The sequence below is a fragment of the Pseudomonas sp. P9_2 genome (assembly GCF_034008255.1).
GTDB lineage: Bacteria > Pseudomonadota > Gammaproteobacteria > Pseudomonadales > Pseudomonadaceae > Aquipseudomonas > Aquipseudomonas synxantha_A.
On sequence record NZ_CP125376.1, the window covers coordinates 1551827 to 2011911 of the forward strand.

General features: G+C 60.0%; 422 protein-coding genes, 1 other RNA gene and 4 pseudogenes (2 of these 427 running past the window's edge). 238 read left to right on the forward strand and 189 right to left on the reverse strand.

All coding sequences use genetic code 11. From position 1 onward, the window contains the following. Positions 1-729 carry the end of an ATP-binding protein gene (locus tag QMK52_RS06700; protein ID WP_005783466.1) on the forward strand. The gene continues 1059 nt to the left of window position 1, outside the view, so 729 of the gene's 1788 nt are visible here — the last part of the coding sequence; the start codon falls outside the window, past its left edge; it ends in the stop codon at positions 727-729. 32 nt (positions 730-761) lie between these two features. Here the strand turns inward: QMK52_RS06700 and QMK52_RS06705 are convergent, their stop codons facing one another. The 5 genes from QMK52_RS06705 to QMK52_RS06725 all read right to left on the reverse strand — a co-directional run bounded on the left by QMK52_RS06705 (position 762) and on the right by QMK52_RS06725 (position 5987). Further along, complete coding sequence (locus QMK52_RS06705; RefSeq protein ID WP_005783464.1) at positions 762-1538, reverse strand: N-acetylmuramoyl-L-alanine amidase; 777 nt, start codon at positions 1536-1538, stop codon at positions 762-764. An 88-nt stretch (positions 1539-1626) separates the two neighbouring features. Continuing rightward, positions 1627-3672, reverse strand: coding sequence for a GGDEF domain-containing protein (locus tag QMK52_RS06710; protein ID WP_320403947.1), 2046 nt, complete (start codon positions 3670-3672; stop codon positions 1627-1629). Next, a complete protein-coding gene (locus QMK52_RS06715; protein ID WP_005783460.1) occupies positions 3669-4547 on the reverse strand; it encodes an endonuclease/exonuclease/phosphatase family protein in 879 nt (292 codons plus the stop codon). Before QMK52_RS06715 ends, QMK52_RS06710 begins: the two co-directional genes overlap by 4 nt. Before the next feature lie 10 nt (positions 4548-4557). Beyond that, entirely contained in the window at positions 4558-5193 is a 636-nt protein-coding gene (dsbA, locus tag QMK52_RS06720; protein ID WP_320403948.1) for a thiol:disulfide interchange protein DsbA, read from the reverse strand. A 167-nt stretch (positions 5194-5360) separates the two neighbouring features. After that, entirely contained in the window at positions 5361-5987 is a 627-nt protein-coding gene (locus QMK52_RS06725) for a c-type cytochrome (protein ID WP_005783455.1), read from the reverse strand. Positions 5988-6434: 447 nt separating this feature from the next. Here QMK52_RS06725 and yihA point away from each other — a divergent pair, with 447 nt between their 5' ends. Beyond that, positions 6435-7076, forward strand: coding sequence for a ribosome biogenesis GTP-binding protein YihA/YsxC (gene yihA / locus QMK52_RS06735; protein ID WP_005783451.1), 642 nt, complete (start codon positions 6435-6437; stop codon positions 7074-7076). 268 nt (positions 7077-7344) lie between these two features. On the opposite strand, the gene polA is transcribed toward yihA, so the two are convergent. Continuing rightward, a complete protein-coding gene (gene polA / locus QMK52_RS06740) occupies positions 7345-10140 on the reverse strand; it encodes a DNA polymerase I (RefSeq protein ID WP_005783450.1) in 2796 nt (931 codons plus the stop codon). A gap of 74 nt (positions 10141-10214) precedes the next feature. Here polA and QMK52_RS06745 point away from each other — a divergent pair, with 74 nt between their 5' ends. Further along, complete coding sequence (locus tag QMK52_RS06745) at positions 10215-10505, forward strand: DUF2782 domain-containing protein (RefSeq protein ID WP_003187366.1); 291 nt, start codon at positions 10215-10217, stop codon at positions 10503-10505. 55 nt (positions 10506-10560) lie between these two features. Further along, positions 10561-11514 carry a homoserine kinase gene (locus QMK52_RS06750; protein WP_005783446.1) on the forward strand — a complete coding sequence of 318 codons (954 nt, stop codon included), beginning with the start codon at positions 10561-10563 and terminating at the stop codon, positions 11512-11514. Between the two features lie 34 nt (positions 11515-11548). Here QMK52_RS06750 and QMK52_RS06755 read toward each other — a convergent pair whose 3' ends face one another. After that, a complete protein-coding gene (locus QMK52_RS06755) occupies positions 11549-12478 on the reverse strand; it encodes a zinc ABC transporter substrate-binding protein (protein WP_320403949.1) in 930 nt (309 codons plus the stop codon). A 58-nt stretch (positions 12479-12536) separates the two neighbouring features. On the opposite strand from QMK52_RS06755, the gene zur reads away from it, so the two are divergent. The 4 genes from zur to QMK52_RS06775 are packed head-to-tail and all read left to right on the forward strand — an operon-like array spanning position 12537 to position 15327. Next, positions 12537-13019, forward strand: a complete 483-nt coding sequence (gene zur, locus QMK52_RS06760) for a zinc uptake transcriptional repressor Zur (RefSeq protein ID WP_005783442.1) — start codon at positions 12537-12539, stop codon at positions 13017-13019. Continuing rightward, positions 13019-13789, forward strand: coding sequence for a zinc ABC transporter ATP-binding protein ZnuC (gene znuC, locus QMK52_RS06765; RefSeq protein WP_005783440.1), 771 nt, complete (start codon positions 13019-13021; stop codon positions 13787-13789). The genes zur and znuC overlap by 1 nt, the downstream gene beginning before the upstream one ends. Beyond that, the gene (znuB, locus tag QMK52_RS06770; RefSeq protein ID WP_032878556.1) at positions 13782-14570 is read left to right on the forward strand and encodes a zinc ABC transporter permease subunit ZnuB; all 789 of its coding nucleotides are present in this window, start codon (positions 13782-13784) and stop codon (positions 14568-14570) included. The genes znuC and znuB overlap by 8 nt, the downstream gene beginning before the upstream one ends. 37 nt (positions 14571-14607) lie before the next feature. Continuing rightward, a complete protein-coding gene (locus tag QMK52_RS06775) occupies positions 14608-15327 on the forward strand; it encodes a PA5502 family lipoprotein (protein ID WP_005783438.1) in 720 nt (239 codons plus the stop codon). Positions 15328-15427: 100 nt separating this feature from the next. Here QMK52_RS06775 and katE read toward each other — a convergent pair whose 3' ends face one another. Then, positions 15428-17569: a catalase HPII gene (gene katE, locus QMK52_RS06780; RefSeq protein ID WP_148854271.1), complete on the reverse strand. Its 2142-nt coding sequence runs from the start codon at positions 17567-17569 to the stop codon at positions 15428-15430. Between the two features lie 265 nt (positions 17570-17834). Here katE and QMK52_RS06785 point away from each other — a divergent pair, with 265 nt between their 5' ends. Genes QMK52_RS06785 through QMK52_RS06795 form a run of 3 tightly spaced genes read left to right on the forward strand, consistent with a single transcriptional unit; the run spans position 17835 to position 20338 of the window. Beyond that, positions 17835-18842, forward strand: a complete 1008-nt coding sequence (locus tag QMK52_RS06785; RefSeq protein ID WP_320403950.1) for a methionine ABC transporter ATP-binding protein — start codon at positions 17835-17837, stop codon at positions 18840-18842. Further along, positions 18842-19516, forward strand: coding sequence for a methionine ABC transporter permease (locus QMK52_RS06790; protein WP_005783435.1), 675 nt, complete (start codon positions 18842-18844; stop codon positions 19514-19516). The genes QMK52_RS06785 and QMK52_RS06790 overlap by 1 nt, the downstream gene beginning before the upstream one ends. Before the next feature lie 51 nt (positions 19517-19567). Further along, positions 19568-20338, forward strand: coding sequence for a MetQ/NlpA family ABC transporter substrate-binding protein (locus tag QMK52_RS06795; RefSeq protein ID WP_320403951.1), 771 nt, complete (start codon positions 19568-19570; stop codon positions 20336-20338). Between the two features lie 78 nt (positions 20339-20416). On the opposite strand, the gene QMK52_RS06800 is transcribed toward QMK52_RS06795, so the two are convergent. Genes QMK52_RS06800 through QMK52_RS06820 form a run of 5 tightly spaced genes read right to left on the reverse strand, consistent with a single transcriptional unit; the run spans position 20417 to position 24340 of the window. After that, a complete protein-coding gene (locus QMK52_RS06800) occupies positions 20417-21052 on the reverse strand; it encodes an SCO family protein (protein WP_005783433.1) in 636 nt (211 codons plus the stop codon). Then, positions 21049-21948 carry a heme o synthase gene (gene cyoE, locus QMK52_RS06805; protein WP_005783432.1) on the reverse strand — a complete coding sequence of 300 codons (900 nt, stop codon included), beginning with the start codon at positions 21946-21948 and terminating at the stop codon, positions 21049-21051. The genes QMK52_RS06800 and cyoE overlap by 4 nt, the downstream gene beginning before the upstream one ends. Beyond that, a complete protein-coding gene (locus QMK52_RS06810; RefSeq protein WP_005783431.1) occupies positions 21936-23015 on the reverse strand; it encodes a COX15/CtaA family protein in 1080 nt (359 codons plus the stop codon). The genes cyoE and QMK52_RS06810 overlap by 13 nt, the downstream gene beginning before the upstream one ends. 10 nt (positions 23016-23025) lie before the next feature. After that, positions 23026-23610, reverse strand: coding sequence for a hypothetical protein (locus tag QMK52_RS06815; RefSeq protein WP_122732793.1), 585 nt, complete (start codon positions 23608-23610; stop codon positions 23026-23028). Next, on the reverse strand, positions 23576-24340 hold the full coding sequence (locus QMK52_RS06820) for an SURF1 family protein (RefSeq protein WP_005783429.1): 765 nt from the start codon (positions 24338-24340) through the stop codon (positions 23576-23578). The genes QMK52_RS06815 and QMK52_RS06820 overlap by 35 nt, the downstream gene beginning before the upstream one ends. A gap of 32 nt (positions 24341-24372) precedes the next feature. Here QMK52_RS06820 and QMK52_RS06825 point away from each other — a divergent pair, with 32 nt between their 5' ends. After that, on the forward strand, positions 24373-24576 hold the full coding sequence (locus QMK52_RS06825; RefSeq protein WP_320403952.1) for a twin transmembrane helix small protein: 204 nt from the start codon (positions 24373-24375) through the stop codon (positions 24574-24576). A gap of 6 nt (positions 24577-24582) precedes the next feature. Here QMK52_RS06825 and QMK52_RS06830 read toward each other — a convergent pair whose 3' ends face one another. The 4 genes from QMK52_RS06830 to coxB form a co-directional block, all read right to left on the reverse strand. Further along, positions 24583-25470, reverse strand: a complete 888-nt coding sequence (locus QMK52_RS06830; RefSeq protein ID WP_194439677.1) for a cytochrome c oxidase subunit 3 — start codon at positions 25468-25470, stop codon at positions 24583-24585. Between the two features lie 35 nt (positions 25471-25505). Next, a complete protein-coding gene (locus QMK52_RS06835) occupies positions 25506-26057 on the reverse strand; it encodes a cytochrome c oxidase assembly protein (protein ID WP_005783426.1) in 552 nt (183 codons plus the stop codon). Between the two features lie 63 nt (positions 26058-26120). Beyond that, complete coding sequence (gene ctaD, locus QMK52_RS06840) at positions 26121-27704, reverse strand: cytochrome c oxidase subunit I (RefSeq protein ID WP_005783425.1); 1584 nt, start codon at positions 27702-27704, stop codon at positions 26121-26123. A gap of 58 nt (positions 27705-27762) precedes the next feature. Further along, positions 27763-28890: a cytochrome c oxidase subunit II gene (coxB, locus tag QMK52_RS06845; RefSeq protein WP_005783424.1), complete on the reverse strand. Its 1128-nt coding sequence runs from the start codon at positions 28888-28890 to the stop codon at positions 27763-27765. A 369-nt stretch (positions 28891-29259) separates the two neighbouring features. On the opposite strand from coxB, the gene QMK52_RS06850 reads away from it, so the two are divergent. Continuing rightward, a complete protein-coding gene (locus tag QMK52_RS06850) occupies positions 29260-29907 on the forward strand; it encodes a hypothetical protein (protein WP_032878569.1) in 648 nt (215 codons plus the stop codon). Positions 29908-30039: 132 nt separating this feature from the next. Here the strand turns inward: QMK52_RS06850 and QMK52_RS06855 are convergent, their stop codons facing one another. The 6 genes from QMK52_RS06855 to QMK52_RS06880 all read right to left on the reverse strand — a co-directional run bounded on the left by QMK52_RS06855 (position 30040) and on the right by QMK52_RS06880 (position 37621). Next, positions 30040-31587, reverse strand: a complete 1548-nt coding sequence (locus QMK52_RS06855; protein WP_032878570.1) for a SulP family inorganic anion transporter — start codon at positions 31585-31587, stop codon at positions 30040-30042. Positions 31588-31672: 85 nt separating this feature from the next. Then, positions 31673-32401 carry a carbonic anhydrase gene (locus QMK52_RS06860; RefSeq protein ID WP_005783421.1) on the reverse strand — a complete coding sequence of 243 codons (729 nt, stop codon included), beginning with the start codon at positions 32399-32401 and terminating at the stop codon, positions 31673-31675. 229 nt (positions 32402-32630) lie between these two features. Next, complete coding sequence (locus tag QMK52_RS06865) at positions 32631-33689, reverse strand: PA0069 family radical SAM protein (protein ID WP_005783420.1); 1059 nt, start codon at positions 33687-33689, stop codon at positions 32631-32633. A gap of 81 nt (positions 33690-33770) precedes the next feature. Then, positions 33771-35069 carry a cytochrome c gene (locus QMK52_RS06870; protein ID WP_320403953.1) on the reverse strand — a complete coding sequence of 433 codons (1299 nt, stop codon included), beginning with the start codon at positions 35067-35069 and terminating at the stop codon, positions 33771-33773. Between the two features lie 12 nt (positions 35070-35081). Then, positions 35082-36866 (reverse strand): GMC family oxidoreductase, encoded by a 1785-nt coding sequence (locus tag QMK52_RS06875; protein ID WP_005783418.1) that lies wholly within the window; start codon positions 36864-36866, stop codon positions 35082-35084. Between the two features lie 2 nt (positions 36867-36868). Further along, positions 36869-37621 (reverse strand): gluconate 2-dehydrogenase subunit 3 family protein, encoded by a 753-nt coding sequence (locus QMK52_RS06880; protein WP_032878573.1) that lies wholly within the window; start codon positions 37619-37621, stop codon positions 36869-36871. A gap of 275 nt (positions 37622-37896) precedes the next feature. On the opposite strand from QMK52_RS06880, the gene QMK52_RS06885 reads away from it, so the two are divergent. After that, positions 37897-38553, forward strand: a complete 657-nt coding sequence (locus QMK52_RS06885) for a dual specificity protein phosphatase family protein (RefSeq protein WP_005783416.1) — start codon at positions 37897-37899, stop codon at positions 38551-38553. A 31-nt stretch (positions 38554-38584) separates the two neighbouring features. On the opposite strand, the gene QMK52_RS06890 is transcribed toward QMK52_RS06885, so the two are convergent. Both QMK52_RS06890 and prlC read right to left on the reverse strand, forming a co-directional pair. Then, a complete protein-coding gene (locus tag QMK52_RS06890; protein ID WP_005783415.1) occupies positions 38585-38860 on the reverse strand; it encodes a YheV family putative zinc ribbon protein in 276 nt (91 codons plus the stop codon). Next, on the reverse strand, positions 38857-40908 hold the full coding sequence (gene prlC, locus QMK52_RS06895) for an oligopeptidase A (protein ID WP_005783414.1): 2052 nt from the start codon (positions 40906-40908) through the stop codon (positions 38857-38859). The genes QMK52_RS06890 and prlC overlap by 4 nt, the downstream gene beginning before the upstream one ends. 102 nt (positions 40909-41010) lie before the next feature. On the opposite strand from prlC, the gene QMK52_RS06900 reads away from it, so the two are divergent. Further along, on the forward strand, positions 41011-41553 hold the full coding sequence (locus QMK52_RS06900; RefSeq protein ID WP_005783413.1) for a gamma carbonic anhydrase family protein: 543 nt from the start codon (positions 41011-41013) through the stop codon (positions 41551-41553). Then, the gene (locus QMK52_RS06905) at positions 41550-42209 is read left to right on the forward strand and encodes an HAD family hydrolase (RefSeq protein WP_005783412.1); all 660 of its coding nucleotides are present in this window, start codon (positions 41550-41552) and stop codon (positions 42207-42209) included. The genes QMK52_RS06900 and QMK52_RS06905 overlap by 4 nt, the downstream gene beginning before the upstream one ends. Positions 42210-42294: 85 nt before the next feature. On the opposite strand, the gene QMK52_RS06910 is transcribed toward QMK52_RS06905, so the two are convergent. Beyond that, positions 42295-43338 carry an aminopeptidase gene (locus QMK52_RS06910; RefSeq protein ID WP_320403954.1) on the reverse strand — a complete coding sequence of 348 codons (1044 nt, stop codon included), beginning with the start codon at positions 43336-43338 and terminating at the stop codon, positions 42295-42297. A gap of 110 nt (positions 43339-43448) precedes the next feature. On the opposite strand from QMK52_RS06910, the gene QMK52_RS06915 reads away from it, so the two are divergent. After that, complete coding sequence (locus tag QMK52_RS06915; protein ID WP_005783410.1) at positions 43449-43871, forward strand: hypothetical protein; 423 nt, start codon at positions 43449-43451, stop codon at positions 43869-43871. Position 43872: 1 nt separating this feature from the next. On the opposite strand, the gene QMK52_RS06920 is transcribed toward QMK52_RS06915, so the two are convergent. Beyond that, a complete protein-coding gene (locus QMK52_RS06920) occupies positions 43873-44112 on the reverse strand; it encodes a DUF1161 domain-containing protein (protein ID WP_005783409.1) in 240 nt (79 codons plus the stop codon). 150 nt (positions 44113-44262) lie between these two features. Beyond that, the gene (locus tag QMK52_RS06925) at positions 44263-44694 is read right to left on the reverse strand and encodes an OsmC family protein (RefSeq protein WP_003187311.1); all 432 of its coding nucleotides are present in this window, start codon (positions 44692-44694) and stop codon (positions 44263-44265) included. Between the two features lie 220 nt (positions 44695-44914). Between QMK52_RS06925 and QMK52_RS06930 the strand changes: the two genes are divergently transcribed. Further along, complete coding sequence (locus QMK52_RS06930) at positions 44915-45916, forward strand: LLM class flavin-dependent oxidoreductase (RefSeq protein WP_005783408.1); 1002 nt, start codon at positions 44915-44917, stop codon at positions 45914-45916. Positions 45917-45973: 57 nt separating this feature from the next. On the opposite strand, the gene QMK52_RS06935 is transcribed toward QMK52_RS06930, so the two are convergent. Further along, positions 45974-46198: a DUF1161 domain-containing protein gene (locus QMK52_RS06935; protein ID WP_005783407.1), complete on the reverse strand. Its 225-nt coding sequence runs from the start codon at positions 46196-46198 to the stop codon at positions 45974-45976. A 117-nt stretch (positions 46199-46315) separates the two neighbouring features. Further along, entirely contained in the window at positions 46316-46531 is a 216-nt protein-coding gene (locus QMK52_RS06940; protein ID WP_005783406.1) for a dodecin, read from the reverse strand. A gap of 157 nt (positions 46532-46688) precedes the next feature. Here QMK52_RS06940 and QMK52_RS06945 point away from each other — a divergent pair, with 157 nt between their 5' ends. Continuing rightward, a complete protein-coding gene (locus QMK52_RS06945) occupies positions 46689-47015 on the forward strand; it encodes a DUF883 family protein (RefSeq protein WP_003187304.1) in 327 nt (108 codons plus the stop codon). An 8-nt stretch (positions 47016-47023) separates the two neighbouring features. On the opposite strand, the gene QMK52_RS06950 is transcribed toward QMK52_RS06945, so the two are convergent. Beyond that, complete coding sequence (locus QMK52_RS06950) at positions 47024-47920, reverse strand: LysR family transcriptional regulator (protein ID WP_005783405.1); 897 nt, start codon at positions 47918-47920, stop codon at positions 47024-47026. 109 nt (positions 47921-48029) lie between these two features. Here QMK52_RS06950 and trpB point away from each other — a divergent pair, with 109 nt between their 5' ends. The 3 genes from trpB (at position 48030) to QMK52_RS06965 (ending at position 51894) form a co-directional block, all read left to right on the forward strand. Further along, complete coding sequence (gene trpB, locus QMK52_RS06955; protein ID WP_005783404.1) at positions 48030-49256, forward strand: tryptophan synthase subunit beta; 1227 nt, start codon at positions 48030-48032, stop codon at positions 49254-49256. After that, a complete protein-coding gene (gene trpA / locus QMK52_RS06960; protein ID WP_005783403.1) occupies positions 49257-50066 on the forward strand; it encodes a tryptophan synthase subunit alpha in 810 nt (269 codons plus the stop codon). It abuts the gene before it with no gap. Between the two features lie 169 nt (positions 50067-50235). Beyond that, positions 50236-51894: an FAD-dependent oxidoreductase gene (locus QMK52_RS06965; RefSeq protein ID WP_005783402.1), complete on the forward strand. Its 1659-nt coding sequence runs from the start codon at positions 50236-50238 to the stop codon at positions 51892-51894. A gap of 35 nt (positions 51895-51929) precedes the next feature. Here QMK52_RS06965 and QMK52_RS06970 read toward each other — a convergent pair whose 3' ends face one another. From QMK52_RS06970 to QMK52_RS06995, 6 genes are all read right to left on the reverse strand, one after another. Beyond that, entirely contained in the window at positions 51930-53234 is a 1305-nt protein-coding gene (locus QMK52_RS06970) for an MFS transporter (RefSeq protein ID WP_005783401.1), read from the reverse strand. Between the two features lie 84 nt (positions 53235-53318). Beyond that, positions 53319-54467, reverse strand: coding sequence for a galactonate dehydratase (dgoD, locus tag QMK52_RS06975; protein WP_005783400.1), 1149 nt, complete (start codon positions 54465-54467; stop codon positions 53319-53321). A gap of 48 nt (positions 54468-54515) precedes the next feature. Next, positions 54516-55136, reverse strand: coding sequence for a 2-dehydro-3-deoxy-6-phosphogalactonate aldolase (locus QMK52_RS06980; protein WP_194439674.1), 621 nt, complete (start codon positions 55134-55136; stop codon positions 54516-54518). A 1-nt stretch (position 55137) separates the two neighbouring features. Beyond that, the gene (locus tag QMK52_RS06985) at positions 55138-56097 is read right to left on the reverse strand and encodes a 2-dehydro-3-deoxygalactonokinase (RefSeq protein ID WP_194439673.1); all 960 of its coding nucleotides are present in this window, start codon (positions 56095-56097) and stop codon (positions 55138-55140) included. Positions 56098-56273: 176 nt separating this feature from the next. Beyond that, on the reverse strand, positions 56274-56600 hold the full coding sequence (locus QMK52_RS06990; RefSeq protein ID WP_122732751.1) for a DOPA 4,5-dioxygenase family protein: 327 nt from the start codon (positions 56598-56600) through the stop codon (positions 56274-56276). A gap of 30 nt (positions 56601-56630) precedes the next feature. Next, positions 56631-57581: a choline sulfate utilization transcriptional regulator gene (locus QMK52_RS06995; RefSeq protein ID WP_320403955.1), complete on the reverse strand. Its 951-nt coding sequence runs from the start codon at positions 57579-57581 to the stop codon at positions 56631-56633. 103 nt (positions 57582-57684) lie between these two features. Between QMK52_RS06995 and betC the strand changes: the two genes are divergently transcribed. The 3 genes from betC to QMK52_RS07010 all read left to right on the forward strand — a co-directional run bounded on the left by betC (position 57685) and on the right by QMK52_RS07010 (position 61860). Then, the gene (betC, locus tag QMK52_RS07000; RefSeq protein ID WP_194439668.1) at positions 57685-59199 is read left to right on the forward strand and encodes a choline-sulfatase; all 1515 of its coding nucleotides are present in this window, start codon (positions 57685-57687) and stop codon (positions 59197-59199) included. Positions 59200-59217: 18 nt separating this feature from the next. Next, positions 59218-60132: a choline ABC transporter substrate-binding protein gene (gene choX, locus QMK52_RS07005; protein ID WP_194439666.1), complete on the forward strand. Its 915-nt coding sequence runs from the start codon at positions 59218-59220 to the stop codon at positions 60130-60132. Positions 60133-60291: 159 nt separating this feature from the next. Next, positions 60292-61860: a SulP family inorganic anion transporter gene (locus tag QMK52_RS07010; protein ID WP_078822699.1), complete on the forward strand. Its 1569-nt coding sequence runs from the start codon at positions 60292-60294 to the stop codon at positions 61858-61860. A gap of 6 nt (positions 61861-61866) precedes the next feature. Here QMK52_RS07010 and aroE read toward each other — a convergent pair whose 3' ends face one another. Both aroE and hemF read right to left on the reverse strand, forming a co-directional pair. Next, complete coding sequence (gene aroE, locus QMK52_RS07015) at positions 61867-62685, reverse strand: shikimate dehydrogenase (RefSeq protein ID WP_194439662.1); 819 nt, start codon at positions 62683-62685, stop codon at positions 61867-61869. Continuing rightward, on the reverse strand, positions 62685-63617 hold the full coding sequence (hemF, locus tag QMK52_RS07020) for an oxygen-dependent coproporphyrinogen oxidase (RefSeq protein WP_122732747.1): 933 nt from the start codon (positions 63615-63617) through the stop codon (positions 62685-62687). The genes aroE and hemF overlap by 1 nt, the downstream gene beginning before the upstream one ends. A 177-nt stretch (positions 63618-63794) precedes the next feature. On the opposite strand from hemF, the gene QMK52_RS07025 reads away from it, so the two are divergent. Next, positions 63795-64772, forward strand: coding sequence for a quinone oxidoreductase family protein (locus QMK52_RS07025; RefSeq protein WP_032878594.1), 978 nt, complete (start codon positions 63795-63797; stop codon positions 64770-64772). Positions 64773-64866: 94 nt separating this feature from the next. Here the strand turns inward: QMK52_RS07025 and QMK52_RS07030 are convergent, their stop codons facing one another. The 3 genes from QMK52_RS07030 to QMK52_RS07040 all read right to left on the reverse strand — a co-directional run bounded on the left by QMK52_RS07030 (position 64867) and on the right by QMK52_RS07040 (position 67442). Continuing rightward, on the reverse strand, positions 64867-65424 hold the full coding sequence (locus QMK52_RS07030) for an L-threonylcarbamoyladenylate synthase (protein WP_320403956.1): 558 nt from the start codon (positions 65422-65424) through the stop codon (positions 64867-64869). Between the two features lie 77 nt (positions 65425-65501). After that, complete coding sequence (dprA, locus tag QMK52_RS07035) at positions 65502-66602, reverse strand: DNA-processing protein DprA (RefSeq protein ID WP_320403957.1); 1101 nt, start codon at positions 66600-66602, stop codon at positions 65502-65504. A gap of 63 nt (positions 66603-66665) precedes the next feature. Beyond that, positions 66666-67442 carry a hypothetical protein gene (locus tag QMK52_RS07040; protein WP_005783384.1) on the reverse strand — a complete coding sequence of 259 codons (777 nt, stop codon included), beginning with the start codon at positions 67440-67442 and terminating at the stop codon, positions 66666-66668. 135 nt (positions 67443-67577) lie between these two features. Here QMK52_RS07040 and def point away from each other — a divergent pair, with 135 nt between their 5' ends. From def to QMK52_RS07065, 5 genes are all read left to right on the forward strand, one after another. After that, a complete protein-coding gene (gene def, locus QMK52_RS07045; protein WP_005783383.1) occupies positions 67578-68084 on the forward strand; it encodes a peptide deformylase in 507 nt (168 codons plus the stop codon). Positions 68085-68153: 69 nt separating this feature from the next. Beyond that, entirely contained in the window at positions 68154-69107 is a 954-nt protein-coding gene (fmt, locus tag QMK52_RS07050) for a methionyl-tRNA formyltransferase (RefSeq protein ID WP_005783382.1), read from the forward strand. Continuing rightward, positions 69104-70414, forward strand: coding sequence for a 16S rRNA (cytosine(967)-C(5))-methyltransferase RsmB (rsmB, locus tag QMK52_RS07055; RefSeq protein WP_320403958.1), 1311 nt, complete (start codon positions 69104-69106; stop codon positions 70412-70414). Before fmt ends, rsmB begins: the two co-directional genes overlap by 4 nt. Before the next feature lie 22 nt (positions 70415-70436). Further along, positions 70437-71810, forward strand: a complete 1374-nt coding sequence (trkA, locus tag QMK52_RS07060; protein ID WP_005783380.1) for a Trk system potassium transporter TrkA — start codon at positions 70437-70439, stop codon at positions 71808-71810. 18 nt (positions 71811-71828) lie between these two features. Beyond that, positions 71829-72140, forward strand: coding sequence for a tetratricopeptide repeat protein (locus QMK52_RS07065; RefSeq protein WP_005783379.1), 312 nt, complete (start codon positions 71829-71831; stop codon positions 72138-72140). Positions 72141-72274: 134 nt separating this feature from the next. On the opposite strand, the gene QMK52_RS07070 is transcribed toward QMK52_RS07065, so the two are convergent. Together QMK52_RS07070 and QMK52_RS07075 are read right to left on the reverse strand one after the other, a co-directional pair. Then, positions 72275-73162, reverse strand: coding sequence for a lysophospholipid acyltransferase (locus QMK52_RS07070; protein WP_005783378.1), 888 nt, complete (start codon positions 73160-73162; stop codon positions 72275-72277). A 40-nt stretch (positions 73163-73202) separates the two neighbouring features. Beyond that, the gene (locus tag QMK52_RS07075) at positions 73203-73760 is read right to left on the reverse strand and encodes a DNA-3-methyladenine glycosylase I (protein ID WP_005783377.1); all 558 of its coding nucleotides are present in this window, start codon (positions 73758-73760) and stop codon (positions 73203-73205) included. An 81-nt stretch (positions 73761-73841) separates the two neighbouring features. Between QMK52_RS07075 and glyQ the strand changes: the two genes are divergently transcribed. From glyQ to QMK52_RS07095, 4 genes are all read left to right on the forward strand, one after another. Beyond that, on the forward strand, positions 73842-74795 hold the full coding sequence (gene glyQ, locus QMK52_RS07080; RefSeq protein ID WP_003187265.1) for a glycine--tRNA ligase subunit alpha: 954 nt from the start codon (positions 73842-73844) through the stop codon (positions 74793-74795). After that, positions 74792-76846 carry a glycine--tRNA ligase subunit beta gene (gene glyS / locus QMK52_RS07085; RefSeq protein WP_320403959.1) on the forward strand — a complete coding sequence of 685 codons (2055 nt, stop codon included), beginning with the start codon at positions 74792-74794 and terminating at the stop codon, positions 76844-76846. The genes glyQ and glyS overlap by 4 nt, the downstream gene beginning before the upstream one ends. Continuing rightward, positions 76846-77385, forward strand: coding sequence for a D-glycero-beta-D-manno-heptose 1,7-bisphosphate 7-phosphatase (gene gmhB, locus QMK52_RS07090; protein ID WP_320404189.1), 540 nt, complete (start codon positions 76846-76848; stop codon positions 77383-77385). Before glyS ends, gmhB begins: the two co-directional genes overlap by 1 nt. A gap of 82 nt (positions 77386-77467) precedes the next feature. After that, positions 77468-78238, forward strand: coding sequence for a lysophospholipid acyltransferase family protein (locus QMK52_RS07095; RefSeq protein WP_005783374.1), 771 nt, complete (start codon positions 77468-77470; stop codon positions 78236-78238). A gap of 181 nt (positions 78239-78419) precedes the next feature. Here QMK52_RS07095 and QMK52_RS07100 read toward each other — a convergent pair whose 3' ends face one another. Beyond that, positions 78420-80699: a CHASE2 domain-containing protein gene (locus QMK52_RS07100; RefSeq protein WP_320403960.1), complete on the reverse strand. Its 2280-nt coding sequence runs from the start codon at positions 80697-80699 to the stop codon at positions 78420-78422. 372 nt (positions 80700-81071) lie between these two features. Here QMK52_RS07100 and QMK52_RS07105 point away from each other — a divergent pair, with 372 nt between their 5' ends. Then, a complete protein-coding gene (locus tag QMK52_RS07105) occupies positions 81072-81794 on the forward strand; it encodes a response regulator transcription factor (protein ID WP_005783372.1) in 723 nt (240 codons plus the stop codon). 103 nt (positions 81795-81897) lie between these two features. On the opposite strand, the gene gyrB is transcribed toward QMK52_RS07105, so the two are convergent. From gyrB to dnaA, 4 genes are read right to left on the reverse strand one after another with little or no spacing between them, the layout of a single operon-like run. After that, a complete protein-coding gene (gene gyrB, locus QMK52_RS07110; protein ID WP_005783347.1) occupies positions 81898-84315 on the reverse strand; it encodes a DNA topoisomerase (ATP-hydrolyzing) subunit B in 2418 nt (805 codons plus the stop codon). 4 nt (positions 84316-84319) lie between these two features. Then, positions 84320-85423 (reverse strand): DNA replication/repair protein RecF, encoded by a 1104-nt coding sequence (recF, locus tag QMK52_RS07115; protein WP_032878606.1) that lies wholly within the window; start codon positions 85421-85423, stop codon positions 84320-84322. Between the two features lie 20 nt (positions 85424-85443). Further along, the gene (gene dnaN, locus QMK52_RS07120; protein ID WP_005783345.1) at positions 85444-86547 is read right to left on the reverse strand and encodes a DNA polymerase III subunit beta; all 1104 of its coding nucleotides are present in this window, start codon (positions 86545-86547) and stop codon (positions 85444-85446) included. A gap of 38 nt (positions 86548-86585) precedes the next feature. Continuing rightward, complete coding sequence (dnaA, locus tag QMK52_RS07125) at positions 86586-88103, reverse strand: chromosomal replication initiator protein DnaA (protein WP_005783344.1); 1518 nt, start codon at positions 88101-88103, stop codon at positions 86586-86588. A 575-nt stretch (positions 88104-88678) separates the two neighbouring features. Here dnaA and rpmH point away from each other — a divergent pair. From rpmH to QMK52_RS07250, 25 genes are all read left to right on the forward strand, one after another. Further along, positions 88679-88813, forward strand: a complete 135-nt coding sequence (gene rpmH, locus QMK52_RS07130; RefSeq protein WP_003213577.1) for a 50S ribosomal protein L34 — start codon at positions 88679-88681, stop codon at positions 88811-88813. Positions 88814-88826: 13 nt separating this feature from the next. Then, positions 88827-89234 carry a ribonuclease P protein component gene (gene rnpA, locus QMK52_RS07135; RefSeq protein ID WP_020302575.1) on the forward strand — a complete coding sequence of 136 codons (408 nt, stop codon included), beginning with the start codon at positions 88827-88829 and terminating at the stop codon, positions 89232-89234. Continuing rightward, a complete protein-coding gene (gene yidD / locus QMK52_RS07140) occupies positions 89227-89472 on the forward strand; it encodes a membrane protein insertion efficiency factor YidD (RefSeq protein ID WP_019816912.1) in 246 nt (81 codons plus the stop codon). Before rnpA ends, yidD begins: the two co-directional genes overlap by 8 nt. Before the next feature lie 2 nt (positions 89473-89474). Continuing rightward, positions 89475-91157 carry a membrane protein insertase YidC gene (gene yidC / locus QMK52_RS07145; protein WP_005792609.1) on the forward strand — a complete coding sequence of 561 codons (1683 nt, stop codon included), beginning with the start codon at positions 89475-89477 and terminating at the stop codon, positions 91155-91157. Between the two features lie 79 nt (positions 91158-91236). Beyond that, positions 91237-92607 (forward strand): tRNA uridine-5-carboxymethylaminomethyl(34) synthesis GTPase MnmE, encoded by a 1371-nt coding sequence (gene mnmE / locus QMK52_RS07150; RefSeq protein ID WP_005792608.1) that lies wholly within the window; start codon positions 91237-91239, stop codon positions 92605-92607. 550 nt (positions 92608-93157) lie between these two features. Beyond that, positions 93158-95050, forward strand: coding sequence for a tRNA uridine-5-carboxymethylaminomethyl(34) synthesis enzyme MnmG (gene mnmG / locus QMK52_RS07155; protein ID WP_005792607.1), 1893 nt, complete (start codon positions 93158-93160; stop codon positions 95048-95050). Beyond that, a complete protein-coding gene (rsmG, locus tag QMK52_RS07160) occupies positions 95047-95691 on the forward strand; it encodes a 16S rRNA (guanine(527)-N(7))-methyltransferase RsmG (protein ID WP_005792606.1) in 645 nt (214 codons plus the stop codon). Before mnmG ends, rsmG begins: the two co-directional genes overlap by 4 nt. Positions 95692-95709: 18 nt before the next feature. Further along, positions 95710-96507, forward strand: coding sequence for a ParA family protein (locus tag QMK52_RS07165; RefSeq protein ID WP_005792605.1), 798 nt, complete (start codon positions 95710-95712; stop codon positions 96505-96507). A gap of 9 nt (positions 96508-96516) precedes the next feature. Continuing rightward, positions 96517-97389 (forward strand): ParB/RepB/Spo0J family partition protein, encoded by an 873-nt coding sequence (locus QMK52_RS07170; protein WP_005792604.1) that lies wholly within the window; start codon positions 96517-96519, stop codon positions 97387-97389. 148 nt (positions 97390-97537) lie between these two features. Next, positions 97538-97945, forward strand: coding sequence for a F0F1 ATP synthase subunit I (locus QMK52_RS07175; protein ID WP_010565865.1), 408 nt, complete (start codon positions 97538-97540; stop codon positions 97943-97945). Between the two features lie 16 nt (positions 97946-97961). Next, entirely contained in the window at positions 97962-98831 is an 870-nt protein-coding gene (gene atpB / locus QMK52_RS07180; RefSeq protein ID WP_003195886.1) for a F0F1 ATP synthase subunit A, read from the forward strand. Between the two features lie 133 nt (positions 98832-98964). Then, positions 98965-99222: a F0F1 ATP synthase subunit C gene (gene atpE / locus QMK52_RS07185; protein ID WP_002555987.1), complete on the forward strand. Its 258-nt coding sequence runs from the start codon at positions 98965-98967 to the stop codon at positions 99220-99222. Positions 99223-99278: 56 nt separating this feature from the next. Next, entirely contained in the window at positions 99279-99749 is a 471-nt protein-coding gene (locus QMK52_RS07190; protein ID WP_003195835.1) for a F0F1 ATP synthase subunit B, read from the forward strand. 12 nt (positions 99750-99761) lie between these two features. Then, the gene (locus tag QMK52_RS07195) at positions 99762-100298 is read left to right on the forward strand and encodes a F0F1 ATP synthase subunit delta (protein ID WP_003195833.1); all 537 of its coding nucleotides are present in this window, start codon (positions 99762-99764) and stop codon (positions 100296-100298) included. Between the two features lie 21 nt (positions 100299-100319). Beyond that, entirely contained in the window at positions 100320-101864 is a 1545-nt protein-coding gene (gene atpA, locus QMK52_RS07200) for a F0F1 ATP synthase subunit alpha (RefSeq protein WP_003195831.1), read from the forward strand. 50 nt (positions 101865-101914) lie between these two features. Beyond that, positions 101915-102775 (forward strand): F0F1 ATP synthase subunit gamma, encoded by an 861-nt coding sequence (gene atpG, locus QMK52_RS07205; RefSeq protein WP_005792602.1) that lies wholly within the window; start codon positions 101915-101917, stop codon positions 102773-102775. A 27-nt stretch (positions 102776-102802) separates the two neighbouring features. Then, positions 102803-104179, forward strand: coding sequence for a F0F1 ATP synthase subunit beta (gene atpD / locus QMK52_RS07210; RefSeq protein ID WP_003195827.1), 1377 nt, complete (start codon positions 102803-102805; stop codon positions 104177-104179). Positions 104180-104223: 44 nt separating this feature from the next. Next, entirely contained in the window at positions 104224-104640 is a 417-nt protein-coding gene (locus QMK52_RS07215) for a F0F1 ATP synthase subunit epsilon (RefSeq protein ID WP_005792601.1), read from the forward strand. Between the two features lie 123 nt (positions 104641-104763). Then, positions 104764-106131 carry a bifunctional UDP-N-acetylglucosamine diphosphorylase/glucosamine-1-phosphate N-acetyltransferase GlmU gene (glmU, locus tag QMK52_RS07220; protein ID WP_005792600.1) on the forward strand — a complete coding sequence of 456 codons (1368 nt, stop codon included), beginning with the start codon at positions 104764-104766 and terminating at the stop codon, positions 106129-106131. A 229-nt stretch (positions 106132-106360) separates the two neighbouring features. Next, positions 106361-107128, forward strand: a complete 768-nt coding sequence (locus tag QMK52_RS07225) for a DeoR/GlpR family DNA-binding transcription regulator (protein WP_065886690.1) — start codon at positions 106361-106363, stop codon at positions 107126-107128. A gap of 10 nt (positions 107129-107138) precedes the next feature. Then, the gene (glmS, locus tag QMK52_RS07230) at positions 107139-108971 is read left to right on the forward strand and encodes a glutamine--fructose-6-phosphate transaminase (isomerizing) (RefSeq protein WP_005792598.1); all 1833 of its coding nucleotides are present in this window, start codon (positions 107139-107141) and stop codon (positions 108969-108971) included. 361 nt (positions 108972-109332) lie between these two features. Next, a complete protein-coding gene (locus tag QMK52_RS07235; RefSeq protein ID WP_320403961.1) occupies positions 109333-111228 on the forward strand; it encodes an ATP-dependent nuclease in 1896 nt (631 codons plus the stop codon). Beyond that, positions 111225-112943 (forward strand): ATP-dependent helicase, encoded by a 1719-nt coding sequence (locus QMK52_RS07240; RefSeq protein WP_320403962.1) that lies wholly within the window; start codon positions 111225-111227, stop codon positions 112941-112943. The genes QMK52_RS07235 and QMK52_RS07240 overlap by 4 nt, the downstream gene beginning before the upstream one ends. Positions 112944-113160: 217 nt before the next feature. Then, the gene (locus QMK52_RS07245; RefSeq protein ID WP_320403963.1) at positions 113161-113493 is read left to right on the forward strand and encodes a hypothetical protein; all 333 of its coding nucleotides are present in this window, start codon (positions 113161-113163) and stop codon (positions 113491-113493) included. Further along, positions 113468-113695: an abortive infection family protein gene (locus QMK52_RS07250; protein WP_320403964.1), complete on the forward strand. Its 228-nt coding sequence runs from the start codon at positions 113468-113470 to the stop codon at positions 113693-113695. The genes QMK52_RS07245 and QMK52_RS07250 overlap by 26 nt, the downstream gene beginning before the upstream one ends. Before the next feature lie 489 nt (positions 113696-114184). On the opposite strand, the pseudogene QMK52_RS07255 reads toward QMK52_RS07250, so the two are convergent. Further along, positions 114185-114295 (reverse strand): annotated as a pseudogene (locus QMK52_RS07255) (IS630 family transposase); the annotation flags it as partial. Between the two features lie 223 nt (positions 114296-114518). On the opposite strand from QMK52_RS07255, the gene QMK52_RS07260 reads away from it, so the two are divergent. The 3 genes and pseudogenes from QMK52_RS07260 (at position 114519) to QMK52_RS07270 (ending at position 117906) form a co-directional block, all read left to right on the forward strand. Next, positions 114519-115373, forward strand: a complete 855-nt coding sequence (locus QMK52_RS07260) for a hypothetical protein (protein WP_320403965.1) — start codon at positions 114519-114521, stop codon at positions 115371-115373. A gap of 567 nt (positions 115374-115940) precedes the next feature. Then, positions 115941-116828, forward strand: a complete 888-nt coding sequence (locus QMK52_RS07265) for a reverse transcriptase family protein (RefSeq protein WP_320403966.1) — start codon at positions 115941-115943, stop codon at positions 116826-116828. 691 nt (positions 116829-117519) lie between these two features. Continuing rightward, positions 117520-117906 (forward strand): annotated as a pseudogene (locus tag QMK52_RS07270) (hypothetical protein). 149 nt (positions 117907-118055) lie between these two features. Here the strand turns inward: QMK52_RS07270 and QMK52_RS07275 are convergent. Genes QMK52_RS07275 through QMK52_RS07300 form a run of 6 tightly spaced genes read right to left on the reverse strand, consistent with a single transcriptional unit; the run spans position 118056 to position 123736 of the window. After that, on the reverse strand, positions 118056-118988 hold the full coding sequence (locus QMK52_RS07275) for a phosphatidate cytidylyltransferase (protein ID WP_005792597.1): 933 nt from the start codon (positions 118986-118988) through the stop codon (positions 118056-118058). Position 118989: 1 nt separating this feature from the next. Continuing rightward, positions 118990-119610 carry a lysophospholipid acyltransferase family protein gene (locus QMK52_RS07280; protein ID WP_103734102.1) on the reverse strand — a complete coding sequence of 207 codons (621 nt, stop codon included), beginning with the start codon at positions 119608-119610 and terminating at the stop codon, positions 118990-118992. 9 nt (positions 119611-119619) lie between these two features. Then, positions 119620-120063 (reverse strand): hypothetical protein, encoded by a 444-nt coding sequence (locus QMK52_RS07285; RefSeq protein WP_194439644.1) that lies wholly within the window; start codon positions 120061-120063, stop codon positions 119620-119622. After that, positions 120053-121351, reverse strand: coding sequence for a phosphatase PAP2/dual specificity phosphatase family protein (locus QMK52_RS07290; RefSeq protein ID WP_320403967.1), 1299 nt, complete (start codon positions 121349-121351; stop codon positions 120053-120055). Before QMK52_RS07290 ends, QMK52_RS07285 begins: the two co-directional genes overlap by 11 nt. A 2-nt stretch (positions 121352-121353) precedes the next feature. Beyond that, positions 121354-123102 (reverse strand): bifunctional alpha/beta hydrolase/class I SAM-dependent methyltransferase, encoded by a 1749-nt coding sequence (locus tag QMK52_RS07295; RefSeq protein WP_005792593.1) that lies wholly within the window; start codon positions 123100-123102, stop codon positions 121354-121356. Positions 123103-123112: 10 nt separating this feature from the next. Further along, positions 123113-123736, reverse strand: coding sequence for a CDP-alcohol phosphatidyltransferase family protein (locus QMK52_RS07300; protein ID WP_005792592.1), 624 nt, complete (start codon positions 123734-123736; stop codon positions 123113-123115). Between the two features lie 308 nt (positions 123737-124044). Between QMK52_RS07300 and hflK (QMK52_RS07305) the strand changes: the two genes are divergently transcribed. From hflK (QMK52_RS07305) to cfaB, 8 genes are all read left to right on the forward strand, one after another. Beyond that, a complete protein-coding gene (hflK, locus tag QMK52_RS07305; RefSeq protein ID WP_194439638.1) occupies positions 124045-125970 on the forward strand; it encodes a protease modulator HflK in 1926 nt (641 codons plus the stop codon). Positions 125971-125982: 12 nt separating this feature from the next. Next, the gene (hflC, locus tag QMK52_RS07310) at positions 125983-126972 is read left to right on the forward strand and encodes a protease modulator HflC (RefSeq protein WP_194439636.1); all 990 of its coding nucleotides are present in this window, start codon (positions 125983-125985) and stop codon (positions 126970-126972) included. Then, positions 126969-128003, forward strand: coding sequence for a protease modulator HflK (gene hflK, locus QMK52_RS07315; protein ID WP_005792589.1), 1035 nt, complete (start codon positions 126969-126971; stop codon positions 128001-128003). Before hflC ends, hflK (QMK52_RS07315) begins: the two co-directional genes overlap by 4 nt. Further along, entirely contained in the window at positions 128000-129886 is a 1887-nt protein-coding gene (locus QMK52_RS07320) for a cation-translocating P-type ATPase (RefSeq protein ID WP_194439634.1), read from the forward strand. Before hflK (QMK52_RS07315) ends, QMK52_RS07320 begins: the two co-directional genes overlap by 4 nt. 119 nt (positions 129887-130005) lie before the next feature. Continuing rightward, positions 130006-130257, forward strand: a complete 252-nt coding sequence (locus QMK52_RS07325) for a membrane protein (RefSeq protein WP_003195792.1) — start codon at positions 130006-130008, stop codon at positions 130255-130257. Positions 130258-130324: 67 nt separating this feature from the next. Then, positions 130325-131170, forward strand: coding sequence for a DUF692 domain-containing protein (locus QMK52_RS07330; protein ID WP_005792587.1), 846 nt, complete (start codon positions 130325-130327; stop codon positions 131168-131170). Further along, a complete protein-coding gene (locus tag QMK52_RS07335) occupies positions 131161-131949 on the forward strand; it encodes a DNA-binding domain-containing protein (protein WP_320403968.1) in 789 nt (262 codons plus the stop codon). Before QMK52_RS07330 ends, QMK52_RS07335 begins: the two co-directional genes overlap by 10 nt. A gap of 87 nt (positions 131950-132036) precedes the next feature. Next, complete coding sequence (gene cfaB / locus QMK52_RS07340; protein ID WP_005792585.1) at positions 132037-133221, forward strand: C17 cyclopropane fatty acid synthase CfaB; 1185 nt, start codon at positions 132037-132039, stop codon at positions 133219-133221. A 76-nt stretch (positions 133222-133297) separates the two neighbouring features. On the opposite strand, the gene cls is transcribed toward cfaB, so the two are convergent. Continuing rightward, positions 133298-134737: a cardiolipin synthase gene (cls, locus tag QMK52_RS07345; protein ID WP_005792584.1), complete on the reverse strand. Its 1440-nt coding sequence runs from the start codon at positions 134735-134737 to the stop codon at positions 133298-133300. A gap of 130 nt (positions 134738-134867) precedes the next feature. Here cls and QMK52_RS07350 point away from each other — a divergent pair, with 130 nt between their 5' ends. Continuing rightward, entirely contained in the window at positions 134868-135389 is a 522-nt protein-coding gene (locus QMK52_RS07350) for a DUF3617 domain-containing protein (RefSeq protein WP_005792583.1), read from the forward strand. Here QMK52_RS07350 and QMK52_RS07355 read toward each other — a convergent pair. From QMK52_RS07355 to folE2, 6 genes are read right to left on the reverse strand one after another with little or no spacing between them, the layout of a single operon-like run. Further along, on the reverse strand, positions 135386-136723 hold the full coding sequence (locus QMK52_RS07355) for a dihydroorotase (protein ID WP_194439630.1): 1338 nt from the start codon (positions 136721-136723) through the stop codon (positions 135386-135388). The two genes, QMK52_RS07350 and QMK52_RS07355, sit on opposite strands and share 4 nt — an antisense overlap. A gap of 3 nt (positions 136724-136726) precedes the next feature. Continuing rightward, on the reverse strand, positions 136727-137287 hold the full coding sequence (locus QMK52_RS07360; RefSeq protein WP_005792581.1) for a DapH/DapD/GlmU-related protein: 561 nt from the start codon (positions 137285-137287) through the stop codon (positions 136727-136729). Continuing rightward, complete coding sequence (locus QMK52_RS07365) at positions 137284-138162, reverse strand: metal ABC transporter substrate-binding protein (protein WP_320403969.1); 879 nt, start codon at positions 138160-138162, stop codon at positions 137284-137286. The genes QMK52_RS07360 and QMK52_RS07365 overlap by 4 nt, the downstream gene beginning before the upstream one ends. 11 nt (positions 138163-138173) lie before the next feature. Further along, positions 138174-139040 (reverse strand): metal ABC transporter permease, encoded by an 867-nt coding sequence (locus QMK52_RS07370; RefSeq protein ID WP_005792579.1) that lies wholly within the window; start codon positions 139038-139040, stop codon positions 138174-138176. After that, positions 139040-139708 (reverse strand): metal ABC transporter ATP-binding protein, encoded by a 669-nt coding sequence (locus tag QMK52_RS07375; protein WP_320403970.1) that lies wholly within the window; start codon positions 139706-139708, stop codon positions 139040-139042. Before QMK52_RS07375 ends, QMK52_RS07370 begins: the two co-directional genes overlap by 1 nt. Further along, complete coding sequence (folE2, locus tag QMK52_RS07380; protein ID WP_194439626.1) at positions 139705-140595, reverse strand: GTP cyclohydrolase FolE2; 891 nt, start codon at positions 140593-140595, stop codon at positions 139705-139707. The genes QMK52_RS07375 and folE2 overlap by 4 nt, the downstream gene beginning before the upstream one ends. 128 nt (positions 140596-140723) lie before the next feature. Here folE2 and QMK52_RS07385 point away from each other — a divergent pair, with 128 nt between their 5' ends. Continuing rightward, on the forward strand, positions 140724-141935 hold the full coding sequence (locus tag QMK52_RS07385) for an N-acetylmuramoyl-L-alanine amidase (protein WP_194439624.1): 1212 nt from the start codon (positions 140724-140726) through the stop codon (positions 141933-141935). Here the strand turns inward: QMK52_RS07385 and QMK52_RS07390 are convergent. After that, complete coding sequence (locus tag QMK52_RS07390) at positions 141932-142300, reverse strand: hypothetical protein (protein WP_032803757.1); 369 nt, start codon at positions 142298-142300, stop codon at positions 141932-141934. The two genes, QMK52_RS07385 and QMK52_RS07390, sit on opposite strands and share 4 nt — an antisense overlap. Positions 142301-142426: 126 nt before the next feature. Here QMK52_RS07390 and dksA point away from each other — a divergent pair, with 126 nt between their 5' ends. Genes dksA through QMK52_RS07410 form a run of 4 tightly spaced genes read left to right on the forward strand, consistent with a single transcriptional unit; the run spans position 142427 to position 145715 of the window. Continuing rightward, a complete protein-coding gene (gene dksA, locus QMK52_RS07395) occupies positions 142427-142831 on the forward strand; it encodes an RNA polymerase-binding protein DksA (protein WP_005792574.1) in 405 nt (134 codons plus the stop codon). A gap of 27 nt (positions 142832-142858) precedes the next feature. Continuing rightward, positions 142859-144064 (forward strand): zinc metallochaperone GTPase ZigA, encoded by a 1206-nt coding sequence (gene zigA / locus QMK52_RS07400; RefSeq protein WP_005792573.1) that lies wholly within the window; start codon positions 142859-142861, stop codon positions 144062-144064. Continuing rightward, positions 144064-144708 carry a DUF1826 domain-containing protein gene (locus QMK52_RS07405; RefSeq protein WP_005792572.1) on the forward strand — a complete coding sequence of 215 codons (645 nt, stop codon included), beginning with the start codon at positions 144064-144066 and terminating at the stop codon, positions 144706-144708. Before zigA ends, QMK52_RS07405 begins: the two co-directional genes overlap by 1 nt. Positions 144709-144752: 44 nt before the next feature. Next, complete coding sequence (locus tag QMK52_RS07410) at positions 144753-145715, forward strand: CobW-like GTP-binding protein (protein ID WP_320403971.1); 963 nt, start codon at positions 144753-144755, stop codon at positions 145713-145715. On the opposite strand, the gene QMK52_RS07415 is transcribed toward QMK52_RS07410, so the two are convergent. Beyond that, on the reverse strand, positions 145709-146104 hold the full coding sequence (locus QMK52_RS07415) for a DUF3301 domain-containing protein (protein ID WP_005792570.1): 396 nt from the start codon (positions 146102-146104) through the stop codon (positions 145709-145711). The two genes, QMK52_RS07410 and QMK52_RS07415, sit on opposite strands and share 7 nt — an antisense overlap. 117 nt (positions 146105-146221) lie before the next feature. Between QMK52_RS07415 and pdxY the strand changes: the two genes are divergently transcribed. After that, positions 146222-147094, forward strand: coding sequence for a pyridoxal kinase PdxY (gene pdxY / locus QMK52_RS07420; RefSeq protein ID WP_005792569.1), 873 nt, complete (start codon positions 146222-146224; stop codon positions 147092-147094). Positions 147095-147120: 26 nt separating this feature from the next. Here the strand turns inward: pdxY and QMK52_RS07425 are convergent, their stop codons facing one another. Then, a complete protein-coding gene (locus tag QMK52_RS07425; RefSeq protein ID WP_003195747.1) occupies positions 147121-147606 on the reverse strand; it encodes an acyl-CoA thioesterase in 486 nt (161 codons plus the stop codon). A gap of 292 nt (positions 147607-147898) precedes the next feature. On the opposite strand from QMK52_RS07425, the gene QMK52_RS07430 reads away from it, so the two are divergent. Then, positions 147899-149662 (forward strand): cation:proton antiporter, encoded by a 1764-nt coding sequence (locus tag QMK52_RS07430; RefSeq protein WP_005792568.1) that lies wholly within the window; start codon positions 147899-147901, stop codon positions 149660-149662. 16 nt (positions 149663-149678) lie between these two features. Here QMK52_RS07430 and QMK52_RS07435 read toward each other — a convergent pair whose 3' ends face one another. The 3 genes from QMK52_RS07435 to uvrD all read right to left on the reverse strand — a co-directional run bounded on the left by QMK52_RS07435 (position 149679) and on the right by uvrD (position 153508). Further along, positions 149679-150086, reverse strand: a complete 408-nt coding sequence (locus QMK52_RS07435; RefSeq protein ID WP_005792567.1) for an SMI1/KNR4 family protein — start codon at positions 150084-150086, stop codon at positions 149679-149681. Between the two features lie 135 nt (positions 150087-150221). Further along, on the reverse strand, positions 150222-151091 hold the full coding sequence (locus QMK52_RS07440; RefSeq protein WP_005792566.1) for a Tim44 domain-containing protein: 870 nt from the start codon (positions 151089-151091) through the stop codon (positions 150222-150224). 233 nt (positions 151092-151324) lie between these two features. Next, positions 151325-153508, reverse strand: coding sequence for a DNA helicase II (gene uvrD, locus QMK52_RS07445; protein ID WP_005792565.1), 2184 nt, complete (start codon positions 153506-153508; stop codon positions 151325-151327). A 279-nt stretch (positions 153509-153787) separates the two neighbouring features. Here uvrD and QMK52_RS07450 point away from each other — a divergent pair, with 279 nt between their 5' ends. The 3 genes from QMK52_RS07450 (at position 153788) to QMK52_RS07460 (ending at position 158035) form a co-directional block, all read left to right on the forward strand. Beyond that, positions 153788-156661, forward strand: coding sequence for an EAL domain-containing protein (locus tag QMK52_RS07450; protein ID WP_194439620.1), 2874 nt, complete (start codon positions 153788-153790; stop codon positions 156659-156661). 163 nt (positions 156662-156824) lie between these two features. Beyond that, positions 156825-157691 (forward strand): transcriptional regulator HexR, encoded by an 867-nt coding sequence (gene hexR, locus QMK52_RS07455; RefSeq protein ID WP_003177007.1) that lies wholly within the window; start codon positions 156825-156827, stop codon positions 157689-157691. 146 nt (positions 157692-157837) lie between these two features. Further along, positions 157838-158035, forward strand: coding sequence for a PA3496 family putative envelope integrity protein (locus tag QMK52_RS07460; RefSeq protein ID WP_087945270.1), 198 nt, complete (start codon positions 157838-157840; stop codon positions 158033-158035). Here QMK52_RS07460 and QMK52_RS07465 read toward each other — a convergent pair. Then, positions 157965-158939 carry a LysR family transcriptional regulator gene (locus QMK52_RS07465; protein ID WP_005792563.1) on the reverse strand — a complete coding sequence of 325 codons (975 nt, stop codon included), beginning with the start codon at positions 158937-158939 and terminating at the stop codon, positions 157965-157967. The genes QMK52_RS07460 and QMK52_RS07465 overlap by 71 nt on opposite strands. A 196-nt stretch (positions 158940-159135) precedes the next feature. Between QMK52_RS07465 and QMK52_RS07470 the strand changes: the two genes are divergently transcribed. Next, positions 159136-160551 (forward strand): acetyl-CoA carboxylase biotin carboxylase subunit, encoded by a 1416-nt coding sequence (locus tag QMK52_RS07470; protein ID WP_003195732.1) that lies wholly within the window; start codon positions 159136-159138, stop codon positions 160549-160551. Between the two features lie 11 nt (positions 160552-160562). Further along, a complete protein-coding gene (gene oadA / locus QMK52_RS07475) occupies positions 160563-162371 on the forward strand; it encodes a sodium-extruding oxaloacetate decarboxylase subunit alpha (RefSeq protein WP_005792562.1) in 1809 nt (602 codons plus the stop codon). A gap of 67 nt (positions 162372-162438) precedes the next feature. Here oadA and QMK52_RS07480 read toward each other — a convergent pair whose 3' ends face one another. Both QMK52_RS07480 and QMK52_RS07485 read right to left on the reverse strand, forming a co-directional pair. Next, positions 162439-163830 (reverse strand): hypothetical protein, encoded by a 1392-nt coding sequence (locus QMK52_RS07480; RefSeq protein ID WP_320403972.1) that lies wholly within the window; start codon positions 163828-163830, stop codon positions 162439-162441. A gap of 125 nt (positions 163831-163955) precedes the next feature. Next, positions 163956-165257, reverse strand: coding sequence for an autotransporter domain-containing protein (locus QMK52_RS07485; RefSeq protein ID WP_005792560.1), 1302 nt, complete (start codon positions 165255-165257; stop codon positions 163956-163958). A gap of 282 nt (positions 165258-165539) precedes the next feature. On the opposite strand from QMK52_RS07485, the gene QMK52_RS07490 reads away from it, so the two are divergent. Beyond that, positions 165540-166865 (forward strand): type II toxin-antitoxin system HipA family toxin, encoded by a 1326-nt coding sequence (locus tag QMK52_RS07490; RefSeq protein ID WP_320403973.1) that lies wholly within the window; start codon positions 165540-165542, stop codon positions 166863-166865. Next, entirely contained in the window at positions 166862-167140 is a 279-nt protein-coding gene (locus QMK52_RS07495; protein ID WP_005792558.1) for a helix-turn-helix domain-containing protein, read from the forward strand. Before QMK52_RS07490 ends, QMK52_RS07495 begins: the two co-directional genes overlap by 4 nt. 3 nt (positions 167141-167143) lie before the next feature. Here the strand turns inward: QMK52_RS07495 and QMK52_RS07500 are convergent, their stop codons facing one another. Beyond that, on the reverse strand, positions 167144-167914 hold the full coding sequence (locus QMK52_RS07500) for an amino acid ABC transporter permease (protein ID WP_005792557.1): 771 nt from the start codon (positions 167912-167914) through the stop codon (positions 167144-167146). Further along, entirely contained in the window at positions 167911-168732 is an 822-nt protein-coding gene (locus QMK52_RS07505) for an ABC transporter substrate-binding protein (protein ID WP_005792556.1), read from the reverse strand. Before QMK52_RS07505 ends, QMK52_RS07500 begins: the two co-directional genes overlap by 4 nt. Positions 168733-168846: 114 nt before the next feature. On the opposite strand from QMK52_RS07505, the gene QMK52_RS07510 reads away from it, so the two are divergent. Further along, complete coding sequence (locus tag QMK52_RS07510) at positions 168847-169749, forward strand: homocysteine S-methyltransferase family protein (RefSeq protein WP_005792555.1); 903 nt, start codon at positions 168847-168849, stop codon at positions 169747-169749. Positions 169750-169792: 43 nt separating this feature from the next. Here QMK52_RS07510 and QMK52_RS07515 read toward each other — a convergent pair whose 3' ends face one another. The 3 genes from QMK52_RS07515 to QMK52_RS07525 are packed head-to-tail and all read right to left on the reverse strand — an operon-like array spanning position 169793 to position 171556. After that, on the reverse strand, positions 169793-170464 hold the full coding sequence (locus QMK52_RS07515) for a GNAT family protein (RefSeq protein WP_320403974.1): 672 nt from the start codon (positions 170462-170464) through the stop codon (positions 169793-169795). 10 nt (positions 170465-170474) lie between these two features. Continuing rightward, on the reverse strand, positions 170475-170921 hold the full coding sequence (locus tag QMK52_RS07520) for a GNAT family N-acetyltransferase (RefSeq protein WP_005792553.1): 447 nt from the start codon (positions 170919-170921) through the stop codon (positions 170475-170477). Beyond that, complete coding sequence (locus tag QMK52_RS07525) at positions 170918-171556, reverse strand: FMN-binding negative transcriptional regulator (protein WP_005792552.1); 639 nt, start codon at positions 171554-171556, stop codon at positions 170918-170920. The genes QMK52_RS07520 and QMK52_RS07525 overlap by 4 nt, the downstream gene beginning before the upstream one ends. Before the next feature lie 87 nt (positions 171557-171643). Here QMK52_RS07525 and QMK52_RS07530 point away from each other — a divergent pair, with 87 nt between their 5' ends. Continuing rightward, positions 171644-173182, forward strand: a complete 1539-nt coding sequence (locus QMK52_RS07530; RefSeq protein ID WP_320403975.1) for a PLP-dependent aminotransferase family protein — start codon at positions 171644-171646, stop codon at positions 173180-173182. A gap of 19 nt (positions 173183-173201) precedes the next feature. Here the strand turns inward: QMK52_RS07530 and QMK52_RS07535 are convergent, their stop codons facing one another. The 7 genes from QMK52_RS07535 to aspA form a co-directional block, all read right to left on the reverse strand. Then, positions 173202-177809 (reverse strand): dermonecrotic toxin domain-containing protein, encoded by a 4608-nt coding sequence (locus tag QMK52_RS07535; RefSeq protein ID WP_320403976.1) that lies wholly within the window; start codon positions 177807-177809, stop codon positions 173202-173204. Positions 177810-177960: 151 nt separating this feature from the next. Beyond that, a complete protein-coding gene (locus tag QMK52_RS07540) occupies positions 177961-179052 on the reverse strand; it encodes a polyamine ABC transporter substrate-binding protein (RefSeq protein WP_005792549.1) in 1092 nt (363 codons plus the stop codon). Beyond that, the gene (locus QMK52_RS07545; protein WP_005792548.1) at positions 179049-180083 is read right to left on the reverse strand and encodes a histone deacetylase family protein; all 1035 of its coding nucleotides are present in this window, start codon (positions 180081-180083) and stop codon (positions 179049-179051) included. Before QMK52_RS07545 ends, QMK52_RS07540 begins: the two co-directional genes overlap by 4 nt. A gap of 132 nt (positions 180084-180215) precedes the next feature. Next, complete coding sequence (locus tag QMK52_RS07550; RefSeq protein ID WP_005792547.1) at positions 180216-181208, reverse strand: AraC family transcriptional regulator; 993 nt, start codon at positions 181206-181208, stop codon at positions 180216-180218. A 49-nt stretch (positions 181209-181257) separates the two neighbouring features. Next, on the reverse strand, positions 181258-182235 hold the full coding sequence (locus QMK52_RS07555) for an asparaginase (RefSeq protein ID WP_005792546.1): 978 nt from the start codon (positions 182233-182235) through the stop codon (positions 181258-181260). 76 nt (positions 182236-182311) lie between these two features. Beyond that, entirely contained in the window at positions 182312-183757 is a 1446-nt protein-coding gene (locus tag QMK52_RS07560) for an alanine/glycine:cation symporter family protein (protein ID WP_320403977.1), read from the reverse strand. A gap of 392 nt (positions 183758-184149) precedes the next feature. Beyond that, on the reverse strand, positions 184150-185574 hold the full coding sequence (gene aspA, locus QMK52_RS07565; protein WP_003195657.1) for an aspartate ammonia-lyase: 1425 nt from the start codon (positions 185572-185574) through the stop codon (positions 184150-184152). Positions 185575-185757: 183 nt separating this feature from the next. Here aspA and QMK52_RS07570 point away from each other — a divergent pair, with 183 nt between their 5' ends. Further along, positions 185758-186669, forward strand: a complete 912-nt coding sequence (locus QMK52_RS07570; protein ID WP_005792544.1) for a LysR substrate-binding domain-containing protein — start codon at positions 185758-185760, stop codon at positions 186667-186669. 60 nt (positions 186670-186729) lie between these two features. Here QMK52_RS07570 and QMK52_RS07575 read toward each other — a convergent pair whose 3' ends face one another. After that, positions 186730-188598 carry a hypothetical protein gene (locus QMK52_RS07575; protein ID WP_320403978.1) on the reverse strand — a complete coding sequence of 623 codons (1869 nt, stop codon included), beginning with the start codon at positions 188596-188598 and terminating at the stop codon, positions 186730-186732. 384 nt (positions 188599-188982) lie between these two features. Here QMK52_RS07575 and purE point away from each other — a divergent pair, with 384 nt between their 5' ends. The 4 genes from purE to QMK52_RS07595 all read left to right on the forward strand — a co-directional run bounded on the left by purE (position 188983) and on the right by QMK52_RS07595 (position 191536). Further along, complete coding sequence (gene purE, locus QMK52_RS07580) at positions 188983-189474, forward strand: 5-(carboxyamino)imidazole ribonucleotide mutase (protein ID WP_003195648.1); 492 nt, start codon at positions 188983-188985, stop codon at positions 189472-189474. A gap of 11 nt (positions 189475-189485) precedes the next feature. Then, positions 189486-190571: a 5-(carboxyamino)imidazole ribonucleotide synthase gene (locus QMK52_RS07585; RefSeq protein WP_005792541.1), complete on the forward strand. Its 1086-nt coding sequence runs from the start codon at positions 189486-189488 to the stop codon at positions 190569-190571. 105 nt (positions 190572-190676) lie between these two features. Then, positions 190677-190922 carry a GlsB/YeaQ/YmgE family stress response membrane protein gene (locus QMK52_RS07590; protein WP_005792540.1) on the forward strand — a complete coding sequence of 82 codons (246 nt, stop codon included), beginning with the start codon at positions 190677-190679 and terminating at the stop codon, positions 190920-190922. A gap of 77 nt (positions 190923-190999) precedes the next feature. Next, on the forward strand, positions 191000-191536 hold the full coding sequence (locus tag QMK52_RS07595) for a DUF3299 domain-containing protein (protein WP_032803754.1): 537 nt from the start codon (positions 191000-191002) through the stop codon (positions 191534-191536). Between the two features lie 57 nt (positions 191537-191593). Here QMK52_RS07595 and QMK52_RS07600 read toward each other — a convergent pair whose 3' ends face one another. Further along, complete coding sequence (locus tag QMK52_RS07600; RefSeq protein WP_005792538.1) at positions 191594-192493, reverse strand: D-hexose-6-phosphate mutarotase; 900 nt, start codon at positions 192491-192493, stop codon at positions 191594-191596. A 59-nt stretch (positions 192494-192552) separates the two neighbouring features. Beyond that, positions 192553-192957: an acyl-CoA thioesterase gene (locus QMK52_RS07605; RefSeq protein ID WP_003176975.1), complete on the reverse strand. Its 405-nt coding sequence runs from the start codon at positions 192955-192957 to the stop codon at positions 192553-192555. A gap of 405 nt (positions 192958-193362) precedes the next feature. Here QMK52_RS07605 and QMK52_RS07610 point away from each other — a divergent pair, with 405 nt between their 5' ends. The 9 genes from QMK52_RS07610 to QMK52_RS07650 all read left to right on the forward strand — a co-directional run bounded on the left by QMK52_RS07610 (position 193363) and on the right by QMK52_RS07650 (position 203684). After that, positions 193363-194652 carry an MFS transporter gene (locus QMK52_RS07610; RefSeq protein ID WP_005792537.1) on the forward strand — a complete coding sequence of 430 codons (1290 nt, stop codon included), beginning with the start codon at positions 193363-193365 and terminating at the stop codon, positions 194650-194652. A 197-nt stretch (positions 194653-194849) separates the two neighbouring features. After that, complete coding sequence (locus tag QMK52_RS07615; RefSeq protein WP_005792536.1) at positions 194850-195836, forward strand: phosphate ABC transporter substrate-binding protein PstS; 987 nt, start codon at positions 194850-194852, stop codon at positions 195834-195836. A gap of 417 nt (positions 195837-196253) precedes the next feature. After that, positions 196254-198287, forward strand: a complete 2034-nt coding sequence (locus tag QMK52_RS07620; RefSeq protein WP_198287296.1) for an ABC transporter permease subunit — start codon at positions 196254-196256, stop codon at positions 198285-198287. Positions 198288-198302: 15 nt separating this feature from the next. After that, positions 198303-199973, forward strand: a complete 1671-nt coding sequence (pstA, locus tag QMK52_RS07625; RefSeq protein WP_005792534.1) for a phosphate ABC transporter permease PstA — start codon at positions 198303-198305, stop codon at positions 199971-199973. A 164-nt stretch (positions 199974-200137) separates the two neighbouring features. Next, positions 200138-200971, forward strand: coding sequence for a phosphate ABC transporter ATP-binding protein PstB (gene pstB, locus QMK52_RS07630; RefSeq protein ID WP_005792533.1), 834 nt, complete (start codon positions 200138-200140; stop codon positions 200969-200971). Positions 200972-201041: 70 nt separating this feature from the next. After that, positions 201042-201803, forward strand: coding sequence for a phosphate signaling complex protein PhoU (gene phoU / locus QMK52_RS07635; RefSeq protein ID WP_005792532.1), 762 nt, complete (start codon positions 201042-201044; stop codon positions 201801-201803). A 167-nt stretch (positions 201804-201970) separates the two neighbouring features. Then, positions 201971-202870, forward strand: coding sequence for a response regulator (locus QMK52_RS07640; RefSeq protein ID WP_005792531.1), 900 nt, complete (start codon positions 201971-201973; stop codon positions 202868-202870). Positions 202871-203056: 186 nt separating this feature from the next. Further along, positions 203057-203380: a type II toxin-antitoxin system RelE/ParE family toxin gene (locus QMK52_RS07645; protein ID WP_005792530.1), complete on the forward strand. Its 324-nt coding sequence runs from the start codon at positions 203057-203059 to the stop codon at positions 203378-203380. Positions 203381-203384: 4 nt separating this feature from the next. Then, on the forward strand, positions 203385-203684 hold the full coding sequence (locus tag QMK52_RS07650; protein WP_320403979.1) for a helix-turn-helix domain-containing protein: 300 nt from the start codon (positions 203385-203387) through the stop codon (positions 203682-203684). A 62-nt stretch (positions 203685-203746) separates the two neighbouring features. Here the strand turns inward: QMK52_RS07650 and QMK52_RS07655 are convergent, their stop codons facing one another. From QMK52_RS07655 to phoB, 3 genes are all read right to left on the reverse strand, one after another. Beyond that, entirely contained in the window at positions 203747-205087 is a 1341-nt protein-coding gene (locus tag QMK52_RS07655) for a hemolysin family protein (protein WP_005792528.1), read from the reverse strand. A gap of 180 nt (positions 205088-205267) precedes the next feature. After that, positions 205268-206554: a phosphate regulon sensor histidine kinase PhoR gene (gene phoR, locus QMK52_RS07660; RefSeq protein ID WP_236648093.1), complete on the reverse strand. Its 1287-nt coding sequence runs from the start codon at positions 206552-206554 to the stop codon at positions 205268-205270. Positions 206555-206635: 81 nt separating this feature from the next. Then, positions 206636-207325 (reverse strand): phosphate regulon transcriptional regulator PhoB, encoded by a 690-nt coding sequence (phoB, locus tag QMK52_RS07665; protein ID WP_005792526.1) that lies wholly within the window; start codon positions 207323-207325, stop codon positions 206636-206638. A 154-nt stretch (positions 207326-207479) separates the two neighbouring features. On the opposite strand from phoB, the gene QMK52_RS07670 reads away from it, so the two are divergent. Continuing rightward, a complete protein-coding gene (locus QMK52_RS07670) occupies positions 207480-207857 on the forward strand; it encodes a hypothetical protein (protein ID WP_122732688.1) in 378 nt (125 codons plus the stop codon). A gap of 108 nt (positions 207858-207965) precedes the next feature. Here QMK52_RS07670 and ubiA read toward each other — a convergent pair whose 3' ends face one another. Further along, entirely contained in the window at positions 207966-208856 is an 891-nt protein-coding gene (ubiA, locus tag QMK52_RS07675; protein WP_320403980.1) for a 4-hydroxybenzoate octaprenyltransferase, read from the reverse strand. Next, positions 208856-209419, reverse strand: coding sequence for a chorismate--pyruvate lyase family protein (locus tag QMK52_RS07680; RefSeq protein WP_194439605.1), 564 nt, complete (start codon positions 209417-209419; stop codon positions 208856-208858). The genes ubiA and QMK52_RS07680 overlap by 1 nt, the downstream gene beginning before the upstream one ends. A gap of 195 nt (positions 209420-209614) precedes the next feature. On the opposite strand from QMK52_RS07680, the gene QMK52_RS07685 reads away from it, so the two are divergent. The 4 genes from QMK52_RS07685 (at position 209615) to QMK52_RS07700 (ending at position 212695) form a co-directional block, all read left to right on the forward strand. Beyond that, the gene (locus QMK52_RS07685; protein ID WP_005792522.1) at positions 209615-209782 is read left to right on the forward strand and encodes a rubredoxin; all 168 of its coding nucleotides are present in this window, start codon (positions 209615-209617) and stop codon (positions 209780-209782) included. Between the two features lie 28 nt (positions 209783-209810). Further along, positions 209811-210959: an NAD(P)/FAD-dependent oxidoreductase gene (locus QMK52_RS07690; RefSeq protein ID WP_005792521.1), complete on the forward strand. Its 1149-nt coding sequence runs from the start codon at positions 209811-209813 to the stop codon at positions 210957-210959. A gap of 191 nt (positions 210960-211150) precedes the next feature. After that, a complete protein-coding gene (locus tag QMK52_RS07695; protein WP_003195589.1) occupies positions 211151-211426 on the forward strand; it encodes an HU family DNA-binding protein in 276 nt (91 codons plus the stop codon). 285 nt (positions 211427-211711) lie between these two features. Next, positions 211712-212695 (forward strand): type III secretion effector protein, encoded by a 984-nt coding sequence (locus tag QMK52_RS07700; protein WP_242462634.1) that lies wholly within the window; start codon positions 211712-211714, stop codon positions 212693-212695. 87 nt (positions 212696-212782) lie between these two features. Here the strand turns inward: QMK52_RS07700 and QMK52_RS07705 are convergent, their stop codons facing one another. The 14 genes from QMK52_RS07705 to tssA form a co-directional block, all read right to left on the reverse strand. Continuing rightward, positions 212783-213229 (reverse strand): hypothetical protein, encoded by a 447-nt coding sequence (locus tag QMK52_RS07705; RefSeq protein WP_032803752.1) that lies wholly within the window; start codon positions 213227-213229, stop codon positions 212783-212785. Positions 213230-213253: 24 nt separating this feature from the next. Continuing rightward, positions 213254-217612 (reverse strand): RHS repeat-associated core domain-containing protein, encoded by a 4359-nt coding sequence (locus QMK52_RS07710; RefSeq protein ID WP_194439603.1) that lies wholly within the window; start codon positions 217610-217612, stop codon positions 213254-213256. A gap of 31 nt (positions 217613-217643) precedes the next feature. Continuing rightward, positions 217644-218357 carry a hypothetical protein gene (locus tag QMK52_RS07715; protein WP_320403981.1) on the reverse strand — a complete coding sequence of 238 codons (714 nt, stop codon included), beginning with the start codon at positions 218355-218357 and terminating at the stop codon, positions 217644-217646. A gap of 2 nt (positions 218358-218359) precedes the next feature. Continuing rightward, positions 218360-222748, reverse strand: a complete 4389-nt coding sequence (locus QMK52_RS07720; RefSeq protein WP_320403982.1) for an RHS repeat-associated core domain-containing protein — start codon at positions 222746-222748, stop codon at positions 218360-218362. Positions 222749-222762: 14 nt separating this feature from the next. Next, positions 222763-223197 (reverse strand): DcrB-related protein, encoded by a 435-nt coding sequence (locus tag QMK52_RS07725; protein ID WP_032878688.1) that lies wholly within the window; start codon positions 223195-223197, stop codon positions 222763-222765. 15 nt (positions 223198-223212) lie between these two features. After that, on the reverse strand, positions 223213-225159 hold the full coding sequence (locus tag QMK52_RS07730; protein ID WP_194439600.1) for a type VI secretion system Vgr family protein: 1947 nt from the start codon (positions 225157-225159) through the stop codon (positions 223213-223215). A 156-nt stretch (positions 225160-225315) separates the two neighbouring features. Beyond that, the gene (gene tssH / locus QMK52_RS07735) at positions 225316-227979 is read right to left on the reverse strand and encodes a type VI secretion system ATPase TssH (protein ID WP_320403983.1); all 2664 of its coding nucleotides are present in this window, start codon (positions 227977-227979) and stop codon (positions 225316-225318) included. After that, on the reverse strand, positions 227972-229015 hold the full coding sequence (tssG, locus tag QMK52_RS07740; RefSeq protein WP_122732972.1) for a type VI secretion system baseplate subunit TssG: 1044 nt from the start codon (positions 229013-229015) through the stop codon (positions 227972-227974). Before tssG ends, tssH begins: the two co-directional genes overlap by 8 nt. Beyond that, positions 228979-230838 carry a type VI secretion system baseplate subunit TssF gene (gene tssF / locus QMK52_RS07745; protein ID WP_122732973.1) on the reverse strand — a complete coding sequence of 620 codons (1860 nt, stop codon included), beginning with the start codon at positions 230836-230838 and terminating at the stop codon, positions 228979-228981. The genes tssG and tssF overlap by 37 nt, the downstream gene beginning before the upstream one ends. Beyond that, on the reverse strand, positions 230835-231350 hold the full coding sequence (gene tssE / locus QMK52_RS07750) for a type VI secretion system baseplate subunit TssE (protein WP_005792513.1): 516 nt from the start codon (positions 231348-231350) through the stop codon (positions 230835-230837). Before tssE ends, tssF begins: the two co-directional genes overlap by 4 nt. Positions 231351-231428: 78 nt before the next feature. Next, positions 231429-231917, reverse strand: a complete 489-nt coding sequence (locus tag QMK52_RS07755) for an Hcp family type VI secretion system effector (protein ID WP_005792512.1) — start codon at positions 231915-231917, stop codon at positions 231429-231431. Between the two features lie 174 nt (positions 231918-232091). Then, complete coding sequence (gene tssC, locus QMK52_RS07765; RefSeq protein WP_005792511.1) at positions 232092-233588, reverse strand: type VI secretion system contractile sheath large subunit; 1497 nt, start codon at positions 233586-233588, stop codon at positions 232092-232094. 2 nt (positions 233589-233590) lie between these two features. Continuing rightward, a complete protein-coding gene (gene tssB / locus QMK52_RS07770; protein WP_003195557.1) occupies positions 233591-234097 on the reverse strand; it encodes a type VI secretion system contractile sheath small subunit in 507 nt (168 codons plus the stop codon). Between the two features lie 54 nt (positions 234098-234151). Continuing rightward, positions 234152-235171 (reverse strand): type VI secretion system protein TssA, encoded by a 1020-nt coding sequence (tssA, locus tag QMK52_RS07775; RefSeq protein WP_320403984.1) that lies wholly within the window; start codon positions 235169-235171, stop codon positions 234152-234154. A gap of 393 nt (positions 235172-235564) precedes the next feature. Between tssA and tagH the strand changes: the two genes are divergently transcribed. The 13 genes from tagH to QMK52_RS07840 all read left to right on the forward strand — a co-directional run bounded on the left by tagH (position 235565) and on the right by QMK52_RS07840 (position 253071). Next, complete coding sequence (tagH, locus tag QMK52_RS07780; protein ID WP_320403985.1) at positions 235565-236911, forward strand: type VI secretion system-associated FHA domain protein TagH; 1347 nt, start codon at positions 235565-235567, stop codon at positions 236909-236911. Positions 236912-236967: 56 nt separating this feature from the next. Continuing rightward, complete coding sequence (gene tssJ, locus QMK52_RS07785; RefSeq protein ID WP_005792508.1) at positions 236968-237477, forward strand: type VI secretion system lipoprotein TssJ; 510 nt, start codon at positions 236968-236970, stop codon at positions 237475-237477. A gap of 18 nt (positions 237478-237495) precedes the next feature. Next, positions 237496-238830 (forward strand): type VI secretion system baseplate subunit TssK, encoded by a 1335-nt coding sequence (gene tssK / locus QMK52_RS07790; RefSeq protein WP_005792507.1) that lies wholly within the window; start codon positions 237496-237498, stop codon positions 238828-238830. 6 nt (positions 238831-238836) lie between these two features. After that, positions 238837-240126 carry a DotU family type VI secretion system protein gene (locus QMK52_RS07795; protein WP_005792506.1) on the forward strand — a complete coding sequence of 430 codons (1290 nt, stop codon included), beginning with the start codon at positions 238837-238839 and terminating at the stop codon, positions 240124-240126. Then, a complete protein-coding gene (gene tssM, locus QMK52_RS07800; RefSeq protein WP_320403986.1) occupies positions 240123-243623 on the forward strand; it encodes a type VI secretion system membrane subunit TssM in 3501 nt (1166 codons plus the stop codon). Before QMK52_RS07795 ends, tssM begins: the two co-directional genes overlap by 4 nt. Continuing rightward, the gene (gene tagF / locus QMK52_RS07805; protein WP_320403987.1) at positions 243620-244273 is read left to right on the forward strand and encodes a type VI secretion system-associated protein TagF; all 654 of its coding nucleotides are present in this window, start codon (positions 243620-243622) and stop codon (positions 244271-244273) included. The genes tssM and tagF overlap by 4 nt, the downstream gene beginning before the upstream one ends. Further along, positions 244274-244993, forward strand: a complete 720-nt coding sequence (locus QMK52_RS07810) for a PP2C family protein-serine/threonine phosphatase (RefSeq protein WP_005792503.1) — start codon at positions 244274-244276, stop codon at positions 244991-244993. Continuing rightward, complete coding sequence (locus tag QMK52_RS07815; RefSeq protein WP_320403988.1) at positions 244990-247968, forward strand: serine/threonine-protein kinase; 2979 nt, start codon at positions 244990-244992, stop codon at positions 247966-247968. The genes QMK52_RS07810 and QMK52_RS07815 overlap by 4 nt, the downstream gene beginning before the upstream one ends. Then, on the forward strand, positions 247968-248672 hold the full coding sequence (locus QMK52_RS07820; protein WP_320403989.1) for an ABC transporter ATP-binding protein: 705 nt from the start codon (positions 247968-247970) through the stop codon (positions 248670-248672). Before QMK52_RS07815 ends, QMK52_RS07820 begins: the two co-directional genes overlap by 1 nt. Then, complete coding sequence (locus QMK52_RS07825; protein ID WP_005792500.1) at positions 248672-249856, forward strand: hypothetical protein; 1185 nt, start codon at positions 248672-248674, stop codon at positions 249854-249856. The genes QMK52_RS07820 and QMK52_RS07825 overlap by 1 nt, the downstream gene beginning before the upstream one ends. Continuing rightward, positions 249849-251561, forward strand: coding sequence for a formylglycine-generating enzyme family protein (locus QMK52_RS07830; protein WP_005792499.1), 1713 nt, complete (start codon positions 249849-249851; stop codon positions 251559-251561). Before QMK52_RS07825 ends, QMK52_RS07830 begins: the two co-directional genes overlap by 8 nt. Positions 251562-251645: 84 nt before the next feature. Next, positions 251646-252572, forward strand: coding sequence for a type VI secretion system-associated lipoprotein TagQ (gene tagQ, locus QMK52_RS07835; RefSeq protein ID WP_005792498.1), 927 nt, complete (start codon positions 251646-251648; stop codon positions 252570-252572). Between the two features lie 124 nt (positions 252573-252696). Further along, complete coding sequence (locus QMK52_RS07840) at positions 252697-253071, forward strand: hypothetical protein (RefSeq protein WP_032803751.1); 375 nt, start codon at positions 252697-252699, stop codon at positions 253069-253071. A gap of 132 nt (positions 253072-253203) precedes the next feature. Here the strand turns inward: QMK52_RS07840 and QMK52_RS07845 are convergent, their stop codons facing one another. From QMK52_RS07845 to exbB, 6 genes are all read right to left on the reverse strand, one after another. Continuing rightward, positions 253204-254604, reverse strand: a complete 1401-nt coding sequence (locus QMK52_RS07845; RefSeq protein ID WP_005792496.1) for an aminoacyl-tRNA deacylase and HDOD domain-containing protein — start codon at positions 254602-254604, stop codon at positions 253204-253206. 77 nt (positions 254605-254681) lie between these two features. Then, on the reverse strand, positions 254682-256757 hold the full coding sequence (gene recG / locus QMK52_RS07850; protein ID WP_320403990.1) for an ATP-dependent DNA helicase RecG: 2076 nt from the start codon (positions 256755-256757) through the stop codon (positions 254682-254684). An 8-nt stretch (positions 256758-256765) separates the two neighbouring features. Further along, positions 256766-257686: a hydrogen peroxide-inducible genes activator gene (locus QMK52_RS07855; protein WP_032878710.1), complete on the reverse strand. Its 921-nt coding sequence runs from the start codon at positions 257684-257686 to the stop codon at positions 256766-256768. 156 nt (positions 257687-257842) lie between these two features. Then, entirely contained in the window at positions 257843-258589 is a 747-nt protein-coding gene (locus QMK52_RS07860) for an energy transducer TonB (RefSeq protein WP_005792493.1), read from the reverse strand. Beyond that, a complete protein-coding gene (exbD, locus tag QMK52_RS07865; RefSeq protein ID WP_003195519.1) occupies positions 258586-259011 on the reverse strand; it encodes a TonB system transport protein ExbD in 426 nt (141 codons plus the stop codon). Before exbD ends, QMK52_RS07860 begins: the two co-directional genes overlap by 4 nt. Positions 259012-259017: 6 nt before the next feature. After that, entirely contained in the window at positions 259018-260001 is a 984-nt protein-coding gene (exbB, locus tag QMK52_RS07870) for a tonB-system energizer ExbB (RefSeq protein ID WP_005792492.1), read from the reverse strand. A 188-nt stretch (positions 260002-260189) separates the two neighbouring features. Here exbB and QMK52_RS07875 point away from each other — a divergent pair, with 188 nt between their 5' ends. After that, entirely contained in the window at positions 260190-261041 is an 852-nt protein-coding gene (locus tag QMK52_RS07875; protein WP_005792491.1) for an SDR family oxidoreductase, read from the forward strand. Positions 261042-261106: 65 nt separating this feature from the next. On the opposite strand, the gene QMK52_RS07880 is transcribed toward QMK52_RS07875, so the two are convergent. The 6 genes from QMK52_RS07880 to QMK52_RS07905 all read right to left on the reverse strand — a co-directional run bounded on the left by QMK52_RS07880 (position 261107) and on the right by QMK52_RS07905 (position 266400). Further along, the gene (locus QMK52_RS07880; RefSeq protein ID WP_005792490.1) at positions 261107-261847 is read right to left on the reverse strand and encodes a hypothetical protein; all 741 of its coding nucleotides are present in this window, start codon (positions 261845-261847) and stop codon (positions 261107-261109) included. 56 nt (positions 261848-261903) lie between these two features. Beyond that, positions 261904-262284, reverse strand: a complete 381-nt coding sequence (locus QMK52_RS07885; RefSeq protein WP_003176922.1) for a RidA family protein — start codon at positions 262282-262284, stop codon at positions 261904-261906. Between the two features lie 24 nt (positions 262285-262308). Continuing rightward, on the reverse strand, positions 262309-264414 hold the full coding sequence (gene spoT, locus QMK52_RS07890; RefSeq protein WP_005792489.1) for a bifunctional GTP diphosphokinase/guanosine-3',5'-bis pyrophosphate 3'-pyrophosphohydrolase: 2106 nt from the start codon (positions 264412-264414) through the stop codon (positions 262309-262311). Between the two features lie 60 nt (positions 264415-264474). After that, on the reverse strand, positions 264475-264738 hold the full coding sequence (gene rpoZ / locus QMK52_RS07895; RefSeq protein ID WP_003176920.1) for a DNA-directed RNA polymerase subunit omega: 264 nt from the start codon (positions 264736-264738) through the stop codon (positions 264475-264477). A 167-nt stretch (positions 264739-264905) separates the two neighbouring features. Then, positions 264906-265526, reverse strand: coding sequence for a guanylate kinase (gmk, locus tag QMK52_RS07900; RefSeq protein WP_003213284.1), 621 nt, complete (start codon positions 265524-265526; stop codon positions 264906-264908). A gap of 10 nt (positions 265527-265536) precedes the next feature. Further along, the gene (locus QMK52_RS07905; protein WP_005792488.1) at positions 265537-266400 is read right to left on the reverse strand and encodes a YicC/YloC family endoribonuclease; all 864 of its coding nucleotides are present in this window, start codon (positions 266398-266400) and stop codon (positions 265537-265539) included. A 214-nt stretch (positions 266401-266614) separates the two neighbouring features. Between QMK52_RS07905 and rph the strand changes: the two genes are divergently transcribed. Together rph and QMK52_RS07915 are read left to right on the forward strand one after the other, a co-directional pair. Further along, positions 266615-267337 (forward strand): ribonuclease PH, encoded by a 723-nt coding sequence (gene rph / locus QMK52_RS07910; protein WP_005792487.1) that lies wholly within the window; start codon positions 266615-266617, stop codon positions 267335-267337. Positions 267338-267359: 22 nt separating this feature from the next. Continuing rightward, a complete protein-coding gene (locus QMK52_RS07915) occupies positions 267360-267728 on the forward strand; it encodes a DUF4870 domain-containing protein (protein WP_005792486.1) in 369 nt (122 codons plus the stop codon). A 60-nt stretch (positions 267729-267788) separates the two neighbouring features. On the opposite strand, the gene QMK52_RS07920 is transcribed toward QMK52_RS07915, so the two are convergent. Continuing rightward, positions 267789-268568 (reverse strand): exodeoxyribonuclease III, encoded by a 780-nt coding sequence (locus QMK52_RS07920; RefSeq protein ID WP_003195493.1) that lies wholly within the window; start codon positions 268566-268568, stop codon positions 267789-267791. Positions 268569-268650: 82 nt separating this feature from the next. Here QMK52_RS07920 and pyrE point away from each other — a divergent pair, with 82 nt between their 5' ends. Then, on the forward strand, positions 268651-269295 hold the full coding sequence (gene pyrE, locus QMK52_RS07925; RefSeq protein WP_003195489.1) for an orotate phosphoribosyltransferase: 645 nt from the start codon (positions 268651-268653) through the stop codon (positions 269293-269295). A 114-nt stretch (positions 269296-269409) separates the two neighbouring features. On the opposite strand, the gene argB is transcribed toward pyrE, so the two are convergent. The 4 genes and pseudogenes from argB to coaBC all read right to left on the reverse strand — a co-directional run bounded on the left by argB (position 269410) and on the right by coaBC (position 273666). Continuing rightward, complete coding sequence (gene argB, locus QMK52_RS07930) at positions 269410-270315, reverse strand: acetylglutamate kinase (protein WP_005792485.1); 906 nt, start codon at positions 270313-270315, stop codon at positions 269410-269412. A 20-nt stretch (positions 270316-270335) separates the two neighbouring features. Next, positions 270336-271742, reverse strand: a pseudogene (locus tag QMK52_RS07935) (phosphomannomutase/phosphoglucomutase); the annotation flags it as partial. Between the two features lie 254 nt (positions 271743-271996). Continuing rightward, complete coding sequence (gene dut / locus QMK52_RS07940) at positions 271997-272452, reverse strand: dUTP diphosphatase (protein WP_005792483.1); 456 nt, start codon at positions 272450-272452, stop codon at positions 271997-271999. Between the two features lie 5 nt (positions 272453-272457). Beyond that, positions 272458-273666, reverse strand: a complete 1209-nt coding sequence (gene coaBC / locus QMK52_RS07945; RefSeq protein WP_005792482.1) for a bifunctional phosphopantothenoylcysteine decarboxylase/phosphopantothenate--cysteine ligase CoaBC — start codon at positions 273664-273666, stop codon at positions 272458-272460. Between the two features lie 143 nt (positions 273667-273809). On the opposite strand from coaBC, the gene radC reads away from it, so the two are divergent. Beyond that, on the forward strand, positions 273810-274484 hold the full coding sequence (gene radC, locus QMK52_RS07950) for a RadC family protein (protein ID WP_103734156.1): 675 nt from the start codon (positions 273810-273812) through the stop codon (positions 274482-274484). A gap of 57 nt (positions 274485-274541) precedes the next feature. Here radC and QMK52_RS07955 read toward each other — a convergent pair whose 3' ends face one another. Then, positions 274542-276134, reverse strand: a complete 1593-nt coding sequence (locus QMK52_RS07955) for an ABC transporter substrate-binding protein (RefSeq protein WP_320403991.1) — start codon at positions 276132-276134, stop codon at positions 274542-274544. 458 nt (positions 276135-276592) lie between these two features. Here QMK52_RS07955 and rpmB point away from each other — a divergent pair, with 458 nt between their 5' ends. Continuing rightward, a complete protein-coding gene (gene rpmB, locus QMK52_RS07960) occupies positions 276593-276826 on the forward strand; it encodes a 50S ribosomal protein L28 (protein WP_003176907.1) in 234 nt (77 codons plus the stop codon). 11 nt (positions 276827-276837) lie between these two features. Further along, on the forward strand, positions 276838-276993 hold the full coding sequence (rpmG, locus tag QMK52_RS07965; RefSeq protein WP_003176906.1) for a 50S ribosomal protein L33: 156 nt from the start codon (positions 276838-276840) through the stop codon (positions 276991-276993). A gap of 71 nt (positions 276994-277064) precedes the next feature. On the opposite strand, the gene QMK52_RS07970 is transcribed toward rpmG, so the two are convergent. After that, complete coding sequence (locus QMK52_RS07970) at positions 277065-277427, reverse strand: cupin domain-containing protein (RefSeq protein ID WP_320403992.1); 363 nt, start codon at positions 277425-277427, stop codon at positions 277065-277067. 230 nt (positions 277428-277657) lie between these two features. Here QMK52_RS07970 and QMK52_RS07975 point away from each other — a divergent pair, with 230 nt between their 5' ends. Together QMK52_RS07975 and QMK52_RS07980 are read left to right on the forward strand one after the other, a co-directional pair. Continuing rightward, positions 277658-279151: an aldehyde dehydrogenase gene (locus tag QMK52_RS07975; protein WP_005792478.1), complete on the forward strand. Its 1494-nt coding sequence runs from the start codon at positions 277658-277660 to the stop codon at positions 279149-279151. A 150-nt stretch (positions 279152-279301) separates the two neighbouring features. After that, entirely contained in the window at positions 279302-280444 is a 1143-nt protein-coding gene (locus tag QMK52_RS07980) for an MFS transporter (protein ID WP_005792477.1), read from the forward strand. A gap of 12 nt (positions 280445-280456) precedes the next feature. Here QMK52_RS07980 and QMK52_RS07985 read toward each other — a convergent pair whose 3' ends face one another. After that, positions 280457-282025, reverse strand: coding sequence for a phospholipase D family protein (locus tag QMK52_RS07985; protein WP_320404190.1), 1569 nt, complete (start codon positions 282023-282025; stop codon positions 280457-280459). A 62-nt stretch (positions 282026-282087) separates the two neighbouring features. After that, on the reverse strand, positions 282088-283512 hold the full coding sequence (locus tag QMK52_RS07990; protein ID WP_005792475.1) for a PLP-dependent aminotransferase family protein: 1425 nt from the start codon (positions 283510-283512) through the stop codon (positions 282088-282090). A gap of 166 nt (positions 283513-283678) precedes the next feature. Between QMK52_RS07990 and QMK52_RS07995 the strand changes: the two genes are divergently transcribed. Further along, entirely contained in the window at positions 283679-283903 is a 225-nt protein-coding gene (locus QMK52_RS07995) for a DUF1127 domain-containing protein (RefSeq protein WP_005792474.1), read from the forward strand. Here QMK52_RS07995 and QMK52_RS08000 read toward each other — a convergent pair whose 3' ends face one another. Then, on the reverse strand, positions 283904-285196 hold the full coding sequence (locus QMK52_RS08000; protein ID WP_005792473.1) for an NAD(P)/FAD-dependent oxidoreductase: 1293 nt from the start codon (positions 285194-285196) through the stop codon (positions 283904-283906). A gap of 115 nt (positions 285197-285311) precedes the next feature. Here QMK52_RS08000 and QMK52_RS08005 point away from each other — a divergent pair, with 115 nt between their 5' ends. Further along, positions 285312-285665: a YkgJ family cysteine cluster protein gene (locus QMK52_RS08005; RefSeq protein ID WP_005792472.1), complete on the forward strand. Its 354-nt coding sequence runs from the start codon at positions 285312-285314 to the stop codon at positions 285663-285665. Between the two features lie 5 nt (positions 285666-285670). Here the strand turns inward: QMK52_RS08005 and QMK52_RS08010 are convergent, their stop codons facing one another. Continuing rightward, complete coding sequence (locus tag QMK52_RS08010) at positions 285671-286159, reverse strand: Lrp/AsnC ligand binding domain-containing protein (protein WP_003176896.1); 489 nt, start codon at positions 286157-286159, stop codon at positions 285671-285673. 156 nt (positions 286160-286315) lie between these two features. On the opposite strand from QMK52_RS08010, the gene dadA reads away from it, so the two are divergent. From dadA to QMK52_RS08040, 6 genes are all read left to right on the forward strand, one after another. Next, a complete protein-coding gene (gene dadA, locus QMK52_RS08015) occupies positions 286316-287617 on the forward strand; it encodes a D-amino acid dehydrogenase (RefSeq protein ID WP_320403993.1) in 1302 nt (433 codons plus the stop codon). Further along, the gene (locus QMK52_RS08020) at positions 287589-287942 is read left to right on the forward strand and encodes a RidA family protein (RefSeq protein WP_005792470.1); all 354 of its coding nucleotides are present in this window, start codon (positions 287589-287591) and stop codon (positions 287940-287942) included. Before dadA ends, QMK52_RS08020 begins: the two co-directional genes overlap by 29 nt. 78 nt (positions 287943-288020) lie before the next feature. Further along, on the forward strand, positions 288021-289094 hold the full coding sequence (alr, locus tag QMK52_RS08025) for an alanine racemase (RefSeq protein ID WP_005792469.1): 1074 nt from the start codon (positions 288021-288023) through the stop codon (positions 289092-289094). A 116-nt stretch (positions 289095-289210) separates the two neighbouring features. Beyond that, positions 289211-289759 (forward strand): cupin domain-containing protein, encoded by a 549-nt coding sequence (locus tag QMK52_RS08030; protein ID WP_005792468.1) that lies wholly within the window; start codon positions 289211-289213, stop codon positions 289757-289759. Between the two features lie 181 nt (positions 289760-289940). Continuing rightward, on the forward strand, positions 289941-290357 hold the full coding sequence (locus QMK52_RS08035) for a c-type cytochrome (RefSeq protein WP_005792467.1): 417 nt from the start codon (positions 289941-289943) through the stop codon (positions 290355-290357). Between the two features lie 134 nt (positions 290358-290491). Then, positions 290492-292414, forward strand: a complete 1923-nt coding sequence (locus QMK52_RS08040) for an acetyl-CoA hydrolase/transferase C-terminal domain-containing protein (RefSeq protein WP_320403994.1) — start codon at positions 290492-290494, stop codon at positions 292412-292414. Between the two features lie 115 nt (positions 292415-292529). On the opposite strand, the gene QMK52_RS08045 is transcribed toward QMK52_RS08040, so the two are convergent. Then, complete coding sequence (locus QMK52_RS08045; protein WP_005792465.1) at positions 292530-293102, reverse strand: xanthine phosphoribosyltransferase; 573 nt, start codon at positions 293100-293102, stop codon at positions 292530-292532. Between the two features lie 58 nt (positions 293103-293160). After that, positions 293161-295170 carry a DNA helicase Rep gene (gene rep / locus QMK52_RS08050; RefSeq protein ID WP_005792464.1) on the reverse strand — a complete coding sequence of 670 codons (2010 nt, stop codon included), beginning with the start codon at positions 295168-295170 and terminating at the stop codon, positions 293161-293163. Between the two features lie 276 nt (positions 295171-295446). Here rep and QMK52_RS08055 point away from each other — a divergent pair, with 276 nt between their 5' ends. Next, positions 295447-297111 carry a bifunctional diguanylate cyclase/phosphodiesterase gene (locus QMK52_RS08055; protein WP_320403995.1) on the forward strand — a complete coding sequence of 555 codons (1665 nt, stop codon included), beginning with the start codon at positions 295447-295449 and terminating at the stop codon, positions 297109-297111. Positions 297112-297236: 125 nt separating this feature from the next. On the opposite strand, the gene QMK52_RS08060 is transcribed toward QMK52_RS08055, so the two are convergent. Beyond that, entirely contained in the window at positions 297237-298640 is a 1404-nt protein-coding gene (locus tag QMK52_RS08060; RefSeq protein ID WP_005792462.1) for a NorM family multidrug efflux MATE transporter, read from the reverse strand. A gap of 152 nt (positions 298641-298792) precedes the next feature. Here QMK52_RS08060 and QMK52_RS08065 point away from each other — a divergent pair, with 152 nt between their 5' ends. From QMK52_RS08065 to QMK52_RS27345, 3 genes and pseudogenes are all read left to right on the forward strand, one after another. Beyond that, the gene (locus QMK52_RS08065; RefSeq protein ID WP_005792461.1) at positions 298793-299713 is read left to right on the forward strand and encodes a LysR substrate-binding domain-containing protein; all 921 of its coding nucleotides are present in this window, start codon (positions 298793-298795) and stop codon (positions 299711-299713) included. Positions 299714-299891: 178 nt separating this feature from the next. After that, positions 299892-300965 (forward strand): annotated as a pseudogene (locus QMK52_RS27340) (Cache 3/Cache 2 fusion domain-containing protein); the annotation flags it as partial. Positions 300966-301145: 180 nt separating this feature from the next. Next, positions 301146-301868 carry a methyl-accepting chemotaxis protein gene (locus tag QMK52_RS27345; RefSeq protein ID WP_371920243.1) on the forward strand — a complete coding sequence of 241 codons (723 nt, stop codon included), beginning with the start codon at positions 301146-301148 and terminating at the stop codon, positions 301866-301868. A gap of 3 nt (positions 301869-301871) precedes the next feature. On the opposite strand, the gene QMK52_RS08075 is transcribed toward QMK52_RS27345, so the two are convergent. Beyond that, positions 301872-302786, reverse strand: a complete 915-nt coding sequence (locus tag QMK52_RS08075; RefSeq protein ID WP_194439574.1) for an ABC transporter six-transmembrane domain-containing protein — start codon at positions 302784-302786, stop codon at positions 301872-301874. Between the two features lie 112 nt (positions 302787-302898). Between QMK52_RS08075 and QMK52_RS08080 the strand changes: the two genes are divergently transcribed. Beyond that, complete coding sequence (locus QMK52_RS08080) at positions 302899-303474, forward strand: TetR/AcrR family transcriptional regulator (protein ID WP_005792458.1); 576 nt, start codon at positions 302899-302901, stop codon at positions 303472-303474. A gap of 6 nt (positions 303475-303480) precedes the next feature. On the opposite strand, the gene QMK52_RS08085 is transcribed toward QMK52_RS08080, so the two are convergent. Together QMK52_RS08085 and QMK52_RS08090 are read right to left on the reverse strand one after the other, a co-directional pair. Next, positions 303481-304977, reverse strand: coding sequence for a YifB family Mg chelatase-like AAA ATPase (locus QMK52_RS08085; RefSeq protein WP_320403996.1), 1497 nt, complete (start codon positions 304975-304977; stop codon positions 303481-303483). 672 nt (positions 304978-305649) lie between these two features. Further along, the gene (locus QMK52_RS08090; protein ID WP_005792456.1) at positions 305650-305913 is read right to left on the reverse strand and encodes an accessory factor UbiK family protein; all 264 of its coding nucleotides are present in this window, start codon (positions 305911-305913) and stop codon (positions 305650-305652) included. Positions 305914-306335: 422 nt separating this feature from the next. On the opposite strand from QMK52_RS08090, the gene glnK reads away from it, so the two are divergent. The 4 genes from glnK (at position 306336) to sutA (ending at position 309116) form a co-directional block, all read left to right on the forward strand. Further along, entirely contained in the window at positions 306336-306674 is a 339-nt protein-coding gene (gene glnK / locus QMK52_RS08095) for a P-II family nitrogen regulator (protein WP_005792455.1), read from the forward strand. A gap of 34 nt (positions 306675-306708) precedes the next feature. Further along, on the forward strand, positions 306709-308046 hold the full coding sequence (locus tag QMK52_RS08100) for an ammonium transporter (RefSeq protein WP_005792454.1): 1338 nt from the start codon (positions 306709-306711) through the stop codon (positions 308044-308046). A gap of 209 nt (positions 308047-308255) precedes the next feature. After that, positions 308256-308681 (forward strand): secondary thiamine-phosphate synthase enzyme YjbQ, encoded by a 426-nt coding sequence (locus tag QMK52_RS08105; protein ID WP_005792453.1) that lies wholly within the window; start codon positions 308256-308258, stop codon positions 308679-308681. Positions 308682-308783: 102 nt separating this feature from the next. Then, on the forward strand, positions 308784-309116 hold the full coding sequence (sutA, locus tag QMK52_RS08110; RefSeq protein WP_005792452.1) for a transcriptional regulator SutA: 333 nt from the start codon (positions 308784-308786) through the stop codon (positions 309114-309116). A gap of 127 nt (positions 309117-309243) precedes the next feature. Here sutA and QMK52_RS08115 read toward each other — a convergent pair whose 3' ends face one another. From QMK52_RS08115 to lptM, 6 genes are read right to left on the reverse strand one after another with little or no spacing between them, the layout of a single operon-like run. After that, entirely contained in the window at positions 309244-309939 is a 696-nt protein-coding gene (locus tag QMK52_RS08115) for an HAD family hydrolase (RefSeq protein WP_005792450.1), read from the reverse strand. Further along, complete coding sequence (xerC, locus tag QMK52_RS08120) at positions 309936-310835, reverse strand: tyrosine recombinase XerC (protein WP_032878757.1); 900 nt, start codon at positions 310833-310835, stop codon at positions 309936-309938. Before xerC ends, QMK52_RS08115 begins: the two co-directional genes overlap by 4 nt. A gap of 2 nt (positions 310836-310837) precedes the next feature. Further along, positions 310838-311554, reverse strand: coding sequence for a DUF484 family protein (locus QMK52_RS08125; RefSeq protein ID WP_005792447.1), 717 nt, complete (start codon positions 311552-311554; stop codon positions 310838-310840). A gap of 13 nt (positions 311555-311567) precedes the next feature. Continuing rightward, positions 311568-312398 (reverse strand): diaminopimelate epimerase, encoded by an 831-nt coding sequence (dapF, locus tag QMK52_RS08130; RefSeq protein ID WP_320403997.1) that lies wholly within the window; start codon positions 312396-312398, stop codon positions 311568-311570. A gap of 3 nt (positions 312399-312401) precedes the next feature. Next, positions 312402-313649, reverse strand: a complete 1248-nt coding sequence (gene lysA, locus QMK52_RS08135) for a diaminopimelate decarboxylase (RefSeq protein ID WP_005792445.1) — start codon at positions 313647-313649, stop codon at positions 312402-312404. Positions 313650-313658: 9 nt separating this feature from the next. Continuing rightward, positions 313659-313826, reverse strand: coding sequence for an LPS translocon maturation chaperone LptM (gene lptM, locus QMK52_RS08140; RefSeq protein WP_003195417.1), 168 nt, complete (start codon positions 313824-313826; stop codon positions 313659-313661). Between the two features lie 238 nt (positions 313827-314064). Here lptM and cyaY point away from each other — a divergent pair, with 238 nt between their 5' ends. The 3 genes from cyaY (at position 314065) to rnk (ending at position 315160) form a co-directional block, all read left to right on the forward strand. After that, positions 314065-314397 carry an iron donor protein CyaY gene (cyaY, locus tag QMK52_RS08145; RefSeq protein ID WP_320403998.1) on the forward strand — a complete coding sequence of 111 codons (333 nt, stop codon included), beginning with the start codon at positions 314065-314067 and terminating at the stop codon, positions 314395-314397. 2 nt (positions 314398-314399) lie between these two features. Further along, entirely contained in the window at positions 314400-314618 is a 219-nt protein-coding gene (locus QMK52_RS08150; protein WP_320403999.1) for a DUF1289 domain-containing protein, read from the forward strand. A gap of 131 nt (positions 314619-314749) precedes the next feature. Further along, positions 314750-315160 (forward strand): nucleoside diphosphate kinase regulator, encoded by a 411-nt coding sequence (gene rnk / locus QMK52_RS08155; protein ID WP_005792442.1) that lies wholly within the window; start codon positions 314750-314752, stop codon positions 315158-315160. Here rnk and QMK52_RS08160 read toward each other — a convergent pair. The 3 genes from QMK52_RS08160 to QMK52_RS08170 form a co-directional block, all read right to left on the reverse strand. After that, on the reverse strand, positions 315157-317997 hold the full coding sequence (locus tag QMK52_RS08160) for a class I adenylate cyclase (protein WP_194439570.1): 2841 nt from the start codon (positions 317995-317997) through the stop codon (positions 315157-315159). The genes rnk and QMK52_RS08160 overlap by 4 nt on opposite strands. A gap of 168 nt (positions 317998-318165) precedes the next feature. Further along, a complete protein-coding gene (locus QMK52_RS08165; RefSeq protein WP_003195403.1) occupies positions 318166-318420 on the reverse strand; it encodes a TIGR02647 family protein in 255 nt (84 codons plus the stop codon). 95 nt (positions 318421-318515) lie between these two features. After that, positions 318516-318800 carry a hypothetical protein gene (locus QMK52_RS08170; RefSeq protein ID WP_005792440.1) on the reverse strand — a complete coding sequence of 95 codons (285 nt, stop codon included), beginning with the start codon at positions 318798-318800 and terminating at the stop codon, positions 318516-318518. A 126-nt stretch (positions 318801-318926) separates the two neighbouring features. Between QMK52_RS08170 and QMK52_RS08175 the strand changes: the two genes are divergently transcribed. Then, positions 318927-319586, forward strand: a complete 660-nt coding sequence (locus tag QMK52_RS08175) for a glutathione S-transferase family protein (protein ID WP_194439568.1) — start codon at positions 318927-318929, stop codon at positions 319584-319586. Positions 319587-319686: 100 nt separating this feature from the next. Here QMK52_RS08175 and argH read toward each other — a convergent pair whose 3' ends face one another. After that, positions 319687-321081 carry an argininosuccinate lyase gene (argH, locus tag QMK52_RS08180; protein ID WP_005792438.1) on the reverse strand — a complete coding sequence of 465 codons (1395 nt, stop codon included), beginning with the start codon at positions 321079-321081 and terminating at the stop codon, positions 319687-319689. Positions 321082-321582: 501 nt separating this feature from the next. On the opposite strand from argH, the gene QMK52_RS08185 reads away from it, so the two are divergent. The 7 genes from QMK52_RS08185 to QMK52_RS08215 all read left to right on the forward strand — a co-directional run bounded on the left by QMK52_RS08185 (position 321583) and on the right by QMK52_RS08215 (position 327971). Then, on the forward strand, positions 321583-322329 hold the full coding sequence (locus QMK52_RS08185; protein ID WP_194439566.1) for a LytR/AlgR family response regulator transcription factor: 747 nt from the start codon (positions 321583-321585) through the stop codon (positions 322327-322329). Between the two features lie 138 nt (positions 322330-322467). After that, complete coding sequence (gene hemC / locus QMK52_RS08190; protein ID WP_005792436.1) at positions 322468-323409, forward strand: hydroxymethylbilane synthase; 942 nt, start codon at positions 322468-322470, stop codon at positions 323407-323409. Then, the gene (locus tag QMK52_RS08195; RefSeq protein WP_242462633.1) at positions 323406-324164 is read left to right on the forward strand and encodes a uroporphyrinogen-III synthase; all 759 of its coding nucleotides are present in this window, start codon (positions 323406-323408) and stop codon (positions 324162-324164) included. Before hemC ends, QMK52_RS08195 begins: the two co-directional genes overlap by 4 nt. 18 nt (positions 324165-324182) lie before the next feature. Next, positions 324183-325298 carry a uroporphyrinogen-III C-methyltransferase gene (locus QMK52_RS08200; protein WP_320404000.1) on the forward strand — a complete coding sequence of 372 codons (1116 nt, stop codon included), beginning with the start codon at positions 324183-324185 and terminating at the stop codon, positions 325296-325298. A gap of 5 nt (positions 325299-325303) precedes the next feature. Further along, entirely contained in the window at positions 325304-326545 is a 1242-nt protein-coding gene (locus QMK52_RS08205) for a heme biosynthesis protein HemY (RefSeq protein ID WP_005792433.1), read from the forward strand. A gap of 237 nt (positions 326546-326782) precedes the next feature. After that, positions 326783-327304, forward strand: a complete 522-nt coding sequence (locus QMK52_RS08210; RefSeq protein WP_005792432.1) for a disulfide bond formation protein B — start codon at positions 326783-326785, stop codon at positions 327302-327304. A gap of 208 nt (positions 327305-327512) precedes the next feature. Further along, positions 327513-327971 (forward strand): Rsd/AlgQ family anti-sigma factor, encoded by a 459-nt coding sequence (locus tag QMK52_RS08215; protein WP_005792431.1) that lies wholly within the window; start codon positions 327513-327515, stop codon positions 327969-327971. 52 nt (positions 327972-328023) lie between these two features. Here QMK52_RS08215 and QMK52_RS08220 read toward each other — a convergent pair whose 3' ends face one another. After that, positions 328024-328701, reverse strand: coding sequence for an FKBP-type peptidyl-prolyl cis-trans isomerase (locus tag QMK52_RS08220; RefSeq protein ID WP_194439564.1), 678 nt, complete (start codon positions 328699-328701; stop codon positions 328024-328026). 192 nt (positions 328702-328893) lie between these two features. Between QMK52_RS08220 and QMK52_RS08225 the strand changes: the two genes are divergently transcribed. Then, entirely contained in the window at positions 328894-330087 is a 1194-nt protein-coding gene (locus tag QMK52_RS08225) for an AlgP family protein (protein ID WP_320404001.1), read from the forward strand. On the opposite strand, the gene QMK52_RS08230 is transcribed toward QMK52_RS08225, so the two are convergent. Further along, positions 330084-330548: a TIGR02444 family protein gene (locus tag QMK52_RS08230; protein ID WP_194439560.1), complete on the reverse strand. Its 465-nt coding sequence runs from the start codon at positions 330546-330548 to the stop codon at positions 330084-330086. The genes QMK52_RS08225 and QMK52_RS08230 overlap by 4 nt on opposite strands. Before the next feature lie 50 nt (positions 330549-330598). Here QMK52_RS08230 and abc-f point away from each other — a divergent pair, with 50 nt between their 5' ends. The 5 genes from abc-f to QMK52_RS08255 all read left to right on the forward strand — a co-directional run bounded on the left by abc-f (position 330599) and on the right by QMK52_RS08255 (position 336292). Continuing rightward, positions 330599-332509 carry a ribosomal protection-like ABC-F family protein gene (gene abc-f / locus QMK52_RS08235; protein WP_005792427.1) on the forward strand — a complete coding sequence of 637 codons (1911 nt, stop codon included), beginning with the start codon at positions 330599-330601 and terminating at the stop codon, positions 332507-332509. Next, entirely contained in the window at positions 332509-333081 is a 573-nt protein-coding gene (locus tag QMK52_RS08240; RefSeq protein ID WP_005792426.1) for a mechanosensitive ion channel family protein, read from the forward strand. Before abc-f ends, QMK52_RS08240 begins: the two co-directional genes overlap by 1 nt. A gap of 89 nt (positions 333082-333170) precedes the next feature. Next, positions 333171-333803: a LysE family transporter gene (locus QMK52_RS08245; protein WP_005792425.1), complete on the forward strand. Its 633-nt coding sequence runs from the start codon at positions 333171-333173 to the stop codon at positions 333801-333803. A gap of 136 nt (positions 333804-333939) precedes the next feature. Next, entirely contained in the window at positions 333940-335835 is a 1896-nt protein-coding gene (locus QMK52_RS08250) for an FTR1 family protein (protein WP_194439556.1), read from the forward strand. Position 335836: 1 nt separating this feature from the next. After that, positions 335837-336292, forward strand: a complete 456-nt coding sequence (locus QMK52_RS08255) for a YaiI/YqxD family protein (RefSeq protein WP_194439554.1) — start codon at positions 335837-335839, stop codon at positions 336290-336292. A 44-nt stretch (positions 336293-336336) separates the two neighbouring features. Here QMK52_RS08255 and elbB read toward each other — a convergent pair whose 3' ends face one another. Then, complete coding sequence (gene elbB / locus QMK52_RS08260; RefSeq protein ID WP_005792422.1) at positions 336337-337002, reverse strand: isoprenoid biosynthesis glyoxalase ElbB; 666 nt, start codon at positions 337000-337002, stop codon at positions 336337-336339. 115 nt (positions 337003-337117) lie between these two features. Between elbB and QMK52_RS08265 the strand changes: the two genes are divergently transcribed. After that, positions 337118-338353 (forward strand): sterol desaturase family protein, encoded by a 1236-nt coding sequence (locus QMK52_RS08265; RefSeq protein ID WP_320404002.1) that lies wholly within the window; start codon positions 337118-337120, stop codon positions 338351-338353. Here the strand turns inward: QMK52_RS08265 and QMK52_RS08270 are convergent. Next, a complete protein-coding gene (locus tag QMK52_RS08270) occupies positions 338334-338969 on the reverse strand; it encodes a DedA family protein (RefSeq protein WP_194439549.1) in 636 nt (211 codons plus the stop codon). The two genes, QMK52_RS08265 and QMK52_RS08270, sit on opposite strands and share 20 nt — an antisense overlap. A gap of 208 nt (positions 338970-339177) precedes the next feature. Between QMK52_RS08270 and hemB the strand changes: the two genes are divergently transcribed. Beyond that, on the forward strand, positions 339178-340191 hold the full coding sequence (gene hemB, locus QMK52_RS08275; RefSeq protein ID WP_194439547.1) for a porphobilinogen synthase: 1014 nt from the start codon (positions 339178-339180) through the stop codon (positions 340189-340191). An 18-nt stretch (positions 340192-340209) separates the two neighbouring features. Then, on the forward strand, positions 340210-342432 hold the full coding sequence (gene ppk1, locus QMK52_RS08280; RefSeq protein ID WP_005792418.1) for a polyphosphate kinase 1: 2223 nt from the start codon (positions 340210-340212) through the stop codon (positions 342430-342432). Between the two features lie 135 nt (positions 342433-342567). On the opposite strand, the gene ppx is transcribed toward ppk1, so the two are convergent. Then, the gene (gene ppx / locus QMK52_RS08285; RefSeq protein WP_005792416.1) at positions 342568-344070 is read right to left on the reverse strand and encodes an exopolyphosphatase; all 1503 of its coding nucleotides are present in this window, start codon (positions 344068-344070) and stop codon (positions 342568-342570) included. A 448-nt stretch (positions 344071-344518) separates the two neighbouring features. Here ppx and QMK52_RS08290 point away from each other — a divergent pair, with 448 nt between their 5' ends. The 4 genes from QMK52_RS08290 (at position 344519) to QMK52_RS08305 (ending at position 349025) form a co-directional block, all read left to right on the forward strand. Further along, complete coding sequence (locus QMK52_RS08290) at positions 344519-345181, forward strand: DUF1120 domain-containing protein (RefSeq protein WP_194439546.1); 663 nt, start codon at positions 344519-344521, stop codon at positions 345179-345181. 95 nt (positions 345182-345276) lie between these two features. Then, positions 345277-345993, forward strand: a complete 717-nt coding sequence (locus QMK52_RS08295) for a fimbria/pilus chaperone family protein (RefSeq protein ID WP_320404003.1) — start codon at positions 345277-345279, stop codon at positions 345991-345993. A gap of 70 nt (positions 345994-346063) precedes the next feature. Further along, the gene (locus QMK52_RS08300) at positions 346064-348502 is read left to right on the forward strand and encodes a fimbria/pilus outer membrane usher protein (protein ID WP_320404004.1); all 2439 of its coding nucleotides are present in this window, start codon (positions 346064-346066) and stop codon (positions 348500-348502) included. Then, entirely contained in the window at positions 348492-349025 is a 534-nt protein-coding gene (locus QMK52_RS08305) for a hypothetical protein (protein WP_320404005.1), read from the forward strand. The genes QMK52_RS08300 and QMK52_RS08305 overlap by 11 nt, the downstream gene beginning before the upstream one ends. Here QMK52_RS08305 and QMK52_RS08310 read toward each other — a convergent pair. Genes QMK52_RS08310 through QMK52_RS08325 form a run of 4 tightly spaced genes read right to left on the reverse strand, consistent with a single transcriptional unit; the run spans position 348997 to position 351836 of the window. Further along, the gene (locus QMK52_RS08310; RefSeq protein WP_320404006.1) at positions 348997-349734 is read right to left on the reverse strand and encodes an amino acid ABC transporter ATP-binding protein; all 738 of its coding nucleotides are present in this window, start codon (positions 349732-349734) and stop codon (positions 348997-348999) included. The two genes, QMK52_RS08305 and QMK52_RS08310, sit on opposite strands and share 29 nt — an antisense overlap. Further along, positions 349721-350371, reverse strand: a complete 651-nt coding sequence (locus tag QMK52_RS08315; RefSeq protein WP_046070030.1) for an amino acid ABC transporter permease — start codon at positions 350369-350371, stop codon at positions 349721-349723. The genes QMK52_RS08310 and QMK52_RS08315 overlap by 14 nt, the downstream gene beginning before the upstream one ends. Further along, positions 350368-351036 (reverse strand): amino acid ABC transporter permease, encoded by a 669-nt coding sequence (locus tag QMK52_RS08320; protein ID WP_005792409.1) that lies wholly within the window; start codon positions 351034-351036, stop codon positions 350368-350370. Before QMK52_RS08320 ends, QMK52_RS08315 begins: the two co-directional genes overlap by 4 nt. A gap of 14 nt (positions 351037-351050) precedes the next feature. Next, positions 351051-351836: a transporter substrate-binding domain-containing protein gene (locus tag QMK52_RS08325; protein WP_320404007.1), complete on the reverse strand. Its 786-nt coding sequence runs from the start codon at positions 351834-351836 to the stop codon at positions 351051-351053. 255 nt (positions 351837-352091) lie between these two features. Here QMK52_RS08325 and QMK52_RS08330 point away from each other — a divergent pair, with 255 nt between their 5' ends. The 6 genes from QMK52_RS08330 to QMK52_RS08355 all read left to right on the forward strand — a co-directional run bounded on the left by QMK52_RS08330 (position 352092) and on the right by QMK52_RS08355 (position 359363). After that, complete coding sequence (locus QMK52_RS08330) at positions 352092-352787, forward strand: FadR/GntR family transcriptional regulator (protein ID WP_320404008.1); 696 nt, start codon at positions 352092-352094, stop codon at positions 352785-352787. A gap of 119 nt (positions 352788-352906) precedes the next feature. Further along, positions 352907-353236, forward strand: a complete 330-nt coding sequence (trxA, locus tag QMK52_RS08335; RefSeq protein WP_005792406.1) for a thioredoxin TrxA — start codon at positions 352907-352909, stop codon at positions 353234-353236. A gap of 234 nt (positions 353237-353470) precedes the next feature. Further along, complete coding sequence (rho, locus tag QMK52_RS08340; protein ID WP_003176825.1) at positions 353471-354730, forward strand: transcription termination factor Rho; 1260 nt, start codon at positions 353471-353473, stop codon at positions 354728-354730. Positions 354731-354886: 156 nt separating this feature from the next. After that, positions 354887-356869, forward strand: coding sequence for an acyltransferase family protein (locus tag QMK52_RS08345; RefSeq protein ID WP_005792405.1), 1983 nt, complete (start codon positions 354887-354889; stop codon positions 356867-356869). Between the two features lie 59 nt (positions 356870-356928). Beyond that, a complete protein-coding gene (ubiD, locus tag QMK52_RS08350) occupies positions 356929-358395 on the forward strand; it encodes a 4-hydroxy-3-polyprenylbenzoate decarboxylase (protein ID WP_003195329.1) in 1467 nt (488 codons plus the stop codon). Further along, on the forward strand, positions 358395-359363 hold the full coding sequence (locus tag QMK52_RS08355) for a CDP-6-deoxy-delta-3,4-glucoseen reductase (RefSeq protein ID WP_320404009.1): 969 nt from the start codon (positions 358395-358397) through the stop codon (positions 359361-359363). Before ubiD ends, QMK52_RS08355 begins: the two co-directional genes overlap by 1 nt. A 60-nt stretch (positions 359364-359423) precedes the next feature. On the opposite strand, the gene QMK52_RS08360 is transcribed toward QMK52_RS08355, so the two are convergent. Then, positions 359424-359906, reverse strand: a complete 483-nt coding sequence (locus tag QMK52_RS08360; protein ID WP_005792403.1) for a hypothetical protein — start codon at positions 359904-359906, stop codon at positions 359424-359426. Between the two features lie 325 nt (positions 359907-360231). On the opposite strand from QMK52_RS08360, the gene QMK52_RS08365 reads away from it, so the two are divergent. Then, entirely contained in the window at positions 360232-362619 is a 2388-nt protein-coding gene (locus QMK52_RS08365) for a TonB-dependent receptor plug domain-containing protein (protein WP_005792402.1), read from the forward strand. Positions 362620-362646: 27 nt separating this feature from the next. After that, complete coding sequence (locus QMK52_RS08370) at positions 362647-363300, forward strand: gamma-glutamylcyclotransferase (RefSeq protein ID WP_032878816.1); 654 nt, start codon at positions 362647-362649, stop codon at positions 363298-363300. On the opposite strand, the gene glpT is transcribed toward QMK52_RS08370, so the two are convergent. Next, positions 363297-364634 (reverse strand): glycerol-3-phosphate transporter, encoded by a 1338-nt coding sequence (gene glpT, locus QMK52_RS08375; RefSeq protein WP_005792400.1) that lies wholly within the window; start codon positions 364632-364634, stop codon positions 363297-363299. The two genes, QMK52_RS08370 and glpT, sit on opposite strands and share 4 nt — an antisense overlap. Positions 364635-364865: 231 nt before the next feature. After that, positions 364866-365843: an NADPH:quinone oxidoreductase family protein gene (locus QMK52_RS08380; RefSeq protein ID WP_194439539.1), complete on the reverse strand. Its 978-nt coding sequence runs from the start codon at positions 365841-365843 to the stop codon at positions 364866-364868. Positions 365844-365993: 150 nt separating this feature from the next. On the opposite strand from QMK52_RS08380, the gene QMK52_RS08385 reads away from it, so the two are divergent. Then, entirely contained in the window at positions 365994-366401 is a 408-nt protein-coding gene (locus QMK52_RS08385) for a flagellar basal body-associated protein FliL (protein WP_005792398.1), read from the forward strand. Between the two features lie 41 nt (positions 366402-366442). On the opposite strand, the gene QMK52_RS08390 is transcribed toward QMK52_RS08385, so the two are convergent. From QMK52_RS08390 to QMK52_RS08405, 4 genes are all read right to left on the reverse strand, one after another. Further along, a complete protein-coding gene (locus QMK52_RS08390; RefSeq protein ID WP_005792397.1) occupies positions 366443-367561 on the reverse strand; it encodes an ABC transporter permease in 1119 nt (372 codons plus the stop codon). Continuing rightward, positions 367561-370278 carry a ribosome-associated ATPase/putative transporter RbbA gene (rbbA, locus tag QMK52_RS08395; protein ID WP_320404010.1) on the reverse strand — a complete coding sequence of 906 codons (2718 nt, stop codon included), beginning with the start codon at positions 370276-370278 and terminating at the stop codon, positions 367561-367563. The genes QMK52_RS08390 and rbbA overlap by 1 nt, the downstream gene beginning before the upstream one ends. Continuing rightward, positions 370275-371240: an HlyD family secretion protein gene (locus QMK52_RS08400; RefSeq protein ID WP_005792395.1), complete on the reverse strand. Its 966-nt coding sequence runs from the start codon at positions 371238-371240 to the stop codon at positions 370275-370277. Before QMK52_RS08400 ends, rbbA begins: the two co-directional genes overlap by 4 nt. A gap of 68 nt (positions 371241-371308) precedes the next feature. Next, positions 371309-371758, reverse strand: a complete 450-nt coding sequence (locus QMK52_RS08405) for an EVE domain-containing protein (protein ID WP_194439536.1) — start codon at positions 371756-371758, stop codon at positions 371309-371311. Positions 371759-371952: 194 nt separating this feature from the next. On the opposite strand from QMK52_RS08405, the gene QMK52_RS08410 reads away from it, so the two are divergent. Then, on the forward strand, positions 371953-372099 hold the full coding sequence (locus QMK52_RS08410; RefSeq protein ID WP_005792392.1) for a hypothetical protein: 147 nt from the start codon (positions 371953-371955) through the stop codon (positions 372097-372099). A gap of 7 nt (positions 372100-372106) precedes the next feature. On the opposite strand, the gene QMK52_RS08415 is transcribed toward QMK52_RS08410, so the two are convergent. From QMK52_RS08415 to QMK52_RS08430, 4 genes are all read right to left on the reverse strand, one after another. Next, a complete protein-coding gene (locus QMK52_RS08415) occupies positions 372107-372736 on the reverse strand; it encodes a 5-formyltetrahydrofolate cyclo-ligase (RefSeq protein ID WP_194439535.1) in 630 nt (209 codons plus the stop codon). A gap of 58 nt (positions 372737-372794) precedes the next feature. After that, positions 372795-372973, reverse strand: a non-coding RNA gene (ssrS, locus tag QMK52_RS08420) — 6S RNA. A gap of 30 nt (positions 372974-373003) precedes the next feature. Beyond that, the gene (locus tag QMK52_RS08425) at positions 373004-373321 is read right to left on the reverse strand and encodes a cell division protein ZapA (protein ID WP_005792389.1); all 318 of its coding nucleotides are present in this window, start codon (positions 373319-373321) and stop codon (positions 373004-373006) included. Then, positions 373318-373527 (reverse strand): TIGR02449 family protein, encoded by a 210-nt coding sequence (locus QMK52_RS08430; RefSeq protein ID WP_003177365.1) that lies wholly within the window; start codon positions 373525-373527, stop codon positions 373318-373320. Before QMK52_RS08430 ends, QMK52_RS08425 begins: the two co-directional genes overlap by 4 nt. A 138-nt stretch (positions 373528-373665) precedes the next feature. Between QMK52_RS08430 and QMK52_RS08435 the strand changes: the two genes are divergently transcribed. The 8 genes from QMK52_RS08435 (at position 373666) to gcvH (ending at position 382649) form a co-directional block, all read left to right on the forward strand. After that, the gene (locus QMK52_RS08435) at positions 373666-374223 is read left to right on the forward strand and encodes a YecA family protein (protein WP_005792388.1); all 558 of its coding nucleotides are present in this window, start codon (positions 373666-373668) and stop codon (positions 374221-374223) included. 20 nt (positions 374224-374243) lie between these two features. Beyond that, positions 374244-375566, forward strand: a complete 1323-nt coding sequence (gene pepP, locus QMK52_RS08440; RefSeq protein ID WP_005792387.1) for a Xaa-Pro aminopeptidase — start codon at positions 374244-374246, stop codon at positions 375564-375566. Beyond that, a complete protein-coding gene (ubiH, locus tag QMK52_RS08445; protein ID WP_005792386.1) occupies positions 375563-376750 on the forward strand; it encodes a 2-octaprenyl-6-methoxyphenyl hydroxylase in 1188 nt (395 codons plus the stop codon). Before pepP ends, ubiH begins: the two co-directional genes overlap by 4 nt. 61 nt (positions 376751-376811) lie before the next feature. Beyond that, entirely contained in the window at positions 376812-378029 is a 1218-nt protein-coding gene (locus tag QMK52_RS08450; RefSeq protein ID WP_194440717.1) for a 2-octaprenyl-3-methyl-6-methoxy-1,4-benzoquinol hydroxylase, read from the forward strand. Positions 378030-378189: 160 nt separating this feature from the next. Continuing rightward, positions 378190-379194: an extracellular solute-binding protein gene (locus tag QMK52_RS08455; RefSeq protein ID WP_005792384.1), complete on the forward strand. Its 1005-nt coding sequence runs from the start codon at positions 378190-378192 to the stop codon at positions 379192-379194. A 162-nt stretch (positions 379195-379356) separates the two neighbouring features. Continuing rightward, a complete protein-coding gene (locus QMK52_RS08460) occupies positions 379357-380973 on the forward strand; it encodes an ABC transporter permease (protein ID WP_005792383.1) in 1617 nt (538 codons plus the stop codon). 156 nt (positions 380974-381129) lie between these two features. Further along, on the forward strand, positions 381130-382212 hold the full coding sequence (gcvT, locus tag QMK52_RS08465; protein ID WP_005792381.1) for a glycine cleavage system aminomethyltransferase GcvT: 1083 nt from the start codon (positions 381130-381132) through the stop codon (positions 382210-382212). A 53-nt stretch (positions 382213-382265) separates the two neighbouring features. Next, on the forward strand, positions 382266-382649 hold the full coding sequence (gcvH, locus tag QMK52_RS08470; RefSeq protein ID WP_005792380.1) for a glycine cleavage system protein GcvH: 384 nt from the start codon (positions 382266-382268) through the stop codon (positions 382647-382649). A gap of 144 nt (positions 382650-382793) precedes the next feature. Here the strand turns inward: gcvH and QMK52_RS08475 are convergent, their stop codons facing one another. From QMK52_RS08475 to QMK52_RS08500, 6 genes are all read right to left on the reverse strand, one after another. Then, the gene (locus QMK52_RS08475; protein ID WP_005792378.1) at positions 382794-383936 is read right to left on the reverse strand and encodes a DegT/DnrJ/EryC1/StrS family aminotransferase; all 1143 of its coding nucleotides are present in this window, start codon (positions 383934-383936) and stop codon (positions 382794-382796) included. A 164-nt stretch (positions 383937-384100) separates the two neighbouring features. Further along, complete coding sequence (locus tag QMK52_RS08480) at positions 384101-384415, reverse strand: DUF2388 domain-containing protein (protein WP_003176799.1); 315 nt, start codon at positions 384413-384415, stop codon at positions 384101-384103. A gap of 68 nt (positions 384416-384483) precedes the next feature. Then, positions 384484-384930: an NfeD family protein gene (locus QMK52_RS08485; RefSeq protein WP_005792377.1), complete on the reverse strand. Its 447-nt coding sequence runs from the start codon at positions 384928-384930 to the stop codon at positions 384484-384486. 10 nt (positions 384931-384940) lie between these two features. Then, a complete protein-coding gene (locus QMK52_RS08490; RefSeq protein ID WP_003195285.1) occupies positions 384941-385861 on the reverse strand; it encodes an SPFH domain-containing protein in 921 nt (306 codons plus the stop codon). A 76-nt stretch (positions 385862-385937) separates the two neighbouring features. After that, on the reverse strand, positions 385938-387632 hold the full coding sequence (locus QMK52_RS08495) for a GspE/PulE family protein (RefSeq protein WP_005792376.1): 1695 nt from the start codon (positions 387630-387632) through the stop codon (positions 385938-385940). An 82-nt stretch (positions 387633-387714) separates the two neighbouring features. Next, positions 387715-388053 (reverse strand): hypothetical protein, encoded by a 339-nt coding sequence (locus QMK52_RS08500; protein ID WP_005792374.1) that lies wholly within the window; start codon positions 388051-388053, stop codon positions 387715-387717. A 127-nt stretch (positions 388054-388180) separates the two neighbouring features. Between QMK52_RS08500 and QMK52_RS08505 the strand changes: the two genes are divergently transcribed. Further along, on the forward strand, positions 388181-388651 hold the full coding sequence (locus QMK52_RS08505) for an Lrp/AsnC family transcriptional regulator (protein WP_005792372.1): 471 nt from the start codon (positions 388181-388183) through the stop codon (positions 388649-388651). A 71-nt stretch (positions 388652-388722) separates the two neighbouring features. Here QMK52_RS08505 and QMK52_RS08510 read toward each other — a convergent pair whose 3' ends face one another. Then, positions 388723-390090, reverse strand: coding sequence for an inorganic triphosphatase (locus QMK52_RS08510; protein WP_005792371.1), 1368 nt, complete (start codon positions 390088-390090; stop codon positions 388723-388725). 158 nt (positions 390091-390248) lie between these two features. On the opposite strand from QMK52_RS08510, the gene argE reads away from it, so the two are divergent. Beyond that, positions 390249-391397, forward strand: coding sequence for an acetylornithine deacetylase (argE, locus tag QMK52_RS08515; protein WP_005792369.1), 1149 nt, complete (start codon positions 390249-390251; stop codon positions 391395-391397). 133 nt (positions 391398-391530) lie between these two features. Beyond that, positions 391531-392829, forward strand: a complete 1299-nt coding sequence (argA, locus tag QMK52_RS08520; protein WP_005792368.1) for an amino-acid N-acetyltransferase — start codon at positions 391531-391533, stop codon at positions 392827-392829. 638 nt (positions 392830-393467) lie between these two features. On the opposite strand, the gene tauA is transcribed toward argA, so the two are convergent. Continuing rightward, on the reverse strand, positions 393468-394454 hold the full coding sequence (tauA, locus tag QMK52_RS08525) for a taurine ABC transporter substrate-binding protein (protein ID WP_005792367.1): 987 nt from the start codon (positions 394452-394454) through the stop codon (positions 393468-393470). Positions 394455-394824: 370 nt separating this feature from the next. Between tauA and QMK52_RS08530 the strand changes: the two genes are divergently transcribed. The 8 genes from QMK52_RS08530 to QMK52_RS08565 all read left to right on the forward strand — a co-directional run bounded on the left by QMK52_RS08530 (position 394825) and on the right by QMK52_RS08565 (position 402061). Beyond that, positions 394825-396168 (forward strand): OprD family porin, encoded by a 1344-nt coding sequence (locus QMK52_RS08530; RefSeq protein ID WP_005792366.1) that lies wholly within the window; start codon positions 394825-394827, stop codon positions 396166-396168. Between the two features lie 273 nt (positions 396169-396441). After that, on the forward strand, positions 396442-397080 hold the full coding sequence (locus QMK52_RS08535; protein ID WP_003195267.1) for a peroxiredoxin: 639 nt from the start codon (positions 396442-396444) through the stop codon (positions 397078-397080). A gap of 314 nt (positions 397081-397394) precedes the next feature. Further along, positions 397395-397988: an NADPH-dependent FMN reductase gene (gene ssuE / locus QMK52_RS08540; protein ID WP_320404011.1), complete on the forward strand. Its 594-nt coding sequence runs from the start codon at positions 397395-397397 to the stop codon at positions 397986-397988. A 96-nt stretch (positions 397989-398084) separates the two neighbouring features. Continuing rightward, positions 398085-399053 carry a sulfonate ABC transporter substrate-binding protein gene (locus QMK52_RS08545; RefSeq protein WP_032878852.1) on the forward strand — a complete coding sequence of 323 codons (969 nt, stop codon included), beginning with the start codon at positions 398085-398087 and terminating at the stop codon, positions 399051-399053. A 26-nt stretch (positions 399054-399079) separates the two neighbouring features. After that, on the forward strand, positions 399080-400228 hold the full coding sequence (gene ssuD, locus QMK52_RS08550) for an FMNH2-dependent alkanesulfonate monooxygenase (protein WP_005792361.1): 1149 nt from the start codon (positions 399080-399082) through the stop codon (positions 400226-400228). A gap of 9 nt (positions 400229-400237) precedes the next feature. Then, entirely contained in the window at positions 400238-401023 is a 786-nt protein-coding gene (ssuC, locus tag QMK52_RS08555; RefSeq protein WP_320404012.1) for an aliphatic sulfonate ABC transporter permease SsuC, read from the forward strand. Continuing rightward, positions 401020-401826, forward strand: coding sequence for an aliphatic sulfonates ABC transporter ATP-binding protein (gene ssuB / locus QMK52_RS08560; protein WP_005792359.1), 807 nt, complete (start codon positions 401020-401022; stop codon positions 401824-401826). Before ssuC ends, ssuB begins: the two co-directional genes overlap by 4 nt. Before the next feature lie 19 nt (positions 401827-401845). Continuing rightward, a complete protein-coding gene (locus QMK52_RS08565; protein ID WP_003176783.1) occupies positions 401846-402061 on the forward strand; it encodes a TOBE domain-containing protein in 216 nt (71 codons plus the stop codon). Positions 402062-402126: 65 nt separating this feature from the next. Here QMK52_RS08565 and QMK52_RS08570 read toward each other — a convergent pair whose 3' ends face one another. Together QMK52_RS08570 and QMK52_RS08575 are read right to left on the reverse strand one after the other, a co-directional pair. Further along, positions 402127-402789, reverse strand: coding sequence for a TetR/AcrR family transcriptional regulator (locus tag QMK52_RS08570; protein WP_194439523.1), 663 nt, complete (start codon positions 402787-402789; stop codon positions 402127-402129). A gap of 245 nt (positions 402790-403034) precedes the next feature. Continuing rightward, positions 403035-404411, reverse strand: a complete 1377-nt coding sequence (locus tag QMK52_RS08575; RefSeq protein WP_003213894.1) for a glutamine synthetase family protein — start codon at positions 404409-404411, stop codon at positions 403035-403037. Between the two features lie 597 nt (positions 404412-405008). On the opposite strand from QMK52_RS08575, the gene QMK52_RS08580 reads away from it, so the two are divergent. From QMK52_RS08580 to QMK52_RS08610, 7 genes are all read left to right on the forward strand, one after another. After that, complete coding sequence (locus QMK52_RS08580) at positions 405009-406367, forward strand: glutamine synthetase family protein (protein WP_003195249.1); 1359 nt, start codon at positions 405009-405011, stop codon at positions 406365-406367. A gap of 58 nt (positions 406368-406425) precedes the next feature. After that, on the forward strand, positions 406426-407790 hold the full coding sequence (locus tag QMK52_RS08585) for an aspartate aminotransferase family protein (RefSeq protein WP_103734202.1): 1365 nt from the start codon (positions 406426-406428) through the stop codon (positions 407788-407790). Positions 407791-407939: 149 nt separating this feature from the next. Beyond that, on the forward strand, positions 407940-409034 hold the full coding sequence (locus tag QMK52_RS08590) for a polyamine ABC transporter substrate-binding protein (RefSeq protein WP_032803992.1): 1095 nt from the start codon (positions 407940-407942) through the stop codon (positions 409032-409034). A gap of 149 nt (positions 409035-409183) precedes the next feature. Next, complete coding sequence (locus QMK52_RS08595; protein WP_005792355.1) at positions 409184-410278, forward strand: polyamine ABC transporter substrate-binding protein; 1095 nt, start codon at positions 409184-409186, stop codon at positions 410276-410278. Positions 410279-410343: 65 nt separating this feature from the next. Continuing rightward, entirely contained in the window at positions 410344-411486 is a 1143-nt protein-coding gene (locus QMK52_RS08600; protein WP_005792354.1) for an ABC transporter ATP-binding protein, read from the forward strand. Next, positions 411483-412403 carry an ABC transporter permease subunit gene (locus QMK52_RS08605; RefSeq protein ID WP_005792353.1) on the forward strand — a complete coding sequence of 307 codons (921 nt, stop codon included), beginning with the start codon at positions 411483-411485 and terminating at the stop codon, positions 412401-412403. The genes QMK52_RS08600 and QMK52_RS08605 overlap by 4 nt, the downstream gene beginning before the upstream one ends. After that, positions 412400-413284, forward strand: coding sequence for an ABC transporter permease subunit (locus QMK52_RS08610; protein ID WP_003195236.1), 885 nt, complete (start codon positions 412400-412402; stop codon positions 413282-413284). Before QMK52_RS08605 ends, QMK52_RS08610 begins: the two co-directional genes overlap by 4 nt. Before the next feature lie 70 nt (positions 413285-413354). Here the strand turns inward: QMK52_RS08610 and QMK52_RS08615 are convergent, their stop codons facing one another. Then, positions 413355-413996 (reverse strand): HD domain-containing protein, encoded by a 642-nt coding sequence (locus QMK52_RS08615; RefSeq protein WP_005792351.1) that lies wholly within the window; start codon positions 413994-413996, stop codon positions 413355-413357. Between the two features lie 239 nt (positions 413997-414235). Between QMK52_RS08615 and QMK52_RS08620 the strand changes: the two genes are divergently transcribed. After that, positions 414236-415201, forward strand: coding sequence for a GlxA family transcriptional regulator (locus QMK52_RS08620; protein ID WP_320404013.1), 966 nt, complete (start codon positions 414236-414238; stop codon positions 415199-415201). A gap of 10 nt (positions 415202-415211) precedes the next feature. Here the strand turns inward: QMK52_RS08620 and QMK52_RS08625 are convergent, their stop codons facing one another. Both QMK52_RS08625 and QMK52_RS08630 read right to left on the reverse strand, forming a co-directional pair. Beyond that, on the reverse strand, positions 415212-417566 hold the full coding sequence (locus QMK52_RS08625; RefSeq protein WP_320404014.1) for a penicillin acylase family protein: 2355 nt from the start codon (positions 417564-417566) through the stop codon (positions 415212-415214). A 26-nt stretch (positions 417567-417592) separates the two neighbouring features. Continuing rightward, a complete protein-coding gene (locus QMK52_RS08630; RefSeq protein ID WP_103734205.1) occupies positions 417593-418168 on the reverse strand; it encodes a DUF6436 domain-containing protein in 576 nt (191 codons plus the stop codon). A 99-nt stretch (positions 418169-418267) separates the two neighbouring features. Here QMK52_RS08630 and QMK52_RS08635 point away from each other — a divergent pair, with 99 nt between their 5' ends. Next, the gene (locus tag QMK52_RS08635; protein ID WP_320404191.1) at positions 418268-419209 is read left to right on the forward strand and encodes an alpha/beta hydrolase; all 942 of its coding nucleotides are present in this window, start codon (positions 418268-418270) and stop codon (positions 419207-419209) included. 101 nt (positions 419210-419310) lie between these two features. Here QMK52_RS08635 and QMK52_RS08640 read toward each other — a convergent pair whose 3' ends face one another. Then, the gene (locus tag QMK52_RS08640) at positions 419311-420063 is read right to left on the reverse strand and encodes a DUF2059 domain-containing protein (RefSeq protein WP_005792346.1); all 753 of its coding nucleotides are present in this window, start codon (positions 420061-420063) and stop codon (positions 419311-419313) included. Between the two features lie 132 nt (positions 420064-420195). On the opposite strand from QMK52_RS08640, the gene QMK52_RS08645 reads away from it, so the two are divergent. Next, positions 420196-420828 carry a 2OG-Fe(II) oxygenase gene (locus QMK52_RS08645; RefSeq protein WP_005792345.1) on the forward strand — a complete coding sequence of 211 codons (633 nt, stop codon included), beginning with the start codon at positions 420196-420198 and terminating at the stop codon, positions 420826-420828. Between the two features lie 25 nt (positions 420829-420853). Here the strand turns inward: QMK52_RS08645 and QMK52_RS08650 are convergent, their stop codons facing one another. Then, entirely contained in the window at positions 420854-421348 is a 495-nt protein-coding gene (locus QMK52_RS08650) for a transporter substrate-binding domain-containing protein (protein ID WP_005792344.1), read from the reverse strand. A gap of 134 nt (positions 421349-421482) precedes the next feature. On the opposite strand from QMK52_RS08650, the gene QMK52_RS08655 reads away from it, so the two are divergent. Further along, positions 421483-421923, forward strand: a complete 441-nt coding sequence (locus QMK52_RS08655; RefSeq protein WP_005792343.1) for a DUF4399 domain-containing protein — start codon at positions 421483-421485, stop codon at positions 421921-421923. 64 nt (positions 421924-421987) lie between these two features. Here QMK52_RS08655 and serA read toward each other — a convergent pair whose 3' ends face one another. Continuing rightward, the gene (gene serA, locus QMK52_RS08660; protein WP_003176761.1) at positions 421988-423217 is read right to left on the reverse strand and encodes a phosphoglycerate dehydrogenase; all 1230 of its coding nucleotides are present in this window, start codon (positions 423215-423217) and stop codon (positions 421988-421990) included. 205 nt (positions 423218-423422) lie between these two features. On the opposite strand from serA, the gene QMK52_RS08665 reads away from it, so the two are divergent. The 4 genes from QMK52_RS08665 (at position 423423) to QMK52_RS08680 (ending at position 427659) form a co-directional block, all read left to right on the forward strand. Then, positions 423423-424817, forward strand: a complete 1395-nt coding sequence (locus QMK52_RS08665; protein WP_005792341.1) for an FAD-binding oxidoreductase — start codon at positions 423423-423425, stop codon at positions 424815-424817. 22 nt (positions 424818-424839) lie between these two features. Next, positions 424840-425505 carry a fumarylacetoacetate hydrolase family protein gene (locus tag QMK52_RS08670; RefSeq protein ID WP_005792340.1) on the forward strand — a complete coding sequence of 222 codons (666 nt, stop codon included), beginning with the start codon at positions 424840-424842 and terminating at the stop codon, positions 425503-425505. A gap of 200 nt (positions 425506-425705) precedes the next feature. Then, the gene (locus tag QMK52_RS08675; RefSeq protein WP_320404015.1) at positions 425706-426629 is read left to right on the forward strand and encodes an SdiA-regulated domain-containing protein; all 924 of its coding nucleotides are present in this window, start codon (positions 425706-425708) and stop codon (positions 426627-426629) included. 121 nt (positions 426630-426750) lie between these two features. Beyond that, on the forward strand, positions 426751-427659 hold the full coding sequence (locus QMK52_RS08680; RefSeq protein WP_005792338.1) for an SdiA-regulated domain-containing protein: 909 nt from the start codon (positions 426751-426753) through the stop codon (positions 427657-427659). On the opposite strand, the gene QMK52_RS08685 is transcribed toward QMK52_RS08680, so the two are convergent. Next, on the reverse strand, positions 427660-429606 hold the full coding sequence (locus QMK52_RS08685; RefSeq protein ID WP_005792337.1) for an autotransporter domain-containing protein: 1947 nt from the start codon (positions 429604-429606) through the stop codon (positions 427660-427662). Positions 429607-429930: 324 nt separating this feature from the next. Further along, complete coding sequence (gene rpiA, locus QMK52_RS08690; protein WP_005792336.1) at positions 429931-430602, reverse strand: ribose-5-phosphate isomerase RpiA; 672 nt, start codon at positions 430600-430602, stop codon at positions 429931-429933. A gap of 138 nt (positions 430603-430740) precedes the next feature. Here rpiA and ilvA point away from each other — a divergent pair, with 138 nt between their 5' ends. Continuing rightward, entirely contained in the window at positions 430741-432255 is a 1515-nt protein-coding gene (gene ilvA, locus QMK52_RS08695; protein ID WP_320404016.1) for a threonine ammonia-lyase, biosynthetic, read from the forward strand. A gap of 40 nt (positions 432256-432295) precedes the next feature. Further along, complete coding sequence (locus QMK52_RS08700) at positions 432296-432709, forward strand: DUF2269 family protein (protein WP_005792333.1); 414 nt, start codon at positions 432296-432298, stop codon at positions 432707-432709. Between the two features lie 94 nt (positions 432710-432803). On the opposite strand, the gene QMK52_RS08705 is transcribed toward QMK52_RS08700, so the two are convergent. Further along, on the reverse strand, positions 432804-433460 hold the full coding sequence (locus tag QMK52_RS08705; RefSeq protein WP_005792332.1) for an HAD family hydrolase: 657 nt from the start codon (positions 433458-433460) through the stop codon (positions 432804-432806). A 143-nt stretch (positions 433461-433603) separates the two neighbouring features. Here QMK52_RS08705 and QMK52_RS08710 point away from each other — a divergent pair, with 143 nt between their 5' ends. Together QMK52_RS08710 and ptsP are read left to right on the forward strand one after the other, a co-directional pair. Next, entirely contained in the window at positions 433604-434083 is a 480-nt protein-coding gene (locus tag QMK52_RS08710; protein ID WP_003176750.1) for an RNA pyrophosphohydrolase, read from the forward strand. A gap of 22 nt (positions 434084-434105) precedes the next feature. After that, the gene (gene ptsP, locus QMK52_RS08715; protein ID WP_005792331.1) at positions 434106-436385 is read left to right on the forward strand and encodes a phosphoenolpyruvate--protein phosphotransferase; all 2280 of its coding nucleotides are present in this window, start codon (positions 434106-434108) and stop codon (positions 436383-436385) included. Positions 436386-436483: 98 nt separating this feature from the next. Here ptsP and QMK52_RS08720 read toward each other — a convergent pair whose 3' ends face one another. Continuing rightward, complete coding sequence (locus tag QMK52_RS08720) at positions 436484-437230, reverse strand: NRDE family protein (protein ID WP_320404017.1); 747 nt, start codon at positions 437228-437230, stop codon at positions 436484-436486. A 216-nt stretch (positions 437231-437446) separates the two neighbouring features. Between QMK52_RS08720 and lgt the strand changes: the two genes are divergently transcribed. After that, positions 437447-438259: a prolipoprotein diacylglyceryl transferase gene (gene lgt, locus QMK52_RS08725; protein WP_005792329.1), complete on the forward strand. Its 813-nt coding sequence runs from the start codon at positions 437447-437449 to the stop codon at positions 438257-438259. 51 nt (positions 438260-438310) lie between these two features. Continuing rightward, complete coding sequence (locus QMK52_RS08730; RefSeq protein ID WP_005792328.1) at positions 438311-439144, forward strand: thymidylate synthase; 834 nt, start codon at positions 438311-438313, stop codon at positions 439142-439144. Between the two features lie 132 nt (positions 439145-439276). Here the strand turns inward: QMK52_RS08730 and cadR are convergent, their stop codons facing one another. Next, positions 439277-439717, reverse strand: coding sequence for a Cd(II)/Pb(II)-responsive transcriptional regulator (cadR, locus tag QMK52_RS08735; RefSeq protein WP_103734214.1), 441 nt, complete (start codon positions 439715-439717; stop codon positions 439277-439279). 85 nt (positions 439718-439802) lie between these two features. Between cadR and QMK52_RS08740 the strand changes: the two genes are divergently transcribed. The 12 genes from QMK52_RS08740 (at position 439803) to QMK52_RS08795 (ending at position 452145) form a co-directional block, all read left to right on the forward strand. Next, positions 439803-442109: a heavy metal translocating P-type ATPase gene (locus tag QMK52_RS08740; protein ID WP_320404018.1), complete on the forward strand. Its 2307-nt coding sequence runs from the start codon at positions 439803-439805 to the stop codon at positions 442107-442109. A gap of 16 nt (positions 442110-442125) precedes the next feature. After that, positions 442126-442989 (forward strand): LysR family transcriptional regulator, encoded by an 864-nt coding sequence (locus QMK52_RS08745; RefSeq protein ID WP_005792324.1) that lies wholly within the window; start codon positions 442126-442128, stop codon positions 442987-442989. Positions 442990-443236: 247 nt separating this feature from the next. After that, positions 443237-444301, forward strand: a complete 1065-nt coding sequence (locus tag QMK52_RS08750; RefSeq protein WP_078822573.1) for a putative 2-aminoethylphosphonate ABC transporter ATP-binding protein — start codon at positions 443237-443239, stop codon at positions 444299-444301. 1 nt (position 444302) lies between these two features. Beyond that, a complete protein-coding gene (locus QMK52_RS08755; protein ID WP_122735857.1) occupies positions 444303-446015 on the forward strand; it encodes a putative 2-aminoethylphosphonate ABC transporter permease subunit in 1713 nt (570 codons plus the stop codon). 23 nt (positions 446016-446038) lie between these two features. Continuing rightward, positions 446039-447061: a putative 2-aminoethylphosphonate ABC transporter substrate-binding protein gene (locus QMK52_RS08760; protein ID WP_005792321.1), complete on the forward strand. Its 1023-nt coding sequence runs from the start codon at positions 446039-446041 to the stop codon at positions 447059-447061. A gap of 125 nt (positions 447062-447186) precedes the next feature. Beyond that, positions 447187-448320 carry a TIGR03364 family FAD-dependent oxidoreductase gene (locus QMK52_RS08765; protein WP_005792320.1) on the forward strand — a complete coding sequence of 378 codons (1134 nt, stop codon included), beginning with the start codon at positions 447187-447189 and terminating at the stop codon, positions 448318-448320. Further along, positions 448320-448874: a phosphonate degradation HD-domain oxygenase gene (locus QMK52_RS08770; RefSeq protein WP_005792319.1), complete on the forward strand. Its 555-nt coding sequence runs from the start codon at positions 448320-448322 to the stop codon at positions 448872-448874. Before QMK52_RS08765 ends, QMK52_RS08770 begins: the two co-directional genes overlap by 1 nt. A 93-nt stretch (positions 448875-448967) precedes the next feature. Further along, complete coding sequence (locus QMK52_RS08775) at positions 448968-449495, forward strand: hypothetical protein (RefSeq protein WP_005792318.1); 528 nt, start codon at positions 448968-448970, stop codon at positions 449493-449495. A gap of 2 nt (positions 449496-449497) precedes the next feature. Further along, on the forward strand, positions 449498-450049 hold the full coding sequence (locus QMK52_RS08780) for a hypothetical protein (RefSeq protein WP_005792317.1): 552 nt from the start codon (positions 449498-449500) through the stop codon (positions 450047-450049). Positions 450050-450138: 89 nt separating this feature from the next. Further along, positions 450139-450672 carry a hypothetical protein gene (locus QMK52_RS08785; protein WP_194439506.1) on the forward strand — a complete coding sequence of 178 codons (534 nt, stop codon included), beginning with the start codon at positions 450139-450141 and terminating at the stop codon, positions 450670-450672. Positions 450673-450988: 316 nt separating this feature from the next. Continuing rightward, complete coding sequence (locus QMK52_RS08790) at positions 450989-451582, forward strand: hypothetical protein (protein ID WP_005792314.1); 594 nt, start codon at positions 450989-450991, stop codon at positions 451580-451582. Beyond that, positions 451570-452145, forward strand: coding sequence for a hypothetical protein (locus QMK52_RS08795; protein WP_032803745.1), 576 nt, complete (start codon positions 451570-451572; stop codon positions 452143-452145). The genes QMK52_RS08790 and QMK52_RS08795 overlap by 13 nt, the downstream gene beginning before the upstream one ends. Before the next feature lie 41 nt (positions 452146-452186). On the opposite strand, the gene QMK52_RS08800 is transcribed toward QMK52_RS08795, so the two are convergent. After that, positions 452187-453554: a DUF3482 domain-containing protein gene (locus QMK52_RS08800; RefSeq protein ID WP_005792312.1), complete on the reverse strand. Its 1368-nt coding sequence runs from the start codon at positions 453552-453554 to the stop codon at positions 452187-452189. Continuing rightward, positions 453547-454926 carry a DUF2868 domain-containing protein gene (locus QMK52_RS08805; RefSeq protein WP_194439502.1) on the reverse strand — a complete coding sequence of 460 codons (1380 nt, stop codon included), beginning with the start codon at positions 454924-454926 and terminating at the stop codon, positions 453547-453549. The genes QMK52_RS08800 and QMK52_RS08805 overlap by 8 nt, the downstream gene beginning before the upstream one ends. Before the next feature lie 69 nt (positions 454927-454995). On the opposite strand from QMK52_RS08805, the gene QMK52_RS08810 reads away from it, so the two are divergent. Further along, entirely contained in the window at positions 454996-455508 is a 513-nt protein-coding gene (locus QMK52_RS08810) for a dihydrofolate reductase (RefSeq protein WP_005792310.1), read from the forward strand. Positions 455509-455593: 85 nt separating this feature from the next. Here the strand turns inward: QMK52_RS08810 and QMK52_RS08815 are convergent, their stop codons facing one another. Next, positions 455594-456985: an L-cystine transporter gene (locus QMK52_RS08815; protein WP_005792309.1), complete on the reverse strand. Its 1392-nt coding sequence runs from the start codon at positions 456983-456985 to the stop codon at positions 455594-455596. A gap of 242 nt (positions 456986-457227) precedes the next feature. Here QMK52_RS08815 and QMK52_RS08820 point away from each other — a divergent pair, with 242 nt between their 5' ends. The 4 genes from QMK52_RS08820 to QMK52_RS08835 all read left to right on the forward strand — a co-directional run. Beyond that, complete coding sequence (locus QMK52_RS08820; RefSeq protein WP_005792308.1) at positions 457228-458289, forward strand: hypothetical protein; 1062 nt, start codon at positions 457228-457230, stop codon at positions 458287-458289. 155 nt (positions 458290-458444) lie between these two features. Beyond that, the gene (locus QMK52_RS08825) at positions 458445-458978 is read left to right on the forward strand and encodes an RNA polymerase sigma factor (protein ID WP_005792307.1); all 534 of its coding nucleotides are present in this window, start codon (positions 458445-458447) and stop codon (positions 458976-458978) included. Continuing rightward, positions 458975-459931, forward strand: coding sequence for a FecR family protein (locus tag QMK52_RS08830; protein ID WP_194439500.1), 957 nt, complete (start codon positions 458975-458977; stop codon positions 459929-459931). The genes QMK52_RS08825 and QMK52_RS08830 overlap by 4 nt, the downstream gene beginning before the upstream one ends. Before the next feature lie 130 nt (positions 459932-460061). Continuing rightward, positions 460062-460085, forward strand: partial view of a TonB-dependent siderophore receptor gene (locus tag QMK52_RS08835; RefSeq protein ID WP_194439499.1) — the beginning only. It continues 2424 nt past the right edge of the window; only the first 24 of its 2448 coding nucleotides appear in the window; its start codon is at positions 460062-460064; its stop codon lies beyond the right edge, outside the window.

Below are 460085 nucleotides of genomic sequence, written 5' to 3' on the forward strand. Positions count from 1 at the left end.
GGTCATATTCTGGGGGCTGTGATGGTGCTGCATGACGTTACCGAACAGCGCGCCTTCGAACGAGTGCGTAGCGAGTTCGTGTTACGCGCCTCTCATGAACTGCGCACGCCGGTGACCGGCATGCATATGGCCTTCGGCCTGTTTCGCGAGCGCGCGAAGTTCCCGGCAGACTCCCGTGAAGCGGACCTGCTGGATACGGTCAACGAAGAAATGCAGCGCCTGATGCAGTTGATCAACGACTTGCTCAACTTCTCGCGCTACCAGAACGGCCTGCAAAAACTCACCCTGGGGGCCTGCGATGTCACCGACCTTCTGGAACACGCACGGGCGCGATTTGCCGAACCCGCCAATGCGCAGCACATTGAGTTGCTGGTGGAAGCCCAGCCGGAGTTGCCGCGACTGTATGCCGACCAGGTGCAACTGGAGCGCGTGCTCGACAATTTGCTCGGCAACGCGTTGCGCCACACCGCCGAAGGCGGGCAGATTCGCCTGCAGGCACGGCGTCATGGCGAACGGGTGATTATCAGTGTTGAAGACAACGGCGAAGGTATCGCCTATGGCCAGCAAGGGCGAATCTTCGAACCCTTTGTGCAGGTGGGTCGCAAGAAAGGCGGCGCGGGCCTGGGGCTGGCCCTGTGCAAGGAGATCGTGCAGTTGCACGGCGGCCGCATGGGCGTGTATTCACGGCCGGGGCAGGGTACGCAGTTCTATATGGCATTACCGTTATAGGAGCGAGCTTGCTCGCCCCTACATCTACACAATCAGCGCTGGTTCAAGGCCCGCAGGATCGCAGCACTTTCAGCATCCGGAGTGCCATCAAACAATGAAGGGCGGAAGCGCATCTGGAAGGCGGCGATCACGTGCCGCGTGGCCACATCCAGCTCCCCGGTCTGCGGCGTCTGATAGCCCAGGCGAGCGAGTTCTTCCTGGAACCAGGTGATGCTCGGCAGCTGAGCGCCGTACTGCACCTGGAACCGGGCCACGGCCTGTGCATCCGGCCAGACGGCCAGACCTTCTGCGGCCAGACGCTTCCAGGGAAACAGCGGCCCCGGGTCCAGCTTGCGCAGTGGGGCAATGTCGCTATGCCCGATGATGTTCTTGGGTTCGATACCGTTACGCTTGCTGATGTCCTTGAGCAGCACGATCAGCGACTGCACCTGCGCTTCGGAATACGGGTACCACACACGCCCTGTGGGCGTATCACGGAACCCAGGGTTGACGATTTCGATGCCGATGGAGCTGGAATTGAGCCAGGTGCGCCCCATCCACTCGCTTTCCCCCGCGTGCCAGGCACGCTGGCTTTCATCCACCAGCTTGTAGATGGTGCCTGAGGCGTCGTCGCCGATCAGGTAATGGCTGCTCACCTGGCCATGGGTCAGCAACGCCAGCGAGCGCTCAAGGTTGGTAGAGGTGTAATGCACGACAACGAACTGCACGCGGTTGTCGTGGTTCACCGAAGGGTGGCTGGTATTCAGCCGCGGGCCGCTGGCGCAACCGGCGAGCAGGAGAAACACAAAAGCAATAGACAAGGATTTCATGGCAGGAGCAGTACACTGAGAGACGATAATGCAACAGTGTAACGTAACGTAATTAGCCCGGCGGTCAAATTACAAAATGGAACATCTTTTATGCCCCCTGCACTTGATTGCGTCCCGCTGCCTTGGCCCTGTAAAGCGCTTCATCGGCTCGCTTTAGGGCCAAGTCGCTGCGCTCGCCAGGTTGAAACTGTGCTACGCCCATGGACACCGTGATCGTCACCGGCTCGCCCTTGAAGTGGAACGGGCATGCCTCGATGGCCGCGCGCAATCCTTGAGCGACAGCCAAAGCATCCGCCAAGGCTGAGTCGGGCATCAGCAGCACAAACTCCTCACCGCCGAAACGCGCGATGAAGTCGGTGGGCCGCAGGCGCTTGCTCAGCACGTTGGCGATGATCTTGAGTACCTTGTCGCCCGCCAGATGACCGTAGCCATCATTGATGCGTTTGAAATGATCCAGGTCGAGCATCGCCAGCGACAGGCTGTTGCCGCGTTGATGCCAGGCGTTGACCTCGTGATCAAGGCGTTCGCTCCACGCTGCCCGGTTGGGCAGACCGGTCAGCGGATCGAGCAAGGCCTTCTGGCGCTGTACTTCCAGGTGCTCACGGTAGCCCTGGGCTTCCTGCTCCATGTTGGCCACTCGCTCAGCCAGGGTTTTGAGGCGCGCCGCCACTTCCTGCTCACGTTGGTCACGCTGCTGCTGATGCTCGTCCATGGTACCGAGCAAGCCTTCGAGATGGCTTTCGAGTACCTGCTTGAGGCTGTTCAGATCGGCGGCTTCCTGCACGCTGCTTTGCAACCCGTCGACCTGTTCACGAATCTGCGTATCCAGCTCCCGCGCGGCCAGGCTGCTATCGGCATGGCCCTCGCTGGCAACCTGCAGGTGGCCCTGAAATGCCTCAAGGCGCTCGTTGAGTTGCTTGAGATAAGCCTCGAACTCGTGCTGGCCACTGTCGGTGATCGCCAGCATCAGCACCGCCAGGTCATCCAGGATCGGGATCAGTTCGTACCAATTCAAGCCGTGGGCAAGCCGTTCGCGCATGGCTTCGGCCTGGGGCCGGTGACGTTCAGGCAGGGACAGGTCTTCCAACAAGCCCAGTAACGTATCTTCAATGTGCTTGGCCACCGAGCTGTAGGACGGCTCAGGCGAGTCGGGCAGGGCGTATATCCCATCGGACTGCAGTTCGTCGGGCTCGGGAATTTCCAGCACCGGCGGGAGAGACAGGCTACCTATGCTGGTTTGATCCGGCGCGTCGACTTCAACCTGCGGCGCTTCAATAAAGGCGGCGAGCGCGCTTTCAGGGGCCGGCTCTTCTAACGGCGGCTCAGGGGCCTGCGCAGGTGAAACAATCGGGGCCGCTGGAGGCGGTGCCTCGAATGCGAAGGTGTCGCGGGCCGCTTCCACCGGGGCCGGCGCTACCGGTTCCGATGCGGGAGCGATGGCCGTTTGTGGTTGCGGTGCAAAGGCACGCAAGGCCTGGGTCAACTCTTCGGACTGTACGGGCTCCTGCGGCTCGGGCGAAGGTGGCGGCGCAGCGGGCTTTGACGGCGCCACCTGTGCGGTGGGCAGTGGCGCAGCGTCAACCTGCGGCGCATCACTTGATGCCTCCTTACTGCCAAACAGGCGCTGCAGCAGCCCAGGACCTGCGCGCGAGGCTTCGCTTTCAGGCTCCAGATTATTCAGCGCTTGCCCTTGCAGGCTGCTTAGCTCACTGAGCAACAGCGGTATCTCCCGCGCTTGGCCGACGCGGCTATCGAGCTGTTTGGCAAAGGCTTTCAGCGGGCGGGCCACCTCACGGGGCAACGCAAGCTTTTGCAGCTGGGCAACCAGGGCCGTGAGTGCGGTGCTGATCTGGTCAACCCGGGTTTCGCGGCGCTGCTCGGAATCCAGCACAGCCTTTTCCAGGCGCGGCAACAGCGCGGCGAGGGCTGCGTCCATGTCGTCCGTACGCACCACATCACGCATTTCTTTCATGCATTGATCAACGGCGCGGTCAGTTCCTTCAGCCGCCAGCGTGCTGCGTACCAGGCCGCGGCGCAGCAGGTCGAGGCGGGCGGCCCAGCGGCGTTCGAGCTTGTCTTGTTGCTCTATGCTCTTGAGGTATTTCTCTTTCCAGCGCTGGGCGTCGTCGCTCATGCAAGAGGTCCGCGAGGGCCTGGGCTCAACGCGGGTAATGCATCAGCGGTAAGCGAACCCGGCAGACGAATCTCTACCGCGACGGGCAGGTGATCGGAAATGGGCTGCGCCAGCACTCGCACACTTTCCAGTGTAAGGCTCGGGCTGAGCAGGATGTGGTCAAGGCAGCGCTGCGGGCGCCAGCTGGGAAATGTGGCTTCGACTTGCGGGGCCAACAGGCCCAGGTCGCGCAGCGGGGAATTCTGCAACAGGTCGTTGGCATGGGTGTTCATGTCCCCCATCAACACCTGGTGCTTGTAGTTACCAATCAGGTCACGCACATAGGCAAGCTGCAGGTTGCGGGTACGCCCACCGAGTGCCAGGTGCATCATCACCACCACCAAGGCTTCAGGACCTTCACCGAAACGCACGAGGATCGCACCGCGGCCTTTCGGCCCCGGCAACGGGTGATCCTCGATGGCGGTCGGCTTCAAGCGGCTGAGCACACCATTACTGTGCTGTGCCAGGCGCCCCAGGTTGCGGTTGAGCTGCTGATACCAGTACGGGAACGCGCCGAGCTGGGCAAGATGCTCCACCTGGTTGATGTAGCCCGAGCGCAGGCTACCGCCGTCAGCCTCCTGCAAGGCGACCAGGTCGAAGTCGCTGAGCAGGTCGCCGATCTTTTGCAGGTTACCGGTACGCCCCTTGTGCGGTAGAACGTGCTGCCAGCCACGGGTGAGGTAGTGCCGGTATTTCTCGGTACTGTTGCCCACCTGAATGTTGAAGCTGAGCAGGCGCAAGCGGCTGTCTGCCGGCAGGCCCGTGGCTTGCAGGTGGTGTTCGTTGACCTGCGGCTCGTGCAAGCCAACGACGCGTTCGGTACCCCAGCGGCGCATGGCGGGCCCCTTACTTGGCTGCGCGTTCTTTGGCGATCAGTTGGTCGGCAACATTGAGGACCGCTTCAGGACCACCGGCAGTGCCCAGGTCGAAACGGTACTTGCCGTTGACGATCAGGGTTGGAACGCCTTGCACACCGTACTTCTGCGCGAGTTCCTTGGCCTGCTTGATCTGGCCCTGGATGGCGAAGGATTTGAACGTTGCCAGGAACTTGTCCTTGTCCACGCCCTGGGTGGCGACGAAGTCAGCCATTTCGTCCGGCTTGGTCAGGCGCTTGCCCTGTTTCTGGATCGCTTCGAAAACAGCGTTGTGTACTTTGTGTTCCACGCCCATGGCTTCGAGGGTCAGGAACAGTTGGCCGTGGGCATCCCATGGGCCACCGAACATGGCGGGAAGGCGACGGAAGTTAACGTCCTTGGGCAGTTTTTCAACCCATGGGTTGATGGTCGGCTCAAAAGCGTAGCAATGCGGGCAGCCATACCAGAACAGCTCCACCACTTCGATTTTGCCGGGTACCGACACCGGTACAGGGTTAGCCAATTCAACGTAGGTTTTACCGGCTTCAAGCGGCACATCGGCTGCTTGCGCGGTCATGCCGAAGAGGCTGGCAGTGACGAGAGCGGCGCTGAGGATCAGATTACGCATGCTTTACTCCTGGACAAATAAAGTCGCCTCACGCGACCTTTGTTGTGACAGGTCTACGCGGGCATGAGTTCGTTAGTGTAACGGCAGCGGCCACAAAAAAGGGCGGCCTGAGCCACCCTTTTTATGCTTGCATCGCGGGATTAATCGAGCGTTAACGTCGAGCCCGGTCAGTGCAGGCCCTGGATATAACTGGAGAGGGCTGCGATGTCTTCGTCGCTCAGCTTACGAGCGATGGTGCGCATGGTCATTGCATCGCCATCATTGGCCCGGCCGGCTTCTTCTTTACGGAAGTCAGTCAACTGCTTGGCGATGTAGGTGGCGTGCTGGCCGCTCAGGTGCGGGAAGCCAGCGGCGGCGTTGCCTGCGCCATTTGGCGAGTGGCAACCGGTGCAGGCTGGCAAGCCTTTTTCCAGGTCACCGCCACGGAACAGCTTTTCTCCGCGAGCGACCAATTTAGGATCAGCAGCTCCCACACTGCCTTTCTGGCTGGCAAAATACGCCGCGAGGTCCGCCAGGTCCTGATCGTTGAGATTGGTCAGCATGCCGGTCATTTCCAGCACTGTGCGCTTGCCGTCCTTGATGTCGTGCATCTGCTTGCTCAGGTAACGTTCACCCTGGCCGGCCAGTTTGGGGAAGTTCGGCGCCGGGCTGTTGCCATCCGGCCCGTGGCAGGCACCACATACGGCGGCTTTCGCTTGACCGGCAGTGGCATCACCTTTGACGGGGCCCTCTGCAGCGACGGCAGCGCCTGTGATGCCCAAGGTCAACAGCAGACTCACGATCAGTTTGTTCATCAGCTAATCCAACTACGGCTAAGGGTTTAAGAGTTATCTACCGGGTTTACTCACCGCCAACTCAATGACGGCCTGGTAATCCTCAGTACTGCAGTCCATGCACAAACCACGCGGCGGCATTGCCTTGAAACCCTGGGTCACGCGCTGCATCAGCGTGACCACACAAACACGGTTGTACAGCGCTTGTGGATCCTGTGTAGCCTGAGCGCCATAAAGCGGGTTCAGGACACCAAAAGCGGCAACCATTGAGGCCATACATCGACCTTTTCAGGGTTTGAGAGCGTTTTGCGTTCTAATGCGCAATAAAGGTCTTTCGCTCCCGTGAGCTTCATCCTTCGCTGGGACAAAGCACACACAAAATCTGCGGCATTATATACTGGCGCTACTGAAACGGAAACGACACCGCTTGCCGCACCCTTTTTCGGCACCGCCCACATCGGAAATCTCATGCAACTCAAGAATCCCATCCTCGGCCTGTGCCAACAGTCCACGTTCATGCTCAGCGCCGCCAAAGTGGACCAATGCCCCGATGACGAGGGCTTTGAAGTCGCCTTTGCCGGCCGCTCCAACGCTGGCAAATCCAGCGCACTGAACACCTTGACCCACGCCAGCCTGGCGCGCACCTCGAAAACCCCGGGTCGCACGCAACTGCTCAATTTCTTCAAGCTAGACGATGATCGGCGTCTGGTCGACCTGCCGGGCTACGGTTATGCAAAAGTACCTATCCCGCTGAAGCTGCACTGGCAGCGTCACCTTGAGGCTTACCTGGGTGGCCGGGAGAGTTTGAAGGGTCTGATTCTGATGATGGACATCCGCCATCCGATGACTGACTTCGACCTGCTGATGCTCGACTGGGCCGTCGCCAGCGGCATGCCGATGCACATCCTGCTGACCAAGGCCGACAAGCTCACCTACGGCGCAGCCAAGAACACGCTGCTCAAAGTGCAGTCCGACATCCGTAAGGGCTGGGGCGATACGATCACTATCCAGCTGTTCTCGGCGCCGAAGCGCATGGGCCTGGAAGAGGCTTACACCGTGCTGGCCGGCTGGATGGAATTGGCGGACAAAGGCGCAGAAGCTACCGAGTAACTTTTCTGCGGGCAAAAAAAACCCCGGACTTCGTATGGGGAGGGAAGTTCGGGGTCCAAGTTCCGGACCGCTAGGGCGGGGTCCAGATATCTGCCAACACTTAACACAACATAGGAGCATTGAAGGGCTTCACCACCCATTCAGTAACTCTGAGTGGCAGTTCACAGGTTAAGTTCCGGCAGCTCCAAAAAACTATTGGAAATAACTGACGGCGATTTGCGCTCTAAAGCACTGCGCCAGCACCCTCGGTGTTGGCGCAGCTCTGCAATCAGTGCGCTTCGTCCCAGTTATCGCCCACGCCCACATCCACCACCAACGGTACGTCCAGTTGGGCTGCAGCACTCATATGTTCGCGAATCTTCTCGCTGACTTGTGGGACCAGGTCCTCACGTACCTCCAGCACCAATTCGTCGTGCACTTGCAGGATTACCTTGGCATCCAGGCCCGACTCGGTCAGCCAGTTATCCACCTGCACCATGGCTTTCTTGATGATGTCCGCCGCCGTGCCCTGCATGGGCGCGTTAATGGCTGTGCGCTCTGCCGCAGCGCGCTCCTGAGGCTTGTTGGAGTTGATATCCGGCAAGTACAGGCGCCGCCCGAAGAAGGTTTCCACATAGCCTTGGTCCGCTGCCTGGGCACGCGTGCGCTCCATGTATTCGCGAACACCTGGATAGCGGGCGAAGTACACATCGATGTAGGCCTTGGCGGTCTTGGTATCGACGCCGATGTCCTTGCCGAGCTTCTGGGCACCCATGCCGTAGATCAGGCCGAAGTTGATCGCCTTGGCACTGCGGCGCTGGTTGGACGTGACTTCAGCCAGCTCAACCTTGAATACCTCGGCAGCCGTGGCGGTGTGCACGTCCAGATCGTTTCGGAAGGCGTTCATCAGCCCTTCGTCCTTGGACAGGTGCGCCATGATCCGCAGCTCGATCTGGGAATAGTCCGCCGCCAGCAGCTTGTAGCCCTTGGGCGCGACAAACGCCTGGCGAATCCGCCGCCCTTCGGCGGTGCGCACCGGGATGTTCTGCAGGTTCGGATCGCTGGAGGACAAGCGCCCGGTTGCCGCTACCGCCTGATGGTAAGACGTATGAATGCGCCCGGTGCGAGGGTTGATCTGCTCCGGAAGGCGGTCGGTGTAGGTACTTTTGAGCTTGCTCATGCTGCGGTACTGCATCAGCACCTTGGGCAACGGAAAATCATCTTCGGCCAGTTTGGCCAGCACTTCTTCGGCGGTGGAAGCCTGCCCCTTGCCGGTCTTTTTCAACACCGGCATCCCCAGCTTCTCGTAGAGAATCGCCCCAAGCTGCTTGGGTGAGCCAAGGTTGAATTCTTCACCGGCGATCTCGAAGGCCTGGCGCTCCAGCTCGACCATCTTGTTACCCAGCTCGATGCTCTGGATGCCCAGCAGCTCCTTGTCCACCAATGCGCCCTGGCGCTCGATGCGTGCCAGTACCGGCACCAACGGCATCTCGATATCCGTCAGCACACTGGCCAGGCTCGGGATCGCGGCCAGCTTTGCGTGCAGCTCCTGATGCAGGCGCAAGGTCACATCGGCATCTTCGGCCGCGTAAGGGCCAGCCTGTTCAAGGGCAATCTGGTCGAATGTCAGCTGCTTGGCGCCCTTGCCGGCAATGTCCTGGAAGCTGACCGTGTCGTGGTCCAGATACTTTTTCGCCAGGCTGTCCATGTCATGGCGGGTCGCCGTGGAGTTCAGCACGTAGGATTCGAGCATGGTGTCGAAGGCGATGCCACGCACAGTGATGCCCTGTGCAGGGTCGCCACCGATGGCGCAGTTGGCGAGGATGTTCATATCGAACTTGGCGTGCTGGCCAACCTTGAGTTTGGTCGGGTCTTCCAGCAGCGGTTTCAAGGCCAGCAGCACGGTGTCCCGATCCAATTGATCCGGCGCGCCGATATAGGAATGGGTCAGCGGGATGTAGGCGGCTTCATGGGGCTGCACAGCAAACGAGACCCCAACCAATTGCGCCTGTTGAGCGTCAATGCCGGTGGTTTCGGTATCAAAGGCAAACAACGGCGCATCGTTGAGTTTTTTCAGCCACACGTCGAAGGTGGCCTGGTCCAGGACGGTGGTGTAAACCGCCTCTACCGGTACCGATATAACGGCCTCGACCGGCGTTTCGGCGGCAGGTGCAACCTCGCTCGCCGACTTGAGCTCCACACGCTTGGCATCGCGCTGGATCTCGTCGTACCAGCTCTTGAACTCAAGCAGCGTGTACAGCTCCAGCAGCTTTTCGCGATCCGGCTCGATCAGGTGCAGGTCATCCAGGCCCACGTCCAGTGGCACATCGATCTTGATCGTCGCCAACTGATAGGACAGGAATGCCATCTCCTTGTGCTCTTCAAGCTTGGCTGGCAGGGTTTTGGCCCCGCGGATAGGCAGCGTCGGCACAATATCCAGCTGCTCATAAAGCTCTTTGAGGCCGCCATTCACTCCCACCAACAAGCCCGAGGCGGTCTTCGGCCCAATACCCGGGACGCCTGGGATGTTGTCGGACGAATCGCCCATCAACGCCAGATAGTCGATGATCTGCTCGGGAGCGACGCCGAATTTCTCCTTTACGCCCTCAACGTCCATCGAGCTACCGGTCATGGTGTTGACCAAGGTAATGTGCCCGTCCACCAGCTGTGCCATGTCTTTATCGCCGGTCGAAATCACCACCGGGCGGCTGGCGGCCGCGCTGCTGCGGGCCAGGGTGCCGATCACGTCGTCAGCCTCGACGCCTTCGACGCACAGCAACGGGAAGCCCAGGGCGATCACGCTTTGATGGAGCGGCTCGATTTGCAGGCGCATGTCATCGGGCATACTCGGGCGGTTGGCCTTGTACTCGGCGTACATCTCATCGCGAAAGGTCCCACCCTTGGCGTCGAACACCACCGCGAACGGGCTGTCCGGGTACTGCTTGCGCAGGCTTTTGAGCATGTTCAACACGCCCTTGACCGCACCGGTCGGCAGGCCTTTGGAGGTGGTCAACGGTGGCAGCGCGTGGAAGGCGCGGTACAGATAAGAAGAACCGTCCACCAGGACGAGGGGCGCTTGGCTCATGAGCAGGATCAACCTTTTCGGCGGGTCAGGCGCTAGAATAGCCGGACCAATGAAAACAAAGGGACAAGGTTATCATGCGTACATTCAATCGCCTGCTGTTGACCGGTTTGATTGCACTCGCTCCGATGGCTGCCATGGCGGCAGACGATGCCCCTTCGGCAGACCCGGAAGTTACCATTCGCACGGAAGGCGACAAGACTATCCAGGAGTATCGCCAGAACGGCTTCCTGTACGCCATCAAGGTTACCCCGAAGGGCGCTCCACCTTATTTCCTGGTGCGCGCTGACGGAACCGATGCGAACTTCATCCGCTCTGACCAGCCGGATATGCTGATCCCGTCATGGAAGATCTTCGAATGGAAATGATTTCTTAATTTTAACCGGCGCTGCTAAGCCAGCGCCCGTAACGGCAGTTTTAACCATGTCTGTGTTCACCCCCCTGGCTCGGCCCGAGCTGGAAACCTTTCTCGCCCCTTATGGGCTCGGCCGCCTGCTTGATTTCCAGGGGATTGCCGCTGGCAGCGAAAACACCAATTTCTTTATCAGCCTGGAGCAGGGTGAGTTTGTCCTGACCCTGGTTGAGCGCGGCCCCGTGGCAGAAATGCCGTTCTTCATCGAACTGCTCGACGTGCTCCACGACGCCGACCTGCCGGTGCCGTACGCCTTGCGTACCACCGACGGCATCGCTTTGCGCGAACTCAAGGGCAAACCCGCCTTGCTGCAACCGCGCCTGGCCGGCAAGCACATCAAGGACGCCAACGCCCAACATTGCGCCCAGGTCGGCGGCCTGCTCGGCCACCTGCACTTGGCGACTCAGGGCGAAAAAGTGCTGGAGCGCAAGACCGACCGCGGGCTGGACTGGATGCTCAGTGAGGGCGCGCAGCTGATTTCACACCTCAACGACGCGCAGCAGCGCCTGTTGCAGGACGCGTTGAGCGAGATCGAAACCCACAAGGCTGACATCCTCGGCCTGCCACGGGCCAACGTTCACGCCGATCTGTTTCGCGACAATGCGATGTTCGAAGGCACGCACTTGACGGGCTTGATCGACTTCTACAACGCCTGCTCGGGGCCGATGCTCTACGACGTGGCGATTGCCTTGAATGACTGGTGTTCGGACGCCGATGGCGCGATCGACGGGCAACGCGCCCGGGCGCTGCTGGGGGCTTATGCAGGGCTGCGACCGTTTACTGCGAAGGAAGCCGAGCTATGGCCGACCATGCTGCGCGTGGCGTGCGTACGGTTCTGGTTGTCACGGTTGATCGCGGCGGAGTCGTTTGCCGGGCAGGATGTGTTGATTCATGACCCGGCGGAGTTCGAGCACCGGCTGCTGCAACGCCAGCAGGTCAGCGTCCACCTGCCGTTCGCGCTCTAAAGAAATGTGGGAGGGGGCAAGCTCCCTCCTGCATTTAAAGCGATTCCAGGCAACCGGCCAGGTCATTGCCCAGCTTTTCCAACACCTGCTCATAGCCCTGCGCCGTCGCCGGGGTATAGCCGCCCAACGCATCCAGCTCCGCCAGCTTCACCGGTAATCCAGCAACCAATGTCTCGGCCAAACGCGGGCGCAGCGGCGGCTCGCTGAACACACAGGTCTTACCCACCTCCTGCAACCGCGTACGCATCGCCGCCACATGCTGGGCGCCTGGCTGCACCTCGGCGGCCACGCTGAACACGCCGGCGTGCTTGAGGCCGTAAGCCTCTTCGAAGTAATCGAAGGCTTCGTGGAACACGAAGTAAGGCTTGCCTTCGACACCCGTCAAACGCGTTTTCAAGCGCGCATCCAGCGCGTCCAGACGCTCACCAAAAGCTTTGGCGTTGCTCTGATAACGCTCGGCGTTCACTGGATCAGCCGCACTGAGGTCCGCAGCCATACGCGTGGCGATTACCCGCGCATTGACTGTCGACAGCCACAAGTGTGCATCGACGCTGCCAGGACGATGATCATGATCATGGTCGCTGGCTTCATCAGCGTGAGAGTGGCTATCTTCGCCGAAAATGCGCAGTTTCATGCCCGGCAGGTCCTGCACCGCCACGGTATTTGCCGTACGGCCTTTCAACACGCGCGGCAAAAAGGTTTCCATGTCCGGCCCGATCCAATACAACAGGTCCACCGACTGCACGCGCCGTACGTCGGATGGGCGCAATGCGAAGTTATGCGGCGACGCACCCGGCGGCAGCAATACCTCCGGAACCGCCACACCGTCCTGCACCGCCGCGGCAATCAGCTGCAACGGCTTGATGCTGGTCAGCACCTTCACATCGGCCTGAGCGGCACCCGCAACGAACAAACTGGTGACAAATACGACAAAAACGGGAAAAAGTCGGGACACGATGACCACTCAATGGCGTAGGAACGGGTAACATAATAACGTCTCTATCAAATATCTGTCGCCGCTCATGCCTAAAACACCGCTTGCCAGCCGTCCCCACGACCACTCTCACTGCGTGCACACCGCATTGTCAGAGGCCGATACCCTGTGCGCACAAAAAGGCTTGCGCCTGACCGCCTTGCGTCGCCGGGTGCTGGAGTTGGTGTGGCAGAGCCACAAACCGCTGGGCGCGTACGACATTCTTGGCGTACTCAGCGAACAAGACGGCCGCCGCGCTGCACCACCTACCGTGTACCGCGCACTGGATTTCCTGCTGGAAAATGGCTTGGTTCACCGTATCGCCTCGCTCAACGCGTTTGTCGGTTGCAACCACCCGGAGCACGCGCATCAGGGCCAGTTCCTGATCTGTCGCGAGTGCCACGCGGCCATCGAGCTTGAACAAAAAAGCATCAGTGACGCCATTATCCAAAGCTCTGCCGACGTCGGCTTCAAGGTCGAGGGGCAAACGGTTGAAGTGGTCGGCCTGTGCGCGGGCTGCCAGGGGGCTTGATGAGCAACGCGTTGATCCGTCTGGAGCAGGTCGGCGTCACGTTCGCCGGGCAGAACGTGCTGGAAAACATCGCGCTGAGCGTGGAGCCGGGGCAAATCGTCACGTTGATCGGCCCCAATGGCGCAGGCAAGACCACCCTGGTGCGCGCCGTGCTTGGCCTGCTCAAGCCCGACAGCGGCAGTGTATGGCGCAAGCCCAAACTGCGCGTGGGCTATATGCCGCAAAAACTGCATGTGGACCCGACCCTGCCGCTGTCCGTATTGCGCTTCCTGCGCCTGGTGCCCGGTGTCGACCGCGCCCGTGCACAGGCCGCACTCAAGGAAGTCGGCGCCGAGCAGGTGATCGACAGCCCGGTGCAAAGCATCTCCGGCGGCGAAATGCAGCGCGTGCTGCTGGCCCGCGCCTTGTTGCGCGAGCCAGAGTTGCTGGTGCTCGATGAGCCCGTACAAGGTGTCGACGTCGCCGGCCAGGCCGAGTTGTACAGCCTGATCACCCGCCTGCGCGACCGCCATGGCTGCGGCGTGCTGATGGTCTCCCATGATCTGCACCTGGTGATGAGCACCACCGACCAGGTGGTCTGCCTCAACCGCCACGTGTGCTGCTCCGGCCACCCGGAACAGGTCAGTGGCGACCCGGCGTTCGTGGAACTGTTCGGCAAAAACGCCCAGAGCCTGGCGATCTACCACCATCATCACGACCACGCCCATGACCTGCATGGTGCCGTTGTCGATACTCCCCACGTTCATGGAGATAGCTGCAAGCATGGCTGATTTTCTGCTCTACGCCCTGCTGGCAGGCTTGGCTCTGGCACTGGTGGCGGGCCCGCTGGGCTCGTTTGTGGTCTGGCGGCGCATGGCCTATTTCGGTGACACCTTGTCCCATGCAGCGTTGCTGGGCGTGGCCATGGGCTTTCTGCTGGACGTGAGCCCGACCATCGCCGTGACCGTGGGCTGCCTGCTGCTGGCGGTACTGCTGGTGACCTTGCAACAACGCCAGCCGCTGGCCTCCGACACCCTGCTGGGCATCCTCGCGCCAAGCACCCTGTCCCTGGGCCTGGTGGTATTGAGCTTCATGCATGAAGTGCGCATCGACCTGATGGCCTACCTGTTCGGCGACCTGCTGGCGATCAGCCCGACTGATCTGGCCTGGATCCTCGGCGGCAGCGCTGGCGTACTGGTGTTGTTGGTGGCCCTGTGGCGCCCGATGCTGGCGATCACCGTGCATGAAGAACTCGCCCGGGTTGAAGGCTTGCCCGTCGCGGGGCTGCGCATGGCTCTGATGTTGCTCATCGCCGTGGTGATCGCTGTCGCGATGAAGATAGTCGGCGTATTGTTGATCACGTCGCTGCTGATCATTCCCGCCGCCGCCGCCCAGCGTCATGCCCGCTCACCGGAGCAGATGGCAATCGGCGCCAGCCTCTTGGGAATGTGTGCAGTGTGCGGGGGCCTGGCGCTGTCCTGGTTCAAGGACACGCCAGCCGGGCCGTCGATTGTGGTTACGGCGGCCGCCCTGTTTCTGCTGAGTTTTGTCCTGCCCCGTCGAGGGGTGTAGACTTGCTCGCTTTTTGCGCAAATAGAGAGTCGCAGGAATGAAGCCGTTCACCTCCCGTTATCTGCTCCTTGCCGCATTTTCCCTGCTGCTGGGTGCCTGTCAAAGCACGCCGCCCGCTGCCCCAGAGGCCCCGGACGCACGCGCTGTGGCCATCGCGCAGCTGGAGCAAAACCTGGCCAGCAGCGAGCTGGCAACCGCCGAAGACCAACTTGCGGCGTTGCAGGCCCAGTCCCCCAACGATCCCGCACTTGAGGCCTATCAGCGTCAACTGGCCGAAGCCTACCTGCAGCGCAGTCAGATCGTGCTGCAAAAAGGCGATGTCAATGCCGCCGCCACCGCCCTGAGCCGGGCCCGCGCACTGATGCCAAAAGCCCCGGCACTGACCGGTGGCGTCAACAGCGCTATCAGCCATGCGCGCAAGGCCGAGCTGGATCAGGCAGAAGCCGCGTTGAAAGCCGCCGAAGCCAAGCCTGCGGCCAAGGTCATCGACCCCGCAGCGCCGAGCACCACCGTGGCGCTGAACCTCGCGGATGTCGAAGACATGCGTCATCAGTTGGATGCCATCGCCACCGACGTGGTGAATTACCAGTGCGATGTCAGCATCCAGGTGCCACGCACCCAGGATTACCCGTGGCTGGCCACATTGCTGACCAAACGGGTGAAGCGAATTGATTCGGGGTATGACCTGAAGATTCACCGGCAGATCCTGAAACACATTCCGGCGCAGGTTGTGCTGATTCCGCGCAAGGCGGACTAAAAGCATCGCAGGCAAGCCAGCTCCCACATTTGAAGGGTGAACACATTCAAGTGTGGGAGCTGGCATGCCTGCGATGACGATCTAACAAAAAACCGATAATTTAAGCCGGAATCGCCTTGGATTTCGGCTCCCGCTCCCAAACCCGATGCTGGGCAATCGCCGCAAAGAAGGCCTTGAACGCCTTGGCATCCGCGCCCACGATCAACCCCGCATCCGCTTCCAGCTTCAGCAAGTCCAGCAACGGTTTCACATCACTGGCCACCGCAATCGCCTTGAGGTGCTTGTACGCTTCCAGTACGTAATGCAACGCCACGCCATCGCCGCTCAACGCCTTCACCGACTCCTTACCGCCCGGGATAAACACCGCGTCGAAGGCAATGGACGGCATGCCTTCCATCGAAGCGTCTACGGGTAGCGTCTTGCCATCGGCAGTGGTCACAGGCGCCGAAGTCGGGCCCAGCAACTTGGCATGGGCACCCTCTGCCTCCAGCGCTGCCTTGAGCGCATCAATTGCCGCACCATCAACGCCGTTAGCCGCCAGAATCGCCACTTTGCGCGTCTTGATATCGCCAGACAGCAAATTCACCTGGCTTAATGCCGGTGATTCCTTCAGCGATGTTTCACGTGCGGGCACTGTGCCCTTGGTCGGCGCAGGCAAGCCCAGGTTCTGCGCCACGCGCTTGGCCAGTTCCAGGTCAATGTTGGCCAGGATCTCGTTGACTTGGCGCGCCCGGATAAACTCGCGCTCAACCTTGCCCAACTCGAAGCTGTAGGCCGCGATGATGTGCTCTTTCTCGTGGTGGCTCATGCTGTTGTAGAACAACGTGGCCTGGGAGAAATGGTCGCCGAACGACTCGCTGCGCTCGCGCACCTTATTGGCATCGACGCGCTCGTAGTAGGACTCGAAACCTCCATCGGCAGGACCGGCAGGCGTTTCTTTCGGCCAGCCACCATCAATCGAGTTCGGCTCGTACGAGGCCCGCCCTTTATCGATCACGGTGCGATGTTGAGCGTCGCGCTGGCCGTTATGGAAAGGCACCACCGGGCGGTTGATCGGAATCTCATGGAAGTTGGGGCCGCCCAATCGACTGATCTGCGTATCCGTGTAGGAAAACAAGCGGCCTTGCAGCAGCGGGTCGTTGGTAAAGTCGATGCCCGGCACAATATGGCCAGGGCAAAACGCGACCTGCTCGACTTCAGCGAAGAAGTTATCCGGGTTACGGTTGAGCACCATCTTGCCCAGCGGCGTGATCGGCACCAGCTCTTCAGGGATAATTTTGGTCGGGTCGAGCAAGTCGAAATCGAACTTGTGTTCGTCTTCTTCCGCCACGATCTGCACACCCAGTTCCCACTCGGGGTAATCGCCGCTCTCAATCGATTCCCACAGGTCACGGCGGTGATAGTCGGTGTCCTTACCGGCCAGCTTTTGCGCCTCGTCCCATACCAGGGAGCACGTGCCTACTTTTGGGCGCCAGTGAAATTTCACGAAGCTGGATTTACCTTCGGTGTTGATCAAGCGGAAGGTGTGCACACCAAAACCCTGCATGGCGCGCAGGCTTTTTGGAATCGCCCGGTCAGACATGGCCCAGATCACCATGTGCGCCGACTCCGGCTGCAACGACACGAAATCCCAGAAGGTGTCGTGTGCCGAGCCGCCGGTAGGAATCTCGTTGTGCGGCTCAGGTTTTACCGCGTGTACGAAGTCAGGAAACTTGATCGCATCCTGAATGAAAAACACCGGCATGTTGTTGCCCACCAGGTCGAAGTTGCCTTCGTCGGTGAAGAACTTCACGGCAAAACCGCGCACATCGCGCACGGTGTCGCCGGAACCGCGCGGGCCCTGCACCGTGGAAAAACGCGCGAATACCGGCGTTTTATGCTCGGGCGTACGCAGGAAACCGGCCTTGGTCAGCGCCGAATGGTCACCATAGCTCTGGAAATAACCATGGGCGCCGGTACCACGGGCATGCACGATGCGCTCAGGGATACGCTCATGGTCAAAGTGCGTGATCTTTTCACGCATGATGAAGTCTTCCAGCAGCGAAGGGCCACGGGCGCCGACTTTCAGGCTGTTCTGGTTGTCGGAAATCTTCACGCCCTGGTTGGTGCGCAGGGCCTGGCCGGTCGCATCGGAACGGAATTCTTCCAACGCCTGCAATTTGGCGTTGGTATTGCCTCGGTCCAGGGTATCAGTGCCCGCGACTTCACTCTTGGGCGGGGTGGCTGGCTTCTTGGTACTCATCAGTCAAAACTCCTTAGTCAAAGTGGCCAGAGCGGTCCCCGGCTCGTTTGAGCGAAACCCCAGGCACGGCACCCGGGAGATCGAATTGCTTAAGTAGTGACTGACAGGGTTTTGCGCCGTTCCTTTTTTATGACCTTTGGTCTCGTTATTGCCAAATCGCTGGATGGATACGAAATAAATGCTAAGAAACACTAGATGGACAGGCTAAAATGCGCGCCCGGCTAACCGCTGATCCCTTTTCAATGCGCCCCACAAGGTTCGCTACGTGATCGAGTTTCAAAACGTCCATAAAACCTACCGCGTCGCCGGTAAGGATATCCCCGCACTGCACCCCACCAGCCTGCGCGTCGCCAATGGCCAGGTGTTTGGCCTGATTGGCCACTCGGGTGCGGGTAAAAGCACACTGCTGCGTCTGATCAACCGCCTGGAAGAACCCAGCGGCGGGCAGATCACGGTCGACGGTGAAGAAGTCACCGCCCTGGATGCCAACGGCCTGCGTCGCTTGCGCCAGCAGGTCGGGATGATCTTCCAGCACTTCAACCTGCTGGCGTCCAAGACCGTGGCCGACAACGTCGCTCTGCCACTGACGCTTGCCGGTGAATTGTCGCGCAAGGAGATCGACCAGCGCGTGGCTGAGCTGCTTGCTCGCGTCGGCCTGTCGGACCACGCCAGGAAGTACCCGGCGCAGTTGTCCGGCGGTCAGAAACAGCGCGTCGGTATTGCCCGCGCCCTGGCGACCAAGCCAAAGATCCTGCTGTGCGACGAAGCCACCAGCGCCCTCGACCCACAGACCACCGCGTCAGTCCTGCAACTGTTGGCCGAGATCAACCGCGAACTGAACCTGACCATCGTGCTGATCACCCATGAAATGGATGTGATCCGCCGCGTGTGTGACCAAGTTGCAGTGATGGACGCTGGCGTGATCGTCGAGCAAGGTTCGGTCGCCGATGTGTTCCTGCACCCAAAGCATCCGACCACCAAGCGTTTCGTTCAGGAAGCCGAACAGGTTGACGAAGGCGAGCAGCGCGACGACTTCGCCCACGTGCCGGGCCGTATCGTACGCCTGACGTTCCAGGGCGATGCGACCTACGCGCCATTGCTGGGTACTGTCGCTCGCGAAACAGGCGTGGACTACAGCATCCTGGCCGGTCGTATCGACCGCATCAAAGACATCCCTTACGGGCAACTGACCCTCGCCGTCACCGGCGGTGACATGGACGCCGCGTTTGCGCGCTTCACCGCCGCCGACGTTCACATGGAGGTCCTGCGCTGATGGACGTTTTCCTGAGCTTCTTTGCCAATATCGACTGGTCCGAAATCTGGCTCGCCACCGGCGACACCATGACCATGCTGTTCGGCTCGCTGTTCTTCACCGTGCTGTTGGGCCTGCCTCTGGGTGTGCTGCTGTTCCTGACCAGCCCGCGCCAGCTGTTCGAACAAAAAGGCCTGTACGCGCTGCTGTCGCTGATCGTGAATATCCTGCGCTCGCTGCCGTTCATCATCCTGTTGATCGTGATGATTCCGTTCACCGTCCTGATCACCGGTACATCGCTGGGCGTTGCCGGCGCGATCCCGCCGCTGGTCGTAGGTGCTACGCCATTCTTTGCGCGGCTGGTAGAAACGGCCCTGCGCGAAGTCGACCGCGGCATCATCGAAGCCACCCAATCCATGGGTGCAAGCACTCGCCAGATCATCACCAACGCCTTGTTGCCCGAGGCGCGCCCCGGCATTTTCGCGGCGATTACGGTGACTGCGATTACACTGGTTTCCTACACGGCCATGGCCGGTGTAGTCGGTGCTGGTGGCCTGGGTGACCTGGCGATCCGTTTTGGTTACCAGCGCTTCCAGACCGATGTGATGGTAGTCACCGTGGTAATGCTGTTGATCCTGGTGCAAATTCTGCAAACCGTCGGCGACAGGCTGGTGGTGCATTTTTCTCGAAAATAACGGCCATTGCCGGCTCACAGCCGGCAGATGCCCGAATAAGGAGCTTGCTGGATGAAAAAACTACTGGTTGCCTTCGCTGCCGTTGCCGCGTTTTCCGCCCATGCCGACACGATCAAGGTCGCCGCCTCGCCGGTGCCTCATGCGGAAATCCTCGAATTCGTGAAGCCTGCCCTTGCCAAAGAAGGCGTGGATTTGCAGGTCAAAGTTTTCACCGATTACGTGCAGCCAAACGTGCAAGTGGCTGAAAAACGCCTGGACGCCAACTTCTTCCAGCACCAGCCGTACCTGGATGAGTTCAACAAGGCCAAGGGCACTCACCTGGTGAGCGTTGGCGGCGTGCACCTGGAGCCGCTGGGCGCATACTCCAGCAAGTACAAGAAACTGGCCGACCTGCCTGACGGCGCCAACGTGGTGATCCCTAACGACGCCACCAACGGCGGTCGTGCGCTGTTGCTGCTGGCCAAGAACGGTCTGATCACCCTGAAGGACCCGACCAACATCCTGTCGACCATCAAGGACATCACCGGCAACGATAAAAAACTCAAGTTCCGCGAACTGGAAGCCGCCACCCTGCCACGCGTGCTGACCCAGGTCGACCTGGCGCTGATCAACACCAACTACGCCCTGGAAGCCAAGCTGGACCCATCCAAGGATGCCCTGGTCATCGAAGGCAGCGACTCGCCTTATGTAAACATCCTGGTGACCCGGGAAGACAACAAGGATTCGGACGCAGTGAAGAAGCTGGTTGCAGCTTTGCACACGCCTGAAGTGAAAAAATTCATCGAAGAGAAGTACAAAGGCGCGATCAAGCCGGCGTTCTGATGCCCCGATCTCCAACACACCGGAGATCAAAATGTGGGAGGGGGCTTGCCCCCTCCCACATTTGCTTTGTGTTGCCTGCTACTTGCGCTGTAGCAAGCCTGGTAACTGCGCTACCAGCTTCTGGTTGTTCAACGGCGCACGGATAAACCCACGCTGGGTACCGTCCGGGCCGATCAGCGCCAGGTTGCCGCTGTGGTCCACGGTGTAGTTCGGCTTGCTGGTATCTGCCGGAATGAAGGGGATGCTCACGGCATTCGAAACCTTCTGCACATCCTCAACATTCGCGCCGGTCAGGCCCTGGAATTGCGGGTCGAAGTAACCCAGGTACTGCTTGAGCTGGGCCGGAGTATCGCGGTTCGGATCGACGCTGACCAAAATCACCTGCAACTTATCCACAGCCTCTTTGGGCAGCTCGCTCTTGATCTGGCGCAGCTGGGCGAGGGTGGTCGGGCAGATATCCGGGCAGAAGGTGTAGCCGAAGAACAACAGGCTCCACTTGCCTTTCAATTCATTGGCCAGCACCGGCTGGCCGTCCTGGTTGGTCATGCTCACTGCGGGCAACTGGCGGCTTTGCGGCAGCAGGATGATGCCGGCGTCGATCAGCGCGGTCGGATCGCCCTGGCCTTTTCCCGAGAGCACTTTGTTGACGGTCAGGCCCATGATCAACGCCACCAGGGCCACGAGGATGAAGACGGTTTTTTGAGTTCGAGTCATAGGTTCAACAGTAAGTAGTGGTCTACGAGCAGGGCGATAAACAGCAACAGCAAGTACCAGATAGAGTACTTGAACGTGTTGATCGCCGCGTGCGGCTGGGTGCCACGGTACAGCACCCAGGCCCATTGCAGAAAGCGTGCGCCCAAAACCAGGGCGCAGGCCAGGTAGAGCACGCCACTCATATGGATGACATAGGGCATCAGGCTCACCGCCAGCAAAGCGAAGGTATATAGCAGGATATGCACCTTGGTGTAGTGCTCGCCATGGGTGACCGGCAACATGGGGATGTCGGCCTTGGCGTATTCCTCTTTGCGGTGAATGGCCAGGGCCCAGAAGTGCGGCGGGGTCCAGGCGAAGATAATCAGCACCAACAGCAGCGGCTCGGCACTCACATGCCCGGTGACGGCCACCCAACCCAGCAGCGGCGGTGCTGCCCCGGCGAGGCCACCGATGACGATATTTTGCGGGGTCGCTCGCTTGAGAAAGCCGGTATAGATCACCGCGTACCCGAGCAGCGACGCCAATGTCAGCCAGGCCGCCAGAGGGTTGGTGAACGCCAGCAGCAGCGCCAGGCCCGCCACCGCCAGCAACAACGCAAAGGCCAATGCTGCAGCGGGCGATACACGGCCCTCAGCCAGTGGCCGCTTATGGGTGCGCGCCATCAGCGCATCAATCCGCCGATCGACCACATGGTTAACCGCCGCCGCGCCGCCTGCACACAGGGCAATGCCCAGGTTACCGAACACCAGCACCGTCCACGGCACGCCAGCGCGAGTGGCCAGGAACATGCCCACCAGCGAGGTGATCAGCATCAGCACCACCACTTTGGGCTTGGTCAGCTCCAGATAGTCACGCCAGATTGCCCGATCGTGACCTGCGCCGATCAGGGTCGCCATGGCATCTCTCCTTTAAGGGTGATCAGGCCTGATACCTGTTTGCGCGGGACAAACCGCCAACCCAGCGGCAGTGGGTCGCGAACCCGGACCAGGCTCGTGCGGGCGTGGTAATTGACCAGCACCAGGCTCAGCAACAAGGCCGCTCCACCCGCGTTGTGACCCACCGCCACCGGCAGCGGCAGGCCGAACGCCACATTGCTCACACCCAGGCAGATTTGCGCAGACAGGGCGATCAGCAGCAAGCCCGCCAACCGCGTCATGCCCACTGCACGCAGTTGCCAGGCCAACCCCAATAGCACCAAGGTGACCAGTACCGCGCCGATGCGATGGGTCAGGTGGATCGCCGTGCGCGCCTCGCTATCAAGTTGGCCGCCCAGGTAATTGGGGCCGATATGCTGGGTCAGGTGAAAGCCATTGGCAAAATCCGCCGCCGGCCACCACTGGCCGTGGCAGGTCGGCAGGTCGACACAGGCCACGGCCGCGTAGTTGGAACTGACCCAACCGCCCAGCGCGATCTGCCCGATTACCAGTACCAGCCCCGCCGTTGCCCAATATTGCAGGCGCCTGGGCACGATCAGCGCCGGCAGCACGCCGGATAAACGCAGGGTCAGCAAAAACAGCAAGCTCAAGGTCGCAAAACCACCCAACAGGTGCCCGGTGACGACTTGTGGCCACAGCTTCAAGGTCACCGTCCACATGCCAAAGGCCGCCTGGGCGAACACCACCACCAATACAAACAATGGCAGCTTCACCGGATGGCCCGGGTCGCGTCGATGGCTCCACGCACGCGCCGCCAGCAGCGCGATCAGCAGACCCAGGGTGCCGGCGAAGTAGCGATGGGTCATTTCTGCCCAGCCCTTATCGGCCTCTACCGGCGTATCCGGAAAATGCAGTTCGGCGTGGGCCAACTGGGCTGCGCTTTGCGGCACGCTGATAAAGCCGTAGCAACCGGGCCAGTCCGGGCAGCCGAGCCCCGCGTGGGTCAGCCGGGTATAGGCGCCGAGCAGCACGACGATCAGCGCCAGCAAGGTGGCAAACAGCGCGAGGCGAAATCCAGGCTTGGCCATGACGGTGCCCCTATCCGATGTTCGACAGTTTCAGCAGCAGGCGCAGGTCGTTGAGCAAGTCCTTGCCCTTGACCTTGGCGTCGTAGCGCAGCACCAGGTTGCCGTGGGGGTCGACGATCCACAGTTGAGCCTCGCCGGGCGCCGCGGCGTTCCTGGCAAAGGTCGACACATCCAGAGGGTAGCGCTGCAGTTGTGGGTATTCAGCCTTGAGCTTGGCCTCGTAGTCGGTGCTCAGCGGTTGCGCAGCCGCCAGGGCATGATTGGCGCGGGACGCATCACGGCCAAGGCTGATTTGCAGTTGGCGCGCCAGGTACACCAGTTGTTGGCAATCGCCGGCGCAGGCGGTAGGTGCGGTGACCAACAGTTGCCAACGACCTTCAGCGGCCTGCACGCCGATATCGGCACGGGTCTGGCCGTTGCCGATCAGTTCACCGTGATAGCTGCGGCTGTCCGGCACCCAGAACTGCAACTTGTACATGAAGGTGGCCAGCGCCATCGGACCGATCACCATCATGAGGATCAAAATCAGCTGCCAGCGCCCTTTGCGCCGGTCCGGCGTTTCAGACGTGCTGGGTGGATTCATGGCCGCTCCCATGGGGCTTCTCCTTTTTGTTGTGCCATCCGAGGTAGAGGTAAAGCACCAGCAACGCCAGTGCCATGGCGAACCACTGCACGGCGTAGGCCAAGTGTTTTTCCGGGCCCATGGCAACGATTGGCCAGGTGGTTTCGTACGTACCGGGGCCCGCTTCGGCACGTAGTTCGTAGGCAAAGCCGCTGCGCCCCAGCTCGCTCCACAGCGCGGCGGGATGCAGTGCAGTGAGCAAGCGTGGCCATTGCGCGCTGGCAGGGTCGGGATGCAGCTGGAAGGTCTCGCCGGGGGCGACGTACACCCACGCGTCGAGATTCAATGCCTGCTCAGGCGTGGAGAAGGCCGGCGGCGTGCGCCGGTCCGGCCACGGCAACCAGCCACGATTAAGCAGTAGCCACAGGCCGCTGGCCTGGTCCTGAAAGGGTTGCAGCAGCTCGACACCCGCCTTGCCGTCACGCATACGGTTATCCAGCAATACGCTGTGCGCAGCGTCTAATTGCCCGCGAAGATGGACGCGGCGAAAGGCAGGGTCGGCCATATCATTGAGCTGCGCGCTGCTGATCGGCTCGGCAGCGCGGCGCTCGGCATAACGCTCCACCAGCAGCTGTTTTTCATGCCCACGGGACAGTTGCCAGAACCCCAGGCTCACCATGAGCGGCAGCAACACCAGCACCACCAGCGTCGGCGCGATACCTGGACGAAAGCGCTGCATGGCACTGGCTATACTGGATCTCATCGCCCCTCCCTCTGTAGCCCTGGAGCCAGACCATGCTCAAAGCAGCCATTGCCCTGATGCTGATCGCGACTGTCGTGAGCCTGTTCAGTGGCCTGTTCTTCCTGGGCAAGGACGAGGGCAACTCCAACCGCCTCGTCACTGCCTTGACCGTGCGTGTGGTACTGGCCGTGATCACCGTGGGCTTGATCGCCTGGGGCTTTTTCAGCGGCCAACTGGTCTCTCATGCGCCTTGGTAATCCGCCTCACAGCACATAAACAAAGAAAAACAACCCGATCCACACCACGTCCACAAAGTGCCAATACCAACTGGCCGCCTCGAAGCCGAACTGGTGCTCGGCGTTGAAATGCCCACGCAGGATGCGCATCAGCATCACGAATAAAATGATGGTGCCGATGGTTACGTGGGCGCCGTGAAAGCCCGTCAGCATGAAGAACGTGGCGCCGTATACCCCTGAACCCAGAGTCAGGCCCAGTTCTTTATAGGCGTGGATGTACTCCTCGGCCTGGAACCCGAGAAACGCCAGGCCCAGCAGCACGGTGATCGCCAGCCAGATCTTCAGCGCACCCCGATGGCCTTTACGCAGGGCATGGTGGGCGATGGTGATGGTCACGCTGGAGCTCACCAGCAGGATGGTATTCACCAACGGCAGGCCCCACGGGCTGATGGTGCCTTCAGGCGCAGGATAGAGCTTGGGGTCAGGGTTATTGAGCAAGGGCCAGGCGAACTCGAAGTTCGGCCACAGCATATGCGCAACGCCTTTAGAGCCCTCACCTGCCAGCCACGGCGCCGACATGTGCCGCACATAAAACAGTGCACCGAAGAACGCGATAAAGAACATCACCTCCGAAAAGATGAACCAGGTCATGCCCCAGCGAAACGAGCGGTCCATTTGCGCGCTGTACAGCCCGGCGCGACTTTCCTTGATCACCGCACCGAACCAGCCAAACAGCATGTAGGCCAACAACAGGCCGCCCACGAAAAAGATCCACGGCCCGTGGGATTCGGGGCGCGCAGCCTTCAAGTCGTTGAACCACACCGCCAGGCCGTACACGGTGACCAGCAGGCCAATCGTGGCAATTATCGGCCATTTGCTTTGCGCTGGTACGTAGTACGTATCATGAGTCGACATGTATTCGCTCTCCTGATTGAGGGGGCAAACAGTAGCTAGCCCCCGGTCCTCGCGGCCACCGGCGGTTGGCGCGCAGTGATATCGAACAGCGTGTACGCCAGGGTCAAATGCTTCACATCCTTGGGCATCGCCCGATCGACGATAAAACGCACCGGCATCTCGATACGCTCACCCGGCTGAAGCACTTGCTGGGTGAAGCAAAAGCATTCGGTCTTGTGGAAATACATGGCCGCTTCGGCCGGGGAAATACTCGGGATCGCCTGGGCGGTCATCGGCTTATTGGTGGGGTTGTAAGCCACGAACAGCATCTCGTTGACCGCCCCCGGGTTGACCACAATCTCATCGGCCTTGGAATGAAATTCCCAGACCATGTCGATGGCGTTGGTGGACAGAAACTGCACCCGAACCTGACGTGAGGGGTCGACCATTTGCTCGCCCTCGTACTGCCCGGCGGTCTTGCCATTGATGCCGAAGGCCTTGCACATCACGTCGTAGATCGGCACCAGCGCGAAGCCGAAGGCGAACATCGCCAGTACCAGGATCAGCAGGCGGGTGACCAGGCGTTTGATCGGTACGGACTCAGCCATGACACTCACCCAAGGCTGGTGCGCCCCTCCCACATGGACCGCGTTCGCAACACACAGAGGTATTCATTTGACCTCCGGCGGTGTGGTGAAGGTGTGATACGGCGCGGGCGAGGGCACGCTCCATTCCAGGCCCTCGGCGCCATCCCAGGGCTTGGCCGGTGCCGGCGTACCCCCACGGATGCACTTGATGACAATGAACAGGAAGAAGATCTGTGTGGCGCCGAACATAAAGGCACCAATGGACGAAACCATGTTGAAGTCGGCGAATTGCAGGTTGTAGTCCGGCACCCGCCGCGGCATACCCGCCAGCCCTACAAAGTGCATGGGGAAGAACGCCATGTTCATGCCCACGAAAGACAGCCAGAAATGCAACTTGCCCAGGGTTTCGTCGTACATGTGGCCAGTCCATTTCGGCAGCCAGTAGTAGGCCGAAGCGAAGATCCCGAAGATCGCGCCGGGCACCAGTACGTAATGGAAGTGCGCCACCACAAAGTAGGTGTCGTGGTACTGGAAGTCCGCCGGGGCAATCGCCAGCATCAGCCCGGAGAAGCCGCCAATGGTGAACAGGATCACGAAGGCCACCGCAAACAGCATCGGCGTCTCGAACGTCAGCGAGCCCTGCCACATGGTGCTGACCCAGTTGAATACCTTCACCCCCGTGGGCACGGCGATCAGCAGGGTGGCGTACATGAAGAACAATTCCCCCACCAGCGGAATGCCCACCACAAACATGTGGTGCGCCCACACGATGAACGACAGGAACGCGATGCTCGCCGTGGCGTAGACCATCGAGGTGTAGCCAAACAGCGGCTTGCGCGAGAAGGTCGGGATGATCGAGCTGACGGCGCCAAACGCCGGCAGAATCATGATGTACACCTCGGGATGGCCAAAGAACCAGAACACATGCTGGAACAGCACCGGATCACCGCCACCGGCCGCGCTGAAGAAGCTGGTACCGAAGTGGATATCCATCAGCATCATGGTCACGCAGCCCGCCAGCACCGGCATCACCGCGATCAGCAGGAACGCGGTGATCAGCCAGGTCCACACGAACAAGGGCATTTTCATCAAGGTCATGCCGGGGGCACGCAGATTGAGGATGGTGGCGACCACGTTGATCGCGCCCATGATCGAACTGATGCCCATCAGGTGGATGGCAAAGATAAAGAACGTCACGCTTTCCGGCGCATAGGTGGTGGAAAGCGGCGCATAGAAAGTCCAACCGAAGTTCGGCCCGCCACCGGGGCTGAACAAGGTGGAAACCAGCAGCAGGAACGCCGCCGGCAGCAGCCAGAAGCTGAAATTGTTCATGCGCGGCAGGGCCATGTCCGGCGCGCCGATCATCAGCGGGATCATCCAGTTGGCCAGCCCGACGAAGGCCGGCATCACCGCGCCGAACACCATGATCAAGCCGTGCATGGTGGTCATCTGGTTGAAAAACGCCGGTTGCACGATCTGCAGACCCGGCTGAAACAGCTCGGCGCGGATCACCATGGCAAACGAGCCACCGAGCAGGAACATGGTGAAGGCAAACCACAGGTACATCGTGCCGATGTCTTTGTGGTTGGTGGTCAGCACCCAGCGCATCAAGCCTTTGGCGGGGCCGTGGGCATGGTCGGCATGACCGTGGTCAATCACAGTGCTCATGGCCGTTCTCCTGCAAGCGAGTGAGCGGGGCGATTCAGGGTATTGGCGTTGAAAGTAGTCATTTGCTTTCGGCCTGTTTCAAAGCCAGCACGTCTTTGGGCGTGACCATGTCGCCTTTGTTATTGCCCCAGGCGTTACGCTCGTAAGTCACCACGGCGGCGATATCCACTTCCGAGAGTTGTTTGCCGAAGGCTGCCATCGCGGTGCCGGGCTTACCGTGGAAGACGATGCCCAGGTGATCGGCGGCGGGGCCGGTAGCGATTTTCGAGCCCTTGAGCGCCGGGAACATCGGCGGCAAACCTTGGCCCTCAGCCTGGTGACAGGCAACGCAGGTGGTGTGATAGACCTTGTCGCCACGGGCCACCAGTTCGTCCAGCGTCCACTCTTTGGAGGTCAGCTCCTTGAGCTTGGCCGCTTCTTCCTTGCGCTCGCCGAGCCAGGTGTCGTAGTCGGCCCTGGACTTGACCTCGACCACGATGGGCATGAAGCCGTGGTCCTTGCCGCAAAGCTCGGCGCACTGGCCGCGGTAGATGCCGGGTTTCTCGACACGGGTCCAGGCCTCGTTGACGAAGCCCGGGATGGCATCGCGCTTGACCGCAAAGGCCGGCACCCACCAGGAGTGGATCACGTCGGCGGCGGTCACCAGAAAGCGCACCTTGGCACCCACCGGCAACACCAGCGGCTGGTCGACTTCCAACAGGTAATGTTCGCCCTTGGTGGCCTGGTTATGAATCTGCTCGGCGGGCGTGGCCAGGTTGCTGAAGAACTCCACATCCTGGCCCAGGTATTTGTAGTGCCACTTCCACTGGTAGCCGGTGACCTGGATATCGATATCCGACTCACTGCTGTCGTAGATGTTGATCAGGGTCTTGGTCGCCGGAATCGCCATGGCCACCAGGATCAGCAGGGGCACGACCGTCCAGAGAATTTCCACCGTGGTGCTCTCGTGGAACTTGGCTGCGACCTGGCCCGTGGATCGCCGGTGCAAAATCATCGACCAGAACATCGCGCCAAACACGACGATGCCGATCACCACACAGATCCAGAAAATGGTCATGTGCAGGTCAAACACGGCGTGACTGACTTCAGTAGCCCCTGGCGCCATATTCGTTGTCCAGGCGGCGTGCGCCTGGCCGAATACCGACCACAACAGGAGGCCCATCCATACGTGTGGATGTCGCGTCATTGCGGGTTCCCCTTTATGTTTCTTGTTATCCCGCCGGTTTGCACCTGCGGCCAAGGGAGCGGCTTCCATACTGCTTACAACCGCCAAGCCTTGCCTGCGCCATGCAGTTGGGCGTCATCAGCTAATTGCGTACAAAATCGAGTATAGACAGCCCTAGCAACCCCGCAATGTGTGGGGGCAAATGAATAGAAACAGACAGACGGACCCCGTAAAATGGGCGGCGGAATCGTTTATCCGACGAACGATGGCATTTCGATATAACGCCTGCGTATAACCATGAAATAATTATGACAAATGCGTCTTAGGCGTTCGTATAAACGAACTACCTTATCCTCTCCCTTTTCCTACGCCTGTTTCACTGGAGCCTTCATGAACACCGCCGCATTGCGCGAGCAGATTTCCCGTGCCCATCAACACGAAGCCAGCACCGGCCAACTTGCCACTCAGTTGGGACAACAATTGCCGCACCTGCACTCAGCCATTTCCCTGGCTGACGGTGATCGCAACATCGTTATGACGCGCTTTGTCACCGCTTACATCGACCTGGTTCCCGATTTGCTGGACGCTGCCAATGACGTGGCCCGCGAGGCCGGAATTGAAAGCCAGATCAAGCCGGTGCTGAAAATCGCCGAACACTTCTTCCTGCAACCCCCCGCGATCCTGGCCGGCCACGAAGGTCTGGACGGCCTGCTGGACGAAGCTTACCTGGCCCATCGCTTGGTGGAGGAGGTCAACGATCTGTATATCAAGCATTTCGGCCAGCCGTTGATTCCGGCGGATACCACCGTGGCCAACGTGATTGCCCATCAATTGATCGGCGAAACATTCGCCAACCAATTGGATGAAGCCGTACACCACGCAGTGGATGAAATGCTCAACGAAGACAGTTTTGCGCTGGAGTCGGTCGAGGCGTACCGCGAGACCCTGAAGAGCCCGAGCACCGAAGCGGCATGGAAACGCTGGCCGTGCCTGTCGCGCCAGCTTGGGGTTGAACTGACGCTGGATCAGCCTGCATAAAACTGCCATTTTAAGGCGATCAAATGTGGGAGGGGGCTTGCTCCCGATTGGGGTGTATCAGCCAAAGAGACTTTGACTGGTCCACCGCTATCGGGAGCAAGCCCCCTCCCACATTTTTTTGATCGGGTTTCGTCAGGTAACGGACGGCGCCGAACCTATCCCCACCGTCGTACGCACCCGGCCTTCCAGCCGGCGCTTCAATCCCCGTGCCTCGATCACCAGCGTCGAGCCCTTGGCCGCATTGGCCCGTCCCCACTCCTCCAGCAATTCCAGACAAGAGTGGTCGATGTAACTCAAGTTACTCAGCGGCACATGCAACGTGGTCCCCGCAGGCACCGCCGACAGCACCTGAGTCAGCGCCGGCACTTTCAGAAAGGTCGCCGCACCCGTCAAGCGCAGCTCCATCTCCCCCTCTTGAGGCAGGTCGATCAAGCTGACTTTCAGCCGCGAAGCCTTGAAGGCCAGTTTGAGCAGCGTAAGTCCGAAGCCCACCAGCACACCGGTCAGCAAGTCGGTGAAGATGATCGCCAGTGCCGTGGCCGCATAGGTGAACATCGGCATCCGCCCGTAACGCCCCAGCGCCTTGAACGCCTTGACGTCCACCAGCTTGATCCCGGTGTACACCAGCACACCCGCCAGGCTCGCGACCGGAATGCTTTGCAGCACGCTCGACAGCAAGAGCACGAAACCGAGCAACCACAGGCCATGGAACATCGCCGACAACCGAGTGGTGGCCCCGGCCTGGACGTTGGCCGAGCTGCGCACGATCACGCCGGTCATCGGCAGGGCACCCACCAGGCCGCAGAGCATGTTGCCGACACCTTGGGCAGACAATTCCTTATCGAAATCGGAACGCTGGCCGCTGTGCATACGATCCACCGCTGCGGCAGACAGCAGGGTTTCGGCGCTGGCGATAAACGCTACGGCGAAAGCTGCGATCAATAGCTGTGGGTCGGCTAGGTTGAGCAGATCGCTGGGGCGCAGCCAGTCAATGGCATCCGCGAGATTTTCCGGGACCTCCACGCGCTTGACCTGCAGGGCCAGCACCAGGCTGGTGACGGTCGCCAGCCCCACCCCCAGCAGGGCGCCCGGCACAAAACGCAATTGCCGCGGGCGGAATTTGTCCCACAGGTACATGACCAACATGGTCGACAGACCGAGCAGGCCGGCCTGCCACCCGAGCCCGCCACCCAGGGTCGGAAGCGCTTCAGCCACCGCCGCCGGGAAGCCTGCCAGGTTATCCAGCCCGGATGGCTTGGGCGCCCCATCGAGCATCACATGGATCTGCGAAAGCACAATCAACACGCCGATCCCCGCCAACATGCCGTAGACAACCGCCGGCGCGGTGACACGAAACCAGCAACCCAGGCGCAAGCGCCCGGCCACCAGCTGCAGGAAGCCGGCCAGCAGCAGGATCGGCCCCAGCATCATCATGCCGTGTTGGCGCACCAGTTCGAACACCAGTACCGCCAAACCAGCCGCCGGGCCGCTGACTTGCAGCGGCGACCCAGCCAACCAGCCCACCACCAGGCCACCGATGATCCCGGTGATCAGCCCCTTGGCCGGCGGCATACCGGATGCGATCGCAATGCCCATGCACAGCGGCAGGGCAACCAGAAAAACAACCACCGAGGCGAGCAGCTCTCGTGGCAAAACAGCTTTCAATTGAGCAGCACGCATGATGACTCTCCCGAGGCATTCGCCGGGCGCGGTAAAGCCTGGCTGCGTCCATGGCAGCCACCGCGTTACCCGGCAGGGAAGTGTTTTAGAAGCGCGCTTTAGGCGTCGCTGAAGGGATCGGCTCGGTGCCGTTCAGCGGTCGGAACGCCGCTTTGTCCGCATCGTAGGCCCGAATTTCGCTGGTCTCGATGTTGTAGATCCAGCCATGGATAAACAAATGACCATTGGCCATGCGCGAAGCCACGGAAGGGTGGGTGCGCAAATGTTGCAGTTGGGCGATAACGTTTTCTTCGGTCAGCACCGCCATGCTCTCGCCTTCGTTGGCGCAGTCGCAGTTGTCATGGACCATGGTCTTGGCGACCTCGGCGTGACGCAGCCATGCCTTGACCGTCGGCATCTTTTCCAGGCTGTCTGGGTTGAGTACCGCGCGCATCGCGCCGCAGTCGGAGTGCCCACACACAATGATGTGCTGTACGCCAAGGGCAAGCACCGCATACTCGATGGCCGTGGAGACGCCACCGTTCATTTGGCCGTAGGGAGGCACCACGTTACCGACGTTACGGGTCACGAACAGGTCGCCCGGGGAGCTTTGGGTAATCAGCTCGGGCACGATGCGCGAGTCGGCGCAGGTAATGAACATTGCCCGCGGGCTCTGGGCCGTGGCAAGTTTCTTGAAGAGTTCTTCCTGCTGGGGGAAGACGTCGTGATGGAAATGCAAAAAACCGTCAACGATGTGTTGCAGCGCTGCATCGGCGGACTCCGCCACAGGGGCTGAAGCCGACGCAGCCAACGGCTGTTTATCCTTGTCACTCATGATTCATCCTCTTGATCAATGCAGGGGAGGGTTCAGGTCAGTTCGACGCCAGGGCACTGAAATAGTTGTAAAAACCACCGCAGACCAGGGCACCGACTCGTCAGTCACTCGCTGAACAAGGTAACCGCTGAAACTTAACTCAAACTGAATGAAACGCTCTAGATCGCGGGTTTCATTGATGTCAAAAGGCGACTATTCCTACGGTAAATTCACCGCCATCTTCTTCAGTTTACAACAATGCCATCTGTCTGCCCGGGGGGCAGAATGCGGTGCAATCCAGGTTGAATCCTTCGCGTCGATTCAGCCCCAAACGCTTGATCGCCTTGCTGAAGCGTTGAGCCAGCAAATCGGCAAAGGGCCCTTCACCCCGCATGCGCACACCGAAGCGGCTGTCATACACCTCACCACCGCGTACCTGACGCACCAGGCTCATCACATGAGCCGCACGCTGCGGGTAGTGTGCCGCCAGCCACTCCTCGAACAGCGGCGCCACTTCCAACGGCAGGCGCAGCATCATGTACGCCGCGCTTTGCGCACCGGCCGCATGAGCCTCGGCCAGCAGGCTTTCCAGCTCACTGTCGTTGATCATCGGAATCATCGGTGAGCACAGCACACCCACCGCAATACCTGCGTCGCGCATCACCCGAATGGCCCGCAACCTCGCCTTGGGCGCCGCCGTGCGTGGCTCCAGGATGCGCTTGAGCTCGTCATCCAGGCTGGTGAGGCTGATCATCACCGCCACCAGGCGCTGACGGGCCAACTCGGTGAGCAGGTCCAGATCACGCAGGATCAGCGAGCCCTTGGTGATGATCGTCACCGGGTGACGGTAGCGTAGCAGCACTTCAAGGGTTTGCCGCGTGATCCTGTATTCGCGTTCGATAGGCTGGTACGGATCGGTGTTAGAGCCCAGGTTGATCGGCGCGCACACATAGCCAGGCTTGGACAGCTGCTGCTCCAGCACATCGGCCGCATTGCTCTTGGCAATCAGCCGGGTCTCGAAGTCGAGCCCCGGGGACATGTCCCAATAGGCATGGCTGGGCCGCGCGTAACAATAGATGCACCCATGCTCACAACCACGGTAAGGGTTGATCGAGCGATCAAACGGCAAGTCCGGCGAGTTGTTGCGGGTGATGATGGTCTTGGCCGTTTCGATACGCACTTCGGTGCCTTGAGTGGGCGGCACTTCCTTGTACCAGCCATCGTCCTCGGCCACGCTGAGCGTAGGTGCAAACCGGTTGTGCAGGTTGGTGGCCGTACCCCGACCCCGGGGCGGCAGCGCAGTAGTCATGAAAACGCCTCGATACTGTTTTTATATACAGTATCGAGGCGCGGGGTTGCTGACCAGTGCCGTTGGGCGGCTAGAGTGGGATCAGTGCTTTTGCGTCACCTGCCCCAGATCATCACCCGACGTAGTGCGCATATCGCTTTTGCGCAGGCCTGCCACATCGCTGGCGTTTACCGGCGCACCTTGGTTACCCCAGCTGCCACGGATAAAACTGACCACATCGGCTACTTCCTGGTCCGACAGGCGCCAGGCGAACGCCGGCATGGTGAAGGTGGACGGCGCGGTATGCGTCGCCGGCAAGGTACCGCCGTTCAACACAATGTTGATCAACGACGTGGCGTCCGCCGTCTGCACTACAGGGTTACCCGCCAGCGCCGGGAACACCCGCGTATAGCCATGACCATCGGTGCGGTGGCAGGCCGCGCAATTGTCGATATACACCGAGGCGCCCGGTTTGCTGTCATCACCTTTCCAAAGCGCCTCGGCCACCTGCTTGTCGTACTGGTGCGGCTGATCCTTGGGGTCCACCGCCGGCAGGCTCTTGAGGTAACGGGCGATAGCGGTCAAGTCATCTTCTGACATGTACTGCATGCTGTGGACGACAACATCGCTCATACCACCGAACACCGCACTGCGGTCACTGCGACCGGTCTTGAGAAACTGCACCAGTTGCTCTTCGCTCCAGCTGCCGAGGCCGTCCTTGTGTTCGCCACGCAGGCTTTTCGCAATCCAGCCCTCCAACGGCGCGCTGCCGGACAGGAAGTCGTTGCCGTCAGTGGCGCTCAGGGCTTTTTCCTGCATGGTCAGGGCACGCGGCGTATGGCAGGCGCCGCAGTGTCCCAGGCCTTCCACCAAATACGCGCCACGGCTGATCACCGGATCCGCTGCGGCTGGTGACGGTTGCGCCTCGACCGCCGGCGCAAACATCCAACGCCACGCGGCCAACGGCCAACGCATACTCAAAGGCCAGGGGATATCACTGTCCTTGTTCTCTTGGACGACCGGCTCGACGCCCTTCATGAAGTACGCATACAGCGCTTGCATATCGCTATCGCTGACACGCGCGTAGGACGGGTAGGGCATCGCCGGGTAAAGCGTACTGCCGTTCTTGGCGACGCCATGGCGCACGGCCTTGTCGAAGTCTTCGAAGCTGTAGTCGCCCAGGCCGGTCTTGTCTGGGGTGATGTTGGTGGAATAGATCACGCCGATGGGCGTTTCCATCGGCAGGCCACCGGCGAAGGGTTTGCCGCCTTTGGCGGTGTGGCAAGCCACGCAGTCGCCGGCACGTGCCAGGTATTCACCCTGCTTGATCAAGTCAGATTCCGCAGCGCTCACCGAGCAGCTGCTGAAGAGCGCCAGAGAGGCGATAACGAGTGCTTTCATGGTCATCGCTCCTTATGCCTGAACCAGTGGGCCGGGGTTTTTCAGGTACTGCTCGCGGATTGCTCGAGCCGACCAATAGGTCAACGCTGCCACCAGGCCGGTAGGGTTATAGCCCAAGCCCTGTGGGAAAGCAGACGCGCCCGGGACGAATACGTTATGCACATCCCAACACTGCAGGTAGCGGTTCAACGCACTGGTTTTCGGGTCGGTGCCCATGATGGCGCCACCGTTGAGGTGGGTGGTCTGGTAAGAGGCGGTATTGAAGTGATCACCGACTTTTTTACCCAACACCGCGATAGCCTTGGGGTTCATCGCCTGTGCGACCTTGCCCATTTTCTCGACCATGAAGCGGTTCATCTTGATGTCGTTTTCCTGCCAGTCGAACGTCATGCGCAGCAGCGGCAGGCCGTAGGCATCGCGGTAAACCGGATCCAGATCCAGGTAGTTACTCCGGTAGGATTGATGGGCGCCGTGGGCATCCATCGACACCTGATGGGTGTAGTAATCGGCGGTGGCGCGCTTCCAGGCGCTGCCCCAGGCCGGCGTGCCCGGCGGGTTGGAAGTACCGGCAATCGGTCGGCTGCCCGCCTGGTTGACCCACATCGGCGAGCCCCCCACGAAGCCATGGGGGCCGTGGTCGAAGTTGTCGGCGTTGAAGTCGTCGATGGCCACGCCATTGCCGCCCGCGCCGATGAAGTTGTTGGTGTGGGTGTCCTTATCAAAGAACGCCTTGATGGTGCCCATGTTCTGGTAGGCGAAGTTGCGGCCCACCACGCCCTCATTGGTAATCGGGTCGTAGGGTTTGCCGATGCCCGACAACAGCATCAGGCGCACGTTATGGAACTGGAATGCGCCGAGAATCACCAGGTCTGCCGGCTGTTCGCATTCGCGGCCCTGGGCATCGATATAGGTCACGCCGGTGGCTTTTTTCTTGGTGCTGTCGAGGTTGACCTTGAGCACATGGGAATTGGGCCGCAACTCGAAGTTGGGCACCTGGCGCAGGGCCGGCAGGATGTTCACGTTCGGCGACGCTTTGGAATACATGTAGCACACGTAGCCACTGCAAAAACCGCAGAAGTTGCACGGTCCCATCTGCGCGCCGTAGGGGTTGGTGTATGGCCCCGACGTATTGGCCGACGGCAGGTTGTAAGGCTTGTAACCCACCTCGGTCGCTGCTTTCTGAAACAGTTGTGCGGAGACCGTATTCTTCTGCGCCTCCAACGGGAACGGGTTGGAGCGATCCGGCGCGTAAGGGTTGCCCCCACGGCCTTCGCCTACCAATTGGCCTTTGACCGTCCAGGCCTGCCCGGAGGTACCGAAGACTTTTTCCGCATAGTCGAAAAACGGCTCCAGCTCTTCATAGCTGACGCCGAAATCCTGGATGGTCATGTCCTTGGGAATGAAGTTCTTCCCGTAGCGTTCCTCGTAATGGCTGCGCATACGCAACTCGATCGGATCGACACGAAAATGCACGCCCGACCAGTGCAGCCCCGCGCCGCCCACGCCGTTACCCGGCAGGAACGCACCGAGTTGACGGTTGGGCAGGGCCACATCATTCACACTATGGCGAATGGTTACTGTCTCTTTGGAAATGTCCTGGAACAGCTTCTTACGCACGCTGTAGGTCAATTCGTCGATGACCTGAGGATAGTTGCCGTCCGGATAAGTGTCCTGCATCGGGCCGCGCTCCAGCGCTACCACGTTGAGGCCTGCTTCCGTCAGCTCCTTGGCCATGATCGCGCCGGTCCAGCCGAAGCCTACAATCACCGCATCCACTTTCTTCATGATGGTCGCCACGTTTATGCCCTCTCGCCGCGAATGGAAACAGCCGGGAAGGGGTATTGCTCGTTGCGTTCCACCCAATCCATGAAGTCGGCGCGGGCGCCGGGGAAGCCGATCATGGTCCAGCCGACCATGCCTTTATTGCCACCATGGATCGGGTCGCAGAAGAAACCTTCCTTGGTGTTTTGCAGCAACAGGTTAAAGAACATCTTTGGCGGTACGGCGTCGAAATGCGCGGCAACTTCGCTGCCGCCAGCCTCCAGACGGCGTAGCATATCGTCTCGGGTAGCGCTGTCTTGCGCAGCAAAAGCCTTGCCGTTGAACGCTTTCGACCAAGCGTCCGTTGCAGCGATACCCAGGCGATAGATTTCCTTGGGTACCAATTTGCTCTGCCAGCCCATTTCCGGCGGCGCATCGGCGTTGAAGGGACCTTGCATGAACCACAGGGCGCCGCTGGCGTAGGGCGTGTTCATCTGACGGTCGATGTATTCCGGCGCGCCAGCTTCCAGTGCGCCAGGGCCTTGGGCATCAGCCGGAATCAAGCGCTCGACGGCGGCGTTGATGAACGCCCATTCCTCGGCCGTGAAATAGCTCGGCTCATAGGCTTTATCGCTCGTCGCAGGTTTGGCCGGCGCCGCTTGGGCAGGCTCCGGCGTGGCCATCAGCATCGAACCACCCAGGCCGGTGCTGGCAACCGTGACCACCGGGATCAAGGTCAAGGATTTGCGTAGAAAGTCACGCCGGGGGTTGTCTTGATCTTGATCAGACATGGGTACACCTCATCATGTGGTCACGGGTTTATCCGCCGCTTCTGGGAGCAGCGTGAAGGCTTGCCAAGCAATGGGATCCAAAAACATAGAACACATTGGCAAACAATAGTTACAAATGATAGCAGGCTAAGAATTGAGAAGAGTCGATTCAGCGAGAAAAACACCGGATCAGATCGGATGAATCACAATTCTTTGACGAAGACCTCACGCGACATTGACCGCCCTTAAGTGACTCTGCGGCCCATCAGCCACTTCCTTATTCGGTCACACTGTCCATGTTCAACACACGATTACTGCCTATCCTCGGCTTGGCGGTCATGGCCCTGTTCAACACACTTCAAGCCCAGGCCGATGACGCGGTCTCGATCCGCTCACCGGAATGGGCCCAACCAGTGGGTGACCAATACAACCTGCATCAAATGACACCCACGCTCTATCGCAGTGCATTGCCAGACGGTGATGCGCTGCCCATTTTGGAAAAACTCAAAATCGCTACCGTCATCAACTTTTTGCCGGAATCTGATGCGCAGTGGCTTAAATCATCTGATATCAAACAGGTGCAGTTGAGCTATCGCACCAACCATGTCGACGATTCCGACGTGTTGGCGGCGATCAGAGCGATTCAGACAGCAGAAGCAGATGGCCCGGTGTTGATGCACTGCAAGCACGGCGCCGACCGGACCGGCCTGATGGCAGCGATGTATCGAGTGGTGGTTCAGGGATGGAGCAAGGAGGACGCGCTGAACGAGATGACCTTGGGTGGTTTCGGCAGCAGCAATGGCTTCAAGGACGTGGTTCGCTACATGATGAAAGCCGATGTCGACAAGTTGCGTACAGCTTTGGCGAATGGCGATTGCAGCACCAGTGCGTTCGCGTTGTGCTCAATGAAAGACTGGGTCACCACGACGGGTAAGGAAGAGAAAAAACTGTAGGAGCGAGCTTGCTCCTACAGTGAGTCAGGTTTTAGTCTTTTTTGAGCTTCGGGTTAGGAAAGAATTGCACCGCCTGCACTTTCGGATCCGCCGGCGCTTTCAACGCAGACGTATTGACCCGCGTGCCCAGCTCCTTGGGCACCGACAAGCCTTGATCATTCAGCGTATCGGTATACCCGCAGGCCACGCATTCGCGGTGCGGCACGTTGTCTTCGGTCCACATCTTCAATTTGTCCGGCTCACTGCACGCCGGGCAGACCGCCCCGGCGATAAATTGCTTTTTGGTAATCACAGGCGCTTCACTCATGCTGCCGCGTCCTCACTCAGGCCGCTGTGGCGCAAGAGTGCGTCAATCGACGGCGCCCGTCCGCGGAAGTCGACGAACAGCACCATCGGCGCCTGGGAACCGCCACGCGCCAGGATCGCTTCGCGAAACGCACGCCCGGTCTGGGCATTGAGCACACCGTCTTCTTCGAACTTGGAGAAGGCGTCGGCCGAGAGCACTTCGGCCCATTTGTAGCTGTAGTAACCCGCCGCATAACCACCGGCGAAGATGTGCGCGAAGCTGTTGGGGAAGCGGTTGTAGGCCGGCGGACGCATCACCGAGACTTCATCGCGTACACCTTCAAGCACCTGCGCCACGCTGCGGCCATCGCCATGAGTGGCGTGCAGCTCAAAGTCGAACAACGAGAACTCGAGCTGACGCACCATCATCAGGCCGGACTGGAAATTCTTCGCCGCGAGCATTTTTTCCAGCAGGTCCTGGGGCAATGGCTCGCCCGTTTCGTAGTGGCCGGAGATCAGCGCCAGACCCTCGGGCTCCCAGCACCAGTTCTCCATGAATTGGCTCGGCAATTCCACCGCGTCCCACGCCACGCCGTTGATCCCGGATACACCGGCGTGCTCGACGCGAGTCAGCAGGTGATGCAGGCCGTGGCCGAATTCGTGGAACAGGGTGGTGACTTCATCGTGGGTCAGCAGCGCAGGCTTGCCGCTGTCGGCTGGCGTGAAGTTGCACACCAGGTTGGCGACCGGGCTTTGCAGCACACCATCGACGGTGCGACGACGATCGCGGGCACCGTCCATCCAGGCACCGCCACGCTTGTTGGCGCGGGCATACAGGTCGAAGAAGAAGCGCCCGACATGCTCGCCATTTTCTTTGATTTCAAACAGGCGAACGTCCGGGTGCCAGGTGTCGAAGCCCTTCTGTTCGGCAATCTCGATGCCGTACAGGCGTTGCACAATGGCAAACAGGCCGCCCAGCACCTTGTCGATCGGGAAGTAAGCACGCAGGGCTTCCTGGGACACGCTGTAACGCTGCTCACGCAATTTTTCGCCATAGAAACCGCTGTCCCAGCTTTGCAGGTCGGCGCAGCCTTGTTCGGCGGCGTAAGCCTTGAGCTGTTGCAGATCCTGGGTGGCGAACGGCTTGCTGCGTTTGGCCAGATCCCGCAGGAAGCTCAGCACCTGGTCGCTGGAGTCGGCCATCTTGGTAGCCAGGCTCAGCTCGGCGAAGGACGCGTAACCCAACAATTGGGCCAGTTCCTGACGCAGGTCGAGAATCTGTTCCATCACCGGGCCGTTATCGTTCTGACCGGCATTCGGGCCCTGGTCCGACGCACGGGTGCAGTAGGCCGCGTAGACCTCTTCACGCAGGGCGCGGTCCTGGGCATAGGTCATCACGGCGTAATAGCTGGGGAATTCCAGGGTGATCAGCCAGCCGTCGAGGCCCTTGGCCTGGGCGGCGGCAGCCATTTGCGCCTTGGCCGAGTCGGTCAGGCCGGCGAGGGTGGCTTCATCGGTGACGTGTTTGGTCCAGGCCTGGGTAGCGTCCAGCAACTGGTTGGAGAATTTGCTGCCCAGCTCGGACAGCTTGCTTTGCACTTCGGCGTAGCGCTTTTGCTGCTCCGGCGGCAGGTCGATGCCCGACAGGCGGAAATCGCGCAGGGAATGTTCCAGAATGGTTTTTTGCGCCACGTCGAAACCAGCGGCCTCTGGGCTGTTGGCCAGGGCTTCAAAAGCCTGGAACAGTTCACGGTTCTGGCCCATCTCGGTGGAGTAGGCGCTCAAGGCGGGCAGGCAAGCCTCGTAGGCTTCACGCAACTCGGCGCTGTTGCACACTGCATTGAGGTGGCTGACCGGGCTCCAGGCAGCGCCAAGGCGGTCGTTCAGTTCATCCATGGCCAGGACCAGACCGGCCCATGTCGGATTTTTGCCCTGGCTTTGCAGGATGTCTGCGATAGCCACACGGTTGTCGGCGAGGATCTGTTCGATGGCCGGCTGGACGTGCTCGGCACGGATCGCCGAGAACGGCGGCAGGTCGTAGGACTGCAAAAGAGGGTTGTTCGCGCTCACGGTTGGCACCTTGGCTGAAGAAACATGTAAGAACAAAGATGGGGCCATCTTAATTACAATCAACACCCACCGCAGCTATCAGCAGAAGAGAGAGAGGCTATCGTGACCCTTCGCACCTATCAGAACCACACGCCAACCCTGGGCGCCGGGGCTTTTGTCGATATTTCGGCGGTGGTGATCGGCGATGTCGAAATCGGCCCCGACAGCTCGGTTTGGCCGCTGACGGTGATTCGCGGCGACATGCACCGCATCCGCATCGGCGCACGCACCAGTGTGCAGGACGGCTGCGTGTTGCACATTACCCATGCAGGGCCGTTCAATCCTGATGGTTTCCCGCTGCTGATCGGCGACGACGTGACCATCGCCCACAAAGTCATGCTGCATGGTTGCACGGTGGGCAACCGCGTCTTGATCGGCATGAGCAGCATCGTGATGGACGGTGCCGTGGTCGAGGACGACGTGATCATCGGCGCCGGCAGCCTGGTGCCACCCGGCAAGAAACTCGACAGTGGGTTTTTGTATGTGGGCAGCCCGGTTAAACAGGTCCGCGCGCTGACTGACAAGGAGCGCGCCTTTTTCACCTACAGCGCTGCGAACTACGTGAAGCTCAAAGACCTGCACCTGGCAGAAGGATTCGATCAATGACCCTCAACCACCCAACGGTCCTCTTCGACCTGGACGGCACGCTCACCGATCCGCGTGAGGGCATCACTCGTTCGATCCAGTACGCCCTTGGCAAATTGGGTATCGACGAACCTGACCTGACCAAGCTTGAACACTTCATCGGCCCGCCGCTGCTGCAAGCGTTCATGCAGTTCTACAGTTTCGACGAGGCCAGGGCCTGGGAAGCGGTGAATTTCTACCGCGAGCGCTTCAAGGTCACCGGGCTGTATGAAAACCGCGTATTCGACGGCGTCCTGCCGCTGCTGGAAGACCTGAACAGCCAAGGGCGCCGGCTTTACGTGGCCACCTCCAAACCGTGGGAATTTGCCCGCGAGATTGCGCGGCATTTCGACTTTGCCAAGCACTTCAAGGTGATTTACGGCAGCGAACTGGACGGCACGCGTACCAACAAGGTCGAGTTGATCGCCCACTTGATCCGTGAGGAAGGGCTGGACCCGGCCACTACCTTGATGATCGGTGATCGCAAGCATGACCTGATCGGCGCACGCAGCAATGGGTTGGATTCGGCGGCAGTAGGGTATGGGTTCGGCAGTTTCGAAGAGTTGAGTGCCGAGGCGCCGACCTGGCACTTCGAGACGTTGGCACAGATGCACCAGGCATTTTTGCAGCGCTCTTGAAACCGCTTTCGCGAGCAAGCCCGCTCCCACACTTGAATGTGTTCACATATCAAAATGTGGGAGGGGGCTTGCCCCCGATGAGGCCCTAAGGGCCAACACTCTCCAACTGCCTCAACGCTGCTTTACGCTGCGCAACCGGCAACCCGCCCAACCTTTCCACCGCCTTATAAAACCTCACCCAATCCCCACCCTCCTGCGCAAACAACGCCGCAAACGCCGGCACCCACCGGTCATACAGCCCGAATGGCAGCAGTCGCGCATTGTTCATCGGCTGGTTGATCCAAGCGTCATAGCGCTTGTCGCCACCCCATTGGCGATCACGCATCTGCCGGTATTCAGTGCGCAAGCGCTCGAACTGCACGGCCTTGGCCTGCCGCATCACCTGCGCTGCCAACGGCTGCGCATACAATGCCTCCAGGCGTTTGCGGGTATCGAGAATCAGCCGGATGAATTGATCACGTTGCTTCAACGCCGCATCGCTGACAGGCGCCAGGCCCCGTGCCGCCCGCCACTGACGGGTGCCTTCCTGCTCGACGAACGTGGCGAATGACTCGTTGAACTCGGTGTCATCCTTCACGTAGAAACGCTGGTGGGCCAGTTCGTGGAAGATCAGAGTCGCGAGGCGCTCATCACCCCAACTCATCATCGAACTCATGATCGGGTCGTTGAACCACCCCAGGGTGGAATAGGCTTCGACGCCACCGATCGACACGTCCATGCCTTGTTGCCACAACAGCGCCGCCTCGCCACGCGCCGCGCCTTGGTTGTAGTAGCCGCGATAGGCAACGCAACCGGCGATGGGAAAGCAGTGGTTTTCAGGAGCCAGAGAAAATTCCTGCGTGGCGAAGACATTCCAGACCACATAGGGCCGGCCGATATCGGCGTATAACCGGTAGCTTTGATTATCAGGCAGATGCAAGTGCTCACTGGCAAAGGTGCGAGCTTTTTGCGATTGCACGAGATGCTCGCGCAATAGTTGAGGGCGAGTCTGGTCGGCGATGACTTCGGCAACCGGCTCCCGGGCCCGCAATAACTGCCACTGACCGCTCGCCAACTGGCTGTAATAACTGACGCTGGAACAACCGCTGAGTAGCACAACCATCAACCCTGGAAGAAAACACCTGATCATGCCCCGACTGCTCCTGGGTGATTTATTCGCCAGACTATCGCGCTTGAACGGAATTTTTCCATGGCGCGGCATGTTTATACTCAAGGCTCTTCTCGCGTTGAGTACCTGCCATGCGTCAGTTTCCATTGCCCGTTGCCGCCCTCCTGCTCAGCGCTTGCACTTCGGCCCCCATCCCGCCTGTCGACCCGCAACAGGCCTGGGTGGATTTCACCACGCCGACGCCGGGCTCCAAATTGGTCATGGCTCAGCGCCTGGACGGGAAAAACCTCAACGACGGGCGCTTCTTCCAAATGCCTCCCGGCCCTCACGAGCTGATGGTGCGCTTTGACTTTGAAGTGCCCGCCGGCGGCGGTTTGGGGGGCCTTAGCCAGATGATGTATCGCACCTGTTTCATGACCCTGCAGTACGACCATTTCCAGGCCGGCCAACGCTATGTGCTCGAAGGTCGCTCGCTGGCGTTCACGCCCAACATCCGGCTGTATGACTCAGCGCGCCAGTTGCTGGCCGAAGAACGCAGCGTCAACTGCATCTGAGTCAGTCATTGTTTTTCTGATAGATGATGCGCTTGGTACCGTTTTCGCACGAACCGACGATCATGGCGCTGTCATGGTTCTCGGCTTCTTCGGCAGTGATTATTTCCAGGGTGTAGGACGGAATCGCCTTGGCCTGGATCTTCACTTCGATTTCTTTCCTGAGCTCTTCACAATCTTTTGGCGCGGCCACGGCCGAAGTGGCCAATACACCGCAGATGATTGCCAAGGCAAAACGTTTCATGTGTGTAGCTCCCTGAATGCGCTGCGCACGAGTGTGCGCCTAGGCTGCATGGGCTATTCGACCACATTTTACAAACACGAGTTCTGATTTAACGCACAACTGAAAATGTGGGAGCGGGCTTGCTCGCTCCCACACATGAGTACTGCTGTGTCAGTTGACCAGCGTGGCATCCAAGGTGATGGTTGCATTCAGCACTTTGGACACCGGGCACCCTTCCTTGGCCTTTTTGCTCAATTCATCGAACTGCGCCTGGCTCGCGCCCGGGATCTTGGCTTTGAGGATCAGGTGCACGGCAGTGATCGCGAATCCGCCCTCGACCTGGTCCAGGGTCACTTCGGCCTGGGTATCAATGCTGTCAGCCTTGAGCCCGGCATCGCCGAGAATCATGGAAAACGCCATGGAGAAACAGCCGGCGTGAGCTGCGCCGATAAGCTCTTCAGGGTTGGTGCCCTTGCCGCCCTCGAAACGGGCCTTGAAGCCGTAGGGCGCTTCGCGCAGCACGCCGGTTTCAGTGGAAATGGAGCCCAGGCCTGTCTTCAGATCACCTTCCCAATGCGCGGATGCCTTTTTAACGATACTCATAGCTTTCTCCTCGAACGGTGGTTTTGCGTCAGTAAGGGTTCTGAGGATAGACCCGTGGGCAAAGTTCACCTTGTCGGAGAAACCTAGCGATACAGTAGGAAATTTCGGAGCCACCTATTGAATCTCGGGTATATGCCCTCATTGCATGAAGTATGCACATGCAGCGGCAGGTTTTAGCTGGTTTAAAAAAGCCTGTACGCCCTATTGGAGAAGCAGGCTGATGAAATCGCTGTCCGACGTAAAGTTTTCGACCCTCGACCTGGTGCCCGTGCGTGCCAATGGCAGCCCGGCGCAATCGCTGCGCAATTCCCTGGACTTGGCCCAACACGTGGAAAAGTTCGGCTACAACCGCTTCTGGGTGGCTGAGCACCACAATATGGATGGCATCGCCAGTTCGGCCACTTCAGTATTGCTCGGCTATCTGGCTGGCGGCACCTCGACCATTCGTGTCGGTTCCGGCGGCGTCATGCTGCCTAACCACGCGCCATTGGTGATTGCCGAACAGTTCGGCACTCTGGAAAGCCTCTACCCAGGCCGTATCGACCTGGGCCTGGGCCGCGCGCCCGGTTCTGACCAGATGACCGCTCGCGCCCTGCGCCGTGAACGCTCCGGCAGTGCCGATGACTTCCCCGAAGACGTAGCCGAACTCATGGCCTACCTGGGCCCGCGTACGCCCGACCAACGGGTGATCGCTGTACCGGGCACGGGCACCAATGTGCCAGTGTGGCTGTTGGGTTCGAGCCTGTTCAGCGCGCAATTGGCCGGTGAGCGTGGCTTGCCCTACGCCTTCGCCTCCCACTTCGCACCGCGCCTGATGCATGAGGCGATTCGTGTGTACCGCAATCATTTCAAGCCTTCGGCGGTACTGGACAAGCCCTACGTGATGCTCGGCATTCCACTGGTGGCAGCCGATACCGATGAACAGGCCGATTACCTGGCCACCTCGATGTACCAACGCATCCTCGCGCTGATGCGCGGCCAGAGCCTGGTGCAGCGCCCACCGGTAAACACCATGGACGGCTTGTGGCTGCCCCATGAAAAAGACGCAGTGGGTAGCTTCCTTGGCCTGGCCATGGTGGGTAGCCCGGCGAAGATTCGCGCCAAGCTGGAGGTGTTGATCGAGCAGACCGGCGCCGATGAGCTGATTTTTACCAGTGACCTTTATGAGCACGCCGACCGGATTCATTCCTACGAGCTGCTGGCACAGGTGATGAAGGGCTAAATCCCAGGCGAAAAAAACGACGCACCTGTGCGTCGTTTTTATGTCTGCAACACGAGATTAACCGCGTTTGTAGACGATTTCCTTGGTGCCACCTTCGCAGGTGCCGACCACTTTAGCGTCGGTCGAAGCGCCTTTATCCACGACTTCCAGCGAATAACCCGAAGCGCCCTTGGCGTCGATTTTCGCTGCAATTTCGCTTTTCAGCTCTTCACAAGGCTTACCGGCCGCCAGAGCCGTACCCGCAATGCTCAACAAACCCACCGCCAACAGAAACTTCTTCATCCGTTACCTTCCTTGCGCTGATCAAAAAAGAGCGTGCCGACGCTCATCGCATCGGCACCCGTTGTTTGTAGCGCAGGTTATGGCAATCGGCCAGCGGGCAAAGTTCAATTCACCCGGTCAACTACTGGCAATTCGGAATCCCACTTTAAGGGTGACCTGGAAGTGCGCAGCCTTGCCATCCTTGATGTGACCACGGGTTTCAGTCACCTCGAACCACTCCAGGTGCTTGATGCTTTTGTTGGCTTCAGCCAGAGCATTGTTGATTGCGTCTTCGATGCTGGTGGTGGAAGAGCCCACCAATTCGACTTTCTTGTAGGTGTGATGATCACTCATGGCGTTTCTCCTGTAGGTCGTCAATCAAGACTAGCAGCGAATGTGCTTACTGCTTCTGGCGACCGCTTGGAGGTGAAAGTTCAGAATTACTGCACTTTCTGAAACCGGCGCAGTCGGTATCTACACACGCCACTCAATCACTTCAGGAGATGTCCACATGGCCAACACTTCTTTACGCAAAGCGTCGCTGGAAAGCATGGAAGCCGAGATTTCGAGCCTGCTCAAATCTCTGGAGAGCCTCAAGGACGACGCGTCCGATGAGTCGCGCAAAACGCTGAAGGCCCTGAAAAGCAATGCCGAGAACGCCCTCAAGCACTCTCGCCACCTGATCAGCGACGCCTATGAAGAAAGCAAAGTCAAAATCCGCGAAACCAGCGCTGCCACCCGTGACTACGCACAAGAGCACCCATGGACGACCGCGGGCGTCGCCGTGGGCGCGCTGGGCCTGCTGGCGGCTTACCTGCTGTGCAAGCGCGGTGACTGATTGACCGGTTACACCGGTTGACGCAACAGCTCAGCCTTGAGCCATTGCGCCAACTGCCCGGCGCGCCCGTCTGCGGCGCGCTTGGGTAGCCACAAAGCCAGGTGCGCCGGGGTTTCGCTGAAGCCCCACGGCGCCACCAGGCGACCCGCTCGCAGGTCCTCTGCCACCAGTGGTTCTGGCGCAATCGCCACTCCCAATCCTGCTACTGCCGCTTCCAGCAAATAATACAAGTGCTCAAACCCCTGGCCGAGTTTCAACGCGCCGGGCTCGATGCCGTGTTGCCGCGCCCAGCTGGGCCAGGCTTGGGGTCGTGAGGTGGTGTGCAACAACGCTTCGCTTAGCAATGCCGTTGCTGGAGCCTGACGCAACTGTTCAAAACCTGCGAAACGAGGGCTCAACACCGGGCCGATTCGCTCGCTGGCCAGCTCATACACCTGCATATCGGCCGGCCACGGCGGCTCGGCGAATACCAGTAAGGCGTCCAGGCCAGGCCGCCGGGGGTCCAGATCGCCTTCGCCCGCCGACAGGTGCAGGCGCAAATCGGGCAAGTCGGCATTCAAGCGCCCCAGCCGGGGGATAAACCAGCGCGCCAGCAAGCTACCCGAACAACCGAGCACAAAGGGTGCGTCGGCGCTGCTTTGGGTAAGTTCGGCGCACGCGTCCCGCAACCGCTCGAAAGCCTCCACGCTGGCATCCCGAAGCCGAACGCCTGCATCTGTGAGTTTAAGGCCACGTCCATCCTTGACGAACAGGCTCACACCCAAATGTTCTTCCAGTACTTTCAACTGCCGGCTGACCGCACCGTGGGTCACGTGCAGTTGCTCGGCGGCTTGGCTGACGCTACTGAGGCGGGCGGTGGCTTCAAACGCGCGCAGGGCATTGAGGGGTGGAAGGTCGCGGCTCATCTGTGAGTTTTCCTGACAGGTTACGGCGATCTTATCGGTTTTCAGGCCAAGGCGTCACGAGTAGAGTGACCGTCATTGCCTTTAAACACATCTCTTCCTGGAGCGTCCCATGACCCAGTCCCAGACCGATCTACGCAACGGCCCTGACGCCAACGGCCTGTTTGGTGCGTTCGGCGGCCGCTACGTGGCTGAAACGCTGATGCCGTTGATCCTCGACCTGGCCCGTGAATACGAAGCGGCCAAGGTGGATCCAGCGTTCAATGAAGAATTGGCCTACTTCCAGCGCGATTACGTCGGACGCCCAAGCCCGCTGTACTTCGCCGAACGCCTGACCGAGTTCTGTGGCGGCGCCAAGATCTATCTCAAGCGCGAAGAGCTGAACCACACCGGCGCGCACAAGATCAACAATTGCATCGGCCAGATCCTGCTGGCGCGACGCATGGGCAAGAAGCGCATCATCGCCGAGACCGGTGCCGGTATGCACGGCGTAGCCACCGCTACCGTTGCCGCGCGCTTCGGCCTGCAATGCGTGATCTACATGGGCACCACCGATATCGAGCGCCAGCAGGCCAACGTGTTTCGCATGAAGCTGCTGGGTGCCGAAGTGATCCCGGTGGTCGCCGGCACCGGCACCCTCAAAGACGCCATGAACGAAGCCCTGCGTGACTGGGTGACCAACGTCGACAGCACCTTCTACCTGATCGGCACCGTGGCCGGCCCACATCCTTACCCGGCCATGGTGCGCGACTTCCAGGCCGTGATCGGCAAGGAAACCCGCACCCAACTGCAAGCCCAGGAAGGCCGCCTGCCGGACAGCCTAGTGGCGTGCATCGGCGGTGGCTCCAACGCCATGGGCTTGTTCCACCCGTTCCTGGATGACACCAGCGTCGAAATCATCGGCGTCGAAGCAGCGGGCCATGGCATCGAAACCGGCAAGCACGCCGCCAGCCTCAACGGCGGCGTACCCGGCGTGCTGCACGGCAACCGCACCTTCCTGCTGCAGGACGACGACGGCCAGATCATCGACGCTCATTCGATTTCCGCCGGCCTCGACTACCCCGGCATCGGCCCTGAGCACGCCTGGTTGCATGACATCGGCCGCGTCCAGTACACCTCGGTAACTGATGACGAAGCCCTGGATGCATTCCACAAATGCTGCCGCCTGGAAGGGATAATTCCTGCGCTGGAAAGCGCCCACGCCCTGGCTGAGGTGTTCAAGCGCGCGCCGACCCTGCCCAAGGATCATCTGATGGTGGTCAATCTCTCGGGCCGTGGCGACAAAGATATGCAGACCGTGATGCATCACATGGAACAGTCCAAGCAGGAGAAACACTAAATGAGCCGCCTGCAAACCCGCTTTGCGCAACTCAAGGAACAAAACCGCGCCGCCCTGGTGACCTTCGTCACCGCTGGCGACCCGGGTTATGACGCCTCGCTGGCGATCCTCAAGGGCTTGCCGGCCGCCGGCGCCGACGTGATCGAGCTGGGCATGCCCTTCACCGATCCGATGGCAGACGGCCCGGCGATTCAACTGGCTAATATCCGTGCGCTGGACGCCAAGCAAAACCTGGCGAAAACCCTGCAAATGGTCCGCGAGTTCCGCACCGACGACAGCGACACCCCCCTGGTGTTGATGGGCTACTTCAACCCAATTCACAAATACGGTGTGCCGCAGTTTATTGCCGATGCGAAGGCAGCCGGCGTCGACGGCCTGATCGTGGTCGACATGCCACCTGAACACAACGGCGAGTTGTGCGACCCGGCTCAGGCCGCGGGCATCGACTTTATCCGCCTGACCACGCCGACCACCGATGACGTGCGCCTGCCGACGGTGCTCAACGGCAGTTCCGGGTTTGTGTATTACGTGTCGGTAGCAGGCGTTACCGGTGCCGGCGCCGCCACGCTGGAACACGTCGAAGAAGCGGTCACGCGTCTGCGTCGCCACACCGACCTGCCGATCAGCATCGGTTTCGGTATTCGTACACCGGAACAAGCAGCGGCCATTGCGCGCCTGGCCGACGGTGTAGTGGTGGGTTCGGCACTGATCGATCACATCGCCAATGCCGGCAGCGACCAGCAAGCGATTGATGGCGTGCTGAGTCATTGCGCGGCGCTGTCGGCAGGTGTGCGCAACGCACGCAAGTAAGCACCTGTGTTTTGATACTTGCGCTACGCTGAGGGGTGACACCACGTCACCCCAACGCACTTCCATGCCTATTGCCGTCTAACCACCCTCGCAAGCCCCCCGCATTTCTTGCTTCCCGGTCGTTAAGTTAGTTGCATCAGAAGTCATCCCTGGCTCTCAGGAGTACATCATGGCCTTTGATCTCATTACCTCTTCAGACTCCCGTCACTCAACCTTGCAAAAGGGCTTCAACCTACGCTGGCCGTTGGGCAATGTGCAGGGTCAGTCTTCGCAAAATGGCGCCAACCTGATCTACCTCTGCCGCAGCCCACAAGACATCATTGACGCCGCCGCGCAGGCATTGGCCCTTCCCGAGGGACGCATCACCGTACGCAGTGGTGGTCATTGCTACGAAGGCTTTGTCGCCAACAAGATGCCCGACAGTCCACTTGAGGTACTGTCGATTCTGGATATCAGTGCGTTGAACCAGGTGGTCTACGACGCCAATGGGCAAATCGGCTCCGAGCTGGACCCCAGCGCTGCTGAACGCCACAGCTTTCGCCTGGAAGCCGGCGGACAAAACTGGGATGCCTATGTCGCGTTATACAAGCTGGCCAACAAAACCCTGCCCGGTGGCTCGTGTTATTCAGTGGGTTTGGGCGGGCATATTTGCGGAGGCGGCTATGGGCTGCTGTCGCGCAAGTATGGACTGGTATGTGACTGGCTCAGCGGTGTGGATATCCTGGTGCCCGACAGCCTTGGCAAAGGCCTCGAACCGCGCCACGTTTCTCGCAACAGCACCAATCAGGACGAACTGGACCTGTTCGCCGCGTGTTGCGGTGCCGGTGGCGGACAGTTCGGCATCATCACCAGCTATTACTTCAAAGACCTGCCACCGGCACCGAAAGAGGTACTGTGGCTGGTGCTGGAATGGGACTGGTCGGTACTGACCAAGCCTGCACTCGATAACCTGCTGGTGGCCTATCAGTCATGGTTCGCCAGCAATCAAAGCAACACGGACACTTGGGGCCTGGCGACCAAGCTGGAGATGCGCCACCAGCACACAGGCAATGTGACCCTGGGTATTCACTATGTGGACAAGGATGGCGAGCTGAACGATCGGGCGCCCTTCGATGACTTCGTCGACAAGATGCTCACAGCCATTGGCCTGCCCGCTACAGAGTCCCTGGTCCCATTTCACGTCATCCATCTGCCGCGCAGCACTACCAACGGGCGCACCATCGACTCAGTGTCATCCGCCCGAGCAGCCTCTCAACGCTTGGACTGGCTGGTGTGCCAACAGACATTGAACGGTTCGGGGGACAACCAGCGTGGGCGCTATAAATCGGCCTACCAGAAGGGCCCTTTCAGCCCTCAAGTGCTGGACGCCATCTGGACCACATTGACCTGGCCAGACCCTGATAACCACCTGACACAAAGCCTCATTCAGATTCAGTCTTTCGGCGGCCAGATCAACGCCGCCAGCGGGCCGGTGCGCCGGGATTCGTCGGCCGCTCAGCGCTCGTCATACCTCAAGTGGCAACCACAATGTTACTGGCGCGGTGACAGCGCCGCCTCGGATCAAGCCCATGCCGACTGGATCCGAGGGTTGTACTTCAACGCGTTCGCCGATGATCAGGGCGTACCGATCAACGACGAGTTTGAAGGTTGTTACATCAATTATCCCGACCTCGATATGACCTACATCGGTGGCAATCCGGCCAATGGCAAAAACCCACAGTGGTACAAGATCTTCTTTCCCGACCTGATCATCGAAAGCCGCCTGCGGCGTACCAAGCAGCGCTGGGACCCACACAACATTTTCCATAACGAAATGTCGGTGCCGTAATCGCGAAAGAAGGGCGACTCCAAGGTCGCCCTTTTTTACAGCTCGATCCGCTCGACCTTGCCTACCAGTAATATGTAGGAAAGCGCGCCGAGCAACGCCAGCACCGCGATGTAAGTAATCGCCGGTGCAAACGATGAACCACTGGCCAGAAAGCCAATCACGATGGGCGTAGCGATTGCCGACAGGTTACCGATGAAGTTGAACACGCCTCCGGTGAGCCCCAGCAACCGCGCAGGCGCCAAGGTCGAAACCAGCGACCAGGTGATCGACGCCAGGCCATTGCCGAAAAATGCCACCGCCAGAAACGCGATGACCCACGCCGTGGAGTCCACGTAGTTGGCACCGATGATCGCCGTGGAAATCAGCAGCCCACTGATGATCGGCAACTTGCGGGCAAAGCCCACCGAGGCGCCACGACGGATCAACCAATCGGAAAACACCCCCGAACACAGCACGCCCACAAAAGCGGCCAGGAACGGCAAGGAGGCCAACAAACCAGACTGGATAAAGTCCATGCCGCGGTATTTCACCAGGTACGTCGGGAACCAGGTCAGGAAGAACCACAGCGTGGAGTTCAGGCAAAACTGGCCCAGGTAAATGCCCCACAGCTTGCGCTTGCTCAGCACGATGCCGAGGTCGGTCCAACTGAAGGGTGCCTTGACGGTTTTCGCCTGCATGTCCACCAGCCCGCCACCGTCGCGGATCAATTGGATTTCGGCTTCGTTGGCGCCTTTGAAATCTTTGGGCTCGCGATACACCGCGTACCAGATCGCGGCCCACAGGATGCCAACGCCACCGGTCACCACAAACACCATGTGCCAGCCGTACTGATGCTGCAGCCACGCCAGTACCGGGGTGAGGAACGCCAGGCCGACGAATTGCCCGGAGGTGTAGACGCCGATAGCCGTGGCGCGCTCGCGCTCGGGAAACCAGGTGGTGACCACTCGGCTGTTGATGGGATAGGCCGGCGCCTCCAACGCGCCAACGGCCATGCGCAACACGAACAACGCGATAAAGCTGGCGGCGAAACCGAGCATCACGGTGGCAATCGACCACAGCAGCAGGGCGGCCGTGTAGAGAATGCGCGGCGGCACGCGGTCAACCAGCCAGCCGCCGGGGATTTGCATGGCCGCGTAAGTCCAGCCGAAAGCGGAAAAAATAAGCCCGACCTGCACCGGGTCGATACCCAGCTCGCTGGTCAGCGCAGGCGCGGCAATCGACAGGTTGCTGCGGTCTAGGTAGTTGATCACCACGGTGATGAACAGCAGCACCATGATGAAAAAACGCTTTCGGCTGGGCGTGACTAAGGGTGCCTGCCCTGTGAGGGATTCAGGGTGCATGGGGTGCCTCTTTTTATGTTTGTTGAGGACAAAACGTGCTGAAGGAACGCGGTCAATGTGGGAGCGCATTCCTTCAGATAAAAATCACCACTCGGCAAAACTGCCATCGGCATGGCGCCAGATCGGATTGCGCCAGCGATGGCCGATAGCCGCACGCTCAATCACGTACTCCTCGTTGATCTCGATGCCCAGGCCCGGGCCGTTGGGGATCTTCACAAAGCCCTGGTCATAGTCGAACACGCCCGGGTCGCGCACGTAGTCGAGCAGGTCGTTGCTTTCGTTATAGTGGATACCCAGGCTTTGCTCCTGGATAAATGCGTTGTAGCAAGCCGCATCCAGTTGCAGGCACGCTGCCAGGGCAATCGGGCCCAGTGGGCAGTGCAGGGCCAGCGCCACGTCGTAGGCTTCGGCCATGTTGGCGATCTTGCGGGTTTCGGTAATCCCGCCCGCGTGGGAGGCGTCCGGCTGGATGATGTCGACGTAGCCTTCGCTGAGCACGCGCTTGAAATCCCAACGCGAAAACAGGCGCTCGCCCAGGGCAATCGGCGTACTGGTCAGCGGCGCCAGCTCTTTCAATGCTTCGTAGTTTTCGCTGAGCACCGGTTCTTCAATGAACATCAGTTTGTAAGGGTCGAGCTCTTTCATCAGCACCTTGGCCATGGGCTTGTGCACGCGGCCATGGAAGTCGACGCCGATACCGACGTTAGGGCCCACCGCATCGCGCACGGCAGCGACATTGGCCAGTGCCAGGTCGACTTTGTCGAAGCTGTCGAGGAACTGCAGTTCTTCGGTGCCGTTCATTTTCACCGCAGTGAAGCCACGAGCCACGGCCTCTTTGGCTGCACGGGCAGTGTCGGCGGGGCGGTCGCCACCGATCCACGAGTACACGCGAATCTTGTCACGCACCTGGCCGCCCAGCAGATCGCTGACCGAGACGCCCAGCGCCTTGCCCTTGATGTCCCACAACGCCTGGTCGATACCGGCGAGGGCGCTCATGTGCACGGCACCGCCGCGATAGAACCCGCCGCGATAGAGGACCGTCCAGATATCTTCGATATTGCGTGGGTCTTTGCCGATCAGGTAGTCGGACAGTTCTTCGACGGCGGCGGCCACTGTGTGAGCGCGGCCTTCGACCACGGGCTCACCCCAGCCAGTCACGCCCTGGTCGGTTTCGACCTTGAGGAAGCACCAGCGCGGCGGGACGATAAAGGTCGTCAATTTGGTGATTTTCATCTCTTGTCTCTCTTATGGATGCAGCGCCTGCGGGCGCGGAACTTGCTATCAGCTCAGGGCTTTCCAGGCGGCGACATAAGCCTGGGCACGGCTCGCGACCTGATCCACTGTCATTCCCGGCTTGAACAACCCGGAGCCCAACCCGAACCCTTTCGCGCCGGCGTCGATAAACACCTGCATGTTGTCCGGCGTAACACCGCCTACCGGCAGCAGTAGCGTGCCCGCCGGCAATACCGCCAGCCACGCCTTGATCACCGAAGGGCCGATCTGCTCGGCCGGGAACAGCTTCAATACGTCGGCGCCTTCGGCCAGTGCGGCAAACGCTTCGGTTGGTGTCGCCACACCAGGCGACAAGTACAGGCCTGCGGCCTTGGCGGCGCGCAGTACTTTGGCATCGCTATGGGGCATGACAATCACCTGGCCGCCAGCCGCCTTCACCTGCTCGACCTGTTCAGGCGTCAACACCGTGCCGGCGCCAATCAGGCAATCGGCGGGCAGGCTGTCGCGCAGGGTGCGAATGCTGGTGTATGGCTCCGGCGAATTGAGCGGGACTTCGATCACACGAAAACCCGCGTCGTACAACACCTGGCCGATGGCCTGGGCTTCGTCCGGGCGTACGCCACGCAGGATTGCGATCAAACCGTTTTGCGCGAGTGCTTGCTTGAGCATGTCAGGCCTCCGTTACAGGTTGAGTGAGCCCAGCCGCCACGGCCAATTGCCACAGGCCGCGCTCGGTGGCTTCCTGCGCCAGGCTGACGTGGGCGAAGCCGCAAAGGGCGAGAGCGCGTTGATAGCGGGCGCAGAGTGGGGCGGCGCCAACCAGGATGATCGGTTTGGTTTTGGCGCTGTCTGGCAAACCGGCGAGTTCGTGGCCGATCAACAGGCCGGACAGGTAGTCGGGCTGCTGGTTGGGCGCAAGCTCAGCCGTCAGGCCCAGGGTACGGGCACTGAACAAGGTCGACAGCACGCCACGCCTGCCATCCTTTGAAAGCGCCACGTGCACGCCACGATCAAAGGCCTCGGCCTGGAGTTGTTCGCTCGGCTGTTGAGTGCGACCCAGGATGCTGTGTTTACTCAACACCGCGAACAGTTCGCCGGTCATGAAGGTGTCGAAATGCGTAATGCGGCCTTCACTCACCTCGACCCATTTGGAGTGGCTGCCGGGCAACCCGATCAACACTTGGGCCCCAAGCCCCTGCAGCACGCCGAGTACCTGGGTTTCTTCGCCGCGCATCACATTGGGTAAACCCGCGTGCTCGATCACCCCCGGCACAATATGCACATCCACCCCGCGCAGGCTGCGCACGCGGTGCAACGCCAAGCCCAGGCTGGCGACATCCACAGGCGTGGCGCAATAAGCCGCCTCGCTCCAGCCCTGTGCGCTGCCGACCATACCGCAGGCAATCACTGGCAATTCAGGCTGGGCGTCGAGCCAATCGCCGCAGGCGCTATCGAACGCCAACTCGAAGCCGTCAGTGCAATGAATACCGTTGATGTCCCGTGGCTCGCTGGGCAAATGCATGATGCCCCAGGCTTGCGCGCGCTGTTCCAGCACAACGCCCGCCGAGCCGAGTTTGTAAGCACGAAGGGAGCTGGTCCCCCAATCGAGCGCGATCAATTGCGCCTGCATCGCTTCACCTGAAATGAGTGGGTGCTGAAAAAAGCAGATGGGCGAATATAAACCTACGCGCTGGAATATCTCAATATATAAATATCAATCCCATATAATGAGACGAAGCAAGATTAATCCTACGCCGCTCCCTGTTTTTACTTAGGGAAAGGCAAGGTTTTATCTGATAAGGAAAGTTAAAAAACCGACAGATTTAGCTCGCGCATAGCACCCATCCAGATCGCGTAGTCGGTGTGATCCTTCAGGTCATCGCCGGTTTCAGGATGCAGGAAGACCACCAAGCCATCGCGGTGCAGCGCCAGCCACGGCAACACCACGCCGATGTATTCCGGCTCGAATGCCAGCTGGCAGCTCCAATCCGGATGCGGGCCCACCGGCCGCTCATGCACACGGCCCATGCGCAACGGGAACAGCCTGGCGGCGTCCTCACACAGCGTGCGCGCCTGGTTGATGGTGCTGGCGTCGAAGTAGATATGGGCGTGATAGCCCTTGATACGTTGCATGACGGACTCCGGATCCACGATGTGCCGATCCTAGACCGCAATCGAAGGCAGGGCCAGCCCGCTCAACGACTGCGCACTGCTGGCTTGTTCCGCCATCAGCCATTGGACAAAACGCTCAACCAACTGCCCGCGGCGTTTGCGCTGGGGTTGCACCACGTAATAACCGAAACGCGAGGTCACCGTGGGGCTGATCGGTCGGCACAGCCAGTTCTGTTCCAGCAGGTTATCCACCAGGTGGCGCCAGCCGATGGCAACGCCCTGGCCGGCAATCGCAGCCTGAATCAGCAAGGTGTAGTTGTCGAAGCGCAATTGTCCGGGAGTTGGCGCAGCGGTTATACCCAATTCGCGAAACACCCCGCTCCAGTCGAACCATTGGCTGTTGTTTTCCTGGCGCAGGTGCAGCAACGGGTACTCGGGCAAGGATTGCACCGTCATTGGCGCGGCCTGAGCCTTGAGCCACTGCGGGCTGCATACCGGGAACACTTCCTCATTAAACAACCACAGGCTGTCGCCCTGCCTGAAACGGCCATCGCCGAACAGCACCGCCACATCGATATCGCTGCGCAGGCTGGCATGGTTGCGCTCACTGGTAACCAGACTCACATCCACCTGCGGGTTGGCCTGGTGAAAGCGATGCAGGCGCGGCATCAGCCAATAGGCGGCGAAGGCGAAGTCGGTAGCCACTTGCAGCACTTCGTGCTGATCCTGTTGGGTGATGGTGCTGAGCCCTTGATTGATGCTTTGCAGGGCGCCCTGTACGTGCTCGAACAACAGCACGCCGGCGTCGGTCAGTTCGATACCGCGATAGATGCGGTCAAACAGGCGGATTGCCAGTTGTTCTTCAAGCCGCTTGATCTGCTGGCTGACCGCCGGCTGGGTGGTGCCAAGCTCCATCGCCGCGGCGGTAAAACTGCGGTGGCGCGCCGCCGCTTCGAAGGCTCGCAGCAGATCGAGAGAGAGGTTACCCAGCGCTTCATACATAAGCTGTCGTTATCCTAGGCATTGCTTGTCATGGGCTTTACCCTGCTTTCCATGGGCCGCATTCTCATTGGCATAAACACCGACTATGGAATGCCGAGAAACCATGAAGCGCAAGAACATTCTTTTCATCATGGCCGATCAAATGGCCGCGCCCATGCTGCCGTTCTACGGGCCTTCCTCGATCAAGCTGCCCAACCTCAGCCGCCTCGCCGCCCAAGGCGTGGTATTCGACGCCGCCTATTGCAACAGTCCGTTGTGTGCGCCGTCGCGCTTCACCCTGGTCAGCGGCCAGTTGCCGAGCAAGATCGGCGCCTACGACAACGCAGCCGATTTCCCCGCCGATGTGCCGACCTATGCCCACTACCTGCGTCGCCTCGGCTACCGCACCGCGTTGTCGGGCAAGATGCATTTCTGTGGCCCCGACCAGTTGCACGGCTATGAAGAACGCCTGACCAGCGATATCTACCCCGCGGACTATGGCTGGGCGGTGAATTGGGATGAGCCCGACGTACGCCCCACCTGGTACCACAATATGTCTTCGGTGCTGCAAGCGGGCCCGTGCGTGCGCACCAACCAGCTGGACTTCGACGAGGAGGTGGTGTTCAAGGCGCAGCAATACCTGTTCGATCATATCCGCGAGGACGGTGATCGGCCGTTCTGCCTGACCGTATCGATGACCCATCCCCACGACCCTTACACCATTCCCAAGCCGTTCTGGGACCTGTACGACGACGCCGACATCCCTTTGCCTGCAACGCCGGCCCAAGCAGAGCTGGACCCACACTCCCAACGTCTGCTCAAGGTCTATGACTTGTGGGATAAACCACTGCCTGTGGATAAGATCCGCGATGCTCGCCGCGCCTACTTCGGTGCGTGCAGTTACATCGACAGCAATGTCGGCAAACTCCTGCAAACTCTGGAAGACACCGGCCTGGCTGACGACACCCTGATCATCTTCTCCGGCGACCACGGTGACATGCTCGGCGAGCACGGCCTCTGGTACAAAATGCACTGGTTTGAAATGGCCGCCCGCGTGCCGCTGCTGATCAGTGCGCCGGGCCAATTCGCGGCTGGGCGGGTCACTCAGGCCGTGTCCACCGCCGACCTGCTGCCGACCCTGGTGGAGCTGGCCGGCGGCGAGCTGGACCCGCACTTGCCGTTGGACGGTCGCTCTCTGGTCCCGCACTTGCAAGGGCAGGGCGGGCATGACGAAGTGTTTGGCGAATACATGGCCGAAGGCACCATCAGCCCATTGATGATGATTCGCCGGGGCGCCTACAAATTTATCTACAGCGAAGACGACCCTTGCCTACTGTTTGATGTGCGCAACGACCCGCACGAGCGGGAAAACCTCAGCCTGTCAGCAGAGCATCGCTCGCTGTTCGAGGCCTTTTTGCATGAGGCGCGGGCCAAATGGGACATCCCGGCGATCCATCAGCAAGTGCTTGCCAGCCAGCGTCGCCGCCGTCTGGTGTTTGAGGCACTGACTCAAGGCACGCTCAAGAGCTGGGATCACCAGCCACAGGTGGATGCCAGTCAGCAGTACATGCGCAACCATATCGACCTCGACGACCTGGAGCGCAAGGCACGTTATCCACAACCCTGCCAAAACCAATAAACAGACAGAGGGAAGGCCATGCAAAAGTTGACCGTGGTACTGAGCATATTGGCGCTGGGCAGCGCCAATGTGTACGCAGACGCTCGCTGTGAAACGGTAAAGATGGCCGATCCAGGCTGGAGCGACATTGCCGCCACCAATGCCATTACCGGTTTTTTGCTGACGGGCATGGGCTACAAAGCCAAGGTCGATACCCTGGCGGTGCCGATCACTTTTGGCGGGCTCAAGGACGGCCAGGTGGATGTGTTTCTCGGCAACTGGATGCCGGCGCAACAAGGTTTTTATGACAAGTTCGTGGCCAACGGCGATGTGGTGCAACTGGCGAAGAACCTCGACGGCACCGAGTTCACCCTCGCGGTGCCGGACTACGTATGGGACGCCGGCGTACGTGACTTTGCCGACCTGAACACGTTTGCCGACAAGTTCGACAAGAAAATCTACGGCATCGGCTCCGGCGCGCCGGCGAATATCTCGTTGCAGGAGATCATCAAGAAGAATGACTTCAACCTGGGCCAGTGGAAGCTGATCGAATCCAGCGAGCAGGCGATGCTCGCCGAGGTGTCGCGAGCGGTGAAGAAACAGCGCTTCGTCACCTTCCTCGGCTGGACGCCGCACCCGATGAACGTGCAGTTGAAAATGCATTACCTCAAGGGCGGCGAGCAGTATTTTGGCGCCACCGGTAGCGTGTATACCTTGACCCGCAAGGGTTACGCCCAAGCCTGCCCGAATGTCGCCAAACTGCTGACCAACCTGAGTTTCACCCAGGAGATGGAGAACGGCATCATGGCGCAGGTGGCCAACAACAAGGTCAGCAATGCCGAGGCGGCCAAGGCGTGGATCAAGGCCAACCCCGCGGTGCTGGACAAGTGGCTCGACGGCGTGAAAACCCTGGATGGCCAGGATGCGTTGCCCGCGGTCAAAGCCCAACTCTAAGATGCGCCTCGATCCAAATGTAGGAGGGGGCTTGCCCCCGATGACGGCCTATCAGCTATGAATGTATTGGCTGAAACACCGCTATCGGGAGCAAGCCCCCTCCCACAGGGAGCCGGTGTGTACTGATACTCTAAGCCAAACCTTCTACCCGAGCCTGCGATGCCCCGGCCCAACCGCCACACACTCTTCCCCTTCCTCAGCTGGCTCCCGCGCCAAACCCGCGCCAGCGTCGGCCGGGATGCCATCGTCGGCCTCAGTGGCGCCGTACTGGCCCTGCCACAGTCGATTGCCTACGCACTGATCGCCGGCCTGCCACCGGAATACGGGCTCTACGCGGCGATCATCCCGGTCTTGATCGCTTGCCTGTGGGGCTCTTCCTGGCACCTGATCTGTGGGCCCACGGCGGCGATTTCCATCGTGCTTTACGCCAGTATCAGCCCATTGGCGGTGCCAGGTTCCCAGGACTACATCACCCTCATCCTGTTACTGACCTTCCTCGCCGGGGTGTTCCAGTGGTTGCTCGGCCTTCTGCGCTTTGGCGCGCTGGTGAATTTTGTCTCCCATTCGGTGGTGCTGGGTTTCACCCTGGGCGCCGCGGTGGTGATTGCCCTGGGGCAGTTGCCGAACCTGCTGGGGCTGGACTTGCCGAGCCAGGCCACCGCCCTCAACAGCCTGCTGGCGCTGGTCGACCATGGCGGTGAGTGGGATCGTGCGTCCGTGATCCTCGGGCTCGGCACTTTGCTGGTGGGCGCACTGCTCAAGTCGCTGGTGCCACGCTGGCCGACGCTGTTGATCGCTTTAGTCTTGGGTAGCCTGACGGCATGGCTGTGGCCGACGATGTTCGGGCATGTGGCGCTGGTCAGTTCGTTTATCGGCCAGTTGCCGCCGTTCAGCCCATTGCCGATGGACCTGGACCTGGTACTGCGCCTGTTGCCCAGCGCGGTGGCGGTGGGGATGCTGGGGTTGGTGACCAGCCTGTCGATTGCACGCTCACTGTCGGCTCGCTCGCAACAATTACTCGACGCCAACCAGGAAGTGCGCGCCCAGGGTTTATCCAACATCGTTGGCGGATTTTTCTCCGGCTACCTGTCAGCCGGTTCGTTCACCCGTTCGGGCCTCAGTTACGAGGCGGGTGCTTGTTCGCCCCTGGCTGGGGTGTTTTCCGCGCTGTGGGTGGCGTTATTTGCGTTGTTCGGCGCGACGTTGATCGCGCATATTCCCATCCCCAGCATGGCCGCCAGCATCCTGCTGATTTGCTGGGGTTTGGTGGATCATCGAGGGATTCGTGCTTTGTTTCGTGTCAGCCGCGCCGAATTCGTGGTGATGGGCCTGACGTGTGTCGCCACCTTGCTGCTGGAGCTACAAACGGCGATTTATGCCGGGGTGTTGGCATCGCTGTTTTTCTACCTCAAGCGCACCTCGCAACCACGGGTTCAGCAATGGCGCGATGGGGACGAGGATGTATTACGCGTGGGTGGCTCGATCTTTTTTGGCGCCAGCCATTACCTGCAAGTACGCCTGCAAAGTCTGCAGGGCACGCGGGTGGTGATCGAAGCGCAGCAGATCAATTTTATCGACTACTCCGGGGTGGAGATGCTGCATCAGGAGGCACGGCGGTTGGCGCGGTTGGGGCGTAGCCTGACCTTGCGTGGGGCCAGGCCGCAAGTAATCGAAGAGTTAAGAAAACTGGAAGGGGCCAAGAGTTGCCCCCTCCATTTCCAAGATTGAACACGATCAGGCCAATTGACGGCGTAGTTCGGCTAACACCGGCGCTGAATCAGGGCGCACACCACGCCACAGGAAGAAGGCTTCCGCTGCCTGCTCCACCAGCATCCCCAAACCATCCATCGCCACCACAGCGCCGTGTTCCGCAGCCCAGCGGCAGAACGCGGTAGGTTCCTTGGCGTACATCATGTCGTAGCAGAACGTCTTGCCCGGCTCGATCAGGCTGCCGGCAATCGGCGGTACATCGCCTGACAGGCTTGCGGACGTGGCATTGATGATCACGTCCACCGGCTCACGTAGCCAATCGAAACCACTGGCAGACACCGGGCCCAGGTCGTCGAACAGCTCAGCGAGCAGCTCGGCCTTTTCCACGGTGCGGTTGGCGATGATCAACGAAGAGGGTTGCTGTGCCAGCAACGGCTCAAGTGCACCGCGCACCGCGCCACCGGCTCCCAACAACAGAATGCGTTTGCCTTGCAGGTTCAGCCCGGCGTTGACCGTCAGGTCGCGCACCAGGCCGGCGCCGTCGGTGTTGTCGCCCAACAACGTACCGTCCGCCAGTTTGCTCAGGGTGTTCACGGCTCCAGCGCGCTGGGCACGTTCGGTCAAGGTATCGGCCAAACGATAGGCGTCTTCCTTGAACGGCACGGTCACGTTGGCGCCACGGCCATGGCGAAAAAACTCACGGGCGCAGTGGGTGAAATCCTCCAACGGCGCGAGCAACGTGCTGTAGTCCAGCTGTTCGCCGGTCTGCTCGGCGAACATGCGGTGGATCAGCGGCGATTTACTGTGGCCGATGGGGTTGCCGAACACGACATAACGGTCCATCACACCGCCGCCTTGGGTGCAACGACGCCGAGCCAGTCGCGGTCTTGCAGGAAATAATCGGTGAGGCGCGCCTCCTCGCTACCGGCCTCGGCCTTCCAGTCGTAGCTCCAACGGACCTGGGGCGGCAGCGACATCAGGATCGACTCCGTACGCCCGCCCGACTGCAAGCCGAACAGGGTGCCACGGTCATAGACCAGGTTGAACTCGACGTAGCGACCCCGGCGGAACTCCTGGAACTGACGCTGCTGCTCGGTATACGCCATGGCCTTGCGGCGTTGCACAATCGGCAGGTAGGCATCGATATAGGCATCGCCGATGGCACGGATAAAGGCGAAACAGGTGTCGAAGCCCCATTCGTTCAAGTCATCGAAGAACAGGCCACCGATACCGCGAGGTTCATTGCGATGCTTGATGTGGAAATAGGCGTCGCACCAGGCTTTATAGCGTGCGTACACGTCCGGGCCAAAGGGCGCACAAGCTTGCTCGGCCACACGGTGCCAGTGGACGCAGTCTTCTTCGTTGCCGTAATACGGGGTCAAGTCAAAGCCGCCACCGAACCACCACACCGGCTCTTCGCCTTCTTTTTCAGCGATGAAAAAGCGCACATTGGCGTGGGATGTCGGCACATGGGGGTTATGCGGATGAATCACCAGTGACACGCCCAAGGCTTCAAACCCCCGACCAGCCAGCTCAGGCCGATGGGCACTGGCGGACGGTGGCAAACCGCTGCCAAACACGTGGGAAAAGTTAACGCCGCCTTTTTCGATCACCGAACCGTTCTCGATCACACGGGTGCGACCGCCACCACCGGCAGGCCGGGTCCAGGCGTCTTCGATAAAGCGAGTATCCGTCTCGAAGGTTTCCAGGGCGTTGCAAATGCGATCTTGCAGGTCAAGCAGGTAGGCTTTAACGGCCTCGGTGCGGGTAGTCATGGCATCACCTTGAATCGGGCAAAGCTACGCGAGGCCATTGGGCGTCGGCGGCAAATGGGCGCACAGGATACCACTGCGCCCACATGCCACTGCACTTAGGTGCGCGGCAGTTGACGAAGATCAAGCTTAGGAGTCCGATAGGGGGCTACGCAGATTCGAACCCAAGGAGAAGTGCAGATGGCCAAACGTATCCAGTTCAGCGCCCACGGCGGCCCCGAAGTACTTGAGTATGTGGACTACACGCCAGCGGAGCCTGGCCCACAACAGGTCCGGGTGCGTAACGAGGCCATCGGTCTGAACTTCATCGATACCTATTTTCGCAGTGGCCTCTACGCACCGCCCGCGCTGCCATCGGGCCTGGGCGCTGAAGGCGCTGGTGTCGTCGACGCCGTGGGCAGTGAAGTCACCCAGTTCAAAGTCGGCGACCGTGTGGCCTACGGCAGCGGCCCGCTGGGTGCCTACAGCGAGTTGCATGTGTTGCCCGCCGCCAACCTGGTGCACCTGCCGGATGACATCAGTTTCGAGCAGGCCGCCGGGGCCATGCTCAAGGGCCTGACCGTGCAATACCTGCTGCGCCAGACCTACGAATTGAAAGGCGGCGAAACCATCCTGTTCCACGCTGCTGCCGGTGGCGTGGGCTCCCTGGCCTGCCAATGGGCCAAGGCTCTGGGCGTGAAGCTGATCGGCACCGTGAGTTCGCCGGAAAAGGCCGCCCTGGCCAAATCCCTGGGTGCCTGGGAAACCATCGACTACAGCAAGGAGAATGTCGCACAACGTGTGCTGGAATTGACTGACGGTAAAAAGGTGCCGGTGGTGTACGACGGCGTCGGCAAGGACACCTGGCTGACCTCTCTGGACAGCGTGGCGCCACGGGGTTTGGTCGTAAGCTTTGGCAATGCGTCGGGCGCGGTGGACGGGGTGAACCTGGGCATTCTGTCGGCCAAGGGCTCGCTGTACGTGACCCGCCCGACGCTGGCGACCTACGCCAACAATCCGGCGAACTTGCAGGCGATGGCGGACGATCTGTTTTCGATGATCAAGAGCGGCAAGGTGCGCATTGATATCAACCAGCGCTACCCGCTGGCGGATGCGGCCAAAGCGCAGACCGAGTTGTCGGCGCGACGCACGACTGGCTCAACCATTCTGTTGCCTTGAGTGCGTCATCGCAGGCAAGCCAGCTCCCACATTTGACCGCGGTGACTGATCAAATATGGGAGCCGGGCTTGCCCGCGATGGCCGCGCCTCGGTCTCAGGAGGGGCGCACGACCTCACCTGTCGCCAGGTCCCGAATCAGGCTTGGGTTCTTGCGCCCACCCAGCGCGCCACCCAACACCAAGTCCACTTGCCCGCGGAAATACTGCTCCACGCGAATACGCGTGCGTGCCGCCGGGCGCCCCTGAGGGTTGGCCGACGTGGAGATCAACGGCCCGACCTGGGCGCACAAATCTCTCACCAATGGGTGATCAGTAACCCGCAACGCCACGGTGTCATGTATACCCGTGACCCATTCGGGCAACAAGTCCTGGTGGGGCACCAGCCAGGTATTCGGCCCGGGCCAGGTGCTGGCCATGCGATCGATCCAGGTGTCCGGGAAGTCTTCGAACAGGAAGTCGAATTGACGAATGTTGTCCGCTACCAGAATCAGGCCCTTGTCCACTGAGCGGTTCTTGATCGCCAATAGCCGATCCACCGCTTCTTCATTCCACGGGTCGCAACCCAGGCCCCAGACCGCCTCGGTCGGATAGGCAATCACCGCGCCTGCGCGAATTTCCCGTGCGGCTTGCAGCACACGCCACCTGTTGACCATTATTTAATCTCCGGACTAAAGCTCTGGGCAGTTTACCGATCTTCGTTACAAAACCCAGCGCCAAAAACCGGCAGCTCCTAAACCTGGCAACGCGCCAGCCAGCGCCCGCTTTCGCAGATGACCTGGCCTTCCAGTTCCAGCTCCGTAAGAGTTGCCAGCACCTGGGACAACGGCCGACCACTGGCAATCGCCAGGGCTTCACTGGTATGCGGCGCAGCATGCAGCAGTGCCACCAGTGGGTGAGTGATCGGCACCGGCGCAGGGCGCGATAACGCCTGCCAACCGCGCAGCGCCTCAAGGATGTGTTCGATGGTTTCCACCAGCACCGCGCCATCACGGATCAGTTGATGGCAACCCTTGGCACCGGGATGGTGAATGGAGCCCGGGATCGCATACACCTCGCGCCCTTGCTCTGCGGCCAGCCGTGCGGTGATCAGCGAACCGCTGGCCATGCTGGCTTCCACCACCAGAACCCCCAGCGACAGCCCGCTGATAATCCGATTGCGCCGTGGAAAATTACCGGCCTGGGGCCCCGCGTCCAACGGAAACTCAGAAATCACCGCGCTGCCTTGGGCAATCATCGCGGCAGCGAGCTTGCGGTGGCGCTGTGGATAAAAATTTTCCAGCCCGGTGCCAAGCACCCCGACTGTACGACCGCCCACCTCCAGCGCTGCCTGGTGTGCTGCGCCGTCAATGCCCAGCGCCAAACCACTGGTGATGACAAAACCGGCGCTCGCCAGGCTGCGGGAAAAGGCGGCGGCCGTGTCCATGCCGGGGCGGGAAGCACGCCGGCTACCGACCATGGCCAACTGTGGTTTTTCCAGAATGTCCGGGTCGCCCGCAACGAATAACAGCGGCGGTGCGTCGTCGATCTGAGCGAGCAAGGCCGGGTACTCAGGTTGGTCCCACATCAGCAAATGCTGGGCCGGACGCTCTAACCAGGCCAATGCCGCACTGGCGCCATCACGGATTTGCGGGCTACGCCGAGCATCTGCGCTGATGGCGGGCACCCCGAGGGAACGCCAGGCACTGGCAGGGGCACTGAGGGCCTTGGAGGCGCAGCCGAACGCTTGGATCAATACGTGAAAACGCTTGGGACCCAGTTCTGGCAGCCTGTGCAAGCGTAGTCGGGCTTCCAGCTCTGCCGGAGAAATTTCGCTACTGTTTATCGGATTCATTTGATCATCCTTGACCGGAACAAGCTGTGGATAACTCTGTTGGTAACTTATTTAGCAGGCTATTTATTGCGCTTGTTGACGGGTCTCGAACCGATCCTTTACAGCCAGCGCGCGTGAAGCACTGAGCACCAAGGCGTAACTGAGTTTTTCATAGGTGCGAAACACCAGAAGGGTGCCGGCCGGTTCTTCCGGGAGCTGTGTTGGCGTGCCGGTAAGGACGTCTCGCACCGTGGCACCCGCCTTGATCACCGTCAGTAACTGGCCTTCGATCAATCCATCGCGGCGGCCCTTGTTCAGGGTCACGGCGTCCAGCACACCAATCTGAGTGACGCCCCTGGGGATGTCGATGATGTGCCCTGCGATAAAAGCCGTTGATTTGGCTGACTCCAGGGTGTTCAGCGCGACTGGACGTTGGGCACCAAGCAAGCGGTCACCTGGGCGGATTTCCTGGGTAACCCGCTGCACCACCAGGGTGGTGAGGTCGTCGGCGAGCACAAAGCGTGCGGTGCCGATATCGTCGGCATTGATGCCTAGTAGCTCCTGGGTGCCTGGGTCGGTGTAGACCTTGCCTCGACGAAAGATCCCGTAGCTTGGCTGGGCCGGGTCCAGATGACCGCGAGCATGCACGCGCTCACCATTGGCCCCCAGCACACGACCGCCTTGCGCTGCGACGATATAAGGCGCGTTGTCCAGGTCCTGGGGCGTATCGACAATCCGGTTATGCAGTAAAAAATGCTGGATGGCCTGTTGCGTCGCGTGATCCAGGCGTTCAGCGGGCTTGGGAATCAACGCCATGGTGACGGGGGCCCACAGCAGCAAGACGAGTAGCGATTTCCTCATGGGGTGAATCTCCTTTATTATGTGCGTTCGCGTGAAATGCCTTGGCCCTCGTGGCTTCTGAGCGTTTCACACCGGCCGTGTGGGTCCATCCCACCGCCGATTGGTCTTTACCTCACATGTGCAGCAATTACGCTTATGGCTATTTTGAACATCCTCGAATTTCCCGACTCGCGCCTGCGCACGATCGCCAAGCCGGTGGCCGTAGTGGACGACAAGGTTCGTCAGTTGGTCGATGACATGTTTGAAACAATGTATGAAGCTCCGGGCATCGGCCTCGCCGCTACCCAGGTCAACGTGCATCTGCGTGTCGTGGTCATGGACCTGTCGGAAGATCGCAGCGAACCCCGGGTGTACATCAACCCCGAGTTCGAACCGCTGACCGATGAGATGGGCGAATACCAGGAAGGCTGCCTGTCGGTGCCGGAGTTCTACGAGAACGTCGAACGCCCGTTGCGCGTGAAGATCAAGGCCCTGGACCGTGATGGCAAACCGTTTGAGCTGATTGCCGAAGGTCTGTTGGCAGTGTGTATCCAACATGAATGCGACCACCTTAACGGCAAGCTGTTTGTCGATTACCTGTCCACGCTCAAGCGGGACCGGATCAAGAAGAAGCTGGAAAAAAAGCATCGCCAGCAAGCTTGATGCCCTTCTTCCAAAGGCTTGCTGCGGCAAGCCTTTTTCTTTTGTGACTGTTTTTAACCGAGAACTCCCATGACCGAGCCATTGCGCATTGTTTTTGCCGGCACCCCTGAATTCGCCGCCGAACACCTCAAGGCGCTGCTTGCCAGCCCTTATGACATCGTCGCGGTGTACACCCAGCCGGATCGCCCGGCCGGTCGCGGGCAAAAACTGATGCCGAGCCCGGTCAAGCTATTGGCGCTTGAACACAACATAGCGGTGCTGCAACCGCCGACCCTGCGTAACGCCGAAGCCCAGGCCGAACTGGCCGCGCTGAAACCGGACCTGCTGGTGGTGGTGGCCTACGGTTTGATCCTGCCCCAGGCGGTGCTGGATATCCCGCGCCTGGGTTGCATCAACAGCCATGCTTCGCTGCTGCCTCGCTGGCGTGGTGCGGCGCCGATCCAGCGCGCCGTGGAGGCGGGCGACAGCGAAAGCGGCGTGACCGTGATGCGCATGGAGGCGGGCCTGGACACCGGGCCGATGCTGCTCAAGGTCACCACCCCGATCACCGCGCAAGACACCGGTGGCAGCCTGCACGACCGCCTTGCCGAAATGGGCCCACCTGCCGTGATCCAGGCCATCGCCGGCCTCGCAGCAGGCACCCTGGAAGGCGAGGTACAGGACGACAGCCTGGCCACCTACGCGCACAAATTGAACAAAGACGAAGCGCGCATCGACTGGAGCCGCCCGGCCGTGGAGCTGGAGCGCCTGGTACGTGCCTTCAACCCATGGCCAATCTGCCATAGCACCCTGAACGGCGAAGCCTTGAAGGTGTTGGCCGCGACCCTGGCCAATGGCAAAGGCGCCCCCGGCGAGATTATCGGCGCCAGCAAAGACGGGCTGTTGGTCGCTTGCGGTGAACAGGCGCTGTGCCTGACACGTCTGCAATTGCCCGGCGGCAAAGCGCTGAACTTCAGCGATTTGTTCAATAGCCGCCGTGAGAAATTTGCCTTGGGCACGATCCTCGGGGTGGCCGCTCAATGAACCCACGTCTGGCCGCCGCCAAGGCTCTCGCTGCCGTGCTCAACGGCAAGGCTTCGCTGAACAGTTCATTGCCCACGCAATTGGACAAGGTCGAAGACCGGGATCGCGGTTTCACCCAGGACCTGGCCTTTGGCACCGCCCGCTGGCAGCCAAGGTTGTCGGCACTGGCAGCCAAGCTGCTGCAAAAACCGTTCAAGGCGGCAGACGCTGATGTCGAGGCGCTGTTGCTGGTGGGCCTCTATCAATTGCTCTACACCCGCGTACCGGCCCACGCCGCCATCGGTGAAACCGTCGGTTGCGCCGACAAGCTGAAAAAGCCTTGGGCCAAGGCCCTGCTCAATGCCGTACTGCGCCGGGCCCAGCGTGAAAGCGAAGCGCTGCTGGCCGAGTTGGAACATGATCCGGTGGTGCGCACCGCCCACCCGCGCTGGCTGCAAAAATCCCTGAAAGCGTTCTGGCCCGAGCAATGGGAAGCTATCTGCGCGGCCAACAATGCGCACCCGCCGATGATCCTGCGGGTCAACCGTCGCCACCATAGCCGTGATGCGTATCTGCAATTACTGGCCGACGCGGCCATCAACGCCACCCCGTGCGTGTACAGCACCGACGGCATCGTGCTGGAAGCCGCCACCGATGTGCGCAGCCTGCCGGGCTTTGCCGAAGGCTGGATCAGCGTGCAGGACGAGGCCGCGCAATTGGCGGCCGACCTGCTCGATTTGGCCCCCGGCCAGCGCGTACTCGACGCCTGCTGCGCGCCAGGTGGTAAGACCTGTCACATCCTTGAAGTTGAAAAAGACCTGGCCGGTGTAGTGGCTGTGGATCTTGAAGCCAAACGCCTGGTGCGCGTGCGGGAAAACCTTGCACGCCTGGGCCTCAGCGCCGACCTGATCGCCGCCGACGGCCGCAACATCGCGACCTGGTGGGACGGCAAGCCATTCCAGCGCATCCTGCTGGACGCACCTTGCTCTGCCACCGGCGTAATCCGTCGGCACCCGGACATCAAGCTGACCCGCCAGCCCGACGACATCGCCGCCCTCGCGGTGCTGCAAGGCGAATTGCTTGACGCCCTGTGGCCAACCCTGGAAGTCGGCGGCATCCTGCTGTACGCCACCTGCTCCACGCTACCCACCGAAAATACTGAGGTCATCCAAGCCTTCCTCGCCCGCACCAGCGGCGCGCGCGAACTGGACCTCGCTACCAGCGCCGGCATCAAGCAGCCCCACGGCCGCCAACTGCTCGCGCAGGAAGGCGGGCACGATGGCTTCTACTACGCCAAACTGATCAAGATCGCCGCCGCGCGCGGCTGAATGGTTTTAAGGGAGTGACCGGATGAAAATCATCATCCTTGGGGCAGGGCAGGTTGGTGGCACACTGGCCGAACATCTGGCCGGCGAAGCCAACGACATTACCGTGGTCGACACTGATGCCGAGCGCCTGCGTAACCTGGGCGACCGCCTGGATATCCGTACGGTGCAAGGCCGCGCATCGTTTCCGACGGTGCTGCGTCAGGCGGGTGCCGACGATGCCGACATGCTGGTCGCGGTGACCAACAGCGACGAAACCAACATGGTCGCCTGCCAGGTGGCCCATACCTTGTTCCATACCCCGACCAAGATCGCCCGTGTGCGCGAGGCGGCCTACCTGACCCGCGCCGGCTTGTTCGATAACGATGCCATTCCCGTCGACGTACTGATCAGCCCGGAACAGGTAGTGACCCACTACATCAAGCGCCTGATCGAGATTCCGGGCGCCTTGCAGGTGATCGACTTCGCCGAAGGCAAGGCGCAATTGGTGGCGGTGAAGGCTTACTACGGTGGGCCGTTGGTGGGCCAGCAACTGCGCCAGCTGCGCGAACACATGCCAAATGTAGAAACCCGCGTAGCAGCAATTTTCCGTCGTGACCGGCCGATCCTGCCCCAGGGCGATACGGTGATTGAAGCCGACGACGAAGTGTTTTTCATCGCCGCCAAAGCGAATATTCGCGCCGTCATGAGCGAGATGCGCAGGCTCGATGAAAGCTACAAACGCATTGTCATCGCTGGCGGTGGGCAGATTGGCGAACGTCTGGCCGAAGCCATCGAAAGCCGCTACCAGGTGAAGATCATCGAGATGAGTCCGGCGCGTTGCCGGCATTTGTCCGACACCCTCGACAGCACCGTCGTGCTGCAAGGCAGCGCCTCGGACCGCGACCTGCTGATGGAAGAGAACATCGCCGACGCCGACATCTTCCTGGCCCTGACCAACGATGACGAAGCCAACATCATGTCGTCGCTGCTGGCCAAGCGGCTGGGGGCGAAAAAGGTGATGACCATCATCAACAACCCGGCCTACGTCGACCTGATCCAGGGCGGCGATATCGATATCGCCATCAGCCCGCAGCTGGCCACCATCGGCACCTTGCTCGCCCACGTACGCCGTGGCGATATCGTCAGCGTGCACTCATTGCGCCGGGGCGCGGCGGAAGCCATCGAGGCGATCGCCCACGGTGACTCGAAGTCGAGCAAAGTCATCGGCAAGGCCATCCGCGATATTGGCCTGCCGCCGGGCACCACTATTGGCGCAATTATTCGTGATGAAGAAGTGATCATTGCCCACGACGACACGGTGATCGCCACCGGTGATCATGTGATTCTGTTCCTTGTGGATAAGAAACATATCCGCGACGTGGAGAAACTGTTCCACGTGGGCCTGAGCTTTTTCTGATCAAACGGAGTGACCGACATGCTCGAATCCCTGGAAAAAATGCTCGCCAAGGGTGTGGATAATTCGCTGCTGCGCTTCGGCTTGGGCAAGGGTTATATGGACTTGAAGGACAACGCCAAAGCCGCCGAGCATCTGGGCAAGTGTGTCGAGTTCGATCCAAAGTATTCGGCGGCGTGGAAGTTGTTGGGCAAGGCACACCAGGCCCAAGGTGACAGTGCCGCAGCACGACAGGCGTGGGAAAAAGGCATTGAAGCGGCCCAGGCCCACGGCGACAAGCAGGCCGAAAAAGAGATGACCGTGTTCCTGAAGAAACTCGATCGCCAGGCTTGATACAGGACTAAATGTGGGAGGGGGCTTGCTCCCGATGGCAGTGTGTCAGCCAATGCATATTTGACTGAACCACCGCTATCGGGAGCAAGCCCCCTCCCACATTGTTTCTATATCGGTCTTGAGTCAGGTGTGAATCAGTACCACCGCGCCTCACCCGGCGGGCGCTTCTTGAAGCGCTTCATGCTCCACATGTACTGGCTCGGGTAGGCGCCGACATAGCGCTCCACCACTTTGCTCATCGCCGCGCAGGAGGTGGCGGTGTCGGTGCTGTACATGTCTTCCGGCGCCGCTTCCAGGATCACTTTGTAGCCTGAGCCGTCCGGCAGGCGCAACGCGTGCAGGAATACGCCAACAGCCTTGTGGCCCGCGAGCATGTTCGGCACGAATTTGCTGGTGAGGGCCTGGGTGGCGAAAAACGGTACGAAGATGCCGGCGGACTCGGCTGGTTCCGGGTCGGCAGGAATGCCTACCTGGCCGCCTTTGCGCACCTCCTTGATCACGCTGAGAATGCCTTCCTTGGTCGACGCCGCCACGCGGTTGCCCAATTGCACGCGTTGTTTGCGCAGCAGTTCGTCCACCGCCTTGAGCTTGGGCGGGCGATAGAAAATGATCGGTTTGCACTGGCTGCAATAGAAGTGGTTCAGCACTTCCCAGTTGCCCAGGTGACTGGTGATACCCACCACGCCTTTGCCCGAGGCCAGGGCTTGGTGCAGCACTTCCAGGCCCTCGACTTCCCGCACCAGGTCGATGGAACGCTGGGCTGGCCAGATCCACGCGCAGGCGCTTTCGGTGAGAGACTTGCCGATGTCCATCAGGCTGCGGCCCACCAGGCGCTCGCGCTCGGCCGGGTCCATGTCCGGGAAGCACTTGGAGAGGTTGATCCGCACGGTGTCGCGGGAGCGGTTGGGGGTTTTCCACATGATCCAGCCGATGCCCGTGCCGACGGCTTGTACAGCGCGCCAGGGCAGCAGGGCAAACAACCGGAGAGCGCCTACCAGCAAGGCGCCTTTAAACTTTTCCACAGGTCACTCCTGATCGTGTGTGGTGCGCAAAACCGGCATTCTAACCGGCGTTGACCAAGTCCGCGTAACGGTCACAGTCCTGGGTGTGGTCCATGACCATGCCCGAGGCCTGCATGAAGGCGTAGCAGATGGTCGGCCCGACGAAGGTGAAACCGGCTTTTTTCAAGGCGCGGCTCATGGCTTCAGCCTCGGGTGTAATGGCCGGGACGTCGCTGCGATCCTTGAAGTGATTGACCTTGGGTTTGCCGCCGACAAATGACCACAGCAACCCCACCGGGTCTTCCAGCGCCAGCCAGGCCGCCGCGTTGCGCCGTGTAGCATTGAGCTTCAAGCGATTGCGCACGATGCCCGGATCCTGCATCAGCGCCTCGATTTCTTCATCGCTTAACCGCGCCAGACGCTGCGCATCAAAGCCGAACAAGACCTTTCGATAATGCTCGCGTTTGCGTAAAACAGTGATCCAGGACAGACCCGCCTGGAACCCTTCGAGCAAAAGCAACTCGAACAAACCCTGCGCATCGCGCAGCGGCGTTCCCCACTCTTGATCGTGATAAGCCATGTACAGCGGATCTTCAGAACACCAAAAGCAGCGTGGCATAAGGCTCCAGGGAGTGGTGGCGGGGCCGAATCGGGTATACTCCCGCTCTTTAAATCGCAGCCCAAGTAACAGGTGAATTTCGTGAGCCAGCCTACGCCAGCCGTGCGTACCTTCCAAGACTTGATCCTCGCCCTCCAGCAATACTGGGCCGAGCAAGGTTGTGTGGTACTTCAGCCCTACGATATGGAAGTAGGCGCCGGCACTTTCCACACCGCTACATTCCTGCGGGCCATCGGCCCGGAAACCTGGAACGCCGCTTATGTGCAGCCCAGTCGCCGCCCGACTGACGGCCGCTACGGCGAAAACCCGAACCGTCTGCAGCACTACTACCAGTTCCAGGTGGTATTGAAGCCCAACCCGGACAACTTCCAGGAACTCTACCTGGGCTCGCTCAAGCATGTGGGCCTGGACCCACTGGTGCACGACATCCGTTTCGTCGAAGACAACTGGGAATCGCCAACCCTGGGCGCCTGGGGCCTGGGCTGGGAAGTCTGGCTCAATGGCATGGAAGTGACGCAGTTCACTTACTTCCAGCAAGCGGGCGGCATCGAATGCTACCCGGTCACCGGCGAGATCACCTATGGCCTGGAGCGTCTGGCCATGTACCTGCAAGGCGTGGATTCGGTCTACGACCTGGTATGGGCTGATGGCCCATTCGGCAAGGTGACCTACGGCGATGTGTTCCACCAGAACGAAGTGGAGCAGTCCACCTACAACTTCGAACACGCCAACGTCGACAAGCTGTTCGAACTGTTCGACTTCTATGAAAGCGAAGCCAAGCGGCTGATCGAACTCGACCAGCCGCTGCCGTTGCCAAGCTATGAAATGGTGTTGAAGGCGTCCCATACCTTCAACCTGCTGGACGCCCGCCGTGCTATCTCGGTAACTGCGCGCCAGCAATACATCCTGCGTGTACGCACGCTGGCGCGTTCCGTCGCCCAAGCCTACCTGCTGGCGCGTGCCAAGCTGGGCTTCCCGATGGCAACCCCTGACCTGCGTGATGAAGTGTTGGCTAAGCTGGAGGCTGCACAATGAGTGCTCAAGATTTCCTGGTTGAACTGGGCACCGAAGAGCTGCCACCCAAGGCACTCAATACCCTGGCCGATGCCTTCCTGGCCGGTATCGAAAAAGGCCTGCAGACTGCCGGCCTGAAGTTTGAAGCCAAAAAAGTCTACGCCGCGCCGCGCCGCCTGGCTGTGCTGCTGACCGCGCTGGAAACCCAGCAGCCGGACCGCAACATCAACCTGGACGGCCCACCGCGCCAGGCAGCTTTCGATGCCGACGGCAACCCGACACAAGCCGCCCTTGGCTTTGCCAAGAAATGTGGCGTAGAGCTGAGCGAGATCGACCAGAGCGGTCCGAAACTGCGTTTCAGCCAGGTCATCACCGGCAAGCCGACCGCCAGCCTGCTGCCGACCATCGTTGAAGACTCCCTGAACGACCTGCCTATCCCCAAGCGCATGCGCTGGGGTGCGCGCAAGGAAGAGTTCGTACGTCCGACCCAATGGCTGGTAATGCTGCTCGGTGACCAGGTCATTGATTGCACCATCCTCGCCCAGAAGGCTGGTCGTGATTCCCGTGGTCACCGCTTCCATCATCCCGAAAGCGTGCGCATCACTTCGCCGGCCAACTACCTCAACGACCTGCGCGCCGCTTACGTATTGGCCGATGCCAATGAGCGGCGCGAGCTGATCAGCAAGCGCACCGAAGAATTGGCCCGCCTGCAGGAAGGCACCGCCATCGTGCCGCCAAGCCTGCTGGACGAAGTTACCGCTCTGGTGGAATGGCCGGTGCCGCTGGTGTGCTCGTTCGAAGAGCGTTTCCTCGACGTGCCACAAGAAGCCTTGATCACCACCATGCAGGACAACCAGAAGTATTTCTGCCTGCTGGACGCAGACGGTAAGTTGCTGCCGCGTTTTATCACTGTGGCCAACATCGAGAGCAAGGACCCGCAGCAGATCATCGCCGGTAACGAGAAAGTCGTTCGCCCGCGCCTGACCGATGCCGAGTTCTTCTTCAAGCAAGATAAGAAGCAGAAGCTCGAAGACTTCAACCTGCGCCTGCAAAACGTGGTGTTCCAGGAAAAACTCGGCAGTGTCTACGACAAGGCCGTACGGGTTTCCAAGCTGGCGGCCTACATTGCGCCACGCATCGGCGGCGACGCAGCCTGGGCCGCCCGTGCCGGCTTGCTGTCCAAGTGCGACTTGGCCACCGAAATGGTCGGCGAGTTCCCTGAGATGCAAGGTGTCGCCGGTTACTACTACGCCCTCAACGACGGCGAGCCGGACGACGTCGCCCTGGCCCTGAACGAGCAGTACATGCCACGCGGTGCCGGTGCAGAACTGCCGACCACCCTGACGGGTGCGGCCGTGGCCATCGCCGACAAGCTCGATACGCTGGTGGGTATCTTCGGTATCGGTATGTTGCCCACCGGTAGCAAAGACCCGTATGCCCTGCGCCGTGCGGCATTGGGCGTGCTGCGGATCCTGATCGACAAGAAGCTGGATCTCGACCTGACCCAGGCCGTGGTGTTCGCCGTCGGCCAGTTCGGGGCCAAGGTCAAGCAAGCCGGCCTGGCCGAGCAAGTGCTGGAGTTCGTGTTCGACCGCCTGCGTGCGCGTTACGAAGACGAAGGCGTGGACGTTTCCGTCTACCTGTCGGTACGTGCCCTGCAACCGGGTTCGGCACTGGACTTCGACCAGCGCGTACAAGCCGTACAAGCGTTCCGCAAGCTGCCGGAAGCCGATGCCCTGGCGGCCGTGAACAAGCGTGTGTCGAACCTGCTGAGCAAGGCCGACAACCTCGGCAATGCCGACGTTGACCCAAGCCTGTTTGCCGATGCCAAGGAGTTCTCTCTGAACTCGGCCATCGCCAAGGCCGAGAACGCCGTGAAACCGCTGATCGCCGAGCGTAACTACGCTGAAGCGTTGGCGCGCCTGGCGTCTCTGCGTGAACCGGTAGACGCCTTCTTCGAAGCGGTGATGATCAATGCCGACGATGCCGGCGTGCGGAAAAACCGTTACGCCATGCTCGCGCGTCTGCGTGGCCTGTTCATCAATATCGCTGACATTTCCGTATTGGGCTGATCATGTTGAAACTGCTGATTCTCGATCGGGACGGGGTGATCAACTACGACTCCGACGCTTACATCAAGTCGGTACAGGAGTGGATCCCCTTGCCCGGCTCGATCGAGGCCATCGCGCAGTTGAGCAAAGCCGGCTGGACGGTGGCGATCGCCACCAACCAGTCCGGCATCGCCCGCGGTTACTACGACATCGCCACCCTGGACGCCATGCACGCGCGCTTGCGTACGTTGGTAGCCGAACAGGGCGGTGAGGTGGGGCTGGTGGTTTACTGCCCTCACGGGCCGGATGAGGGCTGCGATTGCCGCAAGCCCAAGTCTGGCATGTTGAAAATCATTGCAGAACATTACAAGGTGCCCTTGGCTGGGATATGGTTCGTCGGGGACAGCCTCGGTGACCTGGAGGCGGCCAAAGCCGTCGACTCTCAGCCAGTTTTGGTAAAGACCGGAAAAGGCGAAAAGACCCAGGCGAAAAACCTGCCGGTAGGCACTTTGATTTTTGACGATCTGGCGGCGGTTGCCGCAGAACTTATTAACAACTAGCCGCCCTCGACTTCCTGACCAAGGATTGTTCGGGAGTGCGCTTTTAACAGGCGGGCCGTGTCCCGCAACGGTAAATGCCGCCATGTCGATCTTGCAGGCCATCAGAACCTTTTTCTTTTACCTGCTGCTGGGCACCAGTTCGTTTCTCTGGTGCACCCTGAGCTTTTTTATTGCCCCCTTCCTGCCGTTCAAGGCGCGTTATCGCTTCATCAACGTTTATTGGTGCCGTTGCGCGTTGTGGCTGAGCAAGGTGTTCCTGAACATCCGTTTCGAGGTCAAGGGCGCAGAAAACGTCCCGGACCAACCCTGCGTGATTTTGTCGAACCACCAAAGCACTTGGGAAACCTTCTTTCTTTCCGCGTACTTCTCGCCCCTGAGCCAGGTGCTTAAGCGTGAACTGTTGTACGTTCCGTTCTTTGGCTGGGCCATGGCCATGTTGCGCCCGATCGCCATTGACCGTGACAACCCCAAGGCGGCGCTCAAGCACGTGGCCAAGAAGGGCGACGAGTTGCTCAAGGACGGCGTCTGGGTGCTGATCTTCCCCGAAGGTACGCGTGTGCCCTACGGCACCGTAGGCAAGTTCTCGCGGGGCGGTACCGCATTGGCGGTCAACGCCAACCTGCCGGTGCTGCCCATTGCCCACAATGCCGGCAAGTTCTGGCCGAAGACCGGCTGGGCCAAACGCGCGGGCACCATCACCGTGGTTATAGGCGAGCCGATGTACGCAGAAGGCGAGGGGCCGCGTGCGATTGCTGCACTGAACGACCGCGCAGCAGCGTGGAATGAAGCGCAGCAGCGAGCCATGGGTTCCCTGCCTCCTGAGCCCTTGGTAGTCGAGACCCCGGCGATTTGAGAATCTGTGGATAACCTGTGTACGCTTTGTTGGCGAATTGGCTTTTTTGATTCATAACATGCTGATTTAGCTGCATATTTCTGAAGGTCATAAAATCTCGAAAAACGTGCATAAGTTTTTTCTTCATAAAAAAACCGGTCCTTGTGACCGGTTTTTTATGCACAGCAGAAAAGTCGGTTTTTTAGTCTTCCAACTGCGGCAATAACAGGATGAATGTCGAGCCCTTGCCCAGCTCACTTTCACAAACGATGCGTCCGCCGTGCCGTTCCACCACAGCCTTAACCATCGTCAGCCCCAGTCCAAGACCGTCACTGCCCTGGGCCGAATCGAAACGCCGGTATTGGCTGAACAGTTCCGGTAAATCATCGGGGGCAATCCCCGGCCCCTGATCGCTGATGCGGCATTCCAACCACCCCTGTGCACTGCCGTGTCTTAACCTGACGGTAGTGCCGGATGGGGAGTATTTGATCGCATTCTCCAGCACGTTGAACAACGCACGGGTGAGCAGTGATTGATCGGCATGGATCATGGCTTCATCCGCTTCATCCAGGTCGTGGACCAGGTGGATGCCCTTGAGTTGCGCAATCACCGCCACTTGATCAAAGGCGTCCATCACCAGCATGGCGAACAAGGTAGGCTGGAACTGGTAACCGTCAGCCTCGGCCTTGGCCAATTGCACAAAGGATTCGGTAAGGCTCAAGGCCCGTCTGACCTGTTGCTCGACCTGGGCAAAGATTGGCGATTCGCCGTTATGCACATCCAGCAGGGCGAGGATCGCCGAATGGGGTGCGCGTAGGTCGTGGGAGAGGAAACGCAGCATGGTCTCGCGATGCTGCTGGGCTTCTCGCTCCTTGCTCAGGTCCGTCAGGCTCAACAGCCATCCGAGGGCGAAGTCACCTTCGGCCGGAAGCAACGGCGCAAGCTCCATCCGCAGACTGCGTTGGTGGATATCGCGGAACTCGACCAATTCCAGTGCTGACAGGGCAGGGCGTACGCCGTTATGCAGCGGGGGATAACCCAAATCGGCGAGTTGTTCGATGAGGTTTGAATTGACCAGGTCGTTACCGAACACATCACGGGCTACACGGTTGGCCAACAGAATATTGCCCTGTGGGTCGGTTATCAGCGTAGCCACCGGCAGGCATTCCAACCCGTCAGCCATAAAGCGCCGCGTATCACGCGTACGACTGACTGCCTGCTCAAGGGCAAAGATCCGCCCCTGCAACACATCACCCTTGCTGGCGGGCGCACGACGACGCTCCGGCAGCACCTTGGGCTCGTTATCCAGCCGCGCCAGTTCCCAACCAAAGTAGGCCAGGATGACGCTCAGGCGCCGCCAGTTCCAGATGAGATAGCTGAGTAACAGCCCGATCAAACATGCGGCGGGAGACCACCAATGCCCAAGGCGCAGCAATGCCCATGAGCCCACGAGCGCCGCGGTCATGCCACCCAGGGTCATCCACAGGGCGTAGCGAGGGCGATACAGCAGAAGGCCCAGCAGCAAGGTCACCAAGGATGTCGCCAACAGGGCAGCAAGCCATCCGGGCAGGTCGACAATGCTGCGTCCCTGCAACAGACCATTGAGGATATCGGCCTGGATCTCCACTCCTGCGGTCGTGCCGACGGTGGAGGAGAGCGGTGTCACAAAACGATCGGCCATTCCATACGCCGTGGCACCTATCAGAATCAGCCGGCCGCGCAGTGTCTCGGGAGGTACCTCGCCGCGTAATACGCTGAGGTAGGACACGCTGGGAAAGTGGTCATCTTCCGAGGTGAAAGGCACGCGGATTTCATGCTCCTGATGCCACTGCTGGCTGCTGGGCTCCTGGGCAAGGCCCGGCATTACCGGTGCTTGCTCACTCAGCGCGAACGCCAGCCATGCCAATTGAGGGAGCGTGCTTCCCGGTGGGCCTTCACGCAGATACACGCTGCGTACGATGCCGTCGCTATCCGCTTCGACGTTGATATGCCCCACGCCCTTGGCGCACTTGAGCAACGGTGACAGCGGCTCTCCTGGCAGGCTGGGACTTACACTGCTATCACCGACGATGGGCAGCAGTACATTGCCAGCATTGCAGACCGCATCAGCCAACCGTCGTCCATCGGCCCCCTTGCTAGGTTCGCTGAAGACTACGTCAAACAGAATGCCTGCCGGCTGGGCGGCGCTAAGGCGTTCAATCAGATCTGCATGCACGCTGCGCGGCCACGGCCATGGGCCGAGTACTTCCAGGCTGGGCGCATCAATGGTGACCAGCAGAATCCGTGGATCCACCGGTAAAGGTGTCAGTCGGCGCAGGCTGTCGTAGAGAGGGTTATTCAGTGCCAGGCCCGGGCTCAAGGACAGGTAAACGGTAAAGGGAAGTAACACCAGCCCGATCAACAACCATTCACGGACCAACCCGTGGAACAACAGCTGTGCCTGGGTGGGTTGGCGTTTCTCGGCTTTACGCCATAGTTTCACAGGGCTACCGCCGAAAGTATGCGAAGGCAATGATGGTCATCGGGTAAAGGTGTCATATGCCCACTCCCTCTCCATGTGGTGACGTTCAACAGTGTTCTGAAACAAGTGAAGCTTATTTCGGTCTCAGTTGAGGACTTTACCCAGAACCGTGCAACAAACCATACCTCACCTTGTTGCAGGGCAGGGGTATGAGCGAGTCCTTTTCCTCACAGACAGGAGCCGGTATCTTTGCTCTGAGCATCACGGGATCTTATCAGCGTATCGAGAGATACAAGGATCGTAGAATCCGCCCATAATTGTTCAGATTCAGAGGCTGGCTTTGCACAGTCGCCTCTCATTAAAGCAGTCGTATTTTTTGTAGGAAGGACCCCCATGCGAGTCGCAATACTGGATGACGAGCCCGCCGAGTTGCGACGGGTGGAACAGACACTGCGACAGATTCCCAGCACTGCGGAACAGCCATGGTCGCTGCATTTCTTTGAGCGCGGCGAAGACCTGCTGCGCCAACTGCGGCGGGAAACCTTTGACCTGCTGATCCTGGATTGGCAACTGCCGGATATCTCGGGCATTGCCTTGTTGCGCTGGACCCGCGAACACATGGAATCGCCCCCCGCGGTAATCATGCTCACCAGTCGCGATGCCGAAAGCGATATCGTCACCGCACTGAACAGCGGCGCAGATGATTACGTCAGCAAACCCTTTCGCCCCAACGAGCTCAAAGCACGCGTCAGCGCCGTCCTGCGACGTCACGGCCTGCAGAAGTCGGCTACCCAGGAAGTGCAGAGCTTTAATGACCTAACGTTCGACGATGCCGAACTGACCGTCACCCGCGCCGGCAAACCCATTAACCTGACAGAACGGGAATACCGCCTGGCCAGTTGCCTATTTGCCAACCTGGCCCGGCCGCTGTCTCGCGAGTACCTGTATGAGCGGTTTTGGAGCCATGAGGAAATGGTCTCGTCACGGCCTTTGGATACTCATATCTACCGTCTGCGTAACAAGCTCGGGCTGACGGCGGATCGCGGCTGGCAGCTGTTGACGATCTATGGATATGGGTATCGTTTGGAGAGTGTGGCTACTACGGCGCAAAGTTGAAATCTTGATGTTCCACGTGGAGCATTTTAAAACGCTTAACCATCACCCAATAAAAAAGGCCAACGCTAAGCGCTGGCCTTTTTGTTCAAGCAGGTTTACCTGATCAGAAATCCAGGTTAGACACCGCCAAGGCGTTGCTCTCGATGAAGTCACGACGAGGCTCGACCGCATCACCCATCAGGGTGTTGAAGATCTGGTCTGCGCCAATGGCGTCTTCGATAGTCACACGCAACATACGACGCTGAGCCGGGTCCATGGTGGTTTCCCACAGCTGGTCCGGGTTCATCTCGCCAAGACCTTTGTATCGCTGGATGGTATGGCGCTTGGTGCTTTCAGCCATCAGCCAGTCCAGGGCTTCCTTGAACTCTTTGACCGCTTTCTTGCGCTCGCCACGCTGAATGTAGGCACCATCGTCCAGCAGGGTGCTCAGTTGCGCGCCGAGGGTGACGACCGTTTTGTAATCGTTGCTGCCGAAGAAGTCGCGGTTGAAGGTGACGTAGTTCGACAAACCGTGGGAGATCAGTTCGACCTCCGGCAGCCACACGTTACGTTCGCGGTCTTCGCGCAGGCTGGCTTTGTACACCAGGCCAGACTTCTCGACGGTACGCAGACGCACTTCGTACTGGGCCAGCCAATCCTGCATGGCGGCGTGATCGCCCAACTGCTCCAGGCTCACGGCCGGCAGGTAGATGAAGTGCTCGGTCAGCTCCTGAGGATACAGGCGCGACAAACGCTTGAGCGTCTTCATGACCATACGGAAGTCGTTGACCAGACGCTCCAGCGCCTCGCCGGAGATGCCCGGGGCTTCGTCGTTCAGGTGCAGGCTGGCATCTTCCAGGGCCGACTGCGTCATGTACTCTTCCATGGCGTCGTCGTCTTTGATGTATTGCTCTTGCTTGCCTTTTTTCACCTTGTACAACGGCGGCTGGGCAATGTAGATGTAGCCACGCTCGATCAGCTCTGGCAGCTGACGGAAGAAGAACGTCAGCAGCAGGGTACGAATGTGCGAACCGTCGACGTCAGCATCGGTCATGATGATGATGTTGTGGTAACGCAGCTTATCGATGTTGTACTCATCACGGCCAATACCGCAGCCGAGTGCAGTGATCAAGGTGCCGACTTCCTGAGAGGAAATCATCTTGTCGAAGCGCGCCTTCTCAACGTTGAGGATCTTGCCCTTCAACGGCAGGATGGCCTGGGTGCGACGGTTACGACCCTGCTTGGCGGAACCGCCAGCAGAGTCACCTTCCACCAGGTACAGTTCGGAGAGGGCAGGGTCCTTCTCCTGGCAGTCAGCCAGTTTGCCAGGCAAGCCGGCAATATCCAGCGCGCCTTTACGACGGGTCATCTCACGGGCTTTACGCGCGGCTTCACGGGCGCGGGCAGCATCGATCATCTTGCCGACAACCAGCTTGGCCTCGTTGGGGTTTTCCAACAGGAAGTCGGAGAAGTACTTGCCCATTTCCTGTTCAACCGCGGTCTTCACTTCGGAAGACACCAGCTTGTCTTTGGTCTGAGAGCTGAACTTCGGATCCGGAACCTTGACCGAGATAATCGCCGTCAGGCCTTCACGGGCATCGTCACCGGTGGTGGCGACTTTATGCTTCTTCGCCAAACCTTCCGCTTCAATGTAGGTGTTCAGGTTACGCGTCAACGCAGAACGGAAACCCACCAAGTGAGTACCGCCATCGCGCTGGGGAATGTTGTTGGTGAAGCACAACAGGTTCTCGTTGAAGCTGTCGTTCCACTGCAGGGCGATTTCCACGCCGATGCCGTCTTCACGTTGGATATTGAAGTGGAACACCTGGTTGACCGCAGTCTTGTTGGTGTTCAGGTATTCAACAAAAGCACGCAGGCCGCCTTCGTACTTGAACAACTCTTCCTTGCCGCTGCGCTCATCCTTGAGGACGATGCCGACACCGGAGTTGAGGAAGGACAGTTCACGAATCCGCTTGGCCAGGATGTCCCAGCTGAAGTGGATGTTCTTGAAGGTCTCAGCCGACGGCTTGAAGTGGATCTGGGTACCGGTGGTTTCACTGTCACCAACGATTTTCATCGGTTCCTGTGGCACACCGTGGACGTAAGTTTGTTCCCAGATCTTGCCGCTACGGCGAACGGTGAGAATCAACTCTTCGGACAGAGCGTTCACTACCGACACACCTACACCGTGCAAACCGCCGGATACTTTATAGGAGTTGTCGTCGAACTTACCGCCGGCGTGGAGCACGGTCATGATGACCTCTGCCGCCGAAACGCCTTCTTCTTTGTGCACGTCTACCGGGATGCCGCGACCGTTGTCACGCACGGTAATGGACTCATCCGGGTGGATGATAATGCTGATGTCGTCGCAGTGACCGGCCAGAGCTTCGTCGATGGAGTTATCGACCACCTCGAACACCATGTGGTGCAGACCGCTACCATCATCGGTGTCGCCAATGTACATACCGGGACGTTTGCGTACGGCATCCAAACCTTTCAGCACTTTAATGCTGGTCGAGTCGTACGTGTTTTCTTCGCTCATGCCTTCACTCCCGATGGTCGTGGGTCTGGGTGATACGGCCTTGTTCCACGTGGAACAAAGCGACTGGCGTTTCCGTCTGCCAGCCTTCCCTCAATAATTCGTGGTCTACACAGGTAATGAATACCTGGCAGCGTAAGTCTTCCAACAAGCGGCATAGCGAACGGCGGTGCTGTTCGTCGAGCTCCGACGGCAAGTCATCCACCAGATAAATACACTGACCGCGCCTGGCCTGGCTAACCAAGTGCCCTTGCGCAATACGCAGCGCACACACCACCAACTTCTGCTGGCCGCGGGACAAAATATCCGCAGCATTATGTGCACCTAATCTAAGGCGCAAATCAGCGCGTTGGGGGCCGGCCTGGGTGTGTCCGATTTGCTGATCCCGCTGCAGGGACGTCGCAAGCACAGCACTGAGCTCACGGTCTTTGTCCCAACCTCGGTAGTAACTCAGCGTCAGCCCCTCGAGATCCAGCAACTCGCTCAAGGTCTGCTCAAAGACTGGTTTCAAGGCTTTGATATAGGCACGACGGTATTCATCTATTTCGTCGCTGGCCAGGCACAGCTCTCGGTCCCAGGCTGCTTGCGAAGCGGCGTCAAGTGTACCATGCCGCAGCCATGAGTTCCGCTGCCGCAGGGCCTTCTGCAGGCGCTGCCAAGTGGCCATGAAGCGGGGTTCCACGTGGAACACACCCCAATCGAGGAATTGGCGGCGGATTTTCGGTGCACCTTCCAACAGACGGAAGCTGTCGGGGTTGATCAACTGCAACGGCAGAATTTCTGCAAGTTGTGCGGCACTGCGCGCATTTTGCCCGTCGATACGAATCTGAAATTCCCCGCCGCGATCGCGGGATATCCCCAGTGCGCTTTGACCACCTTCCGCCAACTCGACTTGGCCAAACACTGTACACGCCAACTGTTCGTACTGAATCACCGGCAACAGGCGGGCACTGCGAAAGGACCGAGCCAGCCCCAGCAAGTGGATAGCTTCCAGCACACTGGTTTTGCCACTGCCGTTGGCGCCATGGAGGATATTGATGCGGGGGGAAGGGGAGAAGGTCACCGGGTGCAGATTGCGCACCGCGGTGACAGAGACGCGACTAAGGGACATCTAGCTTCTGCTGAGCATGATTACAGGCGCATCGGCATGACAACATAAGCCGAGTCGTCGTTATCGGATTCTTGCACCAGGGCGCTGCTGTTGGAGTCCGACAGGATCAGGCGAACCTGTTCGGTAGTCATGACGCCCAACACGTCCAACAGGTAGCTCACGTTAAAGCCGATTTCCAGAGAGCCGCCGTTGTAGTCGACGCCCACTTCTTCTTCTGCCTCTTCCTGCTCCGGGTTGTTGGCCTGGATTTTCAATTGGCCGTTGGCCAATTGCAGGCGAATACCACGGTACTTTTCGTTCGACAGAATCGCAGTACGACTGAACGCTTCACGCAAGGCCTGGCGATCGCCAATCACCAGCTTGTCGCCACCTTTAGGCAACACACGCTCGTAATCCGGGAACTTGCCGTCAACCAATTTGGAGGTGAAGGTGAACTCACCAGTGGTCGCGCGGATATGGTGCTGACCCAACACGATGCTGACATTGCCGTCCGGCTCGGTGAGCAAGCGCGCCAACTCAAGGATACCTTTGCGGGGGACGATCACCTGGTGACGATCAGGCTGGCCGATATCGGCACGCATCGAGCACATCGCCAGACGGTGACCGTCAGTGGCAACCGCACGAATGATGCCTTCGGATACTTCCAGCAACATGCCGTTAAGGTAGTAGCGCACGTCCTGCTGGGCCATGGCGAAGCTGGTGCGCTCGATCAAGCGGCGCAGCTTGCTTTGCTCCAGGCTGCACGTCAGCGAGCCTGGCCCTTCTTCCACGGTAGGGAAGTCATTGGCCGGCAAGGTCGACAGAGTGAACCGGCTACGGCCAGCCTTGACCACCAATTTTTGCTCATCGACCTTGATGTCAATCAGCGCATCGTTGGGCAGGCTTTTGCAGATGTCCATCAGCTTGCGCGCCGGAACAGTGATTTCGCCGGGTTCGGCGGGCTCTTCAAGCTGCACACGACCAACCAGCTCGACTTCCAGGTCGGTACCGGTCAAGGACAACTGCTGGCCTTCGACCACCAGTAATACGTTGGAAAGCACCGGCAAGGTCTGTCGGCGCTCGACGACGCCTGCGACCAGTTGCAGGGGTTTCAACAGGGCTTCGCGTTGAATGGTGAAATGCATGGTCTAGTCCCTTGCCTTAATAAGCTGCGCTGGTGTCATCACGTAGTCAGTGTACGCAGCAGGTTCTTGTAGTCCTCGCGAATATCCGCGTCGGATTCCTTAAGTTCGTTGATTTTGCGGCAGGCGTGCAAGACCGTGGTGTGGTCGCGACCGCCAAACACATCGCCGATTTCCGGCAGGCTGTGGTTGGTCAGCTCCTTGGAGAGAGCCATGGCCACCTGACGCGGGCGTGCAACCGAGCGCGAACGGCGCTTGGAAAGCAGGTCGGAAATCTTGATCTTGTAGTACTCGGCCACGGTGCGCTGGATGTTATCCACACTCACCAACTTGTCCTGCAGGGCCAACAAGTCTTTCAGGGATTCGCGAATCAACTCGATGGTGATATCACGGCCCATGAAGTGCGAGTGAGCGATGACCCGCTTGAGCGCGCCCTCCAGCTCACGCACGTTGGAGCGAATGCGTTGGGCAATAAAGAAGGCAGCGTCGTGAGGCAGATCAACCTTTGCCTGATCGGCCTTCTTCATCAGGATCGCGACCCGGGTTTCCAGCTCCGGCGGTTCTACCGCAACGGTCAGGCCCCAGCCGAAACGCGACTTCAGGCGCTCTTCCAAGCCTTCAATTTCTTTCGGGTAACGGTCACTGGTCAAGATGACCTGCTGGCCACCTTCGAGCAAGGCGTTGAAGGTGTGGAAAAACTCTTCCTGGGAACGTTCCTTGCGAGCAAAGAATTGAATGTCATCGATCAGCAAAGCATCAACGGAGCGGTAGAAACGCTTGAACTCGTTGATCGCATTGAGCTGCAAGGCCTTGACCATGTCAGCCACGAAGCGCTCCGAATGCAGGTACACAACCTTGGCGTTCGGGTTCTTCTTTAATAGGTGGTTACCCACGGCGTGCATCAAGTGCGTCTTACCCAAGCCAACGCCGCCATAAAGGAAGAGCGGGTTGTAACCGTGCTTGGGGTTATCGGCGACTTGCCAGGCAGCTGCACGGGCCAGCTGGTTGGACTTGCCCTCGACGAAGTTCTCGAAGGTGAAGGTGCGGTTCAGATAACTGGTGTGCTTGAGCCCACCCTCAACCTGCACAGTGCGCTGTTCGGCACGAACGGGAGCCTGCTGGGAGCTGGCGCCTGCCATCGGATCGAAGCTGTCGCGAGACGGTTCTTCATGCTCCGGCGCATTTTTTTGCGCAGAGGATTTGGACGGCGTTGCAGCAGGCGCAGCAGAAGCAGCAACCGGTGCCGCTGCCGCCTGAGCTTGCGATGCCGCTGCAGCCAAAGGCGCGTTCGGCGCAGCACGGGGTGCCGAGCTACGTTTGCTGCCTATTAATAAGGAGAGCACGGGCGCGAGGCCATTGCCATGTTCGTCGAGCAATTCGAGAACGCGGCTCAGGTACTTCTCATTGACCCAGTCGAGAACAAAACGATTGGGTGCGTAGACACGCAACTCGTCGCCTTCGGCTTCGACCTGTAGCGGACGGATCCAGGTGTTGAATTGCTGGGCAGGCAGCTCATCGCGCAAAAGCTCCACGCACTGCTGCCAAAGTTCCACTGACACGGATATCCCCTAAGTTGAAAGCCGGTGAGGCAAAAACAGCCGCCATTGTAGCGACCAGCCGCCCACTTATCCACATGTAGGTTGCTCACAGGGCACCCAAAATCAATGTGTTAACCGCAGAAAAGGCGACCAATGGTCTGTGCATAAGCTCTGTGGATAAGCCACCCTGAGCTCGTTGCACAAGTGGGGGCAAAAGTCTGTGGGTAACTGGCCTGTGGATAACAACCCATTCCACGCACAGCTTATCCGATAGCGCAGCACAGGCAGAGCACTGCTTCTCCCCCGTGTTGTCATTCTCTGTACAGCACGCAGAATAAGGGCTAAAGGCAGTTATCCACAGATGATCGCCTGGCTAGCTTTTATAAGCTTTACAGAAAAGCTTTAAATAACTTCCTTCTTTATTTTTATATCTATGGCATGGCGGATGAAAGCAGAACGGCTCGGAAGGCAACAAAGATCTAATTGAAGGAAAAGCTGGTTGGAAATTGACCTAGAGGCTTGCTTTCTCTAGAATCGCCGGTCTCTTAAAACGGGGGCCATTCCGGCCCGTTGTGGACGAACCAGGTAACAACGCCATGAAACGTACTTTCCAACCAAGCACCATCAAACGCGCCCGTACTCACGGCTTCCGTGCTCGCATGGCTACCAAGAACGGCCGTGCTGTCCTGTCGCGTCGCCGCGCCAAAGGTCGTGCGCGTCTGGCAGTTTGATAATCCGGTACTGGTGGTGAGTCAGGACTTCAGTCGGGAAAAGCGTCTGCTTACCCCCCGGCATTTCAAGGCAGTCTTTGACTCCCCCACCGGCAAGGTTCCGGGGAAAAATCTCCTGCTCCTTGCGCGTAACAACGATCTTGATCACCCCCGTCTCGGGCTGGTGATTGGCAAGAAGAGCGTCAAGCTCTCCGTTGAGCGCAATCGCCTCAAGCGTCTGATGCGCGAATCGTTTCGCCTCCACCAGGACACTCTGGTTGGTTGGGATATTGTTATCGTCGCGCGCAAAGGCTTGGGTGATGTAGAAAACCCCGAATTGATTCAGCATTTCGGCAAGCTCTGGAAACGTTTGGCTCGTACCCACAAGCCAGCACCAGCAGTCAGCACCGAAACTGTAGGGGTAGACAGCCTTGATGCGTAAACTGGCAATCGTTCCGATCCAGTTTTATCGCTATGCCATTAGTCCTCTGATGGCCAGCCACTGTCGTTTCTACCCCAGTTGTTCCTGCTACGCGTTAGAGGCCATAGAAAATCATGGTCTTCTGCGCGGTGGCTGGCTGACCTTTCGTCGTTTAGGTCGCTGTCATCCGTGGAATCCCGGTGGTTATGACCCGGTTCCACCTATCCCTACCTCCCGTTCTTCTTCGATGGCCGAGTAATCATGGATATTAAACGCACAATCCTGATCGTCGCCCTGGCAATCGTGTCCTATGTCATGGTCCTTAAATGGAACCAGGACTACGGCCAGGCTGCCCTGCCGACTCAGAATGTTGCTACCAATCAGGCTGCGCCGGCTATTCCGGACACCCCGCTGGGTAACAATGCGTCCGCGAGTGCCGATGTTCCCAGCGCGAATGGCGAGACAAGTGCCCCGTTAGAAACGCCAGTGGTCACCAACAAAGACCTCATCCACGTGAAAACGGATGTGCTCGACCTGGCTATCGACCCACAAGGTGGTGATATCGCACAGCTGAAGCTGCCGCTTTATCCACGTCGCCAGGATCATCCGGATGTTCCGTTCCAGCTGTTCGATAACGGCGGTGAACGTACTTATCTGGCGCAAAGCGGCCTGACCGGCACCAATGGTCCGGATGCACGTGCTACCGGTCGTCCGGTTTATTCGACCGAGCAAAAGACTTATCAACTGGCAGACGGCCAGAACCAGTTGAACGTCGACCTGAAATTCAGCCTCGACGGCGTCAACTACATCAAGCGTTTCAGCTTTACCCGTGGTTTGTACGATTTGAAGGTCACTTACCTGATCGACAACACCAGCGACAAAGCCTGGAGCGGCAACCTGTTTGCCCAGCTCAAGCGTGACGCCAGCTCCGATCCGTCTTCCAGCACCGCCACCGGCACCGCGACTTACCTGGGCGCCGCCCTGTGGACAAGTAACGAGCCGTACAAAAAAGTGTCGATGAAAGATATCGACAAGGGCACGCTGAAAGAAACCGTCCAGGGTGGCTGGGTAGCGTGGCTGCAGCACTACTTCGTAACCGCCTGGATTCCGAACAAGGGCGACGCGAACCTGGTTCAAACCCGCAAGGACAGCCAGGGCAACTACATCATTGGCTTCACTGGCCCGGCGTTGACCGTCGCTCCAGGTGCCAAGGCTGAAACCAGCGCTACGCTGTACGCCGGCCCTAAAAGCCAGGCCGTATTGAAAGAGTTGTCCCCAGGTCTGGAACTGACTGTGGATTACGGCTTCCTGTGGTTCATTGCCCAGCCGATCTTCTGGCTGTTGCAACATATCCACAGCATCGTCGGTAACTGGGGCTGGTCGATCATCTTCCTGACCATGCTGATCAAGGGGATCTTCTTCCCACTGTCGGCAGCCAGCTACAAGTCGATGGCGCGTATGCGTGCTGTTGCCCCGAAACTGGCGGCACTGAAAGAACAACATGGCGATGACCGGCAGAAAATGTCGCAGGCCATGATGGAGCTGTACAAGAAAGAGAAGATCAACCCGCTGGGTGGATGCTTGCCTATTCTGGTACAGATGCCGGTGTTCCTGTCGCTGTACTGGGTACTGCTGGAAAGCGTGGAAATGCGCCAAGCGCCGTTCATGCTGTGGATAACTGACCTGTCGATCAAGGACCCGTTCTTTATCCTGCCGATCATCATGGGCGCGACCATGTTTATCCAGCAGCGTCTGAACCCAACCCCGCCGGATCCGATGCAGGCCAAGGTAATGAAAATGATGCCAATCATCTTCACCTTCTTCTTCCTGTGGTTCCCTGCTGGCTTGGTACTGTACTGGGTGGTCAACAACGTGTTGTCGATCTCTCAACAGTGGTACATCACACGTAAGATCGAAGCGGCTACCAAAAAAGCCGAGGCGTAATTTACTCTGTGGATAACCACTCAAGACGCCCCCTAGTGGGGCGTTTTGCTTTCCGTCACTTTTGTTCTGGAACCTGCTGATGAGCGCTCCTCGTGAAACCATCGCTGCTGTCGCCACCGCTCAGGGCCGAGGCGGAGTCGGTATCGTTCGAATTTCCGGGCCCTTGGCGGGCGTTGCGGCCAAGGCAATCAGTGGCCGAGAGCTGAAACCCCGTTATGCCCATTACGGCCAGTTTCTGGATGCCGACCAAAGCGTATTGGACGAGGGTTTGGCGATCTATTTTCCGGGACCAAACTCTTTCACCGGTGAAGATGTCCTGGAATTACAGGGGCACGGTGGTCCTGTGGTCCTGGATATGCTCCTGCAGCGTTGTTTGCAACTGGGTTGCCGCCTGGCACGGCCAGGGGAATTCAGTGAACGGGCATTTCTGAACGACAAGCTAGATTTGGCTCAAGCCGAAGCGATTGCGGATTTGATCGAAGCCAGTTCTGCACAGGCTGCGCGTAACGCTTTGCGCTCATTGCAGGGGGCTTTTTCCCTGCGTGTGCATAACTTGACCGAGCAATTGATCAGCCTGCGTATCTACGTTGAAGCGGCGATCGATTTTCCCGAAGAAGAAATCGACTTCCTCGCGGATGGCCATGTGCTGGCGATGTTGGATAAGGTCCGTGAGGAATTATCCACAGTCCTGCGTGAAGCCGGGCAGGGCGCGTTGCTACGCGATGGCATGACCGTAGTGATTGCCGGCCGGCCCAATGCCGGAAAATCCAGCCTGCTCAACGCCCTGGCAGGGCGCGAGGCGGCGATCGTCACCGAGATTGCCGGCACTACCCGGGATATCTTGCGCGAACATATCCACATCGACGGCATGCCGCTTCACGTCGTCGACACCGCCGGGCTGCGCGACACCGACGACCAGGTGGAAAAAATTGGTGTGGAACGCGCGCTCAAGGCTATCGGGGAAGCCGATCGTGTGTTGTTGGTTGTCGATGCCACGGCACCGGAAGCTGTGGATCCTTTTGCGCTGTGGCCAGAATTCCTTGAGCAACGGCCTGACCCGGCCAAAGTCACCTTGATTCGTAACAAGGCCGACCTGACGGGTGAAGCGATTGCCCTGCAAACCAGTGAGGATGGCCATGTCACTATCAGCCTGAGCGCCAAAGCGGCAGGTGACGGCCTGGAATTGCTGCGTGAGCATCTCAAGGCCTGCATGGGCTATGAACAGACCTCGGAAAGCAGCTTCAGTGCACGTCGCAGGCATCTTGAGGCACTGCGCCATGCCAGTGCCGCCTTGGAGCACGGCCGGGCGCAGCTGACCTTGGCGGGTGCTGGGGAGCTGCTGGCTGAAGATTTACGTCAAGCACAGCAACTGCTGGGAGAAATTACCGGCGCGTTCAGCTCGGACGATTTGCTGGGCAGGATCTTCTCCAGCTTCTGCATCGGTAAATAGACCTTCGTTGTCCACAGACAGGCCATTCGCGCCTGTCTGTTCAGCCCGTTTCAGGGCAACCCAATCATTTTTTGACTGACTCGCCGAGCAATCGGTGTTTTTCCGTGCGCGCTATTCGCCTCGGCTGGTACTTTTCTGTGGATTAAACCCTGTGAGTAACCGCACCTGTGCCCAGTTGATAACAGGGCTTGAAACCTGAGTAAAAACCCGTCTGTGGATAACCATCACTTTAATCCACAGGCTTAAAGCACTTATCCAAGGGCCTCATTGGCACATGACCACAGACTTTTGAATCGCTGTACACATTGAATATAAAGGGCTGTAGAGATATATCCACAGAAACGTTGCTCAGTAGAAATAAACATAAAAACAAAGATTTAATAAATTTCTCTCTTTTAATTTCTATTGTCTGTGATTCATCCACAGCTGGTTAAATTTTGTGCAAAGGGTTCTTTAGGAAGGGCGAAGTCCCTATACTTGCCGCCATAGCTCCAAAACTCTTTCAACAGACAATTCCTGATTACCTACATAAGCAGGCACGAGGTGCGTGGTGGATTTCCCTTCCCGTTTTGAAGTGATCGTCATCGGCGGCGGTCATGCCGGTACCGAGGCAGCACTGGCGTCAGCACGCATGGGCGTAAAAACCCTGTTGCTTACGCACAACGTGGAAACCCTCGGTGCCATGAGTTGCAACCCCGCTATTGGCGGGATTGGCAAAAGCCATCTGGTCAAGGAAATCGATGCCCTTGGCGGTGTAATGGCGATGGCCACCGACAAAGGTGGTATTCAATTTCGCGTGCTAAACAGCCGTAAAGGCCCGGCCGTAAGGGCTACCCGAGCCCAGGCCGACCGCATCCTGTACAAGGCAGCGGTGCGCGAAACCCTGGAAAACCAGCCGAACCTGTGGATATTTCAGCAGGCTGCCGATGACCTGATCGTCGAGCAAGACCAGGTACGCGGCGTCGTTACGCAAATGGGTCTGCGTTTTCACGCAGACTCGGTAGTACTGACCACAGGGACGTTCCTCGGCGGACTTATCCACATTGGTATGCAAAATTATTCCGGTGGTCGCGCCGGTGATCCGCCGTCGATTGCCCTGGCAAAACGTCTGCGTGAACTGCCGCTGCGCGTCGGCCGCTTGAAAACCGGTACCCCGCCACGCATTGACGGGCGCTCTGTGGATTTCTCGGTGATGACCGAGCAAGCCGGCGATACGCCGATCCCGGTGATGTCGTTCATGGGTTCCAAAGAGCAGCACCCCAAACAGGTCAGTTGCTGGATTACCCACACCAACGCCCGTACCCACGAAATCATTGCCGCGAACCTTGATCGTTCGCCGATGTATTCCGGGGTAATCGAAGGCATTGGCCCGCGGTATTGCCCGTCGATCGAAGACAAGATCCACCGCTTTGCCGACAAGGAAAGCCACCAGGTCTTTATCGAACCCGAAGGCTTGACCACTCACGAGCTGTATCCCAACGGGATTTCCACCTCGCTGCCGTTCGACGTGCAGATCCAGATCGTGCAATCGATTCGTGGTATGGAAAATGCGCACATCGTGCGTCCCGGCTACGCCATCGAGTACGACTACTTCGACCCGCGTGATCTGAAATACAGCCTGGAAACCAAGGTAATCGGCGGTTTGTTCTTTGCTGGCCAAATCAACGGGACCACCGGTTACGAAGAAGCCGGCGCCCAAGGTTTGCTGGCCGGAACCAACGCGGCATTGCGTGCACAAGGCAAAGACAGCTGGTGCCCGCGTCGTGATGAAGCGTACATCGGCGTATTGGTCGATGACCTGATCACCCTGGGCACCCAGGAACCGTACCGCATGTTCACTTCCCGCGCGGAATACCGTCTGATCCTGCGCGAAGACAACGCCGATCTACGCCTGACTGAAAAAGGTCGCGAGCTGGGCCTGGTCGATGACGCGCGCTGGGCTGCCTTCTGCAAAAAACGTGAAAGCATTGCGCTTGAAGAGCAACGCCTGAAAAGTACCTGGGTTCGCCCGGGCACCGAACAAGGCGATGCGATTGCGGAAAAATTCGGCACGCCTCTGACCCATGAGTACAACCTGCTGAACCTGCTGTCCCGTCCGGAAATCGACTACGCTGGCTTGGTCGAAGTAACAGGCCAGGGCGCGGAAGATCCACAGGTTGCCGAACAGGTCGAGATCAAGACCAAGTACGCCGGTTACATTGATCGCCAGCAGGACGAAATCGCTCGCCTGCGCGCCAGTGAAGATACCAAGCTGCCTGTGGATATCGACTACACCGGGATTTCCGGGCTGTCGAAAGAAATCCAAAGCAAGCTGGGGATAACTCGGCCGGAAACACTTGGCCAGGCTTCACGCATTCCAGGCGTCACTCCTGCAGCCATTTCGCTGTTGATGATTCATTTGAAAAAACGCGGCGCGGGCCGTCAGTTGGAGCAAAGCGCTTGAGTTCGTTGGTCACCTCGCAACACGCCGAAGAGTTATCCACAGGAGCGCGCCAGTTGGGTGTGGCCCTCACCGAAGCCCAGCAAGAGTTATTGCTGAGCTATCTGGCCCTGTTGATCAAATGGAACAAGGCTTACAACCTCACCGCTGTGCGTGATCCAGATGAGATGGTGTCACGGCATCTGCTCGACAGCCTCAGCGTGATGCCGTTCATCGAAAACGGCCGCTGGCTCGACGTCGGCAGTGGCGGCGGGATGCCTGGCATTCCATTGGCGATCCTGTTTCCCGAGTCTCAAGTGACCTGCCTGGACAGCAACGGCAAGAAAACCCGCTTCCTGACCCAGGTCAAACTCGAACTCAAGCTGGATAACCTGCAGGTTATCCACAGCCGCGTGGAGGCCTTCACGCCTGAACAGCCTTTCAACGGCATTGTGTCCCGGGCGTTCAGCAGCATGGAGAATTTCAGCAACTGGACCCGCCATCTCGGCGACCGTGACACCCGCTGGTTGGCAATGAAGGGCGTCCATCCAAGCGACGAGCTGTTAGCATTGCCGGCAGACTTCCACCTCGATAGCGAACACGCCTTGGCCGTACCCGGTTGCCAAGGCCAACGCCATCTGCTGATACTGCGCCGCACGGCATGATTGGGAACACAAGCAAGAATGGCTAAGGTATTCGCGATTGCGAACCAGAAAGGTGGCGTGGGTAAGACCACCACCTGTATCAACCTCGCAGCATCCCTGGTCGCCACCAAGCGTCGGGTGCTGTTGATCGATCTCGATCCACAGGGCAACGCCACCATGGGTAGCGGTGTGGATAAACACGGCCTGGAAAACTCGGTCTATGATTTGCTGATTGGCGAATGCGACCTGGCGCAGGCCATGCACTATTCCGAGCATGGTGGTTACCAACTGCTGCCAGCCAACCGCGATTTGACCGCGGCGGAAGTGGTGCTGCTGGAAATGCAGATGAAAGAAAGCCGTCTGCGTAGCGCCCTGGCGCCCATTCGAGAGAATTACGACTACATTCTGATCGACTGCCCACCGTCGCTGTCGATGCTCACGCTCAACGCCCTGGTGGCCGCTGATGGGGTGATTATCCCAATGCAGTGCGAGTACTTCGCCCTCGAAGGCTTGAGCGACCTTGTGGATAACATCAAGCGTATCGCCGAGTTGCTCAACCCGAACCTGAAAGTCGAAGGCCTGCTGCGGACCATGTACGATCCGCGTCTGAGCCTGATGAACGATGTGTCGGCGCAGCTCAAGGAACATTTTGGCGACCAGTTGTACGACACCGTCATCCCACGCAACATCCGCCTGGCTGAAGCGCCAAGCTATGGCATGCCTGCGCTGGCGTACGACAAGTCCTCGCGTGGTGCCATTGCCTACCTGGCGCTCGCCGGCGAGATGGTTCGCCGTCAACGCCGCAATTCACGCACCGCTGCCGCCCAGCCAACTTAAGGAATCCCCATGGCCGTCAAGAAACGAGGTCTCGGACGTGGACTGGATGCACTGCTGAGTGGTCCTACCGTCACATCGCTTGAAGAACAAGCGGTGCAGGCCGACGAGCGCGAGCTGCAGCACTTGCCCCTGGATTTGATCCAGCGCGGCAAATACCAGCCACGGCGGGACATGGATCCCCAGGCGCTGGAAGAACTGGCCAACTCGATCAAGGCCCAGGGCGTGATGCAACCGATTGTGGTGCGCCCGATTGGCGCTGGCCGCTTTGAGATCATCGCCGGTGAACGTCGCTGGCGCGCCAGCCAACAGGCCGGCAAGGACACCATCCCGGCGATGGTGCGCGATGTGCCGGATGAAACCGCCATCGCCATGGCCTTGATCGAAAACATTCAGCGCGAAGACCTCAACCCGATCGAAGAAGCGATCGCATTGCAGCGTTTGCAGCAGGAATTTCAGCTTACCCAGCAACAAGTGGCCGAGGCGGTGGGAAAATCCCGTGTCACGGTTTCCAACTTGCTGCGTCTGATCGCCTTGCCGGAAGTCATCAAGACCATGTTGTCCCATGGCGACCTGGAAATGGGCCACGCTCGTGCTTTGCTGGGTTTGCCGGAAAATCAACAGGTTGAAGGGGCGCGACACGTTGTCGCACGAGGGCTCACCGTTCGTCAGACCGAGGCCCTGGTTCGCCAGTGGCTCAGCGGTAAACCTGCACCGGTTGAAACCGCCAAACCTGATCCGGATATCGCGCGCCTCGAGCAGCGCCTGGCCGAGCGGCTAGGCTCTGCGGTGCAAATTCGCCACGGCAAGAAGGGCAAAGGGCAACTGGTCATCGGATATAACTCCCTCGATGAGCTTCAGGGCGTCCTTGCCCACATCCGCTGAAACATTTGCTTATGTAGCGCGTGATCGGAAATCACTACCCGACAGTTGAATAGGGGCAGAACCGCCCCTATACTCTGCGCGCATTTTGTCGGCACAAATTATGCCAAGTTATTGATTTCCGGCAGCCGACCATTGAGGAGCAAGAGTGATGGAAACCCGCACGCCAAACACGTTGCCGTTCCATCGCTTGGCTGTTTTTCCGGTTTTGTTGGCTCAATTTGTCATTTTGCTGATCGCCGCTTTGGCGCTTTGGTACTGGCATGGAGTCGTAGCCGGATATTCAGGACTCTGCGGAGGCCTGATAGCCTTGCTGCCCAATATGTATTTTGCTCACAGGGCCTTTCGGTTTTCCGGCGCCCGAGCAGCCCAGGCTATCGTGCGGTCTTTTTATGCCGGCGAAGCAGGGAAACTGATTTTGACGGCAGTGCTGTTTGCACTGACCTTTGCAGGTGTGAAGCCATTGGCGCCGCTGGCTGTATTCGGCGTCTTCGTGTTGACCCAACTGGTCAGCTGGTTCGCTCCCCTGCTAATGAAAACAAGACTTTCGAAACCTTAGGGCGTTTGAGGCAACCATGGCAGAAACAACCGCTTCGGGCTATATCCAGCACCACTTGCAGAACCTGACCTTCGGTCAGCTTCCTAATGGCGGCTGGGGCTTTGCCCACACCGCAGCAGAAGCCAAAGAAATGGGTTTCTGGGCTTTCCACCTGGATACTCTGGGTTGGTCGGTCGCATTGGGTCTGATCTTCGTCCTGATTTTCCGCATGGCGGCAAAGAAGGCGACTTCCGGTCAGCCAGGTGCTTTGCAGAACTTCGTTGAAGTATTGGTCGAATTCGTCGATGGCAGCGTGAAAGACAGCTTCCATGGCCGTAGCCCGGTGATTGCACCGTTGGCACTGACCATCTTCGTCTGGGTGTTCCTGATGAACGCCGTCGACCTGATCCCGGTGGACTGGATTCCTCAGTTGGCCATGGCGATCTCCGGCGATCCGCACATCCCATTCCGTGCCGTATCCACCACTGACCCGAACGCTACCCTGGGCATGGCCCTGTCGGTGTTCGCGTTGATCATTTTCTACAGCATCAAGGTCAAGGGCATCGGTGGCTTCATCGGCGAACTGACCCTGCACCCGTTCGGCAGCAAGAACATCTTCGTTCAAGCCCTGCTGATCCCGGTGAACTTCCTGCTGGAATTCGTGACCCTGATCGCCAAGCCGATTTCCCTGGCTCTGCGACTGTTCGGCAACATGTATGCCGGCGAGCTGGTGTTCATTCTGATCGCTGTGATGTTCGGCAGCGGTCTGCTCTGGCTTAGCGGCCTGGGCGTAGTACTGCAGTGGGCGTGGGCTGTGTTCCACATCCTGATCATTACCCTGCAGGCCTTCATCTTCATGATGCTGACCATCGTCTATCTGTCGATGGCGCACGAAGAGAACCATTAAGACCAGTCTCGACTAGTCTGATGTCCTTCCCGGTCAAACGGGAAGGTGGCCCAACAGGGCTATGAAACGATTTGTTTTACCGCTTTAAAATCTAAAAAACCTAAACCATACGACGTAAAAGTCGGGAGGAAAGATGGAAACTGTAGTTGGTCTAACCGCTATCGCTGTTGCACTGTTGATCGGCCTGGGCGCCCTGGGTACTGCCATTGGTTTCGGCCTGCTGGGCGGCAAATTCCTGGAAGGCGCAGCGCGTCAGCCAGAAATGGTCCCAATGCTGCAAGTTAAAATGTTCATCGTCGCCGGCCTGCTCGACGCCGTGACCATGATCGGCGTTGGTATCGCACTGTTCTTCACCTTCGCGAACCCCTTCGTTGGTCAACTCGCTGGCTAATCACTCGAATTTTCGAGTGATTGGGGTGATGGACAACGAATGAGCGAGGTGTTGGCGTGAACATTAATGCAACCCTGATTGGCCAATCCGTTGCGTTCTTCATTTTTGTAGTGTTTTGCATGAAGTTCGTGTGGCCTCCGGTCATCGCGGCTTTGCACGAACGTCAGAAGAAGATCGCGGATGGTTTGGACGCTGCCAGCCGTGCAGCTCGCGACCTGGAGTTGGCCCACGAGAAAGTGGGTCAGCAACTGCGCGAAGCTAAAGCACAGGCAGCCGAGATCATTGAGCAAGCCAAGAAACGCGGTAACCAGATCGTCGAAGAGGCTGTTGAAAAAGCCCGCGTCGAAGCTGACCGTGTGAAGGCTTCGGCTCATGCCGAGATCGAACAGGAACTGAACGGCGTCAAAGACGCGCTGCGTGCCCAACTGGGTGCTCTGGCGGTCGGCGGTGCTGAGAAGATCCTCGGTGCCACAATCGATCAAAACGCGCACGCGGAGCTGGTTAACAAACTGGCTGCTGAAATTTAAGCGAGGGCGATCATGGCAGAACTGACCACGTTGGCCCGACCTTACGCTAAGGCAGCCTTCGAGCACGCCCAGGCCCACCAGCAGCTGGCCTCTTGGTCAGCCATGCTCGGCCTGGCTGCAGCAGTGTCGCAAGACGACACCATGCAGCGCGTGCTCAAGGCCCCGCGCCTGACGAGCGCAGACAAGGCCGCCACTTTTATTGAAGTGTGCGGCGACAAGTTTGATGTGAAGGTGCAGAACTTCATCCACGTCATTGCCGAAAACGACCGTCTCCCGCTATTGCCGGAGATCGCCGCTCTGTTCGACCTGTACAAGGCCGAAGCAGAGAAATCGGTAGACGTTGAAGTGACCAGTGCTTTCGCATTGAACCAAGAACAGCAAGACAAACTCGCCAAGGTTCTCAGTGCACGACTCAATCGGGAAGTGCGCCTGCAAGCTTCGGAGGACGCATCCCTGATTGGTGGTGTTGTTATCCGTGCCGGCGACCTGGTTATCGATGGCTCGATTCGCGGCAAAATCGCGAAACTTGCCGAAGCATTGAAATCTTGAGTTTGAAGGGGCAGCAGAGCAATGCAGCAACTCAATCCTTCCGAAATAAGTGAAATTATCAAGGGCCGCATCGACAAGCTCGATGTGACCTCCCAAGCCCGTAACGAAGGCACTGTCGTCAGCGTATCTGACGGCATCGTGCGGATTCACGGTCTGGCCGACGTAATGTACGGCGAGATGATCGAGTTTCCGGGCGGCGTCTACGGTATGGCCCTCAACCTGGAGCAAGACTCCGTAGGTGCCGTTGTATTGGGCGCGTACACCAGTCTGGCTGAAGGCATGAGCGCCAAGTGCACAGGCCGCATCCTGGAAGTTCCGGTTGGTAAGGAACTGCTGGGTCGCGTAGTCGACGCACTGGGTAACCCTGTTGACGGTAAAGGTCCACTGGGCAACACCGAGACCGACGCGGTCGAGAAAGTTGCTCCAGGCGTGATCTGGCGTAAGTCGGTAGACCAGCCTGTACAGACTGGCTACAAGGCTGTCGATGCCATGATCCCGGTCGGCCGTGGCCAGCGTGAGCTGATCATCGGTGACCGTCAGATCGGTAAAACCGCTCTGGCGATCGACGCGATCATCAACCAGAAAGACAGCGGCATTTTCTGCGTCTACGTAGCCATCGGTCAGAAGCAATCGACCATCGCCAACGTGGTTCGCAAGCTGGAAGAAAACGGCGCCCTGGCCAACACGATCATCGTGGCTGCCAGTGCTTCGGAATCTCCTGCGCTGCAATTCCTGGCACCGTACTCCGGTTGCACCATGGGTGAATTCTTCCGCGACCGCGGTGAAGACGCGCTGATCGTTTATGACGATCTGTCCAAGCAAGCAGTGGCTTACCGCCAGATTTCCCTGCTGCTGCGCCGTCCACCAGGCCGTGAAGCCTACCCAGGCGACGTGTTCTATCTCCACTCCCGTCTGCTGGAGCGCGCTTCCCGCGTTTCGGAAGAATACGTAGAGAAGTTCACCAACGGCGCAGTGACCGGCAAAACCGGTTCCCTGACCGCACTGCCGATCATCGAAACCCAGGCTGGCGACGTTTCCGCGTTCGTTCCGACCAACGTGATTTCCATCACTGACGGTCAGATCTTCCTGGAATCGGCCATGTTCAACTCCGGGATCCGTCCTGCTGTGAACGCCGGTGTTTCGGTATCCCGTGTGGGTGGTGCCGCTCAGACCAAGATCATCAAGAAGCTTTCCGGTGGTATCCGTACCGCTCTGGCTCAGTACCGTGAACTGGCGGCATTCGCCCAGTTCGCTTCTGACCTGGACGAAGCGACCCGTAAGCAACTTGAGCATGGTCAGCGCGTTACCGAGCTGATGAAGCAGAAGCAATACGCCCCAATGTCGATCGCTGACATGGCGTTGTCGCTGTATGCCGCTGAGCGTGGGTTCCTGACCGACGTTGAAATCGCCAAGGTCGGCAGCTTTGAACAAGCGCTGATTGCTTACTTCAACCGCGATCACGCCGAATTGATGGCGAAGATCAACGTGAAGGGTGACTTCAATGACGATATCGACGCTGGCATGAAAGCCGGTATCGAGAAGTTCAAGGCCACCCAAACCTGGTAAGCCGCAGCGGGAGCCGCAAGGCTCCCGCTTGCTAACCTGATAGGTGTTACATGGCAGGCGCAAAAGAGATTCGCAGTAAGATTGCGAGCATCAAAAGCACGCAAAAAATTACCAGCGCCATGGAAAAAGTGGCGGTCAGCAAAATGCGCAAGGCACAAATGCGCATGGCTGCTAGCCGTCCTTATGCGGAGCGTATCCGCCAGGTAATTGGGCATCTGGCCAACGCCAACCCGGAATACCGCCACCCGTTCATGATCGAGCGCGCCGTCAAGCGTGCAGGTTATGTGGTAGTGAGCAGTGACCGTGGTTTGTGCGGTGGTCTGAATACCAACCTGTTCAAGGCCCTGGTCAAGGACATGGCGGTAAACCGCGAAAACGGCGTCGAGATCGATCTGTGTGTGGTGGGTAGCAAGGGTGCGGCCTTTTTCCGCAACTTCGGCGGTAACGTCGTTGCAGCTATCAGCCATCTGGGTGAAGAGCCGTCGATCAATGATTTGATCGGCAGTGTGAAGGTGATGCTGGATGCGTACCTGGAAGGCCGTATTGACCGCCTTTCCGTGGTATCCAACAAGTTCATCAACACCATGACCCAGCAGCCAACCGTGGAGCAATTGATTCCACTGGTGGCGACTCCGGATCAGGAACTCAAGCACCACTGGGACTACCTCTACGAACCAGACGCCAAAGAGCTGCTTGACGGCTTGATGGTGCGCTACGTGGAGTCGCAGGTGTACCAGGCGGTGGTCGAGAACAACGCAGCTGAACAAGCGGCGCGGATGATCGCGATGAAAAACGCTACCGATAACGCCGGTGATCTGATCAGCGATTTGCAGCTGATCTACAACAAGGCGCGTCAGGCTGCGATCACCCAAGAGATCTCGGAAATCGTCGGCGGCGCTGCCGCGGTTTAACGGTTCAAATATTCAGAGGATCCAGCTATGAGTAGCGGACGTATCGTTCAAATCATCGGCGCCGTTATCGACGTGGAATTTCCACGCGACAGCGTACCGAGCATCTACAACGCGCTGAAAGTACAAGGCGCGGAAACTACCCTGGAAGTTCAGCAACAGCTGGGCGACGGCGTAGTTCGTACCATTGCGATGGGTTCCACCGAAGGCTTGAAGCGCGGTCTGGACGTTGTCGACACTGGCGCTGCCATCTCCGTACCGGTCGGTAAAGCGACCCTGGGCCGGATCATGGACGTACTGGGCAACCCGATCGACGAAGCTGGCCCGATTGCCACCGAAGAGCGCTGGGGCATTCACCGCGCAGCACCTTCGTTCGCAGAACAAGCGGGCGGCAACGACCTGCTGGAAACCGGCATCAAGGTTATCGACCTGGTTTGCCCGTTCGCCAAAGGCGGTAAAGTCGGTCTGTTCGGTGGTGCCGGTGTAGGCAAGACCGTAAACATGATGGAACTGATCCGTAACATCGCCATCGAGCACAGCGGTTATTCCGTGTTCGCAGGTGTGGGTGAGCGTACTCGTGAGGGTAACGACTTCTACCACGAGATGAAGGACTCCAACGTTCTGGACAAAGTGGCACTGGTTTACGGTCAGATGAACGAGCCGCCGGGAAACCGTCTGCGCGTAGCACTGACTGGCCTGACCATGGCCGAGAAGTTCCGTGACGAAGGTAACGACGTTCTGTTGTTCGTCGACAACATCTACCGTTACACCCTGGCCGGTACTGAAGTATCCGCACTGCTGGGCCGTATGCCTTCTGCAGTAGGTTACCAGCCGACCCTGGCTGAAGAGATGGGCGTTCTGCAAGAACGTATCACTTCGACCAAGGAAGGTTCGATCACCTCGATCCAAGCGGTATACGTACCTGCGGATGACTTGACCGACCCGTCGCCAGCCACCACCTTCGCCCACTTGGACGCCACCGTCGTTCTGTCCCGTGACATCGCTTCCCTGGGTATCTACCCAGCGGTCGATCCACTCGACTCGACTTCGCGCCAGCTGGATCCGAACGTGATCGGCCAGGAGCACTACGACACCGCTCGCGGCGTTCAGTACGTGCTGCAGCGTTACAAAGAACTGAAGGACATCATTGCGATCCTGGGTATGGACGAGCTGTCGGAAGCCGACAAGCAGTTGGTAAACCGTGCTCGTAAGATCCAGCGTTTCTTGTCGCAGCCGTTCTTCGTGGCTGAAGTCTTCACCGGTGCCTCGGGTAAATACGTTTCCCTGAAAGACACCATTGCTGGCTTCAAAGGCATCCTCAACGGTGACTACGACCACCTGCCAGAACAAGCGTTCTACATGGTTGGCGGCATCGAAGAAGCGATCGAGAAAGCCAAGAAACTGTAATCCAGGCGCCCGGCAACGGGCGCTCATCAGGTTGAGGCAATCAGATGGCTATGACAGTCCATTGCGATATCGTCAGCGCGGAAGGGGAAATTTTCTCCGGTCTGGTCGAGTTTGTAACAGCGCACGGCGACTTGGGTGATCTTGGTATCGCCATGGGTCACGCTCCGCTGATCACAAGCTTGAAGCCAGGTCCGATCACTCTGACCAAGCAAGGCGGGGAAAAAGAGGTGTTCTACATCTCTGGTGGTTTCCTCGAGGTTCAGCCGAACATGGTCAAGGTACTTGCCGACACCGTGCAACGTGCTGGCGACCTGGATGAAGCCTCCGCTCAGGAAGCCGTCAAGGCTGCCGAGAAGGCCCTGAACGAAAAAGGCGCAGACTTCGACTACAGCGCTGCTGCAGTTCGTCTGGCCGAGGCTGCAGCTCAGCTGCGTACGCTCCAGCAGATCCGCAAGAAGTAAGCGGCCTTGCCGTTACACTTCATGCGTGATTGATTAAAAAGGGTGGCCTCGGCTACCCTTTTTCTTTTTTTGCAAAACACTTCTTTGGTCTGAACCCGGACCGCCCAGGATTGGTAGCCATTCATGTCTCTTGAAATCGTCATTCTCGCCGCAGGCCAGGGCACCCGTATGCGTTCAGCCCTGCCCAAGGTGCTGCACCCGGTCGCGGGTAACTCCATGCTGGGTCATGTTATCCACAGCGCCCGGCAATTGGACCCGCAACGTATTCATGTGGTGATCGGCCACGGTGCCGATGTGGTCCGCGAGCGCTTGGCAGCGGACGACTTGAATTTCGTATTGCAAGACAAGCAACTGGGCACCGGCCACGCTACCGCGCAAGCCGTACCCTTCATTGCCGCCGACACGGTGCTGATCCTCTATGGCGATGTACCGCTGATTGAAGTAGAAACCCTGCAACGTCTGCTCAAGCACGTTGTGCCTGGCCAGATGGGCTTGCTGACTGTTGAGTTGGACGACCCTACCGGCTATGGCCGCATCGTGCGCAATGCCGACGGCAAGGTTGCCGCGATCGTCGAGCACAAGGACGCCAGTGAAGCCCAGCGCGCCATTACCGAAGGCAACACCGGCATTCTTGCCGTACCTGCCGATAAGCTGGGCGACTGGATGAGCCGTCTGTCCAACAACAATGCCCAGGGCGAGTACTACCTCACCGACGTCATTGAGATGGCCGTCAGCGATGGCCTGGTGGTCGCCACTGAGCAGCCCCACGACCCGATGGAAGTGCAGGGCGCCAACGACCGCAAGCAGCTTGCAGAGCTGGAGCGTCACTACCAGTTGCGTGAAGGCCTGCGTCTGATGGCCCAGGGCGTGACCCTGCGTGACCCGGCGCGTTTCGATGTGCGTGGCGACGTAACAGTAGGCCGCGACGTGCTGATCGATATCAACGTGATCCTCGAAGGCCGGGTGATCATTGAAGACAATGTGGTCATCGGCCCGAACTGCGTGATCAAGGACAGCACCTTGCGCAAAGGCGTGGTCGTCAAGGCCAACAGCCATGTCGACGGTGCCGTGATGGGTGAGGGCAGCGATGCGGGCCCATTTGCACGGTTGCGTCCGGGGAGCGAGCTGGGGGCCAAGGCCCATGTGGGTAACTTTGTCGAACTGAAAAACGCTCACCTTGGCGAAGGTGCAAAAGTCGGTCACCTGACTTACCTGGGCGATGCCGTCATCGGCGCCCGCACCAATATTGGTGCCGGCACCATCACCTGCAACTACGACGGCGCCAACAAGTACCAGACGACGATTGGTGAAGATGTATTCATTGGCTCCAATAACTCGCTGATTGCACCCGTCACCATTGGCGATGGTTCAAATACAGCGGCAGGCTCGACCATCAACCAGGATGTGGATAAGTCCCAGCTGGCTGTAGCCCGCGCCCGTCAACGCAACATCGACGGTTGGAAACGCCCGGTCAAAATCAAGAAGACCTGAGTTATCCACACCGTTGGCAGTTTCAAAACTCCAATGTGGGAGGGTGCTTGCTCCCGATAGCGGTGGACCAGTCAACTCATCAGGTGACTGACACAGCGCCATCGGGGGCAAGCCCCCTCCCACATTTGTCGGTGTTGTTTCAAAAAATAGTTATCGCCCCGCTTGACGATCTTTCGCCAATAGGTTTTGATTGCCTTCGTTATCTTTCGAAACGAAACTTATCATCGCCATGTCGAAACGAAATACTCCCCAGCGGCGCCACAATATCCTGACCTTGCTCAATGAACAGGGCGAAGTCAGCGTGGACGAATTGGCCAAGCGTTTCGAAACTTCGGAAGTCACCATCCGCAAGGACTTGGCCGCCCTCGAAAGTAACGGCCTGCTCCTGCGTCGCTACGGTGGCGCAATCACCATGCCCCAAGAGCTGGTAGGCGACGCCGCCCAGCCCGTCTCGGCCTACAAGCGTGCCATCGCGCGTGCGGCCGTGGTGCGCTTGCGTGAACATGCGCGCATCATCATCGACAGCGGCAGCACCACCGCCGCCATGATTCCGGAACTCGGTCATCAACCCGGGCTGGTGGTTATGACCAATTCCTTGAATGTGGCCCGCGCCCTGAGCGAACTGGAACATGAACCGGTGCTGTTAATGACCGGCGGTACCTGGGACCCGCATTCGGACTCGTTCCAGGGGCAGGTCGCCGAGCAGGTGCTGCGTTCCTACGATTTCGATCAGTTGTTCATCGGCGCCGACGGCATCGACTTGCAGCGCGGCACCACCACCTTCAACGAACTGCTGGGCCTGAGCCGTGTGATGGCTGAGGTCGCCCGTGAAGTGGTGGTGATGGTCGAGTCCGACAAGATTGGCCGCAAGATTCCCAACCTGGAACTGCCCTGGAGCAGCGTCCATACCCTTATTACCGATGATCGCCTGCCACTTGAGGCCCGCGACCAGATCCAAGCCCGCGGCATTACGCTGATATGCGCGGCAGTCATCTAGGAGAAACACCATGTGTGGAATTGTTGGCGCAGTCGCCGAACGTAACGTAACTGCCATCCTGATCGAAGGCCTCAAGCGCCTGGAATACCGCGGCTATGACAGCGCAGGCGTGGCCGTCTTCACCAACGCCGGCAAGCTGGAGCGTATGCGCCGCCCGGGCAAGGTCAGCGAGTTGGACCAGGCTCTGGCCGGCGAGCCTCTGGCGGGTCGCCTGGGTATCGCCCACACCCGTTGGGCCACCCACGGCGCGCCGTGCGAACGCAACGCCCACCCGCATTTTTCCGGTGACCTGGCGGTGGTGCACAACGGCATCATCGAAAACCACGAAGTGCTGCGTGAGCAACTCAAGGGCCTGGGCTACGTGTTCACCTCGGACACCGACACCGAAGTGATCGCCCACCTGCTCAACCACAAGCTCAAAGACCACAGTGACCTGACCACGGCCCTCAAGGCCACAGTCAAAGAGCTGCACGGCGCCTACGGCCTGGCCGTGATCAGTGCCAGCCAGCCTGACCGCTTGGTTGCCGCGCGCAGTGGCAGCCCATTGGTAATCGGCCTGGGCCTGGGCGAGAACTTCCTTGCCTCCGACCAACTGGCCCTGCGCCAGGTGACCGACCGTTTCATGTACCTGGAAGAAGGCGATATTGCCGACATCCGCCGCGAAAGCGTACAGATCTGGGACGTTGACGGTCAGTCGGTCGAGCGTGAAGCCGTGCAATACCGCGACGGTGCCGAAGCCGCTGACAAAGGCGAGTTCCGCCACTTCATGCTCAAGGAAATCCACGAGCAACCATCCGTGGTGCAACGCACCCTGGAAGGTCGCCTGAGCCAGAACCAGGTGCTGGTCAACGCCTTCGGCCCGCAAGCCGCCGAACTGTTCGCCAAAGTGCGCAATGTACAAATCGTTGCCTGTGGCACCAGCTACCACGCCGGTATGGTCGCGCGTTATTGGCTGGAAGAATTGGCCGGCATCCCGTGCCAGGTCGAAGTCGCGAGCGAGTTCCGCTACCGCAAAGTGGTAGTGCAGCCAGACACCCTGTTCGTGACCATCTCCCAGTCCGGCGAAACCGCCGACACCCTGGCTGCCCTGCGCAACGCCAAGGAGCTGGGCTTCCTCGGCAGCCTGGCCATCTGCAACGTCAGCATCAGCTCGCTGGTGCGTGAATCCGACCTGACTTTGCTGACGCAGGCTGGTCGCGAAATCGGCGTGGCCTCCACCAAAGCCTTCACTACCCAATTGGTAGGCCTGTTGTTGCTGACCCTGTCCCTGGGTCAAGTACGCGGCACCCTCGCCGAGGGCGTCGAAGCCACTCTGGTGGAAGAACTGCGTCGTCTGCCGACCCGCCTGGGTGAAGCCCTGGCCATGGACAGCACCGTGGAAAAAGTCGCCGAGCTGTTCGCCGACAAGAACCACACCTTGTTCCTCGGCCGTGGCGCGCAATACCCGGTGGCGATGGAAGGCTCGCTGAAACTCAAGGAAATCTCGTACATCCACGCCGAAGCCTATCCGGCCGGTGAGCTGAAACACGGCCCATTGGCCCTGGTGGATGACGATATGCCAGTGGTTACCGTGGCACCAAACAACGAACTGCTGGAGAAGCTCAAGTCCAACCTGCAGGAAGTACGCGCCCGTGGCGGCCAACTGATCGTCTTCGCAGATGAGAAGGCAGGCATGACCAATGGTGAAGGCACCCACGTGATCAACATGCCGCACATTCACGACACCCTGTCGCCGATCCTCTACACCATCCCGCTGCAGTTGCTGTCGTACTACGTCGCTGTGCTCAAAGGCACCGACGTTGACCAGCCGCGTAACCTGGCTAAGTCGGTGACGGTGGAGTAAGGCTTACTGACGTACCCAAAAGGGTGGATTTAGAGAATTAAAACTGTCGCTAGCTAATTAAAACTGTCGCAGCACAGGGGAGCGCTCGCTGGCTCCCTTGATGTCGCGACAGGCTTCTCCCGCCCGGTTCCTAAATTGGCACCAATGCACTTTGTACTCGGCGTACTCAGTGTGCTCACCGTGCTGCTGGGTGTAGGGTGTGGGAAGAGGGGCATGGCTAGGTGGGGGTAGCATCCTTTTTTGCACCTTAGGGCACGATCGCCTTCATCTATATCGGACCTTGGAAGTCGTAGAGAGGAAGCCCTATTGCGCACTTCAGCTCATATAGGCTCTTATCCGCACAACACGGATGGAGACTTTCATGTACCTCGCTGAGCTGACTATTAAGAATTTCCGCAAGCTACGTGACGCCAAGCTGAAATTTCAGCCTGGGTTGAATGTGCTGGTAGGTCCAAACAATGTTGGCAAAAGCGCTGTAGTGGATGCGCTTCGGACCCTTCTCGCCGGTCATGACGAACCGTATCCCCGCCTTGATATCGCCGACCGGCACCGTCCGCTTGAAGGCGAACCGGGTGGCGACATTTCCTTCCATTTTGTCTTTCGTGATTTAAGCCACGATGATGAAGCGGACTTTATCGCTGCGCTCAAGCCTGCTGCTGATAAGACCATGGACGCCCATATCCATGTCCGCTATACCGACGCAGATCAGACAGGACGCTTCAGGGTGAAGCGTTGGTGTGGCGATCATCAAGATGTGGCGCTTACCTCAGACATGATGGAAAACCTTAGGGGCGTTTATCTCCAACCCCTACGAGATGCCGCTCAGGGACTTCGACCCAGCCGCAACAGCCAGCTGGCACACCTGCTTCACTTGCTCACGGATGAACCTGGCCGTGACGCGATTAACCAAGCATTGAAGGAACTGGACGAAAAGCTCCAACAGACCGAAGCGATCCAGAACACCCATACCGCGATTTCGTCCCGACACGGTCTTATGATGGGCGATCAATTGGCACAGACACTCGCTGTTGGGCTTAGCGCGACGGACTTTCAGCGGTTATCTGCTCGGCTCTCCCTCACGGCTCAAGCAATGGACATTGAGCAGAATGGCCTGGGTTTCAACAACCTGATTTTCATGGCGGTAGTGCTAAGCGAGCTGGCCAAGAATCCGGACGCCGCGTATCGCAGCTTGATTGTTGAAGAGCCGGAAGCCCATTTGCATCCTCAGCTGCAGCGCGTGTTGTTGCGCTACCTCGCAGGCGTGCCAACGAGCGAAGGTGAAAAGGCGGTGCAGCTGTTCGTCACCAGTCACTCCCCCAATTTTGCCAGCAACTCCAAGCTCGAATCCCTGGTGTGTTTGGTTGAGAACGATGCCGGCGTAGAGACCTTCTTCCCGCGCGACATCAAGTTTGGTAAGGGAAAACGCGAAAAGCTGGAACGCTATCTGGACGTGACCCGAGCCGAACTTTTTTTTGCTCGTCGGGTAATATTCGTGGAAGGCGCCGCCGAGCTCATGCTCGTCGATGCTCTGGCCACGCTCATGGGGCTAGACCTGCGAGAGTTCGGGGTCAGCCTGATCAGTGTCGAAGGACTCAATTTCGATTCTTTCCTACCTTTGTTCGGTGAAAACGGACTTCGGATCCCGGTTGCTGTCGTAACCGACGCCGATCCTTTCGAGGAGGAAGAGGCCAACGAGCTTGCGGAAGGTGCGCTGGATGCAGCTGACATCGAAGACATTCTTGCCGAGGCTGCGTATCTCGAAGAAACGGATGCCTCTGTCGCCGATGGTCCTGACGCGGATGATCCGTTAGCTGAGCCTGCCAAGAAAAAGAAGAAGCTAAAACGGAAAGAAGTCTACCCGTCGCTGGGAGACGAAGTGAGGCTATCGAGCAACACCGTCAAGATGAAGGAATCGGACGACGCTTTCGTCAAAGTGTTCCACGGTTTGAAAACGCTGGAATACGACCTTGCATTGCTTGAGGCGAACCGCGACTCGATGCTCAAGGCCTTGGCTGACCCTCATCCGATCATTTCTGCAGCGCTACGCAAGATCGTCGATGCTCAGCCAGACAACACTGCGAAGGCAAAGGCGCTGTTTTGTGGCATGTTCGAGCGTAAGGCGAGTAGCGGTAATCTGCAAAAGGGGCGGTTTGCCCAGGCTTTGGCTGAACAGATTGCCTGCACGCCAAAGTGCGAAGTACCTGACTATCTCCGCAAAGCGATTGAACATGTCTGTCAGGGAGCGATCAAGCCATGAAGCTCTCCGATGAGCAGAAGGAAATAATCAATGCGCCTCTTGGACCTATCGCTGTTACAGCCTGCGCCGGTAGCGGCAAGACGTCCACGGCGATCAGGCGGCTGATTGCCGTCCGGCAAAAAATGGAAAATAGTCGGGGTCGGGTTGTACTTTTGTCGTTCTCGAATGTTGCGGTCAATACCTTCAACAAAGGCTACGCCCAGCTCGCTTCAGACCTTCCAGATGATGCCAACCGCAAACGCGTGGAAGTGGACACGCTAGACGGCTTCTTCACCCAGCATGTGCTGCGTCCCCACGCTTATCGAACAATGTCCTCAGACCAAGCTGCGTACCTTGTATCCGGTACCGAGCCGTTCCTAGCAAACTTTAAATACTGGCCTGAGGAAGGACGTCCGACCCACATCAAGGACGTCAAAGTGGGGCTGGAGCATGGGAACTTCTACTTCTTTACCGGCACCCTCGATGATTTGGTGAAGCTCGATACCGCTAAGGCATTAGATGCGATCAGGCGTCTGGGCCGCATTGGGGCCTACACGCACGAGCTTGGCCGGTATTGGGTGTACCGTACGTTGATCGGGCAACCAGCAGTCTTGCGAGCGCTTGCCGCACGCTACCCGCAGATTTTGGTCGATGAGTCCCAGGATCTGGGCACCTTGCATCAGGCTATTTTGGAATTGCTCATCAAGGCTGGAGTTCAAGTCTCGCTCATCGGTGACGTAAACCAGGGCATTTACGGCTTCGCAGGAGCTGACGGTTCATTCCTGAGCACCTATTACAATCGTGCGGGGGTGAATGACTACAAGCTCTCGCGCAATTATCGTTCACTGCCTCCAATCATCAGCATCGCTAATTCACTCTGTGGCCGCGAGGATGAGGCCGATCGGGAGCCTGAAAACGGGGGGGCGTACTTCGTCGGATACAAGGACTCCGAGCTTCCTAAGCTTTTTGAATCGTTCAAAGCGCAAATTGATGACTTGGGCATGCAATATCAAGATGCGGTGATCCTCAGCCGGGGGACTGACCGGGCGGCAGTGCTATCCGGCAAAGCTGCTCCCCCAGGTCAAGGTACGGTCGCTCTTTTCACCAAAGCAGCATTGGTCCGAGACCAGCAAGGCCGCTATCAAGATTGCTTCAAGCTTGTGTGCCGAGCGGTGGAGGGTTTGATGGAGAAGCCACCGCATGGCCTCAGCACTAACCTTCAGGGTGCCCCGCAGGATGCGTGGATGTTTGGGCTTAGACGACTGCTTTGGGGTTTCATCCGCGACGCTAAGGCCGGGCTACCTTCATCTACGCTTTTGGCTAAAACCGAGTGGCATCCCCAATTACTGACCAATATCAAAAAGCTTCTCTCGACCACCGAAGGGCAATTTGGGTTGAAGGCTGCAGGCAAGCTGGGCAACAAGCTGGCTAAAACTGGGTTGTTGGATCTTCCCCTAACTGGTGCGGTAGAGGAGAAGGATCGGGCCACCGGGATTAGAGTGGAAACCATCCACCAGGTGAAGGGCGAGTCTATCGGTGCGGTTCTGTACGTAACCAAAAAGCCGAACGTTGACGCCTTGCTTGCCGGCACCCTTACCGAGGAAGGTCGCATCGGCTATGTCGCGGTGACCAGAGCGCGGAACCTGTTCTGGCTGGCCGTGCCACATACTTGCTTGAAAGCACTTCGCCCGAATCTGATTGCCGCTGGTTTTGAAGAGTTTCCGGCCCGCAAGTAGCCAGGATCAAGCGGCATTGCTCAGATGGGCATCAAGGCACGCTTGCAGGTTCAGGGAATGTATGGAAAGGGCTGAAAAGTGAAAGGCATGTAAATGGCCCCTGGTTTGCTGGGCATACCTCGAGTTTAGCTTTTTCACCAACGTATCTAGTTTTTGATAGCAGATGGCCCGTCCTGCTAGCTACGATGACTCTCAGTTATCTGCATTGGGGGGCCGTATGGAGCAAACCGAAATTGAGCCGCTTTTGGCGACGGTATACGCGGTTCTCCGCGCGGAGGGTGCTGATGAGGCTGCGGAGGTAGTCCGCGGTCATCCTGCGAATGCGGAACTGACGGGCAACGACAACTGGAATGGTGGAACCAACTATTGGGAGATCCACTTCATCATTCCTGCTTTGGAGTACGCCAAGCTCGGGGTCAAACGGGTCCAGCTCCAGGAAAGGATCACAACCGCGCTGAGGACTGTAACTGAGCACGAGCAAAGCAACGCCTACTCGGCGCTGATCGTGCCTGCACGTGAGTACCATGTGGATTCCCGCCGGAGTCAGTGAAGCAGCTAAGGGCGCTGAGAACATCAAGAATATCCTCCGCAATCTCACGCAGTTGAGAGGTTTGTACGGTACCGGACATGGGAAGGACGGCCAACATCGCGGGCTACAGCCCAGGCATGCTCGGCTTGCGGTTGCCGCAGCAGTGGCATTTATCGATTTCGTATCTGAAACGCATCGATACCGAGAAGCTTCCGAGCCGTAGAGGTAAAGAGCTTGGCAGATCAGTTGTTTGATGGACCCGATGGGCATAGCCTCGACCGTCTCGCTTCCAGCCAGACGCTTCTAGATACCCCTATCAACAAGCAGCGGGCTGGCGCCCGCTGTGGCTGAGAAAAACTTAACGCGGTATCCGAACTTAGTTGACCACTACAGCTTGACCAAAAGCCGATTGGCTTCTAAACAATAAGATGAGGTGCCCCAGTGGCAATTTAATAACTATTTCCCCACGCTCTCTTTTATGCCTTTGTCATAGGAGTGCCAAGCTTGAAGGACCGCCAAAGCATCACCTGGGTCGGAGGCAAACAAGCGCTCCGGTCTAGAGGTAGGGCCAAGTTGAGGGTGTTCAATAGGCCTATGGATGATTCCGAGTTGCCTAACGTGAACGAGTCACTTCGCAAAGTGCTGCTGGAGTGCGGTACACCCTCTTTGGAGGGTGTGTCGCCTAGGGAAGAGGCTATTGAGCTCTTGAAGCTATCCGCGCCCGCTGAGCAAGGCTCTGCTCCAGCGTACTCATGCGCAGCCAACCTTGAAGCGTAAGAACGTCGGCGGGCTGCAGTGCGAAGGGAGAAATTGGACGAGGCATGCCTGGAACCATCTCGGGGCGAGGGGTGTACAGTAGATCGTTGTACGTTAGAAAATAAACTAACCGCTCACGACACTAGTATAAAGCTTTCAAAGGTGGTTCATTGTTGTTGATATCAAATTATCTTTGAATTATGCTTGATGTGAAAGACGGTAGAAGATTTTTATAGTGTGATTCTAGCGTTTCATCCTCAGGCAAATATTTATTTTGCAAGGAGTTTTCTTTGAGCTTGGTCGCAACAAAAGTCTCAGCGGATGTATTATATGACATGCTTGAAATAGTTGAGGCTCAGACTTGGGTCAAAGCGTATTTAGATGAGTTTTCAGATCTTTGGAATATCTGTGATCATCGAAGCGAACAAGTATTTTTGAAAGAGCTGATAAAAGAATTTGTGATACTGGACTCGATAAAAGAGCGAAATGCATACAGAGATCTCAGTGCTAAAATCACAGCTTGGGCGTTGAGTCCAGAAACCACGTGGATAGTTGCAGCCTGTAACGATATCGAAATTGATGGCTCTGTAGCAGCCATGCAAAAGCTTAAAAATAAGTTAGATCCCTATGATGATTGGCACCTTCGGATGTTACCTAGCATTCCTAGTGGGGCGAAGTCTATACAGAACGGTGACGTCGTCGTGCTTTTTGATGACTTCATTGGTAGCGGTGGAAAGCTAATTACAAAGGCAAAGTGGCTGACCAAACTTCTTTCGAAAAGAGGAGTTGAAGATTTTACCCTTTATTATATGTCTGTTGCAGGCATGCGGTTTGGATGCGATCGGATTGCGGATGAAACCGGATGCGAAGTATTTACAGCGATATCTCTAGATCGAGCTATTTCAGACAAGTATGAGCCTAAAGTGGCTGATGAATATAAGCTACTTATGCTTGGGTTGGAGCAGAAACTGCACGAAAACTATAAAAATAAAAAAATAAAAGACTACAGCTTTGGGTTTTCCAAAAGTGAAGCGCTGTACTGCGTAGAAAATGATAATTGCCCTAACAATGTCTTCCCTGTGTTTTGGTGGGCAAAGTTGAAAAGCGGGGATAGCTTTAGAACCCTCTTGAGGCGGGCGGGCTGATCAATGAGCTCAAAAAGAACAGCGCTTAAAGAGTTTATTGAATTTATTTCTGATCGGAAGTGGCACGAAATTTATGATTTTCACTTTCAGTATGGCGTCTCCCCTCTGCTAATTATAGAGGTCATGGATTTTATGGTCCGTAATGATTTAATTGTTAGGGAGGGTCGAAGCGTTCGACTTTCACCAGATCTATCTAATGCTAAGATCGCGTTGCTAAACAGGCTCCGTAAAACTCAACGGCCTAGTGTGTTGGATGAGTACACTCCTAAAGCCTTGACCGGAGCACATCGTTATGTATAATGCGCCCGTTGGGGTCGGCTCTAGTAATCGAAGGTGTATCCGCCTTTATCATTCAGGCTGTTTTTAGCCACGAATGAATTCAACTCTATCGCTCCACTCGCTTCGCTCGCTCCTCGATAGAGTTAAATCCATTCACTACGTGAATGAATTTAAGTGAAAAGAGCAAGCTGGTAGGGTCGGCCTTCAACACTAGTTAGGTTTTCTATGCAGATAGATTCGCACTTACATATGCTCCTTGGTATTTCCACCGAGGAGGAGCTTTCTGTATTGTCACGTATTATAGCAAGCCCATCGAGCTTCTATAGAGAATTCAAAATTTCAAAAAAAAGTGGTGGAACTAGGACAATAAGTTCCCCATACCCTTCCTTAGCGATTATACAGAGTAATATTCTGAATAATTTGTTTTTTTCTTTTGAGTCCAACTCCTCTGCCTATGCATATGTGAAAGGTAAGAGCGCGATTGATCATGCTCGTATTCATGTCAATGGTAGGGAGTTATTGAAGCTTGATATAAAAGACTTTTTTCCTAGTATTTCTAGGCAAATGGTCTTCGAAGCTCTTCAGAGAAATGGGGCTAAAGCTGATGTGTGTTTTTATACTTCACTTATTTGTATCTTGAATAATGGCCTTCCACAGGGCGCATGTACAAGTCCCGCACTTAGTAATCTAGTGTTCAGCCCGATAGATGTCAGACTTGCCGGACTAGCAAATTTTTTTGGTTTAAAATATTCTCGTTATGCAGACGATCTAGCATTTTCAGGGGAGTTTATACCTAGGGATTTGGCGTCATTGGTAGGCGAGATTTTATTGGAGTATGATTTTCATCTAAATCATAAAAAAACGCAGCTAAAGTTGGCTGGTAGGAAAAAGATTGTAACGGGCATCTCAATATCTTCTGGGCAAGTTAGGGCTCCGAAATCATTTAAGAGAAAGCTCAGGGCTCAGATTTATGAGTTGGAGAAAAATGTTGGTAGTCTAGCGCGGCTGCCAGATTTTGATCCGTTAATTTATGAGCGTTTAATAGGTCGAATTAATTACCTTCTCCAAATCGAACCCGAAAACAAGTATGCGAAGGTGAAGAAAGCTTACCTGAGTAAATGCCATCAAGATTTTCTCGGACTTGTTGATGAGCAGATTATCAGTGCATTTGTGTAGTTTCGTTTGAGCTATAAAAATAGTATTCGACTGTTATCTGTTATATCGCGCAATTGAAATTATGCTTTAGATCGCTTTTGCTAATACTTTAAAGCTTTTAGATTCCATACCTTTTACACCTTATTTTTAAGCTCTTTTTTCACCCGATAGACTGTTGCGACACCACAACCTGCCAATGTTGATATTTGATCTGCTGATGCACCTGGAAACTTTTCTAGAAGCACCTTAGTGCAATTTCTCCGGCCAGATATGTCGTCGCGAGCAGCACCTCGCTTGCACATAAACTCGGCAAGCCCCCAACATCGCGGTCTGCAGCCCAGGCATGCTCGGCTTGCGGTTGCCGCAGCAGTGGCATTTATCGATTTCGTATCGGAAACGCATCGATACCGAGAAGCTTCCGAGCCGGAGAGGTGAAGAGCTTGGCAAAGCAGTCGTTTGATGGGCCCGAAGGGCATTAGCCCTGATCTGCTTGCTTCCAGCCAGACGCTTCCAGATACCCATCAACGAACAGCGAGCTGACGCCCGCTGTGGCCGAGGAAAAACTTAACGCGGCGTCCGAGATTAGTTGACCACTACAGGCCGCGAGATACGGGCCCTAGCTGCGACAGTTTTAATTCGCTAAATTCAAGGGGCTGTTTTCAACAGCCCCTTTTTTACGTTTTGGATTCGCTTAATTCAAGGATGCGTACTGATGCAACACCCTTCTGCTACTGTCCACGCACGTTTGCACGATCGTCGGTTTGCGGTCGGGAACAACGCCTGAGGGTTGTCCGGCACCGGCACCGTGTTTCATTACCAAATCGAAGATGGCGTGATTTCGAGCACTTACCAGGGTGGCCGAATTCGCGTGGGCACGCAGGTCGGGCGGGTGACCGGTGCAGAGACCATCGAGCTGCTATTTCAGTGCGTAACCCTGGAAGGTGAACTGCTCGCGGGGTGGTCACGTGGCACGGTAGGCGTGGATCACGCCAGGCGCACGACGCTGAGTTTCGTTTGGGGCTGGCTATCGGGTGCGATAGGCGGAGGGGAGTCTAGCTATGTCGAGATCACTGCTGCACCAGTTTCAGACTTTGCTTAAACCCTGAAAGCACCACAAGTCAAAGGTGGGAGGGGGCTTGCTCCCGATTGCGGTGTATCAGCCAGCATAGGCAGTTACTGACAAACCGCTATCGGAGGCAAGCCTCCTCCCACATTTTGATCTTCATTGGTGCTGAAAAAGGGATGGGGTCAGGTCCACCAGTAGCGCACGAGGTGAAAGAAGATCGGCGCCGCAAAGCACACCGAATCCAGCCGATCCAACATCCCGCCGTGCCCTTCGATCATGTGCCCCCAGTCTTTTACGCCGCGGTCACGCTTGATCGCCGACATCACAATCCCGCCGGCAAAGCCCAGCAAGTTGATCAGCAGCGCGATCAGGAACGACTGCCAAGGGTTGAACGGCGTGGTCCACCACAGCGCTGCACCGATCAGTGAAGACAACAGGATCCCGCCGACAAAACCTTCCACGGTTTTCGACGGTGACAGGTTGGGCGCGATCTTGTGTTTGCCGAACAGCTTGCCGCATACGTACTGCAGTACGTCCGAGAGTTGCACGACGATCACCAGGTAGGCGATCAGCAGCAGGTTGCGGCCTTCGTAGCCGGGAATGTCCAGCGTCAGCAGGGCGGGGACGAAGGACACGCAGAACACCGCGATCATCAGCCCCCATTGCACCTTCGAGGCGCGTTCCAGGAAGTGTGTGCTGTCGCCGCCCAGGGAGGCGAGGATCGGTAGCAGCAAAAACACGTACACCGGAATGAAGATCGAGAACAGCCCGTACCAGTCGGCGTAGATCAGCACGTATTGCAGTGGCAGGGCCAGGTAGAACGCGGCCACCAGGGCCGGGTAGTCGCTGCGCCGAGTCGGGGTGAGGGTGAGGAATTCGCGCAGGGCGTAGAACGACACCGCGTAGAACAGCAGGATCACCGCGCCGGTGCCGAGCCAGAAGGCGACGCCGATCACTACCACCATGACCCACCAGGCGTTGATGCGGGCGTTGAGGTTGTCGATGACTGCGTTGGGGCTGCCACGGGTGCGCAGCTTGAGGATCAGGCCGATCAGCGAGGCGATGACCAGGATCGCGCCGATGCCGCCGAACAACATCAGGGTTTGGCTATCCATTTCAGGAGTGCTCCGGGGCGAGGGCGAGCAGGGCGTCGCGGGTGCGGGCGAGGAATGCGGCTTTGTCTTCGCCTTCCTCCAATTGCAGGGGGGCACCGAAGCTGGTTGTGCATAACAACGGCAGTGGCAGCACGCGCCCTTTGGGCATAACCCGGTTGAGGTTGGCTATCCACACGGGAACCAACTCAGCCTGTGGGTAACTTTTTGCCAGGTGATACAAGCCGCTTTTGAACGGCAGTAAACCGTCCTCCAGATTGCGCGTGCCTTCAGGAAAGATGATCAGCGAGTCACCGCCTTCCAAGGCTGCGAGCATGGGCAGCAATGGGTTATCCACAGGCTCTTTGCGCTCGCGGTCGATCAGCACGCCATTGAACACCCGGTTGATGATGTAGCGGCGTAGCGCGCTCTTGTTCCAGTAATCGCTGCCGGCCACCGGGCGTGTGAATTTGCGCAGGTTCTGCGGCAGTGACGCCCACACCAGCACGAAGTCGCCGTGGCTGCTGTGGTTGGCGAAATAGATACGTTGCACCGGTACTGGCGCGCACCCCAGCCACAGGCTGCGAGCGCCGGTGACGGTGCGGGCCATGGAGGTAATCAGCGTGGCGACCACGGGTTCGAACATGGGAATTCCTTATCCGGCGAAAGGCAGCCAAGGGCTGGCGAGGATGACGCCCAAGGTCAGCAGCGCTTGCGCGCCCAGCAACCAGGCTTGTTTACGCAATAGTTTAAGGGCGCCACGGCGGCGTTCGGTCCACGGCCGACCGGCTCGCTTGGACGATTGCAGGCCGAGGGTTTGCAGGGCCTGATCAAGGTCTGGGGTGCGGGTAACGTCGCGGGCCAGCAAGGCGAACAGGTCGGCGTCGAAGGCCACCCGCAGCGCCCAGTACTTTTGCAGCAGGCCCAGCACGATCATCCACAGGGCCAGCAGCAGGCAGATCGTCGAGATACTGGCCAACAACAGTTGGGCGAGGCCGAACAGTACGCCGAGCAACGTCAGGCCTGTGGATAACTGATCCAGGGAACGGCCACGGCGTAGCAGGCTGGCGACTACCTGGAGTTCCATATCAGCGGGCATGGTGCAAACCCTCCAACGCTTTACGGTGTGCGGGGTGCAGGACCACAGTGGCCCGTGCTGTACGAATAATAGCCAGTGCTTCATCGACCGTGGCGGCTCGGCCAGTATTCAGCAGCCAGGCGGCGATAGCGGTGGCGCTACGGGAGTAACCGAGGGCGCAGCACACCAGCAAGGGGCCGCTCGTTCGCAGGCGTTCAATGGCGTTCGCGGCTTCCAGGCATTCGTCGGGTGTCGGGGTGATGAGGTCCAGTACCGGTACGCAGGCATAAGCGCGGCCCAGTGGATTAATCGGCAGTTCGGCGCACAGATCGACAATGGCCTTGAATGAACCCTGCTCGCTGGCCGTAGGAATGCGCCCCAGCCAGACGTTATCCACAATCAGGTCCGGCTGTGGATGTTTGCGTGTCCACAGCCGCGAATTGACCCACGCACCCGCTAAATAAGGCGCATACAACCAGCGGGCTGCAGGCGTAAGGCGGCCATCCGCACGTTTTTGAAAGCCCGACGCGCCGATCACAAGGGAGTTGGCGGTGATCAAACCCAGGGAAACCGCTGGCCACAGCAGCCACAGCCAGCCGCCGCCCAGTACCAGGGCAAGTGCCAGCAGTAATAGCGTACCCAGCCCGTAGCGCACGGCCAAGCGCCAGCGTTGGGTATCCCGCGTCAACCGCGCACTCAACAATGGGCTCGGGTGCTCCACTGGCCATAACCACACGCACAGCCACCCCGCGAGGGCGCCTGTGGGTAAGTCGATAAAGTGATGTTGATAAGTGGTCAGCACCGAGATGCCGATCAGCGCAAACCAGCCATGCACCACCCAGCGCCAGACTCCCTGGGTGTGCCGCTGATACATGACCCACAGGATCACCAGCAGCGCGATATGCAGCGAAGGTGCCTGGTTGAACGGTTTGTCGAAACCGGCCAGCACCGCGAATAGCCAGCCAAACACCCCGTCCAGCTCTGGCCGCTCAAAGGTGAAGCGCAGCGGCCAGATCAGGAAGCAGCTGACGGCAATCACCTGCGCACTCAGCAGGCGCAGTGCATGTTGTTTCAGCTCATGCCGTGTATTGGGTAGCAGCAGAGAGAAGCCGTAGAGCAGGTCGATGGACCAATAGGGCACGATGGTCCAGGCCCAGAACGGCATATGGCTTTCCCAGCCGAACACCAGCGTGCCGACGTCGCTGCGCTGGCTGGTGACCCAGGTGGCGAAGCCGTAGGTGCTGAAAAACAGCGGCGCCAATAGCAGCAGCCAGAGCACCGCGGGTTTCAATAAACCGGGTTCGCGCATGTTCAGATCTTCTGTGCCAGGGACACAGTGAAAATGCCCCACTCATCCACGCGCTGGGTGATCTTGCGAAAGCCCGCGGCTTCAACCAACTGGTCCATTTCCGCCTGGCTGCGCCGACGCATCACCCAGGCCTGGCCCTGGCGGTGGCTGGTGAGCGCGCGGGCAATCAGCTCCAACTGCGGGTGCCACGGCTGCCCGGTGTAGACCAGGTAACCGCCAGGTTCCACAGCTTCGGCCAGCCCCGCCAGTGAACCACCGACCATGGCGTTATCGGCGAACAACTCATACAGGCCCGACACCACGGCCAGGGTCGGCCTGGGGTCCAGGGCGGCCAGGTCAGTGCGGTCGAACGCATCGCCTTTGACGAACTGGGCGATGTCCCCCAAGCCCTTCTCGCGAATCAGCGCGCCACCGTCGCGCACGTTGATGTCGCTGTAGTCGCGCAGCAGGATCGACTCCGGCAACGGCGATACGCCCTGCAAGGCTTCAAGGATGTAACGGCCGTGGCCGGCGGCGATATCGACGATACGGACCTCGCGGTGCTCGTCACGCAGCTTGGTCATGGCCAGGCGCAGCAGTTCCTCGACGTTCAGCTTGCGCTGGCGAATACCGCGCCAGCCAATGGAGTTGAGGTAGTTGGTGTCGATCATCCGCCCCAGCCCGCCCTTGCCGGTAGGCTTATTGCGATACACGTAGTCCAGCGTGCTGCCGGAGTCGAAACCGGTGTCGAAGCCCAGTTTCACGCCGTCCGACAGGTTCTTGCCCAGGCCCATGCTGGCGCGGGTCATGCGCCAGTAGAGGTCGCGCAGCGAATTGCGTGGCAGCGGCGCGGCAAGGGATTCGGATTCGGCGCAGGTGGCGCCAAGTTTGTCGGCGTCCAGTAGAGAGGCGCGGTCCAGCGGGTGTGCGAAGTTCTGCAAGATAAAGCGTTTGGCGCTGCTCACGGCCACGGCTCGATCACGTTCACCGAGGGTGTCGTGGAAAAACCCAGGGAGGATATGCAGCTCTTTTTTCAGGCTGCCGAGGCGGTCGAAAAATTGCTGCTGGGGTTTACGGTGCACCACAAAATCGGAGCCGGAGATAAGCAACTGGGTTGGTACCTGGATCGCCTGGGCGTCGGCTACAACCCGGTCGGCCGCTTCGTACAGGCCCAGCAGCACATTCACCGAGATGGCCTTGGTGATCAGCGGATCGCTGTCGTAGGACGCTACCCGTTCCGGGTCATGGCTGAGGAACTTGGCCTTGACGTAGCTGTTGACGAAAAAGTTGCCGCGAAACCTGCGCATCAAGGCCAGGCCCGGGCGGGCGAAGGGCACGTACAGCTTGACCTTGAAAGCGGGCGAGGCGAGCACCAGGGCGCGGATTTTTGGCGCGTAGTCGTGAACCCAGGTGGCCGCGATCACTGCGCCGACGCTTTGGGCGATCACGGCCAGGTTTTGCTCTTCGATGCCGTAGGTGGCGCCGATATGGTCGCAGAAGGTCTGCACATCACGGGCACTGGTGGCAAAGCTGGGGCTGTCGCCGCGCTCGCCGGGCGATTGGCCGTGGCCGCGGGCGTCCCAGGCGAAGAAATCAAACCCCGGCAAGTCCAGTTCATCCACCAGGTGGGCAATACGTCCGGAGTGCTCATGGCCACGATGGAACAACAGGATTGCCTTGCGCGGCCCGGCGTCTGCCGTGGCCGGCCAGTGCCGGTAGAAAAGCTCGACGCCATCATGGGTACTGAAGGTGTGCTCTTGCTGTTCGCGCATCGCAAAATCCTTATGCAGAAGGGGGAGTTTGTTGCTGTTCTTTGAGGCCCTGACGCACCCGGTTGACCAAGGTATAGGCGAGCAGGGCGGCGATCAGCCACATCACTGCCTCGACCCAACCGGCGCCGAGCCAGCCCAGCGCCACGCCGGTGGCCAGTACACCCAGTACAAAAGCCCGATCACTCTTGCCCATCGGCCCGTCATAGCGACGCGATGCGCCCACCATCGGCCCCAACACACCGGCGTACTCGCTGAAGACCGCAAGCAGTGTCACCAGCACCACCGGCACCGGGCTCACGCCGGGGATCAGGGCAAAGGGCAGGATCAGCGCGCTGTCGGCGATCACATCGCACAGTTCATTGAGGTAAGCGCCGAGGCGTGACTGCTGGCCGAATTCTCGAGCGAGCATGCCGTCGATGGCGTTGAGGGCCATGCGCACGATCATCCATAAAGGGATCAACGCAAACAGCCAGAGGTGTTGGGCGAAGCCTGCGATCAACAACCCCACCAGCAGCGAAACAACTCCGGCCAGCACGGTGATCTGGTTGGCGGTGGTGCCGTTGTCGTAGAGGCGCTGCACAAGCGGGCGCAGCAGGTTTTGAAACCGCGGTTTGAGTTGGTAGATGGAAATCATGGGGTGGCGCTTCCTTGTCCGTGAACCCGCGAAAAGCTGTTTCGGAGTGTGCCGATTAATCGCAGCCGACACCAGTGATGGCTCGTGTTTATAGGGGGTTAGTCACAATCCAGAGAGCACAGCAAAACAAATGTGGGAGGGGGCTTGCCCCCGATTGCGGTGTACCAGTAACTAATCAGTCGACTGACACACTGCTATCGGGGGCAAGCCCCCTCCCACAAGGGATTCAGAGTGGATGCAAAAGCGAACAAAAATTTCACGCTTCGTGTTATATCGTAACGAATTGTGTACAGGTGGGCATTGAGCGGATGCAGGTGGATTTAGAAGCTGATGGCGCTTCGGTAGAAGGCCTGGCGCGTTTTCAGCAAGGGCTGTTCCATGCCCGTCGGTTACGCCAAGCGGGTATCAGCCTGACGACCCTGGCGATCAGCGGATGGGTGTTGGCGCTGTTCGTGGCGTTGTTTGCGCCACTGTCGATCTGGCCGGTGGTGTTGATCAACTGCGCTTCGGCCCTGCTGCTGTTGGTGGCCGGGTTGCAGTCGGCCTGGTGGGTGGCTGATTGGCGTGCCCAGGCGCTGGAGGTGCCGAGCGCTGAGTTGATTGAGCAACCCATTGAGCCCACTGCCTGGCACAAGGGGCTGATCAACCGTTTCGGCAACGGCCTGCTGGCGCAAGTTGGCGCACCGGTGCTGTGGTTGGCTGGCTGGTCGTTGCTGGCGTTGGTCAGCGTTATCCAGTTCTGGGACCTGGCCTTGCCTGCTGCGGCCATCGGTCAGTCCGCCAGCATCGGTGCGGCGCTGGCATTGGGGCTGGCTTTTGGCTTGCTGGTGTTCGAGCGTCGCCTGGCCCAGGAAACCGCCGCCCAGTGGCCGGAAGCTTCACAGCTGGCGCAGTTGAGTCGGGTGGCGATTATCTGCCTGGTGCTGAGTGCCATCTGCCTGTTGTTTGCCAATGCCGAGTCGGTGTGGCCGCTGCGTCTGGCGACACTCGTCGGCCTGTTGCCGGCGCTGGTGGCGCTGGAGTTCCTGCTGCGGGGCGTGCTGTCGCTGTTCAGCCCGCGCCAGCCGCGCCTTGAGCCGCGCTTGATGGCGCAGAGTTTTATCGCCGGCCTGCTGCGTTGGCCGCCACAACCGTTGCTGGCGTTGCAGCATGAATTGCACAACCGTTTTGGCATCGACCTGCGCCAGATCTGGGCCTTCACCTACATGCGCCGGGCTTTCCTGCCGGTGTTGCTGGTGGTGCTGGCGGTAGGCTGGGCGCTGACCGGCGTGCATGAAGTGCCCCTGCAAGGGCGTGGGATTTATGAGCGCTTCGGCAAACCGGTCGAGGTGTTCGGCCCCGGTCTGCATACGGGTTTGCCGTGGCCGCTGGGCCGCGTACTCAACGTGGAGAACGGCGTGGTGCATGAACTGGCGACCAGCGTCAGCGAAGCCGCCACACCGGAGTTGGCCGCTGCCGAAGGCCCGGCGCCGTTGATTGCCAACCGCCTGTGGGACGCCAGCCATGTGAATGACAAATCCCAGGTCATCGCCAGCAGCAGCGGCGATAAGCAGGGCTTCCAGATCGTCAACATGGACGTGCGATTTGTCTACCGCATCGGCCTCACCGACCAGGCTGCGCTTGCCGCCACATACAACAGCGCGGACATACCCACCCTGATCCGCAGCACCGCCAGCCGCATCCTGGTGCATGACTTTGCCTCGCGCACCCTCGACGAATTGCTCGGTGAACAACGCACCAGCCTCGCCGACGAGATTGGCCGCACGGTGCAAGCAGACCTGCACACCCTCGACAGCGGGGTGGAGATCCTCGCCACGGTGGTTGAAGCGATCCACCCACCGGCTGGCGCCGCCAACGCTTACCACGGTGTGCAAGCCGCCCAGATCGGCGCCCAGGCACTGATTGCCCGTGAACGTGGCGCGGCCAGCGAGCAGACCAACCTGGCGCTGCTGCAAGCCAGCACCGTCCGTGATCAGGCCCAGGCCAGCGCCCGCGAAGTGAATGCTGGCGCCCAAGCGGCGAACCTGCGCTTTGCCGCCGAACAAAAAGCCTATGCCGCGGCGGGCCAGGCTTTCGTACTGGAACAGTACCTGAGCCAACTGAGCCTGGGCCTGGCCCACGCCAAGCTGCTTATTCTGGATCATCGTTTGGGCGCCGACAGTGCGCCGACGATTGATCTGCGTTCTTTTACTTTGCCCGCCGATCCACTGGCGCCGCGCAAAGCCGTTCAATAAGGAGTCTGTCTGTTGAGCGCTCATTCCCACGATCACGGTCATCATCATCACGGCCACCACCATCACCACCATGGTGATGAGCAAGCGGCCGGGCCTTTCCCTTGGCGGCGCATGGCCTTGGCGGCGTTACTGGTGCTGTTTGCCGTGGCAGCGGCGAGCCTGGTGCAGGTGCGCTCCGGCGAGGCCACGGTGATTACCCGCTTCGGCAACCCCGCGCGAGTGTTGTTGGAACCGGGCCTGGGCTGGCGCTGGCCGGCGCCATTCGAAGCGGCAATCCCGGTGGACCTGCGCCTGCGCACCACGTCCAGTGGCTTGCAGGACGTGGGCACCCGCGATGGCCTGCGGATTATCGTGCAGGCCTATGTGGCGTGGCAGGTGCAGGGCGATGCCGACAATGTGCAGCGCTTCATGCGCGCAGTGCAGAACCAGCCGGACGAAGCGGCGCGGCAGATCCGCACCTTCGTCGGCTCGGCGCTGGAAACCACGGCGGCCAGCTTTGACCTGTCCAGCTTGATCAACACCGACGCCAGCCAAGTGCGTATCGCCGATTTTGAAGCGCAGTTGCGCCAGCAGATTGATCAACAATTGCTCGCCACTTACGGCGTGCGCGTGGCGCAGGTCGGCATCGAGCGCCTGACATTGCCTTCGGTGACACTCACCGCCACGGTTGATCGTATGCGCGCCGAGCGGGAAACCATCGCCACTGAACGTACCGCCGTGGGCAAGCGCGAAGCGGCGCAAATCCGCTCCGCCGCCGAGCGTGATGCGCGCATCGTGCAGGCCGATGCCACGGTGAAAGCCGCCGATATCGAAGCGCAATCGCGGGTAGAAGCCGCGCAGATTTATGGCCGTGCCTACGCGGGTAATCCGCAGTTGTACAACCTGCTACGCTCGCTGGATACCTTGGGCACGGTGGTCACGCCGGGTACCAAAATCATCCTGCGCACCGACGCCGCGCCGTTCCGCGCCCTGGTGGATGGGCCGAAGGACATCCAGCCATGAGCGAACGCGACAGTCCCGACAGCCCCTGGATTCAGGCCGGGCGCCTGACCTTCCTGGCGCTGTACGCGGTCACTGTGTTGGCGGCGTTGGCCTGGGCCTTTTCCAATGTGCGCCAGATCGACCCGCAGAATCGCGCGGTGGTCCTGCACTTCGGCGCCCTTGATCGCATTCAGAACGCCGGGCTGTTGCTGGCCTGGCCGCAGCCGTTCGAGCAGGTGGTGTTGTTGCCGGCGGCGGACCGGGTGATCGAGCGCCGAGTGGAGAACCTGCTGCGTTCCGATGCGGCGTTGCAGGCCGATCGCGTGGCCAGTTTCGCTACGCCGTTGAGCGATGCCCTGGCCGGTTCCGGCTACCTGCTGACCGGCGATGCCGGGGTGGTGCAGTTGGATGTGCGGGTGTTCTACAAGGTGACCGAGCCCTATGCCTTCGTGTTGCAGGGCGACCACGTGTTGCCTGCGCTGGATCGGTTGGTGACGCGCAGCGCCGTAGCCCTGACGGCAGCGCGGGATCTGGACACCATTCTGGTAGCACGCCCTGAACTGATCGGCAGCGACAATGGCGCCGCCGAACGCCGCGAGCGACTGCGCGGCGACTTGGTGCAAGGCATCAATAAACGCCTGGCCGAGTTGGCTGCCAGCGGCTTGGGCCTGGGCATCGAAGTCACCCGCGTCGATGTGCAATCGAGCCTGCCGGGCCCGGCGGTGAATGCCTTCAACGCAGTGCTGACCGCCAGCCAGCAAGCGGATAAAGCGGTGGCCAACGCCCGCACCGAAGCGGAAAAACTCACCCAGACCGCGAATCAGGAGGCTGACCGCCAGGTGCAAGTCGCCCACGCCCAGGCCAGCGAACGTTTGGCCAATGCCCAGGCGCAAACCGCTACCGTCGCCAGCCTCGCCCAGGTCAAAGACCCCGGCTTGCTGTTGCGCCTGTACCGCGAACGCCTGCCGAAGATTCTCGGCCAGGCGGGTTCCGTGACCACCGTCGATCCCAAAGACGACTCCCGCTTGATCATCCAGGGAGCCGAACAATGAGCGCACCCATGCTGACCTCGGCCGAACAGCGCAGCGCTGCCCGGCAATTGACCCTGGCCATGCTCGCCCTTGGGTTGCTCGTGCTGGGCCTGGTGTGGCGCTGGCTGGCGCCGGATCAGAACGGTGTGAGCCAATTGCTGCTGGGGGTGGCATCGCTGTTGGTGGCGGTGCCGGTGATGCGTTCGGCCTGGTACAGCCTGCGCTTTCCCAGCTTGCACGGCATCACCGACCAACTGATTGCCCTGGCCATGCTTGGCGCCTGGGCCACCGGCGATCTGCTCACCGCCGCGTTGTTGCCGATCATCATGATCTTCGGCCATGTGCTGGAAGAGCGCAGCGTAATCGGCTCCCAGGAAGCGATCCATGCCCTGGGCAAACTCACCCGCAGCCACGCGCGTTTGGTACAGGCTGACGGATCCATCACCGAAGTGGATAACGCCACGCTGAACCCCGGCGATATCGTCGAAGTGCGCGCCGGCGACCGCGTGCCGGCCGATGGCGTGGTGCTGTCCGGCCAGGCGAGCCTGGACACGGCGCCGATCACCGGTGAGTCAGTGCCGCTGGAAGCCGGCGTTGGCGTGCAGGTGTTTGGTGGCGCGATCAACCTTGATGGTCTGTTGCGCCTTGAAGTGACGCGCACTGGCAACGAATCGACCTTGGGCAAAGTCATCGCACTGATGCAGAACGCCGAGCGCTCCAAGCCGCCGATCACTCGGCTGCTGGAGCGTTATGCCGGTAGCTATATGGTGTTGGTGCTGTTGCTGGCGGCGGTCACCTGGTTCGTCACCAACGATGCGCAGGCGATGCTGGCGGTGCTGGTGGCGGCGTGCCCGTGTGCCTTGGTGCTGTCGGCGCCGGCCACGGCGATTGCCGGGATCGCCGTGGCGGCGCGTCATGGGATTCTGATTCGCAGCTCGGCGTTTCTCGAAGAATTGGCTGACCTGACCTCGTTGGTGGTCGACAAGACCGGCACCCTGACCTTTGGCACCCTGCGTTTGCAGTCCATCGAGACCACCGCACCGGATCGCCAGGAGCTGCTGAACCTGGCGGCCAGCCTCGGCTCGGCGAGCAGTCACCCGGTCAGCCGAGCGTTGGCGGGGTTGGCGACTCAGGAGCAGTTACTGGCGCTCACCGACATTCGCGAGCGTCAGGGCCTGGGCGTGGTCGCACAGACCGAACAGGGCGAAGCGGCGCTGGGGCGGCCGGAGTTGTTCGAACAATTGGGCATCGTCACCAGCGGCGTTCCCAGCCATGACGGCCCAATTGCCGGGTTGGCGTTGAACGGCGATTTCCTGGCCTGGCTGTTGCTGGCCGACAGCGTCAAGCCGGAGGCGCGCCAGGCCCTGCAAGAGTTGCGTGATTTGGGCCTGGGCCGCCAGTTGCTGCTGACCGGCGACCGCCAAAGCGTGGCCGACAGCCTGGCGCTGGAGGTGGGCATCAGTGATGTCGAAGCCCAAGCCTTGCCGGAAGACAAGCTCAACCGCGTGCTGGGTGAAATCAGCAGCGGCTTCCGGCCGATGGTGGTGGGCGATGGCATCAATGATTCGTTGGCGCTCAAGGCCGGTGTGGTTGGTGTGGCGATGGGGGCGGGCGGTGCCGATATCGCCCTGGCATCGGCGGACGTGGTGTTGATCGGCAGCGACTTGCGCCGCCTGGGTACCTGCGTGCGCTTGAGCCGCCAGTGCCGGCAGACGTTGCAGGTGAACGTGATCATCGGCCTGGGCTGGACGTTGGCCATCGTGGTGTTCGCGGCCTTTGGCTGGTTGGGCGCGGCGGGTGCCATGATTGCGGCGGTGCTGCATAACCTCAGTACCTTGCTGGTGCTGGGTAACGCTGGGCGGTTATTACGCTTCCAGGAGCCTCTGTTGAAGCTTGATGAATAATTTCAGAAATATTTGCACACGGCTGTAACGCCGATGGGGGGCCTCACTCTAGTGGTGTGTCGAGACTGAACAATCCGTTCGGACCGGCTCCACTACTGATGATCATGAGGAATACAACAATGAGCATTAAATCCGCTGCTGCTGGTGCCGCCCTCGCGATGGCCGCTGCTTCTCTGTTCGCGGGTGTGGCCACTCAGGTACAAGCCGCAGACGCCACCGTTCACTGCTACGGCGTGACCTCCTGCAAAGGCATGAACGACTGCAAAACCAAGGACCACGCGTGCAAGGGCCAGGGCGAGTGCAAAGGGATGGGCTTCAAGGCCATGACTAAATCGGCCTGCGACGCCGCTGGCGGTAAAGTCGGCGAGTAACCGGCAAACGAGTGCAACCGCGGCGGCTGCCTGCCACCGCTGCGGACACTTTGCCCAGGAGTGAGTCATGTCCGCGTCCCTTCCAAGTCTGGGTTACGGCCTGGGTTTACGCAGTGAGTACTACCAGCAGATCCTCGAACAGTCGCCGGCCGTGGATTGGTTCGAAGTGATCTCCGAGAATTATCTGGTGCAGGGCGGCAAAGCCTTGTACTACCTGGATGCGATAGCCGAGCGTTACCCCGTGGTAATGCACGGTGTGTCCTTGTCCATCGGTGGGCCCCATGCCCTCGATACCGATTACCTTGCGCAAATCAAACAGCTCGCCGAGCGCATCCAGCCGGCGTGGATTTCCGATCACCTGTGCTGGAGCCGCGGCAGCGCGCACCAGTTGCATGACCTGCTGCCGCTGCCCTACACCGAAGAAAGCCTCTATCACGTGGCCGGTCGTGTGCGTCAGGTGCAGGACGTGTTGCAGCGCCCGCTGGTGCTGGAAAACGTCTCCAGCTATGTGCGCTCCAAGGCTGATGAGTTCACCGAGTGGGAGTTCCTCAACGCTTTGGCCCACCTGAGCGGGTGCCAGTTGCTGCTGGATGTGAACAATGTGTATGTGAGTGCGCGTAACCATGGCTTTGATGCCTGGACGTTTATCCGCAACCTGCCGCCCGAGAGCATCCGCCAACTGCACCTCGCCGGGCATATGGACTACGGCGACTATGTGGTCGACACCCACGACCATCCTGTGTGCGACCCGGTGTGGGCGCTTTACCAACAGACCCTGGAGCATTTGGGGCCGGTGTCGACGCTGTTGGAGCGCGATGATCATTTCCCGCCGTTCGAAGAGTTGCTCACTGAGTTGAGCAAGGCCCGCGAGCTGGCTGCCAGCGCCCTGGCCAGGAGATCGCTATGCGCCTGATCGACTGGCAATTGGCTTTTGAAGAGCTCCTGTTATCTGAACCTTGCGCTGCCAACAGCAGCTTTGCCGCCACCTTGCTGGGGGGGCCGACCCTGGATGTGGACACCGGCCTGGCGATTTACCACAACGCCTATCTGTCGCGATTGAAGGAAGTGCTGTGCCATGACTTCAGCGCTATCCGATATTGGCTGGGTGATGATGAATTTGCCGCGCTGAGCGAAGCCTACGTTCGCCGTTACCCCTCGGCCCACTACAGCCTGCGTTGGCTCGGTGAGCGCTTTTCGATGTTTATCCTTGAGCACTTGGTCGCAGAACAAAGTGCACCGCTGGCTGAATTGGCGCGCCTGGAGTGGGCGTTTACCCTGGCGTTCGATGCACCCCAAGGTACGCCGCTGACCGTGAATGACATGGCGCAATTGGCACCCGGGGACTGGCCGACGCTGCAGGTAAGCCTGGCGCCTTCAGTGCAGCATTTGCTGTGCCGTTTCAACACGGTGGCGATCTGGCGAGCCAGCAAGGATGCATCGGGTTTTCCCGGCAGCCAGGCGCTGGACCCGATGCAAATCTGCCTGGTATGGCGTCATCAGAATGTGTGTCACTACCGCAGCCTGGGGCCTGACGAAGCCTGTGCACTGGCAGGGATGGTGACTACCGGCTGGAATTTTTCAGAACTGTGCGCAGAGTTGGCAGTCACTTATTCAGAGGGTGCGTCGCTGCAAGCGGCCACGTGGCTGAAACAGTGGATCCAGGACGGTTTGCTCGAATTCCGAGCCCCATAGAGACGTGCTATTAAATCGATAGCCTCCTACTTTGTCTTCGGATGGTCTACCCTCACTCCAGACGTCTGAAACAAGGGGGGATTACTCATGCTCGCGCAACTTCCACCGGCCTTACAGAATCTTCAGCTACCGTTGCGTCTTCGACTCTGGGACGGCCATGAATTCAACTTGGGACCTGAGCCCAGTGTGACGATTGTGGTCAAGGACCCCACGATGGTGTCCAAGCTGACCCACCCAACGCTCGATTCACTGGGCGAAGCCTTCGTCGAAGGCAAACTGGAGCTGGAAGGCTCCATCACCGAGGTGATCAGGGTATGTGACGAGTTGAGCCACGCCTTGATCGATGACGACGAAGGCAGCCGTCCGGTGCGCTCGATCCACGACAAGGCCACCGACGCGGCAGCCATTTCCTACCATTACGACCTGTCCAACGAGTTCTACCAGCTATGGCTGGATCAGGACATGGCGTACTCCTGCGGTTATTTTGAAACCGGCAGCGAATCCATCGACCAGGCCCAGCAAGACAAATTCCGTCACCTGTGCCGCAAACTGCGGCTGCAGCCGGGCGAGTACCTGCTCGACGTGGGGTGTGGTTGGGGCGGGCTTGCGCGGTTTGCGGCGCGGGAATTCGGAGTCAAGGTGTTTGGTATCACCTTGAGCAAGGAACAGCTGGCGCTGGCCAGGGAGCGTGTGAAAGCCGAGGGCCTGGAGGATCAGGTCGACCTGCAACTGCTCGACTACCGCGACCTGCCCCAGGATGGCCGCTTCGACAAAGTGGTGAGCGTGGGTATGTTCGAACACGTCGGCCACGCCAACCTGGCGCAGTACTGTCAGACGCTGTTCGGTGCCGTGCGTGAAGGCGGCCTGGTGATGAACCATGGCATTACCGCCAAACACACCGATGGTCGCCCAGTGGGCCGAGGCGCTGGGGAGTTTATCGAGCGCTACGTATTTCCCAACGGCGAACTGCCTCACCTGGCGATGATGACTGCCGAGATCAGCGAGGTCGGGTTGGAAGTGGTGGATGTCGAAAGTTTGCGCTTGCACTACGCCCGCACGTTGGACCATTGGAGCGAGCGCCTGGAAGACAATCTGGAAGCGGCGGCGAAGATGGTGCCGGAGCAGGCGCTGCGCATCTGGCGGCTTTACCTGGCCGGTTGCGCTTATGCGTTTGCTCGGGGCTGGATCAATTTGCATCAGATATTGGCGGTCAAACCCCATGCCGATGGGGGCCATGAGTTGCCGTGGACGCGGGAAGATCTCTACCGCTGAGCCGATTTTCCAGAACACTGAAGATCCAAATGTGGGAGGGGACTTGCCCCCTCCCACATTTTCCCTGCGTTGTCTGTTAGAGAATCGGTGAGATCAAGCGCGCCACCCGCATCCCCAACTGTTGCAGGCGTCGCGTCTCGCGGCTTTCTTCCTGACTGACTTCATGGGACAGGGCAAAATCGTCCAGGAGCATGTGTTCAACCTGGCTGGCGAAAGCCTCATCCACCGTCAGCAACATCACTTCGAAATTGAGCCGGAACGAACGGTTGTCCATGTTGGCGCTGCCAATGGCGCTGATTTCGCTGTCTACCAACACCACCTTCTGATGCAGAAACCCGGGCTTGTAGCGGAACACCCGCACACCTGCGCGCACGGCTTCGATGGCGTACAGGCTGGACGCCGCATACACGATGCGGTGGTCGGGCCGTGACGGCAGCAGCAGACGCACATCCACCCCGCGCAATACCGCCAGGCGCAGTGCGGCGAATACGGCTTCGTCGGGGACGAAGTACGGGCTGGTAATCCATACCCGCTCGGTCGCGGCGTGGATGGCCTCGACGAAAAACAGCGAGCAGGTTTCATAGGGGTCTGCCGGGCCACTGGCGAGCAGTTGGCAAAGCACGCCGTCTTCGGGGTAGGCGTCCGGCAGGATCAGCGGCGGCAGTTGCCGTGCCGCCCAGAACCAGTCTTCGGCAAACGACTCCTGAAGGCAGGCCACCACCGGGCCTGTGACCTGTACATGGGTATCGCGCCATGGCGCCAGCGGCGGCTTTTTGCCCAAGTACTCATCGCCCACATTGTGCCCGCCGACAAAGCCGGTGATGCCGTCCACCACCACGATCTTGCGATGGTTACGGAAGTTGACCTGGAAACGATTGAGCCAGCCGCTGCGGGTGGCGAACGCCTTGACCTGCACCCCGGCGTCGCGCAGCGATTGTACGTAGCGATGGGGCAGGGCGTGGCTGCCGATGCGGTCGTACAGCACGTAAATGTCTACGCCCTGGGCGGCCTTTTCCTTCAATAGCACCTGCAATTGGCGGCCAAGCTCATCGTCATGGATGATGAAAAACTGGAACAGCACGGCGGTCCTGGCATTGCGAATCGCCTCGAAAATCGCGCCGAAAGTAGCCTCGCCATTGATCAACAGGCGCACTTCATTATTAGCCAGACACGGCATGCGCCCGAGCTTGGGCATGGCTCGCAGGGAGGCATAGGCACTGGAATTGCGCGCCGCGAGCGCTTCCTCTACCCACGGGCGCCAATTCAGTTCGGCGATCGCCGTGTGCATTTCCTGGTTGGCCTGGCGACGGGCCTGGATGTACGCGTCGAAGGTGCTGCGGCCGAAGATCAGGTAAGGGATCAGCGTCAGGTAAGGCATGAACATCAGCGACAAGGCCCAGGCGATCGAGCCTTGGGCGGTGCGGACAGTCAGTACCGCGTGAATTGCGGCGAGGCTCCCGAGAACGTGCAGCGTGGCAATGAAGTAGGCGAGCAGGTGCGGGCCAAAGAAATCCATGAACGACATTACTCCAGGCAGTCCAGTGCGTAACAGACCATGAACCGTTGCGAATGTCGCTATTTTATTTGCCGTGCAACACTGGCCGCATTGCGACGTCTAACACGCACAATTACCCAGGAGTTACCCGATGAATGCTCGTCTGCTTGGTTTGGCCATGGTTGTTGGTTTGTCGCTGCCGGTGGCGGCGCAGGCGCAGATGCTGGCGCCGGGCTTGTGGGAGTTGACCACCAGCAATATGAAAGTCGATAACCAGGACCTGCCGGACCTGTCGCTGATCCTCGGTCAGCTCAAGCAACAAATGACTCCTGAACAGCGCGCCATGCTCGAAAAGCAAGGCATCAACATGGCCGGTAAGGGTGTGCAGGTGTGCCTGACCCCAGCCCAGGTTGCCACCGATTCCATCCCGCTGACCGACCCGCAATCGGGCTGCAAGCAGGAAGTGACTGACAAGACCGGCAACCAATGGAAGTTCCGTTTCAGCTGCCCCAAAGCCCAGGGCACGGGTGTAGCGACCTTCCAAAGCCAGAAGGAATTCACCACCACCGTCAATGGTACGTTCAATGCCACGGGCATCCAGCAGAAGGGCAGCCTGGACAGCCACGCTCAGTGGCTGGGCAACGATTGCGGTACGGTCAAACCCCGCGCTTAACGCAGAAAGTGCAGGGGCAAGCCCTGGCAACTGTCGACCACCTGGCCGTTGTGCCAGGCCAGGTGGCCGGACACCAGCGTGGTGCTCACGCTGTGACGAAAGCTGCGCTCTGCAAAGGGTGTCCAGCCGCAACGGGCGAGAATCGGTTGGCTGCTGACCGGTTTGCCCTGAGGCTCAGGTTTGATCAACACCAGATCGGCCCAATAGCCTTCACGCAGGTAACCGCGATCAGGAATGGCAAACAGGTCGGCCACCCGATGACTGGTTTTCGCCACCAGTGTGGTCAGAGGCAAATGCCCGTCGGCCACCAACTCCAATAGTGCCGGCAGGGCGTGCTGCACCAGGGGTAAACCCGAGGGTGCTTCACGATAGCCCAATTGTTTTTGCGCCCAGGTATGCGGCGCATGGTCAGTGCCAATCACATCCAGGCGATCACTTAATAACGCCAGGCGCAGCGCGTCGCGGTCGGCGCGTGTCTTGATGGCCGGGTTGCATTTGATCTGGTGGCCGAGGCGGTGATAGTCGCGGTCGTCGAACAGCAGATGATGCAGGCAGACCTCGGCGGTGATGTGTTTTTCGGCCAGGGGCTTGTCTTCGAACAGCGCGAGTTCGCGGGCGCTGGTCAGGTGCAGCACGTGCAGTCGCGTGCCGTGGCGCTGGGCCAGTTCCACGGCAAACGATGACGAGCGATAACATGCTTCGGCGTCGCGGATCAGTGGATGAGCGACAGCGGGAATGCGCTCGCCAAAGCGCTCGCGCAAGCGTTGCTCGTTGGCCAGGATGCTCGGGGTGTGTTCGCAGTGCGCGAGCAGAATGGTCGGCACTTCGGCAAACAAACGGTCCAGAATACGTGGGTCGTCCACCAGCATGTTGCCGGTGGAGGCGCCCATGAACACTTTGACTCCAGCCACTTCACAGGGGTCGAGGCCGGCGACGGTATCCAGATTGTCGTGGCTTACGCCAAAGTGAAAACCGTAGTTGGCCACTGAGTGCAACGCAGCGCGGCGCTTTTTATCGGCCAGGGATTGCAGGTCCAAGGTGGCTGGGTGGGTGTTGGGCATGTCCATGAAGCTGGTGATACCGCCGGCCACCGCGGCACGGGATTCGCTGTAGAAACTGCCTTTGTCTGGCGCGCCGGGTTCGCGAAAATGCACCTGGTCATCGATCATTCCCGGCAGCAACCACTGGCCTTTGGCGTCGATTTCTACCGGTTCGTCAGCGCCTTCAATGCTGGCGGCAATCTTCTCGATACGGCCATTGGCGACCAGCACGTCGGCGTCGAATACCTGGCCCTCATTGACCAGGCGGGCGTTGCGTATCAGCAGGCGACTCATGGTTCAGAACTCGTTTTGCAAGGCTTTGTAGCCGCGCACCAGGTCGACGTTGGTGCGTGCCACGTCTTCGGAAAACTCCGAGGCGCTGACACTCACCGGTGGGAATTGCGACAGGTCGGTGTTGGGCCCGATGCGGGTGGTGGAGGGTACGTAGAAGGCCGCGGGCAAGTCGCGGCCATCGACCACCGAGTTGTGGCGCACCACGCAACCATCGCCGACGGCGCAATTGAACAACACGCTGTTGAAGCCGATGAACACGCGGTCGCCGACTGTGCAGGGGCCATGGACGATGGAACGGTGGGCGATGGAGGTGAACTCGCCAATGGTCACCGCCGCGCCGGACTTGGAGTGGATCACCACGCCGTCCTGGATGTTGGAGTTCGCGCCGATCGTGATCGGGTCCATGGCGCCGCTGGCGTCGACTTCGTCGGCGCGGATCACGGCGTAGGGGCCGACGAAGACGTTCTCGCCGATGATGACCTTGCCGCAGATGATCGCAGTCTTGTCGACGTAGGCTGATTCAGCAATTACCGGCAGGTCACCTGAAGGGTTTTTGCGGATCATGGTTTGCTCAACGCCGCGCACAGGGTGTTCAGGTTGTATTCGAACAGCCCGATAAAGGTGCTGGCCGGGCCTTGAGCGGCGAGGGCGTCGGAGTACAGCGTGCCGCCTATCTGCGCGCCGCTTTCATCGGCAATCTGCTTGAGCAGGCGCGAGTCCTTGATGTTTTCGATAAACACGGCTTTGACCTTGTCTTTACGGATCTGGGTGATCAGCGCGGCGACTTCGGCGGCCGACGGGTCACGCTCGGTAGACAAGCCCTGGGGCGCGAGGAATTGGATGCCATACGCCTGGCCCAAATAGCCGAAGGCGTCATGGGAGGTGACGATGCGGCGGTTGCCCGACGGCAGTGCAGCGAACTTGGCCTTGGCCTCGGCCAGCAGGCTGTGGATTTGTTTAAGGTAAGCCTGGCTGTTGCGCAGGTAGTCGCTTTTATTGGCAGGGTCGGCGCCCACCAATGCCTTGGTGATGTTGCTCACATAAATTTCGGCGTTGGCCAGGTTGTGCCAGGCGTGTGGGTCGGGAATGGTCTCGCCGTCTTCGTCCATGGTGTGCGAGATCACGCCTTTGCTGGCGGTGACGACCGTAGCGGTGGTTTCAGTGCTGGTGACCAGGCGATCCAGCCACGGCTCGAAACCTAGACCGTTCTTGATGATGACCTTGGCCTTGAGCAGCGCTTTGGCGTCATCCGGTGTGGGTTCATAGGTATGAGCATCGGCGTCCGGGCCGACCATGTTGCTGATCTGAATATGGTCGCCACCGATCTGGTGGGTGATGTCATCGAGAATACTGAAGCTGGTGACTACCTGGAGTTTGTCTGCGGCGTGAGCCATCGACAGCGGCAGCAACAGACTGAACAACACAAGAAGAGCGCGCATCGGGAAACACCTCATGAGGATGTAGGCAAAGGAGGGCGGCGCAATAAGCCATGCACCGGACCGAATACCACGGACAACACATATCCGGCGCCCGCCACCAGCACGATCGCCGGGCCGCTGGGCAGTGAGTAGTAGAACGACAGCAGCAAACCCAGCCACACGGAGAGGCATCCCAGCACCGCCGATACTGCGATCAACACCGGCAGGCGCCGGCTCCAGAAGCGTGAAGCGATGGCCGGCAGCATCATCAAGCCCACCACCATCAGTGCGCCGATGGCTTGAAAACCGATCACCAGGTTCAGCACCACCAGGGTCAGGAACAGGCCGTGGGCCAGTGGGCCAAGGCGGCTGACGGTTTGCAGGAACAGCGGGTCAAGGGTGTCGAGCAGCAGGGGTTTGTAGATCAGTGCCATGGCGATCAGGCTGAAGCTGGACACCCAGAGCATTCCGGTCAGTGTGGTTTCGTCCACGGCCAGGGCGGAGCCGAATAACAGGTGCAGCAGGTCCAAGCGTTTGCCGGCAATGCCCAGGATCAATACACCGGCCGCGAGCGAAATGGGGTAGATGGCGGCGAGGCTGGCGTCTTCGCGCAGGCCGGTGCGGCGGGTGATCCACGCCGCCAGGCCGGCCATGCTCAGGCCGGCGCCGAGGCCGCCGAGGGTCAGGGCGGGCAGGCTTAGCCCTGCGAACCAGAAGCCCAGTGCGGCGCCCGGCAGAATGCCGTGAGCCACGGCGTCACCGATCAGGCTCATGCGTCGCAGGATCAGGAACACGCCCAAGGGGGCGGTGCTGCAAGCAAGCACCAACCCGCCGATCAGTGCGCGGCGCATAAACACGAAATCCTGAAATGGCATCCACAAGTGAGCGGTGAGGTGCATCAGGCCACCTGCATCTGTGGTTGCGGGCGGATCAGCTCTTTGCTGGGGCCGAACACGCAGCCGGTGTTTTTAAGCTGCAGCACGTGCTGGGTGTGGTGACGCACGGACGCCAGGTCATGACAGACGACCACCAGCGTGCGGCCTTGGTTGTGCCAGGCATGGATGTGTTTCCAGCACAGTGCCTGGCCGTCTTCGTCGAGGGCGGCGTGGGGTTCGTCGAGCAGCAGGATGGGAGAGTCGGCCAGGCTCATACGGGCGAGCAGGGCGCGTTGCAGTTCACCACCGGATAACGCCATCAGCGAGCGCTGTTCCAAACCGCTGAGACACCAGTCTTCCAATACCGCGTGCAGGCGCTCGTTGCGTTCATGTGAATTCAGCTGGGTGCCCCAGAAACCGGCAGCCACCAGCTCTTGCAAACTGATCGGAAACTGACGATCCAGGTGTTGTTGCTGGGGCAAGAACGACAAGCCGCCGCGACGTGGAACATCGACATGCACCTTGCCCGTCAGCGGCTTTTGCACCCCGGCGATTACTTTGAGCAGGCTGCTCTTGCCGGTGCCATTGGCGCCGATAATCCCCGTGAGGCTACCTTTTTCCAGCGTCAGGTTCAGCGCCGGCGTCAGTGGTTGGCCGGGGGCGCCCCAGCGCAAAGCGTGGCAGGTAATCATGCAAAGTCTCTCGTCCAACGGCTTTCAGCCACCGCATCGTGGGCGTGCAGGCTTTCGGCGTGGATCACTTTGAGGTGGAAGGCTTTGACGGCATTCGAGCGCTTCAACGCGAGGTTCAAGCGGCGTGCGGCGTCTTCGCAGAACATGAGGTTCTGTCCGTTAACCAGGGCGAACGCTTGTTCATCCGCACGTTTCACCGCGGTTTGTACGGCAGTGCCCAAAGCTGCTTCGGCAGCGTTGATCAAGTCGACTATCGCCAGATCGTCACCCTGCAGCTGAACGTTTAACTGCGCGGTACTGCGTTGGCTATGGGGCGTGGCCACAATACCGTTGGCGCTGCCCAGCCAGCTCAACACGTCCTCATGCTGCAGAGGTGTGTGGGCAAAATCTTCGAGAAACTGCTGCTGAATCAGCTGTCTGGCCAGGGCAGCGGAGCAAGGGCACGTTGAGGAATAAGTAACGTCAATTTTTAGTTCCACGTGGAACATCTGATTTTCCAGGCGCGCTTCGATGCTGACCGGATAGCTTTTCCACCCCTCCAAAGGGCTGACCAACGCGGGGCGTTTTAACAACAGATTTGTGTGAATACGCAGGTAGGCGTTCTTAGATAAATCTTCATGTGTGTCGAGAAAACGCTGCAGTACATTACGCAAAAGTGCAGGTGTCAGGGGTTGCTGTTCGAGCATTTCCAACGCCAGGTAGAGGCGTGACATATGAATGCCACGGGCCGTGCCGTCGTTCAGGCTTACGCCCGCATCGGCTTTAGCGGCCAGGTGTTGGCCGTCGAGCAACACAGGCAGGGCAATGCCGCACATGCCCACCCAGTCAAGTGGCAAGGCTTGGCGTGAAGCCTGCGCGGCGATATCCGGCAGAGTCAGCGCATTCATGAGCAGGTCCATCGTTGGAAATGATTGGTCATGTTATAGTATAACAATAGTCGTCACGATGAAATTTCTGTCCCAGCCTTTGTTCAGTCCTGTCGAGTAGGGATGCTCCTTTATCTGCGGTATATGTCATGCACAGACGTCAGCTCCTTAACCTGCTGCTGGTCAGCCCCTTGTTCACGTTGCCTTTGGGGGCCTACGCCACGCAGATCCGCAATGCGCGGCTGTGGCGCTCTGACGATAAGCTGCGGCTGGTGTTCGACCTTAGCGGCCCGGTGCAATACAAGACGTTCTCCCTGACGTCGCCGGATCGTCTGATCATCGACTTGAGTGGCGCCGGGCTCAGCGGCGACTTTTCCCAACTGGCGCTGAAGAACAGTGGGATTACCTCGATCCGCTCCGGGCATTTCGGCAAGAGCGATACGCGTATCGTCCTGGATTTGGTCGCGCCGATGCAGCTCAACAGTTTTGTGCTGCCGCCCCAGGATGGCCAAGGCCATCGCCTGGTGCTGGACCTGACCAACGCCACGCACGCGCCCCGTCAAATCGCTGCTGAACCGGCGCCCTTGGTGGTGCCGGCGGACAAGGCGCATCCCAAACGCGACATCATTGTGGTGGTTGACCCCGGCCATGGCGGCAAAGACCCGGGCGCTGTCGGCTCCAAGGGCCAGCGCGAAAAAGATGTGGTGCTGTCGATCGCCCAGTTGCTGGCGAAACGTTTGAAACGTGAAAAAGGTTTTGCCGTAAAGCTGGTGCGCAACGACGACTTCTTCGTACCGCTGCGCAAGCGCGTGGACATCGCCCGCAAGCACAAGGCCGATATGTTCATCTCGGTGCACGCCGACGCCGCGCCACGGCTTACTGCATCGGGCGCTTCGGTGTATGCGTTGTCGGAAGGCGGTGCCACCTCTGCCACGGCGCGGTTCATGGCCCAGCGCGAGAACGGCGCAGACCTCTTGGGCGCCACGACGTTACTCAATCTGAAGGACAAGGATCCGATGCTGGCCGGGGTGATCCTCGACATGTCCATGAACGCCACCATCGCCTCCAGCCTGCAATTGGGCAGCGCGGTATTGGGCAGCTTGCAAAGCATCACCAGCCTGCATCAGAAGCGGGTGGAACAGGCAGGGTTCGCGGTGCTCAAGTCACCGGACGTGCCTTCGATTCTGGTGGAGACCGGGTTTATCTCCAACGCGCGAGACGCCCAGAGGCTGGTGACGGCGCGTCATCAACAAGCGGTGGCGGATCGGCTTTTTGAAGGTTTGAAACAGTACTTCCAGAAGAACCCGCCCATCAACAGCTACATGGCTTGGGTGCAGGAACAGCACAAAACCCAGGCTTAACAGCCGGTCATTCGGTTACAGGTGAACTTGGCGCTGGCGCCGCCTGAACTGGAAAACCGGTTGATGGTGGTCCAGCCCACGCGACGCGTGTAGCCAACCCACGCCTCGCCATCCGATGCCAACCCGGTGAAGAACGTCAGTTGCCCATAGCGGCTATTGGTCTGCGCCCAATAGCGTTTGCCGATCACTTCGAAACCGCGCAGGTAAGTGATGTTGCCCGCAGTCGCCACGCTGTAGGCATTGCCCAGCGGGTCCACGCAAGCCAGCAAGGTGGCGCTGCGGGTGCAGTTGGCCAACGGGCTTGGGACTTGGGCGCAGGCAGGTCCTGCGGTTGCCAATAGCAGGGCGCACAGCACGTATCTCATCGTGTTTCTCGGGGGGCGAAAGTGATCAAGCATTGCGCCCTTCGTCGTGAGGAGCAAGGGAGGTTGGCTTATTTGTATTGTTATACTATAACATAAACGCACAGCCCCACCCGTGAACCGTTTCCCATGACCGAACAAGAACTGCTGGCCCAACCGGCTACTGACTACATGAATGAAGCCCAACAGCGCTTCTTCCGCGAACTGCTGCTGGCTCAGCGCGATGAACTGCAAGCGCGTATCGACGCTGAGTTCCAGGCGCTGCGCGAGCAGGAAACCAACAGCGACCTGGCGGATATCGGCAGCGCCGAAGAACAACGCCAATGGCAACTGCGCTTGCTCGAGCGGGAAAAAAAGCTGTTGGACAAGATCGACGACGCCATGGAGCTGCTGGCCCGCGGTGAATACGGCTGGTGCCGTGAAACCGGCGAGCCCATCGGCCTGCAACGCCTGCTGCTGCGCCCCACCGCAACCCTGTGTATCGAAGCCAAAGAACGTGAAGAGCTGCGCGAACGCCATAAACGGGCAGTTTGACCGGCCAACCCTGATGAGGAATACCTGATGCCCAATCGTCTCCCCGTGACCGTGTTGTCCGGCTTTCTCGGCGCCGGTAAAAGCACACTGCTCAACTATGTCCTGCGCAACCGCGACAACTTGCGGGTGGCGGTGATCGTCAACGACATGAGCGAAATCAACATCGACGGCAGCGAGGTGCAGCGCGACGTCACGCTCAATCGTGCCGAAGAAAAACTGGTGGAGATGAGCAACGGCTGCATCTGCTGCACCTTGCGTGAAGACTTGCTGGAAGAAGTCGCCAAGCTCGCCAAGGAAGGGCGTTTCGATTATCTGCTGATCGAATCCACCGGTATCTCCGAGCCGCTGCCCGTGGCCGAAACCTTCACCTTTCGCGATGAAAACGAGCAAAGCCTGGCCGACATTGCACGCCTGGACACCATGGTTACCGTGGTCGATGGCATGAACTTTCTGCTCGACTACCAGGCCGCCGAAAGCCTGGCTTCCCGCGGCGAAACCCTAGGTGAAGAAGATGAGCGCTCCATCACTGACCTGTTGATCGAACAGATCGAATTCGCCGACGTCATCCTGATCAGCAAAATCGACCTGATCAGCAGCCGCGAGCGTGAAGAATTGATGGCCATCCTTGAGCGCCTCAACGCCCAGGCGGAAATTATCCCGATGGTCATGGGCGAGGTGGCGCTGCACAAGATCCTCAACACCGGCCGTTTCGACTTCGAACGCGCTGCCCAGGCGCCGGGTTGGTTGCAGGAGCTGCGCGGTGAGCATGTGCCGGAAACCGAAGAATACGGTATTGCCTCCACCGCTTACCGTGCGCGCCGCCCCTTCCATCCACAGCGTTTTTTCGACTTTATCGATCGCCCTTGGGTGAACGGCAAACTGTTGCGCTCCAAGGGCTTCTTCTGGTTGGCCAGCAAACATCAGGACGCCGGCAGTTGGTCCCAGGCCGGTGGCTTGATGCGCCATGGCTTTGCCGGACGCTGGTGGCGCTTTGTGCCAAAAAGCCAATGGCCACAGGACGAGGAAAGCGTGGCCGCGATCATGGGCAACTGGCAACTGAGCACAGGGGACTGCCGCCAGGAGCTGGTGTTTATCGGGCAAAACATCGACTTCAACCTGATGCGTGCGGAGCTGGATGCCTGCCTGCTCAATGATGAAGAAATGGCCCTGGGTGTCGAAGGTTGGCGCCAGCTGCCTGATCCTTTCGGCCCTTGGTATGAGCAGGTCGCCTGATGCTGGCCCCGGTTATCCCCCTGCGCCCCGTGATCCGCCAGACGTGTGGGCAAACTCCGTTGGCACTGTCCGATATCCTCGAAGATGGCGTCAACCTGGCGCTGTGGCAACGTCAGCTGCCCCTGCATATCGCCGAGTTCGGCGCTTTGCTGGTGGCGCTCAATGAGCCGCTCGCCGAATCCCTGGTGATTGAGCTCGAAAACGAGGACGCCGTGCCGAACTTGCAGGGTCTGGCATCCAGTTGCCGCGATCTTGAGGGTTACGAAGGTTTTATCGCCGATGTGTCATGGCTGGTCAGTGCATTTGCCTGCCTGCTCGGCGCCAAGCGTATTGGCGTACGTTTGCGGCTGTTGGACAAGGCCATGTGCCCGCGTTTTCACGTTGATCATGTGCCGGTTCGGCTGATCACCACCTATGCCGGTATCGGCAGCCAATGGTTGCGCGAAGGTGTGATGGATCGCCGCAAACTGAGCCAGGCGGATGCTGAACCTACCGGGCGTATCGAGCAGATCCACTGCGGTGAGGTGGCGCTGCTCAAGGGCACCAAATGGCACGGCAACGAAGGGCATGGCCTGATCCATCGTTCGCCAGCGCTCAAGGCCGATGAGCGCCGGTTGATCCTGACGCTGGATTGGCTGGCATAACCGCGTAGGATCAAACGCTCTACACGGCCAGAATGATGTTTCCAATGTTGCAGAACATACCCACCCATGTGATTGCCGGCCCATTGGGCGCCGGCAAGACCAGCCTGATCAAGCACCTGCTCGCTCAGCGCCCGGCCAACGAGCGTTGGGCGGTGCTGATCAACGAATTTGGCCAGATCGGCCTGGACGCTGCCTTGCTGACTCAAGACGCTGACGGCGTCGCCTTGGGCGAGGTAGCGGGTGGCTGCCTGTGCTGTGTGAATGGTGCACCGTTCCAGGTAGGCCTGGGCCGTTTGCTGCGTAAGGCCAAACCGGATCGGCTGTTTATAGAACCTTCAGGTTTGGGTCATCCTGCGCAGTTGCTCAAACAACTGCGGGAAGCTCCATGGCAAGACGTGCTGGCCGTGCAGCCCAGCGTGCTGGTGCTGGATGCCCAGGCGTTGGCAGCAGGCAAGCCCTTGCCGCAGGCACAGCAAGCGGCGCTGGCAAGTGCTGGCCTGCTGGTGTTGAACAAGGATGAGGCCCTGAATACCGCACAGCGTCAGGCGATTGAACGGCAGCTACCCGATTGCGCGCTTTACTGGACACGCCAGGCTCAGCTGCCAATCGACCAGTTGCCGGGCTTGAATGCGCAGGCCCAAGCGGCTGTGGATAACTTCGCGGCGCCTGAAGGCCTTGCGCAAATGCCGGCCATCTGGAGCGATCCTGCCTTGCCCATCTGTTTGAGTCAGGGCCAGGAGGGGGGGTGGAGTATCGGCTGGCGATGGCACCCCAGCCAGCAATTCGATGTCAGCCGTCTGCATCGCTGGCTATCAGGCCTCGACTGGCATCGTGCCAAACTGGTTATCCACAGCGGCGAAGACTGGGTTTCGGCCAATGCTGTGGATAACAGCGTCCTAACCTGGCAACCCAGCGAATGGCGACGCGATTCGCGTATCGAATTGATCTTCAGCGAACCACGGGACGTGGCCGCATTGCAGGCTGCGCTGGCAGCCTGCCGCTACTGACGGTTCTTGGTGGCGTGGTCCTGGCGCCATTGGCTCAATTCGATCACTTCGGCGCTAGGCAGTGGTTCCTTGGCTTCGAACGGGTAGGGTGCCAGTTCGATCTGCGCACTGTGGGCGCCGAATTGGGTGATCGTCCCGGCATGGCGGGTTTCCCCGGTCACGGTGAATTCGAAATTATAGACGCGTGCCAGGCGCCGCCGGCCATTGGCATCCTTCACAAAACCGATGCGTTTCAACGCAACCGCACCATCGAGCAATTCGATATCAAGCTTGGCGCAATGCTGCTTGACCCGCTCCAGCGCCCGCTCACGCAGGCCGTGGTTGTGCCAAACCCAGGCGGCGCCAGTCGCCAGCAGCATCAGCACGAAGATGTTTCCCAGGGTCAGCATTCCATGAACTCCAACAAAGTGAGAGCAGCTTAACTGCGTCGCCGGTCTGTCGTACAGGCTGCGTTTAGTCGCATACTGCGCGGCCAGAATTTCAACGGCTTTACGGAAATCTCCCGCATGAAACGCACACCTCATCTGCTTGCGATCCAGTCTCATGTGGTCTTTGGCCACGCCGGAAACAGCGCCGCCGTGTTCCCCATGCAGCGTGTGGGAGTGAATGTCTGGCCGCTCAATACGGTGCAGTTCTCCAACCACACTCAGTATGGACAGTGGGCGGGCGAAGTGTTGGCGCCGCAGCAAATTCCGGCCTTGGTAGAAGGCATTGCCGCGATTGGTGAGCTGGGCAACTGTGACGCGGTGCTGTCCGGCTACCTGGGCAGCGCCGATCAGGGCCGTGCAATCCTTAGCGGCGTGGCCCGTATCAAAGCGATCAATCCGAAGGCGCTGTACCTGTGCGACCCGGTGATGGGCCACCCGGAAAAGGGTTGCATCGTGCCACAGGAGGTCAGCGATTTCCTGCTTGATGAGGCTGCGGCCATGGCAGATTTCCTGTGCCCCAACCAACTGGAACTGGACAGCTTTGCCGGGCGCAAGCCGCAATCGCTGTTTGATTGCCTGGTCATGGCCAAGGCGTTGCTGGCCCGCGGGCCCAAAGCGGTGCTGGTCAAGCACCTGGATTACCCAGGCAAACTGCCGGAAGGTTTTGAAATGCTGTTGGTGACGGCTGAGGGCAGTTGGCACTTGCGTCGGCCGCTGTTGGCGTTCCCGCGTCAGCCGGTGGGTGTGGGTGACCTGACGTCGGGCCTGTTCCTGGCGCGGGTGCTGTTGGGCGATAGCCTGGTGGCAGCCTTTGAATTCACCGCCGCAGCGGTGCATGAAGTGCTACTGGAGACCCAGGCCTGCGCCAGTTATGAACTGGAACTGGTGCGGGCTCAGGACCGTATTGCCCACCCTCGTGTGCGCTTCGAAGCCACACCGATCAGTTTGTAAGCACAGGGAGCCCGTGGGTTTACAAATTACGGCGCGTCGGCTTTGATCTCCCGGTAACGCTTTTCCAGCTCCTGACGAATCTGCCGACGCTGCTGGGCCTGCACAAAGCGGCGCTTGTCTTCGCTGTTCTGCGGCTGCAGCGGCGGCACGGCGGCAGGTTTGCGCTGGTCGTCCACGGCCACCATGGTAAAGAAACAGCTGTTGGTATGGCGCACCGAGCGTTCACGGATGTTCTCGGTCACCACCTTGATGCCCACTTCCATCGACGTATTGCCGGTGTAGTTGACCGACGCGAGGAAAGTCACCAGTTCACCGACATGGATCGGTTCGCGAAAAATCACCTGGTCCACCGACAGCGTGACCACATAACGACCGGCATAACGGCTGGCGCAGGCGTAGGCCACTTCGTCGAGGTACTTGAGCAGCGTGCCGCCGTGGACATTGCCTGAGAAGTTGGCCATGTCAGGGGTCATCAGTACCGTCATCGACAGCTGGGCGTTTCCGGGTTCCATAGCACACTCACGGGTTGTAGGCATTGGTTGGGGGGAGGGCACCTCTGCGGGTGCTGGAGTCTTTGCAGCGCCATCCCTAACGGGACGCTGGTGGGCAGCTTGCCGTCACGCGTGCATCGATCTGTTTCCATATATTGCACCGGCTTTTCAGCAGAAGTCGCGGTGTTAACCTTCAAAAGCCCATCTCAGGGCATTTCTTACGATCAAGGCAGACTTTTCCTTCCGCTCTTTGCGACCGTACAAAGGCGGCCGGAAGTGGGAAAAGCGCTGGTACCTCAAGGAGTCCCTCGCCATGCACGCCATCAGCTTTATCCAGGACCTGGCCGTGATCATGCTGGTGGCAGGGGTTGTGACCATCCTGTTTCACCGCCTCAAGCAGCCGGTGGTGCTGGGCTACATCGTCGCGGGTTTTATTATCGGGCCGCATACCCCGCCGTTTGGCCTGATCCATGATGAAGACACGATCAAGACCCTGGCTGAGCTTGGGGTGATTTTCCTGATGTTCTGCCTGGGCCTGGAGTTCAGCCTGCGCAAGCTGTTCAAGGTGGGCGCCACGGCGTTTATCGCGGCCTTCCTGGAAATCGTCCTGATGATCTGGATCGGCTATGAGATTGGCCGCTGGTTCGACTGGAGCACCATGGACTCGCTGTTCCTCGGCGCGATCCTGGCGATTTCCTCGACCACCATCATCGTCAAGGCCCTCAATGACCTGAAGATGAAAGACCAGCGTTTCGCCCAGCTGATTTTCGGGGTATTGATCGTCGAGGACATCCTGGGCATCGGCATCATTGCCCTGCTGTCTAGCATCGCCGTCAGTGGCACGGTCAGCTCAGGCGAAGTGTTCTCCACGGTCGGCAAACTCTCACTGTTCATGATCGTCGCGCTGGTGATCGGCATTTTGCTGGTGCCGCGCCTGCTGGCTTACGTGGCCAAGTTTGAAAGCAACGAAATGCTGCTGATCACCGTGTTGGGCCTGTGTTTCGGCTTCTGCCTGCTGGTGGTGAAGCTGGAGTACAGCATGGTGCTCGGCGCCTTCCTGATTGGCGCGATCATGGCTGAATCCCGTCAGTTGATTAAGATTGAGCGCTTGATCGAACCCGTTCGCGACATGTTCAGCGCGATCTTCTTTGTCGCGATTGGCTTGATGATCGACCCGCAGATCTTGCTGCAATACGCGTGGCCGATCGCCGTGATCACCGTGGCTGTGGTGCTGGGCAAAATGCTCTCCTGTGGCCTGGGCGCTTTTATCGCGGGCAATGATGGTCGTACTTCGTTGCGGGTCGGTATGGGGCTGTCACAGATTGGCGAATTTTCTTTCATCATCGCAGCGCTGGGGATGACTTTGCAGGTGACCAGCGACTTCCTGTACCCGGTGGCCGTCGCTGTTTCGGCGATTACGACCTTGCTCACCCCCTACCTGATTCGCGGGGCTGACCCGCTGTCGTTGAAGATCGCAGCGGTAATGCCCAAGCGCATGAGCCGGGTATTCGGACTGTATGGCGAATGGCTGCGCAGCATCCAGCCCCAGGGCGAGGGTGCAATGCTGGCCTCGATGATCCGCAAGATCATCCTGCAAGTCGGGGTGAATCTGGCACTGGTGATCGCGATCTTCTTCGCTGGCAGTTTTTTCGCGGCGCGCATCGGCGGGTATCTGGAAGGCTGGATCAGTGATCAGAGCTGGCAGAAGGCGTTGATCTGGGGCGGGGCGCTGCTGTTGTCGCTGCCGTTCCTGATTGCGGCGTATCGCAAGCTCAAGGCGCTGTCGATGTTGCTGGCCGAGATGAGTGTGAAGCCGGAGATGGCCGGGCGGCATACCCAGCGTGTGCGAAGGGTGATCGCGGAGCTGATTCCGCTGCTCTCACTGCTGGTGATCTTCCTGTTACTGGCAGCCTTGTCGGCCAGCATTCTGCCGACCAACAAGTTGCTGGTGCTGATCGCCGTGGTCACGGCTGCAGTGGCTGCGGTGCTCTGGCGCTGGTTTATCCGGGTGCATACGCGGATGCAGGTGGCCTTGTTGGAAACATTAGATAACCACAAGGATACGCCGGAGCACTAAAGGTTGGGTGTGGGACTCAGCTTTCCAGCCAGACGTCCCGCGCCCAGTGCCACACCGACTCCCAGGTTTCTTCGGTAACGAGTTCTTCTTCACCGGACCACAGCACCACGGTGCCGTCTTCTTCGACGCAGTAGTAGTCATCGCCGTCCTGGCAGATCGGGATCATGCTGCGGTCGACGCCGGCGTCCCAGGCGTTGGCGGCAACGTCCGGCAGGTAGGTATGGGATTGTGGGTCGGTGACGGTCACCGGCTCCAGGCTGCCGTACACCACGTCGCTGACAGTCAGCAGGAATTCGCGGAAGACAAAGGGGATGTCGATGAACAGTTGTTCCTCGATCTCCACCAGCAGGTCTTCGTCAGGCAGCTCCAAAGGAACCGGGACCGGTTCGTTGGCTTCACGCAATTGTTCGATGATTTCTTCCACGGCCGGGATCCTCTTGCTAGATGGCGCGGTTTATAGGGGCGTTTTATACAGTAGCTCGCTATAAGTGCAACCGTGAAATAGAAAACCCCGGACATGTCCGGGGTTTTTGTTACCGCTTGCTCAAACGCGTGAGTATCAGCCGTTCTGGCGGATACCGGCGACCAGCCATGGCTGGTTCTCGCCCTGGGCACGTTCCATGTTCCAGCTTTCGCTGAACACTTCGCCCTGGTCGAAACGCGACGACTTCGACACGCCGCTGAAGGTCAGGGTGGCGATAGTCTTGTCGGCACGATCATCCACACCTTCAAGCTGTACGCGCAGGTCGTCGATGTAGGTCGACTGGAACGCATCGCCGATCTCGGCGCGTTCGCGCTTGAGGAACTCCAGCAGTTGCGGGGTCACGAACTCGGCAATCTTGTCCATTTCGTTAGCGTCCCAGTGCTGTTGCAGGGACTGGAAGTGGCTGCGGGCCGCTTCTACGAAACGCTCTTCGTTGAACCAGGCCGGAGCATTGATCACCGGACGGGCGGCGGCAGGTGCTGCCGAACCACCGAAGATCGAACCCATGGCTGGCTTCTGCTCGAACACTTCACGCTGCATCGGCGCGCCGGCTGGAGCAAGGTGCTCCTGCTGCTTGCGGCGACGGGCAGCGATAAAGCGGAAGATCACGAAGGCGATGACGGCCAGGATCAGGATGTCGAAGATCTGCATGCCCTGGAAGCCGCCGCCCATGAACATGGACGCGAGCAGGCCACCGGCGGCGATACCGGCCAGAGGGCCCAACCAGCGCGAAGCACCGCCGGCCTTGGCAGCAGCGCCAGCCGCACCGGCTGCACCCGCAGTTGCGGCAGCACCGCCGGCACCGGCGGATGGAGCCATTTGACTGGTTTGGTGAGTCGGCGCTGCGCCAGAGCTTTTGCCGCCACCGAAGCGTTTGGCGTTGGCGTCCAGGCTCATCGTCAAGCCGATGCACAACGCCATGGCGATGCTAAGAAAACGTTTCATAAAGGGAATTCCCATTTGTGGATTGCACGCGCGCCATGTTGCACAGGTGTCGTGGCAGTGGCTAGCGGCATAATGTTTCGGGCTTTTGCGTAAGACCAAATCCGAAGGGTCTGTAGGACTAACTACAGATATTGGCCCGTGCTCTTCTAAAACAAGGGCGGGCCAATAATCTTCATGTTACGCAGTGTTTCTTGTGGCGAGGGAGCAAGCTGCCTCGCCACAAACAGCTCGCTTCAGACCGCTTCGAGCTTCGCGTAACCCATCATCAGCCACTTGCTGCCTTCGGCGAAGTTCACCTGCACCCGGGCCTGGGCACCGGCGCCTTCGAAATTGAGGATCACACCTTCGCCGAAGATCGCATGTTTGACCTGCTGGCCAAGGCTGAACGGGGTTTCAGGAATCTCGGAACCGGCAAACATAGTGCTGGAGTTCTGCTGCTGGCCGCCCCCGAACGGGCGACTGACGCTGTTGGACAGGCGCACTTCCTGGATCAAGCCCTTCGGCACTTCACGTACGAAACGCGACACCTTGTTGTAGGTCTCGCTGCCATACAGGCGTCGGGTCTCCGCGTAGGTCATCACCAGGTTCTGCATCGCCCGGGTAATGCCCACGTAGGCCAGGCGGCGTTCTTCTTCAAGGCGGCCGGGCTCTTCCAGGCTCATCTTGTGGGGGAACAGGCCTTCTTCCATGCCCACCAGGAACACATAGGGGAATTCCAGGCCCTTGGCGCTGTGCAACGTCATCAACTGGATGCTGTCTTCATGCTCATCGGCCTGGGTATCGCCGGCTTCCAGTGATGCATGACCCAGGAAGGCGGCGAGCGGCGTCAGCTCTTCATCTTCCTCGGTGTTTTCAAAGGCGCGGGCAGCGCTGACCAGTTCCTCAAGGTTTTCGACCCGGGCCTGGCCTTTCTCGCCTTTTTCCGCCTCGTGGTAGGCGATCAGGCCGGACTGCTCGATCACGGTCTGGGTCATCAAGTGCAGGGGCATTTCTGCGCACTTGGCGGCCAGGTTCTCGATCAGCTCGACAAACACCCCCAAGGCCCCGGCGGCGCGGCCGGTCAAGCCTTTGTTGGCGATCAGCAAACGCATGGCTTCCCACATCGACACATCGGCATGGCGCGCATGGTCGCGGATCGCTTCAACGGTTTTCTCGCCAATGCCGCGGGCCGGGATATTGATCACCCGCTCCAGCGCCGCATCGTTACCACGGCCTTCGAGCAAGCGCAGGTAGGCCATGGCGTTCTTGATTTCGGCACGCTCGAAGAAACGCTGGCCGCCGTAGATGCGGTACGGGATACGTTCGCGCAGCAAGGCTTCTTCCAGTACCCGCGATTGGGCGTTGGAGCGGTACAGAATCGCGATATCGCTACGGGCCAGCCCGGTTTTCAGCGCGCTTTCGATGGTTTCCACCACGTAGCGTGCTTCATCGTGTTCGTTGAACGCGGCATACAGGTTGATCGCTTCGCCTTCGCCGCCGTCGGTCCACAGCTCTTTGCCCAGGCGCCCGGTGTTGTTGGCGATCAAGGCGTTGGCGGCCTTGAGAATCCCGGCGGTGGAGCGGTAGTTCTGCTCCAGACGAATGGTCACCGCGTCCGGGAAGTCCTCGGAATACTGATAGATATTCTCGATTTTCGCGCCGCGCCAGCCGTAGATCGACTGGTCGTCATCACCCACCACCATGAGGCTGTCGCCGCCCTTGGCCAGCAGGCGCAACCAGGCGTACTGCACGGCGTTGGTGTCCTGGAACTCGTCGACCAGGATGTGGCGGAAGCGCTTCTGGTAATGGGCCAGCAAACCGGGGTTGTCACGCCACAGGTCCAGAGCGCGCAGCAACAGTTCGGAGAAGTCGATCACGCCGGCGCGTGCGCAGGCCGCCTCGTAGGCTTCATAAATGCTGCGCATGGTGGCCAGGAACAAGTCGCCGCTGGCCTGGATATGTTGCGGGCGCAGGCCCTCGTCTTTCTGGCCGTTGATAAACCACTGGGCCTGACGCGCCGGCCAGCGTTGTTCATCCAGGCCCAGTTCGCGGATCACCCGTTTGACCAGGCGTTGCTGGTCATCGCTGTCGAGGATCTGGAAGGTCTGGCTCAGCCCCGCTTCCTGCCAATGGGCCCGCAACAGGCGGTGCGCCAGGCCGTGGAAGGTACCCACCCACATGCCGGCCGGGCTGATGCCCATCAACTGCTCGATGCGATGGCGCATCTCGGCAGCGGCCTTGTTGGTGAAGGTCACCGACAGGATGGAATGCGGGGACGCGTTTTCGACCTGGATCAACCAGGCGATACGGTGCACCAGCACTCGGGTTTTACCGGAGCCAGCACCGGCCAGGACCAACTGACGGCCAACGGGGGCCGCTACGGCCTGGCGTTGGGCATCGTTGAGGGAGTTCAGCAAAAGAGAGAGATCATCGCGCATCGACGCATTCTATGGGCCTAAAGGGGCTCGGGCAAATCCCAATGCCCGGTGGTCGACGCAAAACACTTCGCACACCACCCAGCGGGCAAAGATTCTGTCGCGAGGGATGACCGGTCGGTCATGGGCCGCAGCCCGCGCCGCGTCTTGCTCAAGCTGTCTGGGCCAAAGGTTTGCGGCCCATTGCAGGCGGTTTTTTATGACGTGGGGCAGTTTGGCCCAGGCGCTTGCTTGTGTATGCTCCGTCGACGTTTCGGGTTCACCATTATAAGAACATCGCCTATGACCCTTAGCACTGACCTGTTTGGCCCCTCGGTGGCGCCCGCGCAGGTCATCCGCAAACACTATGCAACCCAAATGGCGGTCGAGCGCACACGCCTGCTGTATCAGGGCTCGTTGCTGCCGACGCTGCTGATGCTGGTCAATGGCCTGGTCTGCGCCTGGTTGCTGTGGAATCCCGAGCACTACCTGCTCGACAGTCTCTGGTTGCTCTGGTTACTCGCTCTGGTGGCGATGCGCGTGATCCAGGTGGCGGCTTTTGATTCGGCCATGCCCAGCCGCCAGGCCCAACCGGTGTGGCGGCGTATGTTCATGCTCGGCTCAGCGGTCAGCGGCCTGACCCTGTCCATTGCCGCCATTGCCCTGGTACCCACCGACAGTTTCATGCATCAGGCCTGGGTGTTCGGCCTGATCGGCGCCGCTACCTTGTCGGCCAGCGTGGCCTATGCCGTGAGCCTTTGGGCCTTCCTGTCATTTGCCTTGCCCTGCCTGTTGCCGGCCATTACTTATCTTTTCTGCAATGGCACCCCACAGCAGCAGGGCTGGGGCGTGCTTGGCCTGATCCTGCTGGCGTCCCTGAGCCTGGTGGCGTGGCAGGTCAACCGCTTGATCCAGCGCGGGCTGTTGCGTCGCTTCCAGAACCAGGCCCTGATCGAGCACCTGCAGCAGGCCCGGCAGCGCAGCGAGCAGCTGAACCTGGAGCTGGTGCGTGAAGTCGAGCAGCGCCGCCAGGTCGAGCAGGACCTGCGCGAAGCCCAAATCGGCCTGCAAGACCGCGTGGCGCAACGCAGCCAGGAACTGGATGCCGCCAGCCTCGCCCTCAATACCAGCGAAGCGCGCCTGGCCATGGCCCTGCAAGCCAGTGAACTGGGCCTGTGGGACTGGAACCTGCAAACCGACGAAGTCCATCACACTCAGCTCAAGGAGCTGTTCGGCCTGGAGCCTGAATACGTCAAGGCGATGCTCAGCCACCTCAAGCCGCGCCTGCACCCCGACGACCTGCCATTGCTCAAGCACGCGCTGGTGGAGCACTTGAAAGGTCGCAGTGAGGATTATCAGGTGGAATACCGGATACGTCATGGCGATGGGCATTGGATGTGGATCCAGGACCGTGGGCGCGCAGTAGAACGTGCGCCTAACGGCCGCGTCGTGCGGATGCTCGGCACGCGCCGCGACATCAGTGCCAGCAAGGCGCTGGAAGAACAGCAACGGCTCGCCTCGACGGTGTTCGAGGCGGCCAGCGAGGGGATCGTGATCCTTGATCCCGAGTACGCGCTGATTGCGGTGAACCAAGCGTTCAGCCGTGTCACCGGTTTTGACATCCACGACATGCTTGGTCGCAATGTCGTGGAGCTGCCCAGCAGTCGCGATGCGCGACGCCACTTCCCGATGATCCGCCAGGCCCTGCTCAGCCGTGGCACCTGGCAGGGCGAGTTGATAGAAACGCGTAAAAACGGCGAGCTCTACCCGCAGTGGTTGCAACTGAATGTGGTGCGCGATGTTCGGGGAAACGTCAGCCATATTGTAGGCTTTTTCGCCGATCTTTCGGCACGGCGCGAATCCGAAGAACGTATGCGCTACCTTACTCACTATGACGAGCTGACCGGCCTGGCCAACCGTTCGCTGTTTCGCGAACGGCTGCACGAAGCCCATCAACGCGTGCGCCAGGGCGGGCGCAGCCTGGCGCTGCTGCATATCAACCTGGACCGCTTCAAGCTGCTCAATGACAGCCTGGGCCATGAAGTGGCCGACCAGTTGTTACAGAAAATGGCCCGGCGTTTGATCAATGCGCTGCCCGAAGCCGACACCATTGCGCGCTTGTCCGGCGATGAGTTCGCGGTGCTGTTCGATGCCTACGGCAATTTGTCGAGCCTGGCGCGCGTGGCGACGCGGCTGTTGGCGAAACTGCGGGTACCGGTAACGGTGGAGGGGCACGAACTGGTGGTCAGTGCTTCTATGGGTGTCAGCTTGCTGCCAGATAATGCGCGGGAAATCTCTGCGTTGGTCAGCCAATCGAATATGGCCATGCAGCACGCCAAGCATCTGGGCGGCAATAATTTCCAGTTTTACACCGACAGTTTGCAAGCCAGCACCCTGGAGCGTCTGCAGCTGGAAAACCACCTGCGCAAAGCGATCGAGGAGCGCCATCTGAGCGTGTTCTACCAGCCGAAGTTGTGCCTGGCGACCGGCAAGCTGAATGCCGCCGAGGCGCTGATTCGCTGGGAGCATCCGCAGTGGGGCATGGTGCCGCCGGGGGACTTTATCGGCCTGGCTGAAGAAACCGGCTTGATCGTGCCGTTGGGAGAGTTCGTGCTGCGCCAGGCGTGCTGGCAAGCTTGCGAGTGGCAGCGCCAGGGGCTGGCGCCGATTCGCGTGTCGGTGAACCTGTCGGTGCATCAGCTGCGTCAGGGCAAGCTGGTCAGCCTGGTACGCCAGGTCCTGGAAGAGACCGGACTGGACCCGCAATACCTTGAGTTGGAACTCACCGAAAGCCAGTTGCTCGATAGCGTTGAGCACATCATCGCCACTTTCCAGCAGTTGCGTGACCTGGGGGTGAAGCTGGCCATCGACGACTTTGGTACCGGTTATTCGTCCCTCAGTTACCTCAAGCGTATTCCTGTGGATTACGTGAAGATCGACCAGGCCTTTATCCGTGGTCTCGGTCAGGCGCGTGAGGATGCCGCTATCACGCGGGCTATCATTGCCATGGCCCATGGGCTGGCGCTCAAGGTGGTGGCCGAGGGCGTGGAGGATCAGCAGCAGCTGGATTTTCTGCGCGGTGAACAGTGCGATGAGGTGCAGGGTTATCTGATCAGCCCGCCAATGCACGCCGAAGGGCTGGCGGATTTGTTACGCAAAAATGCAGATTTTTCTTAACGCCGCGTTGGCTGCCTTTATGGCTACATGGCGTCTGCCCGCTGAAACCAGAGGGGAGCAGGGCGATTTAGTGATGCATCGAACGGGCAAAACGACAATTCTTGTAGTATAACTACAAGCTTGCTACATCCCTGGCACCTGCCAATAACAAGAGTCCTGCCCTTTGAACCTGTTGCAACATATCGCCCAGTCGCGCCACCTGTTACGCAAATCGGAACTCAAGGTTGCCGATCATGTGCTGCTTGACCCTGCGGCCGTGATGCACAGTTCCATGGCCGATCTGGCTCACAGCGTGGGTATCAGCGAGCCGACCATCGTGCGCTTCTGCCGCGCCATTGGTTGCTCCGGGTTTCAGGATTTGAAACTCAAGCTGGCGCAAAGCCTGGCGGCCGGCGCGAGCTTTGGCCAGTTTGCCATCCATGAAGACGACTCCGTCGCCGACTACAGCCTGAAAATCTTCGACACCACCCTGCACACCCTGATGGAAGTGCGCGAGAAGCTCGACCCGGTGGAGCTGCAAAAGGCTGTGACCGCGATGTCCCAGGCCCAGCGCGTCGAGTTCTATGGCTTTGGCGCTTCCGGCGCGGTGGCTGCTGATGCCCAGCACAAATTCTTCCGTCTGCTGCTGACGGCCGCGGCCTACAGCGACCCGCACATGCAGGCGATGTCGGCAGTGACGTTGAAGCCCACTGACGTGGCCATCTGTATTTCCCAGTCCGGTCGCTCCAAAGACCTGCTGATCACCGCCAACCTGGTGCGTGAAAGCGGCGCTTCGCTGATCACCCTGTGCCCGAGCCAGACGCCATTGGCGGAGCTGTCCACGGTTAACCTGGCGATCGACGTGCATGAAGACACCGAAATCTACACACCGCTGACCTCGCGTATTGCCCACCTGGTGGTGATCGACGTGTTGGCGATGGGCGTGGCCATGGCTCGCGGCCCGAGCCTGGTCAACCACCTCAAGAGCGTTAAACGCAGCTTGCGTAGCCTGCGTCTGTCACCCAAGTCCGTCAAAGCCCTCGACGACTAAATACCTGCACACAGAGCTCAATGTGGGAGGGGGCTTGCTCCCACATTAGATTCTCCATGCATCCAGAATCTTCATGAGGCTGTCATCCCCCCGTCATCCGTCGCGCCCATCCTGTACTCCCCCGTACTCGCATTGGGAGACTCCACATGACTCGGCACTACGAAGACAGCAACAGCACCGTCAAGACCCGTCGTCAGCAGGAAGACCAGCGCCGCATGGCGTTCCGTCGCGCCATCGAAGACCGTTGCGAAGAGCGCCAGTTGCTCCAGAGCATCAGTGACTACCCGGAACTCCATTGGCAGGCACCCGTGGCTGCCCAGCGAAACGCTCAGCCAGCGCGCTGATCTGCACCCGTTCGCTGCGGATAAAGCCCAGGAACGCATGGGCCACCGGTGACAGGCGTTTGGCCTTGGCCTGCACCAGGCACCAACTGCGGTACAGCGGCAGTTCTTCCACCGGCAGCTCTTTGAGCCCGCCGGTGGCCAGTTCCAGGTTCAAGGCGTGGCGCGTCAGCAGCGCCACACCCAAACCTGCGACCACGCACTCTCGTTGCGCCTCGGCCGAGGCCACTTCCACGGTCTGTGTGAAGTGCACGCGTTTTTCCTTGAAGTACTCTTCGCACGCCAGCCGCGTGCCGGAACCTGGTTCGCGGACAAGCAGCGTGTAAGGCTCCAGGTCTTGCAGGCGCAGCGGCCCTTGCAGGCTCAACGGATGATCCGGCAGCGCCACCGCGACAATCGGATTATTGAGAAACGGCAGGAATTCCAGGCCCATGTCCTGGGGCACCATGGACATGATCACCAGATCATCGCGGTTATCCGAAAGCCTGCGGATTACCTGGGCACGATTGACCACGGTCAGGTGCAGTTGCACTTCCGGGTGCTGGCGCTTGAAAGCTGCAAACAGGTGCGGCACGAAGTACTTGGCGCTCGATTCCACCGCCAGCTTCAGTTGGCCCTGCAGTGAGCCCTGCATGTCCGATAGCTGCATATCGAGGTTTTCCAGGCGTCCGAAAATATCGCGACTGGCCCGTTGCAGGGCTTCGGCGGCCTCGGTCATGTAGAGCTTCTTGCCGACGTAGTCGAACAACGGTTGGCCGATCAGTTCTTCCAGCTGGCGGATTTGCAGGCTGACGGCCGGTTGCGTGAGGGACATTTCCTCGGCGGCACGGCTGTAAGAGCGCAAATCGCACACCTCATGAAAGATCTGAAGTTGCCTTAATGTCAGCCTCATCAATGACTTACGCATTATTTATCCCCTCTCAGCCCCGGCCATACCGGCAACTATAAGTCTTTGCTTATGCATGACCCAATAATTATTGATTTTTGTTAATCCATTGGCGGGCTTAGTGTGTGTCTCGCGACTGTCATGAAACATTTGGTCACGCGCCGACCCACCTCAAGCGGGTCGAAAAACGCAGCAATCGGCTCAAGGGAATTTCCAAGTGATAAAAAAGATCCTGATCGCCAACCGTGGTGAAATTGCCGTACGAATCGTGCGTGCCTGCGCCGAGATGGGCATTCGCTCGGTCGCGGTTTACTCGGACGCCGACCGCCACGCGTTGCACGTCAAACGTGCCGACGAAGCCCACAGCATCGGTGCCGAGCCCCTGGCCGGCTACCTCAACCCGCGCAAGCTGGTGAACCTGGCGGTGGAAACCGGTTGCGACGCGCTGCATCCCGGCTACGGCTTCTTGTCGGAAAATGCCGAACTGGCGGATATCTGTGCCGAGCGCGGCATCAAGTTCATTGGCCCTTCGGCCGAAGTGATTCGCCGCATGGGCGACAAGACCGAAGCGCGCCGCAGCATGATCAAGGCCGGTGTGCCGGTCACTCCCGGCACCGAGGGCAACGTCGCGGATATCCACGAAGCGCTGACCGAAGGCGACCGCATTGGTTACCCGGTGATGCTCAAGGCCACTTCCGGTGGTGGCGGGCGCGGTATCCGTCGTTGCAACAGTCGCGAAGAACTTGAACAAGCCTTCCCCCGCGTCATTTCCGAGGCCACCAAGGCGTTCGGCTCGGCGGAAGTGTTTCTGGAAAAATGCATCGTCAATCCCAAGCACATCGAAGCGCAGATCCTCGGTGACAGCTTTGGCAACGTGGTGCACCTGTTCGAACGCGATTGCTCGATCCAGCGTCGCAACCAGAAGCTGATCGAAATTGCCCCCAGCCCGCAATTGACGCCTGAACAGCGCGCCTACATCGGCGACCTGTCGGTGCGTGCGGCCAAGGCCGTGGGCTACGAGAACGCCGGTACCGTGGAGTTCCTGCTCGCCGAGGGCGAGGTGTACTTCATGGAGATGAACACCCGGGTGCAGGTGGAACACACCATCACCGAAGAAATCACCGGCATCGACATCGTCCGCGAACAGATCCGCATTGCCTCGGGCCTGCCGCTGTCGGTGAAGCAGGAAGACATTCAGCACCGTGGTTTCGCGTTGCAGTTTCGCATCAACGCCGAAGACCCGAAAAACAACTTCCTGCCCAGCTTCGGCAAGATCACCCGTTACTACGCCCCCGGCGGCCCCGGTGTGCGTACCGATACAGCGATCTACACCGGCTACACCATCCCACCGTTCTACGACTCCATGTGCTTGAAACTGGTGGTGTGGGCGTTGACCTGGGAAGAAGCCATGGACCGCGGCCTGCGTGCCCTGGACGATATGCGCCTGCAAGGCGTGAAGACCACCGCCGCCTACTACCAGGAAATCCTGCGCAACCCGGAATTCCGCAGCGGCCAGTTCAACACCAGTTTCGTGGAAAGCCACCCTGAGCTGACCAACTACTCGATCAAGCGCAAACCCGAAGAGCTGGCCCTGGCCATCGCCGCCGCCATCGCCGCCCACGCAGGCCTGTGAGGAATATAAGAATGAGCAAGAAGATTTTCGTAACCGACACTATCCTGCGCGACGCCCATCAATCGTTGCTGGCCACTCGTATGCGCACCGACGACATGCTGCCGATCTGCGACAAGCTCGACAAAGTCGGCTACTGGTCCCTGGAAGTCTGGGGTGGCGCAACGTTCGACGCCTGCGTGCGCTTTTTGAAAGAAGACCCGTGGGAGCGCCTGCGCAAACTGCGCGCTGCGTTGCCCAACACGCGCCTGCAAATGCTGCTGCGTGGCCAGAACCTGCTGGGCTACCGCCATTACAGCGACGATGTGGTCAAGGCCTTCGTGGCCAAGGCTGCCGTCAACGGTATCGATGTGTTCCGCATCTTTGACGCCATGAACGACGTGCGTAACCTGCGTGTGGCCATCGAAGCGGTCAAGGCTGCCGGCAAACATGCCCAGGGCACCATCGCCTACACCACCAGCCCGGTGCACACCGTCGATGCATTCGTGGCCCAGGCCAAACAATTGGAATCCATGGGTTGCGACTCTATCGCGATCAAGGACATGGCCGGCCTGCTGACTCCTTATGCCACTGGCGAACTGGTCAAGGCGCTCAAGGCCGAGCAGAACCTGCCGATCTTTATCCACTCCCACGACACCGCGGGCCTGGCTGCGATGTGCCAACTCAAGGCTATCGAAAACGGCGCCGACCATATCGACACCGCCATCTCCAGCTTCGCGTGGGGCACCAGCCACCCGGGCACCGAGTCGATGGTCGCCGCCCTTAAAGGCAGCGAGTTCGACACCGGCCTGGACCTGGAGCTGCTGCAGGAAATTGGCCTGTACTTCTACGCGGTACGTAAAAAGTACCACCAGTTTGAAAGCGAGTTCACGGCAGTCGACACCCGTGTGCAGGTCAACCAGGTACCGGGCGGGATGATTTCCAACCTGGCCAACCAGTTGAAAGAGCAGGGCGCCCTCAATCGCATGAGTGAAGTGCTGGCCGAAATCCCACGTGTACGTGAAGACCTCGGCTTCCCGCCGCTGGTCACTCCAACCTCGCAGATCGTCGGCACCCAGGCGTTCTTCAACGTGCTGGCCGGTGAGCGCTACAAGACCATCACCAACGAAGTGAAGCTCTACCTGCAAGGCGGCTACGGCAAGGCCCCGGGCACTGTGAACGAAAAGCTGCGCCGTCAGGCCATCGGCAGCGAAGAGGTCATCGACGTTCGTCCGGCTGATTTGCTCAAGCCGGAAATGACCAAGCTGCGCGGTGAAATCGGCACGTTGGCCAAGTCCGAAGAAGACGTGCTGACCTACGCCATGTTCCCGGATATCGGGCGCAAATTCCTTGAAGAACGCGACGCAGGCACTCTGGCCCCTGAAGTCCTGCTGCCGATTCCGGAGGCAGGCGGTGTGGCACGTGCCGGTGGCGAAGGCGTGCCGACTGAATTCGTCATCGACGTGCACGGTGAAAGCTACCGTGTGGACATCACCGGTGTCGGCGTGAAAGCTGAAGGCAAGCGCCACTTCTACCTGTCCATCGACGGTATGCCAGAAGAGGTGGTGTTCGAGCCGCTCAACGAGTTCGTCAGCAGTGGCGGCAGCAAGCGCAAGCACGCCACCGAACCCGGCCATGTCAGCACGGCGATGCCGGGCAATATCGTTGATGTGCTGGTCAAGGAAGGCGACGTGGTCAAGGCCGGCCAGGCTGTATTGATTACCGAAGCCATGAAGATGGAAACCGAAGTGCAGGCCGCGATTGCCGGCAAGGTGACCGCTGTTCATGTGGCCAAGGGCGACCGGGTCAACCCGGGTGAGATCCTGATTGAGATCGAAGGCTGATAACAGCCTTCGACACTACCGCTTAATCCTCGGGGGGGCAGGTGCCCTCCTTTTTTTTGCCTGGAGTTCAGGCCTCTGTAGAGGGTTTGCGCCTGAAACTGACAAAGACCCCGCTGGGTGTGTAGATCAGCCTCGGCGTCAAGGTTTTAAGGTTGCTGGTGATCCTGTTGAAGCGTCCCTCAATCTGAGCAGCGTCGATAACACGTAACTGGCGGGTAAGCAGTTCGTCGTTTTCGTGTTCGACCTGGATATTCAGTGTTGTGCCCTTGAGGCGGGCGCTGTTGCCGACTTTCAAGGTGCTGTGCGCTTCTCCCATGCCGAGGATGAAGGCCAGGGTCGACCCGTTTGCCAGGTCAAGGTCGTGCTTGATTCGCGTCTGGCTTTTCAGCGCAGGGTCCAGCAGCAGCGTGCCGGCAACGTCAAGATTGGTTACCGTGCCTGCGGTGTAAGTTGCGCCTGCATCAATCGTCATTGAGCCACCGATGTGACTCTGGTTGATCAGCGTTGCCCCGCGAGAGACTCGGCCTTGCTGATTGGCGTCCAGCGCACCGTCGAGGGTCCAGGAACCGCTGCCTATCCACAGGTGCTGGATACGGCGGGCGCCGTTGAAAGTGCCACCTTGGACATCGTCCAGCACGACGTGATTGGTGCCACTGCCACCGTCTACTTTGCCGTTGAATTGAGCGTTACCGCGCACAGTCAACACATCATCGCCACCCCCCATATCCAGGGCGATGCCTTCGGTGCCGCTTATCAGCCCATCGTTGGTGACTTGGTCATTGTGTTCTCCGATCAGCCTGACGCCGTAGCCGTTGCGACCGGTGATGATGCCCTCGTTGATCAACGAGGTGCTCCCATAGGCCGGCCCCAAGTCCCCATTGTCTACCAGCACCCCATGATGTGCGCCGCGAATAACTCCACGGTTATAGATTTCGCCGCCGCCCATGGCGATGCCTTCGCTGGTGTTGGGGGCTCCGTTCTTGTCCGCGCCATTGGCCCCGGTGCCTTCAATGAGCCCGTAGTTGTGCACGCGTGCACGTTTGTCGATGTCCAGGCCATCACCGTCGCCATCATTCTCTTTGGATCGCTGGGCATCCGCGCCCCTGATGATGCGGTAGTTGACGACGTCTGCATTGCCCTTGGATTTCAGACCGGCCCCTTTATGGCCGATGATTACGCCGTGATTGATCAGCGTCACATCGTCGGTGGCTTTGATGCCGTTGCTGCCACCCGCTACCGCTCCGTGGTTGACGATTATGCTTTCTGCGCTGTTCGCGCTTATGCCGCTATACGACTCCTTGAAGCGCGTGGAAGGCCCGGTGGATATGTGCCCGTAGTTGGTAAAATGACCACCGGTGGCGAGTTCGATAGCGTTACTTTTTTCAGCATAAACAGGGGCTGTTGCCGGACAGCCAGGCAGGGGGATATAGGCCGCAAACTGGTGGGGTACTCGTAACATTGGGTTTCGACCTCAAGTGTGCTTGAGGTCGAAAACTAACGCAGGTAACAGCCGACAGATGTCGGCTGGCAGAGCAGATGATTGTAAGAAGGCTCGCTGTCGGGATGTCGTCTGACGATGCTCGGTTAAAAGCTCATCGTCCATTGCCCCTTCAAACCCTGGTTGCGGCTATGGGTGCCAGCTTGGCCGCTGTAAGCCAGGCCCAGGGTGTGTTGCTTGGATAACGCAAGATCAAGGCCCAGGTTTACGTCGAGGCTATTGCGGTCCAGGGACGTGCCGGTAATGGTGAAGCCATCAAGCGCAACGGGTGCATTGCGATAGGTTTGGTGCACCTGGCTGTCAACCGCGCCGTAGAGGTGTTTCCAGCCGGCGCTGAGGTGAGGCGTGAGGCTGACCTGATCATCGAGCCTGTAAACCGTCGCCAGGCGCAGGCCAACGGTGCTGTTAAGGTTCTGCTGGGTCTGCGCGCCGACGTTCAGCGCGGTCAGGCCGCCACTTTCCTTGAAACCGTCGCGGTGATGACGCTGGTAGCCGAGGCCAGCGAAAGGCTCGATGTGGAGGTCCTGGCTGCCCAATTGATAGCCCAGCTCAGAGAACAGCGTTTGGCTTTGGGCATCGTAACGAGACTTGAGCGAGTCCTTGTAATCGAGCAGGTTGACGTCGCGCCGATTGGTCCCGGCATGGCTGCTGTAAATCGCCCCCAGGCGAAGGGCCAGCGGGCCGTCCTGACGCACCGCGTATGCGCCCAGGTGCAAGCTGTCCAGTTCGGTGGAGAAGCGGTGCGCCTTCAGGTCACTGGCGGATTTTGCCCCCATAACACCCACACGCCAGGCGTTATCCACTGCCCAGTCGGCGCCCAGCATCAGACCCTTGCTATCGTGCTTCAGTCCGGCGCTGCCGCTTCGTGGGTCGAGGTGGCCGCCGTTACTCAACCCTTGTACCCAGAAACGACCGTTGTCGTCGTCGGGCAGGTTGCGCAGGGACGAGAGCAATTGGCTGCTGATGTGGCTGGTGACGGCGTATGTGGCGCTGAGCAGGTTCGCGTTCTGGCTACCGGCCAATTGCTCCAGGGCTGCGCCGATCCCGCCGGGCTGTGCGGCGAGTGCGTCATTTACCTTTTGCAGCTCCTTGAGCTCCTCCGAGGTCAATTCGCCGGACTTGAGCAGTTCAAGCAGCGCCGGCTCCAGCACCTTGGCCACTTGCACGCCATTGTAGGTGGAGGCTTGGCCAATGAAGTAGCCGGGGTAGGGCCCAGGGATTGGCGGCGTACCGACTTCAGGTTCGAAGGCCCACTCAGTGTCGAGCGAATCATAGGGTTGGTAAGAAAATGATGTGTATTCGATGTCACCCCGCGCTTGTGCAGGTTGCACACTGACGGCAATAACAAGGCTGATGAACGCTGCGATTCTTTGGGATGTAAAGGGCATGAATTCCCGACCTCTGATGAATGAGGTCGGGAATGTAGCGGGAGCGTGGGGCGATAACTGTCAGGCCATTGACCGCTGGTTTGCGGGAGTTGTCTTTAGTCAGGTGCGATTAAAAACTTATCTGCCAGTGGCCAAACTGTGGTGCTTGTTTCGCTACCGCGCCTATTGGTTCTACGCATTTTAATGCAGATTAAAAGCTGGGTTTGCGCTAAAGTATGCACTATATTGCATATTTAACGTCTGATATGCGTAGATAAACGCATTAACTTGCAGGTGCGAACCATGCTCCGTCTGACCTTACAAACCTACGTCGAAGGCCATTGGCGGGATGCTATGTTTCTGACTTTTGATACACCGCAGCAAGGTTTTGAAAGCCGATGCAGTTTTGGCTATGACCAGCACTACTTGGTGGAACATCTTGAGGACATGAGCCGCCTCTTCGACAAGGCTGTTAGCGCCAGATTTCCTCTGGAATGGGGAGGTAACAGAGCCTCATGTGCTCCCGCTTTTGTGCATGACCTCGCCCCTGCGGGGGCGGCTAAGCGTTTTCTTATGGCGCGTGTGGGTCGGGAAAAAACGGATGACATAAGCGCAGATCTATTTCTGCTGATGCGCAGCACGCCCGCTCCCATCGGTCACATGCGCATCAAGGAGTCGATTGAAGCCTTGGACATGCGACCCCCCATGGGATTTGAGCGCCATGACGTGGTCCAGCGCGACAGCCGCTTTCTTGAATACGCCTATGAGCAAGGAGCGGCCATCGGTGGTGCGACAGGTGCGGGCGGTGAGGCGCCCAAACTGCTGCTGACAGAAAACCAACAAGGTTTGCTGTACCCGGATGCCGTGCTGGATGATCAACAGGTTAAACAACATTGGTTAGTGAAGTTTGCGCGCAATAAAGGCACGCAGACGGATCAGGATATCCTGCGTAGTGAATACCACTATTACAAAGCTCTGCAGACCTTGGGCATGGATACCGTAGCTGCCTCAGGGCTGGCTCTGGAAGAAGCGAGCAAGCCGAGTGTGTGGATGCACCGCTTTGATCGACAGGTCACTGCCCAAGGCGTTCAGCGTTACGCGGTGGAATCAATTTACTCATTGGCGGGTGTCACCGTTCCCGGCAGTGCCATGGCACATCGTGAAGTACTTGAGTTGTTGATTGGCTTGTGGCGAGAGGCGGGTCAGTCGCACGAGGTGCCAGCCCTAGTCGCTGAATACCTTAAGCGCGACCTGTTGAATAAAATCCTCGGTAACTCGGACAATCACGGCCGTAATACATCGATTATCCGCGAAGCGAACACCCTGCGCCTCGCACCTATATACGACATGGCACCCATGGTAATGGACGACGAAGGGGTTACGCGCAGTACCAAGTGGCCTAAAGAGCTGGAGCGAGCAGGGGAGGTGGATTGGCGAGGGGTTTGTGACAGTCTGGGTGACCTTGTCGACAGCCAGAAGCTATTCGAAGATCTCAGGGTGATAGCGCAACAGCTATCGGCGTTGCCGGATATTCTGAGCACCAGTGGCTTGCCGGCAGTCACCATGAATCACCCTGCGATCGCCTTGAAGAATTTGCCGCGACGTCTTAAAGAATGGGGGCTGACATGAGCCGCAGCGTTGAAGAGCGAACCCTGCTGATCGAAAGCATTCAGACCTCCCTCGCCGATGGGACATTGGAACTCGCCGAGGCTGTACGTCGCCTGCGCACCGAAGTTACGGGTTTGCACCAGAGTCAGTTTGCCAGAATGTGCAAAATCTCTGTGCGCACCCTCGTTCACATCGAACACGGCGAGGGCAATCAGACCGTGAAATCGCTTAACGCGGTCTTGCGACCTTTCGGTATGCAGATGGGCGTGGTCAAGTTGCGACGCAACAGATCTTGAGCTTCAGCCGCGCCGCACATACCCCTTGCCGAAATGCCGCTCCATGCGCGCCTGGATCAGCTCCAGTCCGAGTGAAAGCACCCAGTAAATGATTGCCGCCGTGGTGAGCATCTCGATGTAGCGGTAGCTGGAGCGGCCATAGGACTGTGCCAGGAACATCACTTCCCATACTCCCATCACCGAGACCAGCGACGAGTCCTTGAGCATCGAGATGAACTGGTTGGTGGCCGGGGGGATGATGGTGCGCATGGCCTGGGGCAGGGTGACGTGCCAGAAAATTTCCCGGTCACGCATACCCAGGGCCAGCGCGGCCTCGCGTTGACCATGGGGCACGCCGAGGATGCCGGCGCGGAAAATCTCGCTCAGGTAGGCACCATAGTTCAGCGACAACGCGATGATCCCGGCGACGATGGCGCCCGGCACCAGGCCCAGTTGCGGCAGGCCCAGGTAAATCAGCAGGATCTGGATCAGCAGCGGCGTGCCACGAAAGAACGAGGCGTAGAAACTGGCAATGCCAAACGCCACCGCGCTTTTCGACAGGCGCCCCAGCGCAGTGATAAAGCCCAGCACCGATGACGCAAGCATGGCGCACAGGCACAGGAACAGCGTCAGCGCCGCACCTTGCAGAAAACCGTTGGGCGCCAGGTGCAGGCCGACCAGGTTGGGCAGCTTGTCGAGAATGATCGAGAACTTCAGGTCAAAGCTCAGGAAGAAACTGGCAAACAGGGCGAACAGCGCCGCCCAGGTCAGGTAAAGCCGTATGCGAAAACTCATTGGCTGATGTCGGCGCCGATCCATTTTTGCGACAGCTTGCTCAAGGTGCCGTCCTGTTTGAGCTGGGCGAAGACCTCACGCACTTTGCTGTCCCACTGCGCGTCGCCTTTCTCGATGGCCACCGAGTTGGGCTCCGAATACAGCGGTGCGCCGGCCAGCTTGAAGCGCTTGTCCTGGGTCAAGCGCGGCTGCGCGGTAACCAGGTTGGTGAGGATTGCGTCCAGGCGCACGCCGGCGCCCAGGCCGAGGTCCTGGAAGGCCACGTTGTCGGTATCGTACGGGGCGATCTGCACGTCTTCGAACGGGTACTGCAGCTGCGTGTCTTCGGCGCCTTCGATGACCAGGCTCTTGTTCAGGTAACTCTCGTAGCTGGAGGCGCTGGTGAGCCCGACTTTCTTGCCGCTCAGGTCCTTGGCTTCGTGGATGCGATCATCCTTGGCGTTGACCACGATCACCGCGGGCGAGGCGTAATACTCAACCGGGAAGTCGAACACCTCGGCGCGTGCCTTACTCGGGGTCATGGAGCAGATGCAAATGTCATAGCGCCCGCTCCAGCGGCCAGCGGCAATGACGTCCCATGAAGGGGTTTCCAGGCGCAGCTTCACGCCAAGCTTTTGCGCCACGGCCTTGGCCACATCCACATCGAAACCGTCGAGCTGGTTCTGCTCGTTGAGAAATGAAAACGGCGGGTAGCTTTCCATCAGCACGCCGACCAGTTCCTTCTTCTGCTCGATACGATCCAGCGTGGCACCGCCAAAGGCTTGGGTGGAAGCAGCCAACATCGTCAGGCCCAGGGCCAACAGCGGTCTGAATTTCAAAATCGAACACCTGAATAAAAAAGAGGTTGTTATTAACCGAACGGTACGCATTAAATAGTTATAAGAACGACTCTCATAGTGAGTTATTTTCATAAGCATATGAGTAAAAAGCATATGGGCGCAGCACGCACAGTAATTCTCGATGGTGGCATGGGCCGTGAACTGCAACGCCGTGGCGCGCCGTTCCGCCAGCCGGAGTGGTCGGCATTGGCCTTGAGCGAAGCGCCGCAAGCGGTGGAGGCGGTACACGCGGCCTATATCGACAGCGGTGCCGACGTGATTACCAGCAACAGCTACGCGGTGGTGCCCTTTCATATTGGTGAGGCGCGCTTCGCCGCCGAAGGCCAGGCGCTGGCCGCATTGGCCGGTGAGTTGGCGCGACGGGCGGTGCAGGCGTCCGGCAAGGCGGTGCGTGTCGCTGGCTCCTTGCCGCCGCTGTTTGGCTCCTACCGGCCCGACTTGTTCCTGCCGGAGCGGGTCAGCGAGTTGCTGACACCGCTGGTGCAGGGCCTGGCACCTCACGTCGACCTGTGGCTGGCGGAAACCCAGAGCTCAATCGTTGAAGCGCGAGCGATTCATGCCGGGCTGCCGCAGGACGGTAAACCGTTCTGGCTGTCGTTCACCTTGAAAGACGAAGACACCGACGACGTACCGCGCCTGCGCTCCGGCGAACCGGTAGCGGAAGCGGCCGAGGCGGCGGCGCAGTTGGGTGTGCAGGTGTTGTTGTTCAACTGCAGCCAGCCGGAAGTGATCGGCGCGGCGATCGATGCCGCGCGGGAGACCTTCGAGCGATTGGGCGTAGCGATTCAGATCGGTGCCTACGCCAACGCCTTCCCGCCGCAACCCAAGGAAGCCACGGCCAACGATGGCCTGGACCCGTTGCGCGACGACCTCGACCCACCGGGTTACCTGCATTGGGCTGCTGATTGGCAGGCGCGTGGCGCCAACCATTTGGGTGGGTGCTGTGGCATCGGGCCGGAGCATATTGCGGTGCTGGCGCAGCGCCTGACCAACTGATCCACCGCAGATTAAAGTGTGGGAGGGGCGGTGCGAGTGAGATCTAGATCCGGCAGTCGGCCAGCGTTTTCAGCTGGCCCGAACCACTCTGGTTCGCCTCAGACAACCAGGCCTCAAATCCCGCGCCCACTTTGGGCCATTCCGAATCCAGGATCGAATACCACGCCGTATCCCGGTTCTGCCCCTTGACCACCATATGCTGGCGGAACACCCCCTCAAAACTGAACCCCAATCGCTCGGCCGCATACCTGGAGCGCGCATTGCTGTTGTTGCACTTCCACTCCAGGCGGCGGTAGCCCTGTTCGAACGCGTACTTGGCCAGCAGGTAAACCGCTTCGGTACTTTTTGGCGAGCGCTGCATCGGCGCGCCGAAGGTGACGTGGCCGATTTCAACGCGGCCTTGGGCTGGGACGATGGACATCAGGCTGAGGATGCCCTGGACCTGACCGCTCGCGCGGTCGATCACGCTGAAAAAATACGGGTCGCTATGGGCCGCATGGTTGTTCAGCCAGGTATCAAAGGCGCCGCGCTCGGGAAACGGGCCGTAGGGCAAATAGTCCCATAGCTTCGGGTCAGCACCGGGCCCTTGTAGGGCTTGCCACAGTTGATCGCCGTGGCGCGCCGGGTCGAGTTTTTCCAGGCGGATAAAGCGCCCTTCAAGCAGTTGAACCGTGGGTGACGGGACGCCTTTCCAGTCGGCGAGGGAAGTGGACATGCTGGGCTCCTTAAAGACCTTGGCGAAATTGGATGAAACCAGGGCGTTCGGCGATGCGTTCGTAGAGTTGGATCGCGGTGGCGTTGGTCTCGTGGGTCAACCAGTGCACTTTGCAGCAGCCATCGGCCTTGGCGGTGGCGTAGACGAACTCGATCAGCTTACGACCCACGCCGGTGCCGCGTTGGGATGGATCCACTAAAAGATCCTGCAGGTAGCACGAGTTCTCGATGCTCCAGTTGGAGCGATGATAGATGAAGTTAACCATGCCCACCGCCTTGCCGTCCTGCCAGGCGAGCGCCGAGTGGGTCGGCTCGCGAGCGTCTATCAGGCGTTGCCAGGTGCTTTGGCTGATGGCGTCCGGTAGTTCGGTGTTGTAGAACTTCAAGTAGGCCAGCCACAACGGTAGCCAGGCGGCGTGGTCCGCGGCGGTGACTTGGCGGATGTCGATCGGGGTCATTCTGCAACTCCTTGGGGAATGAAACGGGCGAGATTCTGGTCGCGCAGATCAGCGCTGCCGGCCAGGGCTTCACGTACGCCGGCCATATCGGCTGCGCTGCGGTTCTGGCTGAGCTTGCGTTTGCCGACCAGGCGGTCGATAGGCAGGGCAAAGCCAACGATGGCCTTGAGCATCGCGTCGATGTAGTCGTCCGGCGCGTCGCCGACGGCCCAAGGTTGGGCGCGGCCGCGTTCGTGGTGATCAGTGAGGGCGCCGACGACCTTGAGTAATCGCTCGCCGTCGCTGAACACCTCGGCCTTGCCGTAAGCGTGCACGGCGAGGTAATTCCAGGTGGGCACCACTTTGCCGTGCTCAGCCTTGGAGGGGTAAAACGCCGGGCTGACATACGCCTCGGCGCCAGCAAAGATGACCAGTGCTTCACTGCCGTTTTGCAGGTCGCGCCACTGCGGATTGGCTTTGGCCAGATGCCCATAAAGCGTACCGTTGGGTCCTTCGTCGGGATTGAGCAGCAACGGCAGGTGGCTGGCCTGCAGGCCGTTTTCACCCACGGTCACCAACTGCGCAAGGCGCGTGTGCTGGATCAGTTGCTGGATTTGGGGCAAATCATCGAGGGCGAAGGCGCGAGGTGTGTACATGGAAATTTTCCTTGGCGAATGCCTGCATCCTAGGCAGGCTAATGGCTCGTTGTAAGAGCCATCTAGCCCTCATTTCATAGGTCCAATATGCCGCCCCTCATCCCCTCGATGTCGTTCGACCCTGCTGGCATCGAGTTGGATCGCCGCCAGGGCCTGACACGCCAGCTGTACGATGCGCTGCGCCAGCGCGTGCTGGATGGGCGACTGGTCAGTGGCACGCGCTTGCCTGCCACCCGTGATATGGCGGCGGCGTTGTCGATCTCGCGCAACAGTGTGGTACGCGCTTACGATCAGTTGTATGCCGAGGGGTTTATTGAAAGCCGGGTGGGAGACGGCACCTACGTCTCGCAGCTGCCCACAGCAAAAAAACTATCCACAAAACTATCCACAGGGTTTTCAACAGGCTTACCCACAGCCTTATCCACAAATCGTCTGGATAATGCGCGCCCTCAGGCCAGTGAAGTTATCCACAGTGGTGGCCTGGACAGGGTCAAACATAATCATTTGGTTCAGCCTCCTTGTGGTCCGCCGCGGGCTTTTCGGGTGGGGGTACCGGCCTTCGATCTATTCCCTTTTGAGGTGTGGGCCAAGCTCAACGGGGCGTTCTGGCGCAAGCCGGACCTGGCGCAGTTGTGCTACGGCGACCCGGCCGGTGACCAACGTCTACGTGGCTTGATCGCCGCTTACCTGCGCACTGCGCGAGGTCTGCAGTGCACGACTGAGCAAATAGTGATCACCAGTGGCGCACAACAGGCAATCAGCCTTTGTGCACAGTTGCTGGTGGAGCCTGGGGATGGCGTGGCAGTGGAAAATCCGGGTTATCGCGCGGCAGGCCATGCCTTTGCGTTGGCAGGTGGCCGATTGCATGGCGTGCCGGTGGATGGCGATGGTATTGACTGCGAGGTCTTGAACCGCCTGAAGGATTGCCGGGTGACCTATGTCACGCCGTCCCATCAGTACCCGTTGGGCGTGGTGATGAGCCTGGCGCGGCGCCTGGAGTTGCTGGCCTGGGCCGAGCGTACTGGCGGCTGGATCGTCGAAGACGACTATGACGGTGAGTACCGTTACACCGGAGCGCCCCTGTCTCCCCTGGCGGCGCTGGATCGCAACGGCCGAGTGCTGTACGTCGGCACCTTCGGCAAGGTGGCATTCCCGGCTTTGCGCCTGGGTTACCTGGTATTGCCGCCGGGTCTGGTAGAGGCCTTTACTCGGCGCCGCGCCGTGGACATGCGTCATTCCGAAGTCAGCACTCAGGCCGTAATGGCCGAATTCATGGCGGCGGGGCATTTCCAGCGCCACGTCCGGCGTATGCGCCGTGCGGCCCTGAGCCGCCGCAACGCTTTGTTGGTCGGCTGGCCCAGCGAACTGCCAGGTGTCGGCGCCTTGCCTAGCGTTGCGGCAGGCTTACACGTGACGGTGCGCGTGGACAGTCTGGCCCGTGAGCAAGCGCTGCTTGCCCAAGCCCGCGCGGTGGATGTCGAGATCAACGGCTTGAGCGGCTACTGGCTGGCAGATACCGGCCCACCATCGGACCAGCGTGCCGGACTGGTGCTGGGGTTCGCTGCCGTGCCTGAGGCGGCCATCGCACAGGCGCTGGCCCGCTTGCGTCGGGTGTGGCTGGCTTGAATACGATCCGGCACTGAGGTTACTTCACTTTGAAAAACAACCGCTGGGCCTGGTCCCGGTTTATTTCGCTGAGGTAGAACGCGGTTTTTTGCTGTTCGTTGAGGCCGTCAAGACTGTCGGCATCTACTCCCCGGGCGTGCTCTTGCGGGGTTTTCAGGCGCCCCCTGAGAAAAGCCCTGGCGGGCACCCATTCGGCCGAATAATGGAAGTGTGCATACCACAGCACAGTTTTATCACTGCGGTTACTCAGGGTGTACTCATCCAGGTAGACCTTGACAGGCCCTTTGAGCCGGCGGCGCTTGACGGTTCTCTTGATTACGATCTCGTTGTTTTGCTTAAGCCATTCCACGCTACTGATGGTGGGTGGGCGTTTCTTGATCATTTGCAGTTTCTGGCGAGCCGCCTCTTGATAGAGTGCCTGCGCCGCTTCGCCCAGTTGTTTGTTGACCAGAGCCGCAGAGCCCCCGTTGCTCTCGGTGGAGTTGCTTTGGGTCAGGGCCTGCTCAATGTTTGCAGAGGCCTGTTCCAGTTTTAACGCGTGCTCGTGGTACAGCCATTCGATGCCAGTAGCGCTGCGCTCCGGTTTGATCGCCTGTTGGCCAGTGCGCTGCTTGAAGGCCCCCAACCCGTCCAGAAGCTTCTGGGCCAGGCTGATACTGGTGGCGACGTCCAGAGTAGTGGTGGTAGTGGTGGTCTCGACGGGATTGACGTGCTGCACCCACACACCTGGGGTTTTTTCGTGGAAGGTCGCCATGATCTGCTGGTTGAGAGGAGAGATGACATCCACCATGCCGGTTTCATCGCCGGCCTCTGTCAGTCGTGGTATTCCCACCAATACCCCGTTGTAGCGCGTGTGAATGATTTTTTGCTTTGCTCTTGGCGGTGTTAAAGGCGGCGTCGGGCGGCTTCTGAGCGTGTCCCGATCCGCGTGCAGCAGCTCCAGGCTACCCAGGGTTTCGCGGTAGAAATCGCGGATTTTTTCGCGCAGGGTCGTGATACGTGCAGGCAGCGCTGCGTCAGGAAACTCGTCGGGGAAATCCTGCAGGCGTTCGTCGATGATCTTGAACTGTTCGACCAGGCTGCCAAGGGTTTCGATGCGTTCATCCAAGCGCGCCTGGCTACGCTCCATCGACGTTTCATGCAAGGCCTGAATCGACAGGTTGGCGGTGTCGACGATGGTGTCAATGGCACTCCAGGCTGACGAGGCTGTGGCGATGCTGTCGCCGTCCAGGCATAAGTTGCGCGCCAAAGACACTTGCAAGGCCCTGAGGTCGCGGGCGGTGTAGCTTGGCAATTGACTCCGGTAGTTGCGAATTTGCTCGAATCCCAGCTCACCCAGCGCTTTGAGTTGGGTAAGCCGCGATTGGCTGTAGTTCAGGCGCTGGATCATGTCCTGGCTCAATTCGCTCATGATGCGGGCATCGTCGATATGACGTTCCTCTGGATGGCTGATTTGATGTTCGACCTGGTCCAGCACGGTTTTGAGTTTAGGTGTGAAGGCGACTTGCGCTTCGGTGATACCGGTCCGGGTCAGCTCCAGTTGGGCGTTCACGTAGCGGATTGCGTGTTGCTGATAGTCCGCGCTGGGCGAGAACGTATTCAATATCTTGAGCTGTTGCAGTGCCTTCTCGTAGTCGCTGCTCTGGCTCTTGAGTTTTTGCAGGTAGGTTTGGCGGCTGACTTCGGATGAAGTGGATGACGCGGTGTCCGACATCGCCAGATGGGCCTGCTGCAACTCCAATTGCGCAGTGGGTTTGTTTTGTTCAAATAGCGTCAGGCGTCTTTTGGCTTCTATCGCGTTGATCTCAGCTTTGGATTTTGACTGTTCCTGCAGCTGCTTGGAACCGGCGCCGCGCAGGCGCAGACGAGTGTCGATGAACCATTGGCCCTGAGCGTTGTGAATCAACGCAGGTCCTGTTCGACCGGGCTGCTTCGGGTCGATGATGACTACCGCTTCATCTTCACCGGCACTGACCTCAAACCAGCGTTCCCCCACAGGGGCGTAGTACTTTTGTGCCTGATGAAAGAGATGCTGGTACTGGTTTTTTGCGGTTTGCGCCGCGCCGAGGCCTTGCGGTTTGCTGACCTTGAAGCTGTCGAGCACGGTTGCGAGTTCGCTGGGTATGCGCTTGATTGCGCCGCTGGTGTGCAGGTGCGGTAAATGTGTGGCCGGCAACTCCTTGGTCAGGGTCACCTCTTGTTTGATCGTGACCTGCTTTGTGCTGGTCGCTTTGGTCCGCTTTGGCGTGGTCTTGCGTGGGTAGCCGGTACGGTGGCTGCGGCTGGCGGCGTGCAACGTGATCGCCATGCCGAGGTTCAACAGGACATCGGTGAGTGCCGACCACTCGGCTTGTTTTTCGTCGTGGTCATGCGCTTGCACAAAGGTTTGCAGCTGATCGACCACCTGCCAGATCCAGGCGCCCGTGCCGATGGTGCGCCCCAGAAACGGCAGCACCCCATTGAAGATCACCCAGCCTGCGTGTTTAAAGGTCGCCCAACGGCTTTCGGCGTTGGACACCGATTGGCGGTCGGCCAGTTCTATCAGGGCCTGGGCATTGGCCTTGAACATTGTGGTGAATCGATCACCGTTGAGTACTTCGGTGCCCAAGGTCATTGGCCCGCTCATGGTCCATAGCTTGTCGGGCTCCACCAGGTAATCGGCGACCGCCCAAGGTGAAGGCAGCGAGCCGGGAAATACATAGTTGGTATAGTCGCTGCGGACCGCATCCGGCAGCCAGGCCAAGACCGACTCGCACAAGCTGCTCGATTGCGCGATCGTATAGATGAGGTTGGCCGGCGACGGGAACTGCATCAGGGCCGGCGTGAACAGCGGCCGGTACAAAAGGCATGGCCCGGCCGCCGGGTCTTCGGGGCCTATCACGTACATGTTGGCGACCGTGTCCACAGAGGTATCCGTGCGCCGGGTGGGCACGAAGGCCAAGGGCCTGAGTACGATGGTTTGCCCGTCCACTTTGCTGTCAGTGGCCTTTTCTTGCATCACGGCGGTCACATAACGGTAGCCACGCTCGTCAATGTTGTCTTCCTGGCGGATCTTGGCCTGCAAGGCCTGCATCGGCAGTTGGATACGCAGGTGTTGGCTATATAGCGTATTACGGCGTGCAGATTCCCGAGTGTCATCCAGCAGCTTTTCCTTGATCAGCGCAGGGTAGGTACGGCCAATATCGGCATCGGTGGCCAGCGATTCAAAATAGGCAGGGGTCATCCACTCAGGCAGGTTTGAACCATTGCTGGTCTTGACGACTTTGTTACCGACGGGCACTGCAATCAGGTTTTGCAGGGCCAGTTCAACCAGGCTGAACCTGTTGCTCTCAACCTGGCCCGGGACGACGAAAGTGCCCCACACGACCGGGCTCTCTATTTGCAGGAAGATCTTCTCCAAGGGCAGGTTAGTGCTATCCGGGTGGTCCTTGATCACCTTTGCCTTGATGACCTTCAACGCGTACGCCTCGATAGTAGGGACGTCGTCCAGGAACGACCGACCGGCATTCTGGTTATGCAGCGCGGCGAGGTCTTTGAGGTGCCGAGCATAGAAATTCGAGTCGCTGGGTGAAGCATTTGTCAGCCAGTCGGGCATCTGCTCGCGGTACCAGGCCAGATCCGGGCTGCTTTGCGCAGGCGGCGGGGCAGCAGCAGGTGGCGTGCCCAGTGCCATATCGACGTTGTTGGTTTTGCGCAGGTCGGAGAAGTCGATTTCAGCGATGGTATCGATCTGCAATGACACCAATGCACAGGCTTGGTGATCAAAGAAATTGCCATCCGGTTCAAACAGACGCCATTGGATTTGCGGGTCCGTGACAGAGCCCGACAGGTGCGCGGGCAAGGATTGGCCCAGGAGCTCCAGCGAAGGAAACTTTTCATAACCCTTGAGCAGCGAATGCGTGAGGACTGTGGTTTTGCCTTCGTGTTCGCCGATCAATACCGCGATGATCACATCATTGACGTGCTTGACCTGCCCTTCATCGTCGACTCGGTCGATATCAACCAGGCAAGCCCTGAGCTTGTAGAGGTCGTTGCCCTTTCTGTCGGCTTTGTCGGGGTGAGTGAACAGGGCGCGAGCCATGGCACACTCGGTGGCGGTCCAGTCATCGGCGGCCTCGACATTCCACACCGTGCGCAGCAGGTTCGACAGCTCGTGCCAATGTGGGCCGCTGCCGTTGGTTTGATTCCAATAGTTGATCGTTTGTTGCTGATAGGCCCGCAGCATCGAGGGCGCCAGTTGGTTGATGGTCTTGGCGATTTCATTCACGCGCACGGGCAGGTGTACTGCCGGCTCGATGATCGGTTGCTGCGTGAGAAAGTGCTCGCCCTGAAGGTACAAGATCGGCACCGCCAGCACTGCCTGCCTGGCAAGGATGTCACTCAGAGCCTGGTACTCGGTGGGGCCGGCGCTGACCCGGTCGTCATCCAGGTTCCAGGTGGGCGTTGCGAGCATGACGGTGTCCGGGTCGATATCCAGCGTCGGGTACTGCTCCTGTAGCGCCTCGCGCAGCAGCAGGGTTGCAGTCTCCCTGAACGAAGGACCTGTAGAGAATTGGGTGAGCAGCGCTATGCGTGCATCCTGACGTGATGTGTTCGAGGGCGTGGTCGTTGAAGCGGGGGCGTTCATGGTGAGGCTTCCCTGTCTGGCCGTTTGGTGGAACCAGCCCTGAGGTCAAGGCTAGAAATTTCCATGCTAGGGCGCGGCCACACAGAGAGGCGGTGCTTAGATAGGCCACCTTCACAAGCGCATTCGAAGGTACACGTCAAACCAAGGTGCTTCAGGTGCCGGATTTGATCCTGGTCCAAGCCCTTGTCCTGGCGCGTTCGGCTTTGCTGTCCAGGGGGATGAGGGTGTAGAGCGTGGCCATGGCGGTGTCGGTCGGGTACAGGTTGGGGTTGTGGCGAATGGCCGGGTCGACCCTCTCGGTAGCGTCCTTGTTTGGGTTGGGGTACCCGACGAAGTCACTGATGGGTGCGATCACTGTGGGTTGCAGCAGGTAGTTGATGAAGGTGTAGGCGTCGTCCGGGTTTTTGGCGCCTTTGGGAATGGCGAGCATGTCGAACCAGATCGGCGCGCCTTCCTTGGGCAGGCGCATGTCCACGGTCACGCCATTCTTGGCGTCTTTGGCACGGTTGGCGGCTTGGGAAAAACTGCCGGAATAGCCCACCGCCACGCAAATATCCCCGTTGGCGATGTCGGCCATGTATTTGGAGGAGTGAAAGTAAGTGATATACGGGCGGATCTTTATCATCAGCGCTTCGGCCTTGTCGTAGTCCTTGGGATTGTCGCTGTTGGGGTCCAGGCCAAGGTGTTGTAACGCCAGGGGCAGGATTTCCGAGGGCGAGTCCAGCAGTGCGACGCCGCATTGCTTGAGCTTGCTGAGGTTTTCCTCCTTGAAGATCAGGTCCCAGCTGTCCACGGCGGCGTTGTCGCCCAGGGCTGCCTTGACCTTGGCTGGGTTGAAGCCGATCAGGATGGTGCCGTACATGTAGGGCACGGCGTATTGATTGCCGGGGTCGTTGGCTTCGATCAGCTTCATCAGCTTGGGGTCCAGGTGTTTCCAGTTGGGCAACTGGCTTCGATCCAGGGGCTGGAACACACCGGCTTCGATCTGCTTGGCCAGGAATACATTGGACGGCACCACCACGTCATAGCCGGAGTTGCCGGTGAGCAACTTGGCTTCCAGGGCTTCGTTGGTGTCGAAGATGTCATACACCAACTTGATCGACGGGTGCTGGGCCTTGAAGTCTTCCAGCGCCTTGGGCGTGATGTAGTCGAACCAGTTGTAGACCTTCAGGGTTTTTTCTTCGGCCTGGGCTGCGCCACTGACAACCACGGCGCACAGGGCGAGCGACTTGAGTATGTTCATTGGGCTGCTTCCTCGAAACCTTCCAGCACGTTGACGGCGTTGATTCCGATTTCCTCCACTGCGTAGCCGCCTTCCATCACGAACAGCGTGGGCTTGCCCAGGCGGGCAATGCGCGCGCCCATGGCCAGGTAGTCCGGGCTGTCGAGCTTGAACTGCGAGATAGGGTCGTCCTTGAAGGTGTCCACGCCCAGGGACACCACGATGATGTCGGCGGCGTAGCGCTCGATCTCTGTGCAGGCTTGTTCAAGCGCTGCGCTCCAAGCCTCCCAGCCTGCACCTGCGGGTAGCGGGTAATTGAAGTTGAAACCTTCTCCGATGCCTTCTCCCTGCTCATCTGCATACCCGAGGAAGAACGGAAACTCTGCCTCCGGATGGCCGTGGATCGAGGTGAACAGCACGTCGTTGCGTGGGTAGAAAATCGACTGCGTGCCGTTGCCGTGGTGGTAATCCACGTCGAGGATCGCGACCTTTTTGCAGCCCTGATCAAGGAACGCCTGGGTCGCGATGGCTGCGTTGTTTAGGTAGCAATAACCGCCCATCAAATCGCTGGCGGCATGATGCCCGGGCGGGCGGCACAGCGCGAAGGCACTGTGGGCGCCCTGCGCGATGGCGGCCTGGGCTGTGAGGGCGACTTGCGCGGCGCTGTAGGCCGCTTGCCAGGTGCCGGCGGTGATCGGCGCGCCACCGTCGAAACTGTAATAACCCAATTGGCCGTGCAGGCTGGTGGGCATCACGCGGCGCAAGGTGCGGGCGGGCCAGGTGTAGGGCAACAGGTCACCGTCCTGGCCGTATTCGGTCCAGCGTTGCCAGGCGCCCTTGAAGAAGTCCAGATAGTCGCGGCTATGAACGCGTTGCAGCGGCGCCAAGCCGAAATCCTGCGGTGCCTGCACCGGTCCCAGTTCCCGCGCCTTGACCCGTTGCAGCACGTGGTCGGCACGCGAGGGCATTTCAAAGCAGGGCATCAGTTGCCCGTCCATCAGTTCACAACGGCCGTGGTGCAGGTGGTGATCGTCCGAGTAGATCGTCAGCATTTTTTGTTCTCCGCAGGCTGTATCGGTGCATGCAGTCTTGCGGCGAGCGCGGTTTATGAGAACGTCAGGAGAGGCCAAAAGGGGATCAATGTGGCCAATTTGTGTGTCCGTAATTCGCCCCGCATTGGGGCGTCATGCGCGAAATTGGCTCGGCGTTACGCCGCTCCAGCGCACGAAGGCATGCCTGAAACTCGCCGTTTCGCTGAACCCCAGCGTCTCGGCAATTCGGTGGATCGGCCACAGGTTCTCAGCCAACAACTGTTTGGCGCGTTCAAAGCGCAACTCATCGAGCAGTTCCTGATAGCTGCAGCCCAGGTCATGCAGGTGCCGGCGCAGGGTGCGCGCCGAACAGTTCATCTGCTGCGCCAGGCCATCGAGCCCAGGGGCGGCGTGCAGTTGTGCGGCCAGCAACTGGCGGATTCGCCCCAGCCAGGCCTCGCGCCCGGTGAATTCGGTATTTTGTTTGCGGCAACGTTCGACCATGGCCTGGTGGGTGACCGTGTCGGCCAGGGGCAACGGTTGGGCAAGCCAGCGTTTATCAAAGGCGAACGCGTTGGCGATAGCCTGAAACTGTAGCGGGCAGTCGAAGCTCTCGGCGTAGCGCGCCTGATAATCCGGCGCGTCGTGCTCAAAACGGGCGCCCAGCAAGGGCAGGGGATGGCCGAGCAGGTCGTCACAGATGACCTTCAGTGATCCCAGACACAACTCGACATTGAAGGCGGTCAGGGCCGGGTTTTCGCGGTAGTCGCCGGCCGTGAACCAGATACGTTCGCCGTCTTCCTCCAGGCTCAGTTCGAAGAGTGTTCCCAACAGCGCCGGATACCGCAGGGCCAGGTGCAAAGCGTCACCGAAAGTGGCACTGGTGAGCAGGGCATAGCCCAGTATGCCGTAGGAAGAAACATGCATACGCCGGCCAACGATCAGGCCGATATCGCGCTGACGGGCCACGGCATTGGCGCACACTTGCATCTCTTGGTGCGTGGCGATGCGCGTGTCGGCGCGGCTCAAGTCCGCCGCGCAGATGCCGCTGCCGGCCAGCAACGCTTCGTGGGGCAAGCCTTCGGCCTCGAAGGTACTGAGTACCAAGGACACGGCATTGAGGGTGGTGAGGTGGGAGTGCAGCATGGGAACTTCCAGCCAGGAGAGGCTGGAAGTAGAGCAAGTTACATGCCGGTCAGCTCAGTTCGCCGCACAGGTCCAATTCCACCAGGCGACGGATTTCGCTGGTCTCCAGCCCGGCACCGAGCAGGGCGTTGAGCTTGCCGAACGCTGCCTCGCGGGTCATGCCGCCACCGGACAGTACGCCCACATCGCGCAGGCGGCTGCCGGCCTCGTAGACGTCCAGCTCTACACCGCCTTCATGGCATTGGGTGATAGCAACCACCACCACATCCTGGTCCTGCGCACGTTGAAGGCTGGCCAGGAAGGCTGGGTTGTCACTTGGCCCGGTGCCGCTGCCGAAGCACTCCAGTACCAACGCCTGAATGCCGCTGCCGATTACGGCGTCCAGTTGCGCGGCATCAATACCCGGCACCAACGGCAGCACGGCGACATTCGCCAAGGCTTTGGGCTGACGGTAATCCAGCGCGGCCGGCAGGGACTCGGCGCGGGCAATGCCACCCTGGCGTTGCAAGGTCGCAAACGGATTGCGCCCGAAACTGCGAATTTTTGCGCAACGGGTCGGCGCCATCAGCGCGCCGTGGAAGTACAGGTGTACACCCGCTGCCAGGCCTTCGCCCAATGCGGCCAAAGCACCGCTGACATTTTCCCAGGCATCGCTGTCCGGCACGCCGGCCGGCAACATCGAGCCGGTGAACACCACCGGTGCGGGCAAGCCCAGCAATTGGAAACTCATGGCCGCCGCGCTGTACGCCAGGGTGTCGGTGCCGTGCAGGATCAGCACCGCGTCGCAGCCGTCGTCCACGGCTTCAACCACGGCGGTACGCAGGCGCTGCCAGTAGGCAGGGGTCATGTTGGCGCTGTCGATCAGTGGCGACATTTCCTGGAAGCGCCACGCGGGCACTGGCGCGTCGGCAAGCTGTTCGCGCATACGCGCCTCAAAACCTGAAGCGGGCGCCAGGCCATTGGCGCTGGCCTGCATGCCGATGGTGCCGCCGGTGTAGAGCACCATCACGTTGTTAGCTGGTTGCATGAGAAATCTCCTGAACGAAAAACGCCGCCGGGCCCAGAGCATGCCCAAGGCCGGGCGGCGTGTCATCTAGCGGTGATCAACGTTGCGCTTGAGCGCTCAGTTCAGCCGAGGGTGCTGCTTCAGGCTTCACCGGATTGGCCGGCCAGGCCTTGCGGTCCAGGTCCAGGTCGGGGAACTGGCTGGAATCGAACACCGGAGTCTTGATGCCCGCCGCGCGCTGGTTGTCGTAGTCGTTGAGGATGCGCATGGCGATCTTGAACAGGAACGCCAGGGCGAACAGGTTGACGAAGGCCAGCATGGTCATGGTGATGTCGGCGAAGGCGAACACGGTGCTCAGGTTCTCGATCGAACCCCAGAAAATCAGCACCAGCACCAGTGCGCGATAGCCCATCAGCACCTTGCGGTTATTGCCGACCAGAAAGCGCAGGTTGCTCTCGCCCAGGTAGTAGTTGTACATGATCGAGGTGAACACGAACAACGCCAGGGCCACCGAGATGAACATGCGGCCCCAGTCACCGACCACCGCCGCCAGGGAGTTCTGGGTCAGGGCAATACCGTCGCCTTCAAAACCCGGGGTGTAGAAACCGGAGAGCAGGATCAGCAATGCGGTGCAGGTGCAGATGATGAACGTGTCGAGGAACACACTGAACGCCTGCACCACGCCTTGGGCAATCGGATGTTCTACCGAAGCCACCGCCGCAACGTTGGGTGCGCTGCCCAGGCCGGCCTCGTTGGCGAACACGCCGCGCTTCACACCCATGATGATCGCGCTACCGACCAGGCCGCCGAAGGCTTGGTCAAGGCCAAAGGCGCTCTTGACGATGGTCGCGAGCATGGCCGGCACGTGGTCGAATTGCAGCACGATTACGTACAGGGTCACGGCGATGTAGACCAGGGTCTTGACCGGCACCAGCAGGTCGGCAATCGAAGCAATACGCTTGATCCCGCCAATGAACACCAGGCCCAGCAACACCGCCAGCGCCAGGCCGGTGTAAGTGGTATCCAGACCGAAGGCGTTGTTCAGCGAGTGGGTCACGGCGTGGGCTTGCAGGCCGTTGAAGGCAAAACCGAAGGTCACCAGCAGCAGGAACGCCATGACCATCCCCAGCCAACGCTTCTGCAGGCCGTGCTGGATGTAATAGGCCGGGCCGCCGCGATAGGTGCCTTCAGCGTCGGTGCGCTTGTACAACTGGCCGAGGGAGCACTCGATAAAGCTCGAAGACATGCCCACCAGCGCGGTGACCCACATCCAGAACACCGCCCCCGGACCACCCAGGGTCACAGCAATACCGACACCCGCGATGTTACCGGCACCCACGCGGCCGGCCAGGCTGAGCATCAGCGCCTGGAACGAGCTGAGTTGACCGGCGCTGCTCTTGAGGCTGTCTTTAAACACCGAGAACATGTGGAAAAAGTGACGCAATTGAACGAAACGCGAGCGGATCGTGAAATAACCGCCGAGCCCGACTATGAGCACGATCAGTACTTTCCCTGAGAGGAAGTCGTTGATGACTTCGAGCATGGAGTGTTCCTCGCTGATTTTTCTGATGGCAAACGCAGGACGGTCCGACGCATCGCTCAGCACCAGGCAGTGCACGACGCTTCGATCCCCATCCTTTTGCGGGTGTTGTTATTCATGCGGTTTCGCGTGGTACCCGGGCCTCGTTACCGATGGCCGCAGACGCGAGAGGGGCGGCACTATACCTAGGCGAGACTGATCCGTCTGCACGGGCTGATTAAAGGTTTCAGCCACGCGGTGGCAAGCAAGGTGGGTTTGCAGGGCGATATTGGAGTTTTTATGGGCTTCATTTCACAACCTTGAGGCAAAAAAAAGGGCCTGAAGAACGAGCCTTCAGGCCCTCAAAAGGTGAGAGGTGTCTAGTCCCTCAGCCTGGTGAGCGGTGCAACAAACGCTTAGGCCTTCAGCGGGACCAAGCGTGGAGCGATCATGTTTTCCGGGCGCAGGATGTCGTCGAGCATGGCGTCGTCGAGCAAGCCTTCTTCGCGCACCAGTTCCAGCACGCCGCGGCCGCTTTCAAGAGCGATACGCGCGATGCGGGTGGCGTTTTCATAGCCGATGTAGGGGTTCAGCGCGGTGACCAGGCCGATGGAGTGCTCCACCAGTTCGCGGCAGCGTGCTTCGTTGGCGGTGATGCCGACGATGCAATGCTCGCGCAGCATGTCCATGGCGCGTTGCAGCAGGCGGATCGAGTCGAAGATCTTGAAGGCGATCAGCGGCTCCATCACGTTCAGTTGCAGTTGGCCGCCTTCGGCTGCCATGGTCAGGGCCAGGTCGTTGCCGATGACCTGGAATGCCACCTGGTTAACGGCTTCCGGAATCACCGGGTTGACCTTGCCGGGCATGATCGAGCTGCCTGGCTGGCGCGCCGGCAGGTTGATCTCATTGATGCCGGTGCGTGGGCCGCTGGACAGCAGGCGCAGGTCGTTGCAGATCTTCGACAGCTTCACCGCGGTACGCTTGAGCATGCCCGAGAACAGCACGAAGGCGCCCATGTCGGAGGTGGCTTCGATCAGGTCAGCCGCCGGTACCAGCGGCTGGCCGCTGATGGTGGCCAGGCGTTGGACGGCCAGGGCCTGGTAGCGTGGGTCGGCGTTGATGCCGGTGCCGATGGCGGTGCCGCCCAGGTTCACTTCGGTGAGCAGCTCCGGCGCCAGGGTCTTCAGGCGCGCCAGGTCTTCACCCAAGGTGGTGGCGAAGGCGCGGAATTCCTGGCCGAGGGTCATCGGCACGGCGTCTTGCAATTGGGTGCGGCCCATTTTCAGTACATGGCTGAACTCGGCGCCTTTGGCGGCGAACGCCTGGATCAGGCTGTCGAGGCTGGCCAGCAGCGCGTCATGGCCCAGCAGCAGACCCAAGCGGATCGCGGTCGGGTAGGCGTCGTTGGTCGACTGCGCCATGTTCACGTCGTTGTTGGGGTGCAGGTATTGGTATTCGCCTTTCTGATGGCCCATGGCCTCCAGCGCGATGTTGGCGATGACTTCGTTGGCATTCATGTTGGTTGAAGTGCCAGCGCCGCCTTGAATCATGTCCACCACGAACTCTTCGTGGAAATCGCCGCGGATCAGGCGGGCACAGGCTTCGCTGATGGCAGCGTGCTTGGCTTCGCTGAGCTGGCCCAATTCGCGGTTGGCGTCAGCTGCTGCTTGCTTGACCATTGCCAGGCCGACCACCAATTTCGGGTAATGCGAAATCGGAACGCCCGAGAGGCGGAAGTTGTTCACCGCTCGCAGGGTCTGGATGCCGTAATACGCTTGAGCAGGTACTTCGAGTACGCCAAGCAGGTCTTTTTCTGTACGGAAAGATGCAGCAGAGGACATGACGGAAATCATCTCGATATGGACCCGGAACTGGCCGGAACGCTGCGAATGCTAGGCTTGTAGAAGTTTTTGGGCCAATGCTGTTAAACACTGGGCTATGCACAAACGGCATAATGCGGATGTGACCCAGCCATGATGGCGGGCGTGTGTGCCAAAATGGTGCATTCGGCGTGGGAGGCAATGATGAACCTTGAAAGCAAATGGCTGGAAGACTTCAGCGCCCTGGCGGCGACCCGCAGCTTTTCCCAGGCTGCGGAACGGCGCTTTGTGACCCAGCCGGCGTTCAGCCGGCGTATCCGCAGCCTGGAAGCCGCGTTGGGCCTGACCCTGGTCAACCGCTCGCGCACGCCCGTGGAGCTGACAGCGGCGGGGCAGTTGTTCCTGGTGACGGCGCGCACCGTGGTCGAACAGCTCGGTGAAGTACTGCGGCATTTGCATCACCTGGAAGGCGGGCAGGGTGAAGTCATGCAAGTGGCTGCCGCCCACTCCCTGGCACTGGGCTTCTTCCCGCGCTGGATCGCGCAACTGCGCAACGAGGGTTTGAACATCGCCACCCGACTGGTCGCCACCAACGTCGGCGATGCGGTGCACGCCCTGCGTGAAGGCGGCTGTGACCTGATGCTGGCGTTCTACGACCCGGACGCGGCGATGCAGATGGACGCGGAAATCTTCCCGTCGCTGCATCTGGGCAACACCGAGATGCTCCCGGTGTGCGCCGCCGATGCCGATGGCAAACCGCTGTTCGATCTGGAAGGTGAGGGCAGTGTGCCGTTGCTGGCCTACAGTGCTGGTGCGTTCCTGGGGCGTTCGGTGAACCTGTTGCTCCGCCAACGCGCCCTGCGTTTTACCACCGTGTACGAAACCGCCATGGCTGACAGCCTCAAAAGCATGGCGCTGGAAGGCTTGGGGATTGCCTGGGTGCCGCAGTTGAGTGTGCGTGCCGAACTGGCGCGTGGCGAACTGGTGGTGTGCGGCGGCCCGCAATGGCATGTGCCGCTGGAGATTCGTCTGTATCGCTGCGCGTTGGTGCGCAAGGCGAACGTGCGGTTGCTGTGGCGCAAGTTGGAGGGTGGGGCGGCGAGTCCTGGAGGTTGAAAAAGATGAAGGCCGCGGGGTTGGACCTTCACCTTTATTTGGATGGGCAGCGGCGATCAATCAATCGAACTGGCCAAGGTAGGTTTTGATGGTCTCTCTGTTTCTGTCGCTAAATCGATAGGCATTGAGGCGCAAAACTGAGAATTCGTCATTTACGTGCATGGTTGTTTCGTTCCACCAGCCATTGTAGATGATCTCTCCTGCGTCATGCTCCGCACCCAGCATGTGCCCTACTTCATGTGCGGCCGTTCGGTAGTTTTGGAGCGTCGCGATTGCAAATTGACCTCCAATTTCATTGACGAACCCCCGTGCCTCACTTGGGACCGGGATATGGCGAGTGAGCAGGATGAACTTGTCAAGGGGGGACGTGGTTTGCGATGTTTTATTTAAATATTCAGTCACCGCATTCACCCATCGGGTGCTGGCGTCGAGAGTGGTGTCCGAGTGGTATTTGAATTTATACAGTTCGGGTGCGGACTCTTTTTTTATTTCTATGAGTTCAACAGTGCGACCTGATAATTGTTCAATCTCATCAATCACCCAAGAAAAATAATATTCTTTTATTGAGGCAAAGGTGTATGTTTTGAGTGACCATTTAAAATAAAGGTCCGATAAAAATTGCCAGGTGTTAAATTCAAGATCCTGATGAAGAATGATGTGAAGTTTTATCGGTCGTAATGGCTTTTTCTCGTTTTCTGCGATTGCGGTAGGAGGCGTCTCCGGTACGTTAGCGGGTTGATTATTCTCTGGTGCTCCTGCGGTTATTTGGTTTTTTTTCCAGGCCTCCAATGCAGGAAGCGCATGGTTCTTTAGACACTCGCCAAAAAAATCGAAATCTCGGTGATTTATCCAATAACGACGAAGGGTGTTCTGCAAGTGTTCGGGCGGGATGGGCGGGTGATCCGCCACTGACCACATATGGATGAGATTTTGTTTTTGTTGGTCGATCAGCCCCTGGATGTAGTCACTGAAGAATAATTGATCCGTTGAAAAGCTGGCCAGGCGAATGTTCTGCTCATCCAATTTCCTTTGAGTGATCAAGCGATGAGTGGCAGCGCGTTGACTGAAGGCGATGCACGGGAATAGTGGGTTTTTTTCTATCTGCGGATTGATAAGATAAATAGCCAGATAGGCCTTTACCATGGCAACAGAATCAAATTGCTGTATTTTCATTCGGGGCATATACAGCACGCAGGGATTCTTGTCACCGATGTGGTTTTCAGGTTTCAGTGTGATCAAAAAGGCGCCGGTGAGCGGAATGTCAGGCTGGGATTCTGACGCTGGTAGTGTAAGCGATATCTTATAGAAGCACACCGCGGGTACGATGTTTAAATCTGCAAGGCGTAAAAGTAAAGAAGCACTTTCCAGGTTAAGAGAGCTATCCGCTGTTCTCACGCTTCTGGCGCACTGTAATTGGACGGCCATGGCGTTGGCGACATAGTCTTTGTTGGTGAGTGGCAATGCTTTATGAGGGGCGGTCCAGAAGTTATCGACCAGATCCAGGTAATAGTTGATGCCCTTGAGTTTAAACAGGACTGCGTGGATTACAGTTTGATAGTCGATTGATAGCAGATGTGGCCTGGGGCCTCCTGTGCTGAGAAAAACGCAGTCACTGTTGTAGCTAGTCGGTGCCGAATCGAAGAATAGTATTGAATGGATAATAGCGATCAGTTTATTTTCGCTCGGTATTGGCGCGTTGTCTGAGAGCGCTTGCGAGGTGAGGAAGACAATCTCATCGAGCGTGGCCTCATGCAAGAATGGTTCGAGGGCTTGGTTCAGTAATGCGAATGCACTCGTTATGAAGTCGGGGAAATCAGCCAGTGTGTGTCTTACGTTTTCGTTAAACCTGCGCAATATAAATGCCGGCAAGGGCATTTCCATCGTTATGATGCTTTCAGCCGATGGCTGGTCAGGGGTAGGGAGCGTCATACTTGTTATCCTTAACATTCTATTTAAAGGGTTTTATAAAGCCGTTAATAGAATAAAGTTCTCGTTATAAGGTGTCTTGACGATTAAGCATCAGAGGTTGTCGTAACCGTCTACCATTTACCGAATAAAAATCAAAAAGGAGGCGAAGATGTTTTGCTTGTAGAGGGGGCTCGGTTTGTTGACCCGCAAGACAAGACGGTGTGTTTTAACCGTGTAAGACAGATGGTCATCTCAGGGGCTGTTTATCTGGATTATTACGGTATACTGCGCGGCCTTCGGCCGGTCCAACCGGCCTTAATTCGTACACCAAGCCACGCCGGATTTCCCGCGTGGCTTGTTGTTTTTTGACGCGCCTGCGGGCGCCCAGAGAGAAGAGGCACGACGATGAGTGCATTGGTTGGCGTGATCATGGGCTCCAAGTCCGATTGGTCCACCCTTAGCCACACCGCCGATATGCTGGAAAAACTCGGCATTCCGTATGAAGTGAAGGTGGTCTCTGCCCACCGCACCCCGGATTTGCTGTTCCAGTATGCCGATGAAGCAGAATCCCGTGGCATCGAGGTGATCATCGCCGGTGCCGGCGGTGCGGCGCACCTGCCAGGCATGTGTGCGGCCAAGACCCACCTGCCTGTCCTGGGCGTGCCGGTGCAGTCGTCAATGCTCTCGGGCGTGGATTCGCTGTTGTCCATCGTGCAGATGCCGGCTGGCATTCCGGTGGCAACCCTGGCGATCGGCAAGGCCGGTGCGATCAACGCAGCCTTGCTGTCGGCCAGCATCCTGGGCGCCAAGCACCCGCAGTTTCATGCGGTGCTGAAAAAATTCCGTGCTGAGCAGACAGACAGCGTGCTGGACAATCCAGACCCACGCATCGCCTGAGGTTGTTATTGATGAAAATCGGAGTAATCGGTGGCGGCCAATTGGGCCGTATGCTGGCCCTGGCGGGTACGCCGCTGGGCATGAACTTCGCCTTCCTGGACCCTGCGCCGGACGCCTGCGCCGCAGCCCTGGGTGAACACCTGCGTGCTGACTACAGCGACCCGGACCACCTGCGCCAACTGGCCGATGAAGTCGACCTGGTGACCTTCGAATTCGAAAGCGTCCCGGCCGAAACCGTGGCCTTCCTGTCCCAGTTCGTGCCTGTGTACCCGAGCGCCGAAGCCCTGCGCATCGCTCGCGACCGCTGGTTCGAAAAAAGCATGTTCAAGGACCTGGGCATCCCGACGCCGGCCTTCGCCGATATCCAGTCCCAGGCAGATCTGGATGCGGCCGTCGCCAGCATCGGCCTGCCTGCGGTGTTGAAAACCCGCACCCTGGGTTACGACGGCAAGGGTCAGAAAGTCCTGCGCACCGCGGCCGATGTGGTCGGTACCTTTGCCGAGCTGGGAAGCGTTGCCTGTCTGCTGGAAGGCTTCGTGCCGTTCACCGGCGAAGTCTCGCTGATCGCCGTACGCGCCCGTGATGGCGAAACCCGCTTCTATCCGTTGGTGCACAACACCCACGTCAACGGCATCTTGAAAGTGTCGGTAGCCAGTACTGACCACCCGCTGCAGGTCCTGGCCGAAGATTATTCCAGCCGTGTGCTCAAGCAGTTGGATTACGTTGGCGTGATGGCGTTCGAGTTCTTTGAAGTCGACGGTGGCCTCAAGGCCAACGAAATCGCCCCGCGTGTGCACAACTCCGGGCACTGGACCACTGAAGGCGCCGAATGCAGCCAGTTCGAAAACCACCTGCGGGCCGTGGCGGGCTTGCCGTTGGGCTCCACGGCCAAGGTCGGCGAGAGCGCCATGCTCAACTTCATCGGCGTGGTACCGCCGGTTGAGCGGGTGATTGCCATCGATGATTGCCACCTGCATCACTACGGCAAGGCGTTCAAGGCCGGACGCAAAGTCGGCCACGCCAACCTGCGCTGCAAGGATCGTGCGACGCTGCGAGCGCAGATTCTCAAGGTTGAGGCGTTGATCGCCGAACAATAAGCCTGGCCACGGCGGGAACCATTGGGGCTCGCCGTCTCTCTGATTGCAGGATGCCAAAGCCTGACTAGGCTTTGGCATGACTCATACCAATCAGAGGGAAATGCCATGGGTATCATCGGAACCATTTTTATCGGCTTGATCGTCGGCCTGCTGGCGCGCTTCCTCAAGCCTGGCGACGACAGCATGGGCTGGATCATGACCATCCTGCTGGGTATCGCAGGTTCGCTGGCGGCCACCTACGGCGGTCAGGCCCTGGGGATCTACCAGGCAGGCCAGGGCGCGGGCTTCATCGGCGCGCTGGTAGGTGCCATCGTGTTGCTGGTGATCTACGGCCTGATCAAAAAGAAGTAATCAGCCGACAAAGTCCTCTGCGCTGCGCAGGCGCAGAGGGCTAGAATGCTCGGCACTTGTATTTGCCGAGCCTCTCCATGCGCCGTCTATTCTTGACTCTCCTCCTGCTGGGCTCTGGCCTGGCGCACGCTGGCGAACTGCCGGAAACCGACTGGCTCGACCTGATGCCGCTTTCGGACCAGAAAGCCCTCGAAGCCATGCCCGAGATCGACCATAACTCCCCCGAAGCCCAAGGCACGTTCACCGAAAAGGGTGGCTTGAAGCAGAGCAAGGGCCTGCCCGCGGTGATGTATTCCACCAAGACCGTGGCGGCCATGAACGGCAAGAATATCCGCATTGGTGGGTATCCGGTGCCATTGGAGACCGATGCCAAAGGCCGCAGCACGCTGTTCTTCCTGGTGCCGTATCCGGGCGCCTGCATCCATGTGCCGCCACCGCCGCCTAACCAACTGGTGCTGGTGCGGTATCCCAAGGGGTTGAAGCTGGATGATATCTACACGCCGCTATGGGTCACGGGCACGTTGAAGGTGGAGAAGGTCAATAACGACTTGGCGGATGCAGCGTATGCGCTGGAGGCGGGGAAGGTGCGGGTGGTGAAGGAGTCCGATCTCTAAAGCCCAACACATAACCAATGTGGGAGGGGGCTTGCTCCCTCCCACATTTGATTGGGTTTACAAGGTGATACTGGTGATGCTCACGCCCAGAGTGTGGCTTTCACCGGCCGCCAGGCTTACCACATCATCCAGCACATTCGCCGTCTCGATGCACAACATGCCCTGCCAGCCATCGTCAGCCATGTCATCAAGTGCCTTGGCCCGTTCGGTCCAGGGGTTCCAGATCACAGTGGACTTCGAGCCTTCGCTGGTGAGTTGGACGCGGCGCTGCCAGTCTTTATCGACAATGCTCAACTGCGCCGGTGTATCCAGGTAGATGCGATCGGTTTCGCCAGTGAAGTGCAGCAGCCCGGCTTGCTGCTTCTCGGTCCACCCATCAGCAGTATCGATATAGGCCAAGCCATCCACCCCCTCGACCTGCACGTTGCGCACGTCGCTCACAGCGAAGTAGGTGTGCAGTGCCTGGCTGAAGGTCACGGTGTCGGTGCCGCGGTTGTGGCTGGTGAGGCGGATATGCAGTTGGTCGTCCAGCAGCAGGCTCAACTTCAAGTCGACCTTATGGGGCCAGCCGGGGAAGCCGTTCGCAGGAGTCGGCAGCACCAGCTCGATACGCAGGGCTTCACCTTCGATTGCCGTCCCGGCCAACTCCCAGAGCGCGGTGCGCACAAAGCCGTGGGCGCCGGCAGGCTGATCGCTTTGGCGCATGGCTTTTACACTCTGCGGGTTACGGTCGAAAACACCAAACCACGGCCAGCACACCGGCACGCCGGTACGGATGCCTTTGCCCCGCTTGAACACCGCCGCAGGGTTCGGCCAGATCAGTGGCTGTTCGCCCTCGCGCTGGTAACTGAAGATATGCGCACCCTGTTGGGCCACCATCAGCTCGGCGCCGTTGTGGCGGATGCGCCAGCAGTCCAGCTCGTCGATTTTCATCGTCTCAACGTGGGGCGTAGGCATAACAAAGCTCTCTCAAGTGGCAGGCAATGGGGCAATTGACCGTTAAAACCCGGCGAGGTTTAACGCGCCCGTGACGGTACCGAACGGGTGCGACCGCTGCCGTCGATGGCGACGAACACAAATACCGCCTCGGTGACCTTGCGCCATTCGCTGGACAGCGGGTCATCGCTCCACACTTCGACCATCATCTGGATCGAGCTGCGACCAATTTCCAGAGCCTGGGTATAGAAGGAAAGCTGTGCACCCACGGCTACCGGTACCAGGAAGGCCATGCGATCAATGGCGACGGTGGCTACGCGCCCGCCGGCGACCTTGCTGGCCATTGCCGTGCCTGCCAGGTCCATCTGCGCGACCAGCCAGCCGCCGAAGATATCGCCAAAACCATTGGTTTCACGCGGCAGTGCAGTGATTTGCAGGGCGAGATCGCCTTGCGGGATAGGATCTTCTTGTTCGAGTTCGATCATGCCGAGGGTGCCTCTGACCCGTGACGCTTCATGGGTATTTGAAGTGGATAGCCGTCTTCTGGAAAAACGTTTCAGCACCAACATACACCGCTCGATGCGTTTCTCGTAAGGCGAACTAAAGGGAAACTCTGCCAAATCGGCTGGATGGTACCCAACAACGTTTTGGCACAGCAGCCCCTCAAGACAGCGGGTCTGGCGCTTGCACTGGCGAGTATATCGAGACCCTGGCGCCACGACGACCTCCGGACGCTCATTTGGTCGGTAAATAGACGCTGTATCGGGGCTTTTGCGCGCAACTGTGTTCCTGGCGCTGTGCTTTTTCAGGCGATTTGCTATCTTGCCAAACCCGCCGCAAGTCACGGGCGTGCAGTCCTTTACGATGATTACTATAAGAGAAGCCTTGCCATGTCCTCCGTGCCCGCAAGCAGTGCGCAGCCCTCGCGCCCGCTGACCCGCAACGACTACAAAACCCTGTCGCTGTCTGCCTTGGGCGGGGCGCTGGAGTTCTACGACTTCATCATCTTTGTGTTTTTCGCCACCGTGGTCGGGAAACTGTTCTTCCCCGTCGACATGCCCGAATGGCTGCGCATGATGCAGACCTTCGGCATCTTCGCCGCCGGCTACCTGGCCCGCCCCTTGGGCGGCATCATCATGGCGCACTTCGGCGACCTGCTGGGGCGCAAGAAGATGTTCACCCTGAGCATCTTCATGATGGCCGTGCCGACCCTGATCATGGGCTTGCTGCCGACTTACGCGCAGATTGGCCTGTGGGCGCCGCTCTTGCTGCTGCTGATGCGCGTCATCCAGGGGGCGGCGATTGGCGGCGAAGTACCGGGCGCCTGGGTGTTCGTCTCCGAGCACGTTCCGCCGCGCCACATCGGCTACGCCTGCGGCACCCTGACCAGCGGCCTCACCGCCGGTATTCTGCTCGGCTCGCTGGTAGCTACTGCGATCAATACGGCCTATACCCCGGAGCAGGTCTCCGATTACGCCTGGCGGATCCCATTCCTGCTTGGTGGTGTATTCGGTCTGTTGTCGGTGTATCTGCGCCGCTGGCTGCATGAAACACCGATCTTCGCTGAGATGCAGCAACGCAAGACCCTGGCTGCCGAGCTGCCGTTGCGCGCAGTGCTGCGTGACCACCGTGGCGCCATTGTGTTGTCGATGTTGCTCACCTGGCTGCTGTCCGCCGGCGTCGTGGTGGTTATCCTGATGACGCCGACCGTGCTGCAAACCGTCTACCACTTCAGCCCCACGGTGGCACTGCAAGCCAACAGCCTGGCCATCGTGACCCTGAGCCTGGGTTGCATCGCCTCGGGTGCCCTGGCCGACCGTTTTGGCGCCGGTCGCGTGCTGGTCACCGGTTGCGCACTGCTGCTGGCGACCTCCTGGACGCTGTATCACAGCCTGATGGCCCACCCGGACTGGCTGTTTCCGTTGTACGCATTGACCGGTTTGTTCGTGGGCACCATCGGTGTAGTGCCCTACGTGATGGTCAAGGCGTTCCCGCCGGTGGTGCGTTTCAGCGGCCTGTCGTTCTCCTACAACGTTGCTTATGCCGTGTTCGGCGGGTTGACGCCATTGGCGGTGTCGCTGCTGATGAAGGAGAGCCCGATGGGCCCGGCTTACTATGTGGCCGTCCTGTGTGTGATGGGGATGTTGGTGGGTGGGTATCTGTGGAAACGCGGCCGCTGACGCCAGCCTGATCTACTGTGGTGAGGGAGCAGGCTCCCTCGCCACAAGGAGAGTGTGTGTTCCGTTTTTGACTTCGCATACCTTTGCTTCCCGATAGTGGCCTTTCATCTAATTGTCACATTGCAGACATAGAGTGTTCACACGGCCTCTCGATACTTGGCCCCGATCCAATTATCCCTATCTGCTAGGAGCAAGGCATGAAACTGAAACGTTTGATGGCGGCAATGACTTTTGTCGCTGCTGGCGTTGCGACCGCCAACGCGGTGGCCGCTGGTGTTGATCCGGCAATCCCGGCGTACGTCAAGACCACTGGTGTGTCGGGCAACCTGTCCAGCGTCGGCTCCGACACCCTGGCTAACCTGATGACTTTGTGGGCTGAGGGTTACAAAAAGGAATACCCGAACGTCAACATCCAGATTCAAGCTGCCGGTTCCGCCACCGCGCCACCTGCGCTGACTGAAGGCACCTCCAACCTGGGCCCGATGAGCCGCAAGATGAAGGACACCGAACTGGCGGCCTTCGAGCAGAAGTACGGTTACAAGCCAACCGCTATCCCGGTTGCCGTGGACGCCCTGGCGGTGTTCGTGCACAAGGACAACCCGATCCAGCACCTGACCATGGAGCAAGTCGACGCGATCTTCTCCTCGACTCGCCTGTGCGGCGCCAAAGCTGACGTTAAAACCTGGGGCGACCTGGGTGTGACCGGCGACCTGGCCAACAAGCCAGTGCAATTGTTCGGGCGTAACTCGGTATCCGGCACCTACGGCTACTTCAAGGAAGAAGCCCTGTGCAAAGGCGACTACAAGCCAAACGTGAACGAACAACCTGGCTCGGCTTCGGTCGTGCAGTCGATCAGCTCCTCGCTGAACGGCATCGGTTACTCGGGCATCGGCTACAAGACCGCCAGCGTGAAGACCGTGGCCCTGGCCAAGAAAGGCAGCACTGACTTCATCGAAGACAGCGAAGAAAACGCCCTGAACGGCAAATACCCGCTGTCGCGCTTCCTCTACGTGTATGTCAACAAAGCCCCGAACAAGCCGCTGGCCCCGCTGGAAGCCGAGTTTGTGAAACTGGTGCTGTCCAAGCAGGGCCAGGAAGTTGTCGTCAAGGACGGCTACATCCCACTGCCTGCCAAAGTGGCCGCCAAGGCCTTGGCTGAGCTGGGTCTGAAAGAAGGCAACTAAGCCTGCGATACCCGGTGTAATACCGGGCCCGTGTGGGAGCCCGCTCCCACACAAAGCCCGGTTACATCCCTAATTTTAAGTCCGCTGCCAGCTTTGCTTCGCGGCGGATTTGTTGCGTCACTGCACTGTCATCTTTCTGTCATACAGGATCGCTAGGGTGTGCGCATGAATGATCTGGCCAATTCCACCATGACGACAACTTCTCCCCCCAAGCGCATTGATTTCAATACGCCTGAGCTGCAACGCAAGCGCCGCATTCGCGCGCTCAAGGATCGCCTGACTCGCTGGTACGTGCTGGTCGGTGGCCTCGCCGTCCTCGGCGCCATCACCCTGATCTTCTTCTTCCTCGCCTACGTCGTTGCACCTCTGTTCCAGGGCGCCTCGTTGACCAGGGAAGACGCGCTGACACCCGCCTGGATGCAGGACGCCGGCAAGCCGTTGATGATCTCCCTTGAAGAACAGAACCAGGTTGCCATGCGGGTTTCCGACAAGGGCCAGGCGCTGTTTTTTGAAGTGGACTCCGGCGCTGAGCTCAAGCGTGTCGACTTGCCGCTTCCGGCCGGTGCCAGCGTTGCTTCTATTGGTGAAGACCAGCCGGGAAGCCCGCTGGTTATCCTTGGTTTGTCCAATGGCCAGTCCCTGGTGTTCCGCCACACCTACAAGGTGTCGTACCCGGATGGCAAGAAGACCATCACCCCGGCGATCGAATACCCCTACGGCGAAACGCCGATTGTGTTGGATGACGCCGGACGACCACTGGAACACGTCGCCCTCAACGCCACCGACTCCACCCTGGTGGTGGCCGGCTCGGCCGGTTCGCACCTGAACGTGCTGTCGTTGAGCCGCGAGGAAAACATGATGACCGGTGAAGTCACCAGCGAGCAGAAGCGCATCGAGCTGCCGCAGATGACCGAGCCTGTGAAAGCCATCTTTGTCGACCCACGCCAGCAATGGCTTTACGTGATCAACGGTCGCGCCCTGGCCGACGTGTTCAGCCTGCGCGACAACAGCCTCAACGGTCGCTACAAACTCCTGGAAGACGGCGCAGCCGAAGTCACCGCCAGCACTCAGCTGGTGGGCGGTATCTCGCTGATCGTCGGCAACTCCAAGGGCGGCCTGGCCCAGTGGTTCATGGCCCGTGACCCGGATGGCGAGCAACGCCTGAAACAGATCCGCACCTTCCAGATGGGCACTGCGCCCATTGTCGAAATCAGTGCTGAAGAGCGCCGCAAAGGTTTCACCGCGCTCGACGCCTCGGGTAAGTTCGGCGTGTTCCACAGCACCGCCCACCGTACCCTGCTGGTGGACCCGGTGGTCGACGGCCAGGGCCTATTCGGCATGTCGCCACGGGCCAACCGTGTGATCGTCGAGGCCGGCGGCAAGCTGCAACCGTTGCTGCTCGACAACCCGCACCCGGAAGTCTCGTGGAGCGCGTTGTGGAGCAAGGTCTGGTACGAGAACTACGACGAGCCTAAATACGTCTGGCAGTCCACCGCCGCCAACACCGACTTCGAACCCAAGATGAGCCTGGCCCCGCTGACCTTCGGCACGTTGAAGGCTGCGTTCTACGCCATGCTGCTGGCCGCGCCACTGGCGGTTGCCGCCGCGATCTACACCGCGTACTTCATGGCCCCGAGCCTGCGCCGCAAGGTCAAGCCAGTGATCGAGCTGATGGAAGCCATGCCGACCGTGATCCTCGGCTTCTTCGCCGGCCTGTTCCTGGCGCCGTATGTGGAAGGGCATCTACCGGGGATTTTCAGCCTGCTGATGCTGTTGCCGATTGGCATCCTGGTCGCCGGTTTTGTGTTCAGCCGCTTGCCCGAATCGATTCGCCTGCGGGTGCCGGACGGCTGGGAAAGCGCGATCCTGATCCCGGTGATCCTGTTCGTGGGCTGGCTCTCGCTGTACATGAGCCCGTACCTGGAAACCTGGTTCTTTGGCGGCGACATGCGCATGTGGATCTCCCATGACCTGGGGATCACCTACGACCAGCGCAACGCCCTGGTGGTTGGCCTGGCCATGGGTTTTGCGGTGATCCCGAACATCTACTCGATCGCCGAAGACGCCGTGTTCAGCGTACCCCGCGGCCTGACCCTGGGCTCCCTGGCCCTGGGCGCCACGCCCTGGCAGACCATGACCCGTGTGGTGATCCTGACCGCCAGCCCGGGGATTTTCTCGGCGCTGATGATCGGCATGGGCCGTGCCGTGGGTGAAACCATGATCGTGCTGATGGCCACCGGTAACACCCCGGTGATGGAGATGAACCTGTTCGAGGGCCTGCGCACCCTGGCGGCCAACGTCGCGGTGGAAATGCCCGAGTCGGAAGTCGGTGGCAGCCACTACCGCGTGCTGTTCCTCTCGGCGCTGGTGCTGCTGTTGTTCACGTTCATCATGAACACCCTCGCCGAGCTGATTCGTCAGCGTCTGCGCAAGAAATACTCGTCGCTTTAAGAAAGGTAGAAGTCTGTGAAACAGAACTCCCTGAATGGATGGTTCAAGAGCGGCGCCCCAGGCGTCTGGATCAGCGGTGGCGCGGTGTCCATCGCGGTCATCATGACCATTGGTTTGCTGGCTGTGATTGCCGTGCGTGGTCTGGGCCACTTCTGGCCGGCCGACCTGATCCAGGCCAACTACAACGTGCCGGGCCAGGCCAACCATATCGTCATCGGCGAAGTGGTACAGAAAGAAGAAGTGCCGCGTGAGCGCCTCAAGAGCGCGGGCCTGCCGGTGCCGGACCAGGGCCCGGAATTCATGACCCGCGAGCTGATCAAGGTCGGCAACCGCGACTTGAACGGCAACGACTTCACCTGGATCGTCGGCGAATGGTTGAAGGACCAGACCAAGCCGGCCAACCTGATGACCATTGAGCGTCGTGAGTGGGGCAACTTCTACGGCACCCTGGTCAACGTCAAGCAGGACGGCAAGGTCATCGCTGAAGGCGAGGCCGCATGGCCAGAGCTGCAAGCTCGCGTGGACCGTGTCAACAAGCTCGCCGCCCAGCTCAAGACCCTGGAAAAAACCGATATCGGTGCGATCAACGCCGGCCTGGAACGCATCCGCCTGCACGGGCGCAAACTGGAACTGGAAGGCAAGCTCGACGCCGCCGCCCAGGCCGATATGGACGCCGACCGTGCCGAACTCAACGCTCGCTATCAAGATATCGAAGCGCGCCTGGCCGACCTGCACGCCCAGTTCAACCGCGACGCCCTGACCGCCCGCGATGGCAACGGCAAGGAAGTGGAAATCGGCATCGGCAAAGTGGTGCACGCCTACCAGCCGAACGCCATGGGCACCCTGACCAAGATCGGCTTCTACTTCAGCAAGGTCTGGGAGTTTCTCAGCGATGACCCACGGGAAGCCAACACCGAAGGCGGGATCTTCCCGGCCATCTTCGGCACCGTGATGATGACCCTGATCATGGCGATGATCGTCACCCCGTTTGGCGTGCTGGCGGCGGTGTACCTGCGTGAGTACGCCAAGCAGAACACCCTGACGCGGATCATCCGTATCGCCGTGAACAACCTGGCGGGCGTACCGGCCATCGTCTACGGCGTATTCGGCCTGGGCTTCTTCGTCTATGTACTGGGTGGTTCGGTTGACCGCCTGTTCTTCGCCGAAGCCTTGCCGGCGCCGACCTTCGGTACTCCGGGCCTGCTCTGGGCCTCTCTGACCCTGGCGCTACTGGCGGTGCCGGTGGTGATCGTGGCCACCGAAGAAGGCCTTGCGCGGATCCCTCGCACGGTGCGTGAAGGCTCCCTGGCACTGGGCGCGACCAAGGCGGAAACGCTATGGAAGATCGTGCTGCCGATGGCCAGCCCGGCCATGATGACCGGCATGATCCTCGCCGTGGCCCGCGCCGCCGGCGAAGTGGCGCCGCTGATGCTGGTGGGGGTAGTGAAGCTGGCGCCGTCGCTGCCGCTGGACGGCAACTATCCGTACCTGCACCTGGACCAGAAGATCATGCACCTGGGCTTCCATATTTATGACGTCGGCTTCCAGAGCCCCAACGTCGAAGCCGCACGGCCGCTGGTGTACGCCACCGCGTTGCTGCTGGTGCTGGTGATCGCCACGCTCAACCTGTCGGCGGTGTGGATTCGTAACCACCTGCGCGAAAAATACAAGGCGCTGGATAGCTGACACGGTCCAATGTGGGAGCTGGCTTGCCTGCGATGCAGACGACGCGGCGTATCAGTCAGACCGCAGTGATGCCATCGCAGGCAAGCCAGCTCCCACAGACACAGAATTTGAGTAAGCCGCCCCGGCGGTTCAACGAAACGAATTGGTAGCACAGGGAGCATCCCATGCAACACGAAAACCAACCTCACGGCATCAACATGTCTGCCCTGGGTCGCGACAAACAGAGCCTGAGCCTGGCCCAGGAAACCGTGGCCATCGAAGTCCCGGGCCTGAGCCTGTACTACGGCGAAAAACAAGCGCTGTTCGACGTCAGCATGAACATCCCCAAGCAGCGCGTGACCGCCTTTATCGGCCCGTCCGGCTGCGGCAAGTCGACATTGCTGCGCACCTTCAACCGTATGAATGACCTGGTGGACGGTTGCCGTGTGGAAGGCGCGATCAATCTCTACGGCACCAATATTTACCGCAAGGGTGAAGACGTGGCCGAGTTGCGACGCCGGGTGGGCATGGTGTTCCAGAAGCCCAACCCGTTCCCCAAGACCATTTATGAGAACGTGGTCTATGGCCTGCGCATCCAGGGCATCAACAAGAAGCGCGTTCTCGACGAAGCGGTTGAATGGGCTCTCAAGGGCGCCGCGTTGTGGGACGAGGTCAAGGACCGTCTGCACGAGTCGGCACTTGGCTTGTCCGGCGGCCAGCAGCAGCGTCTGGTGATCGCCCGTACCATCGCCGTAGAGCCGGAAGTGCTGCTGCTCGACGAACCGTGCTCGGCGCTCGACCCGATCTCGACCCTGAAAGTCGAAGAGCTGATCTACGAGCTCAAGTCCAAGTTCACCATCGTTATCGTGACCCACAACATGCAACAGGCGGCGCGGGTTTCGGACTACACCGCGTTCATGTACATGGGCAAGCTGGTGGAGTTCGGCGATACCGATACCCTGTTCACCAATCCGGCGAAGAAGCAGACCGAAGACTACATCACCGGTCGCTACGGCTAGGAAGCTGTGGTTCTGATTGCACTGACGCTGCGGTTCTCCGCACCTTACCGGACGCTCCAAGGACGCCAACATGATTAGCAAAGAAGGCCTTACCCATCACATCTCCGCGCAGTTCAACGCCGAGCTTGAGGAAGTGCGCAGCCACCTCCTGGCGATGGGCGGGCTGGTGGAGAAGCAAGTCAACGATGCCGTCACCGCGCTGATCGAGGCCGACTCGGGCCTGGCCCAGCAGGTGCGCGAGATCGATGACCAGATCAACCAGATGGAACGCAATATCGATGAAGAGTGCCTGCGCATTCTTGCCCGTCGCCAGCCGGCGGCCTCGGACTTGCGTTTGATCATCAGCATCTCCAAGTCGGTGATCGACCTGGAGCGCATTGGCGACGAAGCCACCAAGATCGCCCGCCGTGCCATCCAACTGTGCGAAGAAGGTGAAGCGCCACGCGGTTACGTGGAAGTGCGCCATATCGGCGACCAGGTGCGCAACATGGTACGCGATGCCCTCGACGCGTTTGCGCGTTTCGATGCAGACCTGGCGTTGTCGGTGGCTCAGTACGACAAGGTCATCGACCGCGAGTACAAGACCGCCTTGCGTGAGCTGGCCACCTACATGATGGAAGATCCACGCTCTATCTCGCGGGTCTTGAGCATTATCTGGGTGCTGCGCTCCCTGGAGCGGATCGGCGATCACGCGCGTAATATCTCGGAACTGGTGATCTACCTGGTGCGCGGTACCGACGTTCGGCACATGGGCCTCAAGCGCATGAAGGCCGAAGTTGAGGGCTCCGCCGATCAAACGCCTAATGTTCCAGGCGAATCTGACGATAAGTAAGGTTGCCCGTGAAATTAACGCCCGGCCATTGGCCGGGCGTTTTCGTTTGTGGCAGCTGAATTTTTTGCGCGGGCGGCGAATAAAGTCCGAACGTGACTGCAAGGTTTTGGCAAAATGCCATCAGTCAGGCGTACTGCCAGCCGAGGTTTTTATAGGATGAAGGGTCGATGAGCAAAGTCAGTGTATTGGTGGTGGATGACGCCTCGTTTATTCGCGACCTGGTGAAGAAGTGCCTGCGCAATTACTTCCCCGGAATCAAGATCGAAGATGCGGTGAACGGCAAAAAGGCGCAATCCATCCTGATGCGCGAAACCTTCGACCTGGTGCTGTGTGACTGGGAAATGCCTGAGATGTCCGGTCTTGAGCTCTTGACCTGGTGCCGCGAGCAAGCGCATCTGAAGGCCATGCCGTTCGTGATGGTGACCAGCCGTGGCGATAAGGAAAACGTGGTTCAGGCGATCCAGGCCGGCGTTTCCGGCTATGTCAGCAAACCGTTCACCAACGAGCAACTGCTGAACAAGGTCAAGCAGGCCCTGCACAAGATCGGCCGCCTCGACGCACTGATCGCCAGCGCGCCGACCAAGATGAACTCGGCCTTCGGCAACGACTCCCTGAGCGCCCTGACCGGCGGCAGACCCGAAGCGGTCAAGCCGGCTCCGGTGGCGGCGCCCAGTAAAGGTCTGCTCAACACCCCACCCGTGAAGGCCCCGGCAGCAGCGGCGCCGGCTGGCAGTCGCGGTCAGGGCCAGTTGCGCCTCTCCAGTGGCACTCAGCAATGCGTGATCAAGGCCCTGAGCATCAAGGAAGCGTTGCTGGTGGTAAAGCGCGGCGACGTCCTGCCTCAGGTACTGGAAAGCGCCGTGCTCGACCTTGAGCAGGGCGACAATGCCGAAGTCGCACGCCTCAACGGCTACCTGCATGCCATCGTCGCCTACGAGCCCAGGCCCGACAGCGACTGGTTGCAACTGACCTTTCGCTTTATCGACCAGGATGCGCAGAAGCTGGACTATATCTCACGCCTGATCGCCCGCGGCACGGCGCAGAAGCATTTTGTGCCGGGTGCCTGATGGCCTGAATCAAGCAACCGACCGGTTGTCTGATTCCTGCTAGATGGCTTGATTTATATCTGTTCCGATATAGGCTCTCGATAACGCTTCAGTGTTGTCGAGCCTTTGCTATGCCTTGAAACAAAGCTGCACCGCCTTTGGTTGAGTCGTCGATTACGCTTTTTCTTTCCAGGAAAGGAGAAATCAATGCCAAGGCACAAGGATGTGGTGTTTCTAGGAAGCTCGCTCAAGGATCTCAAGGATTTTCCTCTCGACGCCCGAAGGGCAGCCGGTTTTCAGTTGGATCTGTTGCAACAGGGTGAGCAGCCCTTCGATTGCAAGCCGATGAAAACGATCGGAAGGGGCGTCAATGAGATTCGGATCACTGAAGAGTCGGGTGCGTTTCGAGTGTTCTACGTGGTCAATCGGCCGGAAGCTGTCTATGTGCTGCACGCGTTGCGCAAGACCACACGGAAAACCGAAGGGCGGGATATCGAATTGGCGCGTGCCAGATTGCAGGAATTAGGTTAAGCCCATGACAAATCAAAAGTTACATACCGAACGTTTCAACTCTGTGTGGGATGCTCTGGAGGACACGCCAGCGCAAGCCGCCAATATGCGCCTACGCTCAAAGTTGCTGTTGGAGTTGTGCAGCACCATTCGTAGCTGGGAGCTGTCCCAGAAGGATGCGGCGCTAAGGCTGGGTATCAGCCAGCCTCGCCTGAACGACGTACTCAATGGCAAGATCGACAAGTGTTCTCTTGATGCGTTAGTCAATCTGTCGGCCGCGGCGCAGATGAATGTGGATATCTGTTTCAACGCGCTGCCTGCGTGACGATCGTTTAGGTCGTCACGACGCTTGGGATATTGCCCAATTTTGCATTGGGCAATCGAAGGTCAGTCCAGCAGCAAGACCTTGGCCAGTACTATCTTCGGCCCTTTCATCTTCTTGATGATGATCCGCAAGCCTTCCACTTCCAGCACTTCCTCTTCTTCCGGCACGCGCTTGAGGGTGTCGTAGATCAGGCCGGCCAGGGTTTCGGCTTCGATGTGGTCCAGGTCGACGCCCAGCAGGCGTTCGACTTTGAACAACGGCGTGTCGCCACGTACCAGCAATTTGCCGGGCTGGTAGGCGAGGATGCCGCGTTCGGCCTTGCGGTGTTCATCCTGGATATCGCCCACCAGTACTTCCAGCACGTCTTCCATGGTCAGGTAGCCGATGATCTTGCCATCGGCTTCCTCCACCAGGGCGAAGTGCGCGCCGCCTTTGCGGAACTGCTCCAGCAGTTGCGACAACGGCATGTGCCGCGAGACGCGTTCAAGCGGGCGGGTCAGTTCGGCCAGGTTGAAGGATTCGGGAATATGGTCCAGGGCGGCCAGTTCCAGCAGCAGATCCTTGATGTGCAACAGGCCCACGAACTCATTGCGCACCGCGTCATACACCGGGTACCGGCTGAATTTGTGGCGACGGAACAGCGCAAGAATCTCTTTGAGCGGGGCGTTGAAGTCCAGGGTTACCAGGTCTTCCCGGGAGTTGGCCCAGTCCACCACTTCCAGCTCGCCCATTTCCACCGCAGAGGCCAGTACGCGCATACCTTGGTCGCTCGGGTCCTGGCCACGGCTGGAGTGCAGGATCAGTTTGAGCTCTTCGCGGCTGTAATGGTGCTCATGGTGCGGGCCAGGCTCGCCTTGGCCTGCGATGCGCAGGATGGCGTTGGCGCTGGCGTTGAGCAGGTAGATGGCCGGGTACATCGCCCAGTAGAACAGGTACAGCGGCACCGCGGTCCACAGCGACAGCAACTCGGGCTTGCGAATCGCCCAGGATTTGGGCGCCAGCTCGCCGACCACGATGTGCAGGTAGGAAATCACGAAGAAGGCGGCAAAGAACGACACGCCCTTGATCACTTCCGGCGACTGCACGCCGATCGCGCCCAGCATTGGCTCGAGGATGTGCGCAAAGGCCGGTTCACCGACCCAGCCCAGGCCCAGGGACGCCAGGGTGATACCCAGCTGACAGGCCGACAGGTAGGCGTCGAGCTGGCTGTGTACGGTGCGCAGGATCTGCCCGCGCCAGCCGTTCTTGTGGGCGATGGCCTCGACCCGCGTGGCGCGCAGTTTGACCATGGCAAATTCCGCCGCAACGAAGAAACCGTTGAGCAGTACCAGGATCAGTGCAAAAAGAATCATGCCGAAATCGGCGAAGAGTGTAGCGAGGGTAATGCCAGGGGAAGGGTCCATGATGGGGTTTTGCAGGTTCCGTGTGTTCAATAAGGGATGACAGGTGAGCCTGAAAGGCAGGCGCAAGTCGGCCAATGTAGCGGCTGACGGGGCGCTTGCCTAGTGCCCGCTGCCGGGCGGGGCAAGGAACCTGTTCTCCAAAAGCATACAAATCCAATGTGGGAGGGGGCTGTATTTGAGTTATTCATCATTGTCGATCACTGGCGAACGCGTCACCTGCGTTGTTGGAAAATGGCAGGTAAACGTACTGCCATGCCCCAGCACGCTGCTGATTTCCAGGCGTGCCCGATGGCGCAACAACACATGCTTGACGATGGCCAGGCCGAGCCCCGTGCCGCCGGTGTTGGAGTTGCGGCTGGAGTCAACGCGGTAGAAGCGTTCGGTGAGGCGCGGCAGGTGCTTGGCGTCGATGCCGATACCCGAGTCCTGCACGCTCAGGTGCGCGCCCTGTTCGTCGGCCCACCAGCGAATACGAATATTGCCCTTGTCCTGGGTGTACTTCACCGCGTTGAACACCAAATTGGAGAACGCGCTGCGTAACTCGCCCTCACTGCCCTTGAGCAGCACCGTTGGGTCGGCTTCCAGGGTGATCTGCTGGCCGCGTTCACCGGAGAGCGCCTGGGCGTCATTCTTTATGGTGTGCAGCAGGCTTTGCACTGCCACCGGGTGGTTATCCGAGGGGTAATCGGTGGCTTCAAGCTTGGCCAAAAGCAGCAAGTCGTTGAGCAGGGTCTGCATGCGCGAGCCCTGCTGCTGCATCTGCTGCAGGGCGCGGCTCCAGCGCGGGTTGATCTCGTCGACGTTGTCCAGCAGCGTCTCCAGGTAGCCGCAGATCACCGTCAAGGGCGTGCGCAACTCGTGGGAGACGTTGGCGACGAAGTCCTTGCGCATCTGTTCCAGCTGGTGGATGCGGGTGACGTCGCGCACCAGCATCAGGTGCTCGTTGTTGCCGTAGCGCGTCAGGTACAGCTGGATGCGGACGCGGTCATTGGTGGGCGAGGGGATTTCCAGGGCCTCTTCGTAGTTGTCCTGCTCGAAGTATTCCTTGAAGCGCGGGTGGCGTACCAGGTTGGTCACCGGCTGGCCGCTGTCCTGGGGCGTCTTGAGGCCCAGCAGGGTCTCGGCCGCGCGGTTCCACCATTCAAGGTTGCCGTCGCTGTCGAGCATGATCACCGCGTCCTTGAGTGCGGCGGTGGATTCCTGCACCCGGTCGATCACCGCTTGCAGGCGCCCGCGTACCCGTTGGTCGCGGCGTTGCAGGTGGTAGATGCTGTCGAACACCTCGCCCCACAGGCCATAGCCATCGGGCGGCGCCTCGTCGGGTTTGTGCTGGCGCAGCCATTCATGCAGGCGCAGCAATTGTTTGAGGGTCCAGCCCAGGTACAACGCGATGCCGGCGGCCAGGCTCCAGCCGTAATAGCCACTGATCAGCCCGACCAGCAGGCAAGCAGTGATCAACAGAAGCATGTGGCGGATCAGGGTGCCATGCCAGTTCTGGTTCACTTAAACATGCGTCCTTGTCAGCTGTTAAGGGAGGAAGGGGCTGGCTCAGCTTTTGGTGGAAAACCGATAGCCGGTGCCGCGCACGGTTTGTACCAGATTCTCGTACGCGTCGCCCAAGGCTTTGCGCAAGCGGCGGATATGCACGTCCACGGTGCGCTCCTCCACATACACATTGCCGCCCCACACCTGGTCCAGCAATTGGCCGCGGGTGTAGGCGCGCTCCTGGTGGGTCATGAAGAATTGCAGCAATCGGTATTCGGTCGGGCCCATCTCGGCGGGCTTGCCGTCGATGGTCACGCGGTGGCTGATCGGGTCCAGAATCAGGCCGTCGACTTCGATCGGCGCTTCGCCATCGGTCGGGCCGGCACGGCGCAATACGGCTTTGAGGCGCGCCACCAGCTCCCGAGGGGAAAAAGGTTTGGTGATGTAGTCATCAGCGCCCACTTCCAGGCCCTGGATCTTGTTGTCCTCTTCACCCTTGGCGGTGAGCATGATGATCGGGATATCCCCGGTCAGTTCGTCACGCTTGAGGCGCCGGGCCAACTCGATGCCGGACGTGCCGGGCAGCATCCAGTCGAGCAGGATCAGGTCCGGCTTGCGGTCGACGATAATGGCGTGGGCCTGCTGGGAGTTTTCCGCCTCCAGGCAGTCATAGCCGGCCATTTCCAACGCAACGGCGATCATCTCGCGAATGGGCGCTTCGTCGTCAACAATCAGAATGCTCCTGCCAACCATGCTCGAAATCCTCTTGTCATTTAACTGTCTTGCGCCGCATTAGATAACGGAATTATTGCAGTCGTGTGACAGTAATTTAGTCGCTTGGGCAATTCAGGGCACTCTGGACTACCCTTTGGGTCCGAATCCTGACAACCACAAAAGGAAGGTTCCGATGACTTACAGCACGATTTCCTGGAAAGCCCTGCTGCTATCCGCAGCGTTGGCGCTGCCAGGCCTGGCGTTTGCGGCAGAGCCTGCGATGACTAAAGACGGGATGTTGGTGGATCACAAGGGCATGACGCTCTACACCTTCGACAAGGACGCCGATGGCAAGTCAGTGTGCAAGGACCAGTGCGCGACCAACTGGCCACCGCTGAAGGCAGAATCCACCGACACCAAGACCGGTGATTGGACGGTGATCACCCGCGACGACCAGACCAGCCAGTGGGCCTACAAAGGCAAGCCTGTCTACACCTACAAGGACGACAAGAAGGCCGGTGACAAGACCGGGGATGGCAAGGGTGGTGCCTGGCACATCATCAAGCCATAAGCCTGCGGTGCTGCTGAATCCATCGGGGGCAAGCCCCCTCCCACACTTGATTTGTGAATGCTTTCAAAATGTGGGAGGGGGCTTGCCCCCGATGGCGTCAGTCCTGCACTACCGAACCGCGTAATCCAGAACAATCCCGACAAAAATCGCCAACCCCGCCCAATGGTTGTGCAAAAACGCCTTGAAGCACTTCATACGGTCCCGATCACGGGTGTACCAGAACTCCCAGGCAAAACAGCCCGCCGCCGCCAGCAACCCCAGTTGGAACCAACCTCCCAGTTCAAACCGCGTGCCGGCCAGCAACAGACACACCAGCGACAGCCCTTGCAGGGTCAGGATGATCACACGATCAGCATCGCCGAACAGAATGGCGGTGGATTTCACCCCGATCTTCAAGTCGTCATCACGGTCGGTCATGGCGTAATAGGTGTCGTAGCCCACGGTCCACAACAGGTTGGCGATATACAGCAACCACGCGGTGGCGGGCAGATGGCCGGTCTCGGCAGTAAACGCCATCGGCATCCCCCAGGAAAACGCTGCGCCCAGCACCACCTGCGGGTAGTAGGTGTAGCGCTTCATGAACGGGTAGCTGGCCGCCAGCGCCAGGCCGCCCAGCGATAGCAGGATAGTGCTGGTGTTGGTCAGCAGCACCAGCAGGAAACTGACACCCATCAGCACGGCAAAAAACACCAATGCCTCTTTCGAGCTGATCTTGCCGCTCACCAGTGGGCGTTGCTCGGTGCGCTTCACATGGCCATCGACCTTGCGGTCAGCCCAATCATTGATCACGCAGCCACCGGCGCGGGTCAGCACCACGCCCAACACGAAAATCACGATATTAAGCAGCGACGGCGAACCCTCGCCGGCAATCCACAGTGCCCACAATGTCGGCCACAGCAACAGGTAGATGCCAATGGGCTTGTCCATGCGCGTCAACTGAATGAAATCCCAGGCCCTGGGGTTCAGGCGGTTCAAGGACTTGAGCAGACGTTGATACATCAGCAGTTCTCCGGATGGTCATGCAGCGCGTGCCAGAAACTCGGCAGGAAGACTTCTGCCACCAGCACGCTCAGCGCGCCGCGATCGAAGCGAGAGCGGCGCGCCCACAAACCGTCGGTCTGGTCCGCTGCCGGTAGCCATGGGCGAGGGTAATGGCACACTTCGATGGCCTGGCGGGTAAAGGCGCGGTCGCAGAACAACAGCTCCCCCAGCGAGCGACTGCCCAGCTCGTCCATGTGCAGCCCGTCGCCCTGCAAGGCACTGCGTGCCGCCACGCTGCGGGCAAACACCCACGGCTGGTCATGCCCACGCAGGTACACCTCGCGCACCCAGCCGATGCTGGCAGGGGCCAGGCCCAGGGCGGCACATTCATCGTCGCGCAATGGCTGCCAGCCTTCGAACAGCGGCGTCACGCTGAAACCCTCGTTGGACAGCCAAGTCAGCCGTCGCGTCAGCGAGCCTTCGTCAAACAGCCAGTTGAGGGTCAAGGGCGTGGGCAAGGGACTCAGAAGGCTCTGGGTCAGCCATTGGCAAGCATCGGAAGGGGCGATTGAGTGCGGCACGGTGAGTCAGTATTGGCAGCAAAAGAGGCGGCGAGCTTACCATGGCACCCTGAACTTTTGCCGCGCCAAACCGGCCGTTTGCGTCGATCGTGCTTGCATCTGCCGGCCCCGATCAGTACAAAACGCCCTGAGCTGTGCGGCAACGCTGGATCCATCGACCGCCGGCCAAAATGCCTGGACTTGAGGAAGCTCGTAATGAAGAAGTGGCAATGTATCGTCTGTGGCTTGATCTACAACGAAGAGGACGGCTGGCCGGATGACGGTATTGCACCAGGCACCCGGTGGGAAGATGTCCCCGCAGATTGGCTGTGCCCGGACTGCGGTGTGGGCAAAATGGATTTCGAAATGATCGAAATCATCTAATTAAGAAACGTACTACAAGGAGAAGGGAATGAACGCACCCGTCGTGATCATCGGCACAGGATTGGCCGGTTACAACGTAGCCCGGGAGTTTCGCAAGCTCGACAGCGAGACTCCATTGCTGCTGATCACCGCGGATGACGGGCGCTCCTACTCCAAGCCCATGCTCTCCACCGGCTTTGGCAAGAACAAGGAAGCCGATGGCCTGAGCATGGCCGAACCCGGCGCCATGGCTGAGCAACTCAAGGCCCAAGTGCGCACCCACACACGCATCAGCGGCATCGACCCGGGCCACAAGCGCCTGTGGATCGGCGAGGAAGCGGTGGCCTACCGCGACCTGGTCCTGGCCTGGGGCGCAGAAACCGTGCGTGTACCGGTCGAAGGCGATGGGGCTGAACTGATTTTTCCGATCAACGACCTGGAAGACTACGCGCGCTTTCGCGCCGCGGCTGCCGGCAAACGTCGCGTGTTGTTGCTTGGCGCCGGCCTGATCGGCTGCGAATTTGCCAACGACCTGATCCTCGGCGGCTATGAAGTCGATCTGGTTGCGCCGTGCGAGCAGGTCATGCCGACCCTGCTGCACCCGGCGGCTGCTGCAGCGGTGCAAGCCGGGCTGGAAGGCATCGGCGCGCGTTTCCACCTGGGCCCGGTGCTCAATCGCCTGCAACGCACGGCTGATGGCCTTGAGGCGCACCTGTCGGACGGTGATGTGATCCACTGTGACCTGGTGGTGTCCGCCATCGGCCTGCGTCCTCGTGTAGACCTGGCCGCCGCCGCCGGCCTGCAAATCAATCGCGGGATCATGGTGGACCGTCACCTCAAGACGTCCCACGCCAACATCTACGCCCTGGGCGACTGCGCCGAAGTCGACGGTTTGAACCTGCTGTACGTGATGCCACTGATGAGTTGCGCCCGTGCCCTGGCGCAAACCTTGGCCGGCAACGCCACGGCGGTGAGCTATGGGCCTATGCCGATCACCGTGAAAACCCCGGTCTGCCCGCTGGTGGTGTCACCTGCGCCACGGGGCACCGAAGGTGTGTGGAGCGTCGAAGGGCAGGGCGCCGACATCAAGGCCCTGTGTCGCGATGCCAGCGGCCGCCTGCTGGGTTACGCGCTGACCGGCAGCGCCGTTATGGAAAAACTGGCCCTGAACAAAGAACTTCCGCCATTGCTGGCGTAAATGCCAGCCGTTCTGTCGGAATCAGCATCGTTTCGCCTGTAGAAAGGTCGCCTGGAGACTGGCGGAGCGTGCGAGGGCGTGCCATCCTCACTCCCGTCTGCCGCAGAGTAGAGCCTGCGGCGCCTTGGGCGCTGCTCCACCAGAGAGCAGCACGGACATAACAACAAAAAACCGTCAAAGAGGCTTCATTTATGCGTAAACCAGATCTCGCAGCCGCCATCGCTGAAAAAGCAGACCTCACCAAAGAGCAGGCCAACCGCGTCCTTAACGCCGTACTCGAAGAAATCACCGGCGCCCTGCACCGCAAGGATAGCGTCACCCTGGTGGGTTTCGGCACCTTCCTGCAACGCCACCGCGGCGCCCGCACCGGCAAAAACCCGCAAACCGGTGAGCCTGTGAAGATCAAGGCAAGCAACACCGTAGCGTTCAAACCGGGCAAGTCGCTCAAAGACAGCGTCAACCCGTAAGTTAAGCGGTACCGTCTCGAAGGGAGACGGGGCGGTAAAGAAAATGGGCACGTCGACTGGGTCGGGTGCCCATTTTTATTGGGGGTGAAAAAAGGGCAGTGGGGAATATAAGCAGTTGTCTCCTGCAGAATTATTAATGGTCGAAGTGGAAGCTGAGTTGTAGCGAGTTTTTATTGAGTAATAATCGAATTATATAGTTGATATGGAACTACATCGGTACGGATTGACACATACGGCATGAGACAGCAGGGAGCGCGCTCTAAACTAATTTTTAGAGGTGTATATATGCAAATCTTCGATCAGCCCCTTGTTCCATTGCTCACGCCATTAACCCAGCAAAAAAAGACGGAGATCAAATCGCCGTCGACGTCGGGTAGTACGGGTACCGAGGCAAATAGTTCAAACGATAAACCGGATTACAGTCAGAACAAAGGGAGCGCTCAATACCCTCAAGCGACCCCTGAGGAACTCGTTAGTCGAAGCAAACGTGCTGCTGAAAGACTCGGCACGCCAAGGATCAGCTTCAAGCCCAAACCCAAGCCCAAACCTAAACCCGAGTCCAAGCCCAAGCCTAAGCCCGCGCCTCCCGCGCCCAAGCCGAAACCCACGCCCCCAAAGCCAGCGGGAGGATCGAACGGTCCCGGGGCGGCACGTAACACTGGAAATGACATTGTCGGCTTGCAACAGAACAACGCTTTCCCACCGGTTTCGCCGTCAGTCGCGATGACTATACGTAATGCGCTTCTAACGTCAGGGACCAGCAATTTGGTCAATAGCGGTTTTACCGTGGGGCAGCATTTCGTTTCCAAAGGCCTGGAAGAAAGGGTTGCAGCACAGGCAAAGATGCCTGGAGCAGAAGTAAAGAAACCAGACGGCACGACGGGTACCGTAGACCCTGCCGCGACGGAGGAGCAAAAAATGCAGGCGCGTCTTACAGGCGCAGAAATAAACACTGAGTCTCTGACCAACAGCATCATTTTCATCAACGAAGGCCCAGACGCGAAGGCTGTGGTAGCTAGCCCCGACGCGCCAACGGATACACAGGGGCGTTTAACCAACCTTGAGAAGCGGATGGACGCGATAGAAAGCCAAATGCCCGACATCGCTAAGCGTTACGGGCTTATCTATACCCCGTATGAGGCGTCTGAGTCATCGGAGGCGCCGACTGACAAGGCGCGTATGGAAAATGTTGAAAAGCGCTACGCGTTTATGAATAAGATGGTTAAAACATTGGTCACACTTAAGCAGAACGAAGCTGACGCTGACTAGATTTGTAAATGCAATGAGGGCGGATTTAGCTGAATAAATCCGTCCCGTCCTCTTTTTAGATTTTTTATGTGAAATAAAACCTTGAGGTTACTTGAAGATTTCCCACGTTGTTTCCCCCTCGTAAGTTTGCACAGCCATCCGATAGATATCGGTCCATATATCCCCTGTCGGCCTTTTAACAAGGTGTTTTGCACCAAATACATAAACAGTCTCACCTAGCGATATCCTTTCTTTGATGTGCTGCGCTGTAGGGGGTACCAGGAATTGATGCAAAAAGACCATAGGGTGCCCCTGATGATACAGCCAGGCAGGTTCGCCTACCCATACGGGTTTATCCTTCATGCAAAGGTATTCGTTATCGAGTCGCTCCGTTAGCCATTTTTTTTTATTTTTCGGTGCGCCTTGCGCTACATATTCTTCGTAAAGCTTGCGAGCAAAATCCTCTGCGCTTTCATCTTCCATCGAGGCAGATTTTTTTTCCGCGACAGTCATTGCCGTGCCCCAGAAAACGTGAAAATCAGTCAACTCACTCATATCTGCTGCTCCTGAAAGGGTTCTCTAAAATTGCCCTGTGGTTTTTACAATTCTCACCAAATCCCAGCCGGTATGGCGATACTTGTCCATTGACTCATGCCCCCAAGGCGTCGCCTTGGTCAAGTTCCAATCTTCATGAGCCACTTTTGATCCGGCGCGTTGTGGAATGTATTGATGATTCAGCTCCATCGACACCGTGATTTCCTTGGTCCTGCCAACACGTCCCTTTAGTCGGCTTCTCAGAGTATTACGATAACGAACCTCTATTCTCATCTGCGGTGCCTTGCCTAGGGCCATTCGAGCCAGGTTTCTAGTTGAGTACTGGCCTGGCCGGGCATTGGCACCCGCGGCTTTCCAAACACCTTTCCTTGCTGTGCTCCAACATTTCCAGCCCCACGGGTCGATCCAGGCGATCGGATTCGGCCCATATTGATAGAGATTGATCCCTCCCGCCAACCCAAGAGGATCCGGTGTGGTAAACCGCCCGATATCCGGGTCGTAAAACCGGAATGTATTAAAATGCAGTCCCGTTTCTCGATCTAGATATTGCCCCTGAAACCGTAAGTTCTGCTCTTCGATGTAGGTAGGCTCGCGCACTTCCTCCACCGTACCGCCCCACATTCGGTAACTGGTCCGCCAGATGACTTCGCCGTCTTCTTCGGTTAGCTGCTCCGGCTGGCTATTGAGGTCGTTATGGTAGTGACGGATTTTTTGCACAGGCCCCGTGCCGTCGACCCGGGCTACGGGCTTGTAGCCTTCATCTTCATAGATATAAAGGCTGGACTGACTATGCCTGGATTCCTGCAAGAGACGCAGCTCGTCCCAGAGGAAGCGCGTCATCCCCAACTGATAGCCATCGCTGCCATACTCGGCTTTTTCAATGCGACGCCCCAGGGGGTCATAGGTCATCCTTATCCTGTTGCCGCTATCATTTCGTACTTCAATCAGACGACTTTCCGCATCGTAGACAAAGCGCTGTAAACCGCGAGAGGCACTGCGCTTTTCGACCAGGCGACCCAAGGCGTCGTACCGGTAACGCTTATCTTGATAGGTCAGCAGCCGGTTATGTTTTACCAAGCCACCTTGATGTGAACTATCGAGCAGGTTGGCTGCGGCATCATAGGCGCAGGTTTCGCTCCGTCCTGCCTGGTGGCTGACAAGAATCCGTTCGGTACTGTCGTAACCCAGATGCTCTTGATGATCGTGCACGCGATCGACACGATGACGTCCAATCACGTTGTCGCTGGGATCGTAGCTATAGTCGGTCTCTACCAGTGGTGGCAGCTGCCACGGCTGATCGATGCTGCGCCGCTGACGCGAGCGGACCCTTCCACTTCGATCATAGGCGGTACTTGTCTTGAGTTGACCCTGGGTACGCTGCACTTCGCGATGCAAGCGATCACGCTCGAAGTCGCTGATAACCTTTCCATCGAGATTCAACTGATGCAGGTGGCCACTGCCGTAATACAGGCGGTTCAGCCATCGACCATCAGGCAAGCCGGTTTGAATCAGATTTCCCAGTTCGTCGTAACGATGCTGCACAGACCCTGCCGAGCTTTTCTCCTCAAGGAGCTGCCCCATGGCGTCATAGCTGAAGCCAAGTAATTGCTCATTACCATCAGGCGCCGTGAAAGTAACACCGACCAGTTGGTCGTTGAGGTCGTGCGCGTAGCTGGTGGTACCGTCCGCAGTTATTTTGCTGACCAGGCGTCCCACGGGATCTCGCTGAAACTGATGTGACAGCGGCGCTACCGGCTCACCTTCCGTTCCCGGCAGGTAGTCAACGGCGACGACATCATCCAGCGGGTCATAGGTGTAGCAGCGCCGGCTTTTATCCAGGTCCTGCTGCTGCACCATGCGGTCGGCTGCATCCCACTCAAAGCGATAACTCTCACCGTTCTCGTTGGTCAGCTTGCTCAGACGTCCGTAGGCATCATGATCGAACATGACCGAACGGTTATGCGCGTCCCAGCGCTGTTTGACCAGACCGCGAATGTCATAGGCATAGCGTGTGGTGCTGCCGGCAGGGTCTACGTGGGCAGTCAGATAACCACTTGCGCTGCGTTGGAATTGTTCGACGCGGCCGTCCGGAAGCTGACATTCCAGAAGCAGCGCCTGAGGGCCGTATCGGTAACGCACCGATTCACCTTCGGCATTGGTCTGCACCACCAGATTGCCAAACGCATCGTATTGATAACGCGTCGGATAACCCGAACAATCCACTTCTTCGACCAGTTGGCTCCACTCGTTCCAATGCAATGTTCTGGATTTTTCCGTCGCATCGATGATGCGCACCGGCTGTCCGAAACCGTCATAGACATAGCGCGTGCGGTTGCCCAGTGGATCGACTTCCTCAATGCAGTTGCCACGTTGGTCGTAGCGGTAATGCCAACTATTGCCCGCAGGGTCGGTTTCAACCTGAGGCAATGCCCAATGCGCAAGCCATTGTGTGCCACGGGTCCTGCCCAGCGGATCGGTCACTGTACTCAGGTTGCCGGAGTCGTCGTAACAGAAGCGCCATCTGCCGTTCTTTGGGTCAATCGCGCCTGCAAACTGGCGATCTTCGTTCCATTCGAATTCCCAGATACTGCCTGCGTTATCAACGTATCGGGTGATCTGATATTGCGGGTTCCAATGCCGAGTGCTGACGCGCATCAACCCATCGGTTACGCGTGTAATGCCCGCATCCAAGTCGTAGTCGAAGGTGTATTCATCGCCCGCATCTGTCCAGTGCCGACTGACGCGCCATTCCTGGCCGTCTGGTCCAGGTACTTGAGCCCATTGGTAGAAGCAACGCAGACCACTCGCCAATTGGTGCTCGACCATGCGTCTGCTGCTGTCGTAGGCAAAGCGTCGTAGGGTCGTGCCTTGTGCATCCAATACTTCGGCAAGATCGCCGTTGCTGTCATAGCGATAACTGACAAGTACGTCGCTGCGTGCATCGAAGTGGTCCTGGCGCAGGTATCGCCGCTCGATGTGGCTCACACGACGCGGATGCTGAGTTGTATAACTCAACTCGACGTGCATGAAATCATGGGTGTCACGCAAGCGGTGAAGCCTTCCCTGGGCATCGTAATCGAGAAAGATCCGCCCTTCATTGCGATCACCCAGCAGGTGCAAGCGCATCCGTGAGTTGTTCTGCGGGTCGATTTCGAACAGCCGATACAGACCGTCGATGCTCTCAATCAATACCGCGCCTTCACCGCTGCGTCTCACCGCAAGGCCTTCGCCCGGATCGAACGCTCCACCGGACAACGGGATATAACCGATCTCCAGGCGCCGTCCCTGCTCATCGATATAGAACAGGTTTTCGTCGGCATCTATTTCGACCGACACCTCATAGTCGACGCTCCAGCCTGCGCCGAAGAGGCCGTTGCGACGTGTATCGAGACTGTTGTAGAAACGTTGCCAATCGATAGGGAGCAGGCCGGGCAGAACAAAGTCCAACTCCTCCTCTTCGCCCAAGACCTTGGCCCCTGTCGCGCTGTGCACCGGATTGGGCGAGCCATTCATGGCGCCCTTGAGCGCAGAGGTGACCTTGGCGGTCCCATAAGAAATCGCGCCGCCCACCAACGCACTTCCGATCATGCACGGCAGTTTGGTCCAGAAACACTTCACATTGCCCCGCAATGCCATCACCACGGCAATCGCCAGCCCCACCCCCGGCGTTTTCCCGCTGCGAATCTCCTGCACCACGATGGTCTCGCCACCAATGCGCACATCCGGCGAAATCAGGCCCTCAGCCGTCCCAATCTTCGCATCGCAGGTACTGCGATCCCCGCTGCGTGCCGCCGGCTGACCATTGATGAATACCGAGCTGGAACCCTCGGCAATGAATTGCAGCGGCATCGGCGGGTGCTTGTTGCACCCCACGGTATCCAGCGGGCACGGCTCGGTGCCGGGCGCAGGCGAGGCGACGGTCGGGCGCCACATCTGCGAGAAAAACTCACCTGCCATATCCAGGAAGCTCGGCGCTGCCGGCTCGCTGGGCGCGACGGGCACAGCCGTCATCTTGCCGGCAGCGCGGGCAGCCTTTTTGCCATTGATGAACACGTTGTGCGAGCCGCTGGTGATGAACGCATCGATCACCGGCGGGAACACCCAGTTAGCGGCGGACTCGCACCAACTGGATATCTTCAGGTCCGCCCCCGTGAGGCCCGCGGTGATGCCGACGACCGCGCCCACTACCAACACCAATGCGACGCCACCAGTGGCAATGGTTGCACCGGTCGCGAGGAAAACCGCCCCGGCAACGGCCAGGCAGCCCACGGTAGTGATCGCCGCATAGGCGGCCACTTCCAGCACACCGCCGAGAATATCGGCCATCACCGAGGTGTGCAGCAGTGCGTCGCCTTCGCGGGCAGCCCAGAGATCGTCACTCATGGCTTAGGATCGAGCTGAGCGGCTATTGGGTTCATGCGTAATAGTCGATGAAGTCTTCCAGTGAAGACTGGACTGTATTTTTTCTGGAGGCGCTTTTGATTGATGGGATATGCGGCAATATGTTTGTTTTAAGTTCATTGGCCACTGAAGCCATGTCGTTATCGAGTGCTTCGACAGTGTTGTCCGACATGATGTCAAGCAGTGCGGCAAACAGTCGATACTCATCGCTGTCCGCCCGGTTGTCAGGATCCAACGGAGCATCATTCTGGCCTACCAAATAATCCAGAGGGTTGAATAGCTCAAAACCGAAATACTGATCGTCCGCCAGGATTATCGTGAAGTCCTTTCCAAGGTTGACTCGGGTGAGAGCCTCTTTTTTAGTTGGAGGGCGCATGAAGCAAGACAACTGTCGGCCAAGAGGATCAAATAGTCTGAGCATGGTCGGCAGAACGTTAAAGACCGGCTTATGAAGTTTGATGCGGCCGGTTATTGTTTTATCGATTCTGAAAATACCCAGATGATTTTCTCCCGGTACGGAGAGCTCCAGGCAAGCCAGGTCGCCGTTTTCAGAGAATGAAAAGAGGTCCGAATTCTCTGAAATCCAATGCTCGGAGTTCGTATGCGGTTTGCGTGATGTGTCGAGGCGGACCACGGAAGAATTGGTGTCGAAAACCCATCTGACAGACGCATCCTCATAATAGAGTTGCGAGGTTTCTATCAATTCAATGTTGGGGGTGATCAGCATTTTTAAAAACCGTCCATTTTGGTCGCGGGGGGGATGAACCCACCGTTTGGTCTCGGGATTTCCCCTTTCAAAATCATATCAGGTGTTATTGGCAGGCCTGGATCAGTGGATTTGCCACCATAAATAGCCGCACCGCTTTCGCCACGGGGTCCGCCAGGCCCATAGCTGGTAATCACGTTCCCCTGAGCCCCACCCTTGCCATGGGTTACCACGATATTGCCTTCATTGTGGAATATCAGGTTGCCGTTCTTGGCTTGGTAGACCCCTTGAGGGCTACTTAAAACATGTTGCTCCAGGTCATTACCCAATCGCCCGTGATAATCCTTTCCACGTCGCACTTTTCCATTTTTGGCGTTGCCAATGATTTTGCTTATCGGGCACCCGGCGAGTCCGAGCGGGTCGATCCAGGTGATCGGATTTTTACCGTAAGCGTATAGATTTATTCCTCCCGCCAAACCGATGGGGTCCGGGGTAGTGAATCGTCCTATATCGGGGTCATAAAATCTGAGTGTGTTGTAGTGCAACCCGGTTTCACGGTCCAGGTATTGGCCCTGAAAGCGCAGATTTTGTTCTTCGATGTAGTAGGGTTCACGAGTTTCCTCAGTCGTATTTCCCCAGACGCGATATCGGGCCTGCCATACCTTACTGCCATCCGCCTCAGTTAGTTGCTCAGGCAGGCCATTGAGATTGTTGTGGTAGTAGCGAATGCGTTGATGTTCACCGGTGCCATCCACACGGGCCAGCGGTTCATGGCTACCAGTTTCATACAAATACAGGCTGGTTTGGCTGTGGTGATGTTCTTGGAGCAAGCGCAGGCCGTCCCAGTCAAATCGAACTTGCGACAGGCAGCGCCCTCGGTTGTCATACTCTGTTTTGGCGATGCGCCTTCCGATCGGGTCATAAGTCATTTTGACCACGGTTTCCCGCTCACCCTTACAGTTGCGTATTTCGATCAGCCGGTGCTCTGCATCGTAGGCAAATCGTTGCAAGCCGCGGGTATTACTGCGTTTTTCGATCATTCGACCAAAGGCGTCGTACTTGTAACGTTTATCTTCGTAGACAAGCAGACGGTTGAGTCGAACCAGACTGCTTTGTCGTGGTGCGTCCAAAAGGTTGGCCGCCGCGTCGTAGGCATAGGTTTCGCTCTGGCCCGGCTGAAGGCTTGCAAGGATCCGCCCGCTACTGTCGTAGCCCTGTTGCTCTCGATGATCATGCTTGTGGTTGATATGCCGGCGCCCGATCAGGTTGTCGCTGGGATCGTAGGTGTAGTCGGTCTCCACCACCGGTGGCAGTTGCCAGGGTTGGTCAATGGTGCGGCGTTGATGTGAGCGAATCCGGCCACATCGGTCGTAGGCTGTACTCGTCTTTTGCTGGCCTTGAGTGCGTTGTATTTCACGATGCAGGCGGTCACGCTCGAAGTCGCTGATGACCTGTCCGTTGAGATTCAACTGATGAAGGTGGCCGCTGCCGTAGTACAGGCGGTTCAGCCAACGACCGTCGGGCAACTGGGTCTGAATCAGGTTGCCCAACTCGTCATAGTGATGCTGCAAGGACCCTGCAGTGCTTTGCTCCTCCAGCAGTTGCCCCAGCGCGTCATAGCGAAAACCCAGTACTTGCTCTGCACCGTCAAGTGGGGTGAAGGTGACGCTCAGGAGTTTATCGTTCAGATCATGCTCATAAAGGGTGGTGCCATCCGCAGTGGTTTTGCTGGTCAGACGTCCAACTGGATCTCGCTGAAACTGTCGGGACAACGGCGCTACCGGTTCGCCTTCCTTCCCTGGTAGATGGTCCACGGCTACCACATCATCCAACGAATCATAAATGTAGCAGCGCCGACTCTGGTCGAGATCTTGCTGCTGCACCACGCGGTCGGCCGCGTCCCATTCAAAGCGGTAGCTTTCGTCATTTTCGTTGGTCAGTCTTAAAAGCCGTCCGTAGGCGTCATGATCGAACACAACTGTGCGGTCATGTGCATCCCAGCGTTGGCTGACCTGGCCGCGCAGGTTGTAGGCATAGCGAAAAGTATTGCCGGCAGGATCGACATAAGTTGTGAGATAACCACTGGCGTTGCGCTGAAATTGTTCGAGGCGACCATCCGGTAGTTGCCGCTCAAGGAGCAATCCCTCAGCGCTGTAGCGATGACGCAGCGATTCTCCTTCTGCATTGGTCCGAACTATCAGGTTGCCGAAAGCGTCGTATTGGTAGCGAGTGGGATAACCCGAACAATCCACTTCTTCGACCAGTTGGCTCCACTCGTTCCAATGAAGTGTCCTGGTTTTTTCCGTGGCATCAATGATGCGCACCGGCTGCCCGAAACCGTCATAGACGTAGCGGGTACGATTTCCCTGGGGGTCGATTTCTTCGAGGCAATTGCCACGCTGGTCATATCGATAGTGCCAACTATTACCCGCAGGGTCGGTTTCGACTTTGGGCAATGCCCAGTGCTCCAGCCACTGTGTGCTGGTGGTTCTGGCGAGTGGGTCTATTACCGCGCTCAGGTTGCCTGACTCGTCGTAATTGAAGTGCCACTGGCCGTTTTTCGGGTCGATCGCGCCTACCAATTGACGGTCTTCGTTCCAATCGAACTGCCAGGTATGGCCCAGGTTATCGGCGTAGCGAGTGATCTGGTACTGCGGGTTCCAATGCCGGGTGCTGACCCGCATCAGGCCGTCAGTGACGCGGGTGATGCCAGCTTCCAGATCGTAGTCGAAAGTGTATTGATCTCCTGCATCGGTCCAGTGACGACTGACGCGCCATTCCGAGCCTTGCGGTCCAGGCACCTCAGCCCATTGGTAGAAGCAGCACAAGCCACTTGAACGTTGGTGTTCGATCATGCGCCGAGCACTGTCATAGGCGAAGCGCCGCTGGGTTGCGCCTTGTGCATCCACCACCTCAGCCAAGTCGCCGGAGTGGTCATAGCGATAGCTGACGAGTATGTCGCTGCGCGCATCGAAATGGTCCTGGCGCAGGTAACGCCGTTCGATGTGGCTCACGCGCCTTGGGTGTTCAGCCGAGTAGCTCAGTTCAACATGCATCAAGTCATGGGTGTCGCGCAGGCGATACAGTCGCCCCTGACTATCGTAGTCGAGGAAGATCCGCCCTTCGTTACGATCACCCAGAAGGTGCAAGCGCATCCGCGAGCTGTTTAGCGGGTCGGTTTCGAAGAGCCGGTACAAGCCTTCGGTACTCTCGATCAGTACCGCCCCCTCTGCGCTGCGCCTGACGGCCAAGCCCTCGCCAGGGCTGAAAGCGCCGCCAGACAACGGGATATAGCCAACCTCCAGGCGGCGCCCTTGCTCATCGATATAGGTAAGGTTTTCATCGGCATCAATCTCTATCGCCACCTCATAGCCGACACTCCAGCCCGCGCCGAAAAGACCATCCTGACGTGTGTCAAGGCTGCTGTAAAAACGCTGCCACACGATGTTGAGCAGGCCGGGCAGGATGAAATCCAGCTCTTCGTTCTCGCCCAGGACCTTGGCCCCCGTCGCACTGTGCACCGGATTTGGCGAGCCATTCATGGCGCTCTTGAGCGCAGAGGTGACCTTGCTGGTCGCATACGAGACGGCGCCACCGAATACTAAGCCACCCACTAGACACGGCAACTTGGTCCAAAAACATTTCAAGTTGCCCCGCAATGCCATCACCACGGCAATGGCCAGCCCCACCCCTGGCGTTTTGCCGCTACGAATCTCCTGCACCACAATGGTCTCGCCACCAATGCGCACATCCGGCGAAATCAGACCCTCAGCCGTGCCAATCTTGGCGTCACAGGTACTGCGATCCCCGCTGCGTGCCGCAGGCTGCCCGTTGATGAACACCGAGCTGGAACCCTCGGCAATGAACTGCAGGGGCATGGGCGGGTGCTTGTTGCACGCCACGGTGTCCAGCGGGCAAGGCTCTGTGCCGGGCGCAGGCGAGGCGACCGTCGGGCGCCACATCTGCGAGAAAAACTCTCCGGCCATATCCAGGAAGCTTGGCGCTGCCGGCTCGCTGGGCGCGACGGGTACAGCCGTCATCTTGCCGGCAGCGCGGGCAGCCTTTTTGCCATTGATGAACACGTTGTGCGAGCCGCTGGTGATGAACGCATCGATCACCGGCGGGAACACCCAGTTGGCGGCGGACTCGCACCAACTGGATATCTTCAGGTCCGCCCCCGTGAGGCCCGCGGTGATGCCGACGACCGCGCCCACTACCAACACCAACGCGACGCCACCAGTGGCAATGGTCGCACCGGTCGCGAGGAACACCGCTCCGGCAACGGCCAGGCAGCCCACAGTAGTGATCGCCGCATAGGCGGCCACTTCCAGCACACCGCCGAGAATATCGGCCATCACCGAGGTGTGCAGCAGTGCGTCGCCTTCGCGGGCAGCCCAAAGATCGTCACTCATCGCTCAGGCTCGACTCAGGGCGTAGCAGTAAAATTGAGCGTGTTTTTCAGCGTTGCCCAATGCGCCGCCTCGGCAGGGCCCAGGGGCTGGGTCTTGACGTAGCTCAGTGCAATCAGTTGGCGGGTGCCGGGTATCTGCATTGCCAGCTGATATTGGTAAATGTTGTCGCTGCCTTTGTTGAAACGGTTCTGTACTTCAAAGGCGTCGATGTCCTGCGTCGGACCGACCTTGACCGCTTGTGCAGGGGAATAGCGCAGATCCTTGACCTGCTGCTCGAGTTTCTTCAGCTGGCCTTCGAAATTGCTTTGCAGGCTCTCGCCGTCCGCCAATGGGCTGCGGCTCACCACTAGGGTGGTGCCCAGCTTGGCGAACTTGAGGATATTGATCGAGGTGTCCTGTACCTCGGCATCGGGCAGGGTGAATTGGGCTTCGTTGATCAGGTAATTCATGATGAAGAAATCTCGTTATTGACCAGCGCCGGGCTTGCCGGGGAATTTTGATTCGACGGCGGACTTGATCGTGTCTTGCACGCCCTGTGCGCCGGGTGATGTGCCCTTGTCACTGCCCAGGTTGATGTCCAGTTTGCCCTTTGTCTGGATCTTGCTGCTGCCGGTGGAAAACAGGTTGAACGAGCCGCAGGTCAGGTTGATATCCCCGCCTGCCTTGAGCTCGATCACGCTGTCACCGCACACCAGGCGAAGATTCTCGCCGGCTTCGATGGTGTAGTGCGTGGCGGCACTGTCGGACTTGGCGCCACCGACGATCACCGTGTCGTTGTTGCGCACCACCCGCAGGCGATTGCTGCCGATGGTCACCGTCTCGTTATGGCCAATACTCTTGTTGCGGTCATGCCCCACCGAGTGGCTTTCATCCACCTCCACCACGATGTCCTGATTGCGCTCGGCATGGATATACAACTGTTCCAGACCCTTCTTGTCCTCCATGCGGATTTCATTGAAGTTGGCCGGCGTGCCGCCTTTGCTCGATCGGCTTTTCATGCCGCTCTGGGTGGCGTTTTCCGGCAGGTCGTAGGGCACGGTCTGCTCGGCGTTGTACACCCGCCCGGTGATGATCGGCCGGTCGGGGTCACCTTCGAGGAAGCTGACGATCACTTCCTGGCCAATCCGTGGAATCTGCATCGAGCCCCAGTTCTTGCCGGCCCAGGATTGCGACACACGGATCCAGCACGAGCTGTTTTCGTTGGATTGGTCGTGGCGGTCCCAGTAGAAATGCACCTTCACGCGGCCGTACTGGTCGGTCCAGATTTCCTCGCCTTTGGGGCCCACCACCAATGCAGTCTGCGGGCCTTTGACGATAGGGCGATGGGTGTTGGCCAGCGGGCGGAAACTCTGTTGTGCATCGATGCAGGTCAGGCTGCTTTCGAATTGCGCCGAACCGGAGCCGCCGCCGCTCTCCAGGCTTTCCTGGACGATGTAGTAGCGACAGCCGACGATCAGGTATTCGCGGTTCTGATCCTGACGACTGAAGCCGGTGAGGCTGAACAGATGGCCCGACCCCAGGCCACGCGCATTGCCGGCGAACTCGATCTGCTCATGCAGGGTTTGCAGCGCTTCGATGCGGGTACGTGCGTAGTGTTCGCCATCGGCGCTTTGCACGTAGGTGCCGGGGTAGTCGTACAGCGGATAGTCGCCGCCGGTGTGCGGACGCGGCATGGCCGAGCGCACGTCGATGCTCGCGCTGGGGCGCTGGAAGTCGTAGTCGTTGAGCTCCAGCGAACCCGGCTGCACCTCCTGCGCCAAGTGCCAGTTGTGCATATGGTCGCGTTCGCGTTGCTGCTCGTCCTTGGGGTAGTAGGGGATCGACCCGTAGCCCGGCACCGTGGTGTGGGCGCCATAGGCGTCGGCCAGCACCAGCACGTGGCGATCCTGTTCATGGCGAAAGAAATAATAGATGCCTTCTTGTTCCATCAGGCGGCTGACGAAATCGAAGCTGGTCTCGCGGTACTGCACGCAGTATTCCCACTCGCGATACGGTCGGCTCAGGGCGTCTTCGAAATCGGAAAAACCCAGGTCGCGGAACACCTGCTTGATGATCTGCGGGATGCTCAGGTTCTGGAAAATCCGGCAATCGGAGGTGCGGCTGAGCAACCACAGCCATGGGCGCAGGGTGACCTGGTAACTGGCGAACTGACCCTGGTCGATGTTCTGGCTGCAACGCGCGACGATGCCGTGAAAGTGCCGCTCGCCACCGTCCGCCAGTTGCAGGCCCACGCTTATGGGCTTGCCGAGCAACTGGTTGAGGTCGATGTTGGCGTCCAGGGACGTCAGTTGCAGCTCATAGTTGAACAGCCTGCCCAGCTCTTCACCGCCGCCCATTTCATTGAGCAACAGCACATCCGGCCCGAGAGGGCTGGTGATCTTGGCCAGGCGTGAGGCTTGGTTGAATAGCATTGGGCGTCCTGTAAAGGTCTTGATTACTGAAGGAACCGAATCCAATGTGGGAGCTGGCTTGCCTGCGATAGCAATTGAACATTCAACATTGATGTTGACTGATACACCACTATCGCAGGCAAGCCAGCTCCCACATTTTGACCGTGTCCCGTCAGGTCAATCTGCGTCGCTGAAGTCGTAGTGCAATTCATTATCCCGACTGCTGATCCGCACCCCCGCCAGCGCCTTGCCTTCCAACATGCGCGTGAGGAACTCACGGCTCATGTCCGGCAGCAGGCTGTTGGTGAGGATAGTGTCGATCATGCGCCCGCCGCTTTCGGTTTCAGTGCAGCGCGAGACGATCAAATCGACCACTGCATCGTCGTAGTCAAAGGCGACTTTGTGGGTGTTCTCCACACGCTTCTTGATGCGGTTCAGTTGCAGGCGCGTGATCGCCTTGAGCATCTCGTCGCTCAGCGGGTAGTAGGGAATGGTCACCAAACGCCCCAGCAGCGCCGGTGGGAAAATCTCCAGCAACGGCTGGCGCAGGGCCTTGGCGATTTCTTCCGGCTCGGGAATGTTCGCCGGGTCCTTGCAGACGTGGGAGATCAGCTCGGTACCGGCATTGGTAGTCAGCAGGATCAGGGTATTCTTGAAGTCGATCACCCGGCCCTCACCATCCTCCATCACGCCCTTGTCGAACACCTGGAAGAAGATCTCATGCACGTCCGGGTGAGCTTTCTCTACCTCATCCAGCAGCACCACGCTGTAGGGTTTGCGCCGCACCGCTTCGGTCAGCACGCCGCCTTCGCCGTAGCCGATATAGCCCGGTGGCGCGCCCTTGAGGGTGGACACGGTGTGGGCTTCCTGGAACTCGCTCATGTTGATGGTGATGACGTTCTGCTCGCCGCCGTACATGGCTTCGGCCAGTGCCAGGGCGGTTTCGGTCTTGCCCACACCCGAGGTGCCGGCCAGCATGAACACGCCAATCGGCTTGCTCGGGTTGTCGAGGCCGGCGCGGGAAGTCTGGATGCGCTTGGCGATCATCTGCAGGGCGTGGTCCTGGCCGATGATGCGTTTTTTCAGGTGCTGGTCGAGGTTGAGCACGGTCTCCAGTTCGTTGCGCGCCATGCGGCCCACCGGGATGCCGGTCCAGTCGGCGACCACCGAGGCCACGGCCTGGTAATCCACGGTCGGCAGGATCAGCGGGGTTTCGCCTTGCAGGGCGGTGAGGCGTTGTTGCAGGTCGATCAGTTGCGTGCGGAGTTCATCGCTGCCGCTGTCTACGACGCCGGCCTTTTCGCGCAAGGTGGCACGGGTGGCGAGCAGTTCATCCACCAGGGCTTTCTCTTCGGCCCAACGGTTTTCCAGGGTCGCCAGGCGCTCGCGCTCGGTGCTCAACAGGGCTTCGCTGTTGCTCTGGCGCGTACCAATGGCAATGCCGATGGCCTGTTCGCGGGCGATGATTTGCAGCTCGGTTTCCAGCGCTTCGATGCGGCGACGGCTGTCGTCCACTTCGGCGGGCACTGCGTGCAGGCTGATGGCGACACGGGCGCAGGCGGTGTCCAGCAGGCTCACGGACTTGTCCGGCAACTGGCGCGCCGGGATGTAGCGGTGCGACAGCTTGACCGAGGCTTCCAGGGCTTCATCGAGGATCTGCACCTGGTGGTGTTTTTCCATGGTCGAGGCCACGCCGCGCATCATCAGCAGCGCCTTGTCTTCCGACGGCTCGGCAACCTGTACCACCTGGAAACGGCGGGTCAGCGCCGGGTCTTTCTCGATGTGTTTCTTGTACTCGGCCCAGGTCGTCGCGGCCACGGTGCGCAAGGTGCCACGGGCGAGAGCGGGCTTGAGCAGGTTGGCCGCGTCACCCGTACCGGCGGCACCGCCGGCGCCCACCAGCGTATGGGCTTCGTCGATAAACAGGATGATCGGCTTGGGCGAAGACTGCACATCTTCAATGACCTGGCGCAGGCGCTGTTCGAACTCGCCCTTCATGCTGGCGCCGGCTTGCAGCAGGCCCACGTCGAGGCTGCGCAGTTCCACGTCTTTCAAGGCGGGCGGCACATCACCGGCGACGATGCGCAAGGCGAAACCTTCGACCACGGCGGTCTTGCCCACCCCGGCCTCACCGGTGAGGATCGGGTTGTTCTGGCGTCGACGCATGAGGATATCCACCAGTTGGCGAATCTCTTCGTCACGGCCGACGATAGGGTCGAGCTTGCCGCTACGGGCCTGTTCGGTCAGGTCAACGGTGAAGCGCTTGAGCGCTTCCTGCTTGCCCATCGCACTCGGCGCCATCGCACCGCTGGCTTCACCCGGCACTGCACCGGCATTGAAACCATCGCTGGCGCTCAAGGCATTTTCCGGCGAGTCGCCGACATACTCGTCAAAGCGCTCGCTCAGGGCTTCGGCCTTGATTTTGTCGAATTCGGCGGACAAGCCCAGCAGCGCATGGCGCAGGCTCGGCGTTTTCAGAATGCCCAGCATCAGGTAACCGGTGCGCACCTGGCTTTCGCCAAACATCAGGCTGCCGTACACCCAGCCACGTTCCACCGCTTCTTCCACGTGGGAGGACAGGTCGGTGATGGAGGTCGAGCCGCGCGGCAGGCGGTCCAGGGCCTCGGTAAGGTCACGGGCCAGGCGCGCCGGCTCTACATTGAACTGGCGGATGATGCGGTGCAGGTCCGAGTCCTGCAATTGCAGTAACTGGTGAAACCAGTGGGCCAGCTCCACATACGGATTGCCCCGCAACTTGCAGAACACGGTGGCGGCTTCGATGGCCTTGTAGGCCACGCTGTTGAGTTTGCCGAACAGTGCGGCGCGACTGATTTCACCCATGCTCTGGATTCCTTGAGGTAGTGGCGTGATCGGCGTAATGCCGGGCCAGGATTAGGTCGTTGGCGTCATGCGCAGGTTGGCCGAGCCAGGTGTTGAAACCCAGGCGGAACTGGCCGTTGAGTTGCAGTGCCGGAACTTCGGGTTGTTGCAAAACCAGGTTCAGGTCCCAGTCCAGTTCATGGCCCAGGTACTCGGCCACCCAGGCCACCAGCTCGTTGAATGGCTGGCTGCCGGGCAGCATGCCCATGTAGTCGTCCAGCTTGAGCGGGCCCAGGCGGATACGGAATTTATGCTGGCGGTCCCACACAAAGCGGCCCAGGCAAAAATCCACGCCCAACTGGTTGGCGCTCACACCGACGCGGCTGCGCTCGGGTAATTCCAGCCATTGGCCGACGTATTCCTCGATCGCTACCGGCAGGCCGAAATACTCGCCAAGGATCGCCTTCAAGCCATCCGGGTAGCGGGTTTGCGCCGACAGGTGGCCGCTGTAGTGCAGCTTGGCGGTATCCGGGATAAGGCCCTGATTCTGCAGGCTTGGCATACCGCGGCCACTGAGGGCGGCGAGGCGTGCGGACCAGTAGTCATCGTCCGGCCGGTCGTGGCTGACCGTCGGACGCGCCTCGGCCCAGGCTCGGTAGAACAGCGTCAGCAAGCGATGGTGGAACACATCCAGGAACTGCTTGCTGGTGCTGTCGGCGTTATTGCGCTGACGCTCGCGCACGTACTCGGTGATATGCAGCGGCAGTGGGCCGTTGGGGCCGCCGAGGCCGAAGAAGAACTGCTCCAGCCGCGCCGGCTTGCCGTCGCCGCCGGGGTCGACCGACGCCAGCGTGGCCGGCGCGAAGGTGCAATCGGCCTGTTGCCCGAGGCGCAACGGGTCATCCGACAGGCGCAGGGAATGGCCCAGGCGCGGCAGGTCCGGCGATTCGCACTCGATACGCCGCAGCGCCTGGAAGAAGTCATATTCCCAGGGCTCCTGATGCATCGCATCCAGGGTACTCACAGGGTCGGACGCCGTCCGGGCTTGGCTTTCCATCGCATGATCTCGCCGCGTTCGGTGGTACGGATCACCGTCTCGGTAAAACTGTTGATCGACACATAGCGTGCCAGGAAGCGCTCCAACACCGCACCGAGCAGGAACACACCGGTGCCGCGAAACGCGTTTTCATCGAATTGCAGGGTGATTTCCAGGCCCCGGCCAAACACGATCGGCCCGGGCATCGGCAGGCGCCGGGTCACCGCCTTGCTGCTGACTTCGCGCAAGCCTTCGATCTGCAATTGCAGAGCGGCGTCGTTACTGTCGCCGTACAGGCGCAATAACTCACGCAGGGCGCCGGCACCCTGGCCCTGTTCGCTCAAAGACAGGTAATTGAGCGACAGCTGGCTGATCAGGCGCCAGGCCTTGGCATCGTGGGCATGGCTGGCGCGTGGGCGGCTGGGACCTGCGACGCAACGCACTGAAAGCACCGGAGCGCTGTCGGCCAGGGTGAAATCGGTCTTGCCGTTGCCCACGCTCATGAACAGCGGCAAGTCACGGTTGGTGCACAGCGCCGTGACGCCCAACTGGCGCAAATCATGGCCGTAGGGCGCCTGGCGGCTGTCCACCAGGCTGACGAAGGTTTCGCTGCCCACGTAGGTGGAGCGCGGGCCGTTGCGGCGCTGGTCGCTGGACAGCACGCGTGGCTCGCGGCGCACCGTGTAGTAAGCCTGGTCACGGCCATAACGCGACGGATCACGCACTGCATAGAAGGGTAAAAACGGCTGCTCCGGCCCGGTGCCGTGGCCAGTGATGCCGCTCAACGAGTGAATCTCGAAATCCATCGGCCGCGTGCGGTCGGCGATCACGTGGTGTTCGTTGACCCGGTCAGACAAGTGGATGCGGTCTACACGTTTTGGGAACAGGTTGATCGCGGGGGTGCAGAAGGGCAAAAACTGCGCTGCGCCAACGCTGCCTTCCAGGCTCGGTTCGTGGCGGTCGAACAGCACGATCAGTTCCAGCTCCTGGCCGTCGCAACGCTTGACCGCCCGGCCCAGTTCGGCGAACTCGACGAACAGGAAGCGGTGGGGCAGGGCGAAGTATTCCTGCAACAGCCGGTAGCCCTGGAACGCCCGCGCCACTACCGGCATCGCCGCGTCGGCATCGTCAAACCCGCGGGAGCGCAACGCGTCTTGGGGCAAACGCTCAACCCAATCGCCGCCGGGTTGGCGTGCAAACACCGCGCAGGCATTGCCCAGCAGTTGTTCGTAGAGGCGGAATGGTTGCTCATCGGCGCCGCTGAGGTACAGCGGCAGGTTATCCAGCTCAAGGCTGCTGAACGGCAATTCGGCACCGGTGCGCAGGGTCAGGCGCAAACCCGCCTTGGCTTTCGGCTCGCTGGCGGCCAGGCGACCGAGCACGGCGGCGGGGTTGCCGAAGTATTCGGCGGCGCTGACCTGCAACGGCCACAGCGTTACTGGATGTGCGGTGCGGTACTCACAGCAGGTCTGGGTTTCGCGGCCCAGGGCGGCGCGCAGTACCGTGTCGCGGGGCAGGGGGAAACCGCTGGCCAGAGAGCCTTCATCCGGGTCGGTCTGCAACTGCACCACGGTCATCGACGGGGTGGGCGCCAGGTAGTGCGGGTAGGCGATTTCCAGCAGGTTGTGGGTGAAGGTCGGGTACTCGGCGTCGAGCTTGAGCTGCACCCGGGCCGTGAGGTAGGCAAAGCCTTCAAGCAAGCGTTCGACGTAGGGGTCGGCGCAGTCCATGCCGGACAGGGTCAGCCGACTGGCGATCTTCGGGTATTCCTTGGCGAACTCGGCGGCGCTTTCGCGCACGTGGTGCAGTTCCTGGTTGTACAGCTCCAGCAGGCGCGGATTCATGGGCGTCTCCGCTGGTCGGCATTGACCACGCGTACATGGCCCGACTCCAGGTCGAGGTCGGTTTGCAGCAGCAGGCGCAACGGCACTGGCTGTGCCCACAGGTCGCCTTCGATCTCGAAACTCAGGGCGTTGTGGTTCATCTCGCCATGGCCGACACGGGCTTTGACCCGCAGGGTGTGGCGCAGGATGCGTGGCTCGAAGGTGGCGATGGCCTGGTAGATCAGGGCTTCCAGGGCCTTGATGTCGACACTGGAAACGCTGTTGCCCGCCAGTGCCGGCAGGCCGTAATTGACCACCGAGGTACCGGCCGGGGTGTGCAGCGTCGCATCGGCATCAAGCAACGAGGTGGTGTTGAGCAGCCACGCCAGGTCACGCAGTACCGAGGCTTTCAATTGGGTCAGGGATAGCACGCGTTTGTCGGCGCTTTCCTTGGGATTGGTCGGGTCGTCGTCGGTCAGCCGGTCCAGCAGGGACGGTTGCAGACGGTCGCGGGAAGCGATTTCAGTTACCACCAAAGCAGCTCCACGGACGGGTTGCGAGAGGGACAAGATGCCTGTGGCCGTGGCGCGGGGTCACGGCCACAGGGGCTATCAGCGCTTGGTGTTGGAACGGATGTTCCAGCCAAACTTGATCGCGCCGCCGTCTTTGGTGCCGTCGGCTTTCTGCGGCTGGTAGTCGACCATCACTTGGGCGAAGTTCAGGGTCACGTTCTCGGTCAGGCGATCATCGGTGCCCGAGCCGCCGGTGCTCAGGGACGTGACCAGCACTTCTTCCAGGTTGATCACCATGTACTCGACCTGGCTTTCGCCACCGGCCTTGCGCACGGTCAGCTTGACCTTGTCGATGTGCTTGCCGCTGGCGCAGTGCATCATCAGGTTGGGCGAAGCCTTGTCGACGTACTTGGTCAGCGACAGGTCCTGGATATTCACCTTGCCCGCGCCGCCGCCACCGCCAACATGCATGTTGCCGGACTGGGCCATGCCCCAGCTCCAGTTCAATACGTCGATTTCGTCCTTGTGGGCCTTGTCCATGGACTCGCCCTTGATGTCGCCGATCTTGATGAAAATATCAACAGCCATGTTTTCTCCCTGTGTGGACTCAGCCACTGTATTTGTTAACGCCGCCGACCCCTGTAGGAGCGAGCTTGCTCGCGAAGGTCGTCAACGGCGACGCGGGCATCCTGGATGAACGCAGCGCCTGCAAGTTTTTCGCGAGCAAGCTCGCTCCTACGGGGAGCGAGCCAGTCCCGATTTTTAAGCGCTTTTTGCCGAAGGCAGCTTCGATACCAAACGCAACGACACCGTCAGCCCTTCAAGCTGGTAGTGCGGGCGCAGGTAGAACTTGGAGTTGTAGTACCCCGGGTTGCCTTCGACTTCTTCCACGATCACTTCGGCAGCCGCCAACGGGTGCTGGGCCTTGGTGGTTTCGGTGGAGTGCGCAGGGTCGCCGTCGACGTAGTTGAGGATCCAGTCCTGCAACCAGCGCTGCATCTCGTCCTTCTCTTTGAAGGAGCCGACCTTGTCGCGCACGATGCACTTCAAGTAGTGGGCGAAACGGCAGGTGGCGAACAGGTACGGCAGACGTGCGGCCAGGTTGGCGTTGGCGGTGGCGTCCGGATCGTCGTATTCAGCCGGCTTCTGCAACGACTGGGCGCCGATGAACGCGGCGAAGTCGGTGTTTTTCTTGTGCAGCAGCGGCATGAAACCGTTCTTCGCCAGTTCCGCTTCACGGCGGTCGCTGATAGCGATTTCGGTCGGGCACTTCATGTCCACGCCACCGTCATCGGTAGGGAACGTGTGGGCCGGCAGGTTTTCCACTTCACCGCCAGACTCGATACCACGGATACGCGAGCACCAGCCGTAGTGCTTGAACGAGCGGTTGATGTTCACCGCCATCGCGTAGGCTGCGTTGGCCCAGGTGTACTTGGAGCTGTCGGCGCCGTCGGTGTTTTCTTCGAAGGCAAAGGCTTCCACCGGGTCGGTCTTGGCGCCATATGGCAGGCGCGCCAGGAAGCGCGGCATGGTCAGGCCGATGTAGCGCGAGTCTTCCGATTCACGCAGCGAACGCCAGCCGGCGTATTCCGGGGTGGTGAAAATCTTGGTCAGGTCGCGTGGGTTCGACAGTTCCTGCCAGGAGCCCATGCCCATTACGGTGGGCGATGCGGCCGCGATGAACGGCGAGTGCATGGCGGCGCAGACTTTCGACAGCTCGCCCAGCAGTTCCACGTCGGGTGGCGACTGGTCGAAGTAGTAATCGCCTACCAGGCAACCGTAAGGCTCGCCGCCGAACTGGCCGTATTCTTCTTCGTACATCTTCTTGAAGATCGGGCTCTGGTCCCACGCGGTGCCCTTGAATTTCTTCAAGGTCTTGTGCAGCTCCGGCTTGGAAATGTTGAGCACGCGAATCTTCAGTTGCTCGTCGCTCTCGGTGTTGTTGACCAGGTAGTGCAGGCCACGCCAGGCGCTTTCCAACTGTTGGAAATCCTGGTGGTGGATGATCTGGTTAACCTGGGCGGTGAGCTTGGCGTCGATGGCGGCGATGATCGATTCGATCGACTTGATCGCGTCGTTGGACACCAGGTCGGTTTGCGCCAGGGCTTGTTCGGCCAGGGTGCGCACCGCGGTTTCCACGGCTTCGCGGGCACGCTCGGTCTTGGGTTTGAATTCTTGCAGCAGCAGGTTGGCGAACTCGCTGGCTTCTTCGGTAGCACCCAGGATCTGGCTGCCTTCGCGGGCGGTATTGTCAGTCATGATTACTGCTCCCCTGCAGGCTTGGGCGCGCTGGCAAGTGCCTGAAGCAGTGCCGGGTCCTTGATCGCCTTCATGATGATTTCTTCAGCGCCGGTCTTGCCGTCCATGTAGGTCAGCAGGTTGGCCAACTGAGTGCGGGCTTCGAGCAACTGGTTCAGCGAGTCAACCTTGCGCGCTACGGCGGCCGGGCTGAAGTCGTCCATGCTTTCGAAGGTGATATCCAGGCTCAGGTTGCCTTCGCCGGTCAGCTCGTTGGGTACGTGGAACGCCACGCGTGGCTGCATGGCCTTGAGGCGTGAGTCGAAGTTGTCGACGTCCACTTCAAGGAACTTGCGGTCGGCCACGGGTGCCAGCGGCTCGGCGGGCTTGCCGGCGAGGTCGGCCATCACACCCATTACGAAGGGCAGCTGGACCTTTTTCTCGGCGCCGTAGAGCTCGACGTCGTACTCGATCTGCACTCGAGGCGCACGGTTGCGCGCGATGAATTTCTGAGAACTTTGCTTCGCCACGTTGCTGCTCCTGGTCGCTTGAGCGACGGTGTTGTTACTGCACGGTCCGGCGGCTTACTCGCTGTCCGGGCCGCGCAGGTTTTCAAATTGGGACATGCCGTCGGGAATCAGATTGCGCACAATGGCCGCGAAGTCGGCGTGCACCAGATTTTTCGCTCGGTTCAACAACACCGGCAGCGGGCTCGAAGGCTCGTGCCGAGTGTAGTACGCAAGGATTTTGTCGAGGCTGCGCAGCACATCATCGCGAGTAGCGATGTCGCCCGTCGGGCGAGGGGCTGCGGGCGCAGCGGCGAAATCGACCGAGGGGGCATTGTCTTCACTGACGGCCTCGGGTTCGCTGCTGCTGTCGGTGCCAGGCACCGCTTGATTGAGTATTTGCAGGGCCTGTTTGAGCGGTTGCTTCAAGGCGCTGAGGTCCACGCCCTGGGCGGAGCCGACCTGGTCATTGACCTGTTGCTCGATGGCTTCGCAGGCCGTACGCGCTGCGATCAACGCGTCGCGGGTGGCTTGCAGCAGCTCGGGGTCGCTGTCGAGGAATGCTGCGTTGAGCTGCTGGTTGCCCAGCTGCTCGTCGGCAAAATTCTGCAGGCCGCTGGCATTGAGCGCGGCGCGCAGGCTTACGGGCCCGAAGGTGCGTGAGCGTGTCAGGATGCTTTCGCGCAACAGGCGAATATTGGTGTCGCAGGTCAGGCCGGTCAGGGCGTTGATGCGCACGGTGGGGTCGTTGTCGTCGTCGGCATCCAGGCGTGGATGTACGTCGGCCCAGTATTCGCGCAGCAAGGCGTTGATCAGGACAAGGACTTCAGCCAGCCCGGCCACGCCCTGCAAGGCGAGGGAGCTTTGCAGCAGGAAATGAGTGATGCGCAGGTCTTTGCTGCGCTGCAACAAGTCGAGGCTCTGCTGCTGGATGCTGCGCCACTCCGGCGGCTCGGCGGGCAGGATCGAGTCGCCCATGCTGCGTTCGGGCTGGCCCTTGGCATCACGTTCCAATTGCAGAAATTGCGCGTCATATTCCATGTCTTCGCCACAGGGCGAAGTTGCAGAAACGGCGGTGAGCAGCAACGGCACATCCACTGAATTCGATCTCCTTATCAGCCCGCTGGAAGGCGGGCAACGCATGCATTAGTTGCGCAATGAACTGTGCATGTTTTCTTGGTCATACAATCAGAGTGCCACTACTGCGCCATCACTGATGTTCAAGAAGTTGTGCATTTTTGGTGTAGTACTTATGCCTTGTCAAGGTAAGCTATTCGCCCTCTGTGACAGATGTGCGGTGTTTAACAACCTGCGCGACTGGCGGGTCGAAAGGCGTGCCCATGGAGGATTTTTGTCATGCAAGCCAGTTAAGATCAGCGATCATGCTGGTAAAAGCAGATTTTGGCGGTCGTTTTCGCGACCGCGGGCAAATCTTCAGGGAAGCGTGGCCCTTTGGGTAGACCGCGCGCGATGCATCAGCAAGGAGGCAAGATGTCGCTGTGTTTGACTATCACTAGTTATCACAAGATTACCCCAGGGCAATGCGCTGAAAAGTCCATGGATCAGGGCAGGATAGCTATTGGTCGCAGTTCGGATAATGACTGGGTATTGCCTGATCCTGAGCGTCTCGTCTCCTCCCAGCATTGCGTTATTCAATACAAAGATGGCCGTTATTACTTAACCGATAACAGCACCAATGGTGTGGAGTTGGTCAAGGCCGGTATTCGTATGCGCCGGGGTAACAGCGAGCCGCTGCAAGATGGCGAGTTGATCCGCATCGGCGATTACGAAATCCAGGCGCGCATCGACTTCAACGTGCAAGCCGTCGACAGCCAGCCGTTTGCCGGTGAGTCGCCAAACAGCTTCGAAGCGCTGATGGGCGCTGTGGTGAGTCCGCCTGCGCCTACGCCGATGATCGCGCCGCAATTCCACGGCGCCTCGTCGATGGAGACCCTGCCAGACCTGTTCGACTTCCTCAGCCCCACCGCCGTGCCGCCGCCCACCGTGGCGGACCATGTGCCATCCGAACAACACGATTTCCGCCCGCCGGCTTCGGTTGCTGTACCGCTAGTGGAGAAACCGGTGGTGCAAGGCGCTGTCATTCCTGAAGACTGGGACCTGTTTGGCGACGCGCCTGCGCCCGCGCCGGTCGCCAATGCCGCGCCTGCCCCGGCGCCGATTGCCCCAGCACCGATTGCTCCGCCGCCCGTGGTCGAGCCGGTTGCGCTCACCGTGGCCGACGCTGCGCAACCTACCGACCTGTTGCAAGCCTTCCTGCGTGGTGCCGGTCTCGACCAGTTGCGCCTGGACCAGGCCGACGCCAGCGCCCAGATGGAAAGCATCGGCCGCAGCTACCGGCTGATGGTCGAGGGCCTGATCGACGTATTGCGCGCCCGGGCTAGCCTCAAGGGCGAGTTCCGTATGCAGCAGACGATGATCCGCCCCGCCGAAAACAACCCGTTGAAATTCGCCCCGAATGCCGACGAAGCGTTACTGCTGCTGCTTCGTCATGGCAACCAGGCGTTTATGGCGCCGGACATCGCGGTACGGGACAGTTTCGACGATTTGCGCGCCCACCAGTTGGCCGTGATGGCCGGCGTGGAGGCGGCGATCAAACACCTGCTCACGCGCTTTGAACCGGCGCAGTTGGAGGAACGCATGGGCAAGCCCGGTGGCCTTTCGAGCATTTTCAACGGCTCGCGCCAGGCCCAGTACTGGCAGCAGTTTACCGAGCTCTACAGCAACATTTCGCGCGAGGCCCAGGAGGATTTCCAGGACCTGTTCGGTCGCGAATTCAGCCGGGCCTACGAAGAGCATAGCGCACGACAGCGACGCTAAAGCGCGTCGCACTTATGGATAAAACGGATAGCTAAACACGTCATTGAGGACGCAGGATGATTCCCAGGTTTTTACTCGCAGCTGCTACCGCGCTGCTGCTGACCGCGTGTGCAAACGATGCGGCCAAACCCGAAGCGGCTGCCGACACGCAAGCCAACAGCGCCGCCGTCGAGTTGCATTTCCACGCGATCGCCGGGCTTAACCCCGGCGCCAATGGCCAGGCTGCGCCGGTGCGGGTGCGTATTTTCGAACTGAAAAACGCCGCGACCTTTTCCCGCTCCGATTACTTCGCCCTGGCTGACCGTGCGCAATCCACCCTCGGCCTCGACCTGCTGGACCAGGATGAAGTGGTGGTGCAACCCGGCCAGCAACTGAGCATTCAGCGTGACCTCAACCCGGCCACGCGCCAGATCGGCGTGCTGGTGGGCTATCGCGAGTTGGACCGCGCGCAATGGCGCGCCGTGATCAACGTAGCGCCGCGCCAATCCAGCGAATACCAGATCAGCCTCGATGTGCGTGCCGTGCGCGCCGACGTCGTGGTTTCCCCCTCCAGCCCAGCCCAATAACAAGCAATCGGAGCCCCCATGTCCTGGAACAATCGCGTGGTCTGGTCGGAAGGCATGTTCATCGCAACGCAGCACTTCCAGCAGCATGACCGTTACCTGGAAAACCTGATCGACGCGCGCAGCCGTCCGTTGTCGGCAGGGGCCTGGGGTTTTTCCGAGTTGCTGATCGACCAGGGCCTGCTGGCCCAGGGCAAGCTGGCGATCGTATCGGCCCGCGGCCTGTTGCCCGATGGCACTCCCTTCAATATCCCCCAGGATGACCTGGCGCCGAGTCCGTTGAGTATCGACGACAACCTGCGCGACGGCTTGGTGTACCTGGCCCTGCCGCTCAAGCGTGCCGGTGCGCGTGACACGGTTGAGGAAGGCGAAGCCCTGGAAGCTGCGCGTTATGTCAGCCAGGTGCGTGAAGTGCGTGACGACAACGCGCCGTTCGAAAACCGCGCCCCGGTGGCCGTGGGATCGCGGGCATTGCGCCTGCTGACGGCGCAGGACGGCATCAGCGACTATGCCGCGATTGGCCTGGTACGCATCAAGGAAAAACGCGCCGACCGTGCGCTGGTGCTCGACGACACCTACATCCCGCCGGTGCTGAATGTGACCGCAAGCAAACCGCTGACTGCGTTTCGCAGTGAACTGCTCGGCCTGCTGCACCAGCGTGGCGAAGCCCTGGCGGGGCGCGTGGTGGCCTCCGGCGCTGGCGGCGCTTCGGAGATTGCCGACTTCATGCTGCTGCAGCTGGTCAATCGCGCCCAGCCGCTGATCCAGCATTTGAGCCAGTTGAGCCCGCTGCACCCGGAGCGCTTCTTCAGCGAACTGGTGAGCCTGGCCGGTGAGTTTTCGACCTTCTCCACTTCAGGTCGCCGCCCTCAGGAATACCCGCAATACCAGCACGATGACCTGGCGCTGAGCTTCACTCCGGTGATGGCGGCCCTGCGTGAAGCGCTGTCGATGCTGATCGACAGCAAGGCCACGCCGATCCCGATTGTGGAGAAGGCCTACGGTATCCACGTGGCGATGCTGGCCGACAAAACCCTGCTCGACAACGCCAGTTTCATCCTCGTGGTGCGTGCCGATGTGCCCGGCGAAACCCTGCGCGCACGCTTCGGCCAGCAGAGCAAAGTCGGTTCGGTGGAGCACATTCGCGACATGGTCAACCTGCAACTGCCAGGCATTGGCTTGCTGCCGTTACCGGTGGCGCCGCGCCAATTGCCGTACCACGCCGGTAGTACCTACTACGAGCTGGACCGAGGCAGCGAGCACTGGCAGCAGTTGAGCAATTCCGGCGGCTTTGCCTTCCACATCGCCGGGCAGTTCCCGGGCTTGAACCTGGCCTTCTGGGCGATCCGAGGATAATCCGCGATGCATCCCAATGACGATGACCGCACCCAGTTCATGCCGCGCCCGGGTGGCCGAGCGCCGGAGCCTGCACGCGCAGAACCGGCGCCGCTGTCGATGCCGGCTGCGCCGATCCTCACTGGCAAGAGCCACGGCCTGAACCCGCTGGAAAGCGCCGCCGGCCCTTTACTGGCGTTGCTGACGCGGCTGCGCAACACCATCGCCCACCCGGCGCCAGCCAGCCTGCGGGCGCAGTTGTTGGCCTATCTGCGCCAGTTCGAAGAACGCGCCGAAGCGGCTGGTGTGGCGCGCAACGAAGTGCTGCTGGCCCGTTACGCGCTGTGCACCGCCCTGGATGAAGCGGTGTTGAGCACGCCGTGGGGCAGCACCAGTGATTGGGGCAAGCAAAGCCTGCTGATCACCGTGCACAACGAAGCCTGGGGCGGTGAAAAGGTCTTCCAGTTGCTCGACCACTGCCTGCAAAGCCCACGGGAACGCCTGTACCTGTTGGAGCTGTTGTACCTGTGCATGTGCCTGGGTTTCGAAGGCCGCTACCGCGTGATGACCGACGGTCGCAGCCAATTGGAAGCCTTGCGCGAGCGCACCGCCGCAGCGATTCGCAGTGCCCGTGGCGAACACGAGCGTGAGCTGTCGCCGCACTGGCGCGGCGTGACCGTGGCCCGTGATCGCCTGGCGCAATTCATGCCGCCGTGGATCGCTGTGGCGATTGGTCTAGCGCTATTGCTGGCGTTGTTGTTTGGCCTGCGCATGAAACTGGCCTCGGACGCCGAGCCGGTGTTCAAGAATATCCATGCCCTGGGCGAGATCCCGGTACAGGCCATCGACCGTCCGGTGGCGCAGCCAAAAGTGATCGAGCGGCCGCGCCTGGCCGGCTTCCTGGCCGAAGACATCAAGGCCGGTCGCGTGGCCGTGGAAGACAAGGTTGACCGTTCGGTGGTGACCATTCGTGGCGATGAGCTGTTCGCCTCCGCCAGCTCCAGCATTGTCGATGCTTACCAGCCGCTGATGCTGCGCATCGCTGATGCCATTCGCAAGGTCAAGGGCCAGGTGCGTGTCACCGGCCATAGCGACAACCGCCCGATCGCCACGCTGCGCTTCCCGTCGAACTGGGCGCTGTCCGAAGCCAGGGCCAAGTCGGTGCTGGAGATCCTCGCGGCCAAGACCGGCCAGGCTGATCGCTTCAGCGCCGAAGGCCGTAGCGACACCGAGCCGCTGGCGAGCAACGGGACTGCCGAAGGCCGTGCCCGCAATCGTCGGGTTGAAATCACCGTATTGGCGGAGGGCGTCGAGTGAAGGCGTTTTTCAGTTTTATGATTCGCTGGGTGATCCCCGTTCTGGGCCTGATTGCCCTGAGCCTGATCATCTGGTTTGTCGGGCCGTTGCTCGACGTGTTGATGCCCGAAGGGCGACGTTGGGCGCTGATCATTCTGGTATTTGCGCTGTGGCTTGCCTACCGCGTGCTCCGCATCATCCAGGCCCGCCGTCAGGCCGCCGAAGTGATGCGTAGCCTGGCCGCCGAAACCCCGGCTGATCCCAACAGTGTTGCCACTGCCGAAGAGTTGTCGACCCTGCGCCAGCGCATGGACGAAGCCCTGACGCTGCTGAAAAAAGCCAAGCTTGGCGGTGACGAACGCCGCAACCTTTACGAGCTGCCGTGGTACGTGATCATTGGCCCGCCGGGTTCGGGCAAGACCACCGCACTGGTCAATTCCGGATTGCACTTTCCGCTGGCGGCGCAGTTGGGCGCCGGTGCCGTGCGCGGCGTCGGTGGTACGCGTAACTGCGACTGGTGGTTTACCGACCAGGCCGTTTTGCTCGATACCGCGGGCCGCTACACCACCCAGGACAGCAACTCGACGGTGGATAAAGCCGCGTGGCTGGGCTTTCTTGACCTGCTGAAAAAGCAACGTTCGCGCCGACCCATCGATGGTGCGTTTATCGCCATCAGCCTGTCGGATTTGCTGCTGGGCACAGACGCCGAGCGCGCCGCCCATGCCGCCGCGATTCGTCTGCGTATCCAGGAGCTGTACACCCAGTTGGGCGTGCGTTTCCCCATCTACCTGATGCTCACCAAGCTCGACCTGGTGCCGGGCTTCATGGAGTTCTTCGACAACCTGAGCAAGGAAGAGCGCGCCCAGGTGTGGGGCATGACCTTCGCCCTGGACGACGGCAAGCACAGCGACAGCCCGTTGGCGCACCTGCAAAGCGAATTCGCCGGGCTGGAGCAGCGCCTCAACGAACGCCTGGTCGAGCGCCTGCAACAGGAACGCGACCCGGCGCGCCGCGACCTGATCTACGGTTTCCCGCAGCAGTTCGGCGCGTTGAAGGACTGTCTGCAAAGCTTCCTTGAAGGTGTGTTCAAGCCCAACGCCTTTGAAGAGCGCGTGTTGCTGCGTGGTGTGTATTTCACCAGCGGCACCCAGGAAGGCAGCCCGATTGACCGCCTGATCGGCGCCATGGCCCAGAGCATGAACCTGGACCGCCAGCACCTGGCGCGTCAGAGCGGCACCGGGCGCAGTTACTTCATCGAAAAACTCTTCACCGCTGTGGCCTTTGCCGAGCGTGGTTTGGTGGGTGTGAACCCAAAGGTCGAACGGCGCCGCAAGTGGATTGCACGTGGTGTGCTGGCGGCCACCGTTGCGCTGGTCGTGGTGGTCAGCAGCCTGTGGTGGGTGAGTTATCGCGCCAACCAGGCGTATATCGCCCAGGTCGATCAGAAAGTTGCGCCCCTGGGCCAGACCGTGCAGAACCTGAGCCCGGCACAACGCGAAGTGCTCGCGGTGCTACCACTGCTCAACGCGGTGAAGAACCTCGCGGGGGATTCGCCGAGCTGGTCCGAAGGGCTGGGGCTGTATCAGGGCGATATGCTTGAAGCCGAATCCGCCAGTGTCTACCGCAAGCTGTTGATCGCCGTGTTCGCGCCACGTTTGGTGACGCGCATCGAAGAGCAACTGCACGGCGGCGGTAACTCCGACTTCCTCTACGAGGGCCTCAAGGCCTACCTGATGCTCGCCGACAGCGAGCATTACGATCCGGACTTTATCAAGGCCTGGATCGCCCTGGACTGGGACCGCAACCTGCCCCGCGACCTTCCGGCCGATCAGCGTCAGGCGCTGGCCGGGCACCTGCAAGCGCTGTTCGAACGGCACCCGCCGAGTGCTCGCCTGGACCCACGCTTGATCGATGACCTGCGACGCCAGTTGCAGCAACTGCCGGTGGCCCAGCGCGTGTATGACCGGGTCAAGCGCCAGAAACTGCCCGAAGGCATCCCGGACTTTCGTCTCAACGAAGCCGCTGGGCGTGACGCCGCGCTGGTGTTCAGCCGCAAAAGCGGCAAGCCGTTGGGTGAGCCGTTGAGTGGTTTCTTCACTGCCAAGGGCTATCGTCAGGCGTTCTTGCTGAGCAGCCTGAACCAGACCGGCACCCTGGCCGAGGAACAATGGGTGCTGGGCCACGAACAGGCCGATCAGCAGAACGTGGTGAGCCTGGCCGCGGATGTGCGTCGCTTGTACTTCCAGGACTACCAGCGTCAGTGGGATGCACTGCTTGCCGACATCGACTTTGTGCCGATCACCAGCGTGGCCCAGGCCGCCGACGTGCTGCGGGTGATTTCCGGCCCGACCTCGCCGCTGAAAAAGCTGCTGGTGGCGGTCGCCAGGGAAACCGACCTGCAAGCCGAAGAGCGCCAGTTGGCGGCCAAGGGTGTACCGGTGGAAGGTGGCGTCGACAAGCTCAAGGAGCGCCTTGGCAGCTTGCTTGGCCAGGAGCAACCGACGGCGAATGCCCCGGCAGCGTCGGAGGATCCGGTGACCGCGCACTTTGCCGAACTCAACAGCATCGTCAGCAAAAACGAAGGCGAACCGGCGGCCATCGACGGCCTGCTGTCGGACATGAATGCGCTGTATGTGCAGGTCAGCGCCATGGTCGGCGCCAGCGGTGATGCACTGCTCGGCGAGGCCAAGAACCAGGCGGCGGCTGCGGCCACGCGGGTCAGCCTGAATGCCGAGCGGCAGCCGCCGCTGGTGCAGGGCATGGTCAAGTCGGTGGTCAATTCCACCACCAACAGCATGATGGGCGGGGTACGCAACCAACTGAACGCGGCCTGGGTCAGCGAAGTGGTCAACGTGTATCGCCAGTCGTTGGCCGGTCGCTACCCGATGTCGCCGGGCAGTGCGCGGGACGCCACCCTGGATGACTTCGGCCAGTTCTTCGGCGTGGGCGGGGTGATGGACAACTACTTCCGCAAATACCTGCAGCCGTATGTGGATACATCGGCACAGACCTGGCGCTGGCAACCGGGCGCGGCGCAGAAGCTGGGGATTGCCCCGGGCGTGCTGCAAACCTTCCAGCGGGCGGCGACAATTCGCGATGCGTTCTTCAGGTCCGGGGGCACCCAGCCCATCGTGCGTTTCGAGCTCAAGCCGGTGTCGATGGACCCGACCATCACCCAGTTTCTGCTTGATCTGGATGGCCAGCAGTTGAGCTACGACCACGGCCCGAGCCGCCCGGTGGCGATGCAATGGCCGAACCCCGGCAGCATCGGCGTGGTGCGTATTTCCATCATGCCGCCGTCGGCCAGTGGTCGCTCCGGCATCACGCTGGACGGCCCGTGGGCCTGGTTCCGTCTGCTGGAGCAATCGGATCTCACCGCGGGCAATTCGCCGGACCGCTTCAACCTGCGCCTGCGGGTCGATGGTGCGAGCATCGCCTACGAGCTGCGCGCCAACAGTGCCTTCAACCCGTTCAGAAGCCGCGTGCTCAGCGGTTTCAGCCTGCCGGAGCGGCTATGACGACTGTGGGTTTCTACGGCAAGTTGGCCAGTCGCGGGGATTTTGTCAGCCGCGCCTTGCCCCAGAGTTTTATCGGCCCGTGGGACAGCTGGCTGGCGGCGGGTTTGCTCGCCAGCCAGAACAGCCTGGGCGGTGACTGGCTCAACGTGTACCTGGTCAGCCCGTTGTGGCGCTTTGTACTGGCGCCGGGCGTATGCGGGCCCGATGCCGCGGCGGGCGTGGTGATGCCGAGCATTGATCGGGTCGGGCGGTATTTTCCGCTGGCCGTGGTCACCTTGCTGGATCACGACACCAACCCCGCCTCCCTGGTGGGCGGGCCGGACACCTGGTTCGAGCAGGCCGAAGAGCTGTTGCTCAGCACCCTGGACAGTGGCGCTACCTTCGAAAGTTTCAACGCGGGTCTCGACGCCCTGGGCTTTCCTGCGAGTGAGCCGCGTGCGGTCGACAGCCGTTTCGCCGGCCTGCAGCGCGTGGCCGTTACGGTGCCCCATCAGCGCATAACCGCACTGGCCGAACAGGCGTGCGAGGGCGCGAGCCTGTGGTGGGGCCGTGGTTCGCAACGTATTTCACCTGGTTTATTACGGTGCCAGGGCTTGCCTGCCGCCGATGATTTTGCGCAGTTTTTGCTCGGACAAGAAGGTGTGGTGTAGATGGGCGCGACGTACAAATCCGCGAGCAAAAGCCATGTGGGCATGGTTCGCCAAGTCAACGAAGATGCCTTTCTGGACCTGCCGGAAAACCGCCTGTGGGTGGTGGCCGATGGCATGGGCGGGCACGCCGCGGGGGACTATGTCAGCAGCTTGATCGTCGACAGCCTGCGCCATGTGCCGCTGGGCCGCTCCCTCGACGAATACACCGCGGCGCTGCGCAATGACCTGCTGCGCATCAACACCGCTGTACGCGAAGAAACCGCCAACCGTGGCGTGACCATGATGGGCAGTACGGTAGTGGTATTTGCCGCCCGTGGCTTGCGCGGTGTGTGCCTGTGGGCCGGCGACAGTCGCTTGTATCGCCTGCGTGACGGCGTGCTGGAAAGCATCTCCCGCGACCACAGCTACGTGCAGGACCTGCAAGACAGCGGCTTGCTCAGCGAAGCTGACGCCCGCACTCATCCGCGCTCCAATATCGTCACCCGCGCTGTCGGCGTGGAAGCGCAACTGGACGTGGCGTCGGTCGAACTGTTGATTGCTCCCGGCGACAGCTACCTGTTGTGCAGCGACGGCCTGAACAAGACCGTCGAAGACCGCGAAATCCGCGACGTGCTCAGCCATGACGCACCGGATGAAATCGTGCGCAGCCTGGTGCACCTGGGGCTCAATCGCGGCGCACCGGACAACATCACCACCCTCGTCGTGAAGGTTTCGTCATGAACATTGTCATTCCAGGTTATGACATCGAAGGCGAGATCGGCGAAGGCGCCATGGCCAGCGTGTACCTGGCGACCCAGCGTTCGCTGGAGCGCAAGGTAGCGTTGAAGGTGATGGCCGCGGCGCTGGCGGCCGATCCGAGTTTCTGCGAGCGCTTCCTGCGTGAGGGCAAGACCCTGGCGCGCCTGTCGCACCCGCACACGGTGACCATCCATGACATCGGCAACGTCGGTGAGCTGTATTACATGGCCATGGAATACCTGCCCAACGGCACGCTCAAGGAGCGCATCGCTGCCGGCCTGACGCCGGAGCAGGGGGTGACGCTGATCCGTCAGATCGCCTCGGCGCTGGGTTATGCTCATGCCCAGGGGTTGGTGCACCGCGACGTCAAACCGGCGAATATTCTGTTCCGCGCCGATGGCACCGCAGTACTTTCCGACTTTGGTATCGCCAAGTCGCTGGACGACCGCACCCAATTCACCCAGGCCGGGTTTGCCGTGGGTACACCCAGCTACATGAGCCCCGAGCAGGCGCGGGGCCAGGAGATCGACGGGCGCGCCGATCTCTACGCACTCGGTGTGGTGCTGTATGAAATCCTCGTCGGCAAGCTGCCCTATAGCGGCACCGATGCGCTTTCCACTGCGCTGGCGCACCTGACTGAGCCGTTGCCGGAATTGCCTGTGCATCACGGGCGTTACCAGGGTGTGCTGCGCAAGTTGTTGGCCAAAGACCCGGCGCAGCGTTATCCGGATGCGGCAGCGTTGTTGTTGGCGCTGGATCAACTGCCGGCGGATGAATCGGACGCCACGCTGGTACGGCCGCTGCCGATTCCATTGAGCTTTGATCTGGCAGGCATGACCCCCGTCACCATCGACATTCCGACTGATAAACCGCAGCCGCAGCCAATAGTGCGCCAACCGGTGGTAACGCCGACCCAGCACAGTGCCCCCTCCGAGCAGCACCGTGGTCCGGTATTGGCCTTGGCCGCCGTGGCGGTCGCCGTCGCGTTGGCCATTGGTGGCGCCAGCTACTGGTGGTTGAGTGGCAGCGATGAACCGGCTCAGCCGCCAGCCGCCGTGGTGCCCACGGTGACGCCACCGGTGGCTGTCGCTGCAGTGGATGGCGGTCAACGCCCGTTGCTGATGGCGGGCAAGAAGACCCTGTTCCAGCGCGTACTCAGCAAGCCCGGCGCCCAGCTTTCAGCAGACGCGGGCAGCACGCCGGGTAAGGCGTTGCCGGCGTTTTCCGTGCTCTACGTGTACCAGCGCAAGGAAGTGGATGGCAGCCCGTGGGTACGCGTGGGCGCCGCCACCGATGGGCGCAGCGACGGTTGGTTGCCGGCCGCCCAGGTCAGCGACTGGAAACAAAGCCTGGTGCTCAAGTTCACCGAGCGCTCGGGGCGTGCGCCCGTGATGTTCCTGCGCCAATCCGGCGAGGTGGAGAAACTGTTGGCCGATCCTGCTGCCGCGAAAAGCGTGCTGACCAAGGCGCAGAACAACCCTGAGGACAACCAGCAAGTCCTGGCCCTTGAGCCGACAGCCAGCGCGGTGCCGCAAAACCAGTTCTACCTGTTGCCGATTTTCGACTCAAAAGAGAGCTTCGACGAAAACGGCCAGCCGGTGCAGTTGCTCAACGTGGCCTCCATCGACCCAGGCCGCAGCGCGGCTGCCAAACCGGCAACCCCGACGCTCAGCGCCAATGCCGATGCATTCCGCACCGCCGTGGTGCTGGTGGTGGATACCACGGTGTCGATGCAGCCCTACATCGACCAGATCCGCGACGTGGTACACGAGCTGCAAACCCGTATCGCCGAGCGCGGCGAACTGGACAGCGTCAGCTTCGGCCTGGTCGGCTTTCGCAGCAGCATCAAGAAAACCCCTGGCCTTGAGTACGTCGCCAAGACCCTGATCAGCCTCGACCAGGGGCGCGATCCGCAGCGCTTCCTCGATATGGCGCGCCAGGTCAAAGCCTCAACCGTCTCCAGCCATTCCTTCAACGAAGATGCGTTTGCCGGGGTGATGCAAGCGGTGGATGGCATGGACTGGTCGGGCTATGGCGGGCGCATCATCCTGCTGGTCACCGACGCGGGTGCGCTGCGCAAGAACGACCCGTTCGCCGCTACCCAGATGAACGAAGCCGAAGTGCGACAGGCCGCACTCGGCAAGCAGATCAAGATCTACGCGCTGCACCTGCGCACCGATGTCGGCAAGAAAACCCACGCCGGTGCCGAGAGCCAGTACCGCATCCTCACCGCCGACGCCAACCCGCAGATCGGCGACCTGTACACGCCAGTGCCGGGAGGCGATGTGCGCAAGCTGGGTGAGCGCGTCGATGAGATCGGTACAGTGTTCGCCGACCTGGTGCATCAGGTGCGCAACAACACGCCGCAACCGGTGCCGCTGCTCGGTTCGGCGCCAAGTCTGGCGGACAAATCCACCGCGGTCGGTTATGCCATGCACATGGACTTCCTCGGGCGCAAAACCGCCAGCCAGGCGCCGCAACTGGTCAGCGCCTGGACCGCCGACCGCGACCTGACCAACCCGGCACTGCCAGCGTTCCAGGTGTGCGTGATGCTGACCAAGCTGCAACTCAATGACCTGCAACAGTCGCTGAAGTTGATCGTGGATGCGGCGCGCAAAACCCAAAGCTCGCCCAAGGATTTCTTCCAGGAAATCGCCAGCGCCTCGGCCTACATGAGCCGGGACCCCCAAGCCCTGCGCAAGGGCGGTAACCTGGCCGACGGTGGTCTGCTCGGTGAATACCTGGAGGGCCTGCCGTACCGCAGCAAGTCGCTGAACATGACCCAGGATTTGTGGTTGTCGTTGAGCGTGGCCGAGCAGGAAGACTTTATCGACGAGCTGGATTCGAAAATCCGCCTGTATGAAACCTTCCATAACGACGTGGCCAACTGGGTCCGTTTCGGCGACGCCGAACCGGGTGATGCGTTGTACCGCGTGCCGCTGTCGACGCTGCCGTAATGTTGAACCTGAGCGCAGTGCACAAGAGCCGGGGCGTTGGTAGCCAGCGCTACAGCCTGGTGATTCCGGCGTTGCACCTGCAAGCGGGCGAACAACTGGCGATTGTCGGCCCCAGTGGTTGCGGCAAAAGCACGTTGCTGGATCTGCTGGCGCTGGTGTTGGCGCCGAATCAGGTCGGGCAGTTTGCGTTCAACCAGCAGGACATCGGCGCGCTGTGGCGTGCCGACCGGCAATCCGCCTTGGCCGCGTTGCGCAGCCAGCACTTGGGCTATGTGCCGCAAACCGGTGGGCTGCTGGGATTTCTGGATGTGCGCGGAAATATCACGTTGTCCCGGCAATTGCTGGGCTTGAAGGACGACGGCAGCGTGGCGCGTCTGGCCGAGCAGTTGCAGGTCAGCGATCAGTTGGCCAAGCGCCCGGCGGCGTTGTCGGTGGGCCAGCGCCAGCGCGTGAGTTGTGCCCGCGCCCTGGCCCATGCGCCGCAACTGGTGCTGGCGGATGAGCCGACCGCTTCCCTCGACCCGCTCAACGCCGAGCGGGTGATGCAGGCGCTGCTGGCCCGGGCCCGTGAACAGCGGGCGGCCTGTGTGATCGCCACCCATGACGAACCCCTGGCCCGCGCCAGTGGCTTGCAGGTGCGGCGTATCGGTTGCCGTCGCGATGCTGACGGCGGCGTCACCGCAACCCTCGGGGAGGCGTGCTGATGCGCATCGGTCTGCTTGCCTCACTCGCCTGGCAGGACTATCGCAACGACGGTTGGCTGTCGGCCTGTTCGGTGCTGGCGCTGGTAGCGGTTATCGCGCCATTGCTGGTGTTATTCGGCCTGAAATTTGGACTGGTTAGCAGTTTGACCGAACGCTTGGAGACCGATCCGGCTACCCGTGAAATTATCCCGTTAGGCGGTGGCCGATTCAGCGCAGCGTTTATCGAGCAGTTGGGGCAGCGCAGCGATGTGGCGTTTGCTTTGCCGCGCACACGGCAGATTGCGGCAACGGCCCAAGTGGGCGCGCTGACCCTGGAAATGTTGCCAACCGCAGCGGGTGATCCGTTGTTGGCAGGCTTACCGATGCCTCACGGTTTGGATCAGATTGTGCTCAGCCATACCGCTGCCGAAAAGCTTGCAGCAAGGCCCGGAGACTGGCTGGAAACCAGCTTTGCGCGGCAAGTGGCGGGGCGCGTCGAGGCCCAGCGCACGCGGTTGCAAGTGCTGGCGGTGTTGCCGTTGGAAGCATTTGCCCGTGATGGACTGTTGACTGATTTAGCGCTGCTGGAAGCGGCGGAAGATTATCGCGATGGCCGTGCGGTGCCGGCGTTGCATTGGGACGGCGAGGTGGCGGGCGTGAGCGAACAGCGTATCTATCCGGCGTTTCGCCTGTATGCGCGCAGCCTCAGTGATGTGGAACCGCTGCGGGTGTATTTCGCCGGGCAGAACCTGCTGGTGTCGACCCAGGCGCACACTATCGCCCAGGTGCAGTCGTTGAGCCGCAACCTGTCGATTGTGTTCTGGATCATCGCCGGGTTGGCCCTGGCCGGAGCCTTTGCGGCGATTTTTGCCGGCGCGTTGGCGGCGGTCGCGCGCAAGCGCCGGGAATTGTCAGTGTTGCGCCTGCTTGGGTTTTCCACCGGCGCGCTGTTGCTGTTTGTGCTGTTGCAGGCGCTGTACAGCGCCGGTTTTGCGGGCTTGCTCAGTGTCGGGCTTTATGGCCTGGCCGAAGCGGGTTTGAATCAACTCTTCGTGCAGGTGCCGGGCGAATACGCCAGCCATCTGTTGGCGCGTCACTACGGCCTGGCCCTGGCTGCCGTGCTCGGTGTCAGCGCCGTGGCGGCGGCCTGTGGGGGGTGGCGGGTGGCGCGTATCCAGGCTTCTGAAGGAATCAGAGATGTATAAGTTACTGGGCGCCTGCGTGGCGCTGAGCCTGGCCTCGCTGGCCTGGGCGGATGAGGCAAGCGACAAGCTCGACAATCCCAAACCGTTGCCGGACGACGTGAGCCTGCCGCTGCCGTGCGAAGGCAACATGGTGTTCCGCTACGCCTACGTGCTGGCCCAGGGCACCCTGGATGACCGCGAAGTCAGCCTCGGCTACCCCTTTGCCGAAGGCGAGGCCGGTTACCAGCAGTCGTTTATTTCCGGTTACCGCCGCGACTTCATCAACGGCCAGTTCACCCTCAAGGACTTGCCCAAGGCCTGGAACAAGGTCATCGCGCCGCTGATGCCAAAGACCGACGCCAAGACCCCACTCAAGCCCATGCTGTACTTCATCGGCAAGTACGAAGTGACCGCACGCCAATACGCCCAGGTGATGGGCCAGGCGCAATCCCTGGCCAGCGGTGAACCGGCACCGGCGTGTGACGCGCCCACCGGCATGGCCGGGCGGTTGCCCAAGGTGAAGCTGTCGCGTTTTGAAGCCGAGCGTTTTTCGGCGGTGTACAGCGCCTGGCTGATGAAATACCACCGCGAGTTGTTGCCGGTGAGCGGGCGTGGCGCCTCGGCCGAAGACGGCGGCCTGGGCTTTGTGCGCCTGCCTACCGAGGTTGAGTGGGAGTACGCCGCACGCGGCGGCCAGGCGGTTAGCCGTCAGGACCTGGAAGGCCGCTTGTATCCACGGCGCGCCGAGGGCAGCGAAAGCGATGGCCCGCTGGCTGATTACGCGGTGTTCAACCAGGTCGCTGGCGGCACCGGTCAGGCGGCACGGCTGATGCCCATCGGCACCAAATTGCCCAACCCCATCGGCCTGTTCGACGTGATCGGCAACGCTGCGGAAATGGTCCAGGAATCGTTCCAGCTGGTACATGCCGGCCGACGCCAGGGCACCTATGGCGGCTTTGTGGTCAAGGGCGGCAATTACCTGGAAGGCGAGGGCACCTTGTTCACCGGTATGCGCCGCGAATACCCATTGTTTGCGGCCGATGGCACTGAGCAAAGCAACGAGACCACCGGCTTTCGCGTGGCGATTGGCGCACTGTCGGCACCGCGCTCGCGTTACAAGGAATTGTTTGCCCAATGGCAGAAGGAAGGGCGCCTGGCCTCATTGACTGACGCCATCGACGACGCCCAGGACCCGACCAAGCGCCTGGACAGCATCATCGCCGCCAGCGTCGACCCCAAGCTGCAAGCCGAGCTGGGCCTGGTCAACGAAGAGCTCAAGCGCAACGTTTCGCTGATCGCCCAGCAGCGCGAAGAGGCCGCGGGCAACCTGATCCAGTCGGCGGCGTTGGTGGCCGAGACCATCAGCAACTACAACATTCGCCTGGCCAACCTGCAGAAGAGTCGCCAGCAGGCCGTGGACAGCAAGGACGAAGCCAGCGCGCAGCTGTTCGCCACCGCCATTGCCAATGGACGCAGCGCTCTGGACGGCGCGGTGGCGATTTATATCGACAACCTGGCCACCGGCACGCGCTACACCGATGCGGTGATCCAGGCGCAGTTTCAACGGGTCAAGGAAGAGTTGGATCGCAAGCCAGTGCTCGGCAAGAGCCTGGTGACGCGCGCAACACTGTTCGTTCGCCATGTCGGCAACTACCGCAAGCAACAGCGGGCCGACCCGGCAACGATCTTGAAGGAATTGCTCGCAGCGAGCGGTCAGCGGTCTTGATCGTTGGCTGTCTAGCGAGCTTGGAAGGGACTCAGGCGGCGGTGGGCCGTGCTGGGCAAGTCAAACTTAACAGAGATCACATCTATGCTTTTTTCCCGTAAGTCGGTTTCCAAGCGTCACCTGCTGCTGATCGCGGCCGGTTTCAGCACCGTGTTGACCGGTTGCGCTACGTCGCCTGCGTCCAAGGTCGCGTCGAGCACCAAGGTCGAGTACTACCCCAACTGCTACGAGCCGGTGCAGCACCTGCGTGCCACCGATTCGAACATGACCAAGTCGGTGGTGACCGGTGCCGCCATCGGCGCGGCTGGCGGTGCGTTGTTGGGTGCCCTGACCGGCGACAAGGAAAAACGTGGCCGTAATGCCGCCATCGGTGCTGCCGGTGGCGCCCTGGCCGGCGGCGCGGCGGGTTACTACACCGAACGTCAGAAGCAGATCGCCGATGACAACCAGCGCATCGCCTCCTATGCCGCTGACGTGAATAAAAGCGTCTCCGACATCGACCGCAGCACCGCCTACGCCAAGGCGTCGCAGCAGTGCTACCAGAGTGCGTTCACCAAGCTTGTGGCCGACCGCAAGGCCAAGACCGTCAACGATACCGAAGGCCGCAAGCGCCTGGCGGAAATCGTTGCGGGCCTCAAGGAATCCAATGACCTGATCGTCGCAGTCAACGGCAAAGCCGGCGAAGACCTGAACAACTACACCCAGGCTTACGAAAAAGACCTGCAACAAGTCGGTGTGCAGCGTGCCGACGTAGTTACCGTGGCACAGGCCGAAGTGGCGCCTGTCGTGACGCCGACCAAGAAGAAAGGCGCGGGCACCAAGCCACCGAAAAAGCCGGTGCTGCCAACCGTGCCGAAAGAAGCGGTCACCACCGAGAAGACCTTGCAAACGGCCCAGGCCAAGCAAGCTGAAAGCAAGCAGGTAGCCAACGCAGGTGATTCGCAGCTCAAGCTCAACTGCACCAACCCGAACCTGGTTGACTGGGCGCCGGTACCTTGCCCTAACGTCTAAGTACTTGTTGCTATAAGCGTTAAACGCCAGCCGATCTGTGCCTAAAGCGCAAGATCGGTGGCGTTCTATTTGCAAATCGTTACACTGCTGCGGCCACTCCAATAAATACACCGAGGCCGTGTGCATGAAATTTCGTCTTCTCCTGTGGGTGCTTGGCCTGATGATGGGCAAAGCCAGCCGCACCAATCCCGCCTTCCAGCAGCAACTGGGTGACAAAGACCTGGCCTTCCAGCTGCAGACCCTCGACGGCAAGGTTGCCCGTCACTTCATTGTCAAAGACCAGCGCATCACCAGCCGTTCAGGTGTTCACCCTGAGCCTGCCTTTGCGATTGCCTTCAAAGATGCCGCCTACGGTTTTGCCACGATGCAGGCGAAGAACAAGCAACTGGCGTTCATGACGGGGATTCAGGACAAGTCGATCCAGATCAAGGGCAACCCGGCGTTGGTGATCTGGTTTCAGGGGTTGACCAAGTATTTGAAGCCGAAGAAAAAGAAGTAGGGTTTTCAGGTATACCGAGTTGGATTCATCGCAGGCAAGCCAGCTCCCACAGTCTGGCTGCGTTCCAACGCTGGAACTCGGTCAACTGTGGGAGCTGGCTTGCCTGCGATAGCGGTTTATCAGGTGAAAGATTTAGCCCTGGCTGAACTGCGATGCCAACTCGCGCAACAGCACCTCGGCATCCAACACCTTGGCGACCACTTCCTCAGCTTTTTCCCGGCTCAAGCCCAAACGCTCCAGCAACGCATCCGGAATCGCCTCATCTGGCCCCGATCCAATCCCCCGGCTACGCAACAATCGCACCGCCAGACACACCAAGTTCGGATACTCGGCATATTGACCGTCATAGGTCGGATCGTGCTGAAAGCGCAGGGCCGTGGACAGTTCATCCGGCATGTCCCAGTAGCGCATCAGCCACGCACCAATCTGCTCGCGGCTGATCCCCAGCAAATGTTGCTCGACATAGCTGTGGCACAGGTGCGGGTTGACCTCCAGGTGTCGGCAGATCAGCGAGAAATGCGGTGGGAACACATGGGCTAGCAGCAGGTAGCCGAAGTTGTGCAACAGCCCGGCCAGGTAGGTCAGGCCGGCTTCCGGGCGCTGGGCGCGGGGCATGGCGCGGGTCAGTCCCTCGATCACAGCAGCGGTGTAGATCGACTGATGCCAGTACGGAGTTGACTGATGCGGACGGTCTTTGGGCAGGCTCAGGGTTTTACCCAGTGCCAGGCCCAGCGCCAGGTTGATCACCAGATCGAAGCCCAGTACGCGCACGATGGCGTCTTCGACTGAACGGATCTTGCCCGGCGAGGCGTAGTAGGGCGACGCGGCCCAGCTCACCACTTGGGCGGCCAGCGCCGGGTCGGTTTCCACCACGCCGGTGATGTCATCGATGGTGGCGTTGGGATCGACGCGCAGCTTGATGATCTTCTGCGCCGTGTCGGCCAGCGGTGGAATCTCGATGGTCGCTTCCAGGCGTTGCTGAATGCGGCGGGCGGTGAACGCCTGCATCGCCTGGGTGATTTCCTCGCGGTCATCATTGGGGCGGTCCAGGTTCGGGCGAATGTTGCTCAATGGCTCGCCGAACTGGGCGGCACTGGCCTTGGTGAGCAGGCTCTTGAAGGCGTCACTGGGGATTTCCAGCAACAGCCCGGCTTCGCCCGAATGCACCAGCAGGCTCGGTTCGTTGAGCAGGCTGCCTTCATACAGGCACGGTGAACTGGTGAGCGGCGGCAGCCCGGGCAGCAGGCTCAGGTCATGCTTGCCAAGCATACGCTCGACGCGCTCCGGGGCTACGGCCGTAAGGCGGCGACCAGTGAGTTCGGTGAGGCGGTTGAGGTCAAGCAACTGGCTTTGTGGGAACAGCACCATGAGTGCGCCGACCGCATCCTCAAGCAGCACCGCCTGGACCTTTCGCGCAGGGTTCAGGCCCGCGTGTTCGGCGACTTCCGTGTAGGGGACGGCGAGCTTTGCGAGCAGCGCCCGAATGACCGGCGGGGCGGTCAGTGGGGCTGTGGCGAGGGCAACTTCTGACATGGCCTGATCCAATTTCTTACAGTCATTGGAGTATAACCAGCTTGATACGGGTGATGGTCGGATAAGTGCGTCGGGCGTCACACTTGGCCGTATTGCTGCCCGTGCCGCAGCCAGCGATCCAGCAGCGGGCTGACATGTTCGGGCCAGCGTTCCAACAAGGCTTGTGCGGCGTCGCGCACAGCAGGCAACAAGTCGGCGTCACGCATCAGGTCAGCGACCTTGAATTGCAGCAGACCGGTCTGGCGCGTGCCGAGCATTTCACCCGGGCCGCGCAGTTCGAGGTCTTTTTCGGCGATGACAAACCCGTCGTTGGTTTCGCGCATGATGCCCAGGCGCTGGCGGCCGATCTGCGACAGCGGCGGGTGATACAACAGCACGCAATGGCTGGCAGCGCTGCCCCGGCCGACGCGGCCGCGCAATTGGTGCAGTTGCGCCAGGCCAAGGCGCTCGGGGTTTTCAATGATCATCAGGCTGGCGTTGGGCACGTCTACGCCCACTTCGATCACCGTGGTAGCCACCAGCAATTGCAGGTTACCGGCCTTGAACTCGGCCATCACTGCGGCTTTCTCTGCCGGTTTCATGCGGCCATGGATCAGTCCGACCTTGAGTTCGCCCAGGGCGCTGGTGAGGTCTTCGTAAGTGGTTTCGGCGGCCTGGCAGGTCAGCTCTTCGGACTCTTCAATCAAGGTACAGACCCAGTACGCCTGGCGGCCTTCGGCGCAGGCGCCGCGTACGCGCTCGATCACTTCGACGCGCCGGGTGTCGGTGACCAGCACGGTGTTGACCGGCGTACGCCCGGGCGGCAGTTCATCGAGGATCGAGGTGTCGAGGTCGGCGTAGGCGCTCATGGCCAGGGTGCGCGGGATCGGGGTGGCGGTCATGATCAACTGGTGCGGATTCATGCGCCCGCCCACGCCTTTCTGGCGCAGGGCCAGACGCTGTTGCACGCCGAAGCGATGCTGCTCGTCGATGATCACCAGCGCGAGGTTCTTGAACTGCACTTCGTCCTGGAACAGCGCATGGGTGCCTACCACCATCGGCGCGCCGGCAGCGATTTGCTCCAGGGCGCTCGCACGGTTCTTGCCTTTGAGCTTGCCGGCCAGCCACGCCACTTCCAGGCCCAGCGGCTCGAGCCAGCGCTTGAAGGTGATGAAGTGTTGTTCGGCGAGAATTTCTGTCGGCGCCATCAGCGCGACTTGGTAACCCGCCTCTAGTGCTTGCAAGGCGGCGAGGGCGGCGACCACGGTTTTGCCTGCGCCCACGTCGCCCTGGATCAGGCGCAGCATGGGTTCTTGCTGGCTGAGGTCGTAGGCGATCTCATTGCCCACGCGCTGCTGTGCTCCGGTCGGCGCAAAGCCGAGGTTGGCCAGGTATTGCGCGGGCAGCCGCGTAGCCTTGGGCATCGCCGGCGCACGCAGGGAACGCATGCTTTCACGCAGGCGCTGCTGGGACAGTTGGTGGGTCAACAGCTCTTCGAAGGCCAGGCGATGCTGGGCCCAGTGATGGCCGAGGGCGAGTTCGTCCACGTCGGCATCTGCCGGCGGGTTATGAAGATAGCGAATCGCATCGGCCAGGGGCGCCAGTTGATAGTCACGCGCCAGCTCCAACGGCAGCCAGTCGGGCAAGCTTTGCGGGCCGAGCAGGGTCAGGGTCTGCATGCACAGTTGGCGCAGGCGTTGCTGGGTCAGGCCCTCGGTCAGCGGGTAGATTGGCGTGAGGGTGGTGTCCACCGGTGGCGGTTCGTCGCCGGTGATGGCGCGGTATTCCGGGTGATAGATCTCCAGGCCCGATGCACCGGGACGTGCCTCGCCGTAGCAGCGCACACGGGTGCCACGCTTGAGGCCTTCTTTCTGCGCGTTGCTGAAATGGTAGAAGCGCAGGCTCAAGCCGCCAGTACCATCCTGCAGGCGCACCACCAGGCTGCGGCGCTTGCCCATCACCACGTCAGCGCCGCTGACAGTGCCTTCGACCACCGCATCCTGGCCTGGGCGCAAATGGCCGATGGGCACGACGCGGGTGCGGTCCTGATAACGCAGGGGCAAGTGGAACAGCACGTCCTGGAGGTTTTCCAGGCCGACCTTGGCCAACTTCTCGGCCATGGCGTCACCGACACCCTTGAGTGCCGTCACCGACACCTGCGACAGCTCAGTCATACGGTTGCTTAGCTCGCAGCGGGCGGCTTGGCCACCGAACACAGGCGGATCGAGTCGGCGAGAATCTCAATTGCCTTGGGGCGTGGGAAGCTGGCGCGCCAGGCGATCGCCACGGTACGGAACGGCACCGGAGGCGTGAGTGGGCGAACTTCGATCACGCCTTGAGCGTAGTGATGGCTGTCTACCGCTGACAGCGGCAGGATCGAAATACCCAGGCCGGAAGCGACCATATGGCGAATGGTTTCCAGGGAGCTGGATTCCACCGTGGTGTGCTTGGCGCCGTCGTTGCCCTTGGTCAGGGTCGGGCAGGCTTCCAGTACCTGGTCGCGGAAGCAGTGGCCTTCGCCGAGCAGCAGCAGGCTCTTGTCGTTGAGCAGGCCGGCGTCGATGGTGTCCTTTTTGGTCCACGGGTGCGAGGCCGGCATCAGCACGTAGAACGGCTCGTCGTAGAGCGGCAGGGTCAGCACGTCCGCCTCGTTGAACGGCAGGGCGATGATGATCGCGTCCAACTCGCCGTTGCGCAGTTTGTCGCGCAGCACGTGGGTGAAGTTTTCTTCGATATACAGCGGCATCTGCGGCGCGACGCGGTGCAGTTGCGGGATCAGGTGCGGGAACAGGTAAGGGCCGACAGTGTAGATCGCGCCAACCTTGAGCGGTGCGGTCAGCTGGTTCTTGCCGGCCTGGGCCAGCTCGCGAATGCTTTGCGCTTGTTCCAGGACCTTCTGGGCCTGGGCAACGATGCCTTCGCCCACTGGGGTGAGGCGCACGGCGCTCTTGCTGCGCTCGAAAATCAGCACACCGAGTTCGTCTTCAAGCTTTTTCACGCCCACCGACAGCGTCGGCTGGCTGACGTGGCAACGCTCGGCGGCATGGCCGAAGTGCTGTTCTTGGGCGAGGGTCACGATGTAGCGTAATTCTGTAAGAGTCATAGCGGGCGTCCATGAAGTTGCGGGCCAAGCATACCGGCTGCAATCGATAGACGCACGTTATCAGAACTTTGCTGTGGATTGAGTGGGGAATGTCGGAAATTGTTGTCGCGGTGAAAGACGATGCGGGAGGGTGCGAGCCCCTCCCACATTGCTCTGCTAGCGGCGACGTTTATCGATGTTGTAAACGAAGGGCGCAACCAGTTCGACACTGCCGTTTTTCAACAAGTCGGCAGGCGGTTTGGGCAAGGGTTGAGCCTTGCGGATCATCTCCAGGGTCGCACGGTCCAGGTCGGCGTTGCCGGAGCGGCCTTCCAGTTCGTAGGACAGTACATTGCCTTCGCCATCGACCACGAAGCGCAAGCGGTTCATGCCTTCCTTGCCACGTTGCTGGGCGCCCGGCGGGTACTTCTTGTACTTCTGCAGGTGCGCCAGCAGGGTACTTTGCCAGGATGCCTGGGCGGCAAGCTGTTGTGCCGAAGGACCGGGAGCGGGCTGGGCGGATTTTTGCGCAGGCGCGTTGCTCGGCGGCGTTTCGCTCGGTGGCTCCTCGGACGGTTTCTCCTTGGGCGGATCGGGCTTTTTCTCCACGGGCTTGGGCGGTTGCGGCTTGGGTTTGGGCTTGACCGGCTTGGGCACCTGGATCGTCGGTTTGGGCGCCTCGGCCAATTTCGGCAGGGGCAGCTCTTCAACCGGTGGCGGCGGTGGCGCCACGACCTTGGGCGGTGCCGGCGGCGGCGGTGGCGCTGGCAGCGGCGCCAGGTCGATGACCATCGCGGCCGGCGGCAACTGGATCACCTGCGGCGCGGACCATTGGAGCGCGATGATGATCGCGACGGCATGCACGCCCAGCACGACGGCGAGGCTGGTGCCGTAACGCGTCAGTTTGTGGCGCGTCGTGATCATTTCTTGGCTGCCGTCTCAAGTCCGACCAGGCCTACCTTGAGGTAGCCGGCTGCCCGCAGGGCATCCATCACGCTCATCAGGTCACCGTAGTCCACGCCCTTGTCGGCCTGGAAGAAGATCGTCGTGTCTTTCTTGCCCTGAGTCTTGGCGTCGAGCACCGGCCCCAGGGTTTCAGCCTTGACCTCTTCTTCGCCCAGGAACAGGCGTTGATCCGCCTTGACGCTGAGGAAAATCGGCTTCTCCGGCCGCGGCGCCGGCTTGGCGCTGGAGGCGGGCAGGTCAACCTTGATGTCCACGGTGGCCAACGGTGCAGCCACCATGAAGATGATCAGCAGCACCAGCATCACGTCGATAAACGGCGTAACGTTGATTTCGTGGTTCTCGACGAGTTCGTCGTCGCCTTGATTCAAATGCAGGCCCATGGCCGATTACCCCACTTTCACCATGTGCGGTTGCGAGCTGCGCTCGGTAGGTAGGTGATCGAGGTCACGGCTGACCAGCAGCAGGACTTCTGCCGACGCATCCGATACCTGAGCCTTGTAGCCGGCGATCGAACGGGCGAAGACGTTGTAGATCACCACCGCTGGAATCGCGGCAACCAGGCCCAGGGCAGTGGCCAACAGGGCTTCAGCGATGCCGGGGGCAACGACGGCGAGGTTGGTGGTCTGGGTTTTGGCGATGCCGATGAAGCTGTTCATGATGCCCCATACGGTGCCGAACAGGCCGACAAACGGCGCGGTGGAACCGATGGTGGCGAGTACGCCGGTGCCGCTGCTCATGTTACGGCCGCAAGCGGCAACCAAGCGCTCCAGGCGGAACGCCACGCGTTCCTTGATGCCTTCTTTTTCGCGGGTGTTGGCCGACAGGCGCATTTCTTCCAGCGCGTCGTGCACCAGGGTGTTGGCCAGGGTGCCCTTTTTGGTTGCGGTTTCGCTCGCTTCCTTGAGGGTAGTGGCTTTTTTCAGGTGGACGATTTCAGCGCGCAGACGACGCTTGGCGCCCAGCAGCTCGAAGCCTTTGGCAATCCAGATGGTCCAGGTGATGATCGACGCGATGGCCAGGCCGATCATCACGGCCTTCACCACTACGTCGGCATTCTGGTACATGCCCCATGGCGACAGGTCGTGGGCCATGCCCAGGGTGTTGTCTTCTTCCAGCACAACGCCGGTTTCGTTGGCAGGTGCGGCGTCGCCCGTGGCCTGGGCCGGGTCGGTAGCCACTGGCGCAACGGCAGGCGCCGTCGGGGCAGCAGCATTCTGCTCGGTAGCTGCCGGAGTGGCGGGTGCGGTGGCATCAGCGAATGCGGCGGTCGGGGCCAGCAGGACGCTGAACAGCATCGCAGCAATCGCACGCCAGGCGCGGGATGGGCTGTGAGGCTTGGTTGGCGAAGCGGGGGTTGTATTACGTGTCATGCTGGCCGGACCTGAGAGAAAAAATGGGTGATCGTCCTTCCAGACCCTTTTGGGTCGAGGACAAATGGGCGGTTATTATTGCAAGTAATTCTTGTTAACTAAAGTGGCACTGTTACTTTATTTCGCTTTTTACTGGCCGTTGATCCACTCGCGCGGCTAATCTGCGCCTTTGAGAATGGAGTTTTATGATGTCTGCGCCTTCTGTTGTGATTGCCGGTTGCGGTGATGTGGGTAGTCGGCTGGCTAGCCAATTGCTGGCCTCGGAATGGGAGGTCCACGGCCTGCGCCGCGATATTTCACGCTTGCCCGACGGCGTGATCGGCATCGCTGGCGATCTGTTCAAAAAGGATTGCCCGGACACCTGGCCGATCGGCGGGGTGGATTATCTGGTGTACTGCGCCGCTGCCACCGACCACGACGAGGCCGGCTATCGCGCCGCCTACGTGCAAGGGTTGCAGCATGTATTGGAGTGGCTGGACGACTACGGCCAGACGCCCAAGCATTTGCTGTTTGTCTCCAGCAGCAGTGTGTATGGGCAGCAGAACGGCGAGTGGGTCGACGAAACGTCAGAGACGCAAGCGAAGGGTTATTCCGGGCAGGTGATGCTGGAAGCTGAGCAAGTGGCGCTCAATAGTGGTATTCCGGCCACCATCGTGCGGCTGACCGGGATTTACGGCCCGGGTCGTGAATGGCTGTTGACCCAGGTGCGTCAAGGCTACCGCGTAGCGGTTGACCCGCCTTTATATGGCAACCGGATTCACGCCGATGATGCGGCCGGGTTGTTGGCCTTTTTATTGCGGCACGTGGAGCAGGGCGGTGCATTGGACAAGGTGTACATCGGTGTCGATGATGCGCCTGCGCCACTGGCAGAGGTGGTGGGTTGGTTGCGCGAGTACCTGGGCGTAACCGAATGGGCTGAGGACGCCAGTGTGCGCCGTGCCGGCAGTAAGCAATGCAGCAATGCGCGCATCAAGGCGCTGGGTTGGGTGCCAACATACCCGACTTACCGGGAAGGCTATACCGCCATCCTGAAAGGCTGAAACCCGGTCAAACATGTGGGAGGGGGCAAGCCCCCTCCCACCTTTAGATCCAGATGACGCTGTTATTACTTTTCAAGCAGCCACTGGCGTGGGCCTGGGGTGAACTGAGGCACTTCATCCGCCTGCGCGGTGTTGATCGCCTGGAAGATTTCCAGCTGCTCACCCTTGCGTACGAAGATCCATGGATTGCCCTGGCCGTTCAGTTGCAGCCAGATGCTGTCGTAGCCGCCGCTCATGGAGGCGCAATCACCCGCCAGGCACAGTGAGTAACGGTCAACGCCAGGCAGACCGGCGATCTTGCCGTCAGCCTGGAACTGCACTGTGGCGCCGTTGCCGGTGCCGTCGGTTATCTTCCAGTCGCCGCCCATGTAGGCCGCATACAGTGCCCGTTCGAAGTTGGCACCCAGTGGTGCGCCTTCGGGGGCCGGGTCTTTGGCGCGGGCGAACAGCTGCTCTGGCTCATTGTCGTTGGCCACTTGCAGCAATTGTTTGCCTTTGCGCTTGAGTTCGGTGGCGGAGCTGCCGTAGAAGTCCACGCTCCACGCGCCGGGTTTTTCACCCGACAACTTGCCTTCCGCTACTTCAAAACCGTTGTAGTAGCGCGCCTGCAACGCCTTGGTATTGACCTCCCACTCAAGGTTGGGGCCATAGGATTGCAGGGCTTCACGCAAAGGGCCGCCCTTGGCTGCCGCGTCGATGGCGGCCTGGTTGATCCAGGTACCGCTTACGTCCAGGTCGGCCGGGTTGCTGGCACAGCCGCCCAGCAACAGTGCGAGCAACGAAGAGGCTACAAGCGCTTTGCGCATTACGAAATCCTTATGAAACGAAGCCGGCGCAGCCTTTTGGGGCTGCGCCGGGTGTTTTACTCGATGACCAGAATGGCGTCCATCTCAACCTGTGCGCCCTTTGGCAGGGCGGCAACGCCGATGGCGGCGCGGGCTGGGTAGGGTTGTTCGAAGTACTTGCCCATGATCTCGTTGACCTTGGCAAAATGGCTCAGGTCGGTGAGGAAGATGTTCAGCTTGACGATGTCCTTGAACGAACCACCGGCAGCTTCAGCCACGGACTTGAGGTTTTCGAAGACTTGTACGGTCTGGGCTTCGAAGCCTTCAACCAGCTCCATGGTCTTTGGGTCCAGCGGAATCTGGCCGGACATGTAGACGGTGTTGCCCGCCTTGATCGCCTGGGAGTAGGTGCCGATGGCGGCTGGGGCTTTATCGCTGGTGATAACTGTCTTGGTCATGAATGACTCCTTGTAATGGATCGGTTATGCACGCATACGGGTGATGCGGATCACACCGGTCAAGGCGCGCAGTTTCTTGATCACGCGGGCCAGGTGCACGCGGTCGTGCACACTGACCACCAGTTGGACCACGCTGATGCGACCATCACGTTCGTCCATGCTGATTTTCTCGATATTGCCGTCGGCCGCGTTGACGCTGCTGGCCAGCAGGGCGATCAGGCCGCGCTGGTGTTCCAGCTCCACCCGCAGCTCGACGTTGAACTCGCCGGTGACATCCTTGGCCCACGAGAGCTGGATGCATTTTTCCGGGTTGTGGCGGATTTCGGTGATATTGCGGCAGTTGTCCAGGTGCACCACCATGCCCTTGCCTGCGGACAGGTGGCCGACAATCGGGTCGCCCGGAATCGGTGTGCAACATTTTGCGTAACTGAGCACCAGACCCTCGGTGCCGCGAATCGCCAGCGGGCCTTCCGGGCTCGGCAGCTGTTCGCCTTCGCCCAGCAAGCGACGGGCGACCACGTAGGCCATGCGGTTGCCCAGGCCGATATCTTCGAGCAGGTCTTCGATGGTTTCCTGGCGATACTCGTGAAGCATCGCCTGCACGCGCTCTTGCGCAATCTTGTCCAGGGCACTGTCGAAGCCGTTGAGCACCTTGTTCAGCAGGCGCTCGCCCAGGCTGATGGACTCTGAGCGACGCTGCAGTTTCAGGGCGTGGCGAATATGCGTACGGGCCTTGCCGGTGACCACGAAGTTCAGCCATGCCGGGTTGGGGCGTGCGCCTGGAGCACTGACGATCTCGACCGTGGAGCCGCTTTGCAGGGGCTCGGACAGCGGCGCGAGACGACGATTGATCCGACAGGCAATGCAGCTGTTGCCCACGTCGGTGTGCACCGCGTAGGCAAAGTCGACCGCCGTGGAGCCCTTGGGCAGCTCCATGATCCGGCCCTTGGGCGTGAACACGTAGACCTCGTCCGGGAACAGGTCGATCTTCACGCTTTCGATGAATTCCAGGGAGTTGCCGGCACGTTGCTGCATTTCCAGCACGCCCTTGACCCACTGACGGGCGCGGGCATGGGTGCCTTTGGGCTGCTCGTCGCCGCTGGACTTGTACAGCCAATGGGCGGCGATGCCGTTGTTGGCCATCTCTTCCATTTCGCGGGTACGGATCTGAATCTCGATCGGCACGCCATGCATACCGAACAGCGTGGTATGCAGCGACTGATAGCCGTTGGCCTTGGGGATCGCGATGTAGTCCTTGAAGCGGCCCGGCAAGGGTTTGTACAAATTATGTACAGCGCCCAGCACGCGGTAGCAGGTATCGACCTTGTCGACGATGATCCGGAACGCGTACACATCCATGATCTCGTTGAAGGCCCGGCGCTTGCCGCGCATCTTCTTGTAGATGCCGTAGATGTGCTTCTGGCGGCCACTGACCTCGCCTTCGATTTCGTCGATCGCCAGGCAATGGCTCAGGGATTCTTCGATCTTGTTGACGATTTCCTTGCGATTGCCCCGGGCGCGTTTGACCGCCTGGTAGATGCGCGCCGAACGCATCGGGTGCATGGCTTTGAAACCAAGGTCTTCGAATTCGATACGAATGGCGTGCATGCCCAGCCGGTTGGCGATGGGCGCGTAGATTTCCAGGGTTTCCTTGGCGATGCGCCGACGCTTTTCGCCGGACAGCACTTCCAGCGTGCGCATGTTGTGCAGCCGGTCGGCCAGCTTTACCAGGATCACCCGAATGTCTCGGGCCATGGCCATGGCCATCTTCTGGAAGTTTTCCGCCTGGGCTTCGGCCTTGGTCTCGAAGTTCATCTGGGTCAGTTTGCTGACCCCGTCGACCAGTTCGGCCACGGTTTCGCCAAATTGCGCGCTGAGCGCTTCCTTGGCAATGCCGGTGTCTTCGATCACGTCATGCAGCATCGCGGCCATCAGGCTCTGATGGTCCATGTGCATGTCGGCCAGGATATTTGCCACCGCAAGGGGATGGGTGACATACGCTTCACCGCTACGTCGGCGTTGGCCGTCGTGGGCTTGTTCGGCGTAGAAATACGCTCGGCGGACCAGGTTGACCTGGTCGGGGCCGAGGTAGGCCGATAAGCGATCGGCGAGGGCGTCTATGCTCGGCAAAGTGTGAACTCCTGCCGATGACTGTGACCCTGCGCCGTGCTACGTCGACCTGGCATAGGCTTAGACGGCCTCGTTGGACTCGTCCTCGAACGCTGCAAACAGCGGTTCGTCTTCAACGATTTCGGCGTTGGCAATGAACTCGTAGCTCATCAGGCCTTCAGCGATTTCACGCAGGGCTACAACAGTAGGCTTGTCGTTTTCCCACTGGACCAGGGGCTCTTTGCCGCCAGTGGCCAGTTGACGGGCACGCTTGGTAGAGAGCATGACCAGCTCAAAGCGGTTATCCACGTGTTCTAGGCAGTCTTCAACGGTTACGCGGGCCATGGTATTCCTCGGAGCGAATGCAAGATGCGCGCTGCCCGGTTGGGCGAGCGGACTGAGCAGTTTAAAAAATCACCAGCGTTTAGGGAAGCGCTGATTTTTCGCAGGTTCTCGCAAAACCGCTACAAGTGCCAATGTAAGGCCCTTGCAGCGGTTTTGGGAAGCGCCAATCAGCCGAGCAGTTCGGCGAGTAATTTGCCGAAACGCTGCTGTTGACGCTTTTGCTGGAGCTGATTGGCACGGAAAATCGCCTTCAAATCATCCAGAGCGTGGGCAAAATCGTCATTGATGATCAGGTAGTCGTAGTCGACATAGTGGCTCATTTCGCTCACGGCTTCACGCATACGCCCTTCGATGATCTCGTCGCTGTCCTGGCCACGGTTGGTCAGGCGCTGGTGCAAGGCTTCAAGCGACGGCGGCAGGATAAAGATCGAGCGTGCCTTGGGCATCAATTGGCGCACTTGCTCGGCGCCCTGCCAATCGATTTCCAGGATCAGGTCGTGGCCTTCGTCCAGGGTCTGCTGCAGATGACTTTGGGAGGTGCCGTAGAGATTGCCGAAGACTTCGGCACGCTCCAGGAAGTCGCCGTGTTCGATCATCTTGACGAATTCGGTACGCTCGACGAAGTGATAGTGCACGCCGTTCACTTCGCCCGGGCGCATGGCGCGGGTGGTGTGCGACACCGAAATGCGGATCTGCTCGTCAGCGTCGGTCAAGGCTTTGACCAGGCTGCTTTTGCCCGCACCCGAAGGGGCGGAAATGATGTAAAGGGTGCCGGTGCTGTGGGTCATGGAGGTTGCCTTACTCAATATTCTGTACTTGTTCGCGCATTTGCTCGATCAACACTTTGAGGTTGACCGCCGCCGTGGTGCTGCGCGGATCGAACGCCTTGGAGCCCAGTGTATTGGCTTCGCGGTTGAGTTCCTGCATCAGAAAGTCCAGGCGCCGACCGGCGGCGCCGCCAGACTTGAGCACGCGGCGCACTTCAAGAATGTGGGTGCTCAGGCGGTCGAGCTCTTCAGCCACGTCGCTTTTCTGGGCAAGCAGGACCATTTCCTGTTCCAGGCGCGTCGGGTCAAGGTCGGCTTTCATGTCGGTGAAGCGGTCGAGGATCTTCTGGCGTTGGGTGGCAAGCATCTGCGGCACCAGTTCGCGCAGGGTGACCACATCGGCTTCGATCGATGTCAGACGCTCGTTGATCAGGCGCGCCAGTTCAGCGCCTTCGCGCTCACGGCCGGCCTTGAGTTCCTTCAGGCCCTGGTTGAACAGCGCGAGGGCTTCGGCGTTCAGGGCCTGCGGGTCGGTTGCGTCGCCCACCAGTACGCCGGGCCAGGCCAGCACTTCCAGAGGGTTCAGCGCGGCCGGTTGCTTGATCAGGCCGGCGATGGTTTCGGCGGCGGCCACCAGTTGTGCGGCGCGGTCGCGGTCCAGCTGCAGCGGTTTGCCGGTGGTTTCTTCGGTAAAACGCAGGGTGCATTCCAGCTTGCCACGGGAAATGCCCTGGCGCAGCGCTTCACGGACGGCGCCTTCGAGGTCGCGGAACGACTCGGGCAGGCGCAGGTGTGGCTCCAGGTAACGGCTGTTGACCGAGCGCAATTCCCAGCTGAGGGTGCCTTGAACCCCGGCTTTTTCGACACGGGCGAAGGCGGTCATGCTGTGCACCATGGAGGTACCTCGTGTTGGATAGATAGAGATTGGCCAGGCCGACCTGTAGGAGCGAGCAAGCTCGCTCCTACAGTCGAGAGGCGCAGGATTGTAGCGCAGTGCGCAGGAGGCGCCCAAACATGCGCATTCGTAACCGAATTTTTAGAAGTGCCCCGAATCGGCTCGCGGCTCTATAATGCTCGGCAGTTTTTCGTCCTCAGTACAGGTATCCCCTATGAAACGTCCAAGTGGTCGCGCTGCCGATCAGCTCCGCTCGATCCGCATCACCCGCAACTACACCAAACACGCCGAGGGATCCGTACTGGTCGAGTTTGGCGATACCAAGGTGATTTGCACCGTCAGCGTCGAAAACGGCGTGCCGCGCTTCCTCAAGGGCCAGGGCCAGGGCTGGTTGACCGCAGAGTACGGCATGTTGCCGCGCGCCACCGGTGAGCGTAACCAGCGTGAAGCCAGCCGTGGCAAGCAAGGCGGGCGTACCCTGGAAATCCAGCGCCTGATCGGCCGTTCCCTGCGCGCCGCGCTGGACATGTCCAAGTTGGGCGACGTGACCCTGTACGTCGACTGCGACGTGATCCAGGCTGATGGCGGTACCCGTACTGCATCCATCACCGGCGCCATGGTGGCCCTGGTCGACGCATTGAAAGTGATCAAGAAGCGTGGTGGCCTCAAAGCGGGTGACCCGCTCAAGCAGATGATCGCCGCTGTGTCGGTCGGCATGTACCAGGGCGAGCCTGTGCTGGACCTGGATTACCTGGAAGACTCGGCCGCCGAGACCGATCTGAACGTGGTCATGACCAGCACCGGTGGTTTCATCGAAGTGCAGGGCACCGCCGAAGGCGCGCCATTCCAGCCGGCTGAGCTGAACGCGATGCTGGCCCTTGCCCAGAAGGGCATGACCGAAATCTTTGCACTGCAAACCGCTGCACTCGCTGACTAAGCCTGCCCCAAGGAGAAGCGCCATGAATGACAGCCAATTGCCGGTTCCGGCACCGTCCAAGGAAGTACGCCAGTTGGCAATGCTGTGTCATTTCGCGGCGTTTGCAGGGTTGGTGTTCCCCTTCGGCAGCGTGTTGGGGCCGCTGATCCTGTGGCAGTTCAAGAAGGATGTGGACCCGCTTATCGATGATCAGGGCAAGGAAGCTCTGAACTTCCAGATCACCGTGGCCATCGCCTGGTTGGTGTGTCTGGTGTTGGGCTTCGTGGTGGTCGGCTTTTTGCTGATGACCGTACTGGTGATAGGGGCGTTGATACTGACGATCATTGCCGGGATCAAGGCCAACAAGGGCATTGCCTATCGCTATCCGTGGACTTGGCGTCTGGTCAAGTAACCGAGCGGCCACAAAAAAACCGACATTGCTGTCGGTTTTTTTTGTGCCTGGAAAAGGACCTCAGATGGTCAAGGTCCAGTCGTAGTCCACGATCAGCGGCGCGTGCTGCGAGAAGCGCGGCTGGCGTGGCAGGCGAGCGCTGCGTACGAACCGGCGCAGTCCCGGGGTCAGCAGCTGATAGTCGAAGCGCCAGCCCAGGTTGAGCATCTCGGCCTGTTCGTTATCCGGCCACCAGCTGTACTGGTCGCCTTCGCGGCTGACTTCGCGCAGGGCATCGACATAGCCCATGTTGCCGACAATCTCGTCCATCCAGGCCCGTTCCGGCGCCAGGAAGCCCGGTGATTGCTGGCTGTCGCGCCAGTTCTTGATATCCAGCTTCTGTTGCGCCACGTACAGCGAGCCACAATAAATGTACTCGCGACGTTTGCGTCGCTGTTTATCCAGGTAACGGGCGAAGTCGTCCATTAGCTTGAACTTCTGGTTCAAGTCTTCATCGCCGTTCTGCCCCGAAGGAAGCAGCAAGGTCGCGATGCTGACCTTGTCGAAATCGGCTTGCAGGTAGCGCCCGTAGCGGTCGGCTGTCTCGAAGCCGAGGCCGCTGATGACCGCCTTGGGTTGCAACCGCGAGTACAAAGCCACGCCACCTTGGGTGGGCACTTCGGCATCGCAGGCATAAAGGAAGTAGCCATCCAGTTGGAAGGCTGGGTCGTCCAGTTCAAAGGCGGAGGCGCGGGTGTCCTGCAGGCAGATGACGTCGGCATTCTGGGCTTGCAGCCAACTGAGCAAACCACGCTCGACTGCAGCCTGAATACCATTAACGTTCACACTGATGATCCGCATAAATGGCCCCAAAAATCGCGTGCGTGTATGATACACGCCGTCCACCTAATTAGCTAAATCCGTGGTATCTGAGGCTTTTTTCATGCAGGCGTATCAACGCGATTTCATTCGTTTTGCCATCGATCGCGGCGTTTTACGCTTCGGTGAGTTCACTCTCAAGTCCGGGCGCACCAGCCCGTACTTCTTCAATGCAGGCTTGTTCAACTCGGGTTCGGCCCTGGCTCAGCTGGGTCGTTTCTACGCGGCAGCCATCGTTGAAAGCGGTATTTCCTTTGATGTGCTTTTTGGTCCGGCCTACAAGGGTATTCCCCTGGCTGCGGCTACAGCGGTGGCCCTGGCGGAACATCATGGGCAGGATCTGCCGTGGTGCTTCAACCGTAAGGAAGCCAAGGCCCACGGTGAAGGCGGCAGCCTGGTAGGGGCTCCGTTGACCGGCGATGTGCTGATCATCGATGACGTGATCACCGCCGGCACCGCGATTCGTGAGGTGATGCAAATCATCGCTTCCCAGGACGGCGCCAAGGCCGCCGGCGTGCTGATCGCCTTGAACCGCCAGGAGCGTGGCAACGGTGAGTTGTCGGCGATCCAGGAGGTGGAGCGTGATTTCGGCATTCCCGTGGTAAGTATCGTGTCGTTGAACCAGGTGTTGCAGTTCCTGGAGGATGATCCGCAGCTCAAGCAGCATTTGCCGGCTGTGCGTGCATACCGCGAGCAGTTTGGCGTCTGATACTGAATTTTGTTGAAAGGGGCTTGTGTAGGAGGGGGATCTCCATTGTCCTCTGGCTCTATACAAAAAGGCCCCGCTCAATCGGATTGAGCGGGGCCTTTTTATTTGCAGCGGTTAAGGACGCTTGCGGTTACTGATCAGCGTGCCCACACCGGTATCAGTGAAGATTTCCAACAGGATTGCATTCGGCACACGGCCATCCAGGATCAGCGAGCTGCCTACACCACCTTGCACTGCTTCCAGCGCGCAACGGATCTTCGGCAACATGCCGCCGTAGATGGTGCCGTCGGCGATCAGGTCGTCTACCTGCTGGGTGGTGAGGCCGGTCAGTACCTTGCCTTCCTTGTCCATCAAACCGGCGATATTGGTCAGTAGCATCAGCTTTTCAGCCTTCAGTGCTTCCGCCACCTTACCGGCTACCAGATCGGCGTTGATGTTATAGGACTCGCCATTGGCACCCACGCCGATCGGCGCAATCACCGGGATGAAGTCGCCCTTGACCAGAAGGTTGAGCAAATCGGTGTTGATGCCGATCACTTCGCCCACCTGGCCGATGTCGATGATTTCTGGAGTGGTCATCTCCGGCGTCATCCGCGTCACGGTGAGTTTCTTGGCCCTGATCAGTTCGGCATCTTTGCCGGTCAGGCCAATCGCGCTGCCACCATGGCTATTGATCAAGTTGACAATGCTTTTGTTGACTTGACCGCCCAAAACCATTTCGACCACGTCCATAGTTTGTGCATCGGTCACGCGCATGCCATCAATGAAGTGGCTCTCGATAGACAGACGCTTGAGCAGGTCGCCAATTTGCGGCCCGCCGCCATGTACGACTACTGGGTTGATGCCCACTGCTTTCATCAGCACGACATTGCGAGCGAAGCCATTTTTCAGCTCTTCGTTCTCCATGGCATTGCCGCCATACTTGATCACCAGCGTCTTGCCGACGTAGCGTCGAATATAAGGCAACGCTTCGGACAGGACCTTGGCGGTGTTGGCAGCGGCTTCGCGTTCGAGGGTCATTCAGGGCTCCGGGCAAAAAATCAGAACGGTAATTGGAGATCAGGGGCAACACGTTTCAACTGGGCGTGGAACACGTCCTTGATGCGCTGCAACTCGGCCTCGGTATCCGCCTCGAAACGCAGGACCAGCACCGGTGTGGTGTTGGACGCGCGAACCAGGCCCCAGCCTTTGGCGTAATCGACTCGCACACCATCAATGGAGGTCAGGTTGGCCCCTTCACCCCATTGCGCATCGTGCAATGCGTCAATGATGCTGAATTTGCTCTCCTCGGTCACATGGATATTGATCTCTGGCGTAGAAATATCATTCGGGAAGGTCTGAAACAGTTCTTCGGCGGTGGATTTTTCCTTGCTGAGGATCTCCAGCAGACGAGCGGCGCTGTAAATGCCGTCGTCAAACCCGAACCAGCGCTCCTTGAAGAAGACGTGGCCGCTCATTTCGCCGGCCAATAGTGCACCGGTTTCCTTCATTTTCTTTTTGATCAACGAATGACCGGTCTTCCACATTAGCGGGCGACCGCCGTACTCCTTGATCAGTGGCGTCAGGCGGCGGGTGCATTTCACGTCGAAGATGATCTCGGCATTGGGGTTGCGCGCCACGACGTCACGGGCAAACAGCATCAGCAGGCGGTCGGGGAATACGATCTCGCCGGTTTCGGTCACCACGCCTACGCGGTCACCGTCGCCATCGAAGGCCAGGCCGACGTCGGCGCCCACTTCCTTGACCTTGGCGATCAGGTCCACCAGGTTTTCCGGCTTGCCCGGGTCCGGGTGGTGGTTGGGGAAGTTGCCGTCGACGTCGCAGAACAGCGGGATCACTTCGCAGTTCAGCGCTTCGAGCAATTGCGGGGCAATCACGCCAGCCGCGCCGTTTCCGCAATCCACCACCACTTTGAGGCGGCGCGCGAGCTTGACGTCGCGGGTGATTTCATCGGAGTAGCGCTGCAGGATGTCGACCTTGGTGATGGTGCCGGTGCCGCTGGTCAGGTCGTTGGTCTTCAGGCGGGTGTGCAGGGCCTGGATCTGTTCATTGGCCAGCGTATCGCCAGCGATGACGATCTTGAAGCCGTTGTAGTCCGAAGGGTTATGGCTACCGGTGAGCATCACCCCGGATTTACCGGCCAGTACGTTGGCCGCGTAGTACAACGCGGGTGTCGGCACCAGGCCGACGTCGCTGACATGGCAACCGCTGTCGGCCAGCCCCTGGATCAGTTGCTCGACCAGCTCGGGGCCGGACAAGCGGCCGTCACGACCCACCGAGACGTTGGGTTCGCCCTGGGCAAGGCTCTGCGAACCGATGGCGCGGCCGATCCAGTAGGCGGTTTCGGCGGTCAGGGTCTTGGGTACCACGCCACGAATGTCATAGGCGCGAAAAATGCTGTCGGGAAAGGTCGGGGCTACGCGGGCTGCGGTACTCATCGCGGGGGAAACTCCATCTGAAAGGGGGCAAGGCGGGCCTGATGTGGCTGGCCGGCAGGCTCAAACTGAAGGGTATGACGGCGTTTTCGGCAGAGAGTTCGTGGTGTAAAAATGCCATCGGCGCATTGGCGCTAGCATTATTTTTACGTAGTCCTTTGATTTCATTGGAGAAATCTCGATGATTATTTCCGCGCATTCTTCATCCTGAAAAGCCGGGCGGTGGCGCGTGGCCGGACGATTGCATCCGGCCACGTTCAGCTTAGTCAGTGACTGCCGGAATGCCCAAAACCGCCTGCGCCGCGTTGGGTTTCGTCGAATTCCTGCACCAATTCAAAATGCGCCTGCACCACCGGCACCAGGACCAGTTGGGCGATGCGCTCGCCGACGGCGATGTTGAAAGCAGTCTGGCCACGGTTCCAGCACGAGACCATCAGCTCACCCTGGTAGTCGGAGTCGATCAGGCCGACCAGGTTGCCGAGCACGATGCCGTGTTTGTGGCCCAGGCCGGAGCGCGGCAGGATCAGCGCCGCCAGGCCCGGGTCGCCGACATAGATCGACAGGCCGGTCGGGATCAGGATGGTCTGGCCCGGCTCAAGGATGGTGTCCTCCTTGAGCATGGCGCGCAGGTCCAGGCCGGCGGAGCCTGGTGTGGCGTAGGCCGGCAGGGGAAATTCGTTGCCGATGCGGGGGTCGAGGATCTTGGCTTGCAAAGCGTGCATGAAAATTAAACCTGGTTCAGCCGTTGGGCGATAAAAGAGATCAGTTGGCGGGCAATCTTGCCCTTGCTGGTCTGGGCGAAAAGGGTGGCGTGCAGCTCGCGGTCGATCACGCTGCAGGCATTTTCCTCGCTGTTGAAGCCGATGCTCGGGTTGGCGACATCATTGGCAACGATCAAGTCGAGATTTTTGTCTTTCAGTTTGCGCGCGGCGTAGTCCAGAAGGTGCTCGGTCTCGGCAGCGAAACCGACACTGAACGGACGGTCCGGACGGGTGGCGATGGTGGCCAGAATGTCCGGGTTGCGCACCATTTGCAGGAGCAGGCCGTCGCCGCTTGTAGGGTCTTTCTTGAGCTTTTGCGGGGCTACGACTTCCGGGCGGTAATCCGCAACCGCTGCCGAGGCGATGAACAGGTCACAGGGAATGGCGGCTTCACAGGCCGCCAGCATGTCCCGGGCGCTGACTACGTCGATTCGCGTGACGCGATCAGGGGTCGGCAAATGCACGGGACCTGTGATCAGGGTCACCCGTGCGCCTGCCTCGACCGCAGCTTCTGCCAACGCAAAGCCCATTTTTCCTGAGCTATGGTTGGTGATGTAGCGCACCGGGTCGATGTTTTCCTGGGTTGGGCCTGCGGTGATCAGCACGTGCTTGCCGGTCAGGGCCAGATGCTGGAAGCAATCGGCGGCGCACAGCGCAAGGTCGGTGGCTTCGAGCATCCGGCCCATGCCGACGTCGCCACAGGCCTGGCTGCCGGATGCGGGGCCAAACACTTTGAGGCCACGGCTTTGCAGGAGTTGGGTATTGGCTTGGGTGGCTGGGTCGCGCCACATGGCCTGGTTCATGGCCGGGGCGATCGCCACGGTGGCGTCGGTGGCCAATACCAGGGTGGTCAGCAGGTCATCGGCGATGCCCTGGGCCAGGCGGGCGATCAGATCGGCGGTGGCCGGGGCGATCAGCACCAGGTCGGCCCATTTGGCCAGTTCGATATGGCCCATGGCGGCTTCGGCCGCCGGGTCCAGCAGGTCGAGGTGAACCGGGTGGCCGGACAGGGCCTGCATGGTCAACGGGGTGATGAACTCACTGCCACCACGGGTCATGACCACGCGCACTTCCGCGCCCTGGTCCAGGAGCCTGCGAACCAACTCTGCGCTCTTGTAAGCGGCAATGCCGCCGCCGACGCCGAGAACGATGCGTTTCCGATACAGACGCTGCATTGGTTTGCCTTTCCAGTTCAGTGATGCCAGTTCAGTGACGCCTGCGATGACCCCTCCCCAGGTGAAATCGCATGCAAAAAAGAGGGCCTACGATAACACAGCGTCCGCCGCGCAACAGCGCAGCAGATACAGACGGAGGTGGGATGAGTATTCGTGATTGGCCTGTGGCGGAGCGTCCACGGGAGAAGCTGTTGGAGGGCGGCGCGGCGAGCCTGTCCGACGCCGAATTGTTGGCGATCTTCCTGCGTACTGGAGTTTCCGGTCGAAGTGCGGTGGATCTGGCGCGTGATCTGCTGGTGCAGTTTGGCGGCCTGCGCCCGCTGTTGGAGGCCAGCCAGACGCTGTTCAGCCAGCATATGGGGTTGGGGCCGGCGAAGTTCGCCCAATTGCAGGCGGTGCTGGAAATGTCCCGGCGCCATCTGGCCGAACGCTTGCGCGCCGACTCGGTAGTGGAGAGCCCGCTGGCTGTGCGTCAATACCTCAAGGCGCTGTTGCGCCATGAGCCTCATGAGATATTCGGCTGTCTGTTCCTGGACTCAAAGCATCGTGTACTGGGGTTCGAGGCGTTGTTTCAGGGCACCATCGACACTGCGATTGTTTACCCGCGGCAGGTGGTCAAGCGTGCCTTGGCGCATAACGCGGCAGCGGTGATTTTGTGCCACAACCATCCCTCCGGGAATGCGGAGCCCAGTGCATCTGATCGCAGATTGACCAAAATGCTGCAAAAGGCGTTGGAAGTGGTGGATGTGCGGGTGCTGGATCACATCATTGTGGGAGATGGTGATCCGCTGTCGATGGCTGAATACGGATGGGTATAGCCACCTCTGTCCCTGTAGGAGCGAACAAGCTCGCTCCACAGGGAAGGGGGTTGCGCCCTAGGGCTTGAGGCTGATTTTCGAATAATCCTGGCGGCCGAACGGGCTTACCTGGTAACCCTCGACATTCTTGCGCGCCAATGCAAACGCCGTCGGGTGCGCCAGCGGCAGCCACAGCGCCTGCTGCTGGATCTGCGCCTGGGCCTGCTGGTACAGCTTGGTGCGTACGCCTTGCTCGCTGGTGGTCTTGCCGGCACTGATCAACTTATCCAGAGCGGGGTCGCAGTAGCGGGCGAAGCTGGTGCCGGATTTCAGCGCTGCGCAGGAAAACTGCGGGGTCAGGAAGTTGTCCGGGTCGCCGTTGTCGCCGGCCCAGCCCATGAACAGCAAGTCGTGCTCGCCGGCCTTGGCGCGGCGAATCAATTCGCCCCATTCGATCACACGAATTTCAGCCTGGATGCCAACCTTGGCCAGGTCGGCCTGTAGCAGTTGGGCGCCGAGGTTCGGGTTGGGGTTCAGCAGGCTGCCGGTAGGGCGCGTCCATATTGTGGTCTTGAAACCGTCCTTGAGCCCGGCACGTTCCAGCAGCGCCTTGGCCTTGGCCAGATCCTGTGGGTAGCCTGGCAAATCCTTGGCATAGCTCCAGGTATTGGGCGGGTACACACCGTTGGCTGCTTCGGCGGTGCCCTCGAAGACGGCCTTGAGGTAGCTGCCCTTGTCAAAGGCCAGGTTGATCGCCTGGCGTACTTCGGGTTTGTCCAGCGGTGGGTGCTGGCTGTTGATGGCGACGAAAGCGGTCATGAAGGCAGCGGTTTTTTCCACCTTCAGCGCCGGGTCTTTTTCGGCTTCGCCTACATCCAGGGGCTTGGGTGACAGGGCAATCTGACATTCGTTGCGATGCAGTTTCTGCAACCGTACGTTGGCGTCCGGGGTGATGGCAAAGATCAAGTTATCCACAGCCGGTTTGCCCGCGAAATAGTCCGGGTTGGCCTTGTAGCGCACCACGGCGTCTTTCTGGAAGCGCACGAACACGAACGGGCCGGTGCCGATGGGCTGACTGTTGAGTTTCTCAGGCGTGCCGGCCTTGAGCAGTTTGTCGGCATATTCAGCCGGGTAAATCGAGGCAAAGCCCATGCTCAACGCCGGGAGGAAGGTGGAGTCGGCGTGGTCGAGGGTGAAACGCACCGTCAGCGGATCGAGGGCATCGATCTTCTTGACCAGTGCCGGCAATTGCAGGGACTGGGCGTGGGGGAAGCCGCTCTGGGCGATCTTGTGCCACGGGTTGGCCGGATCGAGCATGCGCTCGAAGCTGAAGCGCACGTCTTCGGCGGTCAGCGTGCGGCTTGGGCTGAAATAATCGGTACGGTGAAATTTCACGCCCGGGTGCAGCTTGAAGGTGTAGGTCAGACCATCGGGGGAAACTTCCCAGCTGTCTGCCAGGCTCGGTACCAGCTTGCCGCTGGCCGCATCAAAGTTCACCAGGCGGTTCATCAGCACGTCCGCCGAGGCGTTGGTGGTGGTCAGCGAGTTGTACTGCACCACATCGAACCCTTCGGGGCTGGCCTCGGTGCAGACGCTCAAGTTGGTGGCTGCAACGGCCATCGGTGCGATAAAGAAGGGGGCAAGCAGTAGTGGTAGGGCAGCGAGGCGCATATTCGGTTTCCTGTGCAGATCGAAGGCCCATCTGCGAGTGCAGTCTGGAAAAAGCCTACCGTAGAGGTCTGATTGATAAATGACTAGCCCATTTTTGCCTGTGCTTTTGGCCAAAATGCTGTTTTGATGGCGCCTCAGCGCGTTTCGCCGTGCACTTCCCTGTGCCTGCGGGCGCTGTAAATCATTCTGTGCGACGAGCGGTCAGCTGTTACAGCGGCCCCTACTGGCAGCGGTTCGGGCGTCCGGCACCAAGATTTACGCTGGTAAAAACACACGGGCTGTTGTTGCACTGGGGTCTTTCTGGTATAAAGCAGCGCTCTTTTCTAGGGGCCCGGTTCCTTCGCTTGTAGGTGTAGCCGGTAAGACCCTAAAGAAACGCGGCGCCTGGCGCCAAATGACTGAGAGATTAAGCGGCCAACCCATGCCGGGTTGGGCATGTGGTTTTAGAGGGCTGAGGCATGTCGAGAGTCTGTCAAGTTACCGGTAAGGGTCCGGTGACTGGGAATAACATTTCCCACGCAAATAACAAAACCCGTCGTCGTTTCCTGCCGAACCTGCAGCATCACCGCTTCTGGGTTGAAGAAGAGAAACGTTTTGTTCGCCTGCGTGTATCTGCCAAAGGCATGCGTATTATCGACAAGCGTGGCATCACTGTCGTGCTGGCCGAAATCCGCGCCGCCGGCAAGATCTAAGGAGCTCTATCATGCGTGAATTGATTCGAATGATCTCTAGCGCCGGTACTGGTCACTTCTACACTACCGACAAGAACAAGCGTACTACCCCGGACAAGCTCGAAAAGAAAATGTTCGACCCGCGCGTTCGCAAGCACGTGATCTACAAAGAAGGCAAAATCAAGTAATTGATTTTCTTCCTTGTGAAAAAAAGCCCGTATCTCACGATGCGGGCTTTTTTTTGCCTGGGATTTGCTGATCAGGCTTTCTGCTCGAACACCACGTAGATCTTGCGGCACGCTTCCAGCACTTCCCAGGTGCCCTTGAAGCCAGCGGGGATCACGAAGCGGTCGCCGGCGCGCAAGGTCTTGGCGTTGCCCTCGGCGTCACGCAGCACGGAAACCCCCTGCACAATTTCGCAGTATTCATGCTCGGTGTAGTTGACCTTCCACTGCCCGACTTCACCTTCCCATACCCCTGCATTCATCTGGCCACACGGGCTGTTGTAGTGGTTGTAGATCGTTTGCTCGGGATCGCCCTTGAGGATTTTTTCTGCGTCAGGGCGGTAGCGTTCGGGGGCCGTGCTGGCTTGGCTGAAGTCGACGATATCCTGGATGCTCATGTGCGTGTCCCGTCTGGCCTGCGGTTGGAGAGCCCAAAGTCTATGTTTATTAAAATGAACATCGCAAGGGCGTTTACCGTCGTTATGTCAAATATATTGAAACATCCCCAGCCGCTGGTTTAGGGTGGCAGCTGCCTTGCGCCGAACAGCTGGCTGGCGGGCAAGAATTCTTTGAGGCTGCCGGGGGGACACCCGCCTGGCCCTCTATTCAATAAGAGGAGGACACTCGCATGACCACCCTGACCCGTGCCGACTGGGAACAACGCGCCAAGGATCTGAAGATCGAAGGCCGCGCCTACATCAATGGCGAATACACCGCTGCCGTTTCCGGTGACACCTTCGAATGCATCAGCCCGGTCGACGGTCGTCTGCTGGCCACTGTCGCCAGCTGTGACGCGGCTGACGCCCAGGGCGCCGTGGAAAACGCCCGCGCCACCTTTAATTCCGGTGTCTGGTCGCGCCTGGCGCCGGCCAAGCGCAAAGCCACCATGATCCGTTTCGCCGCGCTGCTCAAGGCCAATGCCGAAGAGTTGGCACTGCTTGAAACCCTGGACATGGGCAAGCCGATCAGCGACTCCCTGAACATCGACGTTCCCGGTGCGGCAAATGCCCTGAGCTGGAGCGGTGAGGCAATCGACAAGATCTACGACGAAGTCGCGGCCACCCCTCATGATCAACTCGGCCTGGTGACCCGCGAGCCAGTCGGCGTGGTCGGCGCTATCGTGCCGTGGAACTTCCCATTGATGATGGCCTGCTGGAAACTCGGCCCGGCGTTGTCCACCGGTAACTCGGTGATCCTAAAACCGTCCGAAAAATCCCCGCTGACCGCCATCCGTATCGCCGCCCTGGCCGTCGAAGCCGGCATTCCAAAAGGCGTGTTCAACGTATTGCCAGGCTATGGCCACACGGTGGGTAACGCCCTGGCGGTGCATATGGACGTGGATACGTTGGTGTTCACTGGCTCCACCAAGATCGCCAAGCAACTGTTGATCCGCTCCGGCGAATCGAACATGAAGCGTGTGTGGCTGGAGGCGGGCGGCAAGAGCCCTAATATCGTGTTTGCCGATGCGCCGGATCTGCAAGCCGCCGCCGAATCTGCGGCCAGTGCCATCGCCTTCAACCAGGGTGAAGTCTGCACTGCCGGTTCGCGCCTGCTCGTGGAGCGTTCCATCAAGGACACCTTCCTGCCGCTGGTGATCGAGGCGCTCAAAGGCTGGAAGCCGGGCAACCCACTGGACCCAGCCACCAACGTGGGTGCGCTGGTGGATACGCAGCAGATGAATAACGTGCTGTCCTACATTGAGTCCGGTCATGCCGACGGTGCCAAACTGGTCGCTGGCGGTAAGCGCACACTGGAAGAAACCGGTGGCACCTACGTCGAGCCAACTATTTTCGATGGCGTGACCAATGCCATGAAGATCGCTCAGGAAGAGATCTTTGGCCCGGTCCTGTCGGTGCTCACTTTCGACAGCGCCGAAGAAGCCATCGCCATTGCCAACGACACCCAATACGGCCTGGCCGCAGCGGTATGGACGGCGGATATCTCCAAGGCGCACCTGACGGCCAAGGCCCTGCGTGCCGGCAGCGTCTGGGTTAACCAGTACGACGGCGGCGACATGACCGCACCGTTTGGTGGTTTCAAGCAGTCGGGTAATGGCCGCGACAAGTCGCTGCATGCGTTCGACAAGTACACCGAGCTGAAGGCGACCTGGATCAAACTCTAAGCAGCACTGCAGGCCAAATGTGGGAGGGGGCTTGCCCCCGATAGCTGGGTGTCAGCCACTGCATGTGGTGACTGGCCCACCGTTATCGGGAGCAAGCCCCCTCCCACACTGTTTTGTGCGACCCCGTAAATTATCCACAGGAGCGTGGCAATGCGTTGGGCGACTTATTTCGCCGTGCTGGCATCGGTACTCAGCGTTGGCCTGGCCTTGGGCGTGAGCATGCCGTTGGTATCCCTGCGTCTTGAAGGCTGGGGCTACGGCAGCTTCGCCATAGGCGTGATGGCGGCGATGCCGGCATTCGGCGTATTGCTGGGTGCCAAGGTCTCCAGCCGAATGGCGTCCTGGCTCGGCACTGCCAACTTGATGCGCCTGTGCCTGTGGGCCGGGGCGCTGTCTATCGGTTTGCTGGCGATCCTGCCCAGCTACCCGGTGTGGCTGGTGCTGCGGTTGATGATCGGGGTGATCCTGACCATCGTATTTATTCTGGGTGAAAGCTGGATCAACCAACTGGTGGTCGAGCAGTGGCGCGGCCGCTTGGTGGCGCTGTATGGCTGCACTTATGCCTTGAGCCAGCTGTCGGGACCCTTGCTGCTGGGCCTGATGGGCACCGATCATGATTACGGGTTCTGGGTGGGCGTCGGCCTTTTGGTAGTGGCGCCGCTGCTGTTGCTGGGGCGATCCGGGGCGCCGACGGCTGATGCGTTCAGCGTCACGTTCAGCGAGCTGTGGCGCTTTTGCCTGAGCTTGCCGGCGATTGCCTGGGCGGTGGCGTTATTCGCCGCATTCGAAGCGATGATTCTGACGCTGTTGCCGGTGTACTGCCTGCAACAGGGCTTCACTGCCGAGATTGCCTTGGCGATGGTTAGCACAGTGGTCGTGGGTGATGCGCTGCTGCAATTGCCCATCGGCGCCCTGGCCGATTACTTGCCGCGCCGCACGTTATTCCTGGGGTGTGCACTGCTGTTGTTGGCGTCGAGCCTGGCGGTGCCGTTGTTGATGCACACACTGCTGATCTGGCCGGTGTGGGTGCTGTTCGGCGCCAGCGCGGGTGGGTTGTTTACCCTGTCGCTGATTTTGATTGGCGAGCGCTACCGTGATGATGCGTTGGTGCGTGCCAACGCCCACGTGGCGCAGCTGTGGGGCATTGGTTGCCTGATCGGGCCGCTGGTGGCGGGTGCGGGCAGCCAATGGGTCAGCGGTCATGCACTGCCATTGCTGATGGCGGCGGGGGCGTTGGGGCTGGTGGTGCTGTTGCTGCGCCAAGGGGCGTTTGGAGCAGCGCAGCCTGCCTGAACTTCTTTGGTCTTAAAGCATGCGTTCCAGGCCAACTGACGTGGCGAACCAGGCATTGAAACGGCGCCACCAACTGCCGGGCTCGCGGGTCAGGGTGTGCAATTGCCCGTTGTCCTCGGTGACCCACACCACATTGCCATCCTGCAATTTCGCCTCGTAGCTCAGCGTCGGCGCCATACCTTCCAGCGCCAGGTTACGCACATGCTCCGCCAGTTCTGGGCTGTCCACCAGTACGCCGACTTCGGTGTTCCACAGCACCGAACGCGGGTCGAAATTGAACGAGCCGATAAATGACTTCTCGCGATCAAAGATCATTGCCTTGCTGTGCAGGCTCGAATCGGAGCCGTAGAGGCTGCCGCGACGAAACAGGTGCGGGCCACTGCTGGCACTGGGGTCGCCTGGTTGTCGGCGCAGCTCATAAAGTTTGACCCCATGCTCCAGCAATGCCTTGCGATAGGGCGCGTAACCGCCGTGCACGGCCGGTACGTCAGTGGCTTCAAGGGAGTTGGTCAGCAAGCTCACCGACACCCCTGCATCGGCCCGACCCGTCAGGTACACCAGCCCGGGCGACCCCGGAACGAAGTACGCCGAAATCATGATCAGTTCACGGCTGACCCCTTCCAGCTCCGGGGCCAATTGGGTGGTGAGCAGCAACTGCGGGTCCGGATCAGCCTTGGCCAGCACCTTGCTCGGTGCGTCCCACAGCGCCTGGTTCCAGGCCCAGATCAGCTCACGGCGCCAGATGTCCATACGGGGTTGGGTCTGATAGGTACGCAGGCGGTTATACAGCGCGTGGTTCTGCTGACGCGATTGCGCCAATGAAGCTTCCAGGCGCCCGCGGGCGACGGCCAGATCGATTTTGGAGGGCATCTTCGAGACAAACTCATCAATAGGTTTGCTCAGTGCGCTGTTCCAGTACTGATCGAAACTGTGACCCAGTTGCTCTGCCACCGGCCCGACGCTGAGCATGTCGATATCGGTGAAGTTCAGGTTGGGCTCGGCGTCGAAATATTCGTCCCCCAGATTGCGCCCGCCCACAATGGCCACGCTGTTATCCGCCAGCCACAGTTTGTTGTGCATGCGCCGATGTTGCAGCGACAGGTTGAATACACGGCCCATAGCGCGTGTAACGCCGGTGCTGCGCCCCAGATGCAGGGGGTTGAACAGGCGAATTTCGATTTTGGGGTGGGCGGCGAGGGTGGCGATGACCTGGTCGAGGCCGTCGCTGGTGGTGTCGTCCAGCAGGATGCGCACACGCACGCCGCGGTCGGCGGCCTTGAGCAGTTCGTCCACGAGCATACGCGTGCTGATGCCGTCGTGAACGATGTAGTACTGCAAATCGAGGCTGGATTGGGCGTTGCGGATCAGCTCGGCGCGAGCCATGAAGGCTTCACTGCTGTTGGGCAGCAAGCGAAAGCCCGAGCGCCCCTGGTGCGGCGCCGCCTGGGCCTGGATCGAGCGCCCGAACGAGGAGCCGTTCGCCGGCAGGGCATTGCTGGGAATACGCGGTGAGTCGACCGTGGCGCAGCCGCCCAGGGCCAAGGTGCCCAACAGCAAAAACGGTAATAGCCGTCGAATTATCAAGGGAGCTGCTTCCAGGTCGGGGCGGTTATCGATATATGACGGCCTTTTCCGGCGAAAGGTCAGTGCAGCGTCTCTGCCAGCATTTTGAGCGCGGCGGCGCCGACCTTGCGCACCGCTTCTTCAATCTGCGGGGTTGGCTTGGCGGCGTAGTTCATTCGCAGGCAGTTACGGTACTTGCCGGAGGCAGAAAAGATGCTGCCTACGGCCACTTGTACGCCTTGCTCCACCAACACGCGATTGAGCTTCAAGGTGTCGAAGCCCTCCGGGAGTTCGATCCACAGCAGGAAGCTGCCTTGGGGCCGACTGGCGCGCGTGCCTGCCGGGAAGTAGCGGCTCACCCAGTCGAGCATCAAGTCGCGATTGCGCTGGTATTGCGTGCGCATCCGGCGCAAATGCGGTTCGAAATGGCCGTTTTTGAGAAATTCGGCAATCGCAATCTGCGGCTGGGTGGCGGTAGAGCCGGTGCTGATGTATTTCATGTGCAACACCCGGTCCAGGTAGCGCCCTGGCGCGACCCAGCCAATGCGTAACCCGGGTGCCAGGGTTTTCGAGAATGAGCTGCAGAGCAGCACGCGGCCATCGTCATCGAAGGATTTAATGGTGCGAGGGCGTGGGTAGCTGTAGGCCAGTTCGCCATACACATCGTCTTCGATGATTGCCACGTCATAGCGCTGCGCGAGTGTCAGCAGTGCGCGTTTGCGCGCCTCCGGCATGATGTAGCCCAACGGGTTGTTGCAGTTGGGCGTGAGCTGGATGACTTTGATCGGCCACTGTTCCAGCGCCAGTTCCAGCGCTTCCAGGCTAATGCCGGTGATCGGGTCGGTGGGGATTTCCAGGGCTTTCATGCCCAGGCCCTTGAGGGTCTGCATGGCGCCGTGGAAGCTGGGCGAGTCCACCGCAACAATATCGCCGGGCTCGCAGATCGCCCGGATGCTGGCCGACAGCGCCTCATGGCAGCCGGTGGTGATCACAATGTCTTCAGCGGTCAGTTGGCAGCCGGAGTCCAGCGACAGTCGAGCGATTTGCTCGCGCAATTCCATACAGCCAAGGATGTTGTCGTAATACAGGCCCGGCAGATCCTGGCGCCGACTCACCCGCGCCAGGCTGCGCAGCAAAGGTTTCAGGGTGGGTGACAATACATCTGGCATACCACGGCCCATCTGTATGACGTCTTTGCGGGGTACCGCGCGAATCAGCTCAAGCACCTGGTCCCACTGGGAGATCTCTACCGGTCGTTGGGCCGGGCGGCCTATCTCGGGCAGGGCCGGCAGCTCGCGACCGGCGGGTACAAAGTAACCGGACTTGGGCTTGGGCATCGCCAGGCCGTTGTCTTCCAGCAACCGATAGGCCTGCTGCACGGTGCTCAGGCTGACCCCGTGCTCCACGCTCAAGGCTCGCACCGAGGGCAAGCGATCGCCGGGGCGATAGAAGCCTTGTTCGATGCGAGTGCCGAGCAATTCAGCGAGGTTGACGTAAAGGGTCATGGCGGCCGCTCCTGATAGACCAGTACAGATAGAGGGAAAATACAGGATTCAGCCGTCCATAGGCAGTATCTGTATGGATTTAATAAAAACAGGCTGGATCTGTAATGGTTTTGCCCGTGCCCCCATCCTAGTCACTCAAGGCAACAAGCCAACGAGGGGCAGCAAAATGAACGGCATGAGCGATGTGCGGCTGGCGCTACACAGCCAAGAACTGGAAGCAGGGCAGGAGCGGGCAACGACTGCGCCTGTCGGCAGCCGCTGGAGCCTGTTCTGGCACCGTCGTCACACGCGCAAGGCGTTGCTTACGCTGACCCGCGAGCAGCTGCTGGACGTGGGTTTGACCGCTGAACAGGCGCGCCAGGAAGGCTTGAAGCCGTTCTGGCGCAGTTGATCAGACCAGTTCTTTGAGGCGGTGCCAGAGCATCCCTAGCGCCAGCAGCGGTGAACGCAAGTGTTTGCCACCGGGGAAGGTGATGTGCGGCACCTGAGCGAACAGGTCGAAACGCCCCTGTTGCTGGCCGCTGATGGCTTCGCCGAGCAACCTGCCCGCAAGGTGCGTGGCATTCAGGCCATGACCCGCGTAAGCCTGGGCGTAATACACATTGGGTTGATCCGCCAACCGGCCGATCTGCGGCAGGCGGTTGGCGCCGATGCCGATCATGCCGCCCCACTGGTAGTCGATCTTCACGTCGGCCAGTTGCGGGAATACCTGCAACATTTTCGGTCGCATATAGGCGCCGATATCCTTGGGGTCGCGTCCGGAATAGTGGCAGGCGCCGCCGAACAACAGGCGGCGGTCGGCGGACAGGCGGAAGTAGTCTACCGTCACGCGCTGGTCACACACGGCCATGTTCTGCGGCAGCAGGCGGGTCGCTTGCGCTTCACTCAAGGGCTCGGTGGCGATGATGTAGCTGCCGGCCGGTAGTACCTTGCCACTCAACTGCGGGTTGAGCCCATTCAGGTAGGCGTTGCAGCACAGCACCAGGGTCTTGGCACGTACGTGGCCCTGGGCGGTGTGCACCTTGACGTCGGGGCCGTAGTCGATGCGCGTCACTTCAGACTGCTCGAACAACTTCACGCCCAACTGCTGCGCGGCGGCCGCCTCGCCCAGCGCCAGGTTCAGTGGGTGCAGGTGACCAGAGCCCATGTCGATCATGCCGCCCACATAGCGCTCGGAGCCGATCACGCTGCTCATCTGGCTGGCTTGCAGCAGGCGAACCTCGTGGCGGTAGCCCAGGCTGCGCAGTTCTTCGGCATCTTGCGCCAGGCCCTGCAAATCACGGGGTTTGTTGGCCAGGTCGCAGTAGCCCCAGGTCAGGTCGCAGGGAATCTGGAAGCGTTCTACGCGTTCACGCACGATCTCCACGGCTTCCAGCCCCATCAGCTTCATCTGGCGCACGCCGTCACTGCCGATCACGGACGCGAACTGATCCAGCCCGTGGCCGACGCCGCGAATCAACTGGCCGCCATTACGCCCGCTGGCGCCCCAGCCGATTCTGCGTGCTTCCAGCACCACCACGCTGAAGCCGCGCTCGGCCAGCTCCAAAGCCGTGTTGAGCCCGGAATACCCTGCGCCAATCACGCATACATCGGCGCGCAGCTCGCCTGTCAACGCCGGGTATTCGGGGTGCGGCACGCTGCTGGCGGCGTAGTAGGACGCGGTATGCCGGGCGCTGGCGGTCATGGGGAGCCTCCCTGTTTGGAAAATTTGACGCAGGATACAGCGGTCCGATGAAGCTGTCTGCGCGCTGCGTTTTGCGTCAGAATCCACGCCTATTCGCCGTTGGGTATGTGTTTCGATGAGTTGCAACAGTCAGAAAGTCAGCGCGCTGCGCAGACAGATTCCTTCATTTGAATGTGTTCCGGGTTGCCATGACTGCTGTGGGCCGGTGACCACTTCGCCTGAGGAAATGTCGCGCCTGCCACGCAAGACGGCCGCCGAGCAGGAGGCCGCCATGGATGAGCTGAACTGCGTGCACCTGGGGCCCCATGGGTGCACGGTGTATGACGAGCGGCCACTGATCTGTCGCCTGTTTGGCACCACCAAGACCTTGCCATGCCCCAATGGGCGCCGACCGGTTGAGCTGATTCATCCGCGGGTCGAGAAGCAGATCCACGAGTACATGGCGAGTACCCGGCAAGTGCTGGTCTGACTGAGTCAATCGGGGATCGGCAGGTTCAGGCTCTCCTTCACCTCTTCCATCACGATATAGCTCTTGGATTCGCGCACATGGGGCAACTTGAGCAGGATATCGCCGAGCAACTTGCGGTACGAAGCCATCTCCGAAATGCGCGCTTTCACCAGGTAGTCGAAGTCCCCTGATACCAAGTGGCACTCCAGCACATGAGGCAGTTTCAGCACGGCGCGGCGAAACTCTTCAAAGGTGTCGCCAGACTTGTAATCCAGGCTGATCTCGACAAATACCAGCAGGCTGCCTTTCAAATGCTGCGGGTTGAGCCGCGCGTTGTAGCCCATGATGATCCCTTCGCGCTCCAGGCGCCGCACCCGCTCGGTACAGGGAGTGGTGGACAGCCCGACCTTTTCCCCCAGCTCCGTGAACGAAATGCGCCCGTCGGTTTGCAGGATGCGCAGGATATTGCGGTCGATCTTGTCCAGCTCCCGCTTGGTCTGGGTGTTGGTACGCATAGGGGATACGCCTCTGTGAAAAGGGTTTTTGCCAAGAATTGTCGCCAAATATAGGCATTTATATAGTGAAATGCACTGGTGATTGTTTTTTACACTGCGCCCATCATTGCTCGAATAACACACGTCAGCGGCTAAGCCCGTGATGAGGATATAAAAATGCGCGTTCTGGTCTTGGGTAGCGGTGTCATTGGGGTGACCAGTGCCTACTATTTGGCGCGGGCCGGCTTCGATGTCGTGGTGGTCGACCGTCAGCCTGCCGCTGCCATGGAAACCAGTTTCGCCAACGCCGGCCAGGTGTCCCCTGGCTACGCCTCGCCATGGGCCGCGCCGGGTGTGCCGCTCAAGGCGATCAAGTGGTTGCTGCAGCGCCACGCGCCGCTGGCGATCAAGGCAACCGCCGATATCGATCAATACCTGTGGATGGCGCAGATGCTGCGCAACTGCACGGCCAGCCGCTATGCGGTGAACAAGGAGCGCATGGTGCGCCTGTCCGAGTACAGCCGCGACTGCCTCGACGAATTGCGTGCCGAGACCGGCATTGCCTACGAAGGCCGCAGCCTCGGTACGACCCAGCTGTTCCGCACCCAGGCCCAACTTGACGGTGCCGCCAAGGATATCGCGGTGTTGAAAGAGTCCGGCGTGCCGTTCGAATTGCTTGATCGCGCCGGTATTGCCCGCGTTGAACCGGCCCTGGCCAGCGTCACGGATATCCTCGCCGGTGCTTTGCGGCTGCCGAACGACCAGACGGGCGACTGCCAGATGTTCACCACGCGCCTGGCCGAGATGTGCAGGCAGTTGGGCGTGGAGTTCCGTTTCGAGCAGGACATCCAGCGCCTCGATTACGCCGGTGATCGCATTAACGGTGTGTGGATCGACGGCAAGCTGGAAACCGCCGACCGCTATGTACTGGCCCTCGGCAGTTACTCGACGAAGCTGCTCAAGCCACTGGGGATCAAGGCGCCGGTCTACCCGCTCAAGGGCTACTCGCTGACCGTACCGATCACCAACCCGGCAATGGCGCCCACCTCGACCATTCTCGATGAGACCTACAAGGTCGCGATCACCCGTTTCGACAACCGCATTCGTGTCGGCGGCATGGCTGAAATAGCCGGTTTTGACCTGTCGCTGAACCCACGCCGACGTGAAACCCTGGAGATGATCGTCAACGACCTTTATCCTCAGGGCGGCGATTTGGCCCAAGCCAGTTTCTGGACCGGCTTGCGCCCGACCACGCCCGACGGCACGCCGATTGTCGGTGCCACCCCATTCAAGAACCTGTTCCTGAATACCGGTCACGGCACGCTCGGCTGGACCATGGCCTGTGGTTCCGGTCGTTTGCTGGCCGACCTGATGGCAAAGAAAACGCCGCAGATCAGCGCCGCCGGCCTCGATATTTCCCGTTATGGCAATCACCAGGAGTCCGCACAACATGTCAATCCAGCGCCAGCTCACCAATGAGCGCATGAGCCAGATCGTGGTTCACAGCGGTACCGTGTATCTGGCCGGGCAAGTCGGCGACGACCTGAGTGCCGGGATTGAACAGCAGACCCGTGAAACCCTGGTCAATATCGAGCGTTTACTGGACCTGGCCGGTACCGACAAGTCCAGGTTGCTGTCGGTGACCATCTACCTGAAGGATATCGACGCCGACTTCGCCGGCATGAACGCGGTGTGGGACAAGTGGCTGCCCAAAGGCGTCGCCCCGGCCCGTGCCACGGTTGAAGCCAAATTGTGCGAGCCGCAAATCCTGGTAGAGCTGTCCGTCGTGGCGGCGCTGCCTTAGCAACGATCCCTCTCCCGGCGCCGACGTTGTTGGTCGGCACCGGTTTTTCTTCACCTTGCTGCCTAGAAGCCTGCCGCCATGCGTCCAGCCCGTGCCCTGATCGACCTTCAAGCCCTGCGCCACAACTACCAATTGGCCCGTGAAGTCACGGGGGCCAAGGCGCTCGCCGTGATCAAGGCCGATGCCTACGGCCATGGTGCCGTGCGCGTGGCCCAGGCACTGGAAACCGAAGCCGACGGGTTTGCCGTGGCATGCATCGAGGAAGCCCTGGAACTGCGTGCCGCCGGCATTCGCGCGCCGGTGCTGTTGCTGGAAGGCTTTTTTGAGGCGGACGAGTTGCCGCTGATCATCGAACAGGATTTGTGGTGTGTGGTGCATTCGTTGTGGCAGCTTGAGGCCATCGAACAGGCCAAACTGAGCAAACCACTGACCGTGTGGCTCAAGCTGGACTCGGGCATGCACCGTGTCGGCTTGCACCCCAAGGATTATCAAGAGGCTTACCAGCGCCTGCTGGCCAGCGGCAAAGTCGCGAAGATCGTGTTGATGAGCCATTTTGCCCGCGCCGATGAGCTCGATTGCGTCAGCAGCAACGAACAAGTCACGGTATTCGAAGCAGCTCGCCAAGGCTTGGCTGCCGAAGTCAGCCTGCGTAACTCCCCATCTGTATTAGGCTGGCCAGGCGTGGCCAGCGACTGGGTACGCCCTGGCATCATGCTCTACGGCGCAACGCCATTTGGCGAAGACCAGGCCTTTGCCGCACGGTTGCAGCCGGTGATGACCCTGGAGTCCAAAATCATTTGTGTACGCGAACTGCCGGCTGGCGAACCCGTGGGCTATGGCGCCAGGTTTGTCACGCCCAAGCCGATGCGCATCGGAGTGGTTGCCATGGGCTATGCCGACGGTTACCCCCGCCACGCGCCAACCGGTACGCCGGTGCTGGTGGCGGGCCAGCGCAGCCAACTGCTGGGGCGCGTGTCCATGGACATGCTGTGTGTCGACCTCACCGACTTACCCCAAGCGGGCCTTGGCTCAACCGTGGAGTTGTGGGGCAAGAACATCCTCGCCAGTGACGTCGCCACTGCTGCCGATACCATTCCGTACCAGATTTTCTGCAACCTGCGCCGGGTGCCAAGGCTCTATTGCGGCGCTTGATGGCCGGGTACGAATGCAGCTGCCCGGGATTTAGGCCCAAGTGTTGTAAATACTGAACGCTGTCGCCATGATAACGCTCAATTACAACAAAGCCTGAATCCTAGGAGGCTCCTGCATTGGACGTCGGCGAACGACTGCAATCCATCCGTAAACTCAAAGGTCTTTCCCAGCGCGAGCTTGCCAAGCGCGCGGGCGTCACCAACAGCACCATTTCGATGATCGAGAAAAACAGCGTCAGCCCCTCGATCAGCTCCCTGCGCAAGGTGCTGGGCGGTATCCCCATGTCCATGGTCGAGTTCTTTTCCGAGGAGATCCTCCAGGAAATACCGACGCAGATCGTCTATAAAGCCAATGAGCTGATCGACATCTCTGACGGTGCCGTCACCATGAAACTGGTGGGCCGGGCGCACCCGAGCCGGGCTATTGCCTTTCTCAACGAAATTTACCCGCCAGGCGCCGACACGGGCGAAGAAATGCTCACCCATGAGGGCGAGGAGACCGGGATCCTGTTGGAAGGTCGCCTGGAATTGGTGGTCGGTCTTGAAACTTTTGTGCTCGAAGCTGGCGATAGCTACTACTTTGAAAGCACCAAGCCCCATCGTTTTCGCAACCCGTTCGATGTGCCGGCGCGACTAATCAGCGCAGCCACGCCCGCGAACTTTTAACAAAAGAGGCGCCCTGCCAGCGTTGCAGAGGCTCCCATAGCTGTATCCGTGTGGCCGTATCTCCCTTTATTTAATAGGGTTGTTTCGGCAGCCCGGGCTAACCGTTATACTTTCGCCGCCTGCGAAACCGTGGCCGCAGGCGTGAATAGCCACCATTGAGGGTGAACGCGTGAACCTAATTATGAAAATGCTGGCTGCACCAGCAACCGTACTGGCCCTATGGGCTGTCAGCGCTCAAGCTGCGACCAATGATGACATTGCCAAGCGCCTGGAGCCTGTGGGCCAGGTTTGCGTCCAGGGCCAGGAGTGCAAGGGCATGGAGGTCGCTGTGGCAGCGGGTGGTGGCGGTGGTGCGAAAACGCCGGATGAGGTGATCGCCAAGCACTGCAATGCGTGCCATGGTACCGGTCTGCTGAACGCGCCGAAGATTGGCGATACGGCCGCGTGGAAAGAGCGCGCCGATCATCAGGGCGGCCTTGATGGCATCCTGGCCAAGGCCATCACCGGTATCAACGCCATGCCCCCTAAAGGCACGTGCAATGATTGCTCGGATGACGAGCTTAAGGGCGCTATCCAGAAGATGTCAGGTTTGAAATAAGCTTAAGTTCGCCAAAAAGCCGCTTGCGAGCGGCTTTTTTGTGCTCGCGATTTGTGTTTCGACGCTGTTCATTGCAGCAAAGACCCGGCAAGCTCGGTCCAACTCCAATTCATGGAATGTTCGGGAGCAGTCCGATGGTGCAGTTGTGTTCAATCGAGCAAGCAGTTGACGACGTACTGGCGCGGTTGCCGGCGCATATCCACATGGGCATGCCGCTGGGTCTTGGCAAGCCCAATCTGTTCGCCAACGCGCTGTACCGGCGTATTGCCAAACTGCCGGAGCGGGCGCTGACGATCTACACCGCGTTGAGCCTGGGCCGCCCGACGATGGGCGATGGCTTGCAGAAGCGCTTTCTCGAACCGTTCATCGAGCGGGTGTTCGGTGACTACCCCGAGCTGGATTTCCTCGCAGACCTGCACAAGGACAGCCTGCCGCAGAATATCCAGGTCAAGCAGTTTTTCATGCAGCCCGGCAGCCTGCTCCATAGCGCCTCGGCGCAGCAGGATTACGTCAGCAGCAACTACAGCCATGCCGCCCGCGACATCAACGCCGCCGGCCTGAACCTGGTGGCGCAACTGGTTGCCAGCAGCGCCGAGCATCCTGATCGGCTGAGCCTGAGCTGCAACCCGGATATCACCCTCGACCTGCTGCCGATGATCGCCAAGCGCCGCGAAGCCGGGGAAACCATCCTGGTTGTCGGCCAGGTCCACAGCGATTTGCCCTACATGCCCGGCGACGCCGAGTTGGGCATGGACGCGTTCGACTACCTGCTCGATGAAAAAGACAGCACCACATTGTTTTCCACGCCGAACATGCCGGTGGGCTTCCAGGATCATTTTATTGGCCTGCACGCCAGCACCCTGGTACGTGACGGCGGCACCTTGCAGATTGGTATTGGCTCCATGGGCGATGCGCTGACCGCCGCCTTGCTGGCGCGCCAGGCCGATAACGAAGCCTATCGATTGCTGCTGACGGACCTGGATGTGTATCAGTGGGCGCCACTGATCAGCCGAGAAGGTGGCGTCGAGCCTTTCGCACGTGGCCTTTACGGATGCAGCGAGATGTTTGTCAACGGGCTGTTGGTTCTGGCCGATGCGGGGATTGTGCGCCGCAAGGTCTACCCGGATGTGGCGACCCAGACGCAGGCCAACGAAGGCACCCTGGACGATGCGGCGCAACCCGATGGCGTGTCGATCCACGGTGGCTTCTTTCTAGGGCCGCGCAGTTTTTACCAGCGCTTGCAGGAAATGACCCACGCCAAGCGCCTCGAATTCAACATGACCGGCATCAGCTATATCAACGAGCTGTACGGCCAGGAAGAACTCAAGCGGCTGCAGCGCCTGGATGCGCGATTTATCAACAGCGCGATCATGGTCACATTGCTCGGTGCCGGCGTGGCCGACCAATTGGAAGACGGTCGCGTGCTCAGCGGTGTGGGCGGGCAATACAATTTCGTTGCCCAGGGGCATGCGCTGGACGGTGCGCGTTCAATCCTGATTTTGCGCAGCTGGCGGGAGTCGGCGGGCGAGGTCAGTTCCAATATTGTCTGGGAGTACGGCCACTGCACCATTCCCCGGCACCTGCGGGATATCGTCATTACCGAGTACGGCATTGCCGACTTGCGCGGGCAGACGGATGCCAAGGTGATCGAAGCGCTGCTCAATATCACCGACTCGCGTTTCCAGGGCGACTTGATTGAGCAGGCACAAAAGGCCGGCAAGCTGCCCAAGGACTTCCAGCTGGATCCGCGCTTTGCGGACAACACGCCGGAACGCCTCCAGGCGATTCAGGCCAGGCATCGACGGTTGTTCCCGGAATACCCGTTGGGCAGTGATTTCACGGATGAGGAGCGGGACTTGTTGCGAGCGTTGAACTGGCTCAAGAGCAAATTCAAGCTGACGGAGATTCTGGAGTTGGGCAAGGCGGCACTGGATGCACCGGAGCCGCAGGCGTATCCCGAGCATCTGGTACGGATGCGTCTGGATAAGCCGGAGGGGTTTAAAGAGGATTTGTATCAACGGTTATTGCTTGCTGGGCTACAGGCCACCGCCCGCTGACAGGCAACACAAATCAAATGTGGGAGCTGGCTTGCCTGCGATGAGGGCCTGACAGTCGACATCTCTGTCGTTTGACACTCCGCTATCGCAGGCAAGCCAGCTCCCACACGTTGATTTAGTCGATGAAGGTCACGATACCACCCGCCAAGGACTTCACCCGCGCCAGCGACTCAACCCGATAACCCTGCGCATCGAGCTCCGCACGCCCACCCTGGAACGACTTCTCGATCACGATCCCCAAGCCCGCAACAGTCGCGCCGGCCTGCTTGATGATCGAAATCAGCGCCTGGGACGCTTTGCCGTTGGCCAAAAAGTCATCGATCACCAGCACGCGGTCGCTGCTGGTCAGGTGGCGTGGGGAGATCGCCACGGTGCTTTCGGTTTTCTTGGTGAAGGAATACACCGTTGCCGACAGCAGGTTTTCCGTCAGGGTCAACGACTGCTGCTTACGCGCGAAGATCACCGGTACACCCAGGTTCAGCCCGGTCATGATCGCCGGTGCAATACCTGAGGCTTCGATGGTGACGATCTTGGTGATCCCCGAATCCTTGAACAGCGCGGCGAATTCGTCGCCGATCAGTTTCATCAGTGCCGGGTCGATCTGGTGGTTCAAAAAGGCGTCGACCTTGAGAACCTGATCGGAAAGCACGATGCCTTCTTCGCGAATTTTCTTGTGCAGTGCTTCCACGGAAAGCTTCCTCTGATGGCGCAGCAGGCGCCGAAAGTAGATTGAAAAGTAGTCGATTCTAGCGCTTTAGCATTGCGCGTATATCCGCCAGGGCGGTGTTGCCGCGAACGGCCTTCACCTCGGTGGGGGTGTCGTCATTGCCTTCCCAGGCCAGGTCATCGGGCGGCAGCTCGTCAAGGAACCGGCTGGGGGCACAATCGATGATTTCGCCGTATTGCTTGCGCTTGGCGGCAAAGGTGAAGGCCAGGGTCTGACGTGCGCGGGTGATGCCCACATAGGCCAGGCGCCGTTCTTCCTCGATGGTGTCGGCTTCGATGCTGGAGCGGTGCGGGAGGATTTCCTCTTCCATGCCCATGATGAACACGTAAGGAAACTCCAGGCCCTTGGAGGCATGCAAGGTCATCATCTGCACGCCTTCGGCACCGTCTTCTTCTTCCTGCTGGCGTTCGAGCATGTCACGCAGCACCAGCTTGCCGATGGCGTCCTCGACGGTCATTTCGCCGTCTTCGTCTTTTTCCAGGGTGTTCTTCAGCGCCTCGATCAGGAACCAGACGTTGCCCATGCGGTAATCCGCGGCTTTGTCGCTGGAGCTGTTGGTGCGCAGCCAGTTTTCATAGTCGATGTCCATGACCATGCTGCGCAGGGCGCTGATCGGGTCTTCGCCGGCGCACTGTTCGCGCACCTTGTCCATGAAGCGCTTGAAGCGTGACAGGCGATCGGTGAAGCGCGTGTCCAGATGTTCGCCCAGGCCGATTTCGTCGGTGGCGGCATACATGGAAATCTTGCGTTCGGTGGCGTAGTTGCCGAGCTTTTCCAGGGTGGTGGAGCCGATTTCCCGGCGCGGTACGTTGATCACGCGCAGGAAGGCGTTGTCGTCGTCCGGGTTCACGATCAGCCGGAAGTAGGCCATCAGGTCTTTTACTTCCTGGCGTCCGAAAAAGCTGTTGCCGCCCGACAGGCGATACGGCACCTGGTGGTGCTGCAGTTTCAGCTCGATCAGCTTGGCCTGGTAGTTGCCGCGATACAGGATCGCAAAGTCGCTGTAGGGTCGGTCAGTGCGCAGGTGCAGGCTGAGGATTTCCACGGCCACGCGTTCGGCTTCGGCGTCTTCGTTGCGGCAGCGGATCACGCGGATCTCATCGCCATGGCCCATCTCGCTCCACAGTTGTTTTTCAAACTCGTGGGGGTTGTTGGAGATCAGCACGTTGGCGCAACGCAGGATGCGGCTGGTGGAGCGATAGTTCTGCTCCAGCATCACCACTTTCAGCGACGGGTAGTCCTCCTTGAGCAGCATCAGGTTTTCCGGGCGGGCGCCGCGCCAGGCGTAGATCGACTGGTCGTCGTCGCCCACCACGGTGAACTGGTTGCGCGTACCAATCAGCAACTTCACCAGCAGGTATTGGCTGGCGTTGGTGTCCTGGTATTCGTCCACCAGCAGGTAGCGCACCTTGTTTTGCCACTTCTCCAGGATGTCCTTGTGTTCCTGGAACAGCTTGACCGGCAGCAGGATCAGGTCGTCGAAGTCCACTGCGTTGAACGCCTTGAGCGTGCGCTGGTAGTGGGTGTAGACGATGGCGGCGGTCTGCTCCTTGGGGTTGCGTGCAGCTTCCAGGGCTTCGGCGGGCAGGATCAGGTCGTTTTTCCATGAGCCGATCATGTTCTTGATTTCGTCGACGCCGTCGTCGCCTGCGTATTCCTTCTGCATGATGTCGGTCATCAGGGCCTTGACGTCGGTCTCGTCAAAGATCGAGAAGCCGGGCTTGTAGCCCAGTCGCACATGCTCCTTGCGGATGATGTTCAGGCCCAGATTGTGGAAGGTACACACCGTCAGGCCGCGGCCTTCGCCGCCCTTGAGCAGGGTGCCGACCCGCTCTTTCATTTCCCGCGCCGCCTTGTTGGTAAAGGTCATGGCGACGATGTACTGGGCGCGGATGCCGCAGTTCTGGATCAGGTGCGCGATCTTGCGGGTGATCACGCTGGTCTTGCCGGAGCCGGCGCCGGCGAGCACCAATAGAGGGCCGCCGACGTAGTTCACGGCTTCTTGCTGCCGGGGATTGAGTCGGGACATACGGAGTTTTAGGAGTCGTTGTTCAAAAGGGCGGGCATTTTAACAGGCTGGCAAGATTCTGCTGCCTTAGAACGACGGTGTGACGTACCACTCGATCTAAATTTGCCGGTTTTGCTACTTTGCCGCAGGATGTGGGGAATACTCAGACTATTTTTCACAGTCTGCGTGTTTGATAACACCTATCATCTGTCATGCATTTGTCACGCATTTATCATTGCCAGGCCGCACGTCATAATGCCATCGCTCACGAAATTTAGCAGAGTCTAGGGAGTTAGCTTGTCTACGCCTGTCGAACCCTTGCGTTTGCTGCTGCTGGCCGAAGAGCCTGCATGGGCAGCGTTGTTGCGCGAGTGCCTGGTGCCGATGGGCGAAGGGGCTGTGCTGATCAGTGCACCCAACTGGGACTCGGTGAGTCGTCTGTTCGATGACGATCAGGGCGCCGTGTTATTGACCACGCCCAGCCTGCAGCCCGGTCCCGGCCGCTGCAGCTTGCCGTGTGTATTGCTGTTGGAGCAGGAGCCGCTGGTGTCGCCGCTCGGTGTCAGCGACTGGTTGATCCTGAATGGGCTGGACCCTGAAACATTGCGCCGCTGCTTGCGTCATGTGCGCGAGCGCGGCGTTCTGGAGAACACCTTGCAGCGTTTGGCCGAGCAGGACCCGCTCACCGGTATCGCCAACCGTCAGGGCTTCCAGACACTGCTGGCGGCGCGGCTGGCGGAAAACGAAGGCCGCGGCCTGGCTCTGGGCCATCTGGACCTGGACAACTTCCGTCATGCCAACGATGCCCTTGGCCATCAGGCCGGCGACCGGTTGATCCTGCAAGTGGTGTCGCGGCTCAAGAGCCAGCTCGAAGCCGGGGACCAGCTGGCGCGGCTGGGCAGCGATGAATTTGCCTTGCTGATCGACACCCGTCGCGCGCCCCAGCGTGCCGAGTGGATGGCCGAGCGCATCACCGAAGTGATGGCCGAGCCTTACTGGGTCGATGGCGAAAGCCTGTTGATCGGCTGCAGCCTGGGCGTGGCACATGCCCGCGCCCGCGCCGGCGCTGACCCGTTGATGTGGCACGCCCATATCGCCATGCAGCAGGCCAAAAGCACCCAGGGCTGCACCTTTCACATCTTCAATGAACGCATCAACCGCAACGCTCGCAGCCTGGCCGACCTGGAAAGTGAACTGCGCCGGGCTTTGCGCCGCGATGAGCTGGAGCTGCATTACCAGCCGCGCCTGGACTTGGACGACGGTCATATCGTCGGCCTCGAAGCCCTGGTGCGCTGGCGCCACGGTGAGCGCGGCTTGTTGCCACCCAGCGAATTCGTGCCGCTGGCCGAGCAGAGTGGCCTGATCGTGCCTTTGGGCTACTGGGTGATCTCCCGGGCCCTGCGCGACATGCAAGACCTGCGCGAACGCGGCCTGCCGCCGCTGCACATGGCCGTCAACCTGTCGTTTCGCCAGTTCCAGGACAGCCAATTGCTCTCCACACTCAGTCGCCTGATTGCCGAGCGTGGCGTGGAAGCGCAATGGCTGGAGTTCGAATTGACTGAAACCGCGGTGATGCGCCGCAGCGATCTGGTCAAGCAGACCATGGACGCCCTGGGCCGCCTCGGCGTGCGGTTCTCCCTGGATGACTTCGGCACCGGGTTTTCGTCATTCGTACACCTCAACAGCCTGCCGATCGCTTTGTTGAAGATCGACAAAAGTTTTGTCGGCGGCATGGAAGAGCGCGAAGAAAACCGCAAATTGGTACACGCGATGATCAACCTGGCCCACAACCTCAACCTGGAAGTGGTGGCCGAAGGTGTGGAAACACCCGAGCAGCTTGAGCTGTTGCGGTTGTTCGGTTGTGACCAGGCCCAGGGGTACCTGATCAGCAAGCCGTTGCCGTTGGCGGAACTGGTGGAGTACCTGATGTTTGGGCAAAGCCAGCAGGCACTGTTGGGCTAAGCCTTCAAAGTGGTTCAAATGTGGGAGCTGGCTTGCCTGCGATAGCGGTCGTTCAGCTAATAATGATTAGCCTGACACACCGCTATCGCAGGCAAGCCAGCTCCCACATGGACCGCGTGCACTCGCTAGTCAGGCAGTGCCGCTTGGAACCCAACAGGAGCATCCGGCTCCCGCCGAATCATCCGCTTCATCTTCGCCTCAAACGCCCAGGTCAGACTTACCGCCGCGCACGCTAGTCCCAGCGCCAAGCCCCACCACACCCCGGTGGGCCCCCAGCCTAAAGTGAACGCCATCAGCCAGGCCGAGGGCGCACCGATCAGCCAGTAGCAGCCCAATCCCACCAGAAAGGTAGTCTTGGCGTCTTTCAAGCCGCGGATGCAGCCCATGGCAATGGTCTGCACGCCGTCGAACAATTCAAACCACGCGGCGACGGCCAGCAGGCTGACGGCCAGGACGATGACGTCATGGAACGCCGGGTCGTCATGGTCGAGGAACAGCCCGATCAACGGGTCGGAAAACAGCCACAACACTACGGCAAATCCCAGCATTACCATGGCACCAAAGCCTATGCCGACCCGACCGGCCATGCGTGCCTGCAACAACTGCCCGGCGCCGTAATGCTGGCCGATGCGCATGGTCACCGCGTAGGACATCCCCGCCGGCACCATGAACGCCACCGAGACAATTTGCAGGGCAATCTGATGCGCGGCCAACTGGGTGCTGCCCATGGTGCCCATGCACAACGCCGCAAAGGCAAACAGCCCGACCTCTACTGCATAGGTGCCGCCGATCGGCAGGCCCAGGCGCCACAGCTCGCGCAGGTAATGGGTATTCAGGCGCAGCAGGCCGGTGCCCAGCGGGTAGGCGGCATAGGCACGGTTGCTGCGGATGTACCACATCAACGCCAGCGCCATGCCGTTGGCAACGATGGCGGTCACCAGGCCAATGCCCATCAGGCCCAGTTTCGGCAGGCCGAACATGCCTTCGATCAACGCGTGATTGAGCAGGTAGTTGACCACGGTGCCGCACAAGCTGATCACCATCACCGGCGTCGCCTTGCCGATGGCGCTGGTAAAGCCGCGCAGCGCCATGAAAGTCAGATAGCCGGGCAGGGCGAAAGGCAGGATGGTGAGGAATTGCCCCGCCGCTTGTACGTTGGTTTCAGTCTGGCCGAACATCAGCAGCACCGGCTTCAAGTTCCATAGCAGCAGCGCCGCTGCCAGGGCCATCAACCACGCCAGCCACAGCCCGGCCTGGGTCAGGCGCGTGGCGCCGTCGATATCGCCTGCGCCGTGACGAATGGCGACCAGCGTGCCCACCGCGGCAATCACGCCGATGCAGAAGATCGCCACGAACGAATAGCTGGCCGCGCCCAGGCCGCCGCCGGCCAGGGCTTCGGGGCTCAGGCGCGCCATCATCAGGGTGTCGGTCAGCACCATCAGCATGTGCGCCAACTGTGAGGCAATCAACGGCCCCGACAGCCGCAGAATGGCCCAGAGTTCGGTACGTGCCGGATGTTGCATGATCATCACACTCAAATAGTCAGGAAATGGGGGAGAGATTGATTCTCGGCGCTTTGGGCGCGTTGCACAAAAGGATAAATGCGATCGCTCACATGATTAAAACTCATGCCTGACTGATTCTGGTAGGGTGCCGATATTGCGCCGTTGGAGCTTTCCCTATGTCTCGTCGTCTTCCTCCCTTGTATGCCCTGCGTGCATTTGAGGCCGCCTCCCGGCACAACTCCTTCACCCGCGCGGCGCAGGAACTGTCCATCACCCAAAGTGCAGTCAGCCGGCATATCCGCACCCTCGAGGAGCATTTCGCCTGCCGCCTGTTCCAGCGCAGCGGTCGCAATCTGCAGCTCACCGAAGCCGCGCGCCTGTTGCTGCCCGGCGTGCGCGAAGGCTTCGCTGCGTTGGAGCGCGCCTGTCATACCTTGAATACTGAAGATGACATTCTGCGTATGAAGGCACCGTCCACCTTGACCATGCGCTGGCTATTGGCGCGCCTGAGTCGCTTCCGCGCCTTGCAGCCAGGCAATGAGGTGCAACTGACCAGTGCGTGGATGAGCGTGGATGAAGTGGACTTCAACCAGGAACCCTTCGACTGTGCGGTGTTGTTGAGCGATGGGCGTTTTCCGGCGGACTGGGAGGCCAGTTACCTGTTCCCCGAATTGCTGATCCCCGTGGGCGCGCCGAACCTGCTGGATGATGGACCTTGGGACGCTGCCCGCCTGGCGAGTGCCGAGTTGTTGCATCCCACGCCTGATCGTCGTGACTGGCGCAGCTGGCTGGAGCGCATGGGGTTGTCGTCCCGGGTGTCTCTCAAGGGCGGGCAGGTGTTCGATACCCTTGAGTTGGGCATGATCGCGGCGGCGCGTGGCTATGGCGTGTCCATGGGCGATTTGTTGATGGTGGCCGAAGATGTCGCCCAGGGACGCCTGAGCCTGCCGTGGCCCAGGGCAGTCGCCAGTGGGGAAAGTTACTACCTGGTGTGGCCGAAAACCCGCCCCGGGGGGGAACGCTTGCGACGGCTGGCGGAGTTTCTTCAAGGTGAAGTCAAAGCGATGGAGTTGCCCCAGGTTGAACGTCTCGATTGAGTAGGGGCCGGCGGTTGATGCAATCGTTTGCGGGATACCCCTGTGATTCGCTCAAGTATTACCAAGTGCCGCCGAAGAAGGTGTGTTGGAACCATCGTGCACCAACGTTTCCCACTTAGATAATTTGCCGAGCAGCGCTATGAGATCAGGATGATCCTGGCCTCGGCCAGGAGCTGTCATGTCTCAACCTCGTGCCCGGATTGCCTCCCAGTTAGGTCTCGCCCTTGCCGTGATTCTGGCTGTCGTTATCAGCGGCAGCACTGTGTTTGCCCTGCGTTCCCTCGACTCCGCCAACCTCGACACCCGTGAGGAGCACCTGGCCAGCGAGGCGCGTTTGCTCGCCGACCAACTCAATACCTTCCACAGCACCTTGCGCGAGAGTACCCAGCGTTTGAGCGGGCTGTTTGAAAAACGCTTCGGCGCCGGCCTGAGTGTGCGTGCCGACCAACCGGTGGCCGTGGCCGGTGTACAGACGCCGAGCCTGTACCTGGGTAATGAGGTGCTGAACAACAACTTCGAAGAAGTGGACGAGTTCAAGCAAATGTCCGGCGGTGTGGCTACCGTATTCGTGCGCAGCGGCGACGACTTTATCCGCGTGAGCACTTCCTTGACCAAGCAGGATGGCAATCGTGCCATCGGTACGGTGCTTGACCGCCAAGGCGCGGCATACCAGCGTGTTGCCGACGGGCAAACCTATATCGGCCGTGCGGTATTGTTCGACCGTTCCTACATGACCCAGTACAGCCCGGTACGTGACAGCAACGGCAAGGTCATCGCCGTGCTGTTTATCGGTTTCGATTACACCGACGCGCAGAACGCCCAGTTTGAAAACCTCAAGCGCTTCCGCCTCGGCCAGACCGGCTCCCTGGCGCTGCTGGATGAGCAGAAGCATTGGCTGGTGCCGCCAGCCGGCGTACAGGCGCCGGACCAGGCCATTACCGTGATGCTCGACCTGGCAAAGACGCCGGGGGCAGGGCGTTTCTGGAGCGACAAAAACGAAGATTTCTACAGCGTTTCGGTGCCGTTCGAAGGCGGCCCCTGGGCGGTGGTGGCAAGTATGCCCAAGGCGGAAATTCGCGCCGTGACGTGGGAAGTCGGGATCCGCCTGGTGATCGGCAGTGTGCTGGCGATGTTGCTGGCAGTGGGCGCCACGGTGTGGCTGTTGCGCAGCAAGCTGGCGCCACTGAGTGATTTGGTACGCCAGGCGCAAGCTCTGGGTGCGGGCGACTTGAGCGCACGCCTTAACGTGTCCAGCCATGACGAGATCGGGCAGTTGGCGCGCAGCTTCAATCAGATGGGTGAAGCGCTGTCGACCATGGTTTCGCATATCCGCAGTGCTGCCGAACAGGTCAACAGCCGCGCCCAGGCGCTGTCGGGGCTCTCCGGTGGTGCCTACGAAGGCATGGAGCAACAGTCTGGCGAGATCACCAGCATGGCCGGCGCGGTGGAAGAGTTCAGCGCTACCTCGTTGAACATCGCCGACAACATGGGCAATACCGAGCGCCTGGCGCAAGAGAATGCCCAGCAGACCCGGATCGGCCGCACCTCGATGCAAGAGGCGTCATCGTCGCTGGAGCATATTGCCACTGCCCTGAACAGCACAGCCGCAGTGATCAACACCTTGGGCCAGCGCTCCCAGGAAATCGGCGGGATCGTCGGTGTGATTACCTCCATCGCCGAACAGACCAACCTGCTGGCGCTCAACGCCGCCATCGAAGCCGCCCGCGCCGGTGAGCAAGGCCGCGGTTTTGCCGTGGTCGCCGACGAAGTGCGTAACCTGGCCTCGCGCACCCGCCAGGCCACCGATGAAATTTCGGCGATGATCCAGAGCATCCAGCAGGAAACCGGCAACGCCATCAGCACCATGGAACACGGCAAGGTATTGATGCAGGACGGCCTGTCGCGCAACGCCGACGTCGCCTCGGCCCTGGCGCGTATCGATGAGCAAAGCCGCTCGGCCGGCCAGCAATTCGCTGCGATCACCACCGCCACCCAGGAGCAGAGCAGCACCGCAACCCTGCTCAGCAGTAACTTGCAAAGCATTGCCCTGGCCAACAGCGAGCAGCGTGAAGTGGTGTCGAACCTGGCAGTCACCGCCAAGGAACTGGAAACCCTGGCGGCAGGCCTGCGTCAGGAGGTGGACCGGTTTCGTTGAGGCTTAGTGGTCGCCCAGCCCTGGGTCTACGCGCTTGCCGATGTCCTTGAGCCGCGCCAGTTGGTCGACCATGCCTGGCGCTTCATCCATGCTGGTCACGAAGGTCCACAGGTAAGTCATCACTGCGTAGATGTGGCCGGCCTTGACCGCTGGGGACAAGGCCAACTGGCTGATCGCGACCACAAACAGCAAAGCCGCGAGCGTACCGAGAAACAGGTACGCCGCAGCCTCGCGGTCTGAAAGCCAGATGCGCAGGCGTGACAGCACCTGGTAGTGACGTCGCAGGGTCGGCGCGCCGACTTTTTCGACCAGGCCGATTTCTTTCTCCAGGCGGTTATTCAGGCGCTCGTGTAGTTCCTGATTGCGCTGTGCAAAGCGTGGCAACAAGGTGATGCACAGCAGCAGCGCGGCCAGACAGGCCATGCCTACCCACGGCTCAATCACGATCAACATTACCGCAGCGCCCACGATCGATACCAACGCCGTGGCGATGATTGGCACGTGCTTTTCAAAGAAGTCGACAAACTCCCGTGCCAGCACCACCCGTGCCGCCGATTTCGAGGTGCTGTGGTTCTGTTGGCGCTGGTTGAGGATGACTGGCACCGCAAGGTCGGCGTAAATGCGCGTGAACGTGCGTGTATCCAGCGCTCGCCGTGCCGCCCCGACCACCCAGAACGCCATGACTACGGCGGCATAGAACAACGCACTGGTGGCATCGCCGCGGATAATCGAATCCACCGCGAACCCGGCAAACAGCGGGTAGGCCAACAACAGTGCGTTCTCCAGCGCCACCAGTGACAAAGTGCAAGACAGCTTGCCGGGATAAGCTTTGGCAATAGCCTTGAGTGTCTGGCTGGCGGACTGCTGGCCGATTTTCTGGCTTTGTTCGATCAGAATTTGTGGGGTGACGGATGTCATGGGTGCACCAAAGGAGTGATAGACGCTATTATTGAGCGACTGCTCAAGTATCCTTGAGCGATCGCTCAAAAAGCAAGCGCCGCTCATCTACCGGCGCCCGAAGGAATTGCCCATGTCGCGTATCGACCGTAAAGACCAGATCATCGCCGCCGCTCTTGAGCTGTTTCGCAGCAAGGGTTTCGCCGATGTGTCCACCCGTGACTTGGCCGAACATGCCGGGCTGTCGCGTAGTCACGTCTATCACTACTTCAGTGACTGGAATGAACTGCGTCGCGAAGCTTTTGTGCGCTTTGCCAATGAGCAATTGGATGAAGTGCGCGAGCCGTTGACCGATGCTCCACCGCTAGAAGCGCTTATGGGGTTCTTGCGCGACTGTCTGCCCAGCACCGCTGACGCCGCTTGGGCGCTGTGGCTCGACGCCTGGGACGAAGCCATGCACGACCCGCAAATGGCCCAGGCTTACCTGGTGATCAACGCCCAGTGGCAAGGCATGCTTGCCGAAGTGATCGAGCGGGGCGTTGCCGATGGCGTCTTTCGCTGCGAGTCGTGTCAGCGCGCTGCACGGCAGATCTTCGCCCTGGCGATGGGCTATGCCGATGACCTGATGCTCAAGCCTTCCGCAGAGTCGGCAGAAGCGGTGCTGGAAGAGGTGCTGGAAGTGGCGAGGCTGCTGCTGGATTTTGCCTGACAAGTGCTAGCCATGAGCGGCTGGTCGGTACTGCAGCGCCTCCGCCAAATGATGGCGGGCGATGCCTTCCACTTGCTCAAGGTCCGCCAGGGTGCGAGCCACCTTGAGCAACCGATGGGCTGCACGCAGCGATAATGTCAGTCGTTCGCACGCGCTTTCCAGCCAGCTTTCATCGGCTTTGGTCAACTGGCAGTGTTCGCGTAGCCGTGGCAGATCGAGGAATGCATTGGCACAACCCTGGCGCTGGTGCTGGCGTTCACGGGCTTGCGCCACCTGGGCGGACGCTTGCGCGGTGGTGTCACCGGCCTGTTGGGAGGGGCTCAGCGCAGTGACCTCCCGGGCGACTGTCAGGTGCAAATCAATCCGGTCCAGCAGCGGCCCGGATAGCTTGTTGCGATAGCGCTGTATCTGCTCCGGCGTGCACCGACAACGCCCGCTGGGTTCGCCCATGTAGCCGCACGGGCAGGGGTTCATGGCCGCGACCAACTGGAAGCGTGCCGGGAAACTCACCCGGTCCCTGGCTCGGGAGATCACGATATGCCCCGACTCCAATGGCTCGCGCAGCACCTCCAGTACCTTGCGATCAAATTCCGGCAGCTCATCCAGAAACAGCACGCCGTGATGGGCCAGGGTGATTTCCCCCGGCTGCGGCTTCGAGCCGCCACCCACCAGCGCCGGGCCGGATGCCGAGTGGTGCGGCTGGCGAAACGGGCGATTAGGCCAATGGCTAAGGGGGGTCAGGCTGACCACGGATTGGATCGCGGCCACTTCCAGCGCCTCCTGCTCGCTCAGCGGTGGCAGCAAGCCCGGCAGGCGGCTGGCCAACAGGGTCTTGCCGGTACCGGGTGGTCCGCTGAACAGCAGGTTATGTGCGCCGGCCGCCGCAATCAGCAAGGCACGCTTGGCTGCCAGTTGGCCCTGCACTTCACTCAGGTCCGGGTAAGGCTTGTTCAAGTACAGCAAGCCGTCGGACCTGTAGGGCTCAATCGGCACATGCCCATTAAGGTGCGCCACCACTTGCAGCAGGTGGTCCACCGCAATCACTTTGAGCCCCGACGCCAGGCAGGCTTCCTCGGCATTGGCCCTGGGCACTATCACGGTGCGCCCGGCCTTGCGCGCCGCAAGCGCGGCCGGCAACACACCCTTCACCGCCCGTACCTCGCCCGATAACGCCAACTCACCAAGGCACTCCACGTCATCAAGCATCAAGGCCGGCACTTGCACACTGGCCGCCAGGATCCCCAGGGCAATCGCCAGATCAAAGCGCCCGCCGTCCTTGGGTAGGTCGGCGGGCGCGAGATTGAGGGTGATGCGCCGGGCCGGGTATTGCAGCGCCGAGTTGAGAATGGCGCTGCGAACGCGGTCCTTGCTTTCCTTTACTGCAGTTTCCGGCAGGCCCACCAGCGTCAGCGATGGCAAGCCATTGGCCATATGCACTTCAACGGTGACGGCGGGGGCTTCGACGCCGACCTGGGCGCGGCTGTGCACGATAGCGAGGGACATGCTCGTTCCTTGAATGGGGGGCCGCTTCCTGCGGGTTTTTCAAGGGTAGACGAGGGGGGCGTCCAGCGAGGGAGGGAGGTTTTACAGAACGTATCCGGGCGGCAATGCAAAACAAATGTGGGAGCTGGCTTGCCTGCGATAGCGGTATGTCAGCAAAGAATCATCCGCTGATGCACCGCCATCGCAGCATAGATATCTACACAACTTTGTAGTCGCCAATGGTAACCACGATGCGAAGCGAGCCGCTCTTGATCTTGATCTTGATCTGCTTTTGATCTCAGGCGGCCCCCCAAATCACTGTCGGATTACGGGCACACCGAGCCTAAGCGAGGTGCCGAGTGGTGGGGCAAGAGCCTTTTGGTTACTTTTGGCTGGGCCGGCATTCCGGCTCTTTTCAAAAGTGACCCGCTGTAAAAGCGGAACCAACAGTGGCCGTTACCCAAAAAACGGATATGTACTCAGTCTGATCCAGCGTCTTGGTCGGCCCTGAGGCCGCCATCGGGGGCAAGTCGAATCGTCGCACCGCCCCTCCCACATTTGGATCGCGGTGCATCAGTTAGATAGCTATAAGCTGACAGGCAGCAAGCTCCCTTGCAGAGGAGCAGCAGCGTACCAAAGTTGTGTAGATACCCATGGCCATCGCAGGCAAGCCAGCTCCCACACTAACCGTGTTTATTCAGCAGAGGATGGCGCCAACCGCGCTTCAAGCTCAGCCACCTTCGCCTCCAGGCTCTCCAACCGCGCACGCGTGCGGGCCAGTACGACCATCTGGCTGTCAAACTCTTCCCGGCTGACCAGGTCGAGCTTGCTGAAGCCACTTTGCAGCAATGCCTTGAACTGGCTTTCGATTTCATTGCGGGGCAGCGGGGTGTCGCCGCTGAACAGGCGAGAGGCGTGGCCGCTCAGGGCGTCGAGGAGGTCTTTGGGCGCGAGCATGGGAAATATTCCGGAAAACAGTTGGCCGGCAGTGTATCACGCAGCGTCTATAGTCTTTTTCATGCTGCGTTGCGCACGGTTTTCGCGCATCAAAGCGGGCGGCTGCGCACCGTTTTGATGCGCATTGCGGCTGCACGTACGCCCCGTGGGTGGGCACGAGTGAGCAAGGGACTGATTTCAGTGATTTTTACGGAGCTGGCAAGGTTTCTGCTTAGACGATCATGACCCATGCACTGATGCAGTCGCTGTGACGAATGCAGTGCGCCGACGGATCAGGGGTACAGGTTTCGTCACCAGTGGATCGCTGGCGTCGCAACGGCAAATGCCGAGGCGACGATGCGTTACAAAGCCAGGCACTGCGCTTAGACTTGAGACGGGTTTGTTTTCCTGGGGCAAGTCCACCAATTCGGGAGAGAGTTTTCATGAAGCTAGTCACTGCCATCATCAAGCCGTTCAAGTTGGACGATGTACGCGAGTCACTGTCCGAGATCGGCGTGCAGGGCATTACCGTTACTGAGGTCAAGGGCTTCGGTCGGCAGAAGGGTCATACCGAGCTGTATCGTGGCGCGGAATACGTAGTCGATTTCCTGCCGAAGGTGAAGATTGATGTCGCCATTGACGACAAGGATCTTGAGCGGGTTATCGAGGCGATAACCAAGGCGGCCAACACCGGCAAGATCGGTGACGGCAAGATCTTCGTGGTCAATCTGGAACAGGCTATTCGCATCCGTACCGGCGAAACCGATACCGACGCAATCTAAGCCGCCAAACCCCAACGCCCCAGGAGAAAACACTATGACTCTGCGTAAATTCGCAGGGCTCGGAGCCCTGTTGTCCATCGTAATGCCAAGCCTGGCCATGGCGGCAGACGAAGTGGCTGCTCCAGTCCTCAACTCCGGCGACACCGCCTGGATGCTGACCGCCACCGCTTTGGTGCTGTTCATGACCATCCCTGGCCTGGCGCTGTTCTACGGCGGCATGGTCCGCTCCAAGAATATTCTGTCGGTGATGATGCAGTGCTTTGCCATCACCGGCCTGATCAGCATCCTGTGGGTCGTCTACGGCTACAGCATCGCGTTTGATACCACCGGTATGGAACAGGGTGTGGTCAACTTCAACTCCTTCTTCGGCGGCCTGGGCAAGGCGTTCCTGGCGGGTGTCACCCCGGCCAGCATCACCGGGCCTGCGGCGCTGTTTCCGGAAGCCGTGTTCATCACCTTCCAGATGACCTTCGCCATCATCACCCCGGCGCTGATCGTCGGTGCTTTCGCAGAGCGCATGAAGTTCTCCGCGATGCTGATCTTCATGGCTATCTGGTTCACCCTGGTCTACGCGCCGATCGCGCACATGGTCTGGAGCGGCAACGGTGGCCTGATGTGGGACTGGGGCGTGCTGGACTTCGCCGGCGGCACCGTCGTGCACATCAACGCGGGTGTGGCTGGCCTGGTGGCGTGCATCGTGCTCGGCAAGCGTAAAGGCTTCCCGACCACACCGATGGCTCCGCACAACCTGGGTTATACCTTGATCGGCGCGGCCATGCTGTGGATCGGCTGGTTTGGCTTCAACGCCGGCTCCGCTGCGGCGGCCAACGGCACGGCGGGCATGGCGATGCTGGTCACCCAGATTGCCACGGCTGCTGCGGCGCTGGGCTGGATGTTCGCCGAGTGGATCACTCACGGCAAGCCAAGTGCACTGGGCATTGCCTCAGGTGTGGTGGCCGGCCTGGTCGCCGTGACGCCAGCCGCTGGCACCGTGGGCCCGATGGGTGCCCTGGTGATCGGCCTGGTCGCCGGTGTGGTGTGCTTCTTCTGCGCCACCAGCCTCAAGCGCAAGCTGGGCTACGACGACTCCCTGGACGCCTTCGGCGTGCACGGTATCGGCGGTATCGTCGGTGCGATCCTCACCGGTGTGTTCGCTGCCCCGGCACTGGGTGGCTTCGGCACTGTGACCGATATCGCGGCCCAAGTCTGGATCCAGTGCAAAGGCGTAGGCTTCACCGTGATCTACACGGCGATCGTGACCTACGTCATCCTCAAGGTGCTGGACATGGTCATGGGCCTGCGTGTCACTGAGGAAGAAGAGGCGGTTGGCCTCGATCTGGCGCAACACAACGAACGCGGCTACAACTTGTAAGTACGCGAAAAAAACATGCCCGGCTTGCCGGGCATTTTTTTGTCTGGTGTTTGTCTTTGGCTAAAGGTGTATGGGTTTTTTATCAACTTTGTGATGGGATCCACACGGCACTTTTCAGAGTGCAAATGTCTTACAGGCATGAAGGCGTATTCGGCACTTTGTTTTTTCCCAGAGCGCGCTAGAATGCGCGCCGATGGGCGGAGAACTGTATGTGGCAACAGACCCTGATTACCCTGCGGGCCAAGCCCCGGGGCTTTCATCTGGTAACGGACGAGTTGCTTGCCGGCTTGCCTGAATTGAAGGCGTGCCGTGTGGGCCTGTTGCATCTGTGGCTGCAGCATACCTCGGCCTCTTTGACCGTCAACGAGAATGCCGACCCGGCGGTTCGCCGTGACTTCGAGCGTTTTTTCAACCTGCTGGTGCCACAGGGCCGCGCAGGTTTTGAACATAATGACGAAGGTCCGGATGATCTGCCGGCGCACTTCAAGGCCAGTCTGCTGGGCTGCCAGCTGAGTTTGCCGGTCAAGGCCGGCCGCTTGGCGATGGGGACCTGGCAAGGTGTTTATCTGGGCGAGCACCGTGATCATGGCGGTGCTCGTAAAGTCCTCGCCACCTTGCACGGTGAAGAGGCATAAGCCACTGGAAACCCGGTGGATGTTGATTTTTTTCCGGCGACCTCGACAGAGGGTGAAGCTGGGCTATAACTAATCTGCTTTTCGCAAGTCATGAGGTAGAACATGAGCGACGATGATCTGGAAAACGACGAACTCGAAGTAGGTGACGACGATGACACCGAAGAAAGTATTGACGTAGCGGCGGAAGACGTTGCTGACGATGCCGATGATGGCGGTGCCGATGATGCGGCTCCCAAAGCCAAAGGCAAAGCCAAGGCTGCGGTTTCGGTAGATGAGTTGCCGAGTGTTGAAGCCAAGAACAAAGAGCGCGATGCCCTGGCCCGAGCGATGGAAGAATTCCTCGCGAAGGGTGGCAAAGTGGTCGAGGTCGAGGCTAACGTGGTAGCTGACCCACCGAAGAAGCCGGATAACAAGTACGGCAGCCGACCTATCTGAAGTCCGCCTCTTGCTTGTAAGAAAAAGCCCGCCGTCGCTGCGGGCTTTTTCATGCCTGGAGCCATTACCAGTTCGCTGCAATACCTTGTGGGAGCAGGCAAGCCAGCTCCCACATTGGGGGGTAGTGTTAACCCCAGCGACTCAGCAGTGGCGGCAACTCCGTCAGGCTGCGAATCTGCGCATCCGGGTGCTTGTCACCCTCCCAGGCCTTGCCCGCGGGGTTAAACCACACCGCCCGCAACCCGGCCTGCTGTGCCCCGGCGATATCATCCCCAGGGTGATCGCCCACATGCACGGCCGCACTGGCGTCCACCCCTCCACGCTGCAACGCTTCGTCAAACAGCCGCGCATCCGGCTTGGCGATGCCGATATCTTCAGCGCGCAGGGCAAAGTGAAAGTAGTCCGCCAGGCCCACACGCTGCACATCGGCATTGCCATTGGTGATCACGCCGAGCAGGAAGTGCTGGCGCAGCGCCTTGAGCATCGGCTCGGCTTCCGGGAACACGGTGAGTTGGTGGCGTGCGTGGATGAACGCTTCGAAGCAGACATCCGCCATCTCTGTGGCCTCAGGCTGGGGATAACCGGCCTCCTCGAACGCATGCATCAACACGCGATGACGCAGCAGGCTGATACGGTGTTTGAGTTCGGGATGACGCTGCAGCACCTGCTGGCGCAGGCTGGCGAAATGTTCCAGGGGCAGATCGCCCACCTTGGCGGCGTTGGCTGCCAGCCATTCGCGCATCGACGCTTCGGCGCTGATGATGACGGGTACGTTGTCCCAGAGGGTGTCGTCCAAGTCGAAGGTGATCAGCTTGATACTCATGAGTCGCTGCCTTTGATGCGTTTGGCCCGTGGATGGGCGCTGTCGTACACCGTTGCCAGGTGCTGGAAGTCCAGGTGTGTATAGATCTGAGTGGTCTTGATGTCGGCGTGGCCGAGCAGTTCCTGTACGGCGCGCAGATCCTGGGAGGACTCCAGCAGGTGGCTGGCGAAGGAATGGCGCAGCATGTGCGGGTGCAGATTCTGCCCCAGCTCCCGCTCGCCGGCGGCCTTGACCCGAAGCTGGATCGCTCGGGGCCCCAGGCGTCGGCCTTGCTGGCTGACGAACACCGCATCGTCCGCCGGGTTGGTCAAAAGGCGCAATGGCAGCCATAGCTGCAAGGCTTCGCGGGCTTTTCTGCCCACCGGCAGCACGCGGGTCTTGCTGCCTTTGCCGAGCACTTGTATCAGGCCATCGGCGAGGTCCAACTGATCGAGGTTCAGGCTTGTCAGCTCCGACAGGCGCAGGCCCGAAGAATAGAACAGCTCAAGGATTGCCTGGTCGCGATGGGCCAGGAAGTCATCTTCTACCGCACCATCGAGCAGCTGCAAGGCACGATCGGTATCCAGGGTCTTGGGCAGGCGCCGCTCGCCTTTGGGCGGGGACAGGCCATTGGCCGGGTCGTGATCGCACAGGCCTTCGCGATTGAGGTAGTGATAGAGGCCGCGCACTGCCGACAGCAGGCGAGACAGGCTGCGCGAGGACTGGCCTTGCTGGTGCAACCGGGCGATCAGGCTGCGCAGGGCCTGGATATCCAGGGCCTTCCAGCTGCTGACGTGCTGTTTTTCGCAATAGGCCAGGACCTTGTTCAAGTCCCGCCGATAAGCTTCCAGCGTGTGGGGCGACACTTGGCGCTCATTGCGCAGGTGAGCGCAGTAGGCGTCCAGTTGCCGCTCCATGGTCAGCGCACCGCGCGCAGTGTGGTGGTGTGACGCGGCAGGACGCGGCCCAGCACTTCGGCGATGTAGGTCAGGAACAGCGTGCCCACCGAGCTTTTGTAGTGCGCAGGGTCACGGCTGGCGATGGCCAGCACGCCGTGCAAGCCTTGATGGCTGACGGCGATGACGGCGGTAGAGCCGATCTGCTTGCGCTGCTCGGCGCCAAACAGGAAGTCCAGTTCATGTTCACGCAAGGTGCCGCTGACAGTCTTGCCTTCGGACAGCAGGCCGCCGATGGCTGTCTGTGCTTCGCCACCTGTGACCCAGCGACCCACCGGCATCGGGTTGTCGCTGAACAGGATCAGGCTGACAAAGGGCACCTGGAAGTCCTCGCGCAGGCTGTCTTCCACGGCAATCACCGTTTCTTCCAGGCTGGCGGCGTCCATCAAGGTCAGGATCAGGCGGCGGGTCTTGTCGAACAGGCGGTCGTTGTCACGGGCCACATCCATCAGGTGGGAAAGCCGATGGCGCATTTCAATATTGCGCTCGCGCAGGATCTTCATCTGCCGCTCCACCAGCGACACGGTATCGCCGCGCTGGTGGGGAATGCGCAAGGCCGGCAGCAGTTCTTCATGCTCGACGAAGAAGTCCGGATTAGCCTCAAGGTACGCCGCGACAGCAGCGGCCTCCAGGCTTTCACTCGGGGTAGCGTGTGCGGGTACTTGAGGCTTATCGGTCATTGGCTTGGCTCACTCATAGACGGACCTGTCCTTCGTATACACGCGAGGCCGGCCCGGTCATCATCACCGGGTGGCCAGGGCCTGCCCATTCGATGGACAAGCGTCCACCGGGCAGGTCGATCAGCAGCGGCGAATCCATCCACCCCTGGCTGATCGCGGCTACGGCAGCGGCACAAGCGCCGGTACCGCAAGCCTGGGTTTCGCCGGCGCCGCGTTCCCAAACGCGCAATTGCGCGCGGGTACGGTCGATCACCTGCAGGAAGCCCACATTGACCCGCGCGGGAAAGCGCGGGTGATGTTCGATCTTCGGCCCCAGTTCGTGCACCGGGGCATTATTGATGTCGTTGACCCGCAATACCGCATGGGGGTTGCCCATGGACACGGCGGCGATATCCACGGTTTTGCCATCCACGTCCAGCGGGTAACTGAGGGCCTGCTCGGTGGTCTGGAACGGAATATCCGCCGGCACCAGGCGTGGCGCGCCCATGTTGACGCTGATCTGGCCGTCACTGCGAATATCCAGTTCGATCACGCCACCCTTGGTTTCGACGCGAATCTGGCGCTTGGCGGTCAGGCGCTTGTCCAGCACAAAGCGTGCAAAGCAGCGCGCTCCGTTGCCGCACTGTTCCACTTCGGAACCGTCGGAATTGAAGATCCGGTAGCGGAAATCCACCTCCGGGTTGCTCGGCGCCTCCACCAGCAGCAACTGGTCGAAACCGATGCCGGTGTGACGGTCGCCCCACTGTTTGGCGTGTTTGGGCAGGATGTGCGCGTGCTGGCTGACCAGGTCGAGAACCATGAAATCATTGCCCAGCCCGTGCATCTTGGTAAAACGCAGCAGCATGGCTTACTCCGGCAGCAGGCTTTCGCCAGCATACAACTGGGCTACCGTCTCGCGGCGACGCACTTCAAACGCTTGATCACCGTCCACCAGCACCTCGGCGGCACGGCCGCGAGTGTTGTAGTTGGAACTCATGACAAACCCATAGGCACCCGCCGAATGCACGGCCAGCAGATCGCCTTCTTCCAGGGCCAGCTGACGGTCCTTGGCCAGGAAGTCGCCGGTCTCGCAGATCGGGCCGACGATGTCGTAGGCGCGGGCTTCGCTGGCGCGCGGCGTCACGGCGGTGACATTCATCCAGGCCTGGTAAAGCGCCGGGCGGATCAGGTCGTTCATCGCCGCATCGACGATGGCGAAATCCTTGTGTTCGGTGTGCTTGAGGTACTCGACCTGGGTCAACAGCACGCCGGCGTTGGCGACAATATAGCGGCCCGGCTCGAACATCAGCGTCAGGTCGCGGCCTTCGATGCGTTCGCGCACGGCCTGGATATAGTCGCTAATCAACGGTGGCTCTTCGTCTCGATAACGTACGCCGACGCCGCCGCCCAGGTCGATGTGTTGCAGGTAGATGCCGCACTCGCCCAAACGATCGATCAAGGCCAGCAGACGGTCAAGGGCATCCAGAAAGGGTGGCAGTGTGGTCAGTTGCGAGCCGATATGGCAGTCGACACCCAGTACTTCCAGGTTTGGCAGTTGCGCGGCGCGGATGTACACCTCTTCGGCGTCGGCGATGGCGATGCCGAACTTGTTCTCTTTGAGACCGGTGGAAATGTACGGGTGGGTGCCGGCGTCGACATCCGGGTTGACGCGCAGGGAGATCGGCGCACGAACGCCCATCTCGGCGGCAACGACTTGCAGGCGCTCCAGCTCGTCGGTGGATTCGACGTTGAAGCAATGTACGCCGACTTCCAGGGCGCGGCGCATGTCTTCGCGGGTCTTGCCGACGCCGGAGAACACGATTTTCTCAGCCTGGCCGCCGGCGGCCAATACGCGTTCGAGCTCGCCACGGGAGACGATGTCGAAACCGGCGCCCATGCGCGCCAGGACATTCAGCACACCCAGGTTGGAGTTGGCCTTGACCGCGTAGCACACCAGATGCGGCACGCCATCGAGGGCGTCAGTGAACGAGCGGTATTGGGCTTCGATATGCGCACGGGAGTACACATAGGTCGGGGTACCAAAGCGCTGGGCAATCGCGGACAGCGCCACGCCTTCCGCGAACAGCTCGCCGTCCCGGTAGTTAAAAGCGTCCATAAGTTTCCCTTAGTAGGTGTCGTGCTTATGCGCTTTTGACGGCTTTTGCGACGATTGCGCCTGTTCATTCGGATCTTTGCTGTCATCCGGCAGGTACAACGGGCCTTTCTGGCCACAGGCACTAACGAGGCAAGCGACCGCGACGAGCGCAGCAAGGGAAGAGATCAGGCGCTTCATGGCGAAATCCTTGAATATGCATTAATTGCGCCCGAGTATACCGACCACCCGGCAGCTTGCCTATGCGCCGCACTACCCGTCCGGCGGGGCTTTGCCGAGGAGCACAAGAAGCGGGCTACGCTGCTTGATGATATTTCGTACTGCCATCTGTAATGAAATCGGTATCCTTTGCAATCGGCGAAGCGCGTCCGTATTGTGCCCCGCTTGAGCAAAACCAGACACTTTTGAGGTTGCCACAATGAGTTTGACCGAAGCCCGTTTTCACGACCTGGTGGATGCCACCCAGGAGAAGCTGGAAGATATTTTCGACGACAGCGACCTGGATGTGGATCTGGAAAACTCGGCTGGTGTGCTGACCGTCAAGTTCGAGAACGGCACTCAGTTGATCTTCAGTCGCCAGGAGCCGTTGCGCCAACTGTGGCTCGCAGCGCGCACCGGTGGTTTTCACTTCGATTACGATGAAGAGGAAAACCGTTGGACGCACGACACCACTGAGGAGTTGCTGAGCGAAATGCTTGCTCGTCTCACGAAGGAACAGTCCGGTGCTGACCTGGACTTCGACGAGATCTGACCGTGACCCAGCCTGTACCTGTACGCCCGCCCAAGCCGCTGTTCAGCAATGTCAGCCCGGCGGTGCCGTCACCTTGTATCAGTTTGTGTCGCCTGGACGAGCAGAAAGTCTGCCTCGGCTGCTTCCGCCACGTGGAAGACATCCGTGAATGGCGCTCCGCCGACGATGCGCGGCGCAGGGTGATCTGTGCCCAGGCAGAGCAGCGCAAGGCATACGCCTGATGCCATCTTGTTTATTTGTGTCGCTGTGGTAGTGTCCGGGTACACCTCAACTCATCGAGGTCCGTGAGAACCCCGCCTTTTCTGGCGGGGTTTTGCTTTTTTTGTGCAGAAAAAAGGAGTCTGCCTGAATCATGACTGCACCTTCCATCATTCTTACCCGTCTTGACGTGCAGCGTCTTGAGCAACTGATCGACCGCTTGGGCGACGAGTTTCCCGGCGTCGAAGCGTTGCAAGCCGAACTCGACCGCGCCGAAGACGTGGTCGGTCACGATGAAGTGACTGCGGGTGTCGTGACCATGAACTCCAGCGTGCATTGCCGTGAGCAAAGCAGCGGCAAGGACTATCACCTGACGCTGGTCTACCCCAAGGACGCGAACGCCGACGAAGGCAAGATCTCGATCCTGGCGCCGGTAGGCAGTGCTTTGCTGGGTCTGCAAGTGGGCCAGCATATCGACTGGCCTGCACCGGGTGGCAAGACGCTCAAGCTGGAATTGCTCAGTGTCGAAGGCCAGCCCAAGGATGGCGGGGCTTTCTCGCTCTAAATCTGGCCCAGTGCGGCATTGAGGGACTGTTCCAGTTCGGCTTTGTAGCGCAGGTACAAATTGCTCGGGCTTTGCACATCACCGAGCAGTCCTGACAAGTCCAGATCAGTGATGTAGCAACGGTAACGTTCGGTTTCCCGGCGTTGCCCGACGATCTCCCGGGCGACCACGGCAAACAGCTGGTCGCCAAATTCCAGTTCGCAAAATTCCCGCTGATTGCAGTAAAGGGTGATCCCCACCTGGCCAGGCGCACCTTTGCCGATAATTGCCTGCACGTCATAAAACGGCTTGTTGGCAGGGTTCTGCGGCGCCGATCGTGGCTCCACGCCGCGCGCGCGGCTGCTGCCCGATGGCAATAACTGATAGTACAAGGTGTGCACTTCACCCAGGGGCTGTCGGGAATCCAGGGACGACAGCGCTTCGCGGCGATAGAGGATCGATTGCAGGAAGCGTTGCAGCGGAGCCAGCAGACTTTGTTCATCATGAAACGGCAAGCGCTGCTGCCAAAGCGCGTTGAATTCGTCGAGCACGTACAGCTGGGCGAAGCCTTCATTGACTCGATAGAACACTTGCACGCAATCGGCCTGGCCCATAGGCAGGAGCAGCGCCAGGTCATGGTCTTCCAGGGCCATGGCGTCAAGGTGCCAAGGGCTGTAGCTGGCCAGTTCCTCACTGAGGTAGGCAATCAGCGCGTCCTGGGTTGGCAGTGACACATGATTGGCCTGGCCCGGTGTCAGTTCCATGACGTGATAGTGCTGTTGCACCTGCAACAGGTAACGATGATTGGCTTGGCCAAGCAGCAGGTGTTGTGCGGTGTCGAACACCTCTTCTACACGCTGGGCAATGAACTGCGCACGGTTGTGACAGAAGCAGCGCACCCGCAGCCGTGGCAGATGACCCGGCGGTAGTTGGTTGAGGTAGTCGCGCAGGCAGTCGAGCAGGGCGTGGGGCCCGTCGTAGCGGCTGACCATCACCTCATTCCAGCTGTTGAGCATGACCTGGTCCAGGGTCAGCACCAGGTTTTCGCGTACACCGGCGTAGCTCAGGGAGTCGGTGCGCTCTGTTGTCATCAGGATATTCAGGTCGCGATGATGCTTGAGCGGGTCCACGCCGACGTTGATCAGCAACAGTACCTCTTCCGGCACTGCCGGGCGCAGCAAGCGGCTCTCATCGACACTGGCCAGGGGCAGGGTGATGGTCTGTTGCAGGCTGCCCAGCAGGTTGAACAGTTCGAACTCGGTCATGTCGCTGACACCGGGGTGTAGCGCCAGGCGGGTACTGCTGTCGATCACGCCGTTGCGATGGCACCAGGTGAGCATTTCCAGCAGGTCCCGGCTGCGTTTGATCGGCGCGAAGTGCTCCCACTCCAAGGCCGTCAGGTTGCCGTTATACAAACCCCAATGGTGCTGGCCCGGCTCCTTGCGGTTGGGCGACTGCACCAGGGTCAGGGTGTCTTCGGCCAGGTCCGGGGCGATGCCTGGGTTAATGAACTCAACCTTGCCGGCCTTGCGTTCGAACGCCGCATACAAGCGCCGGCCCAGTACATTGAGGTCGCGTTTGTTGATCAGGCTGGCAGTCTGTTCGCTACGGGCGAACTGGGTGAGGAAACGGTAGCTGTAGTTCAGTTCATTGACCAGGGCGCGGCGCTCGGAAGCAACCTGACGCACTTTCCACTGGCTGCGACTGTCCAGCAGGGCCAGTTGGCGCTGGTCCCAACCCCATTCCCGGGCCAGGCGTTCCAGCAGCAGTCGCTGCCAAGTGGCGGTGCGCTGGCCGGCGCTGAGCTTGCGGTTGATCTTCAGGTACAGGCTGCGTCGTACCAGTTCCAGGCGATCCGGCTCGTTGCGGGCCTTGAGGTATTCCTCGATGCGGCGATACACCACGATGTAAGGGTCCAGCTCATCCAGGTCCACTTGGTTGGCGAACACCGCTCGCTTGAAACGCAGGCTCAGGCAGTACACGTTCGGATGTTCGCTGGCGTAGACCTCGGTCAGCAGCAGCTTGAGCACCGATTTGTACGGTGACTCGATGCCCTTGAACAATTGCCACAGCCCGGCACCTATGAACTCGCCCGGCGGGATATGGGCCAGGTGACCCAGGTCGAGGGTTTCATCGGCGCGGATAAACCGCTTGGAAATCAGGGCGTGGGTAAATTCGGCGTAGCGCTTTTCTTCGTAGACCGGCACCAGCCACCAGATCGGCGTGCGCCCGGCCAGCCAGATGGCTGTGCGGTAGAACTCGTCCAGCAGCAGGTAGTGCTGGGTAGTACCGCAATCGTCGGAGCTTAGTTGCGTGTCGCGTTCACCCAGGACAAAGCGTGTAGGTTCGATCAGGAAAAAATGCGCCTCGGCGCCCATGCTCAAGGCCCAGGCTTCCAGCAGTTGGCACTTCTTGCGCAGCTCTGCCAGTTCGCTTTCGTCCAGGTCGGGGGCGTGGCACACCCACACGTCCATATCGCTTTGATCGGCCTGGGCCAGCGTGCCGAGGCTGCCCATCAGGAACAGGCCGTGGATGGGGCGGGGCGGGTTGCCATGGCGCGGTTTATAGGAGAACGAGCGGGTCAGGCGTTGGGCTTCGGCCAGGGCCTGGGCGTCAGGTTCGAAATTCGACAGCCCCGCCGGGGTGCTGCTGGAGACATAGCCCGGCAACAGCGGGTGATTGACGTGGAAAAACAGCGGCAACAAAGTCAGCACGCCTTGTTGGCGTGGTGTCAGCCCCTCGACAGCCCGGGCCATGCGGCCCTCATTGAGGGCCATGAAACGCGCGCGCAACTGGGTCAGCACCTTGCGGTCGATGCCTTCGTCCAGATCGGGGCGGATTTCGTGGGTGCGGGTCATGTCGAACTCGGTGGCTAGCTGGGCCCGACGTGGGCAGCCATGCAGGAGTCTACAGACAGTAGCGTAGGAGTTTTAGAGGGAAGTGGCTTTTTGGCGTCAGAATTTTTGCGCCACACAACAGCGCCCTCGGAGTCCGCAACGGGCGGACCCCATGGGCGGGATCAGGTGTCAGGCAGCTTCTTTGGTGCTGGCAGTGGTCAGAATGGTCAGCAGGGTTTGAGCCTGTTCTGCAGCATCCCGGCCAAGGCTCGTCAGGTAGCCCCCGTCCGGCTGATCGATCAGTCCTTTCGCATGGAGGCGCTTGGCAGCGGCGATGGCGGTAGGAGCGGCGGTCTGATGGACTTTCAAGCCCTCCTTGGTGCTGTCCAAGGGGAAGAGTACAAGGATTTCCAGTTCGGCAACCAACTCAGGGGTATACGACATAAGGACTCCAGACTTTCTAAAATTTATTAGAGGCTAGCAGGCCATAAGGTGAACGCACTTTGCCGAACTGTCCAGCGTGTTGCTGCGTGCCGGGGTTATTCCTTTTCCGGCGGCAACTCGGGCAGTGCTCGCAGCGCCGTTTCATACCAATCGGTATTGAAGGCGCGGTCATCTTCGAGCATGGCGTCGATCTCGAAGGCCAGCACGTGAGCCATCAGATTCAGGATGTCGTCGCGCTCGTAGCCCACCAGGGTCAGTTTGTTGAACGTTGCCTTGGCCGCTGGCGGGTTGTCGCTTTCGATCTGGTTTTCGATGGCTTCGATCAGCGTGGTTTCGGTGAATTCTTCTTCGTCATTGTCGATATCGGTCGGCTCGCTCATGGCAGGCTCCTCAAGGAAAGGGTGCCAGTCTACCGCCATTCAGGCAGGTGATGCTGCTGGTCAGGCCGGGCGCCTGGAACTATAACTCTTGCAGCCAACCCCACACCCGGCCTGGAGGCATCTGCAATGCTCAAGCTCTACGGATTTTCAGTCAGTAACTACTACAACATGGTCAAGCTTGCACTTCTGGAGAAAGGGCTGGCTTTCGAGGAGGTGCCTTTTTATGCAGGCCAGACCCCCGAAGCCTTGGCGGTGAGCCCGCGAGGCAAAGTGCCGGTGCTGGGCGTCAAGCAAGGGTTTATCAATGAAACCAGCGTGATTCTGGAGTACATCGAACACACTCAGGAAGGCCCTTCATTGCTGCCGGCCGACCCTTTTCAACGGGCTCAGGTGCTGGCGCTGTGCCGTGAAATCGAGCTCTACATCGAACTGCCTGCGCGAGCGTGTTTCGCCGAGGCTTTTTTCGGCATGACGGTGCCGGAGGCGATCAAGGAGAAATCCAGGGCCGAGCTGCTGCTTGGGATCGGTACGTTAGGTCGGCACGGTAAGTTCGCGCCTTATGTGGCTGGGGAGAACTTCACCATTGCGGATTTGTATTTCATGTACAGCCTGAACCTGGCGTGCGGCGTGGGCGAGAAGCTGTTCGGGCTGGACCTGCTGGCGCAGTTGCCGCAGGCGAAGGCATTGCTGGGGCGCCTGAATGAAATGCCCAACGCGCAGAAGGTAGAGGCGGACAGGCAGGCGGCGATGCCGGCATTCATGGCGATGATTGCGGCCAAGAAATAAACCTTTGGCATCTGTAAGGGCGCCATCGCGGGCAAGCCCGCTCCCACATTTTGATGTGTGAACCCAATCAAGTGTGGGAGCTGGCTTGCCTGCGATGCTTTTAGCGGCTGGCGAGCAATTCTTTGCCGCGCACGACCGCTGCCTTGACCTGTGCCGGCGCAGTGCCGCCCACATGGTTGCGGGCATTTACCGAGCCTTCCAGGGTCAGCACGGCAAACACATCCTGTTCGATCTGGTCGCTGAACTGGCGCAGTTCTTCCAGGCTCATTTCCGCCAGGTCCTTGCCGGTGTCCACACCGTATTTCACCGCGTGGCCGACGATTTCGTGGCAGTCACGAAATGGCAGGCCACGGCGCACCAGGTAGTCCGCCAGGTCGGTTGCCGTGGAGAAACCACGCAGGGCTGCTTCACGCATGATCGCGTGTTTGGGCTTGATCGCGGGGATCATGTCGGCAAAGGCGCGCAGCGAATCACGCAGGGTGTCCGCGGCGTCGAACAGCGGTTCCTTGTCTTCCTGATTGTCCTTGTTGTAGGCCAGGGGCTGGCCTTTCATCAGGGTCAACAGGCCCATCAGCGCGCCGAATACACGGCCGCTCTTGCCGCGCACCAACTCAGGCACGTCAGGGTTTTTCTTTTGCGGCATGATCGAGCTGCCGGTGCAGAAGCGGTCCGGCAGGTCGATGAACTGGAATTGGGCGCTGGTCCATAGCACCAGCTCTTCGGAGAAGCGCGACAGGTGCATCATTGCGATACTGGCGGCGGCACAGAATTCGATGGCGAAGTCGCGGTCCGACACGCCGTCCAGGGAGTTGCCGCCCACGGCGTCAAAACCCAGCAGCTGCGCGGTGTACTCGCGGTCGATCGGGTAGGTGGTGCCGGCCAGCGCAGCGCTGCCCAACGGCATACGGTTGGCGCGCTTGCGGCAATCGACCAGGCGCTCGTAATCGCGACTGAGCATTTCGAACCAGGCCAGCAGATGGTGACCGAAGGTCACTGGCTGGGCGGTCTGCAAGTGAGTGAAGCCGGGCATGATGGTGTCCGATTCACGCTCGGCCTGCTCCAGCAAACCTTTTTGCAGGCGGGTGATTTCGGCCAGGATCAGGTCGATTTCATCGCGCAGCCACAGGCGAATATCGGTGGCTACCTGATCGTTACGGCTGCGGCCGGTGTGCAGTTTCTTGCCGGTCACGCCGATGCGATCGGTCAGGCGTGCCTCGATGTTCATGTGCACGTCTTCCAGATCGACGCGCCAGTCGAACGTGCCTGCCTCGATTTCACCGCGGATGGTGGTCAGGCCGTCGATGATGCTGTCACGCTCGGCGTCGGTCAGCACGCCGACCTTGGCCAGCATCGTGGCATGGGCGATGGAGCCCATGATGTCGTGGCGGTACAGGCGCTGGTCGAAGGTGACGGAGGCGGTGAAGCGCGCGACGAAGGCGTCGACGGGTTCACTGAAGCGGCCGCCCCAGGACTGGTTGGTCTTGTCGGTGCTCATGGATTCGCTCGTGATCTGCTTGAAAGAGGCATGAAGGTGTACCGGCGATAATAACAGGGTTGCCCGTGAAGGCGGTGCCGCGGGTGATCGGCAATTTTATTTGTGTCGTAGATGGCTAAGTGCCTTGCCGCCGAACGCATCCGGGACGAGACTGGAGATACGTGCTTGTTGAAACGATATTTGACGATTGAGCAATATCGTCTCAGTGAGCGTCTACAGTTGGACTGCTAGTGTGTGAATGCACCAAAGTCTGGTGATGCGGTCATAACCAGACTATCCATTAAACAGGGGGGTATTCGGATTGTGTATCAGTGAACCCTACGACGATGCCCGAAGGCAGCAGGTCTTGGGCGCTATTGAACAGGTCCGGGTAAATTTGGGTGCCGCTCTCAGGGCACTTTTTGCCGCTCGCGCTAGTCTTAGCGTGGATCGCTGTGACGCAAGTCACCGCACCTGTCTACGCTATCCTTGTGCGAGACTCACGCAGGAATCCAGCGCAATATGAATGTCCTGATCGTTGATGACGAACCCCAAGCCCGCGAGCGACTGAGCCGTCTTGTCAGTGAACTCGAGGGTTATACAGTCCTTGAACCGAGTGCCACCAGCGGTGAGGAGGCGTTGACGCTGATCGACAGCCTCAAGCCGGATGTGGTGCTGCTCGATATCCGTATGCCGGGCTTTGATGGCCTGCAAGTCGCTGCCCGCCTGAGCGAGCGCGAATCGCCACCTGCCGTGGTGTTGTGCGCGGCCCAGGAAGAGTTCTCTGCACAGACGCTGGAAGACAGCAGTGTCAGTTTTCTCGTCAAGCCGGTCACCGCCGAGGCCTTGCTCAAAGCCTTGAAAAAAGCCGAGCGTCCCAGCCGTGCCCAACTTGCCGCACTGACCCAGCCTGCGGCCCAAAGTGGTAACGGGCCACGCAGCCACATCAGTGCGCGCACCCGCAAAGGCATCGAGCTGATCCCGCTCAACCAGGTGGTCTACTTTATTGCCGATCACAAGTACGTGACCCTGCGCCATGAAGCCGGCGAAGTGCTGCTGGATGAGCCGCTCAAGGCTCTTGAGGATGAATTCGGCGACCGTTTTGTGCGTATCCATCGCAACGCGCTGGTAGCCCGCGAACGTATCGAGCGCTTGCAGCGCACACCCCTGGGGCACTTTCAGCTCTTCCTGAAGGGGCTCAATGGCGATGCGTTGATCGTCAGCCGACGCCATGTCGCTGGCGTGCGCAAGATGATGCAGCAGCTTTAGCCCAAGGGCTGGGGCGCGGTCTGCCTTCCTTATCCCGGTGCGATGTGGCCAGGGAGGCCCCGCACTTGCTGATTCAAATCAAAGCGTATTTGCCTGAGCTGTTATTATCCGCCGTATCTATTCAGTACGGATTGATCCATGTCCTCTCGCGAAATCCGCATCGCCACCCGTAAAAGCGCCTTGGCCTTGTGGCAGGCCGAATACGTCAAAGCACGCCTTGAGCAGGCTCATCCGGGCCTCAAGGTATCCCTGGTGCCCATGGTCAGTCGCGGCGACAAGCTGCTGGACTCACCCCTGTCGAAAATCGGCGGCAAGGGTCTTTTCGTCAAGGAGCTGGAAACTGCGCTGCTGGAAAACGAAGCCGACATCGCTGTGCATTCGATGAAAGACGTGCCCATGGACTTCCCTGAAGGCCTGGGCCTTTTTTGCATCTGCGAGCGCGAAGATCCGCGTGATGCCTTTGTTTCCAATACCTACGCGTCCCTGGATGACTTGCCGCTGGGCAGCATCGTCGGCACCTCCAGCCTGCGTCGCCAGGCTCAGTTGCTGACACGTCGGCCCGACTTGCAGATTCGCTTTTTGCGCGGCAACGTCAACACGCGCCTGGCCAAGCTGGATGCCGGCGAATATGACGCGATCATTCTTGCCGCCGCCGGCTTGATCCGCTTGGGCTTCGAAGATCGCATCACATCGGCCATCAGCGTCGAAGACAGCCTGCCCGCCGGCGGGCAGGGCGCAGTCGGCATCGAATGTCGGACCGTCGACAGCGAAATCCACGCACTGCTCAAGCCCCTCGATCACGCCGATACCGAAGTTCGTGTGACCGCCGAGCGCGCCCTGAACAAACACCTCAATGGCGGCTGCCAAGTCCCCATCGCCTGTTATGCCGTACTCGAAGGTGAGAGCCTGTGGCTGCGCGGCCTGGTGGGGGATCCGGATGGCGGTACCCTGCTGACTGCCCAGGTGCGTGGGCCGCAACGAGACGCCACGGCCTTGGGGATTCAGGTTGCCGAGGAGTTGCTGGACAAAGGCGCCGGTGCCATTTTGCAAAAAGTCTATGGCGAGGCCGGTCCGCAGTGACCGACTGGCGAGTGCTGCTGACGCGGCCTGCCGAGGAGTCGACAGCCCTGGCGGCGTTATTGTCCCAGGCCGGTATATACAGCAGCCGTCTGCCGTTGTTGGAGACGCAAGCGTTAGCGGTTACGGCTGAGCAACAAGCGGTGTTTGACGCGTTGCAGCGTTATTGCGCGGTCATTGTTGTGAGCAAGCCGGCCGCGCGCCTGGCGCTGCAACGGTTGGGGAATGCCGTGCCACCAATGCCGTGGTTCAGCGTCGGTGCGGCGACGGCGCAGATCCTGGCCGGTCATGGCCTCGACGTTCATTATCCCGCCACTGGCGATGACAGCGAGGCCTTGCTTCAATTGCCTGCATTGCGCGAGGCTATCGCACAGCCGGGCGCCAAGGTGCTGATCCTGCGTGGCGAGGGCGGCCGAGAGTTGCTGGCAGAGCGTTTGCGTGAGCAAGGTGCTAGTGTCGACTATCTGGAATTGTATCGGCGTTTTCTCCCGGTCTACGAGACGGGTGCGCTGATGCAACGCATCCGGTTGGAACGCTTGAACGGCCTGGTGGTCAGCAGTGGACAGGGTTTTTTACACCTGCAAGCCCTGGCCGGCCGTGATTGGCCCCTGGTGGCAAAGCTGCCGTTGTTCGTGCCCAGCCCGCGCGTCTATGAGATGGCGCGGGCCGCTGGCGCAAAAAAAGTTGTGGATTGTCGCGGCGCAAGTGCCGCGGCTTTGTTAGTGGCGTTGGGGAGCTATCCCGTTCCCACTCTCTGATACGCAAAGGACGGATACGTGAGCGAAACAGCCTTGCCTAAAGATGAAGCTCAGCCCGCGCTTGATGCGCCGGTCGAGACACCGGTCACCGCGCCGCGCCGCGGCAATGGCCTGGCGGTCGTCGCCTTGCTGCTAGGGGCTGCTGGCTTAGCTGCTGGCGGCTGGGGGATCTGGCAGGTCCGCGCCCTTCAAGCCAGCAACCAACATCAATTGAGCCAAGTGCAGACCCTGGATGACCAGTCCCAGAGCCTCAAGCAAAGCCAGCAACAGTTGGCCGCCCGCCTGGCACAATTGCCGGGTGCGGACGAGCTGGAAGAACGCCGCCGTCTGGTTGCCCAGTTGCAGGGCGATCAGCAACGCCTGAGCCAGCGCCTCGAAACGGTGTTGGGCGCCAGCCGCAAGGATTGGCGCCTGGCCGAGGCGGAGCATCTGATCCGTCTGGCCAGCTTGCGTTTGTCTGCCTTGCAAGACATCAACAGTGCGCAGTCGCTGGTCCAGGGCGCCGACGAGATTCTTCGCGAGCAGAGCGACCCAGGGGCTTTCACCGCCCGTGAGCAACTGGCCAAGAGCCTTGCCGCACTGCGCAGCACTGAGCAACCAGACCGCACCGGCCTGTACCTGCAACTGGCGGCCTTGCGTGACCAGGTCGTGCAACTGGCGGCGATTGCCCCGGAGTATCAGCTTACGGAGCCTGCTTCCCAAGGGCGCCCCACAAGCGATACGCAGAACCAGTTGAGCCAGTGGTGGGAACAGATTTCCCGCTATTTCCGCATCGACTTCAACCCGGATGACAATATCCGGCCATTGTTGGCAGGCCAGGGCTTGAACCAAGTGCGCCTGGCCCTGAGCCTGGCGCTGGAGCAGGCGCAGTGGGCCGCGCTCAACGGCGAGTCGGAGGTATACAGCCGCTCGCTGGGCGAAGCGCGCAGCGTATTGCAAGACAACTTCAATCAGGACAACCCGCAGAGCAAGGCGATGCTGGCGCGTATAGCTGAACTTGAGCCCAAGGCCGTGTCGGTGGTGACGCCGGACCTGGCTGCGAGCCTGGCCGCCGTGCAGGCTTACCTTGAACGTCGTCATCTGTCTGCCGACGAAGCCAAGGCTGCGGCCGGCAACCCGGCGACCCAGGAGTAGAGCTGATGAAGCGTTTCTATGTGATCCTGGTGCTGGCGATTGCAGTCGCCCTCGCACTGGCCGTGGGTATTTCGAAACACACCGGCTACGTGCTGATTACCTATCCGCATTTGCTGCATTACGAGTCAAGCCTGTGGGCTACCCTGGTGGCGGTGTTTGCCATCGGCCTGGCGATCTACCTGGTTCGTGTGTTGCTGAGCCTGATCACGACCTCCGGTGGCGTGGTCAATCCATGGTCGCGACGCAACCGCAGCCGCCGTGTGCAGATCGCGATCGAGCAAGGCCAGATGGACCTTGCCGAGGGCCGCTGGGCCAGTGCCGAGCGCCACTTGCACCGCGCTGCCGAAGCAGAGCGTCAGCCGCTGCTCTATTACATCGGTGCTGCCCGTGCGGCCAATGAGCAGGGCCGCTATGAGGAATCCGACGGCTTGCTGGAGCGCGCCCTGGAGCGCCAGCCCCAGGCGGAATTGGCCGTAGCCCTGAGCCATGCGCAACTGCAGATGGACCGCGGCGATACGGAAGGCGCCCTGGTTACGCTTCAGGCGATGCACGAGCGTCACCCGCATAACGCGCAGGTACTCAGGCAGCTACAGCGCCTGCATCAGCAGCGTGGCGATTGGTCCTCGGTGATTCGCCTGCTGCCTGAACTGCGCAAGGACAAAGTCTTGCCCGCCAGTGAGCTGGCCGAGCTGGAACGTCGTGCCTGGGGCGAAAACCTGAGCCTGGCTGCCCAGCGTGAAGAGCAGGGCGAGGCGGGCTTGCAGTCTCTGGAACGGGCCTGGGAGCAACTGACCTCGGCCCAGCGCCAGCAGCCACAATTGGTGCTGGCTTATGCCGACCAACTGCGTCGGCTAGGCGCGGATGCAAAGGCCGAGGAAGTGCTGCGTGGTGCCCTCAAGCGCGACTATGACAGCCATCTGATTCGGCTGTATGGCCTGTTGCGTGGCAGTGACCCGGCGCGCCAGTTGAAGTTTGCCGAAGGCTGGCTCAAGGACCATCCGGGCGATGCCAGCTTGCTGCTGACGCTTGGCCGTCTGTGCCTGCAAAACAGCCTGTGGGGCAAGGCGCGGGACTATCTGGAAAGCAGCCTGCAAGTTCAGCGCAACCCCGAAGCCTGTGCCGAATTGGCCCGCCTGCTGGCCCAACTGGGCGACACCGAGCGCAGCAACCAGCTGTTTCAGGAAGGTCTGGGGCTGCTCGACAATCGTCTGTTGTCCTCGCCTCTGCCAGTACCCGCGCGTATTTGAAGTAGGAAAGGGTGAATGGATTGGCTCGGATCTATCCGACACCCGATCCTTAAAACCCCAATAAACACTCGGTATAACTGACGTGATGACTAATTCCTACTTGTTGTAACTGGATTTCCGCCATGCCTTGGCGGAATGTCCTTGCTTCTTCGCGGAATTGTCTGCTCCGGGGCGTCTTGAAAGGGGTCGGGCCTTTCCTCTACCGTAGCGACCTATCTCTTGCAGTGCGGATAAACAATGTCTTTGGCCCCTTTACGCTCCTTGTTTTTGCTGGCGTTCATGGCGGGTGCGCTGACGTTGGGCGCGTCCTTCTATCTGGAATACGGCGCGTTGCTACGGCCTTGCTTTCTGTGCCAGGTACAACGTCTGTTTCTGGCCACTTTTGCGCTGATCAACCTGATGGCCGCCCTTCATAATCCCGGGCGCTCCGGCCTTTGTCTGTATGGGCTGGCGAGCACCGTGTGTGCATTATTGGGCGCTATCACTGCCGGGCGCCAAGTGCTATTGCAGAATATTCCGTCAGGTGCGGGCCGGGATTGCTGGCCCAGCTTGCACTACATGATCGAAAACCTGTCGTTCTGGCAGGCGGCGAGGTCAGTGTTCAACGGGACTGTCGATTGCGTTGAAATCAACTGGACGCTATTTGACCTGAGCCTGCCGGAGTGGAGCCTGTTGTTCTTTGTGGCGATGTTGATCCTGGGTGTCATGCAATGCTCGCGGCTGTTGTTCAGTAAGCATTTGCGCATCACAACGTCATGAAAACGGGACGCGCGTTGTAGGAGTGGATTAAACACTTGTATGAACATTCTCTCCTGCGTACCTTGAAGCCATAGTCATGCGGGCATAATCTGGCCCGCACGCGTATCCAAACCATTTGTCAGAAGCGGCTTTGTTCGACTGCTGCTTAATCCTTCAAGTGTTGCGCAGGTACAGAGCAGCAGCGCCCCTATAGGGAAGAGAGATCATCATGCTGGAAAGTTGTCAGAATGCTCAGGAACGTTGGGGTGGGGTGCACAAGCTGATCGATAGATGGCTGTTGGAGCGCCGCGAACTGATTCAGGCCTATGACACTCTTGGTGCCCATCCCGATGCATTGGCTGAGAAGCAAAAGCCTCTGCAAGAATTCTGCGGGTCTTTGGTGGATTACGTGTCTGCGGGTCATTTTGAGGTTTATGAGCAGCTGACCGGCGAAGCGAAAGCCTTCAATGACAAACGCGGATTGGAATTGGCCGAAACCCTTTACCCGCGCATTGATGTGATCACCGAGAAGCTGCTGGCCTTCAATGATCTGTGTGATGAAGGCAAGTGTGTTGCTGAAAAATTCAAGGAGCTCGGCGGTCTGCTCCATGAGCGTTTCGAATTGGAAGATTGCCTGATCGAAGTGTTGCACACGGCCCACAAACAAAAGGCTGCTGTCCAGGCCTGATCCTTGGCGGCGAGATAAAAAACGGTGCGCATGTCGCACCGTTTTTTATGGGTCAGTGGCGAGTGCCGAGCAGTTCGACCTCGAACACCAGCGGCGTATAGGGGGGGATCAACTCACCTGCGCCGTCTGCGCCATAGGCCTGGGCTGAAGGAATCACCAGACGCCATTTCGCACCCACCGGCATCTGTTGCAATGCACTGCTCCAACCGCTGATCACGCTGTTCAGGCGAAACCATTGCGGTTGCGTACTTTTGTCGAAGACAGTTCCGTCAGGCAGTCGGCCCACGTATTTCACCTGCACTTCATCGCTGGCTAACGGCTTGTTGCCAGTGCCCGGTGCCAGCTCGGTGAGCAGAATCCCATTTGCCAATTCACGAACACCACTGGCGGCTTTTTCCCGAGTTAGAAATTGCTGTTCGGCGGCGAGTGCTTTTTCGCTTTGAGGTAGTTGGGCGTTGGCGGCGTTTTGCGCTTCGTGCGCGGTAAGAATCTGTTCGATGCGCGCGTTGTCGAGCGCCAGCGGCTTGCCTTGATAGGCTTGCTTGAGGCCGTCGATCAGGGCCTGGATCTGCAGGTCGGGGACTTCCTGGCGCAAGCGTTCGCCGAGGCTTGCGCCCAAGCTATAGGCTAGATCATGCGCCTCTGTGGCAGTGGTTTTTGACGGCGATTGCTCGCTCGCATCGGCCACGAAGATCGCCAAGCCAAGCACTAGAAAAAGATAACGCGACATGGACATTCTCCCGGCGAAAGTGCGACGGATTATGCCAGTGTGAGTGCGTAAAAACTGGTGAGCATTTGCGTTATATCGATAAGAATTTTCGTACCGTGCAACGCAAGCCCAACGATACTGTCAACATGCGCTAGCGGCGGTAAGAGCAGAGGGCTAGTATGAGCCGCACCCACGTCAGCCAGGAGGTAAACCATGTCGGCCAAACAGAAGCCTGTAAATACCCCGTTGCACTTGCTCCAACAACTTTCGGGCAGCCTGCTCGAACATCTGGAAAGCGCATGTTCCCAGGCGTTGGCCGATGCAGAAAAACTGCTCGCCAAACTGGAAAAACAACGCGGTAAAGCGCAAGAAAAGCTGCACAAGTCCCGTACCAAACTGCAAGACGCCGCTACTGCCGGCAAGTCCAAGGCGCAAGCCAAAGCCAAGGGCGCTGTCAAAGAACTTGAGGACCTGCTGGACGCCCTCAAGGATCGTCAAGCTGAAACCCGCAGCTACATTTCCCAACTCAAAAAAGACGCTCAAGAAAGCCTGAAGCTGGCCCAAGGCGTTGGTCGTGTGAAGGAAGCCGTAGCTAAAGCGCTGGGGGCTCGTACACCCGCAAAAGTTGCAGCCAAGCCCGCTGCCAAAACCGCTGCTGCCAAGCCAGTTGCTAAAACTGCAGCTGCCAAACCGGCAGCCAAGCCAGCCGCTAAAACTGCAGCTGCCAAACCGGCAGCCAAGCCAGCCGCTAAAACTGCAGCTGCCAAACCAGCTGCCAAACCAGCAGCCAAGCCAGCCGCTAAAACTGCAGCCGCGAAACCAGCAGCCAAGCCAGCCGCTAAAACTGCAGCCGCGAAACCAGCAGCCAAGCCAGCCGCTAAAACTGCAGCCGCGAAACCAGCAGCCAAGCCAGCCGCTAAAACTGCAGCCGCGAAACCAGCCGCCAAGCCAGCCGCTAAAACTGCAGCCGCGAAACCAGCCGCCAAGCCAGCCGCTAAAACTGCAGCCGCGAAACCAGCCGCCAAGCCAGCCGCTAAAACTGCAGCCGCGAAACCAGCAGCCAAGCCAGCCGCTAAAACTGCAGCCGCGAAACCAGCAGCCAAGCCAGCCGCTAAAACTGCAGCCGCGAAACCAGCAGCCAAGCCAGCCGCCAAAACTGCAGCCGCGAAACCAGCAGCCAAGCCAGCCGCTAAACCTGCAGCCGCGAAACCAGCAGCCAAGCCAGCCGCCAAACCTGCTGCCGCGAAACCAGCAGCCAAGCCAGCCGCTAAACCTGCTGCTGCCAAACCAGCAGTCGCCAAGCCAGCCACTCCACCGGCACCGACAGCATCCACCGCTCCAACCGCATCGGCCAGCACCACGCCTGCACCGGTAGCGCCAAGCACCACCCCAACCAACGCTTCCTAAGCGTCGGTGGCCGCGACGCGCAGCGCCTGCAGCGCGTCGTGGTCAAGGTTGGCGGCTTCGGTCGCCACGCCTTCAAGCCATTCGTACTGACCCACCACCTCATTGATCGGCCATGCCTGCGCCAAGGTTTCCAGGCGCGCCAGCAGTGTTCGTTCAGCCTCCAGCTCCAGGGCTTTGACCCGCTCGCGCAACGATGCCAGCTGCGTATCCTGCTGCGCCAGGGCTCGCCATTGCACGCGCAGGTATCGCAACGGTTCGACAACCTGCACCCGCCACGGACGGGCAAGCTGTTGCAGCGCCTGCACCCGCTCAGGTGTATGTGCCACACCGCGCCGCTCCAGCCACGCACCACACAGCAGCAGGCATACATCCGCGCCATGTTCCTGCAAACGCAGGCAAGCGGCCTCTACACCCGGGCGAGCGTAGGTAGAAAGGGCAAAGCTCCACAGGTCAGCGCACATATTCACACCCAAGCCAGCGGCCAACGAAGCTGGTAGACTCCGCCGCCATTATGATCCGACTTCAAAGCCTAACATTACAGCGTGGCCCGCAACGTCTTCTCGAAGACGCCGAGCTGACCCTGCACGCCGGTCACAAAGCCGGCCTGATCGGTGCCAATGGCGCCGGCAAATCCACGTTGTTCGCCTTGCTGCTCGGTGAGCTGACCCCGGATTCCGGGGACTGCCTGCTGCCGGCCGACTGGCGCATCGCCCATATGCGCCAGGAGATCGACACCCTGGACCGCATCGCGATCGACTACGTGCTCGATGGCGACCTGCGCCTGCGCCAGGTGCAACACGACCTCGCCGAAGCCGAAAAAGCCCAGGACGGTGCCGCCCAGGCCCGCCTGCACGCCGAGCTGGACAGTGCCGACGGCTACACCGCCGACGCCCGTGCCCGCAAAATGCTCGCTGGCCTTGGCTTTACCAACGAACAGATGGACCGCCCGGTCGCCGACTTCTCCGGCGGCTGGCGCATGCGCCTGAACCTGGCCCAGGCACTGATGTGCCCCTCCGACCTGTTACTGCTCGACGAACCGACCAACCACTTGGACCTCGATGCGATCCTGTGGCTGGAAGATTTCCTCAAGAGCTACCAGGGCACCTTGCTGCTGATTTCCCACGACCGGGATTTCCTCGACGCCGTGGTCGACAACATCGCCCACGTCGAGCAGAAGAAAATCACCCTCTACCGTGGCGGCTACACCGCGTTCGAACGCGCACGCGCCGAACGCCTGGCCCAGCAGCAACAGGCCTTTGAAAAGCAACAGGCGCAACGTGCGCACATGGAAAGCTACATCGCCCGCTTCAAGGCCCAGGCCACCAAGGCCCGTCAGGCCCAGAGCCGCATCAAGGCGCTGGAGCGCATGGAAGAACTGTCGGCGGCCCACGTCGATTCGCCGTTCGATTTCGTGTTCCGTGAGTCGGTGAAGATCTCAAGCCCTCTGCTCGATCTGTCGGACGCTCGCTTGGGCTACGGCGACAAGACCATCCTGGAGAAGGTCAAGCTGCAGCTCACGCCGGGCGCACGCATTGGTTTGCTCGGCCCCAACGGCGCGGGCAAGTCGACGCTGATCAAGAACCTGTCGGGTGAGCTTGAGCCACTGGCTGGCCGCCTGACCCGTGGCGAGAACACGGTGGTGGGTTACTTCGCCCAGCATCAACTGGACTCGCTTGATGCCAAGGCCAGCCCGCTGTTGCACCTGCAGCGCCTGGCGCCCACCGAGCGCGAGCAAACCCTGCGCGACTTCCTCGGCGGTTTCGACTTCCGTGGCGCACGGATCGACGAGCCAGTGCTGAATTTCTCCGGTGGCGAAAAAGCCCGACTGGCCCTGGCCCTGATCGCCTGGGACCGTCCAAACCTGCTGCTGCTCGACGAACCGACCAACCACCTGGACCTGGAAATGCGCCTGGCACTGACCATGGCCCTGCAGGAGTTCAGCGGTGCGGTACTGGTGGTGTCTCACGATCGCCACCTGCTCAAGAGCACCACCGACAACTTCCTGCTGGTGGCCGACGGCAAGGTCGAAGAATTCGACGGCGACCTGGACGACTACGCACGCTGGCTGACCGATTACCGCCTGCGCAATGCGCCGGCCAGCAACACCCCGGTCAACCCGGACAAGACTGACAAGAAAGCCCAGCGCCAGGCCGCCGCCGCGCTGCGCCAGCAACTGGCGCCGCACAAGCGTGAGGCCGACAAGCTGGAAGCCGAGCTGGGCAAGGTGCACGAGCGCCTGGCCAAGATCGAAACCAGCCTGGGTGATAGCGCCGTGTACGAGGCGGCGCGCAAGGATGAGCTGCGTGACCTGCTGGCCGAACAGGCCAAGCTCAAGGTGCGCGAAGGGCAATTGGAGGAAACCTGGATGGAGGCCCTCGAACTGCTCGAAACCTTGCAAGCGGAGCTGGAGGCGCTGTCCTGATGGAAGCGTTGCAACTGCCGGTACCGGCGCAATGGGTCGAGCCCGTATGGATCGGCGTGCAAATCCTGCTGATCCTGCTGGCCGGCTACCTGGCCCAGCGCTTCGTCGCCAAGGGCCTGACGCGCCTGGGTGAGCGTTACCCGTTCCCGCCGCAACTGCTGATGCCCCTGCGCGGCGGCTTGCGCTGGCTGATCATGGGCAGTGCGCTGATCTTTGTGCTGGGGCGCCTGGGAGTGTCTGCCACGGTGCTGTGGACGGCGCTGTCAGGGTTTGTCGCGGTAGCGGCAGTGGCGTTCTTCGCCATGTGGTCGGTGCTGTCCAACCTGTTGTGCGCAATTCTGATCTTCACCGTCGGGCCGTTCCGCCTTGGGGATATTGTCGAGTTGGTGGACACCGTCGACAAACCCGGCGTGAAGGGCAGGGTCGTGGCGATCAACCTGCTTTACACCACATTGATCGAAGTAGAAGAAGCCGGGACCAGCAGCGCGATGGTGCAAGTGCCTAACAGCTTGTTCTTTCAGCGCTCGGTGCGCCGTTGGCCTGGCACCCATGTATTTCCGGGCGACCGCTAGCGTTTACATCTTGTAAAAATCTATAGCCAGCCTTCGGTCGGTAGAGTTAGCTTAAAGGCACAATCGCTGACTCCCTTCTGAGGTGCGCAATGGCTCTCGACACATGGCTGGCCTTTTTCCTGGCCAGTTGGATCATCTCCCTTTCTCCTGGCGCCGGTGCCATCGCCTCGATGTCCAGCGGCCTGCAATACGGTTTTGTCCGGGGCTACTGGAACGCCATTGGCCTGCAACTGGGCCTGGCGATGCAGATTGCCGTGGTCGCGGGTGGCCTGGGGGCCATTCTGGCGGCGTCGTCTACCGCATTCTATGCGATCAAATGGTTTGGCGTGGCCTACCTGGTGTACCTGGCCATCAAGCAATGGCGCGCCCTGCCCATGGACATGACCGATGACGCCGCCGTGCGCCCGATCGGCAAGCCGATGGCGATGATGTTCCGCGGCTTTTTGGTCAACGCCAGCAACCCCAAGGCCCTGGTGTTCATGTTGGCGGTGTTGCCGCAATTCGTGAACCCGCAGGCGCCGCTGTTGATTCAGTACCTGATCCTCGGTGCGACCATGATCAGCGTCGATATGATCGTGATGGCGGGTTACACGGGGTTGGCGTCGAAAGTCTTGCGTCTGTTGCGTACGCCTAAACAACAGAAGCGCGTAAACCGTACATTCGCCGGCTTGTTTGTCGGCGCTGCCGGATTTCTCGCCAGCCTGCATCGCGCTACGGCGTAATTGCCGAAACCGAATCGAAATGTGGGAGGGGCTCCCTCCCACATTGGATTTAGGGGTGATATGAAATAACACCTTGAGTCGAATTCATTAAAGCTCAACAATAGTGTTACTTCGTATTTCCACTTGAGATTCATTCATGACTGCCCCTTTCCGCTTTCTTGCGTGGCTGCTGTTGCCGGCGCTGATGTCGTGCAGCTTCAATCTCTTGGCCGCGACCGCCGAAGGCGCGCCACAGGCCCTGCATTTGCTGGATTACATCGGCGCCGACTACCCACCTACGGTAGAGGCAGGCAAGGTGGTGGACGACTCGGAATACCGCGAGCAGGTGGAGTTCCTCGGAGTGCTGCAGGGTTTGGTGGCTGATCTGCCCGACAAACCCGAGCGCGCTGAGTTGATAAGCGGCGTTAATGAATTGCTGGCGGCGGTCACCGCTCATCAGGACGGCGCAAGCGTGGCCCGCCAGGCTCGTCAGTTGGGCGCCAAGCTGGCCGTGGCGTATGAAGTCAGCCAAGCCCCGGCCATCACGCCGGACCCGACACGCGGCGCGCCGCTTTATGCCCAGCATTGTTCGGTGTGCCACGGCACTGTCGGCGCCGGTGATGGTCCGGCTGGCATGGGCATGACGCCGCCCCCCGCTAACCTGCGTGACGCCACGCGCCTGGATCGCTTGAGCCTGTATGCGATCTACAACACCCTCGGCCTGGGTGTCGAAGGCACTGATATGCCGTCGTTCGCTGATCAACTGGATGATCGCCAGCGCTGGGACCTGGCGACCTATATCGCCGGTTTCACCGCCGATCCGGCTGCCGCCAAAAGTGAGCAGGTGTTCAACCTCGCCGACCTGGCGCGCCAGACCCCCAATGAAGTGCTCGCCGCTGACGGCCCTGGCGCTGCGGCGACGTTCCGCGCCCAGCGTGCACAGCCGCCACAGGTTCAGCGTGGTCCCGCGCAGTTGCTCGACTACACGGCCGCCACGCTGGACAAGAGCCTCGCGGCCTTCCGCAACGGCGACCACGAGCAGGCCTATGATTTGTCCGTCGCTGCCTACCTGGAAGGCTTCGAGCTGGTGGAAAGCTCCCTGGATAACGTCGACGCCAATGTGCGCAAAGACACCGAGAAGGCCCTGATGGCCTATCGCCAATCGTTGCAGGATGGTTTGCCTGTCGAGCAGGTGCAGCAGCGTCTGGACGTTGCCAAAGGCAAACTCACTGAATCCGCCGGCTTGCTGGGCGGCGATGGCCTGAGCTGGTCATTGAGCTATATCTCTGGCCTGCTGATCCTGTTGCGCGAAGGCCTGGAAGCGATTCTGGTGCTGGCGGCGATCCTCGCCTTCCTGCGTAACACCGGCCAGCAGTCGGCGGTGCGCAGCGTCAACGTCGGCTGGGGCCTGGCGCTGTTGGCAGGCTTGGCTACGTGGGCCTTGGCGGCGTATGTGATTGACGTCAGCGGGGCCCAGCGAGAACTGCTCGAAGGCTGCACGGCGCTGTTCGCCAGCGTGATGGTGCTATGGCTCGGCGTGTGGATGCACGACCGGCGTCACGCGGCGGCCTGGCAGGATTACATCAAGAGCAGCCTGGTGGGCGGCGGCGGCCGTTTCGGTTTTGCCGTGCTGGCGTTCTTCTCGGTTTATCGCGAGCTGTTCGAAGTGATCCTGTTCTACGAAACCCTGTGGCTGCAGGCCGGCCCTGCCGGGCACAACGCGGTGCTGGCCGGTGGTGCCACTGCGCTGGTGCTGCTGGTGGGCCTGGCCTGGGTGATCCTGCGTGGCTCGGCGAAGTTGCCGTTGGCGCTGTTCTTCGGCATCAACGCTGCGTTGCTGTGCGCGCTGTCGGTGGTATTCGCCGGGCACGGTGTCAAGGCCTTGCAGGAGGCGGGCATCTTCGGCACGCGGCCGGTGGCGTTCTTTGACTTCGACTGGCTGGGCATTCATGCCGATGCGTATTCGTTGGGTGCGCAGGCTGTGGCGATCCTGGCGATTGTGGTGCTGTATGGCCGTAGCCGGCTGACCGAAAAGCACCGGGCGGCGGCGTAGCATGCGGGTATGGATCGACGCCGACGCCTGCCCTCGGGCGGCCAAGGACCAGGTAGTGAAGTTTGCCCTCAAGCGCCAGTTCGAGGTGGTGCTGGTGGCCGGGCAGAGCCAGAGCAAACCGAGCTTTTCCTGTGTGAAGCTGATCGTGGTGCCCAGTGGCCCCGACGCGGCCGATGATTACCTGGTTGAGCACGCCGTACCCGGCGAACTGGTGATTTGCAGTGACGTGCCCTTGGCCGATCGGCTGGTGAAGAAGGGCGTCACCGCCCTCGATCCGCGAGGCAAGGAGTTCAGCCCGGCGAACATGAGTGAGCGCCTGGCGGTGCGCAACCTGTTCACCGACCTGCGTGAGCAAGGTCAGATGGGCGGCGGACCACCGCCCCATGGCGAGAAGGATAAGCAGGCGTTTGCCAATGCCCTGGACCGAATCCTTACCCGTCTTATGCGCCCAGCCTGACCTGTGGCGAGGGAGCTTGCTCCCTCGCCACAGGCGCCTACCCGTCAGTCGTTCTCGTGGGTCAACTCCAGCACCCGATCCACCAACTTGTTGATCCCTGACGCCACTTCGCTGATGTTCTTGCCGAGCATATACGCCGGCGTACTGACCAGTTTGCGCGCCTTGTCCTCGACGATATCTTCCACCGTGCATTCGTGGTGCGTGGCGCCCATCTTGTCCAGGGCAGCCGCTGTGTCGGCATCGTTACCGATGGTGCAGGTCACGCCAGGGCCGTAGATCTTCGCGGCCAGGGCCGGAGAGATGCAGATCAACCCCACCGGCTTGCCTGCTTCGGCAAACGCTTCAGCCAACTCCAGCACCTGCGGGTTGACGCTGCAGCCGGCGCCCTCCACGGCGAAGTTCGACAGGTTCTTCGCTGCGCCAAACCCGCCGGGCACAATCAGGGCGTCGAAGTCGGCGGCGTTGGCTTGGCCAATATCCTTCACTGCGCCCCGGGCGATACGCGCAGACTCCACCAGCACATTGCGCGACTCGGGCATTTCTTCGCCGGTGAGGTGGTTGATCACGTGCAATTGCGCAATATCGGGTGCAAAGCATTCCACTTGAGCGCCGCGCTGGTCCAGGCGCAGCAGGGTGATCACGCTCTCGTGGATCTCTGCGCCGTCGTATACGCCACAGCCGGAAAGGATCACTGCAATCTTTTTGCTCATGGGCATTTCTCCTGATTCATGGCGTTAAATGTCTACTAATTTGTAACCTGTTGCCAATGGGATCTCACGTCGCTGCACCTAATCTTGATGTAACAAAAATAGACCGGACTAGCCCATGGACTTTGTGCCTTACGCAGTACCGTTTTTTATCGCCCTGATCGTTGTGGAGCTGCTGGCCGACCGTTGGCGCGGTGCACGCAACTACCGAGTAGCGGATGCCATCAACAGCCTCAGCACCGGTGTGCTGTCCACCACGACCGGTTTGCTGACCAAGGGCGTGGGCCTGCTGACCTACGCGTTCGCCCTCAAACACCTGGCGCTCATCGAGTTGTCGGCCCAGAGTGCCTGGACCTGGGTGTTCGCCTTTGTGTTCTATGACTTCTGCTATTACTGGCTGCATCGCATGGGCCATGAGCGCAATATTCTCTGGGCCGCGCATTCGGTGCATCACCAGAGCGAGGACTACAACCTCACCACCGCCTTGCGCCAGACCAGCACCGGTTTTCTGCTGAGCTGGATCTTCTACCTGCCTCTGGCTGTGGTCGGCGTGCCGCTGGTGGTGTTTATCAGCGTGGCTTCGCTCAACCTGTTGTATCAATTCTGGGTCCATACCCGCCACGTTCCCAAGCTGGGCTGGTTTGAGTGGTGCTTCGTGACGCCGTCCAATCATCGGGCCCACCACGCACAGAATGCTCTCTACATGGATCGTAACTACGGCGGGGTGTTCATTATTTGGGACCGGCTGTTCGGTACTTTTCAAGAGGAAGACGACAACGAGCCGGTGATCTTTGGGGTAACCACACCTCTGGCCAGTTGGAACCCGCTGTGGGCCAACCTGCAGTTTTATGCGCAATTATGGAGTGACGTCCGGCGCACCGAAAGCTGGTGGGACAAGTTGCGCATCTGGTTCATGCGCACCGGCTGGCGCCCGGCGGACGTCAAAGCCAAATACCCGATAGCCAAGCCTGACCTGAGCCAGTTTCGCAAATTCGAAGTGCCTTTGGATGCGCGGCAGCAGGTCTACATCGCCTTGCAATTTGCTGCTTATGTGGGCTTTGGCAGTTATCTGATGAATTTCGGTGAGGGCCTGCCTACGGCGGCGTTGGTGCTCGGCTGGGGCGCTATGGCGCTGGGCCTGTTTACGTTGGGGGTGGCGCTGGAGAATCGCCCATGGGCGTTGAAGGCCGAGCTGGCGCGCCTGGCGCTGAACCTGCCGTTGGTATGGCTGGCGCCGCTGGTCGGCCTGTGGCCTGCCAGCCCTCTCGCCTGGCTGGGCCTGGCGAGCTACAGCCTGCTCAGCGTGATTGGTCTCTACTGTTGCAGAGGCCGTTTTACTCGGTTGGCGTCTTAGGCGTTTCGACCGAGGCTTGCTCGACAGCCTGGCGCGCCTTGGCCTCGGCACACGCTTGGCGGGCGATGCGGGCATTCTTGAAGCGACGTCGCAGCCACAGGCCAAAGCCCAGCAACAGCAAGGCGCCCAGTACCCATAGCTCGTACTTCTTGACGCTGCCGAGCATACCTTCCAGCACCGCACCGAAATGATAGGCCGCAGCCCCCAGTGCAGCGGCCCAGATCGCCGCACCAATACCGTTGAGGATCAGGTAGCGCATCGGCGGGTAACCGGACAGGCCTATCGCCACAGGCATCACCGTGCGCAACCCGTAGACAAAGCGAAAGCTCAGTACCCAGATATCCGGGTGCTTGCGGATATGCTCCAGTGCCTTGTCGCCCATCAACTGCCAGCGCGGCTTGCGTGCCAGCAGCTTGCGGCCGTGCTTGCGCCCCATGTAGTACCAAAGCTGGTCGCCGGCGTAGCTGCCAAAAAAGGCAACGACCACCACCAGGTTGATATCCATGTAGCCACGAAACGCCAGGAAGCCTGCGAGTACGAGGATGGTCTCGCCTTCGAAAAACGTGCCGAGAAAGAGGGCAAAGTAGCCGAAGTCATGCAGAAATTGTTGAAGCATGGTCTAGGGTGCTGGCGAAATGAACGCGCAGCCTACGCCTTCACGAAGATTCATGAAAGTATCGAGATGTGTCACGAAGTGAACAATTCCTACATAAATGACGAATGCGACTACAGGTCGCATCGATAAGCACAACTGTCATTCCTTCGTCATAATGGCCGCTTATAACTGCAACGCTCGCCCGTAAACGCGGGCTCAGGAGTCTGTCGTGAGCTTTACCCCTGCCAATCGCCTGTTCCCCGCCACTCGTCTGCGTCGCAATCGTCGTGATGATTTTTCTCGCCGCCTGGTACGTGAAAATGTACTGACGACGAACGATCTCATCCTGCCGGTCTTTGTGCTCGACGGTGAAAATCGTCGGGAAGCAGTCGCCTCGATGCCGGGTGTGGAGCGTTTGACCATTGATCAGTTGCTGATCGAGGCGGCCGGTTGGGTCGAACTGGGGATCCCGGCACTGGCGCTGTTTCCGGTGACCCCCCCGCAGCTCAAGTCTCTGGACGCCGCCGAAGCCTGGAACCCACGAGGGATCGCCCAGCGCGCCACCCGTGCCCTGCGCGAGCGCTTCCCGGAGCTCGGGGTGATCACTGACGTGGCGTTGGACCCGTTCACCACGCACGGCCAGGATGGCATTCTTGACGAAGAGGGTTATGTTCAGAACGACATCACCGTCGATGCACTGGTCAAGCAGGCTTTGTCGCACGCAGCGGCGGGCGCCCAGGTGGTTGCGCCGTCGGACATGATGGACGGGCGTATCCAGGCGATTCGCGAAGCCCTTGAGCTGGCCGGTCACGTCAATGTACGAATCATGGCCTACTCGGCCAAATACGCCAGCGCCTATTACGGCCCCTTTCGCGATGCGGTGGGGTCGGCGCTGAACCTGGGCAAGGCCAACAAGGCTTCGTACCAGATGGACCCGGCCAATAGCCAGGAAGCGCTGCACGAAGTGGCGGCCGACCTGGCCGAAGGCGCCGATATGGTGATGGTCAAGCCCGGGATGCCGTACCTGGACATCCTTTATCGGGTCAAAGAGGAATTCAAAGTGCCGACCTTTGTCTATCAGGTCAGCGGTGAATACGCCATGCACATGGCGGCGATCCAGAATGGTTGGTTGAGTGAAGGGGTGATCCTCGAATCCCTGACTGCCTTTAAACGTGCCGGCGCTGATGGCATTCTGACCTACTTCGCCGCCCGCGCTGCCCAATTGCTTAGAGAGCAACAATAGCCCTCACAGGAACACTCGATGAATACCGAAGGACTCTCCGAAGTTGCCGTAAAAGACGCTCACCCGGTGGTTGAACAAGTTTCCCAGACCCCGCCGGAGCTGGAGCCTGCCCCGCCAGCGGTGGTTGCCGAAGCACCTGCGCCGGCACCGGTGGCCGTGGTCACCAACCTGGATGACAGCAGCCTGTACATCCATCGCGAGTTGTCACAACTGCAATTCAACATCCGCGTGCTGGAACAGGCGCTGGATGAGTCCTACCCGTTGCTGGAGCGGCTGAAATTCCTGCTGATCTTCTCCAGCAACCTGGATGAGTTCTTCGAGATTCGCGTTGCCGGCCTTAAGAAGCAGATCACCTTCGCCCGTGAACAAGCCGGGGCCGACGGCCTGCAACCGCACCAGGCGTTGGCGCGCATCAGTGAGCTGGTACATGGTCATGTGGACCGCCAGTACGCAATCCTCAACGACATCCTGCTGCCGGAACTGGAAAAGCATCAGGTCCGCTTCATTCGTCGTCGTCACTGGACCGCCAAGATCAAGACCTGGGTGCGCCGTTACTTCCGGGACGAGATTTCGCCGATCATTACCCCCATCGGCCTGGACCCTACGCACCCGTTCCCACTGCTGGTGAACAAGAGCCTCAACTTCATCGTCGAGCTTGAAGGTATCGATGCCTTCGGTCGCGATTCGGGTCTGGCGATTATCCCGGCCCCGCGTCTGTTGCCACGCATCATCAAGGTACCGGAAGAGGTAGGGGGCGCTGGCGACAATTATGTATTCCTGTCGTCGATGATCCATGCTCACGCCGATGACCTGTTCCAGGGCATGAAGGTCAAGGGCTGCTACCAGTTCCGCCTGACCCGTAACGCCGACCTGGCACTGGATTCCGAAGACGTCGAAGACTTGGCTCGCGCCCTGCGTGGCGAGCTGTTCTCGCGGCGTTATGGCGATGCGGTGCGTCTGGAAGTGGCGGATACCTGCCCTAAACACCTGTCGGACTACCTGCTCAAGCAGTTCAACCTCGCCGAATCCGAGTTGTACCAGGTCAACGGCCCGGTGAACCTGACGCGCCTGTTCAGCATTACCGGCCTGGACAGCCATCCGGAGCTGCAATACAAGCCGTTCACGCCACAGATCCCGAAACTGCTGCAAAACAGCGAGAACATCTTCAGCGTTGTGAGCAAGCAGGACATTCTATTGCTGCACCCCTTCGAGTCGTTCACCCCAGTGGTCGACCTGCTGCGCCAGGCCGCCAAGGACCCGCATGTTCTGGCCGTGCGCCAGACCCTCTACCGCAGTGGCGCCAACTCGGAAATCGTCGATGCGTTGGTGGATGCTGCGCGTAACGGCAAGGAAGTCACCGCGGTGATCGAGTTGCGTGCGCGCTTTGACGAAGAGTCCAACTTGCAACTGGCCAGCCGTCTGCAAGCCGCCGGTGCGGTGGTGATCTACGGCGTGGTCGGCTTCAAGACCCACGCCAAGATGATGTTGATCCTGCGCCGCGAGGCCGGGGAGATCGTGCGCTACGCTCACTTGGGCACCGGCAACTACCACGCCGGCAACGCCAAGCTCTACACCGACTACAGCCTGCTGACATCCGACGACGCACTGTGCGAAGACGTCGGCAAGTTGTTCAGCCAGCTCATCGGCATGGGCAAGACCTTGCGCATGAAAAAGCTGCTGCACGCGCCGTTCACCCTCAAGAAGGGCATGCTCGACATGATTGCCCGCGAGACCCAGTTTGCCCTCGATGGCAAGCCGGCGCACATCATCGCCAAGTTCAACTCGCTGACCGATCCGAAGATCATCCGCGCGCTGTACAAGGCCAGCCAGTCGGGCGTGCGCATCGATCTGGTGGTGCGTGGCATGTGCTGCCTGCGCCCGGGTATTGTCGGCGTGTCGCATAACATCCACGTGCGCTCGATCATCGGCCGCTTCCTGGAGCACACCCGTGTGTTCTACTTCCTCAACGGTGGTGAAGAGCAGATGTTCCTCTCCAGCGCCGACTGGATGGAACGCAACCTCGATAAGCGTGTGGAGACCTGCTTCCCGGTAGAAGGCAAGAAGCTGATCATGCGGGTCAAGAAGGAGCTGGAAAGCTACCTCACCGACAACACCCACAGCTGGAGCCTGCAATCGGACGGGCGTTATGTACGCAACACCCCGACCGGCAACCAGAACCCGCGCAGCGCGCAGGCGACGTTGCTGGAAAAGTTGGGTAGCCCGATTCTTGCGGTGAACTAAAACCCAGCACCAGCAAGGTCTAAAAAATGTGGGAGGGGGCTTGCTCCCGATAGCGGTGAATCAGTCGACACATTAGTCGGCAGGGCCACCGCCATCGGGAGCAAGCCCCTTCCCACATTTGTTTTGCAGTGCGCTTTAGCGCAGGTTCAGGCTGAACCCCACCCGCGTCAGCCATTCCGCTTCCTGGGCGAAGTCCGCCTGGGTCAGCTGGTTTTCATCCAGCCAGCCCTTGGGGAAGATCACTTCCAGGCTGTCATCAGCAGCGCGCAGTTTTACCTGGGGCATTTCCTGGGTGCCACGAATGTGGTGGAACAGGATTGCAAAGCGCAACAGCGCGCACAGGCGAATCAGCTTGATGCCGTCTTTGCCGAATTCGGCAAATTTGTCCTTGGGAATATTGCGGCGATGGCCGCGCACCAGCAGCGCGAGCATCTGTTGGTCTTCGCGGGAGAACCCAGCCAGGTCCGAGTGCTCGATCAGGTAGGCGCCGTGCTTGTGGTAATGGTAGTGGGCGATGTCCAGGCCCACTTCATGCACCTTGGCAGCCCAGCCCAGCAGCTCGCGCCAGACGCCGTCTTCCAGGTCCCAATCGGCGGCCACCTGGTCGAAAGCGTGCAAGGCTTTACGCTCCACACGGGCGGCTTGTTCCAGGTCGACGTGGTAGCGCTCCATCAGCGAGCTGAGGGTGCGCTCGCGCACGTCTTCGTGGTGATGACGGCCCAGTAGGTCATAGAGCACGCCTTCGCGCAGGGCGCCGTCACAGTGGTCCATGCGTTGCAGTTCTAGGGCGTCGAAGATGGCTTCGAGAATCGCCAGGCCCGCAGGGAAAATGGCGCGGCGATCAGGTTTGATGCCGTCGAAGTCGATTTTCTCCGCATCCCCCAGCTTGAACAGCTTGCGCTTGAGCCACGCCAGACCTTCGGCATTCACCTCGCCAGTGCCATGGCCGCCAGCCTTCAAGGCCAGACCGATGGCGCGGATGGTGCCGGACGAGCCGATGGCTTCATCCCACGTCAGGCGGTGCAGGGCATGTTCAATGCTCATGATCTCCAGCCGCGCCGCCGTGTAAGCCTGGGCATAGCGCGCCGGCGTGATCTTGCCGTCCTTGAAGTAACGTTGAGTGAAGCTCACGCATCCCATCTGCAGGCTTTCACGCAGCAGTGGCTCGAAACGCTGGCCGATGATGAACTCGGTACTGCCGCCACCAATGTCCGCCACCAGGCGTTTGCCGGGCGTGTCGGCCAGTGTGTGGGAAACGCCGAGGTAGATCAGGCGCGCCTCTTCACGGCCAGAGATAACTTCCACCGGGTGCCCGAGGATTTCCTCGGCACGATGGATAAACTCATTGCGGTTTCGGGCTTCGCGCAACGCGTTGGTGCCGACGATGCGCACGGCGCCAGGCGGCATGCCATTGATCAATTGCGCAAATCGCTTGAGGCAGTCGAGCCCGCGCTGCATGGATTCTTCATTGAGCTTGCGCTCGTCGTCGATCCCGGCGGCCAGTTGCACTTTTTCGCCGAGCCGCTCAAGGATGCGGATCTCACCGTTCTGGGCCTTGGCCACGACCATGTGAAAGCTGTTGGAGCCCAGGTCGATGGCGGCGATCAAGGACAGATTCTTGGCTTGGGATTGCGGCATGGTTTGGGGATCTCGGTCGATAACCTTGCCATCGTGCCACGATCGACCGCTGACGCCAACGCGTAGTGCTTCGGGAAGCTCTCTGAGGTTGTCTGTAAGCAATCCCTGACGCAAAGGTAGGTTGCCGTTCCGGGCTTCTGTTGGTGTATACGTGAGGGCTGTAGGAGTTTTTAACTTAGAGCTGTTTTATCGCCGATTATGATTTCGCCTACAAACTAAGCTTCGATATTCTATTTGTTTTTTTGTTTAAGACTACTGCTGGGAGAGGCTTGGCCCACAGTTTGTTTTTATCGATCCCACGATAATTGGAGTGTCGTCTTATTCTTCAGTGAAGTGCCAAAGCGACAGACTGTCACTCGGCAATTTTGCCGTGGTGTTATTTATTTATGACCTTGTATCTTCAAGGCCGAAATAAACATGCCTGATAAATTTCAGTGACAGGTTGAATATGAAAAAAATTGTTGGTTTGACTCTTGGTATTGCTTATCTCGCTGCAGCTCTCAACGCCCATGCATCCACCAGTGCCGAATTGATCGTCAGGGGTACCATCAAGCCCGCCGCGTGCAGCCTCAGTATGACCGGTGGCGGTATTATCAACTATGGCGACATTCCCTCTGGGCAGCTGTCTCCTACAGCGTTCACTCCGCTGGCGGAAAAGACCACGCCCCTGACCGTCAGTTGCGGAACCACGGCCGCTCGTTTCGGGCTGAAGTTTGTTGACCTGCAGTCCGGCAGTAAGGTGCCGGGCATTCTCAATGTGCTTGGAGGAGGCTACACCGAGGCACACAACTATGGCTTGGGCGCTGTATCCGGTCGTAAGACCGGTGGATTTGCGATCACTCTCAAAAACCTTCGGTCGCCGACCACAACCCTGTATCCCATCATGCGTGTCGGGTCAGGTGCCTGGCAGAGCGGTGACGGTAAAGTCGCCCAATCGCCTAGTCAGCATTCGTGGCGCAGCAGTACGGCCAACACTCCGGCCTCCATTACTCAACTGACCGGCACTATCGCGGTGAGGCCGGTTATTAACAAAAGCACGGAATTGGACTTGGGCCGTGAGATTACCCTTGATGGGCGCGCAACCCTTGAATTGAGCTACATCGAACTCTAAGAAATAAAATACAGCTGGTTAGAAAGTGTCCGTTTCTTATCGGCTGTTTTTTCTGGCTACAACAAGTAGTCAGTTTCAAGTTTGGGGGAAACTGAGTGAATGGCCTTTCAGTAAAAAATTGTGCTTTTGTATTTTGTGCAAGTGTGGGGTTGTGTTTTATCCCCATTGCGGCGGCGGATGGAATGTTGCCGGAAACAACAGTGGTCTTGCTCTACGAAGAACAAGGGGAGGCCACGATGAATATCAAAAATACTGATGCGGCGCCCGCGCTGCTTCATTCCGTCGTGCACAACATGCCCGAGGATGTGGAGCCGCTATTGATTGTGACACCTCCCATTACGCGAGTAGAGGCGGGTGAAACCCAGTTGGTCCGTTTCATCAGCACCTTGAAGGAACCATTGAAGATCCAGCGGTTGAAACGCGTGACTTTCGAGGGTTTCCCCCAGGCGCGTGCGGCTGGCGCTGCGACCATTGGTATCACCCTTCGGCAGAGTTTGCCGCTGATCCTGCACCCACGCGGCCTGCCTGAGCATCATTCTCCATGGGAACTGCTGGAGTGGAGGCGTGTGGGAGAGCGTCTCATGGTTCACAACGACAGTGCATACGTAGTGCGCCTGGCGCCGCAGGTGCAGATACTTCCGCAAGGAACCCCAGCTACTTTGCCGCGTGCATACGTTTTGCCAGGTGAAACGTTGGCATTGACGGTTGAAGGGCTATTGGAGGGTATGACTGCAGTTGAGATGCAGCCAGCCACGGTCTACGGCTTTTCGGCGGGCAGCTATCGGGCCTCGATCAATACCGATAGGGGTTGATCGACCCATGACAAACCTGTCGCGTAAACCATTAATGACCTCGTTTTGGTCCCGTCGACCCTCGCTGCTCATGGGCGTTGCGACATTGTGGAGCTTGCCTGGCGCTGTTCCTGCGTTGGAGTTGGGCGAAGGCTTCGACCTTGCGGCATTGACCACGCACGGCATTGACCCGAAAGTCTCTGATTACTTCCGCACAGCCGCGCGTTTTCGCGAAGGTGTTCATGTGGTGGGGGTGCGGGTCAACGGAAACCCGCTCGGGCTTGTGGATGCGAGGTTCGACTCGCAAGGACAATTGTGTTTTACCCCTGGGCTGCTGGAAAAAGCCGGGTTGGTGAAACCCGCTGGCATCGTTGGCGAAGCAGCCACCAAGGATCAGGCCTGCCACGACTTCCTCGGGGTTTTCCCGACGACGATGGTGCGGCTGCGGCCCGGCAGCGATGAGGTAGCGCTGGTGGTGCCGACCGCGGCCCTGCGTGAGCCGCAATGGGAGGCCGGGGAGTTCGCCCGGGGTGGCGCGGCGGCGCTGTTCAACTATGACGTGCAGGGTTTTGACAGCCATTCGAGCAGTGGGCCCAGCCGGTTCGTTTCGGCCAATACCGAGGCGGGTTTCAACCTGGGTGATTGGATTGTTCGCAGTCGTCAATTCTATGTCTCTGACAATGGGACGGCCCGTACCGAGCACCTGTATGCCTATGCCCAGCGGGATATCGCCGCGTTGCAATCGACTTTTCAAGTGGGTCAGCTCTCCAGCAATAACCCGCTGTTCAGCGGCATCCAGCTGTCTGGAGTGCAGTTTTCCCCCGATGGCCAATCGCGTGCACCGGCGGGCAGCAACAATGCGGTGGTAGAGGGGTTGGCCCAGAGCCAGTCGCGGATTGAAGTGCGCCAGTCAGGCGTGTTGATCCACAGCACGCTGGTGCCCGAAGGACCCTTCCGGCTGACGGGCTTGTCGTTGCTCAACGGCACCAGCGACCTGGAGGTCAGCGTCATCGATGTGCGGGGCGCCAGGCGCAGTTTCGTGGTGCCGGCGGCCTCCTTCGCAGGGGCTGCGCCAGCGGTACCAGGCTATTATTTCTCCCTTGGCAAGGTGCGTGAGAACGAGCATGAGCAAGCCCCGTCGCCGGTAGTCGCCATGGCCAGCGGCACGTGGGGCCTGGGCCGTGACTCCTCGGCCGGCTTTGGCTTGTTGAACACCGATGAATACTGGTCGGCAGGCGGTACCCTGAGCAGCGTGTTTTTCCAGCGGGTTTCTGTAGGTGCACGCCATAACGTGTCTCGGGATAGTCGTAATGCCGTATCCGGGTCACGCAGCAGCGTGTCCGTCAGCAGTCCTGTGTACGCCGATATAGATCTTAACCTCAGCGCAACCACGCAGACCCGAGGGTATCGCGAGGTACTTGAAGCGGGCCGGCCGACCAAGGCCGACGTGCTGGACTCGCGCTTCAAGAATCAGTACACGGCGGGCGTTAGCTGGGTCGACACCACGCTGGGCGCATTTTCCCTGGGCTATACACGCAGTTCTCAAGTCGACGGGCAAACGGCTGAGCACGTGTTTGCGTCATGGAATAAATCGTTCAATCGTGTCGATGTCGCGTTGGTCGCCGACTCGCAGGTGGGCGGTACTCATTCGCGCCGCGACGCCAACGGTGTCGGCAGCCGGCGCGAAACGGCCCGGGACAATGAGTTGTCCGTGCGCCTGCAGGTCAGCGTGCCCCTGGGCGGTGATCGTCGCGTGAACAGCTATATCCGTCGTCGCGGGGATCAGTCTCGTGCCGGTACGGCGTTGAGTGAGCGGGTCAATGAGTATGTGAATTACGAGGTGGGTATCGAGCGCGACCTCAGTGCCCGCGAGCAATCGGTACGTGGCCAGGTGGATCTGATGCCTCGTTATACCCGGATCGGCCTGGGGATTAGTCGCGATCCGCTGAGCACCAACTACACGGGGCAGTTGCAAGGCGGCGTGGTGGCGCACGGAGGCGGAGTAACCTTTTCGCCGTATGCCGTGCAGGACACGTTTGGTATTGCCTCGGTAGGGGATATCGGCGCTGCAAGAATCGACACCCCGCAAGGCCCGGTGTGGACCGATTTCAGCGGGCAGGCCGTTATACCTGGCTTGCCCGCGTACACCAACAGTCGCATCGAAGTGCAGACCCAGTCGCTGCCAAAGCGTGTTGACCTGAAAAACGGTACCCATGTGCTCGCCGCCGGCCGGGGGTCTTTCAATACCGTGGCATTCGATGTGGTCAAAGTGCGCCGTGTGCTGCTCACCGTCCACGATCAGCAAGGGCGGCCGTTGCCTCAGGGCGCCTCGGTGTTCGGCAAGGACAATCGTTTCCTGACCAGTGTGGTGGGTGAGGGCATGATTTTCCTGAACGACCTCAACGACTCGCAAACCCTGCGTGTTTCATTGCCGGACTCTTCCTCCTGCCTGCTAAGCCTTACCGCCGAGACTCAACCCGACAATGACAAGTTCTATGAGACAACATCGGCGGTGTGCCATGATCGCTAAGCTGAAAAGCATGGGGTTCGTACTGCTCTGTGGCGTATTGCTGGCTGAGGGCGTGCGCGCTGAAAACTGCCGACTGTCTATAAGCCAGCCGCGTATCGACTATGGCGTTATTCGCCAGGAGGCATTGGACGAAAGCCCCTCAGTCGTGCTGGGTACGCGCACGGTGCACCTGAGCGTACTTTGCGCAGAGCCTTCGGCAATGGCATTACGATTTACCGGAGCAGCGGATGGCCAGGGCTTTCGTTTTGGGCGTGAGGGGCGTTTTCGCCTGACGCTCAAGCATGCCCAAGTGGACGGGCGTGCCGTTGGGTGGGCGCTGTCACACGTGCCCGGTGAGAGTGCCAGCGGGCAGTTGTTACCGGGCCAGGTCCTGGTGGCGCAAACGGCTGGAAAGCAATTGACTGCCCAGGTCGACATCGACACCGACCTTTCCCCAGCCGCCCTGCAGGTACGCAATCAGACGGTACTGGACGGGCAGGGCAGCTTCGAGCTGGTCAGCCCGGCTGTTCAACTGAGCCGATGAAGTTGGCGAGCTCGGGGGTTTGCGGACTGGCGAACAGCACCTTCGGGTCGCCGACTTCATGCACCTTGCCCTGGTGCATGAACACCAGCTTGTCGCCAACTTCCCGGGCAAAGCGCATTTCGTGGGTGACCATGATCAGCGTCATGCCGTCCTTGGCCAGTTGACGCACCACGCTGAGCACCTCATTGACCAACTCCGGGTCCAGGGCCGAGGTGATCTCATCGCACAACAGCACCTTGGGTGACATGGCCAGCGCGCGGGCAATGGCGACTCGTTGCTGCTGACCACCGGACAGCCGATCGGGGAAGGCGTCGAACTTCTCGCCCAGCCCAACGCGTTCGAGCATTTGCCTGGCCAACTGTGCCGCTTTGGCCTTGGGCACTTTTTGCACCACTTGCGGCGCCAGCATCACGTTTTCGCCGACGCTCAGGTGCGGGAACAGGTTGAACTGCTGGAATACCATGCCGACTTTCTGCCGCAGGCTGCGCAGGTCGGCGCGGGCGGCATCCAGGTATTCGCCGTCCACTTCGATCACACCGTCATTGATCGACTCCAGGCCATTGAGAGTGCGCAGCAAGGTGGACTTGCCCGAGCCGCTGCGGCCGATGATCGCCACCACCTGGCCTTCATCCACCGTCAGGTCAATGCCCTTGAGCACATGGTGGTCGCCGTAATATTTATGCAGGGCAGAAATTCTAAGCAGAGGCATGCAGTTTCCTTTCCAGGTAGCGCGCACTGAGGGACAGGGGGTAGCAGAGCAGGAAATAACCGAGGGCCACCAGGCCGTAGACCATGAAGGGCTCGAAGGTGGCATTGGCGAGCATGCCGCCGGTCTTGGTCAGTTCGGTGAAGCCGATGATCGAGGTCACGGCGGTGCCTTTGACCACCTGCACCGAAAAGCCTACCGTGGGCGCGACGGCAATGCGCAGCGCTTGCGGCAGGATCACATAGCGAAGTTGCTCGAGTGGGTTCAGGGCCAGGCTGGCGGAGGCCTCCCATTGGCCATGGGCGATGGAGTCCACGCAGCCGCGCCAGATTTCGGCCAGGTAAGCACTGGTAAACAGGGTCAGGGCGATTGCCGCTGCCAGCCAGGGCGATATATCCACGCCAAGCAGAGCAACACCGAAGAACACCAAGAACAACTGCATCAACAATGGCGTGCCCTGGAACAGTTCGATATAGGTGCGGGCACTATTGCGCAGGAACGCTTTACGGCTGATGCGCATCGTCATCACCAGCAGGCCGATCAGGCCGCCGCCCACGAACGCCACCAATGACAAGAGCAGCGTCCATTGCAGACCGGTGAACAGGTTGCGCACGATGTCCCACAAGGTGAACTCACTCATCGGCTGTTCCTCATCACAAACCGCCGGCCTATCCAGTTGAGCAACTGGCGAATCATCAGCGCCATGCACAGGTAAACAAGGGTGGTCAGGGCATAGGTTTCAAATGCACGGAAATTACGCGACTGGATAAAGTTGGCGGCAAAGCTCAATTCTTCGGTGGCGATCTGCGAACACACCGCCGAACCGAGCATCACGATGATGATCTGGCTGCTCAGGGCCGGCCACACCTTGCCCAGCGCCGGTAGCAGTACCACGTGACGGAACGCTTCGAAGCGCGTCATCGCCAGCGCGGCGGCGGCTTCCAACTGACCGCGCGGGATGGCCTGGATCCCGGCGCGGATGATCTCGGTGGAGTACGCCCCCAGGTTGATCACCATTGCCAGCACAGCGGCTTGCCACTCAGTGATTTTCAACCCCAGGGACGGCAGGCCGAAGAAAATAAAGAACAACTGCACCAGAAACGGCGTGTTGCGGATCAATTCGACATACACACCAAAGATCCATGCAAACGGCTGAATCTTCCAGGCCCGCACCACGGCACCGACGGTGCCCAGTGCAACCCCAAGGAGGGCGCCGATGGCCGTCAGTTCAAGGGTAAACAACGCGCCGCGCAGCAGCAGGTCGGTATTGGCCAGCACCGGCACAAAGTCGAATTGATAGGCCATCGTTCAACTCCGCTTCAGAGGTCAGCAGGCAGCGGTTCTTTGAGCCACTGCAGTGCGTTTTTTTCCAGGCTGCCGTCCGCCTTGGCCGCAACCAGGATCTGGTTGACCTTCTCCAGCAGCGCCGGCTCGTTCTTGTTTACGCCTACGTACACCGGCGAATCCTTGAGCTTGACCTTCAGCGCGGGGACGCGTTTGGGGTTGCGTTCGCTGATTGCGACCATGACCACGTTGCCGCTGGCGATCAGGTCGACCTGGCCGGCAAGGTAAGCGGCGATGGTTGAGTTGTTGTCCTCAAAGCGCTTGATCGTGGCTTCCTTGGGCGCCACGGCGGTCAGCTCGATATCCTCGATGGCGCCGCGGGTCACGCTGATAGTCTTGCCCTTGAGGTCGTCGGTGGTGCTGATTGCCGCCTCGGGTGGGCCGAACACCGCGAGGTAGAACGGCGCGTAAGCCTTGGAGAAATCAATGACCTTTTCGCGCTCGGGGTTTTTGCCCAGGCTGGAGATCACCAGGTCCACCTTGCCGGTGGTAAGGAACGGAATGCGGTTGGTGCTGTTGACCGGGGTCAGTTCCAGCTTGACCTTGAGCTGGTCGGCCAGCAGCTTGGCGGTGTCGATGTCCAGGCCACGTGGCTGCATGTTGGGGCCGACCGAACCAAACGGCGGGAAGTCCTGGGGCACGGCGACCTTGAGGGTGCCACGGGCGACGATATCGTCCAGACCATCAGCCTGGGCGGGTGCCTGGCTCAGCGTCAGGCTGGCAAACAGGGCAGTTAGCAGGGCGCTGTAGCGCTTGGTCATGGCAACTCTCCGAAAAAGGCGAAGGAATTTTCTGAGTTTGCTCAGTGCACAGCCCATGCCAGCCCTCTCGTAATGGTCTGTAAGGCACGGATTCGTTGAAGTGCCATGGTCTTACTGGTCTGAACAGTTGCGGGATTTTTCGCACCCTTTTCGAGCACCGTAAAAAACGCACGAGCCCCTTTGGGGCGTGGCTTGCCGCCAGACTTCAATAGCTTTACAACTAGCGCTTCAGCTGACGGGAACCTTGAGTTTTTTATGAATTCCATCGCCCAAGCCGTACCGGAAGCGGCCTTGCAAGCCATCCGCAAACTGATCAAGGAACAAGGCTTTGGGCCGGGCGATGCATTGCCATCTCAGCGCGATTTGGCGATACGCTTGGGTGTGAGCCGGGCGTCGTTGCGCGAGGCCTTATCTTCCTTGAGCGCATTGGGTGTGGTCAGTGTGCAGCCGGGCAAGGGCGTGTTCGTGCTGGCGCCGGACCCGCCATCCGAGCTCGCCTGGCCGTTTGCGGCGCAGGCCACACCGCTGGACATCTTCCAGCTGCGTTACGCGCTTGAAGGGTTCGCTGCGGGTTTGGCGGCAGTCACATTGACCACGGACGAACTCGACAGCCTGGAAGACAATGTCGAGGCGATGCGCAAGGTCCTCAAAGTGGGTGACTTCGAAGCCGCCGCCCGGCTGGACTTCGAATTTCACCAGCGCATCCTGCTGGCCAGCGGCAACCAGGCCATGGTGAGTATTCTCAGTGCCAGCGCCGAGGTGTTTCTGGAGAGCCAGAAACTACCGTTCATCCGGCCGGACCGAGCCATGGAGACCTGGCAGGAACATCGCAAAATCCTGCGCTCCTTGGCCCGGCGCAGCAGTGCGGCAGCGCAGAAAACCATGCAGGAACACGTTCGCAATGCGGCGTTGCGAACAGGCATCGTGTTTGTGACTGCCGTGACGCCATGAGTGGCTATATCCCCACTCATGCAACGCCATAGCAAGACTCAATCAGAGGCGGCTTCCTGAACGAAGGAAGGGCGGCTATGATGGGCAACGTTTTTTTTGCTTACAACCTGGAGACTTCCATGAGCAGCGATCTTATCAAACACGTTAGCGACGCTAGCTTCGAAGCTGACGTACTCAAGGCCGACGGTGCTGTACTGGTCGACTACTGGGCTGAGTGGTGCGGCCCATGCAAGATGATCGCTCCGGTTCTGGACGAAATCGCCGAGACCTACAAAGGCAAACTGACCATTGCCAAACTGAACATCGACGAAAACCAGGAAACCCCGGCCAAGCACGGCGTGCGTGGTATTCCGACCCTGATGCTGTTCAAGAACGGCAACGTCGAGGCCACCAAGGTTGGCGCGCTGTCCAAGTCGCAACTGGCTGCATTCCTCGACGCGAACATCTAAGCGTCGTCAAAAAAGCCCCGAAAATCTCGGGGCTTTTTCGTAATACAGGGCTAGACGCTCCGAAATTCAGGTGGTACATTCGGCCCCGCACTGGTTTCTCCACTGCCCCCTGCAAGCCGTCGCCGACGCATTCCTTTTCGATTAGTACGCGATCCTGTCGCCTTCTCTGCGGCGCGGCCTCATTAAGCCAAAAGCTTAATTTCCCCCCTCCATAAATGATTACGTCATTCCTATATGAATCTGACTGAACTCAAGCAAAAGCCGATTACCGACCTGCTCCAACTGGCCGAAGAAATGGGCATAGAAAATATGGCCCGTTCGCGCAAGCAGGACGTGATTTTCTCCCTGCTCAAGAAGCACGCGAAAAGCGGCGAGGAAATCTCCGGTGATGGCGTGCTGGAGATTCTCCAGGACGGCTTCGGCTTCCTCCGCTCCGCAGACGCTTCCTATCTCGCCGGCCCAGACGATATCTATGTCTCGCCGAGCCAGATCCGTCGCTTCAACTTGCGCACCGGTGACACCATCGTTGGCAAGATCCGTCCTCCGAAGGAGGGCGAGCGGTATTTCGCCCTGCTCAAGGTCGACACGATCAACTTCGATCGCCCCGAGAACGCGAAAAACAAGATTCTCTTCGAGAACCTGACCCCGCTGTTCCCGACCGTGCGCATGAAGATGGAAGCCGGTAACGGTTCAACCGAAGACTTGACCGGTCGTGTGATCGACCTGTGCGCCCCGATCGGCAAAGGCCAGCGTGGCCTGATCGTCGCGCCGCCGAAAGCCGGTAAAACGATCATGCTGCAGAACATTGCAGCGAACATCGCGCGTAACAATCCTGAAGTTCACCTGATCGTACTGTTGATCGATGAGCGTCCGGAAGAAGTGACCGAGATGCAGCGCACCGTGCGCGGCGAAGTGGTTGCCTCGACGTTCGATGAGCCGCCAACCCGCCACGTGCAGGTTGCCGAAATGGTGATCGAAAAGGCCAAGCGCCTGGTCGAACACAAGAAGGACGTGGTGATCCTGCTCGACTCCATCACCCGTCTGGCCCGTGCCTACAACACTGTGATCCCGAGCTCCGGCAAGGTATTGACCGGTGGTGTCGATGCCCACGCCCTGGAGAAACCGAAACGTTTCTTCGGCGCCGCGCGCAACATCGAAGAAGGCGGCTCGCTGACCATTATCGCCACCGCGCTGGTTGAAACCGGCTCGAAGATGGACGAAGTGATCTACGAAGAGTTCAAGGGTACCGGCAACATGGAGCTGCCCCTGGACCGTCGCATTGCTGAAAAGCGTGTGTTCCCGGCGATCAACATCAACCGCTCCGGCACTCGCCGCGAAGAGTTGCTGACCGCTGACGACGAGCTGCAGCGTATGTGGATCCTGCGCAAGCTGCTGCACCCGATGGACGAAGTGGCTGCCATCGAGTTCCTGATCGACAAGCTGAAAACCACCAAGACCAACGACGAGTTTTTCCTGTCGATGAAACGCAAGTAATACAGCGTTTCAGGTCCAAAAAAATGGCGCCCTTAATGGGGCGCCATTTTTTTTGCGTCGAGATTCTGCGATTTTTGTGGCATAAGTATCCGTTAAGTAACAAAAATTGACGCGTGACTTCGCTCATCCCTTTCGTCGCAGACTGACCACATTCTTATGACCACCCTTGCTTACCGCAGAGACATCGATGGCCTGCGTGCCATCGCTGTCCTTGCAGTCGTGTTGTTCCACTTTGGTGTCCCTGGCATTACTGGCGGTTTTGTTGGCGTTGACGTCTTCTTCGTCATCTCGGGCTTCCTGATTACGTCAATCATCTGGCGTGAGCGTCAAGCTGGACGCTTCAGTTTCATCGACTTCTGGGCTCGCCGTGCCCGACGTATCTTGCCCGCGCTGTTTGTGATGATCGCCGCGACACTGGCAGTGGGTTGGTTTCTGTTGGCGCCCAAGGACTATGAGGAGTTGGGGCGTTCGGCGCACTATCAGGTGACGTTTACCTCCAACCTGCTGTTCTCGCGTCAGCATGGCTATTTCGATGTCTCTTCAGACATCAAACCCTTGTTGCATACCTGGTCGCTGGCGGTAGAAGAGCAGTTCTACATTTTCTTCCCGCTGCTGCTGACATTACTCTCGAGCCGCTTGAAGCACTGGCGCCTGGCGCTGTTTGCGGTGTTGCTCGGGTCTTTTGGCATGAGCGTCTGGGCGGTTCAGCATGAACCGCAGAAAGCCTTCTTCCTCTTGCATCTGCGAGCCTGGGAGTTGCTGGCCGGTGCCATGCTGGCGGTGCTGCCCATGCGTGAATGGCGGGCCTCACCGGCCTTGGCGCAAGGTGTCAGTCTGGCCTCAATGGCGCTGATCCTGATTGCCGTATTGGGTTACGACGCGAAAACGCCCTTTCCGGGGGCCACCGCGCTGTTGCCCGTGTTGGGTGTGGTCGGTCTGATCTGGGCCAACGGGCAGCAACACACCTGGGTTGGGCGCCTGTTGAGCACCCGGCTGATGGTAGGGATTGGGCTGATTTCCTATTCCTGGTACCTCTGGCACTGGCCGGTGTTCGTGTATGCCAACTATGCCGCGGTGGATGGCTTGAGCCCCCTGGAGCTTGCCGGGCTGATGCTGCTTTCGTTGGTGCTGGGCTATCTGTCCTGGCGTTTTGTGGAAACGCCGTTCCGGGAAAAGCGCTTGCTGGCTCCGCGCAAGGCGATCCTGGCGGCAGCGGTCGTCGGCATCTTGGGCCTGGGTTTCACTGGCCTTGCGATACGCGAAGCTGACGGCGTGCCTTCGCGCTTGTCCGAGCAGGCGTTGCGTTTTGCCCAAGCCAAGAAGTGGAGCCCGGACCTGCTGGCGTGCATGGCCGACAAAGATACGCCCGATGAGCGCCTGTTCTGCCATTTCGGCCCGAAAGGCCAATCGGTTTCAGCGCTGGTATGGGGTGATAGTCACGCTACGGCGCTGATACCCGCGCTCAAAGAGGGTGCTGATCGCCACGATATCAGCCTGGTTGAGGCCAGTTTTGCCGGCTGTATACCGCTCGATGGCTTGGAGAATATTGCCCGGTGCGCACATTTCAACCATCGCGTCGAAAAGGCCATGGCCGAGCAGGCATTCAGCGATGTGGTGTTGGCCGCCCGCTGGAGCCTGTATGTGTACGGGCAAATGTCGGGTGACAAGGAACATGCGCTCAAGGACCCCGGCACTGGCCAGTACGTGCGTGCCGTCGCCGAGCAACGCTTCGCCCAAGGCTTGCGCGAACGCATCCAGGGTTTGCGTGCTGCCGGCCATAAGGTCTGGCTGGTCAAGGAAGTGCCGCTGCAGGAAATCATCGTGCCTTACCGTCTCAGCCGATTGGCGATGATGAACCGGCCCGTGAGTGGTGAAGGGCTGGCCGTGGCCGAGCATGTGAAGCGCCAGGCGTTCATCACGCAATTGTTTGACGAACTGGCGGCTGCCGACAGTGGTGTCGCGGTGCTGGACCCTGCGCCCCTGCTGTGCGGCGTCGATGGTTTGTGCCGGGTCGAACTCAATGGTCGCGCGCTGTATACCGACGATAACCATCTGTCAGACGTGGGGGCGCGACACATTGAAGCCTTCCTTGAGCCATTGTTCAGTTCGTTGCAATCACGCGGCGTGACGGCCAATTAAGCTGCCAGCCGCCCTCAGAGCAGGTAGGATGTACGCCTATTTTACGGGTGGCATGTTTAATGAAATTCAAGGATCTTCGGGATTTCGTGCAGCAACTTGAGCAGCGCGGAGAGTTGAAACGTATCCAGATGCCGATTTCTCCGGTACTGGAAATGACTGAGATTTGCGACCGCACCTTGCGCAACAAGGGCCCGGCGCTGCTGTTCGAAAACCCGACCGGCTTTGATATTCCGGTGCTGGGCAACCTGTTCGGTACGCCCGAGCGCGTAGCCTTCGGCATGGGTGCCGAGTCGGTCAGCGAGCTGCGTGAGATCGGCAAGTTGCTGGCGTTTCTCAAGGAGCCCGAGCCGCCCAAGGGCTTGAAGGACGCCTGGTCGAAGCTGCCGATCTTCCGCAAGATCATTGCCATGGCCCCCAAGGTGGTCAAGGACGCGGTGTGCCAGGAAGTGGTCATCGAAGGCGATGATGTCGACCTGGCCATGCTGCCGGTGCAGACCTGCTGGCCGGGCGATGTCGGCCCGCTGATCACGTGGGGCCTGACGGTCACCAAAGGCCCGAACAAGGATCGCCAGAACCTCGGCATCTACCGTCAGCAAGTCATTGGCCGCAACAAGGTGATCATGCGCTGGCTGAGCCACCGTGGCGGGGCACTCGACTTCAGAGAGTGGTGTGAAAAACACCCGGGCAAGCCGTTTCCGGTGTCCGTGGCCCTGGGGGCCGACCCGGCGACCATTCTCGGCGCCGTGACACCTGTGCCCGATAGCTTGTCCGAATACGCCTTCGCCGGCCTGTTGCGCGGTAATCGCACCGAATTGGTCAAGTGCCGCGGTAACGACTTGCAGGTGCCGGCTACCGCCGAAATTATCCTTGAGGGCGTGATTCACCCGGGTGAGATGGCCGATGAAGGCCCTTACGGCGACCACACCGGCTATTACAACGAAGTCGACAGCTTCCCGGTGTTCACCGTCGAGCGCATCACCCATCGGGTCAAACCGATCTACCACAGTACCTACACGGGTCGTCCACCCGATGAGCCGGCCATTCTCGGTGTGGCGCTCAACGAAGTGTTCGTACCGATCCTGCAGAAGCAATTTCCGGAAATCACCGACTTCTACCTGCCGCCCGAGGGCTGTTCGTACCGCATGGCCATCGTGACCATGAAGAAGTCGTATCCGGGCCATGCCAAGCGCGTCATGTTGGGTGTGTGGTCGTTTTTGCGACAGTTCATGTACACCAAGTTCGTTATCGTGACCGACGACGACATCAATGCGCGGGACTGGAACGACGTGATCTGGGCCATTACCACGCGCATGGACCCCAAGCGCGATACGGTGATGATCGATAACACGCCGATCGACTACCTGGACTTTGCCTCGCCGGTATCGGGCCTGGGTTCGAAAATGGGCCTGGATGCCACCCACAAATGGCCGGGTGAGACCACTCGCGAGTGGGGCCGGGTGATCGTCAAGGATGAAGCCGTCACCGCGCGTGTCGATGCGATCTGGAAAGAATTGGGAATAGATTGATGCGTGTAACCCTGCAACCTTCCGGCGCTGTACTGGAGCTGGTCCCTGGCGAACGAATCCTCGAAGGTGCACGCCGCCTGGGGTACGAATGCCCCCAGGCGTGCCGCAATGGCGTGTGCCATGTATGTGCGGCGTTGCTGGTGGAGGGCCGGGTAAGCCAGGCCGGTGAAGTGCGTGACCATGGCGAGTTCTATACCTGCATCGCCGAACCGCTGGAAGACTGCATTGTGTTGTGGGATGGCGTACTGGCGCCAGGAGAGTTGCCGTTGCGCAAATTGTCATGCCAATTGATCGAGTGCGTCGAAGTCGGCGGCGATGTGTGGCGTGTGCGCCTGCGCGCCCCGGCCGGTAAGGCGGTGCGTTACCACGCCGGGCAATATTTGATGCTCGAACGGGAGAACGGCGAGAAGTCGGCGTTTTCCCTGGCTTCCGCACCCCATGCCGGGCGTGAGCTGGAGCTGCATGTGCTGGTGCGCGAGGACAGTGCGCGCAACCTTATCGAACAATTGCAGCGCAACCGGATGGCCCGTGTGGAACTGCCGTTCGGTGACACCCACCTGGCCGAGTTGCCGGACGGACCGCTGGTGCTGATGGCCGCCGGTACCGGTATGGCGCAGATGCACAGTCTGATCGAGCACTGTCGCGCTTCGGGCTTCAAGCACCCGGTGCACCTGTACTGGGGCGTACGGCGCCCGGAAGATTTCTACCAGATCGAGCACTGGGATCAGTGGCTGCAACTGCCCAATCTGTTCCTGCACAAAGTGGTCAGCGACCTCTGTGGCTGGGAAGGGCGCTGCGGTTTGCTGCACGAGGTGGTGTGCGAGGACATTGCCGATCTCAACACGGTACATGTCTACGCCAGCGGCTCACCGGCGATGATTTATGGCACCCTGGATGCATTGGTCGACGCCGGTATGGATGCTCACCGGATGCGCGCTGACGTGTTTGCCTACGCCCCACGGCCCTGAAGTGTTGCGCTGAATAATGTGGGAGCAGGCAAGCCAGCTCCCACAGGGGACAGTGTCGTGTCAGAAGCGTAAGCCAGTCGTCACCATCGCTGCATTGAACCCCAGCAACACCAGCTCCGCCGCGACCGGTCCGTAGTGGGTACCCACAGACGGAATGATCACTGGCGCCACCCCGAATCGATTCAACGGAATCTTGTCGCGATACTCGCCGCGATAGCCCTGGATCAATCCACCAGTCAACTTCGCATACACCGGGTAGTCGGCCATGTCGTAGCGCTTGCCCGCATAGGCATAGTACGAGCGTTGGCGAAACGAGTTGCGAAAGGTCACCCCGCCATACACCAGGCCCGACGCCTCATTGCGCTCCAGGCCGATCAGGTCCTGTTTGTTGTTGTGTTGCGGGTCGGGTGCAAAGTGCCGGGTGTAGACGCTTGTCTGGGCGTACCAGAAGCCTTTGTCGTCAGTCGCCGTTGGCGTTTCGCTCGCCAGTGCAGTGGTGGCCTGGGCAAGCAATAACAGGCCAGGCAATCGGAATTTTTTCATGGCGACCTCGGTAGTCGATTTGATGAACGGCTAAGTGGGTCGTTACAGGCGCGCAGTTTGACGGTTTGGCACGCGCCCAGGCTGAACCGGGGCTGAAAGTACCGGGATTAGCCGTGTGGATCCTGACGAATGGGCGAGCGTGCTTATGCTTTTGCTTATTCTTTTAAGGTATTTATTCTGGTTGATGAATATCTTTAAGCTATATCGCAACGGACTACCGACTTCACCGACCATAACCAGATACTGACCGCCACCGCCCGCCAGCCGGATCGATCGTACGAACTTCGCGCATTGCAGTTCTATTTTTGATTCAAAGGGGAGCGGTATGGGGAGCTACAGGAAACACGCGCTATACACGGCGATTTTGTCGGCCAATTTGCTGACCGTTGTGGGATTCAATCCAGTTCTGGCAGACGAAACTTCTGCGGTTGATGCACCTAAACTCGACACTGTGATCGTCACCGGAACCCGCGCCCAAGAGCGCACCGCCAGTGCATCGCTGTCGCCAATCGACGTAATCTCCGGTGAAAACCTGCGCAGTACCGGCTCCGATGAGCTGGGTGCCGTATTGGCGCGGCTGATACCGTCGATCAACTTCCCCCGGCCAAGCCTGGTGGACGGCGCCGAACTGGTGCGTCCGGCGCAGTTGCGCGGCTTGTCGCCGGACCAGGTGTTGGTGCTGGTCAACGGCAAGCGTCGACATACCAGCGCCTTCGTCAACCTGGGCGGTGCGGTTGGGCGCGGTTCGGCCCCGGCAGACTTGAATGCCATTCCGCTGTCGGCGGTGGACCATATCGAAGTGCTGCGCGACGGTGCTTCTGCACGTTACGGCTCCGATGCGATCGCCGGGGTGATCAACGTGATCCTCAAAAACGCCGACCATGGCGGCTCGGTGTCCAGCAAGTTTGGCGAGTACAAAAAGGGTGATGGTATCCAGCGTAATGTCAGTGGTAATACGGGCCTGGCATTGGGCGACAATGGCTTTATCAACCTGTCTGCCGAAGGCGCCGACAACGACTACACCAACCGCGCCGGCAACGACTACCGCCCCGGCAGCATCGGCTCTACCACCTACGGCCAGCGTGTGTTCCGCCAAGGTGAGCCGGCCACCAATGAAGGCAAGTTCCAGTTCAACTCGGAATATTCCTTCAGCGATGCCGCCGAGTTCTACACCTTCGGTGGCTACAGCAAGCGCCGCGGTGAAACAGCGGCGTTCTACCGGGCCAGCAACGCCTCCAATAACATTGCCGCACTCAACCCCAACGGCTACCTACCGCTGATCAAGGGCAACCTGGAAGACACTTCTCTGGTGGTGGGCCTGCGCGGCCTGCTGGCCTACAACTGGCATTACGACTTGTCGGCCAACTACGGCAAGAACCAGTACGAACTGGGGACTGAAACCATCAACACCTCATTGGGCCTGGCAACGCCGCGTAAATTCAACAACGGCACCCTGAGCAACGATCAGAAGCAAGTCAGCCTGGATCTGTCCCGTGAGTTCGATGTGGGCTTTCTGCCGTATCCGGTCTCCGTGGCGTTCGGCGGTGAATACCTGCATCAGGGCTATGAAATCGAGGCGGGCGAGCCTGCGTCCTATTACCAGACCGGCAGCTCCGGCCTGGGCGGTTTCCGCGATGCCGATGCCGGCACCAGCACGCGGCATAACTGGGCACAGTACCTGGACCTGGAAACCAACTTCACCGAAAAACTCAGCGCCTCGGCCGCCGTGCGCCATGAGGATTACAGTGACTTTGGCTCCAACGTCAGCGGCTCGCTGTCGGCCCGCTACGACTTCACCCCCCAGGTGGCCTTGCGCGGCAGCATCTCCAACGGTTTCCGTGCGCCGTCCCTGGCCCAGCAGAATTTTGCCTACACCTCATCGCAGTTGATCGGCAGCACCATCCAGGAAGCCGGCACCTTCCCGGCCAACAGTCAGGTGGCGCGCCTGCTCGGTGCCGAAGACCTCAAGGCGGAAAAGTCGCGCAACTACAGCCTCGGCCTGGTGCTGGAGCCGGCCGATGACCTGACCGTCACGCTCGATGTATACCGCATCGACATCCGCGACCGCATCAGCCTGTCGTCTAACCTCAATCTCAACCCGGCCACGGTGGCTTACCTGCAAGCCAATGGCGTCGGCAATATCAACTACACCACGGCCCGGTACTTCACCAACGCCACGGACACCAGCACCGATGGGGTCGACCTGGTGGCCAATTATCGCTACCAGTTCGATAACGGCATTCGCTGGAACAGTACCGTGGGCTACAACTACAACCACACCAAAGTCACCGACGTGAAAGCCAACCCCGCGATTCTCGACAGCCTGGGGGCCAACCTGGTGCGGGTGGACCGCCGCGAGCGTATCGGTTTGCTGGGCGATACCACGCCCCAGCACAAGCTGAGCCTGGGCAACGACTTCACCTTCGGTAATTGGGCGCTGCACACTAACCTGGTGCGCTATGGTGAGTTCACCAGTTATCAGGCGGACAAGGTCAACGACCAGACCTTCAAGGCCGCCTGGGTGCTGGACCTGTCAGCCGACTACAAGCTCAAGAACTGGACCTTCACTCTGGGTGGCGACAACGTTACCGACAAATACCCAGAGAAGGTTAATGCTTACGCCAGCAGCGGCGGCAATCTCGCCTACAGCACTTTTTCGCCGTACGGTTACAGCGGCGCGTTCTATTACGGTAAAGTCGCTTACAACTGGTAACACACAGGAGGCGCACCGCTTTTCGCCATGACCGCCATTGAAACCGATCTTCTGCAATTGGCTTACCCTCCGCGGCTCGATCTGGGGCCGCAACTCACTCACGAACAATTGATGAGCTCGATGCAAGCCACCATGGCTCGGCACAAGGGGGGGCCGGTGTGGCTGTTTGCGTATGGTTCGCTGATCTGGCGCCCTGAGTGCTCGTCGACCGAGCGGGTGCGGGCACGGGTTCACGGTTATCACCGTGGCCTGTATTTGTGGTCACACGAGCATCGCGGTACGCCGGAGCTGCCGGGGTTGGTGTTTGGGTTGGATCGCGGTGGTTCCTGCAGCGGGTTTGCCTACCGCTTGCCGGAAGACCAGTTGGAGGCCTCGCTTTACGCTTTATGGCAACGTGAGATGCCTTACCCCTCGTACCGGCCGCACTGGCTCAGTTGCCGATTGGAAGATGGCAGCACCGTGCAGGCGTTGGGGTTTGTTCTGGAGCGGCACTTGCCTAGCTATGCCGGCAACTTGCCCGACATTGTGCTTAATCATGTGCTGCAAAGCGCTTGCGGGCGTTACGGCACGACTCGCGATTATGTCGAGCAGACCGTGAACGCCCTGCGTAGCCACGCCATGCCAGATAAAAACCTGGAGGCGCGGCTCAAGCGTTGTGCCAAAGATTGCTCTGCCGATTAACGCGCCGAGCTGACGCTGTTGGTGTGCCACAGCGTGGGGATCAGGAACGCGATCGCCAGTACACAGGCACCAATCAGCAGTACGAACCCACCGTCCCAGCCGAAATGGTCAACCGTATAACCCATGGCCGCACTGGCTGCTACCGAACCGCCCAGGTAACCGAACAAGCCGGTGAAACCCGCGGCAGTGCCGGCGGCTTTTTTCGGTGCCAGCTCCAGCGCCTGCAGGCCGATCAGCATGACCGGGCCGTAGATCAGGAAGCCGATTGAGAACAGCGCAATCATGTCGACCATCGGGTTGCCCGGCGGGTTGAGCCAGTAAACCAGTGTTGCCACCGTCACCAGAGCCATGAACACGATGCCGGTCAGGCCGCGATTGCCACGGAAGATCTTGTCCGACATCCAGCCGCACAGCAGCGTACCCGGGATGCCTGCCCACTCGTAGAAGAAATACGCCCAGGACGACTTGTCGACCGTGAAGTGTTTGGCTTCTTTCAAATAGGTCGGCGCCCAGTCCAGGACGCCGTAGCGCAGCAGATAGACAAATACGTTGGCGAAGGCGATGTACCAGAGCATCTTGTTGCGCAGCACGTACTTGACGAAGATTTCCTTGGCGCTGAATTCGTCTTCGTGGCTGGCGTCGTAGCCTTCCGGGTAATCGTTCTTGTACTTCTCGATAGGCGGCAAGCCCACCGATTGCGGGGTGTCGCGCATGGTGATGAAGGCGAACGCCGCGACCGCCAGGGCCACGGTGGCCGGCACGTAGAAGGCAGCATGCCAGTCGTTGAACCACGCCATGCCCAGCAGGAACAGCGGGCCGATCAGACCACCGCCGACGTTGTGCGCCACATTCCACACCGACACCACGCCGCCGCGCTCTTTCTGCGACCACCAGTGCACCATGGTCCGCCCACTCGGCGGCCACCCCATGCCCTGGGCCCAGCCGTTGATGAACAGCAGAATGAACATCATGGTCACGCTGGAGGTTGCCCAAGGTGCGAAACCGAAAATGAACATCACCCCCGCTGAAACCAGCAGGCCGAACGGCAGGAAGTAACGTGGATTGGAACGGTCGGACACCAGGCCCATGAGGAACTTGGACAAACCGTAGGCAATCGCAATCGCCGACATCGCCAGGCCCAGTTCACCACGGGTGTAACCCTCGTCGATCAAGTAGGGCATGGCCAGGGAGAAGTTTTTGCGCAGCAGGTAGTAGCCGGCGTAACCGAAGAAAATACCAGCGAAGATCTGCCAGCGCAGGCGTCGGTAGGTACTGTCTATTTTTTCTTCAGGCAGGGGCGCCTGGTGTGCGGCAGGTCGAAAGAAAGCAAACATTCAAGAGCTCCAAATTTCTTGTTTTGACTGCGGATGCGAATGTTACAGTTTCGTTACCGAAAATAGCATCGCCTCTTATCTGCAAACACAGGAAACGAGAGCAATTGCATGTTCTTTTACGAACATGTCGTAAATAGATAAGTTGTGGTCGTAACGAATTCCTCAGAGCCCGCAGAGATCAACTGTGGGAGCAGGCAAGCCAGCTCCCACAAGGATCGCATTTCACTTCGGTCAGCGGGGTTGTACGATGACCTTACCCACTGCCTTGCGCTGCCCCAGATCATTAATCGCCTGGGCAGCCTGCTCCAGCGGATACACCTGCGACACCAACGGCTTCAACTTGCCCTCGGCATACCACGTGAACAACTGCTGAAAATTCGCCGCGTTATCCTGCGGCTGGCGCTGGGCAAACGAGCCCCAGAACACCCCGACTACCGCCGCGCCCTTGAGCAACGCCAGGTTCACCGGCAATTCGGGAATGCGCCCGCTGGCAAACCCCACTACCAGCAGGCGGCCGTTCCAGGCGATGGCGCGCACGGCCTGGTCAAACAGGTCGCCACCCACCGGGTCGTAAATCACGTCAGCGCCGTTGCCATCGGTCAGGCGCTTGATCTCGTCCTTGAGGCTGGTTTCGCTGTAGTTGATCAACTCATCAGCCCCGGCCGCCTTGGCCACCGCGAGTTTGTCGGCGCTGCTGGCGGCGGCGATCACACGTGCGCCCATGGCCTTGCCGATTTCCACCGCGGCCAGGCCCACACCGCCGGAGGCGCCTAGCACCAGCAGGGTCTCACCGGGTTGTAGGTTGGCGCGCTGTTTAAGCGCGTGCATCGAGGTGCCGTAGGTCATGCTGAAGGCGGCGGCGATGTTGAAGTCCATGCTCGGCGGAATCGGCAGCACGTTATAGCCAGGCACCGCGACCTGCTCGGCAAAGCTGCCCCAGCCGGTCAACGCCATTACGCGGTCACCGACCTTCAAGTGGCTGACTTTCTCACCCACCTCGCTGACCACGCCTGCCGCTTCGCCACCGGGTGAGAATGGAAAGGGCGGCTTGAACTGGTACTTGCCCTCGATGATCAGGGTATCCGGGAAGTTCACCCCGGCCGCGTGCACGTCCAGCAGGATTTCGTTCTTCTTGATCGCAGGGCTGGCGATCTCTTCCAGCACCAGGGTTTCGGCGGGGCCGAAGGCTTTGCACAGCACAGCTTTCATCGGACTATTCCTTTTGGCATCGTGGCCGATAAGTGTAGGAGGGTGCGCCCGTGGGTCAACGAGCATACCCGCGCCTGATAAGCCCCCATAAGCTTGTGCTCAGCCTTGCTAGCGTTATGCTACCGGGCAAACGAATTCGAGGAATGAACTGTGAAAGCGTGGATCCTGTTGATGCTGGCCCTGACGTTGCCGATGGCCGTCCAGGCCGAAGAGGCCAAGGAAGGCGAGGCACCGAAAGTCAGCTATATCAGCCTGACCCCGCCGTTTGTGGGCAACTACGGCCTGGATGGCACGGCCAAGCTCAAGGTTTACAAGGCCGATATCGCCCTGCGCGTGACCGGCACCGAAGCAGCCGCGGCGGTCAAAGCCAACGATCCGTTGATCCGCAACCAGCTGGTGGCGCTGTTTACCCAGCAGACCAGCGAGGCCATGAGTACGGTCGAAGGCAAGGAAAAGCTGCGTCAGGAAGCCCTGAAACAAACCCAGCAAGTGATGAATGACGAGACCGGCAAGCCGATGGTGGAAGATTTGCTCTTCAACAATCTGATCATCCAGTGAAGCCGGCGCTTAGCGCCATTCGCGAGGTCCTGCCAGGCGCCTCAGGAAGCCAGGCTCTTGCGAAACCGCGCCAACGCCACCGCAAAAAATACCAAGCCAATTCCCGTCAGGGCCAGCAAGTCTGGCCACACCACGCTCAACCCCGCATCCCTGAATAGAATCGCGGCACTCAAGCTCACAAAATGCGTCGATGGCGAGCCCTGCATCACCCACTGCAACCATTCGGGCATGCTATCCAGCGGTGTACTGCCGCCAGAGAGCAACAGCATGGGAATGATCACCGGGATCGCCAGCAGGCCGAACTGCGGCGTCGAGCGGGCGAGAGTGGCGAGGAAGATCCCCAACGCAGTACTCGCAAATAAATACAGGGCCGTCACCAACAGGAACAGGCTCAACGACCCGGCCAATGGCACGCCGAGCAAGCCTTTGACCACCAGTTCCAGGGACAGCCACGTACACAACACCACCACCAGCATGTTGCTCCAGATTTTTGCCAGCATGATCTCCAGCGCGGTCAGGGGCAGCACCAGCAGATGGTCGAGGGTGCCGTGCTCGCGTTCACGCAGCAGGGCCGTACCGGTCAGCACGATGGCGAGGATGGTGATGTTGTTGACGATCTGGATCACCGCCAGGAACCAGCCACCTTCCAGGTTGGTATTGAACAACGCCCGAGTAGTCAGCAGGGCCGGAGCTTTGCCGGCAGCGTCGGCCTGGCCGCTGTAGGTCAGCAGTTCGCGTTGGAAAATCCGCCCGATGTAACCCGCGCCCATGAATGCCTGGCTCATCGCCGTGGCATCGATGTTCACCTGCACTCCCGGCTGGCGCCCCGCCAACAGGTCGGCCTGGAAATTCGCCGGTACATTGACGACGAAAGTGTATTGGCCGCTGTCCATGACCCTGTCCAGCTGGTCGTAGGCCAGTGGCGCCGGCGCCTGGAATTCCGGTGGTTGCAGGGCCTCGGCCATTTGCCGCGAGAGCGCGCTGTGATCTTCATCGACAAAGGCCACGCTGGCGTTGTGCACGCCAATCACCGAACCGGCAGCGGGCATGTAGATCGCCACGGTGAAGGCGTAGGCCAGAAACAGCAGCAACACGCTGTCGTGGCGCAGGCTGGTGAGTTCCTTGAGCCCCAGGCGCAGGATATGGGCGAGCTTGTGCATCAGGCCTCCTGCTTCTTGAGCATCACCAGGCTCAGCCCGGTAAAACCGACGAAAAATCCGAACAAGGCCAGGCATTGTGGCCACAACTGGCGCAGGTCCAGGGCCTTGGTGAAGGTGCCCACCGCGATATCCAGAAAGTGCCCGGCCGGAAACAGCATGCCCATCAGCGCTGCCGCACCTTCCAGGGACGAACGCGGCACGATCAGCCCGGAAAACTGGATGGTCGGCAGGCTGGTGATGATCATGGTGCCGAGGATCGCCGCGATCTGGGTGCGGGTGAACGCCGAGATCAGCAGGCCCATGCTCGTGGTCGCCAGCACGTACAACAGGCCACCGAAAGCCAGGGTCAGGCCGCTGCCTTTGAACGGTACACCGAACAACCAGCGGTTCATCGCCACCAACAGTGCCAGGTTGACCAGGCTGATGACCAGGTAGGGCGCCTGTTTGCCCAACAAAAACTCCAGGCGTGTCAGTGGTGTGGCATAGAAGTTGGTGATCGACCCCAGCTCCTTCTCGCGCACAATGCCGAGGGCGGTGAGCATGGCCGGAATGAACGCCAGGATCAGCGCCATCACGCCAGGGCCAATGGCATTCACGCTGACCACGTCCTGGTTGTAGCGAAAGCGTGTTTCAAGCTTGACGGCGGCCCGGTTGTTCAAGGGTAAGCTACTGAGTTCAGCCAGTTGCGCAAGGTTGCCCTGGTGCACGGCCTCCACGTAGTTGCGGCTGGTTTCAGCGCGAAACGGCATGCCGCCGTCGAGCCAGGCCGCGACGGTGGGCTGGCGGCCGGCGTAGAGGTCACGGCCAAAGCCGGGTGGGATCTCCAGGGCCAGCTTGATTTCCGAACGTTGCAGGCGCCGGTGCAATTCGTTGGCGTCGCGAATGGGTGCTTGCTCGGCGAAATAGCGCGAACTGCGAAATGCCTCTAGATAGGCGCGGCTTTGCGGGGTCTGGTCCTGGTCGTAGACGGCGAAGGCGAGGTTTTCCACGTCCAGGGAAATGCCGTAGCCGAAGATCACCATCATGAACATCGCCCCGAGCAGGGCGAAGGCCATGCGTACCTTGTCGCGCAGCAGCTCCTTGCCTTCGCGGCTGGCCACGGCTAACCACCGCGCCAGGCTGAAGCCGTGTGTGCTCGCGGGCGGCGCGTGGGCATCGTTGACCGTTGCACGGGGCGCGCTGGGTTCGGGTTCGCCCTGGGCCTGCTCCAGGCAGGTGACGAAAGCCGCCTCCAGGGTATCGCCGTGGAACTGCTGTTGCAGCGCCTCGGGCGTGTCGCAGGCCAACACCTTGCCGGCATGCATCAAGGAGATGCGGTCGCAGCGCTGGGCTTCGTTCATAAAGTGGGTGGACAGGAAGATGGTCACGCCTTGTTGCCGCGACAACTCGATCAGCAACCGCCAGAAATCATCCCGCGCCGCCGGGTCGACGCCCGAGGTGGGCTCATCGAGGATCAGCACTTCCGGGCGATGCAGCACCGCAACCGCCAAGGACAAACGCTGGCGCAGGCCAAGGGGTAACTCGCCGGAGGGCTGTTCGGCCACTTCACCCAGGTCGAAACGTTGGATCAGTTCATCAATGCGCGGACCGCTGTCGGCCTTGGGCAAGTCGAACAGTTGCGCATGCAGCACCAGGTTCTGGCGCACGCTCAGCTCGCCATACAGCGAGAAGCTCTGCGACATGAAGCCCACGCGCTTGCGGGTCGCCAGGTCCTTGGCGTCTACCGGTTTGCCCAGCAGGATTGCACTGCCCTCGGTGGCTGGCATCAGCCCGGTCAGGACTTTCATGGTGGTGGTCTTGCCGCAGCCGTTGGAACCGAGGAAGCCGAAGATCTCGCCGCGGCCAATGGCAAAGCTGACGTTGTTCACCGCGGTGAAATCGCCAAAGCGCAGGGTCAGGTCGTGGGCTTGGATAGCGATATCGGCGTTGCCGCCTGTGCGCGGTGGAATTACCAGCGGCTGGCTGTCGTGGGCACTGTCGCCCTGGAAGTGCGTGAAGGCCTCATCCAGTTTGCCGCTGGGCGTTATCGCCGCCAGTTCGCGGCTCAGTCCATCGGCGATCAACCTGCCACGGTCGAGCATCAGGCAATGCTCGAATTGCTCGGCCTCTTCCATGTAGGCGGTGGCCACCAGCAGTGTCAGTTGCGGGCGCTCACTGCGTACGCTGTCTACCAGCTCCCAGAAACGCCGGCGTGACAGCGGGTCGACGCCGGTGGTGGGCTCGTCGAGGATCAACAGGTCCGGATCATGGATCAGTGCGCAGCACAAGCCGAGCTTCTGTTTCATCCCGCCAGAGAGCTTGCCTGCCGGGCGCTCGGCAAAGCGTGCGAGGTCGGTGGCGAGCAGCAGGTTGTGCATGCGCTGGTCGCAATCGGCTTTCGACAGGCCGAACAAGGTGGCGAAGAAACGGATGTTCTCGCTGATGGACAGCTCGGGGTACAGATTGCCGCCCAGGCCCTGGGGCATAAAGGCAATGCGCGGGTACAAGCTATTGCGGTGGCGACGGTCCTGGATGGAACCGCCGAGCACCTGCAACTGGCCCTCCTGCAGCTTTTTAACCCCGGCGATCAGACCCAGCAGGCTCGACTTGCCGGCGCCGTCCGGACCTATCAACCCGCAGCGGGTACCGGCTGGCAAGCTGAAGGCAATGTCGAGCAGTGCCTGTTGCTTGCCGTAGCGGTGGTTGATCCCCGTGGCGTGCAGCGCCAGGCCGCTCATTGCAGGTGGGCCGGCCAGTCGACATCGGCCGTGCGTACATAGCCCGCGCCGGGCATGCCCGGTTTGGCTTGTGGCACGGCGCTGGGCTGAGTCAGGCGCAATTTGACGCGGAACACCAGTTTCTGTCGCTCATCGCGGGTTTCGACTTCCTTGGGAGTGAACTGCGATTTGGCCGCGACAAAACTGATTTTGGCCGGTAGCGCTTGCTGGGGCAGGGCGTCGAGCAGGATGCGTGCTTCACTGCCGACGGTCAGGCGGCCGGTGACGGAGGCGGGCAGGTAGAGATTCATGTACTGGTCATTGGGGTCAATCAGCAGCAACACGCGCCCACCCGCGCCGAGCACTTCGCCCGGCTCGGCCAAGCGCAATTGGATGATGCCGTCGATGGGCGCACGCAGGCTGCTGTCGTCGATTTCGCTGGTGAGTTGGGCCACCTGGGCCTGGGCTGCGCCGATGGCGGCCTTCACCGCGTTGACCTGGGCTTGGGCGGCGATCACTGCCGCGTTGCCAGTATTCTGGCGCGCTTGCTGCTGGTCGATCAATTGGCTGCTGGCGAAGCCGCGCCGGTACAGCTCTTGGGTGCGCTTGAGTTCCTGGCTGGCCAGCAGTTGCTCGCTTTGGCGCAACTGCACGTTGGCTTCAGCAGAGGCGAAGTTTTCCCTGGCGCGTAACACCTCTGCTTCGGCCTGGGCGCGCTGGGCTTGCAGGGTGCGGGTGTCCATGCGTGCCAGCAACTGGCCCTTGAGCACTTTGTCGCCTTCATCCACGTGCACTTCGGCCAGGCGCCCGGGGATCTTGGCGGCGATTTGTACTTCGGTGGACTCCAGGCGCCCGTTGCCCATGCTCAAGCCCTCGGGCAGGCGATCCTGGGTCGAACGCCAGTAGCCAAAGGCCCCCGCCCCCAGCAGGAGGACGATCAGGGCGATGGCGAACAGACGGGACGTATGGTGGTTCGTAGACATGGCTGCATCCTGCGGCGTTAGCGTCCAGTGTGATGGGTTTGGCCCGTGAGGGTCTTGATATCGGTCAGTTAAAGCAGCTGAAGGATGGCCGCCCATTGTTCAGGCGTGACCGCCATGACCGAAAGCCGGCTGCCTTTCTGCACCAGCGGCATTTCGGCAAGAGCGGTTTGCTGCTTTAGATAGCCCAGGCCCAGCACCTTGGGGAAGGTGTTGACGTGGCCTACGGTGATGGCACTCCACGGATTTTTCTCCGCACTGGCCTTGGCGTCGAAGTAGTGGCTGTCCGGTTCCAGCGCTGTAGGATCCGGGTAGGCGGCCTCGACGATTTTGCCGATGCCGGCAATGCCAGGCTCCGGACAGCTGGAGTGATAGAAGAAAAACTCATCGCCCACCGCCATGGCGCGCAGAAAGTTGCGCGCCTGATAGTTGCGCACCCCATCCCAGCGGGCTTCGCCGAGCTTTTCCAGGTCCTTGATGGACAATTCGTCAGGCTCGGATTTCATCAGCCAGTAGGCCATTTTTGGGCTCCTGAAAAAGGCATTGGGCAAGTTGTCGGGCAATTGCATGACAAACCGACAGTCGGTTGGCGTCAAGGTTTGCGTGTTGGTTCACGTTACCGCAGAATGCGCGCTTTTAGGCTTGGCGCAGCTGCAACGGACTACTTTGGAACGTTGTTGTCATCGTGTACGAGGTGCCTGAAGGGGGGCAATCGATGCAACGTAAACCGGATTTACTATGGATTTTGGTTATTTTGTTTGGTCTGGGCGTTGTGACCACCGGGTATGCCCAGAGCTTGTGGTCGAACAAGGCCGACGCACCGGTTGAACTCTCGCCAGTGCAGCAACAATTCAAGCGTTAATACGGCTTCAAGGCGTCGCTGGTTCCAGCGACGTTTCTGCAACATACCAGTGCTTATCGGTGACAGTGCCCGCCAGCGGCACGTCCCAACTTGCCTGCGCCAAGCGGTCTACCTGCTGACATTCATGGGCCAACCCCAGCAAGGTCGGCTTGCGCCAGCTTTTGCGCCTGGCCAGGTAAGCCAGGCTGCGGTCGTAGAATCCGCCACCCATGCCCAGGCGCCCGCCTTCGCGATCGAACCCCACCAACGGCAACAGCACCAGGTCGAGCGCCCAGACCTTGCGCTGCTGGTGGACATTGACCCGCGGCTCAAGAATGCCAAAGCGGTTGGGCGACAACTTATCCCCAGGCCGCACGCGCTGGAACACCATCTTGGTGCGCGGCCAGGCACTCAGTACCGGCAGATAGGTGGCCTTGCCACGGCGCTGCGCCGCGCGCAGCAGCAGGCGCGGATCGATTTCACCGTCCGTCGGCAGGTATAAGGAAATATGTTTGGACCGGCGAAACAGCGGGTGCTGTGCCAGTTGCCGGTACAGGCCAAGGGCGGCCTGGCGCTGCTCGCTCGGCGTGAGGGCACGGCGGGCCTTGCGCAACATGCGTCGAAGTTGCGGACGGGACAGCGGCGCAGGTTCGGTCATGGCTTATCGGCTCATAAAACAATGCCAGTCCTGGGACTGGCATTGAGTTTGGGAATTCAGGCTCCCCGACAGAGCCGCTGTCGACTTAGCCCTTGAACCCGAAAGTTCAAGGTGGAAGAAGCAGTAGGCTTTAAGGCTTTCCGTCTAGCGGACATGCACACCAGCCCAACGTGCAACTTCCAGGGTAGTGCGAATCGGCTCAGGGACATCGCCGACTGGCAAACACGCCAGGGAGTGGGGCGAGTATACCTTAAACAGACTCGGCAATCAGCCCTTGGGTGCGTCGGAATCGGTGGAAAGCACCAGATCCACGCGTTCGAGCAGGTCACGCACTTGCTCGCGCGTCGAACCGCTGGCCTGCACGTCAGGGCGTTCCTGCTTGTGCAGCAGATCGTGGGTGATATTCAGCGCGGCCATCACGGCGATGCGGTCGGCGCCGATCACTTTGCCGCTGCTGCGGATTTCGCGCATCTTGCCGTCCAGGTAACGGGCAGCGCTGACCAGATTGCTGCGTTCTTCCTGGGGGCAGATGATCGAATATTCTTTGTCGAGGATCTGCACGGTAACGCTATTGCTTGAACTCATGAGTCTTGCTCCAGGGCCTTCAGGCGCGAAATCATCGATTCGACCTTACGCCGGGCGATTTCGTTTTTTTCAATGAGGTGAGCGCGTTCCTCGCGCCAGGTCTTTTCCTGAGCTAATAGGAGTCCGTTTTGACTCTTTAGTTGCTCGACCCGATCAATTAGCAGTTCGAGTCTGGCCATCAGCGCTTGCAGGTCGGTGTCTTCCATTGGGTTCCACTGGATTTGTCTGATGAATGGCAACTGCAGGATAAACGATCTGACGCCCTCGATAGTCTTGGTGCGTCTGCCGGTGCTAGGATACAGCGCTCCATTCTAGACATTGCGCCGTCTGGCGCCTAGCTCACCATGCCCATTCAGAATTCCCCGTACGACGCTTTTTCCAAACTGCTGAGCACCAGCGGTCACCCATGCTCGCCTGCCGAACTGCACGGCGTGCTGTTGGGCCGCAGTTGCACTGGTGTGGGCTTTGATGCCGACAACTGGTTGGCCGACGTGGCCGAGCTGCTGGAAACCGAACCGACCGAAAACGTGCGTAACGCGCTGATCGGCCTGCAAGAGATGGTCAAGGGCGAGCTGACCGGTGACGACGTCACCGTGGTTCTGCTGCTGCCGACCGACGACGCCCCGCTCACTGAGCGCGCTGCCGCGCTGGGCCAATGGTGCCAGGGTTTCCTCCACGGTTTCGGCGTGAACGCCGGTGGCCTGGAGCTTAGCAACGACGCCAAGGAAGTGCTGCAGGACCTGGCGGCTATCTCCCAGGTGCAAGATGCCCTGGAAGAGTCCGAAGACGGCGAAGGCGACTATATGGAAGTGATGGAATACCTGCGCGTCGCGCCGTTGCTGCTGTTCACCGAGACCAAAAAGTCTGCTGAACCTGCTGCACCCAAGCCTTCGCTGCATTAAGAAAGGAACCCCATCTGCCCATGATCCATATCCCCAAAGCGGAATACACCCGTCGCCGCAAGGCGCTCATGGCGCAGATGGAACCCAACAGCATCGCGATCCTGCCGGCCGCCGCCGTGGCGATCCGCAACCGCGATGTCGAGCATGTCTACCGCCAGGACAGCGACTTCCAGTACCTCAGCGGTTTCCCCGAGCCCGAAGCGGTGATCGTGCTGATGCCCGGTCGCCAGCATGGCGAATACGTGTTGTTCTGCCGTGAGCGCAACGCTGAGCGCGAGCTGTGGGACGGCCTGCGCGCCGGCACTGAAGGCGCGATCCGCGACTTTGGCGCCGACGACGCATTCCCTATCACTGATATCGACGACATCCTGCCCGGCCTGATCGAAGGCCGCGACCGGGTATATTCGGCCATGGGCAGCAACGCCGAATTCGACCGGCATGTGATGGAGTGGATCAACGTGATCCGTTCCAAAGCGCACTTGGGCGCCCAGCCGCCGAACGAATTCGTTGCCCTGGATCATCTGCTCCACGACATGCGCCTGTATAAATCGGCGGCAGAGGTGAGGGTGATGCGCGAAGCGGCGCGCATTTCCTGCGCGGCCCATGTGCGGGCGATGCAGGCCAGCCGTGCGGGTTTGCATGAGTTCAGCCTGGAGGCCGAGCTGGATTACGAGTTCCGTAAGGGCGGTGCGAAAATGCCAGCCTACGGTTCCATCGTCGCCGCCGGGCGCAACAGCTGCATCCTGCATTACCAGCAGAATGACGCGTTGCTCAAGGATGGCGACTTGGTGCTGATCGACGCCGGTTGTGAGATCGACTGCTACGCCAGCGACATCACCCGCACCTGGCCGGTCAACGGCAAGTTTTCGCCCGAACAAAAGGCGATCTACGAAATTGTGCTGGCCTCCCAGGAAGCCGCCTTCGCGCAGATCGCACCGAACAAGCATTGGAACCAGGCCCATGAGGCTACCGTGCAGGTCATCACCGCCGGGTTGGTGAAGTTGGGGTTGCTGCAAGGTGACGTTGACGAACTGATCGCCAGCGAAGCCTACCGCGCCTTCTACATGCACCGCGCCGGCCACTGGCTGGGCATGGATGTGCATGATGTGGGCGAGTACAAGGTCGGCGGTGAATGGCGTGTGCTGGAAGTCGGCATGGCCTTGACCGTGGAGCCGGGGATCTATATTTCACCGGACAACCAGAATGTGGCAAAGAAATGGCGTGGCATTGGCGTACGCATCGAGGATGACGTGATAGTGACCAAGCAAGGCTGTGAAATCCTGACCGGCGCGGTGCCCAAGACCGTTGCCGAGATCGAAGCACTGATGGCGGCTGCCCGATGAGCCGGGTCAACCTGGCGATTATTGGTGGTGGCCTAGTGGGTGCCAGCCTGGCCCTGGCGTTGCAGGCTGGGGCCAAGGCACGTGGCTGGAAGATCGTGCTGATCGAACCCTTTGCCCCGGGCGACAGCTACCAGCCCAGTTACGATGCGCGTTCTTCGGCGCTGTCCTTTGGTGCCCGCCAGATTTATCAGCGTCTGGGCCTGTGGCAGGACATTGCCCGCCGCGCCGAGCCGATCAAGCAGATCCATGTATCGGACCGCGGGCGTTTCTCTACCGCGCGCTTGTCCGCCATGGAAGAGGGCGTGCCGGCCCTGGGCTATGTGGTGGAAAACGCCTGGCTGGGCCAATGCCTGTGGCAAGGCCTGGATAAAGACGTCGTCAGCTGGCGCTGCCCCGCGGAAGTCACGCGCATGGAGCCGCTGCCTGATGGCTATCGCCTGACCCTCAACGATGAAACCGTGCTGGAATGCGACCTCGCGGTGTTGGCCGACGGCGGCCGCTCCGGCCTGCGTGAGCAACTGGGCATTGGCGTGAAGACCCGGCCCTACAACCAGAGCGCACTGATCGCCAATATCACCCCGAGCGAAGCCCACAATGGCGAAGCGTTCGAGCGCTTTACCGATGAGGGGCCGATGGCCTTGTTGCCGCTGCCGGACAACCGCTGTGCGCTGGTCTGGACCCGCATCGGCATGGACGCCCAGCGCCTGGCCGATCTTGACGAGCGCAGCTTCCTGAGCGAGTTGCAGGGCGTATTCGGTTATCGCCTGGGCACCCTCAAGCAAGTGGGCGCCCGTCATCTGTACCCGCTGACCCTGGTGGAAGCCGAAGAGCAAGTGCGCTCGAATCTTGCGGTCCTCGGCAATGCCGCCCACAGCCTGCACCCGATTGCCGGGCAGGGGTTCAACCTGTCCCTGCGCGATGCCAATGCCTTGGCCGAAGCCTTGTTGGCCGGCCCGGCAGTGCCAGGTGACCTGGCGACGTTGCAAGGCTATCGGGATCGCCAGCGCCTGGACCAACAACTGACCGTAGGCTTCTCCGATCAGGTCACACGCTTGTTTGGCAGCGGCCAGCCGCTAATGGCGCTGGGCCGTAACCTGGGCCTGCTCGGCCTGGACCTGTTGCCGCCGGCCAAACGCTGGTTCGCCCGCCAGGCAATGGGGCTGGGGGTGCGCTCTGATGTTTGAGCCGGCCCATCACTTTATTGGCGGCCTGTGCCGCACACGAGACAAGGCTTAAAGCATGGACATGCGCGCAGATGTGCTGATTGTCGGGGCCGGAATGGTCGGAAGCGCCCTGGCGCTGGCATTGCAGGGCAGCGGCTTGCAGGTGCTGCTGCTCGACGGCAGCCCGCTAAGCGTCAAACCGTTTGAACCGCAGGCGGCGTTTGAGCCGCGGGTGAGCGCGTTGTCGGCGGCCAGCCAGCGCATCCTCGAACGCCTGGGCGTGTGGGACGGTATCGTCGCGCGTCGCGCCAGCCCTTACGGCGAGATGCAGGTGTGGGACGGCAGCGGTACCGGGCAGATTCACTTTTCGGCAGCCAGCGTGCATGCCGAGGTGCTCGGGCATATCGTCGAAAACCGTGTGGTGCAGGATGCCTTGCTGGAGCGCTTGCACGACTGCGACCTCGGCCTGCTGGCCAATGCGCGCCTTGAGCAGATGCGCCGCTCCGGCGATGACTGGCTGCTGACCCTGGCTGATGGGCGCAAATTGCGTGCGCCGCTGGTGGTGGCCGCCGATGGCGCCAACTCCGCAGTACGCCGCCTGACCGGCACCCCGACCCGCGAGTGGGATTACCTGCATAACGCGATCGTGACCAGCGTGCGCAGCAGCCAGCCGCACCAGCGCACGGCCTGGCAACGCTTTACCGATACCGGCCCGCTGGCGTTCCTGCCGCTGGTACGGGATGGGCAGGAAGATTGGTGTTCGATTGTCTGGTCGACCACGCCGGCTGAATCCGAGCGCCTGATGGCCCTGGATGATGAACGCTTCTGCCGGGAGCTGGAGTGCGCCTTCGAAGGGCGCCTGGGCACTGTGGTCAGTGCCGACCCGCGCGTTTGCGTGCCGTTACGCCAGCGCCATGCCAAACGCTACGTGGCCGAGGGCCTGGCACTGATCGGTGATGCTGCCCACGTGATTCACCCGTTGGCGGGGCAGGGCGTAAACCTGGGCTTTCTTGATGCGGCGGTACTGGCCGAGGTGTTGTTGGCGGCCACCGAGCGCGGCGAGCGCCTGGCGGATGTGAAGGTGCTGAGCCGTTACGAGCGGCGGCGCATGCCCCACAACCTGGCGCTGATGGCGGCGATGGAAGGCTTCGAGCGCTTGTTCCAGGCCGATCAACTGCCGCTGCGCTGGCTGCGTAATGCCGGCCTGAAAATCGTCGACCAGATGCCTGAAGCCAAGGCAGTGTTTGTGCGCCAGGCGCTAGGTTTGACTGGCGATCTACCAGAACTCGCTAAACCCTGAATTGAAATACAGTCCCCTGTGGGAGGGGGCTTGCCCCCGATGAGGCCCTCAACCCTCGCGCATATTCGGGCTGTGCAACATCTGGTAACGCCTCCGCCGAGCGTTACCAAATGTGAGTCCTTATCATTTGCCCTCAATTTGCAAATGAGAGACCGCACCCATGTTGGCACCCAAGCGCCTCCTGACTGCCCTGGCACTCACCCTGATCGGCAGCACCACTGTGCAGGCAGCCGACGAAGTCGTGGTCTACTCCTCGCGCATTGACGAGCTGATCAAGCCGGTATTCGATGCCTATACCCAGAAGACCGGGGTGCAGGTCAAGTTCATCACCGACAAGGAAGCGCCGCTGATGCAGCGCATCAAGGCCGAGGGCGAGAACGCCACCGCCGATCTGCTGCTCACCGTCGACGCCGGCAACCTCTGGCAGGCCGAGCAAATGGGCATCCTGCAACCGTTCACTTCCGCTGTGATCGACAAGAATATCCCGCTGCAATATCGCTCATCGGCCCACGCCTGGACCGGCTTGAGCCTGCGTGCGCGCACTATCGCCTATTCCACCGAGCGGGTGGAACCGGGCGAACTGACCACCTACGAAGCCCTGGCCGACAAGCAATGGGAAGGCCGCCTGTGCCTGCGTACCGCGAAAAAAGTCTACAACCAGTCACTGACCGCCACGTTGATCGAAACCCATGGCGCGGCCAAGACCGAAGAGATCGTCAAGGGCTGGGTCAACAACCTGTCCACCGACGTGTTCTCCGATGACATCGCCGTGCTGGAAGCCATCAATGCCGGACAGTGCGACGTGGGTATCGTCAACACCTACTACTACGGCCGCCTGCACAAGCAGAAGCCGGATCTGGCGGTGAAACTGTTCTGGCCGAACCAGGGCGACCGTGGCGTGCATGTGAACCTGTCGGGCATAGGCCTGACCAAGCACGCGCCGCACCCGCAAGCAGCCAAGGCGCTGGTGGAGTGGATGACCACGCCTGAGGCGCAGAAAATCTTTGCCGACGTGAACCAGGAGTTCCCGGCCAACCCGGCGGTACCGCCATCGGCGGAAGTGGCGAGCTGGGGCAAGTTCGTGGCCGATACCTTACCGGTAGAAGTGGCGGGCAAGCGCCAGGCTGAGGCAATCCGGCTGATGGATCGCGCTGGCTGGAACTGAATGTGTAAATTGCCACAGATCTAAATGTGGGAGGGGGCTTGCCCCCGATAGCGGGGTATCAGTCTAATCATCATTGACTGGCACTCCGCTATCGGGAGCAAGCCCCCTCCCACATTGTTTTGAGTTTGTCTTCAAATAGTCTGTTCTATAGAGAGCTTTTCCTTGGCCCACCCCGCCCAACGCCGCTGGTACCTGCCGGTCTTCACCGTCGCCGCCCTGGTGCTGCTGCCGCTGAGCGTGCTGCTGCTGTCCTGGCAGAGCATCGACCATCAGATCTGGTCCCATCTCTGGGATACCCAGATGCCTCGATTGCTGGGCAACACCTTGACCCTGGTGCTCGGCGTCGGTCTTGGCGTGACACTGTTGGGCGTCAGCCTGGCCTGGCTGACCAGCCTCTGCGAATTCCCCGGGCGACGTTGGCTCGATTGGGCGCTGATGCTGCCCTTTGCGATCCCGGCTTATGTGCTGGCCTTCGTGTTCGTCGGTCTGCTGGATTTTGCAGGGCCCGTGCAGACTCTGCTGCGCGAATGGTTCGGCAATGGGCTGCGTTTGCCGCGAGTGCGCTCCACCAGCGGCGTGATCATCGTGTTGGTGCTGGTGTTCTATCCTTACGTCTACCTGCTGGCGCGCACGGCGTTCCTGGCCCAGGGCAAAGGCTTGATGGAAGCGGCGCGGGTATTGGGACAATCGCCATGGCAAGCATTCTGGCGCGTGGCGTTGCCGATGGCGCGACCAGCGATTGGTGCCGGTGTGGCCCTGGCGTTGATGGAGACCCTGGCAGATTTCGGCGCCGTCTCGGTGTTCAATTTCGACACCTTCACCACGGCTATCTACAAAACCTGGTATGGCTTTTTCAGCCTTTCCAGCGCCGCGCAACTGGCCAGCCTGTTGCTGCTGGTTGTGATGTTGGTGCTGTATGGCGAACGGCGCGCGCGTGGAGCCAGCCGACCGAGCAATGAGCGGCCACGCGGCAAGGCGTTGTACCACCTGCACGGATTCAAGGCCGTGGCGGCCAGCGCCTGGTGCGGCCTGGTATTTGCCTGTGCGTTTGTGATCCCGATGCTGCAACTGGTGGCCTGGTTCTGGCAGCGCGGGCGCTTCGACCTGGATGAGCGCTATACGGGCCTGATCGTCCACACCCTCTACCTGGGCGGTATTGCCGCGCTGATTACGGTCAGCGTGGCGATGATCCTGGCCTTTGCCAACCGCCTGGCGCCGACCCGGGCGATTCGCTCCGGCATCAGCCTGGCCAATGTCGGTTATGCCTTGCCGGGCTCGGTGCTGGCGGTGTCGATCATGTTGGCGTTCAGTTACCTGGACCGCGAGCTGGTGGTGCCACTGTCCGGCTGGCTGGGCGGCGCGGGCAGGCCCGTGCTGTTGGGCAGCCTGTCGGCATTGGTGCTGGCTTACCTGGTACGGTTCCTGGCAGTGGCCTACGGGCCTTTGGAAAACAGCCTGGCGCGCATTCGCCCGTCATTGCCCGAAGCTGCACGCAGCCTTGGGGTGAGCGGTCCACGACTGTTTTGCAAAGTGTATCTGCCGTTGTTGTTGCCCGGCACCTTGAGCGCGGCGCTGCTGGTGTTCGTGGATGTACTCAAGGAAATGCCCGCGACATTGCTGATGCGCCCGTTTGGCTGGGACACGCTGGCGGTACGGATCTTCGAGATGACCAGTGAAGGTGAATGGGCGCGGGCTTCTTTGCCGGCGTTGACCCTGGTGCTGGTCGGGTTGTTGCCGGTCATCGGGCTGATCCGTCGCTCTGCTCGGCAAATCGGTTAGGTGCCAGTCCTACGGCTTGAGGCTACAATGCGCGGCATTCGGTGCGCTCCGTCTTTCGGATCGACCTGCTGTATGTGGCTGTGGGCCTTGTAAATCAAGGTGTTCGGCGCAAGTGGCAGCTCTGCGCACCTTCGCCAAGCCCGGAAGGAGAAACCCATGGGACAGCGTACGCCTTTGTATGACCTGCATCTCGCCCTCGGCGCGAAAATGGTCGATTTTGGCGGTTGGGATATGCCTTTGCATTACGGCTCGCAGGTTGAAGAACACCATCAGGTGCGGCGCGACTGTGGGGTGTTCGATGTATCTCATATGACCGTAATCGATGTCACCGGCCCTCAGGCCAAGGAATGGCTTCAGCACCTGCTGGCCAATGATGTCGATCGATTGCACGGCTGCGGCCGTGCGCTGTACAGCGCCATGCTCAACGAGCAAGGCGGAGTGGTGGACGACATGATCGTCTACCGCACCGAAACCGGTTACCGGTTGGTGGTCAATGCCGCCACCCGCGATCAGGATATGGCCTGGATGCAGGCGCAACTGGGCGATTACCAGGTGCAGCTGCATGAGCGGTCCGAATTGGCCATGCTTGCCATCCAAGGGCCCCACGCCCGGCATAAAATCGCCGAACTGGTCACTCAGTCCCGTGGCATCCTGATCCACCAGCTCAAGCCGTTCGAAGGCCACGCCGACGGCGACTGGTTTATCGCCCGTACCGGCTACACCGGCGAAGACGGTCTGGAAATTGTCCTGCCCGCCGACCAGGCACCGGGTTTTTTCAACGATCTGGTGGGCGCGGGCATTTCACCTATCGGCCTCGGTGCCCGCGATACCTTGCGCCTGGAGGCCGGCATGAACCTGTACGGCCAGGATATCCATCAGCAGGTATCGCCCCTGGCGGCCAATATGGCCTGGAGCATTGCCTGGGAACCTGCCGGGCGCAATTTTATCGGTCGTGCTGCGCTGGAAGCGGAAAAGGCAGCCGGTGTGCAGTTCAAATTGGTCGGGCTGGTGCTGGAAGAGCGTGGAGTTTTACGCGCTCACCAGGTGGTTCGTATCGCCAATGTTGGCGAAGGAGAGATCACCAGTGGTAGTTTCTCGCCTACGCTAAGCAAATCCATTGCCCTGGCGCGCGTACCGGCGGCGACTGCCGACCGGGCCGAAGTGGAAATCCGCGGCAAGTGGTACCCGGTTCGAGTGGTCAAGCCGACCTTCGTACGCCATGGCAAAACCTTGATCTAACTATTTTCCGGCAGGCCAATGGCCGCTGACATTTCTTCTTGAGGACACAGACTATGAGCAATATCCCTGCCGACCTGCGTTTTGCCGAAAGTCACGAATGGGCCCGTCTGGAAGCTGATGGCACCGTGACTGTCGGCATCTCCGACCATGCACAGGAAGCTTTGGGTGATGTGGTGTTTGTTGAGTTGGCAGAGGTGGGTGCCAATTTTGAAGCGCAAGGCCAGGCGGGTGTGGTTGAGTCGGTGAAAGCTGCTTCGGATATCTACTCGCCGATTGCCGGCGAAGTGATTGCTGTCAACGAAGAGCTGAGTGGCAGCCCTGAGCTGCTGAACTCTGACCCTTACGGCGCCTGGATCTTCAAGCTCAAGCCAAGCGACAAGGCTGAACTGGACAAGCTACTCGACGCTGCCGGCTACAAAGCCGCTATCGGCGACTAAACGCAATAGCTGCAACAGCACACATCAATGTGGGAGCTGGCTTGCCTGCGATTGGATCACCCGTGTATCAGCGATACACCGAGGTGCCCGCATCGCAGGCAAGCCAGCTCCCACAGTTGATTGGGGTGTGCCTGCTGGTTGTGTTCAGTCTTTTTTCAGTACCGCTTTAACCGCCGCTACAGCCCGCTCCACATCTGCCTCTGTCATCGCCGTAAACATCGGCAACGACACGATCAAACGCCCAACACGCTCCGCCACCGGGAACATGCCTTCCTTGAAACCCTGTGTCCGATACAGGCTCAGCAAGTGGATCGGCGGGTAGTGATAGCCAATGCCAACGCCGTGGGCCTGCATCTGCTCCATGAACGTTGCGCGAGCAGGCAAGCCGTCTTGGCGCTCCGGCAACACCAGTTGGAACAGGTGCCAGTTGCTGTTCTCGAAGTCCGCCGGCGGCAGTTGCGCGCCATATTTCTCTTCGAAGTCACTGCCAAAACACTGGAAGTAGTGGCGTGCCAGGTGCTGGCGGTGGGCCGTGATCTTCTCGATATGTGCAAACTGCCCCAGGCCAATGGCGGCGGCGATGTCGGTCATGTTGAACTTGCCACCCAGGACATCCACATCCAGGCCATCGAAACCGGTGCGGGTCACGCCCTGCAGGCGATACTTCTCTGCCAGGCGAGCCTCCTCGGCGTTGTTCAACACCAGGCAGCCACCCTCGGATGAGGTGATGTTCTTGTTCGCCTGAAAGCTGAACGACACGAAGTCACCGGTTGCACCGATGCGTTCCCCGTCCCAGCTGGAGCCCAAGGCTTGCGCGGCGTCTTCGACGATACGCAGGTTGTACTTGTTGGCCAGCGCGTAAAGCATCGGCATGTCCAGGGGCAAGCCCGCCAGGTAGACCGGGATGATCGCTTTGGTACGTGGTGTGATTGCCGCCTCAACCTGGGCCAGGTCAATGTTGCGGGTAATCGGGTCGATATCGGCGAACACTGGAGTAGCGCCGACTTCGAGGATGACGTTGGCGGTGGCCACCCAGGAAATCGGTGTCGTGATGACTTCATCCCCAGGCCCGATACCGGCGATGCGCAAGGCGATCTCCATGGTGCAGGTGCCCGAGTTGAAGGTGCGCACCGGCCGCCCGCCAAAGTATTCCGACAACTGCGCCTCGAACGCCTGCACTTTTGGCCCGCTGGTGATCCAGCCGGATCGCAGGACATCGCCGACTGCCGAAATGGTGGCTTCATCAATGGTCGGTTTGGAAAACGGCAGGAAAGGCTGTTGGCTCATGACGAAGAAGGCATCCGTTCAAGATAGGCGATGAATGTTAAACGTGTCAGTAACGCATGGTTGCACGGCAAGACTGAATATAGCCTGTCGCTTATGAACGATTCGTCATAGGGCAGGCAAAAAAATGCCGCTTGAAAAAGCGGCATTTTTTATCGGTGCGGCTGTTACTCGGTTACAGCATTCTTCGCCAGGATGGCGTTAGCCAGTTCCATGTCCGTGGCCTGAAGGCCAGGGTTGTCGGCGCGGACCTTCTGCATGGCCGCTTCCAGGTACGGGCCGCGGATGCCGCCGTCGCTGGCGACGAAGCTGCCGGCGTCGTCCTGGGCGGCGACTACCAGCTTGTGGTCCTTGAATGTCAGGTAAGTCGAGCCAGTGGTGGCGCCCGACGAGATGACATTACGCCAAAAGCTATCGGCCATGGCTGAGCCGACAGGTAGGGAAAGCACAGCGAGGGTTGCGACAGCATATTTAAGACGCATGATGGGTGACTCCGGTGGGTTATCTGTACGTTTTGATTGTAGTTAAGTCGATCCAGTTCCATCACTGACTAAACAGTTTCAACCTCTAAAATCACCCCATCCTGGCCAACCACGCGTACTTGAGCGCCTGCTGGAGCATCGGCACCGGTGACCATCCACACGCCATCGCCGACTTTAATCTTGCCCCGGCCATCCACAATCGCCTGATGCACCATGAAGGTGCGCCCGATCAATTCGGAGCCACGCTCGTTCAACCCCGGTTGATCGCTGACCTTGGCGCTGCTGCGTTGGCGCTTCCACCAATACACGGCCGTCAGGATCGACAGCATGGCGAACAGCAGCAGCTGCCACTCAAGCCCGAGCGGCGGGACCAGGAACTTGATCACCCCCACTGCGGCCGCGGCGATACCCATCCACAGCAGGTACCCACCGGCGCCGAACACCTCAAGAATCAACAGCACAGTGCCCAGCGCCAACCAGTCCCAGAACGACAAATGCAGCAAAAAGTCCCACATGGTGTTGGCCTCAGCCTTTCTGGTTGCCGAAAGTCGCCTTGACGATTTCGCCGATACCGCCCACGGCGCCAATCACCTGGCTGGCTTCCAGCGGCATCAGGATGACCTTGCTGTTGTTGGCCGACGCCAGCTTGCCCAAGGCATCGATGTATTTTTGCGCGACGAAGTAGTTGACCGCCTGCACATTGCCCGACGCGATGGCTTCGGACACCACTTGTGTCGCCCGAGCTTCGGCCTCGGCCTGACGCTCACGCGCTTCGGACTCCAGGAACGCGGCCTGACGGCTACCTTCGGCTTCGAGGATCTGCGCCTGCTTCTTGCCTTCGGCGGTCAGGATTGCCGACGCACGCAGGCCCTCGGCTTCAAGGATCTGTGCACGCTTGATTCGCTCGGCTTTCATCTGGCCGGACATGGCGGCCATCAGGTCGGCGGGTGGGCTGATGTCCTTGATCTCGATACGGGTGATCTTGATGCCCCACGGCGCAGTGGCTTCGTCCACGGTGCGCAGCAGCTTCTCATTGATGCCATCACGCTGGCTGAGCATGGCATCAAGCTCCATGGAGCCCAGGACGGTACGGATATTGGTTTGCAGCAGGTTGCGGATCGCGTGTTCGAGGTTGTTGACCTCGTAGGCCGCCTGGGCGGTGTTGACCACCTGGAAGAAGCACACGGCATCGATCTGCACGGTGGCGTTGTCGGCAGTGATGACTTCCTGGGGCGGAATGTCCAGCACGCTTTCCATCACGTTGATCTTGCGACCGATGCGGTCCATGACCGGGATGATGATGTTCAGGCCGGGCTTGAGGGTGTTGGTGTAGCGGCCGAAACGTTCGACGGTCCATTGGTAGCCCTGGGGCACCACTTTGAAACCCATGAACAGGATGGCGATGGCCAAGCCCACGAAAAGAAGCAGTACGGTTCCGATCTGCATAGCGATTCCTTATCTGAAGATTTCAGTGAACGACGTTGGGCCGATTGTAGCGGTCTGGTCACCGATAAGGACGGTTTCACGGCCCAACAAATAAAGGATTTGTTTCTGAATCCCCAGGCGTGACCCGTAATATTTCCGTCATTGTGGTCACGCCGGCGTTCACTTTATCGATGCCGGCCATGCGCAAGCTGTTCATGCCCTGCGCGAGCGCCTCACGGCGTAGCGCCTGTATGTCCGTACCGGGAGTCACCAGCGCCTTGAGCGCTGGGTCCAACGGCATGATTTCATACAGCCCGGCTCGGCCTCGATAACCGCTGTCACGGCATTCCACACAACCGACGGCCTTGTAGCAGCCTATGTTCTCCACACCCGTCGGACGCTTGCAGTGGGTGCACAAAACCCTCACCAGACGCTGCGCCATGACGCCTATGAGTGTGGCCTTGATCAAATAATGAGCAATGCCAAGCTCCTGCAGTCGGCTGATGGCGCTGGGCGCATCGTTGGTATGCAGGGTCGAGAACACCAAGTGCCCGGTCAGTGCGGCCTGTATGGCCATTTCGGCGGTTTCCCGGTCACGGATTTCACCGATCATGATGATGTCCGGGTCCTGGCGCAGCAGGGCGCGGACGCCGCTGGCAAAGCTGAGGTCGATATTGTGTTGGACCTGCATTTGATTGAACGCCGGCTCGACCATTTCAATCGGGTCTTCTACCGTGCACAGGTTGACCTCTCGGGTCGCCAGTTGCTTGAGGGTGGTGTAGAGGGTGCTGGTCTTGCCCGAGCCGGTCGGGCCTGTGACCAGGATGATGCCGTTGGCTTGCCCAGTCATGGCGTGCCAGCGCTGCTGATCGGCGCTCGACAAGCCCAACTGGTCGAAGTCCTTGAGCAGCACCTGAGGGTCAAAAATCCGCATCACCAGCTTTTCGCCAAACGCCGTCGGCAGGGTCGAAAGGCGCAATTCCACTTCGGCGCCTGCCGGGTTCCTGGTCTTGACGCGACCATCCTGGGGTTTGCGTTTCTCGGCCACATTCATTCGCCCAAGACTTTTCAAGCGGCTGACCACTGCGGTGGTGACCTGAGGCGGAAATTGATAGACGTCATGCAACAGCCCGTCGATGCGAAAACGCACCCGGCCCTGATCGCGACAGGGTTCGATATGAATATCGCTGGCCCGTTGGGCAAAGGCGTACTGCAACAGCCAGTCGACGATATTGACGATATGCGCGTCATTGGCATCGGGCTCCTTGTCGCTGGCGCCGAGGCTGAGCAGTTCGACGTTGCCGGGTATCGCCATTTTCTGATCGGCGCCGCTGACTGACTTGGCCAAGCGGTAAAACTCGTGGAGGCAACGCTGGATTTCGCGGGGGTTGGCCACCACGCGCTTGATGGTGCGTTTGAGCACTTGAGCGAGCCCGGCTTCCCAGGCGCTGATATACGGCTGGGCGCTGGCGATCGTGACGCTTTGGGCATCCACGGCGACCGCAAGAATGCCGTGGCGCTGGGCGAAGGCATGGGACATCAACGGCACCACGCTCGCCACGTCGATCTTCAACGGGTCGATGCGCAGGTAAGGCTGACCTGCATGTTGTGCCAGCCATTGGGTCAGGGTCTCAAGACAAGGGCCTTGGGCTGCGATGCATTCCAGGGGATGTTGAGTGCAAGATGCTGCCTGAATGCTATGTGCCGCCTGCGCGGTAATCAGCCCTTGCTCGATCAACGCCGGCAATAACTGGTGCAGTTCCAAGGGGTGGTCGAGGGAGGCAGCGGTCATGCAGGTTTCCTGGGCGGTTTGGGGTGTAATCCCAGACTAGTCAGCCGCTGGAAATCCTCGTTCCCAGGTGTATTGCAGGTTTTTACCGCGCGGTCGCCGCCAGTGCCTGAGGCCGCTCGGCATCAGCCGGCCACAACTCCAGGTCGCAGACACTGATCAGGTTTCGAATCTTTTCACCGATGACTTGGGCACGGTGCCAGCTAAGGCCGTCGATCACGATATCGATATTCAGCAGGTCGGCGTCCCGGCTCATATTGACGTGGGCTGGCGTCAGGAACTGCAGCGCAAAGTAGTTCAGCACCCGGCACAGCACGTCGGGCTCAGCCTCGGCGACGATCCGATAGTGCGCCTGACACTGGGCGCTGTTGACGGCCCACGCATCGACGCGGGTGACAGGGTGGGCGGTTTCGACGGCGTGCATACTGACTCTCCAAAATCGACTGGAGGAATTTTCACATTCGCCTACGGAGATTTCTTATCTAAGATGAGCCTTATTGGCGCATTATCGAATCAATCAATTCAAAAAATACACACCCACAGGTATTTCTATGCACAGCGAGTTGGACGTCTACGATCGCCGCATTCTGGCCCTGCTGCAAGAGGACGCCTCGCTCTCCAGCGCACAGATCGCCGAGCAGGTCGGCCTGTCGCAGTCTCCGTGCTGGCGACGCATTCAGCGGCTCAAGGAAGAGGGCGTGATCCGGGGCCAGGTCACCCTCTTGGACCGCAAGAAAATCGGGCTCAACACGCAGATTTTCGCCGAGATCAAACTCAACGCTCACGGCCGCTCCAACTTCACTGAGTTCACCGAAGCGATTCGCGGATTTGCGGAGGTGTTGGAGTGTTATGTGCTGATGGGGTCGGTGGATTTTCTGCTGCGCATCGTCACTTCGGACATCGAGGCGTATGAGCGGTTTTTCTTCGAGAAGTTATCGATGGTGCCGGGGATCCAGGAGGTCAACTCCATCGTGGCGTTGTCGGAGATCAAGTCCACCACTAGCTTGCCAGTATTGCGCTGACAGGGCGGGCCTCATCGGGAGCAAGCCCCCTCCCACACAATGTGGGAGGGGGCTTGCTCCCGATGGCGTTTTTACAGGCGCAGGAGGGTCTTCCAGGCCCGGTTCTGATACACCGCAATCGCCTGGTGCATACGCGCATCCAGCGATTCATCGGTGATCGGCTGGTTAGCCAACTGCGCCAGCTTGTTCAGCTCGCCGTACAAACGGTCCAGTTCCGCAATGTCTACCACATGGCGCGCATGGTGCAGCCAGGCCTGGATGCGTTCGATGCGCGGCAGTTGCTCGGCCAGGTCTTCGGGCTGTTGCTGGTAGCGCGGCAGTTGCAGGGCGACGGCGTCGTCGGCCAGCAGGCGTGGCAGCCAGTTGGTGATTTGCGCAGCGCCCTGGCGGTTGCCGCGCACGTTACGCTCGGCGGTCCAGGTGCGGGCCAGCAGCCAGCGCGAGGTGTTCAGTGAGAACAGGCCCCAGCGTACGTCTTGCAACTCTTCAATGAACTGCTCCGGCGCGGCTTTGCGAATGTCTTCATCGTCGTCACCGGCCTGGACCAGCGGACGCCAGTCTTCCAGCAGTGCATCCAGGGCGCTGCGCAGTTCGCTGGTGGATTGGCGCGGCGCGGCCTGGCCGAGGCTGCCGATCAGCGCGCGCAACTCACCCAGGTTCTCGACCCAGTCCTGCAGCAAGCGCCAGTGGCCGTTGAAACGGTATTGCTCGGCCAGGCGCTGGCTGCTGCCCAACAGGTGCCACATGATTGCGGCGAAAGCATCATCCAAAGGCATTTCGGCGTGGATCTGCGGTGCCGGCAGGCTCAAGGAGTAGCTGCTCGCGTCATACAGGCGGTAGCCGCGCTCGGCTTTGCTGATGTCACAGGGCATCAGGGCCAGGGTCGCAGCCAGTTCGGCGGCCAGCTCCAGCAGGGCGGCGGGTTCGCCTTCGCGCAATTCCAGTTCCAGCTCGCAGATTTCTTCCTTCTGCTTGCCGACCACCACATGGCCCAGGTCCAGGGCGGCTTCGATCACCACCTTGGCCTTGCCACGGCCCCAGGCGATTTCGGCGCGTTCACGCACGAAGTCGGTGGTGAAGATCGGCTTGAGGGTCTTTTTGTCCAACTCGGCCAGTTGCTCGGGCCAGCACTCGCCGTCGAGTTTCTTCACATCGAGTTTGGCTTTGGGCAGGTCCCAGTTGTACTCGTTGCGTTCCGACAAGCCGGCGACGCTTTGGCCACGTGTCTTGAGGGTTTGAATGATGTCGTCACCGTCCTTGCGCAGGCGCAGGGCGACCTTGGCCTGCGCCAGGTCGCGCTCGGGGGTGTCGAAGTACTGATTCATCAACTCACGGCGTTCCCAGCCACTTTTGTTGCGTTTTTTCAGTAGCGGGTGCTCACGTAGCGCGGCGAGTGTTTCGCGGCTGACGCGGAGCTTGATTTCGGTTTCTTTCTGCATGGCCGGAAAATCCAGGATCGGGAGCGCAGCCGGGGAAAAGTGTGGCTGCCAAGGTCGTGCAGTGTACAGGACTGAGCCCGGCAACGTGCCGCAACGGTTTATTGTATTGGGCAGATGCCTCTATAGTGAGATTCATCCGGGAAGTTGGGAGACCGCGCATGCCGTTACCGTCCATGAAAGAGCAGTTCGCCGCCTTGATCGCCGCGCCGTCGGTGAGTTGCACCCAAGCGTCTCTCGACCAGACCAACCGCCCGGTGATCGATCTGCTCGCCGCGTGGCTGGGCGACCTGGGTTTCGCTATCGACATCCAGCAAGTCAGCCCTGGCAAGTTCAACCTGCTCGCCAGTTTCGGCAGCGGCCCCGGTGGCTTGGTGTTGGCGGGCCATAGCGATACGGTTCCTTATGATGCGGCACTGTGGAAGACCGATCCGCTCAAGCTGACGGAAGTCGATGGTCGTTGGGTGGGGCTGGGCAGTTGCGACATGAAAGGATTTTTTGCCCTGGCCATTGAAGCGGTGTTGCCGTTGCTCGACCAGCCGTTCAAGCAGCCGCTGCTGATCCTCGCCACCTGTGACGAGGAAAGCTCCATGTCCGGCGCGCGTGCCCTGGCCGAGGCGGGGAGGCCGTTGGGACGGGCGGCGGTGATTGGCGAGCCAACTGGGCTCAAGCCGATCCGCCTGCACAAAGGCGTGATGATGGAGCGCATCGACATCCTCGGCCGCAGCGGCCACTCGTCGGACCCAAGCCTGGGCCACAGCGCCCTCGAAGCCATGCACGATGCCATCGGCGAACTGCGCGGCCTGCGCCTGGCCTGGCAGCGCGAATACCGCAACGCGCAATTCAGCGTGCCGCAGCCGACCATGAACTTCGGCTGTATCCACGGCGGCGACAACCCTAATCGCATCTGCGGCCAGTGCTCCCTGGAGTTCGACCTGCGACCTTTGCCGGGCATGGACCCCGAGGTGCTGCGTGCGGCGATCCGGCAGAAGCTCGAACCCTTGGCCGAGCGTCATAAGGTCAAGATCGACTACGCGCCGCTATTCCCCGAAGTGCCGCCTTTCGAGCAGCCCGAAGACACCGAGTTGGTGCGGGTGGCGGAACGGTTGACCGGTCATCGTGCCGAAGCAGTAGCGTTCGGCACCGAAGCGCCTTATCTTCAGCGCCTTGGTTGTGAAACCCTGGTGCTTGGCCCCGGCGACATCGCCTGCGCCCACCAGCCGGGCGAGTACCTCGAAATGTCACGCTTGACGCCTACAGTGCGTCTATTGCGGGAACTGATCGAACATTACTGCCTGAAACCTGCATAAATTAACCTTTGCCCATTCGTACATAAGGAGAGCGAGCGTGTCGCCAAGCCTGTTCCGACGATAACCATCAGCCCGCTGTGCGTTTTTGCGACTCATCCTTTTTCGGCTGCTTTTTATTACAGGCCCAGGTGTTATGCCCGAATACGTTAATTGGCTTCGTCACGCTTCGCCCTATATCAACGCCCACCGCGACTGCACCTTTGTGGTCATGCTGCCTGGCGACGGTGTGGAACATCCCAACTTCGGCAATATCGTCCACGACCTGGTGCTGCTCCACAGCCTGGGTGTGCGGCTGGTGCTGGTGCACGGTTCGCGTCCGCAGATTGAAACCCGCCTTGAAGCACGCGGCCTGACCCCGGCTTACCACGAAGGCTTGCGGATCACCGATGCGGCGACGCTGGAGTGCGTGATCGACGCGGTCGGCCATCTGCGTATCGCCATCGAAGCGCGCCTGTCCATGGACATGGCCTCGTCGCCCATGCAGGGCTCGCGCCTGCGCGTGGCCAGCGGCAACCTGGTGACGGCGCGGCCGATTGGCGTGCTTGAGGGCGTTGACTATCACCACACCGGCGAAGTACGCCGGGTCGACCGCAAGGGCATCAACCGCCTGCTGGACGAGCGCTCTATCGTGTTGTTGTCGCCGTTGGGTTACTCGCCTACCGGTGAAATCTTCAACCTGGCCTGCGAAGACGTCGCCACCCGCGCCGCCATCGACCTGGGTGCCGACAAATTGCTGCTGTTCGGCGCCGATCCCGGCCTGATCGATGAGAACGGCCGTCTGGTACGTGAATTGCGCCCACAGCAAGTGCCTGCGCACCTGCAACGCCTGGGCAGCAACTATCAAGCCGAGCTGCTCGATGCCGCTGCCGAAGCCTGTCGGGGTGGAGTAGGGCGCAGCCATATCGTCAGCTACGCCGAAGATGGCGCCTTGCTCACCGAGCTGTTTACCCGTGACGGCGGCGGTACGCTGGTGGCCCAGGAGCAATTCGAACTGGTGCGTGAAGCGGCGATTGAAGACGTCGGCGGTTTGCTGGACCTGATCAGTCCGCTGGAAGAGCAGGGCATTCTGGTGCGTCGTTCGCGGGAAGTGCTGGAGCGGGAGATCGAACAGTTCAGCGTGGTCGAGCGCGAAGGCATGATCATCGCGTGCGCAGCGCTGTATCAGATTGCGGATTCGGATGCGGGCGAGCTGGCGTGCCTGGCGGTTAACCCGGAGTACCGCCACGGCGCGCGCGGCGATGTGTTGCTCGAACGCATCCAGACCCGTGCACGTGCGCAGGGGTTGAAGACCTTGTTCGTGCTCACCACGCGCACGGCCCACTGGTTCCGTGAGCGCGGTTTTGTGCCGAGCAGCGTGGACCGCCTGCCGTCGGCGCGTGCGTCGCTGTACAACTATCAGCGCAACTCCAAGATCTTTGAAAAGGCCCTGTAAAAGAGTACGGCTCTGTGTGGGAGCTGGCTTGCCTGCGATAGCCATAGGTATCTACACAACTCTGTAGCGCCAACGGTAACCACGATGCGAAGCGAGCCGCTGTAGATCTTGATCTGCTTTTGATCTTGATCTCAGGCGCCCCGTTAAACCACGCTGGCCGAACGCAGGCTTGAATTCGTGGGTAACCCGGCAGGACGCCGGGTTAGCCGCCCCGCGCCATGGATGGCGCGTGGCGGCGGCCCACGGATTCAAGCCTGCGTTCGGGCACACCGAGCCTAAGCGAGGTGCCGAGTGGTGGGGTAAGAGCGTTTTGCTTACTTTTGCGCTTTTCAAAAGTGAGCCGCTGTCAGAGCGGAACCCTAGGTGGCCGTTACCGCAGGAATGGATATGTACACGGCCCAACTGTGTTGACTGTTAGGCCGTCTTCGCAGGCAAGCCAGCTCCCACATTTGGATTTCGGAGCGTCAGATGGATATGCGCCGGCTGTCAGGCCGTCACGGGAGCAAGCTCCCTCGCCACAGATTTAGCGTCGTGCCGAAGTTGTGTAGATACCTATGCTGCGATAGCAGCGCCTCGGTTTATCTGAACGACCGAGATGCTGGCATCGCAGGCAAGCCAGCTCCCACCGAAGACTGTATTTATTGTGTGATGAATTTGTCGGTCACATAGGCCGAATAATCCGGCAACACCGTCTCCACCTTGCCTTGCTCCTTCAAGAACTTCGCCGTCTCCCCAATCGCCTTCGCCGTGCCGCCCTTGAGCAGTGCTTCGGTCTGCTGCGCCTGTGCATCGGGGAACGTCGTGCCGGCCAGCAGCTCTGGAATGTCGACGGCGTTGGAGCCCGTCAATTTGGCGATCTTCTGCACCGGTTCCGAATCCACCGTCCAACTGTCTTTATGCGCGGCATAGTCGGCGAATGAATCGAGGGTGACCTTGGCGAACCTGGCCACTACCTCAGGATGTTTTTCCGCGAAATCCTTGCGCGCGACCCACACTTCAAACGTCGGTGCGCCCCACTGGCCCACCTGCGCCGCATCGGTCAGGGTTTTGCCGGTCTTGCGGATTTCGCCCAGGGCCGGTGACCACACGAATGCGCCGTCGATATCACCGCGCTTCCAGGCGGCGGCGATCTCGGCCGGTTGCAGGTTCACCACTTTGACTTGCTTAGTGTCCAGCCCCCAATGCTTCAGGGCGCCGAGCAGGCTGTAGTGGGAGGTTGAGACGAAGGGTGTGGCGATGGTTTTGCCGATCAGGTCTTCGGGTTTGTCGATGCCACTGCCATTACGCACTACCAGGGCTTCAGAAGCGTTGATCTGTGCCGATACGATAAACGCGACGATGGGTAGATTGCGCGAAGCGGCTGCGGCGAGGGGGCTGGAACCGAGGTTGCCGATTTGTACATCACCCGATGCAATGGCCGTGACCACCTCCGGCCCACTGTTGAACCGGCGCCAGGCGATTTTCTCACCAATGGTTTTTTCGTAGAGGCCGTCGGCCTGGGGGACTTTGCTGGGATCGATGCCGGTCTGGTAGCCGACCGTCAAATCGGCTGCGCTGACACCAAAAGAAAGTAATACCGATACAAAAACTGTAACAAATTGACGGGAGGATGTGCGTTTGGCCATGATGGCGTCGCCTTTTTGATCGTGAGTGACGTATGCAACCGTACCGTCACACTAATCGATCTAAAAAAGCACTGGTAAATACCCTTTAGGAATTAGCTTATGGAGCGGTTCGTGTCACTCGACCCACCCGCTTCACGCATCCGCTTATTCCCGAATCGTATGAAAAAGAATGAAACAATTCTTTTTGGGTGTATGAAAAACTCATTACCCTGCAGGGACCAAATCAACTGCGATTAGACGAAGGTAGTAGACACACAAGGTTACGATTGACTTGCTAGTCACTATCTGGCGCTAATCGCGCATCTGTGGATCCAGGGCGTCAGACCCGGGGCCAAAGAAATACAAAAATTAGAAACGAGAGGAGCGGTACATGAAGAAGTCCACCTTGGCTGTGGCTGTAGCTTTGGGCGCAATCGCCCAGCAAGCAGGCGCCGCCGGTTTCATCGAAGACAGCAAGGCCACACTGGGCCTGCGTAACTTCTACATCAACACTGACAACCGCGAAGGCACGGCTAACCCGAGCAAGAACGAAGAGTGGGGCCAAGGCTTCGATCTGCGTTTCATCTCCGGTTACACCCAAGGCACCGTCGGCTTCGGTCTTGACGCTATCGGCCTGCTGGGTGTTCGCCTGGATTCCGGCGGCGGCACCAACGGCGCGACCGCCAGCTCGTATGGCGGCACCATCTTCCCGAGCAAGTCCAATGGCGAAGCCGTTGATAACTACTCCAGCCTGGGCCTGACCGCCAAAGCGAAGATCTCCCAGACCGAACTGAAGCTGGGTACCTTGCAGCCCAAGCTGCCGGTCATCGTGACCAACGATGGTCGTATGCTGCCGCAGACCTTCCAGGGTGGCCAGATCACCTCCAGCGACATCAAGGACCTGACCCTGGTTGCCGGCCAGATCGAAAAAGCCAAAGGCCGTAACTCCAGCAACAACGAAAGCCTGTCCATCTCCGGCGCCAACAGCCGCGGTGCGAACTGGCGTTCGAGCAACAAGTTCTACTACGCCGGTGGTGACTACAAGATCACCAAGGACCTGACCGCCCAGTACTACTACGGCAACCTGGAAGATTTCTACAAGCAACACTTCCTGGGCCTGACCCACAACTGGGCTATCGGCCCTGGCGTGCTGAAGTCTGATCTGCGTTACTTCAACAGCTCCGACGATGGTAACAACGGCAACCAGTCCGCCTACTTCTCCACAGGCAACTACGGTGGCGTCAACTCCGGTCGTGGCAAAGTCGACAACAACCTGTACAGCGGCCTGTTCCTGTACTCGGTTGCCGGTCACACCTTCGGTGGCGGTTACCAGGTCAGCAACGGCAGCAGCGACTTCCCTTGGCTGAACCAGGGTGACGGCTCGTCGGCCTACATCACTACCGACATGCAGATCCAGAAGTTCGCCCGTGCCGGCGAGCGTACCTGGCAAGCTCGCTACTCCTACGACTTCGCCAAGGTGGGCGTACCTGGCCTGACCGCTGGTGTGGTTTACCTGAAGGGTGATCATATCGACACCGTTGCCAGCAACCGTGCCGAGTTCACCGGCCAGTCCGAGTGGGAACGTGACATCACTGTTGCCTACGTCGTACCGGAAGGTCCGCTGAAAAACGTCGGCGTGGCGTGGAAAAACGCTATGTGGCGCAGCGACATCGCCAACGCACGTAACCAGGACGAAAACCGCCTGATCGTCAGCTACTCGATCCCGCTGTTGTAAGCCTGTAAAGCCTTGCCCGGCGCAATGCCGGGCAAGGTGTACTGCTTTCAAGTCGGGCTCAACCCCCGCAAGCCCTTCCTGAAACCCTCTTTACTACAGCGACTCAAGGCCTTCTCGAACCTTGAAAACCATGTTGATCTTCGCTTGTGCCCAAGTCCAATGAACACATTTTTAATATTCCTTTATCGTCTAGATAAATCTATATTTATTCTTTTTAAATAATTTCAAATCCATGCACAGTGGGCTCCATAAGCACTCATCAGGAGCCACACCATGAGCCTAAGACTGGGCGACATCGCCCCCGACTTCGAACAGGATTCCAGCGCCGGCAAGATTCGCTTCCACGAATGGCTGGGCGACAGCTGGGGTGTGTTGTTTTCCCACCCGGCAGACTTCACCCCGGTGTGCACCACCGAGCTGGGCTTCACCGCCAAGCTCAAGGACGAGTTTGCCAAACGTGGCGTCAAGGCCATCGCCCTGTCGGTAGACCCGGTGGACTCGCATCACAAGTGGATCGAAGACATCAATGAGACCCAGAACACCGTGGTCAACTTCCCGATCCTGGCCGACGCCGACCGCAAGGTCTCGGACCTCTACGACCTGATCCATCCCAACGCCAGTGACACCCTCACCGTGCGCTCCTTGTTCGTGATCGACCCGAACAAAAAGATCCGCCTGACTATCACCTACCCGGCCAGTACCGGGCGCAACTTCCATGAAATCCTGCGGGTGATCGACTCGCTGCAACTGACCGACAACCACAAGGTCGCCACGCCGGCCAACTGGCAGGATGGGGATGAGGTAGTGATCGTGCCGTCGCTCAAGGACGAGGAAGAGATCAAGAAACGCTTTCCCAAGGGCTATCGCGCGGTGAAGCCGTACCTGCGCCTTACCCCACAACCCAATCGTTAAGGCGGATATCGCCATCGCGGGCCCGGCTCCCACAGTTGACCGCATTCCCCTGTGGGAGCCGGGCTTGCCCGCGATGGCGGCCTCATGAACAGCAAAGGCATCAAGTTGCAAACCGTCTCACACAGCAGGGGTTTTCAGGCCGTTTTGACGGCCTTTTTTTTCGCCTGGCGATTGGTTGAACGCTTATGTATTTATGGAATAAACAAATGAATAAATAAGATTTATAGATATATAAATCTACTGATATGGTCTGTTCCATCTTGGCGCCATCGCTGCACAGCGAAACGCCGACACTTGCTCAAGGAATTTCCTACATGCTGGTCGTAACACTTGGAGGCAGTCCCAGCCAGCGTTCGCGCTCCGGGGTGTTGCTGGATAAAACCCGTCAGTGGCTGCAAGAGCAGGGCGTAGAGGTGGTGAGTTATCAGATACGCGACTTCCCGGCTGAAGATTTGCTGCACGCACGGTTCGACAGCCCCAAGGTCATCGACCTGCTGCAACAGGTCGCCAATGCCGACGGCCTGGTGATCGCCACACCGGTGTACAAGGCATCGTTCTCCGGTGCGCTGAAAACCGTGCTGGACCTGCTGCCCGAACGTGCCCTGGCCCATAAGGTGGTATTGCCGATGGCTACCGGCGGCAGCATTGCCCACATGCTGGCGGTGGACTACGCCCTGAAGCCGGTGCTGTCGGCTCTCAAAGCCCAGGAATTGCTCCACGGCATTTTCGCCGAAGACAGCCAGATCGCTTACGGCGAAGGCAGCGTCCAGGCGCAGTTGGTGCCGGTGCTTGAGAAACGTTTGCACGAAGCCCTGGAGCAGCTCTACAGCGCCATGGCGCGGCGCCCGAAACCGCTGGATCCGGACGTGTTGAATGAACGTTTGTTGAGTGCTCGCTGGAGCATCTGAGCCTTACCCCCGAATCGAGAAATACTCACCTTACTCAGCCGCCAACGGCCAAGCAGGTGCAGCCAAAACCCTAATCGCAACTGTGGAGAGAGCGCCATGCGCACTGTCATCTTGCGTCGTGGTCTGGTCGCACTGTTTGCTGCGGCTGTGTCCTTCGGCGCCATCGTTCAAGCCCAAGCCGCCGAGACCCTGCGGATCGGTTATCAGAAATACGGCACCCTGGTGCTGCTCAAGGCCAAGGGCACCCTGGAAAAACGCCTGGCCGCACAGGGCGTGCAGGTGCAGTGGACCGAGTTCCCCGGTGGCCCGCAATTGCTTGAGGGCCTGAATGTCGGCTCCATCGACTTTGGCGTCACCGGTGAAACCCCGCCGGTGTTTGCCCAGGCGGCCGGCGCGGATCTGCTCTACGTTGCCTACGAACCGCCGGCGCCCACCAGTGAAGCGATCCTGGTGCCCAAAGACTCACCGATCAAATCGGTGGCAGAGTTAAAAGGCAAAAAGGTGGTGCTCAACAAAGGCTCCAACGTGCACTACTTGTTGGTGCGCGCTTTGGAAGATGCCGGCCTCAACTACACCGACGTGAAGACGGTGTTCCTGCCGCCGGCCGATGCGCGTGCTGCGTTCGAGCGCGGCAGCGTGGATGCCTGGGTGATCTGGGACCCTTACCAGGCCGCCGCCGAGAAACAATTGCAAGCGCGCACCCTGCGCGACGGCACCGGTATTGCCGACAACCACCAGTTCTACCTGGCCACCAAACCCTACGCCGAACAGCACCCTGAAGTGATCAGGGCGCTGGTGGAAGAAGTGCGCGCGGTGGGCGAGTGGTCCAAGGCCAACCCGCAGGAAGTCACCGAACAAGTGGCGCCACTGCTGGGCCTGCCCGCCGACATCACCCTGACCTCGGTGAAACGCCAGGGCTACGGTGCGCTGTTCCTGACCCCGGAAGTGGTCGCCGCCCAACAGAAAATCGCCGACAGCTTCTATCAGCTCAAATTGATCCCCAAACCCTTGAGCATCAAGGACGTGATCTGGACGCCGCCTGCCGCTGTTGCCAAAGCGCCTTAATTCGATTTCTTCAGGAGACAACTCCAATGAGCCTCAATATTTTCTGGTTCCTGCCTACCCACGGCGACGGCCATTACCTTGGCACCGCTGAAGGCGCTCGCGCCGTCGATCACGGTTACCTGCAACAAGTGGCCCAGGCCGCCGACCGGCTGGGTTTCGGCGGGGTGTTGATCCCTACCGGGCGCTCTTGCGAAGACTCCTGGCTGGTGGCCGCCTCGCTGATTCCCGTGACTCAGCGCTTGAAGTTCCTGGTCGCACTGCGCCCCGGGATCATTTCGCCAACGGTGGCCGCACGCCAGGCTGCGACCCTGGACCGCCTGTCCGGTGGCCGAGCGTTGTTCAACCTGGTAACTGGTGGTGACCCGGAAGAGCTGGCCGGCGACGGCTTGTTCCTCAGCCACGAAGAACGCTATCAGGCCTCGGTGGAGTTCACGCGCATCTGGCGCCGCGTGCTGGAAGGCGAAACCGTGGACTACGACGGCGAGCACATCAGCGTCAAAGGCGCCAAGCTGCTCTACCCACCGGTCCAGCAACCGCGCCCGCCGCTGTACTTCGGCGGTTCTTCCGAAGCGGCCCAGGACCTGGCGGCCGAGCAGGTGGAAATGGTCCTGACCTGGGGCGAGCCACCGGCCGCCGTGGCGGAAAAAATTGCCCAAGTGCGCGCCAAGGCCGAGAAGCTCGGGCGTACCCTGCGCTTCGGCATTCGCCTGCATGTGATCGTGCGTGAGACCAACGAAGAGGCCTGGAAAGCCGCCGACAAACTGATCTCCCACCTGGACGACGACACCATTGCCCGCGCCCAGGCGTCCCTGGCGCGTTTCGATTCGGTCGGTCAGCAACGCATGGCCGCTTTGCATGGCGGTAGCCGTGACAACCTGGAAGTCAGCCCCAACCTGTGGGCCGGCGTCGGCCTGGTACGTGGCGGAGCAGGCACGGCGCTGGTCGGCGATGGCCCTACCGTGGCGGCGCGGGTCAAGGAATACGCGGACCTGGGTATCGACACCTTTATCTTCTCCGGTTATCCACACCTGGAAGAGTCGTATCGGGTCGCCGAACTGTTGTTTCCGCATCTGGATATCGAACGTCCCGAGTTGCCCAAAAGCGCCGGTTACGTCAGCCCGTTTGGCGAGATGGTCGCCAACGACATCCTTCCCAAAGCTGCGTCACAGAGTTGAGGCGCCGTTATGGACTTTGAAAAAATCAGCCATCGCGTGGCGCCCTGGGTGCTGCCGATCTTGTTGCTGGCGGTGTGGCAGTTGTCGGTGTCGGCGGGGTGGTTGTCGACGCGCATTTTGCCGGCGCCAAGTGCTGTGATCGAAGCCGGGGTCAACCTGGTGGTCAGTGGCGAAATCTGGACGCACCTGGCCATCAGCGGCTGGCGTGCCGGCCTGGGCTTTGTGATTGGTGGCAGCATCGGCCTGGCCCTGGGCTTTATCACCGGGTTGTCGAAGTGGGGCGAGCGCCTGCTGGACAGCTCGGTGCAGATGATCCGCAACGTGCCGCACCTGGCGCTGATTCCACTGGTGATCCTGTGGTTCGGCATTGACGAGACCGCGAAGATTTTCCTGGTGGCCCTGGGCACCTTGTTCCCGATCTACCTGAACACCTATCACGGTATCCGCAACGTCGACCCGGCGCTGGTGGAAATGTCGCGCAGCTATGGCCTGTCGGGGTTCAGCCTGTTCTGGCAAGTCACCCTGCCTGGCGCGCTGCCGTCGATCCTGGTGGGCGTGCGCTTTGCCCTGGGCTTTATGTGGCTGACGCTGATCGTGGCGGAAACCATCTCGGCCAGTTCCGGCATCGGTTACCTGGCGATGAATGCCCGTGAGTTCCTGCAAACCGATGTGGTGGTGCTGGCCATCGTGATGTACGCGATCCTCGGCAAACTCGCCGACCTGGCGGCGCGTGGCCTGGAACGGGTATGGCTGCGTTGGCACCCGGCGTATCAAGTCAAAGGAGGTGCGGCATGACAGCTCAACAACCCCCGCGCCTGCTCAAGGGCATTCCCCTGGCGGTGCGCAAGTTGCGCAAATCCTTCGGCACTCGCGAAGTGCTCAAGGACATCGACCTGCATATTCCGGCCGGTCAATTCGTGGCCGTGGTCGGTCGCAGCGGCTGCGGCAAGAGTACCTTGTTGCGCCTGCTGGCGGGGCTGGACAAGGCCAGTGGCGGCGAGCTGCTGGCCGGCTCCGCGCCGCTGCACGAGGCGATTGAAGACACACGATTGATGTTCCAGGAAGCGCGTTTGCTGCCGTGGAAAAAGATCATCGACAACGTCGGCCTTGGCCTTACGGGCAACTGGCGCCCCAGGGCGCTGGAGGCCCTCGAAGCGGTGGGCCTGGCCGAGCGCGCCAATGAATGGCCGGCGGCCTTGTCCGGTGGCCAGAAGCAGCGCGTGGCCCTGGCGCGCGCGTTGATTCACCAACCGCGCCTGTTGCTGCTCGATGAGCCGCTGGGCGCACTGGACGCCCTGACCCGCATCGAGATGCAGCAACTGATCGAGAACCTCTGGCGCAAGCACGGTTTCACTGTGTTGCTGGTGACCCACGATGTCAGCGAAGCCGTGGCGATTGCCGACCGTGTGATTCTGATCGAAGACGGCGAAATCGGCCTCGACCTCGCCGTCGACCTGCCGCGCCCACGGGCCCGTGGTTCACACCGCCTGGCCGCGTTGGAGGCCGAGGTGCTCAACCGCGTGCTGTCGCTGCCCGGCTCACCGCCGGAACCCGAACCTGTTTCACCGCTGCCGACGCAATTGCGTTGGGCTCAATAACCCACACAGGAAAAACATCATGACTATTAAAGCCATCAACGTGCGTAACCAGTTCAAAGGCACCATCAAGGAAATCGTGGTTGGCGACGTGCTGTCGGAGATCGATGTGCAGACGGCGTCGGGCATCGTTACTTCGGTGATTACCACTCGCTCGGTGAAAGAGCTGGAGCTGGTGATTGGCAGTGAAGTGATTGCCTTTGTGAAATCGACTGAGGTGTCGATTGCAAAATTGTGATTCGCGTCGCTCTTGAGCTCGCTATCGCAGGCAAGCCAGCTCCCACATTTGAATGTATTCACAGATCAAAAATGTGGGAGCTGGCTTGCCTGCGATGAGGCCCGTTTGGACAAATATGCGGGTAAGTAGAGCCCCACATAGGCATCAAACACTCGCATTCCTTCCTCAGCCATGCGCGGCGTAATCAGCCCGTGCTGATGCACCGAGCGCGCATACACGCGGTCGCTCAACTCCAGCGCCAGGGCAAATACATCTACGTCCTTAGGCAAGCTCGGCACTTCGAAATGGCGGTTGAACACCTCCAGCATCAAGTCCCCCAATTCCAGATCATGCTGACGATCGGCCTGGGTCACCTCGGTCAACCCGTGCTGTGCCAGGATCAACTGGCGTGCAGCCGCGTCCTGGTCGTAAACGTTGAGCATGCGCTGTTCGACGATGCAGGACAGGTCGCGCCAATGCTTGAGTGAGTCATGTTCGATGGGCGCCTGGATGGCGGCGCGGAAGGCGGCGTGTACCTGGGCGGTCAACGCCTCCAGCAAAGCCGGCACGCTGGCGAAGAAGTGATACACCGACGACGGCGGAATCTGCGCACGTTCGGCCACGCTGTAGATCGACAAACCGGCCACGCCTTCGGCAGCCAGCAAGGCGCGGGCGGCGTCCAGGATCGCGTCGATCCGCGCCTGGCTGCGGGCGCGGGGTTTGCGAGGGGCGGCGGGGCGGGTGGTCATGGATGTCTCCTACAAGGCAGCGGGCATTGTATGAGCAGGGAGGTGTGTTGTCTTCCAGGCCGCCATCGGGAGCAAGCCCCCTCCCACAGTTGACCCCATTCCAAATGTGGAACTCGGTCAGTGTGGGAGGGGCGGTGCGACGATTCGACTTGCTCCCGATGAGGCCAATTCGGTCTCCCGGAATAAGCCCATAAAAAAGCGCCACAGACCCTAAGCCTGTGGCGCTTCTTCAATGCCGCAACCACTTACACGGTATGCAGGTACCAGTTGTACTCAAGGTCGGAGATGGAGTGTTCAAACTCTTCCAGCTCGCTTTCCTTACAGGCAACAAAGATATCGATGTATTTAGGATCGATGTATTTGGCCATCACCTCGCTGTCGTCCAACTCGCGCAGGGCATCGCGCAGGTTGTTCGGCAGGCTTTGCTCGTTCTGCTCGTAGCTGTTGCCTTCCACCGGAGCGCCCGGTTCGATCTTGTTGGTCAGACCGTGGTGTACACCCGCCAGGACCGAAGCCATCAGCAGATAAGGGTTGGCATCGGCACCGGCCACGCGGTGTTCGATACGCACGGCATCGGACGAGCCGGTGGGGACGCGAATGGCTACGGTGCGGTTGTCCAGGCCCCAGCACGGCGAGTTCGGCACATAGAACTGCGCGCCGAAACGACGGTAGGAGTTGACGTTGGGGCACAGGAACGCCATTTGGGCGGGCAGGGTCTCCAGCACACCGCCGATCGCGTGACGCAATGCGGCGTTCTGCTCGGGATCCTCGCTGGCAAAGATGTTCTTGCCGTCCTTGTCCAGAATGGAGATGTGTACGTGCAACCCATTGCCTGCCTGCCCTGGGTAAGGCTTGGCCATGAAGGTGGTGTCCATCTCATGGTCGTAGGCGATGTTCTTGATCAGGCGCTTGAGCAGTACTGCGTAGTCGCAGGCCTTGATCGGGTCGGCCACGTGGTGCAGGTTCACTTCGAACTGCGCCGGGGCACTTTCCTTGACGATGGCATCGGCCGGAATGCCTTGCTCCTTGGCACCTTCCAGAATGTCCTGGAGGCAGTCGACGTATTCGTCGAGGTCGTCGATCAGGTAGACCTGTGTCGAGTGCGGGCGTTTGCCGGAGATCGGCGAGCGGGGCGGTTGTGGGCGGCCGTTCACGTTCTCCTGGTCGATCAGGTAGAACTCAAGCTCGAAGGCGGCGCAGATGGTCAGACCGAGGTCGTCAAACTTGCTTACAACTTGGCGGAGCACTTCGCGCGGGTCGGCGAAGAAAGGTTCACCTTCAAGTTCGTGCATGGTCATCAGCAATTGCGCGGTAGGGCGCTTTTGCCAGGGTTCATTGCACAGGGTGTCGGGGATTGGATAACAGATTCGGTCAGCATCACCGATGTCCAGGCCCAGGCCGGTGCTTTCCACCGTCGAGCCATTGATATCCAGGGCAAATAAAGAGGCAGGCAGGTTAATGCCCTTCTCGTAAACCTTGTGGAGGCTGGTGCGTTCGATGCGCTTGCCGCGCACCACACCATTCATATCCGCAATTAGAAGGTCTACGTACAGAACCTCAGGATGATCCTTAAGGAACGCGTTCGCTTCGTTAAGCTGAACGGCACGCGGGGGTACCGACATGATGCAACACCTTTGTTGTTAAAAATATCAATCATTGATCTTTTCTGGTTTCAGTCAACCCGAACGGCTTGCCGAAGTCAAGCGAGGCATTTTTTGCCCTAAAAAAGCGCCATGAAGCCTTTTTTGGGGCTTTTTGGGGCGGTTTTTTGGGTTTAAAGGTCTTTGGACCTGCAGGCTTGAGCGGGCCGTGTTGTATTTTTTACGGGGGTGTTGTGTAAAAAAATGAACAAGGCTAAGCTCGATTCAAACCCATAACAGCAATAATACCGGGGTGCTTCATGTTTCACCTGCCGCCATTCGGCGTCTCTGCGTGCTTGCGCCACACATTGTGCGCAGTCCGTTCGTCCCGCGTGAATGCTCACGCACCGGCCAATATTCTTGACGGCCCGTCCGACCTCCTCTTTGCCAACGCCTGCGCCACCCACCCGCCCATATTCGCCGTGCCGATCATGATTCTGCACAACTTTGGCGTGAGGAATGCAACCCATGGGCAAATGGCAGGTAAGCTCCTACCCTGAATGAACAAACGACGCGGATGCTGCGTCAACCAACGCCTGGCTTTTAACGGATGCCAGGAAACCCAGCCCAGAGGCATTTATGAGTAACAACCTCGACCAGCTCACCGATTGGTTGAAAGACCACAAGATCACAGAAGTCGAATGCATGATTGGCGACCTCACCGGTATTACCCGGGGCAAGATCTCGCCGACCAACAAGTTCATCGCCGAAAAAGGCATGCGCCTGCCCGAAAGCGTTCTGTTGCAGACCGTGACCGGCGACTATGTCGAGGACGACATCTATTACGAATTGCTCGACCCGGCCGACATCGACATGATCTGCCGCCCCGACCAGAACGCGGTATTCCTGGTGCCCTGGGCCATCGAGCCGACTGCCCAGGTGATCCACGACACCTACGACAAGCAAGGCAACCCGATCGAGCTGTCGCCGCGCAACGTGCTCAAGAAAGTCCTCAAACTCTACTCCGACCGCGGCTGGCAGCCCATCGTGGCGCCGGAGATGGAGTTCTACCTGACCAAGCGTTGCGAAGACCCGGACTTTCCGCTGCAACCGCCGATTGGCCGTTCCGGGCGCCCGGAGACTGGCCGCCAGTCTTTCTCTATAGAAGCAGCCAACGAATTCGACCCGCTGTTCGAAGACGTCTACGACTGGTGCGAACTGCAGGAGCTGGACCTCGACACCCTGATCCACGAAGACGGTACCGCACAGATGGAAATCAACTTCCGTCACGGCGATGCCCTGTCCCTGGCCGACCAGATCCTGGTGTTCAAGCGCACCATGCGTGAAGCCGCGCTCAAGCACGACGTGGCTGCCACCTTCATGGCCAAGCCGATGACCGGCGAGCCCGGCAGCGCGATGCACCTGCACCAGAGCATCATCGACATCGCCACCGGCAAGAACGTCTTCTCCAATGAAGATGGGACCATGAGCCAGCTGTTTCTCAACCACATTGGTGGCCTGCAGAAGTTCATACCTGAATTGCTGCCGCTGTTCGCCCCGAACGTGAACTCGTTCCGCCGCTTCCTGCCCGACACCTCGGCGCCGGTGAACGTGGAGTGGGGCGAAGAGAACCGCACCGTCGGCCTGCGCGTACCGGATGCCGGCCCACAGAACCGCCGCGTGGAGAACCGCCTGCCGGGCGCCGATGCCAACCCCTACCTGGCGATTGCCGCCAGCCTGCTGTGCGGCTACATCGGCATGGTCGAAGGCCACAACCCGAGCGCGCCAGTAGTCGGCCGTGGTTACGAGCGCCGCAACCTGCGCTTGCCGTTGACCATCGAAGATGCCCTTGAGCGTATGGAAAACAGCAAGACCATCGAGAAATACTTGGGGCAAAAGTTCATCACAGGCTACGTCGCGGTCAAGCGGGCCGAGCATGAAAACTTCAAGCGCGTGATCAGTTCGTGGGAGCGGGAATTCCTGCTCTTCGCCGTCTGATGCGCCGGGCGCGTCCTTCAAACGGCGCGCCCTTCACTGAAAAGTCTAGGAGATTGGTATGTCCAGCAACAACCCGCAAACCCGTGAATGGCAAGCCTTGAGCAATGATCACCACCTGGCGCCGTTCAGCGATTTCAAGCAATTGAAAGAGAAAGGCCCAAGGATCATCACCAAAGCCCACGGTGTTTACCTGTGGGACAGCGAAGGCAACAAGATCCTCGACGGCATGGCCGGCCTGTGGTGCGTGGCGATCGGCTATGGTCGCGACGAACTGGCTGACGCCGCCGCCAAACAGATGAAAGAGCTGCCGTACTACAACCTGTTCTTCCAGACCGCTCACCCGCCGGTGCTTGAACTGGCCAAAGTCATTTCCGAAGTCGCGCCCGCCGGCATGAACCATGTGTTCTTCACCGGCTCCGGCTCCGAAGGCAACGACACCATGTTGCGCATGGTCCGCCACTACTGGGCGATCAAGGGCCAGCCGAACAAGAAAACCATCATTGCCCGCAAGAACGGCTACCACGGTTCTACCGTGGCCGGCGCCAGCCTGGGTGGCATGACCTATATGCATGAGCAGGGCGACCTGCCTATCCCGGGCATCACCCACATCGCTCAACCCTACTGGTTTGGCGAAGGCGGCGACATGAGCCCTGAAGAGTTCGGGATCTGGGCCGCCAACCAGCTGGAAGAGAAGATTCTGGAGTTGGGCGTGGACAACGTCGGCGCCTTTATCGCCGAGCCGATCCAGGGAGCTGGTGGCGTGATCGTGCCACCCGCCACCTACTGGCCGCGCATCAAGGAAATTCTCGCCAAGTACGACATCCTGTTTGTCGCCGACGAAGTGATCTGCGGTTTCGGCCGTACCGGTGAGTGGTTCGGTAGCGATTTCTACGACCTCAAGCCACACATGATGACCATCGCCAAGGGGCTGACCTCAGGCTACGTGCCCATGGGCGGCCTGATCGTGCGCGACGAAGTGGTGGCGGTGCTCAACGAAGGGGGCGATTTCAACCACGGTTTTACCTACTCCGGCCACCCGGTCGCCGCGGCTGTGGCCCTGGAAAACATCCGTATCCTGCGCGATGAAAAAATCGTCAGCCGTGTACACGACGAAACGGCACCGTATTTGCAGAAACGTCTGAGGGAGCTGGCTGACCACCCGCTGGTGGGCGAAGTGCGCGGCGTGGGTATGCTCGGTGCGATCGAGCTGGTGCAGGACAAGGCCACGCGCAAGCGTCATGAAGGCAAGGGCGCCGGCATGATCTGCCGAACCTTCTGCTTCGAGAATGGCCTGATCATGCGCGCCGTGGGCGACACCATGATCATTTCGCCGCCGCTGGTGATCAGCCAGGCAGAAATCGACGAGCTGGTGACCAAGGCCCGTCATTGCCTGGACCTGACGTTGGCGGCATTGCAGGGCTGAGTAGATAAATGCGGGGGCCGGTTGAAAGCGGGCCCCTGAACTTGCCAGACTGTCGTCCTGTTTTGTTGCCCTTTGGCTGGGCCCGAAACATAAACAATGTGCGGCCCAAAAAAGAAAAATCGGAGCATCACCCAATGAAGGCATTAGGTTTGAAAAACGCTGGCAAGACCCTCCTCGCCTTGTCCCTGATGGGCGCAATGGCGGGCGCGGCCCAGGCAGACAATAAAGTGCTGCACGTGTACAACTGGTCTGACTACATTGCACCGGACACCATCGCCAACTTTGAAAAAGAGTCGGGTATCAAGGTGGTGTACGACGTGTTCGACAGCAACGAGACCCTGGAAGCCAAGTTGCTGGCAGGCAAGTCCGGCTACGACATCGTCGTGCCGTCGAACAACTTCCTGGCCAAGCAGATCAAGGCCGGCGTGTACCAGGAGCTGGACACGTCCAAGCTGCCTAACTACAGCAACCTGAACAAATCCCTGCTCAAGGCCGTGTCGGTCAGCGACCCGGACAACAAGCACGCGTTCCCCTACATGTGGGGTTCGATCGGCATCGGCTACAACCCGGAGAAGGTCAAGGCCGCGCTGGGCGTGGACAAGATCGATTCGTGGGATGTGCTGATGAAGCCGGAAAACATCGCCAAGCTGAAAAGCTGCGGCGTGAGCTTCCTCGACTCGCCAACCGAAATGCTGCCAATCGCGCTGCATTACCTGGGCCTGCCGACCGACAGCCAGAAGAAAGCCGATCTCAAGCAGGCTGAAGACCTGTTCTTGAAGATCCGTCCTTCGATCGGTTACTTCCACTCGTCCAAATATATTTCCGACCTCGCCAACGGCAACATCTGCGTGGCCGTGGGTTACTCGGGTGACATCCAGCAGGCCAAGTCCCGGGCGGCTGAAGCCGGTGGCAAAGTCAAAGTCGCCTACGACATTCCGAAAGAAGGCGCCGGCAGCTTCTTCGACATGGTCGCTATCCCCAAGGATGCCGAAAACGTCGAGGCCGCCTACACCTTCATGAACTACCTGCTCAAGCCCGAAGTCATGGCGAGCATCACCAACAGCGTGCGTTTCCCGAACGGTAACGAGAAGGCCACCGCACTGGTCGATAAAGACATCACCAGCGACCCGGGCATCTACCCGTCGGCGGACGTGCAGGCCAAGCTCTACGCGATTGCCGACTTGCCGGCCGCGACCCAGCGTGAAATGACCCGTAGCTGGACCAAGATCAAGTCGGGCAAGTAAGCCCTGGCAGCTGTGGGAGGGGGGTAAGCCCCTCTCCCACAAATTAGATCAAAGAAAGTTTTGCCGGATCGGTTTATCGAGGGTAAGTTGCGCGCCGGTTTTGTTGCCGGGCAACAACTTTGGGCCCAACTATTTAAGAGGACCTCCACTTGCCAATTTCTTTATTTCGCAAAGCCTTGCTGGTGGGTGCAGGTATCACGCTGGCTGTCAGCGTGCAGGCCGCATCGACGGTGCATGTTTATAACTGGTCGGACTACATCGGCCCCGACACCCTGGCCAACTTTGAAAAGGCCACCGGCATCAAGCCCGTGTATGACGTGTTTGATTCCAACGAAACCCTGGAAGGCAAGTTGCTCGCCGGGCGTACCGGCTATGACGTGGTCGTGCCGTCCAACCATTTCCTCGGCAAGCAGATCAAGGCCGGGGCGTTCCAGAAGCTCGACAAGTCACTGCTGACAAACTACGCCAACCTCGACCCGGCCCTGCTCAAGCGCCTGGAAAAGAACGACCCGGGCAACCAGTACGCGGTGCCGTACCTGTGGGGCACCAACGGCATTGGCTACAACGTCGATAAGGTCAAGGAAGTGCTGGGCGTCGACCATATCGATTCCTGGGCGGTGTTGTTCGAACCGGAAAACATGAAGAAGCTCGCCACCTGCGGTGTGTCGTTCATGGATTCGGCCGATGAAATGCTGCCGGCAGTGCTCAACTACATGGGCCTGGACCCTAACAGCACCAACCCGGCCGACTACAAGAAGGCCGAAGAGAAGCTGCTCAAAGTGCGGCCCTACGTGACTTACTTCCACTCCTCCAAATACATCTCGGACCTGGCCAACGGCAACATCTGCGTGGCTGCCGGTTTCTCCGGTGATGTGTTCCAGGCCAAGGCCCGCGCGGCCGAGGCGGGCAAGGGCGTGAACATCGCCTACGCAATTCCCAAGGAAGGCGGCAACCTCTGGTTTGACGTACTGGCGATCCCCAAGGATGCGAGCAACGTTAAAGAGGCTCATGCCTTCATCAACTATTTGCTGCAACCTGAGGTGATCGCCCAGGTCAGTGATTACGTCGGTTACGCCAACCCTAACCCCGGGGCGGACAAGCTGATGGAACAATCGATACGCACCGACGCAGCGGTTTACCCACCGCAGGCGGTTCTCGAGCGGACATTCGTCAACTTCGAGCTACCCCCGAAAGTGCAGCGTTTAATGACCCGTAGCTGGACCAAGGTCAAGACGGGCAAGTAAGGCTCAAACTATCCAAGGCTGGCCCGTATTGGGCGAGCTGCACTCTTTTTTTGGGAGTTTCGTAAATGGCAGTTGCCTCCGGCGCCTATAAGAAAGCCCTCGAGGGCGACCAGACACCGAAAAAGGTGTTGGTCAAAATCGACCGGGTCACGAAGAAGTTCGACGAGACGATTGCGGTGGACGATGTGTCCCTGGAAATCAAGAAAGGCGAGATCTTCGCCTTGCTCGGCGGTTCGGGTTCAGGCAAGTCCACCTTGCTGCGTATGCTCGCAGGTTTCGAGCGCCCAACCGAAGGCCGCATCTATCTGGACGGCGTGGACATTACCGACATGCCGCCCTACGAGCGGCCGATCAACATGATGTTCCAGTCCTATGCGCTGTTCCCGCACATGACCGTGGCGCAGAACATCGCGTTCGGCCTGCAGCAGGACAAGATCCCCAAGACCGAAGTCGACGCCCGCGTGGCCGAGATGCTCAAGCTGGTGCAGATGAGCCAATACGCCAAGCGCAAGCCGCACCAGCTGTCCGGCGGCCAGCGCCAGCGTGTAGCCCTGGCCCGTTCCCTGGCCAAGCGCCCCAAACTCTTGCTGCTCGATGAGCCGATGGGCGCTCTGGACAAGAAGCTGCGCTCGCAGATGCAGCTGGAGCTTGTAGAGATCATCGAGCGCGTCGGCGTGACGTGCGTGATGGTGACCCACGACCAGGAAGAGGCCATGACCATGGCCGAGCGTATCGCGATCATGCACCTGGGCTGGATCGCCCAGATCGGCAGCCCGATCGACATCTACGAAACCCCTACCAGCCGCCTGGTGTGCGAGTTCATCGGCAACGTGAACATCTTCGACACCCAGGTGGTGGACGACGCCGAAGGCCATGCGGTGCTCAAGTGCCCGGACCTGGATCGCGACATCTACGTGGGCTACGGCATCGCTACTTCGGTGGAAGACAAGTCGGTGACCTACGCGATTCGCCCGGAAAAACTGCTGGTCACCACCGAAATGCCGACCTGCGAGCACAACTGGTCCAGCGGCAAGGTGCACGATATTGCCTACCTGGGCGGCCACTCGGTGTTCTACGTGGAGTTGCCGAGCGGCAAGCTGGTGCAGTCCTTCGTCGCCAACGCCGAACGCCGTGGCCAGCGCCCAACCTGGGGCGATCAGGTTTACGTGTGGTGGGAAGACGACAGCGGCGTGGTACTTCGCTCATGAACATGAAGAAATTCAAGCGGCGCTTGGATCGCATAATCCCCAATGGCAAGCAGGTGGTCATCGGGATTCCATTCCTCTGGCTGTTTCTGTTTTTCGCACTGCCGTTTTTCATCGTATTGAAAATCAGCTTTGCCGAAGCCGACGTGGCGATCCCGCCCTATACCGAGATCTACACCTACGTTGAGCAAAAGCTGCAAGTGGTGCTGAACCTGGCCAACTACAGCCTGTTGGCGGGCGACGAGTTGTACATCGCCGCCTACCTGGGCTCGTTGAAGATGGCGTTCTTCAGCACGCTGCTGTGCCTGCTGATCGGCTACCCGATGGCCTACGCCATCGCCACGGCGCGCAAAGAGATGCAGACCGTGCTGGTGCTGCTGATCATGATGCCGACCTGGACCGCGATCCTGATCCGCGTGTATGCGTGGATGGGCATCCTCAGCAACAACGGTTTGCTCAATGGCTTCCTGATGTCCATGGGGCTGATCAGCGAACCGTTGCAGATCCTCAACACCAACATCGCGGTGTATATCGGCGTGGTCTACTCGTACCTGCCGTTCATGATCCTGCCGCTTTACGCCAACCTGGTCAAACACGACCAAAGCCTGCTGGAAGCTGCCTCCGACCTCGGTTCGAGCACCTTCAACAGCTTCTGGAAAATCACCGTGCCGCTGTCCAAGAACGGCATCATCGCCGGCTGCATGTTGGTGTTCATCCCGGTGGTGGGCGAGTTCGTGATTCCTGAACTGCTCGGCGGCCCGGAAACCCTGATGATCGGTAAAGTGTTGTGGCAGGAATTTTTCAACAACCGTGACTGGCCGGTGGCTTCTGCCTTGGCCGTGGTGATGCTGGCGATCCTGATCGTGCCGATCATTCTGTTCAACCGCAGCCAGGCCAAAGAGCTGGAGGGCAAGATATGAAGCGCTTTCGTTTCTCCAGCTTCATGCTGGTCGCAGGCTTGTTGTTTATCTACCTGCCGATGTTGATCCTGGTGATCTACTCGTTCAACGAATCCAAGCTGGTGACGGTGTGGGGCGGTTGGTCGATCAAGTGGTACGTGGGCCTGCTGGACAACACCCAATTGATGGGCTCGGTGGCCCGTTCCCTGGAAATCGCCTGCTACACGGCGGTGGCCGCGGTGGCGCTGGGCACGTTGGCGGCCTTTGTGCTCACGCGTATCAGCCAGTTCAAGGGCCGTACGCTGTTCGGCGGCCTGGTGACGGCGCCGCTGGTGATGCCGGAAGTGATCACCGGCCTGTCGCTGTTGCTGCTGTTCGTGGCCATGGCGCAGATGATCGGCTGGCCCCAGGAGCGTGGCATCGTCACCATCTGGATCGCGCACACGACGTTCTGTGCGGCGTATGTGGCGGTGGTGGTGTCGGCGCGCTTGCGTGAGCTTGATTTGTCGATCGAAGAAGCCGCGATGGATTTGGGCGCGAGGCCGTGGAAGGTGTTCTTCCTGATCACCATCCCGATGATCGCGCCGTCGCTGGCGGCGGGCGGCATGATGTCCTTTGCGCTGTCCCTGGATGACCTGGTACTGGCCAGCTTTGTGTCGGGCCCGGGTTCCACCACCTTGCCGATGGAAGTGTTCTCGGCGGTGCGCCTTGGGGTTAAACCCGAGATCAACGCGGTGGCGAGCCTGATCCTGTTGGCGGTGTCGTTGGTGACGTTCCTGGTGTGGTTCTTCAGCCGCCGGGCCGAAGAGCATCGCAAGAAGGCCATCCAGCAAGCCATCGAAGAAGCTGCAGCGGATGGCTGGCAACAGCCGGACAAGCGCCGCGCGCCTGCACCGGTCTAACTGCCGGAATGCGCTAAAAAATGTGGGAGCTGGCTTGCCAGCTCCCACATTTGATTGCATTTCAAGTCAACTATGCAGCCCATGGCGACGTGCGAATCACCTGCACAAAATTCATCGGCCTGAACCCCGGCTCCTGATCCACCAGCACATCGGTCTTCACGTTGCCAAACGTGGTCTGCGGGCGATGGCGCAAGCCGTCGGCGAAGGCGCAGATGATGCACTCCTTGAACCCTTCACCGCGTGGATGCGCATGCACCACCGCTTCGCGCTGCACCGTGGAAAATGCGGCGTAGTCCATGCCCAGCACGTCCATCTCCACCCCGGCGGTCACCAGCGCCACGGTGGGGCGCAGGTGTTGCGGCACACCCGGCGTGGTGTGCAGGGCGATGGACAGCCACACTTGTTCGATATCGTCATCGCTCAGCCCGTAAGGCTTGAGGAACGCGGCGGCGGCATTGGCACCGTCCACTTCGAAACGCTGGTCGTCACTGCGATGACCTTCCACCAGGCCCAGGTCGTGGAACATTGCGCCGACATACAGCAGCTCCGGGTTGTAGGCCAGTTGTTTGCGCTCTCCGCTCAAGGCGCCGAACAGGAATACCCGGCGCGAGTGGTGGTACAGCAGGTCGGATTCGATGTCGCGGATGTATTCAGTGGTGGCCCTGGCCAAGGCGCTGTCGGGGATTTTGATGCCGGCGATGGTGGTTTTCATGGTGGTGCTCCTCTGGAAAGCATCCAGTCTGTTCGCGCTTGGGCGACGCAGCTATCGAGACGAGGGCGCGTTTTCGGCCAATGTGCTGCCACATCGCGCCAAGGCTGCGCGCGATCTAATGTGTGTGTGGCTTGCCTGCGATAGCATCACCTCGGTATACCTGATGAGCCCAGTTGTCTGCATCGCAGGCAAGCCAGCTCCCACAGGGTTTTGCGTCAGCCCAGAGATAAAGGTCTCCCATGCACAAAACCGTCGCGATCCTGATCTTCCCCGGCGTCCAGTCACTGGACGTGACCGGGCCCATGGATGTGTTCTGCGAGGCCAACCGCTTCCTGGCGCCCGACGATCACTACCAACTGGAGGTTATCGGCTTCGGTCACGGTTCTATGGCTGCCTCCAACGGCCTGTCCTTGCAGGCGCACAAACACTACAGCGAAGCCCGGCAGCCCTACGACCTGTTGCTGGTAGCGGGCGGCCCGCAACTGCCTTTCGAAGATTTCGGTCCTCAGTTTGATGAGTGGCTGCGCGGTGCCGCTGCCAGGGCACAGCGCTTCGGCTCGATCTGCAACGGCGCCTTCATGCTGGCCCGCGCCGGTCTGCTGGACGGCAAAACCGTCACTACCCACTGGAATGACGCCGCCAGCCTGGCGCGCCTGTGCCCTTCTGCCCAGGTCGAGGCCGACCGTCTCTATGTGCAGGACGGCAACCTCTACACCTCGGCCGGGGTCACGGCGGGTATCGATCTTTCGCTGTACCTGCTGGCCCAGGATCACGGCCCGGAAGTGGCGCTGTGCGTGGCCAAGCGCCTGGTGGTGTTCACTCAACGCTCGTGCGGGCAATCGCAATTCAGCCCGTTTCTCACACCCCATGCCGAGGCCACTTCTGCGGTGGCGCTGGTGCAGTTGTACGTGCTGGCCAACCTGACCGGGGATTTGACCATTGCCGATTTGGCCAGGGCGGCCAATATGAGTGCGCGCAATTTCTCCCGGGTGTTCGCCCGTGAAGCGCGGATCACGCCGGCGGAATTTGTCGAGAGAGCGCGGGTGGATGCGGCGCGGGTGATGCTCGAAAGCAGCCAGGCGCCGCTCAAGACGGTGGCCTATCAATGCGGATTTCGCGACGCCCAGCACATGCGCAGCGTGTTCAATCGCCGCCTGGGCGTCACGCCGCAACAGTTCAGGCTTAACTTTGCGGCGCCGGTGTAGCGATAGACAGCTATCTGGCAGGCAACAATTTCAAGGTGCCTCGGGTATTGGCTGTCACTTCCTCATCACTGAAATGCGCCTGCTCATACCCGCCTTCGATATAGCTTTGCGCCTGATCACCATAGTGAGTATCAAACGGTACGCCGCTTTGCCCCACTGGGTTGATGGTCAGTGCGTGGGCAGGGTCGGCGAAGTCGATCAGGCGCCGTGTCGAAGGCCCATAGGTCACCGGCCATGGCGCCGGTCCGATCGCGGCGGTCTGGTTGTTCGGCACTTCGTGGCTGCCCGGTGCGGCGAACGGGCCGACGTTGAAGAGCTTATCCAGCGGTTTCTGCATGCCTAGCGGATGACCATGGGTCAAGGTGTGCGCCTTGCCCCACTGCCACTGCGCCGGGTCGTCGCCGAAGGTCGTCTTGAGGTGGGCCAGGCTGTTGTCCCAGGCGAGCTTGACGATATCCGCGCGCTTGCCCTCCCACCAGGGTGAGTCCGCCGAGGCTGCCAGGCGTGGCAACGCCGCGTCGATCACGCGGGTGGTGATCAGGGTCTTGAACAGTGCATCGCCCAGCTTCGGGTGGAAGGTCGCATCGGCAAGGTTGAACAGGAACTGGTTGAACAGCGTGGCGCTGGTGGAGTCCAGCGGGTAGTCGCCTTTCCAGCTTGCGAGCTGTTCCACCAGCTTGAGTTGAGCCGGGTCCTTGATCCCTTCGCGCAGCACCGGCAGCAGCGGTGCGAGCAGGCGTGGGCCGTAGGCGGTGGTGGTGCCCAGTTGCAAAGCCTGGCTGTTGCTTACATCCCACTTCACGCTGTTGTTGCTCAACTGCGCGTTCAACTGCTGGCCACGGTCCGCGAGGTTGTAATAGCCCGGGATCTCCATGCCGGTGGGCGATGCCGGTTGGGCGTTGGCGGAGACCACATAGCCACGTGCCGGGTTCTCTTCCTGGGGGTTGGCGCTGAACGGGTAGAAGCCCAACTTGTCGGCCTGGGTGGTGCTGCCATCGAGGATGAACGCCGGGTTGACGCCGGCCGGGCGGATCGGCAACTGCGCTGCCGCCCACCAGCCGATATCGCCCTTGGCATTGGCCCATATGATGTTCAGGCCCGGTGCCGACACCTTGGCGGCCGCGGCACGTGCCTTGGCCAGGGTATCGGCGCGGTTGAGTTGGTAGAAGCCTTCGAGGATCGGGTTTTCGGTGTCCAGGAACGCCCACCACATGGCAATTGGCGTGCTGCCGGCGTTCTCACCGAGCACGTCATTGATGATCGGGCCGTGGGGCGAACGGCGCAGCGTGAGGGTCACCGGCGCCTGGCCCTTGACCTGGATCTGTTGCTCGCTGCTGGTCATGTCGACCCATTGGCCGTGATACCAGACCTGGTTGGGGTTGTCCGGGTTGACCTTCTCGGCGACCAGATCAAGGTCGTCGTTCTGGAACATGGTCAGGCTCCAGCCGAAGTCCAGGTTGTGCCCCAGGAACGCCACCGGCACCAGCGCGTTGTGATAGCCGTACAGCTCAAAGCCTGGCGCCGACAGCTGCGCCTCGTACCACACCGATGGCACCGAGAAGCGGATATGCGGGTCACCCGCCAGCAACGGCTTGCCGCTTTTGGTATGGCTGCCGCTGACGGCCCAGGCGTTGCTGCCCTCGAACTGCGGCAGGCCGTTGTCGGCCAGGGCCTGCTCACTCAGGGCGGCGATGGCGCCGAGGGTTTGCCAGTCACTGGCCGCCAGGTTGAGCGCACCCTTGGGTTGCCAGTCGAGATCGAACACTTTCAGGTAGTCGCTGCCCAGATGGTCGCGTACGTAAGTCAGCACCGGCTCGGTACGAAAGGCGGCGGCAAAGCTGTAAGCCATGTACCCGGCGACGCTGATGCTGTCCTCGACGGTAAAGCGGCGCTTGGGGATGCCCAGCACGTCGAACTCCATGGGGCTGGCGTGGCTGTCCTGATATTGGTTGATCCCGTCCAGATAGGCTTGCAGGGCTTTGGACGACGCTGAATCGGGGTCCATGTGCTCTGCGTAGCTCAAGGCGCGCTCACGAATGCGCAGGCTGCGAAACAGCTTGTCGGTTTCAAGCAGTTTGGGCCCCAGCACTTCGGCCAGTTCGCCACGGGCCAGGCGCCGCATGACCTCCATCTGGAACAGCCGGTCCTGGGCATGCACATAGCCCAGGGCGCGGTACAGGTCAGCCTCGTTCTCGGCACGGATATGCGGTACGCCACGGTCGTCGTAGCGCACCGTGACCGAGCTTTGCAGGTGGGCCAGGGTCGCTGTGCCCTGGCGCGTGGGCTGCTTGCTGTAGACATACCAACCGGCGCCGAGGGCGACCAGCGCAATCAGCACCGCGAAAATCTGCAAGACGCGCTTCATGAACATTCCTTACCAGAGTGGACGGGCTACTGATCCTTAGGCCACGAACAATAGCAGCCTACCGCGAGGGTGTGAGTGGCATTCACTTCGCGTCCGGTTCCAAGAGCCTTGAGAATGGGTTCGATAAAACTGTTGCTGGCATTGCACGTCAGCCCTTCGCTGTAGGGGCCGAAATAGGCCAGTTTGCCTGTGCGGTCCCAGATGCCTACGGCCGGGCTGGCGGGTATGCGATCGGCGCCGGGCAGGGCGTCGAGGATTTTCATGTGGCGCAGGTTGTCGGGCAGGGTGCCGTGGCTACCGGCTTTTTGCAGGGCGTAAAACTCGACCCCTTGGGGCTCGTACTGCTCGATCAGCTCACCCAGGTGTTGCTGGTTGCCGACATTGCACGGGCAGGCCGGGTCCCAGAAGTGCACCAGGCGAATCGGGCCAGGGCCGCTGAGGGCGGCGGGCAGTTGCAGCGCATCGCCGGAGAATACCGCCGTGTGCTCGCTGAAGGCGCGCAGGTAGCGGCCCTGGAACCAGTCATACGCGGCCCACAGCACGCCGGCGCAGATAACCAGGATCAGGCTGGCGAACAGGGCGTTGCGGTAAGGCGGTCGCATTCAAAGGTATCCTCGCAGGTCGCGTAGCTTGCCATGCTTGTCCTGACAGATGAATATCGCAGCTCGATATTCATCTTCACCGCCAGTCTGGAAGCCTTTATGCCCGTCACCTTTGACCTTGATCATCTGCGCGAAAGCTTGCGGCCCCTGGTGGACGCGCAACCGCTTAGCGCCGAGGCAAGGGTCTATCAACGTTTCTATGGGCTTGACCTGGCCGCTCGCAAGGTGCCGGCGGTGAGCCGGTTGGGGCGCCTGGAGGTGGGCGGGTTTGAAGTGGTGGCCCAGGTATGGTGGCCGCCTGCGCCGGTGGCAACGATGTTCATGTTCCACGGTTTCTACGACCACATGGGGTTGTACCGCCATGTGGTGGATTGGGCGCTGGACCAGGGCTTTGTGGTGATCGCCTGCGACTTGCCGGGCCACGGCTTGTCCAGCGGCCCGCGCGCCAGCATCGATGAGTTTGCGGTGTACCAGAGCGTGGTGCAGGCGTTGTTCGCTGAGGCCAAGGCGCTGCAATTGCCGCAACCCTGGCACCTGTTCGGGCAAAGCACCGGCGGCGCCATTGTGGTGGATCACTTGCTCAACCACGGCGCCGACAGCCCGGCCCAGGGCAAGATCTTCCTGCTCTCACCGCTGGTGCGGCCGCGTGCCTGGGGATGGTCGCAGTTCAGCTATTACCTGCTGCGCCCGTTCGTCAAAGGCATCGCCCGACGCTTCAGCGATAACTCCAACGACCCTGCGTTCAAACCGTTCCTTGAAGCCGACCCACTGCAGCCGCGCCAATTGCCCACCGCTTGGGTAGGGGCGCTGGCGCGCTGGATCAAACGCATCGAAGCCGCACCCCGCAGCCCACGGCGGCCGGTGATCGTGCAGGGTGAGGAAGATATGACGGTGGATTGGCAACACAATTTGCAGGTGCTACGCGGTAAGTTCGACCGGCCCGAGGTGTTGATGCTGCCGCGGGGCAGGCATCACCTGGCCAATGAGATTCCAGAGATTCGTAATGAGTACTTCAAGTACCTCACCGATCACCTGAACTAACGCATTTTAAATGTGGGAGGGGGCTTGCCCCCGATTGCGGTGTGTCAGTCATATATCTGGTGACTGACACTCTGCTATCGGGAGCAAGCCCCCTCCCACAATTACTGCGTCAGGCTTGAGGTGCTTTGGCCGACAGCCAGCCCTGCGCGAATGGCTGCCAGGGCCGCCTGGTAATACGCCTTACCTTCCGGCGATTCGGCAAACGTAGCGAACTCTTCCAGCTCCGGGTCGGACAAATCCCGGTAGACGTACAACAGCGTGTTGTTCAGGTCCTTGTCGATTTGTTGCATCAACCGTTCGCGCTGCCCATTCAACATGCCTTGGGCCTGACCGCCGCCAAGCAAGCCGGGGATCATCTGGCTCAAGCTGTCGGCCGCCACACCGGCAATCGCCAGGCTGACTTCTGCACCGGCCTCGCGGGCGGGCAGGGCTTGGGCCAGATGGCCGATGATCAGGCTGCGGGTGGCGTCGGCCTGGATTTTCGGCAAGCCCTGGGCGTTTTTCGCCAACTGGTCGCGGCGCGTGGCCAGCAATTCTGCAGCGACGATCTTGCGGCCCAGGGGCGATTGGAAGAACGCCAGGGCCGGTTTCGGGTTGGCCAGGTGCTTGCGCAGTTGCGCCTCGGCACGCTGATCCATGGCTTGGGCGCCAAAGCGCTTATTGCTGTTGTCCACCAGCGCCTGATACACCACCGGCGGCAGGCTATTGCGGTAGCGTTGCTGGGCGGCACTGAGGGCGTCATTGAAATGCGCACGTTGTTCGGCCCAGCCGGCAACCTTGTACAACTGGTCATGGCTGTCTGCCCAGGCGGGCAAAACGCAGAACATCAACACGGTAAAAAACAAACGACGCATATGGACTCCTGTCAGTCGGCCACTATTGTCCGTGTCGGGCGTAGGATTTGTCGAGAAGTCCTATCAGACAGCTGATTTAAAGTGCATTCGGGCGCTCGACGGCGCTGTCGGATTCTCAGGCGTATGGATACTATGCGCGCCATGCAAATATCCCTCGATGACCCGCTGCTGCAACGTATCGTTGACGACTTGGCCGAAAAAGGCTGGTCGCAGCAGAATGGCTTCCTGCCCCAGGCTCTGACCCTGGAACTGGCGGCTGAGTGCCATAAACGTGCGGCCGAAGGTGAGCTGGCACCGGCGGCAGTCGGGCGCGGGCCGGCCCAGGAGATTCGCGAGGGTATTCGCGGTGATCATATTCAGTGGCTGGAGGAGGGTGACGCGGCGGTTTGCGACACCTATATGGCCGTCATGGACAGCCTGCGCCTGGCAATGAACCGCAGCCTGTTCCTTGGGCTGGAAGATTTCGAAAGCCACTTCGCGATGTACCCGCCCGGTGCGTTTTACCTCAAGCATGTGGACCGCTTTCGTGACGACGACCGGCGCATGGTCTCGGCGGTGATCTACCTGAACGACGCCTGGCTGCCCGAGCATGGCGGCCAGTTGCGCATGTACCTCAAGGGCGGCGTCGAATATGACGTGGTGCCCACCGGCGGCTGTCTGGTGGTGTTTTTGTCGGGCGAGGTGCCCCACGAGGTACTGCCTGCCACGCGGGAGCGCCTGTCCCTGACCGGCTGGTTTCGCCGGCGGGGCAACGAGCCGTTCTGAGCAGGCGGCCCCTCCCACATTTGACCTACTGTGTCTTGACTATCGGTGTTCGGCTTTCAAACCACTTCTGCTCCAGCGCTTTCAAGCGGCCATCCGCTTTCACCCGCTCCAGCGCCTTGTCCAGGCTGCTCTTGAACGCGGGGTTGCCCTTCTGAAACGGGATCACCAGTTCAGGTTTGTCGTTATAAGCGGCGCTGACATCGAAACGATCCTTCAGCTCGGCAGTCATAGCGATATGGTTGATTGCCACATCGTACTTGCCGGTCGCCACGCCGTTCATCAGGTCGGCATCATCGGTGGTGATAAACGAGGAGCGTACGTCCATTTCTTTCGCCAGTTGCTCGCCCAGTTCCACTTCAAAGCCGGTGAGCTTGTCGCCTTCCTTGAAATTGAACGGCGGGGTGTTGGCTTCCAGGGCTATACGCAGTTCGCCGCGATCATTGACGTCATCGATCAGCTCGGCATGGGCCAATGGGCTCAGAAGGGCAAGCAACAGTAACAGGCCAGGCGAAAAGCGCATGATCACTCCTAGAGAATTCGAATGGACGAGGCGCTGTTCAGCATCGTTTTGCTATGGTGTCGGGTGCCTTGGACCGCAATTTATCGCGAAGTTGTCATAACCCTACAGATTTCACTGAAAAACTGGAGAAGCGAATGAAAGCCCTTTTGTCCCGTGCAACCCTGGCGTCCCTGCTGCTGGGTGCTTCGATGTTGGCCAGCGCTGCCGACCTGCCGCGCACACCGGCTCCTGCTGGTGCTGAAGTGTTCATTGTCTCGCCCAAAGACGGCGCTACTGTCGACAAAACCTTCACCGTCAAATTTGGCATCAAGGGCCTGGACCTGGAGCCGATCGACAAACAGGTACCGGGCGCCGGCCATCATCACCTGCTGGTAGATCAGGAAGTGGGGGCGCTCAACGCAAACGAAGCGATCCCGGCCACGCCTACATCGATTCACTTCGGCAAGGCGCAAACCGAGACCGAGCTGACCCTCACGCCAGGCAAGCACACCTTGCAACTGGTGGCTGGCGACAACGTGCATCGCCAGTTCGAGCCTACGGTAGCCTCGAAAGTCATCACGGTTAACGTCAAGTAAGATTTGTTCAGATGCAAAAAAGGGAGCCCCGAGGGGCTCCCTTTTTCGTGGTGCGGTTGAAACCTTAGAACAACACGCGGCTACGGATAGTGCCGTTGATGTGCTGCAGCTTCTCTTGCGCCAGGTCCGAGTACTCGGCGTCGACGTCGATCACCACGTAGCCGACCTTCTCGTTGGTCTGCAGGAACTGACCGGAGATGTTGATGCCGTTTTCCGCGAAGACCTTGTTGATCTCCATCATCACGCCCGGGATGTTCTGGTGGATGTGCAGCAGGCGGTGCTTGCCCGGGTGAGCCGGCAGGGCCACTTCCGGGAAGTTGACCGACGATACCGAGGTACCGTTGTCGCTGTACTTGACCAGTTTTTCCGAGACTTCCAGGCCGATGTTGGCTTGGGCTTCAGCGGTGGAGCCGCCGATGTGCGGGGTCAGGATCACGTTATCCAGGCCACGCAGCGGGCTTTCGAAAATGTCATCGTTGGAGCGTGGCTCCACCGGGAACACGTCGATGGCAGCGCCGATCAGGTGCTTGTCCTTGATCGCGTCGGCCAGGGCGTCCAGCTCGACCACGGTGCCGCGAGCGGCGTTGATCAGGATCCCGCCTTTCTTGATCGCGCGGATTTCCTTCTCGCCGATCATCCACTGGGTTTCAGCGGTTTCCGGGACGTGCAGGGTGACGATGTCGGACATGCCCAACAGCTCGGTCAGGCTCGACACCTGGGTGGCATTGCCCAGTGGCAGCTTGGTCAGGGTGTCATAGAAGAACACCTGCATACCCAGGCCTTCGGCCAGCACCGACAGTTGGGTGCCGATCGAGCCGTAACCGACGATACCCAGCTTCTTGCCGCGGATCTCGAAGGAGTTGGCCGCGCTTTTGATCCAGCCGCCACGGTGGCAGGAGGCGTTCTTCTCTGGGATACCGCGCAGCAGCAGGATGGCCTCGGCCAATACCAGCTCCGCTACGGAACGGGTGTTGGAGTACGGGGCGTTGAACACCGCGATACCGCGCTCGCGTGCGGCATTGAGGTCCACCTGGTTGGTGCCGATGCAGAAACAACCGACCGCCACGAGTTTCTTGGCGTGGTCGAAGATCTCTTCGGTCAGCTGAGTGCGGGAGCGAATGCCGATAAAGTGCGCGTCGGCGATCTTTTCCTTGAGCTGGGCTTCCGGCAGAGAACTGGTGATGTACTCAATGCTGGTGTACCCGGCGGCTTTCAGAACGTCGACAGCCGATGGGTGGACGCCTTCCAGAAGAAGGAACTTGATCTTGCTCTTATCGAGAGAAGTCTTGCTCATCTGCGTAAACCTGTATCCCGGAGAAAATTGGCAGGGAGTCGAGCAGCGCAAGCTGACCCGGACGGCAGGAAAGCCGTCACCGCAGAAACGCCCTTTGGGTCTGTCCTGCGGGGGCGGTATGCTAGCATACGCACCCCGCTAAACACCTATTCCTGCGACGTGAAGCGTTCTCAGGATGACCATGAATTGTTCGAGAGTTCTGTCGATGACCCATCCTGCCCTGATTGATGAGCTAAAGACCCTGGTTGAGCCCGGCAAAGTGCTGACCGATGCCGACTCCCTGGAGGCTTACGGCAAGGATTGGACCAAGCACTTCGCCCCCGCGCCCAGCGCTATCGTGTTTCCCAAGACCACCGAGCAGGTGCAGGCCATCGTCCGTTGGGCCAACGAGCACAAGGTAGCACTGGTGCCGTCCGGTGGGCGCACCGGCCTGTCGGCAGCGGCAGTCGCGGCCAATGGCGAAGTGGTGGTGTCGTTCGACTATATGAACCAGATCCTCGACGTGAACCTCACCGACCGCACCGCCGTGTGCCAGCCGGGCGTGGTCACCAAGCAATTGCAGAACGTCGCTGAAGAAAACGGCCTGTACTATCCGGTGGATTTTGCCTCGTCCGGTTCCAGCCAGATTGGCGGCAATATCGGCACCAATGCCGGCGGGATCAAGGTGATTCGCTACGGCATGACCCGCAATTGGGTGGCCGGCATGAAAGTTGTTACCGGCAAGGGCGATGTGCTGGAACTGAACCGCGACCTGATCAAAAACGCCACCGGCTACGACATGCGCCAGCTGTTTATCGGCGCCGAGGGCACCCTGGGGTTTGTGGTCGAAGCCACCATGCGCCTGGACCGTGCCCCGAAAAACCTCACCGCCATGGTACTCGGCACCACCGACTTCGACTCGATCATGCCGGTGCTGCACGCGTTCCAGAGCAAGCTGGACCTGACCGCCTTCGAATTTTTCTCCGACAAGGCCCTGGCTAAAGTCCTCGGCCGTGGCGATGTGCCGGCGCCATTCGAAACCGAGTGCCCGTTCTACGCGCTACTGGAATTCGAGGCCACCACTGAAGAAGTCGCCAACCATGCGTTGGAAACGTTCGAGCATTGCGTCGAGCAGGGCTGGGTACTGGACGGCGTGATGAGCCAGAGTGAAACCCAGTTGCACAACCTGTGGAAGCTGCGCGAGTACATCTCCGAGACCATCTCCCACTGGACACCGTACAAGAACGATATTTCGGTCACCGTCTCCAAAGTGCCGGCATTCTTGAGCGAAATTGATGCGATCGTCGGCGAACACTACCCGGATTTCGAAATCGTCTGGTTCGGTCATATCGGTGACGGTAACCTGCACTTGAACATCCTCAAGCCCGAAAACCTGAGCAAGGACGAGTTCTTCGCCAAGTGTGCCACCGTGAACAAGTGGGTGTTCGAAACCGTCGCCAAGTACAACGGCTCGATTTCCGCTGAACACGGCGTGGGCATGACCAAGCGTGATTACCTGACCTACAGCCGCTCGCCGGTTGAAATCGAGTACATGAAGGCTGTGAAGGCCGTGTTCGACCCGAACGGGATCATGAACCCTGGCAAAATCTTCGCGGTTTAACCGCACCTGAAGGAGTCGTTCCATGAGCTACCAGCACAAGTATGTCGACGGCACCAACATCCACTTCCCTGTGGGCAAACTGGTGTGCATCGGGCGTAACTACGTCGAACACGCCAAGGAACTGGATAACCCGGTGCCCACCGAGCCTTTGCTGTTCATCAAGCCCGGTAGCTGCGTAGTGCCGTTGGAAGGTGGTTTTGCGATTCCCACCGAACGCGGTTCGGTGCATTACGAGGTGGAAATCGCGGTGTTGATCGGCAAGCCGTTGTCGAACAAGCCAAACCGCGAAGAAGTCCTCGACGCCATCTCCGGCTTCGCCCCGGCGCTGGACCTGACCCTGCGCGACAAACAGGCCGAGCTGAAATCCAAGGGCCTGCCGTGGGAAATCGCCAAGTGCTTCGACGGCGCGGCGGTGCTTGCCCCCTTTGTGGTCAGCAGTACCTTTGCGGACGTGACCGACATCGGCATACGCCTGACCATCAACGGCGAAGTGCGCCAGGATGGCAACAGCGCGCAGATGCTCAACCCGATCGTGCCGATGATTCAGTACATGGCTGGTTGCTTCTCCCTGCAGGCGGGTGATGTGATTCTCACCGGCACCCCGGCAGGTGTTGGCCCATTGAATGTGGGGGATGAACTGGTGTTGGAGCTGGCGGGTGTGAACCGTTTCGAAAGTACTGTGCGCTGACTCACTGTAGAAATGCGGTAAAAAATGTGGGGGGAGCAAGTCGAATCGTCGCACCGCCCCTCCCACATTGGTTTTGTGTATATCCCAAGTATGGGCTTTTGCATTTTTTTCACACGCCATCCGGATAATCCCAGCCTCTTGCGCGCAGGCCGTTGAATCCTGTGCTATCCCATACAGCTGACTTTCCGGAAAAGCGCTCAATGGCCGTGCCTCTACCCACTTCGAAAACCTCGCTTCGCTCGCGCTTGTCCATGCGCTGGTATTCCTGGGTATTTTTGGCCGGTGCCATTCTGTATGGCGTGGCCTGGGCCATGCACTGGGATGATCGCGGTGTGCTGTGGGTGCTGGAGCGCTTCGAGAGCCCGGTTGAACGCCAGGAGAGTGTTTGGCTCCCGGACTATCAGGCGGTCATCGACGCCAAGCTGCTGCCCGGTATGGAGAAGGATGAGGCTTCCGACCTGTCCTACAACCCCCAGACCAAAACCCTGTTTTCCGTCATGGGCAAAAACCCGTTTCTGGTAGAGCTGAGCCTGCAAGGCGACGTATTGCGCAAGATGCCGCTCAATGGCTGGAACAATCCTGAGGGCGTGACGGTGATGGAAAACGGCTCGATGGCCGTGGTAGATGAACGCGACCACACTGTGACCGTGGTAAAGGTGGACGCCGGCACCACAGCGCTGAACAAAGCTGATTTCCCAAGCCATGACCTGGGCCCCTCCAAAGACCAGAACAAAGCCTTTGAAGCGATCGCGTGGAACAAGCGCAATCAGCAGCTTGTGCTGGGCGAAGAGCGGCCGCCGGCCTTGTTCACGTGGAAGAGCGATGGCAACACGCTGACCGGCGACAAGCAAAAGCTGGCCAGCACCGAACTGGATGTGCGCAACCTTTCGGCCTTGTCCATTGACCCGCGCACTGGGCACTTGCTGGTGCTGTCGGCCGATTCCCACCTGTTGCTGGAACTGGACGAATCAGGCGAGCAAGTCAGCTTCATGACCTTGCTCGGTGGCTTCAACGGCCTGAAAGACACCATCCCGCGCGCCGAAGGGGTGACCCTGGATGAGAGCGGCAACCTGTACATGGTCAGTGAACCCAACTTGTTCTATCGTTTTGAAAAGCAAAAATAACTGACGAATTACGTCAGACTTTTCTTTATAAACGGCATTCGCCAGACAGTTCGGCGCGTTTAAGTTTAAATTCAGGCGACCTTGATATCTATTCGCCAGTTTTTTCACTGAGCCCGCCCCGATGCGTCGACTTGCCCGCCCCAAACCTGCTGTTTTCATCTTGCTGTTGCTTGCCCTGGTTGCCGCCGGGGTCGTTGCGCAGCAGTTTCGTCTGTTCGAGCGTGCCTGGTTCAACTGGCAGGTGTGGCGCCAGCCTGCCGATGAGCGCGCCATTGGCCTGGCGGATTACCGCGTGACCCTGGAAGGCCAGGTGATCGAAGGGCTCGACGATGATGTCTCGGCCCTCACTTACGATCCGGTGCGCAAAAGCCTGTTTACCGTCACCAATAAAAACGCCGAGCTGGTGGAGCTGTCCCTGGAGGGCAAGATCCTGCGACGCATTCCACTGGTGGGGTTTGGCGATGCAGAGGCTGTGGAGTTTATCAGTGACAACATTTACGTCATCAGCGATGAGCGCCAGCAGCGCTTGATCAAGGTGCATGTGGACGATGACACCCAATTCCTCGACGCTGCCGATGCAGAGCAAATGACCTTGGGCGTGCACATCGGTGGCAACAAGGGTTTCGAAGGGTTGGCCTACGACTCAGTGGGCAAGCGCCTGTTCGTGGCCAAGGAGCGCGACCCGATGCTGATCTACGAGGTCCACGGCTTCCCGCATTTCAAACCGGAAAAAACCTACTCGGTACATGTGATCAACAACCCCAAGCGCGATGCAGGGCTGTTTGTACGCGATCTGTCGAGCCTGCAATACGACGAACGCAGCGGCCATCTGCTGGCGCTGTCGGATGAGTCGTTCCTGGTATTGGAGCTGGATATCGACGGTCGCCCCTTAAGCAGTTTGTCATTGCTTAAGGGGCGCCATGGCCTGAGCAAGCGCGTGCCCCAGGCCGAAGGAATCGCCATGGACGACGACGGTACCTTGTATTTGGTCAGCGAGCCGAACCTGTTCTACGTGTTCAAGAAGCCCTGATCAGAACATCCATTGCACGCCCAGTGAATAGCCGGTTTGGCTGCCTTCGGCATGCCCCAGGCGGCCATTGACCTCGGCGTATACACCCAGCTGTGGGGTGATCGCCAATTGGCTGCCGACTTGCGCGCGGCCAAAGCTCTTGTCCGGTGAGCCGAGCCGAGCGGTGCGCGCCTGGCCATCGGCGCGTGCCGTCAGTTGCAGGTCGTCCAGGCGGCCGTCGGCCAGTTCCTTGACCCAGGCGATGTCGCCATACGGCATCAGGCTCAGGCCATAGGGCAGGGCAACCGCGCCACGCACGCGCCAGCCGAGGCTGGCTTCCAGGGAATCGAAAGACTGTTCTTCATACTCCAGGGCTGTGCGCAGGTTCTGCTTTTCGTGGAACTTGTCGATGCGGTAGTGGCTGTAGTCCAGACCGGCGAAAGGCCCGCTCTTGAGGGCGCCGAAGTCAAAGTCATAGCCGCCCAAGACCCGTGCGCCCAACGCCAGGGCATCGGCCTCGCCGGTCAATTGCTGATTGAGCAGGATCGGCCCGCCATTGGCCTGGATGACCAGGTTGCGCTTGGAATCGAAGCGCGTGTGGCCGACGCTCAGGTCGCCGGCCAACCAGCTTGGCCCGCCATCATTGAGCAATGCATAGGCGGCTGCCTGCCAAGTGTCGCTGTCCAGTTTGCCGCGATGCTCGAGTTTGTCGCGCCCATTGAGGTAGCTCAGGCTGGCGCCGATATTCAGGCTCGAGGTCAGTTGATAGTCGCCAAGCGCATGCAGGCCCAGGCGCCGGGCTTCGGGGTTGGGAGCGCTGTCGAAGCCGCTGTCCGGGCTGTATTCGCCATCCACGCCGATCTCGCCATCAAAGCTGCCGACCTCACGGCTAGCGGCCTGCAGGCTCAGCCAGCGGCGATCATGCAGGCGCACCAGGGCCTGATGCTGGCGTTGCAGGTTGTCTTGCATGTTGCGTGCAACGGCACCGCCGGACGCCGTTGAGGCCATCAGGTCGGCGTTGGTCAGTTCCAGCACCAGGCGGCTGAGCAGGCGCGAGTAGTCACGCAGGCGCTGGTCGATGCGCGCCTGGCCGAAGGCATCGGTGAGCACGGCCTTGTTGTCTTCTTTAGGGTCGTGCCAGGTGGAGCCGCCGGGGATTTTCGGGTTGTCGGTCTGGGTGTAGCCGTCCAGGTCGCCCAGTTCCCAATTAGTGGCTTCTATATAAAGGATTGGGATGTTGAGCGGTTCAAAGGCCTCGCCATCACTGCAACAGCCCGTGCCCTTGGGGTATTTCGGGTCCAGGCCGGGGTTGGTGAACAGTGGGATGTTCAGCTCCTTGGCGATCTGCAACGTATGCTCGCGCAAGGACGCCAAGGCCGGGTTGGCGGTGCTGTTCTGGCCGGCGTGGGCGTACATCATGTCGCCGGTGATCAAGCTGTCGAGGTTGATCATCGCGAGTATATTGGCGCGCTGGCTGGCGCTGAGTGAGTCGACAAAGGCCCGGGAGCCGCGCAAGCCTTCTTCTTCCGCGCCGAAGCCGACTACTTGCAGGCCATTTTCCAATGACAGGCCGCTGAGGTTCTTCGCCACCTCGGTCAACACGCTGGCGCCGGAGCCATTGTCGTCCAGGCCTTGCAGGGCCGGGCGGCCGAAGTAGGTATCGAAATGCGCGCCAATCACCACGTACTGCGGCTGGGTGCCGGCAGCGTAGGTCACAACGTTTTGTGACGCACGGCTGCCGCTGTTCCAGGTGAAGTCCTGGCGGCTGGTGGCATAGGCCGTGCCCATCTGACTTTGCATCCAATCCGCAGCGCCGGCGAAATTAGCCGTGCCGCGATACCTGCCAGGGTAGTCGTTGATCAGTTTTTCCAGGGTGGTGTTGGCGTGCTGGCCGTAATCGTAGGCGTGGGCTTGCGTGGACAGCAGGGCACCGGCAACGCTGATGGCGAAGGCGAGGGGCTTGATCACAAGGGTCTTCCTTGAGGTGAGGGAGATGTTCAGGCCCAGACCCTTTGCACAATGCGCGCCTCATTCCGTGGGCGGCTGCAAATTGGCGCACTGTTAAACGCGTGGGTCGCGTGGCTGTAATTTGTAACGGATTGGATACCAGGTGGGGCGGTGCGTGCCGTGACCGAGCGCACGGTTTTGGAGAGGAGTGCTGCGAAAGGTAGCGTTTTTGTTACAGCGAGGGCTCTCAAATGTGGGAGGGGGCTTGCTCCCGATAGCGGAATGTCAGCTACAGATTAGCTGCCTGATACATTGCCATCGGGAGCAAGCCCCCTCCCACAGTTGTTAAGCCTTGAGGGTTTTCACGCCTTCGGAGGTACCCAGCAGCAACACATCCGCCGGGCGCGCAGCGAACAGGCCGTTGGTGACCACGCCCACTATGGCGTTGATCTGCGTCTCCAGCTCCACCGGATTGGTGATCTGCATATTGAACACATCAATGATGATGTTGCCGTTGTCGGTCAGTACACCTTCGCGGTATACCGGGTCGCCGCCCAGTTTTACCAGCTCGCGGGCCACGTGGCTGCGGGCCATGGGGATGACTTCCACCGGCAGCGGGAATGCACCGAGTACCGGCACCAGCTTGCTGGCATCGGCGATGCAGATGAAGGTCTTGGCCACGGCCGCGACGATCTTCTCGCGGGTCAGGGCTGCGCCGCCGCCTTTGATCAGGTTCAGGTGTTCGTCGCTTTCATCGGCGCCGTCCACGTAGAACTCCAGATCGCTCACGGTGTTGAGCTCGTACACCGGAATGCCATGGCCTTTAAGGCGTGCAGCGGTGGCTTCGGAACTCGCCACGGCGCCGTCGAATGCGCCCTTGTGCTGGGCCAGTGCGTCGATAAAGCAGTTGGCAGTGGAGCCGGTGCCGACACCGACGATGCTCTTGTCGTCGAGTTTGGGAAGGATTAAATCGACGGCGGCCTGGGCCACTGCCTGTTTGAGTTGATCCTGGGTCATGCGGGCTCCGGAACGGGCGGGGAGTTATCGAGGGCGGCGAGTATAACCCAACAAAACCTCGGGATTCGTGTGGTCGCCCGGCCAAACGCTGGGTTAGACTCCTTGGTCCTGCCCAACCCGTGAAGTAGATGCCTGCCGATGCTTGAACACTACGTCAAAAAAATCCTCACCTCGCGCGTTTACGACGTTGCCGTGGAAACCCCTTTGCAGACTGCCCGCCAGCTCTCCGAGCGGCTGGGTAACAAGATTTGGCTCAAGCGCGAAGACTTGCAGCCGGTGTTCTCGTTCAAGATTCGTGGCGCCTACAACAAGCTGACCCAACTGACCGCTGAAGAGCGTGCGCGTGGGGTGGTGACGGCTTCGGCGGGCAACCATGCCCAGGGTCTGGCCCTGGCGGCAAAGGTGTTGGGGGTCAAGGCCACTATCGTGATGCCCAAGACTACCCCGGAGATCAAGGTCGAAGGCGTGCGCTCCCGTGGTGGCAAAGTAGTGTTGCACGGCGATTCCTTCCCGGAAGCGCTGGCCTACTCGCTCAAGCTGGTCGACGAAAAAGGCTACGTCTACATTCACCCCTACGATGATCCGCACACCATTGCCGGGCAGGGCACCGTGGCGATGGAAATCCTGCGTCAGCACCCTGGGCCGCTGGACGCGATTTTCGTACCGGTGGGCGGCGGCGGGCTGATCGCCGGTATTGCGGCGTATGTGAAATACCTGCGTCCGGAAATCAAGATCATCGGCGTTGAGCCGGACGACTCCAACTGCCTGCAAGCCGCCATGGCGGCAGGCGAGCGCGTGGTGCTGCCGACCGTGGGAATCTTTGCCGATGGCGTGGCGGTGGCTCAGATCGGTCAGCACACCTTCGACATCTGCAAGGATCATGTGGATGAAGTGATCACCGTCAGCACCGATGAAATCTGCGCGGCGATCAAGGATATCTACGACGACACGCGCTCCATCACCGAGCCGGCAGGCGCGTTGGGCGTGGCCGGGATCAAGAAGTACGTCGAGACTCGCGGCGTCAGCGGCCAGACCTTTGTCGCCATCGACTCCGGCGCCAACGTCAACTTCGATCGCCTGCGCCATGTGGCCGAGCGCGCCGAGCTGGGTGAAGGCCGCGAAGCCATCATCGCGGTAACCATTCCCGAGCAGCCGGGCAGTTTCAAGGCGTTCTGCGAGGCCGTGGGCAAGCGCCAGATCACCGAATTCAATTACCGCTACCACTCTGGCAGCGAAGCGCACATCTTCGTCGGCGTGCAGACCCACCCGGAAAACGATCCGCGCAGCGCACTGATCGCCAGCCTGACCAGCCAGGGTTTCCCCGTGCTGGACCTGACCGAAAACGAACTGGCCAAGTTGCACATTCGCCATATGGTGGGCGGCCATGCGGCCAAAGTCAGCGATGAGGTGGTGTTTCGCTTCGAATTTCCGGAGCGTCCGGGCGCCTTGTTCAACTTCTTGCACAAGCTGGGCGGGCGCTGGAACATTTCGATGTTCCACTATCGCAACCACGGTGCAGCGGACGGCCGTGTGGTCGCCGGGCTGCAAGTGCCGGCGGACGAGCGCCACCTGGTGCCGGCAGCCCTGGCTGAAATCGGCTACCCGTACTGGGATGAAAGCGAAAACCCGGCCTACCAGTTGTTCCTCGGTTGAGCGACTACGCTGACTGAGCGGCCTTTAAGGAATCGAGACCATGGAAACACTGACCACCCTCAAGGTTATCCACATCACCGCCACCGTGTTGCTGCTGCTCAGCGGCCTCGGCCTGGCCGTACTGGCCTGGCGTAAACGCAGCGCCGGCCCGGCGGTTACCGTGCAACGCCCATGGGCGTTCGTGTGGCTGCTGATGGGCATTTGCCTGGTCAGTATGCCGTTCACCGGTTGGTGGCTGGTGCACCTGATCGGCTGGCCCCTGGGGCAAACCTGGATTTTAGGCTCCAGCATCCTCTACACCGTGGCGGCGCTGGCGTGGTTCTGGCTGGTGGCGCGCCTTAATCGCCTGCGCAAAGGTGAGGGCGGCAGCCTGAATTTTACCCTGGTGCTGGCGGTGGTCAGCCTGGTGGGGTTTGTGGCGATTGCAGGGCTGATGGGCGCCAAGCCGGTTTAAAGCGTTAGGCCGCGTCGCCTTCATCGCAGGCAAGCCAGCTCCCACAGGGGAATGCATTCCAAATGTGGGAGCTGGCTTGCCTGCGATAGCGTCATCAGCTGCGCAGAGTGATCACCGGCCAGCCCCGCTTCTGCGCTTCAGCGCGCAAATTCGGATCCGGGTCCACCGCCACCGGATGCGTCACCTGCTCCAGCAACGGCAAATCATTCATCGAGTCGCTATAGAAGTAGCTGTCTTCCAGGCTGTACCCAGTCTCTTCCAACCAACGGTTCAAGCGCGTCACTTTGCCTTCACGAAAGCACGGTATATCGGTGCTGCGCCCGGTATAGCGGCCGTCGAGCATTTCGCATTCGGTGGCGATCAGGGTCTCGACGCCCAGCAACTCGGCAATCGGCGCGGTGACGAAGCGGTTGGTCGCAGTGATGATCACCAGCTTGTCGCCGGCGGCGCGGTGTTTGGCCAGCAATTGCGCCGCCAGGGGCAGCATCAGCGGGGCGATGCAGTCGCGCATGAAGTCGCGGTGCCACTCGTCCAACTGGGCCATCTCGGTACGGCCGAGGATTTCCAGGCTGAAGTTCAGGTAGGCAGCATTGTCGAGCTTGCCGGCCAGGTAGTCCTGGTAGAACTCGTCGTTGCGGGCCTTGTAGGCCACCGGGTCGAGAATCCCACGCTCACACAGGTAATCGCCCCAGGCGTGATCGCTGTCACCGCCGAGAAGGGTGTTGTCCAAGTCGAATAAAGCCAGGCGCATTGCAGTTACTCGCTGAAAAGTCTGTAAAAAGGCGTCCAGAATACGGTCTTTTCACAAGAGTGCACATAAGGTAAGAAGCCTCGTTGCCGCTGGAACAATCTTTGTGGAACAATGCGGCGACATGCGTTTGCGAGGTTGTTGCCGTGATCGACCCCGATGGTTTCCGTCCTAATGTCGGGATTATTCTTACGAATGATGCCGGACAGGTGCTATGGGCTCGCCGAATCAACCAAGATGCCTGGCAGTTTCCTCAAGGTGGGATAAACCCCGACGAAACCCCTGAAGACGCCTTGTACCGTGAGTTGAACGAAGAAGTCGGCCTTGAGCGTGAAGATGTGCAGATTCTGGCCTGTACCCGTGGCTGGTTGCGCTATCGTTTGCCGCAACGCCTGGTGCGTACCCACAGCCAACCGCTGTGCATCGGCCAGAAGCAGAAATGGTTTCTTTTGCGCCTGATCTCCAACGAGCAGCGGGTGCGGATGGATTTGACCGGTAAACCGGAGTTCGATGGCTGGCGCTGGGTCAGCTATTGGTACCCGTTGGGCCAGGTGGTGACATTCAAGCGCGAGGTTTACCGCCGCGCTCTCAAAGAGCTTGCCCCGCGCCTTTTAGCGCGCGACTGACGACGGAGTTCGACCCCGAGCCATGCTCAATACGCTGCGCAAGATCGTCCAGGAAGTTAACTCCGCCAAGGATCTCAAGGCGGCGTTGGGGATTATTGTGTTGCGCGTCAAGGAAGCCATGGGCAGCCAGGTCTGCTCGGTTTACCTGCTGGACCCCGAGACCAACCGTTTTGTGCTGATGGCCACGGAGGGCTTGAACAAGCGCTCCATCGGCAAGGTCAGCATGGCGCCCAATGAAGGTCTGGTGGGCCTGGTGGGGACGCGTGAAGAACCCCTGAACCTCGAACATGCGGCCGACCACCCGCGTTATCGCTACTTCGCCGAAACCGGTGAAGAGCGCTACGCCTCGTTCCTGGGGGCGCCGATCATCCACCACCGCCGCGTTGTCGGCGTGTTGGTCATCCAGCAAAAAGAACGTCGCCAGTTCGATGAAGGTGAAGAAGCCTTCCTGGTGACCATGAGCGCGCAGTTGGCCGGGGTTATCGCCCACGCTGAAGCCACCGGCTCGATCCGCGGCCTGGGGCGCCAGGGCAAGGGCATCCAGGAAGCCAAGTTCGTCGGCGTGCCCGGCTCGCCGGGTGCTGCGGTGGGTACGGCGGTGGTCATGCTGCCGCCGGCCGACCTCGATGTGGTACCGGACAAGACCGTCCACGACATCGAAGCCGAAATCAAACTGTTCAAGACCGCCCTGGAAGGCGTGCGCGCCGACATGCGCAACCTGTCGAACAAGCTGGCCACCCAGCTGCGCCCCGAAGAGCGTGCGCTGTTCGACGTGTACCAGATGATGCTCGACGACGCGTCCCTGGGTAACGAAGTCAAAACCGTGATCAAGACCGGCCAGTGGGCCCAGGGCGCGTTGCGCCAGGTGGTCACCGATCACGTCAACCGTTTCGAAATGATGGACGACGCCTACCTGCGCGAGCGGGCTTCGGATGTGCGCGACCTGGGTCGCCGCCTGCTGGCGTACCTGCAGGAAGACCGCAGCACCAACATGGTCTTCCCCGATAACACCATCCTGGTCAGCGAAGAGCTGACGGCCACTCAGCTCGGCGAAGTGCCTGAGGGCAAGCTGGTGGGCTTGGTCTCGGTATTGGGCTCGGGTAACTCCCACGTCGCGATCCTGGCCCGGGCCATGGGCATCCCGACGGTGATGGGCCTGGTGGACCTGCCGTATTCAAAGGTCGACGGCATCGACATGATCGTCGATGGGCATCGCGGCGAGGTATTTACCAACCCCAGCGACGTGCTGCGCAAGCAATACGCCGAAGTGGTGGAAGAAGAGAAGCAACTGGCCCAGGGCCTCGATTCGTTGCGCGAGCTGCCGTGCGTCACCCTCGACGGTCACCGCGTACCGCTGCTGGTCAACACCGGCCTGCTGGCGGATGTAGCGCGTGCGCAGCAACGAGGCGCTGAGGGGGTGGGGCTGTACCGCACCGAAGTGCCGTTCATGATCAACCAGCGTTTTCCGAGCGAGAAGGAGCAGCTGGCGATTTATCGCGAGCAACTGCAGGCCTTCCACCCGCTACCAGTGACGATGCGCAGCCTGGACATTGGCGGCGACAAGTCACTGTCGTATTTCCCCATCAAGGAAGACAACCCCTTCCTTGGCTGGCGTGGCATTCGCGTTACCCTCGACCATCCTGAAATCTTCCTCGTCCAGACCCGCGCCATGCTCAAGGCCAGCGAGGGGTTGAACAACCTGCGTATCCTGCTGCCGATGATCTCCGGCACCCATGAGCTGGAAGAAGCCCTGCACCTGATCCACCGCGCCTGGGGCGAAGTACGCGACGAAGGCGCCGACGTACCGATGCCGCCGATTGGCGTGATGATCGAAATTCCCGCAGCGGTATACCAGGCCAAGGAGTTGGCGCGGCAGGTGGACTTCCTCTCGGTGGGCTCCAACGACCTGACCCAGTACCTGCTGGCGGTGGACCGTAACAACCCACGGGTGGCCGACCTCTACGACTACCTGCACCCGGCGGTGTTGCAAGCGTTGCAACACGTGGTGCGCGACGCCCATGCCGAAGGCAAGCCGGTGAGTATCTGCGGTGAGATGGCTGGCGACCCGGCCGCTGCGGTGTTGCTGATGGCGATGGGCTTTGACAGCCTGTCGATGAACGCCACCAACTTGCCGAAGGTGAAGTGGATGTTGCGCCAGGTTGACCTGGGCATGGCCAAGGATTTGCTCGCGCAGTTGATGACCATCGACAACCCGCAAGTTATTCACAGCTCGTTGCAGTTGGCGCTGAAGAACCTCGGGCTGACCCGGATGATCAACCCGGCCTCGGCGAAAACCCTCTAGACCGAGGCGCCTTCATCGCAGGCAAGCCAGCTCCCACAGGGAACTGCATTCCAAATGTGGGAGCTGGCTTGCCTGCGATGACGTCAGTCCAAGCGCCGTCAGATTTCCAGTTCGACCTCGCCCAGCCGCCCGCCGTGCGGGCCAAAGCTACGCTCCAGCATCCTGCGCGTCCCATCGGCATTCACAATCAGCGCCGTGCTCGCCCGTGTCCCATAACTGGGGCTGGCGATAAACACGCTCGACAGCAGGCTTTCGGTCGCCAGGCCTACGCCGGTGTCCGGCAGATCAGCAAACGGTGCCGTTTGCGGATCGCTCAAAATCCCCAGCAAGGCTTCCGGCTGTGGGTCTTCCAATAACGCGCTGAATGCAGCCTTGGCTTTGAGCAACTTCGGCCACGGCGTATCCAGCCCGGCATTGGACAGCCCATAGACTCCTGCTGCCAGCAACGTCGGCTCGGTATCATTGGCGTTGTAATGCCACAGCTCATCCCGCGTGCCAACCAGCAGGTTAAACCCGGCATATTCAATCGAGCGTCCGTTAACGTCGGCTAAATAGTCATCAATGGGCAGCGATCCACTGAGAAAGCGCGCCACCAGCTCGCCCCGCGACTTGCGTGCCGGTGGCTGGTGCGGGTCGCGGATATTGGTCAGCGCAGCAAAACGCCCATCCGCGCTTACACCCAACCAAGTGCCCCCGGCCTCCTGATCGCGGCCAGCGTAGACCTGCGGCGCATCCGGCCACTGGGCCAGCGGCAGGCTGGGGCGGGCATAGAACTCATCGCGGTTGGCCGCGACGATCAGCGGTTGGGCATGGCCCGGTCGCCAGGCGAAAACAATCAGGCACATCGGGTGACCCCTTTTGTGTTTTTGCCACTCTACCCACAGATGTGCAGGCGTTCCATCGTAACGAAGTTGGGCCGTTCACCTTCCATCCGTTAACATGCCGGGCTATTTGGCGTGTATGTGAACTTCTTAATTTGATCTCGCCGCTGTAACGCAGGCTTAATCGCACATCGGCATGGTCCGGTGCGTCATGACTAAATGTTTTAACGAGGAGTCGCAATGCTGCCTTACCCGCAGATCGACCCGGTGGCCCTGGCCATTGGTCCGCTGAAAATCCACTGGTACGGGTTGATGTACCTGATCGGCATCGGCGGTGCCTGGCTGCTGGCTTCCCGGCGCCTGAATCGTTTCGACCCGACCTGGACCAAGGAGAAACTCTCCGACATGGTGTTCTGGATGTCGATGGGGGTGATCGTCGGTGGGCGCCTGGGGTATGTGCTGTTCTACGACCTGTCTGCGTATATCGCCAACCCGACGCTGATTTTCGAAGTGTGGAAGGGCGGCATGGCGTTCCACGGCGGGTTTGTCGGCGTGATGATCGCCGCCTGGTGGTTCGGGCGCCGCAACGGCAAGTCGTTCTTCCAGTTGATGGATTTTGTGGCGCCGTTCGTGCCGATCGGCCTGGGTGCCGGGCGCATTGGCAACTTTATCAACGCCGAATTGTGGGGCAAGCCGACCGACGTGCCGTGGGCCATGGTGTTCCCGCCGTTCAGCGACCCGGCGCAACTGCCGCGCCACCCGTCGCAGCTGTATCAGTTTGCGTTGGAAGGTGTGGCGCTGTTCCTTATTCTTTACCTCTTCTCGCGCAAGCCACGCCCTACCATGGCCGTGTCGGGCATGTTCGCGCTGTTCTACGGGATTTTCCGCTTTATCGTCGAGTTCGTTCGGGTGCCGGATGCGCAGTTGGGCTACCTGGCGTGGGGCTGGCTGACCATGGGTCAGGTGCTCAGCCTGCCGATGATCCTGGCGGGCCTGGGCATGTTGTGGTGGGCTTACAACCGCCCGCAGCCGCTGAAGAACGCCGCGCTTTAAATTCGAACGCCGAGGTTTGCCCGCCTCGGCTTCAACGATACAGGTACTCAAATGAAGCAATATCTGGAACTGCTGCACGACGTCGTGACCAATGGCCTGACCAAGGGCGACCGTACCGGCACCGGCACCAAGGCCGTGTTCGCCCGTCAGTATCGGCATAACCTGGCCGACGGCTTCCCGCTGCTGACCACCAAGAAACTGCACTTCAAAAGCATCGCCAACGAGCTGATCTGGATGTTGAGCGGCAACACCAACATCAAATGGCTCAACGAAAATGGCGTGAAGATCTGGGATGAATGGGCCACCGAAGACGGTGACCTGGGCCCGGTGTACGGCGAGCAATGGACCGCCTGGCCTACCAAAGATGGCGGCACGATCAACCAGATCGACTACATGGTGCACACGCTCAAGACCAACCCCAACAGCCGCCGCATCCTGTTCCACGGCTGGAACGTCGAGTACCTGCCGGACGAAACCCAGAGCCCGCAGGAAAACGCGCGCAACGGCAAGCAAGCCCTGCCGCCGTGCCACTTGCTGTATCAGGCGTTCGTGCATGACGGCCATCTGTCGATGCAGCTGTATATCCGCAGCTCTGACGTATTCCTGGGGCTGCCGTATAACACCGCCGCGCTGGCGTTGCTGACCCATATGCTGGCCCAGCAATGCGACCTGATCCCTCACGAGATCATTGTCACCACTGGCGACACCCACGCTTACAGCAACCACATGGAACAGATCCAGACCCAGCTGGCGCGCACGCCGAAAAAGCTGCCGGAGCTGGTGATCAAGCGCAAGCCAGCTTCGATCTACGACTACAAGTTCGAAGATTTCGAGATCGTGGGTTATGACGCTGACCCAAGCATCAAGGCCGACGTGGCTATCTAACGGCCCATCGCGGTAAAAAACTGTGGGAGCTGGCTTGCCTGCGATAGCGGAGTGTCAGGCGACATCAATGTCGCGGGCCCACCGCTATCGCAGGCAAGCCAGCTCCCACATGGGTTGCGTGTTCGCTTGAGTTTAGTGGCCGTGGCTTCTGCCCACGTGTGAAGGCTCAGCCTCACTGGCCGCAATCCCTCCGCTGACCTCCAACTGCTGCAAAATCCCGCACTGATCCCCACCGCCACAGCGTTGGCGCAGGTCCAGCAACTGCTCCTGCAACGCCAGTAACCCATCGATCCGCGCTTTCACGTGGTGGATATGTTCGTCGATCAACGCATTCACGCTCTCGCACTGGTCCTGGGGGCTGTCGCGTAGGCCTAACAGGCTGCGGATTTCTTCGAGGGTCATGTCCAGGCTGCGGCAGTTGCGGATAAAGATCAGCCGCTCGGTGTGCGCCTGGGTATAGACCCGGTAGTTGCCCTCAGTGCGCGCAGGCGGTGGCAGCAGGCTTTCCTTCTCGTAATAACGGATGGTTTCCACCGGGCAGTCGGTGAGTTTGGCCAGTTCGCCGATCTTCATCGCAGCAATCTCCACATGGGTGCTTGACCCTATAGTGGCTACAGGGTCTTTACTTGGCAACAGGCACCTTTACGGACGCGACCTGATGAGCCACTCCATTCACACCCCACACAAGCACGACCACAAGCACGATCATGACCATGCTCATGATCACCCGCACGATCATGGTCACGATCACCCACATGATCACGCCCCGGCAAAACTCACGCCGGTGGATAGCCACGGCCACTCAGGCTCCTGCTGTTCCGGCGCTGCCGGGCCTGCCGTGGTGACCCTGAGCGAAGCGCCCACCGCCGGCTCGCGCCTGAGCACCTTCCGCATCGAAGCCATGGACTGCCCCACCGAGCAGACGCTGATCCAGAACAAACTGGGCAAGCTCGCCGGCGTGCAGCAACTGGAATTCAACCTGATCAACCGCATCCTCGGTGTCACCCATGACCTGCCGAGCACGGCGCCGATCATTGCGGCGATCAAGTCCATCGGTATGCAGGCCGACCCTATCGAGGAAGGCAGCCCCGCTGCCGCGCCGCCGGCCAAGAAGCATTGGTGGCCATTGGCAGTGTCGGGCGTGGGCGCCCTGGGTGCCGAAGTGCTGCACTTCACCGGTGTGGCACCGACCTGGGTGATCGCACTGGTGGCGCTGGTGTCGATCCTCAGCGGCGGCTTGACCACCTACAAAAAGGGCTGGATTGCCCTGAAAAACCTCAACCTGAACATCAACGCGCTGATGAGCATCGCGGTGACCGGCGCCATCCTGATTGGTCAGTGGCCTGAAGCGGCGATGGTGATGTTCCTGTTTACCGTGGCCGAATTGATTGAGGCCAAGTCCCTGGATCGGGCGCGCAATGCCATCAGCGGCTTGATGCAGATGACCCCGGAGCAGGCCACCGTGCGCCAGGCTGACGGTTCATGGTTGGAACAGGAAGTCAAAAGCATAGAACTGGGCGCGATCGTGCGGGTAAGACCCGGCGAGCGTATCGGCCTGGACGGTGAAGTCAGCGCCGGCCAGTCCACTATCGACCAGGCGCCGATCACCGGGGAAAGCCTGCCGATTGAGAAGACGGTGGGCGATAAGGTCTTTGCCGGCACCATCAACCAGGCAGGCTCCCTGGAATATAAAGTCACCGCAGCCGCCAACAATTCCACCCTGGCGCGAATCATTCACGCGGTGGAACAGGCCCAAGGCGCGCGCGCACCGACCCAGCGCTTTGTCGACAGTTTTTCCAAGGTCTACACCCCGGCGGTGTTCCTGTTTGCCCTGGGTGTGGCGGTGATTCCGCCGCTGTTCATGGCGGGCGTGTGGTTCGACTGGATCTATCGCGCCCTCGTGCTGCTGGTGGTTGCCTGCCCGTGTGCCTTGGTGATCTCCACACCGGTGACCATCGTCAGCGGCCTGGCCGCCGCAGCGCGCAAAGGCATCCTGATCAAGGGCGGCGTGTACCTGGAGGGCGGTTACAAGCTCGACTACCTGGCGCTCGACAAGACTGGCACCATCACCCACGGCAAACCGGTGCAAACCGATTACCTGCCGCTGTTCCCGAATCTTGAAGACAGCGCCCCGGCCCTGGCCGCCAGTTTGGCCGGGCGTTCCGACCACCCGGTGTCACTGGCGATTGCCAACGCGGCTGTGGATAAAAACCTGTCAACTCATGCTGTGGATAACTTCGAGGCCCTGGCCGGGCGCGGTGTGCGCGGCGACATCAATGGCCAGACCTATCACTTGGGCAACCACCGCCTGGTGGAAGACCTCGGCCTGTGCTCAGAGGCGCTGGAAGAAAAACTCTTCGCCCTGGAAAAACAAGGCAAGTCCGTCGTGCTACTGCTGGACAAGTCCGGCCCCCTGGCGCTGTTTGCCGTGGCCGACACAGTCAAGGACAGCAGTCGCGAAGCCATCCAGCAACTTCACGACCTGGGCATCAAAACCCTGATGCTCACCGGCGACAACACCCACACCGCCCAGGCGATTGCCACCCAAGTCGGCATCGACCAGGCCCAGGGTGACCTGTTGCCCACCGACAAGCTGCAAGCCATCGAAACCCTCTACGGCCAAGGCCATCGGGTGGGCATGGTCGGCGATGGCATCAATGACGCCCCGGCTCTGGCCCGTGCCGAGATCGGCTTTGCCATGGCAGCGGCGGGCACTGACACGGCTATCGAGACCGCTGACGTGGCGCTGATGGATGATGATCTGCGCAAGATTCCGGCTTTCATTCGGCTGTCGCGGCAAACGTCGAGTATCCTCAAGCAGAACATCGCCCTGGCGCTGGTGATCAAGGCGATTTTCCTGGCCGTGACCTTCATGGGCATGGCGACCATGTGGATGGCGGTCTTCGCCGACATGGGCGTGAGTTTGCTGGTGGTGTTCAATGGCCTGCGCCTGTTGCGCAAATAGAGGATGAGAGGGTGGTGTGCTGAGTGCTGAGTTAAAGGCGTTTTTCATGGTCGCCCGCTTGGGCAGTATCACCCAGGCGGCGAAAAAACTCGGCCTGAGCCAGCCCACGGTGACCACCCAGATTCGCAACCTGGAAAGCCAATACGGCGTTGAGCTGTTCTATCGCGGCGGCCGTCGCCTGACGGTCAGCGACGAAGGTGCGCGGCTGTTGCCGATGGTCAAGACGCTGTTGCAGCAGGAAGCGGATATCGAGTTTTTCCTGCGCAACAATGGTCAGGTCCAGGGCGCGCTGCGGATTGCCGCGACGGCGCCGTATTACATTCTCGACCTGGTCAAAGCCTTTCGTGAACGCCTGCCGCACGTGGAAGTGTCGGTGGAAATCGGCAACTCCCAGCAGGTGCTCGAAGCGCTGGATGATTACCGCGTCGACGTTGCGGCCTCTTCGCAATTGCTGGACGACCCGCGCCTGATCCGCCGCGTGCTGGGCACCGACCCGCTGGTGCTGGCGGTACATCGCAATCACCCGTTGGCCAAGCTTGAGCATGTGTCGTTGAGCGCGCTGGCCGGGCATACGCTGTTGATGCGTGAAGCCGGCTCCACCACCCGCAGGCTGACCGAAGAACTGTTGAAAAGCGGCGGCGTGGGGTATGGGCCGTTGCTGGAGATTGGCAGCCGTGAGTCGATTCGCGAGGCGGTGCTGCGCAATATCGGCATCAGCATCATTGCTCGCCAGGAAGTGCCCCATGATCCGCAATTGCGTGTGCTGACCATCGAGAATGCGCCGCAGATTCCGGAGTATCTGTATTGCCTTAAAGAGCGTAAAGGTGCGCGGCTGCCGGCGGCATTCCTTGGCCTGGCTCAGGAAATGTCGCCAATTTAAGTTCTGTGGCTGGCTTGAGGGCCAATCGAGAGCAAGCCCCCTCCCACATTTTGACCGCATTCTCATGTTGGAACCCAGTCAACTGTGGGAGGGGGCTTGCTCCCGATAGCGGTAGGACAGGCAACTCATCTCCATGAGTCCTACACAAATCCACCAATACCACTATCACCTCCTTTTGCCTTTCTGCCACACCAACTACGCATTGCCTCCCTAGCATGGCCTTCATCCGTTCGATGAGGTGCCTTGCATGAACACAGCCCTGACCCAACCCGGCGCGCCCATGAAGGTGCGCGGGATCCAGAAACGCTTTGGCGCTTTCACCGCGCTGGACAACGTGTCCCTGGACGTCGCCGCCGGCGAGCTGGTGTGCCTGCTGGGCCCGTCCGGCTGCGGCAAGACCACGTTGCTGCGCTGCATCGCCGGCCTGGAGCGCCAGGATAGCGGTGAGCTTTACCTGGGCGAGCGGGACGTTTCCCTGCTGCCGCCCCAGGCGCGAGACTACGGCATCCTGTTTCAGTCCTACGCGCTGTTCCCCAATCTCACGGTTGAAGCAAACATCGGCTACGGCCTCACAGGCAGCGGCCGCGATGAAGTGCGCAAGCGCGTCGGGCAGATGCTTGAACTGGTCGGTTTGGTCGGCAGCGAAAAGAAATACCCCGGCCAACTCTCCGGCGGCCAGCAGCAGCGCGTCGCTCTGGCCCGTGCATTGGCGCCGGCCCCTTCGTTATTGCTGCTGGATGAACCGATGTCGGCCCTCGACGCCCGTGTGCGCGAGCATTTGTGCACCGAGCTGCGCCAATTGCAGCGGCGCCTGGGAATTACCACCTTGATGGTGACCCACAACCAGGACGAAGCCATGTTGATGGCCGACCGCATTGCCGTGATGAACAACGGTAAGGTCGAGCAGTACGCCACGCCCCAGGAGATCTACGACCGCCCGGCCACGCCGTTCGTGGCCGAGTTTGTCGGCCAGGGCAACTGGTTGCCGTTCAGCCGTAGCAGCGCCAGCCATGCCCAGGTCGGCGGAATGAATATGCGCCTGGCCGACGATGCGGGTGTGGCCAGGTCGGGCCGCCTGTTCTGTCGCCCGGAAGCGATCAGCGTCAACCCGACGGTGCATGAAGAAAACCTGTTCCCGGCCAAGGTTCGCGAAATTACCTTCCTCGGCAACCGCTGCCGCATGAGCTTTGAGCTGGAACAGTTGCCGGGCCATCCGTTGCTGGCCGAACTGGCACCCGAAGCCATGCCACGCCTGGGCGCCCAGGACATCTGGGTGGCCTTGCCGCCGCGCAGCCTGCAGGTGTTTGCCTGAGATGGCCGCCGTCATGACATTGCCGGTACCGCGTCAGGTGTCCCGCGCCGAGTGGGGCGACCGCCTCTTTGTAGTCGGCGGCAAATGGCTCTGGCTCGGCCTGTTGGTGGTGGCTGTCCTGCTGCCGTTGCTGGCGATCTTCTGGCGCGGCTTCAGCAGCGAAGCCGGGCAGGGCGGTGGCCTGGTGGCAGCGCGGGAACTGCTGACCAGCGCCAACTTCCACTGGTTGCTGGGCAATAGCCTGAAAGTTTCCCTCAGCGTGGCGGCCATCGTCGTACCGCTGGCCTACCTGTTTGCCTACGCCCTGCAACGTACGCTGATTCCCGGCAAGACCGTCTGGCGCGGTTTGTCATTGCTGCCCTTGATGGCGCCGTCGATGCTGCCGGGCATTGCCCTGGTCTATCTGTTCGGCAACCAGGGCATGTTGCGCGGCTTGCTCTCGGAGAATATCTACGGCTTCTGGGGCATTGTGCTCGGTGAAGTGATCTACACCTTTCCCCATGCCTTGATGATCTTGCTCTCGGCGCTGTCCCTGGCGGATGCACGCTTGTTCGATGCCGCGTCGAGCATGGGCGCCAGCCCGGCCCGGGCGTTTCGCAGCATTACCTGGCCGGCCACGCGCCAGGCAGTGTTCGCCGCGTTCTGCCTGGTGTTTACCCTGACCATCACCGACTTCGGTGTGCCGGTGGTGGTGGGCGGTGATTACCAGGTGTTGGCGCTGGAAGCCTACAAGGCGGTGGTCGGTCAGCAACAGTTCGGGCGCGGCGCGTTGATCGGCATGGTGTTGCTGCTGCCGGCACTGTTCAGCTTCGGCGTGGATGCCTGGTTGCGCCGTCGGCATGGCGACTCGATGAGCGGTCGCGCCCAGGTGTTTCTGCCCGCGCCATCGCGGCTGCGCGACGGTTGCTACCTGGCCATCGTGTTGCTGATTTGCGCGGTGTTGCTGCTGGTGTTCGGGATGGCGGTGTATTCGTCGCTGGTGAAGTTCTGGCCGTACAACCTGTCGCTATCGCTCAACCACTACCAGTTCGAAGACACCGCCGGCGGCGGCTGGCTGGCCTACCGCAACAGCCTGACCATGGCGCTGTGCACGGCGTTGATCGGCAGTGTGCTGATCTTCACCGGCGCCTACCTGATGGAGAAGACCAAGGGCCAGAAGGGCCTGAACCTGGCGCTGCGCATGCTCAGCTTCGTACCGATGGCGGTGCCGGGGCTGGTGCTCGGCTTGGGCTACGTGTTCTTTTTCAACCTCAACGGCAACCCGCTGCACGTGTTCTACGGGAGCATGGCGTTGCTGGTGGTGTGCACCATTGCGCACTACCTGACCACCGCGCAGATGACCGCGACCACCGCCCTGCGCCAGCTGGACGCCGAGTTCGAGGCGGCGGCGTTGTCGCTCAAGGCGCCGTTGTACCGCCACTATTGGCGCGTCACGGTGCCGATCTGCCTGCCGGCGCTGCTGGATATCCTGCGCTACCTGTTTGTGTCGGCGATGACCACCGTGTCCGCCGCGATCTTTCTCTACAGCCCCGACACCATCCTCGCCGCCGTCGCCGTGCTGAACATGGACGACGCCGGCAACGTGGGCGGCGCGGCGGCCATGTCGACCCTGATCCTGTTCACCTCAGTCGGCGTCTCGCTGTTGCTGGCGTGGGCCTCACGTGGCGCGCTGCGTCGCTCCCAAGCCTGGCGCCAGACCGCGCCCGGCCAATAAAACATCCCTGAAGGAGGTGCTCCATGTTCAAGCCCCTGGCGCTGGTCGCTGCGGTACTCACGGCATTCAGCCTGAATGCCTTCGCCAAGACCGAATTGACCGTGTACACGGCCCTTGAAGCCGAACAGTTGAAGACCTACAAAAAAGCCTTCGAACAGGCCAACCCCGACATCGAGATCAAGTGGGTACGCGATTCCACCGGCATCATCACCGCCAAGCTGCTGGCTGAAAAAGACCGCCCGCAGGCTGACGTGGTGTGGGGCCTGGCCGCCTCAAGCCTGGCGATCCTCGACCAGCAAGGCATGCTCGACAACTACGCGCCCAAGGATTTGGACAAGATCGGCAAAAACTACCGAGACGCCGCCAACCCGCCGGCCTGGGTGGGCATGGACGTGTGGGCTGCGACCCTGTGCTTCAACACCATCGAAGCCGAAAAGCAGGGCCTGACCAAACCGGTGAGCTGGCAGGACCTGACCAAGCCTGAGTACAAGGGCAAGATCGTCATGCCTAACCCGGCATCGTCCGGCACGGGCTTTCTGGATGTCAGTGCCTGGTTGCAGACCTTCGGCGAGAAGCAAGGCTGGCAGTACATGGACGACCTGCACCAGAACATCGGCCAATACGTTCACTCCGGCTCCAAGCCGTGCAAGCTGGCGGCGTCCGGTGAGTTCCCGATCGGGATTTCCTTTGAATACCCGGCGATTCAACTCAAACGCCAGGGCGCCCCGTTGGACATCATTCTGCCCAAAGAGGGCCTGGGCTGGGAGATCGAAGCCACCGCCGTAGTCAAGGGCAGCGCACACGCCGATGCGGCAAAAAAACTCGCTGACTTTTCCGCCAGCCCAGCGGCGATGGAGCTGTACAAGGCTAACTTCGCCATCCTCGCCCAGCCGGGTATCGCCAAGCCGCAGACCGAATTGCCGGCCGACTACGAGCAGCGCCTGATCAAGAACGACTTTGCCTGGGCCTCGAAAAATCGCGACAGCATCCTGGCTGAATGGCGCAAGCGCTATGACGGTAAGTCGGAGAAGGTGGCGGGTCAGTAAGGTTTTCGTTAGGGCTTATGGCCCCTTCGCAGGCAAGCCAGCTCCCACATTTGAAGGTATTCACACATCAAAATGTGGGAGCTGGCTTGCCTGCGATAGCGGCTTCGAATTCAGGACATCACTCCATGACACACCACAGCGACCTGCTGATCATCGGCGCCGGCATCCTCGGCCTGTCCCACGCTTATGCCGCCGCCAAGCGCGGCCTCAAGGTCAAGGTGTTCGAGCGCAGCGCCACACCGCTGGGCGCCTCGGTACGCAACTTCGGCCAGGCCCTGGTCACCGGCCAGCCGCCGGGCCCGATGCTCGACCTGGCACGGGAAAGTCGCGACATCTGGGGCCAATGGGCGCTAGCAGCGGGCCTTGCACTCAAGCGCAATGGCTCCTACCTGTTCGCCCGCACCGAGGCCGAAGAACAGTTGCTCGAAGCCTTTTGCGCCGGGCGTGCCCGGGAGCACGGCTATAACGTGGAGCTGCTGCAAGGCGCTGCGATGAAGGATCTCTACGCCGGCCAGTTCCGCCATCACCGCGCCGCGTTGCATGGCAAGGACGATCAGCAACTGTATTCCCGCGAGGCGATCCCGGCGCTGATCCATTACCTGAGCCAGCACCTGAGTGTGGAATTTCACTTCTCCACGCTGGTACGCGACGTCGAACCGGGCCAATTGCACAGCACGGCCGGCAGCTTTCGCGGCGAGCAGATCATCGTCTGCTCCGGCCACGACTATCAGACCCTGTTGGCCGAATCCATCGCCCCGCTCAACCCGCAGACCTGCCGCCTGCAAATGCTGCGTGCGCGGCCGGTGCTGAACCTGAACCTGCAACACGCCCTGCTCACCGGCTTGAGTTGCGTGCATTACGGCGCTTTCGCCGACCTGCCGGAGGCCGCTGCAGTCCAGGCGCAGATCCTGCGTGAAACGCCGCATCTGCAGGAACACGGCATTCACCTGTTGATCAGCCCTACACCCCATGGCGAACTGATCATCGGTGACTCCCACCATTACGACAGCGACCCGTCGCCCTTCAATGCCGAGCAGGTAGATGACTGGATGATCGAGCTGGCCGAACAGACCCTGGGCTGCAAAATCCAGGTGGTCGAACGCTGGCAAGGCGTCTACGGCGCTCGCGGGCCCGGGCCGTTCTCGTTTGTGCAGGCGGCACCCGGTGTCAGCGCCGCGTTGATGCATACCGGCGTGGGCATGAGCGTTGGGCCGGCGATGGCCGAGCGAAATATCAGTACCTTGTGGGGAGAGACGTGATGAGCCCGGAACAGGCGATTGCCCAAGTGTTTGGCTTGTACGAACAACATGGCACGGCCGATTACATCGGCGAACCGGTGTCGCAGATCGAGCACATGTCCCAGGCCGCGCAGTTGGCCATGGCCGAAGGTTTTGATGATGAGGTGGTGCTGGCGGCGTTCTTCCACGACATCGGCCATCTCTGCGGCCAGGGCGCCGAGAACATGGGCGGTTATGGCGTGGTCAGCCATGAGCGGCTGGGCGCGGATTACTTGCGCCGTGCAGGCTTTAGCGAACGCATGGCCAAGTTGGTGGAATATCACGTACCGGCCAAGCGTTACCTGACCTTCAGCCAGCCGGGCTATTACGCGGGCTTGAGTGAGGCCAGCCGGCGTACCCTGGGATATCAGGGCGGCGTGATGACGGCCGAGGAGGCCCAGATATTTGAGCAGGATCCGCTGTGCCAGATCAGCCTGCGCATGCGCCACTGGGACGAGCAAGCCAAGGAAACGCAGGTGCCGGTGTTGGACTTGCAAATACTCAAGTCCAAGGCTGCGAGGCTACTGGCTACGTAGAGGGGTCTCACGCAATACGCAGATACGCCGCCTAGAGTACCTGTTGTCAGCTCATTAAGGTGCTTGCTTCTTCAATTAAAGGAAGCAGTACGGATGCATTACTTAAAAGCCATTGCCCAGGACCTCCACGGCAACGGTCATGCCGATACGGTCATTTTGCACTTTTATCAGCAGCGGCCCGGTCGCCCCGATGAGCTGATCTACGATATCGTCGGCCAGGAAATGACCCTGGGTGCGAAGTGGGGAGGACATAGCAAGGCCGGTGCGCTGGACCTGGATAAGCGACGGATCGCGACGTTCGCCGACAACTTCTTGAAGCTCAATTGGTTCAATACGGCAAGCTATTGGCAGCGCTCGCTCGTCCTGTACGTGGATGATTTTGGCGAGGCGGGGTGGCCAGCCTCGGTGACGCTGGAGTTCCGAGAGAGCAAGGCGTCTGGGGGGAAAGCTTTGCTGGTCTCCACCGCCATGGGTTATGACATCGACAGCGACGGAGTGCTGGAGACGTTTACCCATAGTGATATCGATCACAACGGGGTTGCCGACAAGGCTGACAAGGCCTTGCTCAGGACGTTGTGCAAAAGCTTCCTGGCGTTTGAGTGGTATGAAACGAAGGAGTGACCATGCGCTACTTAAAAGCCACCGCCCAAGACCGAAGCGGTAATGGAAAGGTCGACACCGTTATATTGCACTTTTTTGAGCGTCGAGATGGCGAGCCGGATGAATTGAGTCATGAGGCCCTGGCCGTAGATATGGACGGCGACTCTGTTATCGATGTGCAGTGCGCCGGCGATATCAATCGTGATGGGCAGCGCACTATTCGAGATAAACAATTGCTCAAGGCATTTGCGAATACGTTTATAAAGTTTGGCTGGTTTAATAAAGGGGATAGCGCTCAACGTACCTTGACCCTGTATGTGGATCATTATGATAAGCAAGGCAAACCTAATGCTATTAAGTTGCAGCTCAACGATATGTTGGGCGGTATTCGCAAGGAGAGCCTGACGTGCAATGCCGCTGCTTATGACGCTGACGGTAATGGTGTGCTTGAGACCTTTACTAACAGTGATATCGATAGGAACGGTATCGCCGACACAACCGATAAGGAATGGATCCGGGCGCTGGGCACATCTTTTCTGGCAATGCAGTGGTACAACAATAAGTCTAGTGTTTGAACCTGGCTAAGCATTGAGTTAAAGCGTTTGGAATTGTTGATGGTGCGACCTTAAGTAAGGCGCAACGCTAAATAAAAGGAGCAGTGCGAGTGCGTTATTTGAAAGTTGTTGTGAAGGACCAGAGTTCCAATGCCCAGGCAGATACTGTGAGTCTATTTTTTATTCAGCGTAATCCAAAACTACCCGATGAAGTGATGCGTAAAGCTACAGCCGTTGATATCACGGCTGACGGTTTGGTTGACTATCAAGTCACTGGAGATATTGACGGTAATGGTATTGTCTCAGGCCAGCAGGACAGGGAGCTGCTTAAGGACTTTGCTAACAGTGTATTGAAACTGAGTTGGCTCAGCCGACCGGCAATGTCAAACCGATCGATAAATTTCTATGTGAGCCGCTTCGATAAGGCAACCAATCCTGTTGAAATTCGATTGGATTTCTATCAGAGTGAGAAACCAATGATTGGCAAGAATAAACTTGTAATGAGCGTCTCCGCTTGCGACTACACTGAACGTGGGGTGATGCGACTGGATGAAGAAGAGTTTCCCGACGGCCTGTTTGATACGGTAGATCGAGACGCTCTGCAGCACATGGTCAAGTTGTACACCAAGTTTAATTGGTGTTAGCCATCAGTGATTGTTGCTCTTTTTAACGTTTGGCGGTAGGCGTTGAGCACTGGATAGGGGGCGGATCTTTGAAACGGCTGACCCATACCGAGATCGACAAAAACGGTGTGGTCGATCAGGCCGACAAAGAACTGTTCCGTTCCCTGCGCAGCAGTTTTCTTGCGTTCAAATGGTAAAAAATAACAGCGGTTGACCTGCGTCTACTGATAACAGCCAGTGCAAACTCATACGAAAAATAGGGAGTCGACGGCTAGAGGTGCGGACGTAAGTAGTATTACTCTCTGTGGTTCTTCAGCTATTAAAACGAGAGTACGTAATGCGTTATTTGAAAGCGACCGCCCAAGACCGTTGCGGCAATGGCGTGGCCGACACGGTCATTGTGCATTTTTATCAACGTCACTCCACAGGCATTGACGAGTTGCATCATGAGGCTGTCGCAACGGATATTGACGCCGATGAGATCGTGGATTTTCAGTGTTCCGGCGACATAAACTTTGACGGTAAAAGTGATGTCGTTGATTATTGGTTGCTCAAGGCATTTGCCAATACGTTCCTGAGACTGAACTGGTTTAACAAGGGTGAAAGTTGGCGACGTACGCTCATGGTGATGGCGATACAAGACGAAGCCAACGGTCTTCCCCACGGCGTGCAGTTAAACTTCCTGGATCGCCGCCACAGCCCTCTGCGTAAACCGGTACTTGTTTACCAGGCCGCCGGATACGATACCGACCATAACGGTGTCTTGGAGTCATTTACCGCTGGCGATGTGGACAGAAACGGCGTCGCTGACAAAGACGACACAGCGTTGATCCGATCCATGTGCATCAATTTCCTTGCGTTCAAATGGTATGACCACGCTCATCCGAGTTTGAATAAATTTGAACAAGGCGTCGATCAATGCGCTATTTAAAAGTTTTCGCACAGGACCATACAGGGGCTGGCCGGGCGGATACTGTAGTGCTTCAGTTCTACCAGAGCACGCAGGGTATTCAGGACAGCCTGGTCAAACAAGCCATTGCCTACGACTTCCCAACTGACGGAAAAATCGACTACAGCAGAGGGGACGTGACGAATGACGGTCGGGAAAGCCGGCTCGATAAACTGTTGTTGGACAGGTTTGCCTCTGCCTATTTGAAGCTCAACTGGTTTAATCCTGGGACGGCTTCCACGCGCTATCTGAAAATCTTCTCCGAAGATTTCTACAAGGACGGTACGCCCGACACTGTGCGTCTGCACGTGCAGGAGGAGGCCGGGATCAACGAACCTCATACGTTGGTCGCGTGGAATGCCGCTTATGACTTTGATAACGACCAAGTGCTCGAATGGAACATTCATTTCGATGTCAATCATGACGGTGTGATCGATGATCTTGATCGGGGTTTGGTCCACCAGTTGGCGGAGCTCTATTTGTTGTTCAGCTGGCACGAGCCTGAAGCCTTTGAGGTCAAGGTCTTGGATATCCCAGCCTCTTGAGCATTGAGTCAGGTGTCTCTCCACTCAATGGGCATTCACTATTATTGATCCTTGAGTGCCTGCGCCAATGCTTGAAGCTGCTCCTGACGTTCAGCCTGGTTTAACTTTGGCTGAGCGTTGAGGGATGACCATTGCGGATAGGCGCGGGCCTTGTGCAGTGCGTCGGGCAGCTTGCCCTCGCGCCAGGTTTTGTCCTGGGGCGTGTCGACCTTGATGCTATGCATCGCCGCATGCCCGCGCAGACTAAGGGCCTTGAGCAACTGACGTTGGCGCAAGGCGAGCAGGCGCAGCACGCTGTCGTCGACGGTCAGCTCGCGTTGGCCTTTGATCTTGCCCAGCAGGCGGCTGCCATAGCTGCGTGCGGTTTGCAGGGCGCCACCGGCGATAGCGCCGGCCAGGGCCGCGGCGCCGAGGGTCAGGCCGCCGACCAAGAGATCCACGCCAGCACCGGCAGCGGCACCGGCGGCGATTCCGCCACCGACCCGCACGCCAAGTTGCTTGAGGGTTTCGGGGTTGAACAAGTCATCGCCCCAGCGACCATCAAGCAACGGTAGATCACTGGCGGCGGCATCCTGTGGGCGAAAGCCGAACAGTTTGAGCAGGGCTTCAACACACTTTTGTTCTCGTTGGCGCACCGCTTTGCGCAGATCGCCGATGGCTTGCTGCTCATCTTCGGTGACGACGCTGCGACGGCAGGCCGCGCAGTCGATCAGCAGTTCGGCGATCAAGCGTGCGGCGCTTTGCTGGCGGGCCTGGCGTTGGGCCTCTTGATCGAGGATCAGGCGTTCCAACTGCGGGCGGGAGTTTTCCAGCAGCAGGGCCAGGCTTTCATACAGGCGACGTTCACCGTCTTCCGGCGGCGCCACGCTGTCGAAGCGCACCAGCGCGTGCAGGCCGAGGCGGGCTAGGGCTTCGCGCCAGTCCGGCTCGCGCTGGTCGCTGCTGGTGACGAAGTTGAGCACCGGCAACAAGGGTTTGCCGCAACTGGCCAGCACTTGCAGCTCATCGCGGTACTTGGCCAGTACTGGCTCGCGGGCGTCGATCACATACAGGCCGGCGTCCGAGGCGAGCAGTTGGCGCAACACCTTGGCTTCCTGTTCGAACCGCTGGCGTGCTTCGCTGCCCTCCAGAAAACGCGCCAGGCGAGCGGGACCGTCCAGGCGTTCACCGGGGCGATCCAGGCGCTCCAGATAGTCGAGCAGGGCGATGGCGTCTTCCAGGCCGGGCGTGTCGTACAGCTCCAGCAAGGCTTCGCCATCCACCGACAAGCGCGCGCCTTCGACATGCCGCGTGGTGCTGGGGCGATGGGAGACTTCGCCGAAGCCCACGTCACGGGTGAGGGTGCGCAGCAGTGAGGTCTTGCCGACATTGGTGTGGCCGACCACGGCGAGTTTCAGCGGTTTAGTCATGCCCGGTCTCCAGCCAGTTCAGTGGTGCGCAATCGGCAAAGGGCAGCTCAAGTTGTTGCAGTGCGGTGTGCCAGTCACCCAGGCGTTCGGCGTCCAGCGCCTGGCCGGGCGGCGCTTGCAGCAGCCATACACGGGTGGCGGTGGCGCTGCGCGCCAGTTCGGCGATCAACGCCAGGCTGCCACGGTCCGGCGAGCGGCGCGGGTCGCAGACGATGACCAGACGTGCGGGCGGGAAACGGCTGAGTTGTTCCAGCAGCTTGTTTCGCGATTCACGGCTGTCGAGGATGCCGGCGTTCTTAACGTTGCTGGGCAGCTTGGGTGGCCACGGGTGTTGATCGTCGAGTTCGATGGCCACCAGCAAGGCGCCGTCGCTGTCCATCTCGCTGACGCCGCCGCTGACGTGGTGCAGCTGTTCGGGCGCGGCATCGTTGACCCCAAGCCGTTCGCTGCTGGGCATCAGGCGTTCGCGCAGTTGGGTGTAGCCTTGCAGGTTGAGGTCCAGGCGCAACGCCGCACGCCCGATTTTCCAGCGCCACAGGCAGAACAGGGCGAGGATCAACCGGGGCAGCAGGCCGTAGACCAGCAATACGCCCACCAGCCAGGCGGCCCAGGCTTGGCGGGCGTTTTCGATATTCAGGGCTGAATCACCGCTGGCGCGGATCATGTCGACGGTTGGCACATTGAAACCCAGCAAAGCGGGCAGGCTGCCGAGGGCCTGGGTCACGGCGACAAACGTGTCGGCGCCGAGAATGGTGGTTTCCCACACAAAGCCGTAACGACGGGTGGCGAGCAGGGTCAGCAGGATCACCATGGCGCTGAGCAAGGCCAGCAGCCACAGGCTGTTGACCAGCACACCCACCGCCCAGCGATTGAGTTTTTGCCGTTGCAACAACAGCAGCAACGCTGGCGCCAATTGTGCGGCTTTGGCGTCACGCGCCAGTTTCTCGCTGAGCCATAACCACAGGCGCCCAAGGCTGGCGCTGTGTTCGCCAGCAAACAGCAGCCCCAGGGCCCAACTGACCAGCAGGATCAGGTTCAACCCGAGCAGGCTGCCCAGGGCCCAGAACACGTTCACCGGCGTCAGGCCATTGCCCAGCGCCGCGAACGCCAGACCGGCGCCACTGATCACGGCCACGACCGCCAGTAATACCAGCGCCAGGCGCGCGCCTTGCAGCCAGCGCGTGAGGGCACCGGTCAGGCCATCGCGCTCGGCCAGGTGCAAGGCGCGTTGGGTAATACGCGTCGACAGGTCGCCCCCGGCCGTGCGGGCCAGGCGGTTGGCTTCCAGGTCTTCCAGGGGGCCGGCGTGTTCTTCACGCAGGCGCACGGCTTCTGTCAGCCAGAGTGTGTGCAGAGGAGTCAGTGCAGTCACGCGCCATCCTGTTGTTTCAGTGAAGGTGGAGCATAACCGCTGACTCGCGGCTCTGGTATTCTCGTCGCCATGAAAAAAACTCTCCCTTTAAGCCTGATCGCAGCCCTCGGTGAAAACCGCGTGATCGGCGTCGACAACAGCATGCCCTGGCATTTGCCGGGGGATTTCAAGTATTTCAAGGCCACCACGCTCGGCAAGCCGATCATCATGGGGCGCAAGACCTGGGATTCCCTGGGTCGACCGCTGCCAGGGCGCTTGAACATAGTGGTCAGCCGTCAGACCGATCTGACGCTTGAAGGTGCGCAAGTTTTTCCGTCATTGGAAGCAGCGGTGGAGCGTGCCGAGGAGTGGGCCAAGGCCCAAGGCGTGGACGAGCTGATGTTGATCGGCGGCGCGCAGTTGTATGCGCAGGGACTGCAGCAGGCCGATCGCCTGTACCTGACGCGAGTGGCGCTGAGCCCGGAAGGGGATGCGTGGTTTCCAGAGTTTGATAGGAACCAGTGGAAGCTGGTGTCGAATGTCGAAAATCCGGCCGAAGGTGATAAACCGGCCTACAACTTCGAAGTGTGGGAAAAAGCCTAAAAGCATCGCAGGCAAGCCAGCTCCCACATTTTGATGTGTGAATACATTCAAATGTGGGAGCTGGCTTGCCTGCGATAGCGGTCTATCAGACCTGCGCTAACTCGGCATGCTCATCGGCATTCAACAGCTTTTTATCCGTCTGCCCCATGATCTGGCTGGTAATCGCCCCCGCCGTCATCGAACCATTGACGTTCAACGCCGTACGGCCCATGTCGATCAGTGGTTCCACCGAAATCAGCAACGCCACCAGCGATACTGGCAAGCCCATGGCCGGCAGTACGATCAGCGCGGCGAAGGTCGCACCGCCGCCTACGCCGGCAACGCCCGCCGAACTCAAGGTCACAATCGCCACCAGCGTCGCGATCCACAGCGGATCCAACGGGTTGATGCCTACGGTCGGTGCGACCATCACCGCCAACATCGCCGGGTAAAGACCAGCGCAACCGTTCTGGCCGATGGTCGCGCCAAACGAAGCGGCGAAACCGGCGATCGACTGGGGGATACCCAGGCGGCGGGTCTGCGCTTCAATACTCAAGGGGATCGAGGCGGCGCTGGAGCGGCTGGTGAAGGCAAAGGTCAGTACCGGCCACACCTTGCGGAAAAAGCGCAGCGGGTTGATCCCGGCCAACGATAGCAGCAGGCCGTGCACCACAAACATCAGGCCCAGGGCCAGGTACGACACCACCACGAAACTGCCCAGCTTGATGATGTCTTGCAGGTTGGAACCGGCAACCACCTTGGTCATCAGCGCCAACACGCCGTACGGGGTCAGCTTCATCACCAGGCGCACCAGGCGCATCACCCAGGCTTGCAGGGTGTCGATGGCGTTGATGACCTTCTGGCCCTTTTCCACATCATCCTTGAGCAGTTGCAGCGCGGCCACCCCGAGGAACGCGGCAAAAATCACCACGCTGATGATCGACGTCGGCTTGGCCCGGGCCAGGTCGGCGAATGGGTTGGCCGGCACGAACGACAGCAGCAACTGCGGGATATTCAGGTCGGCGACCTTGCCTGCGTAATCACTCTGGATCACTTGCAGGCGCGCCATTTCCTGGGTGCCGGCCACCAGGCCCTCGGCGGTGAGGCCGAACAGGTTGGTCAGGCCGATGCCGATCAGCGCCGCAATGGCCGTGGTAAACAACAGCGTGCCGATGGTCAGGAAGCTGATCTTGCCTAGGGACGAGGCGTTATGCAGGCGCGCCACGGCACTGAGGATCGAAGCGAACACCAGCGGGATCACGATCATTTGCAGCAACTGCACATAGCCATTGCCGACCAGATCAAACCAGCCGATGGAGGCTTTGAGCACTGGATTGCCGTCGCCATAGATGGTGTGCAAAGCCGCACCGAACAGCACGCCCAAGACCAGGGCGAACAGGACCTTCTTGGCCAGGCTCCAGTTAGTCCGACGGGTTTGTGCCAGGCCCAGCAAGAGGGCCACGAACACCAATAAATTGAGAATCAGGGGCAGATTCATTGAAGCTCCGTTGAGAAGGCAGCCAATCGCGTGAGCCTGCGATTGCGAACCGGGAAGCCTAACAGCTTGAAATATATTGATTTAATACCAATATGGAATGGTGACTGTCGTTTTTGGAATAAGCGTCTGACGCTAGTGCGCATGGCCGTGGCGGAATCAGAACCAAAGCCGTCGCGCTCGGGTGATAAGTGTCACAGGGATTTGTTAGCGTCGATGTCTTTCACTTGAGGGAGACAACGCCTATGAAGCTCGCGCCGAAACTACTCTTATCCGCAGCCTTTTGCCTCGGACTCGCCAGCCAGGCGTTTGCCGCCACCGAGTTGAAACACTGGCCGGCACCGGCCGCCAAGCAACTCAACGAAATGATCGCCGCCAACGCCAACAAGGGTAACTATGCGGTGTTCGACATGGACAACACCAGCTACCGCTACGACCTTGAAGAGTCGCTGCTGCCGTACATGGAAAACAAGGGTCTGATCACCCGCGAAACCATGGACCCATCGCTCAAGCTTATCCCCTTCAAAGACACCGCCGACCATAAGGAAAGTCTGTTCAGCTACTACTACCGCCTGTGCGAAGTCGACGACATGGTCTGCTACCCCTGGGTTGCGCAGATTTTTTCCGGCTTCACCCTCAAGGAACTCAAGGTGCAGGTCGACGAGCTGATGGCCTCCGGCAAGCCCGTACCGGTCAGCTATTTTGAAGGCGACGTGGTGAAAAAAACCGAGATACAGCCGCCGAAAGTCTTCACTGGCCAGGCCGAGCTCTACAACAAACTGATGGAAAACGGCATCGAGGTGTATGTGATGACCGCCGCGTCCGAGGAACTGGTGCGCATGGTCGCGGCCGATCCGAAGTACGGCTACAACGTAAAGCCCGAGAACGTCATCGGCGTGACCACGATGCTCAAGGACCGCAAGACCGGCGAGTTGACCACCGCACGCAAGCAGATCACCGCGGGTAAATATGACGAGAAGGCCAACCTCGGCCTGGAGCTGACGCCCTACCTGTGGACCCCGGCGACCTGGATGGCCGGCAAGCACGCGGCGATTCTCACCTATATCGACGAGTGGAAAAAACCGGTGATCGTCGGCGGTGATACACCCACCAGCGACGGTTACATGCTGTTCCACGATGTGGACGTGGCCAAGGGGGGCATCCATTTGTGGATCAACCGTAAAGACAAGTACATGACCCAGCTTAACGGCATGATCGCCAAGCACGCGGCGGCTCAAGCCAAGGAAGGGTTGCCGGTGACGGCGGACAAGAACTGGGTGATCGTCAAGCCGGAGGAGATTCAATAAGGGCAGTTGTTAGGTGCAAGCTGCAAGAAGAAGCGGATTTGCGTTTTCTTGTAGCTTGCAGCTTTTAGCTGGAAACCAATCGCTATTGCGATTAAATCTCATCCTCTGCTAGCGTGCACACCTCCTGAACCCCACGTTCTTCTCAAGGTAGTGCCGTGCTCTCCTGGAATTCGCAGATCGCGCGCCTGTTCGCGGAGCAGAAGAAAGCCCTCGAAGCCTTCGTCACTCGCCGCACCGGCAGTGCCCAAGTGGCCGCCGACCTGACTCAGGAGTCGTTCCTGCGCCTGGCTCGCATGGACTGTGGCGATAAAATCGACAATCTCCCGGCGTTCCTCTTCACCATCGCCAGCAACCTGGTGCGCGATCACCAGCGCCAGGCCATTCGCCGCGAACGCCTGGATGCCGGCGAGCCCAGCGAAGAATTGCCGTGCAGCAACCCGGGTATCGATGAGCAATTGGCTGCCTATCAACAGCAACAGTTGATGCAGGACGCGATTTTGGCGTTGCCTGAAGCGACTCGACAGATCTTCCTGCTCTATCATGTCGACGAACTCTCCTATCGCGAGATCGGCGAACGCCTGTCGATCAGCCCGCGCAGTGTGGAATACCAATTGCGTCGCGCCTTGATTGAATGCCGTGGCTTTATCAAGAAGCGGCTTGCCTGCGATGAACAAGGACGTCGGTCATGACCGCTACCCCCACAGCCGACGAACTGTTCGACGAAGCATCCGCCTGGTATTTCCGCCTGCAGGCCGAGGATGTCACGCCTGGCGAACTGCAGGCTTTTGCCATCTGGCTGGAGCAGGGTGATGCCCAGGATGCCGCCTGGCAGGAAGTGCAGGCGATGCTCGGTGGCTTGCATGAACCGGCGCGGGTCGTTCGTCGCGCCGAACAGGCTGCCTGGCGCAAGCCCGCACGGCGCTGGTCGCGCTGGGCCTGCGCCGCGGCCGTGCTGCTGGCGGTGGGCCTGACTGTGCAGAACACACCTTGGCTTGACCGCATGCGTGCGGACTATGCCACCGGCACCGGCGAGTCACGCAGCATCGAGCTGGCCGATGGCTCCCACCTGCAGCTCAATACCGACAGTGCCATACAGGTGCGCATGAGTGCGGGCGAGCGCCAGGTGCGGCTGTTGCGTGGCGAAGGTTTCTTCGAGGTGGCCAAGGACCCGGCGCGACCGTTCGTGGTGCAGTCCGGCGACGGCTGGGTGAAGGTGGTCGGCACCCGCTTCAGTGTGGCGCGACGCGATGCGCAAACCCTCGTGCAGGTGGCGCAGGGCAAGGTGCAGGTCAGTTCCGGCAGTGGCACACCGGTGTATCTGGAGCCGGGACGGGCGGTGGAGTACCAGGACCAACGCCTGGCTGAAGTCCACGGTTTCGACCCGGCCAGCGGGTTTGCCTGGCGCCAGCGACAGTTGGTGTTTCGTCAGCAACCGCTGTCGGACGTGGTCAGTGAGTTGAACCGTTACTGGCCAGGCAAAACCCTGGTACTTGGGGATGCGCTGCGCAATCGAGTGGTGTCGGGGGTGTTTGAAATCGACAAACCCGACGCTGTGATCAAGGCATTGGAATACACCCTCAACCTGCGCGCTGAGCACTACACCCCGTATTTACTGGTGTTGCGTGAAGGAAAGGCGTCGTAAGCACATTTTTTTGAAAAAACTTTCAGGGTTTCCCCGCAAGCGCTCGTCCTTGATCACTGAGGCGTAAATAGTAAGCACTCTCAAGTAGTGCGGCGCCGATCACAGACTTTTGCACCGGGGAGCACCATCCATGGCACACCGATTCGCCGCACGG

Coding starts and splice junctions, on each gene's coding strand:
- recG (WP_320403990.1), bottom strand. CDS start 256,757: ATGACTGAGCTGTCGCAGGTGTCGGTGACGGCACTCAAGGGTGTCGGT.
- tauA (WP_005792367.1), bottom strand. CDS start 394,454: ATGGCCAAACGCACATCCTCCCGTCAATTTGTTACAGTTTTTGTATCG.
- sutA (WP_005792452.1), top strand. CDS start 308,784: ATGAGCGACGATGATCTGGAAAACGACGAACTCGAAGTAGGTGACGAC.
- QMK52_RS07980 (WP_005792477.1), top strand. CDS start 279,302: ATGCGTTGGGCGACTTATTTCGCCGTGCTGGCATCGGTACTCAGCGTT.
- QMK52_RS07225 (WP_065886690.1), top strand. CDS start 106,361: ATGTCGAAACGAAATACTCCCCAGCGGCGCCACAATATCCTGACCTTG.
- QMK52_RS07335 (WP_320403968.1), top strand. CDS start 131,161: ATGCGCCTGATCGACTGGCAATTGGCTTTTGAAGAGCTCCTGTTATCT.
- QMK52_RS08250 (WP_194439556.1), top strand. CDS start 333,940: ATGACTGCCCCTTTCCGCTTTCTTGCGTGGCTGCTGTTGCCGGCGCTG.
- QMK52_RS08320 (WP_005792409.1), bottom strand. CDS start 351,036: ATGGCCTATCAATTCGACTTTGTGCCGGTGCTGGCCAATACCGACCTG.
- QMK52_RS08390 (WP_005792397.1), bottom strand. CDS start 367,561: ATGCACAAGCTCGCCCATATCCTGCGCCTGGGGCTCAAGGAACTCACC.
- QMK52_RS07405 (WP_005792572.1), top strand. CDS start 144,064: ATGCTGGCCCCGGTTATCCCCCTGCGCCCCGTGATCCGCCAGACGTGT.
- QMK52_RS08795 (WP_032803745.1), top strand. CDS start 451,570: ATGCGCTATTTAAAAGTTTTCGCACAGGACCATACAGGGGCTGGCCGG.
- QMK52_RS06965 (WP_005783402.1), top strand. CDS start 50,236: ATGGCCTTTGATCTCATTACCTCTTCAGACTCCCGTCACTCAACCTTG.
- QMK52_RS07500 (WP_005792557.1), bottom strand. CDS start 167,914: ATGAGTTTTCGCATACGGCTTTACCTGACCTGGGCGGCGCTGTTCGCC.
- QMK52_RS07845 (WP_005792496.1), bottom strand. CDS start 254,604: ATGTCAGAAGTTGCCCTCGCCACAGCCCCACTGACCGCCCCGCCGGTC.
- QMK52_RS07595 (WP_032803754.1), top strand. CDS start 191,000: ATGCGCCGTCTATTCTTGACTCTCCTCCTGCTGGGCTCTGGCCTGGCG.
- QMK52_RS06910 (WP_320403954.1), bottom strand. CDS start 43,338: ATGATCAGGTGTTTTCTTCCAGGGTTGATGGTTGTGCTACTCAGCGGT.
- rpmG (WP_003176906.1), top strand. CDS start 276,838: ATGCGTGAATTGATTCGAATGATCTCTAGCGCCGGTACTGGTCACTTC.
- QMK52_RS07990 (WP_005792475.1), bottom strand. CDS start 283,512: ATGACCCTTTACGTCAACCTCGCTGAATTGCTCGGCACTCGCATCGAA.
- QMK52_RS08565 (WP_003176783.1), top strand. CDS start 401,846: ATGACTATTAAAGCCATCAACGTGCGTAACCAGTTCAAAGGCACCATC.
- tssH (WP_320403983.1), bottom strand. CDS start 227,979: ATGGGTGAAATCAGTCGCGCCGCACTGTTCGGCAAACTCAACAGCGTG.
- hflK (WP_005792589.1), top strand. CDS start 126,969: ATGAGCGAACGCGACAGTCCCGACAGCCCCTGGATTCAGGCCGGGCGC.
- QMK52_RS06820 (WP_005783429.1), bottom strand. CDS start 24,340: ATGAGATCCAGTATAGCCAGTGCCATGCAGCGCTTTCGTCCAGGTATC.
- QMK52_RS08605 (WP_005792353.1), top strand. CDS start 411,483: ATGAACATGAAGAAATTCAAGCGGCGCTTGGATCGCATAATCCCCAAT.
- QMK52_RS08215 (WP_005792431.1), top strand. CDS start 327,513: ATGCTGGAAAGTTGTCAGAATGCTCAGGAACGTTGGGGTGGGGTGCAC.
- rph (WP_005792487.1), top strand. CDS start 266,615: ATGAAACGTCCAAGTGGTCGCGCTGCCGATCAGCTCCGCTCGATCCGC.
- radC (WP_103734156.1), top strand. CDS start 273,810: ATGAGTATTCGTGATTGGCCTGTGGCGGAGCGTCCACGGGAGAAGCTG.
- tssF (WP_122732973.1), bottom strand. CDS start 230,838: ATGAATCCGCGCCTGCTGGAGCTGTACAACCAGGAACTGCACCACGTG.
- phoR (WP_236648093.1), bottom strand. CDS start 206,554: ATGCTTCTGTTGATCACTGCTTGCCTGCTGGTCGGGCTGATCAGTGGC.
- QMK52_RS07810 (WP_005792503.1), top strand. CDS start 244,274: ATGGGCGCGACGTACAAATCCGCGAGCAAAAGCCATGTGGGCATGGTT.
- QMK52_RS07275 (WP_005792597.1), bottom strand. CDS start 118,988: ATGGATAGCCAAACCCTGATGTTGTTCGGCGGCATCGGCGCGATCCTG.
- QMK52_RS06970 (WP_005783401.1), bottom strand. CDS start 53,234: ATGCACCCTGAATCCCTCACAGGGCAGGCACCCTTAGTCACGCCCAGC.
- gcvT (WP_005792381.1), top strand. CDS start 381,130: ATGGGACAGCGTACGCCTTTGTATGACCTGCATCTCGCCCTCGGCGCG.
- QMK52_RS08355 (WP_320404009.1), top strand. CDS start 358,395: ATGCGTGTAACCCTGCAACCTTCCGGCGCTGTACTGGAGCTGGTCCCT.
- QMK52_RS08430 (WP_003177365.1), bottom strand. CDS start 373,527: ATGGAAGACACCGACCTGCAAGCGCTGATGGCCAGACTCGAACTGCTA.
- dapF (WP_320403997.1), bottom strand. CDS start 312,398: ATGCTGCTGCGTTTTACCAAGATGCACGGGCTGGGCAATGATTTCATG.
- QMK52_RS07460 (WP_087945270.1), top strand. CDS start 157,838: ATGACTCGGCACTACGAAGACAGCAACAGCACCGTCAAGACCCGTCGT.
- dprA (WP_320403957.1), bottom strand. CDS start 66,602: ATGAATCCGATAAACAGTAGCGAAATTTCTCCGGCAGAGCTGGAAGCC.
- QMK52_RS06940 (WP_005783406.1), bottom strand. CDS start 46,531: ATGAGTGATCATCACACCTACAAGAAAGTCGAATTGGTGGGCTCTTCC.
- QMK52_RS08400 (WP_005792395.1), bottom strand. CDS start 371,240: ATGTCTACGAACCACCATACGTCCCGTCTGTTCGCCATCGCCCTGATC.
- QMK52_RS07820 (WP_320403989.1), top strand. CDS start 247,968: ATGTTGAACCTGAGCGCAGTGCACAAGAGCCGGGGCGTTGGTAGCCAG.
- QMK52_RS08650 (WP_005792344.1), bottom strand. CDS start 421,348: ATGCGCTTTTCGCCTGGCCTGTTACTGTTGCTTGCCCTTCTGAGCCCA.
- ssuC (WP_320404012.1), top strand. CDS start 400,238: ATGGACTTTGAAAAAATCAGCCATCGCGTGGCGCCCTGGGTGCTGCCG.
- QMK52_RS07075 (WP_005783377.1), bottom strand. CDS start 73,760: ATGCCACGCTGCTTTTGGTGTTCTGAAGATCCGCTGTACATGGCTTAT.
- QMK52_RS06860 (WP_005783421.1), bottom strand. CDS start 32,401: ATGAGTGACAAGGATAAACAGCCGTTGGCTGCGTCGGCTTCAGCCCCT.
- QMK52_RS06925 (WP_003187311.1), bottom strand. CDS start 44,694: ATGAGTATCGTTAAAAAGGCATCCGCGCATTGGGAAGGTGATCTGAAG.
- QMK52_RS06825 (WP_320403952.1), top strand. CDS start 24,373: ATGCTCAAAGCAGCCATTGCCCTGATGCTGATCGCGACTGTCGTGAGC.
- QMK52_RS08810 (WP_005792310.1), top strand. CDS start 454,996: ATGAAAAAAACTCTCCCTTTAAGCCTGATCGCAGCCCTCGGTGAAAAC.
- QMK52_RS08535 (WP_003195267.1), top strand. CDS start 396,442: ATGAGCCTAAGACTGGGCGACATCGCCCCCGACTTCGAACAGGATTCC.
- QMK52_RS07840 (WP_032803751.1), top strand. CDS start 252,697: ATGAAATTTCGTCTTCTCCTGTGGGTGCTTGGCCTGATGATGGGCAAA.
- QMK52_RS06990 (WP_122732751.1), bottom strand. CDS start 56,600: ATGCAACGTATCAAGGGCTATCACGCCCATATCTACTTCGACGCCAGC.
- QMK52_RS07465 (WP_005792563.1), bottom strand. CDS start 158,939: ATGCGTAAGTCATTGATGAGGCTGACATTAAGGCAACTTCAGATCTTT.
- QMK52_RS08255 (WP_194439554.1), top strand. CDS start 335,837: ATGCGGGTATGGATCGACGCCGACGCCTGCCCTCGGGCGGCCAAGGAC.
- ctaD (WP_005783425.1), bottom strand. CDS start 27,704: ATGAGCACTGTGATTGACCACGGTCATGCCGACCATGCCCACGGCCCC.
- QMK52_RS06745 (WP_003187366.1), top strand. CDS start 10,215: ATGCGTACATTCAATCGCCTGCTGTTGACCGGTTTGATTGCACTCGCT.
- phoU (WP_005792532.1), top strand. CDS start 201,042: ATGATTAGCAAAGAAGGCCTTACCCATCACATCTCCGCGCAGTTCAAC.
- hemC (WP_005792436.1), top strand. CDS start 322,468: ATGTCCTCTCGCGAAATCCGCATCGCCACCCGTAAAAGCGCCTTGGCC.
- QMK52_RS07355 (WP_194439630.1), bottom strand. CDS start 136,723: ATGAGTCGCCTGCTGATACGCAACGCCCGCCTGGTCAATGAGGGCCAG.
- QMK52_RS07730 (WP_194439600.1), bottom strand. CDS start 225,159: ATGCTATTCAACCAAGCCTCACGCCTGGCCAAGATCACCAGCCCTCTC.
- QMK52_RS08730 (WP_005792328.1), top strand. CDS start 438,311: ATGAAGCAATATCTGGAACTGCTGCACGACGTCGTGACCAATGGCCTG.
- QMK52_RS07550 (WP_005792547.1), bottom strand. CDS start 181,208: ATGCTGCACTCCCACCTCACCACCCTCAATGCCGTGTCCTTGGTACTC.
- QMK52_RS08670 (WP_005792340.1), top strand. CDS start 424,840: ATGAGCTACCAGCACAAGTATGTCGACGGCACCAACATCCACTTCCCT.
- rho (WP_003176825.1), top strand. CDS start 353,471: ATGAATCTGACTGAACTCAAGCAAAAGCCGATTACCGACCTGCTCCAA.
- QMK52_RS07585 (WP_005792541.1), top strand. CDS start 189,486: ATGAAAATCGGAGTAATCGGTGGCGGCCAATTGGGCCGTATGCTGGCC.
- QMK52_RS07425 (WP_003195747.1), bottom strand. CDS start 147,606: ATGGAACCCGGAAACGCCCAGCTGTCGATGACGGTACTGATGACCCCT.
- QMK52_RS07095 (WP_005783374.1), top strand. CDS start 77,468: ATGTCGATCTTGCAGGCCATCAGAACCTTTTTCTTTTACCTGCTGCTG.
- QMK52_RS08495 (WP_005792376.1), bottom strand. CDS start 387,632: ATGACCGCTGCCTCCCTCGACCACCCCTTGGAACTGCACCAGTTATTG.
- QMK52_RS07245 (WP_320403963.1), top strand. CDS start 113,161: ATGGAGCAAACCGAAATTGAGCCGCTTTTGGCGACGGTATACGCGGTT.
- QMK52_RS08570 (WP_194439523.1), bottom strand. CDS start 402,789: ATGACCACCCGCCCCGCCGCCCCTCGCAAACCCCGCGCCCGCAGCCAG.
- QMK52_RS07360 (WP_005792581.1), bottom strand. CDS start 137,287: ATGATCCGCAAAAACCCTTCAGGTGACCTGCCGGTAATTGCTGAATCA.
- QMK52_RS08625 (WP_320404014.1), bottom strand. CDS start 417,566: ATGAAGCGCGTCTTGCAGATTTTCGCGGTGCTGATTGCGCTGGTCGCC.
- QMK52_RS08740 (WP_320404018.1), top strand. CDS start 439,803: ATGAGCCACTCCATTCACACCCCACACAAGCACGACCACAAGCACGAT.
- oadA (WP_005792562.1), top strand. CDS start 160,563: ATGAGCAAGAAGATTTTCGTAACCGACACTATCCTGCGCGACGCCCAT.
- katE (WP_148854271.1), bottom strand. CDS start 17,569: ATGAGTACCAAGAAGCCAGCCACCCCGCCCAAGAGTGAAGTCGCGGGC.
- tagH (WP_320403985.1), top strand. CDS start 235,565: ATGTCGCTGTGTTTGACTATCACTAGTTATCACAAGATTACCCCAGGG.
- glmU (WP_005792600.1), top strand. CDS start 104,764: ATGTCTCTTGAAATCGTCATTCTCGCCGCAGGCCAGGGCACCCGTATG.
- QMK52_RS08105 (WP_005792453.1), top strand. CDS start 308,256: ATGTGGCAACAGACCCTGATTACCCTGCGGGCCAAGCCCCGGGGCTTT.
- tssG (WP_122732972.1), bottom strand. CDS start 229,015: ATGGAAAGCCAAGCCCGGACGGCGTCCGACCCTGTGAGTACCCTGGAT.
- QMK52_RS08510 (WP_005792371.1), bottom strand. CDS start 390,090: ATGCAGAAAGAAACCGAAATCAAGCTCCGCGTCAGCCGCGAAACACTC.
- QMK52_RS08720 (WP_320404017.1), bottom strand. CDS start 437,230: ATGTGCCTGATTGTTTTCGCCTGGCGACCGGGCCATGCCCAACCGCTG.
- QMK52_RS07905 (WP_005792488.1), bottom strand. CDS start 266,400: ATGGTGCACAGCATGACCGCCTTCGCCCGTGTCGAAAAAGCCGGGGTT.
- QMK52_RS07815 (WP_320403988.1), top strand. CDS start 244,990: ATGAACATTGTCATTCCAGGTTATGACATCGAAGGCGAGATCGGCGAA.
- QMK52_RS08750 (WP_078822573.1), top strand. CDS start 443,237: ATGAACACAGCCCTGACCCAACCCGGCGCGCCCATGAAGGTGCGCGGG.
- choX (WP_194439666.1), top strand. CDS start 59,218: ATGCAAAAGTTGACCGTGGTACTGAGCATATTGGCGCTGGGCAGCGCC.
- QMK52_RS08240 (WP_005792426.1), top strand. CDS start 332,509: ATGGAAGCGTTGCAACTGCCGGTACCGGCGCAATGGGTCGAGCCCGTA.
- QMK52_RS08780 (WP_005792317.1), top strand. CDS start 449,498: ATGCGCTACTTAAAAGCCACCGCCCAAGACCGAAGCGGTAATGGAAAG.
- QMK52_RS07170 (WP_005792604.1), top strand. CDS start 96,517: ATGGCCGTCAAGAAACGAGGTCTCGGACGTGGACTGGATGCACTGCTG.
- QMK52_RS06815 (WP_122732793.1), bottom strand. CDS start 23,610: ATGGGAGCGGCCATGAATCCACCCAGCACGTCTGAAACGCCGGACCGG.
- dut (WP_005792483.1), bottom strand. CDS start 272,452: ATGCACGCTTTGCAAGCCAAGATCCTCGACCCCCGCATCGGCAACGAA.
- QMK52_RS07875 (WP_005792491.1), top strand. CDS start 260,190: ATGTCTGCGCCTTCTGTTGTGATTGCCGGTTGCGGTGATGTGGGTAGT.
- QMK52_RS06835 (WP_005783426.1), bottom strand. CDS start 26,057: ATGGCTGAGTCCGTACCGATCAAACGCCTGGTCACCCGCCTGCTGATC.
- QMK52_RS08585 (WP_103734202.1), top strand. CDS start 406,426: ATGTCCAGCAACAACCCGCAAACCCGTGAATGGCAAGCCTTGAGCAAT.
- QMK52_RS06830 (WP_194439677.1), bottom strand. CDS start 25,470: ATGTCGACTCATGATACGTACTACGTACCAGCGCAAAGCAAATGGCCG.
- glyS (WP_320403959.1), top strand. CDS start 74,792: ATGAGTGCTCAAGATTTCCTGGTTGAACTGGGCACCGAAGAGCTGCCA.
- dnaN (WP_005783345.1), bottom strand. CDS start 86,547: ATGCATTTCACCATTCAACGCGAAGCCCTGTTGAAACCCCTGCAACTG.
- yidC (WP_005792609.1), top strand. CDS start 89,475: ATGGATATTAAACGCACAATCCTGATCGTCGCCCTGGCAATCGTGTCC.
- QMK52_RS07610 (WP_005792537.1), top strand. CDS start 193,363: ATGTCCTCCGTGCCCGCAAGCAGTGCGCAGCCCTCGCGCCCGCTGACC.
- cls (WP_005792584.1), bottom strand. CDS start 134,737: ATGGATTTCTTTGGCCCGCACCTGCTCGCCTACTTCATTGCCACGCTG.
- coxB (WP_005783424.1), bottom strand. CDS start 28,890: ATGACGCGACATCCACACGTATGGATGGGCCTCCTGTTGTGGTCGGTA.
- tagF (WP_320403987.1), top strand. CDS start 243,620: ATGACGACTGTGGGTTTCTACGGCAAGTTGGCCAGTCGCGGGGATTTT.
- QMK52_RS08790 (WP_005792314.1), top strand. CDS start 450,989: ATGCGTTATTTGAAAGCGACCGCCCAAGACCGTTGCGGCAATGGCGTG.
- QMK52_RS08620 (WP_320404013.1), top strand. CDS start 414,236: ATGCACAAAACCGTCGCGATCCTGATCTTCCCCGGCGTCCAGTCACTG.
- trxA (WP_005792406.1), top strand. CDS start 352,907: ATGAGCAGCGATCTTATCAAACACGTTAGCGACGCTAGCTTCGAAGCT.
- QMK52_RS08220 (WP_194439564.1), bottom strand. CDS start 328,701: ATGTCGCGTTATCTTTTTCTAGTGCTTGGCTTGGCGATCTTCGTGGCC.
- phoB (WP_005792526.1), bottom strand. CDS start 207,325: ATGGTTGGCAGGAGCATTCTGATTGTTGACGACGAAGCGCCCATTCGC.
- QMK52_RS07025 (WP_032878594.1), top strand. CDS start 63,795: ATGGCCAAACGTATCCAGTTCAGCGCCCACGGCGGCCCCGAAGTACTT.
- argB (WP_005792485.1), bottom strand. CDS start 270,315: ATGACCCTCGAACGCGAAGCCGCTGCCAACACCGCCAAGGTCCTGTCC.
- QMK52_RS08205 (WP_005792433.1), top strand. CDS start 325,304: ATGAAGCGTTTCTATGTGATCCTGGTGCTGGCGATTGCAGTCGCCCTC.
- QMK52_RS08245 (WP_005792425.1), top strand. CDS start 333,171: ATGGCTCTCGACACATGGCTGGCCTTTTTCCTGGCCAGTTGGATCATC.
- QMK52_RS08630 (WP_103734205.1), bottom strand. CDS start 418,168: ATGCGACCGCCTTACCGCAACGCCCTGTTCGCCAGCCTGATCCTGGTT.
- hemF (WP_122732747.1), bottom strand. CDS start 63,617: ATGACTACCCGCACCGAGGCCGTTAAAGCCTACCTGCTTGACCTGCAA.
- atpG (WP_005792602.1), top strand. CDS start 101,915: ATGGCAGGCGCAAAAGAGATTCGCAGTAAGATTGCGAGCATCAAAAGC.
- gcvH (WP_005792380.1), top strand. CDS start 382,266: ATGAGCAATATCCCTGCCGACCTGCGTTTTGCCGAAAGTCACGAATGG.
- QMK52_RS07620 (WP_198287296.1), top strand. CDS start 196,254: ATGCAGGACGCCGGCAAGCCGTTGATGATCTCCCTTGAAGAACAGAAC.
- exbB (WP_005792492.1), bottom strand. CDS start 260,001: ATGACACGTAATACAACCCCCGCTTCGCCAACCAAGCCTCACAGCCCA.
- QMK52_RS06850 (WP_032878569.1), top strand. CDS start 29,260: ATGAACACCGCCGCATTGCGCGAGCAGATTTCCCGTGCCCATCAACAC.
- zur (WP_005783442.1), top strand. CDS start 12,537: ATGCCTAAAACACCGCTTGCCAGCCGTCCCCACGACCACTCTCACTGC.
- QMK52_RS08365 (WP_005792402.1), top strand. CDS start 360,232: ATGGGGAGCTACAGGAAACACGCGCTATACACGGCGATTTTGTCGGCC.
- QMK52_RS06995 (WP_320403955.1), bottom strand. CDS start 57,581: ATGTATGAAGCGCTGGGTAACCTCTCTCTCGATCTGCTGCGAGCCTTC.
- QMK52_RS07385 (WP_194439624.1), top strand. CDS start 140,724: ATGCACAGACGTCAGCTCCTTAACCTGCTGCTGGTCAGCCCCTTGTTC.
- QMK52_RS08700 (WP_005792333.1), top strand. CDS start 432,296: ATGGAAACACTGACCACCCTCAAGGTTATCCACATCACCGCCACCGTG.
- QMK52_RS06705 (WP_005783464.1), bottom strand. CDS start 1,538: ATGAAATCCTTGTCTATTGCTTTTGTGTTTCTCCTGCTCGCCGGTTGC.
- QMK52_RS06750 (WP_005783446.1), top strand. CDS start 10,561: ATGTCTGTGTTCACCCCCCTGGCTCGGCCCGAGCTGGAAACCTTTCTC.
- QMK52_RS07330 (WP_005792587.1), top strand. CDS start 130,325: ATGTCCGCGTCCCTTCCAAGTCTGGGTTACGGCCTGGGTTTACGCAGT.
- QMK52_RS07705 (WP_032803752.1), bottom strand. CDS start 213,229: ATGAGTGAGTTGACTGATTTTCACGTTTTCTGGGGCACGGCAATGACT.
- QMK52_RS08425 (WP_005792389.1), bottom strand. CDS start 373,321: ATGAGTTCAAGCAATAGCGTTACCGTGCAGATCCTCGACAAAGAATAT.
- rpmB (WP_003176907.1), top strand. CDS start 276,593: ATGTCGAGAGTCTGTCAAGTTACCGGTAAGGGTCCGGTGACTGGGAAT.
- QMK52_RS08265 (WP_320404002.1), top strand. CDS start 337,118: ATGGACTTTGTGCCTTACGCAGTACCGTTTTTTATCGCCCTGATCGTT.
- QMK52_RS08640 (WP_005792346.1), bottom strand. CDS start 420,063: ATGCGTCGTTTGTTTTTTACCGTGTTGATGTTCTGCGTTTTGCCCGCC.
- QMK52_RS07510 (WP_005792555.1), top strand. CDS start 168,847: ATGGGCGCAGCACGCACAGTAATTCTCGATGGTGGCATGGGCCGTGAA.
- atpA (WP_003195831.1), top strand. CDS start 100,320: ATGCAGCAACTCAATCCTTCCGAAATAAGTGAAATTATCAAGGGCCGC.
- QMK52_RS07520 (WP_005792553.1), bottom strand. CDS start 170,921: ATGACCCCGATCGACATCCGCCAAGTCACCGCCGCGGACCACGCCGCC.
- QMK52_RS08325 (WP_320404007.1), bottom strand. CDS start 351,836: ATGACCAAGCGCTACAGCGCCCTGCTAACTGCCCTGTTTGCCAGCCTG.
- QMK52_RS08165 (WP_003195403.1), bottom strand. CDS start 318,420: ATGTCGTATACCCCTGAGTTGGTTGCCGAACTGGAAATCCTTGTACTC.
- QMK52_RS07040 (WP_005783384.1), bottom strand. CDS start 67,442: ATGAGGAAATCGCTACTCGTCTTGCTGCTGTGGGCCCCCGTCACCATG.
- QMK52_RS07725 (WP_032878688.1), bottom strand. CDS start 223,197: ATGAATTACCTGATCAACGAAGCCCAATTCACCCTGCCCGATGCCGAG.
- QMK52_RS08040 (WP_320403994.1), top strand. CDS start 290,492: ATGGTGCAGTTGTGTTCAATCGAGCAAGCAGTTGACGACGTACTGGCG.
- QMK52_RS07195 (WP_003195833.1), top strand. CDS start 99,762: ATGGCAGAACTGACCACGTTGGCCCGACCTTACGCTAAGGCAGCCTTC.
- fmt (WP_005783382.1), top strand. CDS start 68,154: ATGACCGAGCCATTGCGCATTGTTTTTGCCGGCACCCCTGAATTCGCC.
- QMK52_RS08100 (WP_005792454.1), top strand. CDS start 306,709: ATGACTCTGCGTAAATTCGCAGGGCTCGGAGCCCTGTTGTCCATCGTA.
- serA (WP_003176761.1), bottom strand. CDS start 423,217: ATGAGCAAGACTTCTCTCGATAAGAGCAAGATCAAGTTCCTTCTTCTG.
- trpB (WP_005783404.1), top strand. CDS start 48,030: ATGACCCAGTCCCAGACCGATCTACGCAACGGCCCTGACGCCAACGGC.
- QMK52_RS06865 (WP_005783420.1), bottom strand. CDS start 33,689: ATGACTACTGCGCTGCCGCCCCGGGGTCGGGGTACGGCCACCAACCTG.
- QMK52_RS08370 (WP_032878816.1), top strand. CDS start 362,647: ATGACCGCCATTGAAACCGATCTTCTGCAATTGGCTTACCCTCCGCGG.
- rpiA (WP_005792336.1), bottom strand. CDS start 430,602: ATGACCCAGGATCAACTCAAACAGGCAGTGGCCCAGGCCGCCGTCGAT.
- aroE (WP_194439662.1), bottom strand. CDS start 62,685: ATGGACCGTTATGTCGTGTTCGGCAACCCCATCGGCCACAGTAAATCG.
- QMK52_RS08665 (WP_005792341.1), top strand. CDS start 423,423: ATGACCCATCCTGCCCTGATTGATGAGCTAAAGACCCTGGTTGAGCCC.
- yidD (WP_019816912.1), top strand. CDS start 89,227: ATGCGTAAACTGGCAATCGTTCCGATCCAGTTTTATCGCTATGCCATT.
- atpB (WP_003195886.1), top strand. CDS start 97,962: ATGGCAGAAACAACCGCTTCGGGCTATATCCAGCACCACTTGCAGAAC.
- purE (WP_003195648.1), top strand. CDS start 188,983: ATGAGTGCATTGGTTGGCGTGATCATGGGCTCCAAGTCCGATTGGTCC.
- QMK52_RS07640 (WP_005792531.1), top strand. CDS start 201,971: ATGAGCAAAGTCAGTGTATTGGTGGTGGATGACGCCTCGTTTATTCGC.
- QMK52_RS08210 (WP_005792432.1), top strand. CDS start 326,783: ATGTCTTTGGCCCCTTTACGCTCCTTGTTTTTGCTGGCGTTCATGGCG.
- QMK52_RS07030 (WP_320403956.1), bottom strand. CDS start 65,424: ATGGTCAACAGGTGGCGTGTGCTGCAAGCCGCACGGGAAATTCGCGCA.
- cadR (WP_103734214.1), bottom strand. CDS start 439,717: ATGAAGATCGGCGAACTGGCCAAACTCACCGACTGCCCGGTGGAAACC.
- QMK52_RS06855 (WP_032878570.1), bottom strand. CDS start 31,587: ATGCGTGCTGCTCAATTGAAAGCTGTTTTGCCACGAGAGCTGCTCGCC.
- QMK52_RS06905 (WP_005783412.1), top strand. CDS start 41,550: ATGACCCTCAACCACCCAACGGTCCTCTTCGACCTGGACGGCACGCTC.
- gyrB (WP_005783347.1), bottom strand. CDS start 84,315: ATGAGCGAAGAAAACACGTACGACTCGACCAGCATTAAAGTGCTGAAA.
- QMK52_RS07830 (WP_005792499.1), top strand. CDS start 249,849: ATGTATAAGTTACTGGGCGCCTGCGTGGCGCTGAGCCTGGCCTCGCTG.
- polA (WP_005783450.1), bottom strand. CDS start 10,140: ATGAGCCAAGCGCCCCTCGTCCTGGTGGACGGTTCTTCTTATCTGTAC.
- QMK52_RS08090 (WP_005792456.1), bottom strand. CDS start 305,913: ATGCTCGCGCCCAAAGACCTCCTCGACGCCCTGAGCGGCCACGCCTCT.
- tssJ (WP_005792508.1), top strand. CDS start 236,968: ATGATTCCCAGGTTTTTACTCGCAGCTGCTACCGCGCTGCTGCTGACC.
- QMK52_RS07995 (WP_005792474.1), top strand. CDS start 283,679: ATGAACGGCATGAGCGATGTGCGGCTGGCGCTACACAGCCAAGAACTG.
- QMK52_RS06870 (WP_320403953.1), bottom strand. CDS start 35,069: ATGAAAGCACTCGTTATCGCCTCTCTGGCGCTCTTCAGCAGCTGCTCG.
- QMK52_RS06715 (WP_005783460.1), bottom strand. CDS start 4,547: ATGCGCCGCTGGGGTACCGAACGCGTCGTTGGCTTGCACGAGCCGCAG.
- QMK52_RS07685 (WP_005792522.1), top strand. CDS start 209,615: ATGAAGAAGTGGCAATGTATCGTCTGTGGCTTGATCTACAACGAAGAG.
- rsmB (WP_320403958.1), top strand. CDS start 69,104: ATGAACCCACGTCTGGCCGCCGCCAAGGCTCTCGCTGCCGTGCTCAAC.
- ubiD (WP_003195329.1), top strand. CDS start 356,929: ATGAAATTCAAGGATCTTCGGGATTTCGTGCAGCAACTTGAGCAGCGC.
- xerC (WP_032878757.1), bottom strand. CDS start 310,835: ATGGAGCGGCAACTGGACGCCTACTGCGCTCACCTGCGCAATGAGCGC.
- mnmE (WP_005792608.1), top strand. CDS start 91,237: ATGAGCGCTCCTCGTGAAACCATCGCTGCTGTCGCCACCGCTCAGGGC.
- QMK52_RS07235 (WP_320403961.1), top strand. CDS start 109,333: ATGTACCTCGCTGAGCTGACTATTAAGAATTTCCGCAAGCTACGTGAC.
- QMK52_RS08415 (WP_194439535.1), bottom strand. CDS start 372,736: ATGACCGAACCTGCGCCGCTGTCCCGTCCGCAACTTCGACGCATGTTG.
- QMK52_RS07515 (WP_320403974.1), bottom strand. CDS start 170,464: ATGTCCACTTCCCTCGCCGACTGGAAAGGCGTCCCGTCACCCACGGTT.
- QMK52_RS08225 (WP_320404001.1), top strand. CDS start 328,894: ATGTCGGCCAAACAGAAGCCTGTAAATACCCCGTTGCACTTGCTCCAA.
- rbbA (WP_320404010.1), bottom strand. CDS start 370,278: ATGAGCGGCCTGGCGCTGCACGCCACGGGGATCAACCACCGCTACGGC.
- QMK52_RS08300 (WP_320404004.1), top strand. CDS start 346,064: ATGGGCGTTGCGACATTGTGGAGCTTGCCTGGCGCTGTTCCTGCGTTG.
- QMK52_RS07415 (WP_005792570.1), bottom strand. CDS start 146,104: ATGCTGACCCTGGGAAACATCTTCGTGCTGATGCTGCTGGCGACTGGC.
- rpmH (WP_003213577.1), top strand. CDS start 88,679: ATGAAACGTACTTTCCAACCAAGCACCATCAAACGCGCCCGTACTCAC.
- QMK52_RS08705 (WP_005792332.1), bottom strand. CDS start 433,460: ATGCGCCTGGCTTTATTCGACTTGGACAACACCCTTCTCGGCGGTGAC.
- folE2 (WP_194439626.1), bottom strand. CDS start 140,595: ATGAATGCGCTGACTCTGCCGGATATCGCCGCGCAGGCTTCACGCCAA.
- cyaY (WP_320403998.1), top strand. CDS start 314,065: ATGAGTTTGACCGAAGCCCGTTTTCACGACCTGGTGGATGCCACCCAG.
- tssK (WP_005792507.1), top strand. CDS start 237,496: ATGTCCTGGAACAATCGCGTGGTCTGGTCGGAAGGCATGTTCATCGCA.
- dgoD (WP_005783400.1), bottom strand. CDS start 54,467: ATGAAAATCACCAAATTGACGACCTTTATCGTCCCGCCGCGCTGGTGC.
- QMK52_RS08065 (WP_005792461.1), top strand. CDS start 298,793: ATGTCTCGTCGTCTTCCTCCCTTGTATGCCCTGCGTGCATTTGAGGCC.
- QMK52_RS08450 (WP_194440717.1), top strand. CDS start 376,812: ATGCGCGCAGATGTGCTGATTGTCGGGGCCGGAATGGTCGGAAGCGCC.
- QMK52_RS08530 (WP_005792366.1), top strand. CDS start 394,825: ATGAAGAAGTCCACCTTGGCTGTGGCTGTAGCTTTGGGCGCAATCGCC.
- QMK52_RS07885 (WP_003176922.1), bottom strand. CDS start 262,284: ATGACCAAGACAGTTATCACCAGCGATAAAGCCCCAGCCGCCATCGGC.
- QMK52_RS07540 (WP_005792549.1), bottom strand. CDS start 179,052: ATGAACATACTCAAGTCGCTCGCCCTGTGCGCCGTGGTTGTCAGTGGC.
- def (WP_005783383.1), top strand. CDS start 67,578: ATGGCTATTTTGAACATCCTCGAATTTCCCGACTCGCGCCTGCGCACG.
- QMK52_RS07490 (WP_320403973.1), top strand. CDS start 165,540: ATGCTCCGTCTGACCTTACAAACCTACGTCGAAGGCCATTGGCGGGAT.
- lgt (WP_005792329.1), top strand. CDS start 437,447: ATGCTGCCTTACCCGCAGATCGACCCGGTGGCCCTGGCCATTGGTCCG.
- QMK52_RS07855 (WP_032878710.1), bottom strand. CDS start 257,686: ATGACTCTTACAGAATTACGCTACATCGTGACCCTCGCCCAAGAACAG.
- ppk1 (WP_005792418.1), top strand. CDS start 340,210: ATGAATACCGAAGGACTCTCCGAAGTTGCCGTAAAAGACGCTCACCCG.
- QMK52_RS08600 (WP_005792354.1), top strand. CDS start 410,344: ATGGCAGTTGCCTCCGGCGCCTATAAGAAAGCCCTCGAGGGCGACCAG.
- QMK52_RS07535 (WP_320403976.1), bottom strand. CDS start 177,809: ATGAACGCCCCCGCTTCAACGACCACGCCCTCGAACACATCACGTCAG.
- QMK52_RS07280 (WP_103734102.1), bottom strand. CDS start 119,610: ATGTTCGAACCCGTGGTCGCCACGCTGATTACCTCCATGGCCCGCACC.
- QMK52_RS08615 (WP_005792351.1), bottom strand. CDS start 413,996: ATGAAAACCACCATCGCCGGCATCAAAATCCCCGACAGCGCCTTGGCC.
- rnk (WP_005792442.1), top strand. CDS start 314,750: ATGACTGCACCTTCCATCATTCTTACCCGTCTTGACGTGCAGCGTCTT.
- QMK52_RS08500 (WP_005792374.1), bottom strand. CDS start 388,053: ATGCACGCCGTCGAAACCGCCCACCCTGTCACCCGCGTCGATGCGTGG.
- QMK52_RS07480 (WP_320403972.1), bottom strand. CDS start 163,830: ATGTTACGAGTACCCCACCAGTTTGCGGCCTATATCCCCCTGCCTGGC.
- QMK52_RS08305 (WP_320404005.1), top strand. CDS start 348,492: ATGATCGCTAAGCTGAAAAGCATGGGGTTCGTACTGCTCTGTGGCGTA.
- cyoE (WP_005783432.1), bottom strand. CDS start 21,948: ATGGCGACCCTGATCGGCGCAGGTCACGATCGGGCAATCTGGCGTGAC.
- QMK52_RS08680 (WP_005792338.1), top strand. CDS start 426,751: ATGCGTCGACTTGCCCGCCCCAAACCTGCTGTTTTCATCTTGCTGTTG.
- QMK52_RS07825 (WP_005792500.1), top strand. CDS start 248,672: ATGCGCATCGGTCTGCTTGCCTCACTCGCCTGGCAGGACTATCGCAAC.
- QMK52_RS08115 (WP_005792450.1), bottom strand. CDS start 309,939: ATGAGTATCAAGCTGATCACCTTCGACTTGGACGACACCCTCTGGGAC.
- QMK52_RS08410 (WP_005792392.1), top strand. CDS start 371,953: ATGCAACGTAAACCGGATTTACTATGGATTTTGGTTATTTTGTTTGGT.
- coaBC (WP_005792482.1), bottom strand. CDS start 273,666: ATGCAGCGTCTGTATCGGAAACGCATCGTTCTCGGCGTCGGCGGCGGC.
- QMK52_RS07650 (WP_320403979.1), top strand. CDS start 203,385: ATGACAAATCAAAAGTTACATACCGAACGTTTCAACTCTGTGTGGGAT.
- QMK52_RS07105 (WP_005783372.1), top strand. CDS start 81,072: ATGCGAGTCGCAATACTGGATGACGAGCCCGCCGAGTTGCGACGGGTG.
- QMK52_RS07440 (WP_005792566.1), bottom strand. CDS start 151,091: ATGAAACGTTTTCTTAGCATCGCCATGGCGTTGTGCATCGGCTTGACG.
- QMK52_RS07710 (WP_194439603.1), bottom strand. CDS start 217,612: ATGAGTGACGATCTCTGGGCTGCCCGCGAAGGCGACGCACTGCTGCAC.
- QMK52_RS08405 (WP_194439536.1), bottom strand. CDS start 371,758: ATGGCCTACTGGCTGATGAAATCCGAGCCTGACGAATTGTCCATCAAG.
- QMK52_RS06945 (WP_003187304.1), top strand. CDS start 46,689: ATGGCCAACACTTCTTTACGCAAAGCGTCGCTGGAAAGCATGGAAGCC.
- QMK52_RS07715 (WP_320403981.1), bottom strand. CDS start 218,357: ATGCTGATCACCCCCAACATTGAATTGATAGAAACCTCGCAACTCTAT.
- tssC (WP_005792511.1), bottom strand. CDS start 233,588: ATGACTGACAATACCGCCCGCGAAGGCAGCCAGATCCTGGGTGCTACC.
- QMK52_RS08380 (WP_194439539.1), bottom strand. CDS start 365,843: ATGAAAGCTGTGCTGTGCAAAGCCTTCGGCCCCGCCGAAACCCTGGTG.
- QMK52_RS08480 (WP_003176799.1), bottom strand. CDS start 384,415: ATGCGTCTTAAATATGCTGTCGCAACCCTCGCTGTGCTTTCCCTACCT.
- pepP (WP_005792387.1), top strand. CDS start 374,244: ATGATCCATATCCCCAAAGCGGAATACACCCGTCGCCGCAAGGCGCTC.
- QMK52_RS06725 (WP_005783455.1), bottom strand. CDS start 5,987: ATGAACAAACTGATCGTGAGTCTGCTGTTGACCTTGGGCATCACAGGC.
- cfaB (WP_005792585.1), top strand. CDS start 132,037: ATGCTCGCGCAACTTCCACCGGCCTTACAGAATCTTCAGCTACCGTTG.
- zigA (WP_005792573.1), top strand. CDS start 142,859: ATGCCCAATCGTCTCCCCGTGACCGTGTTGTCCGGCTTTCTCGGCGCC.
- QMK52_RS08345 (WP_005792405.1), top strand. CDS start 354,887: ATGACCACCCTTGCTTACCGCAGAGACATCGATGGCCTGCGTGCCATC.
- QMK52_RS27345 (WP_371920243.1), top strand. CDS start 301,146: ATGGCCGGCGCGGTGGAAGAGTTCAGCGCTACCTCGTTGAACATCGCC.
- QMK52_RS08170 (WP_005792440.1), bottom strand. CDS start 318,800: ATGAGCGAGCCGACCGATATCGACAATGACGAAGAAGAATTCACCGAA.
- QMK52_RS08270 (WP_194439549.1), bottom strand. CDS start 338,969: ATGCTTCAACAATTTCTGCATGACTTCGGCTACTTTGCCCTCTTTCTC.
- QMK52_RS07370 (WP_005792579.1), bottom strand. CDS start 139,040: ATGCACCTCACCGCTCACTTGTGGATGCCATTTCAGGATTTCGTGTTT.
- dsbA (WP_320403948.1), bottom strand. CDS start 5,193: ATGCGTAATCTGATCCTCAGCGCCGCTCTCGTCACTGCCAGCCTCTTC.
- QMK52_RS08575 (WP_003213894.1), bottom strand. CDS start 404,411: ATGTCGGTACCCCCGCGTGCCGTTCAGCTTAACGAAGCGAACGCGTTC.
- QMK52_RS07410 (WP_320403971.1), top strand. CDS start 144,753: ATGTTGCAGAACATACCCACCCATGTGATTGCCGGCCCATTGGGCGCC.
- argE (WP_005792369.1), top strand. CDS start 390,249: ATGCCGTTACCGTCCATGAAAGAGCAGTTCGCCGCCTTGATCGCCGCG.
- QMK52_RS06795 (WP_320403951.1), top strand. CDS start 19,568: ATGAAAAAACTACTGGTTGCCTTCGCTGCCGTTGCCGCGTTTTCCGCC.
- QMK52_RS08760 (WP_005792321.1), top strand. CDS start 446,039: ATGTTCAAGCCCCTGGCGCTGGTCGCTGCGGTACTCACGGCATTCAGC.
- QMK52_RS08125 (WP_005792447.1), bottom strand. CDS start 311,554: ATGACCGATAAGCCTCAAGTACCCGCACACGCTACCCCGAGTGAAAGC.
- QMK52_RS08580 (WP_003195249.1), top strand. CDS start 405,009: ATGAGTAACAACCTCGACCAGCTCACCGATTGGTTGAAAGACCACAAG.
- aspA (WP_003195657.1), bottom strand. CDS start 185,574: ATGTCCTCTGCTGCATCTTTCCGTACAGAAAAAGACCTGCTTGGCGTA.
- QMK52_RS08435 (WP_005792388.1), top strand. CDS start 373,666: ATGCCCATTCAGAATTCCCCGTACGACGCTTTTTCCAAACTGCTGAGC.
- QMK52_RS07545 (WP_005792548.1), bottom strand. CDS start 180,083: ATGCTGACGATCTACTCGGACGATCACCACCTGCACCACGGCCGTTGT.
- QMK52_RS07860 (WP_005792493.1), bottom strand. CDS start 258,589: ATGATCACGACGCGCCACAAACTGACGCGTTACGGCACCAGCCTCGCC.
- QMK52_RS08490 (WP_003195285.1), bottom strand. CDS start 385,861: ATGCAGATCGGAACCGTACTGCTTCTTTTCGTGGGCTTGGCCATCGCC.
- QMK52_RS08085 (WP_320403996.1), bottom strand. CDS start 304,977: ATGTCCCTCGCTATCGTGCACAGCCGCGCCCAGGTCGGCGTCGAAGCC.
- rep (WP_005792464.1), bottom strand. CDS start 295,170: ATGTCCCGACTCAATCCCCGGCAGCAAGAAGCCGTGAACTACGTCGGC.
- QMK52_RS08820 (WP_005792308.1), top strand. CDS start 457,228: ATGAAGCTCGCGCCGAAACTACTCTTATCCGCAGCCTTTTGCCTCGGA.
- QMK52_RS07880 (WP_005792490.1), bottom strand. CDS start 261,847: ATGCGCAAAGCGCTTGTAGCCTCTTCGTTGCTCGCACTGTTGCTGGGC.
- lysA (WP_005792445.1), bottom strand. CDS start 313,649: ATGGACGCTTTTAACTACCGGGACGGCGAGCTGTTCGCGGAAGGCGTG.
- atpD (WP_003195827.1), top strand. CDS start 102,803: ATGAGTAGCGGACGTATCGTTCAAATCATCGGCGCCGTTATCGACGTG.
- QMK52_RS07300 (WP_005792592.1), bottom strand. CDS start 123,736: ATGATTTCCATCTACCAACTCAAACCGCGGTTTCAAAACCTGCTGCGC.
- QMK52_RS07615 (WP_005792536.1), top strand. CDS start 194,850: ATGAAACTGAAACGTTTGATGGCGGCAATGACTTTTGTCGCTGCTGGC.
- QMK52_RS08545 (WP_032878852.1), top strand. CDS start 398,085: ATGCGCACTGTCATCTTGCGTCGTGGTCTGGTCGCACTGTTTGCTGCG.
- QMK52_RS08080 (WP_005792458.1), top strand. CDS start 302,899: ATGTCGCGTATCGACCGTAAAGACCAGATCATCGCCGCCGCTCTTGAG.
- QMK52_RS07430 (WP_005792568.1), top strand. CDS start 147,899: ATGCACGCCATCAGCTTTATCCAGGACCTGGCCGTGATCATGCTGGTG.
- glnK (WP_005792455.1), top strand. CDS start 306,336: ATGAAGCTAGTCACTGCCATCATCAAGCCGTTCAAGTTGGACGATGTA.
- QMK52_RS08765 (WP_005792320.1), top strand. CDS start 447,187: ATGACACACCACAGCGACCTGCTGATCATCGGCGCCGGCATCCTCGGC.
- QMK52_RS07575 (WP_320403978.1), bottom strand. CDS start 188,598: ATGACGCTCCCTACCCCTGACCAGCCATCGGCTGAAAGCATCATAACG.
- QMK52_RS07920 (WP_003195493.1), bottom strand. CDS start 268,568: ATGCGGATCATCAGTGTGAACGTTAATGGTATTCAGGCTGCAGTCGAG.
- QMK52_RS07975 (WP_005792478.1), top strand. CDS start 277,658: ATGACCACCCTGACCCGTGCCGACTGGGAACAACGCGCCAAGGATCTG.
- QMK52_RS08485 (WP_005792377.1), bottom strand. CDS start 384,930: ATGTGGGACTTTTTGCTGCATTTGTCGTTCTGGGACTGGTTGGCGCTG.
- QMK52_RS07590 (WP_005792540.1), top strand. CDS start 190,677: ATGGGTATCATCGGAACCATTTTTATCGGCTTGATCGTCGGCCTGCTG.
- QMK52_RS06880 (WP_032878573.1), bottom strand. CDS start 37,621: ATGTCTGATCAAGATCAAGACAACCCCCGGCGTGACTTTCTACGCAAA.
- QMK52_RS08330 (WP_320404008.1), top strand. CDS start 352,092: ATGAATTCCATCGCCCAAGCCGTACCGGAAGCGGCCTTGCAAGCCATC.
- QMK52_RS06810 (WP_005783431.1), bottom strand. CDS start 23,015: ATGGCCAAGCCTGGATTTCGCCTCGCGCTGTTTGCCACCTTGCTGGCG.
- QMK52_RS08005 (WP_005792472.1), top strand. CDS start 285,312: ATGAGTTGCAACAGTCAGAAAGTCAGCGCGCTGCGCAGACAGATTCCT.
- QMK52_RS08455 (WP_005792384.1), top strand. CDS start 378,190: ATGTTGGCACCCAAGCGCCTCCTGACTGCCCTGGCACTCACCCTGATC.
- hflK (WP_194439638.1), top strand. CDS start 124,045: ATGCAGGTGGATTTAGAAGCTGATGGCGCTTCGGTAGAAGGCCTGGCG.
- QMK52_RS08010 (WP_003176896.1), bottom strand. CDS start 286,159: ATGCGTACCAACACCCAGACCAAGCGGGAGCTGGACAAGATCGACCGC.
- ppx (WP_005792416.1), bottom strand. CDS start 344,070: ATGCCGCAATCCCAAGCCAAGAATCTGTCCTTGATCGCCGCCATCGAC.
- QMK52_RS07795 (WP_005792506.1), top strand. CDS start 238,837: ATGCATCCCAATGACGATGACCGCACCCAGTTCATGCCGCGCCCGGGT.
- QMK52_RS08475 (WP_005792378.1), bottom strand. CDS start 383,936: ATGAGCCAACAGCCTTTCCTGCCGTTTTCCAAACCGACCATTGATGAA.
- QMK52_RS08035 (WP_005792467.1), top strand. CDS start 289,941: ATGAAAATGCTGGCTGCACCAGCAACCGTACTGGCCCTATGGGCTGTC.
- QMK52_RS08020 (WP_005792470.1), top strand. CDS start 287,589: ATGTCAATCCAGCGCCAGCTCACCAATGAGCGCATGAGCCAGATCGTG.
- gmk (WP_003213284.1), bottom strand. CDS start 265,526: ATGACCCACAGCACCGGCACCCTTTACATCATTTCCGCCCCTTCGGGT.
- QMK52_RS07645 (WP_005792530.1), top strand. CDS start 203,057: ATGCCAAGGCACAAGGATGTGGTGTTTCTAGGAAGCTCGCTCAAGGAT.
- QMK52_RS08230 (WP_194439560.1), bottom strand. CDS start 330,548: ATGTGCGCTGACCTGTGGAGCTTTGCCCTTTCTACCTACGCTCGCCCG.
- QMK52_RS08310 (WP_320404006.1), bottom strand. CDS start 349,734: ATGCCTCTGCTTAGAATTTCTGCCCTGCATAAATATTACGGCGACCAC.
- QMK52_RS07215 (WP_005792601.1), top strand. CDS start 104,224: ATGGCTATGACAGTCCATTGCGATATCGTCAGCGCGGAAGGGGAAATT.
- QMK52_RS07525 (WP_005792552.1), bottom strand. CDS start 171,556: ATGTACACACCTCGCGCCTTCGCCCTCGATGATTTGCCCCAAATCCAG.
- QMK52_RS07555 (WP_005792546.1), bottom strand. CDS start 182,235: ATGCAACCAGCTAACAACGTGATGGTGCTCTACACCGGCGGCACCATC.
- lptM (WP_003195417.1), bottom strand. CDS start 313,826: ATGAAGCGCCTGATCTCTTCCCTTGCTGCGCTCGTCGCGGTCGCTTGC.
- QMK52_RS07720 (WP_320403982.1), bottom strand. CDS start 222,748: ATGAGTGACGATCTTTGGGCTGCCCGCGAAGGCGACGCACTGCTGCAC.
- argA (WP_005792368.1), top strand. CDS start 391,531: ATGCCCGAATACGTTAATTGGCTTCGTCACGCTTCGCCCTATATCAAC.
- QMK52_RS07165 (WP_005792605.1), top strand. CDS start 95,710: ATGGCTAAGGTATTCGCGATTGCGAACCAGAAAGGTGGCGTGGGTAAG.
- QMK52_RS07325 (WP_003195792.1), top strand. CDS start 130,006: ATGAGCATTAAATCCGCTGCTGCTGGTGCCGCCCTCGCGATGGCCGCT.
- QMK52_RS06890 (WP_005783415.1), bottom strand. CDS start 38,860: ATGAGTGAAGCGCCTGTGATTACCAAAAAGCAATTTATCGCCGGGGCG.
- QMK52_RS08610 (WP_003195236.1), top strand. CDS start 412,400: ATGAAGCGCTTTCGTTTCTCCAGCTTCATGCTGGTCGCAGGCTTGTTG.
- ilvA (WP_320404016.1), top strand. CDS start 430,741: ATGCTTGAACACTACGTCAAAAAAATCCTCACCTCGCGCGTTTACGAC.
- QMK52_RS07570 (WP_005792544.1), top strand. CDS start 185,758: ATGAACCTTGAAAGCAAATGGCTGGAAGACTTCAGCGCCCTGGCGGCG.
- QMK52_RS08175 (WP_194439568.1), top strand. CDS start 318,927: ATGCTCAAGCTCTACGGATTTTCAGTCAGTAACTACTACAACATGGTC.
- QMK52_RS06710 (WP_320403947.1), bottom strand. CDS start 3,672: ATGAGCGACGACGCCCAGCGCTGGAAAGAGAAATACCTCAAGAGCATA.
- pyrE (WP_003195489.1), top strand. CDS start 268,651: ATGCAGGCGTATCAACGCGATTTCATTCGTTTTGCCATCGATCGCGGC.
- ssuE (WP_320404011.1), top strand. CDS start 397,395: ATGCTGGTCGTAACACTTGGAGGCAGTCCCAGCCAGCGTTCGCGCTCC.
- QMK52_RS07450 (WP_194439620.1), top strand. CDS start 153,788: ATGACCCTTAGCACTGACCTGTTTGGCCCCTCGGTGGCGCCCGCGCAG.
- exbD (WP_003195519.1), bottom strand. CDS start 259,011: ATGGGCCTGCATTTGAATCAAGGCGACGACGAACTCGTCGAGAACCAC.
- QMK52_RS06775 (WP_005783438.1), top strand. CDS start 14,608: ATGAAGCCGTTCACCTCCCGTTATCTGCTCCTTGCCGCATTTTCCCTG.
- QMK52_RS07250 (WP_320403964.1), top strand. CDS start 113,468: ATGTGGATTCCCGCCGGAGTCAGTGAAGCAGCTAAGGGCGCTGAGAAC.
- dksA (WP_005792574.1), top strand. CDS start 142,427: ATGACCGAACAAGAACTGCTGGCCCAACCGGCTACTGACTACATGAAT.
- QMK52_RS08000 (WP_005792473.1), bottom strand. CDS start 285,196: ATGACCGCCAGCGCCCGGCATACCGCGTCCTACTACGCCGCCAGCAGC.
- QMK52_RS08800 (WP_005792312.1), bottom strand. CDS start 453,554: ATGACTAAACCGCTGAAACTCGCCGTGGTCGGCCACACCAATGTCGGC.
- znuC (WP_005783440.1), top strand. CDS start 13,019: ATGAGCAACGCGTTGATCCGTCTGGAGCAGGTCGGCGTCACGTTCGCC.
- uvrD (WP_005792565.1), bottom strand. CDS start 153,508: ATGCGCGATGATCTCTCTCTTTTGCTGAACTCCCTCAACGATGCCCAA.
- QMK52_RS06915 (WP_005783410.1), top strand. CDS start 43,449: ATGCGTCAGTTTCCATTGCCCGTTGCCGCCCTCCTGCTCAGCGCTTGC.
- QMK52_RS08775 (WP_005792318.1), top strand. CDS start 448,968: ATGCATTACTTAAAAGCCATTGCCCAGGACCTCCACGGCAACGGTCAT.
- abc-f (WP_005792427.1), top strand. CDS start 330,599: ATGATCCGACTTCAAAGCCTAACATTACAGCGTGGCCCGCAACGTCTT.
- QMK52_RS08815 (WP_005792309.1), bottom strand. CDS start 456,985: ATGAATCTGCCCCTGATTCTCAATTTATTGGTGTTCGTGGCCCTCTTG.
- QMK52_RS07350 (WP_005792583.1), top strand. CDS start 134,868: ATGAATGCTCGTCTGCTTGGTTTGGCCATGGTTGTTGGTTTGTCGCTG.
- elbB (WP_005792422.1), bottom strand. CDS start 337,002: ATGAGCAAAAAGATTGCAGTGATCCTTTCCGGCTGTGGCGTATACGAC.
- ptsP (WP_005792331.1), top strand. CDS start 434,106: ATGCTCAATACGCTGCGCAAGATCGTCCAGGAAGTTAACTCCGCCAAG.
- QMK52_RS07175 (WP_010565865.1), top strand. CDS start 97,538: ATGGAAACCCGCACGCCAAACACGTTGCCGTTCCATCGCTTGGCTGTT.
- QMK52_RS08060 (WP_005792462.1), bottom strand. CDS start 298,640: ATGATCATGCAACATCCGGCACGTACCGAACTCTGGGCCATTCTGCGG.
- QMK52_RS07240 (WP_320403962.1), top strand. CDS start 111,225: ATGAAGCTCTCCGATGAGCAGAAGGAAATAATCAATGCGCCTCTTGGA.
- QMK52_RS06920 (WP_005783409.1), bottom strand. CDS start 44,112: ATGAAACGTTTTGCCTTGGCAATCATCTGCGGTGTATTGGCCACTTCG.
- QMK52_RS06980 (WP_194439674.1), bottom strand. CDS start 55,136: ATGCTCAAGCAAGCACTCGCGCAAAACGGTTTGATCGCAATCCTGCGT.
- QMK52_RS07690 (WP_005792521.1), top strand. CDS start 209,811: ATGAACGCACCCGTCGTGATCATCGGCACAGGATTGGCCGGTTACAAC.
- glpT (WP_005792400.1), bottom strand. CDS start 364,634: ATGTTTGCTTTCTTTCGACCTGCCGCACACCAGGCGCCCCTGCCTGAA.
- QMK52_RS08675 (WP_320404015.1), top strand. CDS start 425,706: ATGGCCGTGCCTCTACCCACTTCGAAAACCTCGCTTCGCTCGCGCTTG.
- ubiA (WP_320403980.1), bottom strand. CDS start 208,856: ATGTATCAACGTCTGCTCAAGTCCTTGAACCGCCTGAACCCCAGGGCC.
- QMK52_RS07560 (WP_320403977.1), bottom strand. CDS start 183,757: ATGCTCGAAGTCATCAACGACTTCCTCTCAGGGAAAGTACTGATCGTG.
- pstB (WP_005792533.1), top strand. CDS start 200,138: ATGCAACACGAAAACCAACCTCACGGCATCAACATGTCTGCCCTGGGT.
- ssuB (WP_005792359.1), top strand. CDS start 401,020: ATGACAGCTCAACAACCCCCGCGCCTGCTCAAGGGCATTCCCCTGGCG.
- tagQ (WP_005792498.1), top strand. CDS start 251,646: ATGCTTTTTTCCCGTAAGTCGGTTTCCAAGCGTCACCTGCTGCTGATC.
- QMK52_RS07970 (WP_320403992.1), bottom strand. CDS start 277,427: ATGAGCATCCAGGATATCGTCGACTTCAGCCAAGCCAGCACGGCCCCC.
- QMK52_RS08635 (WP_320404191.1), top strand. CDS start 418,268: ATGCCCGTCACCTTTGACCTTGATCATCTGCGCGAAAGCTTGCGGCCC.
- ssuD (WP_005792361.1), top strand. CDS start 399,080: ATGAGCCTCAATATTTTCTGGTTCCTGCCTACCCACGGCGACGGCCAT.
- atpE (WP_002555987.1), top strand. CDS start 98,965: ATGGAAACTGTAGTTGGTCTAACCGCTATCGCTGTTGCACTGTTGATC.
- QMK52_RS07755 (WP_005792512.1), bottom strand. CDS start 231,917: ATGGCTGTTGATATTTTCATCAAGATCGGCGACATCAAGGGCGAGTCC.
- QMK52_RS08185 (WP_194439566.1), top strand. CDS start 321,583: ATGAATGTCCTGATCGTTGATGACGAACCCCAAGCCCGCGAGCGACTG.
- QMK52_RS07495 (WP_005792558.1), top strand. CDS start 166,862: ATGAGCCGCAGCGTTGAAGAGCGAACCCTGCTGATCGAAAGCATTCAG.
- QMK52_RS08655 (WP_005792343.1), top strand. CDS start 421,483: ATGAAAGCCCTTTTGTCCCGTGCAACCCTGGCGTCCCTGCTGCTGGGT.
- QMK52_RS07605 (WP_003176975.1), bottom strand. CDS start 192,957: ATGATCGAACTCGAACAAGAAGATCCTATCCCGCAAGGCGATCTCGCC.
- trkA (WP_005783380.1), top strand. CDS start 70,437: ATGAAAATCATCATCCTTGGGGCAGGGCAGGTTGGTGGCACACTGGCC.
- QMK52_RS06935 (WP_005783407.1), bottom strand. CDS start 46,198: ATGAAGAAGTTTCTGTTGGCGGTGGGTTTGTTGAGCATTGCGGGTACG.
- QMK52_RS07695 (WP_003195589.1), top strand. CDS start 211,151: ATGCGTAAACCAGATCTCGCAGCCGCCATCGCTGAAAAAGCAGACCTC.
- betC (WP_194439668.1), top strand. CDS start 57,685: ATGAAGCGCAAGAACATTCTTTTCATCATGGCCGATCAAATGGCCGCG.
- argH (WP_005792438.1), bottom strand. CDS start 321,081: ATGAGCACCGACAAGACCAACCAGTCCTGGGGCGGCCGCTTCAGTGAA.
- glmS (WP_005792598.1), top strand. CDS start 107,139: ATGTGTGGAATTGTTGGCGCAGTCGCCGAACGTAACGTAACTGCCATC.
- QMK52_RS07010 (WP_078822699.1), top strand. CDS start 60,292: ATGCCCCGGCCCAACCGCCACACACTCTTCCCCTTCCTCAGCTGGCTC.
- QMK52_RS07600 (WP_005792538.1), bottom strand. CDS start 192,493: ATGCCTACGCCCCACGTTGAGACGATGAAAATCGACGAGCTGGACTGC.
- trpA (WP_005783403.1), top strand. CDS start 49,257: ATGAGCCGCCTGCAAACCCGCTTTGCGCAACTCAAGGAACAAAACCGC.
- QMK52_RS07655 (WP_005792528.1), bottom strand. CDS start 205,087: ATGGACCCTTCCCCTGGCATTACCCTCGCTACACTCTTCGCCGATTTC.
- QMK52_RS07290 (WP_320403967.1), bottom strand. CDS start 121,351: ATGCGCGAACCCGGTTTATTGAAACCCGCGGTGCTCTGGCTGCTGCTA.
- QMK52_RS07285 (WP_194439644.1), bottom strand. CDS start 120,063: ATGCCCGCTGATATGGAACTCCAGGTAGTCGCCAGCCTGCTACGCCGT.
- QMK52_RS07670 (WP_122732688.1), top strand. CDS start 207,480: ATGACTTACAGCACGATTTCCTGGAAAGCCCTGCTGCTATCCGCAGCG.
- rpoZ (WP_003176920.1), bottom strand. CDS start 264,738: ATGGCCCGCGTAACCGTTGAAGACTGCCTAGAACACGTGGATAACCGC.
- QMK52_RS06985 (WP_194439673.1), bottom strand. CDS start 56,097: ATGCAGGCGCAATTGATCGCGCTCGATTGGGGGACCAGCTCCCTTCGT.
- QMK52_RS08755 (WP_122735857.1), top strand. CDS start 444,303: ATGGCCGCCGTCATGACATTGCCGGTACCGCGTCAGGTGTCCCGCGCC.
- QMK52_RS07320 (WP_194439634.1), top strand. CDS start 128,000: ATGAGCGCACCCATGCTGACCTCGGCCGAACAGCGCAGCGCTGCCCGG.
- QMK52_RS08645 (WP_005792345.1), top strand. CDS start 420,196: ATGCGCGCCATGCAAATATCCCTCGATGACCCGCTGCTGCAACGTATC.
- QMK52_RS07390 (WP_032803757.1), bottom strand. CDS start 142,300: ATGAGATACGTGCTGTGCGCCCTGCTATTGGCAACCGCAGGACCTGCC.
- QMK52_RS06790 (WP_005783435.1), top strand. CDS start 18,842: ATGGACGTTTTCCTGAGCTTCTTTGCCAATATCGACTGGTCCGAAATC.
- QMK52_RS08360 (WP_005792403.1), bottom strand. CDS start 359,906: ATGAAAAAATTCCGATTGCCTGGCCTGTTATTGCTTGCCCAGGCCACC.
- QMK52_RS07955 (WP_320403991.1), bottom strand. CDS start 276,134: ATGCGCCTCGCTGCCCTACCACTACTGCTTGCCCCCTTCTTTATCGCA.
- QMK52_RS07530 (WP_320403975.1), top strand. CDS start 171,644: ATGCCGCCCCTCATCCCCTCGATGTCGTTCGACCCTGCTGGCATCGAG.
- QMK52_RS08770 (WP_005792319.1), top strand. CDS start 448,320: ATGAGCCCGGAACAGGCGATTGCCCAAGTGTTTGGCTTGTACGAACAA.
- QMK52_RS07915 (WP_005792486.1), top strand. CDS start 267,360: ATGAATGACAGCCAATTGCCGGTTCCGGCACCGTCCAAGGAAGTACGC.
- QMK52_RS08290 (WP_194439546.1), top strand. CDS start 344,519: ATGAAAAAAATTGTTGGTTTGACTCTTGGTATTGCTTATCTCGCTGCA.
- QMK52_RS07065 (WP_005783379.1), top strand. CDS start 71,829: ATGCTCGAATCCCTGGAAAAAATGCTCGCCAAGGGTGTGGATAATTCG.
- QMK52_RS07295 (WP_005792593.1), bottom strand. CDS start 123,102: ATGCGCGAACAGCAAGAGCACACCTTCAGTACCCATGATGGCGTCGAG.
- QMK52_RS08075 (WP_194439574.1), bottom strand. CDS start 302,786: ATGACATCCGTCACCCCACAAATTCTGATCGAACAAAGCCAGAAAATC.
- QMK52_RS07365 (WP_320403969.1), bottom strand. CDS start 138,162: ATGCGCGCTCTTCTTGTGTTGTTCAGTCTGTTGCTGCCGCTGTCGATG.
- QMK52_RS06800 (WP_005783433.1), bottom strand. CDS start 21,052: ATGACTCGAACTCAAAAAACCGTCTTCATCCTCGTGGCCCTGGTGGCG.
- QMK52_RS07375 (WP_320403970.1), bottom strand. CDS start 139,708: ATGATTACCTGCCACGCTTTGCGCTGGGGCGCCCCCGGCCAACCACTG.
- QMK52_RS08315 (WP_046070030.1), bottom strand. CDS start 350,371: ATGAGTGAGTTCACCTTGTGGGACATCGTGCGCAACCTGTTCACCGGT.
- QMK52_RS06930 (WP_005783408.1), top strand. CDS start 44,915: ATGAAATCGCTGTCCGACGTAAAGTTTTCGACCCTCGACCTGGTGCCC.
- ubiH (WP_005792386.1), top strand. CDS start 375,563: ATGAGCCGGGTCAACCTGGCGATTATTGGTGGTGGCCTAGTGGGTGCC.
- QMK52_RS08160 (WP_194439570.1), bottom strand. CDS start 317,997: ATGACCCGCACCCACGAAATCCGCCCCGATCTGGACGAAGGCATCGAC.
- QMK52_RS07485 (WP_005792560.1), bottom strand. CDS start 165,257: ATGCCCTTTACATCCCAAAGAATCGCAGCGTTCATCAGCCTTGTTATT.
- pdxY (WP_005792569.1), top strand. CDS start 146,222: ATGAAACGCACACCTCATCTGCTTGCGATCCAGTCTCATGTGGTCTTT.
- QMK52_RS08505 (WP_005792372.1), top strand. CDS start 388,181: ATGCACAGCGAGTTGGACGTCTACGATCGCCGCATTCTGGCCCTGCTG.
- yihA (WP_005783451.1), top strand. CDS start 6,435: ATGCAACTCAAGAATCCCATCCTCGGCCTGTGCCAACAGTCCACGTTC.
- QMK52_RS06885 (WP_005783416.1), top strand. CDS start 37,897: ATGTTCAACACACGATTACTGCCTATCCTCGGCTTGGCGGTCATGGCC.
- alr (WP_005792469.1), top strand. CDS start 288,021: ATGCGTCCAGCCCGTGCCCTGATCGACCTTCAAGCCCTGCGCCACAAC.
- recF (WP_032878606.1), bottom strand. CDS start 85,423: ATGTCCCTTAGTCGCGTCTCTGTCACCGCGGTGCGCAATCTGCACCCG.
- QMK52_RS06950 (WP_005783405.1), bottom strand. CDS start 47,920: ATGAGCCGCGACCTTCCACCCCTCAATGCCCTGCGCGCGTTTGAAGCC.
- QMK52_RS07700 (WP_242462634.1), top strand. CDS start 211,712: ATGCAAATCTTCGATCAGCCCCTTGTTCCATTGCTCACGCCATTAACC.
- dadA (WP_320403993.1), top strand. CDS start 286,316: ATGCGCGTTCTGGTCTTGGGTAGCGGTGTCATTGGGGTGACCAGTGCC.
- znuB (WP_032878556.1), top strand. CDS start 13,782: ATGGCTGATTTTCTGCTCTACGCCCTGCTGGCAGGCTTGGCTCTGGCA.
- QMK52_RS08830 (WP_194439500.1), top strand. CDS start 458,975: ATGACCGCTACCCCCACAGCCGACGAACTGTTCGACGAAGCATCCGCC.